This window comes from Tabrizicola sp. (assembly GCF_030373185.1).
In the GTDB taxonomy this organism is placed as follows: Bacteria; Pseudomonadota; Alphaproteobacteria; order Rhodobacterales; family Rhodobacteraceae; genus Tabrizicola.
Genome location: NZ_JAUCZH010000001.1, coordinates 283,614 through 734,880, shown reverse-complemented (window position 1 = coordinate 734,880; position 451,267 = coordinate 283,614). Strand labels below are relative to the sequence as shown.

At 63.0% G+C, this 451,267-nt stretch carries 435 protein-coding genes, 6 tRNA genes and 1 pseudogene (2 of these 442 only partly in view); 199 read left to right on the top strand and 243 right to left on the bottom strand.

Annotated features, from left to right (window positions below; genetic code table 11):
- Positions 1-376 carry the 5' portion of a DUF6778 family protein gene (locus QUV21_RS03565; RefSeq protein ID WP_300853164.1) on the bottom strand. 242 nt of this gene lie to the left of the window's left edge, so only the first 376 of its 618 coding nucleotides appear in the window; it begins with the start codon at positions 374-376; its stop codon lies off the left edge, out of view.
- 166 nt (positions 377-542) lie between these two features.
- Between QUV21_RS03565 and QUV21_RS03560 the strand changes: the two genes are divergently transcribed.
- Together QUV21_RS03560 and QUV21_RS03555 are read left to right on the top strand one after the other, a co-directional pair.
- On the top strand, positions 543-1,925 hold the full coding sequence (locus QUV21_RS03560) for a pyridoxal-dependent decarboxylase (RefSeq protein ID WP_300853163.1): 1,383 nt from the start codon (positions 543-545) through the stop codon (positions 1,923-1,925).
- Entirely contained in the window at positions 1,922-2,818 is an 897-nt protein-coding gene (locus QUV21_RS03555) for a YgcG family protein (RefSeq protein WP_300853162.1), read from the top strand. Before QUV21_RS03560 ends, QUV21_RS03555 begins: the two co-directional genes overlap by 4 nt.
- Positions 2,819-2,970: 152 nt before the next feature.
- Here QUV21_RS03555 and QUV21_RS03550 read toward each other — a convergent pair whose 3' ends face one another.
- Entirely contained in the window at positions 2,971-3,567 is a 597-nt protein-coding gene (locus tag QUV21_RS03550; protein WP_300853161.1) for an outer membrane beta-barrel protein, read from the bottom strand.
- Between the two features lie 180 nt (positions 3,568-3,747).
- Complete coding sequence (locus QUV21_RS03545) at positions 3,748-5,553, bottom strand: ATP-binding cassette domain-containing protein (protein ID WP_300853160.1); 1,806 nt, start codon at positions 5,551-5,553, stop codon at positions 3,748-3,750.
- A 93-nt stretch (positions 5,554-5,646) separates the two neighbouring features.
- On the opposite strand from QUV21_RS03545, the gene QUV21_RS03540 reads away from it, so the two are divergent.
- From QUV21_RS03540 to QUV21_RS03500, 9 genes are all read left to right on the top strand, one after another.
- On the top strand, positions 5,647-6,789 hold the full coding sequence (locus QUV21_RS03540) for a CoA transferase (protein ID WP_300853159.1): 1,143 nt from the start codon (positions 5,647-5,649) through the stop codon (positions 6,787-6,789).
- 296 nt (positions 6,790-7,085) lie between these two features.
- Positions 7,086-9,128, top strand: a complete 2,043-nt coding sequence (locus QUV21_RS03535; protein WP_300853158.1) for an ASKHA domain-containing protein — start codon at positions 7,086-7,088, stop codon at positions 9,126-9,128.
- 58 nt (positions 9,129-9,186) lie between these two features.
- Complete coding sequence (locus QUV21_RS03530; protein ID WP_300853157.1) at positions 9,187-9,723, top strand: sigma-70 family RNA polymerase sigma factor; 537 nt, start codon at positions 9,187-9,189, stop codon at positions 9,721-9,723.
- Positions 9,720-10,385, top strand: a complete 666-nt coding sequence (locus QUV21_RS03525; RefSeq protein ID WP_300853156.1) for an anti-sigma factor — start codon at positions 9,720-9,722, stop codon at positions 10,383-10,385. The genes QUV21_RS03530 and QUV21_RS03525 overlap by 4 nt, the downstream gene beginning before the upstream one ends.
- Before the next feature lie 108 nt (positions 10,386-10,493).
- On the top strand, positions 10,494-11,048 hold the full coding sequence (locus QUV21_RS03520) for a fasciclin domain-containing protein (RefSeq protein ID WP_300853155.1): 555 nt from the start codon (positions 10,494-10,496) through the stop codon (positions 11,046-11,048).
- A gap of 255 nt (positions 11,049-11,303) precedes the next feature.
- Positions 11,304-13,421, top strand: coding sequence for a VWA domain-containing protein (locus QUV21_RS03515; protein WP_300853154.1), 2,118 nt, complete (start codon positions 11,304-11,306; stop codon positions 13,419-13,421).
- 68 nt (positions 13,422-13,489) lie between these two features.
- Positions 13,490-13,563: transfer RNA gene (locus tag QUV21_RS03510), tRNA-Gly, on the top strand.
- A 150-nt stretch (positions 13,564-13,713) separates the two neighbouring features.
- Entirely contained in the window at positions 13,714-14,028 is a 315-nt protein-coding gene (locus QUV21_RS03505; RefSeq protein WP_300853153.1) for a hypothetical protein, read from the top strand.
- 58 nt (positions 14,029-14,086) lie between these two features.
- Positions 14,087-14,440: a RidA family protein gene (locus QUV21_RS03500; protein ID WP_300853152.1), complete on the top strand. Its 354-nt coding sequence runs from the start codon at positions 14,087-14,089 to the stop codon at positions 14,438-14,440.
- Positions 14,441-14,536: 96 nt separating this feature from the next.
- Here QUV21_RS03500 and pgi read toward each other — a convergent pair whose 3' ends face one another.
- From pgi to QUV21_RS03475, 5 genes are all read right to left on the bottom strand, one after another.
- Positions 14,537-16,135 (bottom strand): glucose-6-phosphate isomerase, encoded by a 1,599-nt coding sequence (gene pgi / locus QUV21_RS03495; protein ID WP_300853485.1) that lies wholly within the window; start codon positions 16,133-16,135, stop codon positions 14,537-14,539.
- 3 nt (positions 16,136-16,138) lie between these two features.
- Entirely contained in the window at positions 16,139-16,810 is a 672-nt protein-coding gene (pgl, locus tag QUV21_RS03490) for a 6-phosphogluconolactonase (protein WP_300853151.1), read from the bottom strand.
- Positions 16,807-18,261 (bottom strand): glucose-6-phosphate dehydrogenase, encoded by a 1,455-nt coding sequence (gene zwf / locus QUV21_RS03485; protein ID WP_300853150.1) that lies wholly within the window; start codon positions 18,259-18,261, stop codon positions 16,807-16,809. The genes pgl and zwf overlap by 4 nt, the downstream gene beginning before the upstream one ends.
- 106 nt (positions 18,262-18,367) lie before the next feature.
- Positions 18,368-19,066: an MgtC/SapB family protein gene (locus QUV21_RS03480; protein WP_300853149.1), complete on the bottom strand. Its 699-nt coding sequence runs from the start codon at positions 19,064-19,066 to the stop codon at positions 18,368-18,370.
- A 92-nt stretch (positions 19,067-19,158) separates the two neighbouring features.
- Positions 19,159-19,743 carry an HNH endonuclease gene (locus tag QUV21_RS03475; RefSeq protein WP_300853148.1) on the bottom strand — a complete coding sequence of 195 codons (585 nt, stop codon included), beginning with the start codon at positions 19,741-19,743 and terminating at the stop codon, positions 19,159-19,161.
- Between the two features lie 468 nt (positions 19,744-20,211).
- On the opposite strand from QUV21_RS03475, the gene QUV21_RS03470 reads away from it, so the two are divergent.
- Positions 20,212-20,673, top strand: coding sequence for a transglycosylase SLT domain-containing protein (locus QUV21_RS03470; RefSeq protein ID WP_300853147.1), 462 nt, complete (start codon positions 20,212-20,214; stop codon positions 20,671-20,673).
- A 13-nt stretch (positions 20,674-20,686) separates the two neighbouring features.
- Here QUV21_RS03470 and QUV21_RS03465 read toward each other — a convergent pair whose 3' ends face one another.
- The 7 genes from QUV21_RS03465 to QUV21_RS03435 form a co-directional block, all read right to left on the bottom strand.
- On the bottom strand, positions 20,687-22,219 hold the full coding sequence (locus tag QUV21_RS03465; RefSeq protein ID WP_300853146.1) for a trimethylamine methyltransferase family protein: 1,533 nt from the start codon (positions 22,217-22,219) through the stop codon (positions 20,687-20,689).
- Between the two features lie 110 nt (positions 22,220-22,329).
- Entirely contained in the window at positions 22,330-23,976 is a 1,647-nt protein-coding gene (locus tag QUV21_RS03460) for an alpha-D-glucose phosphate-specific phosphoglucomutase (RefSeq protein WP_300853145.1), read from the bottom strand.
- Positions 23,973-26,108, bottom strand: a complete 2,136-nt coding sequence (gene glgX, locus QUV21_RS03455; protein ID WP_300853144.1) for a glycogen debranching protein GlgX — start codon at positions 26,106-26,108, stop codon at positions 23,973-23,975. Before glgX ends, QUV21_RS03460 begins: the two co-directional genes overlap by 4 nt.
- On the bottom strand, positions 26,105-27,529 hold the full coding sequence (gene glgA, locus QUV21_RS03450; protein WP_300853143.1) for a glycogen synthase GlgA: 1,425 nt from the start codon (positions 27,527-27,529) through the stop codon (positions 26,105-26,107). Before glgA ends, glgX begins: the two co-directional genes overlap by 4 nt.
- Positions 27,530-27,621: 92 nt before the next feature.
- Positions 27,622-28,893, bottom strand: coding sequence for a glucose-1-phosphate adenylyltransferase (gene glgC / locus QUV21_RS03445; protein WP_300853142.1), 1,272 nt, complete (start codon positions 28,891-28,893; stop codon positions 27,622-27,624).
- 55 nt (positions 28,894-28,948) lie between these two features.
- Positions 28,949-31,120: a 1,4-alpha-glucan branching protein GlgB gene (gene glgB, locus QUV21_RS03440; protein ID WP_300853141.1), complete on the bottom strand. Its 2,172-nt coding sequence runs from the start codon at positions 31,118-31,120 to the stop codon at positions 28,949-28,951.
- Positions 31,121-31,196: 76 nt separating this feature from the next.
- Entirely contained in the window at positions 31,197-33,635 is a 2,439-nt protein-coding gene (locus QUV21_RS03435; protein WP_300853140.1) for a glycogen/starch/alpha-glucan phosphorylase, read from the bottom strand.
- Between the two features lie 309 nt (positions 33,636-33,944).
- Here QUV21_RS03435 and QUV21_RS03430 point away from each other — a divergent pair, with 309 nt between their 5' ends.
- Together QUV21_RS03430 and QUV21_RS03425 are read left to right on the top strand one after the other, a co-directional pair.
- On the top strand, positions 33,945-34,145 hold the full coding sequence (locus QUV21_RS03430; RefSeq protein ID WP_300853139.1) for a cation transporter: 201 nt from the start codon (positions 33,945-33,947) through the stop codon (positions 34,143-34,145).
- Between the two features lie 475 nt (positions 34,146-34,620).
- Entirely contained in the window at positions 34,621-34,959 is a 339-nt protein-coding gene (locus tag QUV21_RS03425; RefSeq protein WP_300853138.1) for a TfoX/Sxy family protein, read from the top strand.
- Positions 34,960-35,139: 180 nt separating this feature from the next.
- Here QUV21_RS03425 and QUV21_RS03420 read toward each other — a convergent pair.
- The 3 genes and pseudogenes from QUV21_RS03420 to QUV21_RS03410 all read right to left on the bottom strand — a co-directional run.
- Positions 35,140-35,364: pseudogene (locus QUV21_RS03420) on the bottom strand (IS5/IS1182 family transposase); the annotation flags it as partial.
- 165 nt (positions 35,365-35,529) lie between these two features.
- On the bottom strand, positions 35,530-36,201 hold the full coding sequence (locus QUV21_RS03415) for an RraA family protein (RefSeq protein ID WP_300853137.1): 672 nt from the start codon (positions 36,199-36,201) through the stop codon (positions 35,530-35,532).
- Between the two features lie 13 nt (positions 36,202-36,214).
- Positions 36,215-37,408, bottom strand: a complete 1,194-nt coding sequence (locus QUV21_RS03410; protein ID WP_300853136.1) for a PLP-dependent aminotransferase family protein — start codon at positions 37,406-37,408, stop codon at positions 36,215-36,217.
- On the opposite strand from QUV21_RS03410, the gene QUV21_RS03405 reads away from it, so the two are divergent.
- Complete coding sequence (locus tag QUV21_RS03405; protein ID WP_300853135.1) at positions 37,409-37,735, top strand: hypothetical protein; 327 nt, start codon at positions 37,409-37,411, stop codon at positions 37,733-37,735.
- 177 nt (positions 37,736-37,912) lie between these two features.
- Here the strand turns inward: QUV21_RS03405 and QUV21_RS03400 are convergent, their stop codons facing one another.
- The 3 genes from QUV21_RS03400 to QUV21_RS03390 form a co-directional block, all read right to left on the bottom strand.
- Positions 37,913-38,434, bottom strand: coding sequence for a hypothetical protein (locus QUV21_RS03400; RefSeq protein ID WP_300853134.1), 522 nt, complete (start codon positions 38,432-38,434; stop codon positions 37,913-37,915).
- Positions 38,435-38,522: 88 nt separating this feature from the next.
- Positions 38,523-38,598, bottom strand: a tRNA-Thr gene (locus QUV21_RS03395).
- A 59-nt stretch (positions 38,599-38,657) separates the two neighbouring features.
- Complete coding sequence (locus QUV21_RS03390; RefSeq protein ID WP_300853133.1) at positions 38,658-40,346, bottom strand: iron ABC transporter permease; 1,689 nt, start codon at positions 40,344-40,346, stop codon at positions 38,658-38,660.
- 99 nt (positions 40,347-40,445) lie between these two features.
- Between QUV21_RS03390 and QUV21_RS03385 the strand changes: the two genes are divergently transcribed.
- Positions 40,446-41,318: a hypothetical protein gene (locus QUV21_RS03385; RefSeq protein ID WP_300853132.1), complete on the top strand. Its 873-nt coding sequence runs from the start codon at positions 40,446-40,448 to the stop codon at positions 41,316-41,318.
- Between the two features lie 45 nt (positions 41,319-41,363).
- On the opposite strand, the gene QUV21_RS03380 is transcribed toward QUV21_RS03385, so the two are convergent.
- On the bottom strand, positions 41,364-41,618 hold the full coding sequence (locus tag QUV21_RS03380; protein ID WP_300853131.1) for a DUF2312 domain-containing protein: 255 nt from the start codon (positions 41,616-41,618) through the stop codon (positions 41,364-41,366).
- 170 nt (positions 41,619-41,788) lie between these two features.
- On the opposite strand from QUV21_RS03380, the gene QUV21_RS03375 reads away from it, so the two are divergent.
- On the top strand, positions 41,789-42,004 hold the full coding sequence (locus tag QUV21_RS03375) for a hypothetical protein (RefSeq protein ID WP_300853130.1): 216 nt from the start codon (positions 41,789-41,791) through the stop codon (positions 42,002-42,004).
- Between the two features lie 3 nt (positions 42,005-42,007).
- Here QUV21_RS03375 and QUV21_RS03370 read toward each other — a convergent pair whose 3' ends face one another.
- From QUV21_RS03370 to QUV21_RS03360, 3 genes are all read right to left on the bottom strand, one after another.
- Positions 42,008-43,720, bottom strand: coding sequence for an enoyl-CoA hydratase-related protein (locus tag QUV21_RS03370; RefSeq protein ID WP_300853129.1), 1,713 nt, complete (start codon positions 43,718-43,720; stop codon positions 42,008-42,010).
- A 113-nt stretch (positions 43,721-43,833) separates the two neighbouring features.
- On the bottom strand, positions 43,834-44,073 hold the full coding sequence (locus QUV21_RS03365) for a hypothetical protein (protein WP_300853128.1): 240 nt from the start codon (positions 44,071-44,073) through the stop codon (positions 43,834-43,836).
- Entirely contained in the window at positions 44,070-44,402 is a 333-nt protein-coding gene (locus tag QUV21_RS03360; RefSeq protein ID WP_300853127.1) for a TraR/DksA C4-type zinc finger protein, read from the bottom strand. Before QUV21_RS03360 ends, QUV21_RS03365 begins: the two co-directional genes overlap by 4 nt.
- Before the next feature lie 155 nt (positions 44,403-44,557).
- Between QUV21_RS03360 and QUV21_RS03355 the strand changes: the two genes are divergently transcribed.
- Positions 44,558-44,986, top strand: a complete 429-nt coding sequence (locus tag QUV21_RS03355; protein WP_300853126.1) for a TIGR01244 family sulfur transferase — start codon at positions 44,558-44,560, stop codon at positions 44,984-44,986.
- Between the two features lie 4 nt (positions 44,987-44,990).
- Here the strand turns inward: QUV21_RS03355 and QUV21_RS03350 are convergent, their stop codons facing one another.
- The 10 genes from QUV21_RS03350 to QUV21_RS03305 form a co-directional block, all read right to left on the bottom strand.
- Complete coding sequence (locus tag QUV21_RS03350) at positions 44,991-45,956, bottom strand: FliM/FliN family flagellar motor switch protein (RefSeq protein WP_300853125.1); 966 nt, start codon at positions 45,954-45,956, stop codon at positions 44,991-44,993.
- Between the two features lie 57 nt (positions 45,957-46,013).
- Positions 46,014-48,698: an ATP-binding protein gene (locus QUV21_RS03345; RefSeq protein WP_300853124.1), complete on the bottom strand. Its 2,685-nt coding sequence runs from the start codon at positions 48,696-48,698 to the stop codon at positions 46,014-46,016.
- A gap of 1 nt (position 48,699) precedes the next feature.
- Positions 48,700-48,963 carry a hypothetical protein gene (locus tag QUV21_RS03340; protein WP_300853123.1) on the bottom strand — a complete coding sequence of 88 codons (264 nt, stop codon included), beginning with the start codon at positions 48,961-48,963 and terminating at the stop codon, positions 48,700-48,702.
- Entirely contained in the window at positions 48,960-49,322 is a 363-nt protein-coding gene (locus QUV21_RS03335) for a response regulator (RefSeq protein WP_300853122.1), read from the bottom strand. Before QUV21_RS03335 ends, QUV21_RS03340 begins: the two co-directional genes overlap by 4 nt.
- A gap of 89 nt (positions 49,323-49,411) precedes the next feature.
- Complete coding sequence (locus QUV21_RS03330; protein ID WP_300853121.1) at positions 49,412-50,704, bottom strand: helix-turn-helix domain-containing protein; 1,293 nt, start codon at positions 50,702-50,704, stop codon at positions 49,412-49,414.
- 114 nt (positions 50,705-50,818) lie between these two features.
- Positions 50,819-51,799, bottom strand: coding sequence for an ABC transporter substrate-binding protein (locus QUV21_RS03325; RefSeq protein ID WP_300853120.1), 981 nt, complete (start codon positions 51,797-51,799; stop codon positions 50,819-50,821).
- A 39-nt stretch (positions 51,800-51,838) separates the two neighbouring features.
- Complete coding sequence (locus tag QUV21_RS03320) at positions 51,839-52,684, bottom strand: ABC transporter permease (protein WP_300853119.1); 846 nt, start codon at positions 52,682-52,684, stop codon at positions 51,839-51,841.
- A complete protein-coding gene (locus tag QUV21_RS03315; RefSeq protein WP_300853118.1) occupies positions 52,681-53,547 on the bottom strand; it encodes an ABC transporter permease subunit in 867 nt (288 codons plus the stop codon). Before QUV21_RS03315 ends, QUV21_RS03320 begins: the two co-directional genes overlap by 4 nt.
- On the bottom strand, positions 53,544-53,879 hold the full coding sequence (locus QUV21_RS03310) for a hypothetical protein (protein WP_300853117.1): 336 nt from the start codon (positions 53,877-53,879) through the stop codon (positions 53,544-53,546). The genes QUV21_RS03315 and QUV21_RS03310 overlap by 4 nt, the downstream gene beginning before the upstream one ends.
- Before the next feature lie 9 nt (positions 53,880-53,888).
- Complete coding sequence (locus tag QUV21_RS03305; RefSeq protein ID WP_300853484.1) at positions 53,889-54,686, bottom strand: ABC transporter ATP-binding protein; 798 nt, start codon at positions 54,684-54,686, stop codon at positions 53,889-53,891.
- A gap of 104 nt (positions 54,687-54,790) precedes the next feature.
- Here QUV21_RS03305 and QUV21_RS03300 point away from each other — a divergent pair, with 104 nt between their 5' ends.
- Positions 54,791-54,916, top strand: a complete 126-nt coding sequence (locus QUV21_RS03300) for a hypothetical protein (protein WP_300853116.1) — start codon at positions 54,791-54,793, stop codon at positions 54,914-54,916.
- 3 nt (positions 54,917-54,919) lie between these two features.
- Here the strand turns inward: QUV21_RS03300 and hydA are convergent, their stop codons facing one another.
- Genes hydA through QUV21_RS03285 form a run of 3 tightly spaced genes read right to left on the bottom strand, consistent with a single transcriptional unit; the run spans position 54,920 to position 58,145 of the window.
- Positions 54,920-56,371, bottom strand: a complete 1,452-nt coding sequence (gene hydA, locus QUV21_RS03295; RefSeq protein ID WP_300853115.1) for a dihydropyrimidinase — start codon at positions 56,369-56,371, stop codon at positions 54,920-54,922.
- On the bottom strand, positions 56,368-56,886 hold the full coding sequence (locus QUV21_RS03290) for a HEPN family nuclease (RefSeq protein WP_300853114.1): 519 nt from the start codon (positions 56,884-56,886) through the stop codon (positions 56,368-56,370). Before QUV21_RS03290 ends, hydA begins: the two co-directional genes overlap by 4 nt.
- On the bottom strand, positions 56,883-58,145 hold the full coding sequence (locus QUV21_RS03285) for a Zn-dependent hydrolase (RefSeq protein WP_300853113.1): 1,263 nt from the start codon (positions 58,143-58,145) through the stop codon (positions 56,883-56,885). The genes QUV21_RS03290 and QUV21_RS03285 overlap by 4 nt, the downstream gene beginning before the upstream one ends.
- Positions 58,146-58,270: 125 nt before the next feature.
- On the opposite strand from QUV21_RS03285, the gene QUV21_RS03280 reads away from it, so the two are divergent.
- The 3 genes from QUV21_RS03280 (at position 58,271) to QUV21_RS03270 (ending at position 59,846) form a co-directional block, all read left to right on the top strand.
- Positions 58,271-58,918, top strand: coding sequence for a TetR/AcrR family transcriptional regulator (locus QUV21_RS03280; RefSeq protein WP_300853112.1), 648 nt, complete (start codon positions 58,271-58,273; stop codon positions 58,916-58,918).
- Between the two features lie 9 nt (positions 58,919-58,927).
- Positions 58,928-59,380, top strand: coding sequence for a heme-binding protein (locus QUV21_RS03275; RefSeq protein WP_300853111.1), 453 nt, complete (start codon positions 58,928-58,930; stop codon positions 59,378-59,380).
- A gap of 190 nt (positions 59,381-59,570) precedes the next feature.
- Positions 59,571-59,846: a glucose-6-phosphate isomerase gene (locus QUV21_RS03270; RefSeq protein ID WP_300853110.1), complete on the top strand. Its 276-nt coding sequence runs from the start codon at positions 59,571-59,573 to the stop codon at positions 59,844-59,846.
- On the opposite strand, the gene QUV21_RS03265 is transcribed toward QUV21_RS03270, so the two are convergent.
- The gene (locus QUV21_RS03265) at positions 59,822-59,995 is read right to left on the bottom strand and encodes a hypothetical protein (protein WP_300853109.1); all 174 of its coding nucleotides are present in this window, start codon (positions 59,993-59,995) and stop codon (positions 59,822-59,824) included. The two genes, QUV21_RS03270 and QUV21_RS03265, sit on opposite strands and share 25 nt — an antisense overlap.
- Positions 59,996-60,468: 473 nt before the next feature.
- Between QUV21_RS03265 and QUV21_RS03260 the strand changes: the two genes are divergently transcribed.
- A complete protein-coding gene (locus tag QUV21_RS03260; protein WP_300853108.1) occupies positions 60,469-61,032 on the top strand; it encodes a TetR family transcriptional regulator C-terminal domain-containing protein in 564 nt (187 codons plus the stop codon).
- Positions 61,033-61,123: 91 nt separating this feature from the next.
- On the top strand, positions 61,124-61,441 hold the full coding sequence (locus QUV21_RS03255; protein ID WP_300853107.1) for a hypothetical protein: 318 nt from the start codon (positions 61,124-61,126) through the stop codon (positions 61,439-61,441).
- Between the two features lie 57 nt (positions 61,442-61,498).
- Here QUV21_RS03255 and preA read toward each other — a convergent pair whose 3' ends face one another.
- The 3 genes from preA to QUV21_RS03240 all read right to left on the bottom strand — a co-directional run bounded on the left by preA (position 61,499) and on the right by QUV21_RS03240 (position 64,801).
- Positions 61,499-62,797 (bottom strand): NAD-dependent dihydropyrimidine dehydrogenase subunit PreA, encoded by a 1,299-nt coding sequence (preA, locus tag QUV21_RS03250; RefSeq protein ID WP_300853106.1) that lies wholly within the window; start codon positions 62,795-62,797, stop codon positions 61,499-61,501.
- A gap of 87 nt (positions 62,798-62,884) precedes the next feature.
- Positions 62,885-63,415, bottom strand: a complete 531-nt coding sequence (locus QUV21_RS03245) for a DedA family protein (RefSeq protein ID WP_300853105.1) — start codon at positions 63,413-63,415, stop codon at positions 62,885-62,887.
- 66 nt (positions 63,416-63,481) lie between these two features.
- The gene (locus QUV21_RS03240; protein ID WP_300853104.1) at positions 63,482-64,801 is read right to left on the bottom strand and encodes an NAD(P)-dependent oxidoreductase; all 1,320 of its coding nucleotides are present in this window, start codon (positions 64,799-64,801) and stop codon (positions 63,482-63,484) included.
- Positions 64,802-65,057: 256 nt separating this feature from the next.
- Here QUV21_RS03240 and accB point away from each other — a divergent pair, with 256 nt between their 5' ends.
- The 3 genes from accB (at position 65,058) to aat (ending at position 67,646) form a co-directional block, all read left to right on the top strand.
- The gene (gene accB, locus QUV21_RS03235) at positions 65,058-65,543 is read left to right on the top strand and encodes an acetyl-CoA carboxylase biotin carboxyl carrier protein (protein ID WP_300853103.1); all 486 of its coding nucleotides are present in this window, start codon (positions 65,058-65,060) and stop codon (positions 65,541-65,543) included.
- Positions 65,544-65,547: 4 nt separating this feature from the next.
- Positions 65,548-66,897, top strand: coding sequence for an acetyl-CoA carboxylase biotin carboxylase subunit (gene accC / locus QUV21_RS03230; protein ID WP_300853102.1), 1,350 nt, complete (start codon positions 65,548-65,550; stop codon positions 66,895-66,897).
- Positions 66,898-66,980: 83 nt separating this feature from the next.
- Positions 66,981-67,646 (top strand): leucyl/phenylalanyl-tRNA--protein transferase, encoded by a 666-nt coding sequence (aat, locus tag QUV21_RS03225; RefSeq protein ID WP_300853101.1) that lies wholly within the window; start codon positions 66,981-66,983, stop codon positions 67,644-67,646.
- Here the strand turns inward: aat and QUV21_RS03220 are convergent.
- From QUV21_RS03220 to QUV21_RS03200, 5 genes are all read right to left on the bottom strand, one after another.
- Positions 67,571-67,966 (bottom strand): DUF2155 domain-containing protein, encoded by a 396-nt coding sequence (locus QUV21_RS03220; protein WP_300853100.1) that lies wholly within the window; start codon positions 67,964-67,966, stop codon positions 67,571-67,573. The genes aat and QUV21_RS03220 overlap by 76 nt on opposite strands.
- Positions 67,963-68,433: an outer membrane lipid asymmetry maintenance protein MlaD gene (gene mlaD, locus QUV21_RS03215; RefSeq protein WP_300853099.1), complete on the bottom strand. Its 471-nt coding sequence runs from the start codon at positions 68,431-68,433 to the stop codon at positions 67,963-67,965. The genes QUV21_RS03220 and mlaD overlap by 4 nt, the downstream gene beginning before the upstream one ends.
- Positions 68,433-68,807 (bottom strand): NADH:ubiquinone oxidoreductase subunit NDUFA12, encoded by a 375-nt coding sequence (locus tag QUV21_RS03210; RefSeq protein ID WP_300853098.1) that lies wholly within the window; start codon positions 68,805-68,807, stop codon positions 68,433-68,435. The genes mlaD and QUV21_RS03210 overlap by 1 nt, the downstream gene beginning before the upstream one ends.
- Positions 68,808-68,983: 176 nt before the next feature.
- Positions 68,984-70,246: an ATP-dependent Clp protease ATP-binding subunit ClpX gene (clpX, locus tag QUV21_RS03205; RefSeq protein ID WP_300853097.1), complete on the bottom strand. Its 1,263-nt coding sequence runs from the start codon at positions 70,244-70,246 to the stop codon at positions 68,984-68,986.
- Positions 70,247-70,382: 136 nt separating this feature from the next.
- On the bottom strand, positions 70,383-71,015 hold the full coding sequence (locus QUV21_RS03200) for an ATP-dependent Clp protease proteolytic subunit (protein WP_300853096.1): 633 nt from the start codon (positions 71,013-71,015) through the stop codon (positions 70,383-70,385).
- A 176-nt stretch (positions 71,016-71,191) separates the two neighbouring features.
- On the opposite strand from QUV21_RS03200, the gene QUV21_RS03195 reads away from it, so the two are divergent.
- The gene (locus QUV21_RS03195) at positions 71,192-72,364 is read left to right on the top strand and encodes an FAD-binding domain-containing protein (RefSeq protein WP_300853095.1); all 1,173 of its coding nucleotides are present in this window, start codon (positions 71,192-71,194) and stop codon (positions 72,362-72,364) included.
- Here the strand turns inward: QUV21_RS03195 and QUV21_RS03190 are convergent.
- Positions 72,361-72,969 (bottom strand): CDP-alcohol phosphatidyltransferase family protein, encoded by a 609-nt coding sequence (locus QUV21_RS03190; protein ID WP_300853094.1) that lies wholly within the window; start codon positions 72,967-72,969, stop codon positions 72,361-72,363. The two genes, QUV21_RS03195 and QUV21_RS03190, sit on opposite strands and share 4 nt — an antisense overlap.
- 227 nt (positions 72,970-73,196) lie before the next feature.
- Between QUV21_RS03190 and QUV21_RS03185 the strand changes: the two genes are divergently transcribed.
- Positions 73,197-73,682 carry a CAP domain-containing protein gene (locus QUV21_RS03185; protein WP_300853093.1) on the top strand — a complete coding sequence of 162 codons (486 nt, stop codon included), beginning with the start codon at positions 73,197-73,199 and terminating at the stop codon, positions 73,680-73,682.
- A 3-nt stretch (positions 73,683-73,685) separates the two neighbouring features.
- On the opposite strand, the gene QUV21_RS03180 is transcribed toward QUV21_RS03185, so the two are convergent.
- The gene (locus QUV21_RS03180) at positions 73,686-74,999 is read right to left on the bottom strand and encodes an ATP-binding protein (RefSeq protein ID WP_300853092.1); all 1,314 of its coding nucleotides are present in this window, start codon (positions 74,997-74,999) and stop codon (positions 73,686-73,688) included.
- A 59-nt stretch (positions 75,000-75,058) separates the two neighbouring features.
- Here QUV21_RS03180 and QUV21_RS03175 point away from each other — a divergent pair, with 59 nt between their 5' ends.
- The 3 genes from QUV21_RS03175 (at position 75,059) to QUV21_RS03165 (ending at position 78,133) form a co-directional block, all read left to right on the top strand.
- On the top strand, positions 75,059-75,928 hold the full coding sequence (locus QUV21_RS03175) for an MBL fold metallo-hydrolase (protein ID WP_300853091.1): 870 nt from the start codon (positions 75,059-75,061) through the stop codon (positions 75,926-75,928).
- A gap of 69 nt (positions 75,929-75,997) precedes the next feature.
- Positions 75,998-76,072: transfer RNA gene (locus QUV21_RS03170), tRNA-Asn, on the top strand.
- A 207-nt stretch (positions 76,073-76,279) separates the two neighbouring features.
- Positions 76,280-78,133 carry a DNA cytosine methyltransferase gene (locus QUV21_RS03165; protein WP_300853090.1) on the top strand — a complete coding sequence of 618 codons (1,854 nt, stop codon included), beginning with the start codon at positions 76,280-76,282 and terminating at the stop codon, positions 78,131-78,133.
- Here QUV21_RS03165 and QUV21_RS03160 read toward each other — a convergent pair.
- Together QUV21_RS03160 and QUV21_RS03155 are read right to left on the bottom strand one after the other, a co-directional pair.
- Positions 78,130-79,281: a hypothetical protein gene (locus QUV21_RS03160; RefSeq protein WP_300853089.1), complete on the bottom strand. Its 1,152-nt coding sequence runs from the start codon at positions 79,279-79,281 to the stop codon at positions 78,130-78,132. The two genes, QUV21_RS03165 and QUV21_RS03160, sit on opposite strands and share 4 nt — an antisense overlap.
- Positions 79,282-79,352: 71 nt before the next feature.
- Positions 79,353-79,952: a site-specific integrase gene (locus tag QUV21_RS03155; RefSeq protein WP_300853088.1), complete on the bottom strand. Its 600-nt coding sequence runs from the start codon at positions 79,950-79,952 to the stop codon at positions 79,353-79,355.
- A gap of 592 nt (positions 79,953-80,544) precedes the next feature.
- Between QUV21_RS03155 and QUV21_RS03150 the strand changes: the two genes are divergently transcribed.
- Positions 80,545-80,964, top strand: a complete 420-nt coding sequence (locus tag QUV21_RS03150; protein WP_300853087.1) for a hypothetical protein — start codon at positions 80,545-80,547, stop codon at positions 80,962-80,964.
- A 211-nt stretch (positions 80,965-81,175) separates the two neighbouring features.
- Here QUV21_RS03150 and QUV21_RS03145 read toward each other — a convergent pair whose 3' ends face one another.
- The 11 genes from QUV21_RS03145 to QUV21_RS03095 all read right to left on the bottom strand — a co-directional run bounded on the left by QUV21_RS03145 (position 81,176) and on the right by QUV21_RS03095 (position 92,166).
- Complete coding sequence (locus tag QUV21_RS03145) at positions 81,176-81,613, bottom strand: hypothetical protein (protein WP_300853086.1); 438 nt, start codon at positions 81,611-81,613, stop codon at positions 81,176-81,178.
- 156 nt (positions 81,614-81,769) lie between these two features.
- Positions 81,770-82,855: an SH3 domain-containing protein gene (locus QUV21_RS03140; protein ID WP_300853085.1), complete on the bottom strand. Its 1,086-nt coding sequence runs from the start codon at positions 82,853-82,855 to the stop codon at positions 81,770-81,772.
- A gap of 2 nt (positions 82,856-82,857) precedes the next feature.
- On the bottom strand, positions 82,858-84,087 hold the full coding sequence (locus tag QUV21_RS03135; RefSeq protein WP_300853084.1) for a hypothetical protein: 1,230 nt from the start codon (positions 84,085-84,087) through the stop codon (positions 82,858-82,860).
- A gap of 280 nt (positions 84,088-84,367) precedes the next feature.
- On the bottom strand, positions 84,368-85,117 hold the full coding sequence (locus QUV21_RS03130; RefSeq protein WP_300853083.1) for a DUF4167 domain-containing protein: 750 nt from the start codon (positions 85,115-85,117) through the stop codon (positions 84,368-84,370).
- A 201-nt stretch (positions 85,118-85,318) separates the two neighbouring features.
- Positions 85,319-86,221 (bottom strand): peptide chain release factor N(5)-glutamine methyltransferase, encoded by a 903-nt coding sequence (gene prmC, locus QUV21_RS03125; protein WP_300853082.1) that lies wholly within the window; start codon positions 86,219-86,221, stop codon positions 85,319-85,321.
- Positions 86,218-87,273, bottom strand: a complete 1,056-nt coding sequence (prfA, locus tag QUV21_RS03120) for a peptide chain release factor 1 (RefSeq protein ID WP_300853081.1) — start codon at positions 87,271-87,273, stop codon at positions 86,218-86,220. The genes prmC and prfA overlap by 4 nt, the downstream gene beginning before the upstream one ends.
- Before the next feature lie 100 nt (positions 87,274-87,373).
- Positions 87,374-87,847 (bottom strand): DUF1499 domain-containing protein, encoded by a 474-nt coding sequence (locus QUV21_RS03115; protein ID WP_300853080.1) that lies wholly within the window; start codon positions 87,845-87,847, stop codon positions 87,374-87,376.
- An 11-nt stretch (positions 87,848-87,858) separates the two neighbouring features.
- Positions 87,859-88,824: an agmatinase gene (gene speB, locus QUV21_RS03110; protein ID WP_300853079.1), complete on the bottom strand. Its 966-nt coding sequence runs from the start codon at positions 88,822-88,824 to the stop codon at positions 87,859-87,861.
- Positions 88,825-88,914: 90 nt separating this feature from the next.
- The gene (locus tag QUV21_RS03105) at positions 88,915-90,321 is read right to left on the bottom strand and encodes an aminotransferase (RefSeq protein ID WP_300853078.1); all 1,407 of its coding nucleotides are present in this window, start codon (positions 90,319-90,321) and stop codon (positions 88,915-88,917) included.
- Between the two features lie 246 nt (positions 90,322-90,567).
- Positions 90,568-90,981, bottom strand: a complete 414-nt coding sequence (locus QUV21_RS03100; RefSeq protein WP_300853077.1) for a DUF6636 domain-containing protein — start codon at positions 90,979-90,981, stop codon at positions 90,568-90,570.
- A gap of 21 nt (positions 90,982-91,002) precedes the next feature.
- Entirely contained in the window at positions 91,003-92,166 is a 1,164-nt protein-coding gene (locus QUV21_RS03095) for a M20 aminoacylase family protein (RefSeq protein WP_300853076.1), read from the bottom strand.
- 262 nt (positions 92,167-92,428) lie between these two features.
- Between QUV21_RS03095 and QUV21_RS03090 the strand changes: the two genes are divergently transcribed.
- The 3 genes from QUV21_RS03090 to QUV21_RS03080 all read left to right on the top strand — a co-directional run bounded on the left by QUV21_RS03090 (position 92,429) and on the right by QUV21_RS03080 (position 95,135).
- Complete coding sequence (locus QUV21_RS03090) at positions 92,429-93,058, top strand: outer membrane beta-barrel protein (RefSeq protein ID WP_300853075.1); 630 nt, start codon at positions 92,429-92,431, stop codon at positions 93,056-93,058.
- Positions 93,059-93,131: 73 nt separating this feature from the next.
- A complete protein-coding gene (mazG, locus tag QUV21_RS03085; protein ID WP_300853074.1) occupies positions 93,132-93,941 on the top strand; it encodes a nucleoside triphosphate pyrophosphohydrolase in 810 nt (269 codons plus the stop codon).
- Positions 93,942-94,136: 195 nt separating this feature from the next.
- Entirely contained in the window at positions 94,137-95,135 is a 999-nt protein-coding gene (locus QUV21_RS03080; RefSeq protein ID WP_300853073.1) for a Fe(3+) ABC transporter substrate-binding protein, read from the top strand.
- A 65-nt stretch (positions 95,136-95,200) separates the two neighbouring features.
- Here QUV21_RS03080 and QUV21_RS03075 read toward each other — a convergent pair whose 3' ends face one another.
- The 3 genes from QUV21_RS03075 to QUV21_RS03065 are packed head-to-tail and all read right to left on the bottom strand — an operon-like array spanning position 95,201 to position 96,395.
- Complete coding sequence (locus tag QUV21_RS03075) at positions 95,201-95,719, bottom strand: invasion associated locus B family protein (RefSeq protein ID WP_300853072.1); 519 nt, start codon at positions 95,717-95,719, stop codon at positions 95,201-95,203.
- Positions 95,713-96,069, bottom strand: coding sequence for a YadA-like family protein (locus QUV21_RS03070; protein WP_300853071.1), 357 nt, complete (start codon positions 96,067-96,069; stop codon positions 95,713-95,715). Before QUV21_RS03070 ends, QUV21_RS03075 begins: the two co-directional genes overlap by 7 nt.
- Positions 96,066-96,395 (bottom strand): hypothetical protein, encoded by a 330-nt coding sequence (locus QUV21_RS03065; RefSeq protein ID WP_300853070.1) that lies wholly within the window; start codon positions 96,393-96,395, stop codon positions 96,066-96,068. Before QUV21_RS03065 ends, QUV21_RS03070 begins: the two co-directional genes overlap by 4 nt.
- 46 nt (positions 96,396-96,441) lie before the next feature.
- Here QUV21_RS03065 and QUV21_RS03060 point away from each other — a divergent pair, with 46 nt between their 5' ends.
- The 3 genes from QUV21_RS03060 (at position 96,442) to QUV21_RS03050 (ending at position 98,411) form a co-directional block, all read left to right on the top strand.
- Positions 96,442-96,660 (top strand): hypothetical protein, encoded by a 219-nt coding sequence (locus QUV21_RS03060; RefSeq protein ID WP_300853069.1) that lies wholly within the window; start codon positions 96,442-96,444, stop codon positions 96,658-96,660.
- A 53-nt stretch (positions 96,661-96,713) separates the two neighbouring features.
- Positions 96,714-97,646, top strand: coding sequence for a nucleoside hydrolase (locus QUV21_RS03055; RefSeq protein ID WP_300853068.1), 933 nt, complete (start codon positions 96,714-96,716; stop codon positions 97,644-97,646).
- Between the two features lie 84 nt (positions 97,647-97,730).
- Positions 97,731-98,411, top strand: coding sequence for a hypothetical protein (locus QUV21_RS03050; protein WP_300853067.1), 681 nt, complete (start codon positions 97,731-97,733; stop codon positions 98,409-98,411).
- A gap of 105 nt (positions 98,412-98,516) precedes the next feature.
- On the opposite strand, the gene QUV21_RS03045 is transcribed toward QUV21_RS03050, so the two are convergent.
- Entirely contained in the window at positions 98,517-99,533 is a 1,017-nt protein-coding gene (locus QUV21_RS03045; RefSeq protein WP_300853066.1) for an ATP-binding protein, read from the bottom strand.
- Positions 99,534-99,758: 225 nt separating this feature from the next.
- On the opposite strand from QUV21_RS03045, the gene QUV21_RS03040 reads away from it, so the two are divergent.
- Entirely contained in the window at positions 99,759-100,088 is a 330-nt protein-coding gene (locus tag QUV21_RS03040; protein WP_300853065.1) for a hypothetical protein, read from the top strand.
- A 17-nt stretch (positions 100,089-100,105) separates the two neighbouring features.
- On the opposite strand, the gene QUV21_RS03035 is transcribed toward QUV21_RS03040, so the two are convergent.
- The 3 genes from QUV21_RS03035 to QUV21_RS03025 are packed head-to-tail and all read right to left on the bottom strand — an operon-like array spanning position 100,106 to position 102,162.
- A complete protein-coding gene (locus QUV21_RS03035) occupies positions 100,106-100,624 on the bottom strand; it encodes a gamma carbonic anhydrase family protein (RefSeq protein WP_300853064.1) in 519 nt (172 codons plus the stop codon).
- Positions 100,621-101,265, bottom strand: coding sequence for a guanylate kinase (gmk, locus tag QUV21_RS03030; protein ID WP_300853063.1), 645 nt, complete (start codon positions 101,263-101,265; stop codon positions 100,621-100,623). The genes QUV21_RS03035 and gmk overlap by 4 nt, the downstream gene beginning before the upstream one ends.
- A 3-nt stretch (positions 101,266-101,268) precedes the next feature.
- Positions 101,269-102,162, bottom strand: coding sequence for a YicC/YloC family endoribonuclease (locus QUV21_RS03025; protein ID WP_300853062.1), 894 nt, complete (start codon positions 102,160-102,162; stop codon positions 101,269-101,271).
- A 150-nt stretch (positions 102,163-102,312) separates the two neighbouring features.
- Between QUV21_RS03025 and QUV21_RS03020 the strand changes: the two genes are divergently transcribed.
- Positions 102,313-102,924 (top strand): PAS domain-containing protein, encoded by a 612-nt coding sequence (locus QUV21_RS03020; protein WP_300853061.1) that lies wholly within the window; start codon positions 102,313-102,315, stop codon positions 102,922-102,924.
- 104 nt (positions 102,925-103,028) lie between these two features.
- On the opposite strand, the gene QUV21_RS03015 is transcribed toward QUV21_RS03020, so the two are convergent.
- The gene (locus tag QUV21_RS03015; RefSeq protein ID WP_300853060.1) at positions 103,029-104,399 is read right to left on the bottom strand and encodes a class II 3-deoxy-7-phosphoheptulonate synthase; all 1,371 of its coding nucleotides are present in this window, start codon (positions 104,397-104,399) and stop codon (positions 103,029-103,031) included.
- Positions 104,400-104,566: 167 nt separating this feature from the next.
- On the opposite strand from QUV21_RS03015, the gene QUV21_RS03010 reads away from it, so the two are divergent.
- Positions 104,567-105,586, top strand: a complete 1,020-nt coding sequence (locus QUV21_RS03010) for a GlxA family transcriptional regulator (RefSeq protein ID WP_300853059.1) — start codon at positions 104,567-104,569, stop codon at positions 105,584-105,586.
- Between the two features lie 16 nt (positions 105,587-105,602).
- Here QUV21_RS03010 and QUV21_RS03005 read toward each other — a convergent pair whose 3' ends face one another.
- A complete protein-coding gene (locus QUV21_RS03005) occupies positions 105,603-106,730 on the bottom strand; it encodes a PQQ-dependent sugar dehydrogenase (RefSeq protein ID WP_300853058.1) in 1,128 nt (375 codons plus the stop codon).
- A 167-nt stretch (positions 106,731-106,897) separates the two neighbouring features.
- On the opposite strand from QUV21_RS03005, the gene QUV21_RS03000 reads away from it, so the two are divergent.
- The 6 genes from QUV21_RS03000 (at position 106,898) to QUV21_RS02975 (ending at position 114,728) form a co-directional block, all read left to right on the top strand.
- A complete protein-coding gene (locus QUV21_RS03000) occupies positions 106,898-108,103 on the top strand; it encodes an ABC transporter substrate-binding protein (protein ID WP_300853057.1) in 1,206 nt (401 codons plus the stop codon).
- 131 nt (positions 108,104-108,234) lie between these two features.
- On the top strand, positions 108,235-109,026 hold the full coding sequence (locus QUV21_RS02995) for an ABC transporter ATP-binding protein (RefSeq protein WP_300853056.1): 792 nt from the start codon (positions 108,235-108,237) through the stop codon (positions 109,024-109,026).
- Between the two features lie 74 nt (positions 109,027-109,100).
- On the top strand, positions 109,101-109,811 hold the full coding sequence (locus QUV21_RS02990; RefSeq protein WP_300853055.1) for an ABC transporter ATP-binding protein: 711 nt from the start codon (positions 109,101-109,103) through the stop codon (positions 109,809-109,811).
- An 85-nt stretch (positions 109,812-109,896) separates the two neighbouring features.
- Positions 109,897-110,907 (top strand): branched-chain amino acid ABC transporter permease, encoded by a 1,011-nt coding sequence (locus tag QUV21_RS02985; RefSeq protein ID WP_300853054.1) that lies wholly within the window; start codon positions 109,897-109,899, stop codon positions 110,905-110,907.
- Complete coding sequence (locus tag QUV21_RS02980; RefSeq protein WP_300853053.1) at positions 110,904-112,205, top strand: branched-chain amino acid ABC transporter permease; 1,302 nt, start codon at positions 110,904-110,906, stop codon at positions 112,203-112,205. The genes QUV21_RS02985 and QUV21_RS02980 overlap by 4 nt, the downstream gene beginning before the upstream one ends.
- 102 nt (positions 112,206-112,307) lie before the next feature.
- Entirely contained in the window at positions 112,308-114,728 is a 2,421-nt protein-coding gene (locus QUV21_RS02975; protein WP_300853052.1) for an FAD-dependent oxidoreductase, read from the top strand.
- 442 nt (positions 114,729-115,170) lie between these two features.
- On the opposite strand, the gene QUV21_RS02970 is transcribed toward QUV21_RS02975, so the two are convergent.
- The 4 genes from QUV21_RS02970 to QUV21_RS02955 all read right to left on the bottom strand — a co-directional run bounded on the left by QUV21_RS02970 (position 115,171) and on the right by QUV21_RS02955 (position 120,161).
- On the bottom strand, positions 115,171-117,903 hold the full coding sequence (locus tag QUV21_RS02970) for a Hint domain-containing protein (RefSeq protein ID WP_300853051.1): 2,733 nt from the start codon (positions 117,901-117,903) through the stop codon (positions 115,171-115,173).
- Between the two features lie 167 nt (positions 117,904-118,070).
- Positions 118,071-118,709, bottom strand: a complete 639-nt coding sequence (locus QUV21_RS02965; RefSeq protein WP_300853050.1) for a Hint domain-containing protein — start codon at positions 118,707-118,709, stop codon at positions 118,071-118,073.
- A gap of 462 nt (positions 118,710-119,171) precedes the next feature.
- Positions 119,172-119,255: transfer RNA gene (locus QUV21_RS02960), tRNA-Leu, on the bottom strand.
- Between the two features lie 48 nt (positions 119,256-119,303).
- Positions 119,304-120,161: a neutral zinc metallopeptidase gene (locus QUV21_RS02955; RefSeq protein ID WP_300853049.1), complete on the bottom strand. Its 858-nt coding sequence runs from the start codon at positions 120,159-120,161 to the stop codon at positions 119,304-119,306.
- Between the two features lie 232 nt (positions 120,162-120,393).
- Between QUV21_RS02955 and QUV21_RS02950 the strand changes: the two genes are divergently transcribed.
- Positions 120,394-120,861 carry a disulfide bond formation protein B gene (locus QUV21_RS02950; protein ID WP_300853048.1) on the top strand — a complete coding sequence of 156 codons (468 nt, stop codon included), beginning with the start codon at positions 120,394-120,396 and terminating at the stop codon, positions 120,859-120,861.
- Between the two features lie 65 nt (positions 120,862-120,926).
- On the opposite strand, the gene QUV21_RS02945 is transcribed toward QUV21_RS02950, so the two are convergent.
- Complete coding sequence (locus QUV21_RS02945) at positions 120,927-122,120, bottom strand: deoxyguanosinetriphosphate triphosphohydrolase (protein WP_300853483.1); 1,194 nt, start codon at positions 122,118-122,120, stop codon at positions 120,927-120,929.
- A gap of 79 nt (positions 122,121-122,199) precedes the next feature.
- Between QUV21_RS02945 and QUV21_RS02940 the strand changes: the two genes are divergently transcribed.
- From QUV21_RS02940 to xth, 3 genes are all read left to right on the top strand, one after another.
- Positions 122,200-122,526, top strand: coding sequence for an iron-sulfur cluster assembly accessory protein (locus QUV21_RS02940; RefSeq protein ID WP_300853482.1), 327 nt, complete (start codon positions 122,200-122,202; stop codon positions 122,524-122,526).
- A 68-nt stretch (positions 122,527-122,594) separates the two neighbouring features.
- Positions 122,595-123,314, top strand: coding sequence for a hypothetical protein (locus tag QUV21_RS02935; protein WP_300853047.1), 720 nt, complete (start codon positions 122,595-122,597; stop codon positions 123,312-123,314).
- A gap of 47 nt (positions 123,315-123,361) precedes the next feature.
- Positions 123,362-124,141 carry an exodeoxyribonuclease III gene (gene xth, locus QUV21_RS02930; RefSeq protein WP_300853046.1) on the top strand — a complete coding sequence of 260 codons (780 nt, stop codon included), beginning with the start codon at positions 123,362-123,364 and terminating at the stop codon, positions 124,139-124,141.
- A gap of 30 nt (positions 124,142-124,171) precedes the next feature.
- Here xth and QUV21_RS02925 read toward each other — a convergent pair whose 3' ends face one another.
- Together QUV21_RS02925 and dksA are read right to left on the bottom strand one after the other, a co-directional pair.
- Complete coding sequence (locus QUV21_RS02925) at positions 124,172-125,353, bottom strand: FAD-dependent oxidoreductase (protein WP_300853045.1); 1,182 nt, start codon at positions 125,351-125,353, stop codon at positions 124,172-124,174.
- A 71-nt stretch (positions 125,354-125,424) separates the two neighbouring features.
- The gene (dksA, locus tag QUV21_RS02920; RefSeq protein ID WP_300853044.1) at positions 125,425-125,847 is read right to left on the bottom strand and encodes an RNA polymerase-binding protein DksA; all 423 of its coding nucleotides are present in this window, start codon (positions 125,845-125,847) and stop codon (positions 125,425-125,427) included.
- Between the two features lie 171 nt (positions 125,848-126,018).
- Here dksA and QUV21_RS02915 point away from each other — a divergent pair, with 171 nt between their 5' ends.
- From QUV21_RS02915 to QUV21_RS02885, 7 genes are all read left to right on the top strand, one after another.
- Positions 126,019-126,861, top strand: coding sequence for a MoxR family ATPase (locus QUV21_RS02915; RefSeq protein ID WP_300853043.1), 843 nt, complete (start codon positions 126,019-126,021; stop codon positions 126,859-126,861).
- A 227-nt stretch (positions 126,862-127,088) separates the two neighbouring features.
- Positions 127,089-128,417, top strand: coding sequence for a DUF2927 domain-containing protein (locus QUV21_RS02910; protein ID WP_300853042.1), 1,329 nt, complete (start codon positions 127,089-127,091; stop codon positions 128,415-128,417).
- Positions 128,418-128,449: 32 nt separating this feature from the next.
- Positions 128,450-128,620, top strand: coding sequence for a hypothetical protein (locus QUV21_RS02905; protein ID WP_300853041.1), 171 nt, complete (start codon positions 128,450-128,452; stop codon positions 128,618-128,620).
- Positions 128,621-128,624: 4 nt separating this feature from the next.
- Positions 128,625-129,806, top strand: a complete 1,182-nt coding sequence (locus QUV21_RS02900) for a VWA domain-containing protein (RefSeq protein WP_300853040.1) — start codon at positions 128,625-128,627, stop codon at positions 129,804-129,806.
- The gene (locus tag QUV21_RS02895) at positions 129,803-130,153 is read left to right on the top strand and encodes a hypothetical protein (protein WP_300853039.1); all 351 of its coding nucleotides are present in this window, start codon (positions 129,803-129,805) and stop codon (positions 130,151-130,153) included. Before QUV21_RS02900 ends, QUV21_RS02895 begins: the two co-directional genes overlap by 4 nt.
- Positions 130,150-130,770 (top strand): DedA family protein, encoded by a 621-nt coding sequence (locus QUV21_RS02890; RefSeq protein ID WP_300853038.1) that lies wholly within the window; start codon positions 130,150-130,152, stop codon positions 130,768-130,770. Before QUV21_RS02895 ends, QUV21_RS02890 begins: the two co-directional genes overlap by 4 nt.
- Positions 130,771-130,783: 13 nt before the next feature.
- Positions 130,784-131,467, top strand: coding sequence for a M48 family metallopeptidase (locus QUV21_RS02885; protein WP_300853037.1), 684 nt, complete (start codon positions 130,784-130,786; stop codon positions 131,465-131,467).
- A gap of 45 nt (positions 131,468-131,512) precedes the next feature.
- On the opposite strand, the gene QUV21_RS02880 is transcribed toward QUV21_RS02885, so the two are convergent.
- Together QUV21_RS02880 and QUV21_RS02875 are read right to left on the bottom strand one after the other, a co-directional pair.
- Positions 131,513-132,055 (bottom strand): RSP_2648 family PIN domain-containing protein, encoded by a 543-nt coding sequence (locus QUV21_RS02880; protein WP_300853036.1) that lies wholly within the window; start codon positions 132,053-132,055, stop codon positions 131,513-131,515.
- Positions 132,052-133,269, bottom strand: coding sequence for an RSP_2647 family RNA methyltransferase (locus QUV21_RS02875; RefSeq protein ID WP_300853035.1), 1,218 nt, complete (start codon positions 133,267-133,269; stop codon positions 132,052-132,054). Before QUV21_RS02875 ends, QUV21_RS02880 begins: the two co-directional genes overlap by 4 nt.
- A gap of 123 nt (positions 133,270-133,392) precedes the next feature.
- On the opposite strand from QUV21_RS02875, the gene edd reads away from it, so the two are divergent.
- Complete coding sequence (gene edd / locus QUV21_RS02870) at positions 133,393-135,198, top strand: phosphogluconate dehydratase (protein WP_300853034.1); 1,806 nt, start codon at positions 133,393-133,395, stop codon at positions 135,196-135,198.
- Positions 135,199-135,340: 142 nt separating this feature from the next.
- Positions 135,341-135,982 (top strand): bifunctional 4-hydroxy-2-oxoglutarate aldolase/2-dehydro-3-deoxy-phosphogluconate aldolase, encoded by a 642-nt coding sequence (gene eda / locus QUV21_RS02865; protein ID WP_300853033.1) that lies wholly within the window; start codon positions 135,341-135,343, stop codon positions 135,980-135,982.
- Here the strand turns inward: eda and QUV21_RS02860 are convergent.
- Together QUV21_RS02860 and QUV21_RS02855 are read right to left on the bottom strand one after the other, a co-directional pair.
- Entirely contained in the window at positions 135,972-136,247 is a 276-nt protein-coding gene (locus QUV21_RS02860; RefSeq protein WP_300853032.1) for a hypothetical protein, read from the bottom strand. The genes eda and QUV21_RS02860 overlap by 11 nt on opposite strands.
- Positions 136,234-139,038, bottom strand: coding sequence for a glutamine-synthetase adenylyltransferase (locus tag QUV21_RS02855; RefSeq protein WP_300853481.1), 2,805 nt, complete (start codon positions 139,036-139,038; stop codon positions 136,234-136,236). Before QUV21_RS02855 ends, QUV21_RS02860 begins: the two co-directional genes overlap by 14 nt.
- Before the next feature lie 410 nt (positions 139,039-139,448).
- Here QUV21_RS02855 and QUV21_RS02850 point away from each other — a divergent pair, with 410 nt between their 5' ends.
- The 5 genes from QUV21_RS02850 (at position 139,449) to QUV21_RS02830 (ending at position 144,052) form a co-directional block, all read left to right on the top strand.
- The gene (locus QUV21_RS02850) at positions 139,449-139,967 is read left to right on the top strand and encodes a DUF2852 domain-containing protein (RefSeq protein WP_300853031.1); all 519 of its coding nucleotides are present in this window, start codon (positions 139,449-139,451) and stop codon (positions 139,965-139,967) included.
- A 210-nt stretch (positions 139,968-140,177) separates the two neighbouring features.
- Complete coding sequence (locus tag QUV21_RS02845; protein WP_300853030.1) at positions 140,178-141,053, top strand: arginyltransferase; 876 nt, start codon at positions 140,178-140,180, stop codon at positions 141,051-141,053.
- A 3-nt stretch (positions 141,054-141,056) separates the two neighbouring features.
- Positions 141,057-141,449 (top strand): VOC family protein, encoded by a 393-nt coding sequence (locus QUV21_RS02840; protein WP_300853029.1) that lies wholly within the window; start codon positions 141,057-141,059, stop codon positions 141,447-141,449.
- 237 nt (positions 141,450-141,686) lie between these two features.
- Complete coding sequence (locus QUV21_RS02835) at positions 141,687-142,307, top strand: TRAP transporter small permease subunit (protein WP_300853028.1); 621 nt, start codon at positions 141,687-141,689, stop codon at positions 142,305-142,307.
- Entirely contained in the window at positions 142,304-144,052 is a 1,749-nt protein-coding gene (locus QUV21_RS02830) for a TRAP transporter large permease subunit (RefSeq protein ID WP_300853027.1), read from the top strand. The genes QUV21_RS02835 and QUV21_RS02830 overlap by 4 nt, the downstream gene beginning before the upstream one ends.
- A gap of 130 nt (positions 144,053-144,182) precedes the next feature.
- Here QUV21_RS02830 and QUV21_RS02825 read toward each other — a convergent pair whose 3' ends face one another.
- The gene (locus tag QUV21_RS02825) at positions 144,183-145,289 is read right to left on the bottom strand and encodes a TRAP transporter substrate-binding protein (protein ID WP_300853026.1); all 1,107 of its coding nucleotides are present in this window, start codon (positions 145,287-145,289) and stop codon (positions 144,183-144,185) included.
- Positions 145,290-145,570: 281 nt separating this feature from the next.
- On the opposite strand from QUV21_RS02825, the gene QUV21_RS02820 reads away from it, so the two are divergent.
- Both QUV21_RS02820 and QUV21_RS02815 read left to right on the top strand, forming a co-directional pair.
- Positions 145,571-145,999: a VOC family protein gene (locus tag QUV21_RS02820; protein ID WP_300853025.1), complete on the top strand. Its 429-nt coding sequence runs from the start codon at positions 145,571-145,573 to the stop codon at positions 145,997-145,999.
- A gap of 78 nt (positions 146,000-146,077) precedes the next feature.
- The gene (locus QUV21_RS02815) at positions 146,078-146,992 is read left to right on the top strand and encodes a calcium/sodium antiporter (RefSeq protein ID WP_300853024.1); all 915 of its coding nucleotides are present in this window, start codon (positions 146,078-146,080) and stop codon (positions 146,990-146,992) included.
- Positions 146,993-147,047: 55 nt separating this feature from the next.
- Here the strand turns inward: QUV21_RS02815 and QUV21_RS02810 are convergent, their stop codons facing one another.
- Positions 147,048-147,650 carry a glutathione binding-like protein gene (locus QUV21_RS02810; RefSeq protein WP_300853023.1) on the bottom strand — a complete coding sequence of 201 codons (603 nt, stop codon included), beginning with the start codon at positions 147,648-147,650 and terminating at the stop codon, positions 147,048-147,050.
- 398 nt (positions 147,651-148,048) lie between these two features.
- Here QUV21_RS02810 and QUV21_RS02805 point away from each other — a divergent pair, with 398 nt between their 5' ends.
- The 3 genes from QUV21_RS02805 to ilvN all read left to right on the top strand — a co-directional run bounded on the left by QUV21_RS02805 (position 148,049) and on the right by ilvN (position 151,698).
- Entirely contained in the window at positions 148,049-149,803 is a 1,755-nt protein-coding gene (locus tag QUV21_RS02805; protein ID WP_300853022.1) for an acetolactate synthase 3 large subunit, read from the top strand.
- A gap of 3 nt (positions 149,804-149,806) precedes the next feature.
- On the top strand, positions 149,807-151,042 hold the full coding sequence (locus QUV21_RS02800) for a glycosyltransferase family 87 protein (protein WP_300853021.1): 1,236 nt from the start codon (positions 149,807-149,809) through the stop codon (positions 151,040-151,042).
- Positions 151,043-151,137: 95 nt separating this feature from the next.
- Positions 151,138-151,698, top strand: coding sequence for an acetolactate synthase small subunit (gene ilvN / locus QUV21_RS02795; protein WP_300853020.1), 561 nt, complete (start codon positions 151,138-151,140; stop codon positions 151,696-151,698).
- A gap of 48 nt (positions 151,699-151,746) precedes the next feature.
- Here ilvN and QUV21_RS02790 read toward each other — a convergent pair whose 3' ends face one another.
- Genes QUV21_RS02790 through QUV21_RS02780 form a run of 3 tightly spaced genes read right to left on the bottom strand, consistent with a single transcriptional unit; the run spans position 151,747 to position 154,985 of the window.
- Positions 151,747-152,520 carry an enoyl-CoA hydratase-related protein gene (locus QUV21_RS02790; protein WP_300853019.1) on the bottom strand — a complete coding sequence of 258 codons (774 nt, stop codon included), beginning with the start codon at positions 152,518-152,520 and terminating at the stop codon, positions 151,747-151,749.
- A gap of 57 nt (positions 152,521-152,577) precedes the next feature.
- Entirely contained in the window at positions 152,578-153,018 is a 441-nt protein-coding gene (locus tag QUV21_RS02785) for a cytochrome c-type biogenesis protein (RefSeq protein ID WP_300853018.1), read from the bottom strand.
- Positions 153,015-154,985 (bottom strand): heme lyase CcmF/NrfE family subunit, encoded by a 1,971-nt coding sequence (locus tag QUV21_RS02780; protein WP_300853017.1) that lies wholly within the window; start codon positions 154,983-154,985, stop codon positions 153,015-153,017. Before QUV21_RS02780 ends, QUV21_RS02785 begins: the two co-directional genes overlap by 4 nt.
- Before the next feature lie 176 nt (positions 154,986-155,161).
- Here QUV21_RS02780 and rocF point away from each other — a divergent pair, with 176 nt between their 5' ends.
- Positions 155,162-156,085 carry an arginase gene (rocF, locus tag QUV21_RS02775; RefSeq protein WP_300853016.1) on the top strand — a complete coding sequence of 308 codons (924 nt, stop codon included), beginning with the start codon at positions 155,162-155,164 and terminating at the stop codon, positions 156,083-156,085.
- An 11-nt stretch (positions 156,086-156,096) separates the two neighbouring features.
- On the top strand, positions 156,097-157,131 hold the full coding sequence (locus tag QUV21_RS02770) for an ornithine cyclodeaminase (RefSeq protein WP_300853015.1): 1,035 nt from the start codon (positions 156,097-156,099) through the stop codon (positions 157,129-157,131).
- 21 nt (positions 157,132-157,152) lie between these two features.
- Here the strand turns inward: QUV21_RS02770 and QUV21_RS02765 are convergent, their stop codons facing one another.
- On the bottom strand, positions 157,153-157,422 hold the full coding sequence (locus tag QUV21_RS02765; protein WP_300853014.1) for an usg protein: 270 nt from the start codon (positions 157,420-157,422) through the stop codon (positions 157,153-157,155).
- 210 nt (positions 157,423-157,632) lie between these two features.
- On the opposite strand from QUV21_RS02765, the gene gyrA reads away from it, so the two are divergent.
- The 4 genes from gyrA to gluQRS all read left to right on the top strand — a co-directional run bounded on the left by gyrA (position 157,633) and on the right by gluQRS (position 162,897).
- Positions 157,633-160,341: a DNA gyrase subunit A gene (gene gyrA / locus QUV21_RS02760; protein WP_300853480.1), complete on the top strand. Its 2,709-nt coding sequence runs from the start codon at positions 157,633-157,635 to the stop codon at positions 160,339-160,341.
- Positions 160,328-160,666, top strand: a complete 339-nt coding sequence (locus tag QUV21_RS02755) for a hypothetical protein (protein WP_300853013.1) — start codon at positions 160,328-160,330, stop codon at positions 160,664-160,666. Before gyrA ends, QUV21_RS02755 begins: the two co-directional genes overlap by 14 nt.
- 75 nt (positions 160,667-160,741) lie before the next feature.
- The gene (trmFO, locus tag QUV21_RS02750; protein WP_300853012.1) at positions 160,742-162,070 is read left to right on the top strand and encodes a methylenetetrahydrofolate--tRNA-(uracil(54)-C(5))-methyltransferase (FADH(2)-oxidizing) TrmFO; all 1,329 of its coding nucleotides are present in this window, start codon (positions 160,742-160,744) and stop codon (positions 162,068-162,070) included.
- Positions 162,058-162,897, top strand: coding sequence for a tRNA glutamyl-Q(34) synthetase GluQRS (gluQRS, locus tag QUV21_RS02745; RefSeq protein WP_300853011.1), 840 nt, complete (start codon positions 162,058-162,060; stop codon positions 162,895-162,897). Before trmFO ends, gluQRS begins: the two co-directional genes overlap by 13 nt.
- 9 nt (positions 162,898-162,906) lie before the next feature.
- On the opposite strand, the gene hisI is transcribed toward gluQRS, so the two are convergent.
- The gene (gene hisI / locus QUV21_RS02740; RefSeq protein ID WP_300853010.1) at positions 162,907-163,266 is read right to left on the bottom strand and encodes a phosphoribosyl-AMP cyclohydrolase; all 360 of its coding nucleotides are present in this window, start codon (positions 163,264-163,266) and stop codon (positions 162,907-162,909) included.
- A gap of 62 nt (positions 163,267-163,328) precedes the next feature.
- On the opposite strand from hisI, the gene QUV21_RS02735 reads away from it, so the two are divergent.
- The gene (locus QUV21_RS02735; RefSeq protein ID WP_300853009.1) at positions 163,329-163,772 is read left to right on the top strand and encodes an iron-sulfur cluster assembly scaffold protein; all 444 of its coding nucleotides are present in this window, start codon (positions 163,329-163,331) and stop codon (positions 163,770-163,772) included.
- Between the two features lie 145 nt (positions 163,773-163,917).
- Here QUV21_RS02735 and QUV21_RS02730 read toward each other — a convergent pair whose 3' ends face one another.
- The 5 genes from QUV21_RS02730 to QUV21_RS02710 form a co-directional block, all read right to left on the bottom strand.
- The gene (locus QUV21_RS02730) at positions 163,918-164,040 is read right to left on the bottom strand and encodes a hypothetical protein (RefSeq protein ID WP_300853008.1); all 123 of its coding nucleotides are present in this window, start codon (positions 164,038-164,040) and stop codon (positions 163,918-163,920) included.
- Between the two features lie 96 nt (positions 164,041-164,136).
- Positions 164,137-166,221: an ATP-dependent DNA helicase RecG gene (recG, locus tag QUV21_RS02725; RefSeq protein WP_300853007.1), complete on the bottom strand. Its 2,085-nt coding sequence runs from the start codon at positions 166,219-166,221 to the stop codon at positions 164,137-164,139.
- The gene (ligA, locus tag QUV21_RS02720; protein ID WP_300853006.1) at positions 166,218-168,350 is read right to left on the bottom strand and encodes an NAD-dependent DNA ligase LigA; all 2,133 of its coding nucleotides are present in this window, start codon (positions 168,348-168,350) and stop codon (positions 166,218-166,220) included. Before ligA ends, recG begins: the two co-directional genes overlap by 4 nt.
- Positions 168,351-168,404: 54 nt before the next feature.
- Entirely contained in the window at positions 168,405-169,115 is a 711-nt protein-coding gene (gene ctrA, locus QUV21_RS02715; RefSeq protein WP_300853005.1) for a response regulator transcription factor CtrA, read from the bottom strand.
- Positions 169,116-169,212: 97 nt separating this feature from the next.
- Positions 169,213-169,491, bottom strand: a complete 279-nt coding sequence (locus QUV21_RS02710) for a DUF1153 domain-containing protein (RefSeq protein ID WP_300853004.1) — start codon at positions 169,489-169,491, stop codon at positions 169,213-169,215.
- Positions 169,492-169,615: 124 nt separating this feature from the next.
- On the opposite strand from QUV21_RS02710, the gene mnmA reads away from it, so the two are divergent.
- Positions 169,616-170,752 carry a tRNA 2-thiouridine(34) synthase MnmA gene (mnmA, locus tag QUV21_RS02705; protein ID WP_300853003.1) on the top strand — a complete coding sequence of 379 codons (1,137 nt, stop codon included), beginning with the start codon at positions 169,616-169,618 and terminating at the stop codon, positions 170,750-170,752.
- Positions 170,753-170,767: 15 nt separating this feature from the next.
- Here mnmA and lpxB read toward each other — a convergent pair whose 3' ends face one another.
- The 12 genes from lpxB to pyrH form a co-directional block, all read right to left on the bottom strand.
- On the bottom strand, positions 170,768-171,910 hold the full coding sequence (gene lpxB, locus QUV21_RS02700) for a lipid-A-disaccharide synthase (protein WP_300853002.1): 1,143 nt from the start codon (positions 171,908-171,910) through the stop codon (positions 170,768-170,770).
- Positions 171,907-172,725 carry a UDP-2,3-diacylglucosamine diphosphatase LpxI gene (gene lpxI / locus QUV21_RS02695; protein ID WP_300853001.1) on the bottom strand — a complete coding sequence of 273 codons (819 nt, stop codon included), beginning with the start codon at positions 172,723-172,725 and terminating at the stop codon, positions 171,907-171,909. The genes lpxB and lpxI overlap by 4 nt, the downstream gene beginning before the upstream one ends.
- Positions 172,722-173,528 (bottom strand): acyl-ACP--UDP-N-acetylglucosamine O-acyltransferase, encoded by an 807-nt coding sequence (lpxA, locus tag QUV21_RS02690; RefSeq protein ID WP_300853000.1) that lies wholly within the window; start codon positions 173,526-173,528, stop codon positions 172,722-172,724. The genes lpxI and lpxA overlap by 4 nt, the downstream gene beginning before the upstream one ends.
- On the bottom strand, positions 173,525-173,998 hold the full coding sequence (gene fabZ / locus QUV21_RS02685) for a 3-hydroxyacyl-ACP dehydratase FabZ (RefSeq protein WP_300852999.1): 474 nt from the start codon (positions 173,996-173,998) through the stop codon (positions 173,525-173,527). The genes lpxA and fabZ overlap by 4 nt, the downstream gene beginning before the upstream one ends.
- Before the next feature lie 139 nt (positions 173,999-174,137).
- Positions 174,138-174,728 (bottom strand): OmpH family outer membrane protein, encoded by a 591-nt coding sequence (locus tag QUV21_RS02680; protein ID WP_300852998.1) that lies wholly within the window; start codon positions 174,726-174,728, stop codon positions 174,138-174,140.
- A gap of 2 nt (positions 174,729-174,730) precedes the next feature.
- The gene (bamA, locus tag QUV21_RS02675) at positions 174,731-177,076 is read right to left on the bottom strand and encodes an outer membrane protein assembly factor BamA (protein ID WP_300852997.1); all 2,346 of its coding nucleotides are present in this window, start codon (positions 177,074-177,076) and stop codon (positions 174,731-174,733) included.
- A gap of 148 nt (positions 177,077-177,224) precedes the next feature.
- Positions 177,225-178,550, bottom strand: coding sequence for an RIP metalloprotease RseP (gene rseP / locus QUV21_RS02670; RefSeq protein ID WP_300852996.1), 1,326 nt, complete (start codon positions 178,548-178,550; stop codon positions 177,225-177,227).
- 3 nt (positions 178,551-178,553) lie between these two features.
- On the bottom strand, positions 178,554-179,738 hold the full coding sequence (gene dxr / locus QUV21_RS02665; RefSeq protein ID WP_300852995.1) for a 1-deoxy-D-xylulose-5-phosphate reductoisomerase: 1,185 nt from the start codon (positions 179,736-179,738) through the stop codon (positions 178,554-178,556).
- A 3-nt stretch (positions 179,739-179,741) separates the two neighbouring features.
- On the bottom strand, positions 179,742-180,563 hold the full coding sequence (locus QUV21_RS02660; RefSeq protein ID WP_300852994.1) for a phosphatidate cytidylyltransferase: 822 nt from the start codon (positions 180,561-180,563) through the stop codon (positions 179,742-179,744).
- On the bottom strand, positions 180,560-181,294 hold the full coding sequence (uppS, locus tag QUV21_RS02655; RefSeq protein ID WP_300852993.1) for a polyprenyl diphosphate synthase: 735 nt from the start codon (positions 181,292-181,294) through the stop codon (positions 180,560-180,562). Before uppS ends, QUV21_RS02660 begins: the two co-directional genes overlap by 4 nt.
- A gap of 28 nt (positions 181,295-181,322) precedes the next feature.
- Positions 181,323-181,886 (bottom strand): ribosome recycling factor, encoded by a 564-nt coding sequence (gene frr, locus QUV21_RS02650; protein ID WP_300852992.1) that lies wholly within the window; start codon positions 181,884-181,886, stop codon positions 181,323-181,325.
- 211 nt (positions 181,887-182,097) lie between these two features.
- The gene (gene pyrH / locus QUV21_RS02645) at positions 182,098-182,838 is read right to left on the bottom strand and encodes a UMP kinase (RefSeq protein ID WP_300852991.1); all 741 of its coding nucleotides are present in this window, start codon (positions 182,836-182,838) and stop codon (positions 182,098-182,100) included.
- A gap of 92 nt (positions 182,839-182,930) precedes the next feature.
- Here pyrH and miaA point away from each other — a divergent pair, with 92 nt between their 5' ends.
- The 6 genes from miaA to QUV21_RS02615 all read left to right on the top strand — a co-directional run bounded on the left by miaA (position 182,931) and on the right by QUV21_RS02615 (position 191,194).
- Positions 182,931-183,797 (top strand): tRNA (adenosine(37)-N6)-dimethylallyltransferase MiaA, encoded by an 867-nt coding sequence (miaA, locus tag QUV21_RS02640; RefSeq protein ID WP_300852990.1) that lies wholly within the window; start codon positions 182,931-182,933, stop codon positions 183,795-183,797.
- A 173-nt stretch (positions 183,798-183,970) separates the two neighbouring features.
- Positions 183,971-184,768 carry an AraC family transcriptional regulator gene (locus tag QUV21_RS02635; protein WP_300852989.1) on the top strand — a complete coding sequence of 266 codons (798 nt, stop codon included), beginning with the start codon at positions 183,971-183,973 and terminating at the stop codon, positions 184,766-184,768.
- Between the two features lie 233 nt (positions 184,769-185,001).
- Positions 185,002-186,639: an ABC transporter substrate-binding protein gene (locus QUV21_RS02630; protein WP_300852988.1), complete on the top strand. Its 1,638-nt coding sequence runs from the start codon at positions 185,002-185,004 to the stop codon at positions 186,637-186,639.
- A gap of 119 nt (positions 186,640-186,758) precedes the next feature.
- Positions 186,759-187,838, top strand: coding sequence for an ABC transporter permease (locus tag QUV21_RS02625; RefSeq protein ID WP_300852987.1), 1,080 nt, complete (start codon positions 186,759-186,761; stop codon positions 187,836-187,838).
- 11 nt (positions 187,839-187,849) lie between these two features.
- Positions 187,850-189,016, top strand: coding sequence for an ABC transporter permease (locus QUV21_RS02620; protein WP_300852986.1), 1,167 nt, complete (start codon positions 187,850-187,852; stop codon positions 189,014-189,016).
- A 90-nt stretch (positions 189,017-189,106) separates the two neighbouring features.
- Complete coding sequence (locus QUV21_RS02615; RefSeq protein WP_300852985.1) at positions 189,107-191,194, top strand: ABC transporter ATP-binding protein; 2,088 nt, start codon at positions 189,107-189,109, stop codon at positions 191,192-191,194.
- A 47-nt stretch (positions 191,195-191,241) separates the two neighbouring features.
- Here QUV21_RS02615 and QUV21_RS02610 read toward each other — a convergent pair whose 3' ends face one another.
- Positions 191,242-191,802 (bottom strand): lytic transglycosylase domain-containing protein, encoded by a 561-nt coding sequence (locus tag QUV21_RS02610; protein ID WP_300853479.1) that lies wholly within the window; start codon positions 191,800-191,802, stop codon positions 191,242-191,244.
- A 286-nt stretch (positions 191,803-192,088) separates the two neighbouring features.
- Between QUV21_RS02610 and ssb the strand changes: the two genes are divergently transcribed.
- The 6 genes from ssb (at position 192,089) to QUV21_RS02580 (ending at position 196,660) form a co-directional block, all read left to right on the top strand.
- The gene (ssb, locus tag QUV21_RS02605; RefSeq protein ID WP_300852984.1) at positions 192,089-192,619 is read left to right on the top strand and encodes a single-stranded DNA-binding protein; all 531 of its coding nucleotides are present in this window, start codon (positions 192,089-192,091) and stop codon (positions 192,617-192,619) included.
- A gap of 122 nt (positions 192,620-192,741) precedes the next feature.
- Positions 192,742-193,095 (top strand): SUF system Fe-S cluster assembly protein, encoded by a 354-nt coding sequence (locus tag QUV21_RS02600; protein WP_300852983.1) that lies wholly within the window; start codon positions 192,742-192,744, stop codon positions 193,093-193,095.
- Positions 193,096-193,161: 66 nt separating this feature from the next.
- A complete protein-coding gene (locus QUV21_RS02595) occupies positions 193,162-193,521 on the top strand; it encodes an iron-sulfur cluster assembly accessory protein (protein ID WP_300852982.1) in 360 nt (119 codons plus the stop codon).
- Between the two features lie 245 nt (positions 193,522-193,766).
- On the top strand, positions 193,767-194,507 hold the full coding sequence (tpiA, locus tag QUV21_RS02590) for a triose-phosphate isomerase (RefSeq protein WP_300852981.1): 741 nt from the start codon (positions 193,767-193,769) through the stop codon (positions 194,505-194,507).
- A gap of 63 nt (positions 194,508-194,570) precedes the next feature.
- A complete protein-coding gene (locus QUV21_RS02585) occupies positions 194,571-195,485 on the top strand; it encodes a DMT family transporter (RefSeq protein WP_300852980.1) in 915 nt (304 codons plus the stop codon).
- Positions 195,485-196,660, top strand: a complete 1,176-nt coding sequence (locus QUV21_RS02580; protein WP_300853478.1) for a cytochrome P450 — start codon at positions 195,485-195,487, stop codon at positions 196,658-196,660. Before QUV21_RS02585 ends, QUV21_RS02580 begins: the two co-directional genes overlap by 1 nt.
- A 254-nt stretch (positions 196,661-196,914) precedes the next feature.
- On the opposite strand, the gene QUV21_RS02575 is transcribed toward QUV21_RS02580, so the two are convergent.
- On the bottom strand, positions 196,915-197,376 hold the full coding sequence (locus tag QUV21_RS02575; RefSeq protein WP_300852979.1) for an Lrp/AsnC family transcriptional regulator: 462 nt from the start codon (positions 197,374-197,376) through the stop codon (positions 196,915-196,917).
- 135 nt (positions 197,377-197,511) lie between these two features.
- On the opposite strand from QUV21_RS02575, the gene cobA reads away from it, so the two are divergent.
- From cobA to QUV21_RS02545, 6 genes are all read left to right on the top strand, one after another.
- Positions 197,512-198,270 (top strand): uroporphyrinogen-III C-methyltransferase, encoded by a 759-nt coding sequence (gene cobA / locus QUV21_RS02570; RefSeq protein WP_300852978.1) that lies wholly within the window; start codon positions 197,512-197,514, stop codon positions 198,268-198,270.
- Positions 198,267-198,569 (top strand): DUF2849 domain-containing protein, encoded by a 303-nt coding sequence (locus QUV21_RS02565; RefSeq protein WP_300852977.1) that lies wholly within the window; start codon positions 198,267-198,269, stop codon positions 198,567-198,569. The genes cobA and QUV21_RS02565 overlap by 4 nt, the downstream gene beginning before the upstream one ends.
- Before the next feature lie 84 nt (positions 198,570-198,653).
- A complete protein-coding gene (locus QUV21_RS02560; protein WP_300852976.1) occupies positions 198,654-200,324 on the top strand; it encodes a nitrite/sulfite reductase in 1,671 nt (556 codons plus the stop codon).
- Entirely contained in the window at positions 200,314-201,063 is a 750-nt protein-coding gene (locus QUV21_RS02555) for a phosphoadenylyl-sulfate reductase (protein ID WP_300852975.1), read from the top strand. The genes QUV21_RS02560 and QUV21_RS02555 overlap by 11 nt, the downstream gene beginning before the upstream one ends.
- Positions 201,060-201,467 carry a DUF934 domain-containing protein gene (locus QUV21_RS02550; protein WP_300852974.1) on the top strand — a complete coding sequence of 136 codons (408 nt, stop codon included), beginning with the start codon at positions 201,060-201,062 and terminating at the stop codon, positions 201,465-201,467. Before QUV21_RS02555 ends, QUV21_RS02550 begins: the two co-directional genes overlap by 4 nt.
- A gap of 78 nt (positions 201,468-201,545) precedes the next feature.
- Positions 201,546-202,376, top strand: coding sequence for a ferredoxin--NADP reductase (locus tag QUV21_RS02545; RefSeq protein WP_300853477.1), 831 nt, complete (start codon positions 201,546-201,548; stop codon positions 202,374-202,376).
- Between the two features lie 158 nt (positions 202,377-202,534).
- Here QUV21_RS02545 and QUV21_RS02540 read toward each other — a convergent pair whose 3' ends face one another.
- On the bottom strand, positions 202,535-202,984 hold the full coding sequence (locus QUV21_RS02540) for a hypothetical protein (RefSeq protein WP_300852973.1): 450 nt from the start codon (positions 202,982-202,984) through the stop codon (positions 202,535-202,537).
- Between the two features lie 211 nt (positions 202,985-203,195).
- On the opposite strand from QUV21_RS02540, the gene infC reads away from it, so the two are divergent.
- Complete coding sequence (gene infC, locus QUV21_RS02535) at positions 203,196-203,735, top strand: translation initiation factor IF-3 (protein ID WP_366907519.1); 540 nt, start codon at positions 203,196-203,198, stop codon at positions 203,733-203,735.
- Positions 203,736-204,104: 369 nt separating this feature from the next.
- Here infC and QUV21_RS02530 read toward each other — a convergent pair whose 3' ends face one another.
- Both QUV21_RS02530 and QUV21_RS02525 read right to left on the bottom strand, forming a co-directional pair.
- On the bottom strand, positions 204,105-206,390 hold the full coding sequence (locus tag QUV21_RS02530) for an OmpA family protein (RefSeq protein ID WP_300852971.1): 2,286 nt from the start codon (positions 206,388-206,390) through the stop codon (positions 204,105-204,107).
- A gap of 342 nt (positions 206,391-206,732) precedes the next feature.
- Positions 206,733-207,632, bottom strand: coding sequence for a LysR substrate-binding domain-containing protein (locus tag QUV21_RS02525; RefSeq protein ID WP_300853476.1), 900 nt, complete (start codon positions 207,630-207,632; stop codon positions 206,733-206,735).
- An 88-nt stretch (positions 207,633-207,720) separates the two neighbouring features.
- Here QUV21_RS02525 and QUV21_RS02520 point away from each other — a divergent pair, with 88 nt between their 5' ends.
- From QUV21_RS02520 to QUV21_RS02490, 7 genes are all read left to right on the top strand, one after another.
- Positions 207,721-208,953, top strand: a complete 1,233-nt coding sequence (locus QUV21_RS02520) for an acyl-CoA dehydrogenase (RefSeq protein ID WP_300852970.1) — start codon at positions 207,721-207,723, stop codon at positions 208,951-208,953.
- 62 nt (positions 208,954-209,015) lie between these two features.
- Positions 209,016-210,053: a glycosyltransferase family 2 protein gene (locus tag QUV21_RS02515; RefSeq protein WP_300852969.1), complete on the top strand. Its 1,038-nt coding sequence runs from the start codon at positions 209,016-209,018 to the stop codon at positions 210,051-210,053.
- Positions 210,054-210,228: 175 nt separating this feature from the next.
- On the top strand, positions 210,229-211,119 hold the full coding sequence (locus QUV21_RS02510) for a phosphoadenosine phosphosulfate reductase (protein ID WP_300852968.1): 891 nt from the start codon (positions 210,229-210,231) through the stop codon (positions 211,117-211,119).
- A 343-nt stretch (positions 211,120-211,462) separates the two neighbouring features.
- Positions 211,463-212,503: a dihydroorotase gene (gene pyrC / locus QUV21_RS02505; RefSeq protein WP_300853475.1), complete on the top strand. Its 1,041-nt coding sequence runs from the start codon at positions 211,463-211,465 to the stop codon at positions 212,501-212,503.
- A 63-nt stretch (positions 212,504-212,566) separates the two neighbouring features.
- Positions 212,567-213,247: an orotate phosphoribosyltransferase gene (locus QUV21_RS02500; protein WP_300852967.1), complete on the top strand. Its 681-nt coding sequence runs from the start codon at positions 212,567-212,569 to the stop codon at positions 213,245-213,247.
- Between the two features lie 225 nt (positions 213,248-213,472).
- Positions 213,473-214,978 carry a replicative DNA helicase gene (locus QUV21_RS02495; RefSeq protein WP_300852966.1) on the top strand — a complete coding sequence of 502 codons (1,506 nt, stop codon included), beginning with the start codon at positions 213,473-213,475 and terminating at the stop codon, positions 214,976-214,978.
- Positions 214,979-215,265: 287 nt separating this feature from the next.
- A complete protein-coding gene (locus QUV21_RS02490; protein ID WP_300852965.1) occupies positions 215,266-216,045 on the top strand; it encodes an SDR family oxidoreductase in 780 nt (259 codons plus the stop codon).
- Here QUV21_RS02490 and QUV21_RS02485 read toward each other — a convergent pair.
- On the bottom strand, positions 216,042-217,937 hold the full coding sequence (locus tag QUV21_RS02485) for a cation-translocating P-type ATPase (protein ID WP_300852964.1): 1,896 nt from the start codon (positions 217,935-217,937) through the stop codon (positions 216,042-216,044). The genes QUV21_RS02490 and QUV21_RS02485 overlap by 4 nt on opposite strands.
- Before the next feature lie 116 nt (positions 217,938-218,053).
- Between QUV21_RS02485 and alr the strand changes: the two genes are divergently transcribed.
- The 8 genes from alr to QUV21_RS02445 all read left to right on the top strand — a co-directional run bounded on the left by alr (position 218,054) and on the right by QUV21_RS02445 (position 225,592).
- Positions 218,054-219,103 (top strand): alanine racemase, encoded by a 1,050-nt coding sequence (gene alr, locus QUV21_RS02480; RefSeq protein WP_300852963.1) that lies wholly within the window; start codon positions 218,054-218,056, stop codon positions 219,101-219,103.
- On the top strand, positions 219,100-219,882 hold the full coding sequence (locus tag QUV21_RS02475) for an ABC transporter permease (protein WP_300852962.1): 783 nt from the start codon (positions 219,100-219,102) through the stop codon (positions 219,880-219,882). Before alr ends, QUV21_RS02475 begins: the two co-directional genes overlap by 4 nt.
- The gene (locus tag QUV21_RS02470) at positions 219,879-220,625 is read left to right on the top strand and encodes an ATP-binding cassette domain-containing protein (protein WP_300852961.1); all 747 of its coding nucleotides are present in this window, start codon (positions 219,879-219,881) and stop codon (positions 220,623-220,625) included. Before QUV21_RS02475 ends, QUV21_RS02470 begins: the two co-directional genes overlap by 4 nt.
- Positions 220,626-220,709: 84 nt before the next feature.
- On the top strand, positions 220,710-221,156 hold the full coding sequence (locus tag QUV21_RS02465; RefSeq protein WP_300852960.1) for a paraquat-inducible protein A: 447 nt from the start codon (positions 220,710-220,712) through the stop codon (positions 221,154-221,156).
- 31 nt (positions 221,157-221,187) lie between these two features.
- Positions 221,188-222,546 (top strand): DNA repair protein RadA, encoded by a 1,359-nt coding sequence (radA, locus tag QUV21_RS02460; RefSeq protein WP_300852959.1) that lies wholly within the window; start codon positions 221,188-221,190, stop codon positions 222,544-222,546.
- A 35-nt stretch (positions 222,547-222,581) separates the two neighbouring features.
- Positions 222,582-223,199, top strand: a complete 618-nt coding sequence (locus tag QUV21_RS02455; RefSeq protein ID WP_300852958.1) for a CvpA family protein — start codon at positions 222,582-222,584, stop codon at positions 223,197-223,199.
- A gap of 101 nt (positions 223,200-223,300) precedes the next feature.
- Complete coding sequence (gene purF, locus QUV21_RS02450; RefSeq protein WP_300852957.1) at positions 223,301-224,764, top strand: amidophosphoribosyltransferase; 1,464 nt, start codon at positions 223,301-223,303, stop codon at positions 224,762-224,764.
- A gap of 147 nt (positions 224,765-224,911) precedes the next feature.
- On the top strand, positions 224,912-225,592 hold the full coding sequence (locus QUV21_RS02445) for an SDR family oxidoreductase (protein WP_300852956.1): 681 nt from the start codon (positions 224,912-224,914) through the stop codon (positions 225,590-225,592).
- A gap of 13 nt (positions 225,593-225,605) precedes the next feature.
- Here the strand turns inward: QUV21_RS02445 and QUV21_RS02440 are convergent, their stop codons facing one another.
- From QUV21_RS02440 to QUV21_RS02405, 8 genes are all read right to left on the bottom strand, one after another.
- On the bottom strand, positions 225,606-226,712 hold the full coding sequence (locus QUV21_RS02440) for a cystathionine gamma-lyase (protein ID WP_300852955.1): 1,107 nt from the start codon (positions 226,710-226,712) through the stop codon (positions 225,606-225,608).
- 105 nt (positions 226,713-226,817) lie between these two features.
- Positions 226,818-227,720 carry an NAD(P)-dependent oxidoreductase gene (locus QUV21_RS02435; RefSeq protein ID WP_300852954.1) on the bottom strand — a complete coding sequence of 301 codons (903 nt, stop codon included), beginning with the start codon at positions 227,718-227,720 and terminating at the stop codon, positions 226,818-226,820.
- 54 nt (positions 227,721-227,774) lie between these two features.
- Positions 227,775-229,205, bottom strand: coding sequence for an aldehyde dehydrogenase family protein (locus QUV21_RS02430; protein WP_300852953.1), 1,431 nt, complete (start codon positions 229,203-229,205; stop codon positions 227,775-227,777).
- A 7-nt stretch (positions 229,206-229,212) separates the two neighbouring features.
- Positions 229,213-230,778 (bottom strand): trimethylamine methyltransferase family protein, encoded by a 1,566-nt coding sequence (locus QUV21_RS02425; protein WP_300852952.1) that lies wholly within the window; start codon positions 230,776-230,778, stop codon positions 229,213-229,215.
- Positions 230,775-231,605 (bottom strand): isocitrate lyase/phosphoenolpyruvate mutase family protein, encoded by an 831-nt coding sequence (locus QUV21_RS02420; RefSeq protein ID WP_300852951.1) that lies wholly within the window; start codon positions 231,603-231,605, stop codon positions 230,775-230,777. The genes QUV21_RS02425 and QUV21_RS02420 overlap by 4 nt, the downstream gene beginning before the upstream one ends.
- On the bottom strand, positions 231,602-234,037 hold the full coding sequence (locus QUV21_RS02415; protein WP_300852950.1) for an FAD-dependent oxidoreductase: 2,436 nt from the start codon (positions 234,035-234,037) through the stop codon (positions 231,602-231,604). The genes QUV21_RS02420 and QUV21_RS02415 overlap by 4 nt, the downstream gene beginning before the upstream one ends.
- Positions 234,034-235,071, bottom strand: a complete 1,038-nt coding sequence (locus QUV21_RS02410; protein WP_300852949.1) for a zinc-binding dehydrogenase — start codon at positions 235,069-235,071, stop codon at positions 234,034-234,036. The genes QUV21_RS02415 and QUV21_RS02410 overlap by 4 nt, the downstream gene beginning before the upstream one ends.
- A complete protein-coding gene (locus tag QUV21_RS02405; RefSeq protein WP_300852948.1) occupies positions 235,068-237,509 on the bottom strand; it encodes an FAD-dependent oxidoreductase in 2,442 nt (813 codons plus the stop codon). Before QUV21_RS02405 ends, QUV21_RS02410 begins: the two co-directional genes overlap by 4 nt.
- A gap of 178 nt (positions 237,510-237,687) precedes the next feature.
- On the opposite strand from QUV21_RS02405, the gene QUV21_RS02400 reads away from it, so the two are divergent.
- Positions 237,688-238,533 carry a LysR family transcriptional regulator gene (locus QUV21_RS02400; RefSeq protein ID WP_300852947.1) on the top strand — a complete coding sequence of 282 codons (846 nt, stop codon included), beginning with the start codon at positions 237,688-237,690 and terminating at the stop codon, positions 238,531-238,533.
- Positions 238,534-238,536: 3 nt separating this feature from the next.
- Here the strand turns inward: QUV21_RS02400 and QUV21_RS02395 are convergent, their stop codons facing one another.
- Complete coding sequence (locus QUV21_RS02395; RefSeq protein WP_300852945.1) at positions 238,537-239,220, bottom strand: GntR family transcriptional regulator; 684 nt, start codon at positions 239,218-239,220, stop codon at positions 238,537-238,539.
- A complete protein-coding gene (locus QUV21_RS02390) occupies positions 239,221-240,573 on the bottom strand; it encodes a formimidoylglutamate deiminase (protein WP_300852943.1) in 1,353 nt (450 codons plus the stop codon).
- Positions 240,574-240,645: 72 nt separating this feature from the next.
- On the opposite strand from QUV21_RS02390, the gene hutI reads away from it, so the two are divergent.
- The 3 genes from hutI (at position 240,646) to hutU (ending at position 245,142) form a co-directional block, all read left to right on the top strand.
- Positions 240,646-241,839: an imidazolonepropionase gene (gene hutI, locus QUV21_RS02385; protein ID WP_300852941.1), complete on the top strand. Its 1,194-nt coding sequence runs from the start codon at positions 240,646-240,648 to the stop codon at positions 241,837-241,839.
- The gene (hutH, locus tag QUV21_RS02380; protein ID WP_300852939.1) at positions 241,829-243,376 is read left to right on the top strand and encodes a histidine ammonia-lyase; all 1,548 of its coding nucleotides are present in this window, start codon (positions 241,829-241,831) and stop codon (positions 243,374-243,376) included. Before hutI ends, hutH begins: the two co-directional genes overlap by 11 nt.
- Before the next feature lie 80 nt (positions 243,377-243,456).
- Positions 243,457-245,142, top strand: a complete 1,686-nt coding sequence (gene hutU / locus QUV21_RS02375) for a urocanate hydratase (RefSeq protein WP_300852937.1) — start codon at positions 243,457-243,459, stop codon at positions 245,140-245,142.
- Between the two features lie 36 nt (positions 245,143-245,178).
- Here the strand turns inward: hutU and QUV21_RS02370 are convergent, their stop codons facing one another.
- Positions 245,179-246,102, bottom strand: a complete 924-nt coding sequence (locus QUV21_RS02370; RefSeq protein WP_300852935.1) for a PHP domain-containing protein — start codon at positions 246,100-246,102, stop codon at positions 245,179-245,181.
- 283 nt (positions 246,103-246,385) lie between these two features.
- On the opposite strand from QUV21_RS02370, the gene QUV21_RS02365 reads away from it, so the two are divergent.
- The gene (locus tag QUV21_RS02365; protein ID WP_300853474.1) at positions 246,386-246,670 is read left to right on the top strand and encodes a metalloregulator ArsR/SmtB family transcription factor; all 285 of its coding nucleotides are present in this window, start codon (positions 246,386-246,388) and stop codon (positions 246,668-246,670) included.
- Positions 246,671-246,693: 23 nt separating this feature from the next.
- On the opposite strand, the gene QUV21_RS02360 is transcribed toward QUV21_RS02365, so the two are convergent.
- From QUV21_RS02360 to QUV21_RS02330, 7 genes are all read right to left on the bottom strand, one after another.
- A complete protein-coding gene (locus QUV21_RS02360) occupies positions 246,694-247,416 on the bottom strand; it encodes an SDR family oxidoreductase (protein WP_300852933.1) in 723 nt (240 codons plus the stop codon).
- On the bottom strand, positions 247,413-249,122 hold the full coding sequence (locus tag QUV21_RS02355) for a glycosyltransferase family 4 protein (RefSeq protein WP_300852932.1): 1,710 nt from the start codon (positions 249,120-249,122) through the stop codon (positions 247,413-247,415). Before QUV21_RS02355 ends, QUV21_RS02360 begins: the two co-directional genes overlap by 4 nt.
- 63 nt (positions 249,123-249,185) lie before the next feature.
- A complete protein-coding gene (locus QUV21_RS02350) occupies positions 249,186-250,007 on the bottom strand; it encodes a metal ABC transporter permease (RefSeq protein ID WP_300852930.1) in 822 nt (273 codons plus the stop codon).
- Positions 250,007-250,885, bottom strand: coding sequence for a metal ABC transporter permease (locus QUV21_RS02345; RefSeq protein WP_300852929.1), 879 nt, complete (start codon positions 250,883-250,885; stop codon positions 250,007-250,009). The genes QUV21_RS02350 and QUV21_RS02345 overlap by 1 nt, the downstream gene beginning before the upstream one ends.
- Positions 250,885-251,754, bottom strand: coding sequence for a manganese/iron ABC transporter ATP-binding protein (locus QUV21_RS02340; RefSeq protein ID WP_300852927.1), 870 nt, complete (start codon positions 251,752-251,754; stop codon positions 250,885-250,887). Before QUV21_RS02340 ends, QUV21_RS02345 begins: the two co-directional genes overlap by 1 nt.
- Positions 251,755-251,762: 8 nt before the next feature.
- A complete protein-coding gene (locus QUV21_RS02335) occupies positions 251,763-252,659 on the bottom strand; it encodes a metal ABC transporter substrate-binding protein (protein WP_300852925.1) in 897 nt (298 codons plus the stop codon).
- A gap of 263 nt (positions 252,660-252,922) precedes the next feature.
- Positions 252,923-254,755, bottom strand: coding sequence for an SLC13 family permease (locus QUV21_RS02330; protein WP_300852923.1), 1,833 nt, complete (start codon positions 254,753-254,755; stop codon positions 252,923-252,925).
- 368 nt (positions 254,756-255,123) lie between these two features.
- On the opposite strand from QUV21_RS02330, the gene QUV21_RS02325 reads away from it, so the two are divergent.
- From QUV21_RS02325 to QUV21_RS02315, 3 genes are all read left to right on the top strand, one after another.
- Positions 255,124-256,467, top strand: coding sequence for a tyrosine-type recombinase/integrase (locus tag QUV21_RS02325; protein ID WP_300852922.1), 1,344 nt, complete (start codon positions 255,124-255,126; stop codon positions 256,465-256,467).
- A gap of 305 nt (positions 256,468-256,772) precedes the next feature.
- Entirely contained in the window at positions 256,773-256,949 is a 177-nt protein-coding gene (locus QUV21_RS02320) for a hypothetical protein (protein WP_300852921.1), read from the top strand.
- Positions 256,950-257,117: 168 nt separating this feature from the next.
- A complete protein-coding gene (locus QUV21_RS02315) occupies positions 257,118-257,438 on the top strand; it encodes a hypothetical protein (protein WP_300852919.1) in 321 nt (106 codons plus the stop codon).
- 26 nt (positions 257,439-257,464) lie between these two features.
- Here QUV21_RS02315 and QUV21_RS02310 read toward each other — a convergent pair whose 3' ends face one another.
- Positions 257,465-257,917 carry a hypothetical protein gene (locus QUV21_RS02310; protein WP_300852917.1) on the bottom strand — a complete coding sequence of 151 codons (453 nt, stop codon included), beginning with the start codon at positions 257,915-257,917 and terminating at the stop codon, positions 257,465-257,467.
- Positions 257,918-258,200: 283 nt separating this feature from the next.
- Positions 258,201-258,863: a TetR/AcrR family transcriptional regulator gene (locus QUV21_RS02305; RefSeq protein ID WP_300852916.1), complete on the bottom strand. Its 663-nt coding sequence runs from the start codon at positions 258,861-258,863 to the stop codon at positions 258,201-258,203.
- A 119-nt stretch (positions 258,864-258,982) separates the two neighbouring features.
- Between QUV21_RS02305 and dctP the strand changes: the two genes are divergently transcribed.
- Genes dctP through QUV21_RS02285 form a run of 4 tightly spaced genes read left to right on the top strand, consistent with a single transcriptional unit; the run spans position 258,983 to position 262,643 of the window.
- A complete protein-coding gene (gene dctP, locus QUV21_RS02300) occupies positions 258,983-259,969 on the top strand; it encodes a TRAP transporter substrate-binding protein DctP (protein ID WP_300852914.1) in 987 nt (328 codons plus the stop codon).
- A gap of 60 nt (positions 259,970-260,029) precedes the next feature.
- Positions 260,030-260,548 (top strand): TRAP transporter small permease, encoded by a 519-nt coding sequence (locus QUV21_RS02295; protein WP_300852912.1) that lies wholly within the window; start codon positions 260,030-260,032, stop codon positions 260,546-260,548.
- 3 nt (positions 260,549-260,551) lie between these two features.
- The gene (locus QUV21_RS02290) at positions 260,552-261,853 is read left to right on the top strand and encodes a TRAP transporter large permease (protein ID WP_300852910.1); all 1,302 of its coding nucleotides are present in this window, start codon (positions 260,552-260,554) and stop codon (positions 261,851-261,853) included.
- 13 nt (positions 261,854-261,866) lie between these two features.
- Positions 261,867-262,643 (top strand): nitrilase-related carbon-nitrogen hydrolase, encoded by a 777-nt coding sequence (locus QUV21_RS02285; protein WP_300852908.1) that lies wholly within the window; start codon positions 261,867-261,869, stop codon positions 262,641-262,643.
- 859 nt (positions 262,644-263,502) lie between these two features.
- Here the strand turns inward: QUV21_RS02285 and QUV21_RS02280 are convergent.
- Both QUV21_RS02280 and QUV21_RS02275 read right to left on the bottom strand, forming a co-directional pair.
- Entirely contained in the window at positions 263,503-263,943 is a 441-nt protein-coding gene (locus tag QUV21_RS02280) for a hypothetical protein (RefSeq protein WP_300852907.1), read from the bottom strand.
- 232 nt (positions 263,944-264,175) lie between these two features.
- A tRNA-Arg gene (locus QUV21_RS02275) sits at positions 264,176-264,252 on the bottom strand.
- Between the two features lie 206 nt (positions 264,253-264,458).
- Here QUV21_RS02275 and QUV21_RS02270 point away from each other — a divergent pair.
- Positions 264,459-266,612 (top strand): S8 family peptidase, encoded by a 2,154-nt coding sequence (locus tag QUV21_RS02270; protein WP_300852905.1) that lies wholly within the window; start codon positions 264,459-264,461, stop codon positions 266,610-266,612.
- 13 nt (positions 266,613-266,625) lie between these two features.
- Here QUV21_RS02270 and QUV21_RS02265 read toward each other — a convergent pair whose 3' ends face one another.
- The 9 genes from QUV21_RS02265 to QUV21_RS02225 form a co-directional block, all read right to left on the bottom strand.
- Positions 266,626-267,846 carry a cysteine desulfurase gene (locus QUV21_RS02265; RefSeq protein WP_300852903.1) on the bottom strand — a complete coding sequence of 407 codons (1,221 nt, stop codon included), beginning with the start codon at positions 267,844-267,846 and terminating at the stop codon, positions 266,626-266,628.
- Positions 267,839-268,435 (bottom strand): YIP1 family protein, encoded by a 597-nt coding sequence (locus tag QUV21_RS02260; RefSeq protein WP_300852902.1) that lies wholly within the window; start codon positions 268,433-268,435, stop codon positions 267,839-267,841. Before QUV21_RS02260 ends, QUV21_RS02265 begins: the two co-directional genes overlap by 8 nt.
- Entirely contained in the window at positions 268,432-268,911 is a 480-nt protein-coding gene (locus tag QUV21_RS02255; protein ID WP_300852900.1) for a YIP1 family protein, read from the bottom strand. The genes QUV21_RS02260 and QUV21_RS02255 overlap by 4 nt, the downstream gene beginning before the upstream one ends.
- Positions 268,908-270,209, bottom strand: coding sequence for a Fe-S cluster assembly protein SufD (sufD, locus tag QUV21_RS02250; RefSeq protein ID WP_300852899.1), 1,302 nt, complete (start codon positions 270,207-270,209; stop codon positions 268,908-268,910). The genes QUV21_RS02255 and sufD overlap by 4 nt, the downstream gene beginning before the upstream one ends.
- Positions 270,209-270,964: a Fe-S cluster assembly ATPase SufC gene (gene sufC / locus QUV21_RS02245; protein ID WP_300852897.1), complete on the bottom strand. Its 756-nt coding sequence runs from the start codon at positions 270,962-270,964 to the stop codon at positions 270,209-270,211. Before sufC ends, sufD begins: the two co-directional genes overlap by 1 nt.
- 32 nt (positions 270,965-270,996) lie before the next feature.
- On the bottom strand, positions 270,997-272,628 hold the full coding sequence (locus tag QUV21_RS02240; RefSeq protein WP_300852895.1) for a glycosyltransferase family 2 protein: 1,632 nt from the start codon (positions 272,626-272,628) through the stop codon (positions 270,997-270,999).
- Between the two features lie 18 nt (positions 272,629-272,646).
- Complete coding sequence (gene sufB / locus QUV21_RS02235) at positions 272,647-274,170, bottom strand: Fe-S cluster assembly protein SufB (RefSeq protein ID WP_300852894.1); 1,524 nt, start codon at positions 274,168-274,170, stop codon at positions 272,647-272,649.
- 13 nt (positions 274,171-274,183) lie between these two features.
- Positions 274,184-275,242 carry an aminotransferase class V-fold PLP-dependent enzyme gene (locus tag QUV21_RS02230; RefSeq protein ID WP_300852892.1) on the bottom strand — a complete coding sequence of 353 codons (1,059 nt, stop codon included), beginning with the start codon at positions 275,240-275,242 and terminating at the stop codon, positions 274,184-274,186.
- A gap of 106 nt (positions 275,243-275,348) precedes the next feature.
- A complete protein-coding gene (locus QUV21_RS02225; RefSeq protein ID WP_300852890.1) occupies positions 275,349-275,810 on the bottom strand; it encodes an Rrf2 family transcriptional regulator in 462 nt (153 codons plus the stop codon).
- Positions 275,811-275,981: 171 nt separating this feature from the next.
- Here QUV21_RS02225 and QUV21_RS02220 point away from each other — a divergent pair, with 171 nt between their 5' ends.
- The 7 genes from QUV21_RS02220 (at position 275,982) to typA (ending at position 282,157) form a co-directional block, all read left to right on the top strand.
- Positions 275,982-276,641 carry an alpha/beta hydrolase gene (locus tag QUV21_RS02220; protein ID WP_300852889.1) on the top strand — a complete coding sequence of 220 codons (660 nt, stop codon included), beginning with the start codon at positions 275,982-275,984 and terminating at the stop codon, positions 276,639-276,641.
- Position 276,642: 1 nt separating this feature from the next.
- A complete protein-coding gene (locus tag QUV21_RS02215; RefSeq protein WP_300852887.1) occupies positions 276,643-276,912 on the top strand; it encodes a hypothetical protein in 270 nt (89 codons plus the stop codon).
- Positions 276,909-277,493: an HD family hydrolase gene (locus QUV21_RS02210; RefSeq protein ID WP_300852886.1), complete on the top strand. Its 585-nt coding sequence runs from the start codon at positions 276,909-276,911 to the stop codon at positions 277,491-277,493. The genes QUV21_RS02215 and QUV21_RS02210 overlap by 4 nt, the downstream gene beginning before the upstream one ends.
- Positions 277,494-277,661: 168 nt before the next feature.
- Complete coding sequence (locus QUV21_RS02205; protein WP_300852885.1) at positions 277,662-278,876, top strand: NADP-dependent isocitrate dehydrogenase; 1,215 nt, start codon at positions 277,662-277,664, stop codon at positions 278,874-278,876.
- Positions 278,877-279,015: 139 nt separating this feature from the next.
- Entirely contained in the window at positions 279,016-279,618 is a 603-nt protein-coding gene (locus tag QUV21_RS02200; RefSeq protein WP_300852883.1) for a YitT family protein, read from the top strand.
- Between the two features lie 42 nt (positions 279,619-279,660).
- The gene (locus QUV21_RS02195) at positions 279,661-280,263 is read left to right on the top strand and encodes a YitT family protein (protein WP_300852882.1); all 603 of its coding nucleotides are present in this window, start codon (positions 279,661-279,663) and stop codon (positions 280,261-280,263) included.
- A 76-nt stretch (positions 280,264-280,339) separates the two neighbouring features.
- On the top strand, positions 280,340-282,157 hold the full coding sequence (typA, locus tag QUV21_RS02190; RefSeq protein ID WP_300852880.1) for a translational GTPase TypA: 1,818 nt from the start codon (positions 280,340-280,342) through the stop codon (positions 282,155-282,157).
- A 72-nt stretch (positions 282,158-282,229) separates the two neighbouring features.
- On the opposite strand, the gene QUV21_RS02185 is transcribed toward typA, so the two are convergent.
- The 4 genes from QUV21_RS02185 to recA form a co-directional block, all read right to left on the bottom strand.
- Positions 282,230-283,024, bottom strand: coding sequence for a class II glutamine amidotransferase (locus QUV21_RS02185; protein WP_300852879.1), 795 nt, complete (start codon positions 283,022-283,024; stop codon positions 282,230-282,232).
- 70 nt (positions 283,025-283,094) lie between these two features.
- Entirely contained in the window at positions 283,095-283,385 is a 291-nt protein-coding gene (locus QUV21_RS02180; RefSeq protein ID WP_300852877.1) for a DUF1330 domain-containing protein, read from the bottom strand.
- Between the two features lie 3 nt (positions 283,386-283,388).
- On the bottom strand, positions 283,389-286,043 hold the full coding sequence (gene alaS, locus QUV21_RS02175) for an alanine--tRNA ligase (protein ID WP_300852875.1): 2,655 nt from the start codon (positions 286,041-286,043) through the stop codon (positions 283,389-283,391).
- A 145-nt stretch (positions 286,044-286,188) separates the two neighbouring features.
- On the bottom strand, positions 286,189-287,262 hold the full coding sequence (gene recA / locus QUV21_RS02170) for a recombinase RecA (RefSeq protein WP_300852873.1): 1,074 nt from the start codon (positions 287,260-287,262) through the stop codon (positions 286,189-286,191).
- Between the two features lie 205 nt (positions 287,263-287,467).
- On the opposite strand from recA, the gene QUV21_RS02165 reads away from it, so the two are divergent.
- Positions 287,468-288,058 (top strand): hypothetical protein, encoded by a 591-nt coding sequence (locus QUV21_RS02165; RefSeq protein ID WP_300852871.1) that lies wholly within the window; start codon positions 287,468-287,470, stop codon positions 288,056-288,058.
- Between the two features lie 121 nt (positions 288,059-288,179).
- Complete coding sequence (locus QUV21_RS02160) at positions 288,180-288,737, top strand: YSC84-related protein (RefSeq protein ID WP_300852869.1); 558 nt, start codon at positions 288,180-288,182, stop codon at positions 288,735-288,737.
- 56 nt (positions 288,738-288,793) lie between these two features.
- On the opposite strand, the gene QUV21_RS02155 is transcribed toward QUV21_RS02160, so the two are convergent.
- Positions 288,794-289,657, bottom strand: coding sequence for an NAD(P)-dependent oxidoreductase (locus tag QUV21_RS02155; RefSeq protein ID WP_300852867.1), 864 nt, complete (start codon positions 289,655-289,657; stop codon positions 288,794-288,796).
- A 127-nt stretch (positions 289,658-289,784) separates the two neighbouring features.
- Between QUV21_RS02155 and QUV21_RS02150 the strand changes: the two genes are divergently transcribed.
- On the top strand, positions 289,785-292,247 hold the full coding sequence (locus tag QUV21_RS02150) for a penicillin acylase family protein (protein ID WP_300852866.1): 2,463 nt from the start codon (positions 289,785-289,787) through the stop codon (positions 292,245-292,247).
- Positions 292,248-292,316: 69 nt separating this feature from the next.
- On the opposite strand, the gene hflX is transcribed toward QUV21_RS02150, so the two are convergent.
- From hflX to dusB, 9 genes are all read right to left on the bottom strand, one after another.
- The gene (gene hflX / locus QUV21_RS02145; RefSeq protein ID WP_300853473.1) at positions 292,317-293,624 is read right to left on the bottom strand and encodes a GTPase HflX; all 1,308 of its coding nucleotides are present in this window, start codon (positions 293,622-293,624) and stop codon (positions 292,317-292,319) included.
- Between the two features lie 32 nt (positions 293,625-293,656).
- Positions 293,657-293,890, bottom strand: a complete 234-nt coding sequence (gene hfq / locus QUV21_RS02140) for an RNA chaperone Hfq (protein WP_300852864.1) — start codon at positions 293,888-293,890, stop codon at positions 293,657-293,659.
- Positions 293,891-294,062: 172 nt separating this feature from the next.
- The gene (locus tag QUV21_RS02135; RefSeq protein WP_300852862.1) at positions 294,063-295,577 is read right to left on the bottom strand and encodes a potassium transporter TrkG; all 1,515 of its coding nucleotides are present in this window, start codon (positions 295,575-295,577) and stop codon (positions 294,063-294,065) included.
- A complete protein-coding gene (gene trkA, locus QUV21_RS02130; RefSeq protein WP_300852861.1) occupies positions 295,577-296,953 on the bottom strand; it encodes a Trk system potassium transporter TrkA in 1,377 nt (458 codons plus the stop codon). The genes QUV21_RS02135 and trkA overlap by 1 nt, the downstream gene beginning before the upstream one ends.
- Positions 296,954-297,037: 84 nt before the next feature.
- A complete protein-coding gene (locus tag QUV21_RS02125; RefSeq protein WP_300852859.1) occupies positions 297,038-298,432 on the bottom strand; it encodes a sigma-54 dependent transcriptional regulator in 1,395 nt (464 codons plus the stop codon).
- Between the two features lie 4 nt (positions 298,433-298,436).
- The gene (locus QUV21_RS02120; RefSeq protein WP_300852857.1) at positions 298,437-300,707 is read right to left on the bottom strand and encodes a PAS domain-containing sensor histidine kinase; all 2,271 of its coding nucleotides are present in this window, start codon (positions 300,705-300,707) and stop codon (positions 298,437-298,439) included.
- Between the two features lie 98 nt (positions 300,708-300,805).
- Positions 300,806-302,182, bottom strand: a complete 1,377-nt coding sequence (locus QUV21_RS02115) for a response regulator (protein WP_300852855.1) — start codon at positions 302,180-302,182, stop codon at positions 300,806-300,808.
- Positions 302,182-303,279, bottom strand: coding sequence for an ATP-binding protein (locus QUV21_RS02110; RefSeq protein WP_300852853.1), 1,098 nt, complete (start codon positions 303,277-303,279; stop codon positions 302,182-302,184). Before QUV21_RS02110 ends, QUV21_RS02115 begins: the two co-directional genes overlap by 1 nt.
- A complete protein-coding gene (gene dusB, locus QUV21_RS02105) occupies positions 303,276-304,253 on the bottom strand; it encodes a tRNA dihydrouridine synthase DusB (protein ID WP_300852851.1) in 978 nt (325 codons plus the stop codon). The genes QUV21_RS02110 and dusB overlap by 4 nt, the downstream gene beginning before the upstream one ends.
- A 196-nt stretch (positions 304,254-304,449) precedes the next feature.
- Between dusB and QUV21_RS02100 the strand changes: the two genes are divergently transcribed.
- Genes QUV21_RS02100 through QUV21_RS02090 form a run of 3 tightly spaced genes read left to right on the top strand, consistent with a single transcriptional unit; the run spans position 304,450 to position 306,535 of the window.
- Positions 304,450-305,568 (top strand): bifunctional 2-C-methyl-D-erythritol 4-phosphate cytidylyltransferase/2-C-methyl-D-erythritol 2,4-cyclodiphosphate synthase, encoded by a 1,119-nt coding sequence (locus QUV21_RS02100; RefSeq protein WP_300852850.1) that lies wholly within the window; start codon positions 304,450-304,452, stop codon positions 305,566-305,568.
- Positions 305,565-306,071, top strand: a complete 507-nt coding sequence (locus QUV21_RS02095; RefSeq protein WP_300852848.1) for a phosphatidylglycerophosphatase A — start codon at positions 305,565-305,567, stop codon at positions 306,069-306,071. The genes QUV21_RS02100 and QUV21_RS02095 overlap by 4 nt, the downstream gene beginning before the upstream one ends.
- Complete coding sequence (locus tag QUV21_RS02090) at positions 306,068-306,535, top strand: CinA family protein (RefSeq protein WP_300853472.1); 468 nt, start codon at positions 306,068-306,070, stop codon at positions 306,533-306,535. Before QUV21_RS02095 ends, QUV21_RS02090 begins: the two co-directional genes overlap by 4 nt.
- A 47-nt stretch (positions 306,536-306,582) precedes the next feature.
- Here the strand turns inward: QUV21_RS02090 and QUV21_RS02085 are convergent, their stop codons facing one another.
- The 3 genes from QUV21_RS02085 to QUV21_RS02075 form a co-directional block, all read right to left on the bottom strand.
- Positions 306,583-307,458 carry a PHB depolymerase family esterase gene (locus tag QUV21_RS02085; protein WP_300852846.1) on the bottom strand — a complete coding sequence of 292 codons (876 nt, stop codon included), beginning with the start codon at positions 307,456-307,458 and terminating at the stop codon, positions 306,583-306,585.
- Between the two features lie 90 nt (positions 307,459-307,548).
- Complete coding sequence (locus QUV21_RS02080; protein WP_300852844.1) at positions 307,549-308,631, bottom strand: AI-2E family transporter; 1,083 nt, start codon at positions 308,629-308,631, stop codon at positions 307,549-307,551.
- Positions 308,632-308,635: 4 nt separating this feature from the next.
- Positions 308,636-309,109 (bottom strand): type II toxin-antitoxin system RatA family toxin, encoded by a 474-nt coding sequence (locus tag QUV21_RS02075; RefSeq protein ID WP_300852842.1) that lies wholly within the window; start codon positions 309,107-309,109, stop codon positions 308,636-308,638.
- Between the two features lie 63 nt (positions 309,110-309,172).
- Between QUV21_RS02075 and hpt the strand changes: the two genes are divergently transcribed.
- The 4 genes from hpt to QUV21_RS02055 all read left to right on the top strand — a co-directional run bounded on the left by hpt (position 309,173) and on the right by QUV21_RS02055 (position 311,948).
- Positions 309,173-309,718 (top strand): hypoxanthine phosphoribosyltransferase, encoded by a 546-nt coding sequence (gene hpt, locus QUV21_RS02070; RefSeq protein ID WP_300852840.1) that lies wholly within the window; start codon positions 309,173-309,175, stop codon positions 309,716-309,718.
- Entirely contained in the window at positions 309,715-309,891 is a 177-nt protein-coding gene (locus QUV21_RS02065; RefSeq protein WP_300852839.1) for a hypothetical protein, read from the top strand. Before hpt ends, QUV21_RS02065 begins: the two co-directional genes overlap by 4 nt.
- 60 nt (positions 309,892-309,951) lie before the next feature.
- A complete protein-coding gene (locus tag QUV21_RS02060; RefSeq protein WP_300852837.1) occupies positions 309,952-310,839 on the top strand; it encodes a cytochrome c in 888 nt (295 codons plus the stop codon).
- A 179-nt stretch (positions 310,840-311,018) separates the two neighbouring features.
- On the top strand, positions 311,019-311,948 hold the full coding sequence (locus QUV21_RS02055; protein ID WP_300852836.1) for a hypothetical protein: 930 nt from the start codon (positions 311,019-311,021) through the stop codon (positions 311,946-311,948).
- Positions 311,949-312,029: 81 nt separating this feature from the next.
- Here QUV21_RS02055 and lipA read toward each other — a convergent pair whose 3' ends face one another.
- Positions 312,030-312,980, bottom strand: coding sequence for a lipoyl synthase (gene lipA / locus QUV21_RS02050; protein ID WP_300852834.1), 951 nt, complete (start codon positions 312,978-312,980; stop codon positions 312,030-312,032).
- A gap of 145 nt (positions 312,981-313,125) precedes the next feature.
- Here lipA and QUV21_RS02045 point away from each other — a divergent pair, with 145 nt between their 5' ends.
- Positions 313,126-313,809 carry an aquaporin gene (locus QUV21_RS02045; protein WP_300852832.1) on the top strand — a complete coding sequence of 228 codons (684 nt, stop codon included), beginning with the start codon at positions 313,126-313,128 and terminating at the stop codon, positions 313,807-313,809.
- A 70-nt stretch (positions 313,810-313,879) separates the two neighbouring features.
- On the opposite strand, the gene QUV21_RS02040 is transcribed toward QUV21_RS02045, so the two are convergent.
- On the bottom strand, positions 313,880-315,007 hold the full coding sequence (locus QUV21_RS02040) for a DUF6456 domain-containing protein (RefSeq protein WP_300852831.1): 1,128 nt from the start codon (positions 315,005-315,007) through the stop codon (positions 313,880-313,882).
- A gap of 225 nt (positions 315,008-315,232) precedes the next feature.
- On the opposite strand from QUV21_RS02040, the gene QUV21_RS02035 reads away from it, so the two are divergent.
- A complete protein-coding gene (locus tag QUV21_RS02035) occupies positions 315,233-315,517 on the top strand; it encodes a DUF6477 family protein (protein WP_300852829.1) in 285 nt (94 codons plus the stop codon).
- 63 nt (positions 315,518-315,580) lie between these two features.
- Here QUV21_RS02035 and QUV21_RS02030 read toward each other — a convergent pair whose 3' ends face one another.
- Positions 315,581-317,122: a trimethylamine methyltransferase family protein gene (locus QUV21_RS02030; protein ID WP_300852827.1), complete on the bottom strand. Its 1,542-nt coding sequence runs from the start codon at positions 317,120-317,122 to the stop codon at positions 315,581-315,583.
- Positions 317,123-317,343: 221 nt separating this feature from the next.
- On the opposite strand from QUV21_RS02030, the gene guaA reads away from it, so the two are divergent.
- The 11 genes from guaA (at position 317,344) to QUV21_RS01975 (ending at position 327,382) form a co-directional block, all read left to right on the top strand.
- A complete protein-coding gene (gene guaA, locus QUV21_RS02025; RefSeq protein WP_300852825.1) occupies positions 317,344-318,921 on the top strand; it encodes a glutamine-hydrolyzing GMP synthase in 1,578 nt (525 codons plus the stop codon).
- Complete coding sequence (locus tag QUV21_RS02020) at positions 318,918-319,193, top strand: antibiotic biosynthesis monooxygenase (RefSeq protein WP_300852824.1); 276 nt, start codon at positions 318,918-318,920, stop codon at positions 319,191-319,193. The genes guaA and QUV21_RS02020 overlap by 4 nt, the downstream gene beginning before the upstream one ends.
- A 143-nt stretch (positions 319,194-319,336) precedes the next feature.
- The gene (locus QUV21_RS02015; protein WP_300852823.1) at positions 319,337-319,603 is read left to right on the top strand and encodes a hypothetical protein; all 267 of its coding nucleotides are present in this window, start codon (positions 319,337-319,339) and stop codon (positions 319,601-319,603) included.
- 58 nt (positions 319,604-319,661) lie between these two features.
- Complete coding sequence (locus QUV21_RS02010) at positions 319,662-320,558, top strand: DMT family transporter (protein WP_300852821.1); 897 nt, start codon at positions 319,662-319,664, stop codon at positions 320,556-320,558.
- Positions 320,559-320,637: 79 nt separating this feature from the next.
- Positions 320,638-321,732 carry an outer membrane protein transport protein gene (locus QUV21_RS02005; RefSeq protein ID WP_300852819.1) on the top strand — a complete coding sequence of 365 codons (1,095 nt, stop codon included), beginning with the start codon at positions 320,638-320,640 and terminating at the stop codon, positions 321,730-321,732.
- Between the two features lie 98 nt (positions 321,733-321,830).
- The gene (locus QUV21_RS02000; protein ID WP_300852817.1) at positions 321,831-322,715 is read left to right on the top strand and encodes an ATPase; all 885 of its coding nucleotides are present in this window, start codon (positions 321,831-321,833) and stop codon (positions 322,713-322,715) included.
- A 66-nt stretch (positions 322,716-322,781) separates the two neighbouring features.
- Positions 322,782-323,708: a homoserine O-succinyltransferase gene (gene metA / locus QUV21_RS01995; RefSeq protein WP_300852816.1), complete on the top strand. Its 927-nt coding sequence runs from the start codon at positions 322,782-322,784 to the stop codon at positions 323,706-323,708.
- Between the two features lie 78 nt (positions 323,709-323,786).
- Positions 323,787-324,773 carry a sterol desaturase family protein gene (locus tag QUV21_RS01990; RefSeq protein WP_300852815.1) on the top strand — a complete coding sequence of 329 codons (987 nt, stop codon included), beginning with the start codon at positions 323,787-323,789 and terminating at the stop codon, positions 324,771-324,773.
- A gap of 150 nt (positions 324,774-324,923) precedes the next feature.
- Positions 324,924-325,856 (top strand): alpha/beta hydrolase, encoded by a 933-nt coding sequence (locus tag QUV21_RS01985; RefSeq protein WP_300852813.1) that lies wholly within the window; start codon positions 324,924-324,926, stop codon positions 325,854-325,856.
- Positions 325,857-325,898: 42 nt separating this feature from the next.
- Positions 325,899-326,774 (top strand): polyphosphate kinase 2, encoded by an 876-nt coding sequence (gene ppk2, locus QUV21_RS01980; RefSeq protein ID WP_300852811.1) that lies wholly within the window; start codon positions 325,899-325,901, stop codon positions 326,772-326,774.
- A complete protein-coding gene (locus QUV21_RS01975; RefSeq protein ID WP_300852810.1) occupies positions 326,771-327,382 on the top strand; it encodes a TetR/AcrR family transcriptional regulator in 612 nt (203 codons plus the stop codon). Before ppk2 ends, QUV21_RS01975 begins: the two co-directional genes overlap by 4 nt.
- Positions 327,383-327,647: 265 nt before the next feature.
- On the opposite strand, the gene QUV21_RS01970 is transcribed toward QUV21_RS01975, so the two are convergent.
- The 5 genes from QUV21_RS01970 to QUV21_RS01950 form a co-directional block, all read right to left on the bottom strand.
- On the bottom strand, positions 327,648-328,721 hold the full coding sequence (locus QUV21_RS01970) for an ABC transporter ATP-binding protein (RefSeq protein ID WP_300853471.1): 1,074 nt from the start codon (positions 328,719-328,721) through the stop codon (positions 327,648-327,650).
- A gap of 17 nt (positions 328,722-328,738) precedes the next feature.
- Positions 328,739-329,548, bottom strand: a complete 810-nt coding sequence (locus tag QUV21_RS01965; RefSeq protein WP_300852809.1) for an ABC transporter permease — start codon at positions 329,546-329,548, stop codon at positions 328,739-328,741.
- Positions 329,545-330,417, bottom strand: a complete 873-nt coding sequence (locus QUV21_RS01960; RefSeq protein WP_300852807.1) for an ABC transporter permease — start codon at positions 330,415-330,417, stop codon at positions 329,545-329,547. Before QUV21_RS01960 ends, QUV21_RS01965 begins: the two co-directional genes overlap by 4 nt.
- Positions 330,418-330,561: 144 nt before the next feature.
- The gene (locus tag QUV21_RS01955; protein ID WP_300852806.1) at positions 330,562-330,822 is read right to left on the bottom strand and encodes a hypothetical protein; all 261 of its coding nucleotides are present in this window, start codon (positions 330,820-330,822) and stop codon (positions 330,562-330,564) included.
- Between the two features lie 163 nt (positions 330,823-330,985).
- Entirely contained in the window at positions 330,986-332,410 is a 1,425-nt protein-coding gene (locus QUV21_RS01950) for a PLP-dependent aminotransferase family protein (RefSeq protein WP_300852804.1), read from the bottom strand.
- A gap of 71 nt (positions 332,411-332,481) precedes the next feature.
- Between QUV21_RS01950 and QUV21_RS01945 the strand changes: the two genes are divergently transcribed.
- Complete coding sequence (locus tag QUV21_RS01945; RefSeq protein ID WP_300852802.1) at positions 332,482-332,724, top strand: DUF1127 domain-containing protein; 243 nt, start codon at positions 332,482-332,484, stop codon at positions 332,722-332,724.
- A gap of 110 nt (positions 332,725-332,834) precedes the next feature.
- Here the strand turns inward: QUV21_RS01945 and QUV21_RS01940 are convergent, their stop codons facing one another.
- The 10 genes from QUV21_RS01940 to QUV21_RS01895 form a co-directional block, all read right to left on the bottom strand.
- On the bottom strand, positions 332,835-333,371 hold the full coding sequence (locus tag QUV21_RS01940; protein ID WP_300852800.1) for a DUF2478 domain-containing protein: 537 nt from the start codon (positions 333,369-333,371) through the stop codon (positions 332,835-332,837).
- An 11-nt stretch (positions 333,372-333,382) separates the two neighbouring features.
- The gene (gene glp, locus QUV21_RS01935; RefSeq protein WP_300852799.1) at positions 333,383-334,663 is read right to left on the bottom strand and encodes a gephyrin-like molybdotransferase Glp; all 1,281 of its coding nucleotides are present in this window, start codon (positions 334,661-334,663) and stop codon (positions 333,383-333,385) included.
- Positions 334,660-335,292, bottom strand: coding sequence for a carbonic anhydrase (locus QUV21_RS01930; RefSeq protein WP_300852798.1), 633 nt, complete (start codon positions 335,290-335,292; stop codon positions 334,660-334,662). Before QUV21_RS01930 ends, glp begins: the two co-directional genes overlap by 4 nt.
- Positions 335,282-335,794, bottom strand: a complete 513-nt coding sequence (locus QUV21_RS01925; protein WP_300852796.1) for a hemerythrin domain-containing protein — start codon at positions 335,792-335,794, stop codon at positions 335,282-335,284. The genes QUV21_RS01930 and QUV21_RS01925 overlap by 11 nt, the downstream gene beginning before the upstream one ends.
- A 77-nt stretch (positions 335,795-335,871) precedes the next feature.
- Positions 335,872-336,660 (bottom strand): peptidylprolyl isomerase, encoded by a 789-nt coding sequence (locus QUV21_RS01920; protein ID WP_366907369.1) that lies wholly within the window; start codon positions 336,658-336,660, stop codon positions 335,872-335,874.
- A gap of 11 nt (positions 336,661-336,671) precedes the next feature.
- Positions 336,672-337,454: a respiratory nitrate reductase subunit gamma gene (gene narI, locus QUV21_RS01915; RefSeq protein WP_300852793.1), complete on the bottom strand. Its 783-nt coding sequence runs from the start codon at positions 337,452-337,454 to the stop codon at positions 336,672-336,674.
- Position 337,455: 1 nt separating this feature from the next.
- Positions 337,456-338,157: a nitrate reductase molybdenum cofactor assembly chaperone gene (gene narJ, locus QUV21_RS01910; RefSeq protein WP_300852791.1), complete on the bottom strand. Its 702-nt coding sequence runs from the start codon at positions 338,155-338,157 to the stop codon at positions 337,456-337,458.
- Positions 338,157-339,683, bottom strand: a complete 1,527-nt coding sequence (gene narH / locus QUV21_RS01905) for a nitrate reductase subunit beta (RefSeq protein ID WP_300852790.1) — start codon at positions 339,681-339,683, stop codon at positions 338,157-338,159. Before narH ends, narJ begins: the two co-directional genes overlap by 1 nt.
- Positions 339,680-343,426 carry a nitrate reductase subunit alpha gene (locus QUV21_RS01900; protein ID WP_300852788.1) on the bottom strand — a complete coding sequence of 1,249 codons (3,747 nt, stop codon included), beginning with the start codon at positions 343,424-343,426 and terminating at the stop codon, positions 339,680-339,682. Before QUV21_RS01900 ends, narH begins: the two co-directional genes overlap by 4 nt.
- Positions 343,427-343,441: 15 nt before the next feature.
- Positions 343,442-346,159: an MFS transporter gene (locus tag QUV21_RS01895; RefSeq protein WP_300852786.1), complete on the bottom strand. Its 2,718-nt coding sequence runs from the start codon at positions 346,157-346,159 to the stop codon at positions 343,442-343,444.
- A gap of 256 nt (positions 346,160-346,415) precedes the next feature.
- Between QUV21_RS01895 and QUV21_RS01890 the strand changes: the two genes are divergently transcribed.
- Positions 346,416-347,114 (top strand): cyclic nucleotide-binding domain-containing protein, encoded by a 699-nt coding sequence (locus tag QUV21_RS01890; protein ID WP_300852784.1) that lies wholly within the window; start codon positions 346,416-346,418, stop codon positions 347,112-347,114.
- A 3-nt stretch (positions 347,115-347,117) separates the two neighbouring features.
- Here the strand turns inward: QUV21_RS01890 and QUV21_RS01885 are convergent, their stop codons facing one another.
- Both QUV21_RS01885 and QUV21_RS01880 read right to left on the bottom strand, forming a co-directional pair.
- Entirely contained in the window at positions 347,118-347,384 is a 267-nt protein-coding gene (locus tag QUV21_RS01885) for an NnrU family protein (protein WP_300853470.1), read from the bottom strand.
- A 125-nt stretch (positions 347,385-347,509) separates the two neighbouring features.
- Complete coding sequence (locus QUV21_RS01880) at positions 347,510-348,157, bottom strand: 5-formyltetrahydrofolate cyclo-ligase (RefSeq protein ID WP_300852782.1); 648 nt, start codon at positions 348,155-348,157, stop codon at positions 347,510-347,512.
- Positions 348,158-348,534: 377 nt separating this feature from the next.
- Here QUV21_RS01880 and QUV21_RS01875 point away from each other — a divergent pair, with 377 nt between their 5' ends.
- Positions 348,535-348,948, top strand: a complete 414-nt coding sequence (locus QUV21_RS01875) for an Rrf2 family transcriptional regulator (protein ID WP_300852780.1) — start codon at positions 348,535-348,537, stop codon at positions 348,946-348,948.
- On the opposite strand, the gene QUV21_RS01870 is transcribed toward QUV21_RS01875, so the two are convergent.
- The 9 genes from QUV21_RS01870 to QUV21_RS01830 all read right to left on the bottom strand — a co-directional run bounded on the left by QUV21_RS01870 (position 348,927) and on the right by QUV21_RS01830 (position 356,306).
- Positions 348,927-349,313 carry a hypothetical protein gene (locus tag QUV21_RS01870; RefSeq protein WP_300852778.1) on the bottom strand — a complete coding sequence of 129 codons (387 nt, stop codon included), beginning with the start codon at positions 349,311-349,313 and terminating at the stop codon, positions 348,927-348,929. The genes QUV21_RS01875 and QUV21_RS01870 overlap by 22 nt on opposite strands.
- Positions 349,288-349,911: a TetR/AcrR family transcriptional regulator gene (locus QUV21_RS01865; protein WP_300852777.1), complete on the bottom strand. Its 624-nt coding sequence runs from the start codon at positions 349,909-349,911 to the stop codon at positions 349,288-349,290. The genes QUV21_RS01870 and QUV21_RS01865 overlap by 26 nt, the downstream gene beginning before the upstream one ends.
- A gap of 190 nt (positions 349,912-350,101) precedes the next feature.
- Positions 350,102-351,238, bottom strand: coding sequence for a substrate-binding domain-containing protein (locus QUV21_RS01860; RefSeq protein ID WP_300852775.1), 1,137 nt, complete (start codon positions 351,236-351,238; stop codon positions 350,102-350,104).
- A 49-nt stretch (positions 351,239-351,287) separates the two neighbouring features.
- Positions 351,288-352,400 carry an ABC transporter permease gene (locus QUV21_RS01855; protein ID WP_300852773.1) on the bottom strand — a complete coding sequence of 371 codons (1,113 nt, stop codon included), beginning with the start codon at positions 352,398-352,400 and terminating at the stop codon, positions 351,288-351,290.
- Positions 352,397-353,173, bottom strand: coding sequence for an ATP-binding cassette domain-containing protein (locus QUV21_RS01850; RefSeq protein WP_300852771.1), 777 nt, complete (start codon positions 353,171-353,173; stop codon positions 352,397-352,399). Before QUV21_RS01850 ends, QUV21_RS01855 begins: the two co-directional genes overlap by 4 nt.
- A 537-nt stretch (positions 353,174-353,710) precedes the next feature.
- Complete coding sequence (gene rpsI, locus QUV21_RS01845) at positions 353,711-354,193, bottom strand: 30S ribosomal protein S9 (protein ID WP_103256359.1); 483 nt, start codon at positions 354,191-354,193, stop codon at positions 353,711-353,713.
- Between the two features lie 2 nt (positions 354,194-354,195).
- Positions 354,196-354,660 (bottom strand): 50S ribosomal protein L13, encoded by a 465-nt coding sequence (gene rplM, locus QUV21_RS01840; RefSeq protein WP_300852769.1) that lies wholly within the window; start codon positions 354,658-354,660, stop codon positions 354,196-354,198.
- Positions 354,661-354,925: 265 nt separating this feature from the next.
- A complete protein-coding gene (locus QUV21_RS01835; protein ID WP_300853469.1) occupies positions 354,926-355,699 on the bottom strand; it encodes an SseB family protein in 774 nt (257 codons plus the stop codon).
- A gap of 4 nt (positions 355,700-355,703) precedes the next feature.
- A complete protein-coding gene (locus tag QUV21_RS01830) occupies positions 355,704-356,306 on the bottom strand; it encodes a uracil-DNA glycosylase family protein (RefSeq protein WP_300852768.1) in 603 nt (200 codons plus the stop codon).
- A 257-nt stretch (positions 356,307-356,563) separates the two neighbouring features.
- On the opposite strand from QUV21_RS01830, the gene QUV21_RS01825 reads away from it, so the two are divergent.
- The 4 genes from QUV21_RS01825 (at position 356,564) to kdsA (ending at position 361,167) form a co-directional block, all read left to right on the top strand.
- On the top strand, positions 356,564-357,835 hold the full coding sequence (locus tag QUV21_RS01825) for a Na+/H+ antiporter NhaA (protein ID WP_300852766.1): 1,272 nt from the start codon (positions 356,564-356,566) through the stop codon (positions 357,833-357,835).
- A gap of 135 nt (positions 357,836-357,970) precedes the next feature.
- Positions 357,971-358,624, top strand: a complete 654-nt coding sequence (locus QUV21_RS01820) for an ATP-binding cassette domain-containing protein (RefSeq protein ID WP_300852765.1) — start codon at positions 357,971-357,973, stop codon at positions 358,622-358,624.
- The gene (locus tag QUV21_RS01815) at positions 358,608-360,317 is read left to right on the top strand and encodes a capsule biosynthesis protein (RefSeq protein WP_300852763.1); all 1,710 of its coding nucleotides are present in this window, start codon (positions 358,608-358,610) and stop codon (positions 360,315-360,317) included. Before QUV21_RS01820 ends, QUV21_RS01815 begins: the two co-directional genes overlap by 17 nt.
- A gap of 19 nt (positions 360,318-360,336) precedes the next feature.
- Positions 360,337-361,167 carry a 3-deoxy-8-phosphooctulonate synthase gene (kdsA, locus tag QUV21_RS01810; protein WP_300853468.1) on the top strand — a complete coding sequence of 277 codons (831 nt, stop codon included), beginning with the start codon at positions 360,337-360,339 and terminating at the stop codon, positions 361,165-361,167.
- Positions 361,168-361,177: 10 nt separating this feature from the next.
- Here kdsA and QUV21_RS01805 read toward each other — a convergent pair whose 3' ends face one another.
- Positions 361,178-361,639 carry a hypothetical protein gene (locus QUV21_RS01805; protein ID WP_300852761.1) on the bottom strand — a complete coding sequence of 154 codons (462 nt, stop codon included), beginning with the start codon at positions 361,637-361,639 and terminating at the stop codon, positions 361,178-361,180.
- 134 nt (positions 361,640-361,773) lie between these two features.
- Positions 361,774-362,949, bottom strand: a complete 1,176-nt coding sequence (locus QUV21_RS01800; RefSeq protein ID WP_300852760.1) for an NAD(P)/FAD-dependent oxidoreductase — start codon at positions 362,947-362,949, stop codon at positions 361,774-361,776.
- 137 nt (positions 362,950-363,086) lie between these two features.
- On the opposite strand from QUV21_RS01800, the gene QUV21_RS01795 reads away from it, so the two are divergent.
- Positions 363,087-363,161: transfer RNA gene (locus tag QUV21_RS01795), tRNA-Gln, on the top strand.
- Positions 363,162-363,199: 38 nt separating this feature from the next.
- Positions 363,200-363,664: a hypothetical protein gene (locus tag QUV21_RS01790; RefSeq protein WP_300852758.1), complete on the top strand. Its 465-nt coding sequence runs from the start codon at positions 363,200-363,202 to the stop codon at positions 363,662-363,664.
- 141 nt (positions 363,665-363,805) lie between these two features.
- On the opposite strand, the gene QUV21_RS01785 is transcribed toward QUV21_RS01790, so the two are convergent.
- Both QUV21_RS01785 and QUV21_RS01780 read right to left on the bottom strand, forming a co-directional pair.
- Complete coding sequence (locus QUV21_RS01785) at positions 363,806-364,318, bottom strand: toxin-activating lysine-acyltransferase (RefSeq protein WP_300852756.1); 513 nt, start codon at positions 364,316-364,318, stop codon at positions 363,806-363,808.
- On the bottom strand, positions 364,315-365,262 hold the full coding sequence (locus QUV21_RS01780; protein ID WP_300852754.1) for a Hint domain-containing protein: 948 nt from the start codon (positions 365,260-365,262) through the stop codon (positions 364,315-364,317). Before QUV21_RS01780 ends, QUV21_RS01785 begins: the two co-directional genes overlap by 4 nt.
- 570 nt (positions 365,263-365,832) lie before the next feature.
- Here QUV21_RS01780 and QUV21_RS01770 point away from each other — a divergent pair.
- From QUV21_RS01770 to QUV21_RS01760, 3 genes are all read left to right on the top strand, one after another.
- A complete protein-coding gene (locus tag QUV21_RS01770) occupies positions 365,833-366,330 on the top strand; it encodes a chlorhexidine efflux transporter (RefSeq protein ID WP_300852753.1) in 498 nt (165 codons plus the stop codon).
- Positions 366,327-366,449 (top strand): hypothetical protein, encoded by a 123-nt coding sequence (locus QUV21_RS01765; protein WP_300852751.1) that lies wholly within the window; start codon positions 366,327-366,329, stop codon positions 366,447-366,449. Before QUV21_RS01770 ends, QUV21_RS01765 begins: the two co-directional genes overlap by 4 nt.
- An 86-nt stretch (positions 366,450-366,535) precedes the next feature.
- Positions 366,536-367,453 carry an alpha/beta hydrolase gene (locus QUV21_RS01760; protein WP_300853467.1) on the top strand — a complete coding sequence of 306 codons (918 nt, stop codon included), beginning with the start codon at positions 366,536-366,538 and terminating at the stop codon, positions 367,451-367,453.
- On the opposite strand, the gene aroB is transcribed toward QUV21_RS01760, so the two are convergent.
- Both aroB and QUV21_RS01750 read right to left on the bottom strand, forming a co-directional pair.
- Complete coding sequence (gene aroB, locus QUV21_RS01755; RefSeq protein ID WP_300853466.1) at positions 367,450-368,565, bottom strand: 3-dehydroquinate synthase; 1,116 nt, start codon at positions 368,563-368,565, stop codon at positions 367,450-367,452. The two genes, QUV21_RS01760 and aroB, sit on opposite strands and share 4 nt — an antisense overlap.
- Positions 368,562-369,149 carry a shikimate kinase gene (locus tag QUV21_RS01750; protein ID WP_300853465.1) on the bottom strand — a complete coding sequence of 196 codons (588 nt, stop codon included), beginning with the start codon at positions 369,147-369,149 and terminating at the stop codon, positions 368,562-368,564. Before QUV21_RS01750 ends, aroB begins: the two co-directional genes overlap by 4 nt.
- A 146-nt stretch (positions 369,150-369,295) precedes the next feature.
- Here QUV21_RS01750 and QUV21_RS01745 point away from each other — a divergent pair, with 146 nt between their 5' ends.
- From QUV21_RS01745 to QUV21_RS01730, 4 genes are read left to right on the top strand one after another with little or no spacing between them, the layout of a single operon-like run.
- Positions 369,296-369,430, top strand: coding sequence for a hypothetical protein (locus QUV21_RS01745; protein ID WP_300852749.1), 135 nt, complete (start codon positions 369,296-369,298; stop codon positions 369,428-369,430).
- Entirely contained in the window at positions 369,420-371,006 is a 1,587-nt protein-coding gene (locus QUV21_RS01740; RefSeq protein ID WP_300852747.1) for a hypothetical protein, read from the top strand. The genes QUV21_RS01745 and QUV21_RS01740 overlap by 11 nt, the downstream gene beginning before the upstream one ends.
- A 2-nt stretch (positions 371,007-371,008) precedes the next feature.
- Positions 371,009-371,947 (top strand): tyrosine recombinase, encoded by a 939-nt coding sequence (locus QUV21_RS01735; protein WP_300852745.1) that lies wholly within the window; start codon positions 371,009-371,011, stop codon positions 371,945-371,947.
- 24 nt (positions 371,948-371,971) lie between these two features.
- A complete protein-coding gene (locus QUV21_RS01730; RefSeq protein ID WP_300852743.1) occupies positions 371,972-373,285 on the top strand; it encodes an HlyC/CorC family transporter in 1,314 nt (437 codons plus the stop codon).
- A gap of 148 nt (positions 373,286-373,433) precedes the next feature.
- Here the strand turns inward: QUV21_RS01730 and QUV21_RS01725 are convergent, their stop codons facing one another.
- Positions 373,434-374,255: a gamma-glutamyl-gamma-aminobutyrate hydrolase family protein gene (locus QUV21_RS01725; RefSeq protein WP_300852741.1), complete on the bottom strand. Its 822-nt coding sequence runs from the start codon at positions 374,253-374,255 to the stop codon at positions 373,434-373,436.
- A gap of 204 nt (positions 374,256-374,459) precedes the next feature.
- On the opposite strand from QUV21_RS01725, the gene QUV21_RS01720 reads away from it, so the two are divergent.
- Positions 374,460-374,846, top strand: a complete 387-nt coding sequence (locus tag QUV21_RS01720) for a DUF305 domain-containing protein (RefSeq protein WP_300852739.1) — start codon at positions 374,460-374,462, stop codon at positions 374,844-374,846.
- 24 nt (positions 374,847-374,870) lie between these two features.
- Here the strand turns inward: QUV21_RS01720 and QUV21_RS01715 are convergent, their stop codons facing one another.
- On the bottom strand, positions 374,871-376,073 hold the full coding sequence (locus QUV21_RS01715) for an aminotransferase class V-fold PLP-dependent enzyme (protein ID WP_300852737.1): 1,203 nt from the start codon (positions 376,071-376,073) through the stop codon (positions 374,871-374,873).
- Between the two features lie 236 nt (positions 376,074-376,309).
- Between QUV21_RS01715 and QUV21_RS01710 the strand changes: the two genes are divergently transcribed.
- Together QUV21_RS01710 and QUV21_RS01705 are read left to right on the top strand one after the other, a co-directional pair.
- Positions 376,310-377,980 carry an ABC transporter ATP-binding protein gene (locus QUV21_RS01710; protein ID WP_300853464.1) on the top strand — a complete coding sequence of 557 codons (1,671 nt, stop codon included), beginning with the start codon at positions 376,310-376,312 and terminating at the stop codon, positions 377,978-377,980.
- Between the two features lie 38 nt (positions 377,981-378,018).
- A complete protein-coding gene (locus tag QUV21_RS01705) occupies positions 378,019-378,807 on the top strand; it encodes a folate-binding protein (protein WP_300852736.1) in 789 nt (262 codons plus the stop codon).
- 39 nt (positions 378,808-378,846) lie between these two features.
- Here QUV21_RS01705 and efp read toward each other — a convergent pair whose 3' ends face one another.
- Positions 378,847-379,410 carry an elongation factor P gene (gene efp / locus QUV21_RS01700; protein ID WP_300852734.1) on the bottom strand — a complete coding sequence of 188 codons (564 nt, stop codon included), beginning with the start codon at positions 379,408-379,410 and terminating at the stop codon, positions 378,847-378,849.
- Positions 379,411-379,627: 217 nt separating this feature from the next.
- Here efp and QUV21_RS01695 point away from each other — a divergent pair, with 217 nt between their 5' ends.
- A complete protein-coding gene (locus QUV21_RS01695) occupies positions 379,628-379,954 on the top strand; it encodes a DUF6280 family protein (RefSeq protein ID WP_165019318.1) in 327 nt (108 codons plus the stop codon).
- A gap of 82 nt (positions 379,955-380,036) precedes the next feature.
- On the opposite strand, the gene QUV21_RS01690 is transcribed toward QUV21_RS01695, so the two are convergent.
- The 17 genes from QUV21_RS01690 to QUV21_RS01610 all read right to left on the bottom strand — a co-directional run bounded on the left by QUV21_RS01690 (position 380,037) and on the right by QUV21_RS01610 (position 396,770).
- Positions 380,037-381,167 (bottom strand): hypothetical protein, encoded by a 1,131-nt coding sequence (locus QUV21_RS01690; protein WP_300852731.1) that lies wholly within the window; start codon positions 381,165-381,167, stop codon positions 380,037-380,039.
- 99 nt (positions 381,168-381,266) lie between these two features.
- Positions 381,267-382,631, bottom strand: coding sequence for a TolC family outer membrane protein (locus tag QUV21_RS01685; RefSeq protein WP_300852730.1), 1,365 nt, complete (start codon positions 382,629-382,631; stop codon positions 381,267-381,269).
- A gap of 97 nt (positions 382,632-382,728) precedes the next feature.
- Positions 382,729-383,382, bottom strand: a complete 654-nt coding sequence (locus QUV21_RS01680; protein ID WP_300852729.1) for a protein-L-isoaspartate O-methyltransferase — start codon at positions 383,380-383,382, stop codon at positions 382,729-382,731.
- 115 nt (positions 383,383-383,497) lie between these two features.
- Positions 383,498-384,475 (bottom strand): hypothetical protein, encoded by a 978-nt coding sequence (locus QUV21_RS01675; protein ID WP_300852727.1) that lies wholly within the window; start codon positions 384,473-384,475, stop codon positions 383,498-383,500.
- A 73-nt stretch (positions 384,476-384,548) separates the two neighbouring features.
- Complete coding sequence (gene dxs / locus QUV21_RS01670; RefSeq protein ID WP_300852725.1) at positions 384,549-386,483, bottom strand: 1-deoxy-D-xylulose-5-phosphate synthase; 1,935 nt, start codon at positions 386,481-386,483, stop codon at positions 384,549-384,551.
- A 167-nt stretch (positions 386,484-386,650) separates the two neighbouring features.
- On the bottom strand, positions 386,651-386,878 hold the full coding sequence (pufX, locus tag QUV21_RS01665) for an RC-LH1 core complex protein PufX (protein WP_300852723.1): 228 nt from the start codon (positions 386,876-386,878) through the stop codon (positions 386,651-386,653).
- 11 nt (positions 386,879-386,889) lie between these two features.
- Positions 386,890-387,813 (bottom strand): photosynthetic reaction center subunit M, encoded by a 924-nt coding sequence (pufM, locus tag QUV21_RS01660; protein WP_300852721.1) that lies wholly within the window; start codon positions 387,811-387,813, stop codon positions 386,890-386,892.
- Positions 387,806-388,654 (bottom strand): photosynthetic reaction center subunit L, encoded by an 849-nt coding sequence (gene pufL, locus QUV21_RS01655; RefSeq protein WP_300852720.1) that lies wholly within the window; start codon positions 388,652-388,654, stop codon positions 387,806-387,808. Before pufL ends, pufM begins: the two co-directional genes overlap by 8 nt.
- Before the next feature lie 125 nt (positions 388,655-388,779).
- Positions 388,780-388,956, bottom strand: a complete 177-nt coding sequence (gene pufA / locus QUV21_RS01650; protein ID WP_300852718.1) for a light-harvesting antenna LH1, alpha subunit — start codon at positions 388,954-388,956, stop codon at positions 388,780-388,782.
- Between the two features lie 13 nt (positions 388,957-388,969).
- A complete protein-coding gene (gene pufB, locus QUV21_RS01645; RefSeq protein ID WP_300852716.1) occupies positions 388,970-389,119 on the bottom strand; it encodes a light-harvesting antenna LH1, beta subunit in 150 nt (49 codons plus the stop codon).
- A 235-nt stretch (positions 389,120-389,354) separates the two neighbouring features.
- Positions 389,355-389,591 (bottom strand): cytochrome PufQ, encoded by a 237-nt coding sequence (gene pufQ, locus QUV21_RS01640; protein ID WP_300852714.1) that lies wholly within the window; start codon positions 389,589-389,591, stop codon positions 389,355-389,357.
- Positions 389,588-391,075, bottom strand: coding sequence for a chlorophyllide a reductase subunit Z (gene bchZ, locus QUV21_RS01635; protein ID WP_300852712.1), 1,488 nt, complete (start codon positions 391,073-391,075; stop codon positions 389,588-389,590). Before bchZ ends, pufQ begins: the two co-directional genes overlap by 4 nt.
- Positions 391,075-392,601, bottom strand: coding sequence for a chlorophyllide a reductase subunit Y (gene bchY, locus QUV21_RS01630; protein WP_300853463.1), 1,527 nt, complete (start codon positions 392,599-392,601; stop codon positions 391,075-391,077). The genes bchZ and bchY overlap by 1 nt, the downstream gene beginning before the upstream one ends.
- Before the next feature lie 105 nt (positions 392,602-392,706).
- Positions 392,707-393,708: a chlorophyllide a reductase iron protein subunit X gene (locus QUV21_RS01625; RefSeq protein WP_300852710.1), complete on the bottom strand. Its 1,002-nt coding sequence runs from the start codon at positions 393,706-393,708 to the stop codon at positions 392,707-392,709.
- Positions 393,705-394,649, bottom strand: a complete 945-nt coding sequence (gene bchC, locus QUV21_RS01620) for a chlorophyll synthesis pathway protein BchC (RefSeq protein ID WP_300852708.1) — start codon at positions 394,647-394,649, stop codon at positions 393,705-393,707. Before bchC ends, QUV21_RS01625 begins: the two co-directional genes overlap by 4 nt.
- An 88-nt stretch (positions 394,650-394,737) precedes the next feature.
- Positions 394,738-395,880 (bottom strand): methyltransferase, encoded by a 1,143-nt coding sequence (locus tag QUV21_RS01615; protein WP_300852706.1) that lies wholly within the window; start codon positions 395,878-395,880, stop codon positions 394,738-394,740.
- Positions 395,877-396,770, bottom strand: a complete 894-nt coding sequence (locus tag QUV21_RS01610) for a polyprenyl synthetase family protein (protein WP_300852705.1) — start codon at positions 396,768-396,770, stop codon at positions 395,877-395,879. Before QUV21_RS01610 ends, QUV21_RS01615 begins: the two co-directional genes overlap by 4 nt.
- Before the next feature lie 154 nt (positions 396,771-396,924).
- On the opposite strand from QUV21_RS01610, the gene crtD reads away from it, so the two are divergent.
- Together crtD and crtC are read left to right on the top strand one after the other, a co-directional pair.
- A complete protein-coding gene (gene crtD, locus QUV21_RS01605) occupies positions 396,925-398,490 on the top strand; it encodes a 1-hydroxycarotenoid 3,4-desaturase CrtD (RefSeq protein ID WP_300852703.1) in 1,566 nt (521 codons plus the stop codon).
- On the top strand, positions 398,487-399,329 hold the full coding sequence (gene crtC, locus QUV21_RS01600; protein WP_300852702.1) for a carotenoid 1,2-hydratase: 843 nt from the start codon (positions 398,487-398,489) through the stop codon (positions 399,327-399,329). Before crtD ends, crtC begins: the two co-directional genes overlap by 4 nt.
- Positions 399,330-399,347: 18 nt before the next feature.
- On the opposite strand, the gene QUV21_RS01595 is transcribed toward crtC, so the two are convergent.
- The 3 genes from QUV21_RS01595 to QUV21_RS01585 are packed head-to-tail and all read right to left on the bottom strand — an operon-like array spanning position 399,348 to position 402,443.
- Positions 399,348-399,821, bottom strand: a complete 474-nt coding sequence (locus tag QUV21_RS01595; protein WP_300852701.1) for a TspO/MBR family protein — start codon at positions 399,819-399,821, stop codon at positions 399,348-399,350.
- A 55-nt stretch (positions 399,822-399,876) separates the two neighbouring features.
- Positions 399,877-400,884: a 15-cis-phytoene synthase gene (crtB, locus tag QUV21_RS01590; RefSeq protein WP_300853462.1), complete on the bottom strand. Its 1,008-nt coding sequence runs from the start codon at positions 400,882-400,884 to the stop codon at positions 399,877-399,879.
- A gap of 8 nt (positions 400,885-400,892) precedes the next feature.
- A complete protein-coding gene (locus tag QUV21_RS01585; RefSeq protein ID WP_300853461.1) occupies positions 400,893-402,443 on the bottom strand; it encodes a phytoene desaturase in 1,551 nt (516 codons plus the stop codon).
- Positions 402,444-402,583: 140 nt separating this feature from the next.
- On the opposite strand from QUV21_RS01585, the gene crtA reads away from it, so the two are divergent.
- From crtA to bchO, 4 genes are all read left to right on the top strand, one after another.
- The gene (gene crtA, locus QUV21_RS01580) at positions 402,584-403,309 is read left to right on the top strand and encodes a spheroidene monooxygenase (protein ID WP_300852699.1); all 726 of its coding nucleotides are present in this window, start codon (positions 402,584-402,586) and stop codon (positions 403,307-403,309) included.
- 7 nt (positions 403,310-403,316) lie between these two features.
- Entirely contained in the window at positions 403,317-404,339 is a 1,023-nt protein-coding gene (gene bchI / locus QUV21_RS01575; protein WP_300852697.1) for a magnesium chelatase ATPase subunit I, read from the top strand.
- A gap of 68 nt (positions 404,340-404,407) precedes the next feature.
- Positions 404,408-406,096 carry a magnesium chelatase subunit D gene (locus tag QUV21_RS01570; protein ID WP_300852695.1) on the top strand — a complete coding sequence of 563 codons (1,689 nt, stop codon included), beginning with the start codon at positions 404,408-404,410 and terminating at the stop codon, positions 406,094-406,096.
- A gap of 1 nt (position 406,097) precedes the next feature.
- Positions 406,098-406,943 (top strand): alpha/beta fold hydrolase BchO, encoded by an 846-nt coding sequence (gene bchO / locus QUV21_RS01565; RefSeq protein ID WP_300852693.1) that lies wholly within the window; start codon positions 406,098-406,100, stop codon positions 406,941-406,943.
- Between the two features lie 70 nt (positions 406,944-407,013).
- Here the strand turns inward: bchO and idi are convergent, their stop codons facing one another.
- From idi to QUV21_RS01525, 8 genes are all read right to left on the bottom strand, one after another.
- Entirely contained in the window at positions 407,014-407,550 is a 537-nt protein-coding gene (idi, locus tag QUV21_RS01560; protein WP_300853460.1) for an isopentenyl-diphosphate Delta-isomerase, read from the bottom strand.
- 15 nt (positions 407,551-407,565) lie between these two features.
- Complete coding sequence (locus QUV21_RS01555; RefSeq protein WP_300852692.1) at positions 407,566-408,759, bottom strand: geranylgeranyl diphosphate reductase; 1,194 nt, start codon at positions 408,757-408,759, stop codon at positions 407,566-407,568.
- 1 nt (position 408,760) lies between these two features.
- Positions 408,761-410,047 (bottom strand): BCD family MFS transporter, encoded by a 1,287-nt coding sequence (locus QUV21_RS01550; RefSeq protein WP_300852691.1) that lies wholly within the window; start codon positions 410,045-410,047, stop codon positions 408,761-408,763.
- Entirely contained in the window at positions 410,044-410,943 is a 900-nt protein-coding gene (chlG, locus tag QUV21_RS01545) for a chlorophyll synthase ChlG (protein ID WP_300852689.1), read from the bottom strand. Before chlG ends, QUV21_RS01550 begins: the two co-directional genes overlap by 4 nt.
- A 74-nt stretch (positions 410,944-411,017) precedes the next feature.
- Positions 411,018-411,602, bottom strand: coding sequence for a bacteriochlorophyll 4-vinyl reductase (bchJ, locus tag QUV21_RS01540; protein WP_300852688.1), 585 nt, complete (start codon positions 411,600-411,602; stop codon positions 411,018-411,020).
- Between the two features lie 4 nt (positions 411,603-411,606).
- Positions 411,607-413,277: a magnesium-protoporphyrin IX monomethyl ester anaerobic oxidative cyclase gene (gene bchE / locus QUV21_RS01535; protein ID WP_300852686.1), complete on the bottom strand. Its 1,671-nt coding sequence runs from the start codon at positions 413,275-413,277 to the stop codon at positions 411,607-411,609.
- Between the two features lie 117 nt (positions 413,278-413,394).
- Positions 413,395-414,786 (bottom strand): transcriptional regulator PpsR, encoded by a 1,392-nt coding sequence (gene ppsR / locus QUV21_RS01530; protein WP_300853459.1) that lies wholly within the window; start codon positions 414,784-414,786, stop codon positions 413,395-413,397.
- A gap of 17 nt (positions 414,787-414,803) precedes the next feature.
- Positions 414,804-415,634, bottom strand: coding sequence for a hypothetical protein (locus tag QUV21_RS01525; RefSeq protein ID WP_300852684.1), 831 nt, complete (start codon positions 415,632-415,634; stop codon positions 414,804-414,806).
- A 336-nt stretch (positions 415,635-415,970) separates the two neighbouring features.
- Here QUV21_RS01525 and bchF point away from each other — a divergent pair, with 336 nt between their 5' ends.
- The 15 genes from bchF (at position 415,971) to QUV21_RS01450 (ending at position 432,225) form a co-directional block, all read left to right on the top strand.
- A complete protein-coding gene (gene bchF / locus QUV21_RS01520; protein ID WP_300852682.1) occupies positions 415,971-416,456 on the top strand; it encodes a 2-vinyl bacteriochlorophyllide hydratase in 486 nt (161 codons plus the stop codon).
- Complete coding sequence (locus QUV21_RS01515; protein ID WP_300852681.1) at positions 416,453-417,730, top strand: ferredoxin:protochlorophyllide reductase (ATP-dependent) subunit N; 1,278 nt, start codon at positions 416,453-416,455, stop codon at positions 417,728-417,730. Before bchF ends, QUV21_RS01515 begins: the two co-directional genes overlap by 4 nt.
- Before the next feature lie 82 nt (positions 417,731-417,812).
- Entirely contained in the window at positions 417,813-419,378 is a 1,566-nt protein-coding gene (gene bchB / locus QUV21_RS01510) for a ferredoxin:protochlorophyllide reductase (ATP-dependent) subunit B (RefSeq protein WP_300852679.1), read from the top strand.
- A gap of 7 nt (positions 419,379-419,385) precedes the next feature.
- Positions 419,386-422,979, top strand: a complete 3,594-nt coding sequence (locus QUV21_RS01505; protein ID WP_300853458.1) for a magnesium chelatase subunit H — start codon at positions 419,386-419,388, stop codon at positions 422,977-422,979.
- 154 nt (positions 422,980-423,133) lie between these two features.
- The gene (bchL, locus tag QUV21_RS01500) at positions 423,134-424,051 is read left to right on the top strand and encodes a ferredoxin:protochlorophyllide reductase (ATP-dependent) iron-sulfur ATP-binding protein (RefSeq protein WP_300852677.1); all 918 of its coding nucleotides are present in this window, start codon (positions 423,134-423,136) and stop codon (positions 424,049-424,051) included.
- The gene (bchM, locus tag QUV21_RS01495; protein ID WP_300852675.1) at positions 424,051-424,716 is read left to right on the top strand and encodes a magnesium protoporphyrin IX methyltransferase; all 666 of its coding nucleotides are present in this window, start codon (positions 424,051-424,053) and stop codon (positions 424,714-424,716) included. Before bchL ends, bchM begins: the two co-directional genes overlap by 1 nt.
- Positions 424,713-426,146, top strand: a complete 1,434-nt coding sequence (locus tag QUV21_RS01490; protein WP_300852674.1) for a PucC family protein — start codon at positions 424,713-424,715, stop codon at positions 426,144-426,146. The genes bchM and QUV21_RS01490 overlap by 4 nt, the downstream gene beginning before the upstream one ends.
- A gap of 33 nt (positions 426,147-426,179) precedes the next feature.
- Positions 426,180-426,950 (top strand): photosynthetic reaction center subunit H, encoded by a 771-nt coding sequence (gene puhA, locus QUV21_RS01485; protein WP_300852672.1) that lies wholly within the window; start codon positions 426,180-426,182, stop codon positions 426,948-426,950.
- Positions 426,951-427,013: 63 nt separating this feature from the next.
- Complete coding sequence (puhB, locus tag QUV21_RS01480) at positions 427,014-427,661, top strand: photosynthetic complex putative assembly protein PuhB (RefSeq protein ID WP_300852670.1); 648 nt, start codon at positions 427,014-427,016, stop codon at positions 427,659-427,661.
- 9 nt (positions 427,662-427,670) lie between these two features.
- Positions 427,671-428,144: a photosynthetic complex assembly protein PuhC gene (puhC, locus tag QUV21_RS01475; protein ID WP_300852668.1), complete on the top strand. Its 474-nt coding sequence runs from the start codon at positions 427,671-427,673 to the stop codon at positions 428,142-428,144.
- 12 nt (positions 428,145-428,156) lie between these two features.
- Positions 428,157-428,453 (top strand): hypothetical protein, encoded by a 297-nt coding sequence (locus QUV21_RS01470; protein ID WP_300852666.1) that lies wholly within the window; start codon positions 428,157-428,159, stop codon positions 428,451-428,453.
- A gap of 11 nt (positions 428,454-428,464) precedes the next feature.
- Positions 428,465-429,556, top strand: coding sequence for a magnesium-protoporphyrin IX monomethyl ester (oxidative) cyclase (gene acsF / locus QUV21_RS01465; RefSeq protein ID WP_300853457.1), 1,092 nt, complete (start codon positions 428,465-428,467; stop codon positions 429,554-429,556).
- Between the two features lie 97 nt (positions 429,557-429,653).
- Positions 429,654-430,457 carry a putative photosynthetic complex assembly protein PuhE gene (gene puhE, locus QUV21_RS01460; protein ID WP_300852664.1) on the top strand — a complete coding sequence of 268 codons (804 nt, stop codon included), beginning with the start codon at positions 429,654-429,656 and terminating at the stop codon, positions 430,455-430,457.
- 6 nt (positions 430,458-430,463) lie between these two features.
- Positions 430,464-431,672 (top strand): 5-aminolevulinate synthase, encoded by a 1,209-nt coding sequence (hemA, locus tag QUV21_RS01455; protein WP_300852662.1) that lies wholly within the window; start codon positions 430,464-430,466, stop codon positions 431,670-431,672.
- A 79-nt stretch (positions 431,673-431,751) separates the two neighbouring features.
- Positions 431,752-432,225, top strand: coding sequence for a cytochrome C (locus tag QUV21_RS01450; protein ID WP_366907348.1), 474 nt, complete (start codon positions 431,752-431,754; stop codon positions 432,223-432,225).
- 122 nt (positions 432,226-432,347) lie between these two features.
- On the opposite strand, the gene ureG is transcribed toward QUV21_RS01450, so the two are convergent.
- Genes ureG through QUV21_RS01435 form a run of 3 tightly spaced genes read right to left on the bottom strand, consistent with a single transcriptional unit; the run spans position 432,348 to position 434,054 of the window.
- Positions 432,348-432,974 (bottom strand): urease accessory protein UreG, encoded by a 627-nt coding sequence (gene ureG / locus QUV21_RS01445; protein ID WP_300852660.1) that lies wholly within the window; start codon positions 432,972-432,974, stop codon positions 432,348-432,350.
- A complete protein-coding gene (locus tag QUV21_RS01440; RefSeq protein ID WP_300852658.1) occupies positions 432,971-433,615 on the bottom strand; it encodes an urease accessory UreF family protein in 645 nt (214 codons plus the stop codon). The genes ureG and QUV21_RS01440 overlap by 4 nt, the downstream gene beginning before the upstream one ends.
- Positions 433,605-434,054, bottom strand: coding sequence for an urease accessory protein UreE (locus QUV21_RS01435; RefSeq protein ID WP_300852657.1), 450 nt, complete (start codon positions 434,052-434,054; stop codon positions 433,605-433,607). The genes QUV21_RS01440 and QUV21_RS01435 overlap by 11 nt, the downstream gene beginning before the upstream one ends.
- Before the next feature lie 68 nt (positions 434,055-434,122).
- Here QUV21_RS01435 and QUV21_RS01430 point away from each other — a divergent pair, with 68 nt between their 5' ends.
- The gene (locus tag QUV21_RS01430) at positions 434,123-434,314 is read left to right on the top strand and encodes a hypothetical protein (RefSeq protein WP_300852656.1); all 192 of its coding nucleotides are present in this window, start codon (positions 434,123-434,125) and stop codon (positions 434,312-434,314) included.
- Between the two features lie 4 nt (positions 434,315-434,318).
- On the opposite strand, the gene ureC is transcribed toward QUV21_RS01430, so the two are convergent.
- The 13 genes from ureC to QUV21_RS01365 all read right to left on the bottom strand — a co-directional run bounded on the left by ureC (position 434,319) and on the right by QUV21_RS01365 (position 448,962).
- Positions 434,319-436,061, bottom strand: a complete 1,743-nt coding sequence (ureC, locus tag QUV21_RS01425; RefSeq protein ID WP_300852655.1) for an urease subunit alpha — start codon at positions 436,059-436,061, stop codon at positions 434,319-434,321.
- Between the two features lie 18 nt (positions 436,062-436,079).
- A complete protein-coding gene (locus QUV21_RS01420; protein WP_300852654.1) occupies positions 436,080-436,388 on the bottom strand; it encodes an urease subunit beta in 309 nt (102 codons plus the stop codon).
- Positions 436,385-436,555 carry a hypothetical protein gene (locus QUV21_RS01415; RefSeq protein ID WP_300852653.1) on the bottom strand — a complete coding sequence of 57 codons (171 nt, stop codon included), beginning with the start codon at positions 436,553-436,555 and terminating at the stop codon, positions 436,385-436,387. Before QUV21_RS01415 ends, QUV21_RS01420 begins: the two co-directional genes overlap by 4 nt.
- A gap of 10 nt (positions 436,556-436,565) precedes the next feature.
- Complete coding sequence (locus QUV21_RS01410; protein WP_300852651.1) at positions 436,566-436,868, bottom strand: urease subunit gamma; 303 nt, start codon at positions 436,866-436,868, stop codon at positions 436,566-436,568.
- 7 nt (positions 436,869-436,875) lie between these two features.
- Positions 436,876-437,673 (bottom strand): urease accessory protein UreD, encoded by a 798-nt coding sequence (locus QUV21_RS01405; RefSeq protein ID WP_300852648.1) that lies wholly within the window; start codon positions 437,671-437,673, stop codon positions 436,876-436,878.
- Positions 437,674-437,824: 151 nt separating this feature from the next.
- Entirely contained in the window at positions 437,825-439,192 is a 1,368-nt protein-coding gene (locus QUV21_RS01400) for a phosphomannomutase (RefSeq protein WP_300852646.1), read from the bottom strand.
- A gap of 12 nt (positions 439,193-439,204) precedes the next feature.
- Entirely contained in the window at positions 439,205-440,077 is an 873-nt protein-coding gene (locus tag QUV21_RS01395) for a DmsC/YnfH family molybdoenzyme membrane anchor subunit (protein ID WP_300852644.1), read from the bottom strand.
- Position 440,078: 1 nt separating this feature from the next.
- Positions 440,079-440,807, bottom strand: a complete 729-nt coding sequence (locus QUV21_RS01390) for a 4Fe-4S dicluster domain-containing protein (protein WP_300852643.1) — start codon at positions 440,805-440,807, stop codon at positions 440,079-440,081.
- Positions 440,804-443,674 (bottom strand): molybdopterin-dependent oxidoreductase, encoded by a 2,871-nt coding sequence (locus tag QUV21_RS01385; protein ID WP_300852642.1) that lies wholly within the window; start codon positions 443,672-443,674, stop codon positions 440,804-440,806. Before QUV21_RS01385 ends, QUV21_RS01390 begins: the two co-directional genes overlap by 4 nt.
- The gene (locus QUV21_RS01380) at positions 443,671-444,750 is read right to left on the bottom strand and encodes an acetate kinase (protein WP_300852640.1); all 1,080 of its coding nucleotides are present in this window, start codon (positions 444,748-444,750) and stop codon (positions 443,671-443,673) included. The genes QUV21_RS01385 and QUV21_RS01380 overlap by 4 nt, the downstream gene beginning before the upstream one ends.
- Positions 444,750-445,490, bottom strand: a complete 741-nt coding sequence (locus QUV21_RS01375) for a sulfite exporter TauE/SafE family protein (RefSeq protein WP_300852638.1) — start codon at positions 445,488-445,490, stop codon at positions 444,750-444,752. The genes QUV21_RS01380 and QUV21_RS01375 overlap by 1 nt, the downstream gene beginning before the upstream one ends.
- Before the next feature lie 42 nt (positions 445,491-445,532).
- Entirely contained in the window at positions 445,533-447,320 is a 1,788-nt protein-coding gene (xsc, locus tag QUV21_RS01370) for a sulfoacetaldehyde acetyltransferase (RefSeq protein ID WP_300852636.1), read from the bottom strand.
- A gap of 193 nt (positions 447,321-447,513) precedes the next feature.
- Positions 447,514-448,962: a PLP-dependent aminotransferase family protein gene (locus tag QUV21_RS01365; protein WP_300852634.1), complete on the bottom strand. Its 1,449-nt coding sequence runs from the start codon at positions 448,960-448,962 to the stop codon at positions 447,514-447,516.
- A gap of 336 nt (positions 448,963-449,298) precedes the next feature.
- Here QUV21_RS01365 and QUV21_RS01360 point away from each other — a divergent pair, with 336 nt between their 5' ends.
- On the top strand, positions 449,299-450,324 hold the full coding sequence (locus QUV21_RS01360) for a fatty acid desaturase (RefSeq protein ID WP_300852633.1): 1,026 nt from the start codon (positions 449,299-449,301) through the stop codon (positions 450,322-450,324).
- Between the two features lie 652 nt (positions 450,325-450,976).
- Here QUV21_RS01360 and tpa read toward each other — a convergent pair.
- Positions 450,977-451,267 carry the end of a hypotaurine--pyruvate aminotransferase Tpa gene (gene tpa, locus QUV21_RS01355; protein ID WP_300853455.1) on the bottom strand. It continues 1,089 nt past the right edge of the window, so 291 of the gene's 1,380 nt are visible here — the last part of the coding sequence; its start codon lies beyond the right edge, outside the window — the gene reads right to left on this strand; its stop codon occupies positions 450,977-450,979.

Sequence of the window (451,267 nt, the reverse complement as noted above, 5' to 3'; positions counted from 1 at the left end):
CGTTCTGAAGCCGGGTTTCGGCCTCGAATGTGAGGGCGTGGAACCGGGTCACGGTCACATCGATGATGACAAGCCGCGAGCCGTTCAGCCCCTGTGCGCCGAGGGTGATGGCGTTCTTCATGATCAGTGCGACCTGCGCGTAACGGTCGCCCAGCGGGTCTTCGCGCCAGACGATATCGGCCGTTGGCAACAGTGATTTCTGTTCCGACACGACAAGCGTGCTTGGCACGTTCACCCGAACCTCACCCAGCCGCCAGTTGCGGGCAACCTCGGGGGAAACCGGATCATAGTCAGTCATGAAGCCGCCGCCGCCAACGCAGGCAGACAGGAGAAGGGTTGAAAGGCCAACCAGGGCCAGACGGCGGGAAAGAGACATAGATACCTCATGCAAGCGGATTTGTTCCGGGTCTATCGGTCATTCCTTAAGAATCCACCTTGGCCGGAACAAGGTGATGAAGTGTCGGGAACAGGGTGGAGGCTTGCCGTTTTGCCCAGATCATGCCCATTTGCGCGCCAACGGGACGGCGGGGCTGGAGGACGGGATGGATCATGAAGCGCTGAGGCTGTGGTCGAAACGGGCGGCGGACTGGGCGGCGGACTATCATGCGGGCCTGCGTGACCGACCCGTGCGCGCGCCTTTGGTGCCGGGGGCAATCGCGCGGCAACTGCCAGCCGGTCCGCCCGAAGCAGCCGAGCCGATGACCGATATCTGGGACGATTTCGAGCGGATCGTGCCGGGCGGCATGACCCATTGGCAGCATCCGCGCTTTTTCGCCTATTTCCCGGCCAATGCGGCACCCGCCAGCATGCTGGCCGAACAGCTTGTCAACGCGATGGCCTGCAACGCGTTGATCTGGCAAACCTCTCCCGCCGCGACAGAGGTGGAGCAGGTGATGATCGGCTGGCTGCGCCAATCGCTTGGCTTGCCAGAGGATTTTACCGGGACGATCCATGATTCGGCTACCAACGCCACCTTGTCGGCGGTCCTGACGATGCGCGAACGGGCCTTGGGCTGGCGCGGGCTTGACGAAGGGCTGTCCGGCGGCCCGGTCCTGCGGTTCTATGCCAGCGCCGAGACGCATTCATCTGTCGACAAGGCCATTCGCGTTGCCGGGATCGGGCAGCGCAATCTGGTGAAGGTGCCGGTGAACGCAGACCGCGCGATGACTGGCGCTGCCTTGCGCGCGGCCATCGCGGCTGACCGTGCCGCCGGGTTGCAGCCGGCGGGTGTGATCCTCTGCGCTGGCGGCACCAGTGTGGGCGCGTTTGACCTGATCGGGGACTGTGTTGCAGTAGCAAAGGCCGAAGGCGTGCCAGTGCATGTCGATGCCGCATGGGCCGGGTCCGCAATGATCTGCCCGGAGTTTCGCGGTCTTTGGGCGGGCGTCGAGGGGGCAGATTCCATCGTCTTCAATCCGCACAAATGGCTGGGCGCGCAGTTCGACTGTTCCGTGCAGTTCCTGCGTGACCCGGGCGCGCAGGTGCGCACGCTGGGCCTGCGACCAACCTATCTGGAAACTGCGGGACGCGAGGAAATCGTCAATTTCAACGAATGGACGGTGCCGCTTGGCCGCCGGTTCCGCGCGCTGAAGCTGTGGTTCGTGCTGCGGGCCTACGGGCTTGAAGGTCTGCGCGCCCGCATTCGCAACCACATTGCCTGGGCCATTGAGGCGCGCGACCAGTTGGCTACGCTGGAAGGGGTTGAAATCGTGACGGAACCGCGGCTGTCGCTGTTCACTTTTGCGCTCAAGGACGAGGCCTCGACAGAAGCGCTGTTGCAACGGATCAACGATGACGGCCGGATCTATCTGACGCAAACCCGGGTTGACGGGCGTTTTTCAATCCGGGTGCAAGTCGGATCGTTTGACTGTAGCCGCGAAGATGTCATGCTTATCGCAATGACAGTGAATGAGTTTCTTGCATGATGTTGATCCGCTCCCTTGCCATCTTTCTGACTTTGGCCTTTGCCGCCGTGGCACAGACGCCACCCGCCTCGCTGCCAGACCCGGCAAGCGACAGCCTTTCGGATTTTGCCGATGTGCTGACCCCGACCGAGGAGGGCCGGATCATCGGCATGCTGGAAGCAACCCGATCGGAAACCGGGGTCCAGATCGTTGTGGTGACGCTGCCCTCGATTGACGCCTTTGGCGGTGCCGGGATGCGACTGGACGCCTATGCCAAGGCGCTGTTCAACGACTGGGGTGTGGGTGACGCCGGGCGCAATGACGGAATCCTGATGTTGGTCGTGACCGACACGCGCGAAGCGCGCATTGCCCTTGGGGCTGGCTATGACGCAGTTTATGACGGTCGGGCGGCGCGTGTGCTGTCGACCGCCGTCCTGCCGGAGTTACGTGCGGATCGGCTTTCTGAGGGGATCGAGGCGGGGATCATCTCGTCGCGTGACCGGCTGATCGCTCCCTTTCAGGAAGGGCGTCCGGTCAGCCTGACCGAAGGCTTTGCCGAGGAACAATCGAGCGCGCTGCCATGGCTGGCCGGGATCGGCGGAGCGGGCGGGCTGATCGGGTATGGACTTTGGCGCAATGCGCGGGCCAGACGAACCTGCCCGAACTGTGGCGAACTGACCCTGAAACGCACGCGTGAGGTGATCGAGCCGCCAAGTTCGCTTGGGTCCGGCACCGGCTTGGAGCATCTGCATTGCACCTCCTGCGGTTTCATCGACCGCAAGTCCTTTTCCATCTCGAAACGTGGCGCAGGTCGCAGCGATGGGCGGGGTGGCGGGCGCGGAGGTGGATCGTCCGGCGGCGGAGGCTTTGGTGGCGGAAGGTCTTCTGGGGGCGGCGCGGGCGGGAAATGGTAGTCAAAGCCTTAGGTTGCGTCGCGTTCTTTGTGTCAGTCCCGACGCGCCGGCCTGTCGCGAAAGCGATGCTTCCACAGTGCCACAGCACTGGTCGCTGAACGGTCTGCGGTGCGGGACCGGCCCGCACCGCAATGGTGGTCGCAAAGCTGGCCTCAGAAGCGCAGGGAAACCTTGGCCTTCAGCGTGGTCGCGTCCAGATCGACTGTCGAGCCGTCAAAGTCCTTGAAACGGTGCTGCATCAACTCGCCGCCGACGCTCCAGCGGTCGGTCAGGGCATAGTCGATGCCTGCGCCAAGGAAATAGCCGTTGTCACGCAGGCTGTCGCCGCCGACCGTCGCGCTGGCCCGGGCGATTCCGGTGGTTGCGTAGATCAGGCTGTTGCCGAACTCGGCACCGCCCATCAGTTTCAGGCGGGCAACGTCATCCAGGGTGCCGGTGTCGCCGCCAAGGTCGATGCTGGCGGTGTCATAGTCCAGTTCGGCACCGGCGACATACTGGCCAAAGTCCCAGCGATAGCCGGCATGGACGCCGCCCAGAAAGCCGTAGCCATCAAGTCCGCCGTCATTGGAGTCAACATCGGCATAGCCAAGCTGCGCGCCGACATAAAGACCTGACCAGTCAACCGAAGCCGGCGCTGCGGGGGCATAGGTTGGGGTGACGGTCGGTTCGGACGCCACAGTGACCGGCCCACCGGCAAAGGCGGGGGCGGCAAGTGTCAGGGTAGCAATAACTGCTGCGAGGGATTTCATGATGGTCTCCTTTTTTTGAGCCGCCACTCGAACCGGAGCGGCTGCTGTAAAAGGGTTTGGGGTCGCAGCGGTGCTGGCGCAACGGCACCTCACGTCAGGGTGATGGGCCGTGTCAAGAAGCGGCGGAGAGATGCCGCTCGCTTTCAGGATGTTGGGCTGAATAGCGCCGAAAAGGGTGCGTCAGCCCCGATCGGCTAGTTCCAGCCACTCGGACTCCACCGCTGCAAGGGTGGCTTGCCGGTCGGCCATCGCCTCGGACGCCTTGCGGAATTTCACCGGATCGCGGGTGAAAAGATCGGCATCGGCCAAAAGGGTGGACAGCTTCGCAATCTCGGATTCCAGCCGGTCGATCAGGGCGGGAAGGTCTTCCAGCCGCTTGCGTTCGGTGAAGGAAAGGCCGGACACCCTTGCCGGTTCCGCCTTGGCTGGTGCGGATGCGGGCTTTGGGCTTGGTCTGGCCGCCTCTTCGGCTGCCAACGTGCCACGCTGGGCGGCATAGTCAGACCAGCCGCCGGGGTAGACCGTCGCCCTGCCCCCGCCTTCCAGCGCCACGGTGGCCGTCGCGATGCGGTCGATGAAATCACGGTCATGGCTGACCAGAAGAACGGTTCCGTCGTATTCGCCAAGGATATCCTGCAAAAGATCCAGCGTTTCGACGTCAAGGTCGTTGGTCGGTTCGTCAAGAATCAGAAGGTTGGACGGCTGGGCCATCAGTTTGGCCAGCAAAAGACGGGCCTTTTCGCCGCCCGACAGGCTGCGCACCGGGGCGCGTGCCATCGATTCGTCAAAGAGGAAGTCCTTGAGATAGGCCACCACATGCCGGGGATTGCCCCGCACCATCACCTGATCGGCGGCGCCCGAGACGCTCATCAATGGATCGCCGGTCAGATTGTCCCAAAGCGTCGCATTGGGATCGAGCCGGGCGCGGGTCTGGTCGAAAACGGCAATCTCGAGGTTGGTGCCAAGGGTGACTTTGCCACTGTCAGGAGCAATTTCGGTCGTCAGCAGTTTCAGAAGCGTTGTCTTGCCCACCCCGTTCGGGCCGACAAAGGCCACGCGGTCACCGCGCAGCACGCGCAGGCTGAAATCCTGGATCAGAACCTTGTCGCCATAAGCCTTGGTGATGTGTTCCGCCTCGATCACCTTGCGGCCCGAGGTCGGGCCACTTTCCAGTGCCATGGCGGCGGTCCCCTGGCGGCGGATCTGCGACGACCGGTCTGCGCGCAACTGTTGCAGCGCGCGGACCCGGCCCATGTTGCGCTTCCTGCGCGCGGAAATGCCTTCGACGGCCCATTTAGCCTCGGCCTTGATCTTGCGGTCAAGCTTGTGGCGGGCCTCGTCTTCCTCGGCCCAGATGGTCTCGCGCCAGTCCTCGAAACCTTCGAACCCGGATTCGCGGCGGCGCACTTCGCCCCGGTCGATCCAGAGCGTTGCGCGGGTCAGCGCCCGCAGGAAAGCTCGGTCGTGGGAGATGAGGACGAAGGCGGTGCGGGTGGAGGAAAGTTCATCCTCCAGCCACTCGATCGCCTGAATGTCGAGGTGGTTGGTCGGTTCGTCCAGAAGCATCAGGTCCGGCGCCTCGGCCAGAAGTTTGGCAAGCGCCGCCCGCCGCTTTTCCCCGCCGCTGGCGGTTGAAACCGGGGTTTCAGGGTTGAACTTCAGCCCTTCTGCCACAACGGCAAGGCGGTACTCCATGCCCTCGGGCAGGTTGGAGGCCGCGAAATTTCCCAAGGTTTCATACCCGGAAAGGTCGGGGTCTTGCTCCATGTAGCCGACGGTGGTGCCGGGGGCGACGGTGCGGGTGCCGCGATCCGCCTCGACCAGGCCGGCCATCACCTTCATCAGCGTTGATTTGCCGCTGCCGTTGCGGCCGACCAGCGCCACCCGGTCGCCCGGCTGGACAACCATGGTCAGGTCGTCAAAGACTGGATTGCCGCCGAAGGTCAGCGAGATGCCGGAAAGCTGAAGGAGGGGTGCGCGTGCCATGGGCGCGAGGTAGTGGGGGATTTGATCCGCGTCAACGCCCGGCCTGCGTTTGGCTGGCATTGCAGACGGGCAATGATTGGGAAAGGGCGCAAGATGGCACCGCTTGACGGGATCACCATACTGGATCTGACACATGTGCTGGCCGGGCCATTCGCCAGCATGACCTTGCAGGATCTGGGTGCAAGGGTGATCAAGGTGGAACGCCCCGGCGTGGGCGATGACACGCGGGCCTTTCCGCCCTTCGTGGATGGGGAAAGCGCCTACTTCGCCACGCTCAATGCTGGCAAGCAGTCCATTGCGCTGGACCTGAAGGCCGAGGCCGACCGGGCAATCTTCGAACGGCTGCTGAGCCGCGCCGATGTGCTGATCGAAAACTTCCGCCCCGGGGCCATGGACCGGCTGGGATATGGTTGGGCTGCCCTGCACGCCCGCCTGCCCCGGTTGGTCTATGCCGCCGTGTCCGGCTTCGGCCAGACCGGACCCGAGGCGTTGAAGCCCGCCTATGACATGGTGGTGCAGGCGCGCGGCGGGGTGATGTCAATCACGGGGGAAAGCAACGGCCCTCCGGTCAGGGTGGGCGCCAGCATCGGCGACATCGCTGCGGGCATGTTCCTGACCCAGGGCATCCTTGCTGCCCTTTACCAGCGGGAAAAGACGGGTGAAGGCGCGCTTGTCGATGTGGCAATGCTGGATTCGCAACTGGCCATTCAAGAGCATTCGGTGGCCATCACCACGGCCACCGGCACTGCCCCGGGCCGGACCGGCGCGCGCCATCCCACGATCACGCCCTTTGCCACCTACCGCGCATCCGATGGGTTTGTGGTGATTGCTGCCGGTAATGACGCGATGTTCGCCCGACTTTGTGACGCATTGGGCTTGAAGCTGGCCGATGATCCGCGCTTTGCCACCAACGCCGCGCGGTGCCAGCATCACGCACTGTTGAAGCGCTTGCTGGAGGCGGTGACACTTGGGGAGACGGTCAGCCACTGGATTGCCGTGCTGGAAGGCGCGGGCCTGCCGACCGCCCGGGTGCAGGACATGGCCGAAGTGCTGCGCGACCCGCAGATACTTGCGCGCAACATGGTGCTGCCGATCACTCCGCGCCCGGGCGGTCCTGCCCTTACCGCAACGGGCAATCCGATCAAGATAAGCAGCTTGAAGGAAGCGGCGGCGCGCCCACCGGCACCCGCGCTGGATGGTGACCGGCAGGCGATCCTTGATTGGCTGGCTGGCTAGTCGGCGCAGACATAGACCGGGACAAAGGTACCGCCCCAGAACAGCTGACGCCGGAATGCGCCCCTGATCTGCCGTTTCCGGGCATTGCTGAGCGCCGTGGCGGACCTACAACTGCATTAAAGTGGAGCTACCGGCTGGCACAACATCCACCCGCTTTTCCCCGGGCGCGCGCTTTACATCGCCGGTGGTGCGGTTCATGGCGTGCCGGTGGCGTCAGGCCCGTTGAAAAGGTTCTTCACCATCGCTACCGACTGCTTTTCCGACATCAACTACCGCTTCCTGCATGAGAGCCCCGAATGACCGACGACGCACTTGTGATCTTCACACCCTCTGGCAAGCGCGGCCGCTTTGCACTGGGAACGCCTGTCCTGACGGCGGCGCGGCAATTGGGGGTGGACCTTGATTCTGTCTGCGGCGGGCGGGGGATCTGTTCCAAGTGCCAGATCACGCCGGGCTATGGCGAATTTTCCAAGCATGGCGTCACGGTGGCCGAAGACGCGCTCAGTGAATGGAACTCGGTCGAGGATCGCTACAACCGCATCCGTGGCCTGACCGAAGGCCGCCGCCTTGGCTGTCAGGCAAAGGTGATGGGCGATGTGGTCATCGACGTGCCGCCGGAAAGCCAGGTCCACAAGCAGGTGATCCGCAAATCCGCGACCGAGCGGGTGATGGTGATGGACCCGGCAACCCGTGCGGTCTACGTCGAGGTGGAAGAACCCGACATGCACGAACCCACCGGCGATTTCGAACGCCTGCAACGCGCGCTGGCCGCGCAATGGCAGGTCGAGGGCGTCGAGGCGGATCTGTCGATCCTGCGCCGTCTGCAACCGGTGTTGCGCAAGGGCGAATGGAAGGTCACGGTCGTTCTGCACAAGGGCAACCACGATGCCAAGGCCCGGGTGCTGGACATTTTCCCCGGCTTTCACGAAGGCCCGCTGCTGGGGCTGGCGGTTGACCTTGGGTCCACCACCATCGCCGCACATCTTTGCGATCTGTCGGATGGGCGGGTGTTGGGGTCCAGTGGCCTCATGAACCCGCAGATCCGCTTTGGCGAAGACCTGATGAGCCGGGTTTCCTATGTCATGATGAACCCCGGCGGCGATGTCGAGATGACGCGCGTGGTGCGCGGGGCAATCAATGCGCTGGCTCAGGTGATCGCGGTCGAGGCCGGGGTGGATGCCGGGACGATCTACGAAATGGTCATCGTCTGCAATCCGGTGATGCACCACCTGTTCCTCGGCGTCGATCCGGTGGAACTTGGCCAGGCTCCCTTTGCGCTGGCGACCTCGGGTAGCCTGTCGCTGGATGCGCGCGAGTTGGAGCTTTCCAACCTGAACCGCAATGCACGGGTCTATGTGCTGCCCTGCATCGCGGGCCATGTGGGGGCGGATTGTGCCGCGGTGGCGCTGTCGGAAGAACCGCAGAAATCCAGGGACATGGTGCTGATCGTTGATGTCGGCACCAATGCCGAACTTCTGCTTGGCAATGAAACCCGAGTGCTTGCCTGTTCATCGCCCACCGGCCCCGCCTTCGAAGGCGCGCAGATATCCAGCGGCCAGCGGGCTGCGCCGGGCGCGATCGAACGGGTCGAGATTGATCCGGCAACGAAAGAGCCACGCTTTCGGGTGATCGGGTCCGATCTGTGGTCGGATGATCCGGGCTTTGCCGAAGCGACCGCGACGACCGGGATCACCGGCATCTGCGGGTCCGGCATCATCGAGGCGGTGGCCGAAATGCGGATGGCGGGGCTGGTGGACCCCGGTGGGCTGATCGGCGGGCCGGACCAGACCGGAACGGCGCGCTGCGAACCGCATGGACGCACCCATTCCTACCTCCTCCACGATGGCAGCGCCGAGGGTGGGCCGAAGATCATGGTCACCCAAGGCGATATCCGCGCAATCCAGCTGGCGAAATCGGCGCTTTATGCCGGCGCCCGGCTCTTGATGGATGCGATGGGTGTGGACACGGTGGATCGCGTGACCCTCGCGGGCGCGTTCGGCGCGCATATCAGCCCCAAACACGCGATGGTTCTTGGGATGATCCCCGATGCGCCCTTGGACAAGGTGACCAGCGCTGGCAATGCGGCAGGCACCGGCGCACGGATCGCGCTGTGTTCGGTGGCGGCCCGTGACGGCATCGAGGCGACGGTGCATCAGATCCACAAGGTCGAAACCGCCATCGAACCACGGTTTCAAGAGCATTTCGTGAACGCAAATGCCATTCCGCATGCTGTAGATGCGTTCCCGAACCTGATGAGCATCGTGACCCTGCCCGATGTCAGTTTCAATACTTCCGGATCGGGCGGCGGTGACGGCGGACGCAGGCGGCGGCGGGTCTGACACGCGCGACTGTGACTGACCGGCTTGCGCCCGAGCCGAAAACCCGTAACGTCGCCGAATGTCTGACGATCCTGTCGCTGATCTGATCACAAGATGCGCCGCTGCCGACCGTGCGGCGTTTCGAACGCTTTATCGTGACACCTCTGCGAAACTCATGGGCGTCCTCTTGCGTATCCTCAGGGAACGCTCTGGGGCGGAGGATGCCTTGCAGGAAGTCTATACACGGGTCTGGCTGCGCGCGGGACGCTATGATCCGGCGAAGGGCCGGGGCATGACATGGCTGATCGCCATTGCGCGCAACCTTGCCATTGACCGGCTCCGCGCCCGACCCGAAGCCAGCAGCGATGACGGCCTTGACATGGTGCAGGACAGCACCCCCCGGGCCGAAACCCGTCTGATCGCCATGGGCGAGGCGCGGCGGATGGCCGATTGCTTTGACACTCTGGAACCCGAGCGCGCGGATGCGGTGCGCGGGGCCTATCTGGCAGGACTTTCTTATATCGAACTTGCCGAACGCCATGCGGTGCCGCTCAATACCATGCGGACATGGTTGCGACGCAGCCTTCTGAAGCTGAAGGAGTGTCTCGACCAATGACCGATGCACCCCTGACCCCGGAAGAAACCGATGACGCGCTGGCCGCCGAATACGTGCTGGGCGTGCTGGATCTTGCCGAACGCAGCGCTTGCGAGGCGCGGATCAAGCGCGATGCCGACTTTGCCGCGCGGGTGGCCGCATGGGAAAGCCGGCTGGAAGGCCTGAATGACGATTACGCCGAGGCCCCTGCCCCGAACCTTTTGCCGGCAATCGAGGCGCGGCTCTTTCCGCCGGCCACCCGGCCCCGGACCGGGGCGCGGCTGGGCTTGATGGGCTGGCTGTCCGGCGCGGTGGTTGCCGCCTCGCTGGTGATCCTTTCGGTGGCAACCCTGACACCGCCGCAGTCTGCACTGGTCGCTGTTCTGGCAACGGCCGACGCGCGCCTGTCCTACGAGGTGCGCCACTTTGGCGGCACGCTGCAGGTGGAGCGGGTCGCCGGGATTCCGGCGGTGTCGGGTCAGGTGCATGAGCTTTGGGTCATCGCGCCCGGTGCCTCGCCAGTGTCGCTTGGTCTCTTGGCCGAGGCACCCTTGGTCGTGACCTATCCGGTGCCACCGCAAGGCTGGATGCTTGCCGTGTCGGTCGAACCTGCGGGCGGCTCTCCCACCGGTGTGCCGACCGGGCCGGTCATCCTGACGACGCTGGTCGGCAACGAGACCTGATCACGACAACGTGAGGCCGTGGCTGGTCTGAAACTTCGCCGCATCGATTTGCGTTCCTTCGGGTGTGAGACGGGATTGGCCCGTCCGAAACGCAAAGGGATGCCCAGGATGAAAACCTTGAAACTCGCCACAGCGATGCTGCTTCTGGCCTCTGGTGTGGCGCTGGCAGAAGCCCATGCCAACCCTATGGTTGGCGGCGCCCCGATGTTTGCTGACAAGAACATCGTTGAAGACGCGGTGAATTCGGCTGATCATACCACGCTGGTCGCGGCGGTGACGGCGGCGGGTCTTGCCGAAACCCTGATGGGCGAAGGCCCGTTCACCGTCTTTGCCCCCACGAATGACGCCTTTGCCAAGCTGCCGGCAGGTACCGTGGAAACGCTGCTTCTGCCGGAGAACAAGGACACGCTGGTCAAGATCCTGACCTGCCATGTCGTTGCCGCGAATGCGCTGTCTGGCGATATCATCGGGATGGTCGAGGCCGATGGTGGTGAATACAAGCTCGGCACCGTCGGCGGCTGCGACTTCGCCGTGATGGCCAAGGATGGCGCGGTGATGATCAAGGACGGTCAGGGCAATGTCGCCAATGTCACCATCGCCGATGTCCGCCAGTCAAACGGCGTGATCCATGTGATCGACACGGTGCTTCTGCCGGCGATGTGATCCCTTGTCACCGGTCGAAGGGCCGGGGCTGCGGGCATGGTCACTCATGCCTTGCGTCGTCCGGCCTGCCTGCCGGACCTGCGGGTTGCAGACCTAGTCCCCCATTTGGGATCTGCGGGTTCGGTCGGGTCTTCGGGCATCGCCCCGAAGGCCCGTTCCTGCTTCATTCCTGCCCCCAGCCCCCTGCCCGTTGTTGACCAAATCCAGCCCCGCACCTAACCTGCGCGTGTATTGCAGTCAGGCGGAGCAGATTTAATGCGTTTTCTTCAACCGATACTTGCCCTTGTTCTTGGACACTCCCTGCTGGCCGGACCCTTGGCGGCGGAAGGCAAGTCGATCATCGTCCTTGATGCCTCGGGGTCGATGTGGGGCCAGATTGACGGGCGCGCCAAGCTGGAAATCGCGCGTGAGGCACTGGGGTCGGTGCTTTCCGCGATACCTGCTGAAACCGAGATCGGCCTGATGGCCTATGGCCACCGCGAAAAGGGCAGCTGCACCGATATCGAACTGATCGTGCCGCCTGCTGCCGCGACCGCTGGCGCGATCACCGATGCCGCGAATACGTTGAAATTCCTTGGCAAGACGCCTCTGTCCGATGCCGTGCGCCGTGCGGCAGACGAATTGCGTTCGACAGAGGAGAAGGCGACCGTCATCCTGATTACCGATGGGATCGAAACCTGCGAGGCCGACCCCTGCGCCCTTGGCACCGAACTGGAGGCATCGGGCGTGGATTTTACCGCGCATGTTGTCGGCTTTGGCCTGACCGCTGCGGAAGGGGCCACCGTGGCTTGCCTTGCCCAGAACACTGGTGGCCTTTACATCGAGGCCAAGGATGCGGGCAGTCTGGTCGAGGCGCTGACAACGGTCGTCGTGGCAGAACCTGAACCGGAGCCGGCCCCGCCCGAACCGGTGATCCTTGCCGAAAATGTGGACCCTGTGCTGCACCTTGTCATCGGTGGCCCCGAACCGGAAGACGCGATCCTGATGGATGCCTATTTCGACTTCGTGGCCATCGGGTCTGATGGCACGCCGGGGTCGGATAGCGCTGCCACGATTTATGGCCGTTCGCTTGGCCAGTTGCCAGCGGGTCGCTATCTGATGCGGACGACGCTGCATTCCGTAACCGTGGAGCAAGAGGTCGAGATCGGTCCCGAGAGCGAAGTCTCCCGGCCTGTTGCGGTGCTGGACGCCGGCATCCTGCGCTTGCAGCTGGTCACCGAGGCCGGTGGCGAGCCCGAAGCGAATGCATTGTGGGAACTTTATGGTCCCGAAGGGCTCTACGATTCCGGCTACGGCCAGACCGTCCGCGTGTTCCCGGCTGGCGAGCATGAAATCACCGCCAAGCTGGAAGAAGTGACAGCGCGGCAAAGTGCGGTGATCACGGCGGGCGAAACGACGGATATGACCATCATCCTTGCCGGCGGTGTGCCGGTCTTTGCGGCCTACTATGCCGAAGGCGTGCCGATGGAGGGTGACCAATCCTTTGACGTCTACAGCGCGAAGGCCGGTCTTGATGGCAAGCGCCCCTACGTCCGCACCGATTACGGCGCAGGTTCCGCCCCGACCCTGCCACCGGGGGACTATGTCGTGATCGGTGGAGTCGGTGAAGCCAAGGTCGAAGTGCCGTTCACGGTCAAACCCGGCGAGCGTTTCGACGTTCCGGTGATCTTGAATGCAGGGATCGCCGTGATCAGCGCGCCCAATGCCTCGGCGCTGGAGCTTTATGCCGCCAAGATCGGACTCGATGGAAAACGTGCCTATATCCGCTCTGATTACGGGGATGTGATCCAGTATACCCTGCCCGCTGGCGACTACTACGCGACCGCCAAGGCCGGCGAGGCGACGGGTGACATAACCTTCACGGTCGCCGCTGCCGAACGGACCGAGGCCACCATTACCATCGCTGTGGGTCTGGCTGCTGTCAGCGCCCCGGGGGCTACCGCCTTGCAGGTCTATGACGCGAAGGTCGGGCTGGACGGCAAGCGCAAGGAAGTGCGCTTCAACTATGGCGAGACTGCCGATTACATGCTGCCGCCCGGAGATTATGTGATCGAGGCGCGGGCCGACAAGGCGCTTGCAGAGACCGCTTTCAGCGTCACGGATGGCACCCGGACAGAGGTGTCGGTGATCATCCCGCGCGGGGTGGCTGCAATCTCGGCCCCCGGCGCGCGTGAGATCACCATCTACCTGCCGCCCGACGGGCTGAACGGAAAGCGCGAGCGGATCAGTGGCGATTACGGCGAGGTTTCGCAGTCCACGCTGCCCCCCGGGGACTACATTGTGGTTACCGATTTCGGCAGCGATATCGAGGTTGAACAGCCCATCACTCTGGCCGACGGCCAGCGGCTTGAGATCGAGGTCGTCAGACCCTGATCGCAGAGCCTTCTGCGGGTCGGAACGTCTTGACGCCCGGCCCGCATTGGCATACCCCGATTTGCGCTGCGGGTGTAGCTCAATGGTAGAGCAGAAGCTTCCCAAGCTTACGACGAGGGTTCGATTCCCTTCACCCGCTCCAGCCCCCCATCACCGGATGAATCTGCCCCCGCTTTGCATCGGCGCGCTTGACCTGCGGGTTGCCGCTTTTGCAGATGGCTGCTACCAGATATTTACACTCAGGCAGGAACGATGCCTGACGTGGGGAATTCTTGTAAGAAGGTTCCAGCCGATGCGCGCCAGTATGGTTGCTGTCACTTTGTCCGTCCTTGCTCTGGGCGCATGCGCAAGTGATCCCGGCCCGGTTGAGCCCTATGCTTTCGTTGGCATCTGGGACTGCGGAGTTGCGACATTTGTCTTCACCAATACGTCCTACAACAACGGTTCAACCACCATTCCGATCCGCACGGCCACACAAAGTGGGCGCAATTTCATGCTTTACCTTGAAGGCGGCTCGAAGGTCGCGCTTGGTGCGGTGACCGCGACTGGCCTGACCTGGGTTTCCAGCGCGACCGGAGATCAGTTGAACTGTCGTCGTGTGAACTAGGCTTCCGTTCGGGCCGTCGACAGGCTAGCAGTCGTCGCGGAACATTCAGGAGGTTTTCATGAACAGCGATATCACCCGTTTCGGCACTGGCGCCCGCATGTCGGAGGCGGTGGCCTATAATGGCATCCTGTGGGTTGCCGGTCAGGTCGGCGAGCCCGGGGCATCGGTTGCGGACCAGACCCGTCAATGCCTGGCCGAGGTTGACCGCATTCTTGCCGAAGCCGGGACCGACAAGACCCGGATCCTGTCCGCACAGATCTGGCTGGCCGACATCGCCACCTTTGGCGAGATGAACGCGGTCTGGGACACCTGGGTTCCCCAAGGTCACACCCCGGCCCGTGCCACGGGGGAAGCGAAACTGGCGACGCCTGCCTACAAGGTCGAGGTCATTGTGACCGCTGCCTTGCGGTAATCGCCGCTGCTGGGGTTTCATACCCCCGCACCCACACCGAAGCAGCGGGGGTTTCACACCCCCGCACCCCCGTGGGATATTTCCGCAGAGAGGAAGTCAGCCGCGCAGGAAGGCGACCAGCGCTGCGGTTGATCCGTCCTTGCCATCTGTGCCTGTCTTGCCTTCCAGCACGGGTTGCAAGGCAAGCGCCAGTTCCTTGCCCAGCTCCACCCCCCATTGGTCATAGGAATTGAGGCCAAGGATCACGCCTTCGACAAACACCCGGTGTTCGTAAAGCGCCACGATCTGGCCAAGCGTGAAGGGGGTCAACTGGTCATAGGCCAGCACGGTCGAGGGGCGGTTGCCCGGAAAGACGCGGTGGCGGGCCTGTTTTTCCAGTTCGGTGCCGGTCAGGCCCTTCCTGGCCATGATGGCGCGCGCCTCATCGAGGCTGCGGCCGCGCAGGAGTGCCTCGGCCTGCGCCAGGCAGTTCGAGACAAGGAGGAGGTGCTGATGCGCGAGGTCTGGCTCATGCCCGCGCCGCGCCACCAGGAATTCGCAAGGCACGGGCCGGGTGCCCTGGTGGATCAACTGGTAAAAGGCATGCTGGCCGTTGGTGCCGGGTTCGCCCCAGACCACCGGGCCGGAGTGGGTGGCAAGATCGCTGCCGTCGATGGCGACGCGCTTGCCGTTTGATTCCATCTCAAGCTGTTGCAGATAAGCCGGCAGGCGGGCAAGGCGCTGGTCATAGGGCAGGACGGCGCGGGTGGCGTGGCCGCAGATCTGGTTGTGCCAGATGCCGACAAGGGCCAGCATCACCGGCATGTTCCGGGCGAAGGGGGCTTTCAGGAAATGGTCATCCATCGCCCGGCCACCGGCAAGGAAGTCGTCAAACGCCTCTGGCCCCACCGCGATCATCAGCGCAAGGCCGATTGGCCCCCACATCGAATAGCGCCCGCCAACCCAGTCTTCAAAGCCGAAAACCCGCTCAGGATCAATGCCGTAGGCGGCGGTCTTGTCACCGGCGGTCGAGACCGCGGCGAACTGGACGGCAGGGTTGGCGACCTTTGCTGCCATCCAGCGCTTTGCGGTGTCGGCGTTGGTCATTGTCTCGATGGTGGTAAAGGTCTTGGAGGCGACGATCACCAGCGTCGTTTCGGGGTTCAGGCCGCGCAGCGTGTCATGGATATGCGCGCCATCGACGTTGGACACAAAATGCACGCGCGGCCCGTCATGGAACGGCGTCAGCGCCAGCGTCGCCATCGCCGGGCCAAGATCCGACCCGCCGATTCCTATGTTCACCACATCGGTGATCTTGCCACCCTGCCCTTTATAGGCACCCGTCCGCACGTCACGGGCAAAACCGGCGCAAAGGTTGCGGATGCGGCGGACCTCGGGCAGCACATCCTTGCCATCGACGCGGATCTCCGCCTGATCCCCCGCACGCAGCGCCACGTGCAGCACCGCGCGGCCTTCGGTCAGGTTGATCTTTTCGCCCGAAACCATCGCCGCGCGCTTGTCGGCAACGCCTGAAGCTTCGGCCAGCGCGATCAGCGCCGCCTTGGATTGGCTGTCGATACTGGTCTTGGAATAGTCAAACAGCATCCCGTCGGCATGGACCGAGAAATCCGCGGCGCGGGTGTCATCGAACAGGCTCAGGATCGGCCGGTCGGCCGTGGCGGCCTGTTGCGCCTTCAGATCAGACCACTTGTCCATCATTCACTCCGCCCAATGCACGGTTGCGTTGTCAAGAACGGCGCGCACCGGCGCCTCGGTCGCGGGCAGGGTTTGCGCGCGTTCGAGGGCTGCGCGCTTTTCCGGGCCGGTAATCAGGATGTGGATGTTGAATGCCGCCTGAAGGACCGGAGCGGTCAGGGTGATGCGCGGCTCTCCGGCCGCTTCGGCGCGCAGAGCCATCAGGATCGGGGCGTTGGCGGACAGGGCCTCGTCCAGCTTGTCGGCACCGGGAAACAGTGACGCGGTGTGCATGTCTGCCCCCATGCCGAGGAGCAGGACCGAAATCGGCAGATGCGGGCGCACACCCTCGGACAGGGCGTCGAGCATGTCTTCGGGAGCATCCGCAGGCGCGTAAAGTGGCACCAGCCGGGCTTGGGCCGCGCGGCCCCGGATCAGGCGCTGGCGCACAAGCCGGGTGTTGGAGCGGTCGGAGTCTTCCGGCACCCAGCGTTCGTCGTTAAGGATTACCGCCACGTTTGCCCAGTCCAGTTCCACACCCGAAAGCGTGTCGAAGATCGGCCCGGGCGTGGTGCCGCCGGGGACTGACAAGGTGGCCTTGCCGTCGCGACGCAGAAACTCGCCCAGCTGCCCGGCGATCTTGTCGGCGAGCGAAAGCATCATCATTTCGCGGTCGGGATAGGTCTCGAAGTTCATTCCTTGATCTCCCGCCAGCGGCGCCCGTCGCGGTGCATCAGCATGAGCGCGTCTTCGGGGCCGGATGATCCGGGGTCATAGGTCTGCGGCTTGTCGCCGCGCGCTTCCCAGCCTTCGATGATCGGGTCGGTCCAGGCCCAGGCAGCCTCCACCTCATCGCCGCGCATGAAGAGGGTCTGGTTGCCACGGATCACGTCCATGATCAGGCGTTCATAGGCGTCCGGCACATCTTCAGCCTCATCGCCGATGGCATCGGCAAAGGACATGTCCAGCGGCACCTGCATCAGGCGCATGCCGCCCGGCCCCGGTTCCTTGATCATCACCATCAGGTTCATGCCCTCATTGGGCTGAAGCCGGATGACCAGCACGTTTTCATGCCAGCCCTTTGCGTCGTCAAAGATCGCATGCGGTGGCTGCTTGAAGGTGATCGCGATTTCGGACGCGCGGGCGCGCAGACGCTTGCCGGTGCGCAGATAGAACGGCACCCCCTGCCAGCGCCAGTTTGAAACCTGCACCTTCAGCGCGATGTAGCTTTCCGTCTTGGAGCCCGGGTTCTCACTATGCGTGACATAGCCCTTCTCTCCGGCCCCCGCGCCATATTGGCCGCGCACGATATCCGCGGGCTGCACCGGCTTCAGCGCCCGGATCACCTTGAGCTTTTCGTCCCGCACGGCGTCGGGGTCAAAGTGATAGGGCGGTTCCATCGCGATGAGGCACAAAAGCTGCATCATGTGGTTCTGCACCATGTCCCGCATCGCACCGGACTTGTCGTAATAGGCGCCACGGCCACTTACGCCGACGGTTTCCGCGACGGTGATCTGGACGTGGTCCACATATTCTGCCTTCCAAAGCGGCTCGAACAGGATATTGGCAAAGCGCACCGCCATCAGGTTCTGGACGGTTTCCTTGCCCAGATAATGGTCGATCCGGTAGATCTGCGCTTCGGTGAAGTGCTGTGCCAGAACCGCGTTCAGCGCCCTTGCGGAGGCAAGGTCACGCCCGAACGGCTTTTCCACGACAATCCTGCTCCATGCGTCGGCAATGCCGTGTTCATGCAGACGTTGGGCGATATCGCCAAAGAGGCTGGGTGCAACCGAGAAATAGAACGCGCGAACCACGTTTTCGCGCATCATCCCTTGCAACGCTGCCCAGCCGTTCGTGCCGGTGGCGTCAATCGGCACATAGCCGATACGGGCCAGAAACCCGTTGATCGCTTCGGGCTCTTGCCGCGCTGGCGGCACGAACTCCACAATGGCGGCGCGCACCTGATCGCGGAAGGCGTCCTCGGTCAGGTCGGCCCGGGCGGCGCCGATGATCCGGCTGTCGCCGGGCATCTGGCCCGCCTGAAAGCGGCGGTAAAGACCTGGCAGGATCTTGCGCCGTGCAAGGTCGCCGGTGGCTCCGAAGATCACCAGATCGAAGACGTCGACCGGAATGACACGCGATACCATGACTGTCTCCTCGGATCAGGCTGTGTTAGCGCTAACGGTGCCTCAATACAGACTGACCGCACGGATGTCTAGCATCGCGGGGCGGATCGGGAAACCTTTGCCGCGATCAGCCGTCCTCCAGTGCCTGCCAGCGCACGCGCATCAGGCCGGGTTCGGCGGCAATGCGCTGAATTGCCTGTTCCAGCGCCATATCGCCCACGCCTTCAGCCGTTACCGTTGCAGTCAGATCCAGCCCCCTTCCTGCCTCAGCGGGAGTGGCCCCGATCTCGGAAAGGTGCAAACCCCCAAGGGAAAGAGTTCGCAGGATCAGATTGCGCGCCTCTGATTCCTGCGCTTCGGCCACGGTAAGGATAACCCGGTAGGCCCGGAACACCGGCATGCCCGCGCGGGTATGTCGCTTCAACCATTTGACCAGCGGTCGCAGGCCAAGGTTCACGAAGACCACCATACCCGTCAGCAAAAGCGCATAATCCCAGGCCCCGGCCCCGGCCATCATTCCCACACCGGCGGAACACCACAAGGTTGCAGCCGTATTGAGCCCGTGAACGTTGAACCCGTCCCGAAAGATGATGCCGGCGCCTAGAAAGCCGATCCCGGATACAATCTGCGCTGCCACCCGGGTTGGGCTGACTTCGTCGGGGTAAAGCGCCGAAAATGTCACGAAACTGGCTGCCCCAAGTGCTACAAGCGCGTTGGTCCGAAGCCCGGCCATGCGCTGGCGAACCTGACGCTCGGATCCGATCAACGCCCCACAGGCCAAAGCCGTGAACAGGTTGAGCGCAGCAAATTCAAGCGCGATAACCAAGATGACCTCCGCGTAAGTTGCGGACATCGGATCACGCCCTTTCGGGAATGTAAACATAATGTAACGGTTTTATGACGGGTGCAGCCTTTAGCCTAAGCGTCCAGTTCCGCATCCCAGTAAAGGTAGTCCATCCAGCTTTCATGCAGATGGTTGGGCGGAAAGCGGCGGCCGTGCGCCTGCATTTCTTCCGCCGTTGGCGCCCGCGGACGACGGTTCAGATACATGCCCGCCTGTTTCAGGGATCTGGACCCTTTGCGAAGGTTGCACGGACTGCACGCAGCCACCACGTTTTCCCAACTGGTAATGCCGCCCCCGGACCGAGGCACGACATGATCGAAGGTCAGGTCACCCCTTGCCCCGCAGTACTGGCAGCAGAATTCGTCGCGCAGAAAAAGATTGAAGCGCGTGAATGCCACGCGCTTCTGGGGTTTGACGTAGTCTTTCAGCACGACGACCGAAGGTATCCGGAAGACCTGTCGCTGGCTGTGAACCACCTGATCGTATTCAGCAACGATCTGCACCCTTTCAAGGACCGCAGCCTTTATCGCCTCTTGCCAGGGCCAAAGGCTGAGCGGGTAGTAACTGAGTGGCCGATAATCCGCATTCAGCACCAAAGCCGGATAGTGCTTCAGTGCCGCGGGGTCGCGCACGAACTGGGTTCTGAAATCGCCGTCCATTCGTCAAAGACTCCACGCCTTGCCCGTTGCCGCACCGGCCACGAGGCGGGGGGAGCCCGCCCCGTCAACCGGAACTATATATGGCGTTTCCGCCTATGCAACCCCCTAGAGACTGCGACATTTAGGGGGTCTGCACCGCAGAGTTGCCGGAATTCGGTGACAGGGCCATGACAGTCATGGGGGGGCGACCGTATGTTCATGATGCGCCCAGCTTGCCCGGTTGTCACAAGTGTCCACGACAGGGAATTGTGCGGCGATCCATGCAGGCGGTCCGGCTGTCGTTCGGCCCGAACGGCCGTTCTTCATTTGCCATCCCTGAAACAGGAAGCGAACCTTGGGGCTGGCCGGCAAGACTTTGCCTCGCCAGCAATTTCCTGCGCGCCGCTTCCCGCCGGTTGCAGGTGCCAGCCCTTGCAAGCCAGCACCCTGCCCACGTATCAACGTGAAAATTCAGACGGAGCCCGCCGCATGCCCCTTTCCCGCCGCAGCCTTTTGGTCCTGACTGCAAGCGCCCTTGTCGCCGCCTGTTCGCGCCGCGATGCACCAGCCACCCGCAGCGATCTTTTCCCCGGCGAAACTGCCCAGATGCGCGCATTGATCCAAAGATCGGCCGCCGAACACAAGATCCCCGAAAGCCTTTTGCACCGCGTGATTCAACGCGAAAGCAATTACAATCCTGGCGCGCGCAACGGCCCTTATTACGGGCTGATGCAGATCCTGCCGCAGACCGCCCGCACCATGGGCTATCGCGGTGATCCCGAGGGCCTGCTCAATGCCGAGACAAACCTGCGCTACGCCGGTCGCTACCTGCGCGGTGCGTGGCTGGTGTCGCGCGGCAACGAAGCCGAGGCGGTCGCCTGGTATGCACGCGGCTATTACTACGAGGCCAAGCGACTTGGCCTTTTGGAAGAAACCGGCCTGCGGACCTGATGGAGGGTCCGCGTCAATACCAGGCGTCCACGGCCTCGGCCTTCTTGCGCGCCACGTAATCCTTCAACCCGTCGCGAATGCCGTCATCCAGCGCTGGTGGCTCATATTCCGCCAGACGCTTCTTCCAAAGCTTGTTCGCCCGGGTTGCGGCATCGGCGGACCCTGCCGCTTCCCATTTCTCGAAAGGCTCGTTGTCAGACAGGTCTGTGTCCCAGAACGCCGTCTCGTAGTGCTTCATGGTATGAGAGCAGCCGAAGAAATGGTTGCCCGGCCCAACCTCGGCGAAGGCTTCGACGGCCAGCTGGTCGTCATCAATCCTGATCCCGTCCAGATAGGCATGCAGCGCGCCGCACAGATCGGCGTCGAGCATGAATTTTTCATACGACATGGACAGAAGGCCGTCCAGAAAGCCTGCCGAGTGCAGGATGAAATTGGCGCCGCAATGAATTGCCGACAGCATCGACATCGTGCCTTCCATCATCGCCTGCCCGTCCGGCAGTTTCGAGGTGGTGAAGTTGCCCGCACAGCGCAACGGCAGGTTCAGCCGCCGGGCAAGCTGGCCAATGACCTGCGACCCGATCGCGGGTTCAGGCGTGCCAAAGGTCGGGCTGCCCGACCGCAAGGACATCGAGGACAGGAAGTTGCCGAAGATCACCGGCGCGCCCTTGCGTTCAAGCTGGGTCAGGGCGCAACCTGCCATCGTCTCGGCAAGGGATTGCACGATACCGCCCGCGTTCGTCACCGGACCCATCGCGCCGCCAAGAATGAACGGCACAATGACCGCCGCCTGATTGGCGCGCGCATAGGCGCGCAGCGATCTGGTCATGGTACCGTCCCAGACCAGAGGTGAATTGACGTTCACATTGCCAAGGATAACGCAATGGTCGTTCACAAACGCCTCACCAAACAGGATGCGGGCCATGTCGATACTGTCTTCACTACGTTCTTCGGCGGTCACGGACCCCATGAAGGGCCGGTCTGAAAGCTCGATATGGGCCATGACCATGTCCAGATGGCGCTTGTTCACCGGCACATCGGTCGGCTCACAGATCGTGCCGCCAGAGTGGTGGAAGTTCGGGCTGGACTGCGCCAGCTTGATGAAGTTGCAGAAATCATCCAGCGTGCCGAAGCGCCTGCCCCGGTCAAGGTCCATCACGAATGGGCTGCCATAGGCGGGGGCAAAGACCACATTCTTCCCGCCGATCCTGACCGAGTTTGCCGGGTTGCGGGCGTGCTGGGTGAATTCGGCCGGGGCTGTCTTGAGGATCTCTCGCAGCATGCCGGGCGGGAACTTGACCAGGAGGCCCTGCACATCGGCACCCGCGCGCTTCCAGTGATCAAGCGCAACCGGATCATCCCGAAACTCGATTCCGGTTTCGGCCAGAACCCGATCAGCCGCAGCTTCGATCCGCAGCAGGTTTTCCTCCGACAAGACGTCATAAGTCGGGATGTTGCGGACGATATAGGGTCGCCCGACCCCACCGCCCTTTTGCGCCCGTTCCGCTTGCCGCGCCTGCCGCCCGGACCGCACCCTGACCTCACTCATCGTCGCTCCTCCATCCCCGTCCCACGCCGAAACTCGACATGAGTGTCAGGTTTGTCGCAAACGGTGTGCCAGTCTGGTCAATCCGCGACATCGTGCGGGCGCAAAACGCCTCAGGTCACCACATCAGGCGCGGTTCTGCCGGTAAAGTCCGCAATCCCTGCCAACGTATGAGCTGCACGGATCACCGGGGCCAGCGCCTCCTGCGCGTCCAGATCAAGGCCCGCCGGTCCCGCAGCATAGCGTTCCAGATAGACCCGCAGCGTCGCCCCCTCGGTTCCCGTTCCCGACAGTCGATAGACGATGCGGCTTCCATCCTCGAACATCACCCGCACGCCCTGACCAGTGCTGACCGACCCATCCACCGGATCGGTATAGGCGAAGTCATCAGCCGCACTGACGGTCATCCCTTCGACCTGCCGCCCCGGCAGGGTGGCAAGGCTGCCACGCAATGCGGCAAACAGCGCGTCGGCCTTTGCCACCTCGATCGCCTCGAAATCGTGGCGGCTATAGTAGTTCCGCCCGTAAGCTGCCCAATGTTCCTTCAGGATATCGGCCACCGACTGCTTGCGCATGGCCAGAATGTTCAGCCACAAAAGGACCGCCCAAAGCCCGTCCTTTTCGCGCACATGGTCAGACCCGGTGCCAAAGCTCTCCTCGCCGCAGATCGAGGCCTTTCCGGCGTCCAGAAGGTTGCCGAAGAACTTCCACCCCGTCGGTGTTTCATACTTACCGATCCCAAGTGCATCGGCTACCCGGTCAGCCGCCGCACTCGTTGGCATCGACCGCGCTACGCCCTTCAATCCCGCCTTGTAGCCCGGCGCGAGGTGCGCGTTCGCCGCCAGCACGGCAAGGCTGTCGGAGGGCGAGACATAGACCCCGCGTCCAACCACCATGTTGCGGTCGCCGTCCCCGTCGGAGGCCGCGCCAAAATCGGGGGCGGCCCCTGAGAACATCTCATCCATCAGCGCCTTGGCCCAGGTCGGGTTCGGGTCGGGGTGCATGCCGCCAAAATCGGGCAAGGGTGTGGCGTTGACACAGGTGCCTTTCGAAGCACCCAGCCGGTTTTCAAGGATTTCGACCGCGTAAGGCCCGGTCACGGCACACATCGAATCCATCCGCATGGTGAATCCGCTGGCAAACATCGCGCGCAGGGCCGGGAAATCGAACAGGCTTTGCATCAGGTCGGCATAGTTGGCCACCGGATCGACCACATCCACCACCATCGGCCCAAGCTGGTGCCGCCCGATGGCCGCAAGGTCCACGTCCTGCGCTTCAAGGATGTGGTATTGGGTGAGTGTGGACGTGCGCTGATACATCGCCTCGGTCACGCTTTCGGGGGCGGGGCCGCCATTGGGCATGTTGAACTTGACCCCGAAATCCTCATTCGGGCCGCCGGGGTTGTGGCTGGCCGACATGATCAGCCCGCCATCGGTCTGGTTCAGCCGGATAAGGTGCGAGGCAGCGGGCGTGGACAGGATCGCCCCCTGCCCCACGATCACCCGTGCCGCCCCATTCGCCGCCGCCATCCGCAAGATCACCTGCGCCGCACGGTCGTTGAAATAGCGCCCGTCGCCGCCAAGGACAAAGGTCTTGCCCTGCCCCTGCGCGTCCCGGCACCCGACTACATCGAAGATCGACTGGACGAAATTCTCCAGATAGTGCCGCCCCATGAAGACGGCGGTCTTCTTGCGCAGCCCGCTTGTCCCCGGCTTTTGTCCGGCGATCGGTGCCGTCGCGACGGTGGTGACCTGAGTCATGACTTCTCTCCCTTGGGCTTGCCGGAAAATGACCGGAACAGCAGAACCGATTGCGCAGGTGCCTCGGCAAAGGCCCGGGCGTGCTTGCCATCCGGGGTATGGTCAGGGCGCGTGGTATCCAGCAGCAGCTCCCATCCCGGCGCGGTATCGGGCAGATGCAGAGGTGCTGCCGGGCCGGTGTTGAACACGGCAAACACGGCTTCGGGGTTCGGTTCACCGCCTTCGGCCGCCATCCGCAATTCGACGCAAAGACAGCGGAACGACGGGTCATGCCATTCTTCCGATTGCGGCACCGTGCCATCCGCCCGCCGCCAGATCACATCCGGCACCCCGTCCGAGGGGCGCTGCCGGGCGTGGAGGAACCGACGCTGGCGCAGCACGGGCAGCGCCTGCCGCAGGGCTGACAGGCGCGCAACAAAGGCCACAAGGCCCGCATCGGCCTTCGACCAGTCGATCCAGCTTGTCTCATTGTCCTGCGCATAGGCGTTGTTGTTTCCGCCCTGCGTGTGGCCGATTTCATCGCCCGCCAGAAGCATCGGCACGCCTTGGGCCAGCATCAGCGTCGCCAGAAGGTTGCGCTTGCGCAAACCCCGCGCCGCCAGCACCTTGGCATCCTTTGTCGGCCCCTCTGCCCCCAGATTGTCCGAGTGGTTTTCGTGGTGGCCATCGCGGTTATCCTCGCCATTGGCGAAGTTGCGCTTGATGGTGAAGCTGACCAGATCTTCCAGCGTGAAGCCGTCATGGCTGGTGATGAAGTTGACCGAAGACGTCGCCGCCCGGCCAGAATGGTCAAACCGGTCCGCGCTGCCCAGAACCCGCGCAGCAAGATCGCGCGTCATGCCTGCATCGCCCTTCCAGAACCGCCGCACCCCATCGCGGAACTTGTCGTTCCATTCGTGGAACGGGTGCGGATAGGCGCCAAGCTGATACCCGCCGGGGCCGATGTCCCAAGGTTCCGCGATCAGCTTGACGCGGCTCAGGGTCGGGTCTTGCCGGACCACATCGAAGAAGCCGCCGTTGGGGTCAAAGCCATGCGCCTCGCGGCCCAGAACGGTGCCAAGGTCAAAGCGGAAGCCATCGACATGCGCCACTTCAACCCAATACCGCAGCGAATCCATCACCATCCGCAGCACCATCGGATGTGTCAGGTTGAGCGTATTGCCGGTGCCGGTGTCGTTCACATAATGCCGCCCGCCCCCCGCCAAGCGGTAGTAGCTGGCATTGTCGAGGCCGCGGAACGCCAGCGTCGGCCCCCATTCATCGCCCTCAGCGGTATGGTTGTAGACCACATCCAGAATGACCTCGATCCCGGCGGAATGGAACCGGCGGATCATGGTCTGAAACTCCCACAGCGCGCCTTTAGACATGTAGCGGGGTTCGGGCGCGAAGAAGGCAAGGGTGTTGTAACCCCAATGGTTGCGCAAGCCCTTGGCCACCAGAAACCGGTCGTCGATGAAGGCCTGCACCGGCAAAAGCTCGATCGCGGTGATCCCCAATTTCAGCAGATGGTCGATCACCTGATCCGAACACAGACCCAGATAAGTACCACGCAGCCCCTTCTCCACCCCCGGATGCAGCGCGGTCAGCGATTTGACATGCGCCTCATAGATCACCGTATCGACGCGCGGCGTGCGCGGGGCGGTATCATTTCCCCAACTGAACGAGGGGTCTGTCACCACCGCTTTCGGCACCGCAAAGGCACTGTCGCGGGTGTCAAAGCTAAGATCCCCGCGGGGTGAGCCGATCTTGTAGCCCATCAGCGCGTCCGACCATTTCAGCCGCCCTTCAAGGGCGCGGGCGTAGGGGTCCAGCAGCAGCTTGTTGGGGTTGAACCGGTGACCCTGTTCGGGCGAATAAGGCCCATGGGCGCGAAAGCCGTAGACCGTGCCGAGGGTCAGACCACCTACATGGATATGCCAGATATCGCCGTCGCGTTCGATGATCGGCAACCGCGCCATTTCCTTGCGCCCGTCGGCGGTGAACAGGCAAAGCTCCATCCGTTCGGCATGGGCCGAAAAGACAGCGAAATTCACCCCGTCCCCGGTAAAACTTGACCCCATCGGCCAGGGCCGCCCGGGGCCAACCGCATGGCCCGAAAGCCGGGCGGGCAAATGGGTGGATTGGGGTGTCACGCGCAAAGTCTTTCGTATAGCCCGGCATAGGCGGCGGCGCTGGTCTCCCAACCAACGGGATGCGCCATGGCGTTGGACCGCAGTTTCGCCCAGAGCTTCGGCTGGGCATGCAGCGCCAGAACCTGCGCCAGCGCCTGCCCGAAGCCAAGCGCGTCAACCGGATGGAACGTCACCCCTGTCGCCACCCCAGCCGCCAACGTGGCCGGAGACGCCCCGATCACCGTATCCGCCAACCCGCCCACCAGCGAAACCACCGGCAGCGTGCCATAGCGCAAGCCGTACATCTGCGTCAGGCCGCAGGGCTCGAACCGGCTTGGCACGAGAACCACATCCGCGCCGGCAAAAAGCCGATGGCTCATCGCCTCGTCATAGCCGATCCGCACCCCCACGCGCCCCGGGAACCGCGCCGCCAGCTTGCGCACTGCGCCCTCCAGCCCCGGATCGCCCGAGCCCAGAACAATCAGCCCCCCGCCCCCCAGAACGAAATCGGGGATCACGGCGGGCAACAGGTCGATCCCCTTCTGGTCCGTCAGCCGGCTGACGACAATGGCAAGCGGCCCCGGCACCTCCAGCCCGAACTCTGCGCAAAGACCGGCCCGGGCGGCGGCTTTGCCTGCCAAGGACTTGCGATCAAAAGGCGGATCTTCGGCACCGGGGTTCCAGACTGCGGTATCCACCCCGTTCAGGATCCCCGAAACTGACGCCCCCCGTGCTGCGATGACACCTTCCAGACCCATCCCGAATTCCGGCCGCATCAATTCCGCCGCATAGGTAGGCGACACTGTGGTGATCCAGTCCGCCGTCACCAGCCCGGCCTTGAGGGTCGATATCCCGCCGTAATACTCCAAAGCCTCGGGGTGCCAGGCGTGACCTGGCAAGCGCAGCACCCCCAGCATGTGCGCCGGCGCCCAGCCCTGAAACGCGATGTTGTGGATGGTCAGGACAGACTTCACCCCGCCCGAGCCGTGATAGGCCAGATAGGCGGGCGCCAGCCCAGCCTGCCAATCATGCGCATGCAGGACATCCGGCTTCCAGCCGTCCAGCCCCTCGCGCGCAATCCGTGCAGCGGTCCAACTGAGCGCGGCAAACCGCACCGCATTGTCAGGATGTTCGCCATTCGGGCCGGAATATGGGCCACCCTCCCGGTCGTAAAGATGGGGTGCATCCAGAAGCAGCACCTGTACGCCGGCAACTTCGCCTGACAAGACGCGCCCCGGGCCGCCCCACAGGTCAGCTTCTTCCCAGACGACCGGCCACCCCCCGACCAGCGACCGAAGCGACCGATAGCAAGGCAACAACACCCGCATCTCCCAGCCCACAGCCGCCAAAGCTGCTGGCAATGCACCGACCACATCGGCCAGCCCGCCCGTCTTGACCAGTGGCACACATTCCGACGCCACCGAAAGCACCCGACCGCCCATGACCCACCGCTCCCCGTCCTGCTCTTTTTAAAAATACTCCACAGGGGGTCCGGGGGGTGTGAAACCCCCCGGGCGTCTCCGCCCGCGCGCCTTCAGGACAATGCCCGCGCCCGCGCGTCAAGCATGTCTTGCGTGATCAACACGATCCCACCTTCCGACCGGCGGAACCATTTTGCATCTTCCTCGGCATCCTCGCCCACGACCAGCCCTTCCGGGATGACCACCCCCCGGTCGATCACGCAATTTCTCAACTGCGCCTTGCGGTTGACGATCACCTGCGGCAGGGCCACGACATATTCCAGGCTTGAGAAAGAATGGGTCCGACAGCCGGTGAACAACAGGCTGTTCGACACAGCCGAGCCGGAAACGATGCAATCGCCCGACACCAGCGACGACACCGCCGACCCGCGCCGCCCGTCTTCATCATGGATGAACTTGGCCGGAGGCACGATCTCGGCATAGGTCCAGATCGGCCAGGCGCTGTCGTAAAGGTCCAGTTTGGGGACGAAATCCGTCAGGTCGATATTGGCCTGCCAGAAGGCGTCAATCGTCCCCACGTCACGCCAGTAGGGTTCGGTCTCCAGACCGCTCATCACGCAACTGTCGGCGAACTTGTGCGCCACGGCCTTGCCGTTTTTCACGATGTAGGGGATCAGGTCAAAGCCGAAATCATGGGTAGAACTGTCATCCGACATGTCCTTCAGCAACAGATCACGCAGGAAGGCCCAGTCGAAGATATAGATCCCCATCGAGGCCAGCGCATGATCGGGATCCCCCGGAATGGCCGGCGGATCCTTGGGCTTTTCCAGAAAATCGGTGATCCGCATGTCCTTGTCGACATGCATGACGCCAAAGGCACTCGCCTCTTTGCGCGCCACGGTCAGGCAGCCGATGGTCACATCCGCCCCTGCCTCGACGTGCTGGCGCAGCATCACCTCGTAGTCCATCTTGTAGATGTGATCGCCAGCAAGGATGATCGCATAGTTTATGCCGTAGCTGTCGATGATGTCGATGTTCTGCGCCACCGCGTCGGCCGTGCCGCGATACCAGTTCACCTCGTCCATCCTCTGCGACGCGGGCAGGATATCGAGGTATTCGTTCCGTTCCGCCCGAAAGAAGTTCCAGCCGCGCTGGCAGTGCCGGATCAGGCTGTGGGCCTTGTACTGCGTCGCAATCGCCATCTTGCGGATGCCCGAATTCACCGCATTCGACAGAGCAAAGTCGATGATCCGGGTCTTGCCGCCGAAATAGACCGCCGGTTTCGCCCGCCGGTCGGTCAACTCCTTCAACCGGCTGCCGCGCCCCCCTGCAAGCACAAAGGCCATGGCCTGAGAAGACAGGCGCTGGTTCGGTCTTGGTTTCATTCTCATCCCTCCCCGGATGGGCGGTCCTGCCGCCAGAATGTCAGTCCTGTCGCAGTCAATCCTGTTGCAGATAGACTGCCGACAGCGGCGGCAGGGTGACAAGCGCTGATTGCGTCTGACCATGCCAGGGCGTCTTTTCCGTGGTCACTCCTCCCAGATTGCCACGGTTGCCCCCGCCGTAAGCCTCGGCGTCGGTGTTCAGAATCTCCAGCCATTTTCCGGCCACAGGCAGACCCAGCCGGTATGAACGTTCCAGCGGGGTCATGTTCACCACGGCAACCACGGGCTTTTCCTTCGCACCGCCCTTGCGGACGAAGGAAAAGACCCCGGCGTCGGCGTCATTGTTCTCGATCCAGTCAAAGCCTTCGGGTCGGCAGTCATTCACATGCAGGGCCGGCACCTCACGGTAGACCCGGTTCAGGTCGCGCACAAGCCGCTGCATGCCCTTATGTTCAAGGATATCAAGCTGATGCCAGTCAAGGCTCTGGTTATGGTTCCATTCCGCGCCTTGGGCAAATTCCTGCCCCATGAACAAGAGCTTCTTGCCCGGATGCGCCCACATGAAGCCATAGTAGGCCCGCAGGTTGGCAAACTTTTCCCACGCATTGCCGGGCATCTTTGACAGCATGCTGCCCTTGCCATGCACCACCTCATCATGGCTGATTGGCAGGATGTAGTTTTCCGACCACGCATAGACCATGCCGAAGGTCATCTGGTGGTGGTGATATTTGCGGTAAAGCGGGTCTTTCTGCATGTAGCTCAGGGTGTCGTTCATCCACCCCATGTTCCACTTGAAGCCAAACCCAAGGCCACCCCAGTTTGCAGGGCGGCTGACACCGGGAAAGGCGGTCGATTCCTCGGCAATGGTCATGATCCCCGGCACTTCGCCGTAAGCGGTGATGTTCGTGGTGCGCAGAACGTCGATCGCCTCATAGTTCTCGCGACCGCCGTCCTTGTTCGGGATCCATTCGCCCTGTTTGCGGCTGTAATCGCGGTAAAGCATGCTGGCGACAGCATCGACGCGCAACCCGTCGATGTGGTATTCTTCCAGCCAATACAAGGCGTTACTGACCAGATAGTTCTTAACCTCTACCCGGCCGTAGTTGTAGATCAGGGTGTTCCAGTCTTGATGAAACCCTTCGCGCGGGTCTTGATGTTCATAAAGTGCCGTGCCGTCAAACCTGCCAAGGCCATGCGCATCGGTCGGGAAATGCCCCGGCACCCAGTCAAGGATCACACCCAACCCCTTGCGGTGCGCTGCATCGACAAAGGCGCGAAATTCGGTCGGCGTGCCGTGGCGGATCGTGGGGGCGAACATGCCGACCGGCTGATAACCCCATGATCCGTCGAAGGGATATTCGCTGACCGGCAGACATTCGATATGGGTGAAGCCCATGTCGGCGGCGTAATCCACCAGTTGTTCGGCCAGTTCGGCATAACTCAGCATCCGGTTGCCCGGCGCGCGCCGCCATGAGCCGAGATGCACCTCATAGACCGAGATCGGCGCATCAATCGTATGCAGCGCCTGCCGACGGGACATCCAGTCACCATCATGCCATTCGCCGCCGATTGTCCTTACAACACTTGCATTTGCGGGCGGATGTTCAGACCCGAAACCAACCGGATCGGCCTTCAGCGGCAAGACCGCGCCATGCGGACCCTTGATCTCGTATTTGTAGGTCGTCCCCTCACCCAGACCGGGGATGAACACCTCCCAGACGCCGGTCGCGCCACGCTTGCGCATCGGGTTGCGGCGGCCGTCCCAGACGTTGAAATCACCCACCACGCTGACGCGTTCCGCGTTGGGCGCCCAGACGGCGAAATGGACGCCCTCTACCCCCTCATGCGTGATGCAATGCGCGCCCATGACCTGCCACAGACGCCGGTGCGTACCTTCGCCCAAAAGGTATTCGTCCATCTCTCCCAGCACCGGGCCAAAGCGGTAGGGATCATCGAATTCCCAAGTATTTCCATAACCCTCCGCGCGAAACTTGTAGTTCGCCTTGCGCGCCATCTGATGGGTGAAAAGGCCCGGAATACCGGGATATGGCACCGCCTCTGTCTCGGTCTTGCCGGTCAGCACCCAAAGCCGGTCCGCCCCCGGCACAAAGGCCGTGATCTCCCAACCCTTGGTGCGTTTCTGCGGCCCCAGCACCGCAAAGGGATCACCATGCCAGCCCCCGGCAATCGCTTCGGCGGCGCCTCTGTCAAGTGTGGTCTCAGCCATGCTTTCCTCCCCGAAAGCGCGTCAGAGTGCGCCAGTCACGATAGGCCAGTCACGATAGCCAGTCACGATGCACCGGTCACAAAGCGCTTGTGGCCTGCCAGATCTCGTCCATGTAGCTGCGAATGGTGCGATCGGACGAAAAGAACCCGCTGCGTGCCGTATTCAGTGCCGCCATCTTCCACCACCGATCCGGGTCGGCATAGGCCTTGTCCACCTGCCCTTGCGCCGCATGATAGGCGTCAAAATCGGCGGCCACGAGGAAATAGTCGTGGTGCCAGACCCGGTGAACCAGCCCGTGATAGCGATCAGGCTCGTCGGGGCTGAAGCGCCCCTCGGCGATCATTTGCAGCACATCCATCAAGGGTTGGCTGGCTTCTATGGCCTTTTTCGAATGATCGGCGTCTTCGCGGCGCCTGGCCACTTCTTCGGCGGTCAGCCCGAAGAGGAAGAAGTTTTCTGCGCCAACTTCTTGCAATATTTCGACATTCGCGCCGTCCAGCGTGCCGATTGTCGGCGCGCCGTTCATCATGAACTTCATGTTCCCGGTGCCGCTGGCCTCTTTCCCGGCGGTCGAGATCTGTTCCGACAGGTCCGCTGCCGGGATCACACGTTCGGCCATGCTCACGTTGTAGTTCGACGGATAGATGATCTTCAGCAGATCTCCGGTCAGCGGATCGTTGTTAACGACCTCAGCTACATCATTGATAAGACGAATGATTTCCTTTGCAACGGCGTAGCCCGGCGCTGCCTTCCCGCCAAAAATCTTGACGCGTGGCACCCAAGTCCCCTTGGGGTTGGACCGGAGCTTGTGCCAATGGGCAATCGTCTCAAGGATGTTCAGAAGCTGGCGCTTGTATTCGTGGATCCGCTTGATCTGCACGTCGAACACCGCATCGGGGTTGATCTGAACCCCCATCTCTGCACGGGTCCAGTTTGACAGTTCCACCTTGTTCAAGCGCTTTGCTGCCGCGAAAGCCGCGCGGAAGCCAGCATCCTCGACATGTGGCTCAAGCTCTTTCAACCGGTCCAGATCCGCCTCCCAGCCCGCGCCGATCGTGTCGGTGATCAGACCGGCCAAGGGTTTGTTCGCCATCCGCAACCAGCGCCGGGGCGTAACCCCATTGGTCTGGTTGATGATCCGCCCTGGGTGCAGCCGGTGGAGTTCAGGAAACAGGTTCTGCTTGACCAGATCGGAATGAAGCGCCGAGACACCGTTGACCTTGTGGCTCATGATGAAGGCAAGTTCCCCCATCCGCACTTCCTGATGCTTCACGATCCCCACATAATGCGGCCGGTTCGGATAGGCGCGGCGGTGCCAGCTGTCGATCTTCTCGATGATCTGCATATGGCGCGGCAGGACATTGCCAAAGGTGAAAGTCGCCCACTTTTCAAGAGCTTCCGGCAACAGGGTGTGGTTGGTATACCCCAGACAAGCCCTTGCGATGGTCAACGCTTCATCGAAGGGCAGCCCATGTTCGTCCTGCAACAGACGGATCAGTTCCGGTCCGGCAATCGCCGGGTGCGTGTCGTTCATCTGGATCGCCACATGCTCCGGCAGCGCCTTGAGGTCGGAATGGCTGGCCAGATAGCGACGCAGGATGTCTTGCAGGGCGGCCGAGGTCAGGAAGAACTCCTGCTTCAGACGCAACTCCTTACCCTGATAGGTGGTGTCGTCGGGATAAAGCACCCGGGACAGCGTGCGCGCCAGCGTCTCCGGCTCTGCCGCCGCAGTGTAGTCGCCCCGGTTGAAACGCTCCAGATCGAACTGCCCGGTGGATTTCGCCCCCCAAAGCCGCAGCGTGTTGGCCCATTTGCCCTGCCAGCCGATGACCGGCGTGTCATGCGCTTCGGCGATCACCGTTTCGGCCGGATGCCAGATGTCGCGGCCATCCTTCGTCTCGACATGACCCTTGAACCCGATGGTATAGGCGCTTTCGGGCCGTGCGAATTCCCAGGGATGTTCCTGTGCCAGCCAGTTTTCCGGAGTCTCGACCTGACGCCCACCTTCAAACCGCTGGCAGAAGAGACCGTGTTCGTAGCGGATGCCGTAGCCGTAGGCCGGGCAACCCAAGGTCGCCATCGATTCCATGAAACATGCTGCCAGCCGGCCCAAGCCGCCATTCCCCAGCGCGGCGTCAGGTTCGTCTCCGATCACCGCGCGCAGATCCTGCCCCATGGCGGCCATCGCCTCGGTCGCCTGATCGTAAAGTCCAAGGTTGATCGTTGCATCCTCAAGGATCCGACCGATCAGGAATTCCATGGACAGATAATAGACGCGCTTGCGCTTTTCGGCCCAGGTCCGCCGGGTCGAGCTAAACCAGGGCTCGACAATCCGGTCCCGGATCGCGTGCGAAAGCGCCATGCGCCAGTCATGCACGCTGGCATGTGGTGCATCCTTGCCCACGGTGAAGGTAAGATGGCGCAGGATGTCAGCCTGCAACAGGTTGGGGGTCACGCTAAGGTCTGTCACGGATTTATCCAGCAAGGCTTCTCTTTCGCAAAGCCTATGCGCCATATGGCGGCGGTCAAGGCATCTATCGGGCGCAGCGACGACTATTCTGGATCGGGCCACGTTTCAAACCGCTTTTATGTTACCGCAAACATAGCCCATGTCCAACGATTATATTCCCCATAACCTAGGCCGTTGCGTAAATCAAAGCGCTTTGGAGCGACCGCAACCCCAAACCCCATGCTCTCAAAGCAAAAGCATCCAGCCCGCATTGGCTGGTGCGAAATGAGGCGATTTGAAGGGAGCTGCCGCGCAACCCTTGACCTTGCGCCCGACTGCAAGGCCAATGAGTTGGATTTGCCGAGGAAGCCAGCCATGACCACCCTATCGATTCCCGACATGAGTTGCGGACACTGCAAGTCCGCCGTCGAAGCAGCTCTTGCCAAGGTTCAGGCTGCCGGAGCTGTGCGTGTCGATCTTTCGACACGACAGGTCCAGGTTGACGGCAATGCAGCCCTGCCCGCCTTGCTGGCCGCGCTGGATGAGGCCGGCTATCCGGCGTTGGTTCTGGAATAGCGGTCTGGATCGGCGATCTGTTGCCGATGTCGCACAGGCCCGCGATATCGTCGCAGAATCGTCATTCTCCGGGCTTGTTGCGGCCGTCGACAAGCGCAATATGCTGGCAAGAAAACTAACAAGAGCCAGCGAACGGAGCAGTCAGATGGCCAGAACAATCGCCCAGCCGCAACAAGGCGGCAGCACTGGGCAACCGCCTTTCGGTCAACCTCAGCAACAGCAGGGCCAGGGCCAGGATGCCCGGCAGCAGCAGGCCCAAGAGGCGAGCATAGCGCCCCAGCAGGCCGGTCAACCGATCTTCCGAGACTGGGCATCGATCTGAGGCTGGGCATCGATCTGAGACTGGGCGTCACCATGAACTGCCTCCAACGTTGACAACACCCCGGCCAGCCGCGAGGCTGGCCTTCCAGTTTCCGGGCCGCGTGTCGTGCGGCCGCTGTGGTTTCAGAGCCATTTCTTCGTCAGGCCGTATCGGATGATCAGTCCCGTCTCTTCGATTCCCAACCTTGGTCCGGCCTCCGAAAATTCATTTGCGCGGGCCGGAATCACGACGGCCGAGGAAATCCGCGCGCTTGGTCCCGACGAGGCCTATCGCCGCCTGCTCTCTGCCGGAACGCGTCCGCATTTCATCGGCTATTATGTGCTGGTCATGGGGCTTCAAGGGCGGCCATGGAATGACTGCAAGGGCGAAGAGAAGAAGGCCCTGCGCAAACGTTTCGACATGCTGTGCAAGGGCTTCAACGGCAGCGAGGCAAAGTTGCGCGCTGACATGGAGACGGCTCTCAGTTTTTTTGGCGTGGTCGAACGGCGTTAGCAGACGCACCCGGCAAGTCACCAAGCCCCCGATGGCGCACGAGGCGCCGCAAAAGGTTGCGTGTTGCGAACATAACATACTACGGGGCGGCCCATGCTCTTATCCACAGAAAGATGACAGTGAATCGGCGTTGTTGCTTAACGCCCGCCTGAGGCATGATTGCCCCTTCCCCTGTCGGCATCACGCCACTCGAATGATCTCGGCTGTTGCGAGGGCCGAGAAGCGGTTCATCAGTGCGACGCGGATCTGGATTTCGGCGGTCTGGCGGTCGGGGTCTCTTGCCGCGATGCGTTCACCGAAGGCCTTGAGGCACCGCATCTTCGCCTCGATCCGGCTTCGGACGTGGTATCCCGTCCATCGCTTCCAGAAGGCTCTGCCATAGTGCCGGGTGGCACGCATGGATTCGCGATGTGAATCCTCAACGGTCAGAGTTGTGCAACAACGCCGACTGCTGGGACCAAGCCTTCATGGCCGATGGAAAAGCCGGTGGCTTGGCCGCATTCCCGGACAGGCCCAGGGTCCGAAAGCGAAGGGCGTCGGCTGTCGAAATCTGAAGACTGCACGAAAGCTTCATTTCCGCTCGGCCGGAGCAAGGCCAAAGACTTCGACCGCCGTTTTCCCTGCGGCGAAAGCATGGGTCCAGTCTGATTCCAGGACGAGTTTTGCCTCTGCATCTGCGATGAGGGCTCGGACGTTTTGTGGGGTAAGAGACACCAGACCGTCATCATCGCCGATGATCAGATCGCCGGGCGCGATGCTGGCCCCACCGATCTCGACCGGTAGGTTGACGGCGCCCCGCTCGGCACCGCTGGGGCCGCGTGGATTGATCCAGCGCGAATAGACGGCGAAATCATCCCAGCCGCCCAAGGTTCCGGTGTCGCGCACTGCCCCGTCACAGACTACGCCCGCAACGCCCCTTGCACGCAGATGCCCCGACAGAATGTCGCCGATCATCGCTGCATCGCGGTAGCCGCCCGCATCGATCACCAGAACCTGACCCCGCTGGATCACATCCAATGCCTGCAGGACGGCGCCGAAATCCGGCGCCTCGCAGCGGACGGTCACGGCCTGACCGAAGAGCCGTGGTTGCAGCCCGGCCGGCCGCAGCGGGCGGATTGCGGGGTCGATCTGCCCCATCTCCCGGACGAGATCGACGGCCACCGCCGTTGGAATGGCCCTCCAGCGGGTTATCTCGGCTTCTGTCAGATCACAGGTGGGCGAGGCTTGAAGGATGACAGGCATGGGGCCTCGGGGGTCAGAGGGAAGTGTTGGCATGCAGGGCCTTGCCAAGGGCCGCGATCCCGGTCTGGATCATGACTATCGACGGGGCCGAGAAGTTCAGGCGGGCATGATTGGCGCGCGGGGTCAGCGGAAAGAATGTCGCTCCCGGCACATAGGCCACGCGCGCCTGCGGCAAAGCCACATCCCGCATGAAGGCCGTGGCGTCAAAGCCTTCGGCAAAGGTGAGCCAGGTGAACAGCCCGCCTTCAGGATCGGTGGCGGTGATGTCTTGCGGGAAATGCTGGCGGATCGCGTCCAGCATTGCTTCTTTCTTGCGGGCATAGGCCGCGCGCAAGGTGGCGATATGGGCGGCAAGGTCATAGCGATCCAGAAACAGGCTTGCCGCGGCCATGTTCAGCGTCGAGGTCTGGGTATCCGCCGCAACCTTCAGACACCCCATCCGCGCCAGCAGATCCGGGTTGGCCACCGCCCAGCCGATGCGCAGACCCGGCACGAGGACTTTGGAAAAGCTGCCCAGATGGATGACACGACCCTCGGTGTCCAGTGATTTTAGCGTGGGCTGGCTCTGGCCCTGAAACCGAATATGGCGATAAGGCGTATCCTCCAGCACGATCAGGTCATACTGGTTTGCCAGTGCGATCAACTGCTTGCGCCGCGCTAGCGACAGAGTCACGCCGGTCGGGTTCTGAAAGTCCGGCACAGTGTAGATCAGTCTAGCCCTGGGATTGGCCGCAAGGATCTGCCCCAGAACCTCGGTCTGCATTCCCTCGGCATCGACAGGAACAACTGCATAGTCTGGCTGGCTGGGCTCGAAGGCGATCAGCGCGCCCAGAAAGGTTGGGTCTTCAGTGACGATGACGTCGCCGGGATCGATCAACATCCGCGCTGCGAAGTCGAGACCCTGCTGCGATCCCTGCAAGATCAGGACATCGTCGCCGGTGCAGGCCATGCCGTCTGCCGTCATCAGCCCGGCAATCTGGTCGCGCAGGCGCGGCAGCCCATTCGACGGGGCATATTGCATCGCTGCCCCGCCGGGCTGGCGGATGATCTGATGGAACACGGCGTCCAGCTGTTCGGCGGGGAACAATGTCGCGTCCGGATAGCCGCCGCCAAAGGAAATGATCGAGGGATCGGCACCCAAGGCAAGCAACTCGCCGATGGCCGATGGCTGAACCTTCGCCATCCGTTGCGCATATTTGAGTGTCATATGATTGCGGTCCCAAGCAGTGGCTGCTCGAATGGGACACGAATTGACGAGCCGCTGCAAGCAGCGACTGCCAAAGCCCATGACTGGCAGCGCCTTGATTGTCCAGACATCAACGAGTTGCCTAGCGATGGGGTGGCGACCGCCGTGCTGCAACGCTTGGCCCCACTCGGGGTCTATGACGCGGACACCTTCTCCCGCTTCCTCTTCAGCGACCCGAGGCTGCATCAGCGTTTTGTGGAAAGCACGCGCGACCTCATGTCGAGCAACTCCACGAAGGGCTTTAAGGGACTGACTGAAGAGGATGTGTTGATTTTCACCCGGAACTGAGCCGGTTAGGCGCATAATTTTCACTGGGAACTGAGCCATGTGAACTTCGCCAAGACCTCCAGAGGATACCCGGTGCCATAGCTGTGGCCAACGCCTTCTGTCTGCCATCCTCGCGCTTCAGCCTATCCAAAGGCCGCGTCCGGGCATCGTTGCCCAGAGCCTCAACCACCCTATGCATCACCCTTTCGACACGAGCCAAGCCCTCACGATGCTCAGCGCCCTGCCCCCTCCCAGCTTCTCTTTGATGTAGAGGTTCCGCGCATCTTCAAGGGTGCGACAGGGAAGGGGGTTGTCCTCGGAAAGGTTGTGCGGGTCTCTCAATGCCATGGCCAGCACCGTAGAGGACTTGCCGCTTTCCTCCAGCATGTCAGCGACGATGGCACCTGCCTCCTCCTCATCAAGCCCTATCGTCCCCTCAGTGAGCCGCTTGGCCTCTATCAGGGCTGCCTCCCAGATTTCCCGAGGCGTAGAAGTAGAGGGCACTTCATGGCCCCTTTTGGCCTGTACCAAGGCGCGGTCGAACTCTGCTTCAATGCGGGCATGTTCGCGGGCAAGTGCCGCAGGTGATGTGGCAGAGAAGATGCGCTTGAATTCGTCTTTCCCCATGAAGCCCTTTGCAGCTTCGGGTACACGCCGCCGATACTCGAACCGACCTAGACCCAAGTCCTTGATGTGCTTCAACGTCAACGACACGCCCATTTGTGGACCTCCTGTGGACCCGATTGTGGACCCAGAAGGCGAATAACGTCCTGTTATCGTTGATTTACTGGCGTTTCAAAAGTGGATGTGGTGCCCCCAGAGAGACTCGAACTCCCGACCCTCTGATTACAAATCAGATGCTCTACCAGCTGAGCTATAGGGGCGCTGGCTTCCAGATAACCGCAGCCCATTCGGCGCGCAAGACCCCCGTTGGGTCGCCGGTTCAGTCGCGCTGGCCCGGTTCGCGCTGGCCCGGTTCGCGTTGGCCCCGTGCGACGATTGCAACCGCCACCAGACCAACCGCCATCACCATCAGGGCCGCAGGGGCGGCTTCGGACAGACGCTCAAGGCTGGCAAGCTCGAACACGCGGGTGGACAGGGTGTTGTAGTTGAACGGGCGCAACAGAAGTGTTGCGGGCAGTTCCTTCACGCAATCCACGAAGACGACCAGGAGCGCGGTCAGCACAGATCCCCGCATCAGGGGCAGATAGACTGAACCCAAGGCCCCCCCCGCCGTCCGCCCCAAGGACCGCGCGGCCATGGGAAGGGATGGGGAAACCCGCCCGAAGGCTGCATCAAGCGCCCCCTGCGCGATCCCGAAAAAGCGCACAAGATAGGCCAGCCCAAGGGCAAAGGCGGTTCCGGTGATCAATAGCCCGGGGTCATGACCTGTGACCGCCAACACCGCATCGGCCAGCCGGTGATCAAGCGCCGCCAAGGGAAACAGCAGCCCCAGCGCCAGCACTGCCCCCGGCGCGGCATAGCCGATCAGCGTCAGCGGAAGTACCCAGCGCACTACCCGGCTGCCAGAAAGCCGCAGCGCGTATACCAGAAACAGCGCGGCCCCCACAGTGGCAAGCGACGCAACCCCCGCCACAACAAGCGTGTTTACCAAGGCCTTGGTCAGCCCCGGCGCAAGCCAGCCCTCTGGCGCGCCAAGGCTATGGGCCAGCATCACCCCGACCGGCAACAGGAAGCCGCCTGCAAAGGGCAAGAGGCAGAACCCCGTCGCAAGCCAGCGGCGCGGACCGGCAATGGCCTGCGGCGCAATCGGGCGGGCGCTGCGGCCAAGGCGATGAAAGCGCGCACCGCCACGCCCTGCCCGCTCCAGCCCGACCAAAAGCAGGATCAGCAGCAACACCACCCCGGCAATCTGTGCAGCACCCCCCGCGTTGCCGCCGTTCAGCCAGGTTGAAAAGATTCCCGTTGTCAGGGTTTGCACCCCGAAATGATGCACGGTGCCGTAGTCGGCTACGGTTTCCATCAAGGCAAGCGCCACTCCGGCGGCGATTGCCGGGCGGGCCAGTGGCAGCCCAACGCGCAAAAACAGCGCCCAAGGCCCGCAGCCAAGCGCACGGGCGACCTCATAGGTGCAACCCGATTGTTCGCGGTACGCCGCGCGGGCCAGAAGATAGACATATGGATAAAGCGCCAGAGACAGCACCAGAACCGCCGCCCAAAGCGACCGGGTCTGCGGAAACCAGTAGTCGCGCGCCGAGGCCCAGCCAAAGGCCCCCCGCAACGCAGATTGCAGCGGCCCGGCGTAATCCAGAAAATCGACCAGCGCATAGGCCCCGACATAGGCCGGGATCGCCAGCGGAAAAAGGAGCGCCCAGGCCAGCCAGTCGCGCCCCGGAAAGCGGTATTGGCTGACCAGCCATGCCGCCCCAGTCCCCATTGCCGCCGTCAGCACAGCCACACCGAGCATCAGCAGGATGGTCGTCAGAAGATAGCGCGGCAATACCGTGGCCATCAGATGCGGCCAGATGTTTTCCACCGGATTGAAGGCGATCCAGATGATCGAGGCAATCGGCGCAAGCACGATTGCGGCCACGAAAATCGCCCCCGGCGTCCAGAGGTCCAGCCGTCTGCGCGGTGCTTTTTCGGCAACTTGACTGAAATGCTCGGTCATCGCGGGACGGCTTACAGGAAAGCGGTTTAACTGTCCACAAAAGCCCGTATAGTCTCGACAAGAAGGCGGCCCCGGTTGGGCGAAGTGAAGACAGGCCCAATGCGTATCGTCTACCACCTTGGCGCTCATTGCACCGATGAAGACAGGCTGGTCCGCTGCCTTTTGAAGAACCGCGCGATCCTGGCCGATCAGGGCATCATGGTGCCGTCCCCGACCCGCTACCGCAAGTTGATGCGTGATACCGCTGTTCAGTTGCGCGGACAGGACGCGTCCGAAGAAACTCAGGCCATGATCCTTGAACAGATCATGGACGGGGACCATGCCGAACGGTTGATCCTGTCGTGGGACAGTTTCCTGTCCTTTCCCGCATGGGCGGTGCGCGGGTCGCTTTATGTCTTCGCGGGCGAACGGATCCGCGCCTTCACCCGGATATTCCCCGGGATCGAGGCTGAGTTTCACATGGCCATCCGCAACCCCGCCACCTTTCTGCCCGCCTTGCAGTCAAAGGTGAACGCGAAGGGATCCGATGACATCCTTCGCAAGATGGACCCGCTTTATCTGCGCTGGTCGGATGCGGTACAGCAGATTCTGGCCCAGAACCCCGGTGTTTCCCTGACCATCTGGTGCGATGAGGAAACGCCGCTGATCTGGCCCGAGGTCTTGCAGGCCGTCTCCGGCCACGCGCCTGATACGGTGTTGGCGGATGCCGATGAGCTGCTGTCGATGATCATGTCAGACATCGGCATGGCCCGGATGAAAGCCTATTGCTCTGCCCACCCGCCGCAGTCGGTGGCGCAGCGTCGGCGGGTCGTTTCGGCTTTCCTCGAGAAGTTCGCCCGGCAAGATCGGATCGAAATGGAAATAGATCTTCCGGGCTGGACAGATGATACTGTGGCGGCCATGACCAGCCGCTACATGGAAGACGTCGAACGCATCCGGCGTCTGCCTGGGGTCAGGGTGATCGAATCCTAAGGCTGCGGGAAAGGCCCCGCAACCTGTCCCGCCGAGCGCTGGATGTCAGGACATTCCAAGGGCGGACTTGTAAAGCTCCAGCACCGCTTCTTCTTCGGCCAACTCATCCGGCTTGCGTTTGCGCATCGCAATGACCTTGCGCATGACGCGTGTGTCGTAGCCGCGCCCCTTGGCTTCGGCCATCAGCTCTTTTTGCTGATCGGCCACGTCCTTTTTTTCTGAGTCCAGCTGTTCGAAACGTTCGATGAACTGGCGCAGCTCGTCAGCGGTCACGGCATAGGGATCGTTCGCGTCGGCCATCTTCGTCCTCTGGATGCAAGGTCTGTGTCGCCCCGGTTCCTACCCTGCCCCGGCGGGCGGGTTCAAGCAGGATCGGCACAGAGTTGCCGGGGGCCATTCTCCCGCGGGCATCCTTGCCGCAGACAGGCGAAGCAGCTAGGACGCGGCAACGAAAACCCGGAGGGAGAATAATGCAGGCTTTGATCTGGACTGGCGCGGGACTTACGCTGATCGGCGTGGGTGGGCTGGGCTACTGCGTGTTCCGGGCCATGCGGGCGCGCAAGGCCGGGCTGGAAGACAGCGAAATGCGTGCCGAACTGCAGCGCGTCGTGGCCATCAACATGGGCGCGCTTGGCCTGTCGATCCTTGGTCTCTTGCTGGTGGTCGCCGGGATATTTCTGGGCTGAGCCTTAGCGGTCCAGCGCCGAAAGGCGCAATCCGTCCTGGATAAGCCGGTCCAGAAGCGGTGCTGGCGACCAGAGCGGGCTTTCCTCTGCCCAAAGCCGCAGGTCATGGCGCAGGACCAGCAGGCCACGCTGGTCTGCCTGATGCATCGGCCCCCCGCGCCAGCGCGGAAACCCGTGACCGGCCACCATCGCATGATCCACATCCGACGGACGGCGTGCGATGCCCAGATCCAGCAGGCGCAACCCTTCATTGGCCATTGCTGCCAGCCAGCGGTCGCGGATCTGAACCGCGGTCATGTCTGGCGGCGGCGCGGCCGGATCCGGGACGCCGCCTTGAAGGCTTTGTGGCACGACTGCGCCGAATGGAACCAGCGCCGCCCCAAGCCGACGCGGTGACACGCCACGCGAAGAAAGGTGCAGCAAGACCGCCATCCCCGCCGCCGAGACCCGTTCGCCAAGAATGGGGCGCTGGCCGACAAGAAGCGGCGGCAACCCCAGCCGGCGCAGGACCGCGACGGCAGTGGCAATAGCGTCGGGCGCTTCCTCGGCCAGGACCGAAAGCTCGCAAGCCCGCCCGGAGGGGGCAATGGACAGACCCATCTCGCCCTCGGCCCCGCCCAGAACCAGTACTGCGGTTCCGGGGGTGGCACGACTTGAAAGGTCGGCATTCGCAAGATTGGCATGCACCTGAAACGGGATCCCGGCAAGTGCGGCGGGATCAGCAACAATCCGCAACAATGGCCCGGAGGGCAACTGCCCATCCGCCGCCGACGCCTCTGGTTCGGGCTGAAGCCAGACAACCGCCATCCCCTTGGCAACGGCGGCGCGCGCCAGAACGCCAAGGCCTTGCCCGCGCCCGGAAAGCGCGATGCGGTCTGTGAAACTGGCGCCGGCCCGGGCAACGGCAGGCGGCAGCGCAGCCGCACGTCGTTCGGCCTTGACCGCAGCACAAAGCCCGGCTGCCTCGGGCGTCTTCTCCAGATCCTCCCGGGTAACCGCTTCGAAAGCCTGCGCGGCCTCCGGGGGCAGCAGCAGCGCAGCCTCCACACAGTCAATGATCCGTCCGACCGCAGGCAAAGCCCGCGGATATGCGCGCCGCGCCCCGGCAATCGCGGCTTGCCAGGTAGCGGCGGGTTCTACAGGACGCGGAGCGCGCGGGCTGTCGGCCAGGGCTTCGGCCAACGCTATCGCCTCATCCAGAAGCGGGCCGTCGACCACGGCCCCCAACAGTCCCAGTCCCAGCGCCTCGTCTGCGCCAACCGCGCGCCCGGTCAGCAAAAGACGCAACGCAGCCACTGATCCGACCAGTGTTGGCAGACGCCGAGAGGTGCCAGCTTCCGGGCAAAGCCCAAGCGCGATCTCTGGCAGCGCAATGCGGCATCCGGGGCTGGCAATCCGCGCGGTGGCCGCAAGTGCAAGCTCGGCCCCCGCCCCCATCACAAGGCCATGCAGCGCTGCAACAACAGGCACCCTTGCCTCTGCAATCGCCGTGCAAAGATCTGCCAGCCGCGGGGTTGCGTGGTCCGGCTCCAGCGGCAGCGCGCTGGAGAATGTCGTCCCCCTTGCCGCAAGGACGATGGCGCTGCAATCCGCTGTCTCGATCTCGCGCAGCAGGGCGCGGCGCAGCGCAGGACTGATTGTATTGGCAGGACCATTGCCCAGCGTCAGGACAAGTGTCCTGCTTCGCCGTTCAACCGCAACTCCGCTTGATGCCATGATGGCAGCCCCTTGCCCGCCCGCACAAGTAAGGCGCAATCTCAAGGGCTTGGCAAGTTCATACCGCCAGCACGAACCGAACTGACCGGTCGGATCAATTCAGACGGATCAGGTCATACGGGCATGTTGTCAAAGCCCGCCTCGATCATGGCGTCGGTCTGGCTTTCGGTTTCGTCGGTGGACCGGCAATCGGTGCCGGTCATCTGCGGAGTGGCAGAGTGCCGTCCGGGCATCAGCGCGACCAAAGCCTGCATCTCGGCCAGCAGGCGTTGCAGGCCCTGATCTTGCAAGATCAGACCGCGCGGATCATGGTCGCCGGGTTGCCCGATTGTGGTGGAACGAACCTGCGTCATCGGGCGCAAATCCGGCAGAACGGGGTCCAGGGCAGCACGTCAAGCCGCTCCTCTGCAATCTCGGCACCACAGCGGACACAAAGGCCATAGCTGCCGACCTCAATCCGCTGCAACGCAGACCGGATCTGCGGAATTTCGGCCAAACCAGCCATTCCGGTGGCTTCCAGCACCTCATCGACCTCACGCTCGGCGGCAAGGTCGGACCAGTCCGGGTTGTGATGCGAATCAAGTTCCTCCTCGATCGCTTCCAACCTTTCGCCCAGTTCGATCAGGCGGCCTTCCAGCATGGCCTTGCGCTGAGCCAGATTTGTCTTCGGGGACGATTGCATCACTTTCCTCCTCTTGGTGCCTTATGTATCACCCGTCACGGCTGGCCGCACCTTGACCCAAGTCAACGCCAGCGCTTTCGCTTTTCCATGCCAGCGACTATATTTGCCAAAACCGCCATGCCCGGCTTAAGGCCGCCCGTCAGCAAGGAATGAACATGGATATTCGCGCCATTACCCCGGACTACGCCGTTTCACCGCAGATTGAGCTTTCTGACCTCGCCGCGATCAAGGCTGCGGGCTACACGATGATCATCGACAACCGGCCAGATGGTGAAATCCCGCCGCAACTTCACGCCTCGGCAATGAAGTCGGCGGCCGAGGCGCTGGGGCTGGAATTTGTGGCAAATCCGGTGATCGGTGGCGCGTTGACCATGGACAATGTGACCGCGCAGCGCACAGCCATCGCAGCCGCGAGCGGCCCGATCCTTGCCTATTGCGCCAGCGGCAACCGGAGCTCGATCGTCTGGGCCTTGGCCGAGGCTGGCAAGCGTCCGGTGGACGAACTTGTGGGCCTTCCGGCGCGCTATGGCTATCAGCTTGACCACCTGCGCCCACAGATCGAGGCCATGGCGCGGGCGGGCTGACGGATCAGCCGGCGGCCCGCAGACCCGGTTCAGGCGCAACGACAGCAGGGGGGACGGCTGCTGGCATGACCGGGCGGGAGGTCGGGGCGGAATTACGCACCACCTCTGCCTCAAGCACTTTAAGCGCGCGCATCCCGCGATTCTGGCCCAGTCTGGCCCGGGCAACCTGCCGCCCTTCCAGTGTCTCCAGTGAAATGGCGTCCAGCCCTGCAAGCGGCAGGTCCAGCAGATCACCCGGGCCAAGTCCCATGATCTGTGAGATTGGCAGGGTCAGCCGCCCGATCACCGCGTCGAGCCGACTATCGACCCGCAAGACCTGAGCCGCCAGTGCGTTGGCAAAATGTGGTATGTCGGCTTCGTCGCCAATGTCGGACAACTCGGGTCGTTCGCCCCTTCCGTTGGCCGGCAGGATCAATATGACCTGCCCTTCCCGGTCGCCGCCGCCCAAGGCCACGTCAGCCAGCAGGACACGATACGACTCTTCCTCCAGCAGAAGGGCCAAGGGCCTTGTGTCTTCCAGAAACGAGGCGTAGCGGAACCCCCCGGCCCAGACAAAATCTGCCTCTTCGGCAAGGGTTTCTTCCAGCCCGGTCAGCGCACGATCAATCACGCCTGCCACCATTGCAGCATCGATTCTGGTAGGTTTGCGCAGGGTGGGCGCCTGTTGCGACAGCCGGCCAATCGTCTGCATTTCGATCAGCGCAGCCGTGACGGAGGGATCCAGCATGAGGATGCCAAGCCCGGCCTGCGGGCCATCAAGCAGCGCCACCAGCGCCCGGTCCGGCGCGATTTCCAAGAGTTCGGCGAGGCTGGCGCGGGTCACCTTCAGGCGGCGAAATTCAAGATCCAGGCCCATCGCGTCGCGTGTGGCCCGGGCGAGGGCCAGCCGCCAGCCCCGGTCGGCCCCCGGAGCGCCATCGGCAAGCGGCACCCTGGCGCGGTCGATCTTGCGGCGGATCACATCGATCATGCAGACAATCCCCGGGGGTTGATACCCGACATTAGCGCGCGCTGCCCTACCAAAGCGTTAAGCCGCCAGTTTTTCCAGCCGCAAAGGCACCGTGATGCGGAACGCAGCCCCGCCCTGACCTGGCAGGTAAGCCACTGATCCACCGAGATTCGTCATGATCTCGCGGCAGATTGCCAGCCCAAGACCAGCGCCCCCTGCCCGGTTGGCATCGGTCAGGCGGGCGAACTTCTCGAAGATCAGCGACTGCGACTCCTTCGGGATCCCCTTGCCGTTGTCGATGAAATCGATCGTCACCCGACCGGCACGCTGGCGCACGCTGATCCTGAGTTCCGGTTTGGCCGCGTCGCAGTACTTTCGCGCGTTCGAGATCAGGTTGATGAACACCTGCGTCAACCGGTCTGCGTCGGTCTTGATGTAGATCGCTTCGGACGGCAGATCGCGGTGGATGACGAAGCTGCGTTCGGGCCTTGTCTGGCGCGCGGCAGTCAGGGCGGTATCCAGCATCTGTTGCAGGCTGGCCAGACCAAGGTTCAACTGCACGGTACCGTTCTCCAGCACACTCAGATCCAGCAGGTCATCCAGCAAGCGGGTCAGCCGCTTGGCCTCGTCATGGATGATCCGCCCATACTTCGTCACCATTTCGGGCGGCAGGTCGCCTTCGGTCAGGATCTCTGAAAAGGCGCGGATCGAGGTCATGGGGGTGCGCAGTTCGTGGCTGATCTGTGAAAGGAAGGCGTCCTTCTGGATCGAAAGTTGCGTCAGCTTTTCATTGGCCTCGCGCAGCGCGCCGGCGGTGCGGGTCAGTTCGGCCTCGCGCGCCTCAAGCTGGGCGGAGTATTCCATGATCTGGGCGGATTCGCTGGCAACGGCCATCAGGTCTTCCACCGTCACCGTGGCGCGCCCGACAAGCTGGCTGATCATCGCATGGGCGGTGGCAGCCCCCACCGTGCCGGACAACTGCGCCTCCAGCCGGTTCAGAAAGCCGGGGGTCGGATCAGGCAGGAAACTGTCCTTGCCCTGTTCGCGCGCGGAAGACTGAAACAGCGACAGCGCCTCTTCCTCGCCCAGAATTCTCTGGGCCATGGTCAAAAGCGCCTCGGGCTCCACCTGCCCCTTGGACCAGCGCTGTGGTCCTACCGAGCCTTCGAAGACGTTCACAAAGGCCGCGCCCTGCAACCGTTCGACCGGGCCGGGAAAGGTCAACAGAGAGCCGATGCAGAAGGCGATGGCATTCAAGGTCAGCGACCAGAACAGCGCATGGATCAGTGGGTCCATCGCCTCGGTTCCGAACAGGGCCTGCGGGCGCAGCCATGAGAGACCCAGAAGGCCCTGGGCAAAGACCGCATCCGACAGCACCGCCCCCGGCCCGAAGGACGGCAGGAACGAGGTATAGGCCCAGACGACAAAGCCGGTGACCAGCCCCATGATCGCGCCAACCCGCGTGGCCCCGCGCCAGAACAGCCCCCCGATCAAGGCAGGCAGCACCTGTGCCACACCCAGAAACGCAATCAGCCCGATCGCCGCCAAGGCCGCAGACCCGCCCGAGACGTGATAGTAGCCATACCCAAGCGCCAGCACCGCCGCGATGGCCACCCGGCGCGCGTTCAAGACCACCGACCGCAGATCATCCCCCGCCGCCGCCGCTGGTCGCATCCGCAGCCAGAGCGGGATCACCACATGGTTGGAAATCATCGTGGCCAGAGCGATGGATTCCACGATCACCATCGAGGTGGCCGAGGAGAACCCGCCCAGAAAGGCCAACATCGCCAACCCGCCCTGCCCCTCGGCCAGAGGCAGGGTGAGCACGAACATGTCCGGGTTTGACCCTGCGGGAAGACGGTCCAGCCCCACTACCGCGATGGGAACAATGAACAGGCTCATCAGCATGAGATACAGCGGGAAAGCCCAACTGGCGCGGGCCAGATGGCCCTCGTCGTCGTTTTCCACCACCATGACCTGAAACATCCGCGGCAGGGTGATGACAGCGACGGCGGACAGGAAGATCAGCCCCGCCCAGCGTCCCGGCTGCACCTGCCATGCGGAAAGATCGGCCGCGTCGATCCGGGCGATGATGTCGCCGACACCATCCGCAATCCCCCAGACGACGAAAGCCCCGACCGCCAGGAGCGCAACCAGCTTGACCACCGCCTCGACTGCAATGGCGGTGACGATGCCGTGGTGCTGTTCCTTGGCATCAAGGTTGCGGGTGCCAAACAGGATGGTGAACAACGCCAGCCCAACCGCCACCCAGATTGCCGTACTGCCCGGGTCCGGAGGCGCCACTCCGTCTGGTGTCGCACTGGCGAAGACGCCAAAGGACAGGACCACAGATTGCAGTTGCAGCGCTATATATGGCGTCGCGGCCACAACGGCGATGATCGTGACAATCACCCCCAGCGTGTTCGACTTGCCAAAGCGAGACGATATCAGGTCGGCGATCGAGGTGACGCGGTATTGCCGCCCGATCCGCACCAGCTTGCGCAAGAGCCACCACCAACCCACGAAAACCAGTGTCGGGCCAAAGTAGATCGTCAGGAACTCCAGCCCTGATCGCGCCGCATATCCGACCGCTCCGTAGAAGGTCCAGGCGGTGCAATAGATCGACAGGGACAGCGTATAGACAAGCGGTGACCGCAGCCAGCCAAGCCGACCCGCCTGCGCCCGGCGTTCGACTATGAAGGCCACGGCGAACAGGAACACCACATAAAGCAGGCAGGCGACCACCAGAAGGTTGAAGGGCATGTCAGTCCTCCTCCTCCTTCAAACCCTCACCCTTGCGCAGCCCCGGGGCAAAGGCGGCGGCCAGACCGATCAGCAAAAGCCAGACCCCGAAGAAATAGATCACATCGACAGCCGACAGGTTCAGCCGGGATTCCTCGGTCCACAAGAGCGGCAGCAGCAGAAGAAAGATTCCCAGAATCGGTAACAGCCGCGCCGCGTCGCGCAACCGCCGCCGACGGTAGGGCGCCCGGGCCAGAAACAGCGGCGGCTTTTTCCGTGCCATCATCGCCCCATCATCGAGCGGACCTCGGCAAGGATCTCGGCATTGGAAAACGGCTTTGACATGAAGCGGTTGGCCCCGGCCTGTTCGGCCATTTCGCGGTCACGGCCCCGGGCTGTCAGCATCATCACCGGCAGGGCCACCGTTTCGGGGTCGGCGCGCAGGGCGGAAAGGATATCAAGCCCCGACATCCCCGGCAGCATGTGGTCAAGGATCACCAGATCGGGCCGGTCCTTGCGCACGCGCTCGAGTGCGGCGCTACCGTCCGCCTCATGGCTGACGCGCCAACCATCGCGCGACAGGATGAAGCGGATCGCCTCGGCGATGTTCGGCTCATCCTCGATGAGGAGCACATGCTGTGACAACGGTTCCCCCCGGCGCGCTTCCGGCACCCAGACGCCTACTATTGGCGCAACCGGCGGCCATGTCAAAACCCAATGGGCCGATTGGGTCTTTAGGCGGCCGCTGACAGGATTGACGGCTCGCGCCGCGCCGGACAGTCGCCGCGCGGGCAAACCCGGCAGCTTGATCCGATCGGCAATGTCGATACCGCCTCGGGTTCGGCGCCAAGGATCAGCATTCCGGCCTCGCGAAGTTCCGGCCCGCGCAGCCCAAAGGGATAGCGCGGGCTGGCCCATGCCTGAACCCGGTAGCGCCGCCCGCCCTGCCCGGCCATTTCCACAACCGCCTCGACCGGTTGCTGGGGACGCCCAAGCGCTGCGTATAGAGGCCAAAGTGGGCAAGCAGACCCAAAGCGCGGCATGGGAAAGCCAGCTGCCGGCTTGCGAAAGGTCAGGGTGCCTGAGGCGTCGCAAAGCACCAGACCGGCATCAAGGCCGGGCAAACCTGCCAACCTGCGCATTACCACCAAGGGATCACAGCCAAAGACCCCGGCCAAAGCAAAGGGGTCCGGGCCGTGGGTATCCACCGCAGCGACAAAACCGGCCAGCGGCAGAACGCGGGCATCATCGGCCAGTCGGGCCAGATGATCACGCGCCAGACTGCGTGCGGCGGTCGAGGCAAGCCCATCAATTTCCGAGTCCAGTCCCGATGAAAGCGTCGCATCATCGATGGCCCAGTCATGCGATTTCAACCAGTCCTCCACCTCCTCCTGAGGGGCGGCGATGCCTTGTTCGGCAGTGTCGCTGCCCGCATCCAGATAGGCCACCAGCGCCTCGGCCCCGGCTGCAAGGCGTTCACTGTCATGGTGCAGGTTCTGATGGAACCGCCCGGCCCATTCGGGATCGAGATCCTCCGTTTCGGCCAGAATTGCCGCCGTCGCACGGACCGAGGACAGGGACGAAAGCACCTCATGCAGCGACTGCGACAGATGAGGATCATGGGTCATCCGGTCGTTCAAGGTCTCGATCGCGCGCTCAAGGGTCTGCACACGGGTATCCAGCGCCACCAGAAGCCCCGCCCAGCCCGGAAAGCGGCTGACGAATTCATCCTGCCGGTCAATTTCGGCCCCGACTGTCCCCGATGCATCGGTTCCGCCCCTTGCGACCGCAGCCTGTATTCCCGCCATCAGCGCCGCATCGACCCCTTTTGCGACGGCCGACAGATCAACGCCCAGAAGCAGGGCCAGACGGTCCAGCACCTCGCCGCTGACCTTGCGGCGGTTGTGTTCGATGAGGTTGAGGTAGGACGCCGAAATTCCGGCTTCTGCCGCAACATCGGCTTGCCGCAACCCGGCTGCAAGACGGCGTTCGCGCAGTCTGGTTCCAGTCAGAGAGGAAAGCGGCATGGCGTGACCCGTGGAGAAGTCACAAGATTTACAGGTCAGGCAGCGATTGACAACATCTGAAAATCATTCCGCGCCCGGACGATTGCCCGGGCGCGGCCTTGTCGTGTCGTCGGATCAGTTCGCCAGCGCCTTGTCGGTGATGACGCTGGTCCATGCGCCCGTCGGGGCGGCAGTGATCACCGGATCAGACCCACCGGCCAGCAGCGTGGCAACAGTGCGTTCCGCCGCCGCCACATCCAGCGCGCCGTTGGAGCCTGCCGTCAGCTTGGCAATCTCGCCCATCATGCGCTTTTGGTGGTTTTCGGTCTGCGCGCCGGTCTGGTCGTTTTCCAGCACGATCATCGCCGCTTCATCCGGGTTCGCCTCGGCGTATTTCCAGCCTTTCATGCTGGCCCGGACAAACTTGACCATGGCCTCTTCAAAAGCCGGATCGGCCAGACGGTCTTCCAGCACATAAAGCCCGTCTTCCAGCGTCGCCACGCCCTGATCTTCATACTTGAAGGTCACCAGCTGGTCCGGAGAGATCCCGGCGTCGATCACCTGCCAGTATTCGTTGTAGGTCATGGTGGAAATGCAGGCCGCCTGCTTTTGCAGCAAGGGATCCACGTTGAAGCCCTGCTTCAGCACCGTCACCCCGCCAGCCGAGCCATCGGTCGCAAGGCCAAGCGTCCCCATCCACGACAGGAACGGGAATTCGTTGCCGAAGAACCAGACGCCAAGCGTCTTGTCGGCAAAATCAGCCGGGGCGGTGATGCCGGTTTCGGCAAGGCAGGTCAGCATCATGCCCGAAGATGCAAAGGGTTGCGCGATGTTCACCAGCGGCAGTCCCTTTTCCCTCGCGGCCAAAGCCGCAGGCATCCAGTCCACCATCACATCGGCCCCGCCACCCGCGATCACCTGCGTCGGCGCGATGTCCGGCCCGCCTGGAAGAATGGTGACATTCAGCCCCTCTTCCTCGTAAAATCCCTTGTCCTGTGCCACATAGTAGCCCGCGAACTGGGCCTGCGTGACCCATTTCAGTTGCAGCGTCACGTCTTCAGCCTGCGCGCCGGTGGCCATCGCGGCCATGAACGCCCCTGTCATCAGCTTCTTCATCGTCTTCTCCCGTGTTGAGCCCGTATCCCGGGCCTTTGGTTAATGCCTTTGCGAGGGGTGCCAGAAGGTCACCCACCGTTCGATAAGCGCGATCAGCCCGTAAAAGGCCGACCCCGCCAATGCCGCCACCGCAATCTCGGCCCAGACCATGTCAAGGCCAAGCCGCCCCACCTCGGTCGAGATGCGAAATCCCATGCCATAGATCGGACTGCCGAAAAACTCGGCAACGATTGCGCCGATCAGGGCCAGAGTCGATGCAATTTTAAGCCCGTTGAACAGAAATGGCATCGCCGCCGGCAGCCGCAGTTTCACCAGCGACTGCCAGTAGGATGCGCCCCAAGTGGCCATCAGATCGGCCTGCATCCGCTCTGACGCCTGCAAGCCCGCGACCATGTTCACCAAGACCGGAAAGAACACCATCACCACCACCACGGCGGCCTTCGACTGCCAGTCAAACCCGAACCACATCACAAGGATCGGCGCGAGGCCAACAATCGGCAAGGCGGCCACGAAATTGCCGATCGGCAAAAGCCCGCGTTGCAGAAAGGGGCTGCGGTCGATGGCAATCGCGGTGGCGATGGCTGCCCCGCAACCGATCACAAAGCCCGGCAATGCGCCCTTGAGGAAGGTCTGCGAGAAATCCAGCCATAGAGTCGGCAGCGAGACGGCAATCTTGGCCGCAATCGCGCTTGGCGCGGGCAGGATCACCGGGGCAATGCCTGCCCCCCGCACCAGCCCTTCCCACAGGACAAGGATCGTCACCCCGAACAGGATCGGCACCGCCAGCTTGCCCGCCGTAGTCCGCGCCCAGCCACTGGCCGCCAGCCGCGCGTTCAACGCCCAGGCCGCCAGCCAGATGCCAATCGTTCCCACAAGCCAGGTCATGCCGGCACCCCCATGCGCGCGCGGGCCAGCCGCTCTACCACGCCCACGGCAAGGATCAGCATCCCCGCAAGGATCGCCGCCGCGAACAGTGCCGCCCACATGATCAACGGCTCACCGAACTGCGACCCGATCAGCATCCGCGCGCCAAGGCCTTCAATCGCCCCGGTGGGAAGTTCGCCGACGATGGTGCCGATCAGGCTGGCCGCAATCGCCACCTTCAGCGAGGCGAAGAAATACGGCATCGAGGCCGGAAGCCGCAGTTTCAGGAAGGTCGCCCCCTCACCCGCGCCATAAGTGCGCAACAGGTCAAGCTGCATCTGGTCGGGTGCGCGCAAGCCCTTGACCATGCTCACCAGCACCGGAAAAAACGACAGATAGGCCGCGATGATCGCCTTTGGCACATCGCGCCCGCTGATCCCCAACTGGCTGGACAGCGTCAGGATCATCGGCGCAAGGGCAACGATAGGAATGGTCTGGCTGATGATCGCCCAAGGCATCACGCTCATGTCCATCACGCGGAACCGCACGATGGACATGGCCAGCAGAACGCCCATCACGATCCCAAGACCAAAACCCATCAGGGTGCCTTTGACCGTGACATAGCCGTGGTAGACCAAGCTGCGCTTGGAGGTGACTGCCTGCCCGGCGACACCCTTCCACAACTCCGCCGCTACCTGATGCGGCGGGGGCAACAGCGGGCGGGCCTGATCCATGGTCTGCGGGATCACCTCGGCCCATGTCACGGTCTGGCCATTGCGTTCGGCCTGATCGAAGATCCATGTCGCGTTCATCCAGACCGCGGCGGCATACCAGATTGCCACGATCCCGGCGAGAACGGTCAGAACGGGAAGCGCGCGGGTCATGCCCCCCCCCCTTGCGGCCAGGCGATCATCGCCACGGCCACCACGCCAAGCGCCATGCCCGCCAGTTGCAGGCCCGAGGGCCGCTCACCAAAGACCACGATGGCCATCAGCGAAATCGCAACCAGTTGAAAGATCGCCGACAGCGCAATCGCCAGCCCCAGCCCGTTCAGGCGCATCACCTGCACCATCAGCCAGTTGCCAACGCAAAACAGCAAAAGCGCACCCACCAGCACCGGCCAGCCGCCCTTGACCGCATAGGTCTTCAAGACCCCGTTGGCCGCCACGAACACCGCCGTCGCCGCACCAAGCCACAGGAAACTCAGCCCGCTCATGTCCGCGACTCAATCATCTTGATGCCCCGCCCGAAGCCCCTCGCGCACGCGGTGGGCGATCTCGATGAATTCGCGGCTGTCACGGATGTCCAGCGGGCGTTCCTTCGGCAAGGGGCTGTCGATCACATCGGTGATCCGCCCCGGTCGCGGGCTCATCACCACGATCTTGGTCGACAGATACACCGCCTCGGGGATGGAATGGGTCACGAAACCGATGGTTTTACCCGTCCGCGCCCAAAGCTTCAGCACCTCTTCGTTCAGTCGGTCCCGCACGATCTCGTCCAGCGCGCCAAAGGGTTCGTCCATAAGCAGGATATCGGCATCAAACGCCAAGGCCCGCGCAATCGAGGCCCGCTGCTGCATGCCACCTGATAACTGCCATGGGAATTTCTTGCCAAAACCCTTCAGCTCCACCAGCTCCAGCACCCGGTCGATCCGGCTTTCCATTTCCGCTTTGGAAAAGCCCATGATCTCCAGTGGCAGCCGGATGTTCCCGGCAATCGTGCGCCACGGATAAAGCCCCGCTGCCTGAAACACATAGCCGTAAGCCCGCCGCAGCCGCGCCTCGTCCGGGGTCATCCCGTTCACCGTCAGCGTGCCGCCGGTCGGATGTTCAAGCGCCGCGATGCAGCGCAGGAAGGTGGTCTTGCCACAGCCAGACGGTCCGATGAAGCTGACGAAATCGCCCCGGTTGATCGTCAGATCCACATCCTTGAGCGCATGCACCGGCCCGTCCGCCGTCTGAAAGACGAGGTTCAGCCCCTTGGCCTCGATCACTGGAGCGGTGGCATTCGCAGAGGCGTTCATCGTGTCCTTCAAGCGTGGCTTCCTTCACATTCCCGTTGCCAATGCATGCGAACCTTGCGCATGCGGCCAACCCTTCCCATCTCGGCTCGCAAAGGAGGACCGCCATGCAGACGACCCTTGCCTTTGCCCCAGCGCCCGAAGACCTGGACGAGGTTTATTTCGACGCGCCCATCGTGACGTTTGTCCCATCCGCCTCCGAGGAGGAGGAAAGCGAACAGGGTGAGCCCTGACACCTATACCCCCGTTGCCGGGACACCCGTCCGCACCACAGGCCGTGGGGCGGTCAGGTCTTTCCATTGGCTCAACGCCCGGTTCACCGCCGGGCGCGGCGCGCGGGCGACGAACTGGCCGTGGCCTTCCTGCGTCCGCATCTCACCATCATGCACCGCAAGATGGCCACGGGTCAGGGTAAAGCGCGGCAGGCCTTTCACAGCTTTGCCTTCGAAGACATTGTAATCAATCGAGGATTGCTGCTTGTCCGCCGTGATCGTCTTTTCCTTCGCCGGATCCCAGACCACAAGATCGGCATCCGCCCCCACCAGAACCGCGCCCTTCTTCGGGTAGCAGTTCAGGATTTTCGCGATATTGGTTGAGGTTACGGCGACAAATTCATTCGGCGTGAGGCGCCCCGTTGCAACGCCGTGGGTCCAGAGCATCGGCATCCGGTCCTCCAGCCCCCCCGTCCCGTTCGGGATCTTGGCAAAGTTGCCAAGGCCGAAGCGCTTCTGTTCTGTCGTGAAGGCGCAATGGTCAGTGGCCACGACTGACAGACTGCCGGACATGAGACCCGCCCAAAGGCTGTCCTGATGCTGCTTGTTGCGGAACGGGGGCGACATGACGCGGCGCGCGGCATGGTCCCAGTCGGGGTTGAAATATTCGCTTTCGTCCAGCGTCAGGTGCTGGATCAAGGGCTCACCCCAGACCCGCTTGCCCTGCTGGCGCGCCCTGCGGATGGCCTCATGCGCGTCCTCGCACGAGACGTGGACCACATAAAGCGGCACGCCCGCCATATCGGCGATCATGATCGCGCGGTTTGTCGCCTCGCCCTCCACTTGCGGCGGGCGGGAATAGGCGTGGCCTTCGGGGCCGGTGTTGCCCTCGGCGATCAGCTTGGCCGTCAGTTCCGCCACCACATCGCCGTTCTCGGCATGGACCATGGCCAGCCCGCCAAGCTCGCCAATCCGGCGGAAGCTGGCGAAAAGTTCGTCGTCATTGACCATGAGCGCGCCCTTGTAGGCCATGAAGTGCTTGAAGCTGGTCATGCCCGCGCCCATCGCCTCGGCAATCCCGTCCCAGACCTTCTCGCCCCACCAGGTCACCGCCATGTGGTAGGAATAATCGCAATTCGCCCGGCCCGACTTGTTGTGCCACATCTGGGCCGCATCCATGAGGCCCTGCCCCTGCCCCGGCAGCACGAAGTCGACAACCATCGTGGTCCCGCCACTCAGCGCCGCCCGCGTGCCGCTCTCGAAATCATCCGCCGAGTAGGTGCCCATGAAGGGCATCTCCAGATGCGTATGCGGGTCGATCCCGCCGGGCATCACATAGCAGCCGGTCGCATCGAGTTCCGAGCCGCCCGTAAGGCCCTGCCCGATCTCGGTGATCACCCCGTTTTCGATGCGGACATCGGCCTTGTAGGTAAGGTCGGCGGTGACGACGGTGCCGTTCTTGATGATGGTGGTCATGGCTTGCCTCTCCCGACGTTCGCCAGAGTTTCCTTTACTTGTGCGCTTTCATGGAACGCACGCCCCAGAACCAGCACGAGGTTGACTGCCTCACGGATAGAAAGCGTCACTTCGAAAGTCAGGCTTTCTTCGGTTTTGCCGTCTCGAAAAGTTATCGTGTCATCCGTGAAGTCGATCCGAGCATGTGAAACGGCATTTCGGATGCAGCGCATGAAATCCAAGCTAAGCAATTTCTTGTTTGCGACAGACAGTTCACTGTCCATCTTTGCCCGTTCAACCACAACGTCTATGAGCCCATCGCGCTTCCAGCGTTCACGAGGAAAAACCAGCAGCGTGTAGAGCATCCCAAGCAACCGAGTCCGGCGATCAAGGAACGGTCCATTCGACGAGAGTCCAAACCGTGGAACGACAGTAGCCGACGCCTTCTTGATTGACACGTCGCGGCTTAGTGCCTCTTCAAGAACGAAGTGTTCAATGAATGCGGCGGTAGGAATCCAATCGCCCGAAACACTCACCCCACCACCTCCGCCACCTCAAGCACGGCGTGCAACAGCACATCCGTCCCCGCCGCCGCCCATTCCGGGGAAATCTCCTCCGCCTCGTTGTGGCTCAGCCCCCCAACGCAGGGGCACATCACCATCACCGTGGGGGCGACGCGGTTGATCCAGCAGGCGTCGTGGCCGGCGCCGCTCACGATGTCCATATGAGAATAGCCCAGCTTTTCAGCGCTCTGGCGGACGACCTTCACAAGGCTTGCGTCAAAGGTGACGGGGTCGAAGTGGCCCACATCCTCGATCTCGCAGCCCAGCCCCAGCTCTTTCGCCACCGCATGGGCCGCCCGCATCACCTCGGCCTTCATCGCGTCAAGCTTGGCCTGTTCGGGGGACCGGATATCCACCGTGAACACCACCTTGCCCGGGATCACGTTGCGCGAGTTCGGGTAGACGTTGCACTGGCCCACCGCGCCCACGGCGTTCGGCTGGTGGCTCATCGCGATCTGGTGGACGCGTTCGGTGATCCGCGCCATGCCAAGGCCCGCATTCACCCGCATGTGCATCGGCGTCGAGCCGGTATGCGCGTCGCGCCCTGTGAGCGTGATCTGCAACCACCAAAGGCCCTGACCGTGGGTGACAACGCCCACATCCTTGCCCTCGGCCTCCAGGATCGGTCCCTGCTCGATGTGCAGCTCCAGCATCGCATGCATCTTGCGCGCGCCCACGGGTTCATCGCCGACCCAGCCGATCCGTTTCAACTCATCGCCAAAGGCCTTCCCCTCGGCATCGACGCGTGCATAGGCATAGTCCTGTGTATGCATCCCCGCGAAAACGCCCGAGGCGAGCATGGCAGGGGCGTAGCGGGTGCCTTCCTCATTTGTCCAGTTGGTCACCACGATCGGGTGTCTCGTCTTCACCCCCATGTCGTTCAGCGTCCGCACCACCTCCAGCGCGCCCAGAACGCCCAAGACGCCGTCATACTTGCCCCCGGTCGGTTGGGTATCGAGGTGAGAGCCCATGTAAACCGGCAGCGCGTCCGGGTCCGTGCCAGCCCGGGTGGCGAACATGTTGCCCATTGTATCGACGCCCATGGTCATTCCGGCAGCCTTGCACCAGCCGGCGAACAGGTGGCGACCTTCGCTGTCGGCATCGGTCAGAGTCTGGCGGTTGTTGCCGCCCGCAATGCCGGGGCCGATCTTCGCCATTTCCATCAGGCTGTCCCACAGCCGTTCGGAATTGATCCGCAGGTTATCCCCCGAATGGGCGGTGGTTGCTGGCATCGCTTTTCTCCCCGTTCACGGCGGGACCATCCTGCCCCTTGCCGCGACTCATTTCCTGACCGTATGGTCAAAGTGAAGCGCACCACAACCTGACCAACCGGTCAACAAGAATGTGACAGGCCCGCATGACCGCAGACGCCCAGATTTCACGCATCAAGCCGGGCCGTCGCACGGATATCCGGCGCGAGAACGAGCGGGTGATCCTGGACGCCGCAGAAAAGGTCTTTGCCGAGGCGGGGTTCGGCGGGGCCACGATGCAGCTGATCGCGGATATGGCCGGGCTGCCGAAGGCAAACCTCCACTATTATTTCGCCACCAAGGAAGACCTTTACCGCAAGGTCGTTCAGCAGATCTTCGAGATCTGGCTGGACGCCGCGATGCTCTTTGACGATGCGCCCGGCCCGGTGGAAGGCATCGGCGGCTATATCGACGCCAAGATGGATATCTCGCGCACCCACCCGCATGGATCAAAGGTCTGGGCCTCCGAGGTGATGCACGGCGCTCCGGTGATTCAGGACTATCTGGAAACCACGCTGCGCGACTGGACAGAAGGCAGGATCAAGGCGATCCAGCGCTGGATCGACGAAGGCAAGATGCGCCCGGTCAACCCCCGGCACCTGCTTTACATGCTGTGGGCCACCACCCAGCATTACGCGGATTTCGGCCATCAGATCCAGACGCTCAACGATGGAAAACCGCTGTCAGACCGCCAGTGGCAAGAGGCCAAGGCCAGCGTCAAGGAACTGGTCCTGCGCGGGATCGGGGCGATATAGGGGACGATGATGGAAATTGCAGAGCTTGAGGCCGAGGCCGCCACACTGGTGCTGCCGCGGTTCGACGAGATGGTGGCGCTGCGGTTGGGCCAGGTGCTGGTCGATCTGGCGCTGGCCGACGGCTTGCCGGTGGTGATTGACATCCGCACGTCTGACCGCACGCTTTTCCATGCCGGCCTGCCCGGATCGGCTCCTCTGAACGATCTGTGGGCGCTGCGGAAATCCAACACGGCGCTGAAGTTTCATGAGGCCTCGCTCTTGGTCGGCACACGCCACCGCGCCAAGGGTGAAAGCCTTGCCAAACACGGGCTGGATACCTCGGACCATGCCGATCATGGCGGCGCGGTGCCGATCCGGGTGAAGGGCGGGTGCGTGGTTGCGGTGGCGACCGTCTCGGGCCTGCCGCAGGTGGAAGATCACAAGCTGGTGGTCCGGGGCATCCGCGTGCTGCTGGCCGGATAGGGTCACACATCACCCTTGACAGATCTCCACCATCTATTCGCAGGTTCCGGCAACGGGTTTCAAACACCGGCCGCACTTCGGGCCGTTAGCGGAAAGGATGGCACAATTGACCCCCGTCAATGCTGCCAACCCATGCCGCTGACGAACATGGCTTCTGAAGGACATGCTGTCCGGATCAAAGGAGAAAGCCATGCACAGAATTCTGATTGTTGCGATCGCGGCCTCGGCGTTGGGGTTGGCGGGGTGTGACACCATGACTCCTGACCAGCAGGTTGTGGCTGGTGGTCTGACCGGAGCGGCGGCAGGGATCCTGACAGCAGATCTTCTGGACGCGAACAAGGAATGGACCATCGTTGCCGCATTGGCCGGCGCTGCGGTAGGCTCGATGGTGGCCCGCAACAACGTCACCGATGAATGTGCCTACAAGCTTTCTGACGGCACTTACCGCATCGCGCCCTGCCCGTAGCGGGCTGCCGGTGCGGCTCGGCCCAGACAGGAAATCACCGCGTCACCGCGTTCAATGACGTTCTGTTCGCCCGGTCCGGCGCGGTGATCGGGCCTGTCGGCGGTTATCTTCAGCCGCAGGTCGCAATCATTTGCCTGTGGTTCTTGCATGAGGCATTGCCGCCGGCATTCGGGTCGCTGCACGAACCTGGAACAGGTGACGCAAGTCCGATGCATCGCGGATACCGCCCGGCTGCGTCGGTTCATCGCACACCTCTTGCCGGGTGACGGTCAAGGCATATTTCCCCGAACAGAAAACTCAGGGAGAGCAAACATGTTTCAGGGCCTCAAGCGTTCCATCCTCATCATCGGGGCGATGGTCACTGTGGTGCCGTGGGGCATAATGCAGATGGTGCAGTAGCCCGGTCCAGTGGCGCGCATCCCACCGCGTGGCCGGGCCCTGGCGGCGGCCATCGTGGCAGGCGTAACGTCGGGGGACCGGGGCGAATGATTTGACGGGGTGTTGCCGGGCAAGCTATCCATGGGCTTTCGACAGTCAGCCTCCCGCCCCTGAATCCCGGTCGTCAATCCCCATGCCCCCTGCCGCCCAACCCCGGTCCCGTATCCAGCAAAAGAACCGCGAGATGATCCTCGACGCGGCGCTGGAGGTGTTTTCGCTGCACGGGTTCCGGGGGGCGACTCTGGACCAGATTGCCGAGGTGGCGGGGCTGTCGAAGCCGAACCTACTTTACTATTTCCCCTCGAAAGAGGCGGTCCACAAGGTCTTGCTGACGGGGCTGCTGGACACCTGGCTTGATCCCTTGCGCGCGATGGACCCGGCGGGTGACCCCTTGGTCGAGATCATGGGATATGTCCGCCGCAAGCTGGATCTGGCGCGCGATTTTCCGCGCGAAAGCAGGCTTTTCGCCAATGAGATCCTGCAAGGCGCACCACGGATGCGTGAGGCGATCGAGGGTGATCTGCACGATCTGGTGGCAGAAAAGTCCGCAATATTGCGGCGCTGGATGGATGAAGGCCGCATTGCCCGGGTGGACCCGATGCACCTGATCTTCTCGATCTGGGCGCTGACCCAGCATTACGCCGATTTTGACGTGCAGGTCCGCGCGGTTCTTGGCCCCGGGCATGACCCGTTTGCCGAAGCTGGCGCCTTCCTTGAAACGCTGTTCACCCGGCTACTGGCCCCCTGACCTTTCGCATTTTAGGCATCATTCGGGTGCTGCGCGCGCCGTGATCGGGCTATGAGTGCATGGGGGGCGTCCGGCAGAAGGGATGCATGCTATGGGACTGATACCCGCGATCCGCGCGCAACTACCGGTGGGTGATGTGGCACACCAGTCCGGCGCGGCCGACATGCGGGGCGGCGCCCGTCAACCGCAGGGACCGGCCGCTCCGATCTCTCAGCCGGTCACGGCCCCGGTGCTGCTGGATGCAGTTCCTGAAGCTGCCGCCAAGCCACCGGGCGGTGAAACACACTTTCTCGCCGCACAAGACAGGACAGAGGGCGCTGCGGCCGCCAAGGCCGAAGCTGCACGCGCGGCTTACATCCGCGCCAGCATCGCTGCGGGTGTCAGCCCCTTGCCGCTGCCCGGCCTGTAGCGGGACAGCTGAGCAGACCTCGGGTATCGCAGGCCACAGGCAATCTGCCAGCCTGCCTTATTCCGCCGCCTGGACGCTGGGGTTGTTAGGGTGCGTGGTCCAGTTGGCATAGTCGCCAACAGTCGCCCCCGTGCGAGGATCAACCGTCCCTTTGGCCATCGGCACCATGGTGATGCAATTGTCCACCGGGCAAACGTTCACGCACAGGTTGCAGGCGACACATTCGTCATCCATCACTTCGAACACACGCTCAGGCGACATCGAGATGGCCTGATGGCTGGTATCCTCACACGCAGCATAGCACCGGCCGCATTTGATGCAGTCATCCTGATTGATATGCGCTTTTGCGACGTAGTTCAGGTTCAGATACTGCCAGTCGGTGACGTTCGGAACCGCGCGGCCAACCAGATCGGAAAGCCCGATCTCTTTTTCATCCAGATACTGCGACAGGCCGGAAATCATCTCCTGCACGATCTTGAACCCATAGGTCATGGCGGCGGTGCAGACCTGCACATTGCCTGCACCCAGCGCCATGAATTCCGCCGCGTCGCGCCAGGTGGTGATGCCACCGATGCCGGAAATCGGCAGGCCGCGCGTTTCGGCAGATCGCGCAATTTCGGCCACCATGTTCATCGCAATCGGCTTGACCGCCGGGCCGCAATAGCCGCCATGGGTGCCTTTGCCATCGATCATCGGCTCGGGAGAAAAGCTGTCAAGGTTGACGCTGGTGATCGAGTTGATGGTGTTGATCAGGCTGACCGCATCCGCCCCGCCGCGTTTTGCCGCCTCGGCCGGTTTGCGGATATCACTGATGTTCGGGGTCAGCTTCACGATGCAGGGCATGCGGCTGTGCTTCTTGACCCAGCGCGTAACCATCTCGATATATTCTGGCACCTGCCCCACGGCAGAGCCCATGCCGCGTTCGGCCATCCCATGCGGGCAGCCGAAGTTCAGTTCCACCCCGTCGGCCTCGGTATCCTCGATCCGGTGCAGGATGTCTTTCCACGAATCCTCATCGCAAGGCACCATCAGGCTGATGACCAAGGCCCGGTCGCGCCATTTGCGCTTGACCTCCTTGATCTCCTGAAGGTTCACGGCCAGCGGGCGGTCGGTAATCAACTCGATGTTGTTCAACCCCAGAAGTCGGCGGTCAGCACCCCAGATCGCGCCATAGCGCGGCCCGTTGACGTTCACGACCGGTGGCCCCTCGGAGCCAAGCGTTTTCCACACGACGCCACCCCAGCCGGCCTCGAATGCCCGCTCGACGTTGTATTTCTTGTCTGTCGGCGGGGCCGAGGCCAGCCAGAACGGGTTGGGGGATTTGATGCCGATGAAATCGGCGGAAAGGTTAGCCATGACAAGCCTCCTTGCGGAATGCGGGATGTGGTGTGGGGAATGCAGGACTGGCGATACGCCCACGAGGAGCAAAGACCGCGCGAGCGGTCAGAACAGCGACCAGAGCCAGCCGAGGAGATCGCCGCCGAACTGGCCCAGCTTCGGAATCAGATAGGCCCAGGACACACAGCCTATCGTGTTCCAGAAGGCAAAGCGGGCCAGCGTCATCCCGCTCATCCCCGCCATCAGAAAGACGACCGGCCGCAAGACCGTGGCGAAGTGGCCGATGACGATTGTTACAGGGCCATAGCGGGTAAAGGCGGCGCGGGTCTTTGCCACCATCTCGGGGTGGTCCTTCAGCGGCCGCATGGTCAGAACCGTGCTGCCATAGCGCCAGCCCAGCCAGTAGCTGAAGCTGGACCCGATCATGGCACCCACGGTCGCCCCGGCCCAAAGCGGCCAGAACGGCACCGCCCCGGTGGCCGCCAGCGCGCCGACAGCGACCAAGACGGCGGTTGACGGGATCAGGATCGACAGAAAGGCCGTCGTCTCGGCCGCGGCGAAGACCACCATGATCAGGGGCAGCCACTCCTGATTGCGTTCGATGAACGCGATGAAGGTGTTGATCCAGCCGTCCATGCCTGCTCCCTGCCTTGCAGCGCTTTGGCTGGAAAGCCGCGGTCAGGCAAGGGAAAAGCGGTCGCATCACCGCCCCGAAAGCGCTGCGTGGATCGCTTCGGCAGCGTCCCGACCTTCGGCGACAGCTGTGACGGTAAGATCTTCGCCCCCCGCCGCACAGTCGCCGCCGACCCAGACCTTTGCCGAAGGTCCGGCCAGCTTGCCGCCCGACACCGCAAGCCCGTCCGGCGCGCCGGTCAGGGTCTGGCCAATGGCCTTGAACACCTGATCGGCCTTCAGCGTAAAAGTCTCGGACGACAGGGTCAGGCCATTTGGTCCGTCCTGCGTATAGGCAAATTCAACCGCTGTTGCATGTCCGTCACCAATCACCTTAGCCGGGGCAGCATTGTGGATGATCCGCACGCCGGATTGAACAGCATGATCCTGTTCATGGCCCGAAGCGCTCATCTTCTCGCGGCCACGACGGTAGACAATGGTGACGTTCTCGGCGCCAAGGAGCTTGGACTGCACCGCGGCATCGACCGCTGTCATACCGCCACCAATCACCACCACATCCCGGCCAACGGGCAGGGTCGAAAGGTCCGCCGTCTGGCGCAACTCGGCAATGAAATCGACCGCATCGCGCACGCCGGGCAGGTCTTCCCCCGCCGCCCGAAGCGCGTTCACCCCGGCCAGACCGATGCCAAGAAACACCGCGTCATAGTCGGCTTTGAGCTGGTCCAGCGTCACATCGCGGCCAAGTTCAACGCCGGTCCTGATCTCGATCCCGCCGATGGACAAAAGCCAGTCCACCTCCTTTTGCGCGAATCCTCCCGCCGCCTTGTAGCTGGCGATACCGTATTCGTTCAGGCCCCCGGCCTTGGCGCGGCGTTCAAGCACCACGACATCATGGCCATGCATTGCCAGACGGTGCGCACATGCCAGACCGGCAGGCCCCGCCCCGACCACAGCCACACGCTTGCCCGTCGCTGCGGCCCGCTCAAACGGATGGAGCCCCTTGGCCATCGCCACATCGGTGGCAAAGCGCTGAAGCTGGCCGATCTCCACCGGCTTGCCTTCGGCGGCTTCGCGAACGCATGCCTCTTCACACAGGGTTTCGGTGGGGCAGACCCGGGCGCACATGCCGCCAAGGATGTTCTGGGTCCAGATCGTCGTCGCCGCCGCTTCGGGCGTGCCGGTGGCGATCTGGCGAATGAACAGGGGGATGTCGATGGCCGTCGGGCAAGCGGTAATGCAGGGCGCATCGTGGCAGAAATAGCAACGGTCCGCCGCGACCCGCGCCTCATGCCCGTCAAGCGGCGGCGTGTGGTCGGCAAAATTTGCGGCGTAGGCTGCGGCTGGCAGGCGACCCGGAACAATGCCGGGCGTCAGCGGGCTGTTCGTCATCGGACCTATGTCCTCCCCTTGTTCGTTTCCCGAAGGCTGGCACAGGTCAAATTTTTTATCAAACGGTAAATTTTCTGCCAGACGCAAAAAGAAGCGCCAAAGCCGCATCATGCCCCGATATGCCGCTTTTTACGGCGCAACTTTCGGCGCTTTTCAGCCCCGTCCCCCTCGCGTATAAGCGCTCCACATCAGATTGCGGGGGACACGCCCCCCTGCGCGGGCCTGTGACGGGCTCCGACCAGAAACAGAGGACGGCATGAGCAAGCAGACGACCGAAACGGATGTGGCCTTCATTTCGGCACTGGCCGAACTTCTGAACAGGAATGACCTGACCGAGCTTTCGGTCAAGCGCGAGTATGGCGAGGATGACAGCCTTGAAGTCCGCGTGGTCAAGCAGGCCAATGTCGTGACAGTTGCCGCCGCTGCCCCTGCCCCGGTTGTGCATCAAGCACCCGCCACAGCCGCTGCCGCCGCAGCCCCTGCCGCCCCGGAAGACCCCGCCCAGCACCCCGGCGCAGTCACATCGCCCATGGTTGGCACGATCTACCTGTCGCCAGAGCCGGGTTCAGCGGCCTTCGTGACGGTCGGTGCGACGGTCAGCGCGGGCCAGACCGTTCTGATCATCGAGGCAATGAAGACGATGAACCACATTCCGGCGCCGAAATCCGGGGTGGTGAAGCGGATTCTGGTCGAGGATGGCTCGCCCGTCGAATACGGCGCGCCGCTGATGATCATCGAGTAAGCCCATGTTCGAGAAAATCCTGATCGCCAACCGGGGCGAAATCGCCCTTCGCGTGATCCGCGCCTGCCGCGAAATGGGGATCAAGTCGGTCGCCGTGCATTCAACCGCCGATACCGATGCGATGCATGTTCGCATGGCCGATGAAAGCATCTGCATCGGCCCCGCCCCCAGTTCGGAAAGCTACCTGAACAAGGCCGCGATCATCTCGGCTTGTGAAATCACCGGCGCACAGGCCGTGCATCCGGGCTATGGCTTCCTGTCGGAAAACGCCAGCTTCGCGCAGGCTCTGGAAGATCACGGGCTGACCTTCATCGGCCCATCCGCCGAACATATCCGCATCATGGGCGACAAGATCACCGCCAAGGAAACCGCCAAGGCCTTGGGGATTCCGGTCGTTCCGGGATCGGAAGGCGGGGTCGCGGATTTCGAGATCGCGATGAAGGCGGCCGAGGAGATCGGCTTTCCGGTGATCATCAAGGCCACCGCAGGCGGCGGCGGACGCGGGATGAAGGTCGCCCAGAACGCGACCGAACTGGAGATGGCCTTCCGCACCGCGCGGTCCGAGGCGAAGAACGCTTTCGGGAACGATGAAGTCTATATCGAGAAATACCTGCAAAAGCCCCGGCACATCGAGATTCAGGTCTTTGGTGACGGCAAGGGCAACGCCGTGCATCTGGGGGAACGCGACTGTTCCTTGCAGCGCCGCCACCAGAAGGTGTTCGAAGAAGCCCCCGGCCCCGCCATCACCCCAAAGATGCGGGCGGAAATCGGCAAGATCTGCGCCGAGGCCGTGGCCAAGATCAACTACATCGGCGCTGGCACGGTCGAGTTTCTCTATGAAGACGGCAAGTTCTACTTCATCGAGATGAACACTCGGCTTCAGGTCGAACACCCGGTCACGGAATACATCTTCGGCGTCGATCTTGTGCGCGAACAGATCCGCGTCGCGGCCGGAATGGGCATGTCCTTCACGCAAGGAGAGCTGGAGATCAACGGCCACGCGATCGAGGTCCGGATCAACGCTGAAAAACTGCCGAACTTCGCGCCCTGCCCCGGCAAGGTGCGCACCTTCCACGCGCCGGGCGGTCTTGGCGTGCGGATGGATTCAGCCCTTTACGGCGGCTATTCGATCCCGCCCTATTATGACAGCCTGATCGGCAAGCTGATCGTCCACGGCCGCGACCGGCCCGAGGCTATGGCCCGCCTGAAACGCGCCTTGGGCGAGTTGATCATCGACGGGGTCGATTCGTCCGTGCCGCTGTTTCACATGCTGCTGGCCGAGCCAGACATTCAGGCCGGTGACTACAACATTCACTGGCTGGAAAAGTGGCTGGCGGTCCAATTCGGCCAGTAAAGCAAGACCGAGGCGCCACGGATCGGCGCTTCGCCGCAAAAGTTTTCGAAGACTTTTGCAAAATCCTTTGAAGGATTTTGTAGGTGGCCGACGCGTTGGAGCCAGAAACCCTGTTGCAGGCCTATGCCATGGGAATTTTCCCCATGGCAGAAGGGCGCGACGACCCGGAGATCCACTGGGTCGATCCGCGCCGCCGCGGAATCATGCCGCTTGACGGTTTCCATATCTCCCGCTCGCTGGCCCGCACGCTGCGGCAGACCTCCCTGACCGTCACGGTCGACCGTAATTTCGACGCAGTGGTTTCCGCTTGTGCGGAACGTGAAGAAACCTGGATAAGTCACCGTATACAAATGCTTTATGGCCAAATTCATCGTCGCGGTTTTGCCCATAGCATCGAAGTGCGTGCCGGTGAGGATCTGGTCGGGGGCGTCTACGGGGTCACGCTTGGTGGCGCGTTCTTTGGCGAAAGCATGTTTTCACGTGTGACCGATGCGTCAAAGATTGCGCTGGCCTTCACTGTCCACCGGCTTCGTGCCGGGGGTTTCGCGCTGTTTGACACTCAGTTCCTGACGCCACATCTGGCAAGTCTGGGGGCGGTCGAAATTCCCCGGGCTGCCTATCACCGCCGACTGGCCGAAGCCCTTGCCCAACCTGCCAGCTTTGCCCCGCTGGGTTATTCGCCCTCCGCGTCGGACGTCGCGTCATCTGCTGCCTCGGGCAACACGCAGTCCAGAACCCAGACATCATAGCGTGGGTGGTCCAGCGCCGACAAGGCGGGCGAAGAGGCAAGCATCCAGCCGTTAAACAGCTCCGTTTCGCCGGCGGCGGAAATCACCGTCAGATGGGCGCTGGCATCCGAGGTCGGATTATCGGCGGGGTAACGGCAACTATCCAACCGCACGACAAGCCCCCCAAATCTTGCCGCCTGTCCGCGGCTAAGGATGACATCGCCGGTTTCGCTGGTCAGCCTGTCAAGGAACCGCAACGTTGCGCCGTCAGACTCCACAAACTCTTGCGCAAGCGCCGGGCTGGCCAGCGCAACGAAAAGGGCAAGGCAGACCTGCTTCATGGATCTGTGGTCTCTGCCGGCTCTGCGTCACCGCCGCCGACGAATTTCAGCAGGAGTGTGATCAGGCTGACAGCGCCCTGAGTATCCTCGATCTCGTCGCCGGGTTCAAGATTCTCCAACGCGCCACCGGGCAGGATTTCAATGAAGCTTCCGCCCAGAAGCCCTTCGGAAGAAACCAGAATCGTGGAATCCACCGGCAGCAGAACATCCCTTCGCATGCTGATCCCGGCATCCGCAAAGAAGGTGTCAGGGTTCAGGTTGAGTTCAGTGACGGTGCCAACCTTCACCCCGGCAAGCCGAACGTCCGAACCGGTGGTTATCCCCTCGATCGACCGGAAGCTTGCGGTCAACGGGTAACTGTCCGGCGCCCGCAGCAAGCCGGTTCCCTGCGCCGCATAGGCAACAAAGCCGATAGCCAGCGCCAAGACTGCCACCCCGGTAAGGATTTCTGCGCGCGATTCGGCCATCACTCGGGCTGCCAAGCCTCATAGTCCCGCCGTTCCACCGGATCGGCACGGCGGATCGATCCGGGCGGCGCATAAGCCAGCTGCGTGCCGGTCAGGTTCTCCTGATGCGGCTTTTCCCAGGCCTTGTGCTTCAGCGGGGCTTTCGAGGGCGGTTCGTCCCAGGTGTGGTGCAGCCAGCCGTGCCAGTCGGGCGAGACGCGAGACGCTTCCATCTCGCCATTGAAGATCACCCAGCGGCGCTTGCCGTCACGGGTCTGGTAGAAGACGTTTCCGGCGTCATCCTTGCCAACCTTCACACCCTTGCGAGACGTGAAGATCTGGGTGCCAAGAGTCTGGCTGTTCCACCAGGTCAACATTCGCTTGAGGAAATACATGCGCAAGGCTCCGCTCTGCTTTTCCCTCATATGGCCGAAACACCCGCCAAGGTCCAGCACCAAGCCGCAGATGCGCGGCAATCCGGCGACAACCAGATCAGGGTCAACCTGATGCAACGACCATGAAAAAGGGCAGGCCCAAGGCCTGCCCCGATCATGGCCTTGCAGTCAAGCACTCAGGCCTTTACGGGTTCTTTCTTCTTGGTCTCGGTGTAGACCAGCATCGGCTTTGCGCCCGACGTCACGGCCTCATCCTTGACCACGACTTCCTCGACCCCATCCATGCCCGGCAGCTCGAACATGGTATCCAGAAGGATATCTTCCATGATCGAACGCAGGCCCCGCGCGCCGGTCTTGCGCTTGATCGCGCGCTTGGCGATGGCCGTGAGGGCGTCCGGGGTGAAGGTCAGCTTGACGCCTTCGATCTCGAACAGGCGCTGATATTGCTTGACCAGCGCATTCTTCGGCTCGGTCAGGATGGTGACCAGCGCCGCCTCGTCCAGGTCGGTCAGTGTGGCGATCACCGGCAGACGGCCGACGAATTCCGGGATCAGTCCGAATTTCAGCAGGTCTTCCGGTTCCAGTTCCTTGAACAACTCTCCAACCGAGCGTTCTTCCGGCCCCTTCACATCGGCGCCAAAGCCGATGCCTGACCCCTTGTTGCGTTGCGCGATGATCTTTTCCAGACCGGCAAAGGCACCGCCGCAGATGAAGAGGATGTTCGTCGTATCGACTTGCAGGAATTCCTGCTGCGGATGCTTGCGGCCACCCTGCGGCGGAACGCTGGCGACCGTGCCTTCCATGATCTTCAGAAGCGCCTGCTGCACACCCTCGCCCGAGACGTCGCGGGTGATCGAGGGATTGTCCGATTTCCGCGTGATCTTGTCGACTTCGTCGATATAGACGATCCCGCGCTGCGCCCGTTCGACGTTGTATTCGGATGCCTGCAACAGCTTGAGGATGATGTTCTCCACATCCTCGCCAACATAGCCGGCTTCGGTCAGCGTGGTGGCATCGGCCATCGTGAACGGTACATCCAGAATCCGCGCGAGGGTCTGCGCCAGAAGCGTCTTGCCGCAGCCGGTCGGGCCGATCAGCAGGATGTTCGATTTCGAAAGCTCGATATCGGTCTTCGATGAATGGTTCAGCCGCTTGTAATGGTTGTGGACCGCTACAGACAGAACCCGCTTGGCGTGGATCTGACCGATCACATAGTCGTCCAGCACCTTGCAGATTTCCCGCGGGGTCGGCACCCCGTCCGAGGATTTCAGACCGGTGGTCTTCGTCTCCTCGCGGATGATGTCCATGCACAGCTCGACGCATTCGTCGCAAATGAACACCGTAGGCCCGGCAATCAGCTTTCGAACCTCATGCTGGCTTTTGCCGCAGAACGAACAATAAAGCGTGTTCTTGCTGTCGCTACCGGAATTGTTCGCCATCCGCAGTCCTCTTGACGCTGTCGCTACTATTATACCGGTCGCGCCGCCCTGGTTCTGGCTGGAAAGTCTAGGCCAAGCCCAAGATCACCACAATCCGAAAATCCCCCGCCAGAACACCAAGCGGAGGACAGTGTGTTTACGTTGCCGTATCGTCGGCCTTGCCACGGCTTTCAAGGATCTGGTCGATCAGGCCCCATTCCTTCGCATCTTCGGCAGACATGAAATTGTCCCGCTCCAGCGCGGCTTCGACCGTGTCATAGTCGTTGCCGGTGTGGCGAACGTAAATTTCGTTCAACCGGCGCTTCAGTTTTTCGGTTTCGCGGGCGTGGATCATGATGTCCGTCGCCTGTCCCTGATAGCCGCCCGAAGGCTGGTGAACCATCACCCGGCTGTTCGGCAGGCTGAACCGCATGCCCTTTTCACCCGCAGTCAAGAGCAGCGACCCCATGGAGGCCGCCTGCCCGATCACCAGGGTCGAGACCTTGGGGCGGATGTATTGCATGGTGTCATAGATCGACAGACCGCTGGTGACCACGCCACCGGGGCTGTTGATGTACATGCTGATTTCCTTGGTCGGGTTTTCCGACTCAAGAAACAGAAGCTGGGCGCAGATCAGGCTGGACATCCCATCATGCACCGGGCCACCCAGAAAGATGATCCGTTCCTTCAGCAAGCGGCTGAAGATGTCATAGGCGCGTTCGCCCCGGCTCGTCTGTTCGACGACCATGGGGACAAGGGTGTTCATGTAGTGGTCAACGGGATCGCGCATCGGTGCCTGCCTCTGTCTGCCCAAAGGGAATATCGCCGGAGTATTGCCAGAGTCTTAGTTGGGCGGGACGGGGGCTGCAAGGGCGGGCCGGTTGATTTCCCAAGCCGGTCATTCGGCGCTGCGTCAGGCTGTCTCGCCGGACTTGAAACATGGGTGGGCCGGCATAGACCCAAACCATGACGGATATTGTGCCAACCAAGGCCGCCGGACGTGACCGGCTTGCAGCTTTCCTGCCGAAAGCCGGCCGGGACTATGCGGCAAAGCGCAATCTTGATCTGCCGGGGAATCCGCATGTGTCGGGCCTTTCACCATGGCTGCGCCATCGCCTGCTGACCGAAGCAGAGGTGATCAGGGCCACGCTGGAGGCCCACCCCCATGGTGCCGAGAAGTTCTTGGCCGAAGTCTGGTGGCGGACCTACTGGAAAGGCTGGCTGGAGCTGCGCCCCGGTATCTGGGACGACTACCGGCAGGGTCTGACCGCCGCAGGGAATCGGCTCGCGGTGGAACCGGGCCTTGCCGCCCGGGCTGAGGCTGCGATGCTGGGCGATACCGGGATTGACGGCTTCGATGATTGGGCGCGTGAGCTGGTGGCGACGGGCTACATGCACAACCACGCGCGGATGTGGTTCGCCTCGATCTGGATATTCACCTTGCGCCTGCCTTGGGAATTGGGGGCGGACTTTTTCCTCCGCCATCTGATCGATGGTGATCCGGCCTCGAACACGCTCGGCTGGCGCTGGGTTGGCGGTCTGCACACGCCCGGCAAGACCTACCTTGCTACCGCCGACAACATCGCCCGCAACACCGAAGGCCGATTCAGGCCGGAAGGGCTTGCAGCCGACGCCCCGGTCTTGCCGATGCGGCCTCACCCTGCCCCACGCGCCGCCCCGGTCGGAGACAGGCTGAACCTGACGGCGCCGTCCCTTTTGCTGGTGACCGAAGAAGACCTTTCGTCGGAGTTTTTGCTGGATCAGGGCCTGCGCCCAAGCAGCGTTGCGGTCCTCAGTCATGTCATGGGCCGGTCTGCGTTGCCGGTGGCTGGCCGGGTGCATGACTTCACGAGTGGCGCCATCGCAGATGCCCTGTCCCGGCTGAACGCCGCCTCGGCACCGGTTTACCGGCCCGAGGCGACAAGGGCCATTCTTGATCAGGCTGAAACCGATGGGCTGACGCGGATCGTCACGCCCTATGCCCCGACTGGCCCGATCTCTGATGTGCTGGCCGATCTGGAAGCCATGGCGGCACTGCGCGGCATTGCCGTTGACCGCATCCTCCGCCCGCATGACCGTGACGCATGGCCCCACGCAACGCATGGTTTCTTCCGCTTTCGTGAAGCGGTGATGCCTTAGCGAAACACCCGGCGCGCCAGAAGCACCCGGGCAAGCGCGGTGACAAGGCAAAGACCACCAAAGACCCATGCGGCAGGCGCGAAGCTTGCGGGCCACAGCACGATCACCAGGAAGAACAGGATGGTTTCGGTCCCCTCCAGAAGCCCGGCGGTGAAGTAGAGCGACTTTTCGCCCCGGCCTGTCGTCTCCATCCCGCGCTTTGCGGCAAGGATCGCGTAGCCCAGAAAGGTCGCGCCGTTGACGTAAAAACTTAGGAGAAGGAAAGCCCCGGCAGCCCCATTGCCGGTCGGATCGCGCAGCACGAAAGCCAGAGGAATCGCGGCGTAGAAGACGAAATCGCAGACGATATCCAGATAGCCGCCAAAGTCGGTCTTGCCCCCGGCCCGAGCGACCGCCCCGTCCAGCCCATCGGCCAACCGGCTTGCCAGAAGCGGCAGCGCCACAAGCAGGCCAGACAACCCGGAGGCCAGAAGCCCCGCTGCGCCAAGCCCCAGCGCAAGTCCGGCAAGCGTCACTGCATCCGCCGAAGCCCCCCGTGCGGCAAGCCAACGCCCGCCACGGTTCAAGGGGGCATCGATCACCCCACGCATCAATCCGTCCAGCATCATACCCCCGCAGCAGCACCCAGTTTCTCAGGCCTAGCCGGCCAAGGGAAGTCACGTTTGCGCGGGCTGCCGCCGATCACTTGATCGCTTGTCTTGCCCGTCTCCGGACAAGGCCCTACTCAGATTTGGTCAGATTTTTGGCCTGTTCATGATTTTTGCACGTTTGAGTCAAGTTAAGGCCCAACTGACTCTCTACTTCTGACCACGTGCTTCGACAGGAGAGTTGCATGACCTATCGCCTCTTCAATCTGGCTATTCCGCTGTGCGTTGCAATCGGCCTCGCCACGCCGGGCCTTGCCTGCACGATTCCGGCCGGCGCGGGGGCCATGCAGCAGGAACTGCTATCCCACCTGAATGCGGAACGCCGGGCGAACGGCCTATCGCCGCTGCGCCTGTCGGCAAAACTGGACAAGGCGGCGCAGGGCCATGCTTGCGACAATGCCGCGCGCAAGTCGATCAGCCATGTTTCCTCAGATGGCGGCACGTTGAAGAACCGGTTGCGCCGGGCTGGATATGCGTTTCGGGCTGCGGCTGAAAATACCGGGCGCGGCTTTGCCTCGGGCGCGCGGGCCGTCCAGTGGTGGATGAATTCGCCCAAACACCGTGACAATATTCTCTTGCGCAAAGCCAGGGAAGTTGGGATCGGAATTGCAGTCAGCCCGGCACCGGATGCCAAGCTCCACTGGATCCTTGTGGTCGGCGCGTCAAAGTAGCTCTCAGCGCGCGATCACCAGTTCGGCGCGAAGGCCGCCCAGCCTCTCGCTTTTTGAAAGACGCAGCGCGCCCCCATGGCTCAGTGCGATATCCGACGCGATGGACAGCCCCAGACCGACCCCACCGCCCCGGTTCGGATCGCGCGACACGTCAAGCCGGGTAAAGGGGCGCAAGGCTTCCTCCCGCTGCCCTTCGGGAATGCCCGGCCCGTTGTCTTCGACGACAATGCGCAGGCTGCTATCCTGATAGTCCACCCGGATTTCAATCATGTCTCCAAAGCGCCGGGCGTTCTCCACCAGGTTTTCAACGGCCCGCGTGACCGCCTGCGGACGCACCTGCACTGGTTCCGCCGCACCCAGAACCCCTGTCAGGCGCACAGATGGCCCGGACCTTGACACGATCCCCTCGACCAACGCGACCACGTCCGTCGGCTCTGACCCCTCCATCGCATCGCCACGCACGAATGCCAGAAACTCGTCCACCATCCGCTCCATCTCGGCCACATCCTTTTGCAGCGCGGCCACTTCTGCATCTTCGGGCAAAAGGGAAAGGCCCAGCCGCAGCCGGGTCAATGGCGTGCGCAGATCGTGACTGACACCGGACAGCATCAATGTGCGTTGTTCGATTTGCCGGTCGATCCTTGCACGCATGTCCAGAAAGGCCCGCCCGGCTGCCCGCACCTCCAGCGCCCCGCGCGGCCGGTAGGACACCGGACGTCCTTTCCCGAAATCCTCGGCCGCCTGCGCCAGCTTCGTGATGGGCCGCAACTGGTTGCGCAGAAAGATATAGGCAATGATCGTCATCAGGATCGAGGTGAAGATCATCAGCACCAGAAGCTGATGCGGATTGCTGGCGGACATCCGCCTGCGGCTGAGTTGCGCCTGCACAGCCCCATAACGACTGTCGAAAAGCAGGTACACGATCCGCTCCGGGTCTGAGACATCTGCAGCAACAAGTGCGGGCAACTGCGCGTGCAATGTCTCGATGATAACCCGGCCGGAAAGATCCAGCGCTGTCGCCCGGTCTTGCCGCGGTGCCGTCGGCCCGGCAGGCAGCGTCACGGTGACGGCAAGCGCATCGGCCAGTTCCGGTACACGGTCCTGCGCCTCGGAAAGCGATCCGGCAGCGTCGATTTCCGCCAGAAGGAACCCCAGATCTATGGCGACCCCTTGCGTCATCTGTCGGGTCACGCCTTCATAGTGGCGCTGGATGAAGGCCGTGGACACGACAAGCTGGATCGCAACCACCGGCACGATCAGAATAAGCGCCGCGCGCGCATAGAGACTGCGGGGAAAGATACGTTGAAACACCGACATCAGCCGGAATACTATCTCCCGGCCCCTCCGTTGAAAAGCCCATGCACCAGGGGAGTCCGATGACCGGATCTGCGCCCCGTGTGCGCTGCCTGACCGCCGCAAACCCGTCGCCCCTGACCGGGACGGGGACCAACACCTATCTGGTCGGCAGCCGCGAGGTCGCCGTCATCGATCCCGGTCCCGACCTGCCCGCGCATCTGGACGCCATCCTGTCCGGTCTCGGCCCCGGCGAACGAATCACCCAGATCATCGTGACCCATGCCCACCGCGACCATTCGGAACTGGCTCCCAGGCTTGCCAAGGCCACCGGGGCCGAGATCCTTGCCTACGGCACAGCGACAGAGGGGCGCAGCCCCCTGATGGAACGACTGGCCGAGGGATTGCCACCGTCGGGTGAAGGCCTCGACCTCAGCTTCGCCCCCGACCGCCAGCTGCGCGACGGAGATAGCATCGCCGGACCGGACTGGGATCTTGCCGCGATCCACACGCCCGGCCACCTGGGCGGCCACCTGTGTCTGTCTCTCGGAGATACCCTGTTTTCCGGGGATCAAGTCATGGGGTGGTCAACAACCCTCGTCGCGCCGCCGGATGGGGACATGGGTGCCTACATGGCCTCGCTGCAAGGGTTGCAGTCTGGGCGCTGGCGCCGGTTCCTGCCCGGCCATGGCGCAAGTATCGAAGACCCGCCCACCCGGCTTGCCGAACTTGTGGCCCACCGCCTGATGCGCGAGGCAGCGATCCTGGAAAGACTGGCCACAGCGCCCGCAACAATTCCCGACCTGACGCGACAGATCTATCAGGACACCCCTGCCCGCCTCCTGCCCGCCGCAGAGCGCAACGTTCTGGCCCATCTCATTGATCTGGCCTCAAAAAATATGGTTCTTGCTTCACCGTCCCTTGATCACAACGCCTTGTATCAACGCCTGTGACCCTGGACGAGTTTTCCCGGCTTTTGCCCCTTTACGCCCCCAAGAGGGCTTGCTATACGGCCACCGTGTTCCGGCGTAGCTCAGCGGTAGAGCAGTTGACTGTTAATCAATTGGTCGTAGGTTCGATCCCTACCGCCGGAGCCAAAAAATTCAAAAAATACAACGACTTAAGTCAGCATCTCCCGACGTCGGTGGTGTGAATGAAAGTTATAAACAGTTGTAAACCCAAGACGTACTTCCACCTGGACCACACGGGACGATTCCAAGCGACCCCACCAATCGAGGAGGGTTTCAAAGCGCCCAATAGCAGTGTACAGAGGGAACAAAGCAAGCACGAAGCCGGAGCTCCTGATGAGGTCAATACGTACGCTGTCTCTCTTTTCCGGCGCAGGCGGACTAGACTTGGGGTTTCACGAAGCAGGTTTTGACATCATTGGATGTTTAGAGATCGACACTCCATCTTGCGATACACTTGGCCTGAACATCGGCAAATATGTCTCCACCGAGACAAAAATCTTCAACGCTGACATCACTCTCACAGAACCGGCGTCTTTAGATGTGGGGGAGATCGACTTCATTATTGGCGGCCCTCCGTGCCAGAGTTTCTCTGCAGCGGGTCGTCGAGCAGGAGGCGTGCATGGTATCAACGATACAAGAGGTTCACTTTTCTGGTATTATTGCAAGTACCTGGAATACTTCAAACCGGCGGGTTTTCTTTTTGAGAACGTAAAAGGTATTCTTCAAGCCAACAACAGTTCAGACTGGGACATAATTCTGAAGAGTTTCGAAAGCGTAGGGTATACAGTAAACTTTAAAATTTTAGATGCTGCCGACTTCGGCACACCGCAGCATCGTGAGCGCTTGATCATGGTGGGAGTTAGGAATGATCTGGCTTACTCATTCTTATTCCCAAGTCCCACGCACGGTCCTGCTGGAGATACTTCGAAGGAGTATGTTACCCCTTGGATGGCTATTGGAGACTTCTATAGTCCCGATGAAGTCGTCCCGCCTTACGGTGGGAAGTACGGTCACCTACTAAATGACATACCGCCCGGAATGAATTACCTCTACTACACTGAAAAATTTGGTCACGCCAATCCTCTGTTTGCCTGGCGATCTAAGTTTTCTGGCTTCCTTTATAAACTGCCGAAGAACGAGCCGTCAAAGACGGTAGTTGCTCATCAGGGACGCTACGACGGCCCATTCCACTGGAACAATAGAAAGCTCACAATTCCAGAGTTAAAGCGCATTCAGGGGTTTCCAGACGACTACCAATTTGTATCTTCTAAGGTTGAAGCAGTCCGCCAGATCGGAAACTCTGTAGCCCCTCGAATGGGGAGAAAGCTTGCCGATGCTGTAAAGTTGCAGTTCTTTGGAGCCAATGACGTTTTTGTCAGTTTGTCACAGGAATCTGATACTAGCCACCACTCCAAGCGAAAGGCAGTCAAGGCTGCCAGTACAAAGGGAAAGACAAAGAAGGATAGCTTCGTTGGGGCCGATCAACTTGATTTGTTCGCCGAACCAAAAGTTTACGACGTAGATCTATCTTTTGACCGAGAAGTCTCCTCGTCACTGGGTTCATACCAAATAGATGGATCACTTAAATCCGGCATTTGGCACATCTCAATGGCTCCAACGACTTCTTTAGAGTCAGTCAAAGTATCATCTACCTTAAAGTTCTCCAACCCAGCAGGATGTAACTTCAACACAATTGTTGTAGAGGCTTCGCTGTCAGAGCTTCATCATATCGCTATATTCTGGGACGCTATCCATCACGCTATTGAAATGTCATCTAGCTATGAAGGTTTACTCCCATTGTATGGTCACTTTACCGAACCGCACCCAAAGTTTCAGCTGGGCATGGACATCCTACACCTATCAAGTCGAGCGGGCCTTGAGGAAAAGATTGCAAACCTTATCTTGTGCATGAGCGATTTTTCATTCCTCTCGACCCTACACAGATACGCCGACTTTTTTGATAACAGCCAACAAGCAAGTGAGGCTCTTCAGACCCTTCGTTCTATTGGATACGACATCAGAACGCACGAAACGAACAGGGCCATAAAAGAGGGGTTTTTCAAACCCTGCTACCCATTCTCGCTCTACACAAAAACCAACACCTACACGGTTTGGCGTGACAAGGGAACGCATCGCACTGGTGATGTTAGGGTCAACGTAACAGATGGCAAGGTTACTATCAGTTAAACAGCTTGAACGAGAAACTCTTCCTGCCATGAAGCTATCGTGTCTTGCTTTAAGTCGATGGTGGTTGTTAACTGCGTTGTAACTTGTGCCAAAAAATCTTGCATCGACCCGCCGGAGAGTACAAACAGTCCCGCAAGCTCATCGAGGCTCAGACAGATAACATTCACTCCATGCTGCTTACGAAGACTTTCAACGTTTCTTCGCCAGAAGGGGTCGGCCAAGTTTTTCTCCGACACGGCGGATGGTGCAGCACTAATGGCAAGATAGTGACTCATCTTGGGGTTGTTTGCTTTCCTAGCCTCAATTGCCTGCAGTATCTCAAATCCGATCTGCTTTGATTTATCCTTGACCTCAGCCCCGATCACCTGCCCGCTAGGTGTTGCAAACCAAAAGTCCCCTGGAGACTTACTCTGCGAGTCTGCAGCGGTCTTGGCTCCATCCATTCCGCCGAGGGAAGCGTCCTCGAAGATCGTTGACACGAACGGGAAGGCGAAAAAGGCAGCAATAATACGGACAAACTGTGGGTCGGAAATTGAGCGTGCAAAAGTAAGGACATCACCTATTGATGCCGACTGGGTCACTGATGCTCCTAGCAAAAGTGCCTTCTGAGCCTCACGTTCTTCTCTAATCTCAATACCAATCCGTAGCAGAAGGCATAGTACATCAAGTGCCTCGTCAGACGAACACTGATTGATATCGTTCAGTATATTCTGAAAAAGGGGCATGTCGAACGAAACGGATTGATCAATCGGCGTGTCCCGATCGATGCGACCTGCACCCCTCATTTTCTCCAACGCCCTCGACCCCTGCATGCCAGAGTTCGGTGAACAAAAGCCTGCAGCGATTCTCGTTTTCGATACGAGTGGTACGGTATAGCCCTCATCGTTGCTTCTTATCGCAAATCCGCCGGGTATTGGCTTGCTTTTATGGTCGGTTGCCCAAATTTTGCAAACGTCTTGCTGGGGGTTAAGCCACTTATACCAAGCCGCTGTAATCAATAGATTGACTGGCGATATCCAACCATATGCACCATAGCGCCATTTTCTAAGACGACCGACCAATGCATTCGGAAGTCTCGCCGAGATGGCAAGCGCTGCCTCGGATTCTGCACGAATATAAGCTTCGTCTAACCTTGATTCGATCGACATACATGACCCCTCTTCTTGGAGTCATGTGTACCGATTGTTACAGTTCGCTCAAGACAATTCCGAAGGGCAGGTTAGATAAGGTCTACAACCTTGCTTCGAGCGTCACTGTCACCTTCTATGTATCGTTGGGTGAGTGCTAGGGAAGAGTGTCCAGCCATCATTTGTACGTCCCGGAGCGACCCCCCGACGCTACTGATCTTCTTTGCTGTGTTAGTGATAAATGTCCGCCGTCCGCTGTGAGACGAACAGCCAACCAACCCGAGATCCGAGTACCAGCGCTTAAACATGTTCACAACCACTTGGGGAGACGTGTGTTCCCACCTCTCTGTAGTCACAACATACGCATTCAATAGTTTGAAGCTTGGGTTACGTCGGGCATCGACGAGCAGGCTTACTAAGAAGGCATGCAGCTGCTTGTTCAGGGGTACGATCCGGCCTGATCGTCCTTTTGCTGCGTCGTCGGTCAAACTTATTGCGTTTGCCACCTCCCCGTCAGCACCAACAACCATCGACCACTTGAGGTTGGCGATCTCCTTTGCTCGGAGCCCCGCTCGAACCGACAGGAAAAAAATTGTTTGGTCTCGCAATCCATATCGCCTGGACGCCAGATAATTGGTAACGGCGTCGACTTGAATCCTAGTCAGCGTTTTCGCCTGCTTTCCGAGTGCCATGTTATCCTACTAGTGTTGATAAGTCACTGAAGTACAATATTATAATCATTTCGACACGAACACAGTCATTGAGCGGAAATTTGAGTAACTGGGTCAACCACTTGTAAGAACTGATGAACAAATATTCAAAATATCATCAGTTCAGCTACAAGAGTTCAGACGCCCCAATCTGAGCTGAAATTGCTCCAAGCTGCTGCCTTGTTTCTTCGAGACCTTTTGAGATCGACGCTAGTGTCTCGAGGAGAATTTGCCAACGCTGATCCTCGCTGAGTTGGTCAACCTTGACAGTAACTGTGAGCGAAGCCCGTTTGAAGTTCGCTTCCGCTCGGCTCCCAGCTAGATGCGCTCGTCTGGCAAACATAAGCGCCGAACCAGTCCGTACTAAGTTCCGGGGCGCTTTCGCCTGCTCCGAATTGAACTCTTCGAACGTCAACATTGCTAGGCCTCCCGTGCCTTTTGGTCGAGGCTCACAGCTATGATCGCCATCCTTCTTCCAAAAAATATTTATACGAGGTGCCGGTTCGTCCGTCCGAACCAGCTAAATACTTCGCTCTTTGAGAAGTTCATGGAGTGTAATGTATAGGATAGAAATATGAAGATTTTGAATATGAAGAAGATGGATGTCTCGATGGAGTTCCATGATGTGAGCGCTCTGGTGTTGTTTCGCAAGTTGAACGCATCCGGCAGCATCGTGTGGAAGGATGGGCCGAAGGAGCTCTGTGCTTACTGCATCGATAACATTTCTACACCTCATCAGATCGGGGCTGCTCAGATCATCTGCACCCAGAAGCTCGAGCTTCTGATCGAGGTCACCGATCATGAGACGTGCTCCAGCCCGATGATCGATGCCATTTGGCACAATCCAACGATGGTAGATGAACAGAGGGTGGGGCAACTCATCAGAGACATCAGCACCGTCGAGCGTCTCAAGATGAATGGCACTACATCAAGGCTGGACAATATTGATCCCTGGAGAGCTGACCACCATCACTGGGTGGCGCTCCTGGACTGATACACTGTCGAAGCGAAGTAGAGGGCACTGGCGACGGTGCCCTTCTTCGTATCTGTAGCAGGCAGGTCCTTCCTCCGGCTTTCCCTTGGCACCTTAGCATTCGGACATGCCAAAAATCACCTTAGCATTCGGACATGCCAAAAATTAAAGAATGGAGGACCATCCTTTGTGCTGCAGCATGTGGCGAAGACGATACGTAAGGAGAATTTTCTCAGCAAACGGTATGGAGGTTTTCGACGTCAAGGGCGTCGAAGTCTTGCGATTTCAAAATGTAGTCGATCCAACCACTACTGAACTGTCTCTGCACGTCCACTTCGTGGTAGCCCCATCTCGTTTTCGTCCAGGAAGCGAGCACCGCTTCTGAAAAGGTGGGTAGATCATCGTAGGGATTTTCAATGGAGGCATGATAGTGCAACCTTCCACCTGGTGATCGCTCCAACACTGGAACTACACCAAGTCTCCTCCCATAGCGGGTGAAGGCGTTTCCGTAGACCTTCCGGTTCAGGCGGTTCATGAAGAATCCGAAGTTTCTGCGGGCTTCAATCTGATCCAGCGTGCCCCACTGATCGGCTTGCTTCATGGTAAGTGTCAGCGCAACGGGGTTGGGCAGAACAAGGTGGTGGGCAAAATGATGAATGTGAGGGTGCATGACGGGCCAATTCCTAAAGCTCGTCATATGTATATAAGTTCGGTCTCTAACCTTTTGCTTTTACAATATTTTTCTGCGGGCTTCATTGGCCGTGGCTAGAACACGGCCGTACGCAAAAACTACACTAAGCCAGTTACAAGACTTAGCATCGCCTGTCTACTTCACGAGTGTGCAACACCCTAGGTACCATGAAGTCCCTCCGTCAGCCTCCAGAGAAAACGTGTATGGATAAAGCCGTCCCGAGTCGCTTGAGCATACTCGTTCTTGCCCGAGGAACCTAACGGAGCCGCCCTTGTCTTCAGCCACAAGTATCGAGGTCCTTACGCCTTCTGGGTCGACAGATGTTGTGACACTCTTCAGCGCCATTTCCGTATCGTCCGGCAGACTTTGGTGATCCCAGCGAACCAGCCCTACGAAGAAGGTAATCACATCAAAGGGCTCTTCACGTAAACACCGCAAGCCAACAGGTAGGTCGGTGTTGCTGAAGACCGGAACCCCCCGGGGTGCTAGATAGCGGTTTCGTATCCATCCTGAGCCCTCACCAATGTTCAGACGGAACCATTTGCCGTCTTCGCTGGCTCCCGTTATCTCCACCAGTGAAGCGTTGTAAGGGATTGAACCGACGATCGTTGCGTTCGAGTCTGGAGCGGATCGAATGTTCAAAACATCATTCGAAGCAACATCGATCACCTTGTAGTAGAAGGGTAACACCTTCTCTGTGGTTACCGAAGCATTGGCCAAGATCACATCGTCTAGCGAAGGAAAATCCGTACGGGAGTCACTCGTGTAGCCTAATGATCGGACGACATCCTCTGAAAGGACGTTCGCAGAAACATTATGGCAAAGTAGAAAGTAGAGAGAGCGGGCAGAAAGCTCGTAGCCATACGGCTGTAACACTCCGATGGTTGTTAGCTGCCCATCTTCGTCGAGCAAGCCTGGCGTTAAACTGCTGCACGCTGCACGAACCTCTCCGATTGTCTCATCAGAAATTTCAAGGTCCTTCGAGTATCCGGTCGGATAATCGCCTTTATGGCCTGTAGTGAACGAACGCACCCTTGCACTCACTATAGTTAGGTTCGTATTAGTATCAGGGACGGCCAGTGTTTCACTTGCCACCACCTCGCTCCAAAAGCAGGCTCCCATTTGACAGTTAAGAATCATGGGTTCAGCTCTTACTTGCTGGATGCTGACCGCAAGTAAGACGCTCGCAAGGTTTATGGTCCGCTTTGTCCCGAGGCGCATCATTAATCTCCGAAAAGCTGAAGGTTCTTCGCCATCTCTTTTGAAAGGGGCAAGAACCGGGCATAGAAGCGCTCTATCTGTTCGACCGAGGTACCCGCATTCTTAGCCAAGTTGAAGATGTTCACTTTGCCACCGCTATTAATGATCCTCATGCAGATGGCAGTGTGCCGAAGGGAGTAAAGCGTATGCTTTTTCCCGGTCGGAACATCTACTTCTAGGCCGCCATACTTCAGTACCTCTCCAAACAACCGCTGCATCATCGTCGATGCAGTCGTCCGATTTTCGTACTGCGGTAGAAAGATGTAGTCCTCACTCTTGGCGTTTGGATAACGCTTGTTTATCCTCTCGTAGACCGAAACTGCCGCTTCCATTGTGTTTGCAGCCCTGAACCCGGTCTTGCCGTCCCTGACGGTCACGATCAGCCGTCTTGGATCTTCTGCAACAGTCACGTCGCTATGTCGAATGGTGTACAATTCCGAGGATATCGGTCGGACGAATGAGTGGGTGAGGAACAGGATGAGGTCGTACATTTCGTCAGTAACCATCAATCCTCGTACACTGACGCCTTCAGCGGTCATCTTCCGCACTGTGCGAAGCAGTTTTTGATAGTTGTCATCCGCCTTGTCTACCAGTGGATGAAACCTGAAGAATGGGCGAGGATTGTCCTTCAACTTGACTCTGGGCGTTTGAGGGACAGCCTCAATCGCTCCCTCATCCCTGGCGATCTTCATCACATTCCGAAAGGCTGCCATGATGGTGTTTCTAGTCGAGGCGGCGAGGTCCGGGCGCCTCTTGGTCAGGTCAGCCATGTACTCTTGAAAGCTGTGGGTACGAATATGCCGGACGTCCCTTTCACCGAAGTGGCGCAGCAACCCCCAGTCTTCGTTCTGGATGGACCAGTGCAGTGCCTTGACATATCCTGCACTCCGTTCCCCGGTTTGATCCTGAAGTCTAGATCGGTGAAGAAGCTTTAGCGCAAAGCTCCTAAAGGTGAATTCCTTCTCAACGGGCTTTTCTGCCCGTAGCATAGCTAAGGCCAGTTCTTGGGCCAGGTCCTGGGCAAGTATGGCACTGTCTTGACCTGTCGATTTGACAAAGTACGATTTTGTCCTTCTATCCCAAACCCTTACATACCATTTTCGTGAGTTCGCTACACGATAGATCGACAGACCCTTGTAGATCCGAATCGCTGACGGCGTCTTGGACTTCCCAACTCTTGCGTTCGTTGTCATCCGGTAATCTCGACGGTGGTACTTATAAACCTAACATATAAACTACCTCATAAGATATTGATACTGTTATGTACCAAGTTACCTGTTAATCAATTGGTCGTAGGTTCGATCCCTACCGCCGGAGCCATAACAAAAAGCCCTGACGCATTTGCGTCAGGGCTTTTTGTTTTCGGCATCAGGGCAGTCGGTGTGCGGGCATGCCACTGGTATCAACCTCGCAAAAGGAACGGGCCACCCTTTCGGACAGCCCGGCCTGCATCAGAGAAATTGACTTTCCGGCCTACTCGGCGGCTTCCTTGGGCGGCTCGCCTTCGGGCTTGATCTCAGCCTTTGGCTTGCGCGGGCCGCGTGGGCGGCGTGGGCCGCGGTCTTCGCGTGCGGGGGAGGGTTCGGCCGCCCCTGCCGTTGGCGCGGACCGCGGACGGGAGGCTGGCCGGGCTGCGGATTCTGGCGTTTCGATCAGGCCACTCTCCTCGGCGGGGCCAAGGTCGATCACATCGGGAACACTGGGCTGTTCCATCGTGGCATAGTCCCGCTCTTCGCGGAATTCGCGCTGGAACTCCGGGCGCCGGTCTGCACGGTCCGGGCGATCAGCTCGTTCTGGGCGATCAGCACGATCCGGGCGGTCAGCACGATCGTTGCGATCGTTGCGGGGCGATTGGCCGCTTGCCTGACCAGCATGCTGGCCACCGTTCTGACCGCCATTCTGTCCCCCGTTCTGGCCGGGAGCCTGACCGCCACCTTGCTGAAACTGCTGCTGGCGCGCCTCTTGTTCGGCGGCCATTTCGCGCATCGCTTCGGCAAGCATGCGGGTATAGTGCTCGGCATGTTGCAGGAAATTCTCCGCAGCAACCCGATCATTCGACAGCTGCGCGTCACGCGCCAGTTGCTGATATTTCTCGATGATCTGCTGCGGCGTGCCGCGCACCTTGCCCTCGGGGCCCGAGGAGTCAAAGACACGGTTGATGATGTTGCCGAGGGTGCGCGGGCGGTTCTGGCTGGAACGCGAGCGTTTCTTGGAGGAGCGCATCTTGTCCTTTGATGGCTTTGGCCTGCGGCCGCCGCCCCGTTTCGGGCAGCAAGACAATGGTCGCGCAGGGGCTGGCAATACGCGGGGCCGGGGACAACCCCTACCCTCGCGCACCTCAATAAACACATGGTCCGCGCCCTGACAAGCAGTATTTCCTCGACTGAGGGGAATCTGGGCGGCTCAGGAGCCGCTTTCCGCGGATCACGGCTTCAAAGCAGCTACGACCCGGTCACGACCGTCCATATCGGCAAGGATACGCACCTGATCCAGCCCCGCGGCAGAGAGAAGCCCCGCAACCGCCTTGCCTTGCTCAGGCCCGATCTCAAGCAAGAGACGACCGCCGGGCAAGAGCCGCGCCCCTGCCCCGCGCGCGATGATGCGGTAGGCATCCAGCCCGTCGCCACCTGGTGTCAGGGCCAGATGCGGTTCCCAGTCGCGCACCTCGGGGGCCAGACCGGGCATTTCATCGGCGGCGATGTAGGGCGGGTTCGACACGATCAGGTCGAAAGCCCCGATGACACCCGCAGTGTCGGCCCCAGTAATGTCCCCAGTGATGTCCCCAGTGATGTCCCCGGAAGTATCTCCCGTGACCCCGGAAAACCAGTCCGACACCATGAAGCGCGCCCGGTCTTCAAGGCCCAGATCGCGCGCATTGCCCCGGGCCACAGCAAGGGCTGCGGTCGAGATATCGACCCCCAGGCCCCGCGCCATCGGCATGCCCTTCAGGCAGGACAAAAGGATGCAGCCGGTCCCGGTGCCAAGGTCCAGTATCTTCAGGAACGGGCGGGACAGGGCCTCGGCCACCAGGGTTTCGGTCTCTGGCCTTGGGTCCAGCGTGTCGGGCGTCACGCGGAAGGAAAGTCCCCAGAACAGCCGTCGCCCGGTGATCTGTGCCACCGGCTGCCGGGACGCGCGGGCCGCAAGGGCTGCATCAAAGGCCGCCTGTTGCGCCGCCGTCATCTCATCTTGCAGATAGAGCGTCAGCCGGTCGGCTCCAATCCCCAGAGCATAGGCCAAAAGCAGGCGTGCGTCGCGGCCCGGCCCCTCGACGCCCGCCGCCGCCAGCCGTGCCACCGCCGCCGCCAGCGCGCTTTGCGCGGTCATCCTTCCATCTCGGCCAGCTTGTCGGCCTGATCCTGCGCGGTCAGCGCGTCGATGATTTCCGACAGATCGCCCGCCATGATCTGCGGCAGGGCATAAAGCGTCAGGTTGATCCGGTGATCGGTCATCCGGCCTTGGGGAAAGTTGTAGGTGCGGATGCGTTCGCTGCGGTCGCCGGACCCGACCTGCGATTTGCGGTCTGCCGCGCGTTCGGAGTGGACCCGTTCGCGTTCAGCCTCATAAAGCCGGGCGCGCAAGACCTGCATCGCAATCTCGCGGTTGCGGTGCTGCGACTTTTCCGAGGACGTGACCACGATCCCGGTCGGGATATGGGTGATCCGCACTGCCGAGTCGGTGGTGTTCACGTGCTGTCCACCCGCCCCTGAGGATCGCATGGTGTCGATGCGGATGTCGCTGGCGGGAATGTCGATATCAACCGCCTCGGCCTCGGGCAGGACGGCGACGGTGGCTGCACTGGTATGAACCCGCCCCTGCGCTTCGGTCGTTGGCACGCGCTGGACGCGGTGAACGCCGGATTCGTATTTCAGCCGGGCAAAGACCCCCTCACCCGAGACCAGCGCCACCAGTTCCTTGAGCCCGCCAAGGTCGGTCGTCTGTTCTTCCAGCACTTCCCAGCGCCAGCCCATCTTTTCCGCGTGGCGCTGATACATCCGCGCAAGGTCGGCGGCGAAGAGGCTGGCCTCATCCCCCCCGGTTCCGGGACGGATTTCCACGATGGCCGGGCGGGCATCGGCGGCATCCTTGGGCAAGAGCGCCAGCCGGAGGTTCTGCTCCATTTCCGGGATGCGCGCGCGCAGCCGCGGGATTTCCTCTTCGGCCAGCGCCTTCATCTCGGGATCGGCCAGCATCGCCTCGGCTTCGGCAAGATCGGTCAGCGCCTGCCGATAGGCGGCAATCTCGTCGGCCACTGGCTTCAGGTCGGAATATTCCTTGCTGATCCGCGCAATTTCGGACGGGGCGGCCCCGGCATGCAACCGGGCTTCGAGAAACTCGAAACGCTGGGTGATCTGGGCAAGTTTGTCCAAGGGAACCATGGGGCGGGATGTGGCCTGTATCCCCGGGCCGGTCAAGAGGTGGCAAGCGCCGGGGGCCGTCTGCCCCCGGACCCCCGAGGATATTTGCGGAAGAGAAAGCCTAAAGCCTTGAGAGCCAGTCCCGTAGCCGGGCCCCATTCACGCCCATGTCACCTTTGCCGAACCGAGACCGGGCGAAGATCGTGACCTCGCTGGTCGCAACGTCGTGGGTCAGCGCTTGCGCCGTGGTGTAGTCGGGAAAGCCCCAGAGCGCGGACCGGGTGACCCAGGTGATGTGCCCCTCTTCCGGGCTGCCGGCAAGGCGCGTGGTTCGGGGAGTGGCAAGCGCGATCTCGTCCAGCCGGGCAAGGGCCGCAGGTGCTGCCCCCTGCACCTCGACCGCTGCCGCGGCCGAGTTGAGGGTGGTGACGATCCGGGGCGGCTCGCCCAGCCGCGACAGCACGCGGTCCTCAGCGGTGGGCAGGGCCGACGCCGGGTCGATGTGCCAGATCGTCGGGTCGGAGGGGGCAAGGCGGACATAGGCGCCAAAGGCAACGAGGGCCAGAAAAAGCCCGATCAGCGCATATCCCGCCATGCCCCGCCCCCTCATCTTTGTGTCCGTGCCCAGTGATAGAGGCAGATCAGCTCATAGGCGACATGCGCGCCGGCAATCGCCGTGGCCCCTGTCGTGTCATAGGGGGGCGAGACCTCGACAATATCGCCGCCGACAAGGTTGATCCCCGCCAGATCGCGCAGCATCGCCGCCGTCTGCCAGCTTGCGAGGCCCCCCCAGACCGGCGTGCCGGTGCCGGGAGCAAAGGCCGGATCGAGCGCGTCGATGTCGAAGGTCAGGTAGGTCGGCTTGTCGCCGACAATGTCCTTGGCCGTCGCCACGACCCGCTCCACGCCCCATTCATGCGCCTCGCGGGCGGTGATGACGTTGACGCCCAGATAATCCTCGGTGGTGGTGCGGATGCCGATCTGGACCGAGCGCTTCGGGTCCACCACCCCGGCCTTGACCGCCTTGTAAAGCATGGTGCCATGGTCGATCCGGTCGGGGTTGTCATCGGGCCAGAGATCGGAATGGGCATCGAAATGGATCACGCCAAGCGGCCCGAATTTCTCGGCATAGGCCTTCAGGATCGGCCAGGTGATGTAATGGTCGCCGCCCAGCGTAACCGTGCCTGCACCCGCAGCCAGGATGGTGCGGATATGGGCGGTCAGCGTTTCGGGAAACTCTCGCGTGTTGGCATAGTCGAAGGCCAAGTCGCCATAGTCGACGATCGCCATCTCCTCCAGCGGGTTGGTCCCCCAGCCGGGCGGCGGATCATAGGGCATCAGCGCCGAAGCCTCGCGGATCGCGCGGGGGCCAAAACGGGTGCCGGCACGGTGGCTGACCGCCTGGTCGAACGGCACGCCGGTGATCGCCAGATCAACGCCGGTCAGGTCTTTGGCATAGCTGCGCCGCAGGAACGAGGTCGCCCCCCCGAACGCATTTTCAAAGGCATAGCCGCGCAGCCCCTTGCGGGTGATCGCGGTGTCAACTTCATGCTTGGCATCTTCGAGGGCCATCAAAGCCTCCTATCTAGAACAGCGCTATCGTTCAGGAACCGGAGACCGCGCGTATCCGTCAGAGAGGGTCTAGTGGGCCACAAGCCCAAGTCAACCCAGGTGATAGCCTTCGCGGACCAGTTCATCCGTCACCTGCCGGATCGCCTTTTCCAGTGTTTCGGCGATGAAATCGACATCACGCTCGGTGATCACCAAGGGCGGCGACATCACGTTCAGATGCCCCATCGGGCGCACGATCAGCCCCATCGCCTCGGCCGCGTTGGAGATGCGCTTGCTTTCATTCGCGGCGTCCGGCAGCACGACTTTGGTCGCCTTGTCGGCCACGCTTTCCACGCAGAGCATCAGCTTCTGGCCCCTAACATCGCCGATCAGCGGCAGGGCCTTCAACTCGGCCATCCGGGTCTCGAAATAACTGCCAACCTTCGTGGCATTGCCCAGCAGGTCTTCACGCTCCATGATCTCGATGTTCTTCAGACCCGCCGCGCAGGACACCGGATGCCCGGAATAGGTGAACCCGGCCGTGAACCAGCGCGATCCGTCTGATGCCATGGCGTCCCACATCCGGTCCGAGATGATCAGCGCGCCCAAAGGCACATAGCCCGAGGTCAGCCCCTTTGCGGTGCAGATCATGTCTGGCTGCACGCCAAAGACGTCCCATGAAGCGAACCAGTACCCCAGCCGCCCGAATGAGGTCACCACCTCATCGGCGATGAACAGGATGTCGTGGCGCTGGCAGACCTGCCACATCCGCCGCAGATACCCTTCTGGCGGCACGATCACGCCGCCCGAGGCCTGAATCGGTTCTGCGATGAACCCGCCGATCCGGTCCGCGCCGACGCGCTCGATCAGCGCCTCGAACTCGGCCACCAGATGATCGCAGAACTCGGCTTCCGTCATGCCTTCGGGCCGACGGTAGGGGTTCGGCACCGACAGATGGTGGATGCCGCTTTCCTTGTAGCGGAACTCCGGCACCCGGTCGCCAGGGCGTTTGCCGACGCTTTGCGCAAGATAGGTGGAGCCGTGATAGCTGTAGTCCCGCGCCACGATATCGGTCTTGTCCGGACGGCCCATGCAGGTCTGGTAATAGGCCACCGTCCGCACTGCCGTATCCACCGCCGTCGATCCCCCGGTGGTGAACATCACCCGGTTCAGATCGCCCGGCGCCAGGTCGGCAAGCTTCGCCGCCAGCCGCGCTGACGGATCGTTGGTCATGTCAACGAAAGTGTTGGAAAAGGCCAGCCGCTCGGCCTGATCGCCAATCGCCTGCGCCATTTCCTTGCGGCCAAGCCCGATGTTGGTACACCAAAGCCCGCCAACCGCATCAAAATAGCGCTTGCCATCGGCATCCCAAAGCCAGGCCCCCTCGCCCTTGGTGATGACCAAAGACCCCTCACGCTCGAATGACCCGAAGTTCGTCCAGGGGTGCAGGCTGTGCGCTCGGTCCATCTCCCAAAGCTCGACGGGCGAGGGGGAGTTCAGGGTGATGGCGGCGGTCATGGTTTTCTCCAGATACTGTACTGCGGAACCCTTCTAGCATTTTGATCAAATTATTTCCAGCCCGCCCTGACCCCCAAAGGTTGGGGTGGGGCAAGATATGGTGTCCAAAGGTTGATCAGCCCGCGAAATGCGCGATGCGTCGCGACGCCCGCACCGAATCAGCGCCATCGTTGCTGCGGTTGATCCGGTCCATTGCGCCCTGCCCGCCTGTCGTGCAGTCAGCGCGGTGACTGTCCCGAGGCTGGCCTAGAACAGCCTTTGCTTGGCCCGCGCGACCTGAAAGCCATGCCCTTCGGCATTGGTGCAGGTCATTCCGGTCTGCGCCGAGACGCAGGATATCCCGCCAAGCGACACGGCCTGACCGTAGGGCAGCACCGGGTTGCGCCGATCGACAACGGTATCCCCGACACAGGCCAGATAGCCCCTGCCCCGGCTGTCGAGCCCGAAGGCGAACCCCCAGTCGAGGTCACAGTCCGGCGGCGCTGTCCGGTATGTCGGGGTAAACTCTATCAGGTCACAGCGCACGGTGCCGCTGCCACCCCATTCATCCATGAAACAATGGATATTTCCGGTCGGAGACTGGAAGACGGCATACTGGTCTGCCGAAGCCTGACCTGCCGCCAGCAGGCAGCCAATGTAGAGAACCGACCGTATCCACATCTTCATTCCCCCTTTGTTGCGTCAGCTGATCGGCTGCGCCCGTTCCACCAACCGGGCAAAGAAACTTGCGCCTACCGGTGCTGCCTCATCGTTGAAGTCATAGGCCGGATGATGAAGCCCGGCCCCCGGCCCGGTGCCAAGGAACAGGTAGGCCCCCCGCCGCGCTTCCAGCATGTAGCTGAAATCCTCGGACCCCATCTCGCGGTTGGCGCGGGCGTCCACGGCATCGGCTCCCACCACTTCGCGCGCCACGTCGGCGGCAAAATCCGCCTCGTCCGCATGGTTGATCGTTGCCGGATAGCCCCAGTCATAATCGATCCGCGCTGTCACCGCATAGGCGGCGGCATGGCCCTCGACAATTTCATGGAACCGCTTTTTCAGCAGATCCCGCACGTCAGGCTTGAAACAGCGGATAGTCGCGCAAAACATCGCCTCCTCGGGAATGATGTTCGAGGCGGTTCCGGTGTGGATCTGCGTGACCGAGATCACCGCCTCGTCCAGCGCATAGACATTGCGCGGAATGATGGTCTGGATCGCCTGAACCATGCCGACAACCGCCACGACCGGATCGACGCATTCATGCGGTGTCGCCCCATGCCCGCCCTTGCCGGTGATGTAGACGAACGCCGTATCGACCGATGCCATAAGCGGCCCCGGCGTGGTCTGGAACTGCCCGAACGGCACATTCGGCGCGTTGTGGATGCCGTAGACCTGATCGATGCCAAAGCGGTCCATGATGCCTTCCTGCACCATGACCTGTCCACCGCCCCCATCTTCTTCCGCCGGCTGGAAGATCAGCGCCACCGTCCCGGCAAAATTCCGCGTCTCGGCCAGATACTTCGCCGCGCCCAACAACATCGTCACATGTCCGTCATGGCCGCAGGCATGCATCTTGCCCGGCATCTTGCTGGCATGGGCAGCCCCGGTCGTCTCGTCGATCGGCAGCGCGTCCATGTCGGCGCGCAAGCCGATGGTAGGCCCGCCCGAGCGGCCCTTGATCAACGCCACAATCCCCGTCTTGGCGATGCCTTCATGAATCTCGTCCACCCCGATTTCACGCAAACGGTCCGCGATGAAGGCTGCGGTGTCGTGGCAGTCAAAGGCAAGTTCCGGGTGCATGTGCAGATGGTGCCGCCAACCCTTCATTTCCTCGGCATATGAAGCGATACGGTTCAGAACGGGCATGTCGGGGGTTCCTTCAGGCGATTGGACAGACTTTGATCAAATCGTAAAACCCACGGAACCGCAATCAGTGAAGCGCGCAGGCTGCGTGGCGGAATGGGTGCAGCATAAACCGAACCAGACTGTCTGACACAGATTAACGGGGCCAAAAACCATGATGCACAACAGCATCACTGCCGCAGAATCATCGGCCAAGGCCACGAACGTGGAGCTTCACACGGTAAAATTGGATATATTGAATTTGTACTGACAAGGAGTGTCGAAGATGCAAAGATACATCATCACAGCCGCGATGCTGGCTGCTTTTGCCGCACCAAGCTTCGCCGGCGGACCTGTTGCTGTTGCTGACGATCCGGCTCCAGCCGCCGCACCTGCGCCCGCCGCTGTCCATGATTGGTCCGGGCCTTACGTCGGGCTTTCTTATGGGCGCACTTCAGGCGATCTCAACGACAGTTTCACTGTATATGACTACGAAACTGGTAGCGCTGCCGGAGGCTTCCTCGGCTACAATCTGCAGCGCGGTCGCGTTGTGTATGGGGCTGAGCTGGCCTATTCCTCGGTTAATGATGCGATACTCGTGGGGGCCGGTGGCGACGACTCCCTTGACTCGCTCCTGGATCTGCGTGGACGTATCGGCTTTGCGGCAGGCAAGGCTCTGGTTTACGGCGCAGTGGGATACTCGCGCGGTGAGCTGACCGTCAACGGCACAGATAGCCCGTCAGTGTCCGGCACCAGCTTGGGCCTTGGAGTGGATTTCATGCTTGGCCAAAGGGCTTTTGTCGGGATCGATTATACCAGCCGCAATCTGAGCGGAACCAACGACAATCCGGGCAATACTTTCGACATCGATACAACTGTGAACTCTGTCGGACTGCGCGTCGGCCTGTCCTTCTGACCCTTGCGCGCGGGGGCTGGCATTCGCCCCCGCGCCCGCCCTACTCTGGCCGCGCAGCACAACGCGAGGCCCCATGATCCTTCCCGCCGCCCTCCCCCCCATTGGCATCGACCGCCTTCTCGCCATCATGGCCCGATTGCGCGATCCCGCAACCGGCTGTCCCTGGGACATCGAACAGACCTTCGCCACCATCGCGCCCTACACGCTTGAAGAGGCGCATGAAGTGGCTGACGCCATCGAGCGGCAGGCCTGGGACGAGTTGAAGGGTGAACTCGGCGACCTTCTTTTCCAGACTGTCTACCACGCCCAGATGGCGGCCGAGGCGGGCCATTTCAGCTTTGTCGATGTCGTGACCGCGATCAGTGACAAGATGGTCGCCCGACACCCCCATGTCTTTGGCGACCAAAGCCGCGACAAGACAGCCACCCAGCAGACCGCCGACTGGGAGGCGTTGAAAGCCGCCGAGCGGGGTTCCGCCCGGACACTTGACGGCATCGCGGCGGCGCTTCCCGGCCTGACCCGCGCAGTAAAGCTGCAAAACCGCGCCGCCCGTGTCGGCTTTGACTGGCCCTCGACCGGGGAAGTCCTGGACAAGCTTGTCGAGGAAGCCCGCGAGGTTGTGGAGGCGCGCGATACCCTGACCCATGACGCTCTGACCGAGGAAATCGGTGACCTCCTCTTTGTCATGGCCAACCTGTCACGGCACCTGAAAGTTGATGCCGAAGCCGCGCTGCGCGGCGCAAATGCCAAGTTCGCGCGCCGCTTTGCCCGGATCGAGGACTGGCTTGCCGAACAGGGCAAGACGCCATCCGACAGCGACCTTGCGGAAATGGACGCTCTTTGGAACCGTGCCAAAGCCGAAGAAAAGGCCGCGCGGGGCTGATCGTTCAGGACACTCACAGTGCAAGGCAGGGTGGCCTTCCTTTGGCGGATGCACAGGTTTGACAGTCTGCAGAAGCAACATACGGAGTTGAAACTGCCAACTCGGAAAAATAGCCGACTATTTCACTCAGCATCTTGACCAAAGTAAAACACTAAGGTTTAAGGTTCGGGCATTTCCTGACTAAAGGACTCAACCATGTTTCGCCTTTCGACCCTCGCCCTCCTTGCCTGTTCCACCCCGGTGCTGGCGCAGGAAATCAACGTCTACTCCCATCGTCAGCCTGAACTGATCCAGCCTCTGGTCGATGCCTTCACCGCCGAAACCGGGATTGCCGTCAACGTGGCCTTTGTCGACAAGGGCATGGCCGAACGTCTTCAGGCCGAAGGCAGCCGCTCGCCTGCCGACCTTGTGCTTACGGTCGATATCGCGCGCCTGCTTCAGATCGTTGAAGCAGATGTCCTGCAACCGGTCCAGTCCGACGTGCTGGAAGCCAATATCCCGGAAGCCCTGCGCGACCCGGGTGACCTGTGGTTCGGTGTGACCGCCCGCGCCCGGATCGTCTATGCCTCGAAAGACCGCGTGACCCCGGGCGAGGTGACCACCTATGAAGACCTCGCCTCGGACAAGTGGAAGGGCCGCCTTTGCACCCGTTCGGGCCTGCATGACTATAACATTGCCCTCCTTGGCGCCGTCATCACCCACCACGGCGAGGCGGCCGCGACCGCATGGGGCGAAGGGCTGAAAGCCAACCTCGCCCGCAAGCCCGACGGCGGCGACCGTGACCAGATCAAGGCCATTGCGGCCGGCGAATGTGACATAGCCCTTGGCAACACTTACTACATGGGCCAGATGCTTGCCGACCCGGAACAGGTTCCGGCCGCGGAATCCGTCAACATCGTCTTTCCGACCTTTGAAAATGGCGGCACGCACCTGAACATCTCGGGTGTCGCGATGACAAAATCCGCGCCGAACAAGGAAAACGCCCTCAGGTTCATGGAGTGGCTCTCCTCGGACGAGGCCCAGAAGATCTATGCCGAGACCAACCATGAATATCCGGTGAAGCAAGGGGTGGAGCGGTCGGCTCTGGTTGCCTCATGGGGCGAGTTCACCGCCGATACGACCCCGCTGGCCGACATCGCCGCCGCGCGCGCCGCAGCGGTAAAGATCATGGAAACGGTCAACTTCGACGGCTGATCTTCGCAGGCACAGACACACGCGGCGGGCGCCACATGGCGCCCGTCTTGATCAACCGCCTTGGTTCACGGCTCCATCAGGCGGCTCGCACTGTCCAACGCAAGCGTCAGTCCGACCAGAGACACCGAATTGGCGGCCGTATCCCCCTGCGGCGTCACGGCTGTTACCTGTAGGGCATTGCCGTTGCGCAGCTTCTTCACCACATCCGCCCCGATGAACTGAATAGCGGTCACGCCGTCGCGGTCGCTGGTCATCAGCGGAATCTTGTAGACCTCGCCGCCGTCAATCTGCACACCAAGATTGGCGTTCAACGCCACGCCGTGCGGCAGGAACACCCGTAGCACGGCGTCGGCATTGCCCAGAGCCCCGGCCGGAACGACGTCGATCCGCAGCGCTGTCCCCCCGGCCCCACGCGAGATCAGCGTCGTCCGGGCCACGCATCCCATGCGTGCTTCGCCGCTGATCGGCTTGCAGTCCAACTCCCAGACTGCGGCTGCGGACTGCGCCGCCACTGGCCCCATGCCGACACCATGCATCTGCAGGGCGACCAGCCCCGCCAATGCACTCGCCCAGGGCGCTACCACGAAAACTGCACGCCCAGCCGACCGCCCACGGTCTTCGACCCTGAGGCATAGCCCAGCCCGGTGTTAAGCACAGCCTTTTCGCCAAGCCGGAAGCCTCCCGCCATACCCAGCGCGTTCGAGCCGTTGAAATGGCCCACGTTGATCGCAAGTGTCCCGTTCTGGTCGGGCATCAGCGGCGCAACGCCCCCCATGGCAATCGCCATCGCCACACCATCGCGGTTGGCCGCGACATCGTCGGCAAACCCGCCGATCTGGGCGTTGATTGCCGCAATATCAGAGGTGTTCTGGGCAATGTCAGCGGTGTTCTGCGCAATATCCGCCGTGTTCTGGGTAATGGCACTGGTGTTCACCGCCGTTTGCGGATCGCTGCCGCCGGTTCCGATATTGGTGCAACCGGTACCCGCCACAGCGCAGATGCGGAACAATGTCTGCCCTGCGGTTGCGTCCTCGATCGCAAAAAAAAGGAACTGCCACCATTGGCCGAGTCATTGATCACGATGCGCCAGTCGTTTGCCGGGAATGAGCTTGAATTGCTGGTATCATCAAAGAAGATGCGCAGGTTGTTTTCCTTAAGAACCAGCGTGTCGAAACCGAAATTCTCGTTGTTGACGCAGTCGAAGCCCACACAGGCGCTACCCGTCACGATCAGGTCATCGGCAATCACCTGATCGGCCATCACAGCCCTTGGGGCCGCCAGCGACATCAAGACCACGGCAGTTCCAATGGCGATTTCAACCTTGTTAGCGCGTGTCATGATGTCCCCCGGACCGCTGTGCAACATTCCTGCTGGTGAACAGCCATACATGATCCTCGGGGCTTTCCAACCCTCGAAACGGCCCGCAACCGCCAATAAGGACGTCGACGGTATCGATCAGCAGATCCAGCCTCCCTTTTCCTCTGCCAGCGTTCCGAACACCGCCATCAGCACGCAGGATTTCTGACCGTCTGGACAAACTTCCAGCCTTGCCCCTTACTCGCCGCAAAGGAGATCCAAATGTCCCGCAAGATCATCATCGACACCGACCCCGGACAGGACGACGCAGTCGCCATCCTCCTCGCCCTCGCGAGCGCTGAACTCGACGTCCTCGCCCTCACCGCCGTCGCCGGCAACGTCCCCCTCCCCCTGACCGAACGCAACGCCCGCCAGATCGTTGAACTGGCCAGCAAGCCCACCCCGGTCTACGCAGGCTGCGATGCGCCCCTCCACCGCATTCTCGTTACCGCCGAGCATGTCCACGGCAAGACCGGCCTTGACGGCATCCCGCTGCCGGACCCGACCCACCCGCTGCAAGCCCGCCACGCCGTCGATTATCTGATCGACACCCTGCGCGCCCATCCGCCCGGCACCATCACCCTTTGCCCCCTCGGCCCCCTGACCAACATCGCCACCGCCTTCCAGCGCGCGCCCGACATCATCCCCCGCGTGGCCGAGATCGTGCTGATGGGCGGCGGCTGCTTTGAGGGCGGCAACATCACCCCCGCGGCTGAATTCAACATCTACGTCGACCCGGAAGCCGCTGATATCGTGTTTAAATCGGGTGTTTCTCTGGTGGTGATGCCGCTTGACGTCACCCACAAGGCCCTCACCTCCCGCGCCTGGATTGAAGAGATGCGCGCCCTTGGCACCCCTGTCGGCCACGCCGTCGCCTCCTGGACCGATTTCTTCGAACGCTTCGACACCGCCAAATACGGCAGCGAAGGCGCCCCCCTGCACGACCCTTGCGTCATCGCCTACCTGATCGACCCCTCCCTCTTCACCGGCCGCCACATCAACGTGGAGATCGAGACGCAAAGCCCCCTTACCCTCGGCATGACCGTCGCCGACTGGTGGCGCGTCACAGACCGCGAGCCCAACGCGATGTTCATGGGCGGCGTCGACCGGGAGGGGTTCTACCGGCTCCTGACGGAGCGGTTGGGGAGGTTGTGAGCCCAAAGCCCGTCCAAGAACGTTGACAGGGTCCGCGACACCCAACATCCTTTGGCCCTGTCTCCCATATGCCAGGATGGCGCAATGCTGAATGTCCGGCGCGCTCTGACCATTTCTTCCCTGCTGCTGCTTCCTGACCTGGCTTTGGCGGCCCTGCACGTTTGCGAGGATCCGATGCTGAGTGTGCAAGCCGATACGGAGGGGGTCGGGAAACTTGCCTGCAACGCAGCCACATCGGCCAAGGCGTTGCTGTCCTCTTGCGGTCTGGTCCAGGACAGGCCAATCAACATCGCCGTGGTGGACATTGCGCAGCACCCCACTTTTGGGGATTGCCTGGCAACTTTCGATCAGCAGACGGAATGCCTTGCGGTTACGGATCTTGACCGCATGTCATCGCTCTTGCCCGTTGGAGATCCCCGGTCCGCTTTACCGCCCGACGTACTTTTTGCGGCGGCCATTACCCATGAAATGGCCCACGCCCTGCTGCAACAATCTGCTCGAGAGCGACAGATCGCTGCAACGGAACAGGAATTCGTCGCCAACGCCTTTGAAATGGAATCGCTTGAGCCGCAATGGCGCAACTTGCTCCTTGACGCGTATCCGATCAATCCACCCGGTTCGCTCAGTCTGGTTCACCTGACTATCTACGCGTTGGAGCCGCGTGCCTACGCGAACAATGCCTGGCTGGTGTTTGATCAGGATGTCATGGGATGCTCGCTCGTGCAGAAGATTGCGGCTGGAGAGTTCCGCTTTCCGCGCCATTAGAACACTCCTATCCATTTTGCGAACACGCGAACGCGTGAAAACGGCCACCGGTCGCCTCGATAGCTTTAAGCGCAGCTTCTCGCCCTATCCATTCCTTGAGGCCCCCTAACCCAAGGGCAGGATCACCTGGAACCGACTCCCCTCGCCCACCACGCTTTCCACCCGCAGCCAGCCCCGGTGGCGGCTCACGATGTGCTTCACGATGGCCAGCCCCAGCCCCGTCCCCCCCATCTCGCGCGAGCGGTGGGAATCGACCCGGTAGAACCGCTCCGTCAGCCGAGGCAGGTGGACCGGGTCGATCCCTTCGCCCTGGTCCGCGACCTCCACCCGGACGGCAGGGCCGCGCACAGTGTCTTCCGGGCTCAGCGTCACAGTCACCGTTTGCCCGGACGCACCATATTTCAGCGCGTTCTCGATCAGGTTGGTAAAGACCTGCGTCAGCTGGTCGGCATCGCCCGGCAACACCGCGTCCGCGCCAACCAGACGGACCGACGATCCAGTCTTTTCCGCGACGCCGTGTAGCGAGGCGATCACGCCTTCAAGCAACGGTCGCACCGCAACGGTTTCGCGCGGGCGGACCCGCTCTTCGGCCTCGACGCGCGACAGTTGCAGAAGGTCGCGCACCAGCCGGTTCATCCGTCCTGCTTCCTGCTCCATGATGCCAAGGAACATGTCACGGGCCGCCGGATCGTCTCTTGCGGCGTGCTTCAACGTTTCGATGAAGCCCATCAGGGCGGTCAGCGGCGTGCGCAACTCATGGCTGACATTGGCCACGAAATCCCGCCGCATGGCACCGGCTTTTTCGGTCTCGGTCACATCACGAAAGACGCAAAGCACCATTCCCTCCCCCTGGGCCGAGACGGTGACCTGGAACATCTGGTCCTGCCCGTCGCGGCGGCTGGCCATGCGCACCTCATGCACACCGCCCCCGCGCGCAGCCGCGCTGATTGCCTCCAGCACAGCCGGGGTGCGAACCGCCATGGCCGGATTTCTTCCGATGATCCCCTCGCCCAGCAGCGCGATGGCCTGCGGGTTGCAGCCTGCGATCCGCGTGTCACCCTCGACCAGCATTGCGGGCATCGGCAAGCCGTTCAGCAGTCGGAAAAGCCCGTCTTCGTCCATTTTCCTGCCTTCCAATCCTGCGCCGCGCCGGCATCTTTTCGCCATGATGACTTGTTAGCACCCTGCGGACTTGCCTAGCAGAAGATTCGCGGTAACTTCTCGTGCAGTGTGTTTTTTGTGTTTTTCTACCGGCCTTTGCCCGGAACAAGGGTCGGGTCTGGCGGAAAATTCTGAAGGCAGGAATTTTTCGTCGCACCCCTCGTCGATGAAGGTGCAGGAAGACACATGTCGAAGGCGCTCAGATGCCTGGTTGTGGGGATCCCAGCCGCAACCTTTCCCGAAGGCAGCATTCGCGCGCAGGAGGCTGCGTCGATCCCCTATTCCGATCTTCCGGATTACTTTGCCCAGCTTGCAGGGCTGGAACTGGTAGTGGTTCCGCTGTTTTGCGATGCGTTCGATGCGCTGGAAATCATCGAGCTGCTTGGCGCACAGGGATATCGCGGCCTGCTGCGGATTGCGGCCCCGAAGCTTCCCAATCGGGCAATAGTCTTGCGGGAACTGCGGTCGCATGCCGCAAAGCAGGGAATGACGCTGGAGTTGCTCGAGGACGTCTGAGCCAACCGGCGAAACGCCTAGATTGCAGAGAGACCAGCCATGAAACGCCGGGCATTTGCGCGGTACCCGGCGGCGGATGCAAGCAGCCGGGCCTGCGCCTCGGCGTCCAGAAGTCGGACAACCTTGCCAGGAGCACCCATGACCAGCGAGCCGTCCGGGATCTCCTTGCCTTCGGTGATCAGCGCAGAGGCCCCGATCAGGCAACCTCGGCCGATCTTCGCGCCGTTCAGGATCGTCGCGCCCATGCCGATCAGACTGCCTTCGCCAATCGTGCAGCCATGCAACATCGCACGATGGCCGATGGTGCAATTGGCGCCAATGGTCAAGGGAAAGCCCATGTCGGTGTGCAGGATCGAGGCTTCCTGAATATTGCTGCCCGCGCCGACCCGGATTTCTTCATTGTCGCCGCGCAAGGTGGCACCGAACCAGACCGAGGCTTCGTCTTCCAGCACCACGCGACCGATCACATTGGCATCGGGGGCAACCCAGGCGGTTGCGGCGATCTGCGGCACAAGGCCTTCAAGCGCATAGATCATCGGGCCTCGAACTCCTCATTCAACGCACGCACGAAAGCGGAAAGCCGGGGCTGGCGGTCGCGCTTCAGCCGTTCTGCGGTCAGGATGGTTTTCAACTGCTCGAATGTCTGGTCAAGGTCTTCGTTGACCAGCACATAATCGTATTCCGCCCAATGGCTGATCTCATCGCGGCTTTTTGCCATGCGGCCCGCGATCACCTCGTCACTGTCTTGCGCGCGGCTGCGCAGGCGGCGGTCAAGTTCGGCAATCGACGGTGGCAGGATGAAGATCGACACCACATCGCCGCGCATCGCCTGCTTGATCTGCTGGCCGCCCTGCCAGTCAATGTCGAAAACTGTATCCGTTCCCGCGTCAATCGCTGCCTGTACCGGGCCACGCGGGCTGCCGTAGAAATTGCCGAACACTTCGGCATGTTCCAGCATGTCACCGGATTGCACCATGGCTTCAAAGGTTTGTCGGTCACGGAAATAGTATTCCCGACCGTCTTCTTCCCCGGGCCGGGGCGCGCGGGTGGTGGCAGACACGGAAAACCGCATGGTCGGATCCCACGCCATCAGCATCCGCGACAGGGTGGATTTCCCCGCCCCCGATGGGGAAGACAGGATCAGAAGAAGCCCGCGCCGAACCGAAACTGGGGTCATCGTTCATTCCACATTCTGCACCTGTTCGCGCATCTGATCGATCACGGTTTTCAGGTCAAGACCGATCCGGGTCAACGCCAAGGACTGCGCCTTGGAACACAAGGTATTCGCCTCACGCATGAATTCCTGCATCAGGAAATCCAGCTTGCGGCCCATCGGGGCCGGATCGGTCAGATGCGCGCGGGCGGCTGCGACATGGGCGGACAGGCGGTCCAGTTCCTCGGTTACGTCGGTCTTGACTGCCAGCAGCGCCAGTTCCTGCGCCAGACGTGTCTCATCGACGGCGTCACTGGCCGCAAGCACCCGGGCCAGATTGTCGCGCAGGGTCTCGGCTTGGGTGGCGGTACGGTTGGCGGTCTCGCGTTGGGCGTCTTCCGTCAGGGTGGCGATCCGGTCGATCTGCGCACCGATCACGCCTGCAAGTGCGGTGCCTTCCGTTGCACGCATCGTGGCGAAATCGGCCAGAAGGGCCGGAAGATCAGCCAGCAAGGCAGCGCGCAGGGGGCTGGTGTCGATTTCTTGCGTCTGGGTGTCCAGCACGCCTCGCAAGGTCAGCACGTCGGCGGCGGTGGGTTGGCGAAGGGTCACCCCTGCGGCCATCGCAGCAGCCTCGACCCCGGCCAGCGCGGCAAGGGCCGCCATCAAGTTCCCGTCGTTCAGGCGGAAGGCCGATGTCTCACGCGTGTCGTCCTGCGCGACCTTCAGGGTCAGATTCACATTGCCCCGGGTAGCGGCTTTCTGCAATTCGGACCTGACTGCAAGTTCCAGCCCGTCGATCCAGTCCGGCAGACGCAGCCGCAGATCAAGCCCCTTGCCATTGACCGATCGCAAGTCCCATGCCCAGGCGTAGCCCACACCAGCACCGCGCCGCGCGGCAAAACCTGTCATCGAGATCATCCGCCCCCCCCTGCGGCCGTCGGCGGCCGTCATTTACCATTTGAATAGATTTTCAGCCGAATCCTAGCGATCCGGGGTACGTTTTCTTCATGACCTGTCAGGCCGGGGCGCTGCAAGGCCCCACTGGCTTGCCAAACGGCGGAGATGACGATGGTTCTCAGACTTGTGGATTTCCGGTTTCCTGATCTCGGGCGCTTGCTGGCCCGTCAGTCCCGCTGTCCGGTCTTTGAAGGGCCGTCGCAGGTCCGCGCCTACTGGGAAGCCTTGCGCGGGGCTGGCTCTATCCCGGACCGGGCGCAGCTGGACCCACGCGGCCTTTCCGGTGTGCTGGACCGCGTCTTTCTGGCCGAAAGCATCGGCTGGGGAATGGTCCAGGTCCGCATCGCCGGATCAGCCATTGCCGAGGCTGCCGGAACTGACCTGCGTGGGTTGCCCTTGTCCTTTCTCTTTTCTGCCAACGCCCGTCCGCAACTGGCCGAGGCGCTTGAACCGGTCATCACCGGTCAGGCCGTCGCAGAGCTTGATCTTGGCGGCGGCTCTGCCGGGCAGATCGGACAACTGCTGTTGCTGCCCCTGTCGGATGGACCGGATAGACGGCTGGTGCTGGGTTGTCTTGGCCATGCCGAGGCCGCACTTCGCCCCGGTCGCAAGCTGGACGTCCTCTGTCGGCGGGAAGAGCAGATCTACCCGAATATGCCAGCGGCACCGCCAAATCAGAAACGGCAGGTCGGGCATCTGACCCTGATCCACGCGCGCGACTGATTCACGCGGGTGACTGAGCTACGCGGGTGACTGAACCCGGGCGGGTGTGAAATGCAAAAGGGCGGCAAGGTTACCCCTGCCGCCCCCAACCGTTGTCAGTGCGCTTAAAGAGCGACGCGGCGCGCGGCCTCACGCTGCGACGACAGCTCTTCCGCCACCAGGAAGGCCAGTTCCAGCGACTGCGAGGCATTCAGCCGCGGGTCGCAAGCGGTGTGATAGCGATCGGCAAGGTTTTCATCCGACACCGCGCGCAGACCGCCGGTGCATTCGGTCACGTCCTGGCCCGTCATCTCGAAATGCACGCCGCCGGGAACGGTGCCTTCGGCCTTGTGGATCGCAAAGAACTCCCGCACCTCGCGCAGTACGGAATCGAAGGGCCGGGTCTTGTAGCCGGACGAGGACTTGATCGTGTTGCCGTGCATCGGGTCGCAAGACCAGATGACATTGGCACCTTCGGCCTGCACCGTCTTGATCAGGCGCGGCAGGTGATCGCCGACCTTGCCGGCACCAAAGCGGGCGATCAGAGTCAGGCGACCCGCCTCGTTTTCCGGGTTGAGCTTGGCCATCAGCACCTTCAGGTCTTCCGCTGTGGTCGTCGGCCCGCATTTCAGGCCGATGGGGTTAAGCACACCCCGGCAGAATTCGACATGCGCGCCATCGGGCTGGCGGGTGCGGTCCCCGATCCAGATCATGTGGCCGGAACCCGCGACGTTCTGGCCGGTGATCGAGTCCACCCTTGCCAGCGCCTCTTCATATTCCAGCAGCAGCGCTTCGTGGCTGGTGTAGAAATCCACCCGCGAAAGTTCGTTCGCGGTGTCGCTGTTGACCCCGGCGGCGTTCATGAAATCCAGCGCGTCCGAAATCCGGTTCGCCATCTCGCGGTAGCGTTCGGCCTTGTCATGTTCGGCAAAGCCCAAGGTCCAGCTGTGGACCCGGTGGATGTCGGCAAATCCGCCCGTGCTGAAAGCGCGCAACAGGTTCAGGCTGGCGGCGGCCTGCGTATAGGCTTGCAGCATGCGCTGCGGATCAGGGGTGCGGGCTTCGGGGGTTGCGTCGAAACCATTGATGATATCGCCCCGGTAGGATGGGTATTCCACGCCACCTATCATCTCGGTCGGGGCCGAGCGCGGCTTGGCGAACTGGCCCGCCATCCGGCCAACCTTGATCACCGGCACCTTGGCGGCATAGGTCAGGACGACCGCCATTTGCAGCATCACCCGGAACGTGTCGCGGATGTTGTCAGCCGAAAACTCGGCAAAACTTTCAGCGCAGTCGCCGCCTTGCAGAAGGAAGGCCTTGCCTTCAGCCGCCAGTGCAAGCTGCTTTTTCAGCCGCCGCGCTTCGCCCGCGAAGACCAGCGGTGGATACTTGGCAAGCTGCGCCTCGACCGCGTGCAGGGCCGACGCATCGGGATAATCCGGCATCTGCACCCGAGGTTTCGCGCGCCATGCGGCTTTCGTCCATCCCTTGGTCATCGTCGTTCTCCGGGTCTCGGGGCTCTGTCAATCAGGTCGGCAAGCGGTATAGCCCTCCGTTTCCGCCTTGCAAAGGGCGATTGGGCGAAAACGAATGGTTTCGGCCCTTGCGGCGGGGTTGAATTTCGGTTTCGGTGGCATGCAAACGACATGAACAGGTCGCAGACATGCCCCCCCCGCCTCGCAAAGCCACCCAGACCACCAAGGCCGCCACTCCCCGGCGCTTCGTCTTTCTGCTCTTGGACAAGTTCACCATGATGAACTTCGCCGGTGCGATCGAACCCCTGCGGTTGGCAAACCATGTCGCGGGCGAGCAAATATACAATTGGGTCTTGTGCGGCGAGGGGACCGAAAAGACCTGTTCCAACGGCGCTACCTTCAAGCTTGACCTCGGGCTGGACGAGATGGAGCGGGATGACACCGTTCTGGTCTGCGGCGGGGTGGACATCCAAAAGACCACGACCAAGGGCGTGATCGGCTGGCTTCGGCGCGAGGCGCGTCGCGGCATCACTATTGGCGGGCTTTGCACGGGCGCGCATACGCTTGCCAAGGCCGGACTTCTGGATGGCAAGAAAGCCACGATCCACTGGGAAAATCAGGACGGTTTTGCCGAAGAATTCGAGGATGTGAAGCTGACCAAATCGGTCTATGTCATGGATGGCAACCGCTGGACCACGGCGGGGGGGATTTCCTCAATCGACCTCATGCTGCGGATCATCGCGGGCGACCATGGCGAGGATCTGGCCAATACCGTGGCCGACCAGCTGATCTATTCCACCATCCGCACCGACCAGGACACTCAGCGCCTGTCGATCCCCACGCGGATCGGCGTGCGCCATCCGAAGCTGAGCCAGGTTATCCAGATGATGGAAGGCAACATCGAAGACCCTATGTCCCCCGCCGATCTGGCCGAGGAAGTGGGGATGTCGACCCGCCAGCTTGAACGACTGTTCCGCCGCTATCTGAACCGCAGCCCCAAGCGCTATTACATGGAGTTGCGGCTGCAAAAGGCGCGCAACCTCTTGATGCAGACGGACATGAGCGTCATCAACGTGGCCCTCGCCTGCGGCTTTGCCAGCCCGTCGCATTTTTCCAAATGCTACCGCAGCCACTACAACACCACCCCCTACCGCGAACGCGGAACGCAAGGGATGCCGGGCATCGTGCCGGTCAGGCTGTCGATCTGACCGGCACGCCTTCGCGTCAGGGCGGCGCCAGCCGGTAGGCAGCACCATCCGCTACCGACAGAAACCAGATCGACCCGTCCGGTGCTTCACGCACATCACGGACACGGCCGGTCTCGGCGCTGCTGATCCGTTCTTCGGCAAAGCCCGTCTCAGCCGGGGTATCCGGGTCCAGACGGCCCAGAAAATCACTGTTGAGCGAACCGAAGAAGATGTCCCCCCGCCACTCCGGCACCAGCGCGCCGGAGTAGATCAGCAGACCAGAGGGCGCGATGGACGGATCCCAGTAGTGCAAGGGCTGCTCCATCCCATCCTTCGCGGAGCCGACGCCTATCCGCAAGCCGTTGTAATTGCGACCATAAGTGATTACAGGCCAGCCATAATTCCTGCCCGCTTCGGGGGCGTTGAGTTCATCGCCGCCCCGCGCGCCGTGTTCGTGGATAAAAAGCCGACCCGAAAGATCCAGCGCAGCTCCCTGCGGGTTGCGGTGGCCGCTGGAATAGACCCCGGGCAAGGCCCCGGAAAGCACCGTTGCCGGTGTCCCGTCGCGGTTCAGGTGGATTACCTTGCCTTCGGCGCGGCCCGGATCCTGCGCTTCATAGCCACCCGGTCCGGTTCCCCGGTCGCCAACGGTGACATAAACAGTGCCATCCAAGGCTTCCACCAGACGAGAGCCGAAATGTCTGCCCCCGCGCGCACCTTCGGGTGTTTCGAAAAGCTGCAAGAAATCCTCCAGCCGCGTGCCATCCGCCGACAGCCTGCCCTTGCCCACTGCCGTGCCAGCCCCGCGCCCTTGCGCGACCGAATAGCTCAGCCATACCTCGCGTGAGGTGGCAAAGTCGCGCGGCAGCATCACGTCCAGAAGACCACCCTGCCCGTCCACCTCCACCTCGGGCAGGCCGGCAAGACTGGTTGCGGCGGACAGGGAGGCGGTGAACAGCTTCAGCGCGCCTTCCCGTTCGGTTATCAGGAAACTGCCGTCGGGCAGAAAGGCCAGCCCCCACGGTTCTTCCAGACCCTCAGCCATCCTGGTGATCCCCATCGGCCCGACCGTGGTCTGTACACTCAGGTCCGCCGCTTGGGCCACACTGGCAATAAACACAAAAGCCGCCACGCTTCCCAGATGCTGCATCCCGAACTCCTTCATGCGCCGATCTTATCTATGACATAGTGGCGCCAGGTCCATTCACATCGGCATCACAGTCGGGTTTTCGTCCGGAGGATGGGCATATTCCCGCTGTCAAACCGCTTTTCTTTTCGAAACGGCCCCTCTAGGGTCTCGGGCAGGATTGCGATCCAATTAGGGAGACAAGAATGAAAAAACTGCTTCTCGCGACCGTGGCCACTGCGGCCATTGCGGGCGCTGCTTCGGCTGAAGAAGTCAAGCTGGGGATCTTCATCGGCTTCACCGGCCCGATCGAATCGCTGACCGGCCACATGGCGGCAGCGGCTGATCTGGCCATGAAAGAGGCTTCGGAGTCGGGCAAGTTCATGAACGGCTCGACCGTCGTGGGCGTGCGCGCGGACTCCACCTGCGCCATCGACACCGCGGCTGGCACGGCTGCTGCCGAACGCCTGATCACCGCGGAAGGCATCAAGGGCATGATCGGTGGCGACTGCTCGGGCATCACCGGGGCCGTGCTGCAAAACGTGGCGCGTCCGAACGGGATGGTCATGATCTCGCCTTCGGCAACCTCGCCCGCGCTGAGCACCGCCGAGGATGACGGCCTCTTCTTCCGCACCGCGCCGTCCGACGCGCGTGAAGGCGAAGTCATGGCCGAGATCCTGATGGAAAAGGGCGTGAAGTCGATCGCGCTGACCTACACCAACAACGACTATGGCAAGGGTCTGGCTGAAGCCATCGCCTCGGCCTTCCAGGCCAAGGGCGGCACGATCACGATCAACGCCGCGCATGAAGACGGCAAGGCCGACTATTCGGCCGAAGTCGCGGCACTGGCCTCGGCTGGTGGCGACCTTCTGGTCGTGGCGGGCTATCTGGACCAGGGCGGCAAGGGCATCATTCAGGCCTCGCTCGACAGTGGTGCGTTCAGCCAGTTCGGTCTTCCGGGTGGCATGGTCGGGGACAACCTGCCCAAGACCATCGGCCCGGCGCTTGACGGCTCCTACGGCCAGGTTGCCCAGTCCGACAGCGCTGGCGCTGCCATCCTGACCGAAATGGGCAAGACCGCCGCGACGCCGTTTGACGCGACCTCGCCCTATTCGATGGAATCATACGATGCCGCGGCGCTGATCATCCTTGCGATGCAGGCGGCGGGTTCCACCGATCCGCAGGTCTACAAGGACAAGATCCTTGAAGTTGCAAACGGCCCCGCTGACGGGTCAGGCGTCAAGATCCTGCCGGGTGAAATCGGCAAGGCGCTGGAACTGATCGCCGCTGGCACCGCCGTCGACTATGACGGCGCCTCGGGTGTGACGCTGATTGGACCGGGCGAAAGCGCAGGCCGCTACAAGGAGTTCGTGGTCAACGGCGGCGTGTACGAAACCGTCACCTTCCGTTGATCGGCTCGTTGACCGGGTCGGTGATCCGGTTTTCAGGTTGACAGACTTCAACGGCCCGGGCATCTCCCCGGGCCGTTGCACAAATACCTGCCCGACCCAAGCGGAACAGAGGCAGGATCAGGGGGAAATGGATGATCGTTGTCGAAGACCTTCACCGGCACTTCGGTGGCTTCCGCGCCGTTGACGGGGCGTCGCTTCAGATCAGATCCGGAACGATCACCGGGTTGATCGGGCCTAACGGGGCCGGCAAGACCACATTGTTCAATGTGATTGCCGGACGCCTGCCGCCGACCAGTGGCCGCGTGCTGATGGATGGCGAGGATATAACCGGCTTGCCCCCGCATGTGCTGTTTCACAAGGGCCTGCTGCGGACATTTCAGATTGCGCATGAATTCGGATCAATGACCGTGCGGGAAAACCTGATGATGGTACCACCGCATCAGGCGGGCGAGACGATCTGGAACACCTGGTTCCGGCGTGGCGCGGTAGCACGGGAAGAGGCGCGCATCCGCGAAAAGGCTGATGAGGTGCTGGAGTTTCTCACAATCAGCCATCTGGCCGATCAGAAGGCCGCCAATATCTCGGGCGGGCAGAAGAAGCTTCTGGAATTGGGCCGGACGATGATGACCGATGCCAAGATCGTCTTTCTGGACGAAGTAGGCGCAGGCGTGAACCGGACACTTCTCAACACCATTGGCGATGCCATCGTGCGCCTGAACAAGGAACGTGGCTATACATTCTGCGTGATCGAGCATGACATGGATTTCATTGGCCGCCTTTGCGACCCGGTGATCTGCATGGCAGAAGGCAAGGTTCTGGCTGAAGGCACGGTGGACCAGGTCAAGAATGATGAACGTGTGATCGAGGCTTACCTTGGCACCGGTCTGAAGAACAAGGCCAAGGCCGAGGGCTTCCATGTCTGAGAGAAACACCCTGCAACCAACTGGATTTGCGTCGCTTTTGGATTTTTCCAATCTCTCTGGCCCGGAGACGCTTCATGATTGAACCCTTCCTCATCGGTGAGGCGATGACCGGCGGTTACGGCGCGGTCGATATCCTGCACAACTGCACCATTGCTGTCGATCCCGGCGAGATTGCCGTCATTGTCGGCCCGAACGGTGCGGGCAAATCCACTGCGATGAAGGCCGTCTTCGGAATGCTGAAATTGCGCGGCGGGACGGTCCGGCTGGACGGCGAGGATATCACCGCCCTTACCCCGCAAGCGCGCGTGGCCAAGGGCATGGCCTTCGTGCCGCAGACGCAGAACATCTTTACCTCGATGACGGTCGAGGAAAACCTTGAAATGGGTGCATTCCTGCGCCGCGATGACATCCGGGGAACGCTGGAACAGGTCTATGAGCTGTTCCCGATCCTGAAGCAGAAACGCTTTCAGGCCGCGGGTGAACTTTCCGGCGGTCAGCGCCAGCAAGTCGCGGTCGGCCGCGCGCTGATGACCCAGCCCAAGGTGCTGATGCTTGACGAACCGACGGCAGGCGTCAGCCCCATCGTGATGGACGAACTTTTCGACCGGATCATCGAAGTGGCCCGAACCGGAATTTCCATCCTCATGGTCGAACAGAACGCGCGGCAAGCGCTGGAGATTGCGGACAAGGGCTACGTTCTCGTTCAGGGCTCCAACCGCTTTACCGACACCGGCAAGGCCCTGATGGCCGACCCCGAAGTGCGCCGCAGTTTCCTTGGAGGATGACGATGACCACCGCCCGTTCTTTCTTGCGCTGCCAGCTTCGCCCTTCTCCTGCCGCAACCCCTAAACAGTCGGGGAACCTGACCTGATGGATGCGATCAACGCCCTTGTGGCCTTTTTGAACTTCGTCTTCATTCCCGGCCTAAGCTACGGGGCGCAACTGGCGCTTGGCGCACTTGGCGTGACGCTGATCTATGGCATCCTGCGGTTTTCCAACTTCGCGCATGGGGACACCATGGCCTTCGGGACCATGGTGACGATCCTTGCCACCTGGGGCCTGCAATCGCAGGGTGTCAGCTTCGGCCCGCTGCCCACGGCACTTTTGGCGCTGCCAATCGGAATTGCTGCGACTGCGGCATTCGTTCTGGCGACGGACCGGGTGGTCTATCGATTTTACCGGCGGCAGAAGGCGTCTTCGACCATGGTCGTCATCGTGTCCCTTGGTGTCATGTTCGTGATGAACGGTGTGATCCGTTTCATCATCGGGGTGGATGAACAGAACTTCAGCGACGGCGCCCGGTTCGTGATCAACCCGCAAGAGTTCCGGGCCGCTACCGGTCTGGCCGAGCCCTTGGCCATCAAGACCACGCAGGCCGTGACTGTGGTGGCGGCGGTGATCGTGGTGGCCTTCCTGTTCTGGTTCCTGCAAAAGACCCGCACCGGCAAATCCATGCGCGCCTTTTCCGACAACGAGGATCTGGCGCTGCTATCTGGCATCAACCCTGACCGGGTCGTCGCCGTCACCTGGATCCTTGCGGCAGGCATCGCCACCATTGCCGGCACACTTTACGGCCTCGACAAGTCCTTCAAGCCCTTCACCTATTTCCAATTGCTGCTGCCAATCTTTGCCGCCGCAATCGTCGGTGGCCTTGGCAACCCGCTTGGGGCCATCGCGGGAGGCTTTGTCATCGCCTTTTCCGAGGTGATGGTGACGAACGCCTGGAAGAAGATCGCCACATACCTTCTGCCCGAAAGCATGGCACCCGACACGCTGGTTCAGCTTTTGTCGACCGATTACAAATTCGCGGTCAGCTTCACGATCCTGATCATTGTGCTGCTGTTCATGCCCACGGGCATTTTCAAGGGAAAAGCGCTATGAACCCCAGAAACCTGATCCTGTTCGGGCTGGTGGCCTGCCTCTATCTGGCCACCGGGTTCATGCAAAGCTGGAACCTGTCGCTGTCGATCTTGAACGCAGCCCTTCTGGCCACGATTGCGGCCCTTGGGGTCAACATGCAATGGGGTTATGCGGGGCTGTTTTCCGTCGGCACCATGGGTTTCACGGCGCTTGGCGGGCTCGCCGTTGTGCTGATCTCGGCCAAGCCGAACACGGACAACTGGCAGGCCGGGGGCTTTGGCATCCTGCTGGCGCTGGTACTTGGGGCCTTGTCCGTTGCTGCCGCCGTTTTCGCGTGGCGCGCCATTGCACCCGGACGCGCCAGAACACTGACGGTTGCCGCGGTGCTGATCGGCGGCTTCTTCCTGTTCCGTGCGGTCTTTGACCCGGCGGTCAACGCGGTCGAGGCGGTGAACCCGCAGTTTGCCGGCAACATTGGCGGCCTTGGGCTACCATCCTTGCTGGCCTGGCCGGTTGGCGGGCTTCTGGCCGCTGCGGCCGCCTGGGCCATCGGCAGAACCGCGCTTGGCCTGCGGTCGGATTACCTTGCCATTGCGACGCTTGGCATCGCCGAAATAATCGTGGCCGTGATCAAGAACGAAGACTGGATGGGGCGCGGCGTCAAGAACCTGACAGGCCTGCCCCGCCCCTGGCCGGTGCCGCTGGAAGTGGACCTGCAACAGCAAGCCGGGTTTCTTGATTTCGTTGCAAGTTGGGGCTGGAACCCGATGACCGCCTCTACCATCCTGGTCAAACTCCTTTATGCCGGGATGTTCGGCCTTGTGCTGGCGCTGATCATCTGGGCCTTCGAGCGTGCGCTGAACAGCCCATGGGGCCGGATGATGCGGGCCATCCGCGACAACGAGGTGTCGGCCGCGGCAATGGGCAAGGATGTCACCGGCCGCCACTTGCAGGTGTTCATTCTGGGCTCGGCCGTGATCGGCATCGCCGGGGCAATGATGACCTCGATGGATGGCCAGATGACCCCCGGCACCTATAACCCGCTGCGCTTCACCTTCCTTGTCTGGGTCATGGTAATCGTCGGGGGGTCTGGCAACAACTGGGGGACGGTTCTCGGCGGCTTGCTGATCGGCTGGTTGTGGCTGGTGGTGGAAAACATCGGCCCGACCATCATGGGTTATGTGACCGCTGGCATGCCCGATGGCTGGCTTCGCAGCCACCTTGTTGGCAGCGCCGAGCACATGCGGCTTCTGTCCATGGGGGTGATCTTGCTGGTGGTGCTGCGATTCAGCCCGCGCGGGTTGATACCGGAGAAGTGAAGCCAACCCGCGACATATTCTGTCGCAAACCTGCATGACCCTTTGTCTGCCTCCGGTCAATCTGCCTCAGCGCAAGTTGGCCGGGCAGATAAGGAGTCGTCCATGAAATCCCATACCCGCGTGGTCGTCATCGGCGGCGGCGTTGTCGGCTGTTCGGTGCTTTATCACCTGACAAAGCTGGGCTGGTCGGACGTGATGCTGATCGAACGGTCCGAACTGACCTCGGGGTCCACTTGGCACGCGGCGGGCGGGTTTCACACCCTGAACGGCGACACCAATATGGCCGCCCTGCAAGGCTATACCATCCGGCTCTACAAAGAGCTGGAGGCGATCACCGGCATGTCCTGCGGGCTGCACCATGTGGGCGGGATCACACTGGCCGACAATGCCGCGCGGTTCGAGCAGCTCAAGGCGGAACGCGCCAAGCACCGCTACATGGGGCTGGATACCGAAATTCTCGGGCCAGAGGAAATTCACAAGCTGACCGATGGGATGGTCAACCTCGAAGGCATCATCGGCGCGCTCTATGATCCGCTGGACGGTCACCTTGACCCGTCCGGCACGACCCACGCCTATGCCAAGGCCGCGCGCATGGGTGGGGCCGAGATCATGCTGCACAACCGCGTGCTGGAAACGAACCCCACCAAGGACGGCTGGGAGGTCGTGACCGAAAAGGGTACTGTCACCTGCGAGCATCTGGTGAACGCCGGTGGCCTCTGGGCGCGTGAAATTGGCGCAATGGCGGGGGTTTACCTGCCACTGTTGCCAATGGCGCACCAATACCTGGTGACCGACGACATTCCCGAGATCATGGACATCCTGAAATCCGGCCGCGAATTTCCGCATGTCATGGACCCCGGCGGCGAAAGCTATCTGCGCCAGGAAGGCCGTGGTCTCTGCATCGGGTTCTACGAAAAACCCTGCGAACCATGGGCCGTCGACGGCACCCCCTGGACCTTCGGTCATGAACTGCTGAACGAACAGTTCGACAAGATCGAGGACAGCGTCAACTTCGCCTATCGCCGCTTCCCGGTGCTGGAACGCACTGGCGTCAAGCGGGTGATCCACGGCCCCTTCACCTTCGCGCCCGACGGCAACCCGCTGGTTGGCCCGGTGCAGGGCTTGCGCAACTACTGGTCGGCCTGCGGCGTGATGGCAGGGTTCTCTCAGGGCGGCGGCATGGGTCTTGCGCTGGCGCAATGGATGATCGAGGGCGAGGTTGAACGTGACCCGCGCGGCTTTGATGTTTCCCGCTTCGGCACCTGGACCAGCCCCGGCTATACCGTGCCGAAGGTGATCGAGAACTATCAGATGCGGTTTTCGGTCAGCTATCCGAACGAGGAACGCCCCGCCGCCCGCCCCTTCCGCACCACCCCGATGTATGAGGTCTTCGACGGCATGAACGCCGTCTGGGGCCAGCAATATGGGTTGGAAGTGGTAAATTACCACGCCCTGCTGGGCGAGCCGCGCTATGAGGAACCGTCCTTCAAGCGGTCAAATGCGTGGGAGGCGACACGGCAAGAGGTCATGGCCGTTCGCGAAGGCGTCGGCATCAACGAAGTGCAGAACTTCGGCAAATACCGGATCACCGGCCCGAATGCTCGTGCTTGGCTGGACCGGATCATGGCCGGCAACATCCCCAAACCGGGCCGCCTGTCGCTGACTCCGATGCTGGCCCATTCCGGCAAGATCATCGGCGATTTCACCGTGTCCTGTCTGTCCGAGGCAGAATTCCAGCTGACTGCCAGCTATGGCGCGCAAGGCTGGCACCAGCGCTGGTTTGAACAAAACGCGATGGATGGGGTGACGGTGGAAAACATCTCCGACGCGCGCTCCGGCTTTCAGATCGCCGGGCCGAACGCACGGGAACTGCTGTCCCGCGTCACCCGCAGCGATGTGTCCGCCGAGGCGTTCAGGTTCATGGACGTGCGCCGCATGACCGTGGGCATGGCCAACTGCATCGTCCAGCGCGTCAGCTACACCGCTGATCTGGGCTATGAGATCTTTACCGATCACATGTCCGTCCGCCACCTCTGGGACACCCTTAACGCTGCCGGAGCCGACCTTGGCCTGCGTCCCTTCGGGATGCGGGCGATGATGTCCCTGCGGCTGGACAAGTGGTTCGGCAGCTGGGGGCGGGAGTTCAGCCCCGACTATACCCCGGCGGAAACCGGGCTTGACCGATTCATCCGCTGGAACAAGGACGCCGACTGGATCGGCAAACCCGCGGCCACCGCCGAAAAGGCCGCTGGTCCGAAGCGCAAGCTCGTCAGCTTCATCGTCGATGCCAAGGATGCCGATGTCGTGGCATGGGAGCCGATCTGGCTTGATGGCGCGGTGGTCGGCTTCTGCACCTCGGGCGGGTTCAGCCACACCACCGGCCAGTCGGTCGCCATGGGCTTCTTGCCCGCCGACCAGGTGCAGGACGGTCTCGCCTGCGAGATCGAGATCCTTGGGGAACGCCGCCCGGCCCGCGTCCACCTCGCCCCGCTTTGGGATGACGGCGGGCGGATGCGCGGCTGATCGGCTTTCTCTTCCCCAAATATCCTCGGGGGGTGAAGGGGGGCAGACGGCCCCCCTTCTTCCATTGCATCATCCCGCAATGACGCCGCATATCCTGATCCCGGCTACCGGAGCGTCCTCACGCATGCCTGGGGTGGACAGACAATGGAAGACATGGGGGAAAGCCGCTTCAGACAAGGATTGCCAGCCAAGCGCTGGAAACCGGCGCCCCGGTCACCGTCGCCCTGCCCCCGGATTTCCCGGGCCTACCTGCATCCCTTCGATTCCTGCCGACTTTCCGGGTCACCGTCCCTGACCCGGCAGATGGTCATTTTGCCAACCTGCGCGCAATGGCGCAGCTCTGAACCGCGGGTCACACGGTCTGTTTTCCCGACAGGACCGAATGGCGCCGCCGGACGTCGTGACTTTTCCCGCTGACGCGCGTCAAGGCCATCGCAACCGGTCAACCGGCAAGCAGAACCCTTGCCTCATGAGCCTTGAGAGACAACCGGGCCGACGCATAACTGTTTGCGCTCGTGGCCATTTCCGGGAACAGCGCCACCACCTCGGCCCGGACTGCGGCTTCCATCGCAGACAGCATCCGCTCGGCCGGCTGGAAGCTCTCGGTCCAGATCCCGTCCGATTGCACGATCTCGTGCCGATCAAACAGGATGTGGATGTAGCAAACCCCGTCAGCCGGCAAGGCCCGCGTCACCTCGGGGCGACCCAGAAGATGCTTTGCGGCAACAAGCACCTCGGCCTCGCCAAACAGAAGCTCCGCCGTCGCACCTTCAATCAGCAGCCGATGTTGCGGCGAAACAAGCATCGACCGATCAGGCCCTGTCCCGTCAAATGCACCCCGTCCGATCCGAACCGGTTGCAGATCTGGATTTGCGACCAGATCCAGATGGGAAAGCTGACGTTTTCCGACCCAGCACAGGGGCTGTAGCCCATGGTCACGCGTCAGCACCAGATCACCCGGCACCAGTGTCTCGACAGCCACTTCGCCCCTATCGGTCATGATCATCGTGCCGGGCGTAAAGCAGGGAATGACCTTCTCGATCTCGGTGAATTCGATGACGGACAGCAGGATGGTCTTGGCATCATCGGCATAGATGCTGATGGTCCCGGTTTCACCGGTCGGATCGGTCAGAAGGTCATAGGTGACGACAACCTTTGCCCAGTCAAACTCGCTCAGGTCGATCGTGTCATAGTCATTTTCAAACGGGCCACCAAGCGGGCCACCGCCAGAGATGAACTCTGCCGAAACTGTATCGCCGACGTCCGCCTGACGGATGATGAAAACGTCATTGCCATCACCGCCAAACAGCAAATCGATCCCGGCACCGCCTTCGATCGTATCGTCCCCGCTGCCACCGCTGATGCTGTCATTGCCAGCTCCGCCATAAAGCACGTCATTGTCGGCGCCACCGATCAGCGTATCCTGACCAATGCCACCATAAATCGTGTCATTTCCGGCCCCGCCAATGATCGAGTCATCATCCACGACGCTGATTGCTTCAAAGTGGATGTCCGACACCACGATGAACTGCTGTGATGTCCCCACATTGTCGTAGATGATCTCGATGCTCGCCACCGGGCCGGGGATCTGGATCAGGACCGAACCGTCGAACAGATTTGAACTGGTGTCGTTGCCAGTCGCAAGGATCGTATCGCCGGTGACCGAGATTTCACTGGAATATTCGATGAAATTGACCGGAACCAGATTTCCGTTTGCATCATAAGCGCGGACGATGATCCGGTCGGTCCAGGACGACCGGTCAATGTCCGAGATCCGGAACTGGACGTTTTCCACCTCCGAGCCGTAGCCGGACCCTGCGACAGAAGAGAAGTCGAAATTTACCTCGGTCGGCGTCCCCGCCCCGGGCCGCGACAGGTAGCCGGCGGAATTCGTATTGAAGGGCTCGCCAGGCTCGACGTAAAGCGGGTTGTCGTCTTCTGCCCTGAAGACATTGGCCACACCGGGGGCGTAGGTCACCGCGACGTTGATGCCGCCGGTATCCTGGGTGAACCCGCCGGCAAGGTTGGTGTTGTCGGGGGTGGCGGGCGTAATCCAGTTGAAATCAAGCGCTGTCGCGACCCGTTCACCGCTGTCCGGCCCACCGGTCAGCACATCATCATCGGCCCCGCCGTCGATGGTATCATTGCCCATGCCGCCAAAGACGGTATCCGCGCCTTCACCGGACACGATGGAATCATTCCCTGCGGCTCCGGACAATATGTTCGCGTCGTCGGTGCCACTTATCGTGTCATTGCCGCTGCCGCCGATCGCATTCTCGATCGAAACCAGCGTATCCGTGCCTTCACCCGTCGCGGTGCCGCCCGCGAGGTTGATGTTGAGATTGCCTGTCGCGCCAGTGAAATCGGCGGTGTCGGTGCCTGCGCCACCATCGAGGCTGTCGTTGCCCAGACCACCGGACAAAGTGTCGTTGCCATCACCGCCGAAAAGCCGGTCGTTCCCGCCCGCACCTGCCAGATAGTTTGCGCCTGAATCACCGGTAAGCGTATCGTTGCCGCTGCCGCCGATCGCATTTTCGATCGAAACCAGCGTATCCGTGCCTTCACCCGTCGCGGTGCCGCCCGCGAGGTTGATGTTGAGATTGCCTGTCGCGCCAGTGAAATCGGCGGTGTCGGTGCCTGCGCCACCATCGAGGCTGTCGTTGCCCAGACCACCGGACAAAGTGTCGTTGCCATCACCGCCGAAAAGCCGGTCGTTCCCGCCCGCACCTGCCAGATAGTTTGCGCCTGAATCACCGGTAAGCGTATCGTTGCCGCTGCCGCCGATCACGTTTTCGATCGAAACCAGAACGTCCGTCCCGTCGCCCGATGCGGTTCCATTGACAAGGTTCACCGTCAAGGCGCTGGTGGAGCCGGTGAAATCGGCGGTGTCGGTCCCGACGCCGCCGTCCAGCGTGTCGTTCCCAGTCCCACCGGTCAGCGTGTCATTGCCATCGCCGCCGAACAGCCCGTCGTTCTGGCTACCCCCAAACAGCCGGTCGTCACCATCACCGCCGTAAAGCGAATCGGCGCCACCATCCCCGTTGATTGTGTCATTTCCACCCAATCCGAAGACCGTATCTGCGCCACCTCCGGCCGAGATACTGTCATTCTCGCCCGCGAAGTTCTGGTCGCCGGTGATCGTATTGGCGCTGTTGCTGCCGGTAATAGTCGCCATCGTTCTTATCCTGCGCCTCGACCCCGCACTTGTTGACCGCGATCCGTGACCGAATTATGTCAGGGTTGGGGTATATCAAGGCAGCATTCGCCGCCTAAAGACCACAAAAAAGGGGTTCGCTCAAGTCATTGTTTTTGTTTATCTAAGGGATGCGCGCGTTCTGCGCATCAGGCGACGACCCCAAGAGCGGCGCCTTGCGTGACGGTCTGACGCGCGGGTCCATAGTTTGCCCGGCCTTCCGCCGTCTTGAGTTCCGGAAACACCTCATAGATCTCCAGACGCTGTGCGTTGCCGATCCCTTTGAGGCTCTGGTCTTCCGGCTGGAAACTCTCGGTCCAGATGCCATCGGCAAGAACGATCTCGTGCCGGTCGCACATGAAATGAATGTAGGTCGTGCCGCTGGACTGGACCGTATGCGCTCCCTGGGTCGTCAGATGCTTGGCCGCGACAAGAACCTCGCGCTCGTTGAAACGCAGGGTGCTGCGTTCGTTCGTCACCAGAACCCGGTGGTTTGGCGACACCATCATGTCACGCTCTGGCAGGTTCTTGCCCAGCGATCCTTGCCGGATGAACACTGGCAGCAGGTGCGGTTCGGCCTGAAAGTCATGCAGGAACATCTGCGTCTTGCCTACCCAGCGCACAGGCTGAATGCCGTTGTCGCGGGTGATCACCCGATCCCCCACGACCAGATGCTGCACCGGGCATTCCCCGCGCTGGGTGGTGACCATGGTTCCGGGTGTGAAACAGGGCGTGCTGCGCGGGAAGGTTCCATCGTTCCGGCGGTTCGTGATCAGGTCAAAAGTCATACCATTTCCTGTACATTGCAAATCGTGACTGCCCCCACCCAATCGTCTAACCCCTGACAGCATCGTCTGAAAAGTGAAAATTCATCACTCGAAATGCGCAAACGCGATGCAATTCGCCCTTGGCGTGTGCAGGCTTTCCACCAAGCCCAACCCGGCGCACAAAGACCTGAAGGCAGCCAAGGCAAAACGACACAAAGGATTTTTATAAACTATTGTTACAAAACATTATAAATCAATCCTACCTTCAGTTTTCGTATCGGATCACGCCGCCACGCCCAAACAATCCACAACCCTTGGTAGAGGCGCGCGGAGCCAATCACTTTTTCGAAGCAAGGTTAATGGAAAATGCCAATGTTTCCGGATCCGCCATGGATCCTTTCAAATCGAAGCAACTGCAATTTGAATAAAAACAACCTGATTCACGCGACTGCGAAACTATCAAATCAGGCTGTCAGGAAAAGGTGGTGCCCGAGGCGAGACTCGAACTCGCAAGCCTTGCGGCGGAGGATTTTGAATCCCCTGCGTCTACCATTCCACCACTCGGGCTCCGACCCTTCCTTTAGTCAACCTTCAGGCCATCGTCAATCGCTGCACCTAAAGCCGATCGACCGCGAAAGTGTCGCAGTCGGACATCTGCCCGGACCGCAACCCGACCATGAACCAGCGCGATCTCTGGTCTGACGTGCCATGGGTAAAGGTGTGCGGCATGGGGCGCTGGCCAGCGCTGCGCTGCAAGGTGTCATCGCCGATCTGCCGGGCGGCACTCACCGCCTCTTCCAGATCGCCCTGTTCCACCACGCCCAGCATCTTTGCCGCCTCGCGCGCCCAGATGCCGGACAGACAATCGGCCTGCAATTCCACCCGGACGGAGATCGCGTTGCTTTCGGTCTGGCTGACCTGCTGGCGGATCCGGTTTGCCTCGCCCAGAATGCCAAGCTCGTTCTGGACATGGTGGCCGATTTCATGGGCCACGACATAGGCTGCCGCGAAATCCCCCCTCGCGCCCAGCCGGCGCTCCAATGTGACGAAGAAGGCTGTGTCCAGATACACTTTGCGGTCTGCCGGGCAGTAGAACGGACCTGTCGCCTCGGACGCGCCACCACAGGCCGACCGGGTGCCTGTCTTGAACAACACCAGCGTCGCTGGACGGTAGGTCCGGCCCAGCTGGCTGCGGAAGACAGCCGCCCAGATCTCTTCGGTATCGGCAAGCACCACGGAAACGAATTCGCCCGCCGCCCGGTCCTCGGCCGTCAACTCGACCGGCGTCGATGTGGCCCCCGACCCGCCGGGATCCTGCAACAGCGGGGTCACATCGATGCCGAGAAACCAGCCAATCAGCAGGACGGCAACCAGACCAAGCCCGCCAACACCCCCTGCCCGCGCCCCACCTCTGCGGCCCGAGGACCGGCGGTCTTCGATGTTCCTGCTGCCCCGGCGGCCCTTCCAGTCCATGTCGTCCCCATCTTTGGTTTTGCGGCCCCTGCAGGGGCAAGCTCGTGCAGCGCATTTCCGACCAGGAGCGGCCGACGATCAAACCCTTCCCAACCTACTAACTGCCAAGGCGCCAAGCGCAAAGCCGGAAAGTCTGCGACAAGGCCACAGGCACGGCAGCGTGTCTTTCCCCCGCTGCGGACAGGGCGTATGGTCCGGCCACACCATGCCCCAACCCCGAAAGCCACCCCAGATGACGTCACGCCGTAGCCTTGCCCTGATCGCCACACTCGGCTCAGCGGCCCTGCTTGCAGGGGCCTTCGCCTTCCAGCACATCGGCGGAATGGCCCCGTGCCAGCTTTGCCTTTGGCAGCGCTGGCCGCATGCGGCGGCAGTCGTGATCGGGGCCATTGCCCTGGCCACGGGCCTGCGCGGTCTGGCCTGGCTTGGGGCGCTGGCGGCCCTGACCACGGCGGGAATCGGCCTCTACCACGTCGGCGTGGAGCAGTTCTGGTGGGAGGGGCTGGCTTCTTGCTCCGCTGGTTCAATTGCAGGGATTTCGGCCGCCGATCTGCTGAATCCGGCGGTTGATGTGGCGGCCCCTGTGCGCTGTGACGAGATTGCCTGGCAGATGTTCGGCATCTCGATGGCGGGGTGGAACACCATTCTGTCACTTGGACTGGCCGGCATCTGGGTCATGGCGGCGCTGCGACGCGACTGACCCTTGTGCCTTGCCATCGCGCGGACAGGCCTTGCTCTTTTCGAAAATACTCCCGCCGGAGGCACCTAGCTCTGTCGCAAGGCGCTGTCGGAAGACGGACCGAAAAGCCGTTGGTGTTCCTGAATTGCGAACCGGTCAGTCATGCCGGCAACATAGTCGGCCACGACGCGGGCAAGTCCGGTCTGGTCGGTTGCGTCCCTGACGTCGGCTTGCCATTCGACCGGCAACAAGGCCGGATCCGCAAGAAAAAGGGGAAACAGGTCATCGATCATCCGGGTGACTTCAGCCCGGACCGCCATGACCGACGGCGCGCGATACATCCGGTGAAAGAGAAAACTGCGCACCGCCTTCAGATCCTGATAGAGCGGCTTTGAAAAGCGGATCACGGTGGTCCCCAACTGGCGGATGTCATCTACCGATTTCGGCTGCGCAGAGGTCAGGCGGTTCTGGGCGACGGCAATCACGTCTTCGACCATCCGGCCAAAGACCCGGCGCAGGGCTTCGTGCCGGCGGCGCATCCTTTCAAGACCGGGGTAAAGCCGGTCAACTTCCTCGAACGCAGGGCCGGTGACGGGAAGCTCCATCAGGTCGGCCTCGCTGAACAGGCCCGAGCGCAGTCCGTCATGCAGGTCATGGTGGGAATAGGCCACGTCGTCGGCGATGGCTGCGACCTGAGCCTCGGCCGACGCGTGGGTGTCGAGCCCAAGATCCCAGCGCGCGTTCACCTCGGCAAGGGCATAGGGCAATGGTCCGGCGTGCTTGGCGTCGGCATTGGGTCCGGTCACCGGGCCGTTATGCTTGGCAATGCCTTCCAGCGTTTCCCAGGTAAGGTTCAACCCATCGAAATCGGCATAATGGCGTTCCAGCCGGGTCACGATCCGCAAGGCCTGAGCGTTATGGTCAAAGCCGCCATAGGGGGCCATCAAGCGTTCCATCGCGTCTTCGCCGGTGTGGCCGAAGGGCGTGTGGCCAAGGTCATGCGCCAGTGCCACCGCCTCGGCCAGATCGGTGTTGAGACCCAGAACCCCCGCGATCGTTCGCGCCACTTGCGCCACTTCGATCGTGTGGGTCAGGCGGGTGCGGTAATAGTCGCCCTCATGTTCGACAAAGACCTGCGTCTTGTGTTTCAGTCGGCGAAACGCGCTGGAATGGATGATCCGGTCCCGGTCGCGCTGAAAGGGCGAGCGGAAGGATGACAGACGCTCCGGCCAAAGCCTTCCGCGCGAATCCTCGGGTTGGCAGGCGTAGGGTTGCAGCATTCTGGCCTCGGCTTGTTCGGGGCGGTTGAATGACCTATATTCGCCGGGTGCGTGGAAGGATACAGGAACAGCCATGGAACTGACGCTTCCCCCCAAGGTCACCGACCGGGCCTTTTCCCGGCTGGCCGAAATTGCCGAACTCACCGGTGAGGTGAAACCGCTGCGCGTGGCCGTCGATGGCGGCGGCTGTTCCGGCTTTCAGTATGACATCCGGCTGGATGAGCCCGGCACCGATGATCTGGTGCTGGAAAAGGACGGGCAGAAGGTTCTGGTTGATGCCGTCAGCCTGCCTTTCCTTGCCAATGCCGTGATCGACTTCACTGATGAACTGATCGGCGCGCGTTTTGTGGTGCAAAACCCCAACGCAACCTCAAGCTGTGGCTGCGGCACGTCTTTTTCGATCTGAGCCGGAATAATCGGTGGTCTGCACAGTCGCGCGCGCTATCTGCCGCGTCTGGGTGCGGAGGGAGCCGGATGTCTGTTGTCTTGATGCTTGGATCTGCCCCCATGGTCGCCGAGGCGGCCGATTGGCCTCGCGCGCCGTTTGACCGGGTGGTCGCGATCAACAACGCGTGGCGGGTGCGGAAAGATTGGGATGCGCTGGCCTACCCTTGGGATTTTCCGCTGGATCGGCGTCCAGTGGCCGAACCGGGTCAGACGCTCGTGACGGAAGACCAATTCGTGCCGGCGCAAAATGCATTTGGCGGCTTTGTTTACGCTGGCGCTACAATGGCATTCACGGCGGGCTATTGGGCGCTGCATGACTTGCGCCCATCGGTCATCGCGGTCTTTGGCTGTGACATGCACTACGCGGCAACAGGCAGGACGCATTTCTACGGCACCGGCGCACCGGACCCGTTGCGCAAGGACATCACCCTGCGGTCGCTGGAGGCGAAGTCGGCCCGGCTGATGGTGCTGGGGGCGATGCAGGGCTGCGCGATGGTCAATCTTTCAACCGGCCCGTCCCGACTGATCTTCCCGCGCCTTGCGCGAGGTGCGGCGGCGCGCGCAAGACCACAGCCCTATTGCCCCGATACCGCCGCTGCGGCCTTGGCGGCCGAGGCGGCGCTTGGGTATTTCGTGCCATCGGGCCGGTATTGGGAAGACGCCACGCGCTTTGATCCCCTTGAACTGGACCGGCTGGATGCGCTTTGGCTGAAGGCCGCCACCCTGCCCATGCGTCAGACCGCTTGAATCCGGGGCTGGGGCGGGCCTAGAAGGGGGCGAACCGGAGGGCTGCCATGAAACTTGCCACCTTCAACATCAACGGCATCAAGGCCCGGATCGAGGCTTTGCCCGCATGGCTGACCACGGCCGCGCCCGATGTGGTCTGCCTGCAAGAGATCAAGTCGATCGACGAAAACTTCCCGCGTGAGGTGTTCGAGGCACTGGGCTACCGGGTCGAAACCCACGGTCAGAAGGGCTTCAACGGGGTGGCTATCCTGTCGAAACTGCCGCTGGCCGATGTTCGGCGCGGCTTGCCGGGTGATGACAGCGACGAACAGGCCCGTTGGATCGAGGCGGTGGTCGAAGGGGTGCGGCCCTTGCGGGTCTGCGGGCTTTACCTGCCGAACGGCAACCCCGCGCCGGGGCCGAAGTATGATTACAAGCTGGCGTGGATGGCCCGGATGGAGGCGCGGGTGACCGCGCTCCTGGCAAGCGAAGAGCCCTTTGTCTGCCTTGGCGATTACAACGTGATCCCGCAGGCCGAAGATGCCGCCAAGCCGGAAAACTGGGTGACGGACGCGCTTTACCTGCCGCAAAGCCGCGCGGCCTATCGCCGGATGCTGAACCTTGGTCTGACCGATGCAATCCGCGCCCGTCAACCGGGGCCGGGGGTCTATACCTTCTGGGATTATCAGGCCGGGGCGTGGGAGCGCAACAACGGCATCCGCATCGACCATCTCTTGCTCAGCCCGCAAGCCGCCGACCGGCTGGAAGACGCGGGCATCGACAAGGCGGTGCGCGGCGGCGAAAAGCCCAGCGACCACGTGCCGGCCTGGGTGCAACTGGCGGCGTGAGGTGCCAAAACCCTTCGAAGAATTTTGCGGCTAGACGGTCACGTCATGCCCGTAAAGCCAGTCAAAGCGCGACAGCATGGTTCCCGGCGACATCCGGCCCAGAAGGCGCAAGCCGGTATGGCCTACCAGACGTGGCAGGCCCGACAGGTGATAGGCCCGCGCGTTGGCGTCTGCAGCCGCCACGATCCGCGTGGTGCGGGGTTTGCGGGCGGCCTGATAGGCTGCCAGTGCTGCGGCCACGCTGTCATGTCTTGCCAGTGAATCGGCTAGAACCCAGGCGTCCTCCAGCGCCATCGATGCACCTTGGGCCAGAAATGGCAGCGTCGGATGTGCGGCATCGCCAAGGATCGCCACCGCGCCGTCTGACAGGCCTTTGGTCCAGCGATCGGCAACGGGGTGGCGGAACAGACCCCAAAGCCAAGGGTCTTCCACCCTGTCCAACCACCCCCTGACACGGGGGGAAAAACCCGCGAAGGCAAGGCGCAGGTCCATCGGGTCATCGCGAAGGGTCCAGCTTTCCTCTGCCCAGCGGCTGCGTTCCTCGACCGCCACGATGTTGCGCAGGGTGCCACCACGCAGGGGGTAGCTGACAAGATGGCGACCGGGGCCCATATGCACCTCTGCCACAGGCTGCGCGCCGGGTTCTGCCGCGATCACAGCCCGCCATGCGACCTGCCCGGTGAAAAACGGCGTCTCCGCGCCGTTCAGCGCCGTGCGCATCCGCGAATGAAGCCCATCCGCCCCGATCAGCAGCGAGGCTTCCAGCCGCTGCCCGCCTTCCAGCAAAACCGCGGGCTTTGCGCCGGCAAGATCGACCGCCTCGATCCGCGACAAAAGGCGCAAGGTGACCCCAGCCTCGGTCGCGGCGTGCAACAGCAGGCTGATCAGATCGGCGCGGTGCAGGAAGTGATACCCCTGCCCCGGACGCAGCCGGGCCAGATCAAGCCGGACGACACCTTCGCCCGATGGCCCGTCGATCAGTTCCACCGCCTGCCCGCGCAGGGAGGCCGCATCCAGCGCCCCTTGCAGCCCAAGCGCCCGCAGGACCGCCGCCCCATTGGGCGAGATCTGCAAGCCCGCACCAACCTCGCGGATGGCATCGGCCTGCTCCAGAACCGTGACCGACGCCCCCCGAAGCGCCAGCGCCCGCGCCACGGCCAATCCGGCAACACCCGCGCCGACCACCGTGACCTCTTGGCCAATCAGGCTCATCTCTTACCCCCGCAAACGAAAACGCCGGACCTTTCGGCCCGGCGCAAATGGCATCAGATGCCGCCGGGCGGTCAGTCTTCGCGGTGAACCTTCTCGCGCCGCTCGTGCTTTTCCTGCGCTTCAAGGGTCATGGTCGCAATCGGGCGCGCATCCAGCCGCTTGAGGCTGATCGGTTCGCCCGTCACTTCGCAATACCCGAATTCGCCATTGTCGATCCGGCGAATGGCGGCGTCGATCTTGCCCACCAACTTGCGCTGCCGGTCACGGGTGCGCAATTCCAGCGCTCGGTCGGTTTCCTCGCTCGCGCGGTCGGCGATATCGGGGACGTTGCGACCACTGTCTTGCAGGCTGCCGATGGTATCGGCCGACTGGTCCAGAAGCTCCTGCTTCCAGGTCAGCAGTTTGCGGCGGAAATACTCAAGCTGCCGATCATTCATGAAAGGCTCGTCCTCGGCGGGACGATAGTCGTCAGGCAGGAAAACCTCAGCCTTCATTGACACTCTCTCCTTTGCGTCGGATCGCTCCGACAGGTGGGCTTCTGTCATGATGCGCTCCTGTTGGGGCGCATGTAGCCCAAGGCCCGGGGAATGTCACTAGCGGTTGCGACATTTTCTTGGGGTCGGTAGGATTTGTGAAAGAACTGCAAACAGGGTGTTGAACAGGCGATGAAATTCTCTTCGACCGCGGCCTATGTGGCGACCGACGATCTGACGGTGGCGGTGAACGCGGCGGTAACGCTTCAGCGCCCGCTTCTGGTCAAGGGCGAACCTGGGACCGGAAAGACCGAACTTGCCCGGCAGGTGGCCGCAGCACTTGGGCTGCCGTTGATCGAATGGCATGTGAAATCCACCACCAAGGCCAGTCAGGGGCTTTACGAATATGACGCCGTCAGCCGCTTGCGTGACAGCCAGCTCGGCGATGCCCGGGTCAATGACGTGCGCAACTACATCCGCAAGGGCAAGCTTTGGCAGGCTTTTGAGGCGGAAGGTCGGGTGGTTCTGCTGATCGATGAGATCGACAAGGCCGATATCGAATTTCCCAACGACCTGTTACAGGAACTCGACCGGATGGAATTTCACGTCTACGAGACCGGCGAGACGATCCGCGCCAAGACCCGTCCGGTCATCATCATCACCTCGAACAACGAAAAAGACCTGCCGGATGCGTTTCTGCGCCGGTGTTTCTTTCACTACATCCGCTTTCCAGACCCCGAAACGCTGGCCGCCATCGTGCGTGTGCATTTTCCCACCATAAAGGACCAGCTTCTGACCGCCGCCCTGACGACCTTCTTTGAACTGCGCGAGGTGCCGGGGCTGAAGAAGAAACCTTCTACCAGCGAGGTGCTGGACTGGCTGCGCCTGCTGCTGGCCGAGGATCTGGCACCAGAAGATCTGCGCAAGGAAGTCCGCACTGCGCTGCCCCGCCTGCATGGTGCGCTTTTGAAGAATGAACAGGACGTGCAACTTTTCGAACGTCTGGCCTTCATGGCGCGTGGGCGGCAGGCCTGACGAATCGTGCGCGCGTTGCGTCCGACGGGACTCGCATGCAGCTGACATCTGACCCGCAATGTAACATTCCGTGACAACACAGGACAGATCTGGCCAAGTAGCCCACTTCAACCGCGAGGGATAGTGTCCCGGAAAATATGAACTTTCCGGCAATTGACTTCGCCGCCCTTCAGGCTTGATTGTTCCACAGTTCCTGACTTCCGGGGTCGCGCTACATCAGGTCTGCCATGCGTCTGCCTATCCTTCTTGCCGCTCTGTGCCTGGTCGCAGCCTGCGCGCCACCGGCACAGGTGTCCAAAAGCCCTGGACAGCCCGAAGTGGGCGTGGGCTTTGGCTTGCCTTCGCGGTTCGCGGCTTCGGCGGGGGGCGGTTCGACATTGGCGGGCGATTTCATGGACCTTTCTTTCGCAATGGAAAGCGGCCGTACGCTGGATGTCTTCAGCCGGTTTGAAGGCCCGGTGACAGTGGCGCTGGCAGGAACTGTCCCGCCAACGGCCCCGCGCGACCTTGGCGCGCTGATCGGGCGTTTGCGCGCCGAGGCCGGTCTGGACATCAAGCCTGCAAGCGGCGGCGGGGCAACGATCACAATCGAGTTCGCCGCCCGGTCCGACCTGCGCCGACTTGCTCCGCAGGCCGCCTGCTTTGTGGTCCCGAACGTGTCGTCCCTGGCCGAATACCGGCGCTTGCGCGGGTCTGCCGCGGTGGATTGGGCGCAGGTCACCCGGCGGGAACGGGCGGCGATCTTCATCCCCTCCGACACCAGCCCGCAGGAAGTCCGCGATTGCCTGCATGAGGAACTGGCCCAGGCCCTTGGCCCGTTGAATGACCTTTACCGGCTGTCGGACAGCGTCTTCAATGACGACAACTTCCATTCCGTGCTGACCGGCTTTGATATGGCCATCCTGCGTGCCTACTATTCCCCTTCCCTTGCCAGCGGCATGATGCGGGCCGAGGTGGCGGCGCGGTTGCCTGGCATTCTGGGCGGCGGAGCCGTGGGCGCGCAAAGTTCAACGCCCGCCGAATGGACCCGGTCGATCGAGACCGCGCTTGGCAAGAAAGGCCCGCTTGCGGCACGGCAGGACGCGGCCCGGCGCGCACTTGACATCGCGCGGGGGCAAGGCTGGAACGACGGACGCCTTGGCTTCAGCCATTTCGCCCTTGCCCGGCTTCTGGCCGGAACCAACCCGCAGCGCGCTATGGACGAATTTGCCCGTGCCGCCGACATCTATTCCCGCCACCCCGGCGGAGAGGTTCATCTGGCCCATATCGACATGCAGCTGTCAGCGATGGCCTTGGCCGGGGGCCTGACGGAACAGGCGATCAGGCTGGCGGACCGGGCGATTCCAGTGGTTCGGCGCCACGAAAACGCGGCTCTTCTGGCCACACTCCAACTGATCAAGGCCGAAGCGCTGGAACAGCTGGGTGACGCAAGGGCTGCGGCGGCGCTGCGCCTCGACACTCAGCCTCTGGCACGCTATGGCTTCGGCTCTGACAGCGCGGTCAGGGCCAGAATGCGGGATATCGCCGCCGTGGCCGGTCGCGCTGGCAACGGCTGAAGGGGCGTCATGCCCCAGGGTATGGGGGCGGAATGTTCGTCATTGGCGGTCTGGTTCTGGGGGTAATCGTCGGCGCATTGACGGCGCGGCGTCGCGGTGGCAAGCCAGCTGACATGGCGCAATATGCGGCGGGCTTCGGCATTGCCTTCGGGCTTCTGGGCCTGTTCGCCACGCTGATCCTTGACCGGCTCTTGCTGGGCTGACGCCATGTTCCTCCCGTTCTTCCAGACCTTGCGGGAAGAAGGGGTGCCAGTCTCGTTGCGTGAATTTCTGGCGTTTCTGGAAGGCATGGCCGTCGGGATCGTGACCCACGACCCCGAGGCGTTCTATCACCTTGCCCGCACGATCATGGTCAAGGACGAAGGCCATATAGACCGCTTTGACCGCGCCTTCGCCCGCAGTTTCGCCGGACTGGAACGGATCACACCCGATCAGGTGCTGGAGGCGCTGGACCTGCCGCGCGACTGGTTGGAAAAGCTGGCCGAGCGGCACCTTTCGGCGGAAGAACGCGCGGCCATTCAGGCGCTTGGCGGGTTTGACAAGCTGATGGAAACGCTGCGCCAGCGCCTTGCCGAACAGAAAACCCGCCATCAGGGCGGGTCGAAATGGATTGGCACGGCCGGCACCAGCCCCTTTGGCGCCTATGGCTACAACCCCGAAGGCGTGCGGATAGGGCAGGACCAAAGCTGCCATCGCCGCGCTGTCAAGGTCTGGGACCGGCGCGAGTTTCGCAATCTCGACGGTGACGCCGAAATCGGCACCCGCACGATCAAGCTGGCCCTGCGCCGCCTGCGCCGCTGGGCGCGCGAGGGCGCCGCTGAAGAGTTGGATCTTGACGGCACGATCCGCGCCACGGCGTCCCAAGGCTGGCTTGACGTGCAGACAAGACCCGAACGGCGCAACGCGGTAAAGGTTCTCCTGCTTTTGGACATAGGCGGGTCAATGGACCCCCATGTTAAGGTGATGGAAGAGCTGTTCACCGCCGCGAAGGCCGAATTCCGGCATCTGGAGGTGTTCTATTTCCACAACTGCCCCTACGAGGGCCTTTGGCGCGACAACCGCCGCCGCTGGGATGCGCAGACCCCAACCTGGGACGTGATCCGCACCTATGGCCCTGACTGGCGGGTGATCATCGTAGGTGATGCAGCGATGAGCCCCTATGAGATCACCCACCCCGGCGGCGCGAATGAACACTGGAACCCCGAGGCGGGCGCGGTCTGGCTGCGACGGATTTTGGATCAATGGCCGTATCATCTGTGGATCAACCCGCTGGCCGAAGCGCATTGGGGCCATACCCAATCCACAAGGCTGATCAACGAGATCATTGCCGGGCGGATGGTGCCAATGACGCTCGATGGGCTGGCAAAGGGGATCAGGGGGCTACGATGATCAGGCTTTGGCGCAACCGACCGCTGCTGACGACGGCTTTTCTTCTGGCTTGTGCCGCGACGCTGTTTTTCTCCGGGCGCTTTGTGGTGCAGACCGTCTATTGGGCCACCCATCAGGAACTGCCGGTGCGGCCATGGATGACGGTGGGCTACATTGCCCGCTCCTGGGGGCTGGAACCGATGGCGCTTGATCTGGAGGCCGGCCTGCCCTTGCCCGAAGTGAAAGGCCACCCGCAACCGCTGAGTGAAATCGCGAAGGAACGTGGCGTCCCGGTCGAGGACATCATCGCTGAGGTCGAAGCCGCAATCGTCACCTTGCGCGTCAAGCAAAAGGCACCCGGCGAATGACCGAATGGCTTTTGGCCCTGGTGCCGCAATACGGGCTTTGGCTTCTGGCGGCGACGACGTTTCTTTCCTGCCTTGCCCTGCCCATCCCCGCCTCGATCCTGATGCTGACGGCCGGTGGCTTTGCCGCCGTGGGCGATCTGAGCCTTTGGCAGGCGTTTCTTGCGGCAGCCATTGGGGGGATAGTTGGGGACCAGACCGGCTATTGGGCAGGTCGCCGCTTTGGCGCGGCCTTCCTGTCGCGGCTGCGAAAGGATGCCGCGCGTGACAAGCTTCTGGCCCGGGCCGATGCGCTAATGGACAAACGCGGGATCCTGGCGGTGTTTCTGTCGCGCTGGCTATTCAGCCCGCTTGGCCCGTGGGTCAATCTGACGGCGGGAAGCACTGGCTACGGCTGGCACCGCTTTACCCTAGCCGGCGTCGCGGGCGAGATCGTCTGGGCTGCGCTTTACGTCGGGACCGGCTACATCTTTGCGGGCAACGTCGAGGCGGCAAGCGACCTTCTGGGTTCGGTCCTGGGCATGGTGGCGGGGGCCTCGGCGGTGGTGATCCTTGGCTACTGGCTCTGGGCCGCGCAGCGCACAGATGCCGCACGGGCTTTGTCTGGCGGCAAAAGCTGACTATATCCCGGTCATGACAAAGCTCATCCCGCTTCTTCTTGCCATCGGCTACGCCGTCCTGATGCTGCGCTTTTCCATGTGGCGCACCAAAAGGATGCTGGACGCGCAGTCACAACCCTTGACCGATCCGTCGATCACCCGGCTGGCCGACAAGATGGCCGCCGCGATGGACCTGCCGGAAATCAAGGTCAACGTATTTGAGGTGGAGCCGGTCAATGGCCTTGCCGCCCCCGATGGCCGGATCTTCCTGACCCGCGGCTTTCTGAACCGCAAGGCGCGCGGCGAGGTCACCGCCGAGGAACTGGCATCGGTCATCGCGCATGAGCTTGGCCATGTGGCCCTTGGCCATATGCGGCGGCGGATGATTGATTTCACCGGCCAGAACGCGGTGTTCATCATGCTTTCGGCGGTGCTGAACCGCTTCCTGCCCTTTGTCGGCATCTGGATTGCAAACTTCCTTGCCACAGCACTGATGGCCCGGCTTTCCCGCCGCGATGAATTCGAGGCGGACGCCTATGCGTCAGCGCTTCTGATCAAGGCAGGCATCGGAACCGGGCCGCAAAAGTCGCTGTTTCGCAAGCTGGAGGCGCTGACCCAGAACCGCGCCGAGGGCGTTCCGGCCTGGATGCTGAGCCACCCAAAGACTGAAGAACGCATCGCCGCGATCGAGGCGAACGAGGCGCGCTGGCTGGCGTAAGCTGAACATCTTGGCAGACGCCTGACGCGCGCCCGTCCCGCCGGTCTAGGCCCCCAGCGCCTTCGCCAGCCGGAACAACCGCGCGCGCTTCAGCAGGGGTTTCAACTCGATCGGGCGACCCGAGATGGACTCGGCCTTGGCGCGAACCGCTTCAACCACTTGCGACATGCGATCAGGGTGGTACGAGTGCAGCTCCCACAGGAATCCGTCGGGATCACGCCGTTTGATCCCCTCGGCGGCAAGCACATGGCCGGGAAAATCCTGCGCATTGAAGGTCACGATGGCATCGGCGCTACTGGCGATGGCGGTGGCCAGAACATGCACGTCATTCGCATCGGGCAGCAAAAGCCGGGCCTCGATGTCGGGGCGGTCGCGGACCAATGCCTTGGGGAAGGCCGCACCCAGCATGGCAGCCTCGCCCGCCGCTATTGCCGGGGCGGCGGGGCCAAGTTTCGCGGTAGCCAACACCCATTCACGCAAGATGCGTTCAGAAAAGACCGGCTCGTAAAGCCCGGCCTCTGCCGCGCCTTGCAGGATTTCGCGCAGGACCGTGGGGTAAAGAACGCAAGCGTCCAGAACTGCCTTCATCCGTCCAGCCGGAACGCCAGCGCCTTGAGGTATGAGCTTTCCGCCAGTTGCGGCAAGACCGGATGGTCCGGTCCGGCAAAACCGGTAAAGATCAACTGCCCCCGCCGGCCACCGCGCCCGATCCCGCGGGCAGATGCGTTGCGGAAGGCCGACAGGTCCGCCGCATGGCTGCAGGAACACAAGACCAGATAGCCCCCCGGTGCCACCAGGGGTGCTGCCAGTCGCGCAAGGCGTTCATAGGCGCGCAAGCCGGCCTCAAGTGCTGGTTTCGCCGGGGCAAAGGCAGGTGGGTCACAGATCACCAGATCAAAATGCGCGCCTTCGGCGCCCAAAGCCTCCAGCACGTCAAAGGCATCGCCTTGCCGCGTGGTGAACCGGTCGGCAAAGCCCGAAGCCGCCGCCCCCTGCCCCGCAAGCGCCAGTGCCGGGGCCGAGGCATCGACCGCCAGCGCCGAAACCGCGCCCCCGGCCAAGGCAGCAAGCGCAAAGCCGCCGACATGGGAAAAGACATCCAGCACCGTGCCGCCCTTGGCCAGCCGCGCCGCGAAGGCGTGGTTCTCGCGCTGATCAAAGAACAGGCCGGTTTTCTGCCCGCCCATCAGATCGGCCATGTAGCTGGCTCCGTTCATCGGCACAGCAACCGGCCCGACAGGTACAGGGCCGTGGACGACCGCCATCTCTTCGTCCAGCCCCTCCAGCCCGCGCACCCGGCCCTGACCATTCTTGATCACGGTTGACACGCCGGTCACCGCAACCAAAGCCGCCACCAGCGCGTCAAGATGCGCCTCGGCCCATGCGGCATTGGGCTGCACCACCGCCACATCGCCAAACCGGTCGATCACGATCCCCGGCAGGCCATCCGCCTCGGCATGGACCAGCCGGTAGAACGGTTGCGCATAAAGCCGCGACCGATGCGCAAAGGCCCGCGTCAGCCGGGCGGTGAACCACGCCTGATCAATCACCGCCTCGGGGTCGCGGTCCAGCATCCGGGCGATGATCTTGGACTTCAGGTTGACCGTGACCAGACCCAGCGCCCGACGATCGCCATCCTCCAGCACGGCAAGCGCACCCGGAGCCAGCGCCTGCGTGCGCCGGTCTGTCACCAACTCATCGGCATAGACCCATGGGAAACCGTGACGAATTGCACGGGCCTCGGCCTTGGGCTTCAGGCGGACGGTTGGCAGAAGGCGGGTGTTCGGGCTATCATCATTCATGCCGTCCCCATAGCGGGTTCCCGGCAGTTTCGAAAGCGGGAAGCTGCATCACTTGGGCGTCTGTCGCACTTGTTAGCGCTAACAACATCTGTTAGGATTGCCGCCCAACCCACCGGAGAACCCATGTCGCTGCATCCCACCATTGCCCGCGTCACCGACCGCATCCGCGCCCGTTCGCAAGACAGCCGGGGAACCTATCTTGACCGGATGGGCAAGGCGGTCTCTGCCGGTCCGGTGCGGGCGCATCTGTCTTGCGGCAATCAGGCCCATGCCTATGCCGCGATGGGGGCCGCGAAAGATGACCTTGCACAGGCCAAGGTGCCGAACATCGGGATCGTGACGGCCTATAATGACATGCTTTCCGCCCACCAGCCGTTTGAACGCTACCCCGACATCATCCGCGCGGCGGCTGCCAAGGCCGGGGCGACGGTGCAGGTCGCGGGTGGGGTTCCGGCGATGTGCGACGGGGTGACCCAAGGTCAGCCGGGGATGGAGCTGTCGCTTTTCTCACGCGATGTCATCGCCTTGGCCGCAGGCGTGGCGCTGTCGCACAACTGCTTTGACACAAGCCTTTACCTTGGCGTCTGTGACAAGATCGTCCCGGGCCTGATCATGGCTGCTGCCACGTTCGGCCACATTCCGGCGGTCTTCGTGCCGGCAGGCCCGATGACGTCGGGCATCCCCAATGACGAAAAGTCCCGCGTCCGCAACGCCTGGGCCGAAGGCAAGGCCACGCGCGAAGAACTGATGGCGGCGGAAATGGCCAGCTATCACGGCCCCGGCACCTGTACCTTCTACGGCACAGCCAACACCAACCAGATGCTGATGGAGTTCATGGGCCTGCACCTGCCCGGCACCAGCTTCGTCAACCCCGGCACGCCGCTGCGTGATGCACTGACCACCGCCGCCGTGGACCGCGCCGCCGCGATCACGGCGCTTGGCAATGACTTCCGCCCGGCGGGCGAGATCCTGGACGAACGCGCTTATGTCAACGGTATCGTCGGGCTGATGGCGACGGGTGGGTCCACCAATCTTGTCCTTCACCTGCCCGCCATGGCGCGCGCATCCGGCGTGATCCTTGATCTGCAAGACTTCGCCGACCTTTCGGAAGCCGTGCCATTGATGGCCAAGGTCTACCCCAACGGTCTGGCGGATGTGAACCATTTCCATGCCGCCGGGGGCCTCCAGTTCCTGATCAGTCAGCTTCTGGACGCAGGCCTTCTGCACCCGGACGCCAAGACCATCGCCGGAGACGGGCTGGAACTCTACCGCCAGGAACCGATCCTTGATGCAGGCCGCCTGACCTGGCGCGACGGACCGAAGGCGTCCCTCAACGAAAAGATTGTCCGCCCGGCCGGTGATCCCTTCGCCCCGCAAGGTGGGCTCAAGCAGTTGACCGGCAATCTTGGGCGCGGGGTGATCAAGGTCTCGGCGGTTGCCCCTGATCGCCATGTGATCGAGGCCCCGGCGCGCATCTTCCATTCGCAAGATGCCGTGAAAGCCGCCTTCAAGGCAGGTGAGTTCACCACTGACACCATCGTCGTCGTCCGCTTTCAGGGGCCGCAGGCCAACGGGATGCCGGAACTTCATTCGCTGACCCCCACTCTGTCGGTGCTGCAAGACCGTGGCCTGCGCGTGGCGCTTGTCACCGATGGCCGGATGTCCGGCGCATCCGGCAAAGTCCCTGCCGCCATCCACGTCTCGCCCGAGGCGGCTGCAGGTGGCCCGCTCGCGCGCCTGCGCGATGGCGACATCGTCCGACTGGACGCGGTGGAAGGCACGCTGACCGCGCTGGTCCCCGACTTCGATACCCGCCAGCCCGTCCTTGCCGACCTGTCGGCCAACGAACACGGGATCGGTCGCGAACTCTTCGCCGCCTTCCGCCGCAACGTCGGATCTGCCGACACGGGGGCTGCGCTGGTTTTGTGACCGCAGCACCCCTGCCAAACCAGCGCCTCCGGCGGGAGTATTTGAGAAACGAGCAAATCATGCAGGCTTGCTCTTTTTCAAAGTACTCCCGCCGGAGGCATCCGACCTTGCCACCCGCGCCGCCAGTGCAGAAAGAAGCCAGATGACCCCCGCAGAACAATCCCGCCACGCCGCCGAAATCTGCCGCCTTGCCCCGGTCGTCCCGGTCCTGGTGATCGACGATCTGGCCCATGCCCGGCCCTTGGCCGAAGCACTGGTTGCCGGTGGCCTGCCGGCACTTGAGGTGACATTGCGCACCCCCGCCGCGCTGGACGCGATCCGCGCGATGGCCGAGGTTCCGGGCGGCGTCGTCGGCGCCGGCACACTTCTGACCCCCGCCGACGTGAAAGCCGCGAAGGCCGCAGGCGCGAAATTCGGGGTCAGTCCGGGCGCGACCGACCGGTTGATCGCGGCTTGCGAGGATGAAGGGTTGCCGCTTTTGCCCGGTGCCGCCACCGCCTCCGAAATCATGGTGCTTCTGGAAAAGGGCTATACCGTCCAGAAATTCTTCCCCGCTGAACAGGCCGGGGGCGCGGCCTATCTGAAATCGATCGGATCGCCCATCCCGCAGGTCAGCTTCTGCCCGACCGGCGGCATCAGCCTGAAGCTGGCGCCGGACTATCTGGCGCTGAAGAACATCCTTTGCGTCGGCGGCAGCTGGGTCGCCCCCAAGGACGCGATGGAGCGTGGGGACTGGGCCACGATCACCACGCTTGCGCGCGAAGCGGCAGCGCTCAGCCGCTGATCCCTTGCCGAGCCGCCCGGCCACCCCGGCGACGGGGCAGGTCGGGGGCGGTCAGCGCAGCCGCCAACACCCCGGTCATCGGGTGGTCCTGCATCCCTTGCCCATATTCGGCGATCAGCGTGCGCACCGCATCCGGGACAGATAGCCCCGCCGGGATCGACAGCGCCCAATCGACAAAGATCGACCGGCACTCACCCGGCGTGATGCCCTCGATCCGGTAGCTTTCGCGCACCAGTCCCTTCGGGTCAGCCTCAGCCAGTTCCATTGCCCGTCTCCCCATCCTTGTCTCCGTTGCGCGCTACGTCCACCAGTCTGTCAACCGCCGCCGCAGCCAAGGCGACAGCTGCGCCAAGGTTTGCCGTCAGCGTGGCCGCGTCACTGGCACCTGTCTCGCGCAAGACAAAGGCGCGCCCACCTTCGCCAAGGCTGTCCATGTCCAGAGCGCCATCGGTCAGAAGCCTTGACGCCGCGTGCAGCCGCCAAAGCATCCTGTAGGCACCAAGCAGCGCCTGCGCGTCCGAATCCGGCATATGAAGCCCTGCCCCCGCCGCGATCTGGCGTTCGACACTACGTGCCGGGCTGCCGGCCAGAAGCGCAAGGGTCTGCGCGGCAAGTTCGATATCCATGATCCGACCTGCGCCGTTCTTGGCGTCCCACGCCCCTTGCGCCGGTTTTGCCGCCTGCACCCGCGCCCGCATCGCCGCCACATCGGCGCGGACCTTGGCACCCTGCCCCTTGGCCTGCAGAATCGAACGCCGGAAGGTCTCGACCTCGCCGCCAAGGGTCGCTTCGCCCGCCAACACCCGGGCGCGGGTCAGGGCCAGATGTTCCCAGGTCCAGGCTTCGGTTTCCTGATAGCTGGTGAAGCTTTGCAAGCTGGTTGCCACCGGCCCTTGTCGCCCCGAGGGGCGCAGCCGCATGTCCACCTCATAGAGCCGTCCTTCCGGCATTTGCGCCGTCAGCGCAGTAACCAAAGCCTGCGTCAGCCGCGCGTAATAGGGCCGCGTTGCCAAGGGTCGCGGCCCCTCCGAGGTTTCCACACCTTCCGCGTCATAGATCACGATCAGATCAAGATCCGACCCCGCGTTGAGCCGCGCCGCGCCAAGCGAACCCATGCCCAGAACCACCGCCCCCCGCCCCGGCATCGGCCCGTGCTTTCGGGCAAAATCGGCGCTCGCCACATCCCAGATCACCGCGACCACCGCCTCGGCCAGATCGGCGTATTGCTTGGCCGCCTCGAAGCCGTCGATCAACCCCCGCAGATGGTGGACGCCGACCCGGAAATGCCATTCCTTCATCCAGCGCCGGGCGGCATCCAGTCGCGCCTCGTAATCGGCCGCAGGGGCGAGGCGGCTGGCCAGATCGGCACGCAACACCGCCCCCCCCGGCCAGTCACCCCAGAAACTGCCGCCAATCACCCCGTCCAGCACGGCCGCATTGCGCGACAGATAGCGCGCCAGCCCCGGCGCTGATCCGGCGATGTCGACGATCAACTCGATCAGGGTCGGGTTTGCCTCGAACAGCGCGAAAATCTGCACACCCGAGGGCAAGCCGGCCAGAAAACCGTCAAGCGCCACCAGAGCTTCATCCGGGTTGGCAGCGCGGGTCAGTTCGCGCAGGAACCGCGGGCGCAACCGGCGAAAGATCGCCTGCGCCCGATCAGACCGCAACGCGGGGTAACCTTCCCAACGTTTGGTAATGGCACGGGCGGCGTCGGACAGTTCAGGCCCGTCCTCGGCCGCACCGGGGCTGAAAAAGCCTTCGGTCAGCCGGTCGGTGCGCTGCAAGCGGTCCAGAAGGTCGCGGCGGAAATCAGCCTCGGTCTGGCCGCAGAAGGCGGCGATGCGCGCCACACCTTCGGCCGTGGCGGGCATCTGGTGGGTCTGGGCGTCGTTCACCATTTGCAGGCGGTGCTCCACCTCACGGTGTGCCCGGTAAAGCGCGGTCAGCTCATCCGCCACCTCTGGTGGCACCCAACCTTTGGCAGCGAGGGCGGCAAGCCCGCCAACGGTCGTTCGGTCGCGCAGCTCAGGGTCACGGCCCCCGGCAATCAACTGGCGGGTCTGGGTGAAGAACTCGATCTCGCGGATGCCGCCTGCCCCAAGTTTCATGTTGTGGCCCTCGATCGAGATCGGGCCGTGCAAGCCCCGGTGATCCCGGATCCGCAGCCGCATGTCATGCGCATCCTGTATCGCCACGAAATCAAGATGCTTGCGCCAGACAAACGGGGTCAGCGTCTTCAGGAAACGCGCGCCTGCCGCAAGATCGCCGCCGCAGGGACGTGCCTTGATATAGGCGGCGCGTTCCCAAGTCCGGCCCTCGGCCTCGTAATAGGCTTCGGCGGCGGCCATCGACAGACAGACCGGGGTGACGCTGGCATCCGGGCGCAGCCGCAGGTCGGACCGGAAGACATAGCCATCCGTCACATCCGACAGGATGGAAGTCATCTTTCGGGCAACCCGGATGAAGGCCGCGCGGGCTTCCTGTGCCTCACCGGGGTATCGCTGGTCGTCGAAAAGACAGATCAGGTCGATGTCGGACGAATAATTAAGCTCGCCTGCCCCCATCTTGCCCATGGCAAGCGCCACCATCCCGCCGGCGCTGGCTGCATCTTCCGGAACAGCCCCGGGCAGTTTGCCGCGCCGGATCTCGTCGCCAACAAGCCTGGTCAAGGTCAGATGCACCGCCCGGTCAGCCAGACGGGTCAAGGCACCGGTCACTTCCTCAAGCGGCCAGACGCCGCCCAGATCGCAAATCGCCGACAAAAGCGCCACGCGCCGCTTGGCCTGCCGCAACCCCGGCGCCAGTTCGTCTGTCCCCAGATCGCCAAGATCGGCCAGCACCACCTTCAGCGCCGCCTCGGGGTCGGCGACCGCTTCGGGCAGCCAATCAACCTCGCGCAACATCAGGTCGCGCAGATAGGGGCTGCATCCGGCCGTCGCGGACATAAGCCCCATGACCTCGGGTGCAAAGCCTGGAAGGCTGGCCCGCAGATCGGCGGCAGCGGCGGAATCAAAGGCAATCGGTTGGCGGGTGATGCGGTTGGCAAGGCTCATGCCGGGCAGAGTGCGGCGACGGCGAAGCAGGGTCAACCATCTGCCCCGTCCAAGCATGATGAGCGCCTGAAGGCGCAATCCTGTCCTCTCGTATCCGCACCAAGATGCGCGGTTACGAGGCTGACGAGGGGCGCCGCCCCTCGAACTCCCCAGAGTATTTCGGAAAAGTGCAATCAACTTGCTCTTTTCGTGAAATACACCCGCCGGAGGCCGTGCCGAGCCGGTTGCGCGCTTGCGCGCAGAGGCAAGACAGGAAGCGTGCGGCGGAACGCCGCTCCGATTGGACGGATAGGGTGGGGATCACCGTATGTAAATTTTCTTTACATCACCCCTTGAACGCTGCGCTGCAAAAGCGCATCTCCCATCATGTGAAAGACTTTCACATACCACTCAACCGGGAGATACCGCCGATGCATACTTATTCCGACACCGCCCGGCCAGGCGGGATCCGCAACAGCTTTCGTCGCGGCGAGGCTTGGCTGGACCAGCGCGGCAAATGGGCCTGGATCACTTTGCTGGTCCTGCTCTTTGTCATCGCGTGGCCGATCGCGCTTGTCCTTCTTGCCTATATGATCTGGGAGAAACAGATGTTCTCACGTTCCTGCTCCGCCCGGGGCCGCCGGTTTGACCGGGCCAACGACACAACCTGGGAACGCCCTCGCCGTCACAGCGCCGAGCCGACGGGTAACCACGCCTTTGACAGCTACAAGGCCGAGGCGCTGCGCCGTCTGGAAGACGAGCAGGCGGCGTTCGAGGCGTTCCTTCAGCGGCTGCGCAATTCCAAGGACAAATCGGAATTCGACAACTTCATGGAAGACCGCGCCCGGACGGCAGCAGGTCAGGCAGAAGGTGGGGTAGTCGCAGACCCTGATGTTGCGTCCGATACCGGGCCGAAGCCTGTCGACGGGGCTCGATCAGGCGAATACTGAACATTTCAGCAGCCCTGGGGGGCATCCAGCGCCTTGCCCCCCAAATCGTCCACCAGCGTTTCTCCCGCCCCGGCTGACGGGGCGGGGCTTTGCGTTCCTTGCGGCAGTCTGCCTGCACGTCCTGTCGCAGACGGTGCTTGGCAGACGGTGCTTGGCGGATCGTCACGGGCTTGCTAGGCTGCATTCGTTTTCAGCCATTTTGCGAACCCGATGCGCCACACCCTGCCCCTTGTGCCCCAGTTCTATGTGACGGCTCCGCAGCCCTGCCCCTATCTTCCGGGTCGGATGGAACGCAAGCTGTTCACTGCCCTGCAAGGCGAACATGCGCAGCGGCTCAATGACACCTTGTCAAAGCAGGGCTTTCGCCGCAGTCAGAACGTGCTTTACCGTCCGTCTTGCGCGGAATGTTCGGCCTGTCTTTCCGCCCGGATCCGGGTTGCGGATTTCACGCCATCCCGGTCACAGCGGAAGCTGCTGAAGCGCACCCAGCACCTGCGACGCAACGCGACCTCGCCCTGGGCCACCGAAGACCAGTTCACCCTTTTTCGGCGCTATCTTGACCAACGCCATGCCGATGGTGGCATGGCCGACATGGACATCTTCGAATTCGCCGCGATGATTGAGGAGACGCCGATCAAGTCTCGGGTCATCGAATACACCCGCCCCCCAGGCCCGGATGAGCGTGGGCGCCCGCTGGCAGCCGTCTGCCTGACCGATGTGTTCGATGACGGGTTGTCGATGGTCTACAGTTTCTATGACCCCGATCTCTCTGATCTGAGCCTTGGAACCCATGTGATCCTTGACCATGTCGCCATCGCGCGTGACGCGGGTTTACCCTACGTCTATCTTGGCTATTGGGTGCCGGGCAGCCGCAAGATGGGTTACAAATCCGGTTTCACTGCGCTGGAGATCTACAAGGGTGGCCAGTGGCGCGATCTGGGTAACCCCGATGACCACGGATCCGCGCTGCATCCGCTGTCGGTGGACCCCATAGCCGAGCAGGTGGCCCGCATCAGCCTGCCAGATACCCGCGCCCCTTCCGAAACGCAGGAAACCTGGCCCCACTCCCCCCGCAACCGGGATTAGTCGGTGGCGGCCCGGATCTCTGCCCTTGCCCTGGTCGTGCCGGACTATGACACGGCACTCGGCTTCTACGTCGGCAAGTTGGGGTTTAGGCTGTGCGAGGATATCGATCAAGGTCGCAAGCGTTGGGTGACGGTTGAACCCCCGGGTGGAGGGCCGCGCTTGTTGCTGGCCCGCGCTGAAGGGCCGGTTCAGGCCGATGCCATAGGCAATCAGGCCGGTGGCAGGGTGTTCCTGTTTCTGGAAACCGACGATTTTGTCCGCGACCATGCTGCAATGCTGGCCGCTGGCGTGGTGTTCGAAGAAGCCCCACGGCACGAGCCTTATGGCACCGTAGCGGTCTGGCGTGATCCGTTCGGAAATCGTTGGGACTTGCTTGAACCCGCGCTGCCGCAATGACCGGCACAGATGAATGACTGGCGCAGGTGAATGAGTGGCGCAGGTGATCGCAAAGAACCGGGCTGGCCGCATTTCCGGCAAGCCATGCTTGCGCGGCTTGCCCGGCCGGGGCATCTTTGGCCGAAGGCACGTCAGGGTTGACCAACTGGCACCAAATGCTGTAATTGGCCAAATTAGTTTACCAGAACGCAGGGTATGCCGAAAAAGCCGGCGACCACCCAGGGAGGGGATCAGAGGATGCAGGCATTGCTTGCCCTGTCGCGAGGCATCGATCGCGTCAACGCTTTCATCGGAAAGAGCGTGATCTGGCTCATCCTTCTGGCCGTGGTGGTAAGCGCGGCGAACGCGATAAGTCGCAAGCTGTTCAACCTGTCCTCGAACGCCTGGCTTGAGTTGCAGTGGTACCTGTTTGGCGGTGCGTTCATGGGGGCCGCCGCCTACACGCTGCAAATGAACGAACATATCCGTATCGACGTGTTTTATGCCAGCCGCACGCGGAAGACACAGCACTGGATCGACCTTCTGGGCCATATCTTCTTTCTGCTGCCCTTTGCCATCCTGATGGCCTGGTATCTGTGGCCATACACCGTGATGGCCTTCTATTCCGGCCAGATCTCCACCAATGCTGGCGGCCTGATCATCTGGCCGGCCCGGGCGGTCTTGCTGGCGGGCTTTCTGATGCTGGTGTTTCAGGCGCTGGCAGAGATCATCAAGAAGATCGCAGTCATGCAAGGAATGATGGAAGATCCGCATCCTTTCCAGTCCGCACAGGACCATGCCCTGCAAGAGGTCGAGGAACTGGCCGCCGAGGTCGAGGCAAGCAAGGCGCAAACCAAGGCGCCCGAGGTGAAGAAATGATCGAGATCCTTGCCCACAACCTTGCCCCGATCATCTTTGCAAGTCTGGTGATCTTCCTTCTGATAGGCTATCCGGTTGCGTTTTCGCTGGCTGCCAACGGGTTGATCTTCTTTGTGATCGGCGTCTGGCTGGCCCCCTATTCCAATGGCGAGATCACGCTGGATTGGCCGCTTCTTGGCACCATGCCTCAGCGGCTGTGGGGGATCATCTCCAACGAGACCTTGTTGGCCATCCCCTTCTTCACATTCATGGGGATCATCCTTGAAAGGTCCGGCATGGCCGAAGATCTTCTGGATACCATCGGCCAGCTTTTCGGGCCGATTAGGGGGGGGCTGGCCTTTGCGGTGGTGCTGGTTGGTGCGCTTTTGGCGGCCACGACCGGGGTCGTCGCGGCGTCGGTCATCGCGATGGGACTGATCTCGCTGCCGATCATGCTGCGCTATGGCTATGACCGGCGCACGGCAACCGGGGTGATCGCGGCCAGCGGTACGCTGGCGCAGATCGTGCCTCCGTCGCTGGTGCTGATCGTTCTGGCCGACCAGCTGGGCCGGTCGGTCGGTGACATGTATCGCGGCGCGCTGGTGCCGGGTCTGGTGCTGACCGGCATGTATCTGGGCTATGTCTGCATGGTGGCGATCTTCCAGCCGCACAAGGTGCCTGCCCTGCCGCCCGAGGCGCGGACGCTGGGCGGAGGTGTGACCTCGCTGCTTGTGGCCCTGGCGGCCGGGGTCGGCATCGGCTACGGCGCGCATCTATGGCAATATGACAACTGGGGTGCCAACGCCGATGTGCTGGGGGCCACCGTAGCGACACTTGTGATCTATTTCTACGCGCTTGCTGACCGCTATCTTGGCATCAATCTGCTGTCGCGGCTTGCTCAACAGGTAATCATGGTGCTGATCCCGCCTCTGGCACTGATATTCCTTGTGCTCGGCACCATCTTCATCGGCCTTGCCACCCCGACCGAGGGCGGCGCGATGGGGGCTGTCGGGGCGATGATCCTTGCCTGGGGCAAGGGTCGGTTCAAGTTCCCGGTCCTGCAATCGGCCTTGATTGCCACCACACGACTGTCCGCATTTGTCATGTTCGTGCTGATCGGGGCGCGGATGTTCTCGCTGACGTTCTACGGGGTCAACGGGCATGTCTGGGTTGAAGAACTTCTGACCTCGGTTCCCGGGGGGCAGTATGGCTTTCTGATGGTGGTCAACCTGATCATCTTCGTGCTTGGCTTCTTCCTTGATTTCTTCGAGATCGCCTTCATTCTCATCCCGCTCTTGATTGCGCCTGCCCAGACCCTTGGGATCGACCTGATCTGGCTGGGCGTGATCATCGGGGTGAACCTGCAAACCTCGTTCCTGACCCCGCCCTTCGGCTTTGCGCTGTTCTACTTGCGGTCAGTAGCGGCAAGGGTGCCGTATCTGGACAAGGTGACCGGCAAGAAGATGGACGGGATCAAGACCGGTGAAATCTACAAGGGCGCAATCCCTTTCATCATCATTCAGGTCACGATGATCTTTGCGGTGATCTTCTATCCGCAGCTTGTCATGCATTACAAAGGTCCGGTGATCGACCCGTCCACGGTCCAGATCACGGTGCCGGGTTTCACGCCGATGGCCCCCGGAGGGCTTGGTGGCGCACCGACGCTGGGCGCACCCCAACTTGACCCCCCGCAACTTGGTGCTCCAACCTTGGGCGCCCCGCAGCTTGGGGCGCCGCAGCTGGGGCCACCCGTCGTCAACCCCTGATCCAAAACCGCAGAGGACTGGTCAAAGGGCCGGCCCCGCCGGGGGCCGGCCCTTTCCCGTGCCACAAGCCAGCCCAACCAAAAAGGCCCCGGGTTTCCCCGGGGCCTTTTCCGTCACCTTGCGGCAGTTGTCAGAGTTTGCCAGCCTGCTGCTGGGTCATCATGAAGACGTCGTAGTTGTATTCCGAGATCTGCGCCCAGAGATAGGCATCAGCAAGGAAGGCCTTCTGGCTTTCCCAGATCTTCTTGAAGGCCGGGTTCGTGGCACTGATTTCGGCATAGGTCGACTCGGCTGCCTCAAAGGCGGCAACCATCACGTCCTGCGGGAAGGGCCGAAGCTGCGCCCCGTTGGCCACCAGAGACCGCAGCGCGATCGGGTTCTTCCAGTCGTAGCTGGCCATCATGTTGGAATTGGCCGCCTCGCAAGCCGAGCTCAGCACGGCCTGGTATGCTTCCGGCAGTTCGTTCCACTTCGACAGGTTGACCATGGTCGACAGCGTCGGGCCACCTTCCCACCAGCCGGGATAGTAGTAGTAGGGCGCGACCTTCTGGAAGCCGAGCTTTTCGTCATCATAGGGGCCAACCCATTCGGCCGCATCGATCGTGCCTTTTTCCAGCGACGGATAGATGTCGCCACCGGCGATCTGCTGCGGCACGACCCCAAGCTTCTCGATCACCTTGCCGGCAAAGCCGCCGATCCGCATCTTCAAGCCCTGAAGATCGGCAAGCGAGTTGATCTCCTTGCGATACCAGCCACCCATCTGCGCACCGGTGTTGCCACAGGGCATGTAATGCAGGTTCTGGGTATTGAAGAACTCGTTCATCAGGTCGATGCCGCCACCGTAGTAGAGCCATGCATTCATCTGACGATAGTTCAGGCCGAAGGGAACGGTCGTTCCCAGCGCATAGGTCGGGTCTTTGCCCCAGTAGTAGTAGCTGGCCGTGTGGCAGGCTTCGACCGTTCCGGCCGACACCGCATCGGCCGCTTCCAGACCGGGGACCAGTTCACCCGCAGGGAACACCTGAAGGGTGAATTTGCCACCCGTGGCTTCCGAGACATATTTCGACATCGTCTCGGCGGCACCAAAGATGGTGTCCAGCGACTTCGGGAAGGACGAGGTGACCCGCCAGGTCACGGTCGGTGCGTCCTGCGCAATGGCCGGGGCGGCCAATGCCGCCGCACCGGCAGCAGCTACGCCTCCAACGGAAGCCTTGGTCAAGAATGAGCGACGATCCATGCAGTACTCCTCCACTAACGGCCCCCCGGGTTCGTGACGACCCGTGCCAGGCACTTCTGCGCCGTTCAACCTAAAGAAGGTTGCGTCACATGAGAACCCAAAACTGCACCAACGGGCATGATTTTGGTCATAAAATATTACCAGAAACCTGCAACCTCTGCTTGATCGGGCATGTTCGCGCTATCAGTCGCATTTTTCAGCCATCATGTCGTAAACGACTGCATGGCATTGGGGCGGCCAAACACCCTAGCATGAGAATCACCTAACACGAAGGACGCCCCATGTTCAGCTATGTCTCGCTTGGCACCCGCGATCTGGCCCGCGCGATGCGGTTCTATGACGCGGTGTTGGCGCCGCTTGGCCATACCCGCGTCGAGGATTACGACCCCGAAGACCGCTCGGCCGCATGGGGGCTGGACGATCCCGGCCCGCATTTGTGGATCACCCAGCCATTCGACGGGGAACCGGCAACCCCGGGGAATGGCACGATGGTCTCGTTTCTGGCCGAAAGCCCCGCGGCGGTGGATGCCTTCCATGCGGCGGCCCTTGCCCATGGCGGCAGCGACGCGGGCACGCCGGGCCTGCGGCCACAGTACGGCCCCCGCTTTTATGCAGGCTATGTTCGCGACCCTGACGGCAACAAGCTGAATGCGGTGTGTTACACTGACGCAACACCTGACGCTGCGGTCCCGGCTTCCCGCGCAGAGTGACCCGATTTCAGCAGTTGACCCCTTGCAATGTGACGGCCGCGACCAAACCTCCCCCAGAACAAAGCCCGGGGAGCCATCTTGACCTATCTTCTTTTCACGCTCGGCCTTGCCGGGCTTTTCTTTGGCGGTGAGTATCTTGTGCGCGGTGCCACGGGGATTGCCCGGACCTTCAACCTTTCGCCGTTGGTGATCGGCCTGACCATAGTCGGCTTTGGCACCTCGGCACCCGAACTGATGGTGTCGATCAAGGCCGCACTGAACGACCAGCCCGGCATCGCCATCGGCAATGTGCTGGGATCGAACCTCAGCAACATCCTTCTGATCCTCGGCATTTCTGCACTGATCGCGCCGCTGATCATTCCAGCGCGCAGGCTTTGGCGCGATCTTGGCTTCATGCTTCTCGCCACTGCGGCCATCTGGATCATGCTGACCGACGGAATCGTATCGCGGCTTGAAGGCGGGCTTCTGTTTGTCGGGCTTGTGGTGTTTCTGGCAACCGCCTTCCTGACCGGCAAGACCCCACTCGACGAAGAAGTTCCCGAAACCTCTGGCCCAGCCTGGCGCCCATGGGCCGAAACGCTGGCGGGCCTGGTCATCCTGGTGATCGGCGCACAGCTGCTGGTGGACAGCGCATCCGCCATCGCCCGCACCTACGGGATCAGCGAGGCGGTGATCGGCCTGACCATCGTTGCGGTCGGCACCTCGCTGCCCGAACTTGCAACCAGCGCCATCGCCGCCATCCGGCGTCAGACGGAAATCGCCGTAGGCAACATCGTCGGATCGAACATCTTCAACATCTTCTCGATCCTTGGCATCACAGCGCTGATCGCGCCGATCCCGGCTGAGGCGCGCTTTGCAAGCATCGACATGTTCTGGGTGGCCGGTGCCTCGGTCGCGCTGACGGTGATCGCCTTCGTGCTGGGCGGCCTGCCAAGGATCGCGGGGGCGGTGCTGCTGGCGTCTTATGGCGGCTATCTGTGGTTCATGGGCTGAACCCTGCCCCGGTTCCGGGCCACTGGCCCGGAACCTTGTCGAAAGCCCTGCCCTGTCAGATCATCCCTTCGGCGCGCATCGCGGCCTGCACCGCCGGGCGCGCGGCCACACGGTCGCGCAGCGCCACAATCGCCGGGAACTTCGCCAGATCATGGCCAAACCTTTGTGACCAGTTGGTCACGGTAAAGAAATAGGCGTCCGCAGGTGTAAAGGCATCGCCGGTCAGCCAGTCGCGACCATCGGCCAGCCGGTCCTCGATCACCTGAAGCCGCGCTTCCAGAAGCTGCAACTGTGCGGCCTTGGCTGCGTCATCCAGACCGCGGAACATCGGGGAATAGGACTTGTGAACCTCGGTCGAGACGTAGTTCAGCGCCTCTTGCAGACGCGCCCGGCCCAGTGTTCCGGCGGCAGGCAACGCACCCGGTTTTGTGCTGTCCATGACATGCTGCATGATCGCGACCCCTTCGGTCAGCACCTCGCCACCCCCAAGGTCAAGCACCGGAACCGCGCCGCGCGGGCTGATCTTGCGGAAATCGGCACCGGTTTCGGTCACCTTGTCCTTGAGGTTCACCTTCTCGGCGGTGAAAGCGGCACCGGATTCGAAAAGCGTGATATGCGAGGCCAGCGAACAGACCCCCGGCGTGAAGTAGAGCTTCATTATCTTTCCCCATCTGGCCGCTTCCAGCGCGGCCGTTCAGGCTGGTCTATTCCACGCTGGACCGCCAAAGAGAAGGCAAATGCCGACTCATCCCCGCACATAGCCCCTGCAATCCCGTGCAGATTTGCGGAAGTTGCGCATTCAGGGGTATCAGCGGCAACAATCGTTCAAAATATCGACTCCCTGCGACACTTTAGGTGCCTTTTTGCGGTTGACGCCCCCGCAGCGCCCGCCTAGTGTCCGCCGCGAAGCACCAAATGGGGGCGGCCATGTCCGGCATTCTCGTATCGGTTGGGATCAGGCGCATGGGCCGATAAAGGCAGCCATAACAGGCATCCATGCGCCCTCGGTACCAACCCCGGGGGCTTTTTGTTGCGCGACGAATGGAGTGAGACACGATGTCGAAGCAGATGACCGGTGCGAAAATGGTGATCGAGGCCCTGAAGGAACAGGGGGTCGAGGTGGTCTTCGGCTATCCCGGCGGGGCGGTGCTTCCGATCTATGACGAGATCTTTCAGCAAAACGACATTCGCCACATCCTTGTGCGCCATGAACAGGGCGCGGTTCACATGGCCGAAGGCTATGCCCGGTCCACCGGCAAGCCGGGCGTGGTGCTGGTCACATCCGGCCCCGGTGCGACGAACGCGGTGACGGGTCTGACCGACGCCTTGATGGATTCGATCCCGCTGGTCGTGCTGACCGGGCAGGTTCCGACCTTCATGATCGGCACCGACGGGTTCCAGGAGGCCGATACGGTGGGCATCACCCGCCCTTGCACCAAGATGAACTGGCTGGTGAAGGACACCGCCAAGCTGTCGGAAACCATCCATCAGGCGTTCCATGTCGCCACCCACGGCCGCCCCGGTCCGGTGCTGATCGACATCCCGAAGGACGTGCAGTTCGCCACCGCCGATTACACGCCCGCCGACAAGATCAAACCCACCCATTACCAGCCTCGCACCGAAGGTGACCCGGCCCAGATCGCCCGTCTGGTGGAACTGATGGAAAAGGCCGAGCGTCCGATCCTTTATACCGGTGGTGGCGTGGTGAACTCTGGCCCGCGCGCCAGCCAGTTGTTGCGTGAGCTTGCGGCCGAAACGAACTTCCCGGTCACCTCGACGCTGATGGGCCTTGGGTCATATCCTGCCTCGGGCAAGAACTGGCTGGGGATGCTGGGGATGCACGGGCTTTACGAGGCCAACCTTGCGATGCACGGCTGCGATGTGATGATCAACATCGGCGCGCGCTTTGATGACCGGATCACCGGCCGGATCAAGGATTTCAGCCCGAACTCACGCAAGGCGCATATCGACATCGACCCGTCCTCGATCAACAAGGTGATCCCGGTCGAGGTGCCGATCGTGGGCGACGTGACCAAGGTGCTGGAAGAAGTGCTGCGCCAGTGGCGGGCGCGCGGCAGTCGTACCCGGGCTGACGGCGTGGCAAAGTGGTGGAAGCAGATCGGGGAATGGCGCGCGGTCAAGTGCCTGTCCTACAAGCCTTCGACCACCACGATCAAACCGCAGTATGCGCTGGAACGGCTTGAAGCGCTGACCCGTGGCATGGACCGCTACATCTGCACCGAAGTCGGCCAGCACCAGATGTGGGCCGCGCAGTACCTGAACTTCGAGGATCCGAACCGCTGGATGACCTCGGGCGGTCTGGGAACCATGGGTTACGGCCTGCCCGCCTCGATCGGCGTGCAGATCGCCCACCCCGAAGCGCTAGTCATCAACGTCGCCGGTGAGGCGTCATGGCTGATGAACATGCAGGAAATGGGAACAGCGGTGCAATTCCGCGCGCCGGCCAAGCAGTTCATCTTGAACAACGAACGCCTTGGCATGGTGCGTCAGTGGCAAGAGCTTCTGCATGGCGAACGTTATTCGTCGTCTTGGTCGGAAAGCCTGCCCGATTTCGTCAAGCTGGCCGAGGCCTTTGGTTGCAAGGGCATCCAGTGCAAGGATCCCAAGGATCTTGACGATGCGATCATGGAGATGCTGCGTTATGACGGCCCGGTGATCTTTGACTGCCTTGTCGAGAAGCACGAGAACTGCTTCCCGATGATCCCTTCGGGCAAGCCGCACAACGAGATGCTGCTTGGCGATGCGGATACCCAAGGCGTGATCGGTGCCAAGGGCGCGGTTCTCGTCTGACCGATGCAGGACCGTCAGGCAATCCTTGCGGCTGACGCCCGGCTTGCACCGTTTGCGGGCCGTGCCGGTATGCTGTTCGCCGTTCTGGCGGCGGTTGCCGGGCTCAGCTTTGTCGGGATCATGCTGGCAACATCGTTCATCCTGACGGCAAAGCCCGATGTTCTGGCGATGAGCATCGATTTCCGGGTGTTCTGGGCCGCAGCCAGGCTTGCCATGGAAGGTGACCCTCTGGCCGTACATGACACCGCGCGGCTTGCGGCAGCCCATGCGACAAATCCGGACTCCTGGATGCCGTGGCTCTATCCGCCGGGCTATCTTTTGCTGATAACACCATTCGGCACATTGACCTTTTCCGTCGCATATCTGGTCTGGACGGGTCTTTCGTTGCTGGCAATGGTGCTGGCCGTCCGACCCTTCGTTGCCGGGGTCGCGCCCATCTGGATCGCGATGACGTTGGCCCCAGCTTACTATCCGGCATTCATGCTGGGGCAAAACAGCCTGTTCTGGATGGCTGGCCTGCTTGCCGCGCTTGCAGCCCTTCGGGCCGAGCGCTGGGTTCTGGCAGGCCTCTTCATCGGCCTACTGACACTGAAACCGCAACTGGGTGTGCTGCTTCCCGTGGCGCTTCTGGCCATGGGGGCGTGGCGGACGATCCTTGTAGCTATTGCCACCACTGTGGTGCTGGCACTGCTTCCGACGCTGGTCTACGGCGTTGATTACTGGCCGCTGCTGGTCGCGACCGTCACCGAACAGGGGTCACGGATGGTCTATTCGCTGGTGGACCTGTTCCTTGTAATCAGCCCGGTCTATCTTCTGGCGCTGCTTGGCATGGCCCCGGCGCTGGCTCTCAAGTTGCAGTGGGTCATTCTGGGCTTGGCGGCCCTCGCCGTCTTTGCCCTTTGGCGATCCGAGCGGATCGGGTTCGATGCAAAGGCCGCGGGGCTACTGGCAGCGATGCTGCTTTCGGCGCCCTATCTGTGGTATTACGAGGCGGCGCTGATGGCGGCGATTGCGCTGTTTCTTCTGCGCGCCGGCATCCTTGGGACGGCACCCGGTCATCTGCTGCTTTTGGGCATGATCTGGATGGGTGGCAGTCTGCAGGCGTTGAACAACTTTGCCGAGCTTGTCGATCAACGTCTGCTGGGTGCTGTCATTATTACACCATTGCTGGTCGTCAGTCTTGGCTTGTGCCTGTCGCAACTGGTCGCAGCGCGGCGCAATCTTGCAAGGCCTGCGTGAGCCATGACAGCAAAGTCACATCAATCTGGAACCCCTGCATGCCCTTGCATGATCAAGGCACGGCAGGAAAAATCTCAGGACAGTCGGGGGAACGCATGTCAGCACTGAACATCAAGAAAGGCTCATCCAGCCATTCGGCGTATGACCTGCGGGACAGCCATGTCCAGTTGGAGGAAAGCCACACCCTTGCGGTGATCGTGGAAAATGAACCCGGCGTGCTGGCGCGCGTCATCGGGCTGTTCTCGGGCCGCGGTTACAACATCGACAGCCTGACCGTGGCCGAGGTGGACCATACCGGCCACCGCAGCCGCATCACCATCGTCACCCGCGGCACCCCCGCCGTGATCGACCAGATCGAGGCGCAGCTGCGCCGGATGGTGCCGGTCTATGACGTGCATGACCTGACCGCCGAAGGCCCCGCCGTGCAGCGTGAACTGGCCTTGCTCAAGGTGGCCGGCACTGGTGCTGCACGGGTCGAGGCACTCCAACTGGCCGAGATCTTTCGCGCCAATGTGGTGGACTCGACGCTGGAAAGCTTCGTGTTCGAGATGACCGGCACCCCGGAAAAGATCGACGCTTTCGCTGACCTCATGCGCCCGCTTGGCCTCGCGGAAATCGCCCGCACCGGCGTTGCCGCCCTGTCACGCGGGGCGTAGGTCGGGGTTCACCCCGACAACCGGCGCAGTGTCGGGGTGAATCCCGACCTACGATCCAGAGAAGGCCGGCGCGCGTTTTTGCAGGAACGCCGCCACGCCTTCGCGGAAATCATCGCTGGCACCGCAGATGCCTTGCAGGCGAGCCTCCAGCTGCAACTGCATCTCCAGATCCTGATGAAAGGCCCCGCGCAAGGCCTGTTTAAGCGCGGCGTATGCCCCGGTCGGCCCCTTGGCCAATTGCGCCGCCCGTGCGCCCACCACGGCGGCGAAGCGGTCGTCCGGGACCGCTTCCCAGATCATGCCCCAAGCTGCGGCCTTATCCGCGCTGACTGGTTCCGCGAGCAAGGCTGCCCCCATCGCGCGCTGCAACCCCACGCGCTGCGGCAGGAAACTGGTGCCGCCTGCATCCGGGATCAGCCCGATGCGGGCAAAGGCCTGAATGAAGCTGGCGCTTTGCGCGGCAATCACCAGATCGCAGGCAAGGGCAAGATTGGCCCCCGCCCCCGCCGCAACGCCGTTGACCGCCGCAATCACCGGCACCGGAGCCTCGGTGATCGCACGGATCATCGGGACGTATTCGTCATTCAGCACCGCTTCGAAATCAACCGTATCCAGTGACTGAGCATCCGCCAGATCCTGCCCGGAACAAAACGCCCGCCCTGCCCCGGTCAGCACGATCACCCGGCCATGGTGGCCTTCGCGCAGGGCTGCGGTCAGGTCCAGCCGCAAGCCCCGGTTCAGCGCGTTCATCACCTCGGGCCGGTTCAGGGTGATCGTCGTCACGCCTTCGACCTTGGTCACCGTGATCCACTGTCCGTCCATGCTGGTCCCCCCGTTTCACCGCAAGCCTAGCGGGCAAAGCCAAAGCCGGACGCCGCGTCACTCTTTCAGGATTTCGCGCAAGCGCGCCTCTTCGGCTTCGGTCAGCTTCACCTCGGGTGGCGCCCGCCGCCGCTGAGCGGCCACCGCCACCGCTATTGCGGCCAGAAACAGTGCCGGACCGGCAAACCAGAGGATCAGGGTCGATCCTTCGGGTCGCGGGTTGAACAGCACGAACTCGCCATAGCGGTCCACGACGTAATCCACCACCTCACGGTCGGTATCACCGGCGACCAGCCTTTCGCGGATGATGATCCGCAGGTCACGGCTGATCGGCGCGTTGGAATCGTCGATCGATTCGCCCTGACAGACCGGGCAGCGGATTTCGCGGCTGATGTCGCGGGCGCGGGCCTCCAGCACCGGGTCGGCCAGAATTTCGTCGGGCTGGACCGCATGCACCGGGCTGGCCAGCAGAAGGAGCGCAAGGACAAGGCGCTTCATTCCGCCGGCACTCCGGCCGGAACCTTCCGCGCCCCGGCAGCTACCCGGTAGCGCCGGTCGCTGAGGCTGAGAAACCCGCCGAACGCCATCAGAAGACACCCGCCCCAAAGCCAGTTGGCGAATGGCTCGATATAGCTGCGCACCGCCCAGCCACCCGACTGCTGCCGATCCCCCAGCACCAGATATATATCGCGCAGGAAGCCATAATCGATTGCGGCTTCCGTCGTGGGCATCGCGGCCACTGGATAGAACCGCTTCTCGGGGGAAAGCACCGTCACCAGCGCGCCGTCACGGGTGACGGTCATCTGCGCCATGGTGGATTGGTAGTTCGGCCCCTCCACCTCATCGACCGCGTCAAGCCGCACTTCATAACCGCCCAGCGGAAAGGTCTCGCCAATCTGGACCACGCGGATATCCTCGATCTTCCACGCCGTCAGCGCCGAGACGGCAAAGATCGTGATCCCAAGTCCGGCATGTGATGTGGCCTTGCCCCAGTCGGCCCGGGGCAATCGCAGCAAGCGGCTGCCACGCGCGCCGATCCCTTCGCGTCCGGTGCGCGCCCAGATATCAGTCAGCGCGCCGAACACCACCCAGGCCCCAAGAGCCAGCCCGATGGGGCCAAGCGCCGTCTGCCCGGTCTGAATCGCAAAGCCCAGGGCCCCCAGGGACAGCGACAGGATCAACGCTGGCACCAGCGCCTTGAACGACCGCGCCAGCGTGCCGCGCTTCCACGCCAGCATCGCGCCCGGCGGCAGGATCAGCGCCAGCGCCACCACAAAGGGGGTGAATGCGGCGTTGAAGAACGGCTCACCCACGCTAAGCGTCCGATCAAGCAACAGTTCCGCAATCAAGGGCCAGATTGTCCCGATAAACACCACAAAGGCCGAGACCGCCAACAGCACATTATTCGCCACCAGCGCGCTTTCGCGGCTGACCATGGCGAAGAGGCCCTTCGCCTCCATCGCCCCGGCGCGCAGGGCAAACAGGATCAGCGCCCCGCCGGTGAACACCCCAAGGATCAACAGGATGAACACCCCGCGTTCGGGGTCATTGGCAAAGGCATGCACCGAGGTGATCACCCCCGACCGCACGATGAAGGTGCCGATCAGGCTGAACCCGAAGGCCATGATCGCCAGAAGAACGGTCCAGGCCTTCAGACTTTCGCGCTTTTCGACGACGATGGCGGAATGCAGCAGGGCGATCGCCAACAGCCACGGCATGAAGCTGGCATTTTCCACCGGATCCCAGAACCAGAACCCGCCCCAGCCAAGCTCGTAATACGCCCACCAAGATCCCAGCGCGATGCCGATGGTCAGGAATATCCACGCCGCAAGCGTCCATGGCCGCACCCAGCGGCCCCATGCGGCATCGACCCGGCCCTCGATCAGGGCGGCGACGGCGAAACTGTAGGCCATGCTCAGGCCGACATAGCCAAGGTAAAGAAACGGCGGGTGGAAGGCGAGGCCGGGGTCTTGCAGCAGGGGGTTCAGGTCTTGGCCATCCAGCGGCGGGGCAAGCAGACGCCAGAACGGGTTCGAGGTCAAAAGCAGGAACAAGAGGAACGCCACCCCGATCATCCCCTGCACCGCCAGAACCCGCGCCCGTAGTCGGGTTGGCAGATTGCCCCCGAACGCCGCCACCGCCGCCCCGTAAAGCGCAAGGATCAGCACCCAAAGCAAGAGCGATCCCTCATGGTTTCCCCAGACCCCGGATATCTTGTAAAGCAAGGGCTTGGCGGTATGCGAATTCGACACCACCACCGCCAGCGAGAAATCCGACGCGACAAAGGCCCAGGTCAGCACCCCGAAGGACGCCGCCACCAACACCAGTTGCACCAGCGCCGCCGGTTCCGCCAAGGCCATCAGCCGAGCATCCCCGCGATGCGCACCCCAAAGCGGCAGGGTGGATTGCACGACGGCAACCATCAGCGCCAGTATCAGCGCGAAATGCCCAAGCTCGATGATCATGACCCGCTCCCTCTTTGACCTTATGATAGGCGTCCCGGGCTCAGGTTGAAATACCCTGCGCCCTTCCGCCGCGTTCACCGTCATTCTGCCAGACAAGCCCGGTCAAACCGGTTCAATTGTGCGTTGCCACCGGCAGCCTGAGCCCGCTACACCCGGTCAAAGCAAACGAGGTCCCCATGCCCAAGACAATCCTGATCGGCGCGCCCATCGACAGCGGGCAACAGCGCCCCGGTTGCCTGATGGGTCCGGCCGCCTACCGCGTGGCGGGGCTTGCCCGCGAAATCGCCGCCGAGGGCCACGGGGTTGAAGATTGGGGCGATCTGGCCCTTCCCCCCTTGCGCGATGTGGCTTGCGCCAACCCTGTCGTGCATTCGCTGGCCGAAACGGTCGGCTGGACGGAAATCCTGATGGACCGTGTCGATGACGCCCTGTCTGAAGGTGGCTTTCCGATCATCATGGGCGGTGATCATTCGCTGGCGCTTGGCTCTGCAGCCGCAGCAGCAGCCTTTGCCGCGCGGCAGGGTCGGCCACTCTTCCTTTTGTGGCTGGATGCCCATTCCGACTTTCACACACCCCTGACGACCACCTCGGGCAATCTTCATGGTACGCCCCTGGCCTATATCGCCGGGCGCGAGGGGTTTGACACTTTTCCCCCCTTCCCGGCCCCGGTTCCTGCCGCGCGGATCTGCATGTTCGGCATCCGGTCGGTCGATCCGGCGGAACAGGCCGCGATGCTGGAATGTGACATTCAGGTCAATGACATGCGGGTGATCGACGAACACGGCATCGTCGCCCCCCTGCGCGCCTTCCTGAAGAAATGTCGGGACGAGGCGGGCATGCTGCACGTCTCGCTTGATGTCGATTTCCTTGACCCCGCCATCGCCCCCGCCGTCGGCACCACGGTTCCCGGCGGCACCACCTTCCGCGAAGCCCATCTGGTGATGGAGCTTTTGCACGAATCAGGTCTTGTCACTTCGCTTGATCTGGTCGAACTGAACCCGTTTCTTGATGACCGGGGCATGACCGCCCGGCTGATGGTTGACCTTGTCGGCTCGCTGATGGGCAAGAAGGTCTTCGACCGCCCGACGCGGTCCAAGTGATGGGTGGCAAGATGACCCTCAACCTTGTGCCGTTCGTATCCGTGGACAAGATGATGCAGCTTGTCCTGCACCTTGGCATCGAACGCGTCCTGACAGACCTTGCCGCCGAGATCGAGGCCGATTTCCGTCGCTGGCCGCTGTTCGACAAGACACCCCGAATCGCCTCGCATTCCGATGTCGGCGTGATCGAGCTGATGCCGGCTTCTGACGGTGTCACCTACGGGTTCAAATATGTGAACGGCCATCCCGCCAACATGAAGCAAGGCCTGCAAACCGTTACCGCCTTTGGACTTCTTGCCGATGTGGCGACCGGATATCCGGTGCTACTGTCGGAAATGACCATCCTGACCGCCCTGCGCACCGCCGCGACCAGCGCGATGGCGGCCAGGTGGCTTGCCCCCAAAGGCTCCACCACCATGGCGCTGATCGGCAACGGCGCGCAGGCGGAATTTCAGGCGCTGGCGTTCAAGGCGATTTGCGGGCTGTCCGAGGTGCGGCTTTACGACCTTGACCCCGCAGCCACCGCCAAATGCGAAAGGAACCTGGCCGGTTCCGGCCTGCGCGTGATCGCCTGCTCAACCGCCGAAGAGGCCATTCTTGGCGCGCAGATCATCACCACCGTCACCGCCGACAAGACCAACGCCACCATCCTGACCGACAACATGCTGGGCGCGGGCGTCCATATCAACGGCGTGGGCGGCGATTGCCCCGGCAAGACCGAACTGCACGGCGACATCCTGCTGCGGTCTTCGATCTTCGTTGAATACCCGCCCCAGACGCGGATCGAGGGCGAAATCCAGCAACTTGCCCCCGACCACCCCGTCACCGAGCTTTGGCAAGTCATCACCGGCAAGACCCCGGGCCGCAGCTCAGCCGCAGAGGTGACGCTGTTTGACTCGGTCGGCTTTGCGATCGAGGATTTCGCGGCGTTGCGCTACATTCTTGCCCAGTCGCAGGCGACAGGACTTTACGACAACCTCGACATGATCGCCGACCCCGATGACCCGCGCGACCTGTTCGGCATGATCCTGCGCGCCGCGGTCTGATACCGCAGGCCGCGGCGCTGACTAATGCAGGTGAAACTCCCCCACCACATTGCGCCATTCACCGGGCGCAATCAGCTTGCGGTGGGTGAACCGCACCGAATGAAGCGGCCCTTCGATATTTCCCTGCCAGAACTCGATGAACCGGAACAGTTCCGGGTAATCGGGTGCCAGATCATAGTTCTGCCAGATGAAGCTGTTGATAACACTTCGATAATCCGGCATCCGATAGTAAAGTTCCGCCGTCGTCAGCCCATAGCCTTTCAGCATCCGCTCCGTCTCGCTTCCAGACATTCCTTTTGCCTTTCCTGCCTGCCACAGATGAATGATGCCGCATCTGAATTAAATTTCAATTAAAACAGTATGTTGTCACTCCCTCCGCATGGCTGCCAGCATGTGACCGCCCGCCATTGCACCCCATAGCTTGAATGGTGTATCCTTTCCGCACCTAAATCTTGAGACCGCAGAAAGACCGCAGAAAAGGCGCAAGACATCGTGGCAGATATCCCGGAAGACACTGACAAGACGGAAGAAACGCCCGAACGCGCCGTTCATCACGGCCCGCAGATCGACATCGCGGCCGAGATGAAGACCGCCTATCTCGACTATGCGATGAGCGTGATCGTCAGCCGCGCCATTCCCGACCTGCGTGACGGCCTCAAACCCGTCCACCGCCGCATCCTGTTTGCCATGCACGAATCCGGCAACACCCATGACAAGGCCTATCGCAAATCGGCCCGCCCTGTCGGCGACACGATGGGGAAATACCACCCCCACGGCGACAGTGCGATCTATGACGCGCTGGTCCGGATGGCGCAGCCTTTCAGCATGTCCTTGAAACTCCTTGATGGCCAAGGGAATTTCGGTTCGATGGACGGCGATAACGCCGCCGCCATGCGGTATACCGAAGTGCGGATGGACAAGCCCGCCGCCTTCCTGCTGGCCGATATCGACAAGGAAACCGTCGATTTTCAGGACAACTATGACGGCAAGGACCGGGAACCCACCGTCCTGCCGGCCCGCTTCCCCAACATGCTGGTCAATGGCGCGGGCGGCATAGCCGTCGGCATGGCCACCAACATCCCGCCGCACAACCTTGGCGAGGTGATCGACGGCACGCTGGCGATGATCGCCAATCCCGACATCAGCATGGAAGCGCTGATGGACATCATCCCCGCCCCGGATTTTCCCACGGGCGGCCTGATCCTTGGCCGTTCCGGTGCGCGCAAGGCCTATCTGGAAGGGCGCGGGTCGGTCATCATCCGCTCCAAGACCCATATCGAAGAGGTTCGCAAGGACCGCTTCGCCATCGTCATCGACGAGGTTCCCTATCAGGTCAACAAGGCGACGATGATCGAAAAGATCGCGGAACTGGTGCGTGACAAACGGGTGGAAGGCATCGCCAATATCGCAGACGAATCCGACCGGATCGGCGTCCGAGTGGTGATCGAACTCAAACGTGATGCGACGCCAGATGTGGTTCTGAACCAGCTGTTCCGCTTTTCCGCCATGCAGGTCAGCTTCGGCTGCAACATGCTGGCCTTGAACGGCGGGCGTCCGGAACAGTTGACGCTGCGCGATTTCCTGAGCCATTTCATTACGTTCCGTGAAGAAGTTGTCGCGCGCCGCACCGCCTATGAACTGCGCAAGGCGCGTGAGCGGAGCCATGTTCTGTGCGGCCTTGCCGTCGCTGTGTCGAATGTGGACGAAATCGTCCGCACCATCCGCGCCAGCGCCGATGCCGCCGAGGCGCGTGAAAAGCTGATGACCCGACGCTGGCCGGCCCATGACATCGCCGCCTATATCAAGCTGATCGACGATCCGTCGCATACGATCAACGAAGACGGCACCTACAACCTGTCGGAAATCCAGGCGCGGGCGATCCTCGATCTGCGGCTTCAGCGCCTGACCGCGCTTGGCGTCAAGGAAGTGACGGACGAACTTGAAGAACTGGCCGCCAAGATCAAGGATTACCTTGATATTCTTGGTTCGCGCGACCGGATCATGGCCATCATCTCGGACGAGCTGACCGAGATGAAGCAGCTCTTCGCCGTTCCCCGCCGGACCGAAATTCTCGACTGGTCCGGCGATATGGAAGACGAAGACCTGATCGAGCGCGAGGATATGGTCGTGACCATCACCTCGGGCGGCTACATCAAGCGCACTCCCCTGGCCGAATTCCGCGCACAGAACCGGGGCGGCAAGGGTCTGTCTTCGATGCAGACCAAGGAAGATGATGTTGTCACTACACTTTTCGTCGCGAATACACATACTTGGCTACTGTTCTTCACAACCGATGGCATGGTCTACAAACTGAAGACCTGGCGGCTGCCGCTTGCGGGCCGCACCGCCAAGGGCAAGGCGATGGTCAACATCCTGCCCATTGCCCAAGGCGTGTCCATTGCAGCCCTGATGCCGGTCGACGTGCCGGAAGAAGAGTGGGCGACGCTCCAGATCGTCTTCGCCACCTCGGATGGCGACGTGCGCCAGAATGACCTTTCAGACTTCACCAACGTCATGCGCAATGGCAAAATCGCGATGAAGCTGCCCGAAGGGGTCAGTCTGGTGAATGCGGCCATCGCCGATGAGAATGACGACATCATGCTCGTCACCGAAGCTGGCCGCGCCATCCGTTTTTCCACGACCGAAATTCGCGTCTTCAAATCGCGCGGCTCCACCGGGGTCCGGGGCATCCGGCTTTCAGACGGAGACCGGGTGGTGTCGATGTCGATCATCCGCCATTTCGAAGCGGATCCCGCCGAACGCGCCGCCTATCTCAAGCAACGCCGCCTGATGGCTGGCGTGACCGAGGAAGAGGCCGACGATGAGGAAGAAACCGTTGCTGCAGGGCAGCTTAGCCCAGAACGCTACAGCGAGATGTCAGCCGCCGAAGACCTGATCCTTACCGTCACGAAAGGCGGTTCGGGCAAGCTGTCGTCTTCACATGACTACCCGGTCCGGGGTCGTGGCGGCATGGGCGTCAAGGCCATCTCACCGGGTCCAAGGGGCGGGCGCATTGTCGCGTCCTTCCCGGTCACCCTTGCCGACCAGATCATGCTTGCCACCTCCACTGGCCAGTCGATCCGCGTTCCGGTTGATCAGATCAGCTTCCGGTCCCGGTCTGCCGGGGGGGTGAAGGTCTTCAACGTCGCGGCGGATGAAGAGGTCGTTTCCGTGGCCCGCGTCGCCGAACAGGGCGATGACGAGGCTTGAAGAAAGGCTCGCAGCCCTTGCGGCTGCGGGCGAAACCGTCACTTACGGCGCCCTTGCGCGTGATCTTGGCCTGCGCATGGCGGAACTTACCACAGCACTCGAAATGCTGATGGAAGAGGACGCAGCCGAAAAACGTCCGTACCGTGCCGCAGTTTGCGCTGCCCGGCTTGGTGAGGGGCTTCCCGCCCGGGGGTTCTTCGACAAGGCTGCCGCACTTGGCCACCGCATCGACGATCCTACCGCATTCGTTCAGACAGAGCGCGCCGCCCTGAAAGCCTCCCCAACCTCATCTGCGGCTTTCCCTTCCCAAAATATCCCGGGGTGAATTGGCCGCCCTTGCGGCCAAGAGGGGCAGCGCCCTGTCTTGCAACGCCAGACCCACAAGGCTACATCCGGCCCTATGGAAACACTTCACATCATTGGCGGCGGCATGGCCGGAGCCGAGGCCGCCTGGGCCGCCGCAAATGCGGGCATACCCGTGGTCATCCACGAAATGCGCCCCAAGGTCGCCACCTTCGCGCACCGCACCGGCGATTTCGCGGAAATGGTCTGTTCGAACTCGTTTCGTTCGGATGATCATGAACAAAACGCCGTGGGCCTTCTGCATTGGGAAATGCGCAGCGCTGGCGGAATTGTCATGGAGACAGCCGAAAAGCACCGCCTGCCCGCTGGCGGCGCCCTTGCCGTGGACCGCGATCCCTTCGCCGCCGCCGTGACCGCGCGCCTGAAGGCGCATCCCTTGATTTCCACGTCATATGAGGAAGTTACCGAACTTCCCTCATCTGGTCACTGGATCATTGCCACCGGCCCCCTGACCAGCCCGGCGCTGGCCCAGTCTATCCGCGCGGCCACCGGGGCCGAGGCACTGGCCTTCTTCGACGCCATCGCCCCGATCGTCTATGCCGACAGCATCGACATGGAGCAGGCCTGGATGCAGTCGCGCTATGACAAGGGCGAGACGGAAGACGAGCAGAAGGCCTATATCAACTGCCCGATGACGAAGGATGAATATGAAGCTTTCATCGACGCGCTTCTGGCGGCCGACAAGACAGAGTTCCATGAAGGCGAGACGGCGGGCTATTTTGACGGCTGCCTGCCGATCGAAGTCATGGCCGAACGTGGCCGCGAAACGCTTCGCCATGGCCCGATGAAGCCGGTGGGCCTGACCAACGCCCACAAGCCCGACCAGAAACCCTATGCCGTGGTCCAGTTGCGCCGCGACAACAAGCTGGGTACGCTTTACAACATCGTCGGCTTCCAGACAAAAATGAAGTATGGCGCGCAAACATCTGTTTTCAGGATGATTCCCGGATTGCAGGATGCCAGCTTTGCACGGCTTGGCGGCATCCATCGCAACACCTTCATCAACTCACCCACGCTTCTGGATCACCAGATGCGCCTCAAGACATATCCTCACATCCGCTTTGCGGGCCAGATCACTGGCGTCGAGGGCTATGTGGAAAGCGCCGCCATGGGTCTTTTGGCCGGTCGCATGGCCGCCGCCGAAATCAAGGGCGCAACCCTGCCGCCGCCGCCCCCGGAAACCGCGATGGGCGCGCTTGTGACCCATATCACAGGCGGGGCCGAGGCCAAGACCTTCCAGCCGATGAACGTCAACTTCGGGCTCTTTCCCCCGATTGACGCGAAGGGTGGTCGGCGGGGCCGCGCGGTGCGCTACAAGGCTTACACCGACCGCGCCAAACTGGCCTTTGCCGAATGGCTTTTGTAACCCGTTTCGCGCCCTCTCCGACCGGCCCTTTGCATCTGGGCCACGCCTATTCCGCCATTCTGGCGCATGACATGGCCCGCAAAGCCGGGGGCCGCTTCCTGCTGCGGATGGAAGACACCGACCTTGACCGCTGCAAGCCCGTGTTTGAGACACAGATCGTGGACGACCTGACATGGCTCGGGCTGGTCTGGGACAGCCCCGTCCACCATCAGTCGCAGCACATCGCCGACTATAACATCCGGCTGGAAGCTATTGCGAACAAAGGTTTCATCTACCCTTGCTCCTGCACAAGATCGGACATCCGCGCAGCCCTTGCCGCCCCGCAAGAGGGTGTGCAATTCAGCGTCTACCCCGGCACCTGCCGCGGTCGCCCGATGGCAAGCCGCCTGCCCGGCGACGCGCTGCGCCTGGATCTGGCGGCGGCACTCCATGCCTTGCGCGACGCCGATCTCAACTTCACCGAGACCGGCCCAACCCATCACGGCCAGCATACCGTCAATCCTGCCGAGGCCACGGCCCGCATTGGCGATGTGGTCCTGTCGCGCAAGGGTGAGGATATCGTGGCCTATTTCCTCGCCTCGGCCTTTGACGATGCCGATCAGGGGATCAGCCATGTGATCCGGGGCGAAGACCTGTTCGACTTCACAGCGATTCAGGTGATCTTGCAGCATCTCTTTGGCTTGCCGACGCCCGTCTATCACCACCACCGCCTGATCCGCGATCATCAGGGCAAGCGCCTGGCCAAGCGCGACGATGCCCGCGCAATCGGCAAATACCGGGCCGAAGGGGCCAGTCCAGCCGATATTCGCCGCATGGTCGGGCTTTGACCCCGGCAGTCAGACCATCGGGCGGGTCAGTTCCACCTCTTGGCCCTCACGAACCGCGGTATAGAAGCACGACCGCCGGTTGGTATGGCAGGCTGGACCGTCCTGGTCCACCAGCACCAACAGGCAATCGCGGTCACAATCAATGCGCAGCTCCACCAGCCGCTGATGATGGCCCGAGGTTTCCCCCTTCACCCAGAACGCAGCCCGCGACCGTGACCAGTAGGTAACCTTGCCGGTCTCGATCGTCCGCGCCACCGCCGCTTGGTTCATCCACGCCACCATCAGCACCTCACCCGAGGCATGGTCTTGCGCCACGCAAGGGATCAGGCCCTTGTCGTCGAACCTCAGGCTGGCGGGGTCAAAGCTCATCCGGTCTCTCCTTGGCAGGCGCGGCGCGGGGGACTACATACAGCACGAAGCAGGGACATTCCATGAGCGACAGCGACCTTCTCAAGCTCTATTCAGCCCGCATCCTCGCGCTTGCGGCCGATATTCCGCATCACGGGCGGCTGGCCAACCCGCAAGGCAGCGCGCGGCGGCGGTCACCGCTTTGCGGGTCCACCGTTGGCGCAGATGTGGTCGTCAGGGATGGCCGGGTCGCGGAATTTGCGCAGGATGTGAAGGCCTGCGCCTTGGGCCAAGCGGCGGCGGCGGTCCTGGGCGCGGCGGTCATTGGCCGCAGTCTGCCGGAACTGGAAGCCGCGCGCGACCAACTGCGCGCCATGCTGAACGAAGCTGGCCCCATCCCCACCGCCCCGTTCGCAGGCTATGAGGTTCTGCTTCCCGCGCGCGCGTTCAAGAACCGCCACGCTTCGATCCTTCTGGCACTGGAAGCGGTTTGCGAGGCAATCGTCCAGGCCCAGACTGCCGCCTGACCAAGTGGACTGGGCAAAAAAAACCGCCGCGCGTCAACGGACGGCGGCGGCAGTAGCGCATCTGGAAAACGGCGGTCCGGCGAACCATGGCAAGCCATGGGGGAAGGCCGGTCACCCTTGGGGGACAGAGCGCGGGGCAGAAAACTCAGGCAAGGCCGGGCAATGACAGCACGGCAAACAGCAGGACAAACAGTGCGACTAGACCAACCGTATCTTCCACGGCAGCGCGGGGCGGGTTGGTCAGTAGGGTCTTCACGGCGTTCCTCATCGTGTTCTCCATGCTTGTTGCTATATTGTTCTCATACAGGAGGCGGGCTGTAAAGAACTTTTTAAGAACATGTGAGAACAAAGCAGAACTCTCGGCCTACCCCACGCCAATCAGCAGGATCGCTCGGTCCTGATCCAGAAGCCAAAGGAGCGCCCGCACCGCTTGCCCGCGCGTCGTTGTCAGGGCCGGATCGTCGTGCAAAAGCTTGCGCGCATCAGACTGGGCCAGCGCCAGCAGCGCGCCCTGCCGTTCCAGATCGGCCACCCGGAACCGGGGCAGACCAGATTGCGCGGTGCCGATCAGATCGCCCGCGCCGCGCATCGCAAGGTCTTCCTCGGCAATGCGAAACCCGTCCTCGGTGTCGCGGATTGTGGTCAGCCGCCGTGCGCCGGATTCGTTCAGTGGCGCCTGATACAACAGCAGGCAGGTCGATGCGGCATCCCCGCGCCCGACCCGGCCCCGCAACTGGTGCAACTGGGCAAGACCAAAGGTTTCGGCCCGCTCGATCAGCATGATCGTGGCATTGGGGACGTTGACGCCAACCTCGATCACCGTGGTCGCCACCAGAACCGAGGTTTCACCAGCCACAAAGCGGCCCATCGCCGCGTCCTTGTCGGCCGGGGGCATCTGGCCATGCACAAGGCCCACCCTGTCACCCAAAGCCGCGCGCAGGGTGCGAAACCGGGCTTCGGCGCTGGCATAATCCACCACCTCGGAGTCTTCGACCAAGGGGCAGACCCAATAAGCCTGCCGACCCTCGACCACGGCCTTGCGCAGATGCTCAACCACTTCATCGAGCCGTTCGTCCGATACCATTGCGGTGCGGATCGGCTTTCGCCCGGCGGGTTTTTCATCCAGCACCGACACATCCATGTCGCCATGTGTGGCCAAGGCCAGACTGCGCGGGATCGGCGTGGCTGTCATCACCAGTACGTCCACCGCTTCGCCCTTGGCACCCAGTTCCATCCGCTGTGCGACGCCGAAACGGTGCTGTTCGTCTACGACTGCAAGGCGAAGATCATGGAAATGCACGTCTTTTTGAAACACGGCATGGGTGCCGACCAAAACCTGCGCCCGGCCATCGGCCAGCGCGGCCAGCTTTGCCGCCCGATCCGCGCCCTTGTCGCGCCCCGTCAGCAGGACCAGCGACACCCCGGCCGCCCGCGCAAGGGGTTCCAACCCCTCATAATGCTGGCGGGCAAGGATTTCGGTCGGCGCCATCATAACGCCCTGCCCGCCCGCCTCCACCGCGACCAAAAGCGCCTGAAACGCCACCAAGGTCTTGCCCGACCCGACATCGCCCTGCAAAAGCCGGTTCATCCGCAAGGGTTGCGCCATGTCTGCGGCGATTTCGCCAATCGCGCGGGTCTGCGCCCCGGTCGGCGCATAGGGCAGGCTTGCCAGCACCTTCGCGCGCAACGCCCCGTCCCCGACCGTGACCACCCCCTTGCCCCGGCGGATCGAGGCACGGGCCAAGGCCAGCGTCACCTGATGGGCAAAAAGCTCATCATAGGCCAGCCGAACCCGCGCCGGATGGGTCTGGGCAAGCGCTGCCGCCGTTTCGGGCGCATGAACCTCCGCCAAGGCCGCAGCCCAATCCGGCCAGCCTTCCCGCGCCTTCAAGGCAGGGTCGATCCATTCGGCAAGGGGCGGCACCCGGGTCATGGCCCCAGCCACGGCCTTGGCCACCACCTTCTGCGTCAGGCCCGCCGCCAAGGGATAAACCGGTCCATAGGCCGGTAATTCCGCCGCCTCCTCGGGGCGCAGCACATGATCAGGGTGAACCATCTGCGCCACGCCATCGAACAGTTCGACCTTGCCCGAGATCAGGCGTCGTTGCCCGGTTGGCAGCAGCTTCTGCAAATAATCCGCCCGGGCGTGGAAGAAGACCACCATGAACTCCAGCCGGTCATCGCGCACCACCACCCGGTAAGGCCCGCCCTTGCGGCGCGGCGGGAAATGAGCGCCGACCTCAACCTCGACCGTCAGGGTGGTGGGCGGGGCAACATCGCGGACCGAGGCACGGCGGGTGCGGTCCATCCCGGAATGGGGCAGCGTGTAAAGCAAGTCCTTGGGCCGGGTCACACCAAGGGTTTCAAAGGCTTGCGCGGCCTTTGGCCCGACACCGGGCAAGGTCTCCAACTCCGCGAACAGCGGAAACAGGGCCTCCGGACGGCTCATCCGCCGATCAGCCGCAGCCAGGTGTCCTCGTCGATGGTCTCAACGCCAAGGCGCGCCGCGTCCTTGGCTTTCGATCCGGCCCCCGGACCCGCGATCAAGAGATCGGTCTTGGCGCTGACGCTGCCCGCGACCTTTGCGCCAAGGGCTTCGGCACGCGCCTTCGCCTCGGCCCGGGTCATCTTTTCCAGTGTGCCGGTGAAAACCACGGTCTTGCCGGCAACCGGGCTATCCACCGCGCCCCGCGCCGCGACAGGCTGCACGTCAAGCTGTGCCACAAGCGCATCCATCGCCGCCCGTTCGGCAGGATTCTGGAAGGCATCGGCCAGACTTTGCGCCATCACGGCACCCACCCCGTCAATCGCCGTCAGTTCCGCCCATTCCGGGCTGCCGGGGCTGGCATGGGTGATTGCAGCCTCAAATCCAGCCCAAGTGCCATAATGCCGGGCAAGCAAGCCCGCCGCGACCTCGCCCACATGGCGAATGCCAAGCGAGAATATCAGCCGGTCCAGCGGGATAACCCGTTTCGCTTCAATCGCGGCGAACAGCTTTGCCGCCGAAACCTCGCCAAAGCCATCGCGATTTTTAAGCTTTTGCAATGGGTTGGCGGCGTCTCTTTCAGCAAGGGTGAAGATTTCGGCGGGGGTCTTGACCGGCAAGCTGGCGTCGCGGAAAAACATCTCTACCTGCTTGGCCCCCAGCCCTTCGATGTCAAATGCCCCCCGGCTAACGAAGTGTTTCAACCGTTCCACCGCTTGCGCCGGGCAGATCAGCCCCCCGGTGCAGCGCCGAACGGAATCGCCTTCCTCACGGTGGGCGGGGCTGCCACATTCGGGGCAAACCTGTGGGAAAACATAGGGCTGCGAGCCTTCCTTGCGACGGGAAAGGTCCACATCCGCCACTTTCGGGATCACATCTCCAGCACGGTAGACCTGCACCCAGTCACCGACGCGGATATCCTTGCTGTCGCGGATCGGGTTTCCCCGGGAATCACGCCCGGCAATGTAATCCTCGTTGTGCAGAGTCGCATTCGACACCACCACTCCTCCAACCGTCACCGGCTTCAGCCGCGCCACGGGCGACAGCGCCCCGGTACGGCCGACCTGGATGTCGATGCCCAGCAGTTCCGTCCACGCGAGTTCGGCGGGGAACTTGTGTGCAATCGCCCAGCGAGGGGTAGAGGACCGGAACCCAAGACGCGCCTGCAAGGCCAGATCATCGACTTTGTAGACGACCCCATCAATGTCATAGCCCAGCGTCGCCCGTTGCGACTCGATCAGTCGGTACTGCTTCAGCATCGCTTCAGGGCCGTCACACAGCACTGTCAGCGGATTTGTTTGAAACCCCAAGCTGTTCAGCCGCGCGATTGCAGCAGTTTGTGTCACCGCCAAGGGCTGTGACACCTCTCCCCAGGCGTAGGCGAAAAACCGCAGCGGACGGCCTGCGGTGATACCCGCATCAAGCTGGCGGAGCGATCCCGCCGCCGCGTTGCGAGGGTTGGCGAAAGCCTTGTCACCCGCAGCCGCCTGCCGCGCGTTCAACGCAGCGAAATCGGCGTGCGACATGTAAACCTCGCCCCGCACCTCAAGCACATCCGGCGCATTGGTCAGGTGCTGCGGGATGTCGGCAATGGTTCTTGCGTTTTCAGTGACATTCTCCCCCACTTCGCCATCGCCGCGCGTGGCGGCCTGCACCAGTTTCCCGGCCTCATAGCGCAAGGACAGCGAAAGACCGTCGATCTTCGGTTCGGCCGTATAGGCGATTGCGCCGTTTATCCCCAGAAACTTGCGGACCCGTTCGTCAAACTCTGTCACCTCTTCATCGGAAAAGGCATTCTCAAGCGACAGCATCCGCACCCGGTGCGTAACCTTGCCGAACCCCTCTGCCGGGGCCGCACCGACCATGGCGGTGGGGCTTTTGCTGGTCATTGCCCGCGCAATGCCCGGAAAGGCGGCTTCAAGCTCGGCAAGCCGCCCCTTCATCCGGTCATAGTCCGCGTCCGAAATCAGCGGTGCATCGTCGCGGTGATAGGCGACATTGGCATCCAGCACCTTTTGAACCAGTTCCGCCCACTCGGCCACGGCTTCAGGTTCCGACATCCCACTGACCGGACGCATCGCCACCTCGCTCATCGCAACCCCCTTCGCCCTGTCCAATCCTTAGGGCCGAGGCAGGGTCAGGACAAGTCAGGCGCTTGCGGCAATTTTCGCGGTGGTCACACCAACCGGATCGCGCAGCACATAGCCGCGCCCCCAGACGGTTTCGATGTAGTTGGCCCCGCCCGTCGCCTCGGCAAGTTTCTTGCGAAGCTTGCAGATGAAGACGTCGATGATCTTGAGTTCCGGTTCATCCATGCCACCGTAAAGGTGGTTGAGGAACATTTCCTTGGTCAGCGTCGTTCCCTTGCGGAGCGAGAGCAGTTCCAGCATCTGATACTCCTTTCCGGTCAGATGCACCGTCTTGCCCTCCACCTCGACCGTCTTGGCGTCAAGGTTGACCGCGATGCGCCCAGTCTTGATGATGGATTGGCTGTGGCCCTTGGACCGGCGGATGATCGCGTGAATGCGCGCCACCAGTTCTTCGCGGTGAAAGGGCTTTGTAAGATAATCATCCGCCCCGAAGCCGAAGCCTTTCAGCTTGTTTTCGGTATCATCGGAACCGGAAAGGATCAGGATGGGCGTTTCAACCCGGGCCTGCCTGATCTGGCGCAGGACATCATGCCCGCTCATATCCGGCAGATTCAGGTCCAGAAGGATAAGATCATAGTCGTACAGTTTCGCCAGATCGACGCCATCCTCGCCCATGTCCGTGCAATAGACATTCAGGTTTGCATGCGTCAGCATCAATTCGATGCTGCGCGAGGTTGTCGGGTCATCTTCCACAAGCAGGATGCGCATTCGCCGGTTTCTCCGCTCCGTTGCCACCATCGTTAATGACTTTGCGAGGCAATGGTTAACCGTCGGTTACTTTGCCAGAGCGCGAGCAGGAAACAATTTAAAGTTGTCGATATTTCTGGATCGTTGTGACTTTCAAACCCGCATCGCCGTGGCGTTCCACCGCCGAGCGCCACAACGCAAACTCTTCCTCGGACAAGGCGTAGCGTTCCAGCGCCTCACCTTGCGGAATCAGGCCGTACATCACGGCCTTGACCACCACTGCCTTGCGACTGGCCACCCAGCGCCGTGTATCTGCCGCAGGCAGGTCAGCGCGCGTCAGAATACTGCCATCCGGCAGGGTGACCTGCCTTGGTCCATCGACACGTTTCAGGAACATCAGCCTTCCCTCATCCATTTCACATCACAATGCGGGATCGGGCTTAATCAAATCTGAAACTGGGGATTGAGAGTACACAGCATTTTCCTATATTCGCAACTATCCCTGATCATCGGACAGTCACATGCCGCGCGACCTGCCGCTCAATTCCCTTGGCCTTCCCAAACCCCCCTCCCAGACGCGGGTCGTCGTGGCAATGTCGGGGGGCGTGGATTCCAGCGTGGTGGCGGCACAGCTGGCCGAAGAAGGCTATGACGTGGTCGGCGTCACCTTGCAGCTGTATGACCATGGCGCAGCCTTGGCCAAGAAGGGTGCGTGCTGTGCGGGGCGTGACATTCACGACGCGCGCCGGGTGGCCGAAACCATGGGATTTCCCCATTACGTCCTTGATTACGAAAACACCTTCCGCGAAGCGGTGATGGAGGATTTCGCCGATGCCTATCTGGCCGGTGCGACTCCGGTTCCCTGCATCCGCTGCAATGAACGGGTGAAGTTCAAGGATCTTCTGGCCACCGCCAAGGATCTGGAGGCCGATTGCATGGCCACCGGCCATTATATCCAGCGCAAGACCGGACCGGGCGGTGCCGAATTGCATCAGGCCGCCGATGCAGCGCGCGACCAGAGCTATTTCCTGTTTTCAACCACGCCGGAACAGCTTGATTACCTGCGCTTTCCCTTGGGTCATCTGCCGTCAAAGGCTGAAACCCGGGCGCTTGCGGCGAAATACGGGCTGCCGGTGGCCGACAAGCCCGACAGTCAGGACATCTGTTTTGTCCCGAACGGAAATTATGCTGCCGTGATCGAAAAGCTGCGCCCGGGTGCGGCGGACCCCGGCCAGATCGTCGATCTGTCAGGCCGGGTTCTGGGCGAACATCGCGGGGTGATCCATTACACGGTGGGCCAGCGCAAGGGTTTGGGCATTGGCGGGCTGGAAGACCCGCTGTATGTGCTGCGGCTGGATCCCGAGACCCGGCAGGTGATCGTCGGCCCGAAAGAGGCGCTGTCGACGCGGATCGTTCCGGTCAAGGAAATCAACTGGCTGGGCGATACGCCCTTCACCTCGCAGGGGGAGTGGCACCTGAAGGTCAAGGTCCGTTCCACCCGCCCCCCGCGTGACGCGATTATCCGCCCGACCGGGCCAACCACGGCCGAGGTCGAATTGATTGCCCCCGAAGACGGGGTCAGTGCCGGGCAGGCTTGCGTACTCTATGCGCCCGACGGCAGCCGGGTGTTTGGCGGCGGCTGGGTCTGGAAGGGCTGAGGCAGGACCAGGCCGCTACCTTGGCGCAAGCGCCTGCGGCAACACCGACAAGACCGACCGGGCTGCGCGCAGACCCGGCGCCTCACCGCCCTGACCCAGACGCGACATCGTCAGCGCCATGGCAGCCCGCTGCGGGGTCGGGTCGCGCAGCAGCGCTTCCAGCGCCGGGGTGATGGTTTCGGGGCGGCACTCAGGGCCGATGAATTCCGGCACCACCCGGGTTTCACTGACAAGGTTCACCAGTGTCACCGTGTCGATCAACGCAGCCCGCCGCATCAGCCACAGCGTCAGCGGGTGCATGTCATAGGCAATGACCATCGGGCAGCCGTGCGCCGACAGTTCCAAGGACACCGTGCCAGAGGCGGCAAGTGCTACATCGGCGGCACCAAAGGCCGCGCGCTTGGCGCCGGCGTCTTCGATGATCTCTGGCACCACCGGCCAGCCCGCCGTCAAATCACGCACCAGACCCGCGACCCCGCGCACCGTCGGCAGCAAGACCCGCAACCCGGGATGAATGGCGCTGAGCCGCCCCACCACCTGCCCGAAGACCGGGGCCAGCCGCGAAACCTCACCCCGCCGCGAGCCAGGCAGCGCCAAGAGGATCGGCCCCTCGCCCACACCGCGCAAGCTGGCCACCTCATCCGCTGAGGCGAGAGGTTCGGCCACCACCGGATGGCCCACGAAATCACATGTCATGCCGGCGGCGGTCATGTAGGGCGGCTCGAACGGCAAAAGCGCCAGCACATGATCAATCACCCGCGCCATCCTTGCCGCCCGCCCCGGCCGCCACGCCCAGACCGAGGGTGCAACATAGTGGATCGTGCGAAACGCGGGCTTTGCCGCCTTGACGATCCCGGCGACGCGCAGGCAAAAATCCGGGCTGTCGATGGTGACCAGCGCCACAGCACCCGACTCCAGCGCCGCCCTCGCCGCCTCTGCGATCCGGCGTTTGAGGTGGAAGTACTTGGGTAACACCTCGGCAATGCCCATCACCGACAGCTCTTCCATCGGAAACAGGCTTTCCAGTCCTTCCGCCTGCATCATCGGCCCACCGATGCCTGCGAACGTCACGTCAGGTGCCAGTTGCTTCAGCCCGGCCATCAAGGCCGCGCCAAGACGGTCGCCCGAAGGCTCGCCCGCGATCAGGAACAATTTCACGGCCTTGCCCAGAGAAACAGGCCCAACTCCCGGGCCAAGCGCAGCATTTCCGGCAGATCAAGGCAGATCACCCCACCCGACTCAAACGCCACGCCCCCCAGACCAGCAGCGGCAACGGCGCGCAGGGTATCGGGGCCAAGGGTCGGCAGGTCGATCCGGCGATCCTGTCCGGGCTTCGAGGCCTTGTAAAACAGCCCCCGCCCGCGTGCAGGGTCAGGCCGCAGGCCCAAGGGCAGCGCCGCGACCCCGGCAAGCATAGCATCGGTTCCCGGAAGCGCCTCGACCGCAAGGCAGGTGCCTTGCGTCACCACCGCGCCCTGCCCCACATCCACCGCGCCCAAGGCGGCAACGATGGTTGCGGCGCGGTCGGCATCGGCCTCGTCACGCGGAGTGACCGCTCCGGCAAGCACCCCCGGTCCCGGCAACAGTTGCGGTGCCAGATCCCCGACCCCCGCCACGCCAAAGCCCGCTTCGTCAAAGATGTCGATCACGGCACGCAAGGTGGCATCATCCCCCGCCGCCATCGCCTGCATGAGGCGCGGCAGCATCGCCGCCGTTTCCGGGTCCAGAAGCGACGGGTCCAGCCGGGGCCGGTTGACCGCGCCCGCAAACACCACGGTCTTGACGCCCTTCGCCTTCAAATCGCGCAGGAACGGCATCAGGCGCTCCACCCGAAAGGTCAGATCGGCCGTCAAACCTTCGGGCATAAACCCTTCCAGCACCGCCACCAGCGGTCTGGCCTTCATCTGCGCAACCAAGGCCGCAGGCAGCCGACCGCGGCCGGCAATCAGCGCAACCGACGCGCCCATGGTCATCGGCCGCCCTTTGGGGTCAGGAAACTGCGGTCGGATTTGGACAAGATGAAATCGGCAATCTCGCGCACCAGCGGGCTGTCACTTTCTTCGGCCAGCTTGCGGGCGCGGTCCAGAAAACTGCCCTCTTCCTGCGCCAATGTCTGATAGGCGGCGCGCAGCGCGGTGATCTCGGCCCGATCTACGCCCCGGCGCTTCAGGCCGACCAGATTCAGGCCGTCCAACTCTCCACGCGGGGCCTGCACAAGGCCGTAGGGGATCACGTCATTCGTGACCATGGTAACCGCGCCAATGATGGCCCCCTGTCCGATCCGCACCCATTGATGCACGCCGGAAAGTCCGCCCACGATAACGTCATCGCCCAGCACGCAATGCCCGGCAATGGCGACATGGTTGACCAGAATCACCCGGTCCCCGATCTGTGCGTCATGACCGACATGCGCCCCGGTCATGATCAGCACATCATCACCCACCCGCGTGACACCGCCACCGCCCTCGGTTCCTGGGTTCAGCGTTGCGCCTTCGCGGATCCGGACGCGTTTGCCGATGATCAGCCGGGTATGTTCGCCGACATATTTCAGATCCTGCGGCACCTCGCCGACAGTGGCGAAAGGAAAGATCACGCTGTCTTCACCAACTTCCGTCCAGCCAGTGAGCACAGCATGGGATTTCACCGTCACGCGGGCGTGCAGCGTGACTTCAGCGCCGATCAGGCAGAACGGTCCAACCTCGCAGCCTTCCCCGATCACGGCACCGGGTTCGACCACGGCCGAGGCATGGATACGGGCTGTCGGATGAATTGTCATGCCTTGGGAACGTCGAACATCGCCATGAAAGTCGCCTCGCAGGCCAGTTCGCCATCAACCATGGCCTTGCCTTCGAACTTCCACACCCGGCCCCCGCCCCGGACCGCCCGGACATGCAACTCCATCACATCGCCCGGCACGACCTTGCGGCGGAACTTCACTCCGTCAACGCCCATGAAAAAGACCTTGGCGTTCTTGTCGACCAGATCCATCGACAGCCCGACGAGGATTCCCGAGGTCTGCGCCATCGCCTCGATGATCATCACGCCCGGAAAGATCGGCATGCCGGGGAAATGGCCCTGAAACTGCGGCTCGTTCAAAGTGACGCATTTGATCCCGACACAGCTTTCGTTGAGCACGATGTCACGCACCTTGTCGATCAGAAGGAACGGATAACGGTGTGGAATGATCCGCTGGATCAGATCCAGATCGGCGGTGGTGACGGCGGTGGTGACGGCGGTTGCGTCCATTGTCTTGTCCCTTCCTGCCGGTCGAACGTCGGCCAGTTCTCTTGTCCTGTTGCTAGCAACTCATCCAGCGGGTGACAAGTTGGCCAGATGGTCCGACCAGGGCCTGCCGTGAGACCTTCAAGGCAAAGCTGTCTCCGTCCTAAGGCTGATCCGGCACAAGGGTGCCTTCGGAAAGCACGGAATCGACGCGGGTGATCGCTTCATCAGTGATGTCGATGGCAATCAACGAGAGGATCACCATGGATTTGTCGAGGATCGCAACCGCCTTCTTTTCACTGAGCAGGTCACCCAGCACCGGCACCACGGCCCGAAGGAATGCCTGTCGGTCATCATCGCGGCCGCGGGAAAGATTACGCGCCTTGGCGTCTTGCTCGTCACGGATACGCTCGACCTTTTCGTCAAATGCCGCAGCCAGCGCTGCAAACTCTTCAGCTGGCAAGAGCGCGCGCCGGGTTGTCAGGTCTTGCTCTTCGGCGATCAGTTCGGCCTCGATCCGGGCGTTTTCTTCCTCAAGAGCGCGCGTTGCCAGACGTTCCCGATCCAGACTCGCCCTGCCAAAGGCCGACTCTGCGAACAGGCGGTCCTGATCCAAGGTCAAGACTGCGGGCGTCCCCAAAGGGTCGGGGGCCGGACCTGGCTCTTGTGCCGGTGCCGCGCTGGCAAGGGTCAGACCCAAAGCGAACGGACCCAGCCAGCGCAAGACCTGCGCCCGGCAAACCCCGGCACGCATGATCAGAACCGGGTCGAGATGGTCAGATCGAAGCTTTGTTCCTTGTCGTAGTCTTCCTTCACCAGCGCACGGCTGAAGTTGAAGCGCAGGGGACCGATGGGCGTGGTCCAGAACACCGACAACCCGACCGACGCACGCGGATTGAAGCCGTCGTCAACCTCGCTGCCGCCGAAGCCGCTGGTGTTGTCCAGGCTCCAGACTGATCCCACGTCAAGGAAAGCGCCGCCGGTGATGCCATATTCTTCTGGCAGGCCCAGCGGGAAATCCGCCTCGAACCGCGCCACAGCAAACAGGTTGCCGCCAAGCGCATCCTGGTTGGTTGCATCAAGGTCACGCGGGCCGATCCCGTTTGGCTCAAATCCGCGGATCTTGCCGTTGCCAAAGAACCGTTCGGTCACCCGGCTGGTATTGTCGCCAAGCGAGGTCAACGCGCCACCCTCGAATATCGCCCGAACCGCGACTTCTTCGTTGAAGACGCGCGTTTCTGCCAAGGCGAGTGCCGTGGTCTGGATGTATTTCGTGTCACCACCGATGCCTGCGAAATCCTGACCAAAGCGCAGCAGGATCCCGCCCTTGGGGTTCAGACCGGTGATGCGCGTGTCATATTCGTAGCTGTAGCCGACAGAGACCGTGCGCAGCGCGCCAAGATCCACTTCGCCCTGAATGATCGGGGAATCGCCCGTGTAGTTGTAGATCTTGTCATCGGACAGACGCAGACGCAGGTCGATGTTGGACTGTTCACCCAAGGGGAACCCGATCCCTGTGGTAAGGCCGATGTTGCGGGTGTCATAAACCGAATTGGCGCTTTCCGATGTCCGGTAATAGGCGCCAAGGCTGAAGCTCAGATCACGGCCCAGAAGTGCGGGTTCCGTGAAGCTGAAGCTCGAATTCTGGGTGTCGGTGCCAGAACTGAGGCTGAGCGACAGGCGCTGGCCGCGCCCAAGGAAGTTTGTCTCGGAAAAGCCGATGTTTACACCGGTGCCGCTGGCGACGGAATAGGTCAGACCGAAGTTGAGCGAACCTGTCGGCTGCTCCTCGACATCGACATTCACCACCACCTGATCAGGGCCGGATCCCGGCTGCGCCTCGACCTGCGCGTCCGAAAAGAAGCCAAGCGCGCGGATGCGTTCCGCCGATTGCCGGATTTCACGCGGGTTGAAGGGATCGCCCTCCACCGTGCGGAATTGACGGCGGACCACCTGATCCAGCGTGGTCTGGTTGCCTTCGATGTCGATCCGTTCGACGAACACCCGTTCGCCCCGGACAATCGCAAATTCGATATCGACGGCCTGCCCGCGATCGTTGCGGGTGATCCGAGGCTCGACCCGAACGAAATTCAAGCCCTTCTTGAGGGCAAGGGTTTCCATCCGGGTGATGTTGTTGTCGATCAGAAGCGGCGAATAGGTCTGCCCGGACCGGATCTTGCGGACCGCCGCAAACTCGGCCGCGTCCACCCCTTCGATTTCCGAGACGACGGTCACTTCGCCAATGGTGTAGGCCAAGCCTTCACGGATGGTGAAGGACACGAAAGTGGCGTCACGCTCACGGCTGACCTCGGCGCTGGCATCCAGCACCTGAAAGTCGATGTAGCCGCGCGACAGGTAGAAGTCGGTCAGAACCTTCTTGTCCAGTTCCAGACGTTCGGCAACGAAGGTGTCACGCTGAATGAAGGTACGCAGGAACCCTGCCTGCTTGGTTTCCAGAACCTGCCGCAGACGGCGGTCCGAAAATGCGCGGTTGCCGATAAAGGACAGACGCTCCACCTCGACCACACGGCCTTCGGTGACTTCGAACACCAGATCGATACGGTTGTCCGACCGGCGGATGATCTTTGGCGTGACACTTGCGGCAATGCGGCCAGAGACGCGATAGGCCTCGGCAATGGCAGCAGCATCCGATTCGGCAACGCTGGGCGAATAGACGCGGCGGGATTGCGATTGCACCAGTTCGGCCAGCTGCTCATCCTTCAGCCGTTTGTTGCCTTCGAAGTTGATCACGTTGACGATCGGGTATTCCCTGACCCGGATCAAAAGCGTCGAACCTTGCGGCACAAGTTCAACCGTTTCGAACAGGCCAGAGTTTACAATGCGCTGATAAGCGTCGTTCAGCGCGGCCGCAGAAACCTCTGCCCCGCGGCCGATTCCGGCGTAGCTTAGAATCGTCGCCTGATCGACGCGATCATTTCCCTCGATCACGACGTTCGAAAAGCTGAAGACCTGCGCGTAGGCCGGCGTAAGGAACGGCGCAGAAGCCGTTGCGGCGCCGATAAAAACCGCCGTTGCCAACAGGCGCGCGCGCGCCCCGGCCTTGGACGACCGTCCCCTGATCCTGCGGAAGGTCCCTTGCATCATGCGTCCCCGTCGTTCCATGCCGTTTGAGTTTGACTAGCGGGAAAGCCATGCTTTGTCAAAAGCATGCGGTCCCTGTGGATAACTTTCCCACATGTTGTGGTATGCGGCCCATGACTGCGAAAAAGGCATCGCCGCCGTTTCAGGCTCAGACGCAGATCAGATCCCGGCTCAGCGCGAAGGCCATCAGGCCCAGCACCAGTGTCAGGCCGATTGACATCAGAACGCGCAAGGCTCGGTCCGACGGTGGGCGGCGCATCACCGCCTCGTAGGCGTGAAACACCAGATGACCACCATCAAGCACCGGGATCGGGAACAGGTTCAGGATCCCGACACCCAAGGACAGGATGGCCATCATGCTGATGAAATCGATGGCCCCTTTGCGCGCAGCATCGCCCATGGTTTCCGCCATGCCGATCGCGCCCGACAGGTTGCAGGTGCTGAGCTGGCCCACGATCATCTTTCCAAGGCTGCGGAACGTGGTGGTGGTGATCGTCCACATCTGCGCCCCGGAAAGCTGCACCGCCTCCAACAGACCGGGCTGTCGGGTGGCCGGTTCGAAAGCTGCACCGCTTTCAAGACCGATCAGATAGCGTTCCTCGAAGGTGCCGTCCTCTTTCGGCAGGGCGCGGACCCTGGGAGTCAGCGTCACGTCGAAAGTAGCGCCGTCGCGCCAGACCGTCAGGTCGATCGGCGCACCTTCCGTCGCCTTCACGATATCGGGCAATTGCGCGAAGGCGCTGACATCCTGCCCGCCCGCGCGGATGATCACGTCGCCGCCTTTCAGTCCTGCATCCATGGCCGCAGACCGGATCGACACGCCCGCCACAAGCGCCGGAAGCGGGTGCGGACCGGCGACGTCGACTGTCGTGTCGCCACGGCGCAGCGTCCAGACCACCGGCTCATCCACGGGCAGGTCGCGCGCAACCGTCGCAAAGGTTTCCCGATCAGGCGTGGCGCTGCCGTTCAGGGCCAGAACCACATCGCCCGCCACAAGCGAGGTTTCGACCCCGGGCAGAGCCAGAGCCTTGCCGACCGTCACCTCGTCCCGAGGGATGCCAAGCGCCAGGATGATCCCCATGAGGAGCAGAAAGGTCAGGATGAAGTTGGCCACCGGACCGGCAACAACCGTAGCCGACCGCGCCCACAGCGGGGCGCCAGCCATGGTATGGCGGCGTTCACGAGCTGACAGCCCCGACACATCCGCGTGCCGGACCGAGGTCGCATCGGCATCGCCCATGAACCTGACATAGCCACCGAAGGGAACAGCAGCGACCTGCCAGCGGGTGCCGCGCTTGTCGAGGCGGCTCCACAGCACCGGGCCGAAGCCAACCGAGAACACCTCGGAATGGATGCCGGACCAGCGCCCGACAATATAGTGGCCGTATTCATGGACGAAGACGATGATCGACAGGGCCACGATGAAAAAGAACACCGTCCAGGCCGTGCCGCCGATGGCTGCGATGAAGTCCATGCCTTAGCGGCTCCTTGCCTTTTGGCTTGCGATCTCGCCCGCCCTTATCCTTGCCAGATGGTCCATTGCCACCACATCCTCAAGGGCCTCCGGCAGATTTGATCGGCCCATTTCCGGCTCAAGCGCCTCCAGCGTGTCTTCGACCACGCCCGCCATGTCCATGAAGCCGATGCCACCTGCCAGAAAATGATCGAGCGCAATTTCCTTGGCCGCGTTGAAGGCGGCCCCCGCAAGCCCACGCCGCGCCATCACCTCGCGCGCAAGCCGCAGCGCGGGGTAGCGGGCCATTTCCGGCGCGCGGAAGGTCAGCGTCGCCACCTGCGCCAGATCCAGCCGCGCCACCGGCAGCGCGTCGCGCGCGGGCCAGTTCAGCGCGTATCCGATCGAATGGCGCATGTCGGGCGCGCCCATGTGCGCCATGATCGCCCCGTCATGAAAACCGACCATCGAGTGGATCAGGGATTCAGGGTGGATGATCACCTCGACCTGATCCGGGGTGACGCCGAAAAACTCCCGCGTCTCGATCACCTCGAGCGCCTTGTTGAACATCGAGGCCGAATCGATGGTGATCCGCTGCCCCATCGCCCAGTTCGGATGCGCCAGCGCCTCTTTGACGGTGGCCTTGGCCAGAGCTTCCAGCGGCCAGTCGCGCAGCGCGCCCCCCGATGCGGTCAGGATGATCCGTTCCACCGCGCCGATGTCTTCCCCTGTCAGCGCCTGAAAGATTGCCGAATGTTCGCTGTCGACCGGCAGGATCGTGGCACCATGAGCCGCCGCCTCGGCCAGCAGAAGCGGCCCCGCGGTCACGAGGCTTTCCTTGTTGGCCAGCGCCAGCGTCGCGCCATGCCTGAGCGCCCGGAACCCCGGCACAAGGCCGGCCGCCCCGACAATCGCGCTCATCACCCAGTCGGCCGGGCGATCTGCCGCTTCGGCAATCGCTTCCGGCCCGGCCGCGGTCTCGACCCCGGACCCCGCCAGCCTGTCGCGCAATTCCGCCAGACTGGAAGCGTCAGCACAAACCGCCACTTCGGCCCGCAATTCACGCGCCATGTCGGCCAGCCGCGTGATGTTCTGCCCTCCTGTCAGGGCAACCACCCGATAGGCATCCGCGCCCCCGGCACGCTGGATCAGATCAAACGTCTGTTCACCGACAGACCCCGTCGCCCCGAAGATGGAAATGCTGCGCAACCGTCAGCCCCCGATCGCAGGGGCCACGGGCAGGAACAGCTCAAGCGCCATCACCGCGACCACCGCACCGATAAATGCATCGAACCGGTCCAGCACCCCGCCATGCCCCGGGATAAGCCGCGAGGCATCCTTGACCCCAGACCGCCGCTTCAGCCAGCTTTCTGCCACATCCCCCATCTGCCCGGCAAAGGCGACGATGGGAGACAGCACGATCAACCAGATCCCGCCATGACCGGCCGACCAGAAGGCCGCCCCCACCAGCGCCGCCCCGATCCAGCCCGCCACCGTGCCGGACCACGTCTTTTTCGGGCTGATCGCGGGCCAGAACTTCGGCCCGCCAAGCATCCGCCCCGCGAAATAGCCCAGCACGTCCGAGGCAATGACCACCGCCACCAGCCACAGGATCGCCAGCGTCCCTGCCCCGTCGCGCAGGTCTACCAGACCATATCCCGCAAGCATGATGGCCAGCGCATAGGCCGATGACAGTCTGCGGTCGCGCCGGGGCGTCAGGGCCAGCATCAGCGTCGGCACCACAAGGAACAAAACCGCCACTTCGGTCCGCAAGACCAAGGCCGCCGTCAGCGCCGCCCCCGCCACCACACCCAGGGTCACCGGAGTATTCCGCCGGGCAGGCGCGGTCATCGTGGCCAGCTCCCACATCATAAGGGCGGTCAACACGATGACCAACGCGGCAAACGCTATCCCGCCCAGCCAGATTTCCGCCGCCCCCACAAGGATCATGACGATAGCCGACAGGATCCGTGTGCGCAGGTCGCCCCACTTCGCGGTTGCAGTCTGACCGTCGGGCAACGGCGCAGGCGTCATCCCTGCACCCCGCCGAAGCGTCGTTCGCGGTTGGAAAAGCGATTGACGATTCCGGCCAGTTCCTCGGCCGTGAAATCCGGCCAGAGCGTGCCGGTGAATTCATATTCGGCATAGGCCGCCTGCCATGGCAGGAAGTTCGAGGTCCGGGTCTCGCCCGAGGTGCGGATCACAAGGTCGGGGTCCGGCAGGCCGCCGGTATCCAGGCGCTCGGCAAAGGCGGCTTCGGTCAGGTGGCGGGGGTCCAGAAGGCCCGAGGCCACCTCATCGGCAATCTTGCGCGCCGCGCGAAAGATCTCATCCCGCCCACCGTAATTGACCGCGACCGTCAGGTTCAGCCGGTCCAGCCCCGCCGTCCGCGCCTCGATCCCGGCCATGAGACGCTGGAGTTTCGGATCAAGCCTGCCGCGTTCCCCGATAAAGCGCATCCGCACGCCCGCCTGTGCCAGCCTTTCGGCCTCGCGTTCGATGTAGCGGGCGAAAATCGACATCAAACCAAGGACTTCTTCGGTGGACCGCTTCCAGTTCTCGGTTGAAAAGGCGTAAAGGGTCAGCCATTTGATCCCAAGATCAGGGGCGGTGCGCACGATCTCGCGCACCCGTTCTGCCCCACGCCGATGGCCAACAAGACGCGGCCAGCCCCGATTGGTGGCCCAGCGGCCGTTGCCATCCATGATTATCGCCAGATGATTGACCGGCCTAAGGCCGACCTCGTTCTGCAAGTCCTTGGACAACGGCCGTCCCTCCCGCCAGACCCTCTGGTCAGACCTGCATGATTTCCTGCTGCTTGGCTTCCAGCGCCCGGTCGACCGCGGCAATCGCCTTGTCGGTCAGTTCCTGCACTTCTTCGGACCACATCTTCTGGTCATCCTCGCCCATGCCGGACGCCTTGGCCTTCTTGATCTGGTCCATCCCGTCACGGCGGATGTTGCGGATCGCCACCTTGGCGTTTTCGGCATAGGTGCCGGCAACCTTGGAGAGCTCGCGCCGACGTTCCTCGTTCAGTTCGGGGATCGGCAGGCGGATCAGCGGGCCATCGCTGATCGGGTTGATCCCGATACCGCTTTCGCGGATCGCCTTTTCGATCTTAGAGATCATCGCCTTGTCCCAGACGTTGATCACCACCATCCGCGGTTCCGGCACGTTGACCGTGCCAAGCTGGTTGATCGGGGTCATCTGGCCATAGGCGTCAACCTGGATCGGCTCCACGATCGACGCCGAGGCCCGGCCGGTGCGCAACGAGGCGAATTCGGTCTTGAGCGCGTTCATCGCGCCATCCATCCGGCGTTGCAGCGCGTCGGTGTCGATTTCAAGGTCGTCTGCCATGAAGAAGGCTCCTTACTTCAGCCCGCCGGTCACGGCGAGGTCGCGATTTCCGGCTCTATAGCAGAGCCGCAGCCCGTGGGTATAGGCCAAAGCCGCAAGTCTTTGAAGCCCAAGGGCAGGATGGCAGCTCCCGACCGGCGATTCGCATTTGATTCGTGTCCGTGCGATGAACCATGCCGCAAGCTGGGCGGCCAAGCCGGAAAGTCCGGCTTCAGCCTTGCACGCGCGTATAAGTCCCCTCGCCCGCCAGAATGCCGCGAAATCCCCCCGGCTCGTCAAGCGAGAAGACGATGATCGGCAGGTCGTTGTCACGGGCCAGTGCGATGGCAGTGGCATCCATGACGCCAAGGTGCTTTTCCAACACCTCGTCATAGCTCACTTCATTATAACGCTTCGCATCTGCATGCTTTTTGGGATCCTTGTCATAGACCCCGTCGACCTTGGTTCCCTTGAAGATCGCCTGACAGGCCATTTCGGAGGCGCGCAGGGTCGCCGCGGTGTCGGTCGTGAAATAGGGGTTGCCGGTGCCGGCGGCAAAGATGCAGACCCGCTTCTTTTCCAGATGCCGGACGGCGCGGCGACGGATGTAGGGCTCACATACCTGATCCATCGGGATGGCGCTGATGACCCGGGTGAAAACCCCGATCTCCTCCAGGGCCGACTGCATCGCCAGCGCGTTCATCACTGTTGCCAGCATCCCCATGTAATCCGCCGTGGTGCGTTCCATCCCCTGGGCGCTGCCTTGCAAACCCCTGAAAATGTTGCCGCCCCCGATGACCATGCAGATCTCGACCCCAAGGTCGCGGACCGACTTAACCTCTTGGGCAATCCGCGCAACGGTGGGCGGATGCAGGCCATAGCCCTGATCCCCCATCAGCGCCTCGCCCGAGATCTTCAGCATCACGCGGCTGTATTTCACCGCAGCACCGGTTTCGGTGGCTGTTCCGGACATGGCACCCCCTGCATATCGTTTTCTGTTTGGACTGAGCCGCAAAATGTCGCAAAACCGCGGCGGGTTCAACCGGGGATCGGGCGGGGTTCGGGATGCGGATCGAAAGCATTTCACGCGAGGCGCCGGTGTTGATCGCCGGGCCGACCGCAAGCGGCAAATCGGCGCTGGCGATGGAAATCGCGGCGCGCGACGGGCGGCTGATTGTCAATGCCGATGCGTTGCAAGTCTATGATAACTGGCGGATTCTGACGGCCCGACCCAGCCCCGAAGACGAAACGGCCTTGCCCCATGCGCTTTACGGGCATGTCGCGCGGGACATCGCCTATTCTGTGGGACACTGGCTGCGCGAGGTGGCCCCTCTCTTGTCGCGGCCTGTGGTGATCGTGGGGGGAACGGGGCTCAATTTCAATGCCTTGACCCGTGGTCTGGCCGAAATCCCGGAAACTCCGGCCGGGATTCGGGCCGAGGCGGATGCCCGGATCAAGGCTGAGGGGCATGAGCGGCTTCTGGCCGAGCTTGACCCCGAAACCGCCGCGCGGATCGACCATCAGAACGGCGTCCGTGTTCAGCGCGCGTGGGAGGTGCTGCGTGCCACCGGGCGCGGGCTTGCGGCGTGGCAGGCCGAAACACCGCCGCCCCTCTTGCCACGTGACCAAGTCGAAGCCATTGCTCTTGCACCGGAAACCGGTTGGCTGAACGACCGTATCGACCGCCGTTTCGCCGCGATGCTGGCCAATGGCGCGCTGGACGAGGCGCGGGCGAACCTTCCCGGCTGGAACCCCGCCCTGCCATCGTCACGCGCCATCGGCGGGCCGGAACTGATCGCTTGCCTCCAAGGCCGGATCAGCCTTGACGAAGCCGCCGAGGCCGCTGTTGTCGCAAGCCGCCAATACGCCAAGCGGCAGCGAACATGGTTCAGATCGAACATGGCTGACTGGAGGCAGCTTTCCTTGCCTTGACTTGGGGTTGCGAGGTGAACTTACAGCAAGAAACTGGTCATCCACAGGGTTATGCACAGGATTTTGCAACATCGGTGGGTAACTTGGGCCGCCTGCGTCCGATTTTGCTTGGGATGTGATGCCCGCGCTGCTTAAGCTTGCGGCTAAACGCCATTCCCGTGGGATATTTCGCCATGACTGTCGCTTCGCCCGCTTCGCCATCCCGGCTTGTCGCGATTCCGCGCCTCATGGCAGGGGGTCGCTGGCGGGTAGAGGCGATGCGGTCAATCTCGGAACCGTGCTTCTTGTGGTTCACGAAGGGTCAAGGCCGGATCACCATCTCGGGGGTGACCCGGGGCTACACGGCGCACAACGCCATCTACATTCCGGCTGGTGTCATGCATGGGTTCGAAGCCGGGCCACAGGTGTTTGGCGCGGCGCTCTTCTTCGGTCGTGATACCGACATCGTGCTGCCGAAGACCCCGCTGCACCTGCGCATCCGCGAAGTGCATGCCCAACAGGAAGTGAACATCCTGCTGGACGCCATCCAGCGCGAGATCGAGAGCGACACCCCCGCGCATGATCGGGCGACCCGACATTACATCGGCCTTCTGGGCGTCTGGCTGGAACGGCAGGCCCGCAAGGCCGACCCGGATTCCCCGCGACCGGATGCGACGCGGCGGCTGGTCGCGCGCTACACCGCGCTTTTGGAACGCAACTTCCGTACTGGCATGGGCGTGGCTGATTTCGCCACCGCGCTGGGTGTAACGCCCACCCATCTGACGCGGTGCTGCAACAGCGCCTGCGGCCGCCCCGCAAGCGCCTTGCTGCAAGACCGCCGCATCTTCGAGGCACGCAAGCTGCTGACGGAAACGCGGATGCCGGTGGGGCGGATCGCAGAGCAACTTGGCTTCAACTCTCCGGCCTACTTCACCCGAGCTTTCCACCATCTGACGGGGAAATCACCTTCCAGCTTCCGTCGCGGCGCCTGATCGCGCGAATTCGGCAGAGAATTGGACGTTTTCGACAGGTAAATGTCGTAAATTTGCTGTCATGCGGCGAAAGCAGCCGTTGACGTCAGGCTCAAAAAGTTGCGCAATGGGCCGTGGGGTGCGCCGATGCGCAGACTGGCGGCAGCGGAAACCGGCAAACCGGACCAAGACGTCGGACTGAGTGAATGCGTTACCAAAACCAACAAACAAAAATACCTGTCAGGGAGACAAGAATGACCTACAAGACCCGCGCTGCCGCGCTTCATCCGGCAGCAAAGATGCACGCCGAAGAGTTTGCGGCCGGCAAGATCAGCCGCCGCGAATTTCTCACTCGCACCACCGCTATGGGCGTCTCTGCCGTCGCAGCTTATGGCCTGATCGGCCTGCCCACCCCGGCACAAGCCGAAGCCCACGCCAAGGTTGGCGGTATCGTCCGCTGCGCCATGGAAGTGAAAGGCACCAAGGATCCGCGTCTGGCTGACTGGCCGCAGATTTCCAACGTCTATCGCGGCTGGCTGGAATATCTGATCCAGTACAACTCGGACGGCACTTTCGAAGGCCGCCTGCTGGAAAGCTGGGAAGCCAACGAGGATGCGACTGTCTACACGCTGAAGGTCCGCCCGGGCGTGACCTGGAACAACGGCGATGCCTTCACCGCCGATGACGTGGTGCGCAACTTCGCCCGCTGGACCGACGGCAATGTCGAAGGCAACGCGATGGCCAGCCGCTTCCTCGGTCTGGTGGACGAAGCGACAAAGAGCCTGCGCGAAGGTGCCGTGGTCAAGGTTGACGACATGACGGTCCAGCTGAACCTGTCCACCTCGGACGTGGCTGTGGTTCCGAACCTGGCCGACTACCCGGCTGCCGTTGTCCATGCCAGCTTTGTTGACGGCGAAGATCCTTCGGCAAACCCGATCGGCACCGGTCCTTACGTTCCGCAGGAAATCTCGGTCGGCCAGAAGGCCGTTCTGGTCCGCGCGCCGAACCACAACTGGTGGGGCGGCACGGCACCTTTGGACGAGATTCACTACATCGACTTTGGTACCGACCCGTCGACCATGGTGAACCTCGCCGCTTCGGACGAGATCGACGCCAACTACGAGACAACGGGTGATTTCATCGAGCAGATGGAAACGCTTGGCTGGCAGCGCAAGGAAGTGGTCACGGCCGCAACCCTCGTTGTGCGGATGAACTCGGCCACGTCCGATCTTTACAAGGACAAGGCTGTGCGTCAGGCCATCCAGCTGGCGGTCGATCCGGCGGTCGTGCTGGAACTGGGTTACAACAACCTTGGCACCACCGCAGAAAACCACCATTCCTGCCCGGTTCACCCGGAATATGCCGAGCTTCCGGCGCAGGTGATCAACCCGGCCAATCTGAAACCGGCGCTGGAAGCAGCCGGGCTCGGCGACGCCGAACTTGAGATCATCTCGCTGGACGACGGGTTCGAAGCCTCGACCACCGCAGCCGTGGTGGCACAGCTGAAAGACGCCGGCGCGAACGTGAAGCACACGGTCATGCCGGGTTCGACCTTCTGGAACGACTGGCAGAAGTATCCCTTCTCCTCGACCACCTGGAACCACCGGCCGCTGGCAGTGCAGAACATGGCACTTGCCTATACTTCAACCGGGTCGTGGAACGAATCCGGCATGGCCAATGCCGAGTTCGACGCCGCAATGACCAAGGCGCTGTCGCTGGCCGACGCGGATAAGCGGCGTGAGGTCATGGCGACGCTGCAATCGATCCTGCAGGATGAAGGCTATATCATCCAGCCCTACTGGCGGTCGCTGTTTGCCCACGTCAAGGAAGGCTTCAACGTCGAGCGTCACCCGTCGAACGAGCATCACCACTACAAGTGGTCGCTCGTCTGACGCAGGCAACGGACCGGGCGCGCGGATGACGCGCGCCCGGCAAACCACAGCTACCCCCGCCATCCGCCGCCGCCCGAAAGGGTCGGCCTGATTGCCCGCAGGGAGCAAAGGCTACAGCCATGCTGACTTTCATCGCGCGCCGACTGGGGCTTATGCTTCTGACGGCTTTCGTCCTTACCTTCGTGGTCTTCTTTCTGACCAACCTGCCACCGAACCTTGAAAAGCTGGCGCGCAGCGAAGGCTCGGTGCGGATGACGGATGAATCCGTTGCCGCCTGGATCGAACAAAATGGCCATGGCGGGTCGGTCTTTGCCCGGTATGGCCAGTGGCTTGGGGTTGTCCCCGGCTGGACCCGCACCGATGACAAGGGGGTGACGCGCGGCCGCTGCATCCAACCGCGACAAGACCCGGCCGAAGCCGCGCGCTTCTGCGGGATCCTGCAAGGCGACTGGGGCTTTTCCACCTTCTTCAAGAAAGACGTCCTGCCGTCCCTGTCCGAGAAACTGGCCGCAACCGGCTGGCTGATGATGTGGGTGATGATCGTGATGGTGCCGACAGCGCTGGTTATCGGCGTCGTGTCCGGCATGCGCGAAGGCAGCCGGACTGACCGCGTCCTGTCCACCTTCTCCATCGCCTCGACAGCCACGCCGGAATATGTGTCGGGGGTCATTCTTGTGGCGCTGTTCGCCTCTCCGGTCACCGGGCTTTCGCCGATGCTGGCGGAATGGGGCTGGATCGACGGGCGGACCCTGTTTCAGGGTGCCGCCTCGCCCGACCGGATCACCTTCTGGAGCTTTACCCTGCCGGTCCTGACCATCGCCCTTTATGGCATCGGCTATATCGCCCGGATGACCCGTGCCTCGATGACCGAGGTGATGACGGCGCAATACATCCGCACCGCGCGGCTGAAAGGGGTCAGCTTCGGTCAGGTGGTTGTGCGGCACGCGCTGCGCAACGCGCTGATCGCGCCGTTCACCGTGATCATGCTACAGTTCCCATGGCTTTTGAACGGCGTCGTGATTGTTGAAACCTTGTTCAATTACAAGGGCTTCGGCTGGACGCTGGTCCAGGCTGCCGGCAACAATGACATCAACCTGCTGCTCGGCTGTTCGGTCGTGGCTGTGTTCGTGGTGCTGGTGACCCAGCTTATCTCGGACATCGGCTATGTCTTCCTGAACCCGCGCATCCGGCTTTCATAAGGGGCGTCACCATGGACGAACTACTTTCCTGGGGTGCCATTCTCGGCCGGGTCGCGGTGCAATTCCTGCCGGTCTGGATTGCGCTTGTGGTCACCTATGCCGTCTCCATCACCTTCAAGCGGCGGCTGGGGCTTTATGGCAAGCTCTTTGACAGCCCGGTCGGCATGATCGGCTTTGGGATCGTGATGTTCTGGGTCTTCACGGCACTTTTTGCCGACCAGGTCATTACCCATGACCCGCTGGCGCAGTTTTCCGGCATGAAGAACAAGGTGCCAGGCACCCCGCTGGCCAATTCGCCCGAGGGCCAGTATGGCTGGTTCCTGTTCGGCGGCGACCATCTGGCCCGCGATGTCTTCAGCCGGATGGTGATGGGCGCGCGCTCGGTCTTGTCGATCGCCCCGGCGGCCACGGCCTTCGCCTTCATGGTCGGCATCACGCTTGGGGTGCCTGCGGGCTATTTCGGCGGGCGGCTCGACACATCGCTGTCGTTCATTGCCAACCTTGTGCTGGCCTTCCCGGTGATCCTGCTGTTCTACCTTCTGGTCACGCCCGAGATCCGGCTGACCGGAATCCCGGTGGTGCTGGCTGCGGTCCTGTTCATCTTTCCGATCATCTTCCTGACCATCCTGTTCAACGCGCGCTATTTCACTGACCCGAAAAAGCGCAACCTCTATGTCGGGATCGTTCTGGTGCTTGGCTTCTGGGCCTATTCCGGTCTGGCCTTCAACATGGATCCCTTGGGCGTCTGGTCGATGGACCCGAACCTTCTGAACGTCTTCGTATCGGTCGTCTTCGTGAACTCGCCCACCGTGTTCCGCATCGTGCGCGGCATCGTGATGGACCTGAAGGCGCGCGACTATGTGGCTGCGGGCCAGACCCGGGGCGAAGGCCCATGGTACATCATGCTGTGGGAGATCCTGCCCAACGCACGCGGGCCGCTGATCGTCGATTTCTGCCTGCGCATCGGCTACACCACGATCCTGCTTGGTACCCTTGGCTTCTTTGGCCTTGGCGTGGCACCGGACAGCCCGGACTGGGGCTCGACCATCGATGATGGCAGGAAGACGCTCAGCCTCTTTCCCCATGCCGCTGTCGTTCCCGCACTGGCCCTGATGAGTCTGGTCCTCGGCCTCAACCTTCTGGCCGACGGCCTGCGTGAAGAAAGCCTTAGGGACTGATGCCTGCCCGGCTTTCATCTGTCCCGAAATATCCCGGGGGTCCGGGGGCTGGCCCCCGGTCCCGCCCGCTCCAGCAATCGCGAGGCTGCCATGACTGAGAACACCTGGGATCCATCAAAGCCAATCCTCGAGATAGAGAATCTTTCGATCTCGTTCTTCACCCGCCTGCGCGAGATTCCGGCGGTGATGGATTTTTCCTGCAGCGTCATGGCAGGCGAGGCGATGGGTCTGGTCGGCGAAAGCGGTTGCGGCAAATCCACCGTGGCGCTGGCGGTGATGCGCGACCTTGGCAAGAACGGCAAGATCGTCGCAGGATCGATCAAGTTCAAGGGCCGCGACCTGACCAATATGGACGATGAAGAACTGCGCCACATCCGCGGCTCCGAGATCGCGATGATCTATCAGGAACCGATGGCCTCGCTGAACCCGGCGATGAAGATCGGCGCGCAGCTGGCCGAAGTGCCGATGATCCATTCCGGCATGTCAAAGGATGAGGCGTGGAAACTGGCCCGCCAGATCGTCGCCGACGTCCGCCTGCCGGACCCTGACCGGATCATCAACGCCTATCCGCATCAGCTTTCGGGCGGCCAGCAGCAGCGCATCGTCATCGCCATGGCGCTGATGGCCAAGCCCGCGCTTCTGATCCTCGATGAACCCACCACCGCGCTTGACGTGACGGTGGAAGCCGGGATCGTCGATCTGGTCAAGGAACTGGGCGAAAAATACGGCACCTCGATGCTGTTCATCAGCCACAACCTTGGTCTGGTGATGGATGTCTGCGACCGGATCTGCGTCATGTACTCTGGCGAGGCCGTGGAAACCGGCAATGTTGTCGAGGTTTTCGACAAGATGCGCCACCCCTATACGCAGGCTCTCTTCCGTTCGATCCCGCTGCCGGGCGCTGACAAGAACGCCCGACCGCTGATTTCGATTCCCGGCAACTTCCCCCTGCCCCACGAACGCCCTCCGGGCTGCAACTTCGGCCCGCGCTGCGATTACTTCGAGAAGGGCCGCTGCGATGCCGCCGACATCCCGATGGATCCGGTACCCGGCGGCGACCGCCACGGCTCGCGCTGCCTGCGCTGGACCGAGATTGACTGGGACGCCCCCCCCGCCAAGCGGGCGGTCAAGCAAAAGGCCCCGATCGGCGAAGTCGTGCTGAGGATGGAAGATCTCAGGAAATACTATGACGTGGCCACGGGCGCTTTTGGCGGTGGCGAGAAGAAGGTGGTCAAGGCCAACGAAACCCTCAGCTTCGAGGCGCGAGAGGGTGAAACCCTTGCCATCGTCGGTGAAAGCGGCTGCGGCAAGTCGACCTTTGCAAAGGTGCTGATGGGGCTGGAAACGGCCACTTCCGGGTCAATCATGCTGTTTGATGAAAATGTGCAGTCGACCCCGATCCAGAAGCGCAACACCGATACGGTGTCCTCGGTGCAGATGGTGTTCCAGAACCCCTTCGACACGCTGAACCCGTCGATGAATGTCGGCCGCCAGATCATCAGGGCGCTGGAGATCTTCAAGCATGGCAATTCGGACGCCGAACGCCACGCTCGGATGCTGGAACTTCTGGATCTGGTGAAACTGCCCCGCGCCTTTGCCGACCGGATGCCGCGCCAGCTTTCCGGCGGACAGAAGCAGCGTGTCGGGATCGCGCGGGCCTTTGCGGGCGGGGCCAAGGTGGTGGTGGCAGATGAGCCGGTTTCGGCGCTGGATGTCAGCGTGCAGGCCGCCGTCACCGATCTCTTGATGGACATCCAGCGCGAGAACCGGACCACGCTTCTGTTCATCAGCCACGACCTGTCCATCGTGCGCTATCTGTCTGACCGGGTCATGGTGATGTATCTTGGCCATGTGGTCGAGATGGGGACCACCGATCAGGTCTTCCAGCCGCCCTATCACCCCTATACCGAGGCGCTTTTGTCTGCTGTGCCGATTGCCGATACCAAGATCACCCGCAAGCGGATCGTGCTGGAAGGTGACATCCCCTCGGCAATGAATCCCCCGCCGGGCTGCCCGTTCCAGACCCGGTGTCGCTGGAAGTCTCAGGTTCCGGGCGGCCTTTGTGACCGCGAGATGCCCCCGGTTCAGGTGCTGGAAGGCGGCCATAACATCAAGTGCCACCTGTCGGCCGAAATTCTTGCCAGCATGGAACCGGTTATCAAGATGGCGGCTGAATAGACCGTGCCTGCAATCAAAGATCGGCGGGGCGGGCGCTTCAGCCCGCCTTAGCCAAGGATCGCCTTGACGTAATTCTCGGTCTCGGCATAGGGCGGGATACCGTCATGCTGTTCCACGGCACCCGGTCCGGCATTGTAGGCGGCAAGGGCCAGCCGCCAGCTGCCGAACTTGTCATACATCATCCGGAGATAGCGCGCGCCGCCGTCAAGGTTCTGGGCCGGGTCATCAATCTTGACCCCCAGACTATCGGCTGTCCCCGGCATCAGCTGCGCGAGCCCCGTGGCCCCCTTGTGCGATACCGCCCCCGGGTTCCAGCCGCTTTCCTGCTGGACCAGCCGCAAGAACAGGTCTTCGGGAATGCCATGCTTGCGTGCGGCGGCCTTGGCCACCTCCAGGTATTCGCCCTTGTAGCTGCCCTTGTAGCGCGGCGTTGCTTCCGCAATCCCGGCTTCGCCCTTCTTGAACTTGGGCGTCAGCTTGACCGATCCACTGTATTGCTTGGAAAGCTTTTCATCGATCAGCCGGGACTGGGATTGAAACAGCGCATTGCGGGACTTGGTGGACCCGGTCAGCTTCAACCCTTCGGCAAGCGGCGCGGACGCCGACATTGCAAACGCAAAGACTGCACCGGTGAAACCGGTGACGCATTTTCCAAGATTACCCACGCGGCCCACCCATAGCAGCAGCAACCGTCAAACTATAGCGGACTGCCACCAGATTTCCAGCCGCAATCCGGCTGGTCTTGTCCACTGCCCCTGAACCATCCGCGGTCCGGAGCAACCTTTTGCCGATATCTGCGCACCAAGGCGAGTTGCGGCTGCCTATAGCGTCGGTATAGGTTTGTTAACCAAACGGCGGTGAAGCTGCCGTGGCGACACATACAGGGAGAATCGCATGGCGGGGTCGGTCAACAAGGTCATCATCGTGGGCAACCTCGGCCGCGACCCGGAGGTGCGGAATTTCCCGAATGGCGGCAAGGTTGTGAACCTGCGCATCGCCACCTCGGAAAACTGGCGCGACAAGCAGACGGGTGAACGCAAGGAACGCACCGAATGGCATTCGGTTGCGATCTTCAACGAAGCGCTGGGCAAGATTGCCGAACAGTATCTGCGCAAAGGGTCGACCGTCTATATCGAGGGCCAGCTTGAGACCCGCAAATGGCAGGACCAGTCCGGGGCAGACCGCTATACGACCGAGGTCGTGGTCCGGCCCTTCCGGGGCGAGTTGACGCTGCTGGGTGGCCGTGACAGCGGCGGCTCGGGTGGCGGCGGTGGCGGCGGATATGACGACCGTGGCGGTCAGGACGACTATGGCAGTCAGGGAAGCGGCTCGTCTTCGGGCGGACGCGGGGGATCGGGCGGTTCATCTTCGGGCGGTTCATCTTCGGGCGGGCGGTCCGACATGGATGATGAAATTCCGTTCTGACCGGGCGTTCTGGCCGGCATCGTCCCGGCATCGTCCCGGCATCGTTCCGGCGGCTCTGGACCTTGACCCGGCTATTCCCTATATAATCGGTCAACATCCATGAAGACGCCGGGGCAAACGCGATGCAGGACCAGATCGAGGGCAAACCGCTGATCAAGCCCTCCAGCACCGACCATCCGCTTTATCCGCAGATCGTCGAGGCGTGCCGGACAGTGTTCGACCCGGAAATTCCGGTGAACATCTACGATCTTGGTCTGGTCTACACGATCGAGATTGGCGCCGATTCCGAAGTTGACGTCACCATGACCCTGACCGCCCCCGGCTGCCCGGTGGCCGGTGAAATGCCAGGATGGGTGGCCGAGGCGATCGAGCCCTTGCCCGGGGTCAAGCATGTCGATGTCCATATGACCTTTGACCCGCCATGGGGCATGGACATGATGTCCGACGAGGCCCGGCTAGAACTGGGCTTCATGTAACCGAAGGCTAAGGCTTGAACGGGTTCCCGGTCGGGACTACCTTCAGGTCAACCGAAAGGACCGCAGATGTTCGGCATTCCCGGCAAGGCCGCTGTCACCCTGACCCCCGCCGCCACCCGCCAGATCGCCCGGTTGATGGAACGTCAGGGCTCATCCGGCTTGCGCATCGGCGTCAAGAAGGGCGGTTGCGCGGGCATGGAATACACCATGGACTATGTCACTTCGGTCAACCCGCTTGACGAAGTGGTGGAGCAGGACGGCGCCCGGGTGATGATTGCGCCCATGGCGCAGATGTTCCTGATCGGCACCGAGATCGACTATGAGGCGGGTTTGCTGGAAGCCGGTTTCAAGTTCCGCAACCCGAATGTGGTTGAAGCCTGCGGCTGCGGCGAGTCGATCAAGTTCAAGGACGCGCCTGCCGCCTGAACTCCCGCAGCTAGCAGCGCTGACTTCACGGTGCGGCAAAGCCGCAAGCCCGGATCTCTCGCCCCGACACGAGGCGCGCCACCGCGAGCCCGTCAGGGGGCGTTCCGCCCCCTCGCCCCGGAAAGGTCCGGGGCTCACCCCCAGAGGATATTTGCGCAGAGAGGAAGGGCGAAGGTCACCGCTTGGGGCTTTTCCTTTCGCGGGCGAGACGATAGGCCTTGGTCCCAGCGCAAGGGAGATGGTCCATGAAGAAACTCGCCGCCGGAAACTGGAAGATGAACGGGACGGCTGCGGCCCTTGCCGAAGTCGAGGCGCTTCTGGCCGCGCACCCTGCCCCGGCTTGCGAGATGCTGCTTTGTCCGCCCGCGACGCTGATTGCGCAGATGGCCCAAGCGGCGCGGGGCAGCGCCTTGATGGTGGGCGGGCAGGATTGCCACCCCAAGGCCTCGGGCGCGCATACCGGCGACATTTCGGCCGCGATGCTGAAGGACGCCGGGGCCAGCCATGTGATCCTTGGCCATTCCGAACGCCGGGCCGATCATGGCGAAACCGATGCGCTCGTGCGCGCCAAGGCCGAAGCCGTGATTGGCGCCGGTCTGATGGCGGTGGTCTGCATTGGCGAGACCGAGGCGGAACGCGACGGCGGGCAGACCCTGACGGTGATCGGTGGCCAGCTGGACGGGTCGGTTCCGGCAGGTGCCACCGCAGCGACGCTGGTGGTCGCCTATGAGCCGGTCTGGGCCATCGGCACCGGGCGCACCCCAACACTGACCGAAATTGGTGAGGTGCATGCCTTTCTGCGCGACCGGCTGCGCGGTCTGGTCGGGGGGGAAGCGGACGGCGTGCGTCTGCTTTACGGCGGGTCTGTAAAGCCTTCGAACGCGGCCGAGATCTTTGCTGTGCCGCATGTCGACGGCGCGCTGGTCGGTGGGGCAAGTCTGAAGGCCGCTGATTTCGGGGCAATCGTCGCTGCCCTTTCGGCCTGACGACATTCGGGGGTCGCGGACAGAGCAGCTTTGGCCCTTTTGCGGCCTCTATAGCGTGGAATCATGACAGTGCTTTCCCCCACCGCGCGACGGTCACTGCTGGTCGCCAACCTCATCTGCATGGCCTCGATGATCAGCTGGGCTTCCGGTCTGCCTGCGGCTGACCTGATCATCCCCCACATGTCGCCGCTGGCCTTGACCGCTGGCCGGGCGCTTTTGGCGGCAATGGTTCTGTTGCCGGTCTGGTGGCTCTTGGAGGGGCGGGGCGCGGTCCTTGGTGCCAACTGGCGGACCGGGGCCTGGGTCGGGTTCGTGACACTGGGGCTGGCTTCGTTCTTCGTGATCATTGCGCTGCGGTTCAACGACCCTGTAACCGTGGCCATCGTAACGGCGGTGATGCCTGTGGTCGGGATCATGCTGGAATGTCTGGCCGACAAGCGCCCATTCACGAAGGCCCTGGCGACAGGCCTTCTGCTGTCGGTTGCCGGCGGAATTGTTGCTGTCAGTGGCAGCGAGAGCAGCGTTGATTTTGGCGTAGGCGTCCTTGCGGCGCTGGCCTCGGTCCTGTGCTATACATGGGGTTCGCGCGAAACGGTGCGCGCGCTGCCAGACCTGACACCACTGGGCCGCAGCGCGGTCACCGTTTCTGGTTGTGCCGTCGTGATCCTGATTGCGGCAATTGGCGATGGCGCCCTGCGCGGTGCCTGGCCGGACTGGTCGGCCATCGGCCCGCGTGAATTTGGCGGGCTTGCGATTTTTGGCATCGGGTCGATGGCAGTCAGCCAGCTTCTCTGGATCATCTCGGTCGGCAGGATCGGCATCGGGGCCGCCTCGATGCACATGAATGCGGTGCCGTTCTATGTCATGCTGATGGTCTTCACCCTTGGGGGTGCCTGGAACTGGGCGCAGAGCTTTGGCGCGGTGATTGTCGTGTTCGGGGCGCTGGTGGCACAAGGGCTGATCGGAAGGGGCAAATGATGGAAACACTTCAGCAAGCGCCGACTGACCCGGCCTTCGTCCAGAACCCCTACCCGTTCTATGAACGCGCCCGCGCGCTGGGGCCGTTCTTTCACTGGCAGGACTACGGCCTTGTCTCGACCGGCAATGCAGCGGCGGTCAACGCCATCTTCCGCGACCGCCGCTTTGGCCGTGAGCCGGTCGATCCCCCCCCCGTGCCGCCGCATCTGGCCCCGTTCTACGCGGTCGAGGCCCATTCGATGCTGGAGTTGGAGCCTCCACGACACACAAGACTGCGCAATCTGGTTCTGCGCGCCTTCACCTCGCGCCGGATCGCCGGGCTCGGACCGGATGTGACCGCACTTGCCTCCGAACTGGCAGAGGCATTCCCGGCTGGCGAGTTTGACCTCTTGCAGGCTTTCGCCCAACCTCTGCCGGTCCGCATCATCGCCCGCCTGCTTGGAGTGCCGGAAGCCATGGCCCCGGAACTCTTGCGCTGGTCGAATGCGATGGTGGGCATGTATATGGCCGGTCGCACTCGAGAAATGGAAGACCGCGCCGTCGCCGCGACCGAAGCTTTCGTGGACTTCTTGCGGTCTTACGTCAAAGAACGCCGCGCCCGGCCCGCCGATGACCTGATCACCCAACTGATCGCCGCCGAGATGGAGGGGGAAAGGCTTTCGACCGACGAGTTGATCACCACCTGCATCCTGTTGCTGAATGCAGGGCATGAAGCGACGGTGCATACGATCGGCAACGGGGTGAAGACACTTCTGGAAACCGAAACCCCGCTGACGGCGCTGGATCCAGAGGCGGTCGGCGGGACGGTCGAAGAGATTTTGCGCTTTGATCCGGCGCTGCACATGTTCACCCGCTGGGCCTATGAAGATGTCGAGGTGATGGGTCACAGCTTCCGCCGCGGCGATCAGGTCGCGCTTCTGCTGGCCGCCGCCAACCGCGACCCAGGCGCCTGGGATCGGGCGCATGTCTTTCTTCCCGCACGCCCACCAAAACCGCATGCAAGCTTTGGCGCCGGCCTGCATTTCTGCGTCGGCGCACCCCTGGCGCGGCTGGAGTTGCAGATCGCGCTGCCGATCCTCTTTCATCACCATCCGGACCTGCGCCTTGCCGCAAAGCCGCAATATGGCAATGTCTATCACTTCCACGGGTTGCAGCAGCTTCTGGTTACCATCTGACCCGCGTCTGACCAGGTTGCGCGGCGCAAGACTGCGCCGCAGGCGATGCCTCGTCGTCGCGTGCCGCTCTTCCTCAGACGATGAGGGGCCTTGCCCCTCAAGCTCCCCAGAGTATTTTCAAAAAGAGCAAGGCACTTTGCTCTTTTCAACAAATACTCCCGCCGGAGGCACGTCCGAGCAGGTTGGCGCGCGGCTTCGCGCGCCAGAGGCGAGACAAGAATCTTGCGCGCAAGCGCTCCAATTCATCGCGTGGATCAAAGGGGAAGCACGGTCGTCGACTTGATCTCTTCCATGCTCAGAAGTGCGGTCACATTGTAGATCCGCACCTCGGAAATCAGCGCCTGATAGAAGGTGTCATAGGCGCGGGCGTTCTTCACGCGGACTTTCAGGATGTAATCGATATCCCCCGCCAGCCGGTGGGCTTCCATCACTTCGGGGCGTTCCTTCAGCGCCTTCAGGAACTTGCGCTGCCATTCCGCCTCATGTTCCGAGGTGCGGATCAGGACGAAGAAGCAGGCCTCCAGCCCCAGCGCCTCGGGGTCGAGGATCGCGGTCGTCCGGGTGATCACGCCATGGTCGCGCATCCGGCGGATCCGGTTCCAGACCGGGGTCTTGGATGACCCGACCTTGCGCGCGATCTCGTCCAGCGACTGTTCGGCGTCGGTTTGCAGTTCGGACAGGATTTTCCGGTCCAGATCGTCCAGTTGGGCCGCCATTCGCCATACCCCTGCTTTGCCGGAACCCTGTTCCACTTCGACGCAGTATCGGAACAAATGTCCTTATCTGCAAGGGTCACTGGCGGCAAGGCGGGAAAATCTTCTATATTGGGACAGCAAACCAAAGGTCTCGCCATGCTCAGCATGCCTTCCCATCCTGTCCTCTTTGTCGGTGCCGGTCCCGGTGCGGCCGATCACCTGACCTTGGGCGCCCTTCGTGCGATCACCTCGGCGGATGTGGTGATTCATGACCGGCTGGTCGGGGATGAGGTGCTGGAGTTGATCCCGCCACAGGCGCGGCGCATTGACGTCGGCAAGGAGGGGTTTGGCCCGTCGACACCGCAAGAAGCCATCAACGCGGCTCTGGTCAGCGAAGCCGCAACCGGCGCGCGGGTGGTGCGCCTGAAGGGTGGCGATTGCGGAATCTTCGGACGGCTGGACGAGGAAATTTCTTCGCTGGAGGCGGCCGGCATCGGCTTTGCGATCCTTCCGGGCCTGACCTCGGCCACGGTGGCCGCCGCGCGGATTGGCCAAAGCCTGACCCAGCGTGGCCGCAACGCCAGCCTGCGGATCATCACCGGGCATGACATGGCCGGTTTTGCGGAACAGGACTGGCGCGGATTGGCCCGCAAGGGTGAGGTTGCGGCGATTTACATGGGCAAGAAATCCGCGCGTTTCATTCAGGGCCGCCTGTTGATGCATGACGCGGCCCCTGACACCGCCATCACCGTGGTCGAAAACGTCAGCCGCGCCGATGAACGGGTGCTGGCCGCCACCCTTTCCACCCTGCCCGAAACCGTGGCGCAAACCCATGGCCCCGCCGTCATCCTGTTCGGCCTTGCCCCACGTCAGGCCGCCGCCACCCTTCCCGCCCTCAAGGAGGCCCGCGCATGAGCCGCCGTTTCACCGCGAAAGTCGTCACCGCCAACCTGTTGCGCGAAGGCGATGTGGTTTATCTGACCGCCGATGACCGCTGGTCGCCGCACCATCACGAGGCCGAGCTGATCGAGGATGAGGCCCATGGTCAGATGCGACTTTTACATGCGACGGCGCAAAAGCTGCTGGTGGTCGGGGCCTATCTGGCCGACGCAAAGCCCGGGGCAAACGGCCCGGAACCCACGCATTTCCGCGAGGCCTTTCGCACCCGTGGCCCGTCGAATTATGCCCACGGCAAGCAAGCCGATTTCACGTGATCGCCGAGTCGGGGTGAACCCCGACCTACAGCAGCCCGTAGGTCGGGGCCTGCCCCGACTCTTCTGAAAACCAAAGGCCAGGCCATGTATTCCTATTCCGACTTCGACGAAGCCTTCGTTCGCGCACGTGTCTCGCAGTTCAGCCAGCAGGTCGAACGGCGGCTGGATGGATCGCTTGGGGAAGACGAGTTTCGTCCGCTGCGTCTGATGAACGGGCTCTATCTGCAATTGCACGCTTACATGCTGCGCGTGGCCATTCCTTACGGCACCCTCTCACCGCACCAGATGAGGCAGCTGGCGCTGATCGCCGACACCTGGGACAAGGGCTACGGCCACTTCACCACCCGGCAGAACATCCAGTTCAACTGGCCGAAACTGCCGGATGTGCCAGCGATCCTGTCGGCGCTGGCCGATGTGGAAATGCATGCGATCCAGACCTCGGGCAACTGCGTCAGGAACGTCACCGCCGACCATTTCGCCGGGGCTGCGGCTGATGAAATCGCCGACCCGCGCCCCTATGCGGAACTTCTGCGCCAATGGTCCACCGACCACCCGGAGTTTCAGTTCCTGCCGCGCAAGTTCAAGATCGCCATCACCGGCAGCCCGAATGATCGCGCAGTCACGCGCGCGCATGACATCGGGTTGCGCATGGTCCGCAATGCGGCGGGTGAGCCCGGCTTTGAAGTGATGGTCGGCGGCGGTCTTGGCCGGACCCCGATGATCGGCGTCACCGTGCGGGATTTCCTGCCCGAAGCCGACCTTCTGCCTTATGTCGAGGCGGTCCTCAGCGTCTACAACACCCTTGGTCGGCGCGACAACAAATACAAGGCGCGGATCAAGATCACCGTGCATGAAACCGGGGCCGAGGAAATCACCCGGATGATCGAGGCCCGCTTTGCCGAACTGCGCCCGCTGTTTGGTGGCAATGACATGAAGCTTCTGGAAGAGATCCGCGCGGCCTTCGCGCCCCCCGCCTTCCGCAACGCCCCGGTTGATGGCCATGACGCGTTTTACAAGGCCGATCCGGTGTTCCGGTCCTGGGCCGATACGAACCTGACCGCGCATCGCAACGCGCAATATGCCATCGTCACCATCAGCCTCAAGGCGCATGGCGCGACGCCGGGCGATGCCACGTCAGACCAGATGCGCCTGATGGCCGACCTTGCCGAACGCTACGGCCACGGCGACCTGCGGATCAGCCACGAACAGAACGTGATCCTGCCGCATGTCCACAAATCCGACCTGCCCAGCCTGCACGCTGCACTGGTGCAGGCCGGGCTTGGCACAGCGAATGTAGGCCTCTTGTCCGACATCATCGCCTGCCCCGGCATGGACTATTGCGCACTGGCTACCGCCCGCTCGATCCCAGTCGCGCAAGAACTGGCAACCCATTTCGAGGCGCTGAAGCTTGAACATGAAATCGGCCCGCTGAAGATCAAGATCTCGGGCTGCATCAACGCTTGCGGGCATCACCATGTCGGCCATATCGGCATTCTGGGGCTGGACCGGGCCGGGGTGGAAAACTACCAGATCACCCTTGGCGGCGACGGCACGGAAACCGCCGTCATCGGTGACAAGACCGGCCCTGGCTTTGCCTATACCGAGATTGTCCCCGCCATCGAACGCATCCTGCGCGCCTATCTGGGCCTGCGGCAGGAACCGTCAGAGACGTTCCTGCAAGCCTTCCGTCGTGTCGGGATGGAGCCGTTCAAGGCCGCGCTCTATGAGGTCGAGGGCGAAAAAGATGCCGCGTGACATTCACGCAGGCGACGTGGCCCAACGTGTGGCGGCGCTGAACGCGCGCTATCGCCACCACTCGGCGACCGCCGTGCTGGAACATGCCTTGAAGGACGCCGATCTGGGCCGGGTGGCGCTGGTGTCGTCCTTCGGGGCGGAGTCGGTGGTGCTCTTGCATCTGGTAAGCGTGATGGCGCCGGAAACCCCGGTCCTGTTTGTCGATACGCGGATGCTGTTTGCCGAGACGCTGGACTATCAGCGTGACCTGGCCGAACGCCTGCATCTGTGCGACATCCGCACGATCCGGGCCAACCCAGCGCGGGTGAATTTCGAAGACCCCGACGGCACGCTCCACCAGTATTCGACCGACGCCTGCTGCAATGTGCGCAAGGTCGAACCCCTTGAGCGCGCGCTTTCCACCTTTGACGGCTGGATCACTGGCCGCAAGCGGTTTCAGAACGCGGATCGCGGCACGATCAACTTCTTTGAAAACGAGGGCGACTTCCGCATCAAGGTCAATCCGCTGGCCCATTGGGGTCGCGAGGATCTTGAGGAATACATGGTGGAAAACCGCCTGCCCCGGCATCCGCTGGTTGCCAAGGGCTTCCCTTCCATCGGTTGCGCGCCCTGCACCAGCCCGGTCAAGCCCGGCGAAGACCCGCGCGCAGGCCGCTGGCGTGGCCAGTCAAAAACCGAATGTGGCATTCATTTCATCGACGGCAAGGCCGTGCGCCCCCCCAAGGAGAACGCAGCATGAGCGTGATCGTGACCGATACAGGCTTTTCCCCTGCCCCACAGCGCAAGACTGTGGCGCTGTCCGATCTGACCCCTGACGCCACTTTTGTGGATCTGTCGAACACTGATGATCCGACCGCGCTTGTCGGCCATATGGACCACCTGACGCTGATCCGCGTGGCCTTTCCCGCCTTCAGCGATGGCCGCGCCTTCACGGTTGCCCGGCGCTTGCGGATGATGGGCTACACCGGCCAGCTTCTTGCGCATGGTCCAGTGATCGCTGACCAATATGCCATGCTGCGCCGGGTGGGTTTTGACGGGGCCGAAATCCCGGACGAGATCGCCGCGCGCCAGCCCGTCGACCAGTGGCAGTTCCGTGCCTCCGACTGGCAGCAGCACCATTATCAGGCCCGCCTGCGCGCCTGACTTTCGCATGACCTGAATCAAGGCTAGAAGATAGAGGCCGGTCTAGGCCGGGATGATCCAATGACCGAAGCGACCGCAATGACCGAAGCAAGCCCGATTCCCGCTGCCCCGACCCCTCCGGCCAAACAGCATCTGCCCGATGCCCAGACGGTGACGCAGGTCACCCACTGGACGGACAGGCTGTTTTCCTTCCGCGTGACGCGACCGCAAAGCCTGCGGTTCCGGTCGGGCGAATTCGTGATGATAGGGCTGATGGGCGATAACGGCAAACCCTTGCTGCGCGCCTATTCCATCGCCTCGCCCGCGTGGGACGAAGAGCTGGAGTTCTATTCGATCAAGGTTCCGGATGGGCCGCTGACCTCGAAACTTCAGCATATCCAGCCGGGGGATGAGATCATCCTGCGCCCAAAACCAGTTGGCACGCTGGTGCATGACGCGCTCCTTCCGGGCAAGCGGCTCTGGTTCCTTGCTACCGGCACCGGGCTTGCCCCCTTTGCCAGCCTGATGCGCGAACCGGAAACCTACGAAAAATATGACCAGATCATCATGATGCACACCTGCCGCGAGGTGGCCGAGCTGGAATACGGTCGCCAACTGGTCGAAAGCCTTAAGGACGATCCCCTGATCGGAGAGATGGTCGGAGACAAGCTGATCTACTACCCCACCACGACGCGTGAGCCCTTTATCCGCATGGGCCGGGTGACCGACAACCTGTCTTCGGGCAAGGTCTTCGCCGATCTTGGCCTGCCGCCGATGAACCCGGCGGAAGATCGGGCGATGGTCTGCGGATCCTTGGCATTCAATGTGGATGTGAAGGCAATTCTTGAAGGCTTCGGCCTGCGCGAGGGCGCAAACTCGGAACCGCAGGAATTCGTGGTGGAAAAGGCCTTCGTCGGCGACGGGATCTAGGCCGGCCACAGCCCCCTCAGGCTACCGATGCCGCGTGTCGCAGGCTTCGGTCCCCGGGGGGACGCAATGACGCGGCGGGCCTGCAAGCAAGGGTTCACAAAAGTGCAAAGGCCGCAGGGTTGCCCCTGCGGCCTTTGTGTTACGGACTGCGCCTGCGGTCAAAGACCAAGTGCGGTGCGGATCTGCGCCACGGTCTCGGCAACCAGTGCGGGGTTTGCAGCGGCAGCCTCGACGGCAGTCTTCAACTGCACCTTGACAGTATCGGAGACGTTGGCTGCGTCGATCAGTTCGGCAACCACAGCCGGATCGAACGCCGCCGGGTCAAGTGCCGTGGCCGCCCATTCGATCAGGACGTTCTGTTCGGTCACGGCAGAAGCCGCAGCTTCGGCGGCTTCTGCTTCAGCGGCTGCGGCTGCGGCGGTGGCCTCGGCAGCGGCGGCTTCAGCGGCGGCGGCAGCCTCGGCAGCAGCTGCGGCGGCAGCCTCTTCGGCCTTGCGGGCAGCTTCCTCGATCATCGCGGCCTCTTGTGCCGGCTTGTAGCTGAACTGGTAATAGCCCCCCGCGGCAAGAAGGACGACAATGGCACCGATGACAACTGTTCTGTTCATGTCACTTACTCCCATGACCGGAGCTTGGGCTCCGCTGCGGGTCATATGGCAGTTGAAGGTCCAATTGAAAAGACCACGGGGCTGGCATGCGGCCGAAATTGGCGGTTCCAGCCCGTTTTTCCGCATTTGACCCCAGCGAGCCGGGTTGCGGCAGGCGGGCTGCGAGTCTAGATTGCGCTCGCTTGATACAACAACACAAAGGACGATCACCATAGCCCGCCGCCCCCACAATGCCCCGCCGCAACGCGACACCGGCCCCCGGATCAACGACCGCATCCGGGCCACGGAAATCCGCCTGATCGGCGCAGATGGTGAAAACGTCGGGGTGGTGACCCCGGCCCGCGCCATGCAGATGGCCGAGGAGGCCGGGCTTGACCTGGTCGAAATCTCGCCCACGGCGGTTCCGCCGGTCTGCAAGATCATGGACTTCGGCAAGTTCAAATATGAAACGCAGAAGCGTGAGGCCGAGGCGAGAAAGAAGCAGAAGGTCATCGAGATCAAGGAAATCAAGTTCCGCCCCGGAACCGATATCCACGATTACGAGGTCAAGATGCGGTCTGTGGCCAAGTTCCTTGAAGAAGGTGACAAGGTAAAGATCACACTGCGTTTCCGGGGTCGCGAAATGGCACACCAGGATCTTGGTCTGGAACTTCTCAAGCGGGTCGAGGCTGATGTGGTCGATATCGGCAAGATCGAATCCTTCCCGCGCCTTGAGGGCCGCCAGATGGTGATGATGATCGGGCCGAAGTAAGCGGCACATGCAATGATGCTGATTGCGCGGGCCATCTGGCCCGCGTTTTCATCTGCGACAAGCCTGATGCGCGGGCTGCGCGAGGGGTCTTTGGACCAATGTCTGGCCACCCCTGCCGCCGCATGACCGCTGACATCCAGCTTCATCACCCAGCCCGCGCTGGAAAGCGCCCGGTCTTTTGGCACGGCCTGGCCCAATTCGGCACTCGGCTATCAGACCCCGGCAGGCTTTGCCCTTCCCTTGACCACCGGGCTGCGGTCGGGGCTGGATGAAAGGTTCGAGGCAAGCCACCCGGACCATGGCCATTCCCACCAGACAGCACAACGCCGCAGGCGCGAACCTGCGGCGTTGCCGTTCCGGAACCTGAGATCAGCGCAGAACGGCGGTCCGCATCAGGGGCGTGATCACCCGCACTTCGACCCGGCGATTCTGCGGCTCGTTTACCTGGGTGTCGATCAGAAGTTCGGTTTCGCCATAGCCCTGAACCACCATGTTTTCCGGCGGAATGTCGAAATATTCCGTCAGGGCCAAGGCCACCGATTCCGCGCGCCGGTCGGACAGCACGAGATTGAGCGCCGCAGGACCGGTGGCGTCAGTGTGGCCCTCGACCAGGAAGACCTCGCCAGGGTTGACCTCCAGAAGATCCTGCATCACCCGGCTCAGCTCGGCCAGATTGCGCGCCTCGCTTGCCGCAATCGAGGCCGATCCGGTGGCGAAGGTGACATTCTGGGTATCGATCACCGCCGCCAGCGCCCGCACCTGCGGGATTTCGCGGATCTGGCGAAGCGAGAATTTGCGTCCCGCCCGTTCCGCCTCGATCGCCGCAAGTTCACGCTTCAGGGCCGCGTCGCTGTCCTTCGACGAAATCACGATCCGACGGCCCGGCTTTGGCAGGTCACGCACCACGACAACCTCTTCCCGCGCCAGATCGTCGATCAGGATGATTTCGCGGCCAAGCCCGTCATAGCTGGCCCGGCGCAGCACGCGCCCGGTTGCATCGCGGATCGTCACCACCTGCGTGCCGTCATCGCGTTCGACGATCGTCCGGGTGGACCCATCCCTGAATGTCTCGGTGCGGACGGTTGAGCCGGGGCGACGGATCACTGTGTCATCGTCTTTCAGCACCTGATAGCTGCCATCGGGCCGCAGCACGACCACCCGGTCGCCGGTGTTGGAGACGACGCGGCTGTCGGCCTGATTTTCCCGGTTCGCCTTGATGATCGACCCGACCACAAGCGCGCCAAGAACCACAAGTCCGGCCTTTTCAAGGTTCGACAGGCGGTCCTTCTTGCCTTCTTCCACCACAACCGGTGCGGCGGCAAATTCGTCAGCCGAGGTCCGCACGCTTTCCGCCGTGATGGTTTCGGTCACAGCGGTCAGCAGGTCTTCGGACTCGGGCGTCGCAAGCGGCAGCGCCCCGGTTTCGGTATTGTCACCTGCGGCAGCGATTGCGGCAACCGTTGCGGCGGCGGCAATGGACTCAGGGTTGAGAGCGGTCGGATCAAGGGTCAGAAGCTGAGTCAGGCTTTCGACTTCGGTTTCCGACACTTCCGGCACGTCCACCGGATCGACCACTTCCGCCGTTTCCGGTTCAGCAACCTTCAGCCCGGCTGCCGGGTCGATCATCACACCGTCCGCAGAGATGGCAAGTTCGGCTTCGGCAGCAGCAACCGCTGCGGCTGCAACCGCAGGGTCAATGACTTCACCGGTTGCGGAATCGATCACGCCATCGACCACAGGCTCGGAAGCAACTGTTTCTTCAGGGGCTGCTGCCTCGGGCGGGGTCTCTTCCACGACCGCTTCTGCGGGCGCTTCTTCCGCAGCTTCAGCTTCAGCTTGGGTTTCGGCTTCGGCTTGAGTTTCGGCGTCAACCTCGGCTTCTGCTTGTGCCGCAGCTTCAGCCTCAAGCGCTGCCTCCAGCTCTGCCGCCGCGGCAGCTTCAGCTTCGGCTGCTGCTGCTACACCGGCTTCCGCCTCGGCGGCGGCTTCGGCGTCCAAGTCGGCTTCGGCTTCGGCTTGCGCGGCGGCTTGGGCCGCAGCCTGTGCTTCGGCTTCCGCTGCTGCTGCGGCTTCGGCCTCAAGGGCTGCTTCAAGCTCTGCTGCGGCTTGGGCGGCGGCGTCCGCTTCGGCTTGCAGCGCGGCCTCAAGTTCGGCGGCGGCCTGCGCGGCGGCCTCTGCGGCGGCGGCTTCGGCTTCCGCGGCGGCTTCGGCGGCGGCTTCGGCGGTGGCTTCGGCGGCGGCAGCCGCAGCGGCGGCTGCATCTGCTTCGGCCTGGGCAGCGGCATCCGCTTCGGCGGCGGCCTGAGCTGCCGATTCCGCTTCCGCGGCGGCGGCGGCCTCTGCGGCTTGTGCGGCGGCGGCTTCCGCTTCGATCAAGGCTTGCGCCGCAGTTGCAGCTTCCGCTTCGGCGGCAGCGGCCTCGGCTGCGGCGGTTGCTGCAGCCTCTGCGGCGGCAGCTTCAGCTTGCTCGGCCTCAAAGGCCGCTATGATTGCATCCAGATCGCAGGCAACGTCAGATGACGGCACGCAAAGGACCGATCCATCCGGTCCGACCACCGATCCATCTTCGGCCAGCACCTGCGCAAAAGAGGGCACCATGCCGACCGGGCTCAGAGCGACGGACAGCGCCGTCGTGGAAACCAGAAGTTTTCTCATATCAAGTCCTCATAATGAAAGTCGTGACAACAACGCGGACGATTCGATCCGGTTCCCGTCACCCCCGATATCTCAACAAAGCCTTATCCGCGCTGATATGCGATATCATGGGCTTGCAAATCGATAGCCTTCGGCAAAGCCCCGCCGAACGACGCAACAGCGTCAACCGCAAGGAGGTGTCGCCCCCGTTGCCGGGATCGGAGATTTCCCCCGATACCAAAGACGTGGCACCAAAATCTTGCGAATACCTCCGGCATCGGCGCAAGGTCCGGCTTGCCCGGGAAGGGGTTCAGCCTGATCCGTTGACGGAGCGACAAAGCTGCACCTTTCATCTCTGTCGGGTCAGGGGTCTGGAAGCGGGTCCAGCTGTCCCGCAAGCCAGTTGCGGAACGACAGGAGCGGGGCGCGGGGCGATACATCCGCAGGCCAGACAAGGTGATAGCTTCCAAGCGCAGGAACCGGACCGCCAAAAACCGGCACCAACCGCCCCTCGGCCAGTTCGCGCGCGATCAGGAAGGTCGGCAAGAGCGCCAGCCCAAGGCCATGCACAGCACCCTGCGCCATGGTCGCGAACTGGTCAAAGAGCATCCCCGGCGGCCGTTGCCCCACCACGCCGTGATGCGCCAGCCAGCGGCCCCAGTCACCCGTCCGGCTTTCCATCTGCAAGAGCGGGTGGGTCAGGATGTCTTCGGCCCGCGCCAAGGGCTGTGGCACAAGGGTAGGTGCGCCGACGGCCAGCACCGATTCATCCATGAGTTTCAGGTATGCCACCCCCGCCCAGTCCTGCCGCCCGTAATGGATCGCGGCGTCAAAACCGGACCCGGCAAAGTCGAAGGGGCGCAAGCGGGTTGACAGGTTCAGCGTCACCTCCGGGTGCGCCTCGGTGAAACGCGCCAGCCGCGGGGCCAGCCAGTGCATCCCGAAGGCCGGAAGGATGGCAAGGTTGAGGCTGCCCCCCGCCGGGTTGGCCCGCAAGGTCAGCGAGGCCGAGGCCAGCTGTTGCAGGGCGCGGCGCACTTCGGTGACGTAATCCGCCGCCGCAGGGGTGAGCCGCAGACGCTGGCGTTCACGGATCAGAAGCGGGACACCCAACTGATCCTCCAGCGCTTGCAGCGACCGACTGACCGCGCCTTGGGTCAATGCCAACTCATGCGCAGCGGCTGATGCGGTGCCAAGACGGCCCACCGCCTCAAGCGCCATGAGCGCGGGGATCGAGGGCAGGTAACGGCGGGGCAGCATTATGAGCTTTCCTCATGAATCCATGCAGGGCTTTCGATAGCGCGGGTCGGCGTTTCATGCAATCCTTGCCACAACACAGATGGAGACCGCCATGCCCGATACCGTAATCCCCGCGCCGAAACTGAAGGCAAAAGACGCCCCCGATCTGGGCCGCTTTGACTGGGAAGATCCGTTCCGTCTGGATGACCAGTTGACCGAAGAGGAACGGATGCTGCGCGACGCGGCCCGCGCCTATGCGCAGGAAAAGCTGCAACCACGCGTGGTGGCGGCCTATCGTGAGGAAACGACCGACCCGTCGATCTTCCGCGAGATGGGAGAGATGGGGCTTCTGGGCGTGACCGTGCCGGAAGAATACGGTGGTCTGGGCGCCTCATATGTGGCCTACGGGCTGGTGGCGCGCGAAGTGGAACGGGTGGACAGTGGCTACCGCAGCATGATGTCGGTGCAGTCGTCGCTCGTGATGTATCCGATCTATGCTTACGGCACCGAAGCGCAGCGGCAGAAATATCTGCCAAAGCTGGCGACAGGCGAATGGGTCGGCTGCTTTGGCCTGACCGAACCCGACGCGGGGTCTGACCCGGCAGGGATGAAGACCACCGCGAAGAAGACCGCCAACGGCTATGTGCTGAACGGTGCGAAAATGTGGATCTCCAACGCGCCCATCGCCGATGTTTTCGTCGTCTGGGCGAAATCCGAGGCGCATGGCGGCAAGATCAAGGGCTTTGTGCTCGACAAGGGCATGGCGGGGCTGTCCGCACCCAAGGTCGGGGGCAAGCTGTCCTTGCGCGCCTCGATCACCGGCGAAATCGTGATGAAAGACGTCGAGGTTGGCGAAGACGCACTGTTGCCCTTTGTCGAGGGGCTGAAGGGGCCATTCGGCTGTCTGAACCGCGCGCGCTACGGCATCAGCTGGGGCGTCATGGGCGCGGCCGAGTTCTGCATGGCGGCCGCAAGGCAATATGGGCTTGACCGCAAGCAGTTCGGCAAACCCATCGCACAGACCCAGCTTTTCCAGTTGAAACTGGCCAACATGATGACCGAGATTTCGCTGGGATTGCAGGGCAGCTTGCGCGTCGGGCGGCTACTGGACGAGGCGAACGCAGCGCCCGAGATGATCTCGATCGTCAAGCGCAACAACTGCGGCAAGGCGCTGGACGCGGCGCGCTGGGCGCGGGACATGCACGGCGGCAACGGCATTCAGGAAGATTTCCAGATCATGCGCCACATGGTGAACCTTGAAACGGTCAACACCTATGAAGGCACGCATGATGTCCACGCCCTGATCCTTGGCCGGGCGATCACCGGGTTGCAGGCGTTCTTCTGACGGTTCCGCGGACCGTTGCGCCGTGCTAGGCAACAGGCACGGCGCAACGGTCGGAGGGTGAGGTGCGGATAACGGCGGTCCTGACGGTGCGCAACGAAGGCGCGTTCCTCCTGGAATGGCTCGCCCATCACCGCGCCTGCGGGTTTACCGATTTCCTTGTGTTCTCCAACGACTGCGATGACGGCACCGACGCGATGCTTGACCGGCTGGAAGTGCTGGGCTTGCTGACTCATATGCGCAATCCCGGTCCGCACAAGGAAGGGCCGCAATGGGCGGCCTTGAAGCAGGCGGACATGCATCCTCTGGTGCAAGACGCCGATTGGCTGCTGACGATCGACATTGACGAATTCGTCAACATTCACACCGGCAATCGAACCGTTCCGGCACTTCTGGCCGCATTGCCCACGGCGACCGCCATTCCGCTGACATGGCGTCTGTTCGGCAATGGCGGCGTGGTTGCCTATGAAGATCGCCCCGTCACCGAAACTTTTACCCGCGCAGCACCTGCCGTGCTTTACTGGCCGTGGCGCGCGGTGATGTTCAAGACGCTGTTTCGCAACGACGGCAGCTATGGCAAGTTGGGTGTTCACCGCCCGCGCAACCCCGACCGCGACCGTATGGCCGGGCAAGCTTGGTTTGACGGGTCCGGCAGCGCTCTTCCCCTCCCCTTCCATACCGCGCGGGTCTTCACCGATCCGGGGCGGGACAGTTACGGTCTTGCCCAGTTGAACCACTATGCGCTTGGGTCGATGGAAGGCTATCTTGTGAAGACCGACCGAGGCCGCGCCAATCGCGAAGGATCGAATTTCGACACCGGCTATTGGGTCGACCGCAATTTCTCGGATATCGAGGACCGCAGCATCGCTGCACTGGACAGCAATGCCCTGCGCGAAGACCTTCACCATGACCCGGTGCTTGGCCCACTGCACAAGGCCGCTGTCGCCTGGCGGCATGCCCGTTTCCTGAAGCTGATGGCTGAAGAGCCCTGGCGCGCGCTCTTTGGCAGGCTCTTGATGACCCCGCCTACTAGAGCCCTGCCGCGCGATGTGGCCGAAAGCATCTGGAAGCGCCGTTTTCGCCCCGAAGCGGCCAAGGGTTGAGGCGCCCGCAACGGCTGAACGCGCAGGTTGTGCCTCTGGCCGCGCTGGAAACAATGGCAAAGTGTTGTTTGCCGTGACGGCCCGCATCTGCACGGGCAAAACCTTGTGGAGCCTACGAATTTACCCCAGATTTGACTTGAGTTGGTAGTAAATTGCGTTGTGACGAAAGATGGTGATGGACAACTTGGGGGCAGCTCCTGACTGGCGGCATGCGATGCTGGCGATTGCCGACGGGGACGGGGATTTCCTTGCCCTTGGCGATCGGCATTGGGCCTTCTTTGCCGAAGAACGTCCCGTCCTTCTCGTCACGTTCGAGGACGCCGCCGCCATTCGTGACCGCGAAGACAATCTTCCCGAACATTTCGAACTGGCCAAGGCCCGGGGCTGGTCGCTTCTGACCATCATTGCCGAGGGCGAGACCTGGTGGCGCGACCCTGCGGTGTTTCGGTATTTCGACCGCCTGTCGGATGACGGTTTTCTGGAAGATTTCGACCGGGTGATCTTCTACGGTGCCGGCCCTGCGGGCTATGCGGCGGCGGCCTACTCGATCACCGCCCCGGGTGCCGAACTGGTGCTGGTTTCGCCTCGCGCCACGCTGGACCCGGCCCGCGCCGGCTGGGACGAACGTCACCGCATCGCCCGGCGGATCAATTTCCGCAACCGCTACGGCTACGCCCCCGACCTGACGGAAAGCGCGTCGCGCGTCTGGCTGATCTTTGATCCGCTGCACAAGCCAGATGCGATGCATGCGTCCTTGTTCCTGCGGCCTTGGGTCTTTCCGCTTTATGCCCGCTATACCGGTGAAGGCACCGAAGACACGCTGCGTGAAATGCGGGTTCTGGACCGGATTCTTGAAGCCGCGATGGACAACAAGTTCTCGGCTTCCTATTTCGACTGGCTCTGGCGTGGGCGACGATCGAACGGCAGCTACCTTCGCGCGATTCTGGCTGCCGCCCGCCTTACCGGTCATCGCAAACGCGAGGTGAAAATTTGCCGCTCGGTCACGGCACGGCTGAATGCCCCCCGCTTTGCCCGTCGCCTTGCTGAACTGACGGGCGACGTCTAGCCCCCTGCCCCCGACTGGTCAGAGCACGCAATTGCCTGGTATGGCCCCTGGCCCACCAAAGCAGATTGGCAAAAACCGGCGACGGGCAGGCGGTCAACACCTTGCCAGGCATCCGTTCTGCCTGACCCCGGCAGAACGTTCGGCAATCGACGTGTTCCAGAATGCCCCTATTCATCTCGCAATTGGCGGGCAGACCTTTGGCAGGCGCGGGGCCATTCCAGGGGCGCCAAGGGAAGGGCCGGCCTCAAGAGTACGCGTGGCGACGACGCTAAGGAAATTCATGGCGCTTCAAGCACGGCAACCCTCTGGCAATGAGGTCAGGATTGCGCTACCTGCCGATCCCATGAAAACACTCTCGATCCGCCGCCCCGATGACTGGCACCTGCACCTGCGCGATGGCGCGATGTTGCGGGCCGTGCTGCCCGAAACCACCCGCCATTTCGCCCGCGCGATCATCATGCCGAACCTTGTGCCGCCCGTGGTCACCGCAGCTGACGCCGTGGCCTACCGCGACCGCATCCTTGCCGCCATCCCGGACGGTGCCACCTTTGAGCCATTGATGACGCTTTACCTGACCGAAGGCACCGACCCCGCCGATGTCGCGGCGGCTGCGGCTTGCGGGCTGGTCAAGGCGGTCAAGCTTTACCCCGCTGGGGCCACCACCAATTCCAGCTCCGGTGTGCGAGACCTGACCCGGGTCATGCCTGTGCTGGAAAAGATGGCCGAGATTGGCCTGCCGCTTTGCACCCATGGCGAGGTGACAACACCCGAAGTAGATATCTTCGACCGCGAAGCCGTGTTCATCGACACTGTGCTTGATCCCTTGCGCCGCCGCCTGCCCGAACTGCGCGTGGTGATGGAACATATCACCACCGAGGAAGGCGCGGCCTATGCCGCCGAGGGGGGCGAAACTCTGGGTGCCACCATTACAACCCATCATCTGATCATCAACCGCAACCACATCCTCGCCGGGGGGATCAGGCCACATTACTACTGCCTGCCGGTGGCCAAGCGCGAAAAGCATCGTCTGGCGCTGCGCCGGGCGGCAACCTCTGGCAATCCGCGCTATTTCCTTGGCACGGATTCCGCGCCGCATGTGGATGCCCTCAAGGAACATGCCTGCGGCTGCGCGGGATGCTTTACGGCCACAAACACCATGCCCCTGCTGGCCCATGTCTTCGAAGAGGACGGCGCGCTTGACCAGTTGGAAGCCTTTGCCTCCCTGAACGGCCCCGCCTTCTACCGCCTGCCAGTGAACAAAGATGTCCTGCGGCTGGAAAAACGCCCTGAACCCAATGCCTTCCCTGAAAAGATCGCCTCTGGGGCTGGCCCCGTCACCGTGTTCGACCCCGGCTTCCCCGTGCATTGGCATGTACTGCCCTGACCCTGACCCTGACCCTGACCAAGGAATGTTCGCCGAAGGTTATTGCGGCGCGAAAGGACTCTCATGATCCCCTCGACCTTCCCGCCCCGTGAGGAAATTGCCCGGCTCACCGCCCGCGCGCTTCTGGAAATCAAGGCTGTCCACTTCAACGCCGAAACCCCGTTCACACTCGCATCTGGCCTGCCTTCACCCGCCTATATCGACTGCCGCAAGTTGATCAGCTACCCGCGCATCCGGTCCGCCCTGATGGATTTCCTGACCGTGACAGTGATGCGCGACGCGGGGTTCGAGGCCTTTGACAACATCGCTGGCGGAGAAACCGCTGGGATCCCCTTCGCCGCCCTCGTGGCCGAGCGGATGGCGCTGCCGATGACCTATGTCCGCAAGAAGCCAAAGGGTTACGGCCGCAACGCCCGGATCGAAGGGGCGATGGCAGAAGGTCAGCGCGTCCTGCTGGTCGAGGACCTGACCACCGACGGCGGGTCCAAGCTGTCTTTCGTCGATGCGATCCGCGAGACCGGGGCCACCTGCGCCCATACGGCAGTGATCTTCTACTACGGGATCTTTCCCGAAACGACGCAGCGTCTTGCCGATCATGGCGTGGCACTCCACCATCTTTGCACCTGGTGGGATGTCCTTGCCGAAGCCCGTGCGCAGGGCAGTTTTGACGCCGCAACCCTGACCGAGGTGGAAAGCTTCCTCAAATCCCCTCGTGCCTGGCAGGAAGCGCGCAAGCCCGCCTGAGCCGGGATTTTCCTGTGCGCACCGCTGTGCAGGGATTGTGGGTAAAGCGATTCTCGCACGGCAGTGCTCGTGGTTTTTCCATGGGTCACCACCACAGGCTGTAGCAGACTCGGTCAGATCAGGTTATCCTCAGGCTTATACAGCAGATTTCCCCTGACTTATCGGGTGTTGTTTGCGGACGAAGAAGGTCGCATCAGACGACCGGGGCAGCAGGAGAGCAGGACCATGGCCGAAGTGGCAACCGTCAGACAGATTGTTCCGGCAATCGCCCCCTCGCCCGACTCCGAGGTTCTGCCCCACAACATCGAGGCAGAGCAGCAACTCCTGGGCGCTATCCTGACCAACAACGATGTCTTTGACCGCATATCTTCCCTGGTGAAATCCCATCATTTCTTCGATCCCGTCCACCAGCGCATCTTCGAGATAGCCGCCGCACGGATCCTGAAGAACGCGCTGGCGTCTCCGGTCACGCTGAAGGCTTTCCTTGAAGACGATGCCGGGCTGAAGGAGCTTGGCGGCCCGGCCTATCTGGTGCGTCTGGCGGGGGCGGCGATTTCGGCCTATGCGGCACGCGACTATGCCCAGATGATCTATGATCTCGCCGTGCGGCGTGAACTGATCCAGCTTGGTCGCGACATCGCAGCCCAAGCCGCCAAGGTCGAGATTGCAAGCGAACCCAAGGACCAGATCATCGAGGCCGAACAGCGGCTTTACAAGCTGGGCGAACAGGGCGTTGCCGAACGCGGATTTCAGAGCTTTCTCAAAGCTGTAACGGACGCAGTTAATGTTGCAAATGCGGCCTATCAGCGCGATGGCGGGCTTGCCGGCATCTCTACCGGCCTTGTCGACATGGACAAGAAACTGGGCGGGCTGCATCCGTCAGACCTTCTGATCCTTGCCGGGCGTCCGTCGATGGGAAAGACCTCGCTTGCCACAAACATCGCCTTCAACATCGCCAAGGCCCACAAGCGCGGCCGTCTGCCGGACGGCGGCGAAGGATCGGTCGAAGGGGGCGTGGTCGGGTTCTTCTCGCTTGAAATGAGCGCTGAACAGCTTGCGGCCCGGATCCTGTCCGAAGCTTCCGAAGTGCCGTCCGAACAGATCCGCCGGGGCGACATGACCGAAACCGAATTCCGCCGCTTCGTCGAAGCGGCAAAGGCGTTGGAGGCCTGCCCGCTTTACATCGACGACACCCCTGCCCTGCCGATCAGTCAGGTTGCGGCCAGAGCCCGGCGGTTGAAGCGGACCCACGGTCTGGACATCCTTATCATCGATTACCTGCAACTTCTCAAAGGCACCTCCAAGGAAAACCGGGTGCAGGAGGTGTCCGAGATCACCCAGGGTCTGAAGGCCATCGCCAAGGAACTGAACATCCCCGTTGTGGCGCTGTCGCAACTGAGCCGCGCCGTGGAAAGCCGCGAGGACAAACGTCCGCAACTGTCGGACCTCCGGGAATCAGGCTCGATCGAACAGGACGCGGATGTGGTGATGTTCGTCTACCGTGACGAATACTACCGCGAGCGGGAAAAGCCCGGGGATCATGAACTGGAAAAGATGGCCCAGTGGCAGACCCTGATGGAATCGGTCCATGGCAAGGCCGAGGTGATCATCGGCAAACAGCGACATGGTCCGATCGGGACGGTGGAACTCAGCTTTGAAGGCCGCTTCACGCGCTTTGGCAATCTTGCGAAACCCTGGCAAGGCGCGGGCGGCCCCGACGTGGGCTTCTAGACCGGCTGCCGACAGATTGAGCCGCGTGCCGCGGCAAGCTGTCTTCTCGCCTCTGCACGCGAAGACGCGCGCAACCGGCTCGGGTAGATGAGTATTTGCGAAAAGGGCAAGCCCATCTGCTCTTTTCAAAAATACTCCCGCCGGAGGCTTCCGAACCAAACCTCTGTGCAGCCCTTGCCAGATGGTCCGAGGCATCGCCGGGCTGAGGGGCTCGATGCCCCTCGGCCCGGCTCCCCCTTTCCACGCGCGCGGTGCTGCGGCAGTCTGCGGTCAAAGCGGAGGATGCGATGGAATTGGGATTGGCGGGCAAGGTTGTGATCGTGACCGGTGGCGGCGCGGGGATTGGCGGGGCTATCAGTCTTGCCCTCGCACGGGAAGGGGCGGTTCCGGTCATTCTGGCCCGGCGCGCGCCGGACGCGGCCTTCATGGCCGATCTGGTGCAGATCGAGCCCCGCGCCTGCTTTTTGCGCGCCGATCTTTCCAAGGATGCCGATTGCCGGGCCGCGGTATCCGAAGCGCAGGCGCGTTTCGGGCGCATTGACGGGCTGGTGAACAACGCTGGAACCAACGACGGTGTCGGGCTCGAGGCCGGGCCAGAGGCGTTTCGCGCCTCGCTCGACCAGAACCTTTTTCACTACTACACATTGGCCCATCTCTTGCTGGATGATCTGAAGGCAGCGCGGGGGGCGATCGTCAACATCTCGTCAAAGACTGCGCTGACCGGGCAAGGCCAGACCTCGGCCTATGTCGCGGCGAAGGCGGCGCAACTGGGTCTGACGCGGGAATGGGCGGCAGCACTTGCGCCACATGGCGTGCGGGTCAATGCCATCCTGCCCGCCGAGGTGATGACCCCGATGTATGCAAACTGGCTGCAATCCTTCCCTGACCCCGCCGCGCAGGAGGCACTTATCACCGCCCGCATTCCCTTGGGAAACCGGATGACCACCGCCGAAGAAATCGCCGCCACCGCTGTCTTCCTCTTGTCGGACCGGGCCAGTCACACAACCGGCCAGTGGTTGTTTGTCGACGGTGGCTATGTCCATCTGGACCGGGCGCTGGGGACTTAGCGAAAGCGGATCGGATCGGCCAGAAGCCGAAGGCCGTTCAGCACCACCAGAAGCGTGCCGCCTTCATGGCCGATCACCGCCAAAGGCAGCGGCAGGTCGAAGAACAGGCTTGCAGTCACCAACACGACCATCGCCCCGATTGCCAGCGTCAGGTTCTGCCGGATCACCCGTGCCGTTCGCCGGGCCAAGGCGCGGGCCGCGGCAAGCTTGCGCAGGTCTTCCGCCATCAGCGCCACATCTGCTGCCTGAAGCGCCACTTCGCTGCCCGCAACCCCCATCGCGACGCCCACATCGGCCCGCGCCAGCGCCCCGGCATCGTTCACCCCGTCGCCCACATAGGCGACCTTGCCTTCTGCCGCCGCCGCATCGATCAGACGCACCTTGTCACCGGGCAAGAGGCCGGAATGCACCTCATCAGGGCGCAACCCCAGCCGCGCGCCGATCCGCAACGCGACCTCGGCCCGGTCGCCGGTCATCATGACAATGCGGGTCTTGCCGCCTTCGCGCAGCGCCGCCAGTGCCTCGATGGCCGTATCGCGCGGGGCGTCGGCCACGGTCACGCCGCCAAGTACCTGCGCCCCGCGACCGACAAGTATCAGCGTTTCCTGTCCCTTGGCCAGTTCCGCAAGTTCTTGCGGCATCACGGCCCCCATCCGCGCCAGCATCCGCAGGTTTCCTGCCCAGATCGGCCCCTGATCATCTGCCCCAGCAATCCCCTCGCTGGGATAAGATCGCACATCACGGACCGGGGCCGGGGTCAGCCCCTTTTCGGCCACGGCGCGGCGCAGGGCGCCAGCGATCGGGTGTTCGGATTGCGCCTCAAGCCCGGCGGCAAGGGCAAGGAAGGTCTCGTCACTGCCCGCCAAGGCCCGCAAGCCGGTGACTTCGGCCTGGCCGGTGGTCAGGGTTCCAGTCTTGTCAAAGGCGAAGACCCTGACCTCGGCCAGCCCTTCCAGCGCGCTGCCGCCCTTGAACAGCACTCCACCCCGCGCCGCCGCCGACAGCGCCGACAGGATCGCCGCTGGCACCGAAATCACCACCGCGCAGGGGCTTGCCGCGACCAGCACGGTCGCGGCCCGGTAAAGCGCGTCGCCGGGCGGATAGCCGATCAGCCAGAAGCCGACAAAGGCCAGCACCGACCCAAGCAGCACCACCACCGTATAGCGCTGGCCGAACCAGTCGGAAAACCGTTCCGACGGCGATTTCATCGCCTGCGCTTCGGTCACAAGGCGGATCATCTGCGCCACGGTGCTGGTGGCCAGCGTGCGCGTCACCTCGACCGTCAGGATGCCGTCAAGGTTGACCGTTGCCTCATGGACTGCCGCCCCATGGGTCTTGCGCACCGGGTCTGCCTCGCCGGTGACAGTGCTTTCATCCAGATGCCCGGCACCTTCCAAAATGCGCCCGTCCACCGGCACCCGCGCACCGGGGCGCAGGATCACCCGGTCACCGGGGCAAAGATCCTCGACCGGAATTTCCTCCACCCCGTCCGGACCTTCGCGCAAGGCTGTCTCGGGGCGCAACTGCATCAGCGCCTCGACCGCGCGGCGGGCCTTGCCCATCGCCCGATGCTCCAGCGTCTGCGACAAGGAGAACAGCGCCAGAAGCACCGCCCCCTCCAGCGCCGCGCCGACAGCCGCCGCTGCCAGCGCGGCCACCACCATCAGCAAGTCGATGTCGAGCCGCTTGTCCTGCCAAAGTTCGCCAATCGCCGCCCGCGCCGCCGGAAGGCCACCGGCGAGGAATGAAAGCCCAAGTGCCGCCCATGTCAGACCCACAGGCAGAGGCTGGAGAAAGGCATCGACAGTGGCGATTGCCAGACCGATCCAGCACAGGGCGGTCAGATAGGCACCCGAGTCATCTGCTGTCGTTTCGACCGTCTGACTGGCCATTGCGCCCGCCTCCTACCAGATCGCACCACAGTCGCGCGCGGCGCAGTCAGGCGCAAGGTCAAGCCTTGCGGAGGTTTTCCCTTGACCCCGACGGTCCTGCGGTGAAAACAGCCCGCATGGCTACTGCAACCCTGACCATTGATCTTGATGCGATTGTCGCCAACTGGCGGGCGCTTGACCGGCTTTCCGGCCCAGAGGTGCAGACTGCCGCGGTGGTGAAGGCTGATGCCTATGGCCTTGGCATCACGCGTATTGCGCGAAAGCTGGCACAGGCCGGGGCGCGGCGATTCTTCGTCGCCTATGCCGAAGAAGGCGCCGCGATCCGGCAGGCGCTTGGCCAGGGGCCGCAAATCGCCGTTCTGTCGGGCCACATGTCCGGCGATACCGAAATGATCCACGATCTTGATCTGACGCCGATGCTCAACAGCCTCGATCAGATCACCCGGCATCTGGAGGCGCTGCCCGGCCACCCGTTCGGCGTGCAGCTTGATACCGGCATGAACCGCCTTGGGGTCGAGCTTTTGGAATGGCAGGCCGTTGCGCCCATCCTGATCGAAGCCGGCCCGGAACTTCTTATCAGCCACCTTGCCTGCGCGGACGAGCCCGATCACCCGCTGAACGAAGCGCAGTTGAAGACCTTCCACACCATGACCGATGGCACTGGCCTGCCGCGCAGCCTTGCGGCAACCGGGGGCATCCTTCTTGGTCCGCGCTACCATTTCGATCTGACCCGACCCGGTATCGGCCTTTTCGGCGGCCTGCCCCATGAGACCGCGCATCCCGCCGTCACGCTGTCGCTGCCGGTGATCCAGACGCGCGAGGTCGCCCCGGGGGAAACCGTAGGTTATGGCTGCACCTGGGTGGCCGAGAGCCCGGCGATCATCGCCACGGTGGCGGGTGGCTATGCCGATGGCCTGCCCCGGACACTTTCCAACATTGCCACCTTGTGGGACGGTGACACGCCCTGCCCCCTGGTCGGTCGCGTCTCGATGGACCTGATCACGGTCGATATCACCCATCTGCCAGAAGTTCCGCGCAGCCTTGACATCCTTGGTCCGCATCAGACCGTGGACGCCCTTGCCGAAGCCGGCGGCACCATCGGCTATGAGATCCTCACCTCGCTTGGTCCGCGTCATCTGCGCCGCTATCAGGAGCGGAGCCAATGACCGCAACGGGCGCGTTGGCGGGCCTTGGCCGCCCCGTCCTTGCCGCGTTTGCCGCGATCGGACGGGTTGCGATGTTCGCCGGGGCGATTGTTGGCCACATCCTGCGCCCACCGTTCTATTTTCGTGAACTTGGCCATTCGTTGATGCAGATCGGCTGGTTTTCCCTGCCGGTCGTCGGGCTGACCGCGATCTTTACCGGCGGCGCCCTGGCCTTGCAGATCTATGCCGGTGGCGCCCGCTTCAACGCCGAATCCGTGGTGCCTTCCATTGTCGCCATCGGGATGACGCGCGAACTTGGCCCGGTGCTGGGCGGGCTGATGGTCGCCGCACGGGTCGCAAGCTCCATCGCGGCCGAGATTGGCACGATGAAAGTCACCGAACAGATCGACGCGCTGGTCACCCTTTCGACCAACCCGTTGAAATACCTTGCCGTTCCCCGTGTCCTTGCCGCAACCCTTGCCATGCCCTTCCTTGTGGCGACGGGCGACGCCATCGGCATCATGGGCGGCTGGCTGGTCGGTATCACCCGGCTTGATTTCAACTCGGCCACCTATCTGAAGAACACCATAGACTTCCTTGAAGCCTGGGACGTGGGCTCAGGGCTGGTCAAAGGCGCTGTCTTCGGCTTCATCGTGGCGCTGATGGGCTGCTATCACGGCATGAATTCAGCCCGGGGCGCGCAGGGGGTGGGCCGGGCCACGAAATCGGCGGTGGTTTCCGCCAGTGTCCTGATCCTCGCAGCAAACTATGTCCTGACCGAACTGTTCTTCACCTCATGATCACTCTCGCCGCCGTCACCAAGACCTTCGGGTCCAACCAAGTGCTTCGGGGGGTGGATCTGACCATCGCTTCCGGCACGTCCATGGTGATCATCGGCGGGTCCGGCACCGGCAAATCGGTGCTCTTGAAATGCATCCTCGGCCTTGTCCATCACGACAGCGGCAGCATCACGCTTGACGGGCAGGACGTCACCAAAGCCGACCGCGACGCCTTCCTTGCCCGCTTCGGGATGCTGTTTCAGGGCGGCGCCCTGTTCGATTCGCTTCGCGTCTGGGAAAACGTGGCCTTCCGGCTGATGCGCGGCGCGAAAGCTCTGCCCAAGGCAGAGGCGCGTGAGGCCGCCATCGAAAAACTGCGCCGCGTCGGGCTGAAACCCGAAGTCGCCGACCTCTTTCCCGCCGAACTGTCCGGCGGCATGCAAAAACGCGTCGGCCTTGCCCGGGCCATCGCCGCGGAACCCGAGATCATCTTCTTCGACGAACCCACCACCGGCCTTGATCCGATCATGGCCGGCGTCATCAACGACCTGATCCGCGAGATCGTTGTGGAAATGGGCGCCACCGCGATGACCATCACCCATGACATGACCTCGGTCCGCGCCATTGCCGACAATGTGGCGATGCTGCATGGCGGCAAAATCCGCTGGACTGGCCCTGTTTCGGAAATGGACGCTACGTCAGACCCTTACGTCCAGCAGTTCATCCACGGCCGCGCCGAAGGGCCGATTGAAAGTGTCCGCTAGCTTTTGCTCTTTTGAGAAATACTCCACGGGAGGTCTGGAGGGTGTGAAACACTTCAGTCCGCGGCCCACCAAGGGGAAAGATCGATGAAGTATCTCAATCTCGCCCTTCTGATCCTGTTTCCCATCGCTTGGTTCGCCCCGATCTTGCGCGCGGCGTTGCTGCCGATCTTCGGGATGGATGAAATCTCGGTGATCAGCGGGCTGCAAGCGCTGTGGAAGACAGATGCCGCACTGGCCCTTGTCGTCACCTTCCTCGCAATCTTCGCGCCCTATGCCAAAACCATCGGCCTCGCACTTTTGCACTGGAACCTCCTCAGTCCCAAGACGCTGCCGTCCCTCAACCTGCTTGGCAAGCTGGCGATGGCCGACATCTTTCTGATTGCGATCTATATCGTGCTGGTCCAAGGCGTCGGCATGGTCACGATTGAAACGGCATGGGGTCTTTACCTCTTTTCTGCCTGCGTGCTGACCTCGATCCTGATCAGCTGGAAAAGCGGACCTCAGACCGGGCAGACCGACCGTCAGGCTTGATGAGCGCCGCCTTTGCAGGCAGGAAGGGCGGATGAGCAAAGCCTCCAACAGTTTCACCTGTAGCGCCTGCGGGGCCAGCCACCGCAAATGGGCCGGGAAATGCGATGCTTGCGGCGGCTGGAACACCATCGTTGAAGAGGCCCCGCTGTCCACCGGCCCGAAATCGCTGGGCGCCAAGGGCCGCCCGATCCCGCTGTCGGACCTTGCAACCGAAGAACCGGCCCCGCCCCGCGCCTCGTCCGGGATTGACGAGCTGGACCGCGTGCTGGGCGGCGGCCTTGTTCCGGCCTCGGCCATCCTTGTCGGCGGCGACCCCGGCATTGGCAAATCCACACTTCTTTTGCAGGCCGCTGCAAGTTTCGCCCGCAAGGGGCTGAAATGCCTTTACATCTCGGGCGAAGAAGCGGCCGCGCAAGTGCGGATGCGCGCACAGCGCCTTGGGCTGACCGATGCCCGCGTCCGGCTTGGGGCTGAAACCAACCTGCGCGACATCCTGACCACGCTGGATGCCGAACGCCCCGCCCTTGCGATCATCGATTCGATCCAGACCATGTGGCTTGACCAGATCGAGGCCGCGCCCGGATCGGTCAGTCAGGTCCGCGCCGCAGCGCATGAGCTTGTGACCTTTGCCAAGCGCAAGGGTGTCGCCGTTGTCCTTGTTGGCCATGTCACCAAGGACGGCCAGATTGCCGGGCCGCGCGTGGTCGAGCACATGGTGGACACCGTGCTTTACTTCGAGGGCGAGCGCGGCCACCAGTTCCGCATCCTGCGGGCAGTGAAAAACCGCTTCGGCCCGGCGGATGAAATCGGGGTGTTCGAGATGACCGGCGGCGGGCTGGCACAGGTGCCGAATCCCTCGGCGCTATTTCTGGCCAACCGCGACCAGCCCGCCCCGGGCTCGGCTGTCTTTGCGGGGATCGAAGGCACCCGCCCGGTGCTGACTGAAATACAGGCGCTTGTCGCACCCTCCACCCTCGCCAGCCCTCGCCGCACGGTGGTGGGCCTCGACTCGGGCCGCGTTTCCACCATCCTTGCGGTGCTGGAGGCTCGCTGCGGCATCCCCTTCACCGGGCTTGACGTTTTTCTCAATGTCGCCGGGGGCTTGCGGGTCAGCGAACCAGCGTCCGACCTTGCAGTCGCGGGCGCGCTGCTTTCTGCGCGCGAAGATGTTGCAATTCCGCCAGACATGGTACTTTTCGGGGAAATCAGCCTCTCCGGCGCATTGCGACCAGTGGGGCAGACCGAAAACAGGTTGAAAGAAGCCTCGAAACTTGGTTTCTCACAAGCGACAGTGCCGTCTCATTCGAAGATTGAAGGGGCGACGGGCCTGACGGTGCGGCAGATGCCGGATCTTACGGCCTTTGTGGGCGAAATGTTCGGGGCAGGATAAGCCCGCAAAAAAGCTAAGGATTGGGGACGAAAACGATGGAAAACTTGACCGCGGTTGATGGTGGCGCAGCGCTGATCATCATCGTCTCCTCGATCCTCGCCTTTTCGCGCGGGCTGGTGCGGGAACTTATGGCGATCCTTGGCTGGGTCGGTGCGGCCGTCGCGGCCTATTATTTCGCCCCCGGTGTGCAGCCTTTGGTCAAGGAGCTGCCGGTGGTTGGCGAATTCCTGTCCGACAGCTGCGAGCTTTCGGTCGTTGCCGCATTTGCCGGTGTCTTCGTCGTGGGCCTGATCGTGGCCGCGCTGTTCACGCCGCTGTTTTCCGGTGCGGTCCAGCGGTCGGCGCTTGGCGGGATTGACCAGGCGCTTGGCTTTCTGTTCGGTGCCGCGCGCGGCGTGCTGCTGATCGCCGTCGCCTTCATCGTTTATGACCGGGTGCTGTCGGATCAGAAGATTGCCATGATCGACGAATCCCGCACCGCGCTGGTCTTTGCGAACTTCCAGGCGAACATCGATCAGAACATCCCGACAGACGCACCGGGCTGGATCGTTGCCCGCTACAATGACCTGACCAATGTCTGCGCTCCCGGCGGCGCCCCGGTTCCGGCCGAAACCCCACCCGCCACCGCACCAGAGGCCCCTGCCGGCAACTGATCCATCGACCGGAATGGCGTTTCAGGGCGTGACAGCCCGGCGCGGCTGCCGTAAACCACCGGCAACGCGCCTTGAACGCGCCTTGAAGGATTCGCACACGCATGGCCCCCTTCCTTTCGCACCCCTTCGATGACGACAAACTGAAGGAGGAGTGCGGCATTTTCGGCGTCACCGGCGTTGCCGATGCATCAAACTTCGTGGCCCTCGGGCTGCACGCCCTGCAACATCGCGGGCAAGAAGCGGGCGGGATCGTCAGCTATCACCCCGACCACGGCTTCAACTCGGCCCGCCGCTTTGGCTATGTCCGCGACAATTTCACCAAGCCGGACGTGATGGACACGCTGCCGGGCCAGCTTGCCATTGGCCATGTCCGTTATTCAACCGCCGGGTCAAAAGGGGCCACCGCGATTCGGGACGTGCAGCCCTTCTTTGGCGAGTTTTCGATGGGCGGCTGTGCGATTGCCCATAACGGCAACCTGACCAACGCCGCCGCCCTGCGCCGGGAACTGATTGAACGCGGCTCGATCTTCCAGTCTTCTTCCGACAGCGAATGCATCATTCACCTGATGGCCCGGTCGATCCAGAAGAACCTGTCAGAACGCATCAAGGACGCGCTGCGCCGCGTGGAAGGTGCCTTTTCCGTCGTCGCCATGACCCGCACCAAACTGATCGGCGTGCGTGACCCCTTGGGCGTGCGCCCACTGGTCCTTGGCCGCATCAGCGACCACGGCTGGGCGCTAAGCTCGGAAACCTGCGGCCTCGACATCATCGGAGCCGATTTCGTGCGCGAGATCGAGCCGGGTGAAATGGTAGTGATCGAGGGCGACAAGGTGGAATCGACCCGCCCCTTCTCGCCCGCGAAATCGCGCTTCTGCATCTTCGAGAATGTCTATTTCAGCCGCCCCGACAGCATCATCGGCGGCCGTTCAGTCTATGAAACCCGGCGTCAGATCGGCGTGGAACTGGCGCGCGAAGCCCCTGTGGACGCCGACCTCGTCTGCCCCGTCCCGGATTCAGGAACCCCCGCCGCCATCGGCTACAGTCAGGAAAGCGGCATCCCTTACGCGATGGGGATCATCCGCAATCAATACATGGGCCGCACTTTCATTGAACCGACCGACAGCATCCGCAACATGGGCGTGCGGCTGAAACTGAACGTCAACCGGGCGCTCATCAAGGGCAAGCGGGTGATCCTGGTCGATGATTCCGTTGTGCGCGGCACCACCAGCCGCAAGATCAAGGACATGATCCTCGAAGCAGGTGCCGCCGAGGTTCACTTCCGCATCGCATCGCCCCCGACCGCCTGGCCGTGCTTTTACGGTGTCGATACCCCCGAACGCTCCAAACTCCTTGCCGCGACGATGTCGGAAGATGAAATGCGCGATTGGATCGGCGTTGACAGCCTGAAATTCGTGTCGCTTGACGGCCTCTACCGTGCCGCAGGCGAGGCTGCGGGACGTGACGCCGCCAATCCGCGCTACTGTGATGCCTGCTTCTCGGGCGATTACCCGGTCGCACCATCCGACAAGATCGAGGAAGGCTTTCAGATGAAGGCCGCCGAATAGCGCAGCCTCTGGCGCACCCGGCGGCCAGGGCTGACCCGGCAAGGCTGGCCCCTCCAAGGCTGGCCCCTCCAAGGCTGGCCCCTTGCCATTTGCTCTTTTCAAAAATACTCCCGCCGGAGGCTTCGACATCTCCGCAAGGATCAGCGCATGACCACCAGCACCGCCCCCAAAGCCGCCCCAAAAGTCGCCCTGGTCACCGGCGCCTCGCGCGGCCTTGGTGCCGCCATTGCCGAGCAGCTTTGCTATCGCGGCTGGCATGTCGTTGCCGTCGCCCGCACCGTGGGCGGGCTGGAGGAACTTGACGACCGGGTGAGGCACGCAGGCCTTCCCGGCGCGGGCGGGCTGACGCTTGCGCCGATGGACGTGACCAATGATGACGCCATGCGCCACCTTTGCCGGTCGATCCATGACCGCTGGGGGGGCCTTGGCCTTTGGGTGCATGCTGCGGTTCATGCGGCACCGCTGGCCCCGGCCGGGCATCTTGACGCAAAGGACTGGGACAAATCCATCGCCACCAACACCCGCGCAACGGGGATGTTGATCCCGATGGTCGAACCCCTCTTGCGCGCGCAAGGTGGCACGGCGCTCTTTCTTGATGATCCCCGCGCCGGTCAGCCCTTCTTCGGTGCCTACGGCGCCACCAAGGCCGCGCAGATCGCGCTGGCACAAAGCTGGCAGTCCGAAACCCGCAAGCATGGCCCGCGGGTTGTGATTGCAGCCCCCGCGGGAATGCCGACCGCCACCCGCGCCCGCTTTTTCCCCGGAGAGGACCGCACCCCGCTTGCCGATCCAAAGATCGAAGCGGCGCGGATCATCGAAAGCCTCTGATCCTTTCGACCGCTCAGCCCGGCAGCGCCGCTGCGATTGCCGCCCAAAGCGGCTCTGCCGGTTCCACACCAACAGACAGCCGGATGAACCCCTCCGGCACCGCATCCCCCCAGCGCGCCCGGCGTTCGCCGGCCGTATGTGTGCCGCCAAAGCTGGTGGTCTGCTCGATCAGCGGGCAGCGCGACAGGAAGCTTTCCGCCACCCCGGCATCGGCAAGCTCGAACCCGATAAGGAAACCGCCGTTGGCCATCTGCCCCCCCACCGCCCAATGCGATGGATCGTCCGCCAGCCCCGGGTAACGCAGGCCAGTCACGCCCGGATGCGCGGCAAGCCGCCCAGCGATCAATCCAGCGCTGGAACACATCCGGTCAAGGCGGACCTCCAGCGTTTCAATGCCTCGATGGACAAGGAAGGCCTCGAACGGGCCGGGAATGGCCCCGGCCATCCGCCGCCAGTCGCGCACGCGGGATACAAGGGCGCCGTCGCGCCCTGCTACATGGCCGAAAAGCACGTCGGAATGACCGGCGGGGGCCTTGGTGTCAGCGGCCACCACAAGATCGCAGCCAAGGTCCAGCGGGCGCTGAAGGAGGGGTGTCATCGTCGTGTTGTCGGCGATGACCTTTGCCCCGGCCTTGTGCGCCCGGGCTGCGACGGCGGCGATGTCGACCACATCAAGGCCGGGGTTCGAGGGGGTTTCCAGATAGACCACCGCCGCGCCGGTGAAATCAGCGGTGGCGTAGCTGGTCGTTGGAATCGCCTGCACGTCGATGCCGAGGGGTTTGAGGAAACCGTCAGACAGGACGCGCGTGACGTAGTAGCCGTCCGAGGGGATGATCAGACGATCCCCCGCCTTCAGCGTGGCAAACAAGGCAGCGGCGATGGCGGCCATGCCGGAGGGAAAGGAGACCGTCTCGGCGTCTTCAAGGATTGCCAGCTGGGCTTCGACGGCGTCCCAGCTGGGGTTGCCGTTGCGGCCGTAGATGTGGCCACCCGTCTGGACGGATGGCAGGTGGAAGGTGGCCGAGGCGATGATCGGGGGGACCACGGGATCACCCTGCCCGAGACCCGCCTTGCGGTGGTGAAGAAGGCGGGCGATGTGTGCCTGGAATTCGGGGGTCATGCGGACACCTGTCTGCGATGTCCCACAGGGGGACAGTGTGAGCACCATTGCGAAATCAAGGGCTTGAGCATGGGCATTCACACTGTCTTAACGGTTTCGCCCGGCTCACTCAAGCCGGGACGGGAAGCCTTCGGCGCGCAAGTCGGTGCCAAGCAGGTCTTCCAGCAGTTTGGCAATCATCGGTGACTGCGCCTCGCCGCCATAGGCGGCCTTGGCGGCGACGTAGGTCTGGTTGGTCATCGAGGCGAGGTCGAGCGGCACTCCGAATTCCTTGCCGAAGCCTAGCGCAAAGCCGAGGTCCTTCAGCGCTAGGTCGATGTTGAAGGCAATGTCATATGACCCGTTCAGGATCAGCGCCCCTTCGGTTTCATGCACGAAGCTGTTGCCGGACGAAGCCGCGATGGCGTGCCATGCCTGCCCCAGATCAAGCCCGCCGCGCTTGGCCAACATCAACGCCTCGGACGTGGCTTTCAGGTGGATGAAGGCCAGCATGTTGGTGATGACCTTGATGATCGATGAAGATCCCAAAGGCCCCATGTGGAAGATCTTGTCGCCCATCGCCTGCATGGCACCATGGTGCAGTTCGAACAGGTCGGCGTCGCCGCCGGCCAGCATGGTGATCTTGCCCTGATGCGCCAGATGGACGCCGCCGGTGACGGGCAGTTCCATCATCCGCACGCCGCCTTCGGCAGCGACGGCAGCCAGGCGCAGCACCTCATCCCGGCCAAGCGTGGACATCTCGACCCAGCTTGCGCCCTTTTTCATGTGGGGCAGGATGTGGCGCAGCACCTTTTCCGAGACTGCCGGCGATGGCAGGCAGGTGATGACGTGATCGGCCGAGGCGGCGACCCCTTCGGCGCTGGTGGCCAGGGTGGCCCCAGCTGCCACCAAGGGGGCGGCAAGGGCCGCGTTCAGGTCATAGACCGTGACCTTGAAACCCGCTTTCAGAAGGCAACCCGCGCAGGCCGCGCCAAGGTTGCCAAGGCCGATATATCCGTAGTGCATCATGTCCCCATTGGAATGGGGCGGGTTCTGGCCCGCCCCTGTTGGTTGTCGTGTCGGTTATTCGCCGTAGCCGACGATTCCTTTGACTTCGCAGAAGTCATGGATGCCCCAATCGGCGTATTCGCGGCCGTTGCCGGACTGCTTGTAGCCGCCGAAGGGCGCGGAGGTGTCCCAGTCGGGGTAGTTGAGGTTCACCGTCCCGGCGCGCAATTTGCGGGCAACGGGTTTGGCGTCTTCGACCGGGCCGGCGATGTAGGCGGCAAGGCCGTAGACAGTATCGTTGGCCTGCTGGATGGCGTCTTCGATGCTGTCATAGGGCTGGATCGCAAGGACCGGGCCGAAGATTTCTTCCTTCGAAATGGTCATCGAGTTGACCACATCGCCGAAGACGGTCGGACGGGTGAACCAGCCTCGGTTAAGGTCAGCCGGACGGCCAAGGCCACCGGTCACAAGGGTGGCGCCTTCGTCGATTCCGGCTTGAATCAGGCGCTGGACCTTGTCGAATTGCAGCTTCGAGATCAGGGGGCCCATCACCGTTGCCTCATCGCGCGGATCACCGATCTTGATCGCCTCGGCGGCCTCTTTCGCAACTTGCAGCGCTTCGGCCTGCTTGGCACGCGGCACCAGCATCCGGGTCGGCGCGTCGCAGGACTGGCCGGTGTTGGACATGACAGCGGTCACTCCCGCGGCGACGGCCTCGGCGATATTGGCACCCGGCAGGATGATGTTGGGCGACTTGCCGCCCAGTTCCTGCGCCACGCGCTTGACCGTGGGGGCTGCGGCGGCGGCAATCGCGGTGCCGGCCCGTGTGGAGCCGGTGAAGGACACCATGTCAACCTCGGGGTGCGAGGACATCCGCGCACCGACCTCTGGCCCTGCCCCATGCACAAGGTTGAAGACGCCCGGCGGCACGCCCGCATCATGGCAGACCTGCGCGAAGAGGGTGCCAGAGAGCGGTGCGATTTCCGAAGGCTTCAAGACCATCGTGCAGCCCGCGATCAGCGCGGGAGCGACCTTGCAGGCGATCTGGTTCATCGGCCAGTTCCACGGCGTGATCAGCGAGCAGACGCCGATCCCTTCATAGATGATCCGGGTGGTGCCGCGGTTGTATTCCCAGACCATCTCCTCGGCGGCCTTGATCGTGGCTTCGATATGGACCTGACCGGCCCAGGCCTGCGCCTCACGCGCCCAGGTGATGGGCGCCCCCATCTCGGTGGACATGACTTGGGCGAAGTCTTCGTAGCGGTCGTTGTAGACCTCAAGGATGCGCTTCACGATGGCAATGCGTTCGGCCACCGGGCGATAGGTCCAGCCGTCAAACGCAGCGCGGGCGGCGAGAATCGCGCGGTCGGCGTCTTCGGTGTTACCCATGGCGACTTCGCAGACGATTTCCTCGGTCGCGGGGTTTTCAACCCCCATCCGGTTGGCGGAAATCGGATCGACCCATTGGCCATTGATGTAGAATTTCAGCATGTTGGCGGGGATCATGGCGACCTCACTTGAAGTAGATGTTGAAGCGGGCACGGATGGCGGCGTCAATCTCGGGATCGACGCGGCATCCGGCCTTGGCGAGGATTGTATTCTTGCGGGCAATCGCCCCATCAAGCAACAGGGGCTTGCCTGCCTCCATCCATTCCTTGGGCGACATGCGGTTGCCGACCACCGGATAGATGTATTCGGTCTGCATCAGTTTCAGCGTCTGATCAGAGCCAAGGTAATGCCCCGGCCCGCCAAGGCAGACCTCTTTCATCGCCTGAATGGATGTCGAATCGGGGGTTACGTCGATGCCACGGACAAGGCGCATTGTCTGGCCCAGCAAGTCATCGCCAAGCACCAGCGATTCAAGGCAGAAGCCGAGGAGGGAGGCGTGCATCCCAACCGCCTCATAGCACATGTTCAGGCCCGCAAGGCCGGCAAGGGCGTTGGTGATGCCCTGCTCCCACCCGGCCTGCATGTCGGGGAGCTTTGAGTCACTGATGCCCGAAGCCGCCCCGCCGGGCAGGCCGTAGAAGCGGTGCATCTGGGCGCAACCTGCGGTCAGCAACGCCTGTTCGGCTGATCCACCGGACATTGCCCCGGTGCGCAGGTCCGAGACGAAGGGCCAGGTGCCGAAGATGGCAGGCGCGCCGGGTTTGATCGCGTTGACATAGACCACCCCCGCCAGACATTCGGCGACAGCCTGCACGATGGTCAGGGCGATGGGGGCTGGTGCGGTGGCCCCGGCCTGCCCGGCCGAGAGCAGAAGCATCGGCATGCCGCGCCGGATGCAATCCTCCATCGTGATGCAGCTTTCTTCCGCGAATTTCATCGGCGGCACGACGAAGCAGTTGGAGTTCGACACGAAGGGGCGCTCCAGCCAGTGTTCCTCACCCCCGGCGACCATGTGCAGCATCTCGAAGCAATCGGCGACGTGCGATGGGTCGGAGAAGCTGGTGCCGACGTGCTTTACGGTGCCGGAAAGGCTGCCATAAAGGGTGTTGAGGTCCATCTCCTTGTTGTCGACCACATCGCGGCAGACCATCGTGCGCTGGTAGAAGTGGATGTTGTCGAGGTTATCGACCAGGCGTGCCGCGTCATAAAGATCCTGCGCGGTGGATTCGCGGTATTCGTTGGTGATCGGGTCCACGATATGGACCGCAGCGCCCGCAGTGCCGTAGTGGACGTTCGAGCCGCTGAGGTGCAGGTCATGCCTTGGGTCGCGGGCGTGAAGGGTGATGTCGCGCGCGGCGATGTTCAGCATGTCCTCGACCAGCGCGCGGGGGAAACGGATGCGGCCATCATCGCCAAGGATCGCGCCCGCATCTGTCAGGAGCTTCACGCCCGAGGGCGGGGCCTGGGAAAGGCCGATCTGTTCCAGCGCGTCCAGCGCGGCGGCGTGGATCTGCTGCACCCCGGCCTCGGTCAGGGGCTTGTACTGGCCGCCGGGCAGGCCGGGGCGGACGGGGCGCATCTCATCCGTAAGGGGGGCGGCGCGCATCGCCACGCGGGCGGTACGGCCACCGGAACGGCGGGCGCGGGCGGGTTCGCAGATATCGCCCAGATCGGCGGTCACGTCGGTCATTGGTCTGATCCCTTGAGCAGGAGTGCATCGATTTCGTCACCGCTGGCAGTGGCCATCAGGGGGGCAAAGCTGCCCTCCCCCAGCATGGCGTTCACGGCGTCACGGATGATGGCATGGGTGGCCCGCGCGATCTGGCTGCCGGTCGAGATGCGGCGGACGCCCATGGTGGCCAGTTCGGCGACTGTAGACGATTTGAGCGGCCCGGCGGCCAGCGCGTTGACGGGTTTGGTCACCGAGGCAAGGATTTGCGCGAGTTCCGCCTTGCCCGGCGGGACGGGAAGATAGAGCAGATCAGCCCCCGCAGCCTCAAACGCCTGCAGGCGGCGGATGCCTTCGGCAAGATCGTAGCTACCATGCATGACACCATCTGCGCGGGCGCAAAAGATGAAGGGGCGGCCAAGCGCCCGGGCGGCGGCGGCCCCGGCGCGGATGCGGTCCACGGCCAGATCGAAGGCGTAGGCGGGGTTGCCGGGCTGCATCTGCGTATCCTCGACGCTGATGCCGGACAGGCCCACCTCACCCGACAGGCGCACCGTTTCGGCCACGTCATCGGGGCTGTCGCCAAAGCCGTTCTCGAAATCGCCCGACACCGGCAGAGGGGTGGCGGCGATCAGGTCTTGCGCGTGGGCCAAGGCCTCATCGCGCGTGACGCCGCCCAGATCGGGGCGGCCGATGGTGAAGGCATGCGCCGCCGAGGAGGTGGCCAGCGCCTTGGCGCCAAGCGCGGCCATCATGCGTGCGCTGCCGCGATCCCAAGGGTTGGGGATCACGAAACAGCCCTGCTGGTGCAGGTCGTGGAACGCCTGATGCCGGGCGGCCATTGTCATGCGCGGACCCGTTCGGATTTCGGGTCATGCATCGGGGCGAGGCTGGCGAGGGCTTCATGCCGCTGGCCGGCTACCTCGATCTCGTAGTGCGAGGCGACGATGTCCTCATCGGTCTGGCCTTTGGCGGGGACGTAGCCCAGACCGATCGCGCCGCCAAGGAAGTGGCCGTAGTTGCCGCTGGTGACGGGGCCGACGATTTTCCCATCGCGGACAATGGCTTCGTTGTGGAACAGAAGCGGTTCGGGGTCTTTCAGGCGGAACTGGAGCATCTTGCGCGAGACCCCTTCGTCCTTCTTCCGCAGCACGGAATCGCGGCCGATGAAGGCGGGTTTCTTGCTGGAAACCGTGAAGCCAAGGCCGGCTTCCAGCACATGGTCTTCATCGGTGATGTCATGGCCCCAGTGGCGGTAGGCCTTTTCGATGCGGCAACTATCCAGCGTGTGCAGACCACAAAGCTTGAGGTCCGGGGCGGCTTCCATGATCGCCTCGAACACATGGGCGGTCTGGTCGGCAGAGACGTAAAGCTCCCACCCCAGTTCACCGACGTAAGTGACGCGGTGGGCGCGGGCGAGGCCCATGCCAATCTCGATTTCACGCGCCTGGCCAAAGGGATGGGCGGCATTGCTGAAGTCGTTGGGTGAGACCCTGGCCAGGATGTCGCGCGCCTGCGGACCCATGAGGCACAGGACGGATTCGGCGGCGGTCACATCGGCTATGACGGCGAAATCATCGCCGACGTGCTGGCGCATCCAGGCAAGGTTGCGTTGCAGGGTGGCACCGGGGACAACGGCCAGATAGGCGGTTTCCGAGAGGCGGGAAACTGTAAGATCAGCCTCTATCCCGCCGTTTTCATTCAGGAACATCGTATAGACGATGCGGCCGGGTTCCACATCCATCTGCGCTGACGATATCCGGTTGAGGAAGGCACAGGCGTCGCGACCCTCCACCCGGATCTTGCCGAAGCTGGTCATGTCGAAAAGGCCCGCGCTTTCCCGCACGGCCATGTGTTCGGCGCGCTGGTTGTCAAACCAGTTCTGCCGCTTCCACGAGTAGCGGTACTCGGGGTCTTGCCCGGGGTTCGCGAACCAGTTGGCGCGTTCCCAACCTGCAACCTCACCGAACACTGCACCACGGGCTTTCAGGTGTTCGTGGATCGGGGAGCGGCGGACGCCACGCGCGGTGGCCATCTGGCGATAGGGGAAGTGGTCGGCGTAAAGGAGGCCCAGGGTTTCGGTGACCCGTTCCTTCAGGTAGCGGCGGTTCTTCTGGAAGGGCTGGGCGCGGCGGATATCGACCTCCCAAAGGTCGAAGGGGGCCTCGCCTTCGGTGATCCAGTGCGCGAGCGCCTGCCCCGCGCCGCCCGAGGACACGATTCCGATGGAGTTGTAGCCGGCGGCGATCCAGTAGCCCTGCACCTCGGGCGCCTCGCCAAGGTAATATCGATCATCCGGGGTGAAGGATTCCGGGCCGTTGAAAAAGGTGTGGATGCCCGCCGTTTCAAACAGGGGCATGCGGTTGGTGGCCATCTCGAGGATGGGCATGAAGTGGTCCCAGTCTTCGGGCAGGGTGTCGAACTCGAAATCCTTGCGGATGCCGTTCATGCCCCAGGGTTTGGCCACAGGCTCGAACGCGCCCAGCATCATCTTGCCCGCGTCGGTCTTGTAATAGGCGCATTCGTCCGGCACCCGCAGGACCGGCATGTCACCAAGGCCCTGGACGGGTTCGGTGACCAGGTAGAAATGTTCGCAGGCGTGCAAGGGCAGCGTGACGCCGTTCTGCGCGGCAAGGTCGCGGCCCCACATGCCGCCACAGTTGACGACCACATCGGCGGCGATATGGCCGGGGCCTTCGGCGGTCTCGAAGTCCACCCCGGTGACCCGGCCATTGGCCGTGGTGATCTTGGTGACCAGCGCCCCTTCGAAGATCTTCGCACCCCGCATCCGTGCGCCCTTGGCCAGCGCCATCGCGATGTTGGCCGGGTCGCACTGGCCATCGAGCGGCAGGGCGACGGCACCGACCACACCACCAATGTTGAGGTGGGGGTATTTCGCCTTGGCCTCGGCCGGGCTGATCTCATGCACCTCGACGTCGAAGATCCGCGCGACGGTGGCCTGACGCAGGAGTTCCTCATGCCGCTCGGCCGTCAGCGCCACCGAGATGGAACCGACCTGCTTCATCCCGGTGGCAACGCCGGTTTCAGCCTCCAGACCGCGATAAAGATCGGCGGAATACTTGGCCAATCGCGTCATGTTGGCCGATCCGCGCAATTGCCCGATCAGCCCCGCCGCATGCCATGTGGTGCCAGAGGTCAGCTTCCGACGCTCCAGCAGCACCACATCCGTCCAGCCCGCCTTGGCCAGATGATAGGCCACCGAGCATCCCGAGACGCCGCCGCCAATCACGACGGCGCGGGCTTTTGAGGGGATCGTCATGGTGCGGGCTCCGATGGAACAAGGACAAGTTTGCCGGGGTAGCGCCCTTCCGCCAGATCGGCCTGCGCAAGGGCGATATCGCGCAAGGGATAGGTCTTGGACACCACCGGCCGGATACGGGCGGTGTTGATGATGGTGACAAGGCCGGCGAAAACCTCACGCGGCTGGTGGGTCGCGCCGTAGATCGTCAGGTCATTCAGATAGATGCGGCGCAGATCACCCTTGACCATCGGTCCGGCCACCGCACCCGAGGTAGCATAGCGCCCCCCGGCACGCAGCGCGTCCAGCCTGTCCTGCCAGCCATCGCCGCCAACCACGTCGATCACCACGTCGAAACTGTTGCCGCGCGGTTGGCTGTCACGGGCCAGCACCGTGGCGTTCAGCGCCCGAAGCGGGCCGGATTTTGACAGGCTGCACTGGCCCGTCACCTCGGCCCCGCGCAACAGCGCCAGTTGCACCGCAGCCAACCCCACCCCACCCGATGCGCCGGTGATCAACACCCGTTCGCCCACCGCCACGCCGGCCCGGGTCAACAGGTTGTGCGCCGTGCCATAGGCGCAGGGCATCGCCCCAATCTCGATATCGGTCAGTGGTGAGGCGCTGACATCATGCAGATGCCGCGTCTTGACCAGACAGTATTGCGCGAAAGCCCCGTCAAATTCCGATCCGATCGACACAAAGGCAATCGGGTTTTCCGCCGTCGGTTCGTGCTGGTTGGTCGGGCAGATCACCCGCGCGCCCAGCGCCAGCCCAGCGACCCCTTGCCCCAGCGCCACGATCCGCCCGCAAAGATCTGATCCCTGAATCCGGGGAAAGCCCATCTGCCCGGACCAGCCCGCCGCGCGCCCCTCGCCCCCATACCAGCCCTTGCGGGTGTTGATGTCGGTCATGTTCACGCCCGCCGCCAGAACCCGCACCAGCACCTCACCCGGACCGGGGCGCGGCACGGGGATGTCATCGCGCCAGACCAGCATCTCCGGTCCGCCATGGCCGATCAACTGGACGCCGGACATGGTGGCAGGCAGATCGGTCATGCGCGGATCCGCTCGTTCTTCGGATCCCACAGCGGGGCATCGGCCTTGACGGTTGCCGGGTAGCGCTGGCCGAAGATTTCAACCTCGACCTCCTGCCCCGCCACGTTCAGATCGGCCTTGAGCATGCCAAGCCCGATGCAGGCGTCGACGCGGTGGCCCCAATAGCCCGAAGTCAGTTCGCCCACCACCTGCCCCTGATGCCAGATCGTCGCCATGTAGGGCGGGTCATGTTCAGCGGCCTCGATCACAAGGGTGCAGAACCGCTTAGTGACCCCGGCCTGTTTTTCCGCAGCCAAAGCCGCCTTGCCCCGGAAATCAGGCTTGGCCCAGTCGATGAACCGCTCCAACCCACCTTGCAACACCGTGTAATCGGTCGAAAGGTCGCCCTTCCACGCCCGGTAGCCCTTTTCGATGCGCAAGCTGTTGAGCGCGAACATCCCGAACGGCTTGAGGCCGAGGGGGGCGCCCGCCGCCATCACCGCATCCCAGACAGCCGGGGTGTCGGCAAGGCGCGAGTGGATTTCCCAGCCAAGCTCGCCCGCGAAGGAGACGCGCATCAGCATCACCTCACGCCCCGCGATGCGGGCGGCCTGGTGGGTCAGCCAGCCCTTCGTCAGGTCTGCCCCGGCCCCCGCCGCTTGCAGGACCTCACGCGCTTTCGGTCCGGTCAGGATCTGGCAGGACCAGTCGGCGCTGACATCGGCAAGCCTCAGGCCGGGGGCAAGGTGACGCTCCAGCCAGCCCAGGTCATGCAGTTGCGCGGTAGCGGCGGTGATCAGAAGGATGTCGTCGTCAGCGAGGCGGGCCACCGACATCTCGGTGACGATCCGGCCCTTGTCATCGGCGAAATAGGCAAGGCCCAGCCGCCCGACGGCGGGCAGCTTGCCGGTGATCTGGGCCGTCAGCCAGTCTGCCGCCCCTGCCCCGGTCAGGCGGAACCGGCTGAAGCCCGGCAAATCGAGGATGCCGCAGGCGTCGCGGACGGCAGCGCATTCATCGGCAACGGCGCCAAACCACGGCCCTTTGCGCGCCCAAGTGCGTTGCGCCCCATCCGATGTATCATCGCCCGGCCGCGCATACCAAAGCGCGCGCTCATAGCCGTTGTAAGGCCCGAACTGCGCGCCCAAGGCGGCTGTCCGGTCATGCACCGCAGACAGCCGCTTCATCCGGCCTTCGGGCCAGGCGTGGTGGGGGAAGTGCATGGCGTATTCGTGGCCGTAGACCTCCATCCCCTTCTTGACGCAGTAGTCGTGATCCTCCCAGCCGGTAAAGCGGCGCGGGTCGCAAGACCACATGTCCCATTCGGTGGCGCCCTCGGTGATCCATTCCGCCAGTACCTTGCCCGCGCCCCCGGCCTGACAGATGCCAAAGGTGAAGACGCAAGCCTCGAACGCGTTCGGCACACCGGGCATCGGCCCGATCAGAGGGTTGCCGTCGGGGGTATAGGGGATCGGGCCGTTGATCACCTTGGTCAGGTTTGCCTGCGCCAACAAAGGCACCCGGGCCATGGCGTCATTGATGTGCCATTCCAGCCGGTCAAGGTCGTCGGGATAAAGCTGGAAGCTGAAATCCTCGGGGAACGGATCATCCGGCGTCGCCCAATGCGCACGGCAATTGCTCTCGTAAGGCCCAAGGTTGAAGCCCATCTTTTCCTGCCGCAGATAGTAGGAGCTGTCGACATCGCGGAGCAGCGGCAGCTTGTGGCCGACCTCCCTCGTCCAGGCTTCGAGTTCGGGAATCGTGTCGAACAGCATGTATTGATGGCTCATCACCATCATCGGCACGCGGCGACCGAACATCGCGCCCACTTGCGCGGCATAGTAGCCGCCCGCGTTCACCACATATTCGGCGCGCACTTCGCCCTTCGGCGTCGACAGAATCCACTCTGTCCCGGTCCAGCGCGCGGCAGTCACCGGGCAGAACCGCTCCACCCGCGCGCCCATGGTCCTGGCACCCTTGGCAAGCGCCTGCGTCAATTGTGCGGGGTCGATGTCACCGTCATAGGGGTCGTAAAGCGCGCCAGTCAGGTCATGCGTTTCCACAAAGGGATAGCGGCTGCGGATCTCTTCAGGTGACAGGATATCAAGCTCCATCCCCTGATAGCGGCCCATGCCGGCGACCTTCCTGAACTCCAAAAGCCGCTCGGCGCTGTGGCCAAGTCGGACCGACCCGGTGACATGGTAGTTCATCGGGTAATCGACCGCCTCACCCAGCCCCCTGTAAAGGCCGGCCGAATAGCGCTGCATGTTCATGATCGACCAGCTGGACGAAAACGTCGGCACATTGCCCGCTGCGTGCCATGTGCTGCCCGCCGTCAACTCGTTCTTTTCCAGAAGGAGGCAATCTGTCCAGCCGGCCTTGGCCAGATGGTAAAGCGCCGAGGCCCCGACCGCGCCCCCCCCGATGATCACCACCCGCGCGCTTGCGAATTCCGCCATGACCGCCTCCCCATTTCTGCGCGCACTATCGGACTTCCGTGACGTGCTTTCAATTCGGCAATCACTGCGCTATTGATCGACAAAGCCGATCAGAAGATTTCATCTGTCCCCAAATATCCCACGGGGGTCCGGGGGTGTGAAACCCCCGGCGATCGGCCACAGGAAGCATGGCCCGAGAATGCAGATAGAACTCATCGACACCTTCCTTGACCTTGTGGACACCCGCAGCTTCAACCGCACCGCTGACCGGCTGGGGGTGACGCAATCCACCGTGTCGGCCCGGGTAAGGACGCTGGAGCAGGCGCTGGACACCACGCTGTTCCGCCGGTCGCGCGCAGGGACCGACCTTACGACTGAAGGCCTGCGGTTCGAGACCCATGCGAGAATGCTGCGGCAGGAATGGATCGCGGCGCGGCGTGCGGTGCTGCCGTCAGGCGATGCGGCGCTGACGCTTCGGCTTGGCATCCAGAATGACCTTGCAGCGGCGACCCTTGGCCCGCTGGTCGCGGCCTTCCGGCAGGCCTTGCCGCAGACGGCGTTCTACATTGAACCCGACTATTCCACCCAGATGTGCAACGACCTTGTGACCGGGGCGCTCGATTTCGCGGTTCTGTTCACGCCCAAGGCCCACCCCGACCTGCATTTTTCTTCTGTCGGGGAAATCGCCTGTCGCCTTGTGTCGTCAGACGCCCGCACAAGGGCCGAGGTGAACCCCGCCACAATGATCTTCGCGCATTTCTCGCCCGCTTTCGAACGAACTCACCGGATCCTGCTGCCGGAACTGTCCGAGGCACCGCTGTCAGTCGGGCAAAGCACCGCCGTTGCAGCACTTTTGCTGGCGATGGGCGGGTCGGGCTATGTGATGCCGGATGCCGCGCGGATGCTGGTGGATACCGGGCGCTTTCGGATCATCAACGACGCACCGGTGATCCAGCAGCCGATCCACACCGCGATGCATCTGAGGAACCGCCACACAAGGCTGCACCGCAAGCTGACGCAACTGGTCGGGCGGCAGTTCGGCTAGACCTCAGAACGTCATCTGCACCCGGTGTCCCGGCGCATGGGCCAGCCGGACCAGCGTGACCGGCCCGCTTGTGCCTTGAGTGGTACGCTCAGCCACCAGCAGCGCGGTGCCGGGCGGCACGCCCAGCACCTCGGCCTCGCGCGGGTTCGCGGCTTCGGCGGTAAAGGCGATATCACCCGCCACAAGGCTGACATGGGTCACCAGCCATTCATTCGCACTTTCCTGCGCGAAATCCGGGCCGGGATCGGGCAGGATCGCAGGGTTCAGCCAGCGGGTCTCCAGCACATAGGGCCGCCCTCCCGCCAGATGCAGCGTTTCCAGATAGCGCAGGTTTGCGCCCTCCGGCAGGCCAAGCCGGGCTGTCACCGGCACTGGCGCCGAGGCCATACGGTCGGCCAGAAGCTTGAAATCATAAGAAAGTCCCCGCGCCAGCACATCCAGCCGGATCACCGGAATTTCCAGCCTTGCCCGACGCACCGGGAACGCGGCAACCCTTGTGCCGGCCCGTTTCTTGCGCTCGATCACCCCTGCCTCGGCCAGATCGCGCAAGGCGCGGTTCACCGTGGCACGGGCGACGCCAAACTCTTCCGACAGGGCCTCTTCACCGGGGATCAGGCCACCCGGCGGCCATTCGCGCGCCCGGATGCGGCGCAGAACCTCTGCACGGATCGCTTCCCAGCCCTGCATCTAAAGCGCCTCGCGCAGGCTGCGCATGGTGGACCGAAAGCGGGCCTCAATGCTGTCGCGGCCGATGTGACGGCCAGCCTGCACGATATGGCGGCCAGCAGACCAAAGGTCTGTGACAAGGCCGTCGCGCCCGGCAAAAAGGAAGGCATCCAGCAGGCTGTCACCGGCAAGGCCTTCAAGCCGGACATCCGCGCAATCAAGCGCCAGAAGGTCGGCCCACATGCCCGCCGCAATCGCGCCAGAGGCCCGCCCCGCCGCCTGCGCCCCACCCCGGGCCGCACCGTCCCACAAGAACCGCCCGGTGGACCGCCCGGCATCCGCCATGACCGCCCGGCCTTTATGCTGCAACCGCTGGGAATATTCCAAAAGCCGCAGCTCTTCCGCCCAGGAGATGCGCACATTGCTGTCGGACCCCACGCCAAAGGCCCCGCCCTCCGCAAGCCAGCCCGGCGCGGCAAAGATGCCATCGCCCAGATTGGCCTCGGTAATCGGGCAAAGCCCCGCCACCGCCCCGGTTCGGGCAAGCGCGGCGGTTTCGTCCGGCGTCATCTGGGTGGCGTGGATCATGCACCAGCGCCGGTCAAGCGCCAGATTGGCCAGCGCCCATTCTACGGGCCGCACGCCCCATGCAGCCGCGACCTCGGTGACTTCTGCCACCTGTTCGGCGATATGGATATGCACAGGACCGCCCGGTACCATGTCCGCCGCCCCGGCCAGCGTCCCACGGCTGACGGCGCGCAAACTGTGCGGGGCAACGCCAAGCCGCGCATCGGGCAGCCCCGCCAATGCCCGGCCCGCGCCGTCCAGCACCTTGGCATAGGTTTCGGGTTGAGAGCCAAAGCGCAACTGCCCCCCCGCCAGCGCCCGGCCATCGACCCCGCCCTGTTCATAGATCACCGGCAGATGGGTCAGGCCCAGCCCCGTTGTCGCCGCCGCCGCCGCAAGCCGCACCGACAACTCGGCCGGGTCGGCGTAGGTGCCGCCACCTGCGGGGTGGTGCAGGTAGTGAAATTCGCACACCGCCGCAAAACCCGCCTCGGCCATCTCGACCATCGCTTGCGCGGCAATCGCCTCCACGTCTTCGGGCGACAGGCGTTCAAGGAACCGATACATCAGCGCCCGCCATGTCCAGAAACTGTCCTGCCCGGCTGTGCGCGCCTCGGTCATTCCGGCCATCGCGCGCTGGAATGTGTGCGAATGAAGGTTGACCGGCGCGGGCAAAAGGCAGGCGACAGCCGGGCCTTGGCGGGGCGCGCCGGGGACGACTTCGACGATCCGCCCGCCTTCGATGCGAACAAGGACATCCCGCGCCCAGCCATCGGGCAGCAAGGCAGTTTCGGCAAACAGGATCATGGCGACTCGCTTGACAAGATTTATGTCTATACATATTAGCCAATACATCACCCATAACGCAAGGCCGCACCCATGCTGCTGACCCACGCGACCCTCGCCACGATGACCGACGGCTACGGACTGATCCCCGATGCCGCCGTCGCCATTGACGGTGACCGGATCGTCTGGGTCGGGCCGATGGCCGATCTGCCCGCCCCCCTGACCCAAGCCGATTCCATTGACTGTCGGGGCCGCCTTGTGACCCCCGGCCTGATTGATTGCCACAGCCACGCCGTGCATGCCGGCCACCGCGCGGTGGAGTTCGAACTGCGCCTGCAAGGGGCCAGCTACGCCGAGATTGCCCGCGCGGGCGGCGGCATCCTGTCAACCGTCACTGCAACCCGTGCGGCCACCGAGGCCGATCTGCTGGCCTCTGCCCTGCCCCGGATCGACCAGATGATCGCCTCGGGCGCCACCACGATCGAGGTGAAATCGGGCTACGGCCTGACCGTGGCGGACGAAATCAAGATGCTGCGCGCGGCGCGCCAGATCGGCGATCAGCGCCAGGTGACGATCCGCGCCACCCACCTTGCCGCCCATGCCATTCCGCCGGAATATGCTGGCCGGGCAAGAGATTACATCGCGGACGTCGCCATCCCCTCGCTGTGGGCGGCCCATGCCGAAGGGCTGGCCGACGCGGTGGACGCCTTTTGCGAAACCATCGCCTTTTCCACCGATGAGCTTGCCCCTCTTTTTGCCGAAGCCAGGCGCCTTGGCCTGCCGGTCAAACTTCACGCCGAACAGCTGACCGACCAGCACGGCGCCGGTTTTGCCGCCCGCCACGCAGCCCTGTCGGCCGATCATCTTGAATACCTGTCGCCCGAAGGCATCGCCGCCATGGCCGCCGCAGGGACCGTCGCCGTGATCCTGCCCGGTGCCTTCTACACCTTGCGCGAAAGCCAAAGCCCCCCCATCGCCGCCTTGCGCGCGGCAGGCGTGCCGATGGCGGTGGCGACAGACCTGAACCCGGGGTCTTCGCCGATGGCCTCGCTGCCTTTGGCGATGAACATGGCCTGCACCCTGTTCCGTCTGACACCGCAAGAGGCGCTTCTTGGCACCACCGCCCATGCCGCCCGCGCGCTGGGACTGGCCGACCGGGGCCGGATCGCGCCGGGCCTGCGCGCCGATCTGTGCCTGTGGAACGCCGACCACCCGGCGGAACTGTCCTACCGCATCGGGGCCACCCCCCTTCACGCCCGCATTTTCGGAGGCCATCTTGACGCCTGAACCCCACGCAACCGAAATCCTTGTTCCGGGCCAGACCACCCTTGCGCAGCTTGAACGGATCTGGCGGCTGGCCCTTCCGGCACAGCTTGATGACCGCGCCCGTCCCGGCATTGTCACCGCCGCCGCCCATATCGCCAAAGCCGCCGGTGGCAGCGCGGCGGTCTATGGGGTGAACACTGGATTTGGCAAACTGGCATCTGTCAAGATCGCCCCGGAAGATACTGCCACACTTCAGAAGAACCTGATCCTCAGCCATTGCTGCGGCGTGGGTGATCCGATGCCGGAACCCACCGCCCGCCTGATGATGGTGCTGAAACTTCTGTCGCTTGGCCGTGGGGCTTCGGGTGTGCGCCCGGAGGTGACTGAGCTTCTGGAAGCGATGCTCGCCCATGGCGTCACCCCGCTGATTCCCGATCAAGGCTCGGTCGGGGCGTCGGGCGACCTTGCGCCTTTGGCCCATATGACCGCCGTGATGATCGGCCATGGCGAGGCCGTGGTGGACGGCCACATCAAACCCGGCGCCGAAGCTCTTGCGCTGAAAGGGCTTTCGCCAATCACCCTTGGCCCGAAGGAAGGCCTTGCGCTGATCAACGGCACCCAGTTTTCCACCGCCTATGCGCTTGCGGGCCTGTTTCAGGGCTGGCGGGCGGCAAGCGAAGCGCTGGTGATCTCGGCCCTGTCGACCGATGCGATCATGGGCTCCACCGCGCCCCTCGAAGCCGAGATTCACGCCCTGCGCGGCCAGCCCGGCCAGATCGACGCGGCCGCCGCGATGCGCGCGCTCCTGACCGGCAGCGAGATCCGCGAAAGCCACCGCGACGGGGATAGCCGCGTGCAAGACCCCTATTGCATCCGCTGCCAGCCGCAGGTGACCGGGGCTGCGATGGACGTGCTGCGCATGGCCGCCCGGACGCTGGAGATCGAGGCGAACGCCGCCACCGACAACCCCCTTGTGCTGTCGGATGGCCAGATCGTCTCGGGCGGGAACTTCCACGCCGAACCCGTTGGCTTTGCCGCCGACATGATCGCGATGGCGCTGGCCGAGATCGGGGCGATTGCGCAAAGGCGCGTGGCGTTGATGGTTGACCCGACCCTCAGCTTCGATCTTCCCGCATTCCTGACGCCAAGACCCGGCCTCAACTCCGGCCTGATGATCGCCGAAGTCACCACCGCCGCCCTCATGTCGGAAAACAAGCACCTCGCCCATCCGACGGTGATCGACAGCACCCCCACCTCCGCCAATCAGGAAGACCATGTCAGCATGGCCGCCCATGGCGCGCGGCGGCTTGGACGGATGGTGAAGAACCTCAACGTCATCCTCGGGGTCGAAGCGATGTGCGCGGCCCAAGGCGTGGAGTTCCGCGCGCCACTCAGAACCTCCCCCCCCCTGCAAGCCGCGCATGCGGCTTTCCGGGCAGAGATACCCGCCTTGGCCGACGACCGCTACCTTGCCCCCGACCTTGCCCGCGCAGCCGCCCTTGTGGCGGCAGGCACGCTCTCCAAGGCGACTGGCACGCCGCTTCCCGTCCTCGCCTGATTTCATCTGTCCGCAAATATCCTCCGGGGGTCCGGGGGGCGAAGCGCCCCCGGGGTCTCCACCAGCGAAGGAGCCTGACAATGACGAACCCCCGCCACAACCTGCGCGATGTCTACCCGGCCACCGGCACAGAGATCACGGCGAAAAGCTGGCAGACCGAAGCCGCGATGCGGATGCTGATGAACAACCTGCACCCTGACGTGGCCGAAAACCCGCATGAGTTGGTGGTTTATGGCGGCATCGGCCGCGCCGCGCGGACATGGGAAGATTTTGACCGCATCGTCGCCGGTCTGAAAGACCTTGAGGCCGATGAGACCCTCGTCGTGCAATCCGGTCGCCCCGTCGCGATCGTCCGCACCCATACCGATGCCCCGCGTGTGCTGATCGCGAACTCCAACCTCGTGCCGCATTGGGCCACCTGGGCGCATTTCAACGAGTTGGATCGCAAGGGTCTGATGATGTATGGCCAGATGACCGCCGGGTCATGGATCTACATCGGCACCCAAGGCATCGTGCAAGGCACCTATGAGACCTTCGCCGAAGCCGGGCGCCAGCATTACGGCGGCAACCTGACCGGCAAGTGGATCCTGACCGGCGGACTTGGCGGCATGGGCGGCGCGCAGCCCCTCGCCGCCGTGATGGCCGGGGCCTGCTGCCTTGCCGTCGAGGTCGACGAGACCCGGATCGATTTCCGTCTGCGTACCCGCTATGTCGACGCCAAGGCCCACACGCTGGACGAGGCGCTGGCGATGATCGGCGAATGGACGGCGAAGGGCGAGGCAAAGTCGGTCGGGCTTCTTGGCAATGCCGCCGAGGTGTTCCCGGAACTTCTGCGCCGGATGCAGGCGGGCGGCCCCCGCCCGGACATTGTGACCGACCAGACCAGCGCCCATGACCCCTTGCACGGGTATTGCCCGGCGGGTTGGAGCGTCGCCGATTGGCGAGCCAAGCAGGAAACCCACCCTTCCGAGGTCGAGACCGAGGCGCGCCATTCCATGCGCGCCCATGTCGAGGCGATGGTGGGCTTCTGGAACGCGGGCGTGCCGACACTGGATTACGGCAACAACATCCGGCAGGTCGCGAAGGAGGAGGGCTTAGAGAATGCCTTCGCCTTCCCCGGTTTCGTTCCCGCCTATATCCGCCCGCTCTTTTGCAAGGGGATCGGCCCGTTCCGCTGGGTGGCCCTGTCCGGCGACCCTGAGGATATCGCGAAGACCGATGCCGCGATGAAGCGGCTGTTCCCCGACAACGCCCACCTGCACCGCTGGCTGGACATGGCCGCCGACCGGATCGCCTTTCAAGGCCTGCCCGCGCGCATCTGCTGGATCGGGCTTGGCGACCGGCACCGCGCCGGCCTCATGTTCAACGAGATGGTCGCCTCGGGCGAGTTGAAGGCACCGATCGTGATCGGGCGCGATCACCTTGATTCCGGCTCGGTCGCCTCGCCCAACCGCGAGACCGAGGCGATGAAGGATGGCTCGGACGCGGTGTCGGACTGGCCGCTTTTGAATGCGCTGGTCAATACCGCTTCGGGCGCGACATGGGTTTCCCTGCATCATGGCGGCGGGGTCGGCATGGGGTTCAGCCAGCACGCCGGGGTGGTGATCGTGGCCGATGGCACGCCCGAGGCCGCAAAGCGGATCGAGCGGGTGCTGTGGAATGACCCGGCCTCGGGCGTGTGGCGCCATGCCGATGCCGGCTATGAAACGGCGGTGGCTTGCGCAAGGGAACATGGGCTGCGCTTGCCGGCCATTCTGGGGAACTGAGCCGCAGCGTTGGGGGGCGGATCTGCCCCCCATGCCTTAGCGCCAGATCGGGTTTGACCAGGCGCGTTTGCCCGCCGCATCGATCACCGCGACCCTGACCCAAGGGCTGTTGTTCAACCGGGCCAACGGCACCTTGGACCGGGTCATGCTGTGGCCATGCACCGCCTTGGCCCCCGTGCCGTGACCGATGGCGACTGCCGACACCACCGCTGAACTTTCGACCACCACATGATCGCCCTCAAGCCGCACGTCATGCAACTGCGGACCCTGACTGGAATAGAACGCCCCGGCCTTCAGCGCAGCAAGCAGCGCCTCCGGCGTGTTTTCCTCTGCCTTGACCATGACCCAGCCGCCAAAGTGATCGGGTTCCGAAAAATGCGCGTCATCGGTGGCGATCAGCGAAAGGCGGCGGCCTTCGGTCAGCAACAGATCGGCAATGGCAAAGCCGTCGGGCCGGTCACACCCGGTGGCGCAGCCGTGATTATAGACCTCGACCGCGTGGGCGGCGGTGATTGTGCGTGCGTCAGCCAGCGTCAGGCCCGACCATTGCGGATGCGCCACGGCCACGAAAGCCCCGGCGGCAACCGCGCGGGCGGCAATCTCGGCCCCGGTCTCTTGCCCCGGCCTGGGGTGGAAATCGGGGCTGTCCGAGGGGGAGAAATCGGCAGGCAGGCCGACGGCGAGGATATGCCAAAGCTCGCCGTTCAGCATGGAACCGGAATGAAGTTCGGCCCCCAGAATGGTGGTGAAGCTGTCGTTCCGCATCGGCAGCGTATCCACGATGGGATAGCCGTAGCTGCCGATGAAATGGTCAGTCAGGGCCAGAAAATCATAGCCCTCGTCGCGGTAGCGGCGGCAAACCTCCTCGGGGGGAAGGACACCGTCTGACCGGGTGGAATGGGTGTGCAGGTTACCGCGCCAAAAGCGGCCGGGGGCGGTGAAGGCAAGCGGGCGAGTCATGATCGGGCTGTGGTCCTTTGTTGCGGTTCCGCGCATTGATGCGCATTTTATGGCCGACTGGCGCCCGTGTCGGCTTGCCTAGCCGGGATCTGGCCCCATCTTCGGCGGAAGGTTGCATTTGACCGGACATGTGAGCAAGGCCCCTCTCGCCACGTCAGAAAAGTCATGCTACCGTATTTCAATCTAAAGTTGAGTGGAGTAGCGCATGTCGCTTGATCGTATCGAACCGGTGGACGGGGTGTCTGGGCTACTGACTGGCGCAGACGCGGCGATCGCGAAGGCCATGCACAAATGCAGCGCCGAAGCGGCGGCGTTTCTCAAGGCGCTCAGCCACGAGGGGCGGCTGATGATCCTGTGCCATCTGGCGGCGGGTGAACGGTCCGTGACCGAACTGGAGAACCTGCTTGAACTGCGGCAGGCCGCTGTAAGCCAGCAGCTTGCGCGCCTGCGGTTGGAGGGGCTGGTCGCCACCCGGCGTGAAGGCAAGGCGATCTATTATTCGATCCAGGATCAGAAGGTGCTGCGATTGGTGCGCCTTTTGCAGGAACTTTACGGCGGCGCAGTCTGAACGGGTGGTACTGGCCTGCCTGCCTAACCGCGCCCGATAAAGGGCATGTCGCGGGCCATGATGGTGACAAAGGGCGTGTTCACGTCCAGCGGCAGGCTGGCCATATGCAGCACCATCCGGGCAACGTGATCCACATCCATCACCGGTTCGGGCCGAATACTGCCATCGGCTTGCGGAACTCCTTTGGTGAAACGTGCGGCCATGTCGGTCAGCGCGTTACCAATGTCGATCTGGGCGCAGGCGATGTCAAAGGCGCGTCCGTCAAGCCCAAGCGTCCGGGTCAGACCGGTGACGGCGTGTTTCGACATCGTGTAGGGCGCTGACCCCGGACGCGGCACATGCGCCGAAATCGAGCCGTTGTTGATGATCCGTCCGCCTTGCGGGGTCTGTCGGCGCATCAGTCCGAAGGCCGCACGCGCGCAGAGGAACATGCCGGTGATGTTGGTGCGGCAAAGGTCAAGCCACTGTTCAACCGGAATTTCGTCAATCGGGGCTGCGGGGGCCGAGATTCCGGCGTTGTTGAACAACACGTCCAGCCGGGCAAGCTGGGCAAAGGCGGCCTCGACCTCGGCCGGGTCGCCCACGTCGCAGGCAATGATCCGGGCGGGATGGCCCCCGGCGGTTTCCTCCAGCGGTCCGGGGCGGCGGCCAAGCAGGGTCACGTCCCAGCCCGCGGCCAGAAAGGCGCGGGCGGTCGCGCGGCCGATGCCGGCACCTGCGCCGGTGATCAGGATGGATCGGGTCATGGGCAGTCCTCCAGAAAATGATATTTCGACAGCCAGAGCGCCGCACGGGCGATGGTGCCGGGGGGCAGGTCGATCCGGGCGGCAACGTCGGGGATCGTGGCACCCCTCGTGCCAGTGGCGGCGAAGGCTGCGAGGATCCGCTGCAAGCGGACAGGATCCTCGATCAGTCGGCGCGAAGCGGCATACCGGCGCAAGGCGAAGGTTTCAGCGACATCGGGGCGCATGCCGATGTCGGTGGCGCGCAGGCGGCGGGTCATGCGGTCCGGGGCCGGGTGGCTGGGGTAGCTTGCGAACATCACGCCGGGGGCCGGACCGACCGGCAAACCAGCCGGGTTTACCGGTGCGACAAGCCGGCCGGCGCGGGTACGGGCATGGGCCAGCATGGCGGATTGTTCACCCCAGAGCGCCTGCATCTGCGGAATAACCGTGCGCCAATCATAAAGCGCCCGCGCCCTTGCCTGACCCGCGGCCCCCATCCGGGCGCGCAGATCCCGGTTGCTGCCAAGTGCAACGATTGCCCGGGTCAGCGCCGCCACGTCGATCCGCGTCAGGGCGGACATCTGGCCAAGATACTGCGAATAGCTGTCGGTTCCGCCAAGCAGACGCTGGCTGAGATGGGTCGTCTCCTCGGCACGCGGCATTTCGGTCGGGATGCGGACTCCGACGTCCGGCGTGACAGTGTCTTTCATCCCGTCCCAGTCCGAGACGATGACGGGCAGCCCCGCAGCCATCGCCTCGACCGGAGCGAGCCCGAAGGTTTCCTGCAAATTGTCGACCGGAAAGACAAAGATGTCGCTGCCCGAAAGCGTGGCCCTGCGTTCCGCCGCATTGCCACCGTCCAGAGGATGATAGCCGACCGACGGCATCAGACGGCGCGCGGCCTTGGCAAAGGTGCCGGGCAAGTCCTGATCCGCGAACTGACCGCAAAGCAGCAGGTGAAACCGTCCACCCAGCGCGGCAAGGGCCGGGGCGGCAGCCTCAAGGGCCAGGAACAGCGGGAAGGGATCGAACTTGCGGTCTGGCGTCAGCCGGGCAATGCAGCACAGGCCGATATCGGCAGGGCCAAGGCCAAGGCGGGCGCGCAGGGCGGCACCTGCTGCGGGATCGGGCCGGAAGGCTTCGGTGTCCACGCCAAGCGGGATGACCGGCAAGAGCGGTCTGGCCGGCAGGGTCGCGCCGGGAAAGCGTGTTGCCAGATGATCCTCGGCAAGCTCCATCAAGGTGCGCAAGGACTGCTGGACTGCGTTCGAAGTGCAGACCATCGCGTCCCACGGCATTTGCGGCGCGGCGCGCATGTCGAAGATCAACTGCATCACCGCACGGGTGGCGGTGGTATGGGTTATGCCGCAAAGCGCCCATGCCGCCGCACCATGCGGCGCCCGGCGCCAGAACTCCTCTGGCACGATGGGGGCCGGATAGAAGACCACATCACGCGGGGCAATCCGGGCCGGGGCATGCAGGAACACCTTGCGCAAGGGCTGGGTGACCCCGCTTGCCTCGGCCATCTGGGCAAAGGTGGCATGGTCAAGGCTGGAGTGGGCGAGGCTGACGAATTCATCCACCGCCGCATGGGCAAAAAAGCCGCGCAGAAAGCTTTCCCCGGCGACGCGCCGCCCGTTGATCCCCTTGGCGGGGTCAAAGGCATCGGTGGAGAACCAGATGGCCGCATTGGCGGCGGCAGAGGGCGCAGAAGGCGCAAAGGGCATTGTGAGGGTCCGGCAAGGTGCGCGCCCATGGTAAGGGCCGGGGCGTGGCCCCGTAAAGGGCGTTCAGCCGGTGCGGGTGCGCAGATTGTGGCGGGCAAGCGCCAGCAGGAACAACCCGGTAAGAACCAGAATGATCGTCGGTGCCGGGGCCGAGTCGAGGTAGAAGCTGGCCCAGACCCCGGTCAGCATCGCGCCAAGCGTGACGGCAGTGGCCACCAGCAGCATCACCCCAAATCGGCGGCTGGTCAGAAAGGCGATCGCCCCCGGCGCGATCAGCAGACCGATAGCAAGGATCAGCCCGACCGAAGAGAGCGTGGCGACGATGGTCAGCGACAGGATCGTCAGAAGCCCGTAGTGCAGCACCCCGGTCCGCAGCCCCGATACCTTGGCCTGCGCCGGATCAAAGGCGTGCAGCATCAGATCCCGCCATTTGAGTGCCAGAAGGACGGTGACCGGAACCGCAATGACCGCAGCGGTGACAATATCGGCCACCCCCACACCCAGCATGTTGCCAAACAGGACATGGTCAAGGTGCAGTTCGGACGGAAAGGCCGTGTGCATCACGATGCCCAGCGCAAACATGCCGGAAAAGACCACACCCATCATCGTATCCCGCTTTACCCGGCTGTTGTCGGCCAGAAACCCGGTCAGAAGCGTTGATCCCAGCCCCGCGACAAACGCACCGATCAAAAGCGGCAGACCTGCCAAATAGGCGATGACGATCCCCGGCAGAACAGCGTGGCTGACCGCATCCCCCATCAGCGCCCAGCCCTTCAGGACCAGAAAGCACGACAAAAGCGCGCAAGGCGGCGCGACGATCAGCGCGATCCAGAAAGCGTTCTGCATGAAGGGAAACTGGAAGGGGAAAAGGACGATCTCCAGCATCAGGCGGCTTCCTTGCGCTGATCGCGTCCGCCATCCCCACGCGCGTCCGGCTGTCGGCCCCTGCGGCGCGCGGCAAGCACCCCGTGCTTTGGCGCAAAGAGGAACGCCAACGCAAAGGCAAGCGTTTGCAGCAGGACAATCACGCCCCCCGTCGCCCCGTCAAGAAAGTAGCTGAGATAGGCGCCGACAAAGCCACTGGCTGCGCCAATGCCGGCGGCAAGCGCCAGCAGGCGCGGGAAGCGGTCGGTCAGAAGGTAGGCCGTCGCGCCGGGCGTCACGACCATCGCAACCACAAGAAACGCTCCGACGGTCTGCATCGCTGCCACGGTCGAGGCCGACAGAAGGGTGAAGAAGACCAGTTTCAGAAGATCCGGCCGCAAGCCGATGGTGCGGGCATGGGCTTCATCAAAGAAGGTGACCATCAGATCCTTCCACAGCACCAAGAGAACGACGGCCGAGATCCCTCCGATCAACAGCAATTGCATCGTGTCACCGGGCGAGATGGCAAGGATGTTGCCCATGGTGATGGTCTGAAGGCTGACCGACGTCGGAAAGATCGAGATCAGGAACAGCCCCAGTCCGAAAAAGGCGGTAAAGATCAGGCCGATGACCGTATCCGTCTTGAGACCCGACCGTGAGGACAGAAACAGCATCGCCGCTGCGGCCAGCCCGCCCGACAGGAACGCCCCCAATGCAAAGGGCAAGCCAAGGATATAGGCCCCCGCCACTCCCGGTACGACAGAATGCGAAAGCGCGTCACCGATCAGCGACCAGCCTTTCAGCATGAGATAGGCCGAAAGGAACCCGCATACTCCGCCAACCAGTGCCGAAACCCACATGGCGTTGGTCATGTAGCCATAGGCAAACGGCTCCCACATCAGGTGTCGCCCTTGCGGCCGTATTGCACGAAGGGGCGTTCGTCATCGGTGATGATCCGCACCTCACGCGCGTCTTCATCGTCGTGCAGATCGCTGCCACCAAGGGTGAAATGGCGCAACACCCCGCCAAATGTGCGTTCCAGATTGTCGCGGGTAAAGATCGTTTCGGTCGGGCCAAAGGCAAGGACCGTGCCTTTCATCAGGATCGTCCGATCACAGAACTCTGGCACAGAGCCAAGATTGTGGGTGGAGACCAGCATGACATGCCCCTCGTCACGCAGGGTGCGCAACAGGTCGATGATCTGTTCCTCGGTCGTCACGTCCACCCCGGTAAAGGGTTCGTCCAGAAGGATGATCCGGCTTTCCTGCGCCAGCGCGCGGGCAAGGAAGACGCGCTTTTTCTGGCCGCCGGAAAGTTCCCCGATCTGCCGCTGACGCAGATCGGAAAGGCCAAGACGCGCAAGGGCCGCATCCACCTTTGCGCGGTCAGTGGCCGAGGGGCGGCGCAGAAATCCCATATGGCCATAGCGGCCCATCATCACGACATCTTCGACCAGCACCGGAAAGGTCCAGTCCACTTCCTCGGCCTGAGGAACGTAAGCGACGAGGTTTTGCCGCAACGCATCGCGCACCGGCATGCCCAGAAGCCGGATCCGCCCCGATGCCAACGGCAAGAACCCCATGATTGCCTTGAACAGCGTCGACTTACCGGCCCCGTTCACCCCCACTAGCCCGGTGATCGAGCCTTTCGGAATGGAAAAACTGGTGTCCCGCAGGGCGGTCAGGCCGTTGCGGTAGGTGACGAATACGCTGTCGGCAAGGATGCCGTCGCCATCCCCTGCCCCGCTGTCACCCATGCTGCCGTCCATGATCCGCCTCAGTTCGCCGGGACAAGACCCCGGGCTATGGTTTCGGTGGTGACCTTCAAGAGGTCAAGGTAGGTTGGCACCGGGCCATCCTCTGCGCTCAGGCTGTCGACGTAAAGCACCCCTGCGAAAGCCGCCCCGGTTTCCCGCGCCACCTGTTCGGCCGGGGCAGATGAAACGGTACTTTCACAAAACACCGCCGGAATGTCATGCGCCCGCACCCCGTCAATCACCGTCCGCACCTGCTGCGGAGTGCCGGTGGCATCCGTATTGATCGGCCAGAGATAAAGTTCCCGCAAACCAAGGTCACGCGCCAGATAGCTGAACGCGCCTTCACAGGTCACAAGCCAGCGTTGCGCTTCGGGCAGGTTGGCCAACTGGTCCTTCAATGGCTCGATTTCAGCCTGCAACTGCGCCTTGTAGGCTTCGGCATTGGCGGCATAGGCCGCGGCATTGGACGGATCAGCGGCGGCAAGTGCTGCCTCGATGTTGTCGATATAGACCAGCGCCGACCCGAGGCCCATCCAGGCGTGCGGATTGGGCCGCCCTTCATATTCCCCCCCGGTGATCGAGATCGGCTCCACCCCGTCTGAAAGTGTGACGGACGGCACAGGGCCAAGGTTGGACAGGAACTGCTCGAACCACCGCTCCAGCCCAAGGCCGTTCCACAAGATCAGATCAGCCCCCACCGCAGCAACGATGTCTTGCGGCGTGGGTTCATAGCCGTGGATTTCCGCACCCGGCTTGGTTACCGACACGATCTCGACCCCCTCACCGGCCACATTGCGCGCCATGTCGGCAATCACGGTGAAGGTGGTCACGACCTTGAGCCGGTCTTCGGCAAATGCCGACAATGGCATCAGCATTGCGGTGGCAGACAACAAAAGGATCCGGCGGGTCAGGGACATTTCAAACCTCATGCAGACAAAGTTAGAATGTAAATGAGAACTATTTGCAAGAAGGCAAGCGCAATACAGACAACCGCGCGCACTCTGCACTGCGGCTTTGCGCCGCAATGGACAGCAAGGGCCGGACGGGACGGGCTTCTTTTGAAGTTGGCGCACCGATCAGGATGACACTGGGAGCGGCTATGTCCTTGTTGCTGATTGCAATTGCGGACAAGCCTACCGTCGGTGTTCGCGCGTCAGACCTTCTTGCGCAAAACAGGGCGTCACAGCGGCCAGACGAAAAGGATCATCGGAACGCCGACCAGCACAACGAGTATTTCGAGCGGAACACCCAAGCGCCAGTAGTCACCGAAGCGAAGCCCGCCAGGTCCGAGGATCAACGTATTGTTCTGGTGTCCGATGGGCGTCAGGAATGCGCATGAAGCGCCAACCGCGACGGCCATCAGGAAGGGGTCTGCGCTGACGCCCAGTTGCTGCGCGGCCCCAAGCGCGATGGGACACATCACCGCCGCCGTGGCTGCATTGTTCATGAAGTCTGAAAGGATCATTGTGACAATCAGGATCAGGACAAGGGCAACGACGGCTGATCCTCCCGTGAACCAGGTGAGCAAGCCATTTGCAATAACGTTGGCGGCCCCGGTCGATGCCATGGCGCCGGCCACGGGAATGAGGGCGGCCAACAAGGTGATGACCGGCCAGTCGATCGCGTCATACAGGCGACGCGCGGGGAGAACACCAGCGACGACGATTCCTACCACTCCGGCTGCGAAAGAGATGGCGGCAGGAACCAGGCCAAAGGCTGCGCCACCTATTGCCGCAAGCATGATCACTGACGCAAGGATTGCCTTCCTCTGATCCGGAATTCGCAGCGGTCTCGCTGCCAACGGCACGCAACCGAACCGATTGGCGAAATCGGATATCGCTTCGGGGGTGCCTTGCATCAAGAGAACATCACCTGCCAGCATCGGCATGGATCGCAGGCGTGCCGTGGGCCTGTTCCCTTCGCGCGCTATTGCCAGAAGATTGATCCCGAAAAGCTTGCGCAGATTGATGTCGGTCGCAGATCGGCCAACAAGATCAGCCAGAGGACGCACAGCCAACTCCATCAAGACGATATCCTCGGACTGGATCGCCTCCAGTGGATCGATGGCGTCGCCCGGATTCTCGGGAAGATCCGGGGCCTTGGCCATGTCTTTCCGGGCTGATGTCTTGACGTCTTCTTCGAGCTTGAGGTCAAGGCGGGAAAGTGTTTCGGCAAGCGCGTCAGGCTCGGCCTCGACAATCAGGATGTCACCACCTTTCACGACCTGAAAGGGACTTGGGGCGGGGATGCGCCGCTCATGTCGGACAAGGCCGACAACCTGTGCATCTCCATCAAGTGCCGCCTCGATCTCTCGAAGCGTCATCCCGGCTGCCTTGGACTTCTCTGGCACTCGCGCTTCGGTGAAATATGCTCCGGTCTCGAAGCCATCCGTGCCTTTTCGCTGTCGGCCGGGTACCAAACGCCAGCCGATCAGTGCCAGAAAAACCAGACCGACAAGCGCTACCGGAACACCGACCGGGGCGAAGTCGAACATTGAAAAGCTGGTCCCGGACACCTCTGCCCGAAAGCCCGCTACGATGAGGTTCGGCGGCGTACCGATCAAGGTCGTCATGCCCCCGAGAATTGACCCGAAGGCTAACGGCATCAGAACCCTGCCGGGTGGTACTGCCAGTCGGTCAGCTATCTGGATGGCCACCGGCATGAGCAATGCCAAGGCGCCGACATTGTTCATGAACCCGGAAAGGACCGCTGCCAGTCCGGTCAGCGCCGCAATCGTAAGAGTGGGGCCGGTAGCTCCGGGGAGAACGACCCGCACAAGACCGTCCACGACACCTGTTGACTGTAAAGCGCTGCTCAGAACAAGCACGCAGGCGACGGTGATGACAGCGGGGTGGCTGAAGCCAGAGAACGCCGAGGAACTCGGGACAAGCCCAGCCGCCACACATGCGAGTAAAGCTGCCAGGGCCACGACGTCGTGTCGAAACCGGCCCCACAGAAACAGTCCGACAGTCGCCGCAAGGATGGTGATGATTGTCACTTGGTCATACGTCACCAACTCGCCCCCCCCTTTGGCCTGCGCCGCTCGCTTCTGCTAGGTGGCCCGGCAGTCAGCCGACCGTCAAGCACATCGCGATTTCAGTCGTCCAGAGGGACGACATCTGGGGCCTGGCCTGAGGCGGAGGTCAGGTAAGTTCGATTCTGGTCTGGAGAAATGGCGCACCCGACACGATTCGAACGTGTGACCTCTGCCTTCGGAGGGCAAATGTTAGCGCATATCCCATGCTTACCCGTTTACTCTATTCTTCCCAAACATCCGATTTCACTTGATTTCATGGCTGCATTTATGGCACCTGTCAACTCTGTAGATCGCTGATCTACTCGCTTACCTGCTTTCCCATTGCTTACCCGTCGGGAGATGACATGCCGAAGATCAGCAAGGAGTTTGTGGACACGGTTCAGCCGACAGAGCGCGACCTCGTCTACTGGGACGACGCCATTCCCGGCTTTGGGCTGAGAGTGAAGCCGGCGGGATCGAAGTCCTATCTGATCCAGTTTCGGGACAAGTCGAAGGGCGGTCAGTCAAAGCGGATGACAATCGGCCAGGCTCACCGAATAACCGCGACAGAGGCCAGATCGGAAGCGCGACGCCTGCATGCTAAGAACGAGCTTCGTCTAAGTCCGTCAGATGAGCGGGAAGCGCACCGGAAGGCGATGACCTTAGCCGACCTCACGACGGAGTATTTCAAGGCCGCCACCGCGGGAGAAATCCTCACCCGGCGCGGCCAAGGGAAAGCGGCTTCAACGTTGGCCGTCGATCTCGGTCGGGCCACACACCACATTCTTCCGAGTCTTGGGAATAAGCCTGTCCGCGAAATCACCCGGCAAGATGTCGACCGGCTTTTGCGCGCCGTGAAATCAGGAGCCACGCGCAAGCAGGAGGCATCCACAAGGGCACGAGGTCGGATCGTTGTGACCGGTGGCGCTGGCACCGCGAAGAAAGCGGTCACCTTGCTTTCAGCAATCATGGCCTTCGCGATAGAGCGTGGCTTGATCGACGCCAACCCAACAAAGGGAGTGCGGTTGCCTGCGGACGGAAAGCGCACTCTGTCGGATCCAGAGGGCTTGCTTCGGGCACTGGGCGTGGCCCTACGGATTGCCCGCGAAACGGGAGAGAACCCCAACGCCGTTTCTGCTATTGAACTCGCAGCATTGACCGGACTGCGGCGGCAGGAAGTGCTAGGGCTCACTTGGCGCCAAGTAGATTTTGACCGCCGGGCAATTCGACTGCCTTCCTCGAAGACTGGCGCATCTATTCGGCCGCTCGCCCGGGCCGCTGCAAATCTCCTGGAGCGGCTTCGATCTGTCCAAGCGAACCCGCGACCAGAAGACTTTGTCTTTCCAGCGGATAGAAAAGAACACAGCGCATATGGGGGGCTGCCAAAAGCTATCGAACGGATAGTTTCGCTTCCGGACCTTTCAGAGGCTCAGAGAGATGCGCTGATGGAGTTCTCGATGCACGCGCTTCGACATACCTTTGCGTCCGTTGCCAACCTTCTGGGGGCAACAGAGGTAACTATCGCCGGCCTCTTGGGGCACGCGCAAGGGAGTGTCACGCAAGGTTATATTGCCCGGGTCGACAAGCACCTGCTGGGCGTCGCCGACGACACAGCCCGACGCATCTTCTCGCTACTCTGCGCGGACGCCTATCGCGACGAAGAACCTTTTTCTGAGGTCGTTCAGTTGCGGGCGGACGCCGGGCGGTAACGCCTAATGCAGGCTTTTCCCCGGCAGATGGCGCAAGTGCTGCCAATCTGACACTTGCCCAAAAGTCACTGCCAGACGGCCTAACGTGATGCGTCGATTGGCAAACATTGGCGAAAACGAGCCGGAATGAGGTGAAATCTGAGTGCATTATTGAAATGGAGCACACGGGTGCAGTGTGGCGCGGTCAGTCCTCAACAAGGTGACCATCATGCTCGACATTATTGCTCCGCCCCTGCACCTCAATCCCCGCGAGGCATCCGCCTATCTTCTGAACCGGCACGGCCTCGTGGTCGCCGACCGGATCTGTGACGAAGGAACTGGCCGTCGACCCCAGCATGTTGGCCGGCTTCATCACCAAGACCTCCAAGTCCTTTCACCCCGCCGAACTGGTGACCTTCGACCTTGGGGCAGACCAACTGCGGCTGGTCTGCGGAACGCTTGAGGTCACGTTCAAGCTTCAGTCTGCGCCTCCCGCACAGTGACCAAGGCCGGCGGACGCCCGGCACGTTCCGCCTTGCCGCAGGTATGACGCTCCCCTTGCGCCTATCCAGCTTTCGGGCGCGGCGGAGAGCATGGAGCAAGATCAGCGTTGCCCGCCGTGGCACTTTGGAGCCTACTGTCGAGACCGTTTCAGTCTCATGGGGTTTGCCGTGAAGTTGTTCGAGAATGAGAGGTTTTGCGTCAGCCAAGGGTTTCTGTCCGGGTGGAGGATCGAAGACAAGCTTTCCAGAACGACCCTCGTCCCAAACTGGCTGATGAAGGAGCGGATTGGTCTCGTATGGATGCAAGTCCGCCGGACGAGGAAGGCATCTTCGGTTAATAGCCACTTCTCTGAGCGGGTGATGTTCGAGAGCTTCGCCATCGGCGTTGCAGAGCCCATGTCGATAGAAGGTCGGTTCTGGGCAGATCACACGCCGAACGAAATCGCCGAAGAGATCATCACCGCGGCGAATGCCTTGATGCGACCATAGCCAAGCACGCGATGCCCGGCGCCTGACTACGTCGGCACCGCCTCACCATCGTCGTCTGGGCCACCCAAGGCAGGAGGTCGCTTGTAGCTGTAACCGACCACCTGCTCGACCCGGCTTGCGTCGACGTGAACCGAAACCGGCGACACCTTCGCGTCAGCCGCCAGGAATTCGACCATCCGCGCCCGGATCGCTTCGTTCTTGCTGGTGGTCATAAGCTCGAAAGCGACTTCGAGAGCCTTGAACTTCAGGAAGGCCTTCTTTGCGTCGGCACTCTCGACCAGTTCTCGGCGCAGGTCACGGATAAGATCCTTTACCGCGGAGTTCTTGCAAGCCTTGTAGTAGGCCGCCCGGCTGTAGCCCACCTTGGCGCAGGCGTCGGTGACAGACATGCCCTCGATCTCGTGCAGGCGCAGGACCTCACGGAACTTCTTCGACATGCGGGCGGGGCGCTGATGCGCAAGGGTGATGATCTTGGACATGGGCCGAGGATGAACACATCACACCAAAGGACAAATGCACGACGTCAAGGCTCGAAACCTACTGCAACAACCAGTTAACCTCGGAGTGACAAGCAGTTAAGGGCGGAAAGCGGTCGTTCATTTCAAGGGCTTTACTTGCACAGCCGAATGGCAGCTCGGACATTGAAGCAGCGCCCCTACATGCAGCCGCAGAATGCCTTTCAACTGTTCTTCAGTCCTTGGTTTGGCCGCGCGTTTCCACTATATGTCGCGCTTGGCGGCCGGGCAATTTTCTGGCATCTCTTCACGATGCAGAAGCGAGCGGCGCTATGAGCATCGCGCGCACTTCTTCGGCGGTCCTGAGTGAGCGAAGATCTGTGCGATCCGTTAGGATCTCGGCATAATAGGGGATGTTCAGAAGGCGCTCTTCCTGCGTTTCGGTGATCTGCATCGCATTGTAACCAGCCTGGTGGAAGTAGGTGACGCGGGCCCGGATAAGTGCTTCGTGGCCTTCGAAACCCAAAGCCGCGAAAACCTCGCGTAGCTGGTTGATGCGAAAGATTTCGATCTCACGCAGAACATGCGCTGTTCGCTTGTCGCCGTGCGCCCAGTCCCGAATGGCGTTGTCGTAGCGCGGATTGAACTCGCCCCCAAGGACAAGCGTGCGAACATAAGCGATATACTGGTGCATGCCGGAAGGTCCGGCCGCCGCGATGGCGCGGGTGAAGGGCGCGGTGTTCCGTTCTGCCCAGTCCTGACGGACATCCTCCAACAGCTCTTCTAGGTTTCGGTATTGCCAATAGAAGGCCCCCGTCGTTGCGCCGAGCGACTCGGACAGTGCGCGCAGCTTTATGCCGGAGACGCCCTTGTCGATCAGCACTTGTCGTGCAGCCGCAACCCAGTCCTGCCGTATCAAGACCCGGTGTTCCTGCTCTCTTTCCGGCTTTTTCGTGTCGCCCTTCGTCATCCTGACACTTCATAGAGATTTCTGTTGACAGAGGAAGAGCATAACATACGTTATCTGTGACATAACAGATGTTATGTTATGGGGGTCGGATTGACCCAATCACAACAAGGAGGCGAAGAATGCTTGGAAAATTCCTTTCAACTTCGGCACTTGCGTTGGGTCTGATGGCCTTTCCCGCGCTTGCCGAGATCGAACTGAAGATCGCAACCGACTCGGGCGATCGCGAGTCACCGTCGGGCCAGGCCATCGCGAACTGGGCCAAGGCCATCGAAGAAGGCTCCAACGGTGAGATCAAGACGCGCGTCTTCTACCAGAACGAACTTGGCGGCCAACTGGAGGTGTTCGACCTGTTCGTGGCCGGTGAAGTCGACCTGATGCTCTCCTGGCCCTCGACTTCCTATGACAAGCGGATCGGCATCCTGAACACGCCCTACATGGTGACATCGTGGGACGAGGCCTTCGAGGCCTATAAACCTGGTGGTTGGGTCAACGGCGCGCTGAACGTGGTGTTCAACGACATCGGGCTGAAGTATTTCGGCGCCTGGCCCGAAGGGTTCAGTGGGGTCGCCACCCGTGGTGCCTATGCTACCGATCTTGCCGGTGCTTCCAATATAAAGGTGCGCACGCCGCCCTTGTTCCCCTTCCCGCAAATCCTGGAATCGATGGGCTACCAGACCGCCGCGATTGATTGGGGTGAGGTCTATACCTCGATCCAGACCGGGGTCGTCGATGGCGACGCGGGCAACGTGATCTACTGGGATTACGAATACTTCCGCGACGTGCTGGATTACTATGTCCGCACCAAGCACACCTTTGTGACAGGCAACTTGCTGGCCAATCTGGAAAGCTACAACGAACTGTCGCCCGAGCATCAGAAGCTGATCGAGGATGCCGCCGTTGCCGAAATGTCCAAGCAGTTCACCGACGCCCAGGCGACCGACCAGAAATACGTCGATCTGGCCGTTGCCGGGGGCATGGAATATTTCGAACTGTCAGACGAACAGATCGCTCCGATCGCCGCAAAGGTGCGTGCGGAAGTCTGGACCCAGATGGAGCCCGACGTCGGCAAGGAAATCATGGACCTGATCCGAGCCAACGCGAACTGATCGCACCCTGGGCTGCCCTTTGGTTGGGGCGGCCCTTTTTCCTTGAAGGGAGAGCATCCGATGGCTGCGCTGTTTCATCGGCTCGACGGGGCCATAATGTGGGCGATGGGCCTGGTGGTCATCGTGACCAATCTGGCCGTCACTGTCCTGATCCTGTTTCTGGTGCTGGCCCGCTTTGTCCTTGGCTGGTCGGTCGTGGGGGTGCTGGAACTGGCGACCCTTTCGGCGATGTGGCTTTACATGTGCGGGGCGGTGATCGCGGCACGCAACCGGCAGCATCTGGTGGTCGACTTCCTTTCCCTAGCGTTGACGTCGCCGCGCGCCAAAGCCCTGCATGATCTGGCCGTGTCAGCTATCATGGTGGTTCTTAGCCTGTTTCTCATCGGCCTTGCCCGCGACATGGTGGACTGGTCGATTGCCCGGCCGCAAACGACAGCCGCGCTCAGCCTGCCGCTGATGATCCCGCAATCGGCCATCGTGCTGGCCTCGGGCCTGTTCATCATCTACGCGCTGCGCGATCTGGTGATCGCCGCCCGGGTCGTCCTGGGATTCTCCGCGCCCGAAACCGGAGAGATCTGAGCCATGGAAGCGATCTATGCAATTGGCCTTCTGATGGCGCTGATGATCTTTGGCGTGCCCGTCGCGTGGTCCTTTGCCGGAGTGCTGATGTTCCTGGTCTGGGCCTATGACGTGAACACCACGACCCTGCTTTTGCAGGGGTTTCGCTCACTCGACTCTGTCATCCTGCTGGCGCTGCCGCTGTTTGTGCTGGCCGGTTACCTGATGCAATCGGGCGGTGTGGCCGAGCGGTTGATCCGCTTCATGGCACTGGTCCTGCGTGGTCGCAAGGGCGGCATGGGCGGCGCAATGATCGCGACCTCCGGCGTCTTTGGTGCGATTTCCGGCACCGCGACTGCGGCGGTTGCCTCGATCGGCACAATCATGATCGACCCGCTGACCGAACGCGGCTATCCGCGCGGCTACAGTTCAGCGCTGCTTGGAATGTCCTCGCTTCTGGGCATCCTCATCCCGCCCTCGATCACGCTGATCCTGTTCGGAGTGGTCACCAAGCAATCCATCACGGCGCTTTTCGCGGCAACCGTGGTGCCGGGGCTTTTGCTGATGTTGGGCCTGATGATCTTCAACAAGATCATGACCCGGCGCATCCTGAAGGACACGCCGGAACGAGCCGCAGCCTTGAAACGCCAGAGCAACGGTGAAAGCCCCTTGCGGTCAACGATGCAGGCCTTGCCAGCCCTTATGATGCCAGTCATCATTCTAGGCGGAATTTACGGCGGCGTGTTCACTCCTACCGAGGCCGCCGCGGTGGCACTCTTCATGGCCATCTTGATCGGCTTTTTCATCTACCGCGACCTGACACTGGCCCGGTTCCGTCAAAGCCTTCTGGAAGCGGGCGAGACGACCGGAACCATTATCCTGATCCTGCTGTTTTCCTTCATGATCGGCCGGATCATGGTGGCCGAAGGCGTGCCGCAGGACCTGACCGAAGCAGCCACAAAAGTCACCGATAACATGATCCTGATCCTGCTGCTGGTGAATGCCTTCCTGATCTTTGTCGGCATGATCATGGACGATCTGTCGGTCACTGTCGTGATCGCGCCCCTGATGATGCCCTTGGTGGTGTCCCACGGGGTTGATCCGGTGCATTACGCGTCAATCGTGGCCTGTTCTGTGGTCATCGGGGCCAACAGCCCGCCGGTCGCCCCAATCCTTTACATGGCCTGCCGGATCGGCAAAGTCTCGATCCATCATGCCGTTGTTCCGGCGTTACAGCTGATCGCCTTCGTCGCCTTGCCGGTCATGTTGCTGGTCACCTTCGTTCCAGAGCTTTCACTGTTCCTTCCTCGGCTCCTCGGCTTCTGATCGGTAGGCTAGAATGACAAAAGTGACACTTGCCCTCTGGCAACGTGCGCCAGTGGTATCCTCTCCGGAAGGTTTTCTTCAGTCGCTAGACAAGGCAATGGCGCAGACCCGGGCTGATGTGCTTATTACGCCCGAGCTGTGCTGGCCGGGCTATGGCGACGCGTTGGCATCTCGCGCTGAAGCAGTGAACCAGCGTAGCACCTTCATCGCCGGAGTTCGCGCGCTTGCTGTCCGCCATGGCATAGCAGTTGTCCTTGGTTATGCCGAAACCGATAGCGGGCGCATTTATAACAGCGCTATCTGCATCGGTGCAGATGGCACAGTTGTGGCCAATTATCGCAAGCAAACAACTGCTAATGACTATGAGCGTGAGTGTTTCACCAGAGGCAAACCCGCACCGGTCTTCGAGATCAAGGGCGTCCCAGTGGCCCTGTTGATTTGCCTCGACGCCGAGTTCCCAGAGCTTGTCCGTCACGCCAGTCTGGAAGGGGCGTTGCTCTTGATCGTGCCAACCGCTCTCAGCCCGAAATGGCAGGTCATCCCCGACGCGGTTATCCCGACCCGCGCCTGCGAGAACGGCATCTTTGTCGCCTACTGCAACTATGCCGGTGACGGCGAAGCCGCGCCCTTTTGCGGACGCAGCCTCGTCGTGGGTCCGGATGGGCGCGCGATGGCAAATGCCCAGACAGGCGAATGTCTGTTGGAAGTGACCATCAAGTCCAGCGATGTCATTAAGGCTCGCGATCAACTGGATTACCTTCGCCAGCTTGGGCATCTGCTGCGTTCCTGAGCCCGTCTAGGAACCGCAATGCGGTTTTGACCGGTTGAACAGGCAGTAAGAAAGCAGGCCAGTAAGGCCAGTGCTACCAATTGTACTTCGGTGTCACTTGTGGCGCTCACCAACAATCCCTTGACGAATGTCTGCTTTGGACGGGCCTACGGCGCAGTAATCGGGGGCGTTGACCGGCAGCTTTGGGCCGAGAGCGTCGGTGCCCGCCTAAACACGCGTTGGCCCGCAAGCAACCGGTCGGCCCGCTCCAACTCCCAGCAGTAGAGTTCGACCTTCCCCTTAAGTGGGTCGGCAACTATCTTGCGCATGCTGCCGCTCCCGATGGTGCACAAAGCCTGCCGCGAGAGATAGGAAAAATTTTGAAAACTGGCGCTGGCGGGTGTGGAGTAGTGAGATCATGTGCCCCGATTTTACCCCCCACCCCCCCCAGAGATCGACCCCCACCCCCCATGCGAGGCCCCCGGGGGTCGGGCAAGTGATCGCGTCCCAGACTTGAACAGGCGGCGGCGGCTACAGCTTGCTCCAGTTGATGCCCGCCACGCCCGGGCTATTGGCCTTTGCCGTTGCCGCGGCTTCTGCCTCGGGATACATCGGCCACCCGGCGGCGGCGCTTGATCCATGCCAGCACGTCCTAGCGGCAGGTGAGCCCGGTCAGGGCGTCCACCCGTGGGATGCCTTCGCTCCAGCGCGGCCCGCGTCTGCTTCAACCACTTACGGGACCGGCCCAAGGTCACAGCAACCTCTGCCTCGCTCAGATACTCCGGCACCAGCCACTTCTTTTCGTTCGTCTTGTCCATCGTTCAACCCACAAGATTGCGAAGCGGCCCCACCCGGTCAGGCAGGGCCGCGCTATGGCCGCTCAGTGGTGGGTCGGACCCTTGATCGCAAGGGCAGCGCGGGCTTCCTGCATCAGGGCGGCCTCTGCACCTGTATGCCGGGCGGTCACGTCCATCACCATCGCCACCTTGCGCCACACGTCCAGACGCTCGACCGTGGGAAGCTTGGCGGCCGCGTCTACAAGGGAGAGGTCGTGCTGAATTCCCGCATCGGTGGCCGTGCCATCTGCCGATTGCTGGGCCGGTGGGAGCCACTGGTCGAAGATCGCCGCAAGGAGGCTTTGGGGCGCCGGGCTGAGGGCTTCCTCGCGCGCCCGCCGGAACAGGGCGTCAGCGGTCGCGGTCACATCGCCCCCGTCCTCGGTCGTCATGTCGATAAGCCGCCACCCGTCTAGCGCAGAAGTCACAGGCAGCAGGACGGCGGCATCCTCGATCCGCGCTTTTTCCGCGGCAAGGCGGATCAAGGCCTCGTCGTCGAATACGGGGAATTTGGCCTCGATCTCGGTCTAGACGGTGAAGGCTTCGGCAATCGTGTTCGGGCTCGTCATGTCTTTCCCTCTAGGTCACTAGTGGCAGCGGCAGAAGTGCCGCCGGAAACCGACCAAGTGAGTCGAGGGAAACGAGGTCGATGCTTTCCTATTGCTTACCGGCCAGATTGGCCCACGCATCGGAAATCATCTAAGCATTTGATATGCTTGGCGCACCCGACACGATTCGAACGTGTGACCTCTGCCTTCGGAGGGCAGCGCTCTATCCAGCTGAGCTACGGGTGCCTGCGGCGGTCTTAGCGGAAGGCGGAACGGGTTTCAACGGCAATCGGTTGCTGGCACCGCTATCGGACAATTGTGCAATCTGGTCGGGCCGACACCCTTTGTCGCCTGATTGCCACAGGGCGAGGATCGAAAAGCTGATGACTCGCCGGCAAAAATTTGCCCAACTTTAAGTTGAACCTCCGATCAGGATTCGCAAGGAGACGCCCATGCAACCCCAAACCCATAAAGCCCGCCGGCAGTCTTCGCTTATGGCGTCTCTGTGCTGTGTGGCCCTCTTGGCCGGTTGCGGCGGCGGCGAGGAAGACGCGTCTGACGGCACCTTCACCATTACCCCCGGCCCCGGCGGATCAGGGATCTTTGCATCCTATTACATGGCGACGATCACCCGGAACTGGCGCCTTGCCGCCGCAAGTTTCAGGGACAACTCGCCACGGTTCCAGCTTCAGAACGGAACCTTCAACATCAACGGCCAGCAGGTCTTCTCCAACCCACTGCATTCATCGCGCGTGGATTATGCCCACGCTGTCGGCCTGACCGGTGCGGGACAGGTGATTTCCATCGTCGACGACGGCTTCCGCACCACGCACGAGGCGTTCGCAGGAAAATCGAACAGCATCACAGGGTCGCCGGCCATTGAGGATCATGGCACGATGGTCGCTTCGATCGCGGCTGGCAATTCGCCCTACATGGTTGGTGTCGCACCGGGGGCAAACCTTGCCTTCGGCAACGCATTCGGCAACTTTCAGGATCTGACGGCGGCGGCAGTCGACGCGCGCCAGCGGGGGGCCGTCGCGCAGAACAATTCGTGGGGTTTCAGCAATACCTTCATCAACCAGACCGGCTACAATGCCATTTTCGGCAGCGCGCCCGGACAGGCCTGGCTTTCTGCGCTGAAGGACTATGCGGCCGAGGGCGTTGTTGTCTTCGCCATCTCGAACAACCAGAGCGCTACTTTGGCCGGCCTGATGGAAGCCCTTCCAGTCATCGAGACAACGCTGGAGCCGGGATGGCTTGCCGTTGGCAATGCGGTTCCGGTCTTTGATGACAACGGGGTCAGTGCCGTCGCCTTTCGTGCTTCGGCACCGTGCCTTGAGGCTGCCCGTTGGTGCCTGATGGCAGATGGCTACTGGACCGCCGCAACAGCAGCCACGAATACCTCTTATGGCAGCAGTACGGGGTCTTCCTTCGCCGCGCCGCAAGTGTCCGGGGCGCTTGCGCTTCTGGCGCAGGCCTTCCCTGCCCTGACGCCGCACCAGTTGCGCGCGCGGCTGCTTGCATCAGCCGACAACACCTTCACCGGATTCACCAGCGCCGGGACCATGGATCTGCTGGATGGTCCCGGCACCTTCCTGCACGCCTTTTCAAATGAATTCGGTCACGGGTTTCTGGACATCCGCGCCGCGCTCCTGCCAATCGGGCCGGTGACCCTTGCGCTTGCAGATGGCGACACGATCGAAACCAAGGACTTCAGCTTTTCCACCGGCGGCGCGATGGGCGATGCCGTCACTCTGAGCCTTGACGGGATCGACCTATCGGTAAGCGACGCGCTAGGCGGAGGTTTTGAGGTGGCGGCAAAATCCTTCGCAACCGAAGTTGCCCCCGTTTCGCTGGCAACAGCGGTCGCGTCGCGCACCCTTGGCAAGGATTTCGCAACCGCGCGGATCGCCCCCCTGAACCCGCTTGCCGACACCTTCGCCGCCCATCCCGGCCAGACGCTGGACCTTGCGGGACCAGAGGGACGCGTCAAGGCAGCGGTTCTGATCGGCAGCGGCGACGATTATGGCCTTGCCCTGTCGCAGACCGTGACGGATGGCGATCTGCAACTTGATCTGGGCGTCAAGCTGGCACGCGACAGCGGCAGCGTCATGGGGTTTTCCGGGCAGGGCGATACCGGTGGCGCGGACATGGCTGCGCTGACCGTCGCGCTGACCAATGACACCGGAAGTGGCGGCTTCTTCGCGCTTTCCGGCGAAATGGGCCTGGCCGATCTGGGCGCGCCGCGGGCGATTTCGGATGTCAGTCTGGCCCGTTTCAACAGCCTCAGCCTGGATATCGGCAGCCGCAACGTCTTTGCCCGCGATGACCGGCTGACGCTTGGCCTGTCGATGCCGGTTGCGGTGACATCAGGTGCCGCCAGCATGATGGTGCCGGTCGCTTTGGGCGATGGCCTGTCCGAAGTGCGGTCCATCGACGTCAACCTGGCGCCGCAGGAACGGCAGATGGAGCTGTCGATCAGCTATCAGATGCCGATGGGCGAGCGTTCGGAAATGCTGTTCGAAGTGGTCCACGCCGAAAACTACGGCAACCGCGCCGGAGTGTCCGACAGCGCGGCCATGATCGGGATTAAGTGGTCGTTCTGACCGGCCTTGCAGTTCAGGCAAACAGCTCATGCGCCAGTTCAAGCGCCGAAACGAGCGCGTCCACCTCATCAACGGTGTTGTAAAGCCCGAAGGACGCGCGGCAGGACGCGGTGACGCCCAGATGATCCATCAACGGCATCGCGCAATGGGTGCCGGCGCGCACCGCGATGCCGCGCTTGTCAAGGATGGTTGAAATGTCATGGGCATGGGCCGCCCCCTCCATGGTGAAGGAAAAGATCGCGCCCTTCCCGGCTGAATTTCCCTGCACATTCAGCCAGTTCAGCCCCGAAAGCCGGTCACGCGCATAATCACGCAAGCTGCGTTCATGGGCCGCGATATCGGCCATCCCAAGCCCGGTCAGATAGTCCAGCGCCACACCCAACCCGATCTGCTGGACAATGCCGGGGGTGCCTGCCTCGAACTTCATTGGCGGGTCGTTCCAGGTGACGGTATCGCGCGTCACCTCGCGGATCATGTCGCCACCGCCCATGAAGGGGCGCATTTCGGCCTGACGATCGGCGCGAATGTAGATGCCGCCCGAGCCGGAGGGGCCGTAAAGCTTGTGGCCGGTGATGGCGTAGAAATCGCAGCCGATCGCCTGCACATCCACCGGCATGTGGACGGCAGCCTGACTGCCATCAACCAGCACCGGCACCCCCCGTTCGCGCGCGCCATGGGCAATGGCGGCCACATCGACCACGGTGCCAAGCACGTTTGACATATGGGTCACGGCCACCAGTTTCGTGCGCGGGGTGATCGCCTCCAGCACGGCCTGCGGGTCAAGATCGCCGTTTGCGTCCACCTCGACCCATTTCAGCACCACGCCCTGACGTTCGCGCAGGAAATGCCAAGGCACGATGTTGGCGTGATGCTCCATCACCGACAAGACGATCTCGTCACCCGCCTGAAGCCGGGGGGCGGCCCAGCCGTAGGAGACAAGGTTGATCGCCTCGGTCGTGCCAGAGGCGAAGACAATCTCATGTTCCGAACCGGCGTTCAGGAACCGGGCGATCTTGCCGCGCACGGCCTCATACTTTTCGGTCGCAAGGTTGGAAAGATAGTGCAAACCCCGGTGAACATTGGCGTATTCCATGGAATAGGCCTGCGTGACCGCATCAATCACCACCTGCGGCTTTTGCGCGGACGCCCCGTTGTCCAGATAGACCAGCGGCTTGCCATTCACCTGCCGCGACAGGATCGGGAAATCCGCGCGGACCTTTGCGATGTCATACATTGCCCAATGCCTCCGGTCCGAACGTCAAGAGCAACAGGAACACAAGGATCATCGCCACGGCAAAGCTGGTCACAAGGATGCCCGCAAGCACCTTCCCGCGTGAGGTGAAGCCGTGCAATTCGGCAATGAAGCTGGTCATCAGCCAGAAGAACAGGACCAGCCCCGCAAGATTGATGATCGCGGCCACCGGTGGCGCAATCAGCAAGGCCACGACCTGCACCGCCTGCACGCCCAGCATGATGACCTGCAACCAGACCACGACCAGCAAGCTGTCCGGCAAGCTGCCCCTGCCACCCCATGCCCGCCCGACCCGGTAAATCAACAGAACCGACACCGAAAGGATCAGCCACTGGATGACCGCTGTCCGCAGCGGGCTTGCCATCATCAGAACCGCCAGCGGGTCATCCGTCGGCGGCAGGATCATGAACCCGACCTGCATCAGCACGGCCGAGGCCACAGCCATCAACAACAGCCCCAAGGTGCGCGCCGGCATCGGCACGCCAAGGCGCAGCAGCGCCCGCGCCCCAGCACGGGGGTCTTGCAGCGACAACCGCGCCAGTGTCATTATCTGCTGTCCAAGCCCGGTCATCCGCGTTCCGCCTCATGCAACATGGTGAGCCAAAGCCAAAGGAAGGACACCCCAACCAGCGTCCGCACCGCCACCAGCCCCGGCCCCGGCCCAACCATCGCCGCGACCAAACCCTGAAGCAGCATCAGCGGCCCGACCGTGGCCAGCGCCCAGAACAGCGCAATCCGCGCCGCATAGAACGTGCCTTTACCGCCAAACACAGCAGCCACAATGCGGCTAAGTGCAGCAAGCCCATACCAAAGCGGGATTGTCGCCAGAACCGCCAAGGCAAGCGCCAGAATCCGCGGGGCCGCCGAAGGCTCGGAGGCGAAATAGGCCTCGCGGGCGGCAATCGGCCATTGGCCAACAAAAGCAAGGATCAGGAACACGAAAAGGAGCGTGAAGGCAAAAGGCTCCGACACACCCCGCGCCAGATGGCGGCGCAAGGCCGCGCGCGGCTGACGCCAGGTGGCGACCAGATCGCTTGAGACGGTCATTTCCCGCCCTTTGCCGCATGCCGCGCCAGCCAGCCTTCAAGCCGGCTGCGGATGTCGTCGGCAATCACCTCGTCGGCGACCTCTTCGATCGCTTCGGCAAGGAAAGCCAGCACCAGCAAGCCCTGCGCCGCCGAGCGCGGCACGCCGCGCGATTGCAGATAAAAGAGTGCCGTCTCGTCAATCGCGCCCGAGGTCGATCCGTGGCTGCACTTCACGTCATCGGCGTAGATTTCAAGTTCCGGCTTGGCAAGGAACTGGCTGTCTTCGTCCAGAAGCAGGCTTTGGCTGATCTGATAGCCATCGGTCTTCTGCGCGCCCTGCCGGACCAGAATCTTGCCCTGAAACACGCCGGTAGCACCGTTCATCAAGACTTTCTTGAACACCTGCCGGCTTTCACAGTCAGGCGCGGTATGCGTGACAAACACGGTATCGTCATGGTGGAAATCACCATCCCCCACTGCGGCCCCCGCCAGATGGGCGCGGGCGGCAGGACCGGCAAGTTCGATCACAGCTTCATTGCGAGTCAGTCGGCCATTCGCAGTCAGGGTGAAGGACTTGAACGAAGCCCCGGCACCGACGCGGGCGAAAAGATGCGTCGCGGCGCGGCGTTCGTGGTCGCGTCCCTGGACCCGGATGTGGTGAAACTCTGCCCCATCGGCGACATCCACCTCCAGCACCTTGGTAAAGCGCGCAGCCGCCGGGCCGCTTTCCAGAAGCGTCAGGTTCGATCCCGCCTCCAGCTTCACGCAATGGTGGAGGATTGCATCGGAAGTGTCTGATGAATGCGAATAAATCAGAGCAACGGGCCGCGCGGCACGACCCGTGGCGCGGATCAGGATGCCGTCCTTGGCATAGGCGGTGCCAAGCGCTGCGAAGGGGCGCGCGACCGGGGTCTGCCCTCGCGCCTCCAGCACGCCGAAGATGCCTTGCGCCCAGTGGATCTGCGCCGATGCCGCCGTTTCCAGCCGCTCGATTTCGACCCCGGCAAGGGTCAGATCATCCGAAGCCGCGGGATCGAACACCCCGTCGACAAAGACGATCTTCAGCCGATCGATACCGTCGAACGCCTCGGGTTCGTCACCCGGGTCAAAGCGGGAGGCGGCTGGGGCGTCCTGGGCCACAAGGCTGGACGGATCGGTGTAGCGCCAGTATTCATCGCGCCGCACCGGCAGGCCCATCGCCTGAAGCCGCGCCCGCGCATCGGTACGGGCAGCCCCAAGCCAACCGGCCGCTTCCGGCAACGACAGGCCGGCCACCCGAGCGCTGAGCGCGTCTTCCTTGACCTTCGCCAGAGCCATCAGCCCACCTCGCCCAGAATATCGGCATAGCCGTTGGCTTCCACTTCCAGCGCCAGTTCCGGCCCGCCGGTCCTGATGATCCGCCCCGCTGTCATGATATGCACCACATCGGGCTTGATATGGTCCAGAAGCCGTTGATAATGCGTGATTACAAGGAACGACCGCCCGGCATCGCGCAGCGCGTTCACCCCATCCGACACCAGCTTCATCGCATCGACGTCAAGGCCGCTGTCGGTCTCGTCAAGGATACACATCCGGGGTTCCAGCATCGCCATCTGGAGAATCTCGTTGCGCTTCTTCTCGCCACCGGAAAAGCCCACATTGACCGGACGCTTCAGCATGTCGGCGTCGATCTTCAGGGTCTTGGCCTTTTCGCGCACGACTTTCAGAAAGTCCCCCGCGCTCAGTTCCGGCTCGCCACGCGCCTTGCGCTGGGCGTTCACGGCGGTGCGCAGGAAGGTCATGTTGCCAACACCGGGGATTTCCACCGGATACTGGAAGGCCAGAAACAGACCGGCCGCCGCACGCTCTTCGGGCTCCATCTCCAGAAGTTCGGCGCCTTCAAGCGTGGCCGACCCATCGGTCACGCTATAACCGTCACGCCCGGCCAGCACATAAGACAGGGTGGACTTGCCCGACCCGTTCGGCCCCATGATCGCATGCACCTCACCCGGGCCGATCTTCAGATCGACACCGCGCAGGATCACCTTGTCCTCTTCTTCAAGTTTGACGTGCAGGTTCTTGATCTCAAGCATGTTTTTCTTCCTGAATTCTGCAATTATCTTGTTCAGCGCGGGTCCGAGAACCAGCCGACGACCTCGGTCATCATCTCGGGCGGGATCGGACCGGGGGTGACGGTAAAGCGCGCCATGTGACCGGCGACTTCCTCTTTCACGGCAAGTCTTTCAACGCCGTGGTAGTGGGTGCGGTCCGCATAATCGGCAAAAAGCACAGTCGTCGGGCGCGTTGCGCGCAGCTTGACGGCCGCAAGACAGGCGGCCCGGAAGCGCCCGGCTATCAGCACAAGGTCAGGCTCCGCCAGATCGGGGCGGTCCCAGACCGACAGGGCATAGCGGTGAAACCGCTGGTGCGCGCGCGGCTTCAGCGGCCTGCCATCTTCGCCGGTCGGCCCGATATCAACAGGATGCACCCGGGCCTTGTCCGTAATGCCCGACAGATGCGCGGCCAGCCGGTTGGCCCGGTTCTTGTCACCCTCGACGCAGATGACCGACAGACCCGATCTGGCGGCAAGCACGGTGGACGCACCACCGCCGTATTCCAGAACATTGGACGCCCTGGCATAGCAGCTTTCCAAAAGCCCCCGCTCCGCCGCCGGAAAAGCCATGGCGAAGGCATTCCCACCATCGGGCGCGTCAGCCATTGCGGCCGCTACCGGCGCTGCAAGCTGGGCCAGATGCCCCTCCACCAGCGCCTGAGACGACGCAACCGCCGCCGCAACATCCGGGATCTGCATCAGCCGGTCGATTTCGGCGGTCACCCGATCCTGCCAATGCAGGATCGAGCGGTCCTCAGCCTCGTTGCGGTCATGTTCCCGGAAAAACTCGTCGGTATGCCGCACTTTCCGGGCGTTGTTGCGTGAGACATACCCGCGCCCTCGCTTCTGCTTCAGACCGAAAAAATCCTTGGTCCTGACGATGTAGTGATTGATCTGCGCCAACGCCCAACCCGACTCGTTGCGGTTAAGCTGGCTCGTGTTTGTAAAGTCCTCACCCGTCAACCAGCGCAGGTGCGATCTTCCGGTTGGCAAGGCGGGCTGGCCATTCCCCGTGACGAAATCCTCCAGCCGCAAACCGGAGTTCCTTGCGATCAGTGGTCGGTGGATGCCGAACTCGGCAAAGCCGGAGAACGCGGCGGAATGCCGGAATATTCCCTTGATGCGTGTATTCATAAGGAAGTCGGGGCGTGAGGCCCGAGCAAAGTCCGGCGATACGAACCTTCCCGGAAAACGCGCGTGACCGCTGCTTCCGAAGATCCGCCAGTTGATGAGGGCGCAATGACGCTCACCCAGTTCCTCGACAAGTGCCGAGACCGTACGATCCCCGACATGCACATTCAGAAACTCGTCGCCATCCAGCCAAAGATACCAATCGCCATTGTGGAAACCGACGTCAGCGGCAAACTTTCGGATCGCGAAGATCTGGGGGGATTTCCCCTCTGGAACCGTCGCCCGCAGATGCCGCATTTCCCCCGCCTCGGCCAGCGCGGCTAGAATCTCCTCCATCCCGTCATTCGACGGGTTCGAACAGATCACGACCTCATCAAAGCCGATGACCTTGTGATAGGCGATCCATTCCAGAACGAAGGGGGCCTCGTTCTTCATGGCCGAGAACAGCACCTTGCGCCCGGCCCCGGCGGGGGTCGCTTTTGTCGGGGCCGGCACTGGCAAGGCTTCGGTCATCGGCGCTTTCGGCAGGGGTTAGCCCACCGATCCTTCAAGGCTGATCGCCACAAGGCTTTGCGCCTCCATGGCGAACTCCATCGGCAGGGCTTGCAGGACTTCCTTGCAGAAGCCGTTGACCACGAGGGCCACGGCCTCTTCTTCATCCATCCCGCGCGACCGGCAGTAGAACAGCTGGTCGTCATCGACCTTCGAGGTCGTCGCCTCATGTTCCACGCGGCTGGAATTGTTGCGTACCTCGATATACGGCACGGTATGCGCGCCGCACTTGTCACCGATAAGCAGGCTGTCGCATTGGGTATAGTTGCGGCTGTCCTTGGCCTTGGGGTGCATCGAGACCAGCCCCCGATAGGTGTTCTGCGCCCGGCCCGCGGAAATGCCCTTTGAGACAATGCGCGACTTCGTCCGCTTGCCAAGATGGATCATCTTCGTGCCGGTATCGGCCTGCTGGGCGTTGTTGGCGATGGCGATGGAGTAGAACTCGCCTTGGGAATCATCGCCGCGCAGGATGCAGGACGGGTATTTCCAGGTGATCGCCGAGCCGGTTTCAACTTGCGTCCACATCACCTTGGCCCGGTCACCCCGGCAATCGGCGCGTTTGGTGACAAAGTTGTAGATGCCGCCCCGGCCTTCCTCATCGCCCGGATACCAGTTCTGGACGGTGGAATACTTGATCTCGGCATCCTTCAGGATCACCAGTTCCACCACGGCAGCATGCAGCTGGTGGGTGTCGCGCTTCGGCGCGGTGCAGCCTTCCAGATAGCTGACGTAAGACCCTTCATCCGCGATGATCAGGGTGCGTTCGAACTGGCCGGTGTTTTCGGCGTTGATCCGGAAATAGGTCGAAAGCTCCATCGGGCAGCGCACGCCCTTGGGGATGTAGACGAACGACCCATCCGAAAAGACGGCCGAATTGAGCGTGGCAAAGAAATTGTCCGATTGCGGCACGACCGAGCCAAGATATTGCTTCACCAATTCCGGGTGATCCTTCACCGCCTCGGAGATCGAACAGAAGATCACCCCGGCCTTCGCCAGTTCCGCCTTGAAGGTGGTGCCAAGCGAGACCGAGTCAAACACCGCATCCACGGCAACCTTGCGGGGTTCGGCGTCACCTTCAACACCTGCCAGAAGCATCTGTTCCTTCAGGGGAATCCCAAGCTTGGCGTAGGTCGCCAGCAGCTTTGGGTCCACCTCGTCCAGCGACTTCGGTTTGACGGCCATGCTTTTCGGCTTGGCGTAGTAATACTGGTCCTGATAGTCGATCGCCGGATAGTTCACCATCGCCCAGGTCGGCTCGACCATCTGAACCCAACGGCGATAGGCTTGAAGACGCCACTCCAGCAACCACTCCGGCTCGCCGTTCTTCTCGCTGATCAGCCGGACGATATCTTCGGACACGCCTTTCGGGGCGTAATCCATCTCGATATCGGTTTCCCAGCCGTGCTTGTATTTCCCGGCCATGGCCTGCACGGTTTCAATCGTCTCACGGTCGACGCCTTCGCGGACCTCGGTGCCGTCGACGGTTTCCAGCATGACAGTCATCGCCCGTACTCCTTCATGCGGCCCGCGCGCGGGCCTTGGCATATGCGGCGGTCCAGACTTTTGCGAACCGCCCCACGTCATCTTTCGTCACCCCCGGGCCGATCGAGACCCGGATCGCCTGCCCGGCAAGGGCGTCGTCATACCCCATCGCAGACAACACACGGCTGGCCCGCACCTTGCCGCTGGAACAGGCCGACCCGGCCGAAACGGCAAAGCCAGCAAGGTCCATCGCCATGACCTGAGTCTCACCCTTCCAGCCCGGCGCGATCAGGCACAGCGTGTTCGGCAACCGAGCAACCGCATTCCCGACTGAAATAGTCTCAATTGCCGCGACGGACAACTCTGATTCTAGAATATTTCTAACTTGGGCCACTTCGTCCCAGACTCCGTTGGCCAGATCACGGGCCGCGGCCTCGGCTGCGGCGGCAAAGCCTGCGATGCCGATCAGGTTTTCCGTCCCGGCCCGGCGCCCCATTTCCTGCCCGCCACCCCTAAGCTGCGCCGGCACCTCAAGCCCGCGCCGCACGACAAGCGCTCCAATTCCCTTTGGCCCACCCAGCTTGTGGGCCGAGATCAGACCCATCTCTGCCCCCAGCCAGTTGAAGGCGAAAGGCACCTTGCCAAAGGCTTGTGTCAGATCGCTGACGGCAACGCCTTGCGGCAAGTCCTGCAAGACCCCGGTCTCGGAATTGGCCAGTTGCACCGCGCTTTGCCCAGGGTCGGTCACCTGAACCCGGCCTGCCGCATCCACCGCCAGACCGCCTCCACACCAGGCGGCCACCGCCTCATGTTCCACCGCCGCTGACAAAAGCCCGCGCCCCGCACAGGCCAGGGCTGCCGCCTCGGTCGCGCCCGAGGTGAAGACGATATCCGCACCCTCGGCCCCAAGCGCCGCCGCAATCTGCCCCCGCGCCCGTTCCATCAAGGCCTTGGCTGCCCGCCCCTCGGCATGAACGGACGAGGGATTGCCCACAACGTCCATCGCCGCAACCATCGCGGCCTTCGCCTCGGGCCGGAGCGGCGCGGTGGCGTTCCAGTCAAGATATAGCCGTCCGGTTGCGTTCGAGCTCACGCCAGAACCCCTTCCCCTTTGCGGAAATATCCTCGGGGGGTGAATGGCCGCAGGCCAGAGGGGGGCAGACGGCCCCCCTGCCCGGCCGACCAGATGCCCAAGCGGTTCATTCTTCGTCCACCACCCGAAACAGATGCGGCACGGCGGGGCATGGCGTCAGATCGTTCTTCACGACATCCGACAATCGCACCTGATGCAGAAACACATAGACATTGGCCGACAGGCTTTCCCACAGCCGGTTGGTCAGGGACTGCGCCCGGCTGCCCGACACGCCCCCCGAGGCCCCAGCCCCGGTGTGCATCGCGTCCACCGTTTCTTCCACCGCCTCCATCACCTCGCTGATGCGGATCGCTTCGGGCGCCCGGGCCAGCTTGTAGCCCCCCCCCGGCCCACGGACTGCCTCGACCAGCCCCGCCCGGCGCAACTTGACGAACAACTGCTCCAGATAGGGCAGGCTGATATCCTGCCGCCTGGAAATTTCGGCCAGCGACACAAGATCATCGCCGTTTGCCAGCGCCAGATCCGCCAGCGCTACCATCGCATAGCGCCCTTTTGTGGAAAGCTTCATCGCATATCCCCTGCCACGCAGCTAATGCGGCGCAATGACATTGACGCCGCGCCCTGTGGGCATTACCTCAAATCGACCCTTGGAAGGCGGCTCTTACCGTCTTTAGAATGGTTCTATTTTAGTCGAGCGAAAGCGTCAAGAAACCGCGCGCTCCCACATGAGACGAGGCCGATGCCCGAGGTTATCTTTGCCGGTCCAGACGGACGTCTGGAAGGTCGCTACCACCCGCAAAAGGAACGCGACGCGCCGATCGCCATCGTGCTGCACCCGCACCCCGCTTATGGCGGAACGATGAACAACAAGGTTGTCTACAACCTGCACTATGCATTCTACAATCTGGGCTTCACCGTCCTGCGCTTCAACTTCCGCGGCGTGGGCCGCAGCCAGGGCGAATACGACCAGGGGATCGGCGAGTTGTCCGATGCCGCCAGCGCGCTCGATTATCTTCAGGCCATGAACCAGAACGCCAAGCATTGCTGGGTTGCCGGTTTCAGTTTCGGTGCCTGGATCGGGATGCAGCTGCTGATGCGCCGACCAGAGATCACCGGCTTCATCTCGGTCGCGCCGCCCGCGAACCTTTACGACTTTTCCTTCCTTGCCCCCTGCCCCTCGTCCGGGCTGATCATCAACGGCACCGCCGACAAGGTTGCCCCGCCGAAAGATACCAGAACGCTGGTCGGCAAGCTGCATGAGCAGAAAGGCATCACGATCACCCATACCGAGATCGAAGGCGCAGACCACTTCTTCAAGGATGAAGAGGCGCATATGAAACCCATGATCCAGACGGTCTCGGACTATGTCCGCCGGAGGATGACAGAGGCGTCACGCTAAGATGTCAGTCATTCAGGAACTTGCCGACAAGCTGGCAGAAGATGTTCTGGCCGCAGAACCCGAACTTGAGGACGACCGTTTCTATGAAAAGGTCAGCCGTGTGCTGATGGCGGCATCGCCCACCTTCCAGGAAGCGTTCATTACCTCGGTTCGGGTGCGGCTTGCCGAACGTCGCGGGCGGGACTTTCTGGAAAAGGCGCTTGCTGCCCGACGCGGAGAGATTGACGAAGAACCAGTGGCACCCGTCGACATGGGTGGCATGGGCCATTGACCGACCGGCTTGCCGCGCAATTTGCCTTCCTGAACGAAGCTGACCAGTTGAAGCAGGTCATGCGCGCCACGACCCTGGTCGATGGCAGCCGCCCGGAAAACTCGGGCGAGCACAGCTGGCACCTCGCGCTTTACGCGCTGGTACTGGCCGATCAGGCGGCCCCGGGGGTGAATATCAACCGGGTGATCCGGATGCTCTTGATCCACGACCTTGTCGAGATCGATGTGGGCGACGTCCCGATCCATTCCCAGAACGGCACCGCCCATGCCAGTGCCGAAACCCTTGCCGCCGAAGCCAGCGCTGCTGACCGGATCTTCGGGCTGTTGCCCCAAGACCTTGGCCGCGACCTGCGGACCTTGTGGGAAGAATTCGAGGCGGCCGAGACCCCTGACGCCCTTTTCGCCAAAAGCCTGGACCGGATTCAACCCGTGATGGCGAACCTTATGTCAGGCGGTGGAACCTGGACGACCTACAACGTGACCTATGACCAGTTGGAAACCCGCGTGGGGTCGAAGATCGCCAAGGGCGCGCCGAGCCTGTGGGATTGGGTGCGCGAAAAGGCCCGCCCGTTCTTCAACTGACCGCAGCTTTTCCGGCCTGTGGAACCCGTCAGCCCCTGATTGCGACGGCACCCGGCCGGACCGGTCAGTTGCCTGTCGAATATTCGGTATACAATCGCATACCGCACTTCCCAAGCTGCCCCTTTTCCGCTATGACCCCCCCAACCGAATCCCAGCAGGAGGTCTGACGTGTCCAAGATCAAGGTAGCCAACCCCGTCGTTGAACTCGACGGCGACGAGATGACCCGGATCATCTGGGATTTCATCAAGCAGAAACTGATCCTGCCCTATCTCGACATCGACCTGAAATATTACGACCTCGGGATCGAGGAACGTGACCGCACGAATGACCAGATCACCATCGATTCAGCCGAGGCGATCAAGAAATACGGCGTCGGCGTAAAATGCGCGACGATCACCCCGGACGAGCAGCGGGTCGAGGAATTCGGCCTGAAGCAGATGTGGAAATCTCCCAACGGCACAATCCGCAATATCCTTGGCGGCGTGATCTTCCGCGAACCGATCATCTGCAAGAACGTCCCCCGCCTGGTTCCCGGCTGGACCCAGCCCATCGTGATCGGCCGCCACGCCTTTGGCGACCAGTACCGCGCGACCGATTTCCACTTCCCCGGCGCCGGGAAACTGACAATGAAATTCGTCGGTGAAGACGGCACCACCATCGAACGCGACGTCTATTCCGCGCCCTCGGCTGGCGTCTACATGGGCATGTATAACCTTGATGACAGCATCATCGACTTTGCCCGGTCGTCGATGAACTATGGCCTTCTGAAAGGCTGGCCGGTCTATCTGTCGACCAAGAACACCATCCTCAAGGCCTATGACGGCCGCTTCAAGGATCTCTTCGCCAAGGTCTATGCCGAGGAATTCGAAGACAAGTTCAAGGCCGCCGGCATCCACTACGAACACCGCCTGATCGACGACATGGTGGCCTCGGCGATGAAATGGTCGGGCGGCTATGTCTGGGCCTGCAAGAACTATGACGGCGATGTGCAGTCCGACACCGTGGCGCAGGGCTTCGGCTCGCTTGGCCTGATGACCTCGGTCCTCATGACCCCGGATGGCAAGATCGTCGAGGCGGAAGCCGCCCACGGCACCGTCACCCGCCACTACCGCGAGCATCAGAAGGGCAAGGCGACCTCGACCAACTCCATCGCCTCGATCTTCGCCTGGACTGGCGGCCTGAAGCACCGCGCCAAGCTGGATGGCAACGACGCGCTGATGACCTTTGCCACCACGCTGGAAAAGGTGACCGTCCAGACCGTCGAAGACGGCCATATGACCAAGGATCTGGCGCTCTTGGTCGGGCCGGACCAGAAGTGGCTGACCACGATGGGCTATCTGGAAAAGGTTGACGAGTATCTTAACACGGCGCTGAAGGGCTAAGGCGCAGCAATCAGCCAAAGATGCGAAGGCCGGGGGGACACCTCCGGCCTTTTGCGTTGCATGGAGGCTAGTTTTAGGTCAGCACTATTGATATTATTAAGGTCAGAGACTATGACCCTTCCAGTCTCGGAGAGCCGCCATGACCGATCCATCCCACCATACCCCACTTGAAGATGCGCAAGGCATTGCCTTCAGCGTCACCATGGCCGCTTTCGGGATGCATGTCCTGACACATATGGGCTTTGTCACCGGGCAGACCACGGGGATCGCGGTGCTTCTGGCCCATGTCAGCGGCTTGCCGTTTCCGGCCGTCTATTTCGCGGTCACCCTGCCCTTCCTTGGCCTCGCCTGGCGCCGGATGGGCGCGCGGTTTGCCCTGAAGACGCTGGTCACCACCGCGGCCCTTTCGCTTATGGTGGCCTTTCTGCCCGCCTGGGTGGATCTTGGCCGGATCGAGCCCGGCTTTGCCGCCGTCCTCTTCGGTCTTCTCTTCGGCATCGCGGCCCTGGCCGCCATCCGCCACGGTGGCAGCTTTGGCGGTCTGTCGATCCTGTGGATAGAGTTGCAGGACCGCACCGGATTTCGCGCCGGAACCGCACAGCTTCTGTCGGACGCGGTGATCTTCGGTCTTGCCGCGCTGATCGTCCCGTTCGAGACCCTGGCCTACAGTTTCCTTGGCGCTGCGGTCTTTTCGCTGTTTCTGGCGATAAACCACCGGCGCGACCGCTATGTCGCGGTCTGACCCCCCTTTTCGCCGACCCCGCCATGCACTAGGGCGGCAGGCATGACCGATCCGAAAAAACACTCCCTGATCGAAGACGCCCAAGGCATCGTCTATGGTGCGTCGATGGCCGGATTCGGGCTGGTGATCCTGACCCATCTGGGCCTTGTCACCGGCCAGACCGCCGGCCTTGCCGTCCTGATCGCCTATATGACCGGCTGGGGCTTCGGCCCGGTGTTCTTTGCCATCAACCTGCCCTTCTATGTGCTGGGCTATCTGCGCATGGGGCTGGGCTTTACCGTCAAGACCTTCGCGGCGGTGGCACTGGTGTCCGCGCTCAGCCTTTGGTTGCCCGGGCAGATCAGCTTTGCCACGCTGAACCCCTGGGTTGGCGCGGTGCTCTTCGGGTTTCTGTCCGGCTCGGCGCTGCTGGCGCTGTTTCGGCACGGTGCCAGCCTTGGCGGGATCGGCATTGTCGCACTGATGCTGCAAGACAGGTTGGGCTGGCGGGCAGGCTGGGTGCAGCTTGGCTTTGACGCCATGCTGTTCGCGCTGGCATTCGCGGTGATCGAGGCGCGGCTGGTGCTGATCAGCTTTCTGGGGGCGCTGGTCGTCAACCTTGTCATTGCCATAAATCACCGCCGGGACCGTTACGTCGCGACCTGAGTGAGGTTCCTCTGGTCTTTCCCCGTCCCTTGCGCTATCGCCGCCGCAAAACCGCATAACGAAAGAGATCTCTCCGATGGAGCTTCGCAACATCGCCATCATCGCGCATGTCGACCATGGCAAGACAACGCTGGTGGATGAACTGCTGAAGCAGTCGGGCGCCTTCCGTGACAATCAGGCCGTTTCCGAACGCGCGATGGACAGCAATGACATCGAACGCGAACGCGGGATCACGATCCTTGCCAAATGCACCAGTGTCGAATGGCACAACACCCGGATCAACATCGTTGACACCCCCGGCCACGCTGACTTTGGCGGCGAGGTGGAGCGGATCCTGTCGATGGTTGACGGCGTCTGCCTTCTTGTCGATGCAGCCGAAGGCCCGATGCCGCAGACCAAATTCGTGCTGGCCAAGGCGCTGGCCCTGGGTCTGCGGCCGATCGTGGTGCTGAACAAGGTCGACAAGCCCGACGCCGAACCCGACCGCGCCCTGAACGAGGTCTTTGACCTTTTCGCCAACCTTGGGGCAGATGACGATCAGCTTGATTTTCCGCATGTCTATGCCTCGGGCCGGTCGGGCTGGGCCGACAATGACCTTGACGGCCCGCGCAAGGATCTGTCCGCCCTCTTCGATCTGATCGTGCGCCACGTTCCGGCGCCCAAAGTCCTGGCGCGGGTGGACGAGCCCTTCTCGATGCTGGCGACCACCCTGTCGGCCGACCCCTACCTTGGCCGCATCCTGACCGGCCGTGTCGAAACCGGCCGCATCAGCACCGGCGCCACGCTGAAGGCGCTCAGCCGCACCGGCGACCGGCTGGAGCAGTTCCGCGTGACCAAGATCCTCGCCTTCCGTGGCTTGACCCAGACTGCGATTGATGAGGCGGTCGCGGGCGACATCGTCACGCTGGCCGGCATGACCAAGGCCACAGTGGCCGATACCCTTTGCGCGCTTGAGGTGGACAGCGCCCTTCCCGCCCAGCCGATCGACCCGCCGACGATCACCGTGACCTTCGGCATCAACGACTCGCCCCTTGCCGGTCGCGATGGGTCCAAGGTGCAGTCGCGGGTCATTCGCGAACGGCTGATGAAGGAATCCGAGGTCAACGTCGCGATCAAGGTTGCAGACACCCCCGGCGGTGATGCTTTCGAAGTGTCCGGTCGCGGCGAACTTCAGATGGGCGTGCTGATCGAAAACATGCGCCGCGAGGGGTTTGAACTTTCCATCTCGCGCCCGCGCGTGATCTTCCAGGAGATCGACGGGGTCCGCAACGAGCCGATCGAGGAAGTGACCATCGACGTTGACGACGAATACTCGGGTGCGGTCATCGACAAGCTGACCGGTGAGCGGAAGGGCGATCTGGTCGAGATGAAACCGGCCGGCGTCGGCAAGACCCGGATCATCGCGCATGTGCCGTCACGCGGATTGATCGGCTATCAGGGCCAGTTCCTGACCGACACGCGCGGCACAGGCGTTCTGAACCGGATCTTCCACGGCTGGACCCCGCATAAAGGCCCGATCCAGGGCCGTCGTCAGGGCGTCCTGATCTCGACCGAAGCCGGGGTTTCGGTGGCCTATGCGCTGTGGAACCTCGAAGAGCGCGGCCGCATGTTCATCGGCCCGCAGGAACAGGTCTATGTCGGCATGCTGATCGGCGAACACAGCCGGGAAAATGACCTTGAGGTCAACCCACTGAAGGGCAAGAAGCTGACCAACGTCCGCGCCTCTGGCACGGATGAAGCGGTGCGTCTGACCCCGCATATCAAGATGAGCCTTGAAGAGGCGATTGCCTATATCGACGACGATGAGCTGGTCGAGGTCACGCCCAAGGTCATCCGCCTGCGCAAGCGCATCCTTGATCCGCATGAACGCAAGCGCCAGTCGCGCAAGGACTGACATCCGGGCGAAGCCGGGAATTTCAGCTGGAATTCCCGGCTTTTCGCTGCCGGGGCCTCTGTCCCGGCGCGTTCAGGCGACGGCGGCAAGGCGGCAAGGCAGGAACGCTTCCACCCGCACGTCCGCGCCGTCGAAGGTGCAAAAGCTGTAGGGTGGCACTTCGTCCCAGCCACCCTCGCCCGCCTCCAGCGGTTCAGACACCACGGCGCGGCCCTGCCGCGTATCCGACCAGCGATGATAAAGCGATGGCGCAGCATCATCTGTCGCATAGCGCACCGCGTAAAGGCGCTGGCCGTCCGACAGGGCGGCCGTCATCCGCAGGTGCGGCCCCTGCCCCTTTTCCCGCGCCAGCCGGATGAACCGCGCCGCCGCCCGTTCCAGCGCGCCGCGGGGATCGTCAGCCAGATCTTCGGCAAGGGCCACCAGAAACAGCGCCTCGCTGTCGGTGGCCCCCTTGCGGTGGGGATAAAGCCCTTCCGGGATCATCATGTCGGCGTCGCGGCGAAAGCTGTCATAGCCGCCGACCTGACCGTTGTGCATGAAGCTCCACCGGCCATGGGTAAAGGGGTGGCAGTTGTTGCGGCTGGTCGCGGTGCCGGTCGAAGCGCGGACATGGGCGAGGAACAGATGCGATTGCACCTGCGCGGTCAGGCTGCGCAGGTTGGGGTCTGACCAGGCAGGCAGCACGTCGCGAAACAACCCCGGCTCAGGCTTTGCCCCATACCACGCGATTCCGAACCCGTCGGCATTGATTGCCGTGTGGCACTGGGTGGCGCAATGGCTTTGATGGATCAGCGAATGCCCGGGGCGGCTGATGATTTCGTCCAGAAAGATCGGCGCCCCGATATAGGCTGCCCAACGGCACATCAGATCGGCCCCTTCCCGACCCACCGGGCAAGAAGATCTTTCGTCGAGAAATCCTTGGCCGCGCGTAGGTTCATTCGATCTCCTCGACCACCATCAGGTCACGCAAACTGGCACCCTTGGCATGGGCAAGCGCCGCCTGATACGCTGGCGAATTGTAGCAGTCCACCGCCGCCTCAAGCGACGGAAAGCGTGCCACCACGTTGCGGGTGCGGTCATTGCCCTCAAGCTGCACATAGCGGCCACCCCGGGCGAGGAAGACTCCGCCATGGGCTGCGATGGCGGGGCCGGCTTCCTTGGCATAGCGGCCGTAAGCCTCGGCGTCCGTCACATGGACATGGGCAATCCAGAGTGCGGTCGGCATAGCTCAGGCCCCCATCGCGGCTTCGGCCGCCTTGATCGCCGCATCGGCCAGCGCGATATCCGCCCCACCCGCCTGCGCCATGTCCGGCCGGCCACCGCCGCCCTTGCCGCCCATCGCCTCGGCTGCTGCCTTGACCAGCGTCACGGCGGAAAGTCTGTCGGTGAGGTCCGAAGTCACACCCGCCGCAACGGCAGGCTTGCCGCCCGTGTCGGCAATCAGAAGGACCGCGCCCGACCCAAGCCGGGATTTCATCTCGTCGATCAGCGCCGGCAGATCCTTACCCGACACACCAGTCAGAACCTGAGCCAAGAACTTGATACCGTTGATTTCCCTGGCATCCGGCCCTTCGGCCTTGCCGCCCATCGCCAGCTCGCGCCGAAGCTGGGCCACCTCATTCAGCAAGGCTTTGCGTTCGTCAAAAAGCGCGCGGATCCTGTCCCCAAGCTCTGCCGCCGGGGCCTTGATGATGGTCGCAATGTCATTCAGCCGCGCGTCCTGCTGGCGCAGATGGTCCAGCGCTGCCTGCCCGGTCAGCGCCTCGACCCGCCGAACACCGGCACTGGAGGCACTGTCGCCCAGAAGAACCATCGCCCCGATATCGCCAGTGCGCGCGACATGGGTGCCGCCGCAAAGTTCAAGGCTGTAGGTCTTGCCGTCCGCCCCCTTGCCCGAGCCTTCCAGCACTCCCATCGATACTACCCGCACTTCATCGCCGTATTTCTCGCCAAACAGCGCCTGCGCCCCGATTGCGCGGGCATCATCCGGGGTCATGATCCGGGTTTCGACCGGGGCATTCTGGCGGATGTAGGCGTTGACCTCGGCCTCGATCACCGAAAGATCCGATGCGGGAATGGCCTGCGAATGGCTGAAGTCGAACCGCAGCCGATCAGCCGCGTTAAGGCTGCCACGCTGGGCCACATGGTCGCCAAGCCGGCGGCGCAGCGCCTCATGCAGCAGGTGCGTGGCCGAGTGATTGGCCCGGATCTGCGCGCGGCGACTGTGGCTGACCTCCAGCTTGGCGGGCTGACCTTTCAGAAGATCGCCCTCCAACACCTTGGCGATATGGATGAAAACCCCGGCGGCCTTCTTCACATCGGTCACTTCCGCCAACCCGGTCGCGGTACGGATCAAACCGGCATCGCCCACCTGACCGCCGCTTTCGGCATAAAACGGGGTCTGGTTGACGACGACCTGCACCGTCTCACCTGTGCGGGCCGCGCCGATCCCGGCACCGTCCTGCACAAGGGCGGTAATCACGCCTTCCGCCGTTTCGGTGTCATAGCCAAGGAATTCGGTCACGCCATGTTCTTCGGCAAGATCGAACCAGACCCGCGCATCCCCCGCAGCCCCGGTTCCAACCCAGGCGGCGCGGGCCTTGGACTTCTGTTCCTGCATGGCATGGTCGAAACCCTGCACGTCCACCTCACGGCCCTTTTCGCGCAGCGCGTCCTGCGTCAGATCCAGCGGGAAACCGTAGGTATCATAAAGCTTGAACGCCGCCGCCCCAGGCAGCGCCCCGCCTTCCGGCAGGCGGGCAAGTTCGTCATCCAGAAGCTTCAGACCACGGTCGAGTGTTTGCTTGAACCGGGTTTCTTCCAGCCGCAGGGTTTCTTCGATCAAGGATTGCGCGCGGCCAAGTTCGGGGTAAGCCGCCCCCATGCCGCGCACCAGAGCCGGCACAAGGCGGTGCATCACCGGGTCGTGGCTGCCCAGCATATGCGCATGGCGCATCGCGCGGCGCATGATCCGGCGCAGGACATAGCCACGACCCTCGTTAGACGGCATTACCCCGTCGGCAATCAGGAAAGAGGTGGACCGCAGGTGGTCGGCAATCACCCGGTGATGCGTCTTGCCGGGGCCGTCCGGGTCCGAACTGGTGGCGTGGGCCGATGCCTCGATCAGGCTGCGCATCAGGTCGGTGTCGTAGTTGTCGTGCTTGCCTTGCAACAGCGCGCCAATCCGTTCCAGCCCCATGCCGGTGTCGATGGACTGCATCTCCAGCGGGATCAGGCGGCCGTCGGCGAACTGCTCGTTCTGCATGAAGACGTTGTTCCAGATCTCGATGAACCGGTCGCCGTCTTCTTCGGCGCTTCCCGGGGGGCCGCCCCAGATGTGCTCGCCGTGGTCATAGAAGATCTCGGTGCAGGGGCCGCAAGGGCCGGTCGGCCCCATGCGCCAGAAATTGTCATCGCTGGCGATGCGGATGATACGATGCTCGGGCAATCCGGCGACCTTCTTCCAGATCGCGGCGGCCTCGTCATCGGTGTGGTAGACGGTGACCAGAAGCTTGTCGCGGTTCAGCCCGAAGTCCTTGGTCAGAAGCTCCCAGGCAAAGGCGATGGCGTCATCCTTGAAATAGTCGCCAAAGCTGAAATTTCCCAGCATTTCAAAGAAGGTATGATGGCGCGCGGTGTAGCCGACGTTATCAAGGTCGTTGTGCTTGCCCCCGGCGCGGACGCATTTCTGGGCGGTGGTCGCGCGCTTGTAATCGCGGGTCTCGACCCCGGTGAACAGGTTCTTGAACTGCACCATGCCCGAGTTGGTGAACATCAGCGTCGGGTCGTTGCGCGGCACCAGGGGCGAGCTTTCAACGACGGTGTGGCCATTGCGCTTGAAGAAATCGAGGTAGGTGGAGCGGATGTCGTTCAATGACGCCATGACGGGCCCTTCCGGAAGGCAAAACAGCGGTTCCGCCACCGTTTAGCCCCCCGCGCGGGGGCTGTCCACCTTGCGGGCCTTGCGTCTGGAAAAAAGGCCGGAAGCGGGGCTTCCGGCCTTTGGATTCCGGGGTCAGCGAACTTGATTAGCCGTCGACCAGATCGTCATTCTCCGGCCCGCCGGCAATGTTGAAATCGAGCCCGTTGGCGGCGCGGATCTTGTCTTCCAGTTCCATCGCGATGGCGGGATTCTGCCGCAGGAACAGCTTCGCGTTCTCGCGCCCCTGACCGATGCGTTCATCGCCGTAAGAGTACCAGGAGCCGGATTTTTCAACCACGCCCGCCTTGACGCCGATATCAACCAGTTCCCCGGTCTTGGAGATGCCTTCGCCATACATGATGTCGAACTCAACCTGCTTGAAGGGTGGGGCTACCTTGTTCTTGACCACCTTCACGCGGGTCGTGTTGCCGACCACATCATCCTTTTCCTTGATCGCGCCGGTGCGGCGGATATCCAGACGGACCGAGGCGTAGAATTTCAGCGCATTGCCGCCAGTCGTGGTTTCGGGGCTGCCAAACATCACGCCGATCTTCATGCGGATCTGGTTGATGAAGATCACCATGCAGTTCGACCGGCCAATCGAGGCGGTCAACTTGCGCATGGCCTGGCTCATCAAACGGGCCTGGCTGCCCATCTGCATGTCGCCCATGTCACCTTCAATCTCGGCCTTTGGCACCAGGGCCGCGACCGAATCGACCACCACAAGGCTGACAGCACCAGAACGCACCAGCGTATCGACAATCTCCAGCGCCTGTTCGCCGGTGTCGGGCTGCGAAATCAGCAGCTCGTCAAGGTTCACGCCCAGCTTCTTGGCATATTGCGGGTCAAGCGCGTGTTCGGCGTCGACAAAGGCGCAGACGCCGCCTTTTTTCTGTTCCTCAGCCACGACATGCAGGGTCAGCGTGGTCTTGCCCGAGGATTCCGGCCCGTAAATCTCGATGATCCGGCCCTTGGGCAGGCCACCGATCCCCAGCGCGATATCAAGACCCAGCGAACCGGTCGAGGTGGCCTCGATATCCATCGCCGGGCTGTCAGCCCCCAGCCGCATGATCGAGCCCTTGCCGAACTGGCGTTCAATCTGCGCCAGCGCGCTTTCCAGAGCCTTTGCCTTGTCCATGTCACGCTTCCCGTTGAGGTCGAGCAGGTTTGCCACCGCCATCTTGTCGCTCCTTATTTCACAGCCACCCGCAGGCAGCAATCCTGACCAATGTTCCCCAAGTGTTCCGCCCCTTATGGGACCATAACCAAGAACATTTCAACCAAATTCTGACAATCCAATCTTTTGCGTACTTTGGTTAAGAGATAGTTTACGCCAGCCGACCAAACCGGTCCAAAACGGGATCAGATCAAAATGAGGAGCGCCGATGCTGGTGTTTTGGGATCAAAGGCTGGCCTTTCTGGCTACTCCAAAGACGGGGTCAACGGCGATTGCCGCAGCGCTCGAATCGCTGGCGGCGGTGTCGATCCAGCGCCCGCCCCTCTTGAAGCACACCACCGTCCACCGTTACCGCCGCTTCATCGGGCCGTATCTGGAGGCGGCCTCAAAGGGTGAATTCACCGTCGTCGCACTGATGCGTGAGCCGCGCGACTGGCTGGGATCGTGGTATCGCTACCGCCAGCGCGAGGATATCGACCCGGCCAGAAGCACCCGCGGACTTAGCTTTGACGAATTTGTCCTTGCGTGGTGCAAGGATCCGCGACCGGACTATGCCGATATCGGCAGTCAGGAGCGCTTCCTGCGACCACGGCAAGGCGTGGGGGTGGACCGGCTGTTCCGCTATGAGGAAATCGACCGCTTCGTCGAGTTTCTGGAGGGCCGGCTGAATTGTGAGGTGATCCTGCCCCGGCTCAACGTGTCACCAACCGGCACTACCGAGCTTTCGGCAACGACCGAAGCACTGATGCGAGAGGTGGCGGCACCTGACTATGCGATGTACGAAACGCTTTTGCCATAGCGTCGGGTGTCAGCACGTGACCGCCGATCTTGTGGGAAAGGCATGACAACGCAGCGGAATGGCGCTAGATTTGGTAAAATGGGGCTGAAGACCCCGCAGAGGCAAGCAAAGGGGCAGGAAGATGATTGGCAACAGGATGACACGGCGCGGGATGGTGCTGGGTGCGGGCGCACTGGCGCTGGCTGGGTGCAACAACGGCATCGGCTCCAACGGGGCGTCGCAGATCGACGCGCGGGTCGACGCGACGCAAGGCTTCCTGTTCAGCCGCTATCCCGGCACACAGGACCTGGCGAACCGCGCGGCAGGTGTGCTTTACATGCCTCTTGTCACCGAAGCCGGTTTCGGGATCGGCGGATCCTTCGGGCGTGGCGCGCTGCGCATTCAGGGTGTCACGGTAGATTACTATTCGGCCACGAAAGGCTCCATCGGGATTCAGATCGGGGCTCAGCAATATGCCCATGCGCTGTTTTTCATGACCGCCGAGGCGCTGGAGCAGTTCCGCCGGTCAAACGGCTGGGCTGCGGGGGCGGATTTGCGCTATGCCATCCCCGAACAGGGGGCCAGCATCGGCAAGGAGACAACCGAGCTGGAGCCGGTGATCGCCTTGGTCTTCGGCCAGCAGGGCCTGATTGCCGGGGCAACGCTGAGCGGGATCAAATACACCCGGATCATTCCGTAAACCTCAGGCGCCGCCCAGGATTTTTCGTTGAAAAATCCTGGGCTTGCCGGCCGTTCCTATTTCAGGCGGCGGATCAGGCTGGAAGTGTCGTTCCGCCCCCCGCCCATCAGTTGCACATCCTTGTAGAACTGGTCCACCAGCGCCGTGACCGGCAGGCGCGCACCGATTTCCTCGGCAGCGGCAAGGCAGATGCCAAGATCCTTGCGCATCCAGTCCACCGCAAAGCCGAAATCGAACTCATCTTTCAGCATGGTCTTGTAGCGGTTGACCATCTGCCAGCTGCCAGCGGCCCCCTGAGAAATGACCTCGACCACCTTCTCGCCGTCCAGACCTGCCTTCTGGCCAAAGGCCAAGGCCTCGGACAGGCCCTGCATCAGGCCTGCGATGCAGATCTGGTTGACCATCTTGGCCAGTTGCCCCGCCCCTGTCGGCCCGATCAGGCGGCAAATGCGGGCGTAGGCGGCCAGAACCGGTTCGGCCCGGGCATAGTCGTCGGGATCGCCGCCGCACATGATGGAAAGCTGGCCGTTTTCGGCCCCCGCCTGCCCCCCAGACACCGGCGCATCGACAAAGGCGATTCCAGTCGTTGCGGCCTGGGTGGCCAGCTTTCGGGTAATCTGCGCGGACACAGTCGTATGATCGACGAACACCGATCCCGGCGTCATGCCGGCGAAGGCCCCGTCCGGCCCAAGACAGACCGCGCGCAGGTCGTCGTCATTGCCCACGCAGGCCATCACGAATTCAGCGCCCTTGGCCGCTTCGCGCGGGGTGGCGGCGGATTTGCCCTTATGCAGTGCAACCCATGCTTCGGCCTTGGCCGGGCTGCGATTATAGACCGCCACCTCATGCCCTTTGGTGGCCAGATGCCCGGCCATGGGAAACCCCATGACACCAAGGCCAAGAAACGCGACTTTCGCCATCTTCGATTCCCCGATGATTGCCCTTTAGCGGCTGATCGACTAGGAACCGATCCCAATCCCGCCGTCAAGAACTGGCCCCACGCCAGGGCCTGGACCGGCCATACCGCACCCGGAGAAAGCGCCCCCGATGCTGACTGCCTTCCGCTGGCTGATCCGCCTTGTGACCGGAGCAATCGTGCTGGGCCTGCTTGGCCTCTTTCTGGCTTATTACATCCTGTCGCGATCACTGGTCGATTACGACGAGGACTTCACGCTGCGTGGCATCAGCGCGCCGGTCGAGATCATCCGCAACAACGACAATGTGCCACATATTTTCGGCCAGACCGACGCCGACGTCTATTTTGCACTTGGCTTTGCCCATGCGCAGGACCGCCTTTGGCAGATGACGATGCTGCGCCGCACCGCGCAGGGGCGGCTGTCCGAAGTCTTTGGCACCACGACGATCAAGGTCGATGAACTTCTGCGTCGTCTGGACCTTTACGGGCTGGCGCTGCAATCGGTAGAGGCGCAGGACGCCGAAACCATTGCCGCCTTGCAAGCCTACTCGTCAGGTGTGAATGCCTGGATCAACCAGATCAACGCCGGCGCGCGCGGGCGTGGCGCACCGGAATTCTTCCTGTTCTCCAACGAAATCGCGGCGTGGGCTCCGGCCGATTCCATCGCGATCCTGAAATTGATGGCGCTGCAACTGTCCGGCTCTGTCCAGACCGAGGTGCTGCGGGCGCGGGTGTCGCTGCTTTTGTCCGGAGATCGACTGGCCGACATCCTGCCGGACGACCCGGGTCAGGGGGTGGCCTCTCTACCGGACTATTCAACGCTGGTGCCGGGGACAAACCCATACACAGCGCCGGTTGACTTCGCACTTGGCCCGTTCTCGCCCGTGGCGGCACCCGGCAAGGCGGGGGCATCGAACGCATGGGCGGCCCTGCCCGGCCGGTCGGCGGCGGGGGGCAGTCTTCTGGCCAATGATCCGCATCTGGGGCTGACCGCCCCGACGATCTGGTATCTGGCGCGCCTTGAACTGCAATCGGGCGGTGTGATCGGCGGCACGATCCCCGGCGTGCCTGCGGTGCTGGTTGGCCGGTCGGAACGTCTGGGCTGGGGGCTGACCACGGCCTATCTCGACGATCAGGACGTGCTGATCGAAGAACTGAACCCCGACAACACCGAAGAATACCGCACCCCCGACGGCTGGGAGCGGTTTCAAAGCCGCCAGTCGATCATCACGGTCAAGGATGCGGCCCCGGTGACGCTGACCTTGCGCTGGTCGCGGCATGGGCCGATCCTGCCCGGCACGCATTACGACCTTGGCACGATCACGCCCTCTGGCCATGTGGCGGCACTGAGCTGGACGGCGCTGAGCGGGGCCGACACCTCGATGACGGCGGCGCTGCGCATGATGCCGGCCGACGGCATCCCGGCCGCGCTGGAAGCGGGGCGGCTGGTGGTCGCCCCGGCGCAGAACCTGATGCTGGCGGACCAGACCGGGATCGCCCTGCAACTGGTGGGGGCAATGCCCGCGCGTGATCCGGCGCACCCGTCGCAGGGCCGGCTGCCCGTGCTGGGGGCGGACCCGGCCGCAGGGTTCAAGGGCATGCTGCCCTACGACACTAACCCGCGCTTTCTGAACCCGACTTCGGGCCTTCTGGGCAACTCCAACAACAAGACCATCGACCGCCCCTTCCCGGAGCATGTCAGCTTTGACTGGGGCGATACCCAGCGCATCCAGCGCTGGCTGACCCTGATGCAGGCGCGCGAGGTGCATACCCGGGAAAGTTTCATCGAAGCGCAACTGGATACGGTCAACCCCACCGCCCGCGCCCTCTTGCCGTTGATCGGGGCTGACCTGTGGTTCACTGGCGAGGCCGCACCCGAAGGCACGCCGGAACGGCTGCGGCAAAAGGCACTGGCGCTTCTGGCCGAATGGAACGGCGAGATGAACGAACATCTGCCCGAACCACTGATCGCCGAAGCATGGATGCGCGCCCTGATGGACCGGCTGATCCGTGACGAGTTGGGTGCCATGGCCGACAGTTTCACCCATATCTCGCCCGTCTTTCTGGAACGGGTCTATCGCAACGTGGACGGCGCTTCGGTCTGGTGCGATGTGATCCAGTCGGCGGCGGTCGAAACCTGCGCCGACCTGTCACGGATCGCGCTGGACGAAGCGCTGTTGCGGCTGGCCGAGAAATACGGCCCGAACATCGAAAGCTGGCGTTGGGGCGACGCGCATCTGGCAACCCATGACCACCCGGTTCTGGGCGAGGTGCCGTTCCTGAGGCATTTCGTGAACATCCGCCAATCGACCAGCGGCGGCGATGATACCCTGATGCGGGGGGTCACGCGCGGAACCGGGGCCGAGCCGTTCCAGAACGTCCACTCCGCCGGATATCGCGGAGTCTATGACTTTGCCGACCCCGACAGTTCGGTCTTCATCACCGCCACCGGCCAATCCGGCCATCCACTGAGCCGCCACTATGACGATCTGGGCGAGTTGTGGCGGCGCGGCGAATATGTGCCGATGAGCCTTGACCCCGACCTTGCCCGCGCGGCGGCGGCAGGGGTGATGATATTGACACCTGCCGATTAGGACCGTCTGACAGACTCAGCATCTGCCCAGCCCAGTCCATATTCTCGGGGAGCGATCGGGAACAGGGCGTCAACTTGCCTGAAATTGGCGCCATCGGCTTTGCTGCCGCGCTGTCCAGCGCACGGTGATCCGCCATCCATCTTCGCCCTCGGTCTCATTCTGAATGACATTCTGGTCATGCAGCCAGGCGCGACGGCGGCCCTGGTCGAACGGGATGGTCAGGACAGCCTCGTTGCGGTCTTCGTCCAGTGTGGCCGAAATCATCGCCAGAAGCGGATCCACCCCCTCGCCGGTCAGGGCAGAGACCGGCAGGACCATGGGCCGTTGCGACGCCTGCGCCGTCAGCGCGCCGCGTTGCGAGGCATCGACAAGGTCGAGCTTGTTCCAGACCTCGATGATCGGGGTTTCTTCCTTCACCCCGAGCGAGCCGAGAATGTCGGCCACGTCAGCCGCCTGCTCCATGGTCTCGGGGTGGGAAATATCGCGGACATGGAGGATGAGATCGGCCGAGAGCACCTCTTCCAGCGTGGCGCGGAATGCGGCCACAAGCTGGGTCGGCAGGTCAGAAATGAAGCCCACGGTGTCTGACAGGATGATCTTGGCACCGGACGGCAGGGCCACGCCGCGCATGGTCGGATCAAGCGTGGCAAAGAGCATGTCCTTGGCCATGACATCGGCCCCGGTGATCCGATTGAACAACGTGGACTTCCCGGCGTTGGTATAGCCGACCAGCGCCACGATCGGAAATGGCACCTTGCGGCGGGCCGCGCGGTGCAACTCTCGCGTCTTGACCACCTGTTCCAACTGGCGCTTCAGGCGGATCACCTGATCGTCAATCGCGCGACGGTCCGCCTCCAACTGGGTTTCACCCGGTCCGCCGACAAAGCCGAAACCGCCGCGCTGGCGTTCAAGGTGGGTCCAGGCGCGCACCAGTCGAGTGCGCTGGTAGCTGAGCGCCGCAAGTTCCACCTGCAAGACACCTTCCCGGGTGCGGGCGCGGTCGGCAAAGATTTCCAGGATCAGACTGGTCCGATCCAGAAGCTTGACCCCCCATTCCTTTTCAAGATTCCGCTGCTGGACCGGCGAAACCGTGCCATCTATCAGAACAAGGTCAATCGCGTCCGCCTTGAAACGGTTCTTCAACTCGGCAACCTTGCCCGACCCGAGCAGGGTTCCCGGATGAGCGCGCGCAAGACGCACCACCTCACCACCGCAGATTTCAAGTTCCGGCAGGGCTGCGGCAAGGGCCAGCGCTTCGCCAAGGCCATGTTCCGGCAGACGGCGGGCCGAGGCGGACTTCAGCGCCGGGTGCAGCACATAGGCCCGTGTCGGCCGCGCAGCAGTATCGCGCAGGCGCTGGCCTGCCCGTTCCGACAAGAGGTCGTCGGACTCTTCTGGCTCGACGGGGATCAATCTTCCCCTTCGTAGAGGCTGATCGGCGCGCCGGGCATGATGGTGGAAATCGCGTGCTTGTAGACAAGCTGCGACTGCCCGTCGCGGCGCAGAAGCACGCAGAAGTTGTCAAACCAGGTAATGACCCCCTGAAGCTTGACACCGTTGATCAGGAATATCGTCACCGGAACCTTTGCTTTCCGAACATGGTTCAGGAAGGCGTCTTGCAGATTTTGCTTGTCGGAGGCCATTGTTCTTTTGCCTTGTTTTTCTATCGCTTCACTGTCGCGTCTTCGTTGTTCTATAGAAAGCCCGGACGACACCACCCCGGACGGCCTGCTTTAAGTATGAAGCGGCTTCAAGGGAGATTCCAGCGCAAAAATCAGCCTGTTACGCACAGGCTTTCATGCCCGGGCGCACCCGTTAACTGCGGCCCCGGACCGGCAGCACCAACGCCAGCAATGCCAGCGTCTCAAGCCGGCCGACAATCATCGCCAGACCAAGTGTCAATTTGACAGGATCGGACAGCGCGCTGAATGCAATCGGGGCGGCGGCACCAAGTTCTGACAACTGGCCCGTGGTCGTCAGGGCCGAAATGGCAAGCACAAGTGCGGGCTCGAACCCAACACCCAACAGTGCAAGCGTGGCCACCAGAATGGCGATGGTGAAGGCAAACAGCATGAAGAACACCCAGGCAAGCTGCGCCCCTTCGCGGCGCAGCCTGCGCACTTCACCCCCGCCACCGCCGACCGAGCTTGGGTGGATGATGCGCTCCAGTTCGCGTTCCCCATGTCGCAGCAAGGCATAGACCCGCAGAAGTTTCACCCCGCCCGCTGTCGTGGCTGTTCCGCCGCCGATCATCGCCAACCCAAGCAGGATAAGTCCTGGCGTCCCGATTCCGGACCACTGGGCTGCGCCTTGCCATTCGCCGGAAACATAGCCGGTTGTGGTCAGGAAGGACGCAGCGGTAAAGACAATCCCCCACAAGGAAGCCAGCGCCCGGGTGCCAAGATCGGCAACACCGGCGGCGTCGGCAATGAACCAGTGGCGCAGGAACAGAATCGCCGTCACAGCCGACAGGATTACCGCAGCAAGGCGAAGCTCGGGGTCATCAAGCAGCCTATTACGCCGTGTCGGGCCAAGCCCGGGCATGGCGCGACGGGTTATGGCGAACAGCAGAAAGGCAAACATCAACATCTCGCCCGGGATCCCCGCATCAGATGACGCAAGGCCGGATTGCCCTGATATGCCAGAGGTGGACAATATTCCCATGGCGTGAATCAGCGCCGTGGTGGCGGTCTCGCCCGCGATCAGCAGGCCAAGCCAGAGCGCAAAGGTCAGAAGCGAAAAGATTGGAAAGATCTGGAGCGCAATCCGGGTCAGACGTTCGGAAGGCTCGGCAGTCCGGGTGATCTGCGCTGTACCCGCAGCGCCACGCCCCGGGACGCGGCCGGTTGCCACCTCGACCCCGCCAAGGTTCAGCGGCGCAAGGATGGCATAGGCTGCCATCAGGGTCAGGAAACCACCATACCAGCCAACCGTCGCCCGCCAAAGATGGATCGTGTCCGACAGGCGGTCAGGCGCATAGACGCTGGCCCCTGTGGTGGTGAAGCTGGAAATCATCTCGAACCAGGCATTTACCAGCGTCGTATCCGGCAACGCCTCGCGCATGGGCAGGATCATTGCTACGGGAAGCAGCAGAAACGCTACCGCCAGGGCGGCAAGATGGCTGCGGGCCGGATCACGCGGGCTGAAAGCGGCAGTGGCAATCCCAAGCATCACCGTCAGAATCAGCAGGATCAACGCAGAATAGAAAAATGCCCGCGCAAGGTCGTGTTGGTTCATTGCCAGACCATGCAATGCGGGAATCAGGGTGAGGCACCCGGTCACCCCCAGCAGGATGACCAGAAGCGGCGCCTCTGCCAGCCGTGCAAGCATCAGAAGAAGTCGATCGAGACCTGCAAGAGGCGTTCGACCTCTGGCACGTCGCTGCTCATGGCAAAAAGGGCGATCACGTCACCGGGCTCCACCCGAAGATCGCCCGTGGGTTTCAGGACTTTCTCGCCCTTCATCACCGCACCGACCAGCACGCCTTCCGGAAATTCGATATCGCGGACCAGACGCCCGGCAAGGGGCGACGTGGACAGAACCTGTGCCTCGATCATCTCGGCCTCGGCGTCACCGATGGAATAGACGGCACGCACCCGCCCATGGCGGATGTGGCGCAGGATCGACGAAACGGTGGTCGCGCGCGGGTTGATATAGGCGTCGATATCCAAAGGCGCCATCAAGGGCGCAAGGGTCGGGTCGTTGACCAGGGCGATGGTCATGTGACAGCCCGCCTGTTTGGCCCGGACCGAGACCAGGAGGTTGGTCTTGTCATCATCGGTCACCGCAAGCACGGCATCTGCCCGGTCAATCGCAGCTTCCATCAGAAGATCGATGTCCATTCCGTCGCCATTCAGAACGATGGTGCGTTCCAGCGAGTCTGCCGCATGTTCGGCGGTGGCACGGTTCTTTTCGATGATCTTTGCCCGGATCCGGTCGGTGCGCTTTTCCAGCGCCATGGCCACGGCAAGACCCACGTTACCACCACCGATGATGACGACCCGTTCCTGCTTTTTGGTTTTCTTGCCAAAGATTTCCAGCGCGCGGTTCACGTCCTCGATATGGGTGAAGACATAGATCTGGTCGTCGGCATAAAGCTGGTCGCCGGGATCGGGCGCGAAAAGCCGGTCGTCGCGGCGGATGCCCACCACAATGGCGCGCAGGGTGGAAAACAGCTCGTTCAACTGGCGCAGGGGCGTGTTCAGCACCGGGCAATCTTCGGTCAACTGGATGCCCAGAAGCTGCGCCCGGCCGCCCATGAAACTTTCGGTGTCAAAGGTCGCAGGCGCGGCAAGGCGTTGCAGCGCGGCCTCGGCGACCTCGCGTTCGGGGCTGATTACCACGTCAATGGCCAGCCGGTCCTGATTGGTCAGATCACCGTAAAGCGCATCGAGGTAATTCTGCGCCCTGATGCGGGCGATCTTGCGTGTGATGTTGAACACCGAATGGGCCACCTGACAGGTGACCATGTTCACCTCGTCGGAGTGGGTGGCGGCGATCAGCATGTCAGCATCGCGCGCGCCGGCTTTTTCCAGCACGTCGGGATGGCTGGCAAATCCGACGACGCCTTGTACGTCCAGCGTATCGGTCGCCCGGCGCACAAGGTCTGCGTTCATGTCGACAAGAGTGACGTCGTTCTTTTCACCGGACAGGTGACGGGCGATCTGCCAGCCAACCTGACCCGCCCCGCAGATGATGACCTTCATCAGATTCTCCGCGACCCGCCGTCGTTGCCTGAATGTCAGATCAGGCCGGAAGGGTCAACCGCTGCCCCCGGAGGTCACCCTGCCCTATTCCTCGTATTCCCCGAAGCCGCGCCCGCCACTGCGGGAATTTCCGACTACGCCCAATGACTTGAGCTTGCGGTGCAGGGCTGAACGTTCCATCCCGACGAAACTTGCCGTGCGGCTGATATTGCCGCCAAAGCGGTTGATCTGGGTCACAAGATACTCACGTTCGAAAAGTTCACGCGCTTCGCGCAAGGGCAAGGCGGCGATTGCTCCTGTCAGGGGCAGGCCCGGCTCTGCCTCGGATTTGGGTTCGGCCCCGGGCAATTCCTGCGCCTCGATCGGGCCAGAGGTTTCACCAAGGATCAGCACCCGTTCGACCACATTGCGCAACTGGCGGATGTTGCCGGGCCAGGGCATCGTCTGAAGTGTCGTTTCGGCCTCAGGGGTCAGGCTGCGAGCCGGCAGGCCTTGGGTCTTGTGGAACCAATCGATGAAATGGCGGGCAAGCTCGGGAATATCCTCACGCCGGTCCGCAAGGGGCGGAACCGGGATCGGCACCACATTCAAGCGGTCATAAAGTTCCTGCCGGAAGCGGCCCAACCCGATTTCCGCCCGAAGGTCGCGGCAGGTCGATGAGATGACGCGCAGGTCCACCCGCACCTTGTCAGTGCCGCCCGCGCGGGTGAACTGCTGTTCGGTCAGCACCCGCAGGATCTTGCCTTGCGTGCCAAGCGGCATGTCGGCAACCTCGTCGAAATAGACGACACCGCCATGCGCCTGTTCCAAAAGGCCCGGTTCCACGCCGCGTTCGGGGGTTTCGCGGCCAAAAAGCACCTCTTCCATCCGGTCCGGCTCGATCGACGCGGAGGACACGGTGATGAACGGTGCCGTAGCGCGGTTCGAATTGGTATGGATATAGCGTGCCGCCATTTCCTTACCCGTGCCGGGTTCCCCGGTCAGCATGACCCGCCCGTTCGATTTCGTGACCTTGTCGAGGTTGGATTTCAGCGTCTTGAACGCCATGGAGGCCCCAAGCATCTCGGCCGAGGCGACATCGCGGCGGCGCAGCTCCTGATTTTCGCGGCGCAGACGGCTGGTTTCCATCGCGCGAGAGACGACGACCATCAACTGATCAATGTTGAACGGCTTTTCGATGAAGTCATAGGCCCCTTGCTTGATCGCGGCGACCGCAATTTCAATGTTTCCATGCCCAGAGATAATCACCACCGGAACATCAGGATTGTCGCGCTTTACCGTCTTCAGGATGTCGATTCCGTCCATCCGGCTGTCCTTGAGCCAGATATCAAGGATCATCAGCGCCGGGGGCTCGGCGTTGATCTCGGCCATGCAGTCATCGGAATTGGCGGCCAGGCGCACGGCGTAACCTTCGTCGCCCAGAATGTCGCCGATGAGTTCGCGGATATCCTGTTCATCGTCTACGATCAGAATGCTCATCTTCTCAACCTCCCTGCCCCTGGACAACTTCCTGGGGGACATGCGTTCGTGGCCGGCGCCGGGTGGCGCGCGGCAATCTGATTTCGGCCATGGCGCCTGGACGGGTGCCTCCGTCCGATGGTGGAGCATCCAGCAACGCCAGTGTGCCGCCATGTTCCTCGATGATCTTCTTGACGATCGGCAGGCCCAGCCCGGTGCCTTTGTCACGCGTGGTGACATAGGGTTCGAACAGGCGGGCGCGGTCTGGTGGCAAGCCGGTGCCATTGTCGATGATGCGGATCACGGCCGCTGTGTCATCCACCGAAAGGCTGACATGGATTTCGGGAACATGACCCGACGGAGCGCCTTTTTCCTGCAAGGTCTCAATGGCTTCGCCGGCGTTCTTGATCAGGTTCGTCAAGGCCTGCCCGATCATCGTGGCGTCCAGTTCCATCAGCACAGGCCCCGCCGCGATGTCCTTTACGAAACGCACCCCGGGTTGGCCATTTTCCTGCAACAAAACCGAAGCACGCACCAGTTCGGTCAGATCACATTCACGCCGGTCAGGTTCCGGCATGCGGGCGAACTTGGAGAACTCGTCCACGATCCGGCGCAGGTCATTGGTCTGACGCACGATCACATCGGTATATTGTTCAAGGTCTTCGGGGTCTTTCACCTGAGCCCCGAACTTGCGCTTGATACGTTCGGCCGAAAGCTGGATCGGGGTCAGCGGGTTCTTGATCTCATGCGCGATGCGGCGGGCCACGTCGCCCCAAGCAGCCATGCGCTGCGCTGACACAAGTTCCGTCACATCATCAAAGGCGACGACATAGCCTTCCAGATTTCCGGCATCGTTGCGGCGTACGCTCATGCGGACCAGAAGGCTTTCCAGCTTTCCCTTGCGGGTCAGCCGCACCTCTTCCTGGACCGCGCTGCCGCTGCCTTCGCGCAAACGGTCAAACAGCGGCGCAAATTCCGGCACGGCGGCGGCAAGCGGCATGTCGGTCCGGCCATCGGCAAAATCCAGGAGCCGTTCGGCGGCGCGGTTCACAAAATCGATGTCCCCGTCGCTGTCCAGACCAATGACGCCCGCCGTCACGTTCGACAGCACGGAATCGAACAGGCGGCGGCGGCGTTCGGTCTGACTGTGGCTGTCCATCAGAGCTTCGCGCTGGCCTTTTAGCTGCCGGGTCATCTGGTTGAACAGCCGGCCGAGCGAGGCGATTTCGTCGTCGCCATCCTCTTCGGTCACCTGCACGTCAAGATCGCCCCCGCCCACCCGTTCCGCCGCCCCCGCCAGACGGCCCACGGGGCGCGACAGGCGTTCGGCGAACCACAGGCCCAGCCAGACTGCAGCAAGGATCAAAATCAGCGCGAAGCCAAGGTAGATCAGGCCGAAGTTGAACAACAGGCGCCCACGTTCGCTTTCCAGCTGGTTATAAAGCTGGACGGTTTCCTGCGTTTCGTCGAGCAGCGACAGGATCGTGCCGTCAACCGCGCGGGTGACGTAAAGATACCGGTCTGGAAAGGCATCAAGGTAAACCAGCGCGCGGAATTCATTATTGGGCCAATCCGGGATCAGGACCGTATTGCCCGTGCGGGCGCTGTCAAGCTGAGCGGGTGTCAGTGACTCGAAGCCAAACAGATAGGACCGTTCGCCACGGGTCTTCAGATCGCCGTCACCATCGACCAGATAGGCTTCTTTCAACCCGCGCTGAATGACCGACTGTCCTTGCGACAGCAGCGGGCGCAACTGGTCATCGCGCAGGAATACCGTCTGGCGCTTGGCCCGGTTGAGGTAACTTGCCAAGGCCAGGGCATCACTGGCCAGATCGTCACGCTGCACCGCCTCATAGGCCTGCGCAGCCGACAAGGAGGAACCTACGACATTGCGCACCCGGTCCGAAAACCAGCCTTCAAGCCCGATGTTGATGGACAGGACGGCAAACACCGCGACAAGCACGGTCGGCACCAGTGCAATCAGCATGAAGACGCCAGAAAGCCGCATGTGCAGCCGGGAACCGGCGGATCGGGACCGGCGATCCGCTATCAGCCGCGCAACACGGGCCAGAACCAGCGCTGCGATGAAAAGGACATAGACAAGATCGGAAAGCAGGATCAGCCGCAGGACTGGCGAGGCGGCATCCTGATTGAACGGCCCCATGGCAAGAAAAGTCGCCACGGCAAGCACCGGCCCAAGAAAGACCAGCCCCAGCGTGACGGCCGTTTGCACACGCTTTTGACGGCGCAGGCGCGAAAATCGCGCCCAAACGTCGCTTTGAATTGCGCGATCCAACCTGACCTGCCCGTTAAAAGGGGCCTTTGCCCCACATGGCCACTATATCTTGATGTGAGCCGGGGTGGAACAAAAAAGGCACGGGTTCTGTGGCTGAGTTACATCAATTTCCGGCGACGGGTGACACGAATGTCCAGATCAGTGATCTTCTTGCGCAGGGTATTGCGGTTGATCCCCAACAGGTCAGCGCATTTCGCCTGATTTCCGGCGGTTGCGTCCAGTGCGATCTCGATAAGCGGCAGTTCCACCTCACGCAGGATACGCTGATAGACGCCCGCGGGCGGCAGTTGCCCGCCATGCAGGTCAAAGTAGCGCTTGAGATGCCGCGCAACCGAGGCGGACAGCTTTTCTCCCTCGCCCATCGCCACGCCCATCCCGGCACGCGGTTCGGGGCTGGGCTGATTGCCAAGAACCTGTTCGATTTCGGCCCGCGCGATCTCGGATTCCGAAGCGGTCACGAGAAGGCGGCGGATGGTGTTTTCCAGTTGACGCACGTTGCCGGGCCAGCTGTAGGCACGCACCAGATCCCCGGCCTCGGGCGACAGACGGCGGACTGCACCAAGGTCACGTTCGCCGCGCGCAAGGAAATGCTCGGCCAAAAGCGGGATATCATCGACCCGTTCACGCAAGGACGGCACATGCAGCGTCACCCCGCCCAGCCGGTAGTAAAGATCCGACCGGAAACTGCCGCTTTCCATCCGGGCGGAAAGGTCGAGTTGGCTGGTCGACATGATCCGGGGCGCGTTGTCGCCCAGAAGGTCAAGCATCCGCACGACACGAGCCTGCGTATCATCGTCAAAGTCGCCCACTTCATCAAACACGATGGACCCGCCGCGCGCCTTGGCCATCAGCGCCGAGGGGCCGTCGACCCCTTGCAGGTCCGCCGCCTGCGCCACCACGAATGGCAGCGTGCGCCGGTCGGAAAAATCATGGATCGCGCGGGCGATCAGCGATTTTCCGGTGCCGCTTTCGCCCGTGATCAGCACCGAAAGATCGGTGTTCATAACCCGCGCCACCAGCCGGTAAAGCGCCTGCATCGCGGGCGTGCGGCCCACCAGGGGCAGATCGTCGCCCGCATCTCGGGGCGCAACCACAACCTTCGGCGCACGGCGTTTCTGGTCCAGCGCCTTTGAAGACCGCTTCATCAGGTCGGGAAGGTCGAACGGTTTGGGCAGATAGTCGAAGGCTTCCGCCTCGGCGGCCTGAATGGCCGTCATGATGGTGTTTTGCGCCGAAATCACGATCACCGGCAGACCGGGTCGCATCTTGGCAATGCGCGGCAGGGCATCAAGACCGTTCCCGTCCGGCATGATCACATCCGAGATCACCAGATCGCCCTTGCCTTCCTCGACCCAGCGCATCAGCGTCATCAGGCTGGACGTTGCATGAACCTTGCAGCCCGCGCGGGTAAGCGCCTGCGTCAGAACCGTGCGGATCGTGCGGTCGTCATCGGCTACAAGGACGGTGCCATCCATTATTTGCCTTCCTTCTTCCTGTCGCGCGGCGCCATTGGCAGCGACACGCGAAATACGGTGCGACCGGGAACGGAATCGACCGAGATCCACCCCTCATGGTCGGAGATGATTTTCGAGACGAGCGCGAGCCCCAGCCCGGTGCCATTCTCACGGCCCGAAACGAACGGCTCGAAGATCGAGGCGGCGATTTCCGGCTTGATGCCGGGGCCATCGTCGATGATCTCGATCTGCAACGGCAGCGCGGCAGAGGCGCCGTCCTTGCGGCGCAAGCGCAACGAAAGGTCGTAGAACGTGTGAAGCCGGATCGTGCCACCGGCCTTGCAGGCCTCGGCCGCGTTCTTGATCAGGTTCAGGAACACCTGCATCAGCTGGTCGCTGTCGGCAAAGGTGGGCGGAAGGGACGGGTCGTAATCTTCCACGATTGCCATATGCGCGGCAAAGCCGACCAGCGCGGATTTGCGGGCGCGGTCCAGCGCATCGTGGATGTTGGCTGGCTTGCGGTCCGGCGGGCGGATGTTGCCGAACTGTTCGACCTGTTCCAACAGTTTGACGATCCGGCGGGTTTCCTCGACGATCAGGTCGGTCATCTCCTGATCTTCGGGCGGCAGGTTCATCGACAAAAGCTGCGCCGCGCCGGAAATTCCGGCCAGAGGGTTCTTGATCTCATGCGCCAGCATTTCGGCCATGCCGATAGCGGACCGCGCAGCGGACTTCACGCCCATCGACCGGCCCAGACGATCAGCGATGTCGCGGGGCGAAAGGATCAGCATCACCACATCGGGGTTGTCGTGCATGGGCGCAAGGTGGATCGTGCATTGCACGGGCGGGCGTTCGCCGGTGGTCACGTCCACATCATTGATGTTCAGCGGTGACTGGTTGGCGCGGGCGCGGGCAAGCGCTTCCTCCATCGGCGCGTCGATCGCAAGGCGGTCAAAGGCAGGCTGGCCACGCAAGGCCCGGTCCGAGGTGTTGAGGAAGGTTTCCGCCGCAGGGTTCACCTCCAGAATCCGGGCGTCAGAGTCCAGCAGCAGCGCCGGCAGCGGCAAGGACGCCCAGACGACGCCCGGCACCGGATATGGCATCCGGTAGGGCGTCATGCGGCCAGCTCCAACTCGGCGAAGGCAAGCTGCAACAACCGAATGACCTCGGCCGGGTCGGTCGAGGTCAGGATCGCTTCGCGCGCATGGGGAAGACCGGCTTCCTCCAGATACCAGCCAAGGTGCTTGCGCGCCATCCGCAGGCCAAGGTCGCGGCCGTAAAAGCCGAGCATGTCATCGTAATGGTCAAGGATCATCCGCGCCCGCGCGCCGCCTTCGGGAACCTTGGGGGCGGGTGTGCCATAAACCTCATGCGCCACTTCGGCCAGCCGCCACGGCGCGCCTTGCGCACCGCGCCCGATCATCACGCCATCCGCACCGGACAGGCGCAACGCTTCCGCTGCCGTCCTGCCATCAGTGATGTCGCCATTGGCGATGACCGGGATCGACACCGCGTCCTTGACCGCACGGATCGCCGTCCAGTTGGCGGCGCCCTTGTAGAACTGACAGCGGGTACGGCCGTGAATGGTGATCATCTGCACGCCCGCATCTTCGGCGCGGCGTGCAAGATCGGGGGCGTTCAGCAAGGCGTCGTCCCACCCAAGCCGGGTCTTCAGCGTGACCGGCACCTTGACCGCAGCCACCACCGCCTCGATCAGCTTTTGCGCAAGGTCAAGGTCGCGCAGCAGCGCCGAACCGCAAAGCCCGGTCGTCACCCGCTTGGAGGGGCAACCCATGTTGATGTCGATGATCCGCGCGCCCTGCGCTTCGACATAACGCGCGCCTTCGGCCATCCAGTAAGGATCACGCCCGGCAAGCTGGACTGCGGTCGCCTGTTCACCCAGCCCAAGCTCCGCCCTTGCGCGGGCTTCGGGCCTGGCGCGCACGACTTCCTCGCTGGCGACCATCTCACTGACCACCAGCCCGGCACCGAACCGGGCGACCAGCCGCCGGAACGGCAGATCCGTGATCCCTGCAAGCGGCGCAAGGAAGACGGGGTGGTCGATCTGCTCAGAGCCGAGGGCGAAGGGCAATTGCCTAATCCTTGTGCGTATACCCCCTAGCTAGTGCCACGCGGGCAAAGCTCCAAGGCCAGCCACGGCCAATCCTTGTCGCAAAGTGGTCGAAAAACGTGCGATGCCTGTTTTTTGTGCATACATGCCCGGTCCTGCGCCAGATTGTCATGCGCAGCGGGCTGGCCTAGGAAGAAGCAACAGGACAGGACAGCGCATGACGACAGCCGTGATCATTGTTGCCGCCGGGCGGGGCAGCCGCATGGGGGGCGAGGTTGCCAAGCAATGGCAGATGCTTGGTGGGAAGCCGGTGCTGGCGCATACGCTTGCAGCTTTCGACGGCTTGCCGGTGGTGCTGGTGATCCATCCCGACGACCGGGCGCGGGCCGAAGGGCTGGGGGTGCGGCTGGTTGAGGGGGGGCCCAGCCGTGACGCCTCGGTCCTGGCGGGCTTGCAGGCGCTGGAGGGGGCGGGCGTGACCCATGTCCTGATCCATGACGGCGCGCGCCCCCTGGTCAGCCGGGGGCTGATCGACCGGCTGGTCGCCGCACTTGACAGCCATGCCGGGGCGGCCCCTGCCCTGCCGGTGACCGATGCGCTTTGGCGTGGTGACGGCAGGCTGGTGTCCGGCACACAGGACCGCAGCGGCCTTTACCGCGCCCAAACCCCGCAGGCTTTCCGTTTCGCGCCCATTCTGGCGGCACATCGCGCCCACAAGGGCAGTGCTGCCGACGATGTCGAGGTGGCGCGGGCCGCAGGGCTTGACGTGGCCATCGTCGAGGGCGAGGAAACCAATCTGAAGCTGACATTTCCCGGCGATTTTGCCCGGGCAGAGGCGATCTTGCGGGGGCAATCGATGGATGTGCGTTTGGGCAATGGCTATGACGTGCATGCCTTCTGCGACGGTGATCATGTCTGGCTTTGCGGGGTGAAGGTGCCGCATGGGCGGGGGCTTCTGGGTCATTCGGACGCCGATGTGGGAATGCATGCCCTGACGGATGCGATCTATGGCGCACTGGCGATGGGCGATATCGGGCGCCACTTCCCGCCAAGCGACCCGCAATGGAAGGGCGCGGCAAGCCACATCTTTCTGGCGCATGCGATTCAGCTTGCCGGGGCGCAGGGCTACCGGCTTGGCAATTGCGATGTGACGCTGGTTTGCGAACGGCCAAAGATCGGACCTCATGCGGGGGCGATGCAGGCGGAACTCGCGCGGATCATGGAGGTGGAGGTGGATCGGGTGTCGGTGAAGGCGACCACCTCGGAACGGCTTGGTTTTACCGGGCGCGAGGAAGGCATCGCCGCGATTGCCACCGCAACCCTGGTGCGCACATGATATGGGCTGTCGCAACCGTCCTTGGCGCGGGGAATCTGCGCCCGGCTTCGGGAACCTGGGCCAGCGCGATCACGGTGGCACTGGCGGTTCTGGCCTATCAGGCGGGGCTGGCGCTTCTGGTGCCACTTGGGTTTGTTCTGGCAACCGTGGCGGGGTTCTGGGCCGTGCCGCACTATCTTCGCCAGAATGGCGGCGAAGACCCGTCCGAGGTGGTGATAGACGAGGTGGCGGGGCAATCACTTGCGCTCTCGTTCACGGTGATCCCGCTTTGGTGGCACGGGGTGGCGGATATGGCGGTTGCGGCATGGCCCGCATGGGTGGTGCCGTTCGCACTCTTTCGGCTGTTCGATATCTGGAAGCCGTGGATCATCGGCCGGGCCGACCGGCGCGGCGATGCAGCCGGGGTGATGCTGGATGATCTTTGGGCCGGTCTGTTCGCCGGGATCGGATCGGTCGTGCTGGCAGGCATATGGCACGGGGTGGTGGCACCATGGCTGGGATAGGCGCGGAAGACCTGCTGGCAAAGGCCCGCTACTGGGGTCTGCGCTTCGTGACGGCGGAAAGCTGCACCGGCGGCATGGTCGCGGCAGCCCTGACCGACGTTGCGGGATCCTCAGACGTGTTCGAGCGCGGCTTTGTCACCTATTCCAACGCGGCCAAGGTAGAGATGCTTGGGGTTCGCCCCGAGACGCTGGCCAGCCATGGCGCGGTATCCGAGGCCGTTGCGCTGGAAATGGCCGAAGGCGCACTGGCACGGTCCGAAGCAGAGCTGGCCGTTGCCATCACCGGCATTGCCGGGCCGGGCGGATCAGAGTTCAAGCCGGAAGGCCGGGTCTGCTTTGCCCTCGCGCGCGCCGGACAGCCCACCTTCTGCGAAACGGTGGAGTTTGGCGCCAAGGGCCGGCCCAAGGTGCGCAAGGCGGCCACGGCGCATGCGCTTGCGCTTTTGGGTGCCGCACTCAGCTAAGACGCGACGTTCGCCCGCAACGGCCGTGTAGCGAAATGCTGTCTGGATCAGGGGTGCAGCGCGAAAAACCGCAGTATCTCGGTATTGGCATCGATTTCTTCGGTCTTGCCGCCCTTTTGCCGCGCCTTGCGGCCCCCGGGCCAGTGATGCGCCCCGCCTTCCACTGTCATCAGGCGCAGGACCACTGTGCCGCCCTTCTTGTGGTCAATCACAATCGCTGACGTCCCGTCATCGCGCCGGTCGATCCGGCGGGTGGATTGGCTTACCCCGCCACCCCAAGGCGCAAGGAACGCCCTCACCACCGAAGCCACCGAGGCGAAATCGGTCCGCGCGACACTCAGGTCGCCGACCCCGCCCTCATAACGCACGTTCTCGTCCGCCGTGCCGTGGATGACCAGAAGCGGCACCCGCCCCTGCACCTTGACGCGGCCGGTATCCATCGTGCCAGCCACGCCCGCCACGGCGCGAACAAGGCCCGGGTTCCGGGCGGCGAAGGTTTCAACCATGATCGACCCGTTTGACATGCCGGTCAGGTAGACCCGGCCACCGTCCACACCAAAGCGGTCCTGTGCGTCCTTGATGACTGCCTCAAGAAAGCCGATGTCATCCACCCCCGCCCGCGCCGCATATCCGCAGCAATAGCCGCCATTCCACGTCAACAGCTTCTTTCCGCCAAAGCGCACGCTGCCGGCGGGAAAGATCACCGCATAACCTTCGCGCAGCGCATCGCGCGCAAATCCGGAGGCCGAGGCGAATTGATCAGGGTTGCCCCCACCGCCATGCAGCGCAAGGATCATCGGAGCCCCGCGTGCGACCGCCGGCAACTCGATCTCATAAGACCGGGAGCCAAGGTTCACCGTCTCGGACAGCGCCGAAAACGGAAGGGAAAGAAAAGCTGCGATAGTCAGGAGAAGCTGGCGCATGGCAAAAGACCTTTTGACGACGAATTGCCTATCCAACGCAGTAGTCGGCCGTTTCCGTCGCAAAGGCAGAGCCACGCGTGAAAGATTGCATCAGGTCTTCCGCGCGCTTTCACCGATCCGGCCGTCATTCGACAGCAAGACCGCCAGCGGACGGGTGAATGTGACAACCCCCAGCACGGCCAGAATGATCACCGTCATTGGCACCGCCAGCACCGCCCCCGGCAGACCCCAAAGCGCATACCACGAGGCCAGCGACACCAGCACCATCATCGGGCTGAGGTTGATCCGCCGCCCCATCAGTTGCGGCTCGATCAACGACCCGATGATGAATTGCAGCCCGCTGAGAACCGCCATCGCAAGGAGCGTGGCCTTGATCTCTCCGGTCTGGGCCAGAACCATCAGCGTCGGCGCAATCACTCCGGCGACCGAGCCAAGATAAGGCGTGTAGTTCAGCACCCCGATGTAGATCGCCCAGAACCCCGCAAGTTCCACATCCATCCATTTCAGCGCAATGTAGGACAGCGTGCCAAGAACGATGTTGATCAGGGTCTTGATCGCCAGAAAGCCGCCGATCCGGCTGTTGACGTCCACCGACAGCGCAATCAGCCGCTCGGCCTTGTCGCCCGTGGGAAAGGCAAGGTGCAGCTTTTTCACGAAGCCGGTGTATTCGATCATCAGGAACGACGTGTAGAGCAGGATTAGCACGATCAGACCGCCCAGACTGCCCATCGCGCCCAGCGCCTGCCGCGCGACGCCCTGAATGTCGAAGTTCGCCGCCACGACCGACGACAGCCCGCCGGGCATGAATTCGTCGATCCGGTAAGCCTCGTCCAGCCGGCGCACCAGCCCAAGGATGTTCGCGGTATATTGCGGCAGGCGTTGAACCAGCACCTCGCCGTTGCTGCGCAGGGTTCCGATCAAGAGCACGATTGCCCAGATGAACAGCCCAAGCACGACGATATGCCGCAGGAACAAGGGGGTGCGCCGCAGGCCCGGAACCCGACCCATCCAGTCCACCACCGTCCACAGCACGAAGGCCACGACCACCGCGAAAGCCAGCGGGATCAGCACCCCTTGCGCCATGTAAAGCGCCCAGATCACCAGCATTATCATCAGCATCGCCGCAGCGGCGGTGATGGTGGCAAGCGGGCGGGCCTCGGATCGGTTGCTCAAAGTCTCAGGCCTCCCAACCCTTGCCGTAAAGTTCGGCCGCCCGGCGCTCGAAGGCCCGCACGACACGGTGCATCGCGTCGTTGAAGACCACCCCGATGATCGACTGCAACAGCGCGTTACGAAATTCGAAATCCACGAAGAAATCAACCTCGCATCCGCCAGAGATATCACGGAAAGCCCAGTTAGACCGCATGTGCCGGAATGGGCCATCCAGATACTCGGTGTCGATCTTCAAGGCCTCGGGCCAAAGGGTTACCCGGCTGGTGAACCTTTCGCGAAACACCTTGAAGCTGATCACCAGATCAGCCTCCATCACCTCACCCGCGCCTTTGACCCCGCCGTCGATGGGGTGGCGGGTGCGGATGCGGGCGGCGGCATTCCACGGCAGAAACTTCGGATATGACCCTACATCCGCCACCAGATCATACATCTGCTGGGCGCTGTAGGGCAGGCGTTTGGTTTCGGAATGGGTGGGCATCGGCTCGCTCGTGACTTGGGACAAGGTATTGGTTAGACAGGGCGGGGAAATCAAGGGGCTGCCATGTCAGAGCGCGCATACGTCATCGACCAGTTGATCAGCGCCAAGTCGATAGCGGCGCGGGTCGAGGCCCTCGCACGGGAAATAACCGCGCATTTTCACGGCACCGACAAGCTGGTCGTTGTCGGCCTGCTGCGCGGGTCGTTCGTCTTCATCGCAGACCTTGTGCGCGAGATCGAACTGCCGGTGGAGGTGGATTTCCTTGAGGCCTCTTCCTACGGCGACGCGATGCATTCCAGCCGCGAGGTGCGTATCCTGAAAGACCTGCGCGGCGAGATTGCAGGGCGCGATGTGCTGGTCGTGGAAGACATCGTGGATACCGGGTTCACGCTGCACCATGTGATCCGTCTGCTGCAAGCCCGCGAGCCTCGGCGGCTGAAGGTCTGTGCGCTTCTGGACAAGCCGTCGCGCCGTGAGGCTGCGGTCAAGGCGGACTGGACCGGATTTGAGATCCCCGATGAATTCGTGGTCGGCTACGGGATCGACTTTGCGCAGCGCAACCGCAACCTGCCCTATATCGGCAAGGTCCGCTTTGCGGAGGGCGGATGAACTATCTGACCTGGCTGGTCCGGGCAAAGCGCTGGGCAAAGAGGCCTCCGTCCGAAGGCCGGGTAAAGCTGGTTCTGGGCGTGGTGGCGGTCTGCCTGCTGCTTGCTGGCCTTGAATGGGCCTTTGGCTGGCCCGACTGGCTGACGCCAAACCGCATTTCCGCAAAACCGTGACTGGACAGGCCGGGCTTGTCGGATAGTCTGTCGGCATGACAACCGGAAGGGGAACGCGCAATGCGTATCTTGCGTTGGCTGCTCTTTCTGGCACTTGCCGGTGCCGGGATCTTGTGGTTTCTGGCCCGCCCTAACCCGCTTTCGGAAAGTGACATCGCCGGGCTGACCGCAGACGCCACCCGGGGCGAGGTGGTCTTCTGGGCAGCCGGCTGCGCATCATGCCACATGGCAGCCGAGGCGAAGGGCGACGCGCAACTGGTGCTGGCGGGTGGGCAGCGGTTCCCGTCGGATTTCGGCACCTTCCTTGCGCCGAACATCAGCCAGGATCCCGTCCACGGGATCGGCGGGTGGTCCTTGCTTGACCTTGCCAATGCCCTGAAGCGCGGCGTCAGCCCGGACGGGCAACACTATTACCCCGCCCTGCCCTATGCGTCCTACGCCAGAATGACGATGCAGGATCTGGCCGATCTGCATGCGTTCCTTGCAACCCTCCCCGCAGATGCCACGCCCAGCCAGCCGCATGAGCTGGCCTTCCCCTTTTCCCGGCGTGAGGCTGTGGGGGTCTGGAAACTTCTGTTCCTGTCGGAAGCCTGGTCCCTGCCCGGCAACCTGCCCCCCACCGCCGACCGTGGCCGCTATATCGCCGAGGCACTGGCCCATTGCGGCGAGTGTCACACCCCGCGCAACCTTCTGGGCGGCATGGACACGTCACGCTGGCTGGGCGGGGCGCCCAATCCTTCGGGTCAGGGGCGGATCCCGAACATCACCCCGGCCAAACTTGGCTGGACGGCAGGTGACATCGTGCAATACCTGACCACAGGCTTCACGCCCGAGTTTGACAGCGTCGGCGGCCATATGGCGCATGTCGTTGAAAACATGGCACGACTGCCAGAAAGTGACCGGGTTGCGGTGGGGGAATATCTGCTGGCCGTGCCGGGGGTGGATTGATCCCCGGAATATGGGGCGACGGCCGGAAAACGCAAGCCACAGGGTCCGGAACCGGTTCCAGGTTTCTTGTGTCCCAAAAGTCACGAAATGAAAATTGCGCCGTCGTAGCGGCCCGGACGTCCTGTGAGCCGCTCCCCGCGTAGAGTATGGTCAAGCATCACGTTCGGAAAGGAAAGACCATGAAATTCTTTCAAACAGCGGCAATTACCGCACTTGCAACCGGCCTCGCGGCACCAGCGGCCTTCGCGCTTGATTTCGGCAACGGCTTCACTCTGACCGGCGATGTCGAACTGGAATACATCAGCCCCGATGGCGGCGACGACGTCACTTTCGGCTTCACCGATCTTACGCTCGGCTGGCGCAGTCAGGGTGGCGGCGCGGTTGGTCTGGGTTTCGACCTGAGCCTTGTCAGCTTCCACGACCTCGACGATGGTCAGGACGAGTCCGCCTTCTGGGGCGGGCTGGTGCTGACGACCGCTTTTGGCGATGTAACAATCGGCACCCCGCGTCCGCTGCTGGACCAGTTGCCAAAGACGCCAGACATCGGTGCTGCACGGGCGCTTGATCTTGAGCTGGGGCTCTTCAGCGGATCTTACCTTGCCTATTTCAATTTGTTCGATTCGAGCTTGAACGTCTACGGTGTCAGCCTCAAGGGCTCGTCTGGCGCGTTCAGCTACGGCGCTGCGGTTCATCGGGCGGAAAGTGGCGGCGACAAGGCCGACGTGATCGAACTTGCTATTGGATACGAGCTTGACGCGACCGAGCTCTATGCCGCCTTCGAACAGTTCGATGCCGGCCCAGTTGACCTTCAGAAATTGATCGTTGGCGCCCGCTACAGCGCAGAGCGCTGGTCGATCGGCGCCGAAGCCGCAAACCTTGATGCGCCGGGGACCAGTGTTTCGACGGTCAAGCTGTACGGTGATTACAAGGTGACGGATGCGCTGACCATCGGGGCCCAAGCCCTTGAAATCAGCGAAGGCGGAGGCGAACGCATCTATGGACTGTCTGGCGAATATGGCTTCGGGTCTGGTGGCTTTGCCGAACTTGGCTACTTCGATGTGGATGGCAGCGGCGACGCAGTGACGGCCTCGATCGGCTACCGCTTCTGATACCGTTCAGAACACCGAAAAAGCGCCGCGGGCCTTGCTCTGTGGCGCTTTTTCATGGGCTCAGTGCCGCAAGAGAGGGTTTCAGCCCTGACCAAGTCCCGCCTGCCGGGCGGCGCGCATCCGGGCGAAATCGTCGCCGGCGTGGTAGGATGACCGGGTCAGCGGCGTGGCCGACACCATCAGGAACCCCTTGCCCCAGGCCGCCGTCTCATAGGCCTTGAATTCCTCGGGCGTCACGAAGCGATCAACCCGGTGGTGTTTCGGCGTCGGTTGCAGATACTGGCCGATGGTCAGGAAATCGACATCGGCTGACCGCATGTCATCCATGACCTGCTGAACTGCCTGCCGGTCTTCGCCCAGACCCACCATGATACCGGATTTGGTGAACATCATCGGGTCCAGTTCCTTGACCCGCTGCAACAGCCGCAACGAATGGAAATAGCGCGCGCCGGGGCGGACCTCGGGGTAAAGGCCGGGGACGGTTTCAAGGTTGTGGTTCAAGACATCCGGCCGGGCGGCAACCACGGTTTCCAGCGCATCGGGGCCACAGCGCAGGAAATCGGGGACCAGCACCTCGATCGTGGTGCCGGGCGACCGATGGCGAATGGCGCGGATCGTCTGGGCGAAGTGATCCGCCCCGCCATCCGCAAGGTCATCACGGTCAACGGAGGTGACGACGACATGGGCAAGGCCAAGCTCGGCGACGGCGTGTGCAACCCGGCCGGGCTCGAAGGCATCCAGCGTCTGCGGCTTGCCGGTGGCGACGTTGCAGAAGGTGCAGCCGCGGGTGCAGATCTCGCCCATGATCATCATGGTGGCGTGTCCCTGCGACCAGCATTCGCCGACGTTCGGGCAGCCGGCTTCCTCGCAGACCGTGACCAGATTCTTTTCCCGCAGGATGTCGCGGGTGCGCTTGTAGCCTTCGGAGGTGGGGGCTTTCACCCGGATCCAGTCCGGCTTTTTCGGCTGGGCATTGTCGGCGCGGTGCGCCTTTTCAGGGTGACGGCCTTCCGGCAGTTTGAGGTCGCGCAAACAACTTTCCCCCTATCCAGACCCGCCCCACCACTTAGTCTGCAATTGCCCCGGTGGCAACGGCTGCTTGCCTGCAACGCTGCCGCAGGGGCATGCGCCGGGCGCATGTCACGCCAGCCGGCGCCAACATCCAACTGAAGGGAACATGGTCAAGAAGATGTTTGCAGAAGCCTTGGGGGCTGCCATCCTTGTGCTGTTCGGCTGTGGATCAGCGGACCTGATGGGTGCCGAAATCGGGATGACGGGGATCAGCCTCGCCTTCGGTCTTGCAATCGTCGCTGCCGCCTATGGGCTTGGAGCCATCTCGGGGGCGCATCTGAACCCAGCCGTCAGCTTCGGGATGGTGATGGCGGGCCGGATGACGCTGCCCGATTTCGCCGCCTATGCCATTGCGCAAGTGATCGGGGCCGTCCTTGGCGCGGGGCTCCTGTATCTGATCGCCTCGGGGAAGGCGGATTACAGCATCGCCACCAACGGTCTGGGGCAGAACGGTTTTGGCGCGGGCCATCTTGGAGGGTATTCCCTGACATCGGCGCTGGCCTTCGAGGCGGTGATGACCTTCCTCTTCGTCACCGTAATCCTTGGCGCGACCGGTCCGGGATCGGCCGCCGGCATTGCCGGGCTGGCCATCGGCCTGACCCTTGCGGCCATCCATCTGGTCGGGATCAACGTGACCGGCGTTTCGGTGAACCCGGCGCGGTCGGTCGGTCCGGCGGTCTTTGTCGGCGGCACGGCGATGGCGCAGCTTTGGGTGTTCCTTCTGGCCCCGCTTGCGGGCGGTGCCGTGGCCGGGCTGGCCTACAAGGCGGGCCTGACGCGGGCCGAATGATCGGCGCCGCTGCCACGCCGGAAGGGGACCGCCCCGGCCTCCTTCTGCCGTGTGGCGTCACAAGGTCCAGTCAGCCGATCAGCGGGCCGGACCTGCCGTAAGTCTCGTCATAGTGCCGCCGCAACCGCATAAGGGCGATGCGAAGCACTATCTTGCCCGACCGCGCGGCCCATCCCATCCGCTTTTCCGCAACCTCCAGCCCCTCCAGAAAGCAGCAACAGCGCAGGGCGATGTAGCCAAGCCCCGGCCCAAGGTCGCGCAGCGCAGCTGCAACCCGACCGCGCGCCTGCCCCGGCCCTTCCCCCAGACCGCTGTCGGGCTGAAATGCGCCGCGGTCCGCCCCGGTAAGAAACCGGTCCCAGTTCTGCGCCACGCGCGGCCCCATCTGCGCCAGTTCGAAATCCTCGCGCAGCCGTTCCGCCGCCTCGACAAGGTCAGGCTCCAGAAATGGCTTGCCATCCCGGTCCCTCCTGCGGCCCAACACACCAACCGGGCTTTCCGCCGTGTTGTAGCGCAGCTTGCGCGGGCCATCTTCCTCCATCACCGTCCGTTCCCCCCAGACACGGTGCTGATCGCCAAAGGCCGCCGAGGCGTCGGTCGGGCTTTGACGGCGGCGGTCCTCCTCGTCAATCATCCGGCGCAAGGCGGCCCGACCGGCCGAGGTGATCTCGTAGGTCGATACCCGCCCCGGCTTGCGGCAGGTGATCCAGTCCTTCAAGGTGAACGCATGAGCAACCGCGCGTTCCAGCACCGCGGTCCGCAGGCTGCGGCCATCGGGCATATCCCGCAAGACAACCGCCTTGTCCATTTCCGGTGCTATGGCCATGACGGCACCCGGTTCCGCCAGACGCCGCAGAACACGGCGACCTTCCTGGGCAAGGGATTGCTCGTCACAAAGCACAGGCGCAGGAGTTGGCCTTGGGCTACGCGGATGCATGGTCATGGGCTGGTCGTCCTTTCGGGCTGGGTCATCGGCAGAGCGCTGGGCAAAACGGGTAACCGCAGACAGGGCTTCATCCATCAGCGGGTCTTCACGACGGTTTTCAAACCGGCGCACCTGCCGCAGGATGGTCGAGGCGTGCAGCCCCTCGCGCCGTGCCAGCGCCCTGAGCGACGTTCCATCCTCGATATGATGAAGGTAGTGACGCACGGCAGCAGGAAGCCAGTCTGGCAGGCTGGCAGCAGAAAGCTCTGGCAATTCAGTCGTCCCGTCCTTGTCCACACCCCGGGCTGTGATGAGTCCAGCCTTGGACTCTCGCAACCTTGGGTGGAATTGGTTACCTGTTGGTTAAGCACTCGTCCGGCCTGAACAATTGCGCGTAATTCCTAAACTTTTCGGTAACCTCCGTTCGCTCAAAACACTCATTGCGCAACGCTGGGTTGAGATCATGCATGATGCAGCGATCCAGAACCGGAGAGCCCCATGTCAGATTTTCGCGTCCGTCTTGCCAACCTGCGTCGCCCACGACTGTTGATGCACGCTGCCCGCTTCGGCCTTGGCGATTACCGCCGCGAGCGTGATCTGCGCCGCTTGATCCGCTGCGGGATGTCACCCGAACAAACTGTGCCGTCGCTGATTTCGGTCGAGGCGGAACTGGAAGAAACGCGCCTTGCGGGCGATGCGGCCTATTCGGTCACCCGCCATATCGAAGTGTTGATCGCGCTTTTGGCCGAGGCGCGGTTGCTGCCTCGGGCAGGGTTGGCCTGAGCCACTGGAAAAATGCGAAAAGGGGCGGTCACCCGCCCCTTACCGTCAATTCCGTGCCATCTGTCAGATGAAGGCGTCTGGCATCTCGGACTTGCGCTGTGCGACGAAGGCTTCCAGTTCCTCGCGCTTGGCGGGGTCCATATCCGGCGCGTGATAATCGGCCAGTTGCTTTTTCACCCGTTCGGCCGCCAGCGCCTGCGTATCGCGGGCGCCTTCCTCTGCCCAGGTCTCGAAGGGCTTGTAGTCAAGCAGGTCCGACCGCCAGAACGCCGACTTGAAATTCGCCTGCGTATGCTCGCACCCAAGGAAATGCCCGCCCGGCCCAACCTCGCGCAGCGCGTCCATCGCCTGCCCGTTCGTGTCCATCATCACGCCTTGGGCCAGATGGTGCAGCGTGCCAAGCTGGTCGGCGTCCATCACGAATTTCTCGTAGGACGACACCAGCCCGCCCTCCAGCCAGCCGCAAGCATGCAGCATGAAGTTCACGCCTGCCAGAAGCGCCATGTTCAGACTGTTCGCGGTTTCATAGGCCGCCTGCGCGTCCGGCAGCTTTGACCCGCAGAAGCTACCGCCCGACCGGTAGGGCAAGCCCAAGCGCCGCGCCAACTGCCCAGCGCCATAGGTGATATGCGCGGCTTCGGGGGTGCCAAAGGTCGGCGCGCCCGAGTTCATGTCGATCGAGGTCACGAAGGCGCCAAAGATCACCGGGGCGCCGGGGCGGATCAGCTGGCTGTAGGCCACACCCGCCAGCACCTCGGCCAGCACCTGCGTCAGGGTGCCCGCGACCGTAACCGGCGCCATGGCCCCACCGACGATGAAGGGCGAGATGATGGCCGCCTGATTGGCCTTGGCGTAGACCTCCAGCGCACCCATCATGATCCCGTCGAAGGTGAGCGGGCTGTTGATGTTGATCAGGCTGGTCATCACCGTGTTCTGGTCAACGAAGTCGTTGCCGAACAGGATCTTCGACATCGCCACCGAATCTTCGGCACGGCTCGGTTCGGTGACAGAGCCCATGTAGGGCTTGTCCGACAGGGTCATATGCGCAAGCAACATGTCCAGATGGCGCTTGTTGACCGGAACATCCGTGGGTTCACAGACCGTGCCGCCCGAATGGTGCAGCCATTTCGACATGTAGCCCAGCTTCACGAAGTTCTGGAAATCTTCCAGCGTGGCATAGCGCCGCCCGCCTTCGGCATCGCGCACGAAGGGCGGGCCGTAGACCGGGGCAAGCACCAGATTGCGCCCGCCTACCTCGACGTTGCGGTCAGGATTGCGGGCGTGCTGGGTAAAGCTGGACGGCGCCGTTGCGCACAGCTTGCGCGCCAGACCGCGCGGGATATGCACCCTTTCGCCCTTCACATCCGCGCCCGCCGCGCGCCACAGATCGAGAGCGGCCGGGTTCTCGACGAAATTGACGCCGATTTCCTCCAGCACCGTTTCCGCGTTCCATTCGATGATCTGAAGCGCTTCTTCGTTCAGGATCTCGAAGTTCGGGATGTTGCGCTGGATGAACCGCGCGCTCTCGAAGCTGACCGCCGTCCGTTCTGCCCGGCGGCTTGCCCCGCCCCCACTGCGCGCCCTGCGTCCTGCAACTTCGTTCATGTCCGCCTCCGAAACCCGTTTGCCGACCTTATGCCGCCAAACCCGACCGCGCCGCCCCCCGTTTCCGTCACCTGCCAACCAAAAACGACACGCACCTCAGCAGAAAACGACCAGCCCTTCCTCTCTGCACAAATATCCCACGGGGGTTCGGGGGGGTGAAACCCCCGATTTCCAACGCCTGCACCCCTTGCGCGCCCGCAAAGCTCGCGCTACGCGGGCGCATGACCCAAGACGCACATGACCGCCTTCTCATCATCGACTTCGGCTCTCAGGTAACGCAGCTGATCGCGCGCCGCCTGCGAGAGCTGAACGTCTATTGCGAAATCCACCCCTATAACCGCGTGGATGAGGGCTTCTTGCAGGCCTTCGCCCCGAAGGCGGTGATCTTCTCGGGTGGTCCTGCCAGCGTTTACTGGGAAAACGCGCCGATGCCGCCGAAAGGGGTCTTTGACCTTGGCGTGCCGATCCTTGGCATCTGCTATGGCCAGCAAGTGATGATGCATTGCCTTGGCGGCCACGTCGAAGGCGGTCACGGCACCGCCGAATTCGGCCGCGCCTATGTGACGCCGACCGACCAGACCCACCCCATCCTTGCCGGCTGGTTCCCGCCCGAAGACGGCCCCCAAGCCCGCGAACAGGTCTGGATGTCGCACGGTGACCATGTGTCGAAACTGGCCCCGGGGTTCCGTGTCTATGGCACCTCGCCCAATGCGCCCTTTGCCATCACCGCCGACCCCGCCCGTCATTTCTACGCGGTCCAGTTCCACCCCGAGGTGCATCACACCCCCAAGGGCGGCAGGCTTTACGAGAACTTCGTCAAGCTGGCCGGGTTCAAGGGCGATTGGACGATGGGCGCTTACCGTGAGGAAGCGATCCGAAAGATCCGCGATCAGGTGGGCGACGCCAAGGTGATCTGCGGGCTGTCGGGCGGGGTTGACAGCTCCGTCGCCGCCGTCCTCATCCATGAAGCCATCGGCGACCAGCTGACCTGCGTCTTCGTCGACCACGGGCTTTTGCGTCTGGGAGAGGCGGAACAGGTCGTCACCATGTTCCGCGACCATTACAACATGCCCTTGATTCACGCCGATGAAGCCGACCTGTTCCTCGGCGCGCTGGAAGGCGTGTCCGACCCCGAGGTCAAGCGCAAGACCATCGGCAAGCTGTTCATCGACGTGTTCCAGAAACACGCCACCGAAGTTGGGGGTGCGAAGTTCCTGGCCCAAGGCACGCTTTATCCCGACGTGATCGAAAGCGTGTCGTTCAGCGGCGGGCCTTCGGTCACAATCAAAAGTCACCACAATGTTGGTGGCCTGCCAGAAAAGATGGGCCTCAAGCTTGTCGAACCCCTGCGTGAGCTGTTCAAGGACGAGGTGCGTGCCTTGGGCCGTGAACTTGGCCTGCCCGCCAGCTTCATCGGCCGCCACCCCTTCCCCGGCCCCGGCCTTGCCATCCGCTGCCCCGGCGAGATTACCCGCGAAAAGCTTGATATCCTGCGGCAGGCCGATGCAGTCTATATCGACCAGATCAGGAAGCACGGGCTTTACGATGACATCTGGCAAGCCTTTGCTGCGATCCTTCCGATGAAGACCGTGGGCGTGATGGGCGACGGGCGCACCTATGACTATGCGCTGGCGCTGCGGGCGGTTACATCGGTGGATGGGATGACGGCGGATTATTACCCCTTTACCCATGATTTCCTTGGCGAAACCGCCACAAGGATCATCAACGAGGTCAAGGGCGTCAACCGGGTCTTCTATGACTGCACCTCCAAGCCGCCCGGCACGATCGAGCTGGAATGATCCGGGTCACCGGCACGCTAAGCTGCGCTACGCTGGAAGAGGCCGCCATCGTCGCGGCCCTGCTGCCCGAACACATCCGCCTCAGCCGGGCCGAACCGGGCTGTCTGGACTTTTCCGTCACGCCCGCAACTGCGCCGCTGATCTGGGAACTTGACGAGACCTTCACGGACCGCGCGGCGTTCGAGGCGCACCAGACCCGCACCCGCGCGTCCGAGTGGTTTCGTGCCACCGCCCACCTTGCACGGGACTTTCAGGTTTCGGATACTCTCTGATCCCGCCGCAAAAGGGCCGCGACGGGGGCGCGGCGGGCGCGCGCCCCGGCAAGCCCGGTCACGGCCCATTTGCCCCCCTTCGAACCGTTCCACTTTTCGCCACAAAGCGCCTGCAATCTGCACTGATTGCGGGGAAAGAAGCGGTGCGGATAGTCCTTGGTCTGGTCCTGATGTCGGCGCTGCCAATCTATCTGGTGGCGCAGATGGTAATCTTGCTTCGCTGGCGGGGCTGGGCGCTGTGGCTAACGCTGCCGCCCATGATGGTCATGGGGGCGGCCGGTGTCATCTTCGTTCAGGCGCAGGCCACGGGTTCGAATCTTGCGCCGCTCTTGATGTTTGTGGCCGCGCCCTTCTGCCTTTTGTGGCTTTGGGTCATCCGGCTACTCCGCCCGACACCAGAGAGGCGCTAAAGGGCTGGCCGCTCAGCCCCCACTGGACATTTCCGCCCCGCCCGGATCATCTGCCGCGATGACCGCCCCCCACCGCCCCCTTGCAGCCGCCTTGTGGATGATCGGCGCCATCGCTGCCTTCACCGCGATGGCCGTGTCCACGCGCCAGATCAATCTTGCCCACGATACGTTCGAGATCCTTGCCTTCCGGTCGGTGGTCGGTTTCTTGATTGTCATCGCCGTGGCCATGGCAACAGGCCAGTTGGGCCGCATCCGCGCTGACCGGCTGGGCAGCCATGTGGTGCGCAATGTGTTCCATTTCACCGGACAGTTCCTATGGTTCTGGGCGATCACCATGATCCCGCTGGCGCAGGTCTTCGCACTTGAATTCACCTCGCCGATCTGGGTGATCCTGCTGTCGCCGCTGATCCTTGGTGAAAAACTGACGCGCCGCAAACTGGTGGGCGCAGGTCTTGGATTTCTGGGCATCCTGATCGTCGCCCGCCCCGACTTTGGCCAGTTGGAGCCGGGGGTTCTGGCCGCTGCGGGGGCTGCGGTGTTCTTTGCGGCCACCACCTTGATGACCAAGGTGCTGACCAAGGGTGAACCGATCGTGACGATCCTGTTCTGGTTGACGCTGATGCAGGCCGGGTTCGGCACTGTCGCGATGCTGGCGGATGGCGCGGTGGCGCTGCCGACGCTTGCCACCCTGCCATGGCTGGTTCTGATCGGCATCGCGGGGGTGACCGCGCATCTGTGCCTTACCACCGCCTTGTCCCTTGCCCCGGCCAGCATGGTCGTGCCGGTGGATTTCGCCCGCCTGCCGGTCATTGCCGCCATCGGAGCGCTGTTTTACGCGGAACCGGTCGAAGCGGCCCTGTTTCTTGGCGCAGGGTTCATCTTCCTTGGCATCTGGATCAACCTGCGTGGCAACGGGGCAACTTCGCCACAACAGGCAGCAGTAAAAACGTCGTGACGCCGCGTCCTGATTGACCGGTTGCGCCGGCTGCCATAGCGATTTTGACAGGGGATATCCAGAACCGGGGACGAGGACAATGAAACGCATTCTGACAACGGCAGCGGCGCTGGCTGCGGCGGCAACCAGCGCGGGCGCGGGCGGAATCGACCGGTCGGGTCAGGGCCTTGGCGCCCTGTTTGAGTCCGGCAGGTATCTGGAACTGTCCTTTGGTCTTGTATCTCCCAAGGTCGATGGAACCGATGTTGCGGCCCAGCCGACCGGCGATGTGGTCGCCACCTATGCGCTGATCGCCTTCAGCTACAAGTACGACATCAATGACAAGGTTTCCGTGGCCCTGAACATCGACCAGCCGTTCGGCGCCGACGTGCTTTACAGCGCCACCTCGCCCCTGCTTGGCGGGACGCTTGCCGTGGCCGACACCTACGCCGTGACCGGCATCCTGCGGTACAAGTTCAACGAGGCCTTTTCCGCACATGGCGGATTGCGCGCCCAGCATGCCAAGGGGAACATCACCCTCGACGGTCTGGCCTATGGTGGCCCACCTCCGGGTGGGTTGAGCGGGTATGACGTCCAGCTTGCCGGAAATTGGGCGCCCGGCTATCTGATCGGCGTTGCCTACGAAAAACCCGAAATCGCGCTGCGGGTCGCCCTGACCTATCATTCCAAGGTCAAGCACGAGTTTGAAACCACGCAGGCCTTCTTCCCGTCAGGCACCATCACCGAGGTCGAGACCCCGCAATCGGTGAACCTTGAATTCCAGACCGGCATTGCCAAGGATACGCTTGTGTTCGGCAACATCCGCTGGGCCGATTGGTCTGCCTTCAAGATCGACCCCGTCGGCTTTCCGGGGGATGGGCTGGTCGAGCTTGAAGACACCACCACTTACACTCTGGGCATCGGGCGCCGGTTCAATGAAACCTGGGCCGGATCATTCTCGTTGACCTACGAGCCAAAGGGAACCGACCCGCTGGTGTCGCCGCTTGCACCGACGGACGGGCGTTATGGCGCGACGATTGGCGCGGTCTACACCCGTGACAACATGAAGATCACGGGTGGGGTCAACTATTCCTGGCTTGGCGACGCGCAACCCCAGACCGCTGAAGTTGGCCGCGCCAATATGACCAACAACACGGCGGTCGGCGTTGGCGTCAAGGTCGGCTGGTCCTTCTGAACCACCCTCTCCCCCACATGCCCCGCCCCCTGACCCGGGCGGGGTTTTTCGTTGTCTATGGCCCGGCCCGGCGCTAACAGGGGCCAAGGGGTGACGCGATGATCTACAGGACCGGCAAGGACTATCTGGCGGCATCGGCCAAGCGGGTGCTGCTTTACGGCATGTCGGGTCTTGGCAAGACCCATCTGGCCACGATGCTGCGCGATCAGGGCAAGGACGGGAACGGCTGGTTCCACTATTCGGTCGATTACCGGATCGGCACCCGCTACATGGGCGAATACATCGCCGACAACTTCAAGCGCGAGGCGATGAAGGTTCCGCTTCTGCGAGAGCTTTTGATGACGGACAGCGTCTACATCGCCTCCAACATCACCTTCGACAATCTTGCCCCGCTTTCGACCTATCTTGGCAAGCCAGGCGATCCGGCCAAGGGCGGCGTACCGTTTGCCGAATACATGAAGCGGCAGGAACAACACCGCGCCGCAGAGGTTGCGGCAATGCTCGACACCGCCCGCTTCATGGAGCGCGCCGAAGACATCTATGGCTATGGGAATTTCGTCTGCGACACCTCGGGCTCGATCTGCGAGGTGGTGGACCCCGATGACCCGGCCGACCCGGTGATGCGACAACTGTCGGACACGCTGCTTCTGGTCTGGATCAAGGGATCAGATGCACATACCGCAGAACTTGTCCGCCGCTTCGACCGGGCGCCAAAGCCGATGTATTACCAGCCGGAATTTCTTCACAAGATGTGGGAAGATTACCGCGCAACTCATTCTGTTACAGAAGAAACCTGCGATCCGGATCACTTTGTTCGCTGGACCTATGCCCGCGCCCTTGCCCACCGGCAGCCACGTTATGCGGCAATGGCGCGCTGGGGGGTGATGGTCAGCGCCGAAGAGGTGGCGATGGTCAAGGATGTTGAAGACTTTGACTCCCTGATCGCTGGCGCCATCGACCGGACCCGCGCAAAGGCCACCTGACAGCGCCCGGCCTTGATGCAACCCGCCTAATCCCCTAGGTCTGGCCCCGACCTGAAGGACCGCCAAATGCCGATCAAACTTCCAGAGACCCTGCCCGCCTTCAACGTTCTGAAAAGCGAAGGCGTAATGGTCATGTCGCCGGAACGCGCGGCACGTCAGGACATCCGGCCCCTGAAGATCGGCCTCCTGAACCTGATGCCAAAGAAGATCCAGACCGAAAACCAGTTCGCCCGACTGATCGGTGCCACGCCCCTGCAAATCGATTTGCATCTGATCCGCATGAGCGAGCATCAGACCAGGAACACCGCCGCCGAACACATGGAAACCTTCTACCGCCCGTTTCAGGAGGTGAAGGATGAAAAGTTCGACGGGTTGATCATCACCGGCGCACCGATCGAACACCTGCCTTTCGAAGAGGTCACCTATTGGGACGAGTTGTGCGAGGTCATGGACTGGACCCAGACCAACGTGCAGTCCACCTTCGGTGTCTGCTGGGGCGGCATGGCGATGATCAACCATTTTCACGGGGTGAAGAAGCACATGCTCCCCGCGAAGGCCTTCGGGTGTTTTCGCCACCGCAACCTCTGCCCGACCTCGCCCTATCTGCGCGGGTTTTCAGATGATTTCGTGATCCCCGTCTCCCGTTGGACCGAAATGAAGCAGGCCGAGATCGACGCCGCCCCGGGCCTGAAGACCCTTCTGGGCTCGGACGAGGTTGGCCCCTGCCTTGTCGAGGATGCCGGCCACCGCGCGCTTTATATCTTCAACCACTTCGAATACGACAGCGACACGCTGAAACAGGAATATGACCGCGATGTCGCCAGCGGGACGCCAATCAACGTGCCGTTGAACTACTATACCGATGACAACCCGGCCCTGCCGCCCCTGAACCGGTGGCGAAGCCACGCGCACCTGCTTTATGGCAACTGGATCAACGAGATCTACCAGTCCACCCCCTATGACATGACCCTGATCGGACGCACTTCACCCTGAACTCCAGATTCATTTTGGCCACAATTCGGTGCTAGCTGATTCACGGCACCAGAAGGGTCGAAAGGAGAGCCGAGCGATATGGAATTCACCGACATCCTCTGGGCGCCCTTTGACCATTTCGTCAATCTGTCGAACCGGATGGCCTATCTGTACCTGTTCAGCGCGCTTGTGGTGTCGATCATCGCCTACATGGTCAACAAGGCGCGCAAGGGAGAGGCAGAATCTGTCAGCTTGCTGCGCTGGCTGCTTCCGGCCGAGGTGTTGAAGCACCCTTCTTCGCAGGCTGATTTCGCGTTCTATTTCATCAACAAGATGCTGCTTGCACTGATCTATGGCTCGGTGCTGCTGACCGCGCCTTTCGCCTACCATGCCCTGACCGGGGCAATCGTGCAGATTTTCGGACCTTCCACCGCCAGTTTCGAGCCCCACCTCGGCTATTCCATCCTGACCACCGTGGTGATCATTCTGGTTCTCGATTTCTCGCTGTGGTTCCTGCATCTGATTTTCCACAAGGTTCCCTTCCTGTGGGACTACCACAAGGTTCACCATTCGGCCGAAGTCATGACCCCGCTTACCGCTGCGCGCATGCACCCGGTCGAGGAGGTGGTCGACAGCCTGACCACTGGCCTTACCGTGGGTGCGACCATGGCGATCCTGCATCATCTCTTGGGGCCGGCAGCGATCCAGATCACCCTTTTCGAGGTGAACATCTTCCTTGCGGTGTTCTATTTTTCGGCCTTCCACCTGCGGCACAGCCATGTCTGGATCCGTTATCCCTATTGGATTCAGCATATTTTCGTCTGCCCCGCGCAGCATCAGATCCATCACTCGGTGGACCGCAAGCACTGGGACAAGAACATGGGCTTCATCTTCGCCTTCTGGGATTGGGCAGCGGGGACGCTTTACGCACCGAAAGGCAAGGAAGACATCACCTATGGCCTCGGAACGGACGAGGATGGCGGTTCATGGCACAGCCTGCGGGCGCTGTACTTTCTGCCGTTCCGCCAGTCCTACGCGCGCCTGTTCGGCAAGAAGGATATCCAGCCGACCGAGCCCGCCGAGTAAGGGACGGGCCGGCCCGGCATTGTGGCCACGGGTCGGTCACTATACCCTGCCAATGGGCGAACAGGCAGACAGGGAAAATCGCATGGGAAACAGGCTCCAGATGGTGACAATGGTGCGAAATCCTTTGCTCCAAGACACTTGCGGCAAAGCGTGATCCTGCCGAAATTGACCGCAAGCCTGATCATCGCCACGCTGGCCCTTACGGGTGTAACCTATTGGCGGGCCTCGGCGCGCGAAGCGGCTGCGCTTGCAGCCCATCCACCGACCGGCAGCTTTCTGACCATCGACGGGCTGCGCCTGCATTTCGAAATTTCGGGTTCCGGCCCTGACATTGTGCTGATCCACGGCGCCAGCGGGTCTTTGCGGGACATGACCTTTGCCTTGCGTGACCGTCTGACAGCCCGCTACCGGGTGACAGTGGTGGACCGGCCGGGCCTTGGCCATTCCGACCGAGTGAGCGAGGTCTCGCTTGCTGCTCAGGCCCGGGCAATCAAGGCGGGACTTGCCGGGATCGGCGTGACAGACCCGATCCTTGTGGGCCAAAGCTATGGCGGGGCCGTTGCGCTTGCCTGGGCGCTGGACGGCGGACCCCGCGCCCTGGTTCTGGTTGGCGCGGCCTCGATGCCATGGCCCGGCAAACTTGATCCATGGTATCGGCTGACCTCGACGGCGGTCGGCAGGGCGCTGGCGGTGCCGCTGGCCTCGGCCTTTGTGCCACAATCCTACGTTTCGGCAGCAACCGCAGCCGTGTTCGCCCCCGACCCGGTACCCCTGGGCTATGAAGACTGGCTTGGCACGCCGCTGATCCTGCGGCGCGACACGTTGGCGACCAACACCGCACAGATAAACGCCCTGCGCGCAGAACTGGTCACGATGGAGCCGCGCTACCCCGGCCTGTCTCTGCCTGTCGAGTTGGTCCATGGCAGCGCAGACACCATAGTGCCACTGGCAATCCATTCCCGGCCCCTTGCGGGCCTGCTGCCGAATGCAACGCTGACTGTGATCGACGGCGCGGGCCACATGCCGCACCACACCCACAGCGATGTGGTGATCGACGCCATCGACCGCGCCGCATTGCGCTGACCTGCCCAATCGTCATACTGGCGCAAAGTGCAGGAGGCCATGATGACCCTTCCCTTCGACGGCGCAATCAGCCGCTATTTCCAAGAAGGCGCGCCGCCCGAAATCCGCACGGCGATCAAGACTGGCGGCAAGGACGACATCCTGACCAATTCCTACCCGTATCGGGAAGAAATGAAGGGCAAGGATTACGAACGACAAATGGCAACCCTTCAGATCGAGCTTGCCAGAATGCAGGCCTCGATCCGCGCCAGCGGCCAACGCCTGATCGTCATCTTCGAGGGCCGCGATGCGGCAGGCAAGGGCGGCACGATCAAGGCGGCAACGGAGAACATGAACCCCCGGCAGGCCTATGTGGTGGCCCTGCCGAAGCCGACCGATCGCGAAAGCCAGCAATGGTATTTCCAGCGCTACGTTGACTGGTTCCCGGCAAAGGGCGAAATCGCGCTTTACGACCGCAGCTGGTACAACCGTGCAATGATTGAACATGTTTTCGGCTTCTGCACCCCCGAAGACCGCATGAAGTTCTTCCGCCAACTTCCTGAATTCGAACAGATGATCGCGGATGAAGGGATCGTCTTCCTGAAGATCTGGCTGGAAGTCGGCCGGGCCGAACAGCTGCGTCGGTTCCTTGCTCGCGAAGCCGACCTTCTGAAACAGTGGAAGCTGTCGAAGATCGACGTCGATGGTCTTGGCAAATGGGACGACTACTGCGCGGTGATCGACGAGACGATGCAAACCACCAGTTTCAGCTACGCCCCCTGGACGGTCATCCTTTCCGATGACAAGAAGCGCGCCCGGATTGCAGCGCTCCAGACGATCCTTGGCGCGGTCGACTATGCCGGCAAGGACATGGCGGCCATCGGCACCCCGGACAGCGCCATCTGCGGCGGACCTGCCCTGCGCAAGCCAGACAGATGAAGCGCGGCTACCACCACGGCAATCTGCGCCAGGCCCTGGTCGAGGCAGCGCTGGCCCTGATCGACCAGAAAGGGCCGCAGGGCTTTACCCTTTCAGAAGCGGCCAAGGCCGCAGACGTGACCCCTGCCGCCGTCTACCGCCACTTCGCAGGGCGCGACGACCTTCTGGCTGAAGTTGCGCGGCAAGGTTTCGACATTTTCGCAGCCCTTCTGGAATATGCTTATGACGAGGGGCGACCCTCGGCCCTTGCGGCTTTCGAGGCCACCGGCCGGGCCTACCTTGCCTTCGCGCGCAAATATCCGGGACATTATCAGGCGATGTTCGAAAGCGGCCTCCAACCCGGCCAGCACCCGGAACTTGCCACCGTCTCGGCCAAGGCCCGCGCCACACTGGACCGCGCGGCAGACAATCTGTCCCGCGCATTGCCGGCCGACCGCCGTCCGCCACCCAGCATGATCTCGGCGCATGTCTGGGCCGTAAGTCATGGGGTTGTGGAGCTTTTTCTGCGCGGCAACGGCGGCCCGCAGCCCTGGGCGCCGGAGGATCTGCTGGAATCCGCCATCGGCATCTACCTGCGCGGATTGGGCTTGCTGTCTCCGGACCGGTGATCCTGCGGCGCGGCGTGCCGCCGCAGGTCTTTCCTTTCGTCAGCGCGAAAGGCGCGCCTCCTCGGCAAGCGGGGGCATTCTGCCCCCAAACCCCCTGAGAGTATTTGTAAGAAGAGCAAGCCGATCTGCGCTTTTCGAAAATACTCCACGGGGGGGGGTCGGGGTGACGCAACCCCCGCAGCGGAGCCGGTTGGCGCTTGCGCCAGAGGCGACACAAGAGCCTTGCAGCCGCGCGCTTCTGCGCGGCTGCTCGATCTTGAACGTTTCAGCGGAACAGAACCAGGGCCGAGGGACTCCACGCGACGCGGACTTTCGTGCCGACCTCAAGCACTGGGCGGCCGGGAACGTTGCGCATGCTCAGGCGCACTTCCACATCCGTCCCGCCCAGATAGACGTCGTAATAGGTCATGTCACCGAAATAGATCACCTCGTCGATCACACCGTCCGTCTCACGTTCCGGGGCTTTCTGGTCGTCATAGAGGAGCGTCAGCGTTTCGGGACGCAGGCCGACCACAGGGGCTTCTCCCTTTCCGGGCGGGGCTGCCGAGATGTCCAGCGCCACACGGCCAAGGCCCTTTGCCTCGATTTCGGCGGTGTCTCCGTTTTCCGACAGGATGGTCGCCGGGATGAAATTCATCGTCCCGATGAAATCGGCCACCTTCTTGGAGTTCGGGCGGCGGTAGAGGGTTTCGGGGTCGGCCAGTTGGGTAATCTCGCCTTCGAACATCACGGCGATGCGGTCTGACATCACCAGCGCTTCTTCCTGATCGTGGGTGACCAGAATGAAGGTGATCCCGACCTGGCGTTGCAGCTTGATCAGTTCGACCTGCATGTGTTCGCGCATCTTCTTGTCGAGCGCCGACAGCGGCTCGTCCAGAAGCAACACCTTCGGTTTCAGGATCAGCGCCCGGGCAAGGGCCACCCTTTGCCGCTGGCCTCCTGACAGGGCATGCGCGGCACGGTTGCCAAAGCCCTTGAGGCCGACCATCTCCAGCGCCTCCTCCACTGCCCTTGCCTTTTCAGGTTTGGGACGGGGATCCTTGCGCAAACCGAAGCCCACGTTTTCAGCGACCGACATGTGCGGGAAGATCGCGTAGCTTTGAAAGACCATGTTCGTCGGACGGGCATTCGCCGGGACATTTGCCATGTCCTTGCCGTCGATCAGCACAGCACCCGAGGAAATGTCCTCGAACCCGGCAATCGTGCGCAGGAGCGTGGTCTTGCCACAGCCCGAGGGTCCAAGGAGCGAGAAGAACTCTCCCGCCCGGATTTCGCCATTGATCCCGCGCAAGGCATGGTAATCCCCATAATATTTATGGACATCGCGGAATTCGATCATCGTGGGGCGGTCAGACGTCACAGGAAGCCTCCGGTATCCTTGCCACCGGTCTTTGCGATGCCGCGGCGGCGGAAATATTCAGCAAGGGCAAGCAGCAGAACCGATACGCCCACAAGGATCGTTCCCAGTGCCAGCATGGCCGGCACCCGGGCCGGGAAGCGGAACTGGCCGTAGATATAGGCGGACAGCGGGGTTTCGGTGCCGCCAAGGAAGTAGGCGATGATGAATTCGTCGAGGCTGATGGTAAAGCAGATCAGGAGCGACGAGATGATCCCCGGCATCACCAGCGGCAGCACGATCAGGCGGAACGTGGACAAGGGCGTCTCACCCAGATCATAGGCCGCTTCCTCAAGGCTGCGGTCCAGCGACTGGAAGGCAGACGACAGGATCGCCACCGCAAAGGGCGTGCAGATCAGCACATGGCCAAGGATGATCGTGAAGATCGACAGCGGCACCCCGATGGCCAAGAGAACCACCAGAAGCGACATCGCCACGATCATCTCGGGCAGGACCAGCGGCAGCATTACCAGCCCCATGATCCCTGCCTTGCCTGGAAACGCGTAGCGCGTGGAGGCGCGGGCAGCGAAGATACCCAGTGTCGTGGCCAGAATCGCGGTGCTGACCGATACGATCATCGAGTTCTTCAGTGACCGGAACAACTGCACATCAGCCCACATCTGGCTGAACCATTCGGTGGTGAAGCCCGACAGGGGAAAGGCGATGACCTTGGAGTTGTTGAAGGCGAACATCGGCAGAAGGATGATCGGCGCATAAAGGAAGATCAGGTAGATGATCGCGTAAAGGCGCAACCCGCCAGCCTTGTTCATCGTGCATTCCCCCGCAGGAACCGTCTGTTCATGAACAGGAATATCAGGGTAATGACCGCCACGATCACCATGGCGCTGACCGCAATCGCCGATCCGACCGCCTTGTCATTCTGCTTCAGCATTTTCACTTCGATCATGTTGGCAATCATCGGCAGCTTGCCACCCCCGATCAGGTCCGGCGTCACATAATCACCTATGGTGGGGATGAACACGATCAACGTGGCGGCAATCACCCCCGGCATCGCCAGGGGCAGCGTTACCCGCCAGAAGGTGCGCAGCCGGGATTCACCAAGATCCTGCCCGGCCTCCAACAGGCTGCGGTCGATCTTTTCCAGTGCCACGAAGATCGGCAGGATCGCAAAGGGGGCGTAGGCATGTGCCAGCGTCACCACCAGCGCGCCGACGTTGTAGTTGATCCACTGCAACGGCTCGTCAATGATCCCGACGGTCAGAAGGCCCGAGTTCACCACCCCATTGTAGCCAAGGATAACCTTCCACAGGAACACCCGGATCAGATAGCTGGTCCAGAACGGGATCGTGATCAGGAAAAGCCACAACGCCTTGCGTGACGGGGCCACGTGGAAGCTGACGAAGTAGGCGATGGGAAAGGCGATGACCACGGTGACCAGCGTCACCAGCATCGACACGGTAAGCGACCGCAGCATGATCGCCTGATAGACCTTGCCGGTCCAGACCTCGACATAGTTCGAAAGGGTAAAGTCCCAGATGATCCGGTTCTGGCCGTCGGTCAGCACCGAATATAGCAAGACGGTGGCAAGCGGCGCCGCAAGCAGCAAGATCGCGTAGATCGCTGTCGGGCTGACCAGTTTAAGGCCAGCCTTGGCCTCGGAGCTAGGCGTCTCAGCCATCTTTCCCCCTGCGATGCCGTGCTTGGTTGCGCCGGCCTTCTTGTCGTTTGATCAAATCCTGCCCCATCACCGGGGCCAACGCAAGAGGGTCAGAGGCCTCCAGCCAAATCAACCATCATCAAGGCGCGACAGGCGAGAAAAGGATCAGCCTGCAATCCGTTCGATGGCGATTGCCCGCTTCTTCAGCTCGTCATAAAGCGTCGGCACAACGCGCAAGGCTCCGACAGCCACTCGAAGCGCCTCGGAAATCCGTGCTTCGGACGGATCGCTGGAGGCCACGCGCCAGATCATCCGCCGCGTCACGCCATCGTCATAGACAATCTCGGTAGCTCCGGCGCGGGTTTTCCGCCAGCCAAGGAAATCCGCGCCGCCATGCGGCGCGTGAAAGGTCGATTGCTGTCCCATTTTCGGGCTCTCTTGTTGTTCTGCTCTGCCGGAAAGCTTCCGTCACGTCAGGGGCTTCGGTCAACTCCCACCCTTGGCAATTCCGCGTGATCGAGTCTCTTATGCAACAGGTGGGGTTTGCCTGCCCTGACGGCGCCTCTGTGTTGCACATCTGGCCGACGCGTCAGACCGAAAGGTCAGACGGCGGGCGTGCCAGAAGATCGGCAAGGGTCCGCATTGCCGCTTCAAACCCCTCGCGCGACAGGTTCCCGGCAATGGCGATCCGCACCGCATTCGGTGCGCGGCCATGCACCAGCGCATATTCGTCAGCCGACCGGACCAGCACCCCCCGCGCCTCGGCCATCCGAACGAAGGTAGAAGCCCGCCAGCCCAAAGGCATCCGCAGCCAGACAAAAGGCACCCCCGGCTGCCAACCAAGGTCATAGGCCCCCAGCAGATTGACCAAAAGTTGTAGCCGCTCGGCAAACTCGGCCTGCACCCGGGCCTTGATCTCGGCGGCGGCGCCAGAGCGGAACAGGTGCAGCATCAGGTCGGACACTGGGCGCGACAGCGCAAAGAAGCCGTGCTGCGCAGTCAGACGCCCCGCCTCGCCCATTCCCGCCGGGCAGATCACATAGCCAAAGCGGAGCGCCGCCGAGATGGTCTTTGACACCGAGCCGACCAGCCAGACCCGTTCCGGTGCCAAGGCGCGCAAGCTGGGGATGTCAGTCTCGGCCACCGAATAGCAGTCATCTTCCAGCACTTGAAGGTCATAAGCCCTTGCGATTTCAGCAATCTCTTGCCGTCGCCTGACCGGCATCCGGCCGGTTGTCGGGTTCTGCGCTTCGGTCGTCAGACACAGAACCTGTGCGCCATGGCGGCGACAGGCGGCCTCCAGCGCGGCGGGCACCACCCCCTGATCGTCAATCTCGACCGGCACCACTTCGGCGCGGGCGGCCCGGGCGGCATAGCGAAAGCCGGGATAGGCCAGTTCCTCGATCAGCACCGCCGGACGTTCGCCGCGCAGGCAGCAATCGAAGATCAGGCTGATCGCGTTTTGCCCGCCATGGGTCAACGCCACATCCTCTGGCCCGATCGGCCCAAGGATGCGGTCGCCCATCCAGCCGACGATCTCGGCCCGCAAGGCAGCCTCGCCAAGCTGGCTGGTATAATCAAGCCAGCCCGTGTCAGTTTGCGCCGCCATGTCCAGAAGGGCGGCCCGAAACGCCCCGGCCTGCCCGACTTCCGGCACCTGCGGTGGACGCAGATCGACAAGACCGGTCGTGCCGCCCGTGATCCGCTCGGTATACAAAGGTTGGGTCGGGCCAAGCCGGGGCGATTGTGCCGCCACAAAGGTACCGCGCCCGACAGTTGCCGCCAAAAGCCCCTCTTGCGTGGCCAATTGGTAGGCACGCGCCACGGTTCCCGGCGTCAGGTGCAGCCGCCATGCCAGATCTCGCACCGTAGGAAGCTGCGAATTCGGCGGCAGATCACCGTTGCGGATCGCGTCACGCAAGGCGCGGCTCAGTCCAAGGTACTTCGGCCCGGGGAATTGAGTCAGATCAGGCGCCCAATTTGTATCTGTCACAATAAACCTCTGGCGACTCATTCGGTGAAATTGATAGTTTGTATCTACGCAAATCGATCCATTGTATCAATACAAAATCACAGGAGGCAGCAATGCCCCACTCCAGCACCCGCTTTTCAGGCAATGGCAACCGCGCAACGGCGCACCAATCGCTTGTCCGTGGCATGCAGCCCTTGCGCGGACTTGCGGCCTTGTCGGCGACCCTGACCACAGCGCTGGCCCGCCGTCGCGACCGCGCGTTTCTGGCCCGGCTTGACCCCCATCTGCTGAAAGACATCGGCCTAACCAGCGCAGAGGTTGACCACGAATGCGCCAAGACTTTCTGGCAGCCCTGAGCGCCAGCCTCACCGCTTTCCCCTGACTGGGCCGGGATTTCCCGGCCCTTTTTTCGTTTTGGAAAGAAGATAACGTGGCAAGGCGACAGGATCGCCAATGCCGGCCGGGTTCAGGCCGGTTCCACCACTGTCGCGGTAACCCTGTCCACCCATGCCTTCAGCGCGGCGGGTTCAGGCGGCAACTGGATTGCCATGCCTGCCGCAAAGGTCTTGAAGGCTTGAAGGTTCAGCGCGTTGAGGCCGACCAGAACGGGAATATCCATGGCGACCGCTTCGGCAATCACGTCACGAAACCCCCGTCCTTCGGCTTCGTGCTTGCCGAACTTGTTGATGATCAGCAGGTCAGCACCGGATGCAAGGCCCGCCGCGACCAAAGCCACAGCCGCCTCAAGCGCGGCCGGGTCGAGCCGGCAGCCTCTTGCCTGCGGACCAAGATCCTGACTGATGCGCAGAACAGGGCCGCCTGGCAAAACCCGGACATCCATGTCGCAGGGGCCTGTATCTGCGTCGCCATTCCTGTGCTTGGCGCTGTTGATCTGGACGGTCCCGCAGCATCTGAGACCACGGGCAGCAAGATCGGCAGACAAGCCGTGAAGAACCAGATCCGTATCGCCGCGCCCTGGCGCCATCGTGTAGGCAAGTTTCATGTCTGGCATCCTCAGGATTGGCAGAAGGGTTGAAATTCGACCAGCGCGCCCTCTGGCAGGGTATCGGCGTCGGCAGGCAGCAAGATCAACCCGTCGGCCATGGGAAGGCGCCCGACGCGGGACGAATGGGTGGCGTCCTCGAAGCTGACAACCTCGCGGCCATGGCAATCAAAGCCTGCAAGCGTGGCGGGTCTGAACTCGCAGCGTCCCGGCTTTCGCCGGATGGCGGCCAGTGTGACGACATGGCGTCTGGCAGGTGGGCAGGCGGTTTCACCCGCAAGTCCACGAATCAGCGCCATGCCGAAGACCTGCCATGTGACGAAGGCCGAAAGCGGATTGCCGGGCAGTCCGAGCCAAAACGTCTTTCCAAGCCGCCCAAAGCTGACCGGCTTGCCCGGCTTGATCGCCACACCGCTGAAAAGGGTTTCACCACCCATTTCGGCGAAGGCAGGCTTCACATGGTCTTCTTCCCCAACCGAGATACCGCCAGTGGTGACGACAAGGTCAGCCAGTCCCGCCATGTCGCCCAGTTGCCGGACGAGATCCCCCCGATTGTCGGCACCATGCGCGGTTGCGACGATGTCCGCACCGGCGGCCGCCAGCGCTGCGGCCAGCATTGGCGTGTTCACGTCCCAGATCTGTGCGGCCTTGCGCGCACCACCGGACTTTCGCACCTCGTCGCCGGTCACAAGAAGCGCCACACGCACCCGAGGGCGGATCCGGAGGATACCGGCGCCCGACGCTGCGCAGGCAGCAATCTCCCTTGGTCCAAGCCTTTGGCCCGGGTTCAGAATAGGGGTTCCCTTTGCAATATCGCTTCCGGCCCGCCGTATGTTCAGGCCCGGCTCCGGACGGTGGAGAAGTCGGATGACATCACCTTCACGGACGACCTCTTCCTGCATCACGACGGCGTCCGCACCGTCGGGAAGCGGTGCGCCAGTGAAAATGCGGACGGCTGTTGCGCCGGACAGGGCCTTGGGAATTGCCCGGCCTGCAGGCACGCGCGCAACCACGCCCAGCACCCACGGCCCGTTTCCGGTCAGCGAAGGGGTTGCGACCGCGTAGCCATCCATGGCCGCGTTGTCAAAAGCAGGCACCATGGACCGGGACCGGACTGGTCGGGCAAGGATGCGGCCGAAAGCACTGTCCAACGACACCGCCTTGGTCCTGCCGACCGGCGCGGCATGCGCTGCAATCAGGGCAATGGCTTCGTCGATGCTGATCAGGGCATGAAGACCGTCCCGCTGGTCGCAGCCACAGCCCTGTGCGGCAATGGTCTGATGTATCGTCATTGTGCGGCTTCCTTTTCGAAGGTCTCGGCTTGGAAGTGTCCGGGACCGATGCTGCAATCGAGGTCGCGCAGGCGCCCGTCCTTCAGGCCGTAGATCAGGCCATGCACGCGAATATCTGCTCCACGCCGCCATGCCTTTTGCAGGATTGGTGTCTCGCAAACGCGCCGGACCCCTTCGACCACGTTCAACTCGGCCAGCCGGTCGCGCTTTGCCTCAAGGTCGGGCTCGCGCCCAAGATCGACCGCGTAGCCTCGGGCGAGGCGGCGGATCGGCTCCAGCCAGTGATCGGCCAGACCATGTGGAAGATCCTCCGTCGCGGCCCGCACCCCGCCACAGCCGTAATGACCACAGACGATGATCTCACGCACCTTCAGCGCATCGACTGCAAATTCCAGAGCCGACAGCAGGTTCATGTCCGAGGAATGGATGATGTTGGCCACGTTGCGATGGACGAAGACCTCGCCCGGATCGAGGCCCGCAACCACATTGGCCGGCACCCGGCTGTCCGAACAGCCGATCCAGAAGAACTCCGGGGCCTGAAGGGCGGCAAGGCGGGTGAAATAATCCGGTTCTTCGGCGTGGCGTTGTTCCGACCACGCGAGGTTGCGTGCCAAAATATCATTCAGCATTGCCTGTCTCCTGGATCGAGGAAAGCCCGCGCCGCACCTGCATGCGCTTGGCAAGCACCCGGAGATCGGAGCGGGTCAGCCGGGCGCGGGCGATTGGGATCAGGATCGCGTTTTCGGCGACCAGATGGCGGCGCACGCGCCCCGCGAACAGGGTCAACAATGCGCGATCCTCGACGCTCAGGCCCGGACCGCTGACAAGACAACCGGCCAGAACCGCGCGCACTTCCGGCAGCAGCCGGATCACTTCATCCTGATCGGACCTGATCCGGCCGATAGTGCTTTCAATGGAATCCTCGGCGGTGCAGCGCCGCGCCAGAAGGGGGAACAGATCCTCAACCTCATCACGCAGATGCACATTCAATTCCCCATCAAGAAAGCGAAGCACTGTCTGAGCCGCCTGCCGATCTGGGAAGGCCGCCATTGCCAGCCCGTCGATGGCCGCGCAGATCTGGCGTTCGCGCAAGTGGTCTTCGCTGATGACGTCCAGGGGATTTGCAGCCATGCTCTGGCTTCCTGGGACATCACCGCTGCCACGGCGCGAAGGATCCGAGTGTTTCATGGCACGCCCCCCAACTTGGCTCAGATCGGCGCAAGACTTGCGCCTGTTATCTGCGCCCGTTCAGCAAGCGTCTCCACGAAGGCACGCGAGGCCCGCGCCCATGCCGCCTTTTCAAGCGCCTGCGCGATGATCGGCCGAACGCCGTCAAAAGGCAGCACCTGACCGGGGGCAATGGCGTTCAGCCGGATGATGTGCCAGCCGTGTCGCGACAGAATGGGCGCGGGCGTCATTGCACCCTCGGACAGGCTGCGCAGGGCCGCCTCGAACTCCGGCACGGTGTCACCGGGGCCAAGCTGACCCAGATGCCCGCCCTGCCCCTTCGATCCGCAATCGCTTTCCCGCGCCGCTGAGGCAAAGCCTTTCGCGTCACCGTCCAACCGCGCCAGAACCGCCTTGGCGCGGGCTTCGGCCACCGCGCTCTCCGCATCGTCGCGCGGATCGCAGGCGCACAGGATGTGCGACACGTCCCAAAGCGGGGCCGAGCGGAACCGCTCCGGGCCTTTCGCCCACTCTGCCCGCACATCGGCATCCGAGACCGGCGCAATCGTCAGCGCCTCGTCCAGCAGGGCGCGGATCAGTGCCTCGTCCTCGGTCTCGACCCTGCCGGGGGCCAGTTCCTCGGGGTCGGCCAGAACCCCGCGTCTGCGCGCCTCTTGCAACAAGAGGGCGCGGATCGTCAGGGCCTGCGCCGCCTTGCGCCAGGCGATGCCGGGCTTGTCCTTGGGGGCTGCGTGGTTCTGGGCCTCGGCGGCGATGGCCGCCGAGGGGATGGTTTCGCCGTTCACGACGACATCGGGGAAAAGGGCCATGTTCATGCTGCTCACTGCGCCGGTGTGGTGGCTTTGGGGCCGGCCTTGCCCTGCCGTGCGTCATAGGCGCGGCGTCGTTCTTCCAGCGGGCGGCGGCGTGAGCGCACGATCTGATAGCCCGGCCGCGTCAGAAGATAGCGGAAGGGCGCGGCAAAGCCGGACCAGATATGCACCAGCCGGGTGAAGGGAAACAGCATGGTGATGATCAGCCCAAGGAAGATGTGCAGCTTGAACAGCCAATGCACGTCAACCACCGTGACCCAGGCGTTAACGTTCCAGGTGACCACGCTTTGCGACCATTCCATGAAGCGGATCATCTCGGCGCCGTCCATGTGTTGCAGCGACTGGGTGATCGTCAGAAGGCCGATTGCAAGCTGAAGCCAGATCAGGATCATGATCAGGATATCCAGCGTGGTCGAGGTGGCCCGGATCCGTGGATCGGTCAGACGCCGGTGGATCAGCATCGTGCCCCCGATCAGCGCGGCAAGACCCGCCGGGCCGCCGATCAGGACCGCCATCCATTGCTTGAGGCCGTAGGGAACGCCAAGCGCATCCAGCACCCAGACCGGGGTGAACAGGCCGACAAGGTGGCCAAAGAAGACCGTCAGGATGCCAACGTGGAACAGGATCGACCCCCAGATCAGCTGCTTGCTGCGCAAAAGCTGGCTGGACGAGCTTTTCCAGGTGAAGGGGTCGCGTTCGTAGCGCGCGATGGACCCGACAAGGAACACCGTCAGCGCAACATAGGGCATGACCCCGAAGATGATGAAGTTGATGTCGAAACCTTCGAACATGTCATGCGCTCCTGTTCAGGGGGTTGGGGGCCGGTTTGTCCATCAGGGCCAGCATGTCGCGGACCTGCGGACAGCCCGCATTGGGATCGGGGCCGAAGGTCACTTCGGTTTCCTCCCAGACGGTATCCAGCGCGGCAAGGTCAGTGGGATCGTCATCGGGCTGTGCCAGCATCCCGGCAAGGGCTTCTGCATCCGCCTCTGCGCCGGCCATCTGGGAAAGAGCGGCGAACGCGGCGGCATATCCGCTTTCGCGCCGTTCAAGCCGGGCAGCGACAGCATCAAGGATATGAGTCGCGTCTGCCAAGGTTTCCTGTGCTTCGGCGAAGGGACGCGTCGACAGGAATTCCAGCAGCACCGGCAGGTGGTCGGGCAGTTCCGAGGTGGCGGGCTCGAACCCGCCCTCCCGATAGGTTTCGATCAGGCTGACCATCGCGCCGCCCCGGTCCCGGCTTTCGCCGTGGACATGCTCGAAAAGGTTTAGCGACAGGGTGCGCGACCGGTCGAACAGCATGACATAGCGTTCCTGTAGGTCGTAAAGGTCGCCCCGGGCGAGACCGTCCGTCAGCGCGATCAGGTCGGCGCGGGTCCGCGGTGCGATCCGGGAATCGGTGCCAAGTATGGTGCCGATCTCGTGCATCGCTGCCTGCAGTTCCGCCGTCGGATAGCTGAGCGTCAGCGACAGTGCCTTGAGTGTGCGGTCCATCAGAATGACTCCAGCGGAAGGGCGAAGGACTTCTTCTTGCCGCCGAACAGGCTGGTCTTGCCCGTCTCGCCAGAAGAACAGCCGTTGCCATCGGTGAACCCGCAGCCGCCGCGAATATCGGCGCCGGCTTCGTTCTGTTCGCGGTGGGCGGTGGGGATGGCGAAACGGTCTTCGTAATCCGCGATTGCCATGATCTTGTACATGTCCTCGATCATCCGGCCCGACATGCCGACACGGGCGGCGATGCCCTCGTCGCGCACGCCGTCCACGGTCAGCGCCCGCATGTAAAGCCGCATGGCCGACATCCGTTCCAGCGCGTGAACGATGGGTTCCTCATCCCCCGCCGTCAGCATGTTGGCGAGGTATTGCACCGGGATCCGCAGGGACCGCACGTCCGGCATCTGGTCGCTCATCGCAATCTGGCCGGCCTGGGCCGCATTCTGGATCGGCGACAACGGCGGGATATACCAGACCATCGGCAGGGTCCGGTATTCGGGATGCAACGGGAAGGCGACCTTCCACTCCATCGCCATTTTCCAGATCGGGCTGATCTTGGCGGCCTCGATCCAATCCTCCGGCACGCCGTCGCGGCGGGCGGCGGCGATCACGTCCGGGTCGTTCGGGTCCAGGAACACGTCAAGCTGCGCGCCGTAAAGATCGGTCTCGCGCTCGGCGCTGGCGGCGGCCTCGATCTTGTCGGCGTCGTAAAGGATCACCCCCAGATACCGGATGCGGCCGACGCAGGTTTCCGAACAGACCGTCGGCTGGCCGGATTCAATGCGCGGATAGCAGAAGGTGCATTTTTCCGATTTGCCGGTATCCCAGTTGTAATAGACCTTCTTGTAGGGGCAGCCGGAAATGCACATCCGCCAGCCCCGGCACTTTTCCTGATCAATCAGGACGATGCCGTCCTCCTCGCGCTTGTAGATCGCGCCCGAGGGGCAGGAAGCAGAGCAGGTCGGGTTCAGGCAATGCTCGCACAAGCGCGGCAGATACATCATGAAGGTATTTTCATACTCTCCGTAGATGTCCTTCTGCACCTTGTCGAAGTTGTAGTCGGCCGACCGCTTGGCGAATTCGCCGCCAAGGATTTCCTCCCAGTTCGGGCCTTTCTCGATCTTTTCCATCCGCTCGCCGGTGATCTTCGACCGGGGGCGCGCGGTGGGGAAAGCGTTCATGTCGGGCGCGGATTTCAGGTGGTCATGGTCGAAATCGAACGGCTCATAGTAGTCGTCGATTTCCGGCATCGACGGGTTGGCGAAGATGTTCGCCATGATCCGCCACTTCGACCCCTGCTTGGGATGCAGCTTGCCCGATTTCGACCGCGACCAACCGCCATTCCAGCGCTTCTGGTTTTCCCAGTCGGTCGGATAGCCGGTGCCGGGCTTGGTTTCGACGTTGTTGAACCAGGCGTATTCAACGCCTTCCCGCGTGGTCCAGACGTTCTTGCAGGTGACCGAACAGGTGTGGCACCCGATGCATTTGTCGAGGTTCAGAACCTTGCCGATTTGCGCGCGAACTTTCATTCCGCTGCCTCCACTTTGCGGGTTGCAGGCGTATCCAGCCAGTCAACCTTCTTCATCTTGCGAACGATCACGAATTCGTCGCGGTTGCTGCCGACGGTGCCGTAGTAGTTGAAACCATAGGACAATTGCGCATAGCCGCCGATCATGTGGGTGGGTTTCAGCGTGGCGCGGGTGACCGAGTTGTGGATGCCGCCGCGATGGCCGGTCTTTTCCGAACCGGGTGTGTTCACGATCTTTTCCTGCGCGTGATACATGAAGAGCGTGCCCTGCTTGATCCGCTGCGACACCACCACCCGAGCGGTCAGCGCGCCGTTGATGTTGTAGGCCTCGACCCAGTCGTTATCGACCAGACCCGCCTTGGCCGCGTCCACCTCGGACATCCAGACCACCGGGCCGCCCCGGTTCAGCGTCAGCATCAGAAGGTTGTCGGAATAGGTGGAATGGATGCCCCATTTCTGATGCGGCGTGATGAAGTTCAGCACCACATGCGGGCTGCCCTCGGCCGCGTCGTTGTTGACGGCCTTGGTGATGGTCTTCAGGTCCACCGGCGGGCGGTAGCTGACGAAACCCTCGCCAAAGGCCCGCATCCAGAGGTGATCCTGATAAAGCTGCTGGCGGCCGGTCAGGGTGCGCCACGGGATCAGTTCGTGGACGTTGGTATAGCCCGCGTTGTAGCAGACTTCCTCGCTTTCGATCCCCGACCATGTGGGGCTGGAGATGATCTTGCGGGGTTGAGCCGCGATATCGCGGAAACGGATCTTGGTATGGTGCGCGCCCTCGGCCAGATGGGCGTGGTGGCGGCCGGTGGGTTTCTCCAGCTCCTCCCAGGCCTTCACGGCCACTTCGCCGTTGGTTTCCGGCGCCAGCATCAGGATCATTTCCGCCGCGTCGATGGCGGTTTCCAGCTTGGGCTGGCCATTCGAGACGCCATCCTCCAGCACCACACCATTCAGGTCGCGCAGATGACCTACCTCGACCTTGGTATCCCAGTTGATGCCCTTGCCCCCGTTACCCAGCTTTTCCAAAAGCGGGCCAACCGAGGTGAACTTCTTGTAAAGGTTGGGATAATCTCGTTCCACCGCAATGTAGTTTGGCGCGGTCTTGCCTGGGATCAGGTCACATTCGCCCTTCTTCCAGTCGCGGACATGTGCCTGAGCGAGTTCGCCGGGGGTGTCGTGCAGCAGGGGAAGCTGGACGATGTCGATTTCCACCCCAAGCACTTCGGGGGTCACTTCAGAGAATTTCTTCGCGATCGACTTGAAGATTTCCCAATCCGACTTCGACTCGTAGGCCGGATCCACCGCCGCCTGTAGCGGGTGGATGAACGGGTGCATGTCCGAGGTGTTCAGGTCGTCCTTTTCGTACCAGCTGGCCGTCGGCAGCACGATGTCGGAATAGACGCAGGTGGTGGACATCCGAAAGTCGATGGTCACCAGAAGGTCAAGTTTGCCCTTCGGCGCCTCGTCATGCCAGACGGCTTCCTTCGGCATCACGCCGCCTTCCTCGCCCAGATCCTTGCCCATCACGCCGTGATCGGTGCCAAGAAGGTGCTTGAGGAAATATTCATGCCCCTTGCCGCTGGACCCCAAGAGGTTCGACCGCCAGACAAACAGGTTGCGCGGCCAGTTTTCCGGGGCATCCGGGTCTTGGCAGGACATCTCCAGCGCGCCGGATTTCAGCTGTTCGGCCACATAGGCAGGAATGGCCTTGCCCGCCGCCTTTGCCGCCTTGGCCACCTCCAGCGGGTTGGTTTTCAACTGCGGGGCTGACGGCAGCCAGCCCATCCGTTCCGCCCGGATGTTGTAGTCGATCAGGGAAATGTCCCAGTCACCTTTCGGTGCCGTGGGCGACAGGATTTCGCCTGCGCACAGCGTCTCATAGCGCCACTGGTCGGTGTGGGCATACCAGCACGAGGTCGAGTTCATCTGCCGCGGCGGGCGGTTCCAGTCCAGCGCGAAGGCCAAAGGCGCCCAGCCGGTCTGCGGGCGGAGTTTCTCCTGCCCCACATAATGCGACCAGCCGCCGCCTTCCTGACCGATGCAACCGCACATCACCAGCATGTTGATGATGCCGCGATAGTTCATGTCCATGTGGTACCAATGGTTCAGACCGGCCCCGAGGATGACCATGGACTTGCCATGGGTCTTTTCGGCATTGCCCGCGAATTCCCGTGCGACGGCGATGATCTTTTCCCGGTCAACGCCGGTGATCTTTTCGGCCCAGGCGGGGGTATAGGGGCTGTCGTCGTTGAAGTCCTTCGACACCCACTTGCCGCCAAGGCCCCGGTCCAGCCCGTAGTTGGCGCAGAAGAGGTCGAACACCGTGGCGACCAGCGCCTGTGATCCATCTGCGAGAGTCACGCGGCGGGCAGGAATGTTGCGGGTCAGCACCTCCGGGTGGTCGCATTTGACGAAATCGCCCGTCGCAACACCGCCGAAATAGGGGAAATCGACGCCCACCACCTCGTCATGATGACCTTCCATGATCTGGCTCAGCCGCAGCTTGGCCCCGGCGCCGTTGGCCTGTTCCTCAAGGTTCCACTTGCCTTCCTCGCCCCAGCGGAAACCGATGGAGCCGTTCGGCACAACCACTTTGCCCGAAGCCTCGTCATAGGCCACGGTCTTCCAGTCCGGGTTGTTCGCCTCACCCAGCTTTCCGTCGAAATCCTCGGCGCGCAGCATGCGGCCGGGGACAAGGTGGCCGTCGCGGTCTTCCAGCCGCACCAGCATCGGCATGTCGGTGTATTTGCGGGCGTAGTCCTCGAAATACTCGGCCTGACGGTCAAGGTGGTATTCGCGCAGGATCACATGGCCCATCGCCATCGCCAGCGCCGCATCGGTGCCGGCCTGCGGGTTCAGCCAGATGTCGCCGAACTTGGCGGCCTCGGAATAGTCGGGGCTGACCACGGCGGACTTGGTGCCGCGATAGCGGACCTCGGTGTAGAAATGCGCGTCGGGCGTGCGGGTCTGCGGCACGTTCGAGCCCCAGAGCATCAGGAAGCCCGCATTATACCAGTCGGCCGATTCCGGCACGTCTGTCTGTTCGCCCCAGGTTTGCGGGGATGCGGGCGGCAGGTCGCAATACCAGTCGTAGAACGACATGCAGGTGCCGCCGAGAAGTGAAAGGTAGCGCGAACCGGCGGCGTAGCTGACCATCGACATTGCGGGGATGGGCGAGAAGCCGAACACCCGGTCGGGGCCATAGGTCTTGGTGGTAAAGGCGTTGGCGGCGGCGATGATCTCGGTCGCCTCGTCCCAGCTGGCGCGCACGAACCCGCCTTTGCCACGCGTCTTGGTGTAGCTTGCGCGCAAGATCGGATCGTTCTGGATCGCGGCCCAGGCGGCGACCGGCGTCATCGAGGGCCGCATCTTGCGCCAGGCGCGCATCAGGGCGCCGCGGATCAGCGGGTTTTTCACCCGGTTGGCCGAGTAAAGATACCAGCTGTAGGAGGCCCCCCGCGCACAGCCGCGCGGCTCATGGTTTGGTAGGCCGGCCCGCGTGCGCGGATAGTCGGTCTGCTGGGTTTCCCAAGTCACGATGCCGGATTTGACGTAGATCTTCCACGAACAGGACCCGGTGCAGTTCACCCCGTGGGTGGAACGCACGATCTTGTCGTGCCGCCAGCGGTTTCTGTAGGTATCTTCCCAATCCCGGTTCTCGCGTGTGGTCTGACCCCAGCCGTCCGAGAATTGCTCCAGTTCCTTGCTCTGGAAGAAGTTCAGTCTGTCGAGAAGGTGGCTCATCGTGGCGTCCTTTCGTTATTCTGCGGGTTGGGCGGCGGCGATGGCACGGCCGCGCTCGATATCGTGGAGAAGCCCGCCGGGGCGCGTGTAGACGGCCCAGGTGATGGCAAGGCAGAGGACGTAGAAGATCAGGAACAGCCACAGCGCGCCGATCGGGCTGCCGGTCATGGCAATGGATGAGCCGTAGGCCTTGGGGATGAAGAACCCGCCATAGGCGCCGATAGCGCTGGTGAAGGCGACGATCCCACCGGATTCCATGGCGATCTGGCGTGCGCGGTCCGTACCGGTCAGTTGCGGCATCAGGCGTGGCACTTCCTTGCCCATGATCACGGGGATCATCTGGAAGGTCGAGGCATTGCCGACCCCGGTAAAGAAGAACAGCGCCATGAAGCCCGCGAAGAACCCGGCAAACGACCCGGCCTGCAACGACAGGATCACCGCCAGAACGCTGGCAATCATCCCCGCGAACACCCAGAAGGTGACACGCCCGCCGCCGAACCTGTCGGACACCCAGCCGGTGCCAGCACGGCTCAGCGCGCCGACCAATGGGCCAAGGAAGACATATTGCAGGGCGTTCACGTCCGGGAAGGCGATCCGGCTCAGAAGCGGAAAGCCCGCCGAATAGCCGATGAAGCTGCCGAAGGTGCCGATGTAAAGGATGCACATCAGCCAGTTCTGCGTGCGCCCGAAGATCACCGACTGCTGGGCAAAGCTGGCTTTCGCGTCGGCAATGTCATTCATGCCCCACCAGGCCGCAATCGTGGCCGCAAGGATGAACGGAACCCAGATGAACCCGGCGTTCTGCATCCAGAGCTGGCCACCGTCGGACAGCTCTTGCGGTGCGCCGCCCATGGTCCCGAAGACGCCGACCGTGATGACCAGCGGCACCAGGAACTGCATGACGCTGACGCCAAGGTTGCCAAGCCCCGCATTCAGCGCCAGCGCATTGCCCTTTTCGGCCTTGGGAAAGAAGTAGCCGATATTGGCCATGGACGAGGCAAAGTTGGCCCCGCCAAGCCCACAAAGAAGCGCCAGCACCAGAAAGATGAAATAGGGCGTTTCCGGGTTCTGCACCGCATAGCCGATGCCGATGGCGGGCAGCATGAGCGACGCGGTGGACAGCGTGGTCCAAAGCCTGCCGCCAAAGATTGGCACCATGAAGCCATAGAAGATGCGCAGCGTCGCCCCCGACAGCGCAGGCAGCGCGGCCAGCCAGAAAAGCTGTTCGGGGTTGAAGGCAAACCCGATGGCGGGCAGCCGCGCCACGACCATCGACCAGACCATCCAGACCGAGAAGGCCAGAAGCAGCGCCGGAACCGAGATCCAGAGGTTGCGGCGCGCAATGGCACGGCCTTTTTCCGCCCAGAACTCCGCATCCTCGGGCCGCCAGTCCTCCAGCACGCGCGGCATGGCGGTGCGTTCGGGGTGATGGATGGCCTGCATCTCGGGCAGTTGTGGCAACTGGTCCAGCACCTCGCCGTGCGCGGCACGCTCCATCGCGCGGATCGACAGGTGCATCCAGCCAAGCGCGATGGCGACCAGCACGAACAAAAGCGCAAAACACGAGGTGTAGATGCCCGTCAGGTCCAGAAGCGCGCCGAAGGCGATGGGCAGGACAAAGCCGCCAAGACCGCCGATCATGCCCACAAGGCCCCCGACCGCGCCGACGTGGTTGGGGTAATAGACCGGGATGTGCTTGAATACCGCCGCCTTGCCGAGGCTCATGAAAAAGCCCAGCGCGAACAGCGTGGCGATAAAGGGCCACAATCCCATCTGCGTGGAAAAGGCGATCGGCCCGTCCTTGCCCTGGATGATGTAATCCGTCGGCGGGTAGGACAGCATGAACAGAAAGATCATGCTGAAGCCGAATGTCCAGTACATGACCGACCGCGCGCCGAACTTGTCAGACAGCACCCCGCCATAGGCCCGGAACAGCGAGGCCGACAGGCTGAAGGAGGCCGCGGCCATACCAGCAAAGCGCACGTCAATACCGTAGACGTCGATGAGGTAGTGCGGCAGCCACAGTGCCAGCGCCACGAAGGCCCCGAAGACGAAGAAGTAGTAAAGCGAAAAGCGCCAGACTTGCAGGTTCTTCAGCGGGGCGAACTGCTGGGCGAAACCGGGTGCCTTGGCGCCCGTCCTGCGGCGCTCGACCAGTGCCGGATCGTCCTTGGCAAGGACGAAGAAGATCACGCCCATCAAGGCAAGGGCTGCGGCCCAGACGTTTGCCACGCCCTGCCAGCCATAGGCCACCATCACGAAAGGGGCGACAAACTTGGTCACGGCCGCGCCGATGTTGCCCGCCCCGAAGATCCCCAGCGCCGTGCCCTGGTGACCCGCGTCATACCAGCGGCTGACATAGGCCACCCCGATGATGAACGACCCGCCCGCGAGGCCCACACCCAGCGCCGCGACAAGATACATGATGTAACTGTCCGCCAGCGTCAGCGCCCATGTGGCCAGGGCAGCCAGGATCATCTGACCGGAAAAGACCAGACGCCCACCGTATTTCTCGGTCCAGACGCCAAGGAATATGCGGGTCAGCGACCCGGTCAGGATCGGCGTGGCCACCAGCAGTCCGAACTGGGTGTCGTTCAACCCCAATTCAGCCTTTATGGCGACACCGATGATGGAAAAGATCGTCCAGACCGCGAAACAGGCGGTGAAGGCGACTGTGCTCAGGCTCAGGGCGCGCGTCTGATCGGCGCGTGAGGCTGTGGCTACGGTCTGCATGGCAGGGCCTCCGGCAAGGATTGCGTGATCACCCCGGAACGGGGGGTCGCAAGCAGACGTGCGGCCGGAGTGGGCCAAATGACTTGATCTAGATCAGGTGACAGAAAAAAATATAATGAAATAAATGACTTGCATAAATATGTTGTCCAGAGATCGATGTCGCATCAAGCAAGTTCCGACCCCGATCAATTGCTGGCTTGACAAAAATCAAGCGGCTTGCTGAGTTGGGCGAAACCCGAAGGGAAGTGTCCGCGCCATGCCAGAGTCGCATTACCCCGAGATTCGCGCGCTCAACCTTTTTGAGGGCATGGACGAGACGCATTTCCAGTCTCTGATGCGCGGTGCCTATGTGCAGAACTTCCCTCCGCAGATCGAACTGATCGGCGAGGGCGAGCCAAGCGATTTTCTGCATGTCGTTCTATCCGGCTCTGTCGATCTCTTTTCCAGCTGGAACGGCCGCGAGACCAGCCTGGCCACGGTAAGGCCGATCTCGACCTTCATTCTGGCGGCAACCATCAGGAATGCGCCCTATCTGATGTCGGCCCGAACACTGGAAAAAAGCCGCATCGTCCTGATCCCCAGCCAGGACGTGCGTGCGATCTTTGATGTAGACAGCAATTTTGCCCGCGCGATCGTGGCAGAGCTTGCCCAATGCTACCGCGCGGTCATCAAGTCGCAAAAGGATCTCAAGCTCAGGACTTCGCTTGAACGGCTGGCAAACTATCTGCTGCGTCAGCAAAAGCGCGCGGGCGGAGGTGCCGCCTTCGAACTGGATTTCGAAAAGCGCCGCCTTGCCTCGGTGCTGGGGATGACGCCCGAGAATCTGAGCCGGGCCTTCAAGGGGCTCCAGCCCTATGGCTTGATCGTCGATGGTATCCGCGTCTCGATCGGCAATCAGGCCGAACTGGAGAAGTTTGCAAAGCCCAATCCGCTGATAGACGACTTCACCTTGTGACTTTCAGGGCAAGGGGCTGACCCCGAACAACAGTGGATGCAGCCAGATCAGCGCGGCATAAAGCCCAACACCCGACAACAGGCGCGCCACCGCCACCCGGCGCGGCAGGCGCGGCGGGCGCGGAGCGCATACGACACCCACCCGCAGACGCTGCCACGCGTCCCCCGACTCGCGCCTCTTTCGGCGATCGATCAAGCGGCCGCCAAGAAGCGCGAAGGCCGCGAATGTGCCGAACAGGATCACATGCGCCAGTTGCCCGTTCGGCACGATATGGGCAGCGGCCTAAAGCGCCATCGTAAACGCCGCCCAGACCGCCGCACCGAAAAAGAAAGGCCGGAAACCGAAGGTCAGGATCACAGGGCCTTTCCACGCGCGCATCTGTCTGGTGGTCGAGCTCATCTGTCCGTCCTTGTCGCTGCGACGCCATCCTCGGTCAGGATCAGGTCAAGCGGGATGTCATGGGGCTGTGGGTAGATCGTTGGCAGGTGTGCCATGGCAAGGGCAATCCCGATGGTCAAAGGACGGGGCGCCAAGATGGCTAGAGTCCGGTCAAAATAGCCCCCGCCCCAGCCCAGACGAAAACAGTCGTCCGTCCACCCAAGGCATGGCGCAAGGGAGATGTCAGGCGTCAGCACGTCGAAGTCCGGCGGCGGAACAGGAATGTTCCAGTCCCCTCGCACCATTTTCGTCTCGGGTGTCCAGCGACGAAAAACCAAAGGGGCTGCGCGCGTTTCAACCACCGGCAAGGCGATGGTGACACCGCTGCGGTGCAGGGCTGCAAGGATCGGACGCAGATCGGGTTCCCCCTTGATCGGCCAGTAGCCCGACAGGACCGGTTGCCGACCAGCCCCCCGCCCTGCCCCGCGTTCAGCAAGTACTGCGCCCAGATGCGCACCGATCTGGTCTGAAACCAGCGCCCGCCCCGTCTGGCCCAGTCCATCCCGCAATCCGCTCAGCCTGGTCCGCTCGGCGCGACGCCAGCGCGCGACATCACGCGCCTGCCCGGGATCAGTCGCCAAAGGGTCGAAGTAGGTGGGGGCCACGTCTGCCGCCATGCAGGGCGGCGAAGCATATGTCCTACCATTGGTCATCTTGCGGGCTCGAACCGGAAGATGATCAGGCCATTTGCCGGGGCGTTCTTTGCGGCCAGTTCGTCAGGAAAGGGCGCGGTGCCACCACAGAGCGACCACCCGAACCCGCAGGCATGCCTGGCGCGGCGCATCGCTTGATGATTTCTGGGGGCTTGGTCGACAGTCGCGCCCGGTTTCTGCGACATCGCTGTGCTGGCATCATCATGCATGGCACCTCCTTTCTTTGCGGACTTTCTGTGCCGATAAGTCGGCGCAAGACGAATTGGCATTTGCATTACCGATTAGACCGCTTAATTACGCATTGCAAATACCAAATCAGGAGCGCGACCATGCGCCTCACCTCTTTCACCGATTACGGGCTGCGTGTGCTGATGCGCATGGCCGCAGAACCGGCGCGGGCCTTTACCACCGCCGACCTTGCTGCCGAGTTCCGTGTATCACGCAACCATCTGGCCAAGGTGATCTCGGCGCTTGCCGCTGCACGGCTTCTGGAAACCCGGCGCGGTGGCGGCGGCGGTGCTATGTTGGCCCGTGCGCCCGAGGACATCCGGCTGGGTGATGTTGTTGCGATCCTGGAGGCCGATCAGGCGCTGGTGGAATGTTTTGCCACCGGGTCCAACGCCTGCACCTTCACCCCGCGATGCCGTTTGAAGGCGCGGCTGACCCATGCCGAGGCCGCCTTCGTCGCCGATCTCAACCGAAGCACACTGGCAGATTGCGCCTATCGGCCGGAAAATGCCTGACGCGCCACAAGCGCAATCGTACCCCAGACGGCGCTGCGCAGCGCCATGGCGAAAACCGTTCGCATCTCGAAGGCACCACCCTGGAAAACATGCTGACCGAACCCCGCAAAGACCAGCAGCGTTGCCGCAAAGATGCCAAGCGACAGGGGATAGGCCCATCTCCGCGCTTGCCAAAGGCCGAAGCCCGCAAGGATATATGCCAGCCCGGCCAGCGTGTTGAACCACAGCACGAAGGCCACGACCGCCCCCATCTCCAGCCCGCCAAGCAGCGTGGCACCACCAGAGGCAACGGTCAGGCACCCGAATCCTATTGCAACCCCGCCCGCAACACGCAGCAAGCTACCCCTCTTGTTCATCAAGTCCATCCTCCTGTGCAATCAACAGTGCCATCTGGACGTCGAACAACCGCAGGCCTTCCTGCACGACCGGAAAGCTGCGGACGCCCAGCGTCCAGCGGATCGCAACACCCTGGACCAGCGAAGTCAGCAACATGGCGATATCCTCGGGGCTGACCGCATGCCGCCTGACCGTTGTCGCCCGCTGGTCGCGGATCGCTGCCACAAGCCGACCCTGAAACCGGCCAAGCAGCCTCTGAAACACATCCCTCAGCGCCGGATTGTCCACCTGCAACTCCCGCGAAAACAGGATCGACGGCAGGGCGGGCGTGTCCGAAATCGCGTTCAGTTGAGCGCCGATCAGCGCTTTGATGCGATCTTGAGGCGCGGCAGACTGCGCCTCTGCGGCGGTCCAGTCCCGCTCTAGGCGTGCCGCGATATCCTCGGCAACGGCCAGCCACAGCGCGCCCTTGGTCGGAAAATGCCGGAAGATCGCCGGCTGGCTGAGCCCGACCGCACGCGCGATATCCATTGTGCTAAGGCGGTCGGGTCCGATCTCATCGGCCAGACGCAGCACTTCGGCGACGATTTGCGCCTTTCGCCCCTCTGCGCTCTGACGGCCGGACATGTGACACCCTGTTGTGAGTGATCGATCACTAACGCAAATCGCAGAGACCCGCAACATCCGCACCGGATCGCGCGGGTCTGACCGGGATGCACCTGTCACGGTCGCCACCGGTCAAGGCAGCCACACGCCGCGCGGGTGAAATGGAAATGGCGGCGAAGACCGCCGCCATTCCACAAGGTTTGTTGACTGATCAGCGGTTCAGCGCGGCCACGCCCGAGAAGCGGAAGGCTTCCTGTTCAAGCGCATCGATCTCTTCGGCACTCATGCCGTCATGGGCGATCAGGATCCGGCCAAGGAACACATATGGCAGTTCTGCCGCCCGGTTCTCCAGATGATACTTGATCGCCTCGGCCGTCGCCGCGCCCACGTCATCGCCCATGCGCATCGGGGTCGCGTCCAGTTCCTTGCGGCGGATCGCCTCCAGTTCCAGACCTGTGCCGCCCCAGCCGGTCGATACGATGTCGGCGGCCTTGCCTGCGGCAATCAGCGCCTCCATCCCGCCCATCGCCATGGCGGTGTTCGCGTTGTGGATGAAGGTCACCTCCGGATAGGCTTGGGTGATCAGGTTGGTGCCGGTCGATCCGCCCTCACGAGTGAACTCGCCATAATGTTCATAGGCCATCGTCCAGCCGCCGTTCGCGTTCACACAGTCGGCCCACTCACCAGAGCGCTGATTGTCGGTGATGCCGGGGATGCCACGGATCAGGGCATAGGTGACATCGCGGCCATAGCGTTCCAGAACGAACTCGCACATCCGCGCCGCCCCGAAGGATGACGAGAAGTCGAACCAGTTGTCGGGCTGTTCCTTGGCTTCCTTGAGCGGCGTGTGGAACGCCCAGACGAAAGTCTTGAAGGCATCGTTCGCCGACAGCTTGTCGATGTTGTCTGACTGGGTGGCCAGTTCCGAAGGCCCGAAGATCACGAAGTCGTAAAGATCGCCGTCCTGATTGACCTGCGTTGCGTAGGTGCTTTGCAGCTCATGCTCCACCTGACGCGAGGCGAACTCGGTCGTCTCATAGGGGATGCCAAGATCATCCAGACGCTTGGTCAGGGCCAGAAACGCCCTTGCCCAGAAGTCTGACACGTCTGCCGACGGATAGATCAGCGCAATGCGGATCGGGCTTTCCACCGGCACCGCAATCGGTACCGCCGTTGTGCCGACCACGGCTTGCATCGCCTCGACCGCGCCATCGACACTCACCTCTTCAGGCAGCCAGTAGTCACGCTCGGAACTTCCCGGAAGCTCCTGAAGCGGCAGGGTCTGAGCCATTCCAGCGCCAGTCGTCGCGAGGGCCGCAAGGGCCGTGGCCATCATCAGTTTCTTCATCTTGAATCCTCCCATGGATTGTTTTGGTCTTTGGTTGCCTTTCGCTTCGTCAGGTGGCAGCAGGTTCCGGCAGAACGGCACCAAGACCGAAGATTGCGATCAGAACCGCAACGATCACGCCGAAAAGCCGCAACATCCGGATGTTCTCGGGCTTGCCAAGGGCGCCAAGCCAGTTGCTTTCGCCGTCGCGGTCCTTGCGTTGCAGCCAGGTGTAGAAGGCCACCGACATGATGATGACCACACCCGAGGCGACCGACTGCCAGAAGAACTCGATCCGCAGGGTGACAAGCGCGTTGATCATCATTGCCAAGAGCAGCACACCGCACAGCGACCCCAGCATCGACCCGCGCCCGCCAAAGAGCGAGGTGCCTCCCACGACCACGGCGGCGATGACATGGAGGTTGAAGAACGGCGCAGATGTCGCCTGCACGGCATTCAGCTTGCCTGCCAGCATCACGCCCGCCAGTCCGGCCATCGCGCCCATCAGCACATAGACCCGCACCCGCGTGCTATCCACCGGCACGCCCGCCAGTTCCGCGGCCTCGGGATTTGACCCCACGGCCTGCGCATAGCGGCCCAGATAGGTGCGGGTATAGATGAAGTACCCTGCCACCAGCGTCACCAGCCCGATCACCACCGGCAAAGGCAAAAAGCCCGGAATGTCGCCACGCCCGATGGCCACGATCTCTTCCGGAAACCGCGACAGAACGATGCCCTTGACGGCGATCAGGCACAGACCGCGATAGACAAGGTCCATCGCCAGCGTGCCGATCAGGTCCGGCACCTTCAGCCGGGTGATTACCATGCCGTTGATAAATCCACATAGCGCCCCGAAGGAAATCGCGGCAGACACCGCCAGCCACCAGGGGTAGCCCCAGGACTTGACCATATAGGCCATGACGATCGAGGTCAGCGCCGCCACCGACCCTATCGACAGATCGATTCCGCGCGTGACGATGACCAGGGTCATCGCCATCGCCATCGGCATGTAAAGTGCGGCTTCCTTCAGGATGATGTCGAAGTTCGACAGGCGGAAGTATCGCGCCGGCTCCACCACTGCCATCACAGCGATGATTGCAAAGATCATCGCCAGTGGCCCGATAAGCGACATGTAGCTTTCCGCGCGTTCACGCAGGGTAAGGCTTTGGGATTGGGATGTCATGCTGCTGCTCCGCCCTGGTCGGACGCGCCGACGATCATGCCCAGCACTTCCTGTGTCGTGCTTTCGCTTGTCTTCACCACGCCAACCCGGCGCCCCCGCCGCATGACCTGCACATGGTCCGACATGCGAAACACGTCATCCAGCGAATGTGAGATCACCACGACGCCAAGCCCCTGATCGCGCACCGCCTCGATCAGCTTCAGGGTGCGGGCGGTTTCCTGCGGGCCAAGTGCGGCGGTCGGTTCGTCCATCACGAGCACCTTGAGATCGGTCGAATAGACCGCACGCGCAATTGCCACCGCCTGCCGCTGGCCGCCTGAGAGGCTGTCGGTCGGCACATCCATGCTGCGCAACACGACGCCAAGGCGCTCTTTAAGCACCCGCTCGGCCTCGGCCTTCATGCGGGCATTGTCGAGATAGCGATAGCCAAGAAAGGATTTCGTCAGTTCTGACCCAAGGAACATATTGGCCGCCGGTGTGAGATGATCGGCCAGCGCAAGCGTCTGGTAGACCGCGTCAATCCCCTTGGCGATGGAATCGGCATGACTGGCCATGACCAGCGCCTTGCCGTCCATCATCATTTCGCCCGCCGTGGGCTGGTAAACGCCGGTCAGTATCTTGATAAGCGTCGATTTGCCCGCACCATTGTCGCCCACAATCGCCAGCACCTTGCCGGGGTAGACATCAAGATCGACATCCTCCAGCGCCGTCACGCCACCAAAGCGCTTGGTGATACCGCGCATGCTGACCACGGGCGCATCGGTTTCTGTCATGAATTCATCCCCTCCCAAGGCTTCGGTCTTGTGATACGGCGTTTCACTTGCCTCAATGTTATCGATACCATTTATGTTATCGATAACAGTTGACGGAAGCCACGATGTCAACCTTTTTTTCGCCAAGCCCGAAATCGGCGGCTGGCGGTCGACCCGATCGAGGTCGCCGAAGAAGGCGGCAAATCAGATGAGTGACCGAGGTTCGGCTTTCGGGATCACCCGCCGTGGGATCAGGGCGGGAAAACGAGGGGCCGCGTCAGGTTGACGGCCCATCCTCCGGACAAGAGTTGCTGACCCGCCAGCCAAATTCCAATGTGGTCACCGGCTGAACAGGCAGCGCTCCGATCGGAAGCGCAAACAGATGGCCAGCCGACCCGTCAACCCACCCGAAGGCCGGGACACCCTGCACGGCTCAACGCCCTGACGCATCTGCGGCGTGACTGCCTGAAGAGTTTTCTCAGGCTCCACATAAAAGAAAAAGCGCAGCCAAAGCTGCGCTTTTCCAGTGACCTGTCTGCTTTTGACGCGGCGCCAGACTTAGCGCTTGGAGAACTGGAACGACCGGCGGGCCTTCGGCTTGCCGTATTTCTTCCGTTCCACAACGCGGCTGTCGCGGGTCAGGAAACCTGCCGCCTTAAGCGCCGGACGCAAGGTGGGTTCATAAAGCTGCAAGGCCTTGGAGATGCCATGCTTGACCGCGCCAGCCTGACCCGAAAGCCCGCCACCGGCGACGGTCGCATAGACATCGAACTGACCTTCGACATTGGCAACCGTGAACGGCTGCTTGAGGATCATCTGCAGCACGGGACGGGCGAAGTAGACCGCCATTTCCTTGCCGTTGACCACGACCTTGCCGGAACCGGGCTTCACCCAGACACGGGCGACCGCGTCCTTGCGCTTGCCGGTGGCATAGGACCGGCCAAGCTTGTCACGGACCGCAACACGAGGTGCTGCTTCCACAGCGGCGGGAGCAGAACCGACAGCCGACTTCAGGTCATCGAGAGATTTGATATCGGCCATGATCACGCGCTCCGGGTGTTCTTCGGGTTCAGGACCTTGAGGTCCAGAACGGTCGGCTGCTGGGCTTCGTGCGGATGGGCCGCACCGGCGTAGACGCGCAGGTTGGTCATCTGCTGGCGGCCAAGACGGTTGCGGGTGATCATCCGTTCAACGGCTTTCATCACCACGCGCTCGGGGTGCGCACCTTCTAGGATCTGCTTGGCGGTCCGCTGCTTGATGCCACCCGGGTGGCCGGTGTGCCAGTAGTAGACCTTGTCGTTGCGCTTGTTGCCGGTCATCTGCACCTTGTCGGCGTTGATGATGATGACATTGTCACCCATGTCCATGTGGGGGGTGAAAGTCGGCTTGTTCTTGCCGCGCAGGATATTGGCGACGATCGTTGCAAGGCGGCCCAGAACAACGCCTTCGGCGTCGATCAGGATCCACTTCTTGTCGATGTCCGCCGGTGTAGCGGTGAAGGTTTTCATTGGCAGTTCCCGTAAAGCTGGCAGAGGGCAACAGCCCCCCAAATTCGGATGGGCGCTTATCGCCGAAGCCTACCCCGCCGTCAATACCGGAATCCAACATTAAATCTATCTAATTCAATAGCTTAAATAAGAGGTATCAATTTACCCCACACCCGCGCCCTGCTCTTTTCGGAAACACTCCCGCGGGAGGCCCGCCCGAGCCGGTTGGTGCTGAACGCGCCAGAGGCGAGACAAAAGACCTGCGGCGGCACGCCGCTCCGGTTTCCTACCGCAGCTTCGGCGGGCGGGCGGGGTCTGTCCCGGGGGCGCCTGGGGCGGCGGGACGTTCCGGCACCGGCAGATCAAAGCGCAGCCCGACCCGACCTATCGCCTCGGCGACCGGATCGGCTGACCGCAGGAAAACAACATCCAGCTCTCCCGCCTCCAACCCGGAAAACACCAGGGCCTCGCGCACGGCCGCGGCCAGCGCCGCCTCGGCCCCCGGCACGGCATCGACGACGGCCAGCATGTGCCCCCGCCTTCCGCCCCGATAGACCACACCGGCCAGCACCGCCGCTACCGCAAGGCCCGCGGCCTTGGCCAGCTTGGCATCAAGGCCCGCGACCAGCACCTCCGGCACGCTGGGTGCGACGAACCGCTCCGGCACCGCCTCGGCGGTCTCCGGTCCGCCCTCAAGCGCCATGGCCAGCCAGTCCATCGCCTCGGCCGGCAGCAGCATCGACGAAGGTGCCACCCCAAGGTTCACGCCCAAGCCGATGCCCTGCCCCTTCAACATCCCGGCAATCACCCGCCCCGGCAGCGCCGCATAGGGCGCGATGCCGCCGGTGAAAGCCGCCAGCCGTTCCTCCCGGTCAAAGACCAGCACCACCGGCCCGCCTTCGATGTCAAAGACCCGCGGCTCCACGGCCTCGCCTACCGCTTCGCGCTCCAGCAAAAGGATCATCTCGCCATCTGCCAGCCGTTCATAGAATCGCAGGCGCAAAGCCTCGTTCTCGGGGTCGGCCGAAACCGCTGCATGCGCCGCATCCAGCAAGGTCACCACATCAGACATCCATCACCTCCCGCACCCGCGCCCGCACGTCCGGCAGAAGTTCTGCCTCGAACCACGGATTCCGCCGCAGCCATCCCGTATTCCGCCACGACGGGTGCGGCAAGGGGATCACCCCGCGCGCCATCGCCCCGCGCCAATCCGCCACGGCGGCGCTGACAGTGCCTGCCCCGGATCGCAGCCCCAGATGCCAGCGGATCGCGGCCCCTCCGACCAGAAGGGTCAAAGGCACCGTGCCGAGGCCTTCCATCACCCGTCCCCGCCATGTCGCGGCACAGATCTGCGGCGGAGGCAGGTCCGCGCCTTTTGTATCATAGCCCGGAAAGCAGAAGGCCATCGGCACGATCGCCACCCGGTCCTTGTCATAAAACGACTCGGCTTCAAGCCCGATCCAGTCCCGCAACCGATCTCCGGACCGGTCGGTGAAAGGCAGCCCGCTGGCATGCACCCTTGCCCCCGGTGCCTGCCCCGCGATCAAAAGCCGGACACCCTGCCCGTCGCGGAACCAGACCACCGGGCGCGGCGCATGCGCTGTCGCGGTTGCCGCGAACCGCGCGGCACAAAGCCGACACTTCCGGATTTCCGCGACCAGTCCCATCCCCTTATCCTGCCGCCGGGACAGGCCGCGTGCAAGAAGACCCTGACCCGGGGGCAAGCCCGCGGCCTGATTGGATCCGCGCTGCTCCGCCCCCCCCCCCGATCCGCCCGCTTTTCTGCCCCCCTGCCACCTCCGAAAGGTCCAAAGCGCGCATGGAACATCGGGGGCAACTCCGGGACACCCCATTGCAGCACAACCAAAACCCGGTCAAATGGGACGGACCGCCCTGCGCCCGGGGCAAAGATCAGGCCCGTCAGATGTACCGCGTCGCACCCTTCGTCAGCAGTTTCGCCCGCGCCCTTCTGGGCGGTGCATTGCTTGCGACCATCTGGGTCAACCTTTCGCCGGCCACATATTACGACAGCATCGAGTTCCGGATCCTCGACCTTGACATGTCAGGCTGGAACCTGCCCGGCTGGATAAGCCCCTTGCCGCTTAGCCTCACACCGCTTTCCGTCGTTTCGGATGGGCTGATGGCGTTTTTCCTGTTCTTTGTCGGAAAGGAACTCTGGGAGGCGCTGGTCCTTGATCGCGGGGCGCTGAAGGGACGGCAGGCGATCCTGCCTCTGGGGCTGACGCTTGGCGGCATGATTGGGGTGGCGACCATCTGGACCCTTGCCGGATCGCTGATCGAGACCGCTGAGGAGGCGGGCTTTGCGACCGGCTGGCAGGTGCCGCTTGGTACCGATGTGGTGCTGTGCTTTCTGGTCGGGCGGCGGGTCTTCGGACCGGGTCACCCGGCGCTGCATCTCTTGCTGCTTCTGACCATCGCCACTGATATCCTTGCACTTCTGGTTCTTGGCCTGACCCGGCCGCTTGCCGAATTGCGCCTTTACTGGCTGCTTCTGCCCCTTGCCGCATCCTTGCTGGTCTGGGCCGGCTATGGCCGCCCTCCGCCACCCCATGCTACCGAGAGGGCGCGCCGCGCCCGGCTTGGCCTGCTGCCCTATGTCCTTGCCGGCCTCCTGTCGTGGGGGGGCGTGGCGGCCTCTGGCCTGCCACCGGCACTTGGACTGCTGCCGGTTCTTCCTGCCATAGCCCATGCCGACCGCAGCTACGGCCTCTTCGCAGAAGTTGAGGCGTTGCTGCATGATCCCTTGAACCGGCTGGCACAGCTTCTGGTCCGCCCGCTTGTCCTGGTGCTGTTTCTGTTTGGCCTTACCCGCGGCGGGGTGGAGCTTTCGGCCTTTGCCCCGACCACGGTGACAACACTGGCAGGCCTCTGGCTGGGCCGGCCGCTGGGAATGCTGGTCATCGGGCTTGGCCTTTCGGCCTTCCTTGGCTTGCGCCTGCCCGCAGGCATTTCGTTGCGCGACATTCTGGCCATTTCGGGGATCATGGCCATGGGGTTTACCGTCCCGGTCCTGGCTCTGGACACTGCGCTGCCGGGCGGAGCAATGCAGGAAGCCGCGCGGCTTGGCCTTGCCATCAGCCTGCTTGCCGGGGCCGCGATGGTTCTGCTCGTCCGCCGCCGCCCACACCGCCCGGACGGGCCAAATGGTCCGGCACCCGACGCCATGTCCCGTTGACCCGCTGCAACAGCCCGCGCCAGATCTCGCCCTTGCCGGGTCACAGCCCTTTAATGGCCACAAACCAGATGTTAACGGTATGCCCGTAGACCGCGATGACACACCGTCCCGCATGTCGCGGACGCAGAGGCGCAGATGATCGAGTTTCAGGGGGTTTCCAAATCGTTCTGGACGGGAAAGCAGCGCAAGGTCATTCTTGACCGGGCCTCCTTCCGGGTTGACCTTGGCAATTCCCTTGGCATCCTGGCCGAAAACGGCGCGGGCAAGACCACGCTGATCAACATGATGGCCGGCCTCGAAAAACCTGACGAAGGTATCATCCGCAAGACGTCGCGCGTGTCCTTTCCGCTTGGCTTCATGGGGGGGGTCAATGCCAAGATCTCGGCGCATGAAAACTGCCGCTACATCGCGCGCCTCTACGGGCTGGACCCGGATTACGTCGAAAGCTTCTGTCGTTGGGTCTGCGGGCTTGGCGAGTATTTCGAAATGCCGCTGGCCACCTATTCCTCGGGCATGCGTGCGCGTTTTTCCTTTGCGCTTCTGCTGTCGATCGAATTCGACATCTACTTGATAGATGAGGGGATGCCCGCCGCCGCGGATGTCGAGTTCAACCGCAAGGCGGGCGGCATCCTGCGCGAACGGTTGCAGAATGCGACGGTCATCATCGTGTCGCATTCCGCCCAGACCCTTCAGAAATTCTGCAATTCCGCCGCTGTTCTCAGAAATGGCAAGCTGTACCAGTTCGAGACCCTCGAAGAAGCGAAACGCCTCTATGACTACCAGACCTAAAGCCGCCCGGTTCTTTGTCCGCAAGGTTGAACGCCCTGCCCAACCGCCAGCGGCCGGGGCGGACGATCTGCTGTTTGACAACCATGACGACGGTTTCGGCAATCAGGATTTCCGCCCTGGCGCACCTGCTGCCGATCCGGGGGCCGCCGCAATGCCGGCCCCGGGCGCGCCCCGTTCGCAGCGACCGGGTGGCGAAGAGCCGGACGATGCCGCCCTTGCCGCCATCGCGGCTGAGGGGCTCACCAGCCGCCAGCTGCGTCGGGCGCGGCTTTTGGCGCAGAAACACGACCTTGGCGCCGGATCGGATCTTGATGCCGTGCTGAAACTGCGCCGCGCCGGAATCAATCCGTTCGCGCGCGCCTCGCTTCTGGAGGTGGTGACTGCCGCCAGACCCGGCCCGCAGCCCGATCCTGCGCCGGATACAGACGCCGCCAGTACCGGTCAGGGCCGTGCGCTGGCTCGTCTGCCGGGGGATCAGGTCCAACTGCCACAACGACCAAGGCCGATCAGCCTGCCCTCGACCGAAAAGCGGGCCGAGGTCAGCCAGGCCGCCGAAATCCTGCGCATGCAGCAGGATATCGCCCGTCGCCGCCGCCGCAAGCTGGTGCTGCTTTTTGCCCGGCTGGCGGTCTTTGTGCTGTTGCCGACCTTCCTTGCCGGCTGGTATTTTTACCGGATCGCCACGCCGATTTATGCAACCAAATCCGAATTCGTGATCCAGCAAGCCGGCCCGGCCGCATCCGGGGGCAGTCTTGGCGGGCTGTTTTCCGGCACGGCGTTGGCGACTTCGCAGGATTCCATTGCCGTGCAAGGCTATCTGCAATCGCGGGAAGCGATGAGCCGCCTGGAAACCGACCTTGGCTTTCGCGCGCATTTCCGGGACGGAGCAATCGACAGCCTCCAACGGCTTGACCCGACCGCCACGATGGAAAAAGCCTATTCGATGTACAAACGCTTCGTGAAGATCGCCTATGATCCTTCCGAAGGGCTTGTCCGGATGGAGGTAATGGCAGCCGACCCGCGGATCGCCGCTGCATGGGCCAACCAGCTTATCAACTATGCCGAAGAGCAGGTTGACCAGCTGACCCAACGCCTGCGCGCCGACCAGATGCGCGATGCCCAACAGGGGTATGACGAGGCGCAGACCAATCTTGCCGCCTCGCAGCGCCGCCTGATCGAGTTGCAGGAAAAGTTCAAGATCCTGTCGTCGGAAACCGAAGTCGGGCTGATCACCGCCCAGATTTCAAGCCTTGAAACCCAGCTGACCCAGGACCGTTTGTCCTTGGCCCAGATGGAGGCGAACGAAACCCCGAACGTGGCCCGCATGGACCCGCTGAAACGGCGCATTGCCGCGCTTGAAAGTGAAATCGGAAGCCTCCGCTCCAGGATGACCGAAAGCGGCACCGGTGAGACCAGCCTTGCCCAGGTCCAGGGTGAACTTCTGGTGGCGCAGGCCGATCTGCAAACGCGCCAGTTGATCCTGGCCCAGTCGCTGCAATCCATGGAAACCGCCCGGGTGGAGGCCAATCGTCAGGTCCGCTACTTATCGGTTTCCGTCCATCCGACCGCCCCGGACGAGGCGGCCTATCCCCGTGCCTTTGAAAACACCATGGTCACCATGTTGATCCTGCTTGGGATCTACCTCATGGTTTCGATGACCGCCGCAATCCTGCGGGAACAAGTCTCTGCCTGAGGATGAACCCTATCCCATGATGACGGATGTAAATATCGGCGGACTGACCGTCGGAAATGACCGGCCGCTTCTTGTCATTGCCGGGCCGTGCCAACTGGAAAGTCTGGATCACGCCCAGATGATTGCCGGCGCGATGGCCGAGGCCTGTGCGACGGCCGGGGCGCAGTTCGTGTTCAAGGCCAGCTATGACAAGGCCAACCGTACCTCGCTTTCAGGCCGGCGCGGCCTTGGGATCGAGGCTGGGCTGAAAGTGCTGGAGGCGATCCGTGCCACCGGTGTCCCGGTCCTGACCGATGTCCATGATATCGCCCAGGCGCGCGAGGTGGCGCGGGTGGTTGATGTGATCCAGATCCCGGCGTTTCTGTGCCGTCAGACAGACCTTCTGATTGCGGCCGGCGAAACCGGCGCGGTGGTCAACATCAAGAAGGGCCAGTTCCTTGCACCCTGGGACATGGCCAATGTCGCGCAGAAAGTCGCCTCGACCGGAAACAGCCGCATCCTGCTGACCGAACGCGGCACGTCCTTCGGCTACAACACGCTGGTGGCCGACATGCGCGCGCTGCCAACGATGGCGCGCACCGGCTATCCGGTCATCATGGACGCGACCCATTCCGTGCAGCAGCCCGGCGGGCAGGGCAATTCTTCGGGCGGACAGCGGGAATTTGCCCCGGTCATGGCCCGGGCTGCGGTTTCGCTTGGCATCGCTGGTGTCTTCATCGAAACGCATGAAGCCCCCGACACCGCCCCAAGCGATGGGCCGAACATGATCCCGCTGGACCAGATGCCCGCACTGGTGGCCAGCCTGATGGCCTTTGACCGGCTGGCCAAGGCTGACCCGATCCGGGTTTGAGCCTTCGTCGTCAGTCCTGCTGGTAGATGGTGGTGTCCTGCAGGATCACCGTCCACTGGCCTGCAAGCTGTGGCATCGGGATCATGACCTGCATCGTACCGACCATCCAGCATTCCGCCGGGTTTTCGAAATCGCGGCAGGCATGGGCTTCACCCACCAACCCAAGCTCGTCGCGGACGCGGGCGACAAAGCCCGGCCGCTCGAATCCGCCCGCGCCCCAGAACCGCGCCCACCGGGCCGTGCCATCAGGGGAAATCGTCGCTGTCACAGCCTGATTTGGGCCAAGGCTGCAGCTCAGGGAATTTTCGACACCTTCCTCCCGGGTCAAGGTGAAGTCAGTGCATGGCTGTCTCCACAAGCCCAGATGCTCCGTCACTGTCTGGCCCGGCAGAACATGCAACATGGTATCCGCCACGGCGACGGAAGGCAGGATCATGGCAACAGTCGCAGAAACCCTGATGAAGGACTGCACTCTGATCCTCCTTTGACCGACGCAAGACACCACGCGCAAATCAGACCATCACGATCCGGTTTCCGTCAAGGTCTTTGCCCGCGCCAACGCCAGGCGAAAGGCTCCAGAAGGCACAATCCAGCGCGGCAGCTGGGTCAGACCACTTGCCCCGCCGCCCAGCCTGAAGACCAGGCCCACTGGAAGTTGTATCCGCCCAGCCAGCCGGTCACGTCCACCACCTCGCCGATGAAATAGAGGCCCGGCACGCCCTTGGCCGCCATCGTCCGCCCGTCCAGCGCGGCGGTGTCGACCCCGCCAAGCGTGACCTCGGCGGTGCGGTAGCCTTCCGATCCTACCGGTATCAGCCGCCAGTCCTGCACCCCAGCCGCGACCCGGTCCAGCGCGGCGCCGGACAGTTCGGCCATCGGCACCGCCACCCCTTGCGCCTCTTCCAGATGCCGCGCCAGTCGTTCAGGCAGCCAGCGCCCCAGTACGGTCCGCAAGGCCGCCTTGCCCTGCGCCGCCTTTGCCGCCCGCAGATCGGCCCCCACGTCCCGGCCCGGCAGGAGGTCGACCATGATCGCCTCCCCCTCGCGCCAGTAGCTTGATATCTGGAGGACCGCTGGCCCAGAAAGCCCGCGGTGGGTGAACAGAACCGCCTCGTCGAATCCCTGTCGCCCGCAGGCCACCCGCGCCTCGACCGCAAGCCCGGCCAGCGGGGTCATCCAGTCCAGTTCCTGCGCGGCAAAGGTCAGTGGCACCAAGGCGGGCCGGGTCTCTACCAGCGGCAGCCCGAAGGTTTCCGCCACCCGGTAACCATAGCCCGTCGCCCCCATCTTCGGGATGGATTTCCCCCCCGTCGCCACCACGACCGATGCCGCCGTTTGTGGCCCCCGGGCGGTGTCGACCACAAAGCCCGCCCCGGCGCGCCGCACCTCGCCCAAGGCGCAGCCCAGCCACAACGTCACCCCGGCGCGCTCCATGTCGCGGGTCAGCATGTCCACCACCTGCCGCGCCGAGCCGTCGCAGAACAGCTGACCCAGCGTCTTTTCATGCCAGCCGATCCCCGCCGCATCCATCAGCGCGATGAAGTCCCATTGGGTGAACCGTTTCAGCGCCGAAAGCGCAAAGCGCGGATTTTGGGACAGGAACCGGTCCGGCGCGATGCCGAGGTTGGTAAAGTTGCACCGCCCGCCGCCGGAAATGCGGATCTTCTCGCCCGGAGCCTTGGCGTGGTCGATGACCAGCACCCGCCGCCCGCGCCGCCCGGCCTCGATGGCGGCCATCATGCCGGCAGCCCCGGCGCCAAGGATGATCGCGTCCCACATCATGACCTTTGACTATCCGTGGCAAGCCTGCCCGACAAGCCGCGAAAGGGGCATGGAAAACCACCTGCGAAAATTCGTACCGGGTCTGTCGCACCCCCCTTGCACCCCCCCGGACCCTTCGCTAATAACCGCCGCACGGTTGGGGCGTCGCCAAGTGGTAAGGCATCGGTTTTTGGTACCGACATTCCCAGGTTCGAATCCTGGCGCCCCAGCCAACCTTTCCCGCAGTCCCGGACGACAGAAAGGCCACGACGTGACCCTCCGCAGCCTTGCCTCCCTTGTGGCCGTTGCCGCCATTCTGCCTCTTGCCGCCTGCGGAACCGGCGGCAATGCCCGGATGCAGCTTTACCCGCTGGAAGGCGCCATCGCCAAGGCTGACCCCACCCTTGTGATCGAAGCCACCGCGCGGAACACCAATGGCACATCCGGCCCTCTGACCTTCCGCCTTCCGGGCCGTGTGAAATGCGAAGGCACATGGTCCTCGCTGACGCCAAGAACCGTGTCGCAGTCCTCGGGCGTGTCGCTGACACTGCGCAAGACCGGGGGAGAGCTTGGTGGCGAACGAAGGACCGTCGCGGGCGTCAACAACGGCGAGATCTATGCCGTCTGCTCCGATGGCACCAGGGTGCAGGGCACCTTCATCATCGGCTCGGGCACCGCCAGCGGCACGGGAACGGCCTCGGACACCAACGGCAACGTCTATAAGCTCTTGTTCTGAGGCGGTGGCGACAGTCGACCCAAGTGCCCCAAAGAGTGCACCAACTGGGGCGGTAATCCCCCCCGAAAGGGCGTCTAGCGCAAGCACTTGCTGACGACACGGGCTGCCGGATTGTCGTGCGACACCTCCCAAACAAGATCGCTAACCTTTGAGGAATGCCGCCTCGGTCATGACCTCAGCTTTGTCGTCTGGCCGGTCAAGGTGGATCCGGACGATACGACGTGTGCGGTTGCCCTCTGCCACGCGACGGAACAGGAACTCGCGCTCTGCAAAGTTGCCCGGCGTCATTATCCAGCGGACAAGGTTCGCGGTCAGGCCTCGGTACGGGGAAATCATGTCAATAAGCCAGTGCCGGTCACCTGACTGCCAGTCCCCTGGCGCAAGCGCCTCTCCGGTAACGTAGCGACGCTCAGCATCTTCGGAGAACCACGCCCAAGTGAAAAGGCCTCGCGGCACGTCGTCGAAGCGGAAAACCCGTACCTGACCAAGAGCGAGCGGCGGTTCAAAGGCAGCGCGAAGCTGCGCAATCGGCACCGCTGCATGGCGCGGACTCCTCATCGCCAGAAACAAAACGTCGCCATAGAGGCGGAGCGTGTCAGGTGGTGGAGTTTCAACAACCGGCAGGGTGCGACCGGCACTGTCAGTCAGAGTCATGACGGCCGTCTCGCCAACAGCCGGGCCTCCCAGATACGTAGACCGGGTGCTGCCGGCTGAAACGGGGCGGACTCTCCTCCCAGTTCAGGGAAGATGCGGAGGATTTCTGCGCGGACTGGGCCGTCAAGTTCTCCCATGCTATGGGGTCCAGGGTAGAAACTTTCAGTTGGCAGGCCTTCGGTCAAGATCACCTCGTGTCGGTCGAACAGTAGGTGAAAGTACTGGACCTCTTCGGCGCTGTAGTCCACCCCGACCAAGTGGTCGTCTACGAGCCCCTTTGCAGGGACCAGTACGCTTTCTTCGCCGAAAAGAAGCTCGGCGCGCCATCCTGTAACGAGGACACGGTGTTGCGGTGACACACGGAGATCACGAGCAGGCAGGCCGCTGCCAAAAGCACCTGCCGAGATGCGGATGGGACGGAGAGACGTGTCAGCCGATAGTTCCGCAGACGTCACAATCCTTGAGCCGAGCCACCGGATCGGTTCGTGCCGTCCGTCTGCGGTCAGAACGAGGTCTCCGGGGCAGAGTTCCTCGACCGGGACGGGACCGGCGGGGGTTGCGATCACAGTACCTCGGGCAACGCAAATGAGAATGTTGATGATGACAGTGTCGGTATCGCTGCTTGTGCCGGTTTCACCCGTCACCGTAAATGAAACAGTTTGATCCGTTCCCGATGCAAAGACGGCTGCCCGATCAATTGTGAAGGTAAACACTCCAGTGTCTGTATCAAAGGACAATGTGCCCCACTGCGTCGTACTGAGGGTTCCGAAGATGTACTCGCCTGCCTCGCTTTGCGCCCCCCCATCTATCGGTGCAACGTTGAAGTTACCGCCTACAATGGTGACCGATGGGTCGTCCAGATCCGCCGTAAAGGTCCAGGTGTCGACGTTGGCAGTCCCGCCGCCGACAGACCCGCCGCTGACTTCACTTATGTTGTATCCCATCGTCCCTGCCTTCTGTCTTGACTCTGTCTTGAGCGGCACGCTTGGGAAGCCCAAGCTTGGTTAGACAAACCGATCAAAGGTGGCGTGCTGCGTGATGCAAGTTCGCCTAATTTTGGCCGGATTTCAAGCGATTTGCGTCCTAAGCATCGGCACTCGCCGCGCTTCCGATACCAACGGGAACGTCTGCAAGCTGCTGTTCTGAGTGGCGAGGGAAGCGGTGGCGGAAGTGCCCCAGAAAGTGCCCCAACTGAGCGGGTATGGGGGCGGCAATGCGGGACGAAGCGGTCACTCCAGTCCGTTCAAATCTTCAACGAGCGTGAACCGCTCCCAAACGACCCGCATGTTTGGAGAAAACCCGCCATTTCTTTCGAAGTATTGTCGATGGCCTGCGCGCCATCCTTCTAGGGTTTTTGACCAGGCCCGCTGGTGGTCCGGACTATCCGCGTCAGACAACTTCAGCGCCGCCGGACCCCACCTGTCAGAAAAAACAGTTGACCAACCAGCCCGCTCGGGCGACCCTATCTTCATTAGAACTCACTTCATAGGTATGGCCTTTACCAAGGACCGACCATGCATTTTCGATCTGCAAGAGAGCGGCTTTTTCAGTCTATTCTGTATGAAATCTCTGGAACGCTGCTCGCAACTGTCGCCTATCTGTCATTCTTCGGGGGAAGCCCCTCGGGCGCTTTGGCGACCATGGCGATGCTCTCTATTGCGTTCATGGTCTACGCTCCCCTGTTCAACGCACTCTTTGACTGGATCGAGTGGCGGGTTGCTAGGAGGGTGGCCAGCGATAGGCCTCACCGGACACGCGTGCTGCACGCGTTCATGCTGGAAGGCTCTGATACCTTTATTGCTGTTCCTATCCTGATGATGATGGGCGGCCACAGTTTCTGGGAGGCGGTCGCGACTGATCTGGCGCTTCTCGCTCTGCACTCCGCCTACGCCTATGTCTACTATCTCGGCTTTGACCGTTTGCGCCCGATTCCAGTGACGGTTCCATGCCCGCCAAAGGAGCATGTAGCGGGTAATGGGAATGAGGCTCAAGCCAGACCATCGCAGGCGTGAAAAACGGCGAGATCTATGCCGTCTGTGATGACGGCACCCGCGTGCAAGGCACTTTCGTTATCGGCTCCGGCACCGCCAGCGGATCAGGCAACGCGACCTATACCAACGGCAACGTCTAGAAGCTGTTGTTCTTGGCCCCCTCGTCATTGGCTTTGTCCGTGCTAGACCTTCTGCCAAGTCAGTCAGAGGGCCGCGCGTGACACGCATGATGATCTGGGGTCTGTCGATAATCGCGGGCATCGCTGCGGCTCTGGTGATCTGGCTTTACACGCCAGACCGGCCACGGGCCGAGTTGGAGGCCACCTATCTTCGCGCCCCGGGGGATCTGGTGCAGATCGCGGGACTGCGGCTGCATCTGCGCGACGATGGCCCACGGGACGCGCCCGCAATCGTTTTGCTGCATGGCATCGGGTCAAGCCTGCACACGTTTGACGTGTGGTCGGAACGGCTGGCGGGGCCATACCGGGTGATCCGCTATGATCTGCCGGGGACCGGCCTGTCGGGGCCGGACCCGGACGGTATCTACAGCGATGAGCGTGCCATTTCGCAACTGCTGGCGGTTCTGGACCAATCGGGCGTCAGCCGGGCCACGCTTGCGGGCAATTCCATCGGCGGGCGGCTGGCATGGCGCTTTGCCGCCGCGCACCCGGACCGGGTGGACCGGCTGGTTCTGATCTCACCCGATGGTTACGCCAGCCCCGGGTTCGACTATGGCAAGCCTCCGCGAGTGCCGGTGGTCCTGGAGGTAATGCGGTTTGCCCTGCCGAAATGGGCGTTGCGGCCGAACATCGAAGCGGCGTACGCCGACCCCCGGGCGCTGAGCAATGCTGTGATGGAACGGTATCACGCGCTGCTCTTGGCCCCCGGAAACCGGCAGGCGATGTTGGCGCGGATGCGGCAGACGGTGCTGGTGGAACCGGGACCGTTCCTGCGGGCAATTCAGGTGCCAGTCCTGCTTTTGTGGGGTGAAAATGACGCAATGATCCCGGTTTCCAACGCCGAGGATTATCTTGCCGAACTGCCCGACGCGCGGCTGGTCACCCTGCCCGGCCTTGGCCATGTGCCGCAAGAGGAAGACCCCGCAGCAAGCCTTGGCCCGGTGCTGGAATTCCTGACGGACTAGCGTCCGGCCAATGCGTCAGCCAACACCTTCTGCACCATGTCGCCCGGCACGTCTTCCGCGACGAAAGCCTCGCCGATCCCGCGGGCAAGGATGAACCGCAACCGGCCGTCGATCACCTTCTTGTCCTGCCCCATCAGCGCAATAAGCGCCTCGGCGCCCGGCAGATCACCGGGGATATCGGCCAGATCGACCTTCATCCCCATGGCGCGCAGATGCGCGCGCACGCGGCTGGGGTCTTCCTGACTGCACAGGCCGATCCGGGCCGACAGTTCGAACGCCAGCGCGCAGCCAATGGCAACGCCTTCGCCATGCAAGAGCCGGTCTGAATATCCTGTAGCCTTTTCAAGGGCATGGCAGAAGGTATGGCCAAGGTTCAAAAGCGCGCGTTCGCCTTCTTCGGTCTCGTCACGGCTGACGATCCCGGCTTTCATCTCCACCGACCGGGTCACGGCATGCAACCGCGCAGCCGCGTCACCGGCGCGCAGGGCGGGGCCATGCTGCTCCAGCCAGTCAAAGAAATCGGCGTCGCCCAGAAGGCCGTATTTCACCACCTCGCCATAGCCGGACAAGAGGTCGCGGTCGGGCAAGGTGTCCAGCACGCCGATATCAGCCAGGACAAGGCTTGGCTGGTGAAAGGCGCCGACAAGGTTCTTGCCTTGGGCGGTGTTGATACCGGTCTTGCCACCGACCGAGCTGTCAACCTGCGCCAGAAGCGTGGTGGGAAGCTGCACAAAGCGCACCCCGCGCCGAAGGATCGCGGCGGAAAAGCCCACAAGGTCGCCGATCACCCCGCCGCCAAGCGCCAGTACGACATCGCGCCGTTCCACCTTTTCTTCCAGCAGCCATTCGGTGCAGCGGGCAAGGTTGACCCAACCCTTGGTACCTTCCCCCGGCGGCAGGGCAAGGGCGCTGACGGCAATCCCTTCGGCCGTCAGGGCGGCGGTCAAGGCGGGCAGATGCGCAGTCGCCACGGTTTCATCGGTGACCACCACCACCCGCTTGCGGCGTAGAAGGGGCGCAATCTCGGCGCCCGCACGACCGATCAGGCCCGTGCCGATCCGTACCTCGTAGGACCGTTCCCCGAGGTCAACTGCCACCCTGTTCAAGATCAGTCCTCCAGCACATCCGGTCGGGTCCGCAAGGCCTCAGCCACTCGGACCGCCATGTCTTCCAGCGAAAGATCGGCGGCACTGTCCACCACCAGATCGGCCTCGGCATAGAAGGGAAGCCGCGCCTCGTAAAGCGTGCGCAGGGTTTCACGCGGGTGCGGCGTACGCAAAAGCGGGCGGGTCGTCTTGTGACGGACGCGCTGCCACAAGAGTTCCAGATCCGCCCGCAACCAGACCGAGACCCCGACATCGTGGATCAACTGGCGATTCGTCGCCGAAAGGAAGGCACCTCCCCCGGTTGACAGAATGCACGGCGTTCCGCGCAAAAGGCGGGCGATCACCTCGGTCTCGCGGGCGCGGAAGAAGGCTTCACCGTCGCGCTCAAAGATCTCGGCGATGCTTCGATTGGCGGCGCGGACGATTTCGTCATCTGAATCCCGGAACTCTACCCCCAGCAGCCGGGCAAGCGCGGTGCCGACGGCGGTCTTGCCCGCCCCCATCATCCCGACCATCACCACAGTCTTTAGCAAACGCGCCATCAGGATCCTTCCGCCCGCCCGCCGGGCAAAGCTGCGCCGACGGGAAATATTCCCCCCTGAATGGCGTGAAGTTTTCCAGAATGCTATATAGATTGTGAAGAGAAACCCGCGCCATTGGCAGTTAGGCTGGCGGAGCGGGCAAAAAAAGGCGGGCAGATACGCTGCCCGACAAGACGACGAGGAAGGGCAAGACGATGGGTCGAATCATCAAGGCTTTGGTTGTGCTGGTGATTTTCGCCTTCATCGGGTTGACGGGTTTTGCCTATCTGGGCGATCTGACCCCTGCGCAAGACGAAGTGAAGAAGCCTGTGGTGTTGAATGCGGATTAACGCGACAGGTCTGTTTGTCCTTCTGGCAGGTGCGGGACAGCTCGCGGCACCCGTCCTGGCCCAGGAAACCGCGTCGGTCGGCGCGGGCGGCCCGCTTTCCGCAATAGACTGGCTGTCGCAGTCGGTGGCCACACCGGCCGCACAAGACACCGGCGGTCTGCCTATGGCAATCGACGAGCCCCCGGTCACCGGCCAGGGTGGCGCGATGCCGGAACCCGTGGCGACCACATCGCTTGATGGTCCCGCTCCCGATGCGGTCGGGCTTATCGCGCCTGCCGTATCCGGCTTGCCAAAGGATCTGTGGGGTGCCGGCTTGACGCGCGAGATTGCCGAGCGGCTGACGTTGGACCGTGCGGGCGACCTTCCGGCCTTGCGTCAGTTGTTCCTGACCATCCTCTTGGCGGAGGTTGCGGCCCCGGTTGATGCCGGCGGACGCGGGGATCTCCTGCAGGTCCGTATCGACAAGCTCTTGGCGCTTGGCGCGCTGGAACAGGCGGCAGCGCTGATCCACGCGGCAGGGGCGAACACACCTGAAATGTTCCGCCGCAGCTTCGACGTGGCCCTGCTCACCGGGGCCGAGGACCGCGCCTGCGACGCCATGGCCGAAACCCCGCATCTTGCGCCTACGGTGCCGGCCCGGATCTTCTGTCTTGCCCGGTCGGGCGACTGGGACACCGCCGCCCTTACCGTGCGCACCTCAGAAGCCCTTGGCCGGATCAGCGCCGATCAGGCGGAGCTGCTGTCGCGCTTTCTTGACCCCGACCTTTACGAAGGTGACCCGGTGCCGCCACCGCCAAACCCGGTCACCCCACTCGACTGGAAGATTTACGAGGCCATTGGCGAGCCTTTGCCCACCGAAGGCCTGCCCGTCGCCTTTTCCTATGCCGAAATCAGCCCAAAGGCCGGCTGGAAGGCCCAGATCGAGGCAGCCGAACGCCTCACCCGTGGCGGAACGATCCCCCCCAACGTGATCCTTGGGCTTTACACGGAACGCCAGCCCGCCGCCTCGGGCGGGGTCTGGGACCGGGCCGCAGCCTTTCAGCGCTTTGAATCCGCGCTGGCGTCCGGCAACCCCGACCGGATCGCACAGGCCCTGCCCGTCGTCTGGGCGCAGATGCAGCAGGCGGAACTCGAGGTGCCTTTTGCCATCTTGTTCGGCAAGCCGCTGATCGATGTGCCATTGCAGGGCGCGGCGGCCGCAATTGCCTTTCGCACCGGCCTTCTGTCGCCCTCGCGCGAGATTGCCGCCCGCCGCCATGTAGCTTCCAATACCGCCGAAGCGTTTCTGGCGGGCCTTGCCCTTGGCGATCTGACTGGCCTTGTCGCGCCCGACAGCATGGGCCGCGCGATTGCCACCGCCTTTCGTACGCCCGCGCCTTCGGCCGAGGGTCAGGCGCTGCTGGACGACAATCGCCGGGGCGAAGCGATCTTGCTGGCCATCGAGAACATCGGGCGCGGTGTGCAGGGTGATCTGCGCGGCGTGACCGAGGGGCTGTCGCTCTTGCGCGCGACCGGGCTGGAAAGCGTGGCGCAACGCACCGCGCTTGAACTGATGATTCTGGAACGCAGGGGCTGATGATGCCCGATCCCGAAGCAAGCCGATGGATTTCCACCTTCCTTGACGCCCGCACCGCTGAAATGGGGGCCGCACGCAACACGCAGCTTGCCTATGGCCGCGACCTGTCGGATTTTGCCGATTGGCTGACGCGCCGGGGCAAGGATTTTGCCGACGCGGGGCGCGATGCGGTGGAAGATTATCTTGTCCACTGTGATGCGCAGGGCCTGTCCAAGGCCACCCGCGCCCGCCGCCTGTCAGCCATTCGTCAGCTTTACCGCTTTGCCTTCGAAGAAGGTTGGCGCGCCGACAACCCCGCTTTGCGCCTTGCCGGACCGGGCAAGAGCCATAGCCTGCCAAAGACGCTTGACCGCGACGAGGTGGTCCGCCTGATCGATGCCGCCCGCACCAAGGGCCGCACCCCTGCCGACCGGTTGCGCAACGCGGCCCTTCTGGAACTTCTTTACGCCGCCGGTCTGCGGGTAAGCGAACTGGTCAGCCTGCCGGTGGTCGCCGTGCGCGGCGATCCACGCATGATCCTTGTGCGCGGCAAGGGCGACAAGGAACGGATGGTGCCGCTGTCTGCTCCGGCCCGCGCGGCCCTGTCGGACTGGCTGTCCAGCCGGGACGCGGCAGACGAGGCCGGACGCAAGGCAGGCAAGACACCGTCCCGTTTCCTGTTTCCCGGCGACGGTCGCGAAGGCCATATGACCCGACAGCATTTTCACCTGATGCTGAAGGATATCGCCGTGTTGGCCGGCCTTTCGCCCGCCCGCGTCACGCCACATGTGCTGCGCCATGCCTTTGCCACGCATCTTCTGGCCGGGGGGGCCGATTTGCGGGTCATTCAGACGCTTCTGGGCCACGCAGATCTGGCCACGACCGAGATTTACACCCATGTACTTGACGACCACCTCTCAAAACTGGTTCTGACCCATCACCCACTGGCCAGAAAGGCCTGACAGAAAAGGACTGTAAGACACCCGATGGACGCTGCACCCTCTGCCGTGCTTGACACCGCATTCTGGCTGACCGCCGCCGCCATTCTGGCGCTGCTTGTCTTGTCCGGCTTCTTCTCTGGTTCGGAAACCGCGCTGACGGCGGCGTCCCGGGCCAAACTTAAATCACAGGCGGACCGCGGCTCGCGCGGGGCCGTGGCCGCGATGAAGGTGACCGAAGACCGCGAACGGATGATCGGCGCGCTGCTCTTGGGCAACAACATCGTCAACATCCTTGCGGCCTCGCTGGCCACCGCGCTTTTGACCCGGATGTTCGGCGACAGTGGCGTTGCCTTTGCCACCCTGATCATGACGGCACTGGTGCTGGTCTTTGGCGAGGTCATGCCGAAGACGATCGCGATCACCTTCCCCGAAGCCTTCGCTTCGCGGGTCGCCCCGATCATCCGGGTGATGATCGTGGTTTTCGCACCTATCATCGGCCTGGTGCGGTTTTTGGTATCAAACGTCCTGCGCCTTTTCGGCCTGCGCCCCGACCCCAGCGGCGAGATGCTGGCCCTGCGCGAGGAAATAGCCGGGGCAATCGCGCTTGGCCATTCCGAGGGCGCGGTGGAAAAGGAAGACCGCGACCGCCTTCTGGGCGCGCTGGACCTTGGCCACCGGACGGTGGACGAGATCATGCGCCACCGCCGCCAGATCGAGATGATCGATGCCGATCTGCCCCCGGGGGAAATCATTACCCGGATCCTTGCTTCGCCCCATACCCGCCTGCCGATCTTTCGCGATAGCGATGACAACATTCTGGGCGTGGTCCATTCCAAGGATCTCTTGCGCGAGATGGACCGTCTGGTCCGGAACGATGACGGCCCGGTCGCCGGGATTGGCGCGCTTGACATCGTGAAAGTGGCGATGAAGCCATACTTCATTCCGGACACCACGACGCTGGACGAACAAATGCGGGAGTTCCTGAAACGGCGGACGCATTTTGCGCTCGTCGTCGATGAATATGGCACCCTGCAAGGACTGATCACGCTGGAAGACATCCTTGAAGAGATTGTCGGCGACATCACGGATGAATTCGATGTCGTGCAAAAGGATTCAGCGATGAGTCGGACCGAAGACGGTGCTTTCCTGATCGACGGTGCCATGACGATCCGCGACCTGAACCGTGCGACCGACTGGCGACTGCCCGACGACGAGGCCAATACCATCGCAGGCCTTGTGATTCATGAAGCCCAGATGATCCCGAGCGAGGGGCAGGTCTTCAGCTTTCACGGCTTTCGCTTCGAGGTGGTGTCAAAACGCGACAACCGGCTGGTCAAGCTGAAGCTGCGGCCCTTGTGATCCGACGTTCGCACCCCGACTGCCGGTGATCTGGCCGGTGATCTGCTGGAGCGGCGTTCCGCCGCAAGCCATTCAGGTCGCCGACGCGGGCCAAGGCCCGCTTGGCTCCGTCGCTCCGCGGGGGATATTGACAGAAGGGAAAGCCGTGTCAGGCGGATTTGCGCGGGGCTGAAACCGGGGCGGCGGCAACTGGGGCTTCAGGAACGGATTTCCGTCCTGCCCATGCTGCCACAGCCTGCCCAAACGCCTGAAACAGCGGTCGGGATACCGGATCGTTGCTGGCGTTCCATTCCGGATGCCATTGCACCGAAAGGGTAAAGCCGGGCGCACCCTTGATGTAGATCGCTTCGGGCGTGCCATCGGGGGCGGTGCCGTCGATCACCACGCGCGGGGCTGGCCGGGCGATGCCCTGGCCATGCAGCGTGTTGGTCATCACCTCGCGCGCGCCCATCAGCCGGTGGAATGGCCCGCCTTCGGTAAAGCTGACCGGGTGGCGCAGGGCGAACTGTTCCTCCAGCGTACCTTCGGGCGGCATGCGGTGATTCATCCGGCCGGGAAGATCGCGGATTTCGGGATGAAGCGTGCCGCCCATCGCCACGTTCACCTCTTGAAAGCCGCGGCAGATGCCAAGGAACGGCTGGCCCCGGTCAACACAGGCGCGGATCAAGGGCAGCGTGATAGCATCGCGGCAACGGTCAAAGCAGCCATGGGCGGGGGTCGGTTCTTCACCGTACTCGCTGGGGTGGACGTTGGGGCGGCCACCGGTCAGCAGGAACCCGTCGCAGAGTTCCAGAAGTTCTTCAACTGCGACAAGGCGCGGGTCCGACGGGATGATCAAGGGCAGGCAGCCCGCAACCTCGGCCACGGCGGTGGAATTCATCGTGCCTCCGGAATGCACCGGGTAATGGTCATTTAAGAGAAAGCTGTTGCCGATGATCCCGACGACGGGCCGCTGCCCCCTGCCTTGCATTCTTGCACCCTTGAACCTGTTCACAGGTAACAGTCTATCGTCTGGCAACGTTTTGGCAAAGGGTGCGCAGGACAAATCCCGCGCACAGTCCGGCTTCGCAACCGCACAGTGCTGCTTATCCGGGCAGTCTCACGCGGATATGAGTTTCCTTCCCCCGTGGGAAGGTCGCATGAAACCCCTGATGACAACGAAGGAGCTTTCCCAATGACTCGCACCCGCACCCTTGCGCTTTCCGTGGCGTTTGTCGGCGCTGCCGCCGCTTTGGTCGCCACCACGCCCCTTCTGGCGCAGGAAACCATGGACCATTCCGGTCATGGTGCGATGATGGGCGATATGGGGGCATCCTCGATGGCCTTCATGGAAGCCAATGACCGCATGCACAAGGGAATGGCGATCGAGTTTACCGGCAATGCCGATGTGGATTTCATTCGAGGCATGATTCCGCATCATGAGGGCGCGGTCCAAATGGCTCGGATCGTGCTGGAACACGGGTCCGACCCCGAGGTGAAGGCGTTGGCCGAAGCGGTGATCGCGGCTCAGGAAGCCGAAATCAGATGGATGCAGGACTGGCTGGCCGCGAACGGCGGCTGATCGGGCAAACCGGCAGCGTTTGCGTCAGGCGGCCGCTGCCACCGCCTTGACCGCCGCCGCAAGCGCGCCCGGGCCATAGGGAATTTCCAGGGCCTGCATCCCCGCCTCCATCACCCCAAGTGCGCCAAGGGTCATATGGGCATTCACATGCCCCATATGTGCCACGCGCAGGAAACCGTGATAGGCCGGGTCGGTGGACGGGGCCATGCCAAGGCCGATGCCAAGCGTGACGCCCGCCTTCGTCTCGCACCAGTCGCGCAACCGGGTGGCATGGGGCGCACCGAAGCGGGCCGCCGTGACCGACCAGCCCCGGTCGCCCGGATCGGCCACATTCATCGCGATAGCCGGGTTGCCCGCCGACCATGCGTCAAACGCGGCCCAGACCGCGCCTGCCAGCACCCGGTGACGGTTCCAGACCTGCGGCATGCCTTCTTCATGGAGCATGTCCAAGGCCTCACGCAGGCCATAAAGATGGGTGGTCGGCGCGGTGCCGTTCCACAGCTGCCAGAACTCCTCGGCTTCGGCGCGCGGACCCCATGCCCAGTAGGGCGTGGCAAGGTCAGCCCCGGCACAGCGCAGCCGTGCCTGTTCCGAGAACCACACGAAGGCCAGCCCCGGCGGGGTCATCAGCCCCTTCTGGCAGGCCGCAACGGTGACATCGACACCCCATTCATCCATCCGGAATTCGTCGCAGCCCAATGACGCGATGCAATCCACCGCCAGAAGCGCCGGATGCCCCGCCGCATCCATCGCCGCCCGAAGGCGCGGGATGTCGGTCTTGATCGAACTTGCGGTATCGACCTGCGTCGTCAGCACCGCCTTGATCTTGTGGCCGCTGTCAGCCCGCAAGGCCGCCTCGACCCGGTTCATGTCGGCGGGCGCGGACTTGCCGAAATCCAGCACCTCGACATCCACCCCCATCGCCCGCGCGGAATTGGCCCATGAGGTGCCGAACTGCCCCACCGCCAGCACAAGGGCCTTGTCGCCTCGGCTGAACAGGTTGGCATTGGCTGCTTCCCAACCCGCATGCCCATTGCCGATATACATCGCCACATGACCCGTGGTTCCCGCCACCATCCGCAGATCAGGCCAGAGACTTGCGACCATCTCGATCAGATGGCCTTCATAGATGTTGGGCGACCCGCGATGCATTGCCTGCAACACCCGGTCTGGAATGACCGAGGGGCCGGGAATGGCAAGGTAGGGGCGGCCGTTGGCAAGGCTCATGGGTGTCTCCATCTCTGATGCGACATGGCTAGGCCCGCCCGCTGCCCGCGTCAATGCACCGGCCGCGTCAATGGGCGGCCTGCGCGCGGCCTGCTTGAGGCAGGCCCGGTTTCCCGCTAAACCCCCCTTGACCTTGCCCGAAAGGCCCGCCGCCCTTGCAGCCCCCCCGCGCCTATCCATCCCGCGTGCTGTTCAGCCGGTTCTGGCGCAGCTACCTGCGGCCGCATCTGCCCCTGATGGGGCTGGCCTTCCTGCTGATGGCGATCGAGGGATCAACCCTTGGCCTGTTGTCCTACATGATTGAGCCTTTGTTCGATCAGGTCTTTGCCCCCGGTGGATCGGGGGCGCTGATCTGGGTCGGGGGGGCCATTCTGGGGTTGTTCGTGGTGCGCGCCGTCACGTCGGTTCTGGGTCGCTGGCTGCTGGCCCGGGTCAACCAGACGGCGGCGGGGGCGATGCAGGCCGATCTCTTGCGCCATCTGCTGACGCTGGATGCCGGGTTCTTCCAGACCAACTCGCCCGGTCAGTTGATCGAGCGGGTGCAGGGCGACACCCTTGCCGCGCAAGGGGCCGCCACGCTGGTGATCGGCGGGGTCGGGCGTGATCTGGTGTCGCTTCTGGGGCTGTTCGCGGTTGCGATCTACATTGACCCGGTCTGGACCGCCGCTGCCCTGATCGGCACGCCCTTGCTGATGCTGCCGGCCTTTGCGCTGCGCCGCTATATCCGGCGCAAGACCATGCATATGCGCGAACAATCGGGCCTGCGCGCCACAAGGCTGGACGAGATCTTTCACGGCATTCAGGCCGTCAAGCTGAACCGGATGGAGGCCTATCAATCCAGCCGCTTCAAGGCGATCATCGACCAGATCATCCGCGCCGAGGTGAAGACCGCCCTTGGTCGCGCGGCCATGCCGGGCCTTGTCGATGTGGTGACAGGGCTGGGCTTCTTTGTCGTGTTGATCCTTGGCGGGCGCGAAGTGGCCGAAGGCACCCGCACCACGGGTGAGTTCATGGCCTTTTTCACCGCCATGGCACTGACCTTCCAGCCGATCCGCCGTCTGGGCGATCTGGCCGGTCTTTGGCAGGTGGCCGAAGCCAGTCTTGAACGGATCTTCACCCTTCTGGACACCCGCCCCTCTGGCACCCGGCCCGCCGTCAGCCTTGCCCGCCCCGCCCCCGGCGCGCCGGAAATCCGGTTTGAAGATGTCCACTTCGCCTATCCTGACCGCCCGGTCCTGAACGGGCTGACCTTCACGGCTGAGGCGGGCCGCGTCACCGCCCTTGTCGGCAGTTCAGGCGCGGGCAAGTCGACGGTGTTCCAGTTGATCTCGGCGCTGATCGAACCGCAGGCCGGGCGCATCCTGATCGGTGGCGTCGATGTCACCGCGATGAGCCTGTCCGACCAGCGCGCCCTTCTTGCCTCGGTCTCGCAGGATGCGGCGCTGTTTGACGAAACCCTGCGCGAGAACCTGTTGCTTGGCCGCACCGATCTGGGTGCCGCCCGACTTGACGCCGCCTTGTCGGACGCCGAGGTGGCTGGCTTCGTCGCCACCTTGCCCGCCGGCCTCGATACCCCCGCCGGTCCGCGCGGATCGTCGCTTTCGGGTGGCCAGCGCCAAAGGATCGCCATCGCCCGCGCGCTTCTGGCAGATGCACCGGTTCTTCTGCTGGACGAGGCGACCTCGGCGCTGGACACCCGAACCGAGGCGGCGGTCTCGGCCGCGCTGGCCCGGGCGCAGGCGGGGCGAACGACGCTGGTGATCGCGCATCGGCTGTCGACGGTCAAAGGGGCCGACAAGATCCTTGTGCTTGATCAGGGCCGGGTGGTCGAAGAAGGCAGCCATGCCGCGCTTTTGGCCAAGGGCGGGCTTTATGCACAACTGCATCAGGCACAGTTGCGTGACTGATCTTTCGCCCGCCCCGATCCGCGCCTAGGATCACGGCCATGGAACGAAACACCCCCGGCGAAGCCGCACCCGACCGCACCCTTTGGGCCGTGACTGGCCCCGATGCGCTGACCTTTCTGCAAGGGCTGGTCTCCAACGACCTACGGCCCCTTGAGGCCGCACCCGGCATCGTCTGGGCCGCACTTCTGACCCCGCAAGGCAAGTATCTGGCCGATTTCTTCGTGGTCCGCCCTGCGGCGACCACGGCAGACGACGGACTTCTGATCGACATCGCCACGGCGCTTGCCCCAGCCACCCTGCGTCGGCTGACAATGTATCGGCTGCGCGCAAACGTGCAGATCGCACCCGCAGCGCTTCATGTGCAGCGCGGGCTTGGGGAGGCCCCGCCCGGCGCCCTGCCCGACCCGCGCCACGCAGCCCTTGGCTGGCGGGCATGGACCACGGCCCCCGGCACCGCGCCCGCCATCGACTGGGGCCGGATCCGCGTGGAACACCTGATCCCCGAAAGCGGGGTCGAGCTGATCCCCGACGACAGCTACATCCTTGAAGCCGGATTCGAACGCCTGCACGGCGTCGATTTCCGCAAGGGCTGCTATGTCGGGCAGGAAGTGACCGCGCGGATGAAGCACAAGACCGAACTGCGCAAGGGTCTGGCGCGCGTGGCCATCAACGGCAGCGCCCCGATTGGCACCGAGATCACCACCGCAGGCAAAACCATCGGCCAGCTTTTCACCCAAAGCGGCGGGCAGGCCATCGCCTATCTGCGCTTTGACCGGATTGCCCCGGTCATGCAGGCAGGCGAGGCCATCCTTCGTCCGCTGGATTGAAGCCAGGCATATTTACAGAAAATTCCTGGCCGCCGAGGTTCAGGCGCGTTCGGAATATTCCATCAGTTCCGTATGGACGATGATCATCTCATCCACGTTGATGAAGGGCGGCACCATGACCCGCACGCCATTGTCCAGCACGGCGGGCTTGTAGGATTTGCTGGCGGTCTGGCCGTTCTGCACTGGCTCGGTTTCGACCACCTTGCAGGTCACCTTTTGCGGGATGGTCACGTTCAGCGGTTCCTCGCCGAAATACTGGACCGACACCGTCATGCCGTCCTGCAAGAACGGGCGCCGGTCGCCCAGCAGTTCGGCATCCAGTTCGATCTGCTCGTAGGTCTGGCTGTCCATGAACACCAGCCGCCCGTCGGTCTCATACAGGAACTGCTGGTCCTTCATCTCAAGATCCACCCGTTCGACCTTGTCTTCCGACCGGAAGCGTTCGTTCAGCTTCCTGCCGTCGCGCAGGTTCTTCAATTCCACCTGTGCGAAGGCGCCACCCTTGCCGGGCTTGACGTGGTTGACCTTGACCGAGGCCCAAAGCCCGCCGTCATGTTCCACGATTGTCCCGGGGCGGATTTCGTTTCCGTTGATCTTCGGCATTGGGGGCCAAACCTTCGCGCAATGGTTGCTAAATCTTAAGCGGTCCCTATATATGGGCTTACGCATCCGGGCAAGACGACTAAATACAGGGGTTGCAAAGCTGACCTATGCATTAAGCGCATAGCAGCCATTCGAAAACTGAACCCCCGAATCGTATTCAAACCGTTACAACCCACGGACGCCAAGAAAGACAAGAGCAAGAATAAGGGAACATCCGATGCTGGATTCCATCGACAGCACCGCTTTCAACTTCGAACAAGGCCAGCGTGCGCGCAAACTCTTTGCGGCCGTGGTTCTGGCTGCGCTGGATGATGCCATCGCGGATGACAAGAAATACGGCAACGGCCCCGACCAGATCGCCCGCTGGGCGCGCTCGCGCGACGGGCGTGAAGTGTTGTCCTGCGCCGGGATCGACCCGAATGAGCGCGTTGTGAAGGGCCTCATGGAATTCGTGTCCAAGGGCGTGCGCACCAGTGTTGCGCTCAGCCGCGAAGAATCCGAACGGCGCCATGCGCTTGAGGCAGAGCAGGCCGAAGCCGCCTGAAAGCCGGACGCCCGGTCTACGAATTGAAAAACGCGCCCAATTCGGGCGCGTTTTGCTTTTTCTGACCCGGCAGAACTGCGAGTCAATCCAGCGATTTTGCCGTCAAGGCACGGTTGATTTCCGCACGCACCAGCTTGCGGACGTTATGAGTGATCCGCTCGCCAAGCACGCCCTGAAGCTCTTCGCGGATCAGCATGCGCACGATCTGGCTCAGCGCGTCCTCGTCCAGCACAGTCACCGGGTTGCCATCCTGATCGGTCAGCACCTCGGCCATGCCGCTTGCCGCGAGCCCGGATGTCGGACTCTGTTCTTCGTCCTCAACCGGCCCGACCAGACCATAGTTGGCCGCAAGATCCACTTCAGGTTCCGCCAGATCCACTTCAGGTTTCGGCAGTTCCACTTCAGGTTCCGGCAGATCCCTGGCCGACCCGGCATCGGCCGACTCTACGGTCTCAAGATCCGATGCCGGAGGTCCGCTGACAGACGCGTCGGCCTCCGATGGTTCAGTATCTGCGAGCGCGCAATCTGCCGGTTCTGCATCTGAATGGCAGGACTCCGGGGCATCGACAGCCGCCCCCCCGGGCTGGCCTTCGTCGAGAGACACACCTGCGGCGGCAGCTTTTGCGGCGCTGCGGTGGATCGCCACAAAGGGAACCGGCTCGTCATCCGCAACGCTGTCCTGATCCTGCCCCCAGGTTGCGGGATCCAGATCGCCAGCGGCGGGCAGCACGTCATCGGCCAGCACCAGTTCGGCCTCTTCGGCACCAAGCGCCAATTCGGCAAGGGCGGGTTCAGGTTCGCTCCAGAAAGCGTCTTCCCATTCCCCGTCGACAACATGCAGCGGGGCTTCGGGATCTTCAGACGTCATCAGATCGGCCATCGGGGCTTCCGGGGCGGCTTCCGGGGTGGCTTCCGCGACGAGTTCGGATGCCCCGACCTCCGCCAAGACCTCGACCTCGCCCGCCGAGGCGTCAAGTATCAAGGAAGAAGCAGCTTCCGGGACAGGTGCTTCCTGCGGAAGGGAAGCTTCCGGTGCAGCGATTTCATCCACTGAAACTTCCGGCTCCGAGACAACCCGCAAGGCTGGCGTCAGCAATAGCCTGTCCTGCCCCAGATCCCGCGACACCGGGCGTGGCCGCGCCTCAGGCGAAATCAGCCTGCGGACCGAGGAAACCACATCCTCGATATCATCGGTGCTGAGAGGCTCTGACATCCGCGCCTTCCGTTATCGTCCGCGCATCCTGAAGATTAGCTTAACCCGCCAACCCCATGCAGAGCAACGAATTTCGCTCACGCTCATCAAGCCGCAGAATCAGTTGCCGATCTTTTCCAGAATGCGGTCCAGCTTCTTGCCTTGTGCCGAATGCGCCGGCGCCCGCTTGACCGTATCGAAATAGGCCTTGGGGTCATAGGTGGCGATGCCAAGTTGCAGGTGATCGACCGTCAGAAGGCCCATGGTGGAAAGCACCTGATACACGCCGACATAGCGCTGTGCCTCGGCCTGAAGCCGCGCGTTGCGGGCATCCAGCAGTTCCTGCTCGGCATCCAGCACATCCAGCGTCGTGCGCGCACCTGCCGCCGCTTCTTCGCGCACACCGTCAAAGGCGGTCTGCGCGGCGCGGATCTGCTGGTCCGACGCCTGAATCGACGCAGCCGAAACCGCAAGATTGGCCCATGCCACGCCCACATTCTGCAACACGCCGACCGCAGTCTGCTGCAAGGCGGCGCGCGAGCGGTCCTTGCCAGCCAAGGCCTGACGGATCAACGAGGAAAGCCGTCCGCCGGCATAGATGGTCTGGTTGAAAGTCAGGCCCACGCTTTGCGTGCTATTGCCGTCCTGATCAAGTCCGATCGAAGCCCCTGCCCCCACCGTAGGCAGCGTCGCGGCCTTGCTCAGATCCACCTGAAGATCGGCAACTGTCACAAGATGCTGGGCCTGCAAGATAGCGGGATGGGTCGAGCGTGCCACGCTTTGTGCCGCTTCCAGACTGTGCGGCAGCGCGGGCGATTTAGGCAATGCCGCGAGCCGGCCCGGATAGGCACCGGTCGCGGCCTTGTAGGCCTCGCGCGCGATCATCAGACTGCCTTCAGCCGAGGCCAGAGCCGAGCGTGACGCTGCAAGGCGCGCCTGCGCAATCGCTACATCTGTCCGCGTCGTCTCGCCCACCTCGAACCGGGCTTCGGCAGCGCGCAGTTCCTGAGTGATCAGGCGAAGGTTGCTTTGCCGCAGCGCCACCACTTCCTGTGCCAGCCGGACATCGACATAGGCCGATACAGCAGCCAGCAGCACCTGCTGTTCGACATCGACCAGCGCCTGCCGTGTCGCCAGAACGCTTTCACGAGCAATCTCGATTCCAAGTTGGTTGCGGCCAAAGTCCAGCAGGGTCAGGTCGGCACTCAGCGTCAGGGATGAAGTCAGCCCCTCGTTTACCGTCAGAGCATTCACCTCTGTCCGGCTCCATCCCGCCCGACCGGTAAATGCCACAACCGGCCGCAGCGTCGACACGGCCTGAGCCACATCCTCATCTGCCGCGCGCAGTACCGCGCGGTTCTGGTCCAGAAGGTTGGAGTTGCGATATGCCGCGATCAATGCATCGGCAAGCGTTTCAGCCCCTGCCACCGGCGCGGCCAGAACCCCGGCCACTGTCACCGCCATTGCCTTACACCAAGCGCGCATCCCGTTTCGCCTTTCCTTGGCCTGCGCGATCGGCGCAGGCGGTCCAATCAGTCATCCGGCAGGGTCCAGACCCGGGCCAGACAAAACACGCACCATCCTAAAGGACGAAGGCACGCGCCTTGCGAAAGCCATCCAGCACCGGGGCTGTGGCATTGAAGGACGAACGCCAGCTGACGCCACCTTCACTCTTGAATCCGATCATGGCAGTCCCAAGCGCACCATCCATGAAGATGGCACCGATCCGGCCGCCGTCCTTGAGCTGGTGCAAAAGCGACTCTGGCACCGTCTCGACCCCGCCCTGAATGGTGATGACATCGTAGGGCGCATGTTTGGGTGCGCCCGTCACCAGCGGACCGGCGATCACCAGCGCATTGTCCACGCCTTCTTCGGACAGAAGACGCTGCGCGTCGGCGGCCATAGCCTCGTCTTGCTCGACGGCAACGACGGTATCGGCAAGGTGGGCGATGACGGCCGCGCTGTAGCCAAGACCGCAGCCCAGATCCAGAACCAGTTCATCAGGCTGAATATCCAGCGCGTCCAGCAGCTTGGCAAGTGTCCTGGCCTCAAGCATGACCCGGCCCGCGCCGATTGCAAGGTTTTCGCCCACATAGGCCGCCTCGCGACGATCATCGGGAACATAGACTTCGCGCGGGACTGACAGCATCGCATCAATGATCGGAAACTTCGTCACGTCCGACGGGCGGACCTGCGTATCCACCATCATCACGCGACGGCTGGCAAATTCACTCATTCTCAACTCATCGGGCTGGACATCTTCATATTTCTCTTGCCACAGAACCATGACCGTCGCAACGGGCGATGTCCGTCATTTCATGGATCCGGCCCGAAACACCTGGCCGGGGCTATCAGGCGTCACTTTCCGCGCCATTTGCCCGGTCCGGACGCCAGCCGACAGCCTTTTCCCCAAGCCGGCGGAACTTGTCCGAAGTCTGGGTCAGCCGCCCGCGCCATTCGGCGTTCGGCTCTTGCCCCTCAGTCACCTTGAAAAACACCTGCAACATGCAGGCGACAGCGAAGGGCTCGATCAGGGCAACCTTTGTGGCCCAGGCGAAGACGATGGCAAAGATGAACATTCCGGCGCTGCTTTCCCCCGGCAACAGCCAGACCACGGCCGCTGCGGGAGCCAGCATGGCCACGAAGACCAGCACCGCCAGCGCCCATGTGATCAGCGTCAACCATGCAGCGTTCACCAGCATCGGGCGCGCGTTCTGGGCATAAAGCACCAAGCCGTCATGCGCCGCTTCCCAAGCGTTTTCCGACCGGGTGCGGATCGCGTGGCCAAGGATCACCTCATCCACCAGCCCGACCGCCAGCCGCAGATAGGCCCGCACTGCGCCCATGATCCGGTCAAGCCCGGGAATCGGCAGGATGAACAGCAATCCTTGCACCAGCCCGGTCACAACGTTGATCACCCCCTTGATCAGCTGATCCAGCGCAAAAAGCGCCGAGGCCTGACCGAAGCGATCGGTAACCACCGTTCGCGCATAGGCAATCTGCCCCTGCCCGCCCGGCACCTGCTTGCCGTCCAGAAGTTCCACCATTACCGCGATATGGCCGGCCTTGACGATGTAAAGCAGGTAATCGCGCAGAAAAAAGATCACCCCGGCAGTCAGACCGAACCCGGCCACCCCACCCCAGAAGGTGCTGGTCGCCCTGAAGTCCTCATCCCCGAGCAAGCCGACGCCGTAGCCGACACCCGCCCCGGTTCCGGTGATGACGATCAGTGCCGCCGTGATCCCGAAATAGACGATGACCCGAAAGATCACGAAAGGCGCTGTCTGCGCCATAAGGCCCAATGCCTTGAAAACGCTAAAATCCCACATACCGATACCTCAAATTGCCTTGAGGGCAACCTGACCCCGCATGCGCAAAAAAGCAAGCCTCGGATCGGCCGGATCAGACCAGCTTCGGTCGCGTCAGAGGTACCGGCTTTTGCCCCAGCCCGGCGCCAAGTCCACGCATGGTCTGTGCAATATCGGCGGCGGTCAGCCCGGCTTCGGCATACATTTCCGCCGGACTTGCCTGATCAATGAACTTGTCGGGCAGCGTCAAGGTGCGGATCAGGCGGCCCCGGTCAAGCCCGCCCGAGCCTGCCAGATAATGCAGCACCTGCGCGCCAAATCCGCCATGCGCGCCTTGTTCCAGCGTGACGAGCCCGGCATGCGTCTCGATCAGCCGGTCGATCAGGGCGGTGTCCAGCGGCTTGGCAAAGCGGGCGTCGGCCACGGTGATCTTTAGCCCCTCCTCGGCCAGCATTTCGGCGGCCAGAAGCGCCTCGGACAGATGCGCGCCGAAAGACAGGATCGCCAGACTGTCACCTTCCCGCACAACCCGGCCCTTGCCGATTTCCAGCGGGACGCCCGTTGCTGGCATTTCCACCCCGGCCCCTTCGCCGCGCGGATAGCGAAAGGCGATCGGCCCGCTGTCATGCTGGACGGCGGTGGCAATCATGTGGACCAGATCGGCCTCATCCCCTGCCGCCATAACGGTCATGTTCGGCAGGCTGGCCAGAAAGCCGATGTCAAAGGCCCCGGCATGGGTCGCCCCGTCCTGCCCGACCAGCCCGGCCCGGTCGATGGCGAAGCGCACCGGCAGGTTCTGCAAGGCCACGTCATGCACGATCTGGTCATAGCCGCGTTGCAGGAAACTGGAATAGATCGCGCAGAAAGGGCGCATGCCCGATGCGGCAAGGCCTGCCGCAAAGGTCACGCCATGCTGTTCGGCAATGCCGACGTCAAACACCCGGCCCGGAAACCGCTTGGCCATGATATCAAGCCCCGTGCCGCCCGGCATCGCCGCCGTGATTGCCACGATCTTCGGATCGCTTGCCGCCATCCTGGTCAGCGTATCGCCAAAGACCTGCGTATAGCTGGGCGCGTTCGACTTGCCCTTGACCTGCGCGCCGGTGGCCACGTCGAACTTGGCCACCCCGTGATACTTGTCATCCGCCCCTTCGGCCGGGCCGTAGCCCTTGCCCTTGACGGTCACGCAATGGATCAGCACCGGCCCCGACGCCCGGGCCTTGGCCGCCCGCAGCGTGGCCAGAAGCTGGCCCATGTCATGCCCGTCGATCGGGCCGATGTATTCAAAGCCGAATTCCTCGAAAAGCGTGCCACCGCCCGGCATGCCGGTCACCAGCGCCCGCGCCCGCCGTGCGCCATCGCGGACCGGACCCGGCAATGCTGCCTCCAGCCCCTCTGCGGCGGCGCGCAGCATGGCAAGGGGGCCTTTCTCGGCAATCGCGTTCAGATAGGTGGACATCGCCCCGACCGGCGGCGCGATGGACATGTCATTGTCGTTCAGGATGACGAACAGCCGCTCTTTCAGATGCCCGGCATGGTTCATCGCCTCATAGGCCATGCCCGCCGTGATCGCCCCGTCACCGATGACGGCGATGGTATCGCCCACCGGCATCCCCATCTGCCGCCCCATCGCAAACCCGAGGGCGGCCGAGATCGAGGTGGAACTATGCGCCGCGCCGAACGGGTCAAAATCGGATTCCGACCGTTTGGTGAACCCGGAGAGCCCGCCCTTTTGCCGCAGCGTCCCCATGCGGTCGCGCCGCCCGGTGATGATCTTGTGCGGATAGCACTGATGGCCCACGTCCCAGATCAGCTTGTCGAAGGGCGTGTTGAAGACGGCGTGGATTGCCACGGTCAGTTCAACCACCCCCAGAGAAGACCCCAGATGCCCGCCGGTGCGGCTGACCGTCTCGATCGTGTCTTGCCGCAACTCTTGCGCAAGCAGGCCAAGTTCGGCATCGCTGAGCGGCTTCAGATCGGCCGGACAGGCCACTCGGTCGAGGGTCGGAGTGCGGCTGATCTGGTCCATCGAAGCCTCCTTTAAAGAAAAAAGTGCCGTGCGGAAGTGACCCACACGGCACCAGGTTCCTGTCGCCAACAGGAAGGGAACCGGGCTGTGGTTGCGCCCCGGAACCGGGCTGGCAATCGCCCGGATGGAAATGCGGGGGGCGAAAGCTCCGCCCCCCGATGCTTGGTTCAGACCGTCTGCGAAGCCTCGACCAGCACAAGGCTGCTCCAGGTGTTCGGGTCCGGCGCCTGCTTGCTTTCTTCGGGCAACAGCAGGCCAACAGCGTAGATCACCCCGAACACCAGACCGATGGCGAGGACAAAGGCTGCGGCCATGCCGGCCCCCTTCATCATCTGACCAAGGCCCCAGTAGGCAAGGCTGGCAAAGCGCCCTTCGCGGAAATAGTCGTCAGACATTATCGCTCTCCTCAGTTCATCGGCGCGTAGCCGTGGTCCTGCGCCCAGACATACCAGTTGTCGACAACCGTGCCTGTCAGCAGGATCCCGATGCCGCCCGTAAGGGTGACAAGGATCGCAAACCACCAGGCCCAGCGGTGAATGCCCTCCATCGTGGCATTGAACCCCATCGTCCAGCGCCAGAACAAGGCGGCGCGCTCGGATGCGGTCCCCCGGTCGGCAATCTGTTCAAGCTCCCGGTCGCCGCCAAAGCGGCTGACAGCCAGGATCGTTGCCCCGTGCATCGCAAACAGCAGGGCCGACCCGTACAGGAAGACGATGCTGAGCGCGTGGAACGGATTGTAGAACAGGTTGCCGTAGGTCAGGCTGAAGTTGTTGGTCCAGTCGAGGTGCGTGAAGATGCCGTAAGGCACCGCCTCGCTCCATGATCCCATCAGGATCGGCCGGAACAGGCCCAGAACCAGAAACAGCCAGATGGCAGAGGCAAAGGCCCAGCACACATGCTTGCCCATGCCAAGGGCTTGCGCCCGCAGATAGCTGCGCACCCACCAGGCCAGCACAGAGACCAGCAGGAAGAACGAAGCGATCAGGAAGTAGCCGCCTTCCGCAATCGGCGGGAAGCGCAGGCCATATTCCGGCGATGGCGGGTCCAGCGACAGCCAGAACAGGTCACGCAGGAAGACGGCGGGGTTGAAGCCGGCCTGATGCCAGAACCACGCGCCCACCATGGTGAACCACACGACCCCGGCAAACAGCGAGATCACGCCCATCGTGCCAAGATAGACGGGCCCAAGCTGGGCGTTGCCGAACCAGCCCGCCAGCGTCGAGAAACTGGCACCGCGGGTCCGGTTGGCCAGATCCACGCCCTCGACCAACCCCATTTCCGGGGCGCCGCGAACCTGCACCTGGTTGAAGATGTTCTGATACTCAGCCATTTACGCCTCCCGCAATGTCAGCCCACCACGGCAGCTCCAGCCACCAATCCCACCAGACGACCCACTGGTCGAACCAGATGGTGCCTGAAATCACGATGCAGATCGCGCTCCAGAACCCCGCGTTCAGCGCCAAGAGAAGGCCAAGGCGGTGGATGCCCAGCGTCCCGACCGAATAGCCGATGAAATCGCGGAAGAAGGTGTCTTCATGATCCGGCGTCCGCATTTCCTTGCCCTTTTCAGGATTTGCCGCGGACAGGATCAGACCGCCGTGCAGCGCAAGGGCCAGCGCGTTGGTGAAGAAGAAGCTCACCGCGATCATATGGGCCGGGTTGTAGTGGAAATTGCCGTAGGTGTAGCCCGTGTTCGACACCCAATCGAGGTGCGTCCAGATCCCGTAGGGAAAGGCATAGCCCCAGGCCCCCATCAGAACCGGCCGGATCACGACAAGGGTGACATAAGCGAAGATCGCCACGCCGAAGGCGAATGGCACATGGTAGCCCATCCCCAGCTTGCGGCAGATTTCCACCTCGCGCAGCGCCCAACTCACAAAGGCGCAGATCGCGCAGATCGTGATCAGTTGCCAAAGCCCACCATCGCGCAACGGCGCAAAGGAAAGCCCGTATTCGACAGCCGGCGGGTCGATCGAGATCAGCCAGGGGTTCCAGACCCCTTCCAGCGCCGTGCCGTAAAAGATCAGTATCGTCCCGAGGGTGGCAAAGAAGAAAGTCGTCACGCCGAAGAACCCGACGTAGAACGGCCCCACCCAGAAGTCGAACAGGTTACCGCCGACCAGCGTGCCACCCGGCACGCGGTATTTTCGTTCGAAGCTGAGCAGTGCCATGCTTCTTTCTCCGCTTTGTCCGGGGTCGCGCATCGGGCGCGGGACGCGAGTTCCCGGAATGTGATGTCCCTTTGAATGTGGCGGGCGGCGGCGGTAAGACCGCCGCCCGCAACGAAGGCCGTGGCCTAGTTGGCAGCTTGCGCGGCGATTGCGCGCGCACCGGCTTCTTCAAGCCAGTTGTAGCCAGGCGTGCTCAGGAGCACGAGGTGGATCATCGCTGCCAGCAGGAACAGGAAAACGCCCTGCGCAACGAACACCCTGCGGGGGTCGAAGATCAGCCAGATTTTGTAGAACTTGGACATGTCTTGTTCCTCCTCAGAACCACGGACGCCAGATGAACACCGCCAGATGAGCGACCACGGCTACGGCCGTGAACAGCCAAAGCCCGCTCATGTAGACGGAGTGCAGCTCTTGCGCCTGCTCGTCGGTGAGACCTGTGAAACTCAGGTCGGATTTATCAGCCATGTTATCCTCCGAAGGGGTTGACTGACGCCGCATACCCTGCGGCTGGGTTCACGGGTTGGCTGCATGCCTTCCCGAGTTTCTCCGCACCCCCACCAGATAGACGGAGGGGATACGGTGAATGGTTTTTCCGGTGGTGTGGGCGCACATCCCACCGGAAGATCGAGCTGCCGGGTTCCGGGTCCGGCAAAGCGCACTCCCCGCGCCGGTCGGGCGCGAAAAGCGGAATTTGGCGGCCTTACGGCCGGAAGATCGCCGGGGTGATAGCCCCGGCTTCGCGCCAGGCGCGGGCCAGGGGGCCATGCACCGGTAGATGGCGGTCACGGACCAGCGCGATGACCCAGGCAATGGCGGCAAACGGGATCGCCACCATGAAGATCAGCGCGAAGTAGACGTAGAATTCGGCCCGCGGCGTGCGGTGGCCATGGCTGGTGCCGTGGCTGTCGTCATGTCCGCCAACAGTGTGATCACTCATTGGACCTCTCCCTTGTTTGTCGTTTGGGCAGCCGTTGCGCGTTCCCCGCGCAGGGCAGCCACGAATTCGAAGACCACCCGTTCAGCGCCCTGGTCGAGGGCGGATTTCTCCGCCGCGTCGCGCAGGGTCCGCGCTGCTGAAATCCGCGTCAGGATGGGATGCTCGGACACGATCCGGTCCAGTTCCGCCTGTGCATCGACATCCCAGGGGAAATCGCGGCGCAAAGTCGTGGGGGTGGCGGCGGCACTATCCATCTCTGTCCCAAGCGGCAGGATGTGGAACAGCGCGTCAAAAAGGCCGTTGCAGACCTCTTGCAACAGGTAAACCGCGCCGGCGTAACCCATGAAGGGCGTTCCCGTGGCCCGCCGGATGGCGGCACCGGGAAAGCTGGCCGGGATGAAACTTGGCGCCGGGCCATGCCCGCCCTTCATCTCGGCCAGATACATCTTCTCGTTGATCGACCCCATGACGATCAGCGGCCGGTGCTGGCGCAGGCCAGCACGCACGGCCTCATTGTTCGTCTTGGTCCCCGCCACACGCGACACCGCAAGCGCGCAGGGCAGGCCCAGATCTGTTTCCAGATAGTTGCGAATACCCCGGGTATAGGTGTCATTCGCCACAATCGCGAAACTTGCCGTGGCAAAGAAATCCTGCGTTACGGACCGCCATAGATCCCACAGGGGCTTCAGCGTGGAATGTTTTTCCTGCGCGATGAAAGGCTCCGGGTCCAGCCCCAGCATCTCACCCAACTGGCGCAGGAACCTGGTCGTCGATTCAAGCCCGATCGGCGCTTGCAGGTAGGGCTTGCCCAGACATTCCGCCAACCCCCGGCCAAACTCGCGATACATCACCACGTTGGCGTCGGCATTGACCAGATTGCGCATCTCGGCCAGGTGCGCGCCAAGCGGCATCACCATGTTGACCTCGGCCCCGATGCCTTCGACCAGACGGCGGATTTCGTGCAGATCGCTGGCCATGTTGAAGGTGCCATACATCGGCCCAAGGATGTTGACGCGCGGCTTGTCATGGGCTTCGCGCGCCTTTTCCGGCGGCATCCGGCCCTTGGTCATCCCGAACTCGGTGAAGATCCAGGTCATCGCGCGGTCGGCGCATTGCCACTGGTCTTCGTCAATCGTGCGCGGCAGGAAGCGCTGAATGTTCGTCCCCTGCGGCGTCACACCGCCGCCGATCATCTCGGCAATCGACCCGGTCACGACCACGGCAGGCAGCGCCGGATCGAGCGTCTTCCACGCCCGCGCCATCGAAGCCTCGGTGCCAGAGGTCATCTCATCCTCGCCCAGCCCCGTCACCACGATCGGCAGCTCATGCGGCGGCAATGCGTCGGTGTAGTGCAGCACGGACGTCACCGGCAGGTTTTCACAGCCCACCGGCCCGTCGATCACCACCTGCAAGCCCTTGACGGCACAGAAGGCATAGATCGCCCCCCAGTAGCCGCCAGCCCGATCATGATCCTGCACCAGCATCAGATCATCTCCTCGGCCTTGGCGGCTTTCGCTGCCTTGTCGAGTTTCTTTTGATGGATCGCCCGGAAATCGGGGCGCAGGTTCGGCGCACCTTCCCAGATGCCGGCCGTATCGCCGGTGCCGACGCCTTCAAAGAAGTCCTTCATCCCCTCCATCCGGGCCTTGCCCGCGATGGCGGCATTGACCACCTGCGCAAGCGACCCGGCACCCGCAGGCCCCATCAGGGGACGGGCGGAGATGAGGTTCGTGAAGTAAAGCGATGGAATCGCCTGTTCTTTCGCCTTTTGCACTACCGGCGTTGTGCCAACGGCGAGGTCAGGCTTGAACGCCTCGATCGCGGTCAGGTCATCCTCAAGGCTGGCGCGGAACTTCACCACCACGCCCTTGGCCTCCAGCCAGTCGCGGTCAGCGGCCGACCATTCGTTGCGCGCGCATGCCGTGCCGACATAAGGCACATCCGCGCCGCTTTCGATCAGCAGGCGCGCGACAAGGAGTTCTGAGCCTTCGTAGCCCGACAGCGTGATCCGTCCCTTGATCGGCGTGGCGGCAAGCGCCGCCCTGATCGCAGGCCCAAATGCGTTCTGCGCGTCGGCCACCTTTTCGGCAGCAATTCCATAAGCTTCGCCGATGGATTTCAACCAGCCCATCGTGCCGTCATAACCGACCGGAGCCGATCCCACGACGCCGCGACCAGCCGCCTGAAACTCCCGGATTGCCGCCGTGTAGAAGGGGTGGATCGCGGCGACGACGCCGCAATCCAGCGCCGCATAAAGCTCCCGCCACTCGCGGCAAGGCACCACAGGGCCAGCGGCCAAACCCATGGGCGCCAGCATCGCGCCAATCATCATCGGGTCGGCGGGGAACATCTCGCCCAGCAGGGCCACGGCCGGGCGGTCGGAACGGCCGCGCTCGGGGGCCTGAACCGGCCCGGCCTCAACCTCGGCGCGGGCGTATTTCAGCATGGCGCCAGCCAGCACGTCCTTGGCCTCGGCATGGGTCGGCACGCCAAAACCCGGAACGTCGATGCCGACAATGCGCACACCGTTGATTTCGCTTGGCAGCAGCTTCAAGGGAACGCCGGAAGCCGTTGGAACACATAGGTTTGTTACCACCACTGCGTCATAGCGATCCGGGTCTGCCAGTTCATGCACGGCGTCGCGGATGTCTTCGAACAGCTTCCCCGTGACCAGCGATTCCGAGTTGAAAGGGACATAGCCAACCGACCGCCGCGCGCCGTAGAAGTGGCTTACAAAGGTCAGGCCATAGACACAGCACGCCGACCCCGAAAGCACCGTCGCCACCCGCCGCATCCGCAGGCCGACGCGCAAGGATCCAAAAGCCGGACACATGGATTGTGGTTTATCATGAGGGCCTTGCGGGTAATCCTTCGCGTAACCGTCAAGGAGTTCCGAGTTCCCCGCCGCCCGCGCCGCCGCCTCCATCTGCGTGGCACCAGCGTGGCATCCCATGCCATCCGTCAGGCCCTGGCCCTCGACCCCGGCGGCAAGGCTTTCGCCCCCCGACATCGGGGCAAGATCGACCGGAGCATGCCGGAGGCCATCGGTCATTTGCTGACCTTACGGGCTTCCAGCGCCTTCAGCGCGGCTTCCACTGCAGCAAGGGCTTCAAGATCACACATTATCATACACCACTTCCAACGAGGGCTTCACGGCGGCGTTCTTGCCGCGCATGTCGGCGTCCGAGGCAGGCATCAGGACAAAATCCGCCCCCGTCGCCTCGGCGCTGAACAGGCCAAGCAGGCCGTCTTGCGACAGCGGGGCCGGACGCACGGGCGGCGCTTCGGCCACGGCAATCCCAAGCGCCTCGAACATCGGCCCCCATTGGGATTCGTAGCTGCCAACGATCTGATAATTCGCCGATTTCTTGCGCAGGTCATCATCCTGCGGGATCGCGGCCAGAACCGGGATGCCCACGGCATCAGCAAAGGCCGAAGCCTCGCCCGTGCCGTCATCCTTGTTGATTACCAGCCCGGCGATGCCGACATTCCCACCCAGCTTGCGGAAATATTCCACTGCCGAACAGACGTTGTTGGCGACATACAAGGATTGCAGGTCGTTCGAGGCGACCAGGATCACCTTTTGGGCCATGTCGCGGGCAATTGGCAGACCGAAGCCGCCGCAGACCACGTCGCCCAGAAAGTCGAGCAGGACATAGTCGAAGTCCCAGTCATGGAACCCGAGTTTTTCAAGGAGTTCAAAGCCGTGGATGATCCCGCGACCTCCACAGCCCCGCCCGACTTCCGGCCCGCCCAGCTCCATCGCGAAAACGCCACCGCGCTTGAAGCAGACATCGCCGATCTTCACCTCCTCGCCCGCCAGCTTCTTGCGAGTCGAGGTCTCGATGATCGTCGGGCAGGCCTTGCCGCCAAAGAGCAGCGACGTGGTATCCGATTTCGGGTCGCAGCCGATCAGCAGCACGCGCTTGCCCATCTCGGCCATCATGTGGCTGAGATTGGCCAGAGTGAAGGACTTGCCGATCCCGCCCTTGCCATAGATCGCGATGATCTGGGTCTTCTTTGACGGCGGATCCTGGGGGATTTCCAGCGTCGGCTCTTCATGGGCTTCATCACGCAGACGGGTGGCGAAGTCCTTCAGGTTCGGAACGTCGTTCATGCGTGGCCCTTCCAGTCGAGAATCATTTTCAGGCAGCCCGCATCGGTGAAAGCGGTCTCGTAGGCCTCGGCCGCATCGGCAGCGGGGCGTGAGTGGGTGATCAGACCGGCCAGTGACAGCGCGCCGCTTTCGATCAGCGCGCGGGTGGCGGTCAGGTCTTCGGGCGCCCATTCGCTGGCAATCCGGAAACGGGCTTCCTTCATGAAGGCGGGCGGAAAGGCAAAGGCGACGGGCTCGGTGTAAAAACCGGCCAGTACGATTTCACCGCCTTTTTGCAGGCGCATGACCAGTTGATCCAGGAGGCCGGGCGCGCCAGAGGCGTCATAGATCGCGCGGTAGTCGCGGCGGGCGTCATCTTCCGGGGCTATGACCGGATAGCTGGTCGCCCCATCGCGGCGCGTCGGGTTGGTTTCCCACACGGTCGGCGCGGGGGCGCCTGCGGCAAGGGTCAGGCGGGCCAGAAGCCGGCCGAGCGTGCCGTGACCGACGATAAGATCGGGAAGCGCGGTGTTGAACCCCGCCAAGGCATGACGGGCCGTTGCGGCCAAAGCCAGCAGCGCGCCTTCTGCCCCCATGCCAGCATCGATCCGAGCCACACGGGCGGCCTTGGTGACCAGATGCCGCGAAGCGCCGCCGAACAGGCCGCGCACGTTGCCGGTGAAGCAGTTTGCGCCGGGAACAAAGACCGCCTCGCCGACGCGAAAGCCTGAGCTTTCGCCCGCCTCGACAACCAGACCTGCGGCCTCATAGCCCGGGACCAGCGGATAGCCCATGCCGGGAAAGGGCGGCATCGTGCCGGACCAGAACAGCTTTTCGGTACCGGTGGAAATGCCAGAGTGCTGAACCTCGACCACCAGATCATCCGGGCCGGGCGACACAAGGCCAAGGCTTTCAAGCCCCAACTTCCTTGCGCCCTGCAGGATCACCGCTGTCGTTTGCACTGTCCCGTCCCCCCGAAAGCGATTTGCAGACCCCATGGCCGGCTGGCTCTCTTGCTGTAAGTCTAGCCTTACAATCCGGACTGTCAATTTAATTAGACAGTTTCGGAGCGGAATCTCGGGGCCTGGTTGCACAAAGGGCCGATGTCACGAAGGGGCGCAGGCTGCGGGCGGGGGTGATTTCCACGAATCCGGCGGCCTCAAGAAGCGCCGCAATCTCTGCGCCCGACCGGGTGCGCCCGGTTCCCATGGCGAGGGTGTAAACGGTAAAGTACACATCCGTCGCCGGATCAGGCCGGGTGCCGCCCGACATGGGTTCCGAGATGATCAGCCGCCCGCCGGCGGGCAGGGCCTGAAAGGCATTGGCCAACAGCGCCGCCACCGTGGCATCGCTGTGGTCATAAAGCACCCGGATCAGGCTGATCCCATCGGCACCTGCCGGCAGGGGATCATCGCGGAAGCTGCCGGGAACAATAGCCACATCGGCCCCAAGCCGCCCCTGCGCCCCGGCCACCACGGCAGGCAGATCGAAAAGTGAGCGTTTGAGTCCCGGATGCGCGCGGCCAACGGCGGCCAGAAAGGCCCCAGTGCCACCGCCCACATCCATCAGGTGAGTAACCCCGCGGAAATCGACCAAGCGCAGCGTGTCTTCGGCCACCAGCCCCTGACTGTCAGCCATCAATTCCGAATAGCGCGCGGCAAGGTCTGGGTCAGCCGCACCACCTGCACCAAAGACATAGGGCCAGAAGCCGGCCAGTTCCGGCCGGGTTTCACCGCGAAAGAACGCGGCAGGATCGGTCAGATCGCGGTAAAGGACCGGGTGATGGCGCACCATTGCTTCCAGCCCAGGCACGGTGAGAAAGGCCGCCCCGCGCGCTGTCAGCCGCCAATGGTCGCCCTTGCGGCGCATGAGTTTCAGCGCGGCCCCGGCCTGGCACAGAACCGCCATCCGGTCCCCCGGCACCCCGGCCAGTTGCGCCAGACGCGCGGTTGTTTCTGGCGCGTCGGCCAGTCGGTGCAGCACCCGAAGCTCTACCAGTGCCAGAAGACACTGGCTGCGCACAAAGCCGGAAACAACCTCGAACAGCGCCGCCCCTTCCGACCGTGCGATGTGGCGCAGGCCCGGAACGCGCGAACAGATGCGATGAAACCACGGCTGCAGCGCCAGCTTTGCCGCCCAGCCCGGCCCCGCGCTTCGGCGTGGAACCCCGGTGCCAAGCCCGGTTTCGGTCATTTCGCGCCCGCCACCTGTGCGCCAAGATCAACCGGAGTCATCCGTTCGGCGTAGGCGCGGACCATGCCGGCCAGTTGCGCCTCGCCGGGGCAGGACGGGATCGAGGCGATGGCCCCGCCCAGAATATCCTTCAGATGCCGCACCGCACCTTGCACACCCATCAGATGCACCGCGTTCGGGCGGCCGTGGGCGGCATCCTGCCCGACGGGCTTGCCGGTTTCTTCGGAGGTCAGAAGCGCGTCCTTCAGATCATCGGCAACCTGAAACGCCTCACCGATCCGGGCGCCAAGTTCTTCCCACGGCTCCGGTTCCTGCCCGGCGGCAATGGCCCCCATCTGGGTCGCCGCCACGAACAAGGCGCCGGTCTTGGCGCGGTGATAGGCGGAAAGGTTGACCGTGGGTTCGGATTCCCAAGCCTGCCCGGCGCAGATGCCGCCCGGCATCCCGGTGCGCTGCGCCAGGGCCTGCACCAGTCGCAGCGCGCGCAGGGGCTGGTCGCCCGCCGCCCGCGCCAGCACCTCAAACCCCAGCACGATCAGGCTGTCACCGGCCAGAATCGCCAAAGGCTCACCATGCGCGCGGTGGACGGATGGCCGCCCACGACGGGTATCGGCATTGTCGAAGGCGGGCAGATCATCATGCACAAGGCTGGCGCAATGGATCAACTCCAGCGCCGCCGCCGCTGCATCAGACAAGAGCGGACGGTCATCGCCGCAGGCCATTGCCACCGACAGAAGGATGGTCGGCCGGATCCGCGCGCCGCCCGACATCGTGGCGTGATCCAGGGCGGCGGCAAGGCGCTGCGGCACCCGGTCAGCCGCAAGAAAGCCACCGCTTGCCAGCTGGATCGCCTCGGTCACCGCGGCTTCGATTCGGACGGAAAGCTGCATCGCGCACCTCGAACAGGGCCGGAACGCCCGGCCATCGGGCCGAAAGCGGCTCCATGGCCCAAGTCTTGCACCAGCGCGACATGTTGTAAACTAAAACTTACAGTCAGATGTTCGCTCCTGTTTACAACCGCCTGCCCTCGGCTAAACTGCCGGGATGGAAAGCCACGCCAGAAGCGTTGTCGTGATCGGGGCCGGGATGGGCGGGCTTGCCGCTGCGATCCGGCTTGCAGCGGCGGGCTGCGCGGTGACACTGGTCGAGGCGGCGGCCAGCCCCGGCGGCAAGATGCGCACCCTGCCCTCAGCCGCGGGGCCGGTGGATGCGGGGCCAACCGTGCTGACCTTGCGGCAGGTGTTCGACGATCTTTTCGCCTTGGCAGGGGAACGGCTGGAGGATCACCTGACCCTTCTGCCGCAATCCATCCTTGCCCGCCACTGGTGGGAGGATGGCAGCCGTCTGGACCTGACCGGCGACCGCGATATCGACACAGCCGCCATTGCGACCCTTGCCGGGGAAGGTGAGGGCGCAGCTTTCCGCCGCTTTGATCATCTGGCGCAAGGCCTGCATGAGGCCTTTGACGCGCCGGTGATGCAGGCACCCCAGCCCCGCCTTGGCGCAATCATCCGCGCAACGCTTGCCCGCCCGGCGATCTGGCCTGCACTATCGCCCGGGCTGTCGCTTGCAGGCCTCTTGCGTCGCCAGTTCCGTGACCCGCGCCTGATCCAGCTGTTCGCACGCTATGCCACCTATGTCGGCGGCAGGCCAACCCATGCGCCGGGCGTCCTTGCGCTGATCTGGCGGGCCGAAGCGGCGGGCGTCTGGGCGGTCAAGGGCGGGATGCACCGCCTTGCGCTGGCGCTGGCCGACCTTGCGCGGCGCCTTGGGGTGGACCTGCGCCTGTCCACACCCGCGCGGCGGATCGTTCGGCAAGGCGGGCGGGTGACGGGGGTGCAGTTGCAGGACGGAAGCACCCTGCCTTGCGCGGCTTGCGTCTTTGCCGGTGACCCCGCGGCACTTGCCTCCGGGTATCTGGGCGAAGGCTTGGGCGCGGCGGTTCCGGCCCGAGGCACCAACCCGCGCAGCCTTTCGGCATGGGTCTGGTCCTTCGCCGCCCGCGCCGAAGGTCTGCTGGCCGCCGACCTGATCCATCACAACGTCTTTTTCTCATCGGACCCAAAGGCCGAATTCGGCCCGCTTGCAAAGGGTGAAATGCCCGAAGCCCCAACGCTTTACATCTGCGCCGAGGATCGCGCGGCCGGGTTGGTGCCGGATGGCCCCGAACGGTTCGAGATCATCGTCAACGCCCCCCCGGGCCGCCCCGACCAGCCAGAGGATTTTGCCCGATGCCACGCCCGAACCTTTCAACGCCTGCGCCAGATGGGCCTGATCTTCACCCCCGAACCGGGGCCAGAGGGGCTGACCACCCCGGCGACACTGGACCGGCTGTTTCCGGGATCGTCGGGCTCGATCTACGGCCGCAGCCCAGAGGGGACGTTCGCAGCCTTCGCCCGGCCCCCGGCGCAGACGGCCCTGCCGGGCCTTTATCTGGCGGGGGGGGGCGCGCATCCGGGGGCTGGGGTGCCGATGGCGGCGCTCTCCGGCAAGCACGCGGCGGCGGCGGTTCTGGAGGCCCTGACTTCGGCGTCCACGTCGCGCCCGACGGCTATGCCTGGTGGTACCTTGACGGGGTCAGTGACGACGGGACGCGCGCCGTCTCGGTGATCGGGTTCATCGGGTCGGTGTTTTCGCCGTGGTATCGCTGGTCAGGCCGGCAATCGCCGCAAAACCACGTCTGCCTGAACGTCGCGACCTACGGCCCCGGCGGGCGCTTCACGATGACGGACAGGGGCCGCCCTGCCCTGCGGCAAAGCCCGGACCGGTTGCAGATCGGGCCATCCGCGATGCATTGGAACGGGCGCGAACTGGTAGTGGAGGTGAACGAGATATCCTCGCTGCCGCTGGTTTCCCGGGTGCAAGGCACGATCACACTGACACCCGAAGCCCTGACCGGGGTCGAGGCACGGCTGACCCCGGACGCCAGCCACACATGGCGCCCCTTCGCGCCGATTGCGCGGATCAAGGTGGACCTGAGCCAAGGCCATGCCTGGGAAGGTCACGGCTATTGGGACGCGAATTTCGGCACGGCGGCGCTGGAGGCCGATTTCCGTTTCTGGACCTGGGGCCGGTTTCCGCTGAAGGATCGGACGGTCTGCTTTTATGATGCCACCCGGCGCGACGGGTCCAGCCTTGCGCTGGGGGTCGAGGTGCTGCGCGATGGCACCGTGCAGGAAATCGAACCGCCCCCCGTCACCCCGTTCCGGCGCAGCCTTTGGGCGGTCAGGCGCGAAACGCGGGCCGATGCAGGGTTCCACCCCAGCCAGAAAATGAGCCTGCTGGACGCGCCGTTCTATTCCCGGTCGCTGGTGGAAACCAAGATCGACGGCGAGGTCACGACGGGCGTGCATGAGGCGCTGGATCTGGTGCGCTACCGCCAGCCATGGCTGAAACCGATGATCGCCGTCCGGGTGCCACGGCGGCGGGGCTGGGCGTTCGAAGAATGAGTCGGGGCAGGCCCCGACCTACGCCGACACGCCAGAGGCGGCTTCGGGGTTCAGGCGCACGATTGACAGGTTCAGCGCCCCGGCCACGCTGACCCAGACGACATAAGGCACGAACATCAACCCGGCCCAGAAATCGACCGTGAAGAAGGCGATGCAGGTGGCCGTCACCGACAGCCAAAGCCCCGCCATCGGCACCAAGGCCGCGCGCATCCGCTTCAGCCCGAAGAACACCGGCGTCCAGAGCGTGTTGAACGCGATCTGCACCGACCAGAGCGCAAGGCCAAGGCTTGCCCCCTCGAACGTTGCGGCGCGGGCGGCGGCGACGGACATCAGGAGGTAAAGCGAGGTCCAGGCGACCGGAAAGACCCAGTTCGGCGGGGTCCAGCTTGGCTTTTTCAGCGCCACATACCAAGGGCCGGTCGGAAACAGCGCCCCGGTTGCTGCAGCGGCACCGCAGGCGGCAAGATAGACAAAGAACAATCCGTAATCCATGCGCGGCACCCCTTTGGGCATGGAGATAGGCCGGATCGCCCGCCGTCACAACCAGTCAGGCCGAAAGACTGCGGTCGCGGGCCTCCAACTGTGCCAGAACGCCAAGAAGTGCGTCACTTCTGCCCTTTGCCGGGGCTTGCTGGGCAGCGGCGCGCACCAGAAATGCCACCTCGTCAACCGGCGGGGCGTGGAGGACCGACGGCTGAGGCATCACCGCCGTGCCGCCAGCCTTGAGCGTGGCAAGACCCAGCCAGCCGAGTTTCTGCAAGCCGCCCGTGCGGGCGCGGCTGGTAATGCTGTCATGATCCTTGCGCCGCACCGCGCTGCCGATCCCGGCATAGATCATCCGGGCGGCCATGATGCCGGGGCGGCAGGCCAGTGGCAAAGCGGCAACCCCGGCCTCGGACCTTGTGTAAAGCCTGTCCGCCTCGGCCAGAAGGCGGGCGATGGCAAGGCGGATGGCGGGGGTGGCGGCAGGGGTTGCAAGGAAGGACTCAGGGTCAATCCCGGCGCCGGTCAGCCAGTCAACCGGCAGATAAAGCCGCCCGGCGCAGGCGTCTTCGCCGACATCGCGGGCGATGTTGGTCAGTTGCATCGCAAGGCCAAGATCGCAGGCGCGGGAAAGCGCGTCCGCGTCGCGCACCCGCATCAGAACGCACATCATTGCCCCCACGGCAGCCGCAACCCGGGCCGAATAGGCAAGAACGCCCGACAGATCATCATAGCGCCGCCCCACCGCATCCCATGCCATGCCTTCCAGCAGGGCATCGGGCAGCGCGCGGGGCATCTGAAAGCCCTCTACTACAGCGGCAAAGGCGCGGTCGGCGGGGGAATTGACCGGACGCCCCTCATAAACCCGGTCAAGCCGGTCGCGCAGACGCAAGACCGCCGCCGCCTTGTCATGGCCTTCGTCCACCGCATCATCGGCCAGGCGGCAAAAGGCATAAAGCGCCAGCGCCGGATCACGCACGCGGTTGGGCAACAGCCGAGAGGCTGCGTGAAACGACAGGCTGCCGGTGCGGATCGCGGCGCGGCAGGCCTCCAGATCAGAGGGGGCGATCATCGGGGCCGTCATTCGGCGGCCATCGGCAAGGGCAGGTCGGTGACCCGCACGCTTGGCGCGGGGATCAGGCCCGCGGTGATTTCCGCCGTGCCGATCACCCCCGGCACACCTGCGCCGGGATGGGTGCCTGCACCGCAAAGGTAAAGGCCGGGCAGTTCTTCCGACACATTATGGGGCCGGAAATACGCCGATTGCAGGATGCGCGGTTCCAGCGAAAAGCCCGCACCAAAGGGCGACAGATAGCGGTCGCGGAAGGTTTCGGGGGTGAAGGTCACCTCGGCTGAAATCCGGTCACGAAAGCCGGGGATCAGGCGTTGTTCCAAGATGTCAGCCATGCGGTTGCGGTAGCTGTCCGACTCTTCGGCCCAGTTGGCGGCGTTGTGGCCAAGGTGCGGGACGGGGCTGAGGACATAGAATGTGTCATCGCCTTCCGGGGCTGCGGAGGGGTCGGTGACCGTGGGACGATGGACATAAAGGCTCATGTCCTTGGCCAGATGACCGGTGCGGAAGATGTCGCGGATGTGGTCCTTGTAGCGCGGGCCGACGACGATGGTGTGGTGGCCGGCATCGGGCCAGAGGTCGCGCGAGCCTTTGGTGCCGAAATACCAGACGAACAGCCCCATCGACCAGCGCGCGCGGGCCATGCGCTTGTCGGTCCAGCGGCGCTTGACGTGGTTGCGCAAGAACTGGCCATAGGTGAAACCGGGGTCGGCGTTGGAGACCACAACCTCGGCGTCGATCTGGCGACCGTCTTTCAAAAGCGCACCCGAGGCGCGGCCGTCGGTGACCGTAATCTCATCGACCTCCTGCCCCAGAAGGACACGGCCCCCCTGCCCCTCGATGACGCGCATCATGGCATCGGCTATCGCCTGCACCCCACCCATCGCGTAATGGACGCCAAAGGATGCCTCCAGATGGCTGACGAGCGAATACATGCTGGTGACGCGGAACGGATCGCCACCGATGAACAGTGGATGAAACGAAAGCGCAAAGCGCAGATGCGGGTCTTTCACGCGCGACGCGGCATGGGCATGAACCGACTTGTCAGCCCGCATCATCGCGAATTTGGGCAGCACCTTGATCAGGTCGATCAGCTTGTGCATCGGGCGGCGGCCCAGGTCTTCAAAGCCGAAGGCATAGCGGGCGCGTGCGTCCTTCAGGAACCGCTGGAAGCCCGGAAGATCGGTTGGCGAGACACGGGCAACCTCCTCCTCCATCGCCTTGGCATCACCGCGCATGGTGAAGCGTTCGCCATCGTCAAAGCGGATCTCGTAGAACGGATCCATCGGGCGCAGGTCGACATCCTTGTGGAAATCAAGGCCACATGCGGCCCAGAGGTCGCGCAGGATCTGCGGGACGGTCACGATGGTCGGGCCAAGATCGAAGCGGTGGCCAGCTTGGGTGATCGAAGACCCGCGCCCGCCGGGGCGGTCCAGTCGGTCGATCACCGTGACGCGCCAGCCCTTCGCGCCAAGGCGCATCGCGGTGGCAAGCCCGCCAAGGCCCGCGCCGATCACCAGCACCTCACCCTGTCCGGAAGGGGTTGCGGGGCGGGGCATGGGGTGTGGGCGTGTTGTCATGGGGTTGATGATAGAGTGTCTAGCTAGATTTACAACTGCGCAGATCATGCGGCAAAACAACCCTTTCAGTGCGGCGGATTTGCGGTAGACTGTCAGTGCAACGTTACACTGGACCGCGAATGCCGACTGCAACCCTTAGCCTGTTCCGTTTTCAGGGCCTTGGCCTGAAGCTATGGGTCATCGGCCAGATGGCCCTTGCGCGTCTGGCCTTGCGGCGCGAACCGCATCTGATGTTCTGGAAGCTTTGCGGCTCTGGCACGGGGGAAGGTTTCACCCCGAAACCGAACTGGGGGGTCTGGGCGATTCTTGCCGTCTGGCCGGATGAGGCTGCGGCGCGCGAACACATCGCGCAAAGCCCGGTCTGGCAACGCTGGCGCGCGCGCGCCGCCGAGTCCTGCTCGATCTACATGTCCCCCCTTTCGGCGCGGGGATCATGGGCCGGGGTCAACCCTTTCGTGCCAGAACACCACCCCGCACCCCACCCCGCCGATCCTGACGGCCCGCTTGCCGTTCTGACCCGCGCCAGCGTGAAACCGGGGCGCGCGCTGCGGTTCTGGCGCCGGGTTCCCGACATCTCTGCCGTGATCGGGCAGGATCCGTATGTCCTGTTCAAGATCGGGATCGGTGAAGTGCCGCTTTTGCACCAGATCACCTTTTCCATCTGGCCCGATGCCGCCAGCATGGCCCGTTTTGCCCGGGGTGACGGCCCGCATGGCCGCGCCATTCAGGCTGTGCGACAAGAGGGCTGGTTCACCGATGAACTTTACGCCCGTTTCCGTGTTCTGGGGGTTGAGGGGCGCTGGAATGGCGCTCCGCTCCTTCCCACCCTGTCCCAAGCCGCATGAGGCCCAGATGACCAAGACCCACGCCCCGCGCCAGCCCTTCCCCTTCTCGGCCATCGTCGGGCAGGAAGACATGAAGGCCGCGATGATCCTGACCGCGATCGACCCCGGCATCGGCGGCGTGCTTGTCTTTGGCGACCGTGGCACCGGAAAATCCACCGCCGTCCGCGCGCTTGCGGCCCTGCTGCCCCCGATCGAGGCGGTGGAGGGCTGCCCGATCAACGCCCCCCGCCGCGACCTTTGCCCGCCTTGGGCGCAAGGGCTGACGGACCGGATGGTGACCAAGCCGACGCCCGTGGTCGATCTGCCCCTTGGTGTGACCGAAGACCGGGTCGTAGGCGCGCTGGACATTGAACGTGCGCTGACCCGGGGGGAAAAGGCGTTCGAGCCGGGCCTTCTGGCGCGGGCGAACCGGGGGTATCTTTACATCGACGAAGTGAACCTTCTGGAAGATCACATCGTTGACCTGCTGCTGGACGTGGCGCAATCGGGCGAAAACGTGGTGGAACGCGAGGGCCTGTCAATCCGCCACCCGGCGCGCTTTGTGCTGGTGGGGTCCGGCAACCCCGAAGAAGGCGAGTTGCGCCCGCAATTGCTGGACCGGTTCGGGCTGTCGGTCGAGGTAACTTCGCCCAAGGATATCGAGACCCGGGTCGAGGTGATCCGCCGCCGCGATGCCTATGAAAACCAGTATGACAAGTTCATGAAAACGTGGCGGGTGATGGATGCCGGCCTGCGCAACCAGATATTGGCGGCGCGGGAGGCGTTGCCGAAGCTGAAGACTCCGGGCGTGGTCCTGCACGATTGCGCGGCCTTGTGTCTGGCCTTGGGGTCTGACGGCTTGCGGGGTGAGTTGACGCTTCTGCGCGCCGCCCGTGCGCTCGCCGCGTTCGAGGGTGATACCGCCGTGCGCCGCACCCACCTGCGCCGGGTCGCCCCCATGGCCCTGTCGCACCGCCTGCGCCGCGACCCGCTGGATGAGGCAGGATCAGCCGCCCGCGTGGGCCGGACGCTGGCGGAGGTTCTGCCCTGACCGAAATGTCCGCCATCGAACTGCCAGAAGACACGGCCCCGGAATTGGGCCCAGAATTGGGTCCAGCATTGGCGCTTTCGGCCCCTTGGGCGCGGGTGCGGCTGGCGCTGATGGCCTTGGCGGTGGACCCGGCGGGCCTGGGTGGCTTGTGGCTGCGGGCGCGGTCCGGGCCGGTGCGCGATACGGTGAGCGCTGCACTTGGTGCGCTGCCATTGCCGGTGCGCCGCCTGCATCCCTCGCTTGGCGATGAAGCCCTCTTCGGCGGGCTGGACCTGACAGCGACACTGGCCGAAGGGCGGCAGGTGCGGACCGAAGGGCTTTTGGCGCGGCCTTCGGTCTTGGTGCTGGCCATGGCGGAACGCTGCCCGGCGGGTCTTGCCGCGCGGCTGGCGCAGGCTTTGGATGATCCGAAACACTGTCTTGTCGCGCTGGACGAAGGGGCTGACGCCGAAGAGGCCTTGCCGGGGGCATTGGCCGACCGTCTGGCACTGTTTCTTCCCTTGGACGACATCGCCCTGGCCGAGGCGGTGCCTTTGGCACTGGACATGGACCAGATCGCAACGGCGCGGGCGCAATTCCTGCGGCTGCGGGTGCCGCCTCGTGCTGCCGTGACGCTGGCCGGGGTTGCCGCAAGTCTTGGCATCGGCTCGCTGCGTGCGCCCTTGCTCGCCTTGCGTCTGGCGCGGGTGATCGCGGCCTTGCGCGGTCATGCCGGGGTGCGGCGCGAAGATGTGACGACAGCGGCGGAACTGGTCTTTGCCCACCGCGCGACCCGCTGGCCGCAGACGGCAGAGGACCAACCCCCGCCCCCTGCCCCCGAAGCCGAGAACGAGGGCGAAAGCGACGGCGAAAGCCGCCCGGACTCCGGCGAGATACCCGAAGAACTGGTGCTGGAGGCGGTGCGCGCTGCCCTGCCCGAGGCGCTTCTGGACCGGCTGGCCATTGCCCGCGCGGCAAGGGCAACAGGCGGGGCCACCGGATCGGGCGAGGCGCGGCCCGGGCATAGCCACGGCCGCCCCCTGTCGGCGCGGCCGGGGCGGCCTTCGGCGGGGCTCAGGCTGGATCTGATCGCCACCTTGCGCGCGGCGGCCCCGTGGCAGGGGATGCGGCGCAAGACGGCGTTGCAGGACCGGCTGGTGCATATTCGTCCGTCAGACCTGCGGATCAGGCGCTATCAGGAACGCAACGAGCGCGTGCTGATCTTTGCCGTCGATGCCTCTGGCTCGGCCGCGCTGGCAAGGTTGGCCGAAGCAAAGGGGGCGGTTGAACTCCTCCTCGCCCGGGCCTATGCGCGGCGCGACCATGTGGCGCTGATTGCCTTTCGCGGGGCGGGGGCAGAGCTGATCCTGCCGCCCACGCGGTCTCTGGTGCAGACCAAGCGGCGGCTGGCGGGCTTGCCCGGGGGGGGTGGCACGCCCTTGGCGGCGGCCTTGCAGATGGCGCAGGACACCGCAGTTCGGGCGCGGGCCAAGGGCTTGACCCCGGTGCTGGCGCTGTTGACCGACGGGCGGGCGAATGTGGCGCTGGACGGCACCCCCGGCCGCGCGCGGGCCGAGGCCGAGGCGGAAGTGGCGGCGAAAGCATGGCGGCGGGCGGGGTTTGCCGGTGTGGTGATCGACACGGCCAACCGCCCTCAAGACGGGTTGCGCCAGTTGTCGGTGACATTGGGCGCGACCTACCTGCCCTTGCCCCGCGCGACGGCGGAACGGCTGTCATCCGCCCTTGAGGCGGCGCTTGCGCCGATGCAAGCTGGCTGAAATGCCAAACACCCTTCCCCCCGACTGGCCCCACCGATCCGAGGCCCGCCAGATCCGCGCGCGCCCGCATGACTGGTGCGTGATCGACCACGGCGCTGGACCGCAAGTGCTGCTTTTGCACGGCGCGGGTGCTTCGGGCCATTCGTTCCGGCATCTGATTCCCGCGCTTTCGGGCTGGCGCTCGATCGTGCCGGACCTTCCGGGTCAGGGCTTTACCCGCGCCGGTTCGCGCACGCGGTTCGGGATCGAACCGATGGCCGAGGATCTGGCCACACTTTTGGCGCAGGAAGGCTGGACCCCGGAAGTGGTGATCGGCCATTCCGCCGGGGCGGCATTGGCCTTGCAGCTTTCCACCCTGATCCCCTTGCGCGCGGTCGTCGGCATCAACGCAGCCCTTGGCCAGTTCGAGGGCGCTGCGGGGTTCCTGTTTCCGCTTCTGGCACGGGCGCTGTCGATCACGCCCTTCGTGCCATCGGTGATCAGCCGCTTGTGGGGGACGCCTAGCAAGGTGCGCAGCCTGCTGGACAACACCGGCTCGCCCATGGATGCGGCAGGCGTGGCGCAATACCTGACGCTGGTGCGAAAGGCGGCGCATGTTGACGGCACGTTAGGCATGATGGCGCAGTGGCGGATCGACCGGCTTATGGCGCGGGCGACGCAACTGACGGCGCGAACGCTTTTGCTGGCTACGGCGGGCGACAGGATCGTGCCGCCCCGGATATCAAGGCAGGCCGGAGAGATGCTGCCAAGGGCCGATTATCTGGAACTGCCGGGTCTGGGGCATCTGGCGCATGAAGAAGACGCAGGCGCGATTGCAGGCGCAATCACCGGCTGGCTGGCGCGCTGAAGGGCAGGCCAAGAGCAAATCTTTTCAAAAGGGTTTTCAAATTCCTTCGAAGGAATTTGTCGTTCGACACCTAGCGAAGGCTTGATGCCATCGCGCCGAAAATGCTGTCCATATGTTCGGTCAGATAGATCCGCAGCCATGGTGTGAACTGGTCAGGCGTACGCAGCACCTCGGCGGACAGGTCGTAAAGATCGACCCAGCGTACCGCCTGCACTTCGGACGGGTTTGGCACGACACGAAGATCTGCCGGGGCTTCGGCGACAAAGATATCCACCAGCTCATGCTCGATCAGGCCACTGCCGACATCGGCGCGGTATTCCACCCGGCCAGCAAAGGCGGGATAAAGCCCGGTGATCCCCAATTCCTCGCGCAATCGCCGCACAGCACAGGTCGCGGGGTCTTCGTCCCAGCGCGGATGGGTGCAGCAGGTGTTGGCCCACAGGCCCGGCGTATGATACTTGCCCGCCGCGCGCTGCTGGATCAGCACGCGCGGGCCGTCCAGCACGAAGACCGACACCGCCTTGTGGCGCAGGCCGCGCTGATGCACGTCCAGCTTGCCCACGGGTTGCAGACGCCCGTCAACCCAGGCAGGGATCATTTCTTCCAGGCTTCCGTCCATGTGTCAGGTCCAGCTTGGTTTCACCCAGCCCATCAGATGCGCGACATTCTTCACGCCGATCTTGAGATGAGCCAGTGGCCGCGCGGCGACCAGTTTCTTGTTCATGTAGGCCTCGAAGGTCAGCTTCTGCACGTCTATGTCATGGCAGAGGCTCACAAAGCGTTCGCGCCGGTCGTCTGACTTGTAATAGGCGTCCTGCATCGACCGCAAGACTTTGAACACGGTCTTGTTGTCCTTCATGAAGAGCTTGCGCGCAAGTTTCAGGTCGCGCGCCTTGCCCGAGGCCAGTGCCGCCTGTGCCGCAGTCGCCGCCACCCGGCCACCAAGCATGGCGTAGTAGATCCCCTCGCCCGAGCTGGGGGCCACTACCCCCGCCGCATCACCAGCCAGCACCACGTCGCGGCCATTGTCCCAACGGTCCAGGGGTTTGAGCGGGATCGGCGCACCTTCACGGCGGATGGTTTCGCAAGCGGTCAGGCCCGCCGAAGCGCGCAGCGCGGCGGTGGCCTCTTTCAGGTTCACCCCGTCGATCCCCGTCCCCATCCCCACACTGGCCTGCGCACCATGCGGGAACACCCAGCCGTAGAAGTCAGGCGAAATCCGGCCGTCATAGATCACGTCACAGCGGCCGGGATCATAGTCGGCATTGGCGGCGGCCATAGCCTCGGGGGCCTTGATGATCTCATGATAGGCGATGACGTAAGGAATGGTATCGCCGCCCGGCACCTCATCGCGCGCCACGACCGACCGCGCGCCATCCGCACCGATGATCAGTTTCGTCAGGCTGCGGCGTTCCTCACCCGAGGCCTTGTCGCGCCAGACGACATGGGTGCCGGCGCTGTCGCGTTCAATCCGCAGGTAGGTGCCGGTCAGGCGGTCCGCCCCGGCCTGCACCGCCCGCACCCGCAGGAATTCGTCGAAATGTTCGCGGTCGACCATGCCAACATAGCCGTTTTCAATGTGGATATCGACCGACCGGCCCGTGGGCGAGATCATCCGGGCGGTGCTCACCTTGGCGACGATCAGGTCATCGGGGATGGCGAAATCCTGAATCGCGCGGGGCGGGACAGCACCCCCGCAGGGTTTGATCCGGCCGTCGCGGTCCAGCATCGCCACACGTTTGCCGGCACGGGCAAGGTCTTCGGCTGCGGTTGCCCCGGAAGGCCCGCCGCCCACAACGAATACATCGTAGGTCATGTCATTCTCCCGGAACCAGTTGCGGCGCGGGGGCGCGCAGCCGCCCACCGTCGATGATCCGCCAGGCCATCACCCCGGCAGCAAGAAACAGTCCAGCCTCGATCACGAAGACCAGACTGAAGGCGTCGGCGGTATCGCGCGACAGGCGCAGGACATCGACCAGCGCCGCCCCGGCAAAGCCGCCAAGGCCCTGCGCGATGGCCTGGCTCGCGCCCCAAACCCCCATCCGCGTGCCTTCACGCCCGCTGCGCCCCTGCCCGGCAAGCTGCATCATCGCCCCGATCGAGGCGATGGCGAACATGCCGGTAAAGACGCCCAGCACGGTGACGGCAGGGGTGAGAAGGCCGATTCCAAGCTGACCGAGGGCTGCGATGACGACAAGCATGACCGCCGAGCCGACGCAGCCGGCGGTGACCCAGCCCCGCAAGCTGCCGATCTTCAGCCCCGAAACCGCGATGCCCACGGCCAGCATGCCGATGAACATGCCCGCATGCTGCGCCCCGGAAAGCGAGGTGGATTGGCCGGGCGAATAGGCGAAGACAAGGCCCGCATAGGGCTCAAGGATCAGTTCCTGAAGGAAAAACGCGGTCATCGACAGGAAGATGAACAGGGTGAAGACGCGCGTACGGGTTTCCGACCAGACCTCGGCCAGACCTTTCAGAAGCGGGGTATGGTCGGGCGCACGGACGGGGATGACGCGCGCCTCGATCCCGTGAATCGCGGCGGCGGTCAGCAGGACGGCCCCGGCGGTGACAACGGCCACGATGACCATCAGCCGCTCGGGCGAATAGGGGTCAAGCAGCGCGCCGATCACGCCGGAACTGACCGCGATGCCGAAGATCATCATCAGCCAGGTGATCGTGGCCGCCGCCGCCCGACGTTCCGGCGCACAACCGGTGGCCAAAAGCGCCAGAAGTGAGGTGCCGGACGCCCCGGCGCCAATGCCGATCAACACATAGGCCAGGACGGAAACCACCAGCCCCCAGCCCTGCCCCGCCACCTCCAGCGCCACCATCAGCGAGGCGAGCGCCGCCCCGAAAGACAAGATCGCCATGCCGCCGATGATGAACCGCGTGCGCTTGCCTTCTGCGTCGGACCAGAAGCCCCAGCTGGGCCTTGTGATCTGGACAAAGGAATGCAGCGCCACCAGCGCGCCCGACAGCATCGCGGGCAAGGCCAGCTCGACGACCATCAGCCGGTTCAGTGTGGATGTCGTCAACACCACCACCGCGCCAAGGCATAATTGCACAAGGCCAAGCCGCGCGATCTGGGTCCATGACAGCGTCATGCCAGCCCCCGAAGCGCAAAGGCCGTGACCATCATCCCGGTGACGTAAAGCACCACCCCGGTGCCGTTATACCAAGGCGCCTTGCCCTTGGGGTCACGAAACAGAACCCGCATCGCCGCCACTTGCGCGGCCAGAAGGGCAGTGACGGCAAGCGCATGCCATGGCTTGTCGAGAACAAGCAGGAAGGCAATCACCAAGGCTTGCGCCAACGCCATCACTGTGCAGGCGATCTTGGCGGCAACCTCGGGGCCAAGCACCACGGGAAGCGAACGGACGCCGTGCTGACGGTCGCCCTCTAGTGCCTTGAAATCGTTCAGGGTCATGATGCCATGCGCGCCGAAGGCGTAGAGCGCGGCCATGACCACCACTTCAAATCGCGGGGCCGCGCTTAACAGGACGGCGGCACCGGTGAACCATGGCAGGCCCTCATAGCTGAGGCCCACTAGCCCCGGCCCCCACCAGCCCGACCGCTTCAGCCGGATCGGTTCAGCACTATAGGCCCAAGCGGCAATAACCCCGACCACGGTCGCGCCAAAGCCCCAAGGGCCAAGGAGCCAGCCCACCGCCAGCGACAGCACCGTCATCGCCAGCGCGATCCAAAGCCCCCAGCGCCCCGGAATCCGGCCCGAGGGGATGGGCCGATCCGGTTCGTTCACCGCATCGACATGCCGGTCGCACCAGTCATTCGCAGCCTGACTCATCCCGCAGACGATAGGGCCGGCCAGGACCATCCCCAGCACCACCATCGGCCAGTTTTCCCCCAACGGCACCGCAGAAGAGACGGCGCCGCACAGAAAGGCCCAGATCGGCGGGAACCATGTGATCGGTTTGATCAACCGCAGCATGGCGCGCGGCTCGGGGTATTGGCGGGGGCGTAGCGTTTCACTGACAGTCATGTGTCAATTAAACATTACAACTTGGAGTCGGGCAAGCATTGCTTTCCAAGCTGGACTGACAGGTTGTCGCGGCGTCAGCGCGCGCGAATGACAAAGCGGCTGGCGCGGCGATCTTCGGTTGCCTCAACCCGGGCATTTGGCCAGACCAGCGCCTGATACAGCCGGGCGAACACCGCCGCATGCCAATGACAGTGCCGCCCACCGCCGGGCGACAAAGGGTTGTTCCCGATCTCGACCGTCAAGGGGGCGCGGGAGGCCACGCGAAAGTGGCCCGACCCGACAAAGGTCCAGGCGTGGCGGGTGATCGCGGCAGTCAGGAGCCTTGCGCCCAAGGCAGCTGGCAGCGCGCGGATCAGCGCCTTGGCCGGGCCGGGAATGCGGTTGGCCAGAATGTAATCCGCCGTAGCGGCCCCGGCCTTGGCCATCAGACCCTCGGCCCGGTTTGGCAAGTCGCGGTAGACCGCAAGATGCACTGCGCGGCAGGCGGCCTCGGGCCACATCCCGGCATCGTCTGGCGGAACCGACTGGCCTGACCCGCGCATCACCCAATCGCGGGTCGTGCGGCCTTCTTCGGCATCCAGCACCGCCACCAGTTGCAGGATCGCGTTTGGCCCGATCCGCGCGGTCTTTTCGGCGAACGGGGCGCTGCCGCCATCCATCGGCCTACTCCGCCGGTTCCTGCATCTGTTCGCGCCCACCACCGCAGGCCATCGGCCCAAGGTCCGGCACGCCGTCAGGCTCTCTGGCCCGATCCTTGGCGCGGTCCTTCATCTGGGCGCGCACGGCCTCTTGCCGTTCCTTGTGCTTGCGGCTGCGTTCGGCGCTGGCCTCCCAATCGGCCATCTGGGCCTCGGCGATGGTGCGGGTCTCGTCAAAGTGGAAATCGACCTGTCCCTTGGTCTGCGGGCCCCAATAGCCAGCCTTGCCAAGGTCATAGAAGGTGCGCCCGACCCCGGCCTTGAGAAAGGCCTTGAGGCAGCCCAGAAGATAGCGTCGCCGGAAGCCGGTGCCGCGCCACGGATAGTGGAACAGCGCCTTGCGCATGTAGAAGCGGCGGTAGTTCTTCATCACCCCGTCGAGGAGTTCCCCCCGCGTCATCGCAGCGGGCTTCATGATCGGCGTGACGAAATTGTATTTCGAGAAATCAAAGACTTCGACCTGATCCTTGATCTCCTGAAACAGCGGCGTGAATGGCCAAGGGGTATACATCGACCAGTTGGCAAGGTCGGGCTGCCAATCCCATGCCATCTTGAAGGTTTCCTCCAGCGTCTCGGGCGTCTCGTTGTCCAGACCGACGATGAACTGGGCCTCGGTGAAGATATCGGCCTTCCGCAAGAGGCGGATGGCTTCCTTGTTCTCTTCGACCTTGGTTTCCTTGTTGAAGAGATCGAGCTTCAGCTGCGCCGCCGCCTCGGTGCCAAGCGAGACATGGACCAGCCCGGCCTCACGATAGAACGTCAAGAGGTCACGGTCGCGGTAGATATCCGTCACACGGGTATTGATGCCCCATTTGACGCGCTTGTTCAGGCCGCGGTCGATCAGCTCCTGACAGAACTCGACGAATTTCTTCTTGTTGATGGTGGGTTCCTCATCGGCAAGGATGAAGAAGCCGACGCCATGGTTCGTCACCAGATCCTCGATCTCGTCGGCCACGGCCTTCGGGTCGCGCACGCGGTAATCGCGCCAGAACTTCCATTGCGAACAGAAGGAACAGGTAAAGGGGCAGCCCCGCGCCATGTTGGGGATCGCGACCTTCACGCCCAGCGGGATGTAGATGTAGTGCGGCCAGTCGATCAGCGTCCAGTCGGGGCGGATGCTGTCGAGATCCTTGACCGTGGGCGCGGCTTGGGTGGCTACAATCTCATTACCGTCGTGAAAGGCAAGACCCTTGATCTTGCGCCGATCTGCGGGCCAGCGGCCATCACGGACAGCTTCGGCAAGGGCGGTCATGATCTCTTCGCCCTCACCGCGCACGATCACGTCGATCCACGGCGCTTCGGACAGGACTTGCCGGAACATGAAGGTTGCGTGAACCCCGCCCAGCACCCGAACGGCGTTGGGGATGGCTTCCGAGGCAATCTTCAGAACCTCTTCGGCGGCATAGATCGATGGGGTGATCGAAGTCACGCCGATGATGTCGGGTTGCAGTGCGACCAGCTTGGCGCGCAGGTCTTCGCCGCCGACATGCATCGTCATCGCGTCGATGAAGTGGATGTCGTCAAAGCCCTTGGACTTGAGGCTTCCCGCCAGATAGGCAACCCATGCGGGGGGCCAGTTGCCGGCAATCTCGGCCCCGCCGGAATGGTAGTTGGGATGGACGAAGACGATGCGCATGGCGGTTCTCCCTCATGTCAACTCAAGTTGACAGGGGTGCCGCAGGTTTTCATTGATTCAGGTCAAATGGCTGAACCGCAACGCGTACCCGGAAATTGGCGCCTTGACGGGTGCTTTCTATTCGCCGTCGCGGTTCAGGATGCCGTATTTGCGCAGCTTGACGTAAAGCGACTGGCGCGACAGCCCAAGCATGTCGGCCGCCGCCACCCGGTTGTTGCGGGTAAGCTCAAGTGCGGTCTCGATACACATTTTCTCAATGACATCAGTGGTTTCCGCCACAATATCCTTAAGCGTGGAAGACCCCACCAGCTCCATCACCGACCGCGCACCCTCATCCGGCAACCCACCTCCGGCGCGGCGCAGGGATTCGGCGCGGCCGGCATCGCGGATCACCAGAACCATCATCGGGTTCGGCCGGTCGTTCAGCCAGCTTGCCGACAGTTCCACCGCGATCTGACCGGAAAAATCAGTGGTCAGACGGGTAGCGTAAAGCCGGATCTGTCCAGTCCGCTTTACATTGTCCAAGAGCACCCGCAGATCCACCTGTCCGCGCACCAGATAATCGGCAATCGACCGGCCCCGCACGGCGGCAATGCCGCTGGCATCTGTCAGATTCAGGAACGCCTCGTTCGCGGCGCGTATGACACCTTCGGCATCGGCAAAGACAATGCCGTCCACGCCCTCATGATACAGCCGCTGAAGATTTTCGCCCAACTCGTCAGAGGCTTGCGAGGCCCTTTCCGCCGGGTCGATCAGGCAAAGCAGAATCCGCTCACCCGCCGCGCGGAACAGCTTGGGCGTGACCAGCACGCGGCGCTGAGACCGGCGGGCCGTCACTTCAACCGGGTTCGTGGAATCCGTCGCGGCGACATTGGCCAGCGCGTCGAGGAATTCTCCACGCCGGCGGCCATCGAATTCCTGCGCGACGGCGGTGCCGATCATTTCCTGACGCGCACCGCCCAGCAAAAGAGCCGCCGCCGGGTTCAGATCGGCGATCCGTCCGCTGGACATGGAAACCAGCATGACCGGGTCGCGGGTCATTTCCATCAACACCCGGTAGCGGGTGTCCAGCTCACGTTGTGCTTCGTAATCGCGTTCCAGCGCAAGCTGTGCGGTGACAAGCTGCTGCTGCACCTCGGCCAAAGGCCGCAGGTCGCGGCCCAACATCAGGATCGACCCATCCTGCCCCATGCGGTGCAAGGAATAGCGCACCGGGAAATCCCAGCTTTGCTGGCTGGAGTGGTTGATTTCCAACGAAAGCCCTGTCCTGCCACCATGCAGATCCGACAAGCGCATCTCCAGCTTGCGGCAGCTCTCCTCGGTCAGGATATCGGGAAGCTGCATCCCCTCCCAATCGGTCAATTGCCCGAAAGACCGATGCCCCGGGTTCACCAGAACCGTGACAACCCGTAGATTGGGGGCCACCAGCAATGTGATGTCGGCGGCAGACGTCAGCACCTCCGTCATAAGGGCTGGCGGGATCATGGGCAATTTGCCCGAATTCAGCAGATGGCGTCCATCCGTCGTCACGTCGCTTCCAACCATTCTTTTCCAGCCACCAGCGCGGCCAGTTCTTCACTCGTCCGGGACCGCAAGCGCTGCCCGGCATTGTAATGAGCGCGAGCAAGGGCCTGCATGGGATCTTGCGTCGCCATGTCTGCCATAGTCAGCGCCAGCACGTCGATCGACCGGTCCAGGACCGCACCACCAACCGCCACCCAAAGCCTGCCATTGGACCCGTCCTTGAGGGACTTCACCAACTTGCGGCAAAACTCAAGCCTTTCTTCACACCCGACCGATATCAGGGCGCAGTCATAACGCCGCTGTTTCATCAGGGCGCGCAGGCCGTCCGGCCGCGCCCCGATCTGCAAATGAACCGACACGCCCTGCCGCCGCAACTGACCCACGAGAACCTGCACGCCAAAGCTGTGCTGCTCGCCATCCGGCAACACGACCAGAACCGAGGACGTTTCCCGCGTGGCGGTGGCATTGCTGGCCCAGTCACGGCCGATCTGGTGAACCATGGACTGCAAGCGCGCCATGCCGATGCTGACATCAGCCCACCCGCAGCGGTCATCTGCCCAGTCACACCCCAACTGGCGTGCCACGGCGGGAAAATAGAAGTCCACAAGATCGACATCGCTGATCCGGGCGCGGCGGATTTCAGGACGCAATGCCTCGAACTGGCTGGGGTCAGTCGATCCGACGGCCCGCAACATCGCCATGACCAGCGCCGGATCAAGATTCCGCGGCATGCCAGCCGCACGCGTCGCCAGCCGCGCGACCACCGTCCGCGCCAGCGCTGTCAGCTCCTCGCTGCTGCGCTCGCTCTGCCCGCCGTGCTGGCTGTCGCGCATCCCGCTACCCCGACCCGCCCACACCCGGCACCAATCGCCAGACATTGCGCGGAATTGCGCACAGGCCGATCCGCGGCCCGCGCTGTCCATTCCAATGTCCGACAAGCCGAAAGCATTGTCAAAGTAAATTGACACCTGCCAGGGCAATCGACGTCATTGTGACCCACTTACCGCCGGAAGTGCCAAAAATGCAGGCTTTTTCAGTGCATTTCCGCCCGGCGATCCAGAATGATTCTGCATGCGCTGTCAGGTGCAGGATTGTAAGTTTTGATTGACACTTTCGCTGGCGTGTCTACGTTCGGTAACAGACCAATCCCCGTGGAAGGCCCGCCGCCGATGCAGATGACCCAAGCTTCCGGCCCCAAGCAAAGGCTTTACACGGCGGAAGAACGTGCGCGGCGGGATGCGTCGCGCTGGACTCTCGTGCAGGGCATTCTGGCCCCGGCACAGTTCCTGGTCTTCGTCATTTCGCTGGTTCTGGTTCTGCGGTTCCTGCTGACCGGCGATGGCTATCTTGCCGCGACAGTGTCGATCCTGATCAAGACCGGCTTTCTGTTTCTCATCATGGTGACCGGCGCGATCTGGGAAAAGGAAGTCTTCGGTCAATACCTCTTCGCCCCCGCCTTCTTTTGGGAAGACGTGTTCAGTTTCGCCGTCATCGCCCTGCATTCGCTGTATGTTTACGCGCTTTGGTCCGGGGCCTTCACGCCACACGGGCTGATGTTCATCGCCCTTGCCGCCTACGCGACATATGTAATCAACGCAGGCCAGTTCCTGTGGAAGCTCCGCCGCGCACGGCTCGATGCGGGGGTGGCGGCATGAGCCTTGACACCCCATTCCGCAGTTGCACCAACACCCCCGTCCTGAAAGAGCGCGGCCAGCGTGAGGTGTTCTGTGGCCTGACCGGGATCATCTGGTTGCACCGCAAGATGCAGGACGCCTTCTTCCTTGTCGTCGGCTCCCGCACCTGCGCCCATCTTCTGCAAGCCGCCGCCGGGGTCATGATCTTTGCCGAGCCCCGCTTCGGCACCGCGATTCTCGAAGAGAAGGATCTGGCAGGTCTGGCTGACGCGAATGCCGAGCTTGACCGCGAGGTTGCGCGCCTGCTGTCACGCCGGCCTGACATCCGGCAGCTGTTCCTCGTCGGCTCCTGCCCGTCCGAGGTGATCAAGCTGGATCTGTCGCGCGCGGCCGAACGGCTCGACGCCCGCCATGCGCCGAATGTGCGGGTGCTGAATTTCTCGGGGTCGGGAATCGAGACGACCTTCACCGAAGGCGAAGACGCCTGCCTTGCCGCCATGGTTCCGGCCCTGCCAGCGACCGATGCGGCGGAACTGCTGGTGGTGGGGGCGCTGCCCGATGTGGTGGAAGACCAGATGCTGGCGCTCTTGGCCGCCATTGGGGCCGGTCCGGTCCGCACCCTGCCCGCCCGCCGCTCGACCGACTTGCCGCCTGTCGGGGCAAACACCCGCTTCATTCTGGTGCAGCCCTTCCTGGGCGCGACCCATGCCGCCTTGCAGGTGCGCGGCGCCAAAGCCATATCGGCCCCCTTCCCCTTCGGCGAAGAGGGCAGCACCTTGTGGTTTCACGCCGTCGCCGAAGCGCTCGGCCTGCCGCGTGACCGGGTGGACGCCGTCCTTGCCGCACCCCGCGCCCGTGCGCAAAAGGCCGTGGCCGCCGTGGCCCAGACGCTGCGCGGCAAATCCATCTTCTTCTTTCCCGACAGCCAGCTTGAAATCCCCCTCGCCCGGTTCCTTGCCCGCGAATGCGGCATGATCCCGGTCGAGGTCGGCACGCCCTATCTGCACCGTGAACTGATGGCGCCGGAACTGGCGCTCTTGCCGGAAGGCCCGGTCCTTTCGGAAGGCCAGGACGTGGAACTGCAACTTGACCGTGCCCGCGCCGCCCGGCCTGACCTGACGGTCTGCGGCCTTGGCCTTGCCAACCCGCTCGAAGCCGAAGGTCTGGCAACCAAATGGGCGATCGAACTGGTCTTCACCCCGGTCCACTTCTACGAACAGGCCGCAGATCTGGCTGGCCTCTTCGCAAGGCCCCTGCGCCGTCACGCGCTCCTCACCCCGGAGGCCGCGGAATGACCATTGATACCCTCTCTGCCGTCTTCCTCTCTGCGCAAATATCCTCGGGGGTCCGGGGGCAGACAGCCCCCGGAGGCCAGCCATGAAGCTGACACTCTGGACATATGAAGGCCCGCCCCATGTCGGCGCGATGCGCGTGGCCACCGCCATGAAGGGCCTGCACTATGTCCTGCACGCGCCGCAGGGCGATACCTATGCCGATCTTCTGTTCACGATGATCGAACGCAGGAACCACCGCCCGCCGGTCACCTACACCACCTTTCAGGCCCGTGACCTTGGCGGCGACACCGCGAACCTGTTCAAGGACGCCGCACGCGAAGCTTTCGTCCGATTTCAGCCGCAGGCGATGATCGTCGGTGCCTCCTGCACCGCGGAACTGATCCAGGATGACCCCGGCGGTCTGGCCGAGGCGATCGGCCTGCCCTGCCCCGTCATCCCGCTGGACCTGCCGTCTTACAGCCGCAAGGAAAACTTCGGCGCGGATGAGACGTTCTTCCAGATCGTCAAGGTTCTGGCCAAACCCCTGCCCCGTACCGAAGCCGTCACCTGCAACCTGATCGGCCCGACTGCGCTGGGGTTCCGCCACCGCGACGACGTGACCGAGATCACCCGGCTGCTGGCCAGCATGGGCGTGGCCGTCAACGTCTGCGCCCCCCTGGATGCCACGCCGGCGGACATCGCGCGCATGGGGGCCGCGCATTTCAACGTGCTGATGTACCCCGAAACGGCTGAGACCGCCGCGCGGCATCTGGAAAAGAGCCTTGGCCAGCCCTTCACCAAGGTCGTGCCGATCGGCACCCACGCCACCCGCGATTTCCTGGCCGAGGTGGCCACGCTGACCGGCCTGCCGCTGCCCGCCGAGACGGGGCTCCGCCAGCCCTGGTATGCCGCCAGCGTGGATTCGACCTACCTGACCGGCAAGCGCGTCTACATCTTCGGCGACGGCACCCATGCCATCGCCGCCGCCCGCATCGCTGCGAAAGAAATCGGGTTCGAGGTGGTCGGCCTTGGCTGCTACAACCGCGAACAGGCCCGCCCCGTTCGCGCCTCCGCCAAGACCTACGGGCTGGAGGCGCTGATCACCGACGACTATCTGGAGGTCGAGGCCGAGATTGCCCGCCTGCAACCTGAACTGATCCTTGGCACCCAGATGGAACGCCACATCGCCAAGCGTCTGGGCATCCCCTGCGCGGTGATCAGCGCGCCGGTCCATGTCCAGGACTTCCCCGCCCGCTACAGCCCGCAGATGGGATTTGAGGGCGCAAATGTGATCTTCGACACCTGGGTTCATCCCTTGGTCATGGGGCTGGAAGAGCATCTTCTGACCATGTTCCGCGAGGATTTCGAGTTTCACGACGCCGCAGGGCCGAGCCATCACGGGGCCAAGGCAAGCGCCCGACCGGATGTGCCAGCTGAAACTGCGGAAGCCTCCAGCGGGGAAACTTCCGGACAGAAAATGCCGGAAGATGCAGCGCAGGTGACAGGCGAGGTGATCTGGCTGGCCGATGCCGAACGCGAGTTGAAGAAGATCCCGTTCTTCGTGCGCGGCAAGGCCAAGCGCAACACCGAGAAATTCGCCGCCGACAAGGGCGTGACGGCGATCAGCATCGACACCCTTTATGAGGCAAAGGCCCATTATGCGCGATGATCGCCATATGCAGGCCTTAGAGGCCGGGCTGGACGCGCCAAGGCGGGCGGGTCGCGCGGTGACTTACCGCTTTGTGATCCTGACGCTTGACGCCCATGCCGCCGGCCCCGCCGCCCGCATCGCGCCGCGTCTGGCGCGTGACTTTCCGGGGATCGAGGTTTCCGTCCACGCCGCCGCCGAATGGGCCGAAAACCCCGCCGCCCTTGCCCGCGCCCGCTCCGCCGTGGCGGGGGCCGATATCGTGGTGGCGAACCTTCTTTTCATCGAAGAACACATCACCGCCATCCTGCCCGACCTTATGAAGGTCCGCGACCGGCTGGATGCGTTTGTCGGCGTCATCGCCGATCCGCAGATCGTCAAGCTGACGAAGATGGGCGATCTGGACATGTCCAAGCCCGCCTCGGGCGCGATGGCCTTCCTCAAGAAGATGCGCGGCTCCAAATCGCCTTCAGCGAACTCTGGGCAAAAGCAGATGGCGCTCCTCCGCCGCCTGCCGAAGATCCTGCGCTGGATCCCGGGCAAGGCGCAGGACATGCGGGCCTGGTTTCTGTCGATGCAATATTGGCTTGGTGCCTCGGACGACAATCTGGAGGCGATGATCCGTTTTCTGGTCGGGCGTTATGCCACCAAGCACGGCTGGCAGGGTGCCAAGGCCGCCGCCCCGGTCGATTACCCGGATGTGGGGCTTTACCACCCGTCGCTGAAGGCCCGGATCACCACGGATGCGCGCGACATGCCGCGCCCGAAGGATGCGCAGGCGACCGTGGGGCTCTTGATGCTGCGGTCCTACATCCTGTCGGCCGATACCGGGCATTACGACGCCGTGATCAAGGCCTTCGAGGCGCGGGGGATTGCCGTTCTGCCCGCTTTCGCCGGCGGCCTTGATGGTCGCCCCGCGATCGAGGCGTATTTCAAGGACAAGGTCGATGCGCTGGTATCCTTGACCGGGTTCAGCCTTGTCGGTGGCCCCGCCTACAATGACAGCGCAGCGGCGGTGGAAACCCTGACCGCGCTGGATGTGCCATATGTCGCGGCGCACCCGTTGGAGTTTCAGACCCTGCGCCAGTGGCAGGCGGCGTCTGGCGGGCTTGGCCCGGTGGAAACCACCATGCTGATCGCATTGCCCGAGATTGACGGCGCGACGAACCCAACGGTCTTTGCCGGCCGACACGATCCCGAAGGCTGCGACGGCTGTGGCCGCAACTGCAAACCCGCGACGATTGAGGCCGCCGAGACTCGTGCCATGTCGCCCTGCCCCGAACGGATCGAGGCTTTGGCCGACAAGGTTGCACGGCTGGCGCGTCTGCGTCGGTCAGCGGTGGCAAAGCGCAAGTTGGCCATCGTGCTTTACGGCTTTCCGCCGAATGCGGGAGCTGCGGGAACCGCCGCCTACCTTGGCGTTTTCGAAAGCCTGTTCAACACCCTGCACGCGTTGGCCGCTGAAGGCTACAGCCTGACGCCCCCCGAAAGCGTGGAGGCCCTGCGTGAGGCGGTGCTGCACGGCAACGCTGCCCGCCATGGCCAGCCCGCCAATGTGCATGCCACCGTTCCCGCCGCCGAAATCGTGGCCAAGACGCCTTGGCTGGCGGAAATCGAATCCGCCTGGGGTCCAGCCCCCGGCCGCCACCAGACGGACGGGCGCGGCGTGCATGTGCTTGGCTGCCAATTCGGCAATGTCTTCGTCGGCCTTCAGCCAGTCTTCGGTTATGAAGGTGACCCGATGCGGTTGCTCTTTGAAAAGGGCTTCGCCCCGACCCATGCCTTCACCACCTTCTACCGCTGGCTGCGGGAGGATTTCGGGGCCGATGTCCTGCTGCATTTCGGGATGCATGGCGCGCTGGAATTCATGCCGGGCAAGCAGGCCGGTGTGGGGGCTGCTTGCTGGCCCGACCGGCTGATCGGCAACCTGCCGAACGTCTATCTTTACGCCGCGAACAACCCTTCCGAGGCGACGCTTGCCAAGCGCCGGTCGAACGCTGTGACGGTCACCCACCTGACGCCCCCCTTGGCCCGGGCCGGGCTTTACAAGGGTCTGGTTGACCTGAAAGACACACTCACCCGCCTGCGCGCAACGGAAGCGGACGCAAGCGACTATGCCGAACTTGCCGCCCTTGCGGTGGAACAGGCCAAGGCGGTGGATCTTGTGGGCGATATCGACGCCCTTTGGCTGAAGTTGCTGGAGACCGAAGGCGCGTTGATCACCGATGGGCTGCATGTCCTTGGCCGCAAGATCGATCCGGCGGCGATGGCGGAACTGTTGTCGCTTATCCCGGAAGATGCCCGCGCCGAGGCCGCCCGCCAAATGGCCGAAGACACGGAAATTCCGGGCCTTCTGCGCGCGCTTTCGGCCCGCTACATCGCGCCGGTTCCGGGGGGCGACCTGATCCGCTCGCCCGCCATTCTGCCGACCGGGCGCAATATCCACGCCTTCGACCCGTTCCGCATGCCAACTGCCTTTGCGCTGGCCGATGGGGCGGCGCAGGCGCAGCGCTTGCTGGATGCCCACCCGACCTTGCCGCACTCGGTCGCCTTGGTGCTGTGGGGGTCGGACAACATCAAATCCGACGGCGGCCCGATTGCGCAGGCCTTGGCGCTGATGGGGGCAAGACCGCGGTTTGACCACTATGGCCGGCTGTGCGGTGCGGACCTGATCCCGCTTGCCGAACTTGGTCGGCCACGCATCGACGTGGTGATGACGCTGTCAGGCATCTTCCGCGACCTCTTGCCCTTGCAGACCCGGATGCTGGCCGAAGCCGCATGGAAAGCCGCATCCGCCGATGAACCCGCCGAGCAGAACTTCATCCGTGCGCATTCGCTGGCTTATGCCGAGGCAATGGGCGTGGACCTTGAGACTGCCGCCCTGCGGGTCTTCTCCAACGCCGAAGGGGCCTATGGGGCCAACGTCAACACGCTGGTCGGATCATCCGCCTTTGGCGAGGAAGATGAGCTGGCCGACGCCTATGAGGCGCGCAAGAGCTTTGCCTACGGCGTCAACGGCAAGCCGGCCAAACAGCACAAACTGCTGCAAAAGGTGCTTGGCGATGTGGATCTGGCCTACCAGAATCTTGAATCGGTGGAACTGGGGGTCACGTCGGTTGACCATTACTTCGATACGCTGGGCGGGGTGGCCCGCGCCGTGCGCCGCGCGCATATCGGGAACGGCGGCGGTGGTGAGGCGACGCCGGTCTATATCGGCGACCAGACCCGGGGCGGCGGTCAGGTCCGCACGCTGCAAGACCAGATCGCGCTGGAGACCCGCGCCCGCAGCCTGAACCCCAAGTTCTACGAAGGCCTTTTGCGCCACGGGGCCGAGGGCGTGCGGCTGATCGAATCGCATGTGACCAACACGATGGGTTGGTCCGCCACGACAGGCCATGTGGAACCTTGGGTCTACCAGCGGCTGTCGGAAACCTTCGTGCTGGACGACGCGATGCGCAAGCGTCTGGCCGACCTCAACCCCGAAGCCTCCAGCCGGATGGCGACGCGCCTTCTGGAAGCCTCGGACCGGCATTACTGGACCCCGGATGCAGCCACCCTCGCCGCCCTGCAACGCGCGGCGGATGAGTTGGAAGACCGGATGGAAGGGATCGCTGCGGAATGATGAATGCTGCGCCTGGAGCAACTTTCGGAAGCGGGGGGCCAGCCCCCACAGCCCATTGGTCTATCGAACCAATGGCGAAACCAATGGACTACCCCCGGAGTATTTTTGAAAAGAGCAAGCAGATCATGGATTTGTTTGCCGGAATGGAGGCCATATGAGCCCGAGAGACGATATCCCCAGCCTTCGTGACTCGGGCCTTCGCGGCATGGACGGAGACGGCTCGGTGCAGGTGCATCTGGACCCGTCGCAGAAGATCGAGGGCGCCAAGGTGTTCTCGGTCTATGGCAAGGGCGGGATCGGGAAATCCACCACCTCATCGAACCTGTCGGCTGCCTTTGCCACGATGGGCAAGCGCGTGTTGCAGATCGGCTGTGACCCGAAGCATGACTCGACCTTTACCTTGACGGGCAAGCTGCAACCCACGGTGATCGACATCCTGAAGGAAGTCGATTTCCACGCCGAGGAGCTGCGCCCGGAAGATTTCGTGACCATCGGCTACGGCGGCGTGAAATGCGTCGAGGCGGGCGGGCCTCCGGCCGGCACCGGCTGCGGCGGCTATGTCGTGGGGCAGACGGTGAAGCTGTTGAAGCAGCATCACATGCTGGACGATACCGACGTGGTGATCTTCGACGTGCTGGGTGACGTGGTCTGCGGTGGCTTTGCCGCCCCCCTTCAGCACGCCGACCGGGCGGTGATCGTGACCGCGAACGACTTTGACAGCATCTATGCGATGAACCGGATCATCGCGGCGGTGCAGGCCAAGTCCTCGAACTACAAGGTGCGGCTGGCGGGCTGTGTGGCCAACCGCAGCAAGGACACCGACGAGATCGACCGCTACTGCGCCAAGGTCGGCTTCAACCGTCTGGCACATATGCCGGATATCGATGCGATCCGCCGCAGCCGCCTGAAGAAGAAGACCCTGTTTGCGATGGACGACGATCAGGACATCGTGATGGCGCGGGCCGAATACATCCGTCTGGCCGATGCCTTGTGGAAATCGGTCAGCCTGCCGGAATCCTTCCCGGAATCCCTGCCCGACCGGGAGATCTTTGAGCTGCTGGGGTTCGATTGATGCCGAACTACGTCACCACGCGCGACCGGGTCGAAACCTATTTCGACCGCACCGCCACCAAGGCGTGGGAACGGCTGACCTCGGACGCGCCGGTCAGCCGCATCCGCCAGACGGTGCGCGAAGGCCGTGACAGGATGCGCGCGTTGATGCTGTCGCGCCTGCCCGAAGACCTGCGCGGCGCGCGGGTTCTGGATGCGGGTTGCGGCACGGGTGCGATGACCGAGGAACTGGCGTTGCGCGGTGCGAGTGTGATGGCCGCCGACATTTCGCCCAAGCTGGTCGAGATTGCCCGCGACCGCCTGCCCGCGACCTTGCGCCCGCAAGTCAGCTTTCATGCCGGTGACATGACCGACCCCGCGCTCGGGCGCTTTGACTTCGTCCTCGCGATGGACAGCCTGATCTACTACGGTGCCGATGACATTGCCCGCACCTTGCATGCCTTGGGCAAGCGCAGCGGCGCGGTGGTGTTCACCGTGGCCCCGCGCACCACGCTTTTGATGGCGATGTGGCATGCGGGCAAGCTGTTCCCCCGGTCGGACCGGTCGCCGGTAATGATCCCGCACAGCCTGAAAGAGCTTGGCCGCGCCACCGGGCCGGGGCTAAGCCGCATCGGCCGGGTCTCGCGGGGGTTCTACATCTCGGACTGCATGGAGTTTCAGCCATGATCCTGCGGAAAAAGCACCTGAAGGCGCTGGATGCCTCGTGGTTGCCTTTCGCCAATGCGGCGTCCGAAGGGCTGCCGCTGCGCCAATTGTTGCGGCTGTCGCTGTTTCAGGTGTCGGTCGGCATGGCGACGGTGCTTTTGCTGGGAACGCTGAACCGGGTGATGATCGTGGAACTGTCGGTTCCGGCGATGATCGTGGCCCTGATGATCGCCATTCCGGTGCTGGTGGCCCCGTTCCGCGCGCTTCTGGGCCATCGGTCGGATACGCACCGGTCGGCCATCGGTTGGAAGCGGGTGCCTTACCTGTGGTTCGGCTCGCTCTGGCAGATGGGGGGCCTTGCGGTCATGCCCTTTGCGCTGATCGTCCTGTCCGGCGACCAGTATCACGGCCCCGCCTGGGCGGGCGAGGTGCTGGCGGCGCTGGCGTTCCTGATGACCGGCCTTGGGCTTCACATGACCCAGACCGCCGGTCTGGCGCTGGCCTCGGACCGCGCGACCGATGAGACACGGCCCCGCGTCGTGGCCTTGCTTTATGTCATGTTCCTGCTGGGGATGGGCGCCTCTGCGATCATCGTCGGCTGGCTCTTGCGCGACTATGACCCGATCACCCTTGTCCGTGTCGTGCAGGGCTGCGCGGTGGCGACGGTGGTGTTGAACCTGATAGCCCTTTGGCAGCAGGAAAAGGTGCGCCCGATGACGCGTGAGGAACGCGCCGCCCCGCGCCCACGGTTCCGTGACGCATGGGCGGATCTGATGGCAGGCGGCACGGCCGGGCGCTTGCTGGCGGTGGTTGTCCTAGGGACGCTGGCCTTCAACATGCAGGACGTGCTGCTGGAGCCTTATGGCGGCGAGGTGCTGGGGCTTTCGGTATCCAAGACCACGCTTTTGACGGCGGTCTACGCGATGGGGGCGCTGGTCGGTTTCATCCTGGCCGCGCGCTGGCTGGGCAAGGGGCGTGATCCGTTCCGCATTGCGGCGCGCGGCATCCTTGCCGGGATCGCCGCCTTTACCGCCGTGATCTTTGCCGGGCCACTGGAAAGTGCGGTGCTGTTTTACCTTGGGGCCACGGCCATCGGCTTTGGCACCGGGCTCTTTGCGGTGTCCACCCTGACCGCCGCCATGGCGCTGAAGACCTCGGGCGCAGGTGCCGGTCTGGCGCTGGGGGCATGGGGGGCCGCACAGGCCACCGCCGCGGGCCTTGCAATCTTCCTTGGCGGCGCAATCCGCGACATAACCGGCCACCTTGCCGAAAGCGGCGCCCTTGGCCCTGCCCTGACCGACCCGACCCTTGGTTACACCTTTGTCTATCATACCGAGATCGGCCTTCTGTTCCTGACCCTCGTCGCACTTGGACCGCTGGTCCGGGTTGCCCCGCTCGCGCCCACTTCCACGTCCGGCGACCGCTTCGGTATCGCCGAATTTCCCACCTGACCCCATCCGGGGTCGCAAACAGAGGATACCGCAATGGTAGGTGTCAACTTCTTCGGCAGCTTCGATCTTGCCAGCCTGTCGATCTGGCTTTTCTGGGGCTTCTTCGCCCTGCTGATCTACTACCTTCAGACCGAGAACATGCGGGAAGGCTATCCCCTGGAAACCGAGGACGGTCTTGCCGCCCCGAACCAGGGGCCTTTCCCGGTGCCAAAGCCCAAGACCTTCCGCCTGCCGCATGGCAAGGGCGATGTGACGGTGCCTTCGGCCGACAACGAAGCCGCGCATCGTCGCGGTGATCTGGCCCTTGCCCGGACCGCCGTGTCCGAGGGCTTTCCCCATGCGCCCACTGGCAACCCGATGGTCGATGGCGTCGGCCCGGCCTCCTGGGTGCCACGGCGCGATGAGCCGGAACTGGATGGCCATGGCCACAACAAGATCGTGCCTTTGGCGCAGGCCGAAGGTTTCAGCGTCACCGCAGGGCGCGACCCGCGCGGTCTGCCGGTTCAGGCTGGCGATCTGGAGGTTGTCGGCCGCGTCTCGGACATGTGGGTCGATGCCCCCGAGCAGCTTGTCCGCTATCTGGAGATCGACCTGAACTCGGGCCAGAAGCGGCTGGTGCCGATGACACTGGCCCGGATCTGGGAAGACCGCGTGCGGGTGAACTTCCTTGCATCGGACAGCTTTGACGGCATCCCGGCCACCAGATCAGCCACCGAAGTGACCAAGCTCGAGGAAGACAAGATCTCGGCCTATGTCGCGTCCGGCTGGATGTATGACGCCCCCAAGCGCAAGCGCGGGTTCTGATCACCTGACAGGCAGCGGCCCGCGCCCGGGCCTCGCCTTTCACATCAAGATGGAGGGTCTGATATGTCAGGCCATGATGACTTTGCTTTCGACGCCTTGCCAGGACTGCCGGAACGGCCCCCGCAAGGTGAATTGATCCTCTGGCAAGGACGCCCCGATGCCTGGGCGCTTGCCCGCGATGCCTACCGGATCCGCTGGATCGCCGGATACTTCGCCCTGATCGTCCTTTGGCGCGCAGGGGCTGGTTTTGCCGATGGCGGGTCTGCCTTGGCGCTGGCGATGGGGCTGCCTTATGTGATGCTGGCGCTGCTTGGTCTTGGCATCATCTACGGCCTGGCATGGGTTCAGGCCCGCGCCACCACCTACACGCTGACCACCGCCCGCGTCGTCTTGCGGATCGGGGCGGCGCTGCCTGTCACCTTCAACCTGCCCTTCGTGCAGGTCGGTGCGGCCAACCTTGACCTGCGCCGCGACGGCACCGGCACGATCGCGCTGGATACGCTGGGCGAGACGCGGATTTCCGTCCTTGTCGCCTGGCCACATCTGCGCCCGGGGCTATGGTCGAAGACCCAGCCTGCGCTGCGGTCCATCCCCGATGCCGCCCGGGTGGCCCGCCTTCTGGCCGACGCGGCCGAAGCCCGGGTGACCGCGCCGCAAGTGGCGCGCTCCACCCATGATACGGCGCCCTTCGCGCCTGTCGCAGCGGAATAGGGGGCAGACATGACAAACCGACCCACCCTGACCCACGAACCCGGCTACCGAAGCCGCGACCCCGAGCTTGTTCCGCGCATCCTCTTGCGCGCCATGTTCGGGCTGGCCCTTGCCACCCTTGCGATCACCACCTTCGCCGCAGTCACCGGGCGCGAACCCGTGGCCCAGCCGCAAGCGGCCGAGGTCGTGCGCGAAAAGTGGATCGTGCTGGAAGGCCTGTCTGCGCAGGCCGTCATTGTGCGCAACACCGATGGCAATGTCCTGTTGGACCTGCCACATGGTGGCTTTATCACCGTCATCCAGTCAGGCATCTTCACCGAACGGCGCAAGCACAAGGTCGACCAGACCAAACCCGTGCGCATCGTCGAATATGCCAATGGCCGCCTTGTGGCCGAAGACCCCGAAACCGGGTGGAGTGCTGAACTCTACGCTTTCGGGGGCGACAACAAAGCCGCGTTCGAACGGCTTCTGGATCAGGAATAGGGAACCACGATCATGGGACTTTTCACACGAACGAAGGAAAAGGTGCCTTGCACCGTCGAGGTCAGCCACCGTTTCGAAAGCCTGCATGCCCACGTCCGCTTCAACAATGGCGCCGTTGTCTATCCCGGTGATGAGGTGCTGGTGCATGGTGCGCCGGTGCTGGCCGCTTACGGCGAGGTTATCGTCGAAGACCGCACCGCCACGATCACCCGCGCCACCCCGCTGGAGCGGCTCTGGACCCGGATGACCGGCGATTTCGGCTTCATGGAGCTGTGCGAGTTCTCCTTTTCCGAGGAGGTCCGGCTATGAACGCGACACCGATGGACCTTTACCCCGAAAACCCGGATGCCGACCTGATCGTGGAGCCCACGGTCGACACGACCGCGATGGCGACGGAAACCACGCTTCTCAACCCGCGCTTCTACACCACCGACTTCGACGAGATGGACCGTCTTGACGTCACGCCCATCCGCGCCGAGTGGGACAAGCTGATCGCCCAGATGAAATCCGACCCGAACAAGGGCCATTTCAAGAAGACCGAGGCCTGGGACAAGGTGGATTGGGCAAGCATGGACCCCGCCCTCCGGCGTGAGTTCATCGATTTTCTGGTGTCGTCCTGCACCGCAGAGTTTTCGGGCTGTGTGCTTTACAAGGAAATGAAGCGCCGCGGATCAAACCCCGACATCTGCGAGCTTTTCAGCTACATGGCCCGCGATGAGGCCCGCCATGCCGGCTTCATCAACGATGCGTTGCGCGAGGCGGGGGTTGCCGTCAACCTTGGCTTCCTGACCAAGGCGAAGAAATACACATACTTCCGGCCCAAGTTCATCTACTACGCCACCTATCTGTCGGAAAAGATCGGCTACGCCCGCTACATCACGATCTTCCGCCACCTTGAGGCGCATCCCGAACAGCGGTTCCACCCGATCTTCAAGTGGTTCAAGGAATGGTGCAACGACGAATTCAGCCATGGCGAGGCTTTCGCCCTGATCATGAAGACCGATCCGAAACTGACCACCAGCTTCGTCAACAAGCTGTGGATCAAGTTCTTCCTGACCGCCGTTTATTCGACAATGTGGGTCCGCGACCACGCCCGGCCGGAGTTTCACAAGGCGCTCGGCGTCGAAATCAGCTGGTATGATCAAGAGGTGTTCCGCAAGACCTCAACCATCGCGCGCCAGATCTTCCCGATGGAGCTGGACATCGACCACCCGCGCTGGATTCCGAACCTGGAACGCATGAACCGCACCTTCATCGCGATGGATGCGGCGAAGCGTCAGGGCGGCATCGCGGGCAAGCTGAAAGGCTGGGCCCTTGGCGCCAAAGCCGCGCTGACCTTTGCCAGCCTCTACACCATCCCGGCCAAACGCCACGCCCTGCCCGCATCCGTGCGGCTGGAGCCGACGTATTGACCGGATGCACCCATACCGCTGTTCCGGCAGCGGGTAGGCGGGGGGGATGGGCGCGTCCCACCCGCCGGTGCGGTCTCCCCTTCGGGGGGGGCCGCACATGACAAATCCCTGGATCGCCTCGCTTCTGGTGCTGTTTGTCTGGTGGTTCTCCACCGGGGCGATCCTGTGGCGCGTCCGCCACGCCGACCGCGCCGGCGGGTCAGCGCATCAGATGTCGGTCCTTTGGGGCCTGCCTTTGCTGGTCGGCGGGGTGGTGGGGCTGGGCCTGAGCCTTGATCAGGCCAGCGTTTCTGGCACCTATGCGGCCTTCCTGTCGGCATTGGCCGTCTGGGGCTGGATCGAGCTTGCCTTCCTGTCAGGTGTCATCACCGGCCCGAACACCAACCCCAGCCCGCCCTATGCCCGGGGCTGGGACCGGTTCCGGCAGGCCACGCTGACGCTTCTGTGGCACGAGGCGGTGCTGATCGTGGCGCTTGTCCTTCTGGCCTATGCCGCATGGAACGCCGCCAACCCTTTCGGCCTTTACACCTTCGCCATCCTTTTCTTTGCCCGCGCCTCGGCCAAGCTGAACCTGTTTTTCGGCGTGCCGCGGATCAACACCGAATTCCTGCCCCGCCCCCTGGCCCATCTGGCCAGCCATTTTCGCCATGCCCGGATGAACTGGCTGTTCCCGATCTCGGTCACGGTCTTGACCTTCGCCGCCGCCTGCTGGCTGGAACGCGCCCTTGCCGCCCCGACCGACGCCGCGCAGGCGGGCCATATCCTGCTGATGGCTCTTACCCTTCTGGCACTGCTTGAACACTGGTTCATGGTGCTGCCCCTGCCCGACCAGAAACTCTGGCGCTGGATGCTTCCCGAAGCTTCTGCCGTATCCGACCCCAATCTACCGATAAGAAAGTGACATCCCATGGACTTCGCTCGCCACTTTGAAAGCCAGCTTTCCGCGCTGAAATCCGAAGGCAACTACCGCACCTTCGCCGATCTTGAACGCCGCTGCGGCGCGTTTCCACGGGCGAACCGCCATGGCGCGACGGTGGACGAAGTCACCGTCTGGTGTTCCAATGATTATCTGGGAATGGGCCAGCACCCCGATGTGGTGGCCGCGATGGTGGAAACGGTGCAGACCTGCGGTACGGGCGCGGGCGGCACAAGAAACATCGGCGGCAACACCGTCCAGCACCGCGCGCTAGAGGCCGAACTGGCCGATCTTCACGGCAAGGCGGCGGCGCTTCTGTTCACCTCGGGCTATGTGTCGAACTGGGCGGCCCTGTCCACACTGGGGTCGCGCATCCCTGATGCCGTGATCTTTTCCGACGAAGGCAACCACGCCTCGATGATCGAAGGCATCCGCCATTCCCGCGCCGACAAGGTCTTGTGGAAGCACAACGACTGGCGCGAGCTTGACCGCAAGCTTCGTTCCGTCGGCGACCGTCCGAAGATCGTGGCCTTCGAATCCGTCTATTCGATGGATGGCGACATCGCCCCGATCCGCGAGATCGTAGAGGTCTGCGAAGCCCACGGCGCGCTGTCCTACATCGACGAAGTGCATGCCGTCGGCATGTATGGCGCCCATGGCGGCGGCGTGACCGAAGAGCGCGGCCTTGCCGACCGGATCGACGTGATCGAAGGCACGCTGGGCAAGGCCTTTGGCTGCATGGGCGGCTATGTCACCGGCTCCAGCGCGCTCGTGGACTTCATCCGCAGCTTCGCCAGCGGCTTCATCTTCACCACCGCGATCCCGCCCGCCGTGGCCGCCGCCGCCACCACCTCGATCCGCCACCTCAAGGCATCGGGCGAAGAACGCGCGGCCCAGAAGGCGAATGTTGCATTGCTGCGCCGCAAGCTTGACCGCGCCGGCATCCCGCATATGGGCAATGAAAGCCACATCATCCCGGTAATGATCGGCGATCCGGTGAAATGCCGGATGATCAGCGACATCCTGATGGAAGACTGGGGCATCTACGTCCAGCCGATCAACTATCCCACCGTCCCTAAAGGCACCGAACGCCTGCGCCTGACCCCCGGCCCCCATCACACCGAGGCTGACATCGACAAACTGGTCACCGCCCTTGGCACTTTGTGGAAGCGTTGCGCGATTTCCCACGCAGTCGCGTGAATTTGCGCGGGTTAGCCCTTGCCAAACCCATCGTGGGCAACAGTATACAAGCCGAACAAACCCCCCGGGAGGATACCTCATGCGTTTGACCCTTACCGTTCTCGCCCTCGCCAGCCTTGCAGCGCCAGCCATGGCCCAGGACATCGAGGCCGGTGCAAAGACCTTCAACCAGTGCCAGACCTGCCACGTCGTGCAGAACGAAGCTGGTGAGGTACTGGCGGGCCGCAACTCGAAGACCGGGCCGAACCTCTATGGCCTGCCCGGTCGTGTGGTTGGCAGCGTCGAAGGCTTCAAATACGGCGAGTCCATCGTGGCTGTCGGTGCGGCCGGTCAGGTTTGGGACGAAGCCAATTTCGTTGAGTATGTGCAGGATCCTGCCAAGTATCTGAAGGCCAAGCTGGGCGACGACAAGGCCAAGTCGAAGATGGCCTTCAAGGTGCGTAGCGCCGATGATGCGGCCAATCTCTGGGCCTTCATCGCATCACTGTCGCCTGCGGTAGCGGCCGCTGAGGGCGAAGCAGAGGCCGCCGAGGAAGCGCCCGCCTCGAACTGACACCGCGTCAGGGATCATGCCTGCAATCGCCCCGGCCCGATAGGCGCCGGGGCGACTTTTTAAGCTTCGTCCATGTATTGCCGCGAAGGAATGGCCGTCTGCGGCGCCAACAACGGGCGGCGTCAGGGCCGCAGGATCAACCCGCCGTCGGCTTCCAGAAACGCCACCACCTGCGCAATTCCGACACCCTGCCGGACGCGGGCCATGACATAGGGCCGCGCGCCGCGCGCCTTTCTGGTATCGGCCTCCAGGAGATCAAGGTCCACGCCGACATGAGGCGCAAGATCGGTCTTGTTCACCACCAGCAGATCCGACCGCACAACCCCCGGCCCCCGCTTCCTTGGGATGTCCTGCCCCGCCGCCGTGTCGATCACATAGATCGACAGATCAGCCAGTTCGGGGCTGAAGGTCGCGGCCAGATTGTCGCCGCCGCTTTCGATCAGGATCAGGTCAAGGTCGGGATGCATGGCCCGCAAGTCGGCCACGGCGGCAAGGTTGATCGAGGCATCCTCACGGATTGCGGTATGCGGGCAACCGCCGGTTTCCACCCCCCGGATCCGGTCAAGGGGCAAGACCTGCGCCCGCATCAGGTATTCGGCATCTTCGCGGGTGTAGATGTCATTGGTGATCACCGCCATTGAACAACGCCCCGCCAAGGCCCGGCAAAGCGCCTCGGTCAACGAGGTCTTGCCCACCCCCACCGGCCCACCGATTCCCACCTTCAAGGGTCCGTTCTTTGATCGGGTCATGTCTTGAAGATCCTTACATCCAGTTCTTCGTGCCGCATCGCCGCCAGTTCCGCCCCGAAGGCCGAGGTGCCGATATCATCCAGCTCGGCCATCACCGCCCCGGCGGCAATCGTGGCAATGACCGGGTGCAGGCTGGCCAGCATCCCCTGCGCTTCGGTCTGCCCCAAAGGCGCAAAGCGGGTGGCTGCGGCGACAAGGTTTGCCGCGAAAGCGTGCAGGTAGAGGGCCACGATTTCCTCGACCGGAAGGTCAAGCCCTGCCCCCGCATTGCCCGCCGCTTCACCCACCGCAACCGGCAAGGCCCGCGCGGAAAGGTTGCGGCCGGTCAGCGCAGCCACCGTCCGCGCAAAGGCGGCGCCCTGTTCAACCGTCTCGCTCAGCCGCTCTTTCGTGCCAGCCATTGCCCGGGCCGCCGCATCCAGCGCCGCGATGTCGGCCCCCTGGCGCAAGGCCAGGGCCAGAAGGACCGCATCCGCCCGCCCTGACCCGAACCGCAGCACCGTCTCAATACAGGCCCGCAGACCGTGGCCAGAGCGTTCGCCTTCCGCCATCACCACCTCTAGCCCGTGCGAATAGGCATAGCCCCCGGTCGGGAACGCCGGGGAAAGCCATTGCACAAGGGTCAGAAGATCAGTGCGCATGCCCCATCGTGCGCCCCATGCCATAGGCGCCGCCTTCCGGGGTAAAGGGTTCGCGCGCCTCGGTCACGGTTGCGCCAAGTCCGCGCAGCATGTCGGCCAGCACATGATCGGCGCGGATCACCAGCCGCCCGGGTTCGATCTGGCAGGGGGTGTGACGGTTGCCGATGTGCCAGGCCAGACGCAGAAGGTCGCCCGTCACCACCAGCACGGCCTCTTCTGCCGCCGCAATTTCGACCAGACGGCCGTCGGCCAGCTCGAAGGCATCGCCCGCGAGAAGGTTGGAGGTTTCGGCCAGATCGACGATGAAGCTTTCCCCGGCGGTCGTGACCAGCCGCTTGCGCCGCAAGAACCGGTCTTCATAGCCAAGCACGACCCGGCCCGTGGCAAGACGCGGCCACTGGCCCGCACGGTGCAGGGTCTGGGCAATCGGTAGGGTCATTGGCTGCCCTTAGCAGAATTTTCAGGAATCAGGGCGATGCTGATCGAACGGAATAACGGAGGATCACCATGACCCTGCCCCACCTTTCCCTTGCCGCTGAACTCGCCGAAATCCGGGCCGAGATTGACCGCCTGCAACGGCGTGAAACCGCGCTGGCCTCGATGGAGCATGACTTCCCGGTCGTCCCGGTTTTTCGTCGCGGCTGGCCGATCCGGCGTGAAACGGAGAAAACAGCAGAACATTTCCCGGTTCATGTCTGACGGCTCAATACAGGAAATAGCGCTGTGCAAGCGGCAACTCCCTTGCGGGTTCGCAGGTCAGAAGGATCCCATCAGCCCGCACTTCATAGGTTTCCGGATCAACCTCGATCTGCGGTGTGGCGAAATTCAGCTTCATGTCCCGCTTGCCGATGCCGCGCGTGCCTTCGACGGCCAGCGTGTCCTTGGCCAGACCCAGCCTTGCAGCCACCCCGTCTTCCTGCGCGGCGCGACTGACAAAGGTTACGGCATTGCGTTCGACCGACCGGCCGTAAGCCCCGAACATCGGCCGGGTATGCACCGGCTGCGGCGTCGGAATCGAGGCGTTCGGATCACCCATCTGCGCCACCACGATCACCCCGCCCAAAAGAACCATCTCGGCCTTGGCCCCAAAGAACGCAGGCGACCACAGGACCAGATCGGCACGCTTGCCTGCCTCGACGCTGCCGATATGGCGGCTGATCCCATGCACGATGGCCGGGTTGATGGTGTATTTTGCGATATAGCGCTTTACGCGGGCGTTGTCGTTGTCACCCTGCTCTTCAGCCAGCCGTCCGCGTTGAACCTTCATCTTGTGCGCGGTCTGCCATGTACGGGTGATGACCTCGCCCACCCGGCCCATCGCCTGACTGTCCGACGCCATGACAGAGAACGCGCCCAGATCATGCAGGATGTCTTCCGCCGCAATCGTTTCCCGCCGGATCCGACTTTCGGCAAAGGCCACATCTTCCGGCACGCGGCGGTCAAGGTGGTGGCAGACCATCAGCATGTCGAGATGTTCTTCGATCGTGTTGACGGTGTAGGGCATCGTGGGGTTGGTGGACGACGGCAGGATGTTCTGGCTAGCGACCACCTTGATGATATCGGGCGCATGGCCACCGCCCGCGCCTTCGGTATGAAACGCATGGATCGTGCGCCCGCCGATGGCCTTCAGCGTGTTTTCCACAAAGCCCGATTCATTCAGCGTGTCGGTGTGGATCATCACCTGCACATCCATCGCATCCGCGACGGTCAGGCAGCAATCAATCGCGCCGGGGGTCGTTCCCCAATCTTCGTGCAGTTTCAAGGCACTGGCCCCGGCTTGCACCTGTTCTTCAAGCGCCGCGGGAAGTGAGGCATTGCCCTTGCCCGCAAAGGCAAGGTTCATCGGAAAGGCATCTGCGGCCTGCAACATGCGGCCAAGATGCCACGGGCCGGGCGTGCAGGTGGTGGCAAGCGTGCCATGCGCCGGGCCGGTGCCGCCGCCCAGCATCGTCGTCAGGCCAGAATGCAGCGCGTCGTCAATCTGCTGGGGGCAGATGAAATGGATATGGGCATCCATGCCGCCCGCAGTCAGGATCCGCCCTTCGCCCGCGATGATCTCGGTTCCCGGGCCGATGATCACATCTACGCCCGGTTGCGTGTCGGGGTTCCCGGCCTTGCCGATCTTCGCGATCCGCCCGTCGCGCAGGCCGACATCGGCCTTGATGATACCGGTCCAGTCCACGATCAGCGCGTTGGTGATCACCGTATCCATCGCCCCTTCCGCCCGGGACAGCTGGCTTTGGCCCATCCCGTCGCGGATCACCTTGCCGCCGCCGAACTTCACCTCTTCGCCGTAGCGCAACGCATTGGCCCCCCCGGCGCTGCGTTCGGCGATCAGGTCACGTTCGACCTCGATGATCAGGTCAGTATCGCCCAGCCGCAGACGGTCACCCAGCGTGGGGCCATACATGTCGGCGTAGGTCTTGCGAGAGATGCGTGCGGGCATGCGTCGTCCTTTCGGGGCTTAAAGCGGCCCCATGACCTTTTGATTGAAGCCGTAAACCCGGCGCACACCGGCCAGCGGCACCAGCCTGACTTCGCGCGTCTGGCCCGGCTCGAAGCGCACGGCGGTGCCTGCGGCGATATCAAGCCGCTGGCCTCGCGCGGCGTCGCGGTCGAAGGACAGGCCGGGGTTCGTTTCGGCAAAGTGGTAGTGGCTGCCCACCTGAACCGGCCGGTCACCGGTATTGGCGACCATCAGCACCGTCACCTCGGCGCCTTCGTTCAGGGTGATGTCACCGCTGGCAGCGGGGAACAGCTCACCGGGGATCATTTGCGCCGCCGCATCACGGCATAGACGGCGCCACCGCCAAGGACAGACCCCAGAAGGGCCACCCCCAGCCAGCCGAATTCCACCCCATGCGGGTGGTGGTGCATCCCCTCATGCGCAAGGGCTGGGGTTGCCAGCAAGGGCAGGAAGGGCATCGCAAGTCGCAGCATCTTTGGCCTCCTATCGGATGGGGTGATGGACGGTGACAAGTTTGGTGCCGTCGGGAAACGTCGCTTCGACCTGAACGGAATGGATCATTTCGGGGATGCCCGACATGCATTGATCAGCGGCAATGACATGGGCGCCCGCCTCCATCAGATCCGCGACCGAGCGGCCATCTCGCGCACCTTCGACGACGAAATCGGTAATCAGCGCAATGGCTTCGGGGTGGTTCAGCTTTACGCCGCGCGACAGGCGGCCCCGGGCGACCATGGCGGCAAGGCTGACCAGCAGTTTGTCTTTTTCGCGGGGGGTCAGGTTCATGTGGGCCTCAAATCTGCCAGACGCGCGGCAGGGGGCGGCCCTGTCGCAGGATGTGAAGGACGCGGATGATCTGGCGGCGCAGGGGCCAGCCGTCGGCGGCAAGCAGGCGCAAGACCGTGCGCCCGCCAAAGGCGCTGGCGGCACCGGTCACGCCGGGTTCGTCCAAGGCCACGCGCAAGGGGCCAAGCGGGGCCTCGCCCGTCATCACGATGCTGGCGAAAGCCCGCGATGGCCCAAGCCCGGCGGCGCCGGCTGCAAGGGCCGCATCATCCAGCGCCAGCGGGTCAATCCAAAGGGGAACGCCCCCCAGCCGGATCTCGCGGCGGTCCCGAAAGCGGATCTGCCGCACCACCTCGCCCATCGCGGCGCGGCCCAGAACCACCGCCTCCAGCGCAAGGCAACCGGCACCGGGGGCAAGGTCGATCACCGTGCGGCGGTCAAGGGCCGCGCGGTCAAACAGGATGGTTTCCTGTGGCAGCCAGTCCAGCCAGCCGCCCGGACCGACGCCAAGCTGCACCTCCATCCGCGCAGCCATCCCTTCGGCGCGATAGGCGCGTTCGGCGGTCTGGGTCGTGGCCACCGCGCGCCCGCCTTGCAGATCAAGCTGAAAGCGCAGCCGGTCACCGCCCGTAAGCCCGCCCGAGGTATTGAGAAACACCACCTCTGGCACATCGCCACCACCCGGCAGGATCGCCTTGGCCGATCCTGCCTGCCGCAAGCGTTGCAGCCGGGCCGCGCGGTCAAGCGTGACCAGCGCCTCGCCCTTGGCGCGCTGCATGGTCTGGATCGGTGCAAGTGCTGTCATGCTGTCCCCCGGCAGACTGTCGCCAGTGAAGGAGGCCAATGACAATTGCCGCCCAGGGCTGGCCCGGAGCTTGGAACCGAACGCCGGGGCTTCCGCCTGTTTGGCAAGCACACCGCCCAATAAAGCGGCAAGCCGCAGACACTTCCCTTGGTCAGGCGTCAATCAGCGCCCTGACCCGCGCCACGCCGTCAGCCACCAGCCCCGGATCGCCGCGCGCCTCGACGTTCAGCCGCAGCAGAGGTTCGGTGTTTGACGCGCGCAGGTTCAGCCGCCAGCCGTCAAAGGCAAGGCTAAGCCCATCGGTCCGGTCTTCCGACCTTGCGCCCGGGGCCAGTTCGACGCGCACCCGCGCCATCATCGCGGCTGGGTCGGCCACGGCAAAGTTGATCTCGCCCGAGGATGGGAAGTCTCGCCGGAGGCTTCCAACCAGATCGACCAGACTGCTCCCGCTGCGGCCCAGAAGGCCCGCCACCATCAGCCACGGCAACATGCCGCTGTCGCAAGCCATGAAATCGCGGAAATAGTGATGCGCGCTCATCTCGCCGCCATAGACGGCTCCAGTCCGGCGCATCGCGGATTTCTGGAACACATGCCCGGTGGGTGCCAGAACCGACCGGCCACCGTGGCGCTTGATCGTATCTTCAACCGCCCACAGAACGCGGGGGTCATGCACGATTGCGGCACCGGGGCTTTGGTCCAGATGGGCCGCCGCCAACAGAGCCACGACATGTTCACCGCCAACAAAGCCGCCCTGCCCGTCAAAAAGGAAGCAGCGGTCGAAATCGCCGTCAAAGGCCACGCCCATGCCTGCCCCCGCCTGCACCACCGCCGCCGCAGTCACGGGGCGGTTTTCGGGCAAAAGCGGGTTCGGGATGCCATTGGGAAACCGGCCATCCGGGGCATGGTGAAGCCGGATCAGATCCAGCCGTGCGCCCTTTGCCGCCAGTCCTTCGGCCAGCGCATCCAGCGTTGGCCCCGCCGCGCCGTTGCCGGAATTGACCAGCACCCGCAACGGCCCGATCCCCGCCGCGCCGACCATTCCGACAAGCCGCGCCACATAATCCGCCCGGACAGCGCTGGCATCCTGCCGCCCGCCCCCCGGCACAATGTCGGGCAAGGCGTAGGGCGATCTGCCCTCGCTGAGCGCGCGGACGCTTGCAAAAGTCTTGGACGACAGCGGCACCGCCCCCGGACCGACCAACTTCATCCCGTTGTAATCGGCCGGGTTGTGCGAGGCCGTCACCATGATCCCGCCATCCGACCCCAGATGGTCGGTGGCGAAATACATTTCTTCGGTCCCGGCAAGGCCAAGGTCCAACACCTGCACCCCGGCAGAGATCAGCCCTGACGCCACCGCATCGGCCAAGGAAGGTGAACTTTCGCGGCTGTCGCGGGCCAGCACCACTGCCCCCGCCCCCAGGACCGTGGCAAAAGCACGGGCAATGCGGCGGGCGGTCGCCTCATCGAGGTCAAGCCCCAGTCGGCCACGGATGTCATAAGTCTTGAACGGGCTTGCCATCGCGCGAAGGGATCACCCCCGGGCGCCGTAGTAAAGCCCCACCACATGTTCGGCCTCGGCAAAGAACAGCCAGCGCGCAGCCAGCGCCCCGGCCAGATGCAGCAAAGCCGCCAGCGCAATGCCCACCCACCCAAGTGGCAACAGAAGGACCAGCGCTGGCAGCAGCGACGCCAGCACCAGGGCGATCAACCGCAGCTTGCGCGCATGCCTGCGCCCGACGACAAAGATCATCTCGCGCAGAAGGTAGTTTCCGGCGGTATGGGCCGGCTCGAACACCGTGGGCAGGCCGATCTGGTCAAGCCCCGTGGCCGCACCAAGCGTTTGCCCGGCCCGGGCAAAGGCACCGTCCCCTACCCGCCACGTGGCCAGAAGCACCGCACCCACCGCCAAAAGCGCCAGCGAAGCCCATGGCGCCCCTGCCAGCACGGCCCCACCGGCAATGGCAAAGCTGACAAACATCACCGGCGTCAGCCAAAGATGCCAGCGCGGCACCGCCTTGATCTGGGTGTAGATCATCGCCGTGGTCAGCACCGTGAACAACGCAAGCCCGGCACCGATCTGCCCTGGCAGGCGCGAAAGCCCCAGACCCAGCCAATCGGACAGGGCGACGGGGGCCAAGAGAACGAGCGTGGCGACGGAAGCCCAGGCCTCACGGCTCAGCCAGCTTGTGCGCCACTGGCTGAAGGCCTTCACAGCGTTCTTGGGGTTGCCAAGGTGGAAGGTCGCGGCCAGCAAGCCGGCGACAGCCAGCCCATAGCCCAGCCCCCACAGGAAGAACGCGGCCCAGCCCGAAGGCAACAGAATTCCCGCCCCCAGAAAGGCCAGAAACCCGAAGCCAAGCCCGGAGAGCGTGGAAAACAGGATGACGGAAGGTGCCGGATGCATGTCAGATCTTCCCCAGCACCCGGTCCAGCCAACCCGCAATCCCGGTGGCCTTCACATCAAGCAAGGGCGCCAGCAGGCTGGCCTGTCCCGGCCCCTTCTTTCTTGGCGGCAGATATTTGTTCGTGGGCTTCGTCCCCATCCCCGGCATGAGGTCATAACCGCCCCGGTCAGCCACCAGTCGCGACACCGCGCTGTCAGGGTCGGCAAAATCACCGAAATGGCGGGCATTGGTCGGGCAGGTGCGCACGCAGGCAGGCTCACGGTCTTCTTCGGGCAGGTTATCGTTGTAGATCCGGTCCACGCAAAGGGTGCATTTCTTCATCACCCCCTGATCGGCGTCCAGTTCCCGCGCCCCATAAGGGCAGGCCCATGCGCAAAGCCCGCAGCCGATGCAGGCGTCTTCATTGACCAGAACAATCCCGTCTTCGGCCCGCTTGTAGCTGGCCCCCGTGGGGCAGACGGTGACACAAGGCGCATCCTCGCAATGCAGGCAGGACCGGGGGAAGTTGACGATCTGCGGCGGGGCATCGGCCACCTCGACCTGATAGGAATGGACACGGTTCAGGAAGGTGCCGGAAGGGTTGGCCCCATAGGCATCCTGATCAGACAGCCCGTGGCCCTGATCGTTCCAGCCCTTGCAGGCAGTGACGCAGGCCTGACAACCGACACAGGTATCAAGGTCAACCACCAGACCCAGCCGCTTTTCGGTGGCACCCGGCAAGGCCGTCATCGCGCGCTCTCCCCAAGACCCAAGAGTTTTCGAAAACTCTTGGCAAAATTCCTCGAAGAATTCTGGACACGCCCCCCGCCAGCACGCGGCAGGTCGGGCAAGGGTGCAAACTCTGGCTCGGCGCCGCGCCCGGCGGGGTGATCCCCTGCTGCAACCCGTTCGACCCGCACGCGTTGGTCAAACCAAGCAGCCTGCCCCGTCACCGGGTCCGAGTTGGACAGCCGATGACCGCCATTCTCTGCCTTGTCAGGCAGCAGTTCCGAAATGAGATGGTTCAGCAGGAACCCCGTCGTCGCCTCCGGGGCCGCGGGCGACAGCGCCCACGCGCCTTTGCGCTTGCCGATGGCGTTCCACGTCCAGACCGTGTTTTCGTTCAAGGCCGCCATATGCGCCACCGGCACCGTGATTGACCCCGCGCGCGAGGACACCCGCGCCCAGTCGCCCGGCTTGAACCCCTGCGCCTTCCAGAGTTTCGTTGGCAGGTAAAGCGCGTTCTGCCCCTTGATCTGGCGCAGCCACGCGTTCTGGCTGCCCCATGAATGATACATGTCCATCGGTCGCTGCGTCAGGGCGTGGACGGTATAGCCAAAGGCCGCGTCCTCATCGCCGTAAGGTGCATACCAGATCGGCAGGGGATGCATCGACTGCTTCAGCCGCTCGCGCAGATGGTCGGGCGGCTGGCGTGGGCCAAAGCCTTCGGCGGCAAGCTGGAAGCGGCGCATCGGTTCGGACCAGATGCTGAACAGATAGGGCTGCGGCGTCTCGAACAGCCCAAGTTTGACTGCCCAATCCTGATAGGCCATGTTCCACGGCTTGTAAAAGGCCGCGTCTTCCGGGACATGGGCCTGATGGAAGGCGCCATTGGCGATGTAGCGCTCCATCTGGACGGGGTTCGGCGCCCCCCGCCCGGTGGCCGTGCCATCGCCGCGATATCCCATCAACGGCCCTACCCCCGGCCGGCGCTGGTGGTTCACGATGTAATCGGCGTAATCGGCATATTTCGCCGAGCCATCCTCATTCACCATCCCCGGAAGGCCCAGCCTTGCGCCAAGTTCCAGAAGCACCGACTGGAAGCACCGCACTTCGCGGTCGGGCGTGACCACCGGCCAGCGGATCGCATCGCCTGCCGCGTCGGGTTCTGAAATCGGCCGATCCAGCAGGGAAATGCAGTCATGCCGTTCAAGATAGGTCGTGTCGGGCAGGATCAGGTCAGCATAAGCCACCATTTCAGACGCGTAGGCATCGGAATAGATGATCCGGGGGATCAGATATTCGCCGTCCGCGCCCTGTTCGGTCAGCATCTCCATGACCCGGGCAGAGTTCATCGAGGAATTCCACGACATGTTCGCCATGTAAAGAAACAGCGTGTCGATGCGGTAAGGGTCGCCGGTATGGGCGTTCGGGATCACCATATGCATGAGCCCGTGGGCCGAGAACGGGTTTTCCCAGCTGAAGGCCTTGTCGATCCGGGCCGGGCTGCCATCGGCCAATAGCGCCAGATCATCGGGGCTGCGGACATAGCCGAGGTGCGGCCCGGTCAGGGGCTTGCCCGGCGTGGTCACGAAATGCGGCGTCGGATGCGCCTCGATCGGTTTGGGGTATGGCGGCTTCAGCCGATAGCCGCCGGGCGTTTCGACCGCGCCAAGGATGATCTGCAACAGATGCAGCGCCCGCGCGGTCTGAAACCCGTTGGAATGGGCCGAAATCCCCCGCATGGCGTGAAAGCTGACCGGACGGCCCGGCATGTTGGCGTGCGCGTTCCCCCGGAAATCCACCCAAGGCCGGTCAAGCGAGATTGCCTGATTGAACGCCACCTCGGCCAGTTCCGCCGCCAGCGCCCGGATACGCCCCGCCGTGACGCCACAGCGTTCGGCAACCGCTTCGGGCGCGTAATCCGGCTTCAGATATTCCTCGACCATGTGGCGGAACACGGTCCGGTTGCCCTGCCATTCGGCCCCAAGGTCCGGTTCTACCCCCTTGCCATCCCATGGCGCGGGGTGGCCAGTGGTGCGGTCGATCACGAAGGGCTGGCTTTCGGCGTTCTTGACGAACAGTCCCTTTTCCGCCCCCTCGGCCCCGTTGACCAGCAATGGCGCATTCGTCCATTGCGCAAGGTAATCAAGGTCGATCTTCCCCGCCTCCAGCAGGCAATGGATCAGCGACAGGATCAGCAGCCCGTCCGTGCCGGGCGTGATCCCGATCCAGTCATCGGCCACCGCCGAATAGCCGGTACGGATCGGGTTGACACTGATCACCCGCGCGCCCTGTGCCTTCAGCTTGCCGATGCCGATCTTTATCGGGTTGCTGTCATGATCTTCAGCCACCCCGAACATCACAAAGAGCTTTGTGCGGTCCCAATCCGGTTGGCCGAATTCCCAAAACGCGCCGCCGATGGTGTAGATGCCCCCCGCCGCCATGTTGACGCTGCAAAACCCGCCATGCGCGGCATAGTTCGGCGTGCCGAAATTCTGCGCCCACCAGCCGGTCAGGCTTTGGCTCTGGTCGCGGCCGGTGAAGAACGCCAGCTTTTCCGGGGCCGTTTCGCGCAGGGGCTTCATCCATGACACCGCCGTCGACAGCGCCTCTTCCCAGGTGATCACCTCAAAGGCGCCAGACCCCCTTGGCCCCACCCGCCGCAACGGCGCGCGCAGCCGGCTAGGAGCCGTGACCTGCATGATCCCCGAGGCACCCTTGGCACAAAGCACGCCCTTGTTGATCGGGTGGTCGCGGTTGCCCTCGATATAGCTGACCTTGCCGGATTTCAGATGCACATTGATCCCGCAGCGACAGGCGCACATGTAGCAGGTCGTCTGGCGCACCTCGTCCGAGACGCGGGGCGATGTGTCGATCCGCGGTTGATCGTTCATCCAGCGCCCTCCCCGGCCATCACCGCCTGTGCCTCCAGCGCAATCTGGCGTTCCTCATCGGCAGGAACTGTCCATATCGCGACACGCGATGTCGCATCATCCAACCGGTCCGCATGCAGCCGGTTTGCCACCGGATCAGCCACAACCCCCAGATAAGCCAATCCTTTCAGGATTTCGGCGCGTATCCAAGCGTCATTTTCACCGATCCCGCCGGTAAAGACCACCGCATCAAGCCCGCCCATCGCGGCAACCATGCTGCCTGCGTGCCGCACCGCCCAATAGGCGAAATGCGCCAGCGCGAACCTTGCCTCGGGGCGGTCCGAACCGTGCAAAGCCCGCAGATCGCTTGCTCCGCCAAGGCCCAGAAGCCCACTTTCGCGGTTCAGGATACGCCCCGCGGCCTCAACCCCATGCAATTCGGCCAGCCGCAGGACAGCATTTCCGTCGATTGACCCGGCCCGCGTCCCCATGGTCAACCCGTCCAGGGGCGAATATCCCATCGTCGTCGCAAGCGAACAACCGTTCACAATCGCGCAAAGGGATGCCCCATTGCCCAGATGGCAGGCCAGCAGCCTTTCCGGCCGGTCGCCCCGCTGCGCCAGGACGCGCACCAAGGCGGCATAGCTTGTCCCGTGAAAGCCATAGCGCCGCAGGCCCCGTGCGCGTTCACCCTGCGGCAGAGCGTAAGTCACCGCCACCTCAGGGTTCGTGGCATGAAAGGCGGTGTCAAAAGTCGCGAACTGCGGCAGATCGGGCAAAAGCCGGGCAACCGCTTGAATTCCCGCCAGATTGGCCGGGTTGTGCAAGGGGGCAAGCGGTACGCAGGCCTTGATCAGGTGCAGAACATCAGGCGTCACGCGGCAAGTCCGGGTCAAGGCGGTGCCTCCATGCACCACCCGGTGCGCGGCTGCCTGAAGCCGGCTCAGGGGAACCCCCACCTCGCCCAGCGCCCGGTCCAATGCGGCGACATGGCCTGCGGTGCCTATCTCGGTCACGCTGGCGCGGCCAAGCTCACGCGATTGATCAAAAACCGCAAGCTTCAGCGAAGATGAACCCGCGTTCACGATCAGCCACATCAGATCAGCGCCTTGCCCAAGCCCAGAATGGCCAGCCCAGCCAGCAGGATGATGGCAAAGCGGCGGAATTCCTGTGGGTCGGTGCCAAAGAAATGCCGCCCGCCCAGCCAGTTGCCCAAAAGCGTGATCGGCATCACCAGCGCCGAGGCCCAGACCGTATCCCAGCTGACCAGCCCGGCGAACCAGTAAAGCGGCGCGGAATAAAGGTCGAGCAGCGGGAAATAGGCGATCAGCGTCGCCCGGAACACCGGCGACCGCATCGGCTGGGCGGCAAAGAAGGCCGCCACCGGCAGCCCCCCCATCCCCGGCGCATTGGCCAGACCCGAGACGATGCCAGCCACCCCGTTGATCGGCCCCGCCACCTCGGACCGCAGCCGCCAACCCACCATCAGAACCGCGCACATCAACAGCACATAGCCCGAAATCACCGCCCGCGCGGTGTTGTCGGATACGCCCGTCAGGATCCAAAGACCCAACGGCAGCCCGATAGCCGCCCCGCCCAAAAGCCAGCCAACCCGGCGCCAGTCCACATCCGGCCCGGCAAGTTTGGCCGCCTGCACCGACATCATCATTTCCAGAATGACAACAACGGCCACGAAATTCAGTGGATTGGTGACAAGACTGGCCGAGGCAATCAGCAGCGCAGAAAAGCCAAAGCCGGAATAGCCGCGCACGAAGCCGGCGATCAGGCTGGCCACAGCCAGCCAGATCAGAGCCCCCGGCCCAAGATCATAGGGCATTCCTGCCCCCCAGAGCGATGCGCCAAACAGCCTCGTCCGCTGTCACCCTGCCACCTGAGGCCGCATGTCAGAACGCGAGATCCCCGCAACTTCGACCGGTTTCTTCATCGCATCGCGGCGGAAGGGTTCCCCCAGTTCCTGATTGATCAGAGCCTCGATCAACGTGGTCTTGCCCCGACCCTGGCCCACCATCTGGTCGGCAATCGCCGTGCGCAGCGCCTGAGTCAGTTCCTCCATCGTCCGCGCCTGCACACCCTGCAACCCGCAGGCCCGCGCGATCCCCGCGTAGCTGACGCCCTCATCCAGTTCGGTGCCGACGAAATTGTCGTCGTACCACAGAGTCGAGTTCCGCTTTTCCGCACCCCACTGGTAGTTGCGGAAGACAACCATCGTGATCGCGGGCCATTCAGGCCGACCAATCGCCGTAAGTTCGGTCACCGCAATGCCAAAGGCGCCGTCCCCGGCAAAGCCGACCACCGGCGTATCCGGGCAGGCAATCTTGGCCCCGATGATTGACGGCAGGCCATAGCCGCAGGGGCCGAACAGGCCCGGTGCCAGATACTTCCGTCCGGTCTCGAAAGTCGGATAGGCATTGCCGATCGCGCAGTTGTTACCGATGTCGCTGGAAATGATCGCCTCTTTCGGCAAGGCGCTTTGAATCGCGCGCCACGCCATCCGGGGACTCATCCAGTCCGGTTTGGCACCGCGCGCGCGCTGATTCCAGGTCGTGCCGGGATCATCTTCCTCATGGTCCATGCTGGAAAGCGCCTGCGCCCAGGCAGATTTCACCTGCGCGATCTTCGCCTTGCGTTCACCCCGCGCATGGTCACCGGCGGTAGAGGCCAATCGCGCCAAAACCGCCTCGGCGACCTTTTTCGCATCGCCGACAATTCCAACTGTCACCTTCTTGGTCAACCCGATCCGATCCGGGTTGATGTCAACTTGGATGATCTTGGCCTCACGCGGCCAGTAGTCCAGCGCGTATCCCGGAAGCGTTGAAAACGGGTTAAGCCGAGTACCCAGACAAAGTACCACATCCGCGCCCGAAATCAACTCCATTGCGGCCTTCGACCCATTGTAACCCAATGGTCCCGCGAACAAGGGATGGCTGCCGGGAAAGGCGTCATTGTGCTGGTAGCCCACGCAAACCGGTGCATCCAGCCGTTCAGCCAAGGCCATGCTGGCCGGGATCGCGCCGCCCAGAACCACCCCCGCGCCGTTCAGGATCACCGGGAACTTCGCGCTCGACAGCAGCTCTGCCGCTGCCACTATTGCCGCCTCACCCCCGGCGGGGCGCTCGAACTCCACCATGGCGGGCAGGTCGATGTCGACCACCTGGGTCCAGTAGTCGCGCGGCATGTTGATCTGCACCGGCGCGCTCATCCGTTTGGCGTTCAGGATGCAGCGGTTCAGCACTTCGGCCACGCGGGACGGATCGCGGACCTCTTCCTGATAGGCCACCATGTCCTGGAAAAGGGCCATCTGCTCCACTTCCTGAAACCCGCCCATCCCTATGGTCTTGTTTGCCGCCTGCGGCGTGACCAGCAACAAGGGCGTGTGGTTCCAGTAGGCCGTCTTCACCGCCGTCACGAAGTTGGTGATGCCGGGGCCGTTCTGCGCGATCATCATGCACATCTTGCCCGAGGCCCGGGTGAACCCGTCCGCCATCATCCCGCCCGAGCCTTCATGCGCGCAATCCCAGAAGGTGATCCCGGCCTTGGGGAAGATGTCCGAGATCGGCATGAAGGCCGAGCCGATGATCCCGAACGCATGTTCGATCCCGTGCATCTGAAGCACTTTTACAAAGGCTTCCTCGGTGGTCATCTTCATCGCGCGTCTCCTCAGTATCCCTTGGGCGCCATGGCCCCTTGCCGCGCAACCTACTGCCGTCGCCGACCCCTCCTTAGGGCCAGAACAAAGCCCGAGGTATAGCCAGTCGGCATCATTCCATTTCTGCAAATATCCTCGGGGGGTCCGGAGGAATTCCGGGGGGGGGGGGACGAAGCGCCTCCGGGTGGTGCAATCATCTCAACGCCTTGGCAATCCGCGCAATGCCTTCCGCAATCCGCTGCGGCGCGATGGAGGAATATGCCAGCCGGTAGAAGTTCCGCGGCCCGTCCCCGGCAAAGAACGCGCGCCCCGGCTCGATCAGCACGCCGTCGGCCCGCAAGGCAAGCGCCAGAACGTCGGTGTCCACCCCCTCGGGCGCGCGCATCCAGAAGCTTGATCCGCCAAAGCCGCCCTGCCCTGCGACCTCCAGCCCCTCGGCCGCAAGCGCTTCGGCCATCACCTGACGGCGCCGCCGGTAAGCCCCCTTCATCCGGTTGACCAGCGCATCGTAATGCCCAAGCCCAAGGAAATAGGCCATCGTCCGTTGGATATGGCCCGGCGGATGTTTCAGCATCATCGTGCGCAGGCCTCGCGCCTCGGCGATAAAGCCGGGCGGGCCGACAAGATAGCCCAGCCGCAATCCGGGAAACACCGATTTCGAGAACGACCCGGCATAGATCACCCGCCCCCCCCGATCGAGCGACTTCAGCGCCGGGGCGACGGGCCTGAGGAAGCTCATTTCGAATTCGTAATCATCCTCGACGATCACGAAGCCCTCACGCTCGGCTGCGTCCAGAAGGGCGGTGCGGCGTTCGACAGGCATGGTCGCATTGGTCGGGCATTGGTGCGACGGTGTCACGAAGACCACATCAAGCCCCGCAAGTCCGTCAACCGGCAGCCCCATCGGATCTACATCGATCGGCACCGCTTCGGCCCCGGTCGCGGCCACCACGCCGCGCCATGCCGGGTAGCCGGGATTTTCCACTCCTGCCCGCCGCCCCGGACCCAAAAGCAACATGGCCGCGATCCAGAGCGCGTTCTGCGCACCAAGGGTCAGCAAGACCTCTTCCTCGCGCGCGGCGATACCCCGGCGAGGCAGGATCGTGCGCAAAAGCTGTTCAACCAGCAGCGGATCATCGCGGTCATAATAGTCCGATGTCAGGGCCGCGAAGTCCCGCTTGCCCAGCGCCCGCAGCGCGCATTGCCGCCAGTTCTGGTGGTCAAACAGGGTCGGATCGGCCTGGCCATAGATGAACGGATAGGGGTAGCGGTCCCAATCCTCGGGACGGTCCACCCGGGGTGCGCGGGAGAACCTCCCGCTGGTAAGGGCGCGAAAATCCACCGCCTCGGCCCGGGGGGCGCTTGGCGGAAAGGCCGGGGCGATCGGTGCGGTATCCGAAACGAAATAACCCGAACGGCCAGCCGATGTCAGATAGTCCTGCGACACAAGGTCTGCATATGCCAGCGTCACCGTGATGCGGCTGACCCCCAGATGTTCGGCCAGCCCGCGTGACGAAGGCATCCTTTGGCCTGGGCGAAATCGGCCCGCCAGAATGCCTTGCGTGACCATGGCGCGGATCTGCTGTTGCAGACTGCCGACCGCACCCGGGGTCAGGTAGAAGGCTTCGACGGGAATGGCCATGCTGCGCGCTCGGGGTCTGGCGATAAGTCCAGATGAAGGCGCGCGACAGGCCAGGAAGTCAAGCGTCCGACCAAGCGCTGGCACGGGCCGCAAGTAGGGGCCGCTGCGTAGGGGCCAGCCCCGCTGTCGGGCCGGAAAGCCGGCCTTGCCAGTGCCAATCTTGCAGCAGGTCGCACAACTTCGGGCCTGACCTGCCCCCCGCGACATCAAAACGGTTGAAACCTGCGCCGGTTCCCCCTAACTCAGAGTGGCCCGAATAGACCACCTGCCGCGTGGTGTCCTGCCAAGGCGCAATCAAACCCGCCGCAGTTTTTCCGGCAAAGATGACAGGCCTTGATGCCCGACAAGATCGCATCCCCCCGCAGCGCCCGTGACTGGCTTGGCATTCTTGCGCGCTACCGCGAACCGTCCAACCGCCGCAGCCTGCTGGAACTTGCCGCAACGCTGGTCCCGTTCATCGCACTTTGGGTGCTGGCATGGATGGCGCTGTCGGTCAGTGCATGGCTTGCCCTGGCGCTGGCGCTGCTGAACGGCGCGTTTCTGGTGCGGCTTTTCATCATCCAGCATGATTGCGGCCACGGAGCTTTTCTGACCAACCGCCGCGCGCAGGACTGGCTGGGTCGCAGCCTTGGCGTCCTGACGCTGACCCCCTATGCGGTCTGGCGGCGCACCCATTCCATCCACCACGCCCACCACGGCGACCTTGACCAGCGCGGCATCGGCGATGTCCTGACCCTGACGATCGAGGAATACCGCGCCCGCACCCCGTTTGGCCGCCTGCTTTACCGGCTTTACCGCCACCCGGTCGTGCTGTTCGTTCTTGGCCCCAGCTATCTGTTTTTGCTGCAAAACCGCCTGCCGCTGGGTCTGATGAACTCTGGCTGGCGCTACTGGACAAGTGCCATGGGAACCAACGCGATGATCGGCATCGCGGTAGGTCTGGTGATCTGGTTTGGCGGTCTTCTGCCCGTCCTGCTGATCTTCCTGCCAACCTCGGTGATCGCCGCGACGATCGGGGTCTGGCTGTTCTACGTCCAGCACCAGTTTGAAGAAACGCATTGGTCCAAGGGCGACGACTGGCAGTTGCATGACGCGGCACTCGAAGGGTCGTCGCATTACATCCTGCCGCAGCCCCTGCGCTGGTTTTCCGGCAATATCGGCATCCACCATGTGCATCACCTTTATTCCCGGATCCCGTTCTATCGCCTGCCCGAGGTGATCCGCGACCACGCGACCCTTGCCGAGGCGCAGCGTCTGACGATCCGCGAAAGCCTGCGGTCAGTGAACCTGCACCTGTGGGACTCGGTGGAAGGCAAGCTCCTGTCCTTCAAGGAAGCCCGCAAACGCTATGGGGTGGCGTAAGTAGGGGCCTGCCCCGACACGCCTTCCCAATTGACAGACAGTCAGGCCGGAGAAAATGCGGGGGGCCGCAACGCCCCGCATCTGGACTCATAAGCTTTTGAGAACGCTGGGTTTACGGGTCGACTTTGCGGTGGCTTTGGCGTCTGCTTTCCGTCTTCCCCGCGTCTTTCTTCCGTCTCTACGCGCGTAGAGTTCCCGGGGCGTTAACCATGGGGTGCGAATCGAGGGATCGGTGGTTGGCATCCACCCTACGCACCGCCGAGCGCGCAACGGAGGGCAACGCCCGATCGCCGGGTGGGCGAGCAACGGCTGTTCTGGACGATTTATGGTGCAACCCATCCCACGGTGGTTCTGGGCGAGACGGTGCAGAAGCGCCCGCCCGAGGGGGGGAGGCGTAACAGAAAACAGTCCAGTGGACTGTTTTCCCGCCGAACGCCCAAGCACGCTTGCGAGGGCCGGGAGCACGGGCGCTGCCCGGCGGCGCAAGCGCCTTGATTCCGGGCGAGGAGCGGCATTGGTGGGTTGGCACCCACCCTCCGGGCTGAAACGGCTGCCGCCGCGTTGCCTTGATCAAGTCGTTGACCCGCTAGAGCAATGCCGCCAGGGCCAAAAAGGCGCCCCTTGCCGGGCGCCCCCTTGTCAAAGGACGCAACTACCCGAACACCCGCCCCAGCGCGGCATCAATGGCCCCGGTGATCTCATCAATATCGTCCTTGGTCGCAATCAGCGCCGGGGACAGACACAGCGTGTTGTTGAAGCCCGGCACGGAGCGGTTGGTGGCCCCGATGATCACGCCCTGCGCCATGCAGTCGGCGACGACGGCTTGAACCTTCTTTTCATCGGCAGGCTCTTTCGTGCCACGGTCGGCCACCAGTTCGGCGCCAAGGAACAACCCCTTGCCGCGCACCTCGCCGATGACCTTGTGCTTGTCCATCAGCGCGGA

What these genes read in the sequence shown, in the direction of transcription:
- QUV21_RS03560 (WP_300853163.1), top strand. Translation starts at nt 543, where the DNA reads ATGGATCATGAAGCGCTGAGGCTGTGGTCGAAACGGGCGGCGGACTGG.
- QUV21_RS03555 (WP_300853162.1), top strand. Translation starts at nt 1,922, where the DNA reads ATGATGTTGATCCGCTCCCTTGCCATCTTTCTGACTTTGGCCTTTGCC.
- QUV21_RS03550 (WP_300853161.1), bottom strand. Translation starts at nt 3,567, where the DNA reads ATGAAATCCCTCGCAGCAGTTATTGCTACCCTGACACTTGCCGCCCCC.
- QUV21_RS03545 (WP_300853160.1), bottom strand. Translation starts at nt 5,553, where the DNA reads ATGGCACGCGCACCCCTCCTTCAGCTTTCCGGCATCTCGCTGACCTTC.
- QUV21_RS03540 (WP_300853159.1), top strand. Translation starts at nt 5,647, where the DNA reads ATGGCACCGCTTGACGGGATCACCATACTGGATCTGACACATGTGCTG.
- QUV21_RS03535 (WP_300853158.1), top strand. Translation starts at nt 7,086, where the DNA reads ATGACCGACGACGCACTTGTGATCTTCACACCCTCTGGCAAGCGCGGC.
- QUV21_RS03530 (WP_300853157.1), top strand. Translation starts at nt 9,187, where the DNA reads ATGTCTGACGATCCTGTCGCTGATCTGATCACAAGATGCGCCGCTGCC.
- QUV21_RS03525 (WP_300853156.1), top strand. Translation starts at nt 9,720, where the DNA reads ATGACCGATGCACCCCTGACCCCGGAAGAAACCGATGACGCGCTGGCC.
- QUV21_RS03520 (WP_300853155.1), top strand. Translation starts at nt 10,494, where the DNA reads ATGAAAACCTTGAAACTCGCCACAGCGATGCTGCTTCTGGCCTCTGGT.
- QUV21_RS03515 (WP_300853154.1), top strand. Translation starts at nt 11,304, where the DNA reads ATGCGTTTTCTTCAACCGATACTTGCCCTTGTTCTTGGACACTCCCTG.
- QUV21_RS03505 (WP_300853153.1), top strand. Translation starts at nt 13,714, where the DNA reads ATGCGCGCCAGTATGGTTGCTGTCACTTTGTCCGTCCTTGCTCTGGGC.
- QUV21_RS03500 (WP_300853152.1), top strand. Translation starts at nt 14,087, where the DNA reads ATGAACAGCGATATCACCCGTTTCGGCACTGGCGCCCGCATGTCGGAG.
- pgi (WP_300853485.1), bottom strand. Translation starts at nt 16,135, where the DNA reads ATGGACAAGTGGTCTGATCTGAAGGCGCAACAGGCCGCCACGGCCGAC.
- pgl (WP_300853151.1), bottom strand. Translation starts at nt 16,810, where the DNA reads ATGAACTTCGAGACCTATCCCGACCGCGAAATGATGATGCTTTCGCTC.
- zwf (WP_300853150.1), bottom strand. Translation starts at nt 18,261, where the DNA reads ATGGTATCGCGTGTCATTCCGGTCGACGTCTTCGATCTGGTGATCTTC.
- QUV21_RS03475 (WP_300853148.1), bottom strand. Translation starts at nt 19,743, where the DNA reads ATGGACGGCGATTTCAGAACCCAGTTCGTGCGCGACCCCGCGGCACTG.
- QUV21_RS03470 (WP_300853147.1), top strand. Translation starts at nt 20,212, where the DNA reads ATGCCCCTTTCCCGCCGCAGCCTTTTGGTCCTGACTGCAAGCGCCCTT.
- QUV21_RS03465 (WP_300853146.1), bottom strand. Translation starts at nt 22,219, where the DNA reads ATGAGTGAGGTCAGGGTGCGGTCCGGGCGGCAGGCGCGGCAAGCGGAA.
- QUV21_RS03460 (WP_300853145.1), bottom strand. Translation starts at nt 23,976, where the DNA reads ATGACTCAGGTCACCACCGTCGCGACGGCACCGATCGCCGGACAAAAG.
- glgA (WP_300853143.1), bottom strand. Translation starts at nt 27,529, where the DNA reads ATGGGCGGTCGGGTGCTTTCGGTGGCGTCGGAATGTGTGCCACTGGTC.
- glgC (WP_300853142.1), bottom strand. Translation starts at nt 28,893, where the DNA reads ATGAAACCAAGACCGAACCAGCGCCTGTCTTCTCAGGCCATGGCCTTT.
- glgB (WP_300853141.1), bottom strand. Translation starts at nt 31,120, where the DNA reads ATGGCTGAGACCACACTTGACAGAGGCGCCGCCGAAGCGATTGCCGGG.
- QUV21_RS03435 (WP_300853140.1), bottom strand. Translation starts at nt 33,635, where the DNA reads ATGGCGCATAGGCTTTGCGAAAGAGAAGCCTTGCTGGATAAATCCGTG.
- QUV21_RS03430 (WP_300853139.1), top strand. Translation starts at nt 33,945, where the DNA reads ATGACCACCCTATCGATTCCCGACATGAGTTGCGGACACTGCAAGTCC.
- QUV21_RS03425 (WP_300853138.1), top strand. Translation starts at nt 34,621, where the DNA reads ATGATCAGTCCCGTCTCTTCGATTCCCAACCTTGGTCCGGCCTCCGAA.
- QUV21_RS03415 (WP_300853137.1), bottom strand. Translation starts at nt 36,201, where the DNA reads ATGCCTGTCATCCTTCAAGCCTCGCCCACCTGTGATCTGACAGAAGCC.
- QUV21_RS03410 (WP_300853136.1), bottom strand. Translation starts at nt 37,408, where the DNA reads ATGACACTCAAATATGCGCAACGGATGGCGAAGGTTCAGCCATCGGCC.
- QUV21_RS03405 (WP_300853135.1), top strand. Translation starts at nt 37,409, where the DNA reads ATGATTGCGGTCCCAAGCAGTGGCTGCTCGAATGGGACACGAATTGAC.
- QUV21_RS03400 (WP_300853134.1), bottom strand. Translation starts at nt 38,434, where the DNA reads ATGGGCGTGTCGTTGACGTTGAAGCACATCAAGGACTTGGGTCTAGGT.
- QUV21_RS03390 (WP_300853133.1), bottom strand. Translation starts at nt 40,346, where the DNA reads ATGACCGAGCATTTCAGTCAAGTTGCCGAAAAAGCACCGCGCAGACGG.
- QUV21_RS03385 (WP_300853132.1), top strand. Translation starts at nt 40,446, where the DNA reads ATGCGTATCGTCTACCACCTTGGCGCTCATTGCACCGATGAAGACAGG.
- QUV21_RS03380 (WP_300853131.1), bottom strand. Translation starts at nt 41,618, where the DNA reads ATGGCCGACGCGAACGATCCCTATGCCGTGACCGCTGACGAGCTGCGC.
- QUV21_RS03375 (WP_300853130.1), top strand. Translation starts at nt 41,789, where the DNA reads ATGCAGGCTTTGATCTGGACTGGCGCGGGACTTACGCTGATCGGCGTG.
- QUV21_RS03370 (WP_300853129.1), bottom strand. Translation starts at nt 43,720, where the DNA reads ATGGCATCAAGCGGAGTTGCGGTTGAACGGCGAAGCAGGACACTTGTC.
- QUV21_RS03365 (WP_300853128.1), bottom strand. Translation starts at nt 44,073, where the DNA reads ATGACGCAGGTTCGTTCCACCACAATCGGGCAACCCGGCGACCATGAT.
- QUV21_RS03360 (WP_300853127.1), bottom strand. Translation starts at nt 44,402, where the DNA reads ATGCAATCGTCCCCGAAGACAAATCTGGCTCAGCGCAAGGCCATGCTG.
- QUV21_RS03355 (WP_300853126.1), top strand. Translation starts at nt 44,558, where the DNA reads ATGGATATTCGCGCCATTACCCCGGACTACGCCGTTTCACCGCAGATT.
- QUV21_RS03350 (WP_300853125.1), bottom strand. Translation starts at nt 45,956, where the DNA reads ATGATCGATGTGATCCGCCGCAAGATCGACCGCGCCAGGGTGCCGCTT.
- QUV21_RS03345 (WP_300853124.1), bottom strand. Translation starts at nt 48,698, where the DNA reads ATGCCCTTCAACCTTCTGGTGGTCGCCTGCCTGCTTTATGTGGTGTTC.
- QUV21_RS03340 (WP_300853123.1), bottom strand. Translation starts at nt 48,963, where the DNA reads ATGATGGCACGGAAAAAGCCGCCGCTGTTTCTGGCCCGGGCGCCCTAC.
- QUV21_RS03330 (WP_300853121.1), bottom strand. Translation starts at nt 50,704, where the DNA reads ATGCCGCTTTCCTCTCTGACTGGAACCAGACTGCGCGAACGCCGTCTT.
- QUV21_RS03325 (WP_300853120.1), bottom strand. Translation starts at nt 51,799, where the DNA reads ATGAAGAAGCTGATGACAGGGGCGTTCATGGCCGCGATGGCCACCGGC.
- QUV21_RS03320 (WP_300853119.1), bottom strand. Translation starts at nt 52,684, where the DNA reads ATGACCTGGCTTGTGGGAACGATTGGCATCTGGCTGGCGGCCTGGGCG.
- QUV21_RS03315 (WP_300853118.1), bottom strand. Translation starts at nt 53,547, where the DNA reads ATGACCCGCGCGCTTCCCGTTCTGACCGTTCTCGCCGGGATCGTGGCA.
- QUV21_RS03310 (WP_300853117.1), bottom strand. Translation starts at nt 53,879, where the DNA reads ATGAGCGGGCTGAGTTTCCTGTGGCTTGGTGCGGCGACGGCGGTGTTC.
- QUV21_RS03305 (WP_300853484.1), bottom strand. Translation starts at nt 54,686, where the DNA reads ATGAACGCCTCTGCGAATGCCACCGCTCCAGTGATCGAGGCCAAGGGG.
- QUV21_RS03300 (WP_300853116.1), top strand. Translation starts at nt 54,791, where the DNA reads ATGCAGACGACCCTTGCCTTTGCCCCAGCGCCCGAAGACCTGGACGAG.
- hydA (WP_300853115.1), bottom strand. Translation starts at nt 56,371, where the DNA reads ATGACCACCATCATCAAGAACGGCACCGTCGTCACCGCCGACCTTACC.
- QUV21_RS03285 (WP_300853113.1), bottom strand. Translation starts at nt 58,145, where the DNA reads ATGCCAGCAACCACCGCCCATTCGGGGGATAACCTGCGGATCAATTCC.
- QUV21_RS03280 (WP_300853112.1), top strand. Translation starts at nt 58,271, where the DNA reads ATGACCGCAGACGCCCAGATTTCACGCATCAAGCCGGGCCGTCGCACG.
- QUV21_RS03275 (WP_300853111.1), top strand. Translation starts at nt 58,928, where the DNA reads ATGGAAATTGCAGAGCTTGAGGCCGAGGCCGCCACACTGGTGCTGCCG.
- QUV21_RS03270 (WP_300853110.1), top strand. Translation starts at nt 59,571, where the DNA reads ATGCACAGAATTCTGATTGTTGCGATCGCGGCCTCGGCGTTGGGGTTG.
- QUV21_RS03265 (WP_300853109.1), bottom strand. Translation starts at nt 59,995, where the DNA reads ATGCAAGAACCACAGGCAAATGATTGCGACCTGCGGCTGAAGATAACC.
- QUV21_RS03260 (WP_300853108.1), top strand. Translation starts at nt 60,469, where the DNA reads ATGATCCTCGACGCGGCGCTGGAGGTGTTTTCGCTGCACGGGTTCCGG.
- QUV21_RS03255 (WP_300853107.1), top strand. Translation starts at nt 61,124, where the DNA reads ATGGGACTGATACCCGCGATCCGCGCGCAACTACCGGTGGGTGATGTG.
- preA (WP_300853106.1), bottom strand. Translation starts at nt 62,797, where the DNA reads ATGGCTAACCTTTCCGCCGATTTCATCGGCATCAAATCCCCCAACCCG.
- QUV21_RS03245 (WP_300853105.1), bottom strand. Translation starts at nt 63,415, where the DNA reads ATGGACGGCTGGATCAACACCTTCATCGCGTTCATCGAACGCAATCAG.
- QUV21_RS03240 (WP_300853104.1), bottom strand. Translation starts at nt 64,801, where the DNA reads ATGACGAACAGCCCGCTGACGCCCGGCATTGTTCCGGGTCGCCTGCCA.
- accB (WP_300853103.1), top strand. Translation starts at nt 65,058, where the DNA reads ATGAGCAAGCAGACGACCGAAACGGATGTGGCCTTCATTTCGGCACTG.
- accC (WP_300853102.1), top strand. Translation starts at nt 65,548, where the DNA reads ATGTTCGAGAAAATCCTGATCGCCAACCGGGGCGAAATCGCCCTTCGC.
- QUV21_RS03220 (WP_300853100.1), bottom strand. Translation starts at nt 67,966, where the DNA reads ATGAAGCAGGTCTGCCTTGCCCTTTTCGTTGCGCTGGCCAGCCCGGCG.
- mlaD (WP_300853099.1), bottom strand. Translation starts at nt 68,433, where the DNA reads ATGGCCGAATCGCGCGCAGAAATCCTTACCGGGGTGGCAGTCTTGGCG.
- QUV21_RS03210 (WP_300853098.1), bottom strand. Translation starts at nt 68,807, where the DNA reads ATGTATTTCCTCAAGCGAATGTTGACCTGGTGGAACAGCCAGACTCTT.
- clpX (WP_300853097.1), bottom strand. Translation starts at nt 70,246, where the DNA reads ATGGCGAACAATTCCGGTAGCGACAGCAAGAACACGCTTTATTGTTCG.
- QUV21_RS03200 (WP_300853096.1), bottom strand. Translation starts at nt 71,015, where the DNA reads ATGCGCGATCCCGTTGACCACTACATGAACACCCTTGTCCCCATGGTC.
- QUV21_RS03195 (WP_300853095.1), top strand. Translation starts at nt 71,192, where the DNA reads ATGACGGATATTGTGCCAACCAAGGCCGCCGGACGTGACCGGCTTGCA.
- QUV21_RS03190 (WP_300853094.1), bottom strand. Translation starts at nt 72,969, where the DNA reads ATGCTGGACGGATTGATGCGTGGGGTGATCGATGCCCCCTTGAACCGT.
- QUV21_RS03185 (WP_300853093.1), top strand. Translation starts at nt 73,197, where the DNA reads ATGACCTATCGCCTCTTCAATCTGGCTATTCCGCTGTGCGTTGCAATC.
- QUV21_RS03180 (WP_300853092.1), bottom strand. Translation starts at nt 74,999, where the DNA reads ATGTCGGTGTTTCAACGTATCTTTCCCCGCAGTCTCTATGCGCGCGCG.
- QUV21_RS03175 (WP_300853091.1), top strand. Translation starts at nt 75,059, where the DNA reads ATGACCGGATCTGCGCCCCGTGTGCGCTGCCTGACCGCCGCAAACCCG.
- QUV21_RS03165 (WP_300853090.1), top strand. Translation starts at nt 76,280, where the DNA reads ATGAGGTCAATACGTACGCTGTCTCTCTTTTCCGGCGCAGGCGGACTA.
- QUV21_RS03160 (WP_300853089.1), bottom strand. Translation starts at nt 79,281, where the DNA reads ATGTCGATCGAATCAAGGTTAGACGAAGCTTATATTCGTGCAGAATCC.
- QUV21_RS03155 (WP_300853088.1), bottom strand. Translation starts at nt 79,952, where the DNA reads ATGGCACTCGGAAAGCAGGCGAAAACGCTGACTAGGATTCAAGTCGAC.
- QUV21_RS03150 (WP_300853087.1), top strand. Translation starts at nt 80,545, where the DNA reads ATGAAGATTTTGAATATGAAGAAGATGGATGTCTCGATGGAGTTCCAT.
- QUV21_RS03145 (WP_300853086.1), bottom strand. Translation starts at nt 81,613, where the DNA reads ATGCACCCTCACATTCATCATTTTGCCCACCACCTTGTTCTGCCCAAC.
- QUV21_RS03140 (WP_300853085.1), bottom strand. Translation starts at nt 82,855, where the DNA reads ATGCGCCTCGGGACAAAGCGGACCATAAACCTTGCGAGCGTCTTACTT.
- QUV21_RS03135 (WP_300853084.1), bottom strand. Translation starts at nt 84,087, where the DNA reads ATGACAACGAACGCAAGAGTTGGGAAGTCCAAGACGCCGTCAGCGATT.
- QUV21_RS03130 (WP_300853083.1), bottom strand. Translation starts at nt 85,117, where the DNA reads ATGCGCTCCTCCAAGAAACGCTCGCGTTCCAGCCAGAACCGCCCGCGC.
- prmC (WP_300853082.1), bottom strand. Translation starts at nt 86,221, where the DNA reads ATGACCGCGCAAAGCGCGCTGGCGGCGGCGGTGGCACGGCTGGCGGCG.
- prfA (WP_300853081.1), bottom strand. Translation starts at nt 87,273, where the DNA reads ATGGTTCCCTTGGACAAACTTGCCCAGATCACCCAGCGTTTCGAGTTT.
- QUV21_RS03115 (WP_300853080.1), bottom strand. Translation starts at nt 87,847, where the DNA reads ATGGCGGGATATGCGCTGATCGGGCTTTTTCTGGCCCTCGTTGCCTTT.
- speB (WP_300853079.1), bottom strand. Translation starts at nt 88,824, where the DNA reads ATGGCCCTCGAAGATGCCAAGCATGAAGTTGACACCGCGATCACCCGC.
- QUV21_RS03105 (WP_300853078.1), bottom strand. Translation starts at nt 90,321, where the DNA reads ATGACCGCCGCCATCACCCTGAACTCCCCCTCGCCCGTCGAGCTTTGG.
- QUV21_RS03100 (WP_300853077.1), bottom strand. Translation starts at nt 90,981, where the DNA reads ATGTGGATACGGTCGGTTCTCTACATTGGCTGCCTGCTGGCGGCAGGT.
- QUV21_RS03095 (WP_300853076.1), bottom strand. Translation starts at nt 92,166, where the DNA reads ATGCCCGTTCTGAACCGTATCGCTTCATATGCCGAGGAAATGAAGGGT.
- QUV21_RS03090 (WP_300853075.1), top strand. Translation starts at nt 92,429, where the DNA reads ATGCAAAGATACATCATCACAGCCGCGATGCTGGCTGCTTTTGCCGCA.
- mazG (WP_300853074.1), top strand. Translation starts at nt 93,132, where the DNA reads ATGATCCTTCCCGCCGCCCTCCCCCCCATTGGCATCGACCGCCTTCTC.
- QUV21_RS03080 (WP_300853073.1), top strand. Translation starts at nt 94,137, where the DNA reads ATGTTTCGCCTTTCGACCCTCGCCCTCCTTGCCTGTTCCACCCCGGTG.
- QUV21_RS03065 (WP_300853070.1), bottom strand. Translation starts at nt 96,395, where the DNA reads ATGGCCGATCAGGTGATTGCCGATGACCTGATCGTGACGGGTAGCGCC.
- QUV21_RS03060 (WP_300853069.1), top strand. Translation starts at nt 96,442, where the DNA reads ATGGCGATTTCAACCTTGTTAGCGCGTGTCATGATGTCCCCCGGACCG.
- QUV21_RS03055 (WP_300853068.1), top strand. Translation starts at nt 96,714, where the DNA reads ATGTCCCGCAAGATCATCATCGACACCGACCCCGGACAGGACGACGCA.
- QUV21_RS03050 (WP_300853067.1), top strand. Translation starts at nt 97,731, where the DNA reads ATGCTGAATGTCCGGCGCGCTCTGACCATTTCTTCCCTGCTGCTGCTT.
- QUV21_RS03045 (WP_300853066.1), bottom strand. Translation starts at nt 99,533, where the DNA reads ATGGACGAAGACGGGCTTTTCCGACTGCTGAACGGCTTGCCGATGCCC.
- QUV21_RS03040 (WP_300853065.1), top strand. Translation starts at nt 99,759, where the DNA reads ATGTCGAAGGCGCTCAGATGCCTGGTTGTGGGGATCCCAGCCGCAACC.
- QUV21_RS03035 (WP_300853064.1), bottom strand. Translation starts at nt 100,624, where the DNA reads ATGATCTATGCGCTTGAAGGCCTTGTGCCGCAGATCGCCGCAACCGCC.
- gmk (WP_300853063.1), bottom strand. Translation starts at nt 101,265, where the DNA reads ATGACCCCAGTTTCGGTTCGGCGCGGGCTTCTTCTGATCCTGTCTTCC.
- QUV21_RS03025 (WP_300853062.1), bottom strand. Translation starts at nt 102,162, where the DNA reads ATGATCTCGATGACAGGTTTTGCCGCGCGGCGCGGTGCTGGTGTGGGC.
- QUV21_RS03020 (WP_300853061.1), top strand. Translation starts at nt 102,313, where the DNA reads ATGGTTCTCAGACTTGTGGATTTCCGGTTTCCTGATCTCGGGCGCTTG.
- QUV21_RS03015 (WP_300853060.1), bottom strand. Translation starts at nt 104,399, where the DNA reads ATGACCAAGGGATGGACGAAAGCCGCATGGCGCGCGAAACCTCGGGTG.
- QUV21_RS03010 (WP_300853059.1), top strand. Translation starts at nt 104,567, where the DNA reads ATGCCCCCCCCGCCTCGCAAAGCCACCCAGACCACCAAGGCCGCCACT.
- QUV21_RS03005 (WP_300853058.1), bottom strand. Translation starts at nt 106,730, where the DNA reads ATGAAGGAGTTCGGGATGCAGCATCTGGGAAGCGTGGCGGCTTTTGTG.
- QUV21_RS03000 (WP_300853057.1), top strand. Translation starts at nt 106,898, where the DNA reads ATGAAAAAACTGCTTCTCGCGACCGTGGCCACTGCGGCCATTGCGGGC.
- QUV21_RS02995 (WP_300853056.1), top strand. Translation starts at nt 108,235, where the DNA reads ATGATCGTTGTCGAAGACCTTCACCGGCACTTCGGTGGCTTCCGCGCC.
- QUV21_RS02990 (WP_300853055.1), top strand. Translation starts at nt 109,101, where the DNA reads ATGATTGAACCCTTCCTCATCGGTGAGGCGATGACCGGCGGTTACGGC.
- QUV21_RS02985 (WP_300853054.1), top strand. Translation starts at nt 109,897, where the DNA reads ATGGATGCGATCAACGCCCTTGTGGCCTTTTTGAACTTCGTCTTCATT.
- QUV21_RS02980 (WP_300853053.1), top strand. Translation starts at nt 110,904, where the DNA reads ATGAACCCCAGAAACCTGATCCTGTTCGGGCTGGTGGCCTGCCTCTAT.
- QUV21_RS02975 (WP_300853052.1), top strand. Translation starts at nt 112,308, where the DNA reads ATGAAATCCCATACCCGCGTGGTCGTCATCGGCGGCGGCGTTGTCGGC.
- QUV21_RS02970 (WP_300853051.1), bottom strand. Translation starts at nt 117,903, where the DNA reads ATGGCGACTATTACCGGCAGCAACAGCGCCAATACGATCACCGGCGAC.
- QUV21_RS02965 (WP_300853050.1), bottom strand. Translation starts at nt 118,709, where the DNA reads ATGACTTTTGACCTGATCACGAACCGCCGGAACGATGGAACCTTCCCG.
- QUV21_RS02955 (WP_300853049.1), bottom strand. Translation starts at nt 120,161, where the DNA reads ATGGACTGGAAGGGCCGCCGGGGCAGCAGGAACATCGAAGACCGCCGG.
- QUV21_RS02950 (WP_300853048.1), top strand. Translation starts at nt 120,394, where the DNA reads ATGACGTCACGCCGTAGCCTTGCCCTGATCGCCACACTCGGCTCAGCG.
- QUV21_RS02945 (WP_300853483.1), bottom strand. Translation starts at nt 122,120, where the DNA reads ATGCTGCAACCCTACGCCTGCCAACCCGAGGATTCGCGCGGAAGGCTT.
- QUV21_RS02935 (WP_300853047.1), top strand. Translation starts at nt 122,595, where the DNA reads ATGTCTGTTGTCTTGATGCTTGGATCTGCCCCCATGGTCGCCGAGGCG.
- xth (WP_300853046.1), top strand. Translation starts at nt 123,362, where the DNA reads ATGAAACTTGCCACCTTCAACATCAACGGCATCAAGGCCCGGATCGAG.
- QUV21_RS02925 (WP_300853045.1), bottom strand. Translation starts at nt 125,353, where the DNA reads ATGAGCCTGATTGGCCAAGAGGTCACGGTGGTCGGCGCGGGTGTTGCC.
- dksA (WP_300853044.1), bottom strand. Translation starts at nt 125,847, where the DNA reads ATGAAGGCTGAGGTTTTCCTGCCTGACGACTATCGTCCCGCCGAGGAC.
- QUV21_RS02915 (WP_300853043.1), top strand. Translation starts at nt 126,019, where the DNA reads ATGAAATTCTCTTCGACCGCGGCCTATGTGGCGACCGACGATCTGACG.
- QUV21_RS02910 (WP_300853042.1), top strand. Translation starts at nt 127,089, where the DNA reads ATGCGTCTGCCTATCCTTCTTGCCGCTCTGTGCCTGGTCGCAGCCTGC.
- QUV21_RS02905 (WP_300853041.1), top strand. Translation starts at nt 128,450, where the DNA reads ATGTTCGTCATTGGCGGTCTGGTTCTGGGGGTAATCGTCGGCGCATTG.
- QUV21_RS02900 (WP_300853040.1), top strand. Translation starts at nt 128,625, where the DNA reads ATGTTCCTCCCGTTCTTCCAGACCTTGCGGGAAGAAGGGGTGCCAGTC.
- QUV21_RS02895 (WP_300853039.1), top strand. Translation starts at nt 129,803, where the DNA reads ATGATCAGGCTTTGGCGCAACCGACCGCTGCTGACGACGGCTTTTCTT.
- QUV21_RS02890 (WP_300853038.1), top strand. Translation starts at nt 130,150, where the DNA reads ATGACCGAATGGCTTTTGGCCCTGGTGCCGCAATACGGGCTTTGGCTT.
- QUV21_RS02885 (WP_300853037.1), top strand. Translation starts at nt 130,784, where the DNA reads ATGACAAAGCTCATCCCGCTTCTTCTTGCCATCGGCTACGCCGTCCTG.
- QUV21_RS02880 (WP_300853036.1), bottom strand. Translation starts at nt 132,055, where the DNA reads ATGAAGGCAGTTCTGGACGCTTGCGTTCTTTACCCCACGGTCCTGCGC.
- QUV21_RS02875 (WP_300853035.1), bottom strand. Translation starts at nt 133,269, where the DNA reads ATGAATGATGATAGCCCGAACACCCGCCTTCTGCCAACCGTCCGCCTG.
- edd (WP_300853034.1), top strand. Translation starts at nt 133,393, where the DNA reads ATGTCGCTGCATCCCACCATTGCCCGCGTCACCGACCGCATCCGCGCC.
- eda (WP_300853033.1), top strand. Translation starts at nt 135,341, where the DNA reads ATGACCCCCGCAGAACAATCCCGCCACGCCGCCGAAATCTGCCGCCTT.
- QUV21_RS02860 (WP_300853032.1), bottom strand. Translation starts at nt 136,247, where the DNA reads ATGGAACTGGCTGAGGCTGACCCGAAGGGACTGGTGCGCGAAAGCTAC.
- QUV21_RS02855 (WP_300853481.1), bottom strand. Translation starts at nt 139,038, where the DNA reads ATGAGCCTTGCCAACCGCATCACCCGCCAACCGATTGCCTTTGATTCC.
- QUV21_RS02850 (WP_300853031.1), top strand. Translation starts at nt 139,449, where the DNA reads ATGCATACTTATTCCGACACCGCCCGGCCAGGCGGGATCCGCAACAGC.
- QUV21_RS02845 (WP_300853030.1), top strand. Translation starts at nt 140,178, where the DNA reads ATGCGCCACACCCTGCCCCTTGTGCCCCAGTTCTATGTGACGGCTCCG.
- QUV21_RS02835 (WP_300853028.1), top strand. Translation starts at nt 141,687, where the DNA reads ATGCAGGCATTGCTTGCCCTGTCGCGAGGCATCGATCGCGTCAACGCT.
- QUV21_RS02830 (WP_300853027.1), top strand. Translation starts at nt 142,304, where the DNA reads ATGATCGAGATCCTTGCCCACAACCTTGCCCCGATCATCTTTGCAAGT.
- QUV21_RS02825 (WP_300853026.1), bottom strand. Translation starts at nt 145,289, where the DNA reads ATGGATCGTCGCTCATTCTTGACCAAGGCTTCCGTTGGAGGCGTAGCT.
- QUV21_RS02820 (WP_300853025.1), top strand. Translation starts at nt 145,571, where the DNA reads ATGTTCAGCTATGTCTCGCTTGGCACCCGCGATCTGGCCCGCGCGATG.
- QUV21_RS02810 (WP_300853023.1), bottom strand. Translation starts at nt 147,650, where the DNA reads ATGAAGCTCTACTTCACGCCGGGGGTCTGTTCGCTGGCCTCGCATATC.
- QUV21_RS02805 (WP_300853022.1), top strand. Translation starts at nt 148,049, where the DNA reads ATGTCGAAGCAGATGACCGGTGCGAAAATGGTGATCGAGGCCCTGAAG.
- QUV21_RS02800 (WP_300853021.1), top strand. Translation starts at nt 149,807, where the DNA reads ATGCAGGACCGTCAGGCAATCCTTGCGGCTGACGCCCGGCTTGCACCG.
- ilvN (WP_300853020.1), top strand. Translation starts at nt 151,138, where the DNA reads ATGTCAGCACTGAACATCAAGAAAGGCTCATCCAGCCATTCGGCGTAT.
- QUV21_RS02790 (WP_300853019.1), bottom strand. Translation starts at nt 152,520, where the DNA reads ATGGACGGACAGTGGATCACGGTGACCAAGGTCGAAGGCGTGACGACG.
- QUV21_RS02785 (WP_300853018.1), bottom strand. Translation starts at nt 153,018, where the DNA reads ATGAAGCGCCTTGTCCTTGCGCTCCTTCTGCTGGCCAGCCCGGTGCAT.
- QUV21_RS02780 (WP_300853017.1), bottom strand. Translation starts at nt 154,985, where the DNA reads ATGATCATCGAGCTTGGGCATTTCGCGCTGATACTGGCGCTGATGGTT.
- rocF (WP_300853016.1), top strand. Translation starts at nt 155,162, where the DNA reads ATGCCCAAGACAATCCTGATCGGCGCGCCCATCGACAGCGGGCAACAG.
- QUV21_RS02770 (WP_300853015.1), top strand. Translation starts at nt 156,097, where the DNA reads ATGACCCTCAACCTTGTGCCGTTCGTATCCGTGGACAAGATGATGCAG.
- QUV21_RS02765 (WP_300853014.1), bottom strand. Translation starts at nt 157,422, where the DNA reads ATGTCTGGAAGCGAGACGGAGCGGATGCTGAAAGGCTATGGGCTGACG.
- QUV21_RS02755 (WP_300853013.1), top strand. Translation starts at nt 160,328, where the DNA reads ATGACGAGGCTTGAAGAAAGGCTCGCAGCCCTTGCGGCTGCGGGCGAA.
- trmFO (WP_300853012.1), top strand. Translation starts at nt 160,742, where the DNA reads ATGGAAACACTTCACATCATTGGCGGCGGCATGGCCGGAGCCGAGGCC.
- gluQRS (WP_300853011.1), top strand. Translation starts at nt 162,058, where the DNA reads ATGGCTTTTGTAACCCGTTTCGCGCCCTCTCCGACCGGCCCTTTGCAT.
- hisI (WP_300853010.1), bottom strand. Translation starts at nt 163,266, where the DNA reads ATGAGCTTTGACCCCGCCAGCCTGAGGTTCGACGACAAGGGCCTGATC.
- QUV21_RS02735 (WP_300853009.1), top strand. Translation starts at nt 163,329, where the DNA reads ATGAGCGACAGCGACCTTCTCAAGCTCTATTCAGCCCGCATCCTCGCG.
- QUV21_RS02730 (WP_300853008.1), bottom strand. Translation starts at nt 164,040, where the DNA reads ATGAGGAACGCCGTGAAGACCCTACTGACCAACCCGCCCCGCGCTGCC.
- recG (WP_300853007.1), bottom strand. Translation starts at nt 166,221, where the DNA reads ATGAGCCGTCCGGAGGCCCTGTTTCCGCTGTTCGCGGAGTTGGAGACC.
- ligA (WP_300853006.1), bottom strand. Translation starts at nt 168,350, where the DNA reads ATGAGCGAGGTGGCGATGCGTCCGGTCAGTGGGATGTCGGAACCTGAA.
- ctrA (WP_300853005.1), bottom strand. Translation starts at nt 169,115, where the DNA reads ATGCGCATCCTGCTTGTGGAAGATGACCCGACAACCTCGCGCAGCATC.
- QUV21_RS02710 (WP_300853004.1), bottom strand. Translation starts at nt 169,491, where the DNA reads ATGTTCCTGAAACGTGTCGATGGACCAAGGCAGGTCACCCTGCCGGAT.
- mnmA (WP_300853003.1), top strand. Translation starts at nt 169,616, where the DNA reads ATGCCGCGCGACCTGCCGCTCAATTCCCTTGGCCTTCCCAAACCCCCC.
- lpxI (WP_300853001.1), bottom strand. Translation starts at nt 172,725, where the DNA reads ATGACCATGGGCGCGTCGGTTGCGCTGATTGCCGGCCGCGGTCGGCTG.
- lpxA (WP_300853000.1), bottom strand. Translation starts at nt 173,528, where the DNA reads ATGACAATTCATCCGACAGCCCGTATCCATGCCTCGGCCGTGGTCGAA.
- fabZ (WP_300852999.1), bottom strand. Translation starts at nt 173,998, where the DNA reads ATGGACGCAACCGCCGTCACCACCGCCGTCACCACCGCCGATCTGGAT.
- QUV21_RS02680 (WP_300852998.1), bottom strand. Translation starts at nt 174,728, where the DNA reads ATGCGTGCCGGGGTTTGCCGGGCGCAGGTCTTGCGCTGGCTGGGTCCG.
- bamA (WP_300852997.1), bottom strand. Translation starts at nt 177,076, where the DNA reads ATGCAAGGGACCTTCCGCAGGATCAGGGGACGGTCGTCCAAGGCCGGG.
- rseP (WP_300852996.1), bottom strand. Translation starts at nt 178,550, where the DNA reads ATGGACTTCATCGCAGCCATCGGCGGCACGGCCTGGACGGTGTTCTTT.
- QUV21_RS02660 (WP_300852994.1), bottom strand. Translation starts at nt 180,563, where the DNA reads ATGACGCCTGCGCCGTTGCCCGACGGTCAGACTGCAACCGCGAAGTGG.
- frr (WP_300852992.1), bottom strand. Translation starts at nt 181,886, where the DNA reads ATGGCAGACGACCTTGAAATCGACACCGACGCGCTGCAACGCCGGATG.
- pyrH (WP_300852991.1), bottom strand. Translation starts at nt 182,838, where the DNA reads ATGTCCGGAACAGCCACCGAAACCGGTGCTGCGGTGAAATACAGCCGC.
- miaA (WP_300852990.1), top strand. Translation starts at nt 182,931, where the DNA reads ATGCGGATCGAAAGCATTTCACGCGAGGCGCCGGTGTTGATCGCCGGG.
- QUV21_RS02635 (WP_300852989.1), top strand. Translation starts at nt 183,971, where the DNA reads ATGACTGTCGCTTCGCCCGCTTCGCCATCCCGGCTTGTCGCGATTCCG.
- QUV21_RS02630 (WP_300852988.1), top strand. Translation starts at nt 185,002, where the DNA reads ATGACCTACAAGACCCGCGCTGCCGCGCTTCATCCGGCAGCAAAGATG.
- QUV21_RS02625 (WP_300852987.1), top strand. Translation starts at nt 186,759, where the DNA reads ATGCTGACTTTCATCGCGCGCCGACTGGGGCTTATGCTTCTGACGGCT.
- QUV21_RS02620 (WP_300852986.1), top strand. Translation starts at nt 187,850, where the DNA reads ATGGACGAACTACTTTCCTGGGGTGCCATTCTCGGCCGGGTCGCGGTG.
- QUV21_RS02615 (WP_300852985.1), top strand. Translation starts at nt 189,107, where the DNA reads ATGACTGAGAACACCTGGGATCCATCAAAGCCAATCCTCGAGATAGAG.
- QUV21_RS02610 (WP_300853479.1), bottom strand. Translation starts at nt 191,802, where the DNA reads ATGTCGGCGTCCGCGCCGCTTGCCGAAGGGTTGAAGCTGACCGGGTCC.
- ssb (WP_300852984.1), top strand. Translation starts at nt 192,089, where the DNA reads ATGGCGGGGTCGGTCAACAAGGTCATCATCGTGGGCAACCTCGGCCGC.
- QUV21_RS02600 (WP_300852983.1), top strand. Translation starts at nt 192,742, where the DNA reads ATGCAGGACCAGATCGAGGGCAAACCGCTGATCAAGCCCTCCAGCACC.
- QUV21_RS02595 (WP_300852982.1), top strand. Translation starts at nt 193,162, where the DNA reads ATGTTCGGCATTCCCGGCAAGGCCGCTGTCACCCTGACCCCCGCCGCC.
- tpiA (WP_300852981.1), top strand. Translation starts at nt 193,767, where the DNA reads ATGAAGAAACTCGCCGCCGGAAACTGGAAGATGAACGGGACGGCTGCG.
- QUV21_RS02585 (WP_300852980.1), top strand. Translation starts at nt 194,571, where the DNA reads ATGACAGTGCTTTCCCCCACCGCGCGACGGTCACTGCTGGTCGCCAAC.
- QUV21_RS02580 (WP_300853478.1), top strand. Translation starts at nt 195,485, where the DNA reads ATGGAAACACTTCAGCAAGCGCCGACTGACCCGGCCTTCGTCCAGAAC.
- QUV21_RS02575 (WP_300852979.1), bottom strand. Translation starts at nt 197,376, where the DNA reads ATGGCGGCCCAACTGGACGATCTGGACCGGAAAATCCTGTCCGAACTG.
- cobA (WP_300852978.1), top strand. Translation starts at nt 197,512, where the DNA reads ATGCTCAGCATGCCTTCCCATCCTGTCCTCTTTGTCGGTGCCGGTCCC.
- QUV21_RS02565 (WP_300852977.1), top strand. Translation starts at nt 198,267, where the DNA reads ATGAGCCGCCGTTTCACCGCGAAAGTCGTCACCGCCAACCTGTTGCGC.
- QUV21_RS02560 (WP_300852976.1), top strand. Translation starts at nt 198,654, where the DNA reads ATGTATTCCTATTCCGACTTCGACGAAGCCTTCGTTCGCGCACGTGTC.
- QUV21_RS02555 (WP_300852975.1), top strand. Translation starts at nt 200,314, where the DNA reads ATGCCGCGTGACATTCACGCAGGCGACGTGGCCCAACGTGTGGCGGCG.
- QUV21_RS02550 (WP_300852974.1), top strand. Translation starts at nt 201,060, where the DNA reads ATGAGCGTGATCGTGACCGATACAGGCTTTTCCCCTGCCCCACAGCGC.
- QUV21_RS02545 (WP_300853477.1), top strand. Translation starts at nt 201,546, where the DNA reads ATGACCGAAGCAAGCCCGATTCCCGCTGCCCCGACCCCTCCGGCCAAA.
- QUV21_RS02540 (WP_300852973.1), bottom strand. Translation starts at nt 202,984, where the DNA reads ATGAACAGAACAGTTGTCATCGGTGCCATTGTCGTCCTTCTTGCCGCG.
- QUV21_RS02530 (WP_300852971.1), bottom strand. Translation starts at nt 206,390, where the DNA reads ATGAGAAAACTTCTGGTTTCCACGACGGCGCTGTCCGTCGCTCTGAGC.
- QUV21_RS02520 (WP_300852970.1), top strand. Translation starts at nt 207,721, where the DNA reads ATGCCCGATACCGTAATCCCCGCGCCGAAACTGAAGGCAAAAGACGCC.
- QUV21_RS02510 (WP_300852968.1), top strand. Translation starts at nt 210,229, where the DNA reads ATGGACAACTTGGGGGCAGCTCCTGACTGGCGGCATGCGATGCTGGCG.
- pyrC (WP_300853475.1), top strand. Translation starts at nt 211,463, where the DNA reads ATGAAAACACTCTCGATCCGCCGCCCCGATGACTGGCACCTGCACCTG.
- QUV21_RS02500 (WP_300852967.1), top strand. Translation starts at nt 212,567, where the DNA reads ATGATCCCCTCGACCTTCCCGCCCCGTGAGGAAATTGCCCGGCTCACC.
- QUV21_RS02495 (WP_300852966.1), top strand. Translation starts at nt 213,473, where the DNA reads ATGGCCGAAGTGGCAACCGTCAGACAGATTGTTCCGGCAATCGCCCCC.
- QUV21_RS02490 (WP_300852965.1), top strand. Translation starts at nt 215,266, where the DNA reads ATGGAATTGGGATTGGCGGGCAAGGTTGTGATCGTGACCGGTGGCGGC.
- QUV21_RS02485 (WP_300852964.1), bottom strand. Translation starts at nt 217,937, where the DNA reads ATGGCCAGTCAGACGGTCGAAACGACAGCAGATGACTCGGGTGCCTAT.
- alr (WP_300852963.1), top strand. Translation starts at nt 218,054, where the DNA reads ATGGCTACTGCAACCCTGACCATTGATCTTGATGCGATTGTCGCCAAC.
- QUV21_RS02475 (WP_300852962.1), top strand. Translation starts at nt 219,100, where the DNA reads ATGACCGCAACGGGCGCGTTGGCGGGCCTTGGCCGCCCCGTCCTTGCC.
- QUV21_RS02470 (WP_300852961.1), top strand. Translation starts at nt 219,879, where the DNA reads ATGATCACTCTCGCCGCCGTCACCAAGACCTTCGGGTCCAACCAAGTG.
- QUV21_RS02465 (WP_300852960.1), top strand. Translation starts at nt 220,710, where the DNA reads ATGAAGTATCTCAATCTCGCCCTTCTGATCCTGTTTCCCATCGCTTGG.
- radA (WP_300852959.1), top strand. Translation starts at nt 221,188, where the DNA reads ATGAGCAAAGCCTCCAACAGTTTCACCTGTAGCGCCTGCGGGGCCAGC.
- QUV21_RS02455 (WP_300852958.1), top strand. Translation starts at nt 222,582, where the DNA reads ATGGAAAACTTGACCGCGGTTGATGGTGGCGCAGCGCTGATCATCATC.
- purF (WP_300852957.1), top strand. Translation starts at nt 223,301, where the DNA reads ATGGCCCCCTTCCTTTCGCACCCCTTCGATGACGACAAACTGAAGGAG.
- QUV21_RS02445 (WP_300852956.1), top strand. Translation starts at nt 224,912, where the DNA reads ATGACCACCAGCACCGCCCCCAAAGCCGCCCCAAAAGTCGCCCTGGTC.
- QUV21_RS02440 (WP_300852955.1), bottom strand. Translation starts at nt 226,712, where the DNA reads ATGACCCCCGAATTCCAGGCACACATCGCCCGCCTTCTTCACCACCGC.
- QUV21_RS02435 (WP_300852954.1), bottom strand. Translation starts at nt 227,720, where the DNA reads ATGATGCACTACGGATATATCGGCCTTGGCAACCTTGGCGCGGCCTGC.
- QUV21_RS02430 (WP_300852953.1), bottom strand. Translation starts at nt 229,205, where the DNA reads ATGATCCCCGCCAACATGCTGAAATTCTACATCAATGGCCAATGGGTC.
- QUV21_RS02425 (WP_300852952.1), bottom strand. Translation starts at nt 230,778, where the DNA reads ATGACCGACGTGACCGCCGATCTGGGCGATATCTGCGAACCCGCCCGC.
- QUV21_RS02420 (WP_300852951.1), bottom strand. Translation starts at nt 231,605, where the DNA reads ATGACAATGGCCGCCCGGCATCAGGCGTTCCACGACCTGCACCAGCAG.
- QUV21_RS02415 (WP_300852950.1), bottom strand. Translation starts at nt 234,037, where the DNA reads ATGACGATCCCCTCAAAAGCCCGCGCCGTCGTGATTGGCGGCGGCGTC.
- QUV21_RS02410 (WP_300852949.1), bottom strand. Translation starts at nt 235,071, where the DNA reads ATGACCGATCTGCCTGCCACCATGTCCGGCGTCCAGTTGATCGGCCAT.
- QUV21_RS02405 (WP_300852948.1), bottom strand. Translation starts at nt 237,509, where the DNA reads ATGGCGGAATTCGCAAGCGCGCGGGTGGTGATCATCGGGGGGGGCGCG.
- QUV21_RS02400 (WP_300852947.1), top strand. Translation starts at nt 237,688, where the DNA reads ATGCAGATAGAACTCATCGACACCTTCCTTGACCTTGTGGACACCCGC.
- QUV21_RS02395 (WP_300852945.1), bottom strand. Translation starts at nt 239,220, where the DNA reads ATGCAGGGCTGGGAAGCGATCCGTGCAGAGGTTCTGCGCCGCATCCGG.
- QUV21_RS02390 (WP_300852943.1), bottom strand. Translation starts at nt 240,573, where the DNA reads ATGATCCTGTTTGCCGAAACTGCCTTGCTGCCCGATGGCTGGGCGCGG.
- hutI (WP_300852941.1), top strand. Translation starts at nt 240,646, where the DNA reads ATGCTGCTGACCCACGCGACCCTCGCCACGATGACCGACGGCTACGGA.
- hutU (WP_300852937.1), top strand. Translation starts at nt 243,457, where the DNA reads ATGACGAACCCCCGCCACAACCTGCGCGATGTCTACCCGGCCACCGGC.
- QUV21_RS02370 (WP_300852935.1), bottom strand. Translation starts at nt 246,102, where the DNA reads ATGACTCGCCCGCTTGCCTTCACCGCCCCCGGCCGCTTTTGGCGCGGT.
- QUV21_RS02365 (WP_300853474.1), top strand. Translation starts at nt 246,386, where the DNA reads ATGCACAAATGCAGCGCCGAAGCGGCGGCGTTTCTCAAGGCGCTCAGC.
- QUV21_RS02360 (WP_300852933.1), bottom strand. Translation starts at nt 247,416, where the DNA reads ATGACCCGATCCATCCTGATCACCGGCGCAGGTGCCGGCATCGGCCGC.
- QUV21_RS02355 (WP_300852932.1), bottom strand. Translation starts at nt 249,122, where the DNA reads ATGCCCTTTGCGCCTTCTGCGCCCTCTGCCGCCGCCAATGCGGCCATC.
- QUV21_RS02350 (WP_300852930.1), bottom strand. Translation starts at nt 250,007, where the DNA reads ATGCTGGAGATCGTCCTTTTCCCCTTCCAGTTTCCCTTCATGCAGAAC.
- QUV21_RS02345 (WP_300852929.1), bottom strand. Translation starts at nt 250,885, where the DNA reads ATGTGGGAGCCGTTTGCCTATGGCTACATGACCAACGCCATGTGGGTT.
- QUV21_RS02340 (WP_300852927.1), bottom strand. Translation starts at nt 251,754, where the DNA reads ATGGACGGCAGCATGGGTGACAGCGGGGCAGGGGATGGCGACGGCATC.
- QUV21_RS02335 (WP_300852925.1), bottom strand. Translation starts at nt 252,659, where the DNA reads ATGTCCCTGACCCGCCGGATCCTTTTGTTGTCTGCCACCGCAATGCTG.
- QUV21_RS02325 (WP_300852922.1), top strand. Translation starts at nt 255,124, where the DNA reads ATGCCGAAGATCAGCAAGGAGTTTGTGGACACGGTTCAGCCGACAGAG.
- QUV21_RS02310 (WP_300852917.1), bottom strand. Translation starts at nt 257,917, where the DNA reads ATGTCCAAGATCATCACCCTTGCGCATCAGCGCCCCGCCCGCATGTCG.
- QUV21_RS02305 (WP_300852916.1), bottom strand. Translation starts at nt 258,863, where the DNA reads ATGACGAAGGGCGACACGAAAAAGCCGGAAAGAGAGCAGGAACACCGG.
- dctP (WP_300852914.1), top strand. Translation starts at nt 258,983, where the DNA reads ATGCTTGGAAAATTCCTTTCAACTTCGGCACTTGCGTTGGGTCTGATG.
- QUV21_RS02295 (WP_300852912.1), top strand. Translation starts at nt 260,030, where the DNA reads ATGGCTGCGCTGTTTCATCGGCTCGACGGGGCCATAATGTGGGCGATG.
- QUV21_RS02290 (WP_300852910.1), top strand. Translation starts at nt 260,552, where the DNA reads ATGGAAGCGATCTATGCAATTGGCCTTCTGATGGCGCTGATGATCTTT.
- QUV21_RS02285 (WP_300852908.1), top strand. Translation starts at nt 261,867, where the DNA reads ATGACAAAAGTGACACTTGCCCTCTGGCAACGTGCGCCAGTGGTATCC.
- QUV21_RS02270 (WP_300852905.1), top strand. Translation starts at nt 264,459, where the DNA reads ATGCAACCCCAAACCCATAAAGCCCGCCGGCAGTCTTCGCTTATGGCG.
- QUV21_RS02265 (WP_300852903.1), bottom strand. Translation starts at nt 267,846, where the DNA reads ATGTATGACATCGCAAAGGTCCGCGCGGATTTCCCGATCCTGTCGCGG.
- QUV21_RS02260 (WP_300852902.1), bottom strand. Translation starts at nt 268,435, where the DNA reads ATGACCGGGCTTGGACAGCAGATAATGACACTGGCGCGGTTGTCGCTG.
- QUV21_RS02255 (WP_300852900.1), bottom strand. Translation starts at nt 268,911, where the DNA reads ATGACCGTCTCAAGCGATCTGGTCGCCACCTGGCGTCAGCCGCGCGCG.
- sufD (WP_300852899.1), bottom strand. Translation starts at nt 270,209, where the DNA reads ATGGCTCTGGCGAAGGTCAAGGAAGACGCGCTCAGCGCTCGGGTGGCC.
- sufC (WP_300852897.1), bottom strand. Translation starts at nt 270,964, where the DNA reads ATGCTTGAGATCAAGAACCTGCACGTCAAACTTGAAGAAGAGGACAAG.
- QUV21_RS02240 (WP_300852895.1), bottom strand. Translation starts at nt 272,628, where the DNA reads ATGACCGAAGCCTTGCCAGTGCCGGCCCCGACAAAAGCGACCCCCGCC.
- sufB (WP_300852894.1), bottom strand. Translation starts at nt 274,170, where the DNA reads ATGACTGTCATGCTGGAAACCGTCGACGGCACCGAGGTCCGCGAAGGC.
- QUV21_RS02225 (WP_300852890.1), bottom strand. Translation starts at nt 275,810, where the DNA reads ATGAAGCTTTCCACAAAAGGGCGCTATGCGATGGTAGCGCTGGCGGAT.
- QUV21_RS02220 (WP_300852889.1), top strand. Translation starts at nt 275,982, where the DNA reads ATGCCCGAGGTTATCTTTGCCGGTCCAGACGGACGTCTGGAAGGTCGC.
- QUV21_RS02215 (WP_300852887.1), top strand. Translation starts at nt 276,643, where the DNA reads ATGTCAGTCATTCAGGAACTTGCCGACAAGCTGGCAGAAGATGTTCTG.
- QUV21_RS02200 (WP_300852883.1), top strand. Translation starts at nt 279,016, where the DNA reads ATGACCGATCCATCCCACCATACCCCACTTGAAGATGCGCAAGGCATT.
- QUV21_RS02195 (WP_300852882.1), top strand. Translation starts at nt 279,661, where the DNA reads ATGACCGATCCGAAAAAACACTCCCTGATCGAAGACGCCCAAGGCATC.
- typA (WP_300852880.1), top strand. Translation starts at nt 280,340, where the DNA reads ATGGAGCTTCGCAACATCGCCATCATCGCGCATGTCGACCATGGCAAG.
- QUV21_RS02185 (WP_300852879.1), bottom strand. Translation starts at nt 283,024, where the DNA reads ATGTGCCGTTGGGCAGCCTATATCGGGGCGCCGATCTTTCTGGACGAA.
- QUV21_RS02180 (WP_300852877.1), bottom strand. Translation starts at nt 283,385, where the DNA reads ATGCCGACCGCACTCTGGATTGCCCATGTCCATGTGACGGACGCCGAG.
- alaS (WP_300852875.1), bottom strand. Translation starts at nt 286,043, where the DNA reads ATGGCGTCATTGAACGACATCCGCTCCACCTACCTCGATTTCTTCAAG.
- recA (WP_300852873.1), bottom strand. Translation starts at nt 287,262, where the DNA reads ATGGCGGTGGCAAACCTGCTCGACCTCAACGGGAAGCGTGACATGGAC.
- QUV21_RS02165 (WP_300852871.1), top strand. Translation starts at nt 287,468, where the DNA reads ATGCTGGTGTTTTGGGATCAAAGGCTGGCCTTTCTGGCTACTCCAAAG.
- QUV21_RS02160 (WP_300852869.1), top strand. Translation starts at nt 288,180, where the DNA reads ATGATTGGCAACAGGATGACACGGCGCGGGATGGTGCTGGGTGCGGGC.
- QUV21_RS02155 (WP_300852867.1), bottom strand. Translation starts at nt 289,657, where the DNA reads ATGGCGAAAGTCGCGTTTCTTGGCCTTGGTGTCATGGGGTTTCCCATG.
- QUV21_RS02150 (WP_300852866.1), top strand. Translation starts at nt 289,785, where the DNA reads ATGCTGACTGCCTTCCGCTGGCTGATCCGCCTTGTGACCGGAGCAATC.
- hfq (WP_300852864.1), bottom strand. Translation starts at nt 293,890, where the DNA reads ATGGCCTCCGACAAGCAAAATCTGCAAGACGCCTTCCTGAACCATGTT.
- QUV21_RS02135 (WP_300852862.1), bottom strand. Translation starts at nt 295,577, where the DNA reads ATGCTTGCACGGCTGGCAGAGGCGCCGCTTCTGGTCATCCTGCTGGGG.
- trkA (WP_300852861.1), bottom strand. Translation starts at nt 296,953, where the DNA reads ATGAAGGTCATCATCTGCGGGGCGGGTCAGGTTGGCTGGCAGATCGCC.
- QUV21_RS02125 (WP_300852859.1), bottom strand. Translation starts at nt 298,432, where the DNA reads ATGAGCATTCTGATCGTAGACGATGAACAGGATATCCGCGAACTCATC.
- QUV21_RS02115 (WP_300852855.1), bottom strand. Translation starts at nt 302,182, where the DNA reads ATGGATGGCACCGTCCTTGTAGCCGATGACGACCGCACGATCCGCACG.
- QUV21_RS02110 (WP_300852853.1), bottom strand. Translation starts at nt 303,279, where the DNA reads ATGACGCCCTACCGGATGCCATATCCGGTGCCGGGCGTCGTCTGGGCG.
- QUV21_RS02100 (WP_300852850.1), top strand. Translation starts at nt 304,450, where the DNA reads ATGACGACAGCCGTGATCATTGTTGCCGCCGGGCGGGGCAGCCGCATG.
- QUV21_RS02095 (WP_300852848.1), top strand. Translation starts at nt 305,565, where the DNA reads ATGATATGGGCTGTCGCAACCGTCCTTGGCGCGGGGAATCTGCGCCCG.
- QUV21_RS02085 (WP_300852846.1), bottom strand. Translation starts at nt 307,458, where the DNA reads ATGCGCCAGCTTCTCCTGACTATCGCAGCTTTTCTTTCCCTTCCGTTT.
- QUV21_RS02075 (WP_300852842.1), bottom strand. Translation starts at nt 309,109, where the DNA reads ATGCCCACCCATTCCGAAACCAAACGCCTGCCCTACAGCGCCCAGCAG.
- hpt (WP_300852840.1), top strand. Translation starts at nt 309,173, where the DNA reads ATGTCAGAGCGCGCATACGTCATCGACCAGTTGATCAGCGCCAAGTCG.
- QUV21_RS02065 (WP_300852839.1), top strand. Translation starts at nt 309,715, where the DNA reads ATGAACTATCTGACCTGGCTGGTCCGGGCAAAGCGCTGGGCAAAGAGG.
- QUV21_RS02060 (WP_300852837.1), top strand. Translation starts at nt 309,952, where the DNA reads ATGCGTATCTTGCGTTGGCTGCTCTTTCTGGCACTTGCCGGTGCCGGG.
- QUV21_RS02055 (WP_300852836.1), top strand. Translation starts at nt 311,019, where the DNA reads ATGAAATTCTTTCAAACAGCGGCAATTACCGCACTTGCAACCGGCCTC.
- QUV21_RS02045 (WP_300852832.1), top strand. Translation starts at nt 313,126, where the DNA reads ATGGTCAAGAAGATGTTTGCAGAAGCCTTGGGGGCTGCCATCCTTGTG.
- QUV21_RS02035 (WP_300852829.1), top strand. Translation starts at nt 315,233, where the DNA reads ATGTCAGATTTTCGCGTCCGTCTTGCCAACCTGCGTCGCCCACGACTG.
- QUV21_RS02030 (WP_300852827.1), bottom strand. Translation starts at nt 317,122, where the DNA reads ATGAACGAAGTTGCAGGACGCAGGGCGCGCAGTGGGGGCGGGGCAAGC.
- guaA (WP_300852825.1), top strand. Translation starts at nt 317,344, where the DNA reads ATGACCCAAGACGCACATGACCGCCTTCTCATCATCGACTTCGGCTCT.
- QUV21_RS02020 (WP_300852824.1), top strand. Translation starts at nt 318,918, where the DNA reads ATGATCCGGGTCACCGGCACGCTAAGCTGCGCTACGCTGGAAGAGGCC.
- QUV21_RS02010 (WP_300852821.1), top strand. Translation starts at nt 319,662, where the DNA reads ATGACCGCCCCCCACCGCCCCCTTGCAGCCGCCTTGTGGATGATCGGC.
- QUV21_RS02005 (WP_300852819.1), top strand. Translation starts at nt 320,638, where the DNA reads ATGAAACGCATTCTGACAACGGCAGCGGCGCTGGCTGCGGCGGCAACC.
- QUV21_RS02000 (WP_300852817.1), top strand. Translation starts at nt 321,831, where the DNA reads ATGATCTACAGGACCGGCAAGGACTATCTGGCGGCATCGGCCAAGCGG.
- metA (WP_300852816.1), top strand. Translation starts at nt 322,782, where the DNA reads ATGCCGATCAAACTTCCAGAGACCCTGCCCGCCTTCAACGTTCTGAAA.
- QUV21_RS01990 (WP_300852815.1), top strand. Translation starts at nt 323,787, where the DNA reads ATGGAATTCACCGACATCCTCTGGGCGCCCTTTGACCATTTCGTCAAT.
- ppk2 (WP_300852811.1), top strand. Translation starts at nt 325,899, where the DNA reads ATGACCCTTCCCTTCGACGGCGCAATCAGCCGCTATTTCCAAGAAGGC.
- QUV21_RS01975 (WP_300852810.1), top strand. Translation starts at nt 326,771, where the DNA reads ATGAAGCGCGGCTACCACCACGGCAATCTGCGCCAGGCCCTGGTCGAG.
- QUV21_RS01970 (WP_300853471.1), bottom strand. Translation starts at nt 328,721, where the DNA reads ATGATCGAATTCCGCGATGTCCATAAATATTATGGGGATTACCATGCC.
- QUV21_RS01965 (WP_300852809.1), bottom strand. Translation starts at nt 329,548, where the DNA reads ATGAACAAGGCTGGCGGGTTGCGCCTTTACGCGATCATCTACCTGATC.
- QUV21_RS01960 (WP_300852807.1), bottom strand. Translation starts at nt 330,417, where the DNA reads ATGGCTGAGACGCCTAGCTCCGAGGCCAAGGCTGGCCTTAAACTGGTC.
- QUV21_RS01955 (WP_300852806.1), bottom strand. Translation starts at nt 330,822, where the DNA reads ATGGGACAGCAATCGACCTTTCACGCGCCGCATGGCGGCGCGGATTTC.
- QUV21_RS01950 (WP_300852804.1), bottom strand. Translation starts at nt 332,410, where the DNA reads ATGAGTCGCCAGAGGTTTATTGTGACAGATACAAATTGGGCGCCTGAT.
- QUV21_RS01945 (WP_300852802.1), top strand. Translation starts at nt 332,482, where the DNA reads ATGCCCCACTCCAGCACCCGCTTTTCAGGCAATGGCAACCGCGCAACG.
- QUV21_RS01940 (WP_300852800.1), bottom strand. Translation starts at nt 333,371, where the DNA reads ATGAAACTTGCCTACACGATGGCGCCAGGGCGCGGCGATACGGATCTG.
- glp (WP_300852799.1), bottom strand. Translation starts at nt 334,663, where the DNA reads ATGACGATACATCAGACCATTGCCGCACAGGGCTGTGGCTGCGACCAG.
- QUV21_RS01930 (WP_300852798.1), bottom strand. Translation starts at nt 335,292, where the DNA reads ATGCTGAATGATATTTTGGCACGCAACCTCGCGTGGTCGGAACAACGC.
- QUV21_RS01925 (WP_300852796.1), bottom strand. Translation starts at nt 335,794, where the DNA reads ATGGCTGCAAATCCCCTGGACGTCATCAGCGAAGACCACTTGCGCGAA.
- QUV21_RS01920 (WP_366907369.1), bottom strand. Translation starts at nt 336,660, where the DNA reads ATGGCCCTTTTCCCCGATGTCGTCGTGAACGGCGAAACCATCCCCTCG.
- narI (WP_300852793.1), bottom strand. Translation starts at nt 337,454, where the DNA reads ATGTTCGAAGGTTTCGACATCAACTTCATCATCTTCGGGGTCATGCCC.
- narJ (WP_300852791.1), bottom strand. Translation starts at nt 338,157, where the DNA reads ATGGACCGCACACTCAAGGCACTGTCGCTGACGCTCAGCTATCCGACG.
- narH (WP_300852790.1), bottom strand. Translation starts at nt 339,683, where the DNA reads ATGAAAGTTCGCGCGCAAATCGGCAAGGTTCTGAACCTCGACAAATGC.
- QUV21_RS01900 (WP_300852788.1), bottom strand. Translation starts at nt 343,426, where the DNA reads ATGAGCCACCTTCTCGACAGACTGAACTTCTTCCAGAGCAAGGAACTG.
- QUV21_RS01895 (WP_300852786.1), bottom strand. Translation starts at nt 346,159, where the DNA reads ATGCAGACCGTAGCCACAGCCTCACGCGCCGATCAGACGCGCGCCCTG.
- QUV21_RS01890 (WP_300852784.1), top strand. Translation starts at nt 346,416, where the DNA reads ATGCCAGAGTCGCATTACCCCGAGATTCGCGCGCTCAACCTTTTTGAG.
- QUV21_RS01875 (WP_300852780.1), top strand. Translation starts at nt 348,535, where the DNA reads ATGCGCCTCACCTCTTTCACCGATTACGGGCTGCGTGTGCTGATGCGC.
- QUV21_RS01870 (WP_300852778.1), bottom strand. Translation starts at nt 349,313, where the DNA reads ATGGACTTGATGAACAAGAGGGGTAGCTTGCTGCGTGTTGCGGGCGGG.
- QUV21_RS01865 (WP_300852777.1), bottom strand. Translation starts at nt 349,911, where the DNA reads ATGTCCGGCCGTCAGAGCGCAGAGGGGCGAAAGGCGCAAATCGTCGCC.
- QUV21_RS01860 (WP_300852775.1), bottom strand. Translation starts at nt 351,238, where the DNA reads ATGAAGAAACTGATGATGGCCACGGCCCTTGCGGCCCTCGCGACGACT.
- QUV21_RS01855 (WP_300852773.1), bottom strand. Translation starts at nt 352,400, where the DNA reads ATGACATCCCAATCCCAAAGCCTTACCCTGCGTGAACGCGCGGAAAGC.
- QUV21_RS01850 (WP_300852771.1), bottom strand. Translation starts at nt 353,173, where the DNA reads ATGACAGAAACCGATGCGCCCGTGGTCAGCATGCGCGGTATCACCAAG.
- rpsI (WP_103256359.1), bottom strand. Translation starts at nt 354,193, where the DNA reads ATGGCCGATATCAAATCTCTCGATGACCTGAAGTCGGCTGTCGGTTCT.
- rplM (WP_300852769.1), bottom strand. Translation starts at nt 354,660, where the DNA reads ATGAAAACCTTCACCGCTACACCGGCGGACATCGACAAGAAGTGGATC.
- QUV21_RS01830 (WP_300852768.1), bottom strand. Translation starts at nt 356,306, where the DNA reads ATGGGACTGGTCGCGGAAATCCGGAAGTGTCGGCTTTGTGCCGCGCGG.
- QUV21_RS01825 (WP_300852766.1), top strand. Translation starts at nt 356,564, where the DNA reads ATGTACCGCGTCGCACCCTTCGTCAGCAGTTTCGCCCGCGCCCTTCTG.
- QUV21_RS01820 (WP_300852765.1), top strand. Translation starts at nt 357,971, where the DNA reads ATGATCGAGTTTCAGGGGGTTTCCAAATCGTTCTGGACGGGAAAGCAG.
- QUV21_RS01815 (WP_300852763.1), top strand. Translation starts at nt 358,608, where the DNA reads ATGACTACCAGACCTAAAGCCGCCCGGTTCTTTGTCCGCAAGGTTGAA.
- kdsA (WP_300853468.1), top strand. Translation starts at nt 360,337, where the DNA reads ATGACGGATGTAAATATCGGCGGACTGACCGTCGGAAATGACCGGCCG.
- QUV21_RS01800 (WP_300852760.1), bottom strand. Translation starts at nt 362,949, where the DNA reads ATGATGTGGGACGCGATCATCCTTGGCGCCGGGGCTGCCGGCATGATG.
- QUV21_RS01785 (WP_300852756.1), bottom strand. Translation starts at nt 364,318, where the DNA reads ATGACTCTGACTGACAGTGCCGGTCGCACCCTGCCGGTTGTTGAAACT.
- QUV21_RS01780 (WP_300852754.1), bottom strand. Translation starts at nt 365,262, where the DNA reads ATGGGATACAACATAAGTGAAGTCAGCGGCGGGTCTGTCGGCGGCGGG.
- QUV21_RS01770 (WP_300852753.1), top strand. Translation starts at nt 365,833, where the DNA reads ATGCATTTTCGATCTGCAAGAGAGCGGCTTTTTCAGTCTATTCTGTAT.
- QUV21_RS01760 (WP_300853467.1), top strand. Translation starts at nt 366,536, where the DNA reads ATGATGATCTGGGGTCTGTCGATAATCGCGGGCATCGCTGCGGCTCTG.
- QUV21_RS01745 (WP_300852749.1), top strand. Translation starts at nt 369,296, where the DNA reads ATGGGTCGAATCATCAAGGCTTTGGTTGTGCTGGTGATTTTCGCCTTC.
- QUV21_RS01740 (WP_300852747.1), top strand. Translation starts at nt 369,420, where the DNA reads ATGCGGATTAACGCGACAGGTCTGTTTGTCCTTCTGGCAGGTGCGGGA.
- QUV21_RS01735 (WP_300852745.1), top strand. Translation starts at nt 371,009, where the DNA reads ATGCCCGATCCCGAAGCAAGCCGATGGATTTCCACCTTCCTTGACGCC.
- QUV21_RS01730 (WP_300852743.1), top strand. Translation starts at nt 371,972, where the DNA reads ATGGACGCTGCACCCTCTGCCGTGCTTGACACCGCATTCTGGCTGACC.
- QUV21_RS01725 (WP_300852741.1), bottom strand. Translation starts at nt 374,255, where the DNA reads ATGCAAGGCAGGGGGCAGCGGCCCGTCGTCGGGATCATCGGCAACAGC.
- QUV21_RS01720 (WP_300852739.1), top strand. Translation starts at nt 374,460, where the DNA reads ATGACTCGCACCCGCACCCTTGCGCTTTCCGTGGCGTTTGTCGGCGCT.
- QUV21_RS01715 (WP_300852737.1), bottom strand. Translation starts at nt 376,073, where the DNA reads ATGAGCCTTGCCAACGGCCGCCCCTACCTTGCCATTCCCGGCCCCTCG.
- QUV21_RS01710 (WP_300853464.1), top strand. Translation starts at nt 376,310, where the DNA reads ATGGGGCTGGCCTTCCTGCTGATGGCGATCGAGGGATCAACCCTTGGC.
- QUV21_RS01705 (WP_300852736.1), top strand. Translation starts at nt 378,019, where the DNA reads ATGGAACGAAACACCCCCGGCGAAGCCGCACCCGACCGCACCCTTTGG.
- efp (WP_300852734.1), bottom strand. Translation starts at nt 379,410, where the DNA reads ATGCCGAAGATCAACGGAAACGAAATCCGCCCCGGGACAATCGTGGAA.
- QUV21_RS01695 (WP_165019318.1), top strand. Translation starts at nt 379,628, where the DNA reads ATGCTGGATTCCATCGACAGCACCGCTTTCAACTTCGAACAAGGCCAG.
- QUV21_RS01690 (WP_300852731.1), bottom strand. Translation starts at nt 381,167, where the DNA reads ATGTCAGAGCCTCTCAGCACCGATGATATCGAGGATGTGGTTTCCTCG.
- QUV21_RS01685 (WP_300852730.1), bottom strand. Translation starts at nt 382,631, where the DNA reads ATGCGCGCTTGGTGTAAGGCAATGGCGGTGACAGTGGCCGGGGTTCTG.
- QUV21_RS01680 (WP_300852729.1), bottom strand. Translation starts at nt 383,382, where the DNA reads ATGAGTGAATTTGCCAGCCGTCGCGTGATGATGGTGGATACGCAGGTC.
- QUV21_RS01675 (WP_300852727.1), bottom strand. Translation starts at nt 384,475, where the DNA reads ATGTGGGATTTTAGCGTTTTCAAGGCATTGGGCCTTATGGCGCAGACA.
- dxs (WP_300852725.1), bottom strand. Translation starts at nt 386,483, where the DNA reads ATGGACCAGATCAGCCGCACTCCGACCCTCGACCGAGTGGCCTGTCCG.
- pufX (WP_300852723.1), bottom strand. Translation starts at nt 386,878, where the DNA reads ATGTCTGACGACTATTTCCGCGAAGGGCGCTTTGCCAGCCTTGCCTAC.
- pufM (WP_300852721.1), bottom strand. Translation starts at nt 387,813, where the DNA reads ATGGCTGAGTATCAGAACATCTTCAACCAGGTGCAGGTTCGCGGCGCC.
- pufL (WP_300852720.1), bottom strand. Translation starts at nt 388,654, where the DNA reads ATGGCACTGCTCAGCTTCGAACGAAAATACCGCGTGCCGGGTGGCACG.
- pufA (WP_300852718.1), bottom strand. Translation starts at nt 388,956, where the DNA reads ATGTCCAAGTTCTACAAAATCTGGCTGATCTTCGACCCCCGCAGGGTG.
- pufB (WP_300852716.1), bottom strand. Translation starts at nt 389,119, where the DNA reads ATGGCTGATAAATCCGACCTGAGTTTCACAGGTCTCACCGACGAGCAG.
- pufQ (WP_300852714.1), bottom strand. Translation starts at nt 389,591, where the DNA reads ATGAGTGATCACACTGTTGGCGGACATGACGACAGCCACGGCACCAGC.
- bchZ (WP_300852712.1), bottom strand. Translation starts at nt 391,075, where the DNA reads ATGCTGGTGCAGGATCATGATCGGGCTGGCGGCTACTGGGGGGCGATC.
- bchY (WP_300853463.1), bottom strand. Translation starts at nt 392,601, where the DNA reads ATGTCGGGGGGCGAAAGCCTTGCCGCCGGGGTCGAGGGCCAGGGCCTG.
- QUV21_RS01625 (WP_300852710.1), bottom strand. Translation starts at nt 393,708, where the DNA reads ATGAACGACGTTCCGAACCTGAAGGACTTCGCCACCCGTCTGCGTGAT.
- QUV21_RS01615 (WP_300852706.1), bottom strand. Translation starts at nt 395,880, where the DNA reads ATGACCGAAACCGGGCTTGGCACCGGGGTTCCACGCCGAAGCGCGGGG.
- QUV21_RS01610 (WP_300852705.1), bottom strand. Translation starts at nt 396,770, where the DNA reads ATGCAGCTTTCCGTCCGAATCGAAGCCGCGGTGACCGAGGCGATCCAG.
- crtD (WP_300852703.1), top strand. Translation starts at nt 396,925, where the DNA reads ATGGAAAGCCACGCCAGAAGCGTTGTCGTGATCGGGGCCGGGATGGGC.
- QUV21_RS01595 (WP_300852701.1), bottom strand. Translation starts at nt 399,821, where the DNA reads ATGGATTACGGATTGTTCTTTGTCTATCTTGCCGCCTGCGGTGCCGCT.
- crtB (WP_300853462.1), bottom strand. Translation starts at nt 400,884, where the DNA reads ATGATCGCCCCCTCTGATCTGGAGGCCTGCCGCGCCGCGATCCGCACC.
- QUV21_RS01585 (WP_300853461.1), bottom strand. Translation starts at nt 402,443, where the DNA reads ATGCCCCGCCCCGCAACCCCTTCCGGACAGGGTGAGGTGCTGGTGATC.
- crtA (WP_300852699.1), top strand. Translation starts at nt 402,584, where the DNA reads ATGCCGACTGCAACCCTTAGCCTGTTCCGTTTTCAGGGCCTTGGCCTG.
- bchI (WP_300852697.1), top strand. Translation starts at nt 403,317, where the DNA reads ATGACCAAGACCCACGCCCCGCGCCAGCCCTTCCCCTTCTCGGCCATC.
- bchO (WP_300852693.1), top strand. Translation starts at nt 406,098, where the DNA reads ATGCCAAACACCCTTCCCCCCGACTGGCCCCACCGATCCGAGGCCCGC.
- QUV21_RS01555 (WP_300852692.1), bottom strand. Translation starts at nt 408,759, where the DNA reads ATGACCTACGATGTATTCGTTGTGGGCGGCGGGCCTTCCGGGGCAACC.
- QUV21_RS01550 (WP_300852691.1), bottom strand. Translation starts at nt 410,047, where the DNA reads ATGACGCTGTCATGGACCCAGATCGCGCGGCTTGGCCTTGTGCAATTA.
- chlG (WP_300852689.1), bottom strand. Translation starts at nt 410,943, where the DNA reads ATGACTGTCAGTGAAACGCTACGCCCCCGCCAATACCCCGAGCCGCGC.
- bchJ (WP_300852688.1), bottom strand. Translation starts at nt 411,602, where the DNA reads ATGGATGGCGGCAGCGCCCCGTTCGCCGAAAAGACCGCGCGGATCGGG.
- bchE (WP_300852686.1), bottom strand. Translation starts at nt 413,277, where the DNA reads ATGCGCATCGTCTTCGTCCATCCCAACTACCATTCCGGCGGGGCCGAG.
- QUV21_RS01525 (WP_300852684.1), bottom strand. Translation starts at nt 415,634, where the DNA reads ATGCGCGACAGCCAGCACGGCGGGCAGAGCGAGCGCAGCAGCGAGGAG.
- bchF (WP_300852682.1), top strand. Translation starts at nt 415,971, where the DNA reads ATGCAGATGACCCAAGCTTCCGGCCCCAAGCAAAGGCTTTACACGGCG.
- QUV21_RS01515 (WP_300852681.1), top strand. Translation starts at nt 416,453, where the DNA reads ATGAGCCTTGACACCCCATTCCGCAGTTGCACCAACACCCCCGTCCTG.
- bchB (WP_300852679.1), top strand. Translation starts at nt 417,813, where the DNA reads ATGAAGCTGACACTCTGGACATATGAAGGCCCGCCCCATGTCGGCGCG.
- QUV21_RS01505 (WP_300853458.1), top strand. Translation starts at nt 419,386, where the DNA reads ATGCAGGCCTTAGAGGCCGGGCTGGACGCGCCAAGGCGGGCGGGTCGC.
- bchL (WP_300852677.1), top strand. Translation starts at nt 423,134, where the DNA reads ATGAGCCCGAGAGACGATATCCCCAGCCTTCGTGACTCGGGCCTTCGC.
- bchM (WP_300852675.1), top strand. Translation starts at nt 424,051, where the DNA reads ATGCCGAACTACGTCACCACGCGCGACCGGGTCGAAACCTATTTCGAC.
- QUV21_RS01490 (WP_300852674.1), top strand. Translation starts at nt 424,713, where the DNA reads ATGATCCTGCGGAAAAAGCACCTGAAGGCGCTGGATGCCTCGTGGTTG.
- puhA (WP_300852672.1), top strand. Translation starts at nt 426,180, where the DNA reads ATGGTAGGTGTCAACTTCTTCGGCAGCTTCGATCTTGCCAGCCTGTCG.
- puhB (WP_300852670.1), top strand. Translation starts at nt 427,014, where the DNA reads ATGTCAGGCCATGATGACTTTGCTTTCGACGCCTTGCCAGGACTGCCG.
- puhC (WP_300852668.1), top strand. Translation starts at nt 427,671, where the DNA reads ATGACAAACCGACCCACCCTGACCCACGAACCCGGCTACCGAAGCCGC.
- QUV21_RS01470 (WP_300852666.1), top strand. Translation starts at nt 428,157, where the DNA reads ATGGGACTTTTCACACGAACGAAGGAAAAGGTGCCTTGCACCGTCGAG.
- acsF (WP_300853457.1), top strand. Translation starts at nt 428,465, where the DNA reads ATGGACCTTTACCCCGAAAACCCGGATGCCGACCTGATCGTGGAGCCC.
- puhE (WP_300852664.1), top strand. Translation starts at nt 429,654, where the DNA reads ATGACAAATCCCTGGATCGCCTCGCTTCTGGTGCTGTTTGTCTGGTGG.
- hemA (WP_300852662.1), top strand. Translation starts at nt 430,464, where the DNA reads ATGGACTTCGCTCGCCACTTTGAAAGCCAGCTTTCCGCGCTGAAATCC.
- QUV21_RS01450 (WP_366907348.1), top strand. Translation starts at nt 431,752, where the DNA reads ATGCGTTTGACCCTTACCGTTCTCGCCCTCGCCAGCCTTGCAGCGCCA.
- ureG (WP_300852660.1), bottom strand. Translation starts at nt 432,974, where the DNA reads ATGACCCGATCAAAGAACGGACCCTTGAAGGTGGGAATCGGTGGGCCG.
- QUV21_RS01440 (WP_300852658.1), bottom strand. Translation starts at nt 433,615, where the DNA reads ATGCGCACTGATCTTCTGACCCTTGTGCAATGGCTTTCCCCGGCGTTC.
- QUV21_RS01435 (WP_300852657.1), bottom strand. Translation starts at nt 434,054, where the DNA reads ATGACCCTACCGATTGCCCAGACCCTGCACCGTGCGGGCCAGTGGCCG.
- QUV21_RS01430 (WP_300852656.1), top strand. Translation starts at nt 434,123, where the DNA reads ATGACCCTGCCCCACCTTTCCCTTGCCGCTGAACTCGCCGAAATCCGG.
- ureC (WP_300852655.1), bottom strand. Translation starts at nt 436,061, where the DNA reads ATGCCCGCACGCATCTCTCGCAAGACCTACGCCGACATGTATGGCCCC.
- QUV21_RS01420 (WP_300852654.1), bottom strand. Translation starts at nt 436,388, where the DNA reads ATGATCCCCGGTGAGCTGTTCCCCGCTGCCAGCGGTGACATCACCCTG.
- QUV21_RS01415 (WP_300852653.1), bottom strand. Translation starts at nt 436,555, where the DNA reads ATGCTGCGACTTGCGATGCCCTTCCTGCCCTTGCTGGCAACCCCAGCC.
- QUV21_RS01410 (WP_300852651.1), bottom strand. Translation starts at nt 436,868, where the DNA reads ATGAACCTGACCCCCCGCGAAAAAGACAAACTGCTGGTCAGCCTTGCC.
- QUV21_RS01405 (WP_300852648.1), bottom strand. Translation starts at nt 437,673, where the DNA reads ATGACAGCACTTGCACCGATCCAGACCATGCAGCGCGCCAAGGGCGAG.
- QUV21_RS01400 (WP_300852646.1), bottom strand. Translation starts at nt 439,192, where the DNA reads ATGGCAAGCCCGTTCAAGACTTATGACATCCGTGGCCGACTGGGGCTT.
- QUV21_RS01395 (WP_300852644.1), bottom strand. Translation starts at nt 440,077, where the DNA reads ATGCATCCGGCACCTTCCGTCATCCTGTTTTCCACGCTCTCCGGGCTT.
- QUV21_RS01390 (WP_300852643.1), bottom strand. Translation starts at nt 440,807, where the DNA reads ATGACGGCCTTGCCGGGTGCCACCGAAAAGCGGCTGGGTCTGGTGGTT.
- QUV21_RS01385 (WP_300852642.1), bottom strand. Translation starts at nt 443,674, where the DNA reads ATGAACGATCAACCGCGGATCGACACATCGCCCCGCGTCTCGGACGAG.
- QUV21_RS01380 (WP_300852640.1), bottom strand. Translation starts at nt 444,750, where the DNA reads ATGTGGCTGATCGTGAACGCGGGTTCATCTTCGCTGAAGCTTGCGGTT.
- QUV21_RS01375 (WP_300852638.1), bottom strand. Translation starts at nt 445,490, where the DNA reads ATGCCCTATGATCTTGGGCCGGGGGCTCTGATCTGGCTGGCTGTGGCC.
- xsc (WP_300852636.1), bottom strand. Translation starts at nt 447,320, where the DNA reads ATGAAGATGACCACCGAGGAAGCCTTTGTAAAAGTGCTTCAGATGCAC.
- QUV21_RS01365 (WP_300852634.1), bottom strand. Translation starts at nt 448,962, where the DNA reads ATGGCCATTCCCGTCGAAGCCTTCTACCTGACCCCGGGTGCGGTCGGC.
- QUV21_RS01360 (WP_300852633.1), top strand. Translation starts at nt 449,299, where the DNA reads ATGCCCGACAAGATCGCATCCCCCCGCAGCGCCCGTGACTGGCTTGGC.